At 45.6% G+C, this 461373-nt stretch carries 438 protein-coding genes, 6 tRNA genes, 2 pseudogenes, 2 riboswitches and 1 other annotated feature (1 of these 449 only partly in view); of the genes and pseudogenes, 105 read left to right on the top strand and 341 right to left on the bottom strand.

Going from position 1 to position 461373, the window contains the following annotated elements; all coding sequences use genetic code 11:
* The 12 genes from MHI38_RS24565 to MHI38_RS24510 all read right to left on the bottom strand — a co-directional run.
* Window positions 1–448: the 5' end (the start) of a DUF4272 domain-containing protein gene (locus MHI38_RS24565; RefSeq protein ID WP_154958303.1), read on the bottom strand. It extends 731 nt beyond the left edge of the window; only the first 448 of its 1179 coding nucleotides appear in the window; the start codon lies at window positions 446–448; its stop codon lies off the left edge, out of view.
* A 120-nt stretch (window positions 449–568) separates the two neighbouring features.
* The gene (locus MHI38_RS24560) at window positions 569–1789 is read right to left on the bottom strand and encodes an RtcB family protein (RefSeq protein WP_341181812.1); all 1221 of its coding nucleotides are present in this window, start codon (window positions 1787–1789) and stop codon (window positions 569–571) included.
* 199 nt (window positions 1790–1988) lie between these two features.
* Window positions 1989–2438: a GNAT family N-acetyltransferase gene (locus MHI38_RS24555; protein WP_251502545.1), complete on the bottom strand. Its 450-nt coding sequence runs from the start codon at window positions 2436–2438 to the stop codon at window positions 1989–1991.
* Window positions 2435–2887: a GNAT family N-acetyltransferase gene (locus tag MHI38_RS24550; protein WP_341181811.1), complete on the bottom strand. Its 453-nt coding sequence runs from the start codon at window positions 2885–2887 to the stop codon at window positions 2435–2437. Before MHI38_RS24550 ends, MHI38_RS24555 begins: the two co-directional genes overlap by 4 nt.
* 191 nt (window positions 2888–3078) lie before the next feature.
* A complete protein-coding gene (locus tag MHI38_RS24545) occupies window positions 3079–5178 on the bottom strand; it encodes an S-layer homology domain-containing protein (RefSeq protein ID WP_341181810.1) in 2100 nt (699 codons plus the stop codon).
* Between the two features lie 133 nt (window positions 5179–5311).
* A complete protein-coding gene (locus MHI38_RS24540; protein ID WP_341181809.1) occupies window positions 5312–7981 on the bottom strand; it encodes a LuxR C-terminal-related transcriptional regulator in 2670 nt (889 codons plus the stop codon).
* 176 nt (window positions 7982–8157) lie between these two features.
* Complete coding sequence (locus MHI38_RS24535) at window positions 8158–8853, bottom strand: SDR family NAD(P)-dependent oxidoreductase (protein ID WP_154887005.1); 696 nt, start codon at window positions 8851–8853, stop codon at window positions 8158–8160.
* Between the two features lie 65 nt (window positions 8854–8918).
* On the bottom strand, window positions 8919–9653 hold the full coding sequence (locus tag MHI38_RS24530; protein ID WP_154887007.1) for a class I SAM-dependent methyltransferase: 735 nt from the start codon (window positions 9651–9653) through the stop codon (window positions 8919–8921).
* Window positions 9654–9921: 268 nt separating this feature from the next.
* On the bottom strand, window positions 9922–10305 hold the full coding sequence (locus MHI38_RS24525; RefSeq protein WP_154887009.1) for a VOC family protein: 384 nt from the start codon (window positions 10303–10305) through the stop codon (window positions 9922–9924).
* A gap of 172 nt (window positions 10306–10477) precedes the next feature.
* Window positions 10478–11002: a YfiT family bacillithiol transferase gene (locus MHI38_RS24520; protein ID WP_090922087.1), complete on the bottom strand. Its 525-nt coding sequence runs from the start codon at window positions 11000–11002 to the stop codon at window positions 10478–10480.
* Between the two features lie 69 nt (window positions 11003–11071).
* A complete protein-coding gene (locus tag MHI38_RS24515) occupies window positions 11072–11614 on the bottom strand; it encodes a GNAT family N-acetyltransferase (RefSeq protein ID WP_154887012.1) in 543 nt (180 codons plus the stop codon).
* 20 nt (window positions 11615–11634) lie between these two features.
* On the bottom strand, window positions 11635–12312 hold the full coding sequence (locus MHI38_RS24510; protein ID WP_154887013.1) for a class I SAM-dependent methyltransferase: 678 nt from the start codon (window positions 12310–12312) through the stop codon (window positions 11635–11637).
* A 163-nt stretch (window positions 12313–12475) separates the two neighbouring features.
* Between MHI38_RS24510 and MHI38_RS24505 the strand changes: the two genes are divergently transcribed.
* The gene (locus MHI38_RS24505; protein ID WP_090922083.1) at window positions 12476–13249 is read left to right on the top strand and encodes a sporulation protein; all 774 of its coding nucleotides are present in this window, start codon (window positions 12476–12478) and stop codon (window positions 13247–13249) included.
* Between the two features lie 72 nt (window positions 13250–13321).
* On the opposite strand, the gene MHI38_RS24500 is transcribed toward MHI38_RS24505, so the two are convergent.
* Both MHI38_RS24500 and MHI38_RS24495 read right to left on the bottom strand, forming a co-directional pair.
* Complete coding sequence (locus MHI38_RS24500) at window positions 13322–13603, bottom strand: hypothetical protein (protein WP_154887015.1); 282 nt, start codon at window positions 13601–13603, stop codon at window positions 13322–13324.
* 19 nt (window positions 13604–13622) lie between these two features.
* Window positions 13623–14192: a DMP19 family protein gene (locus MHI38_RS24495; protein WP_154887017.1), complete on the bottom strand. Its 570-nt coding sequence runs from the start codon at window positions 14190–14192 to the stop codon at window positions 13623–13625.
* 179 nt (window positions 14193–14371) lie between these two features.
* On the opposite strand from MHI38_RS24495, the gene MHI38_RS24490 reads away from it, so the two are divergent.
* Complete coding sequence (locus MHI38_RS24490) at window positions 14372–15529, top strand: glycosyltransferase family 4 protein (RefSeq protein ID WP_154887019.1); 1158 nt, start codon at window positions 14372–14374, stop codon at window positions 15527–15529.
* Between the two features lie 6 nt (window positions 15530–15535).
* Here the strand turns inward: MHI38_RS24490 and MHI38_RS24485 are convergent, their stop codons facing one another.
* From MHI38_RS24485 to MHI38_RS24290, 40 genes are all read right to left on the bottom strand, one after another.
* Window positions 15536–16198 (bottom strand): HAD family hydrolase, encoded by a 663-nt coding sequence (locus tag MHI38_RS24485; RefSeq protein WP_253495968.1) that lies wholly within the window; start codon window positions 16196–16198, stop codon window positions 15536–15538.
* Window positions 16199–16243: 45 nt separating this feature from the next.
* Window positions 16244–16414, bottom strand: a complete 171-nt coding sequence (locus MHI38_RS24480) for a YHYH domain-containing protein (RefSeq protein ID WP_154887023.1) — start codon at window positions 16412–16414, stop codon at window positions 16244–16246.
* A 115-nt stretch (window positions 16415–16529) separates the two neighbouring features.
* On the bottom strand, window positions 16530–17315 hold the full coding sequence (locus tag MHI38_RS24475) for a Cof-type HAD-IIB family hydrolase (RefSeq protein WP_308722151.1): 786 nt from the start codon (window positions 17313–17315) through the stop codon (window positions 16530–16532).
* Window positions 17316–17336: 21 nt separating this feature from the next.
* Window positions 17337–17699, bottom strand: coding sequence for a DUF3139 domain-containing protein (locus MHI38_RS24470; RefSeq protein ID WP_154887027.1), 363 nt, complete (start codon window positions 17697–17699; stop codon window positions 17337–17339).
* A gap of 25 nt (window positions 17700–17724) precedes the next feature.
* The gene (locus MHI38_RS24465; RefSeq protein ID WP_308722152.1) at window positions 17725–19311 is read right to left on the bottom strand and encodes a PH domain-containing protein; all 1587 of its coding nucleotides are present in this window, start codon (window positions 19309–19311) and stop codon (window positions 17725–17727) included.
* The gene (locus tag MHI38_RS24460) at window positions 19308–19838 is read right to left on the bottom strand and encodes a PH domain-containing protein (RefSeq protein ID WP_253495975.1); all 531 of its coding nucleotides are present in this window, start codon (window positions 19836–19838) and stop codon (window positions 19308–19310) included. Before MHI38_RS24460 ends, MHI38_RS24465 begins: the two co-directional genes overlap by 4 nt.
* A gap of 139 nt (window positions 19839–19977) precedes the next feature.
* Window positions 19978–20559, bottom strand: coding sequence for a GNAT family N-acetyltransferase (locus MHI38_RS24455; RefSeq protein ID WP_154887032.1), 582 nt, complete (start codon window positions 20557–20559; stop codon window positions 19978–19980).
* 40 nt (window positions 20560–20599) lie between these two features.
* A complete protein-coding gene (locus MHI38_RS24450; RefSeq protein ID WP_154887034.1) occupies window positions 20600–21049 on the bottom strand; it encodes a hypothetical protein in 450 nt (149 codons plus the stop codon).
* On the bottom strand, window positions 21046–21714 hold the full coding sequence (locus tag MHI38_RS24445) for a zinc dependent phospholipase C family protein (RefSeq protein ID WP_308722154.1): 669 nt from the start codon (window positions 21712–21714) through the stop codon (window positions 21046–21048). The genes MHI38_RS24450 and MHI38_RS24445 overlap by 4 nt, the downstream gene beginning before the upstream one ends.
* Window positions 21715–21763: 49 nt before the next feature.
* A complete protein-coding gene (locus MHI38_RS24440; RefSeq protein ID WP_221786909.1) occupies window positions 21764–22552 on the bottom strand; it encodes a hypothetical protein in 789 nt (262 codons plus the stop codon).
* Between the two features lie 98 nt (window positions 22553–22650).
* Complete coding sequence (locus tag MHI38_RS24435) at window positions 22651–23103, bottom strand: NUDIX hydrolase (protein WP_154982947.1); 453 nt, start codon at window positions 23101–23103, stop codon at window positions 22651–22653.
* Between the two features lie 45 nt (window positions 23104–23148).
* Window positions 23149–23745, bottom strand: coding sequence for an HD domain-containing protein (locus tag MHI38_RS24430; RefSeq protein WP_221786911.1), 597 nt, complete (start codon window positions 23743–23745; stop codon window positions 23149–23151).
* A 20-nt stretch (window positions 23746–23765) separates the two neighbouring features.
* A complete protein-coding gene (locus tag MHI38_RS24425) occupies window positions 23766–24647 on the bottom strand; it encodes a GNAT family N-acetyltransferase (RefSeq protein ID WP_154982946.1) in 882 nt (293 codons plus the stop codon).
* 29 nt (window positions 24648–24676) lie between these two features.
* Complete coding sequence (locus MHI38_RS24420; RefSeq protein WP_145328782.1) at window positions 24677–24949, bottom strand: hypothetical protein; 273 nt, start codon at window positions 24947–24949, stop codon at window positions 24677–24679.
* Between the two features lie 15 nt (window positions 24950–24964).
* On the bottom strand, window positions 24965–25729 hold the full coding sequence (locus MHI38_RS24415) for an aminoglycoside adenylyltransferase domain-containing protein (RefSeq protein WP_154887045.1): 765 nt from the start codon (window positions 25727–25729) through the stop codon (window positions 24965–24967).
* A 26-nt stretch (window positions 25730–25755) separates the two neighbouring features.
* Window positions 25756–26649 (bottom strand): PhzF family phenazine biosynthesis isomerase, encoded by an 894-nt coding sequence (locus MHI38_RS24410; RefSeq protein ID WP_154887047.1) that lies wholly within the window; start codon window positions 26647–26649, stop codon window positions 25756–25758.
* A gap of 18 nt (window positions 26650–26667) precedes the next feature.
* Window positions 26668–27312, bottom strand: coding sequence for a Type 1 glutamine amidotransferase-like domain-containing protein (locus MHI38_RS24405; protein WP_154887049.1), 645 nt, complete (start codon window positions 27310–27312; stop codon window positions 26668–26670).
* A gap of 50 nt (window positions 27313–27362) precedes the next feature.
* The gene (locus tag MHI38_RS24400; protein WP_154887051.1) at window positions 27363–27914 is read right to left on the bottom strand and encodes a GNAT family N-acetyltransferase; all 552 of its coding nucleotides are present in this window, start codon (window positions 27912–27914) and stop codon (window positions 27363–27365) included.
* 134 nt (window positions 27915–28048) lie between these two features.
* Window positions 28049–28237 carry a hypothetical protein gene (locus MHI38_RS24395; protein WP_341181808.1) on the bottom strand — a complete coding sequence of 63 codons (189 nt, stop codon included), beginning with the start codon at window positions 28235–28237 and terminating at the stop codon, window positions 28049–28051.
* Window positions 28238–28286: 49 nt separating this feature from the next.
* The gene (locus tag MHI38_RS24390; protein WP_341181807.1) at window positions 28287–28586 is read right to left on the bottom strand and encodes a histidine phosphatase family protein; all 300 of its coding nucleotides are present in this window, start codon (window positions 28584–28586) and stop codon (window positions 28287–28289) included.
* Window positions 28587–28597: 11 nt separating this feature from the next.
* Entirely contained in the window at window positions 28598–29089 is a 492-nt protein-coding gene (locus tag MHI38_RS24385; protein WP_341181806.1) for an NUDIX hydrolase, read from the bottom strand.
* On the bottom strand, window positions 29086–29274 hold the full coding sequence (locus tag MHI38_RS24380; protein ID WP_341181805.1) for a hypothetical protein: 189 nt from the start codon (window positions 29272–29274) through the stop codon (window positions 29086–29088). Before MHI38_RS24380 ends, MHI38_RS24385 begins: the two co-directional genes overlap by 4 nt.
* Window positions 29275–29325: 51 nt before the next feature.
* A complete protein-coding gene (locus MHI38_RS24375; RefSeq protein ID WP_341181804.1) occupies window positions 29326–29580 on the bottom strand; it encodes a DUF7660 family protein in 255 nt (84 codons plus the stop codon).
* A gap of 621 nt (window positions 29581–30201) precedes the next feature.
* The gene (locus MHI38_RS24370) at window positions 30202–30555 is read right to left on the bottom strand and encodes an immunity protein Imm33 domain-containing protein (RefSeq protein WP_261769181.1); all 354 of its coding nucleotides are present in this window, start codon (window positions 30553–30555) and stop codon (window positions 30202–30204) included.
* Between the two features lie 18 nt (window positions 30556–30573).
* Complete coding sequence (locus MHI38_RS24365; RefSeq protein WP_341181803.1) at window positions 30574–30972, bottom strand: hypothetical protein; 399 nt, start codon at window positions 30970–30972, stop codon at window positions 30574–30576.
* A 15-nt stretch (window positions 30973–30987) separates the two neighbouring features.
* Complete coding sequence (locus MHI38_RS24360; RefSeq protein WP_154982934.1) at window positions 30988–31398, bottom strand: hypothetical protein; 411 nt, start codon at window positions 31396–31398, stop codon at window positions 30988–30990.
* Window positions 31395–31832, bottom strand: a complete 438-nt coding sequence (locus MHI38_RS24355; protein ID WP_341181955.1) for a LytTR family DNA-binding domain-containing protein — start codon at window positions 31830–31832, stop codon at window positions 31395–31397. The genes MHI38_RS24360 and MHI38_RS24355 overlap by 4 nt, the downstream gene beginning before the upstream one ends.
* A gap of 157 nt (window positions 31833–31989) precedes the next feature.
* On the bottom strand, window positions 31990–32499 hold the full coding sequence (locus tag MHI38_RS24350) for a hypothetical protein (RefSeq protein WP_341181802.1): 510 nt from the start codon (window positions 32497–32499) through the stop codon (window positions 31990–31992).
* On the bottom strand, window positions 32499–32996 hold the full coding sequence (locus MHI38_RS24345; protein WP_341181801.1) for a GNAT family N-acetyltransferase: 498 nt from the start codon (window positions 32994–32996) through the stop codon (window positions 32499–32501). Before MHI38_RS24345 ends, MHI38_RS24350 begins: the two co-directional genes overlap by 1 nt.
* 149 nt (window positions 32997–33145) lie before the next feature.
* A complete protein-coding gene (locus MHI38_RS24340) occupies window positions 33146–33766 on the bottom strand; it encodes a hypothetical protein (protein ID WP_341181800.1) in 621 nt (206 codons plus the stop codon).
* 35 nt (window positions 33767–33801) lie between these two features.
* Window positions 33802–34266 (bottom strand): NUDIX domain-containing protein, encoded by a 465-nt coding sequence (locus tag MHI38_RS24335; RefSeq protein ID WP_154887074.1) that lies wholly within the window; start codon window positions 34264–34266, stop codon window positions 33802–33804.
* A gap of 23 nt (window positions 34267–34289) precedes the next feature.
* Window positions 34290–34772 (bottom strand): hypothetical protein, encoded by a 483-nt coding sequence (locus MHI38_RS24330; RefSeq protein ID WP_154887076.1) that lies wholly within the window; start codon window positions 34770–34772, stop codon window positions 34290–34292.
* Window positions 34773–34796: 24 nt separating this feature from the next.
* A complete protein-coding gene (locus MHI38_RS24325) occupies window positions 34797–35027 on the bottom strand; it encodes a hypothetical protein (protein ID WP_154887078.1) in 231 nt (76 codons plus the stop codon).
* A gap of 56 nt (window positions 35028–35083) precedes the next feature.
* A complete protein-coding gene (locus tag MHI38_RS24320) occupies window positions 35084–35584 on the bottom strand; it encodes a cysteine hydrolase family protein (RefSeq protein WP_308722163.1) in 501 nt (166 codons plus the stop codon).
* 59 nt (window positions 35585–35643) lie between these two features.
* Window positions 35644–36357 carry an AAA family ATPase gene (locus tag MHI38_RS24315; RefSeq protein WP_154887082.1) on the bottom strand — a complete coding sequence of 238 codons (714 nt, stop codon included), beginning with the start codon at window positions 36355–36357 and terminating at the stop codon, window positions 35644–35646.
* Between the two features lie 207 nt (window positions 36358–36564).
* Window positions 36565–37578 (bottom strand): bifunctional glycosyltransferase family 2/GtrA family protein, encoded by a 1014-nt coding sequence (locus MHI38_RS24310; protein ID WP_154887085.1) that lies wholly within the window; start codon window positions 37576–37578, stop codon window positions 36565–36567.
* Window position 37579: 1 nt separating this feature from the next.
* Window positions 37580–38605, bottom strand: coding sequence for a phosphodiester glycosidase family protein (locus MHI38_RS24305; RefSeq protein WP_154887087.1), 1026 nt, complete (start codon window positions 38603–38605; stop codon window positions 37580–37582).
* A gap of 170 nt (window positions 38606–38775) precedes the next feature.
* Window positions 38776–39726, bottom strand: a complete 951-nt coding sequence (locus MHI38_RS24300; RefSeq protein WP_341181799.1) for a radical SAM protein — start codon at window positions 39724–39726, stop codon at window positions 38776–38778.
* A 214-nt stretch (window positions 39727–39940) separates the two neighbouring features.
* Entirely contained in the window at window positions 39941–40558 is a 618-nt protein-coding gene (locus MHI38_RS24295; protein ID WP_341181798.1) for a histidine phosphatase family protein, read from the bottom strand.
* A gap of 32 nt (window positions 40559–40590) precedes the next feature.
* Window positions 40591–41073, bottom strand: coding sequence for a DUF2569 domain-containing protein (locus MHI38_RS24290; protein ID WP_341181797.1), 483 nt, complete (start codon window positions 41071–41073; stop codon window positions 40591–40593).
* 342 nt (window positions 41074–41415) lie between these two features.
* Between MHI38_RS24290 and MHI38_RS24285 the strand changes: the two genes are divergently transcribed.
* On the top strand, window positions 41416–42360 hold the full coding sequence (locus tag MHI38_RS24285; RefSeq protein WP_154887095.1) for a hypothetical protein: 945 nt from the start codon (window positions 41416–41418) through the stop codon (window positions 42358–42360).
* A 60-nt stretch (window positions 42361–42420) separates the two neighbouring features.
* Here the strand turns inward: MHI38_RS24285 and MHI38_RS24280 are convergent, their stop codons facing one another.
* Complete coding sequence (locus MHI38_RS24280; protein ID WP_154887097.1) at window positions 42421–42714, bottom strand: RNA polymerase alpha subunit C-terminal domain-containing protein; 294 nt, start codon at window positions 42712–42714, stop codon at window positions 42421–42423.
* Between the two features lie 84 nt (window positions 42715–42798).
* Between MHI38_RS24280 and MHI38_RS24275 the strand changes: the two genes are divergently transcribed.
* Window positions 42799–43626 carry a DUF2785 domain-containing protein gene (locus MHI38_RS24275; RefSeq protein WP_154887099.1) on the top strand — a complete coding sequence of 276 codons (828 nt, stop codon included), beginning with the start codon at window positions 42799–42801 and terminating at the stop codon, window positions 43624–43626.
* Window positions 43627–43634: 8 nt separating this feature from the next.
* Here the strand turns inward: MHI38_RS24275 and MHI38_RS24270 are convergent, their stop codons facing one another.
* The 7 genes from MHI38_RS24270 to MHI38_RS24240 all read right to left on the bottom strand — a co-directional run bounded on the left by MHI38_RS24270 (window position 43635) and on the right by MHI38_RS24240 (window position 49714).
* Window positions 43635–44228 (bottom strand): DUF4304 domain-containing protein, encoded by a 594-nt coding sequence (locus MHI38_RS24270; RefSeq protein WP_341181796.1) that lies wholly within the window; start codon window positions 44226–44228, stop codon window positions 43635–43637.
* Between the two features lie 15 nt (window positions 44229–44243).
* Entirely contained in the window at window positions 44244–44750 is a 507-nt protein-coding gene (locus MHI38_RS24265; RefSeq protein ID WP_341181795.1) for a DUF4275 family protein, read from the bottom strand.
* A gap of 156 nt (window positions 44751–44906) precedes the next feature.
* Window positions 44907–45440, bottom strand: a complete 534-nt coding sequence (locus MHI38_RS24260; RefSeq protein ID WP_341181794.1) for an NUDIX hydrolase — start codon at window positions 45438–45440, stop codon at window positions 44907–44909.
* Window positions 45441–45662: 222 nt separating this feature from the next.
* Entirely contained in the window at window positions 45663–46340 is a 678-nt protein-coding gene (locus MHI38_RS24255) for an ABC transporter ATP-binding protein (RefSeq protein ID WP_154887109.1), read from the bottom strand.
* Window positions 46337–47563, bottom strand: coding sequence for an ABC transporter permease (locus MHI38_RS24250; protein WP_341181793.1), 1227 nt, complete (start codon window positions 47561–47563; stop codon window positions 46337–46339). Before MHI38_RS24250 ends, MHI38_RS24255 begins: the two co-directional genes overlap by 4 nt.
* An 88-nt stretch (window positions 47564–47651) precedes the next feature.
* Window positions 47652–49040 carry a sensor histidine kinase gene (locus MHI38_RS24245; RefSeq protein ID WP_308722168.1) on the bottom strand — a complete coding sequence of 463 codons (1389 nt, stop codon included), beginning with the start codon at window positions 49038–49040 and terminating at the stop codon, window positions 47652–47654.
* Complete coding sequence (locus MHI38_RS24240; protein WP_154887115.1) at window positions 49037–49714, bottom strand: response regulator transcription factor; 678 nt, start codon at window positions 49712–49714, stop codon at window positions 49037–49039. The genes MHI38_RS24245 and MHI38_RS24240 overlap by 4 nt, the downstream gene beginning before the upstream one ends.
* A 320-nt stretch (window positions 49715–50034) precedes the next feature.
* Between MHI38_RS24240 and MHI38_RS24235 the strand changes: the two genes are divergently transcribed.
* Entirely contained in the window at window positions 50035–51018 is a 984-nt protein-coding gene (locus MHI38_RS24235) for a cation diffusion facilitator family transporter (protein ID WP_308722169.1), read from the top strand.
* A gap of 88 nt (window positions 51019–51106) precedes the next feature.
* Here the strand turns inward: MHI38_RS24235 and MHI38_RS24230 are convergent, their stop codons facing one another.
* The 3 genes from MHI38_RS24230 to MHI38_RS24220 all read right to left on the bottom strand — a co-directional run bounded on the left by MHI38_RS24230 (window position 51107) and on the right by MHI38_RS24220 (window position 54664).
* Entirely contained in the window at window positions 51107–51487 is a 381-nt protein-coding gene (locus MHI38_RS24230; RefSeq protein WP_154887119.1) for a VOC family protein, read from the bottom strand.
* 721 nt (window positions 51488–52208) lie between these two features.
* A complete protein-coding gene (locus MHI38_RS24225) occupies window positions 52209–53987 on the bottom strand; it encodes a sensor histidine kinase (protein WP_341181792.1) in 1779 nt (592 codons plus the stop codon).
* Complete coding sequence (locus MHI38_RS24220) at window positions 53984–54664, bottom strand: response regulator transcription factor (protein WP_154887123.1); 681 nt, start codon at window positions 54662–54664, stop codon at window positions 53984–53986. Before MHI38_RS24220 ends, MHI38_RS24225 begins: the two co-directional genes overlap by 4 nt.
* A 103-nt stretch (window positions 54665–54767) precedes the next feature.
* Here MHI38_RS24220 and MHI38_RS24215 point away from each other — a divergent pair, with 103 nt between their 5' ends.
* From MHI38_RS24215 to MHI38_RS24205, 3 genes are read left to right on the top strand one after another with little or no spacing between them, the layout of a single operon-like run.
* A complete protein-coding gene (locus MHI38_RS24215) occupies window positions 54768–55817 on the top strand; it encodes an iron chelate uptake ABC transporter family permease subunit (RefSeq protein WP_154887125.1) in 1050 nt (349 codons plus the stop codon).
* Complete coding sequence (locus MHI38_RS24210) at window positions 55814–56818, top strand: FecCD family ABC transporter permease (protein ID WP_308722172.1); 1005 nt, start codon at window positions 55814–55816, stop codon at window positions 56816–56818. Before MHI38_RS24215 ends, MHI38_RS24210 begins: the two co-directional genes overlap by 4 nt.
* A 26-nt stretch (window positions 56819–56844) precedes the next feature.
* Complete coding sequence (locus MHI38_RS24205; protein ID WP_186809573.1) at window positions 56845–57930, top strand: ABC transporter substrate-binding protein; 1086 nt, start codon at window positions 56845–56847, stop codon at window positions 57928–57930.
* A 53-nt stretch (window positions 57931–57983) separates the two neighbouring features.
* Here the strand turns inward: MHI38_RS24205 and MHI38_RS24200 are convergent, their stop codons facing one another.
* From MHI38_RS24200 to MHI38_RS24180, 5 genes are all read right to left on the bottom strand, one after another.
* Window positions 57984–58847, bottom strand: a complete 864-nt coding sequence (locus tag MHI38_RS24200; RefSeq protein ID WP_186809574.1) for a phosphotransferase — start codon at window positions 58845–58847, stop codon at window positions 57984–57986.
* A gap of 42 nt (window positions 58848–58889) precedes the next feature.
* A complete protein-coding gene (locus tag MHI38_RS24195; protein ID WP_186809575.1) occupies window positions 58890–59177 on the bottom strand; it encodes an SHOCT domain-containing protein in 288 nt (95 codons plus the stop codon).
* Window positions 59178–59189: 12 nt separating this feature from the next.
* A complete protein-coding gene (locus MHI38_RS24190) occupies window positions 59190–59531 on the bottom strand; it encodes a hypothetical protein (protein WP_090921967.1) in 342 nt (113 codons plus the stop codon).
* A 28-nt stretch (window positions 59532–59559) separates the two neighbouring features.
* Complete coding sequence (locus tag MHI38_RS24185; RefSeq protein ID WP_154887133.1) at window positions 59560–60099, bottom strand: HAD-IIIA family hydrolase; 540 nt, start codon at window positions 60097–60099, stop codon at window positions 59560–59562.
* A gap of 80 nt (window positions 60100–60179) precedes the next feature.
* Window positions 60180–60395: a hypothetical protein gene (locus MHI38_RS24180; protein ID WP_154887135.1), complete on the bottom strand. Its 216-nt coding sequence runs from the start codon at window positions 60393–60395 to the stop codon at window positions 60180–60182.
* Window positions 60396–60539: 144 nt separating this feature from the next.
* Here MHI38_RS24180 and MHI38_RS24175 point away from each other — a divergent pair, with 144 nt between their 5' ends.
* The gene (locus MHI38_RS24175) at window positions 60540–61052 is read left to right on the top strand and encodes an RNA polymerase sigma factor (RefSeq protein WP_186375385.1); all 513 of its coding nucleotides are present in this window, start codon (window positions 60540–60542) and stop codon (window positions 61050–61052) included.
* Window positions 61052–62128, top strand: coding sequence for an anti sigma factor C-terminal domain-containing protein (locus MHI38_RS24170; RefSeq protein WP_341181791.1), 1077 nt, complete (start codon window positions 61052–61054; stop codon window positions 62126–62128). Before MHI38_RS24175 ends, MHI38_RS24170 begins: the two co-directional genes overlap by 1 nt.
* Window positions 62129–62239: 111 nt before the next feature.
* Here the strand turns inward: MHI38_RS24170 and MHI38_RS24165 are convergent, their stop codons facing one another.
* From MHI38_RS24165 to MHI38_RS24150, 4 genes are all read right to left on the bottom strand, one after another.
* The gene (locus MHI38_RS24165) at window positions 62240–63103 is read right to left on the bottom strand and encodes a DUF4085 family protein (RefSeq protein WP_341181790.1); all 864 of its coding nucleotides are present in this window, start codon (window positions 63101–63103) and stop codon (window positions 62240–62242) included.
* Window positions 63104–63161: 58 nt separating this feature from the next.
* On the bottom strand, window positions 63162–63494 hold the full coding sequence (locus tag MHI38_RS24160; RefSeq protein ID WP_154887139.1) for a hypothetical protein: 333 nt from the start codon (window positions 63492–63494) through the stop codon (window positions 63162–63164).
* A 151-nt stretch (window positions 63495–63645) separates the two neighbouring features.
* The gene (locus MHI38_RS24155) at window positions 63646–64770 is read right to left on the bottom strand and encodes a hypothetical protein (RefSeq protein ID WP_154887141.1); all 1125 of its coding nucleotides are present in this window, start codon (window positions 64768–64770) and stop codon (window positions 63646–63648) included.
* Between the two features lie 117 nt (window positions 64771–64887).
* Complete coding sequence (locus tag MHI38_RS24150; protein ID WP_154887143.1) at window positions 64888–65262, bottom strand: winged helix-turn-helix transcriptional regulator; 375 nt, start codon at window positions 65260–65262, stop codon at window positions 64888–64890.
* Window positions 65263–65464: 202 nt separating this feature from the next.
* Between MHI38_RS24150 and MHI38_RS24145 the strand changes: the two genes are divergently transcribed.
* Window positions 65465–66061, top strand: a complete 597-nt coding sequence (locus tag MHI38_RS24145; protein ID WP_154887145.1) for an NAD(P)H oxidoreductase — start codon at window positions 65465–65467, stop codon at window positions 66059–66061.
* Window positions 66062–66313: 252 nt separating this feature from the next.
* Here the strand turns inward: MHI38_RS24145 and MHI38_RS24140 are convergent, their stop codons facing one another.
* From MHI38_RS24140 to MHI38_RS24125, 4 genes are all read right to left on the bottom strand, one after another.
* Window positions 66314–66955 (bottom strand): FBP domain-containing protein, encoded by a 642-nt coding sequence (locus tag MHI38_RS24140; protein ID WP_154887147.1) that lies wholly within the window; start codon window positions 66953–66955, stop codon window positions 66314–66316.
* A 252-nt stretch (window positions 66956–67207) separates the two neighbouring features.
* Window positions 67208–67675: a GNAT family N-acetyltransferase gene (locus tag MHI38_RS24135; RefSeq protein ID WP_154887149.1), complete on the bottom strand. Its 468-nt coding sequence runs from the start codon at window positions 67673–67675 to the stop codon at window positions 67208–67210.
* Window positions 67676–68495: 820 nt separating this feature from the next.
* A complete protein-coding gene (locus MHI38_RS24130) occupies window positions 68496–69368 on the bottom strand; it encodes a carbohydrate ABC transporter permease (RefSeq protein ID WP_090921935.1) in 873 nt (290 codons plus the stop codon).
* Window positions 69369–69387: 19 nt separating this feature from the next.
* A complete protein-coding gene (locus tag MHI38_RS24125; protein ID WP_186809594.1) occupies window positions 69388–70245 on the bottom strand; it encodes an ABC transporter permease in 858 nt (285 codons plus the stop codon).
* 458 nt (window positions 70246–70703) lie between these two features.
* Here MHI38_RS24125 and MHI38_RS24120 point away from each other — a divergent pair, with 458 nt between their 5' ends.
* A complete protein-coding gene (locus MHI38_RS24120; protein WP_154887154.1) occupies window positions 70704–72515 on the top strand; it encodes a histidine kinase in 1812 nt (603 codons plus the stop codon).
* Between the two features lie 202 nt (window positions 72516–72717).
* On the opposite strand, the gene MHI38_RS24115 is transcribed toward MHI38_RS24120, so the two are convergent.
* Window positions 72718–73662 carry an alpha/beta fold hydrolase gene (locus MHI38_RS24115; RefSeq protein WP_154887156.1) on the bottom strand — a complete coding sequence of 315 codons (945 nt, stop codon included), beginning with the start codon at window positions 73660–73662 and terminating at the stop codon, window positions 72718–72720.
* A gap of 381 nt (window positions 73663–74043) precedes the next feature.
* Here MHI38_RS24115 and MHI38_RS24110 point away from each other — a divergent pair, with 381 nt between their 5' ends.
* The gene (locus MHI38_RS24110) at window positions 74044–75651 is read left to right on the top strand and encodes a response regulator (RefSeq protein WP_154887158.1); all 1608 of its coding nucleotides are present in this window, start codon (window positions 74044–74046) and stop codon (window positions 75649–75651) included.
* Between the two features lie 123 nt (window positions 75652–75774).
* Window positions 75775–77454 (top strand): ABC transporter substrate-binding protein, encoded by a 1680-nt coding sequence (locus tag MHI38_RS24105; RefSeq protein ID WP_154887160.1) that lies wholly within the window; start codon window positions 75775–75777, stop codon window positions 77452–77454.
* Window positions 77455–77589: 135 nt separating this feature from the next.
* Here the strand turns inward: MHI38_RS24105 and MHI38_RS24100 are convergent, their stop codons facing one another.
* The gene (locus tag MHI38_RS24100) at window positions 77590–77892 is read right to left on the bottom strand and encodes a hypothetical protein (RefSeq protein ID WP_154887162.1); all 303 of its coding nucleotides are present in this window, start codon (window positions 77890–77892) and stop codon (window positions 77590–77592) included.
* 33 nt (window positions 77893–77925) lie between these two features.
* Window positions 77926–78114, bottom strand: a complete 189-nt coding sequence (locus MHI38_RS24095; protein WP_154887164.1) for an aspartyl-phosphate phosphatase Spo0E family protein — start codon at window positions 78112–78114, stop codon at window positions 77926–77928.
* A gap of 163 nt (window positions 78115–78277) precedes the next feature.
* On the opposite strand from MHI38_RS24095, the gene MHI38_RS24090 reads away from it, so the two are divergent.
* Both MHI38_RS24090 and MHI38_RS24085 read left to right on the top strand, forming a co-directional pair.
* A complete protein-coding gene (locus MHI38_RS24090) occupies window positions 78278–78526 on the top strand; it encodes a helix-turn-helix transcriptional regulator (RefSeq protein ID WP_154887166.1) in 249 nt (82 codons plus the stop codon).
* A gap of 352 nt (window positions 78527–78878) precedes the next feature.
* Window positions 78879–79916 (top strand): hypothetical protein, encoded by a 1038-nt coding sequence (locus tag MHI38_RS24085; protein WP_154887168.1) that lies wholly within the window; start codon window positions 78879–78881, stop codon window positions 79914–79916.
* A gap of 143 nt (window positions 79917–80059) precedes the next feature.
* On the opposite strand, the gene MHI38_RS24080 is transcribed toward MHI38_RS24085, so the two are convergent.
* The 19 genes and pseudogenes from MHI38_RS24080 to MHI38_RS23990 all read right to left on the bottom strand — a co-directional run bounded on the left by MHI38_RS24080 (window position 80060) and on the right by MHI38_RS23990 (window position 102247).
* Complete coding sequence (locus MHI38_RS24080; RefSeq protein ID WP_154887170.1) at window positions 80060–81841, bottom strand: AAA family ATPase; 1782 nt, start codon at window positions 81839–81841, stop codon at window positions 80060–80062.
* Between the two features lie 184 nt (window positions 81842–82025).
* Window positions 82026–82601 carry a hypothetical protein gene (locus tag MHI38_RS24075; RefSeq protein ID WP_341181789.1) on the bottom strand — a complete coding sequence of 192 codons (576 nt, stop codon included), beginning with the start codon at window positions 82599–82601 and terminating at the stop codon, window positions 82026–82028.
* 147 nt (window positions 82602–82748) lie between these two features.
* Window positions 82749–83390, bottom strand: coding sequence for a hypothetical protein (locus tag MHI38_RS24070; RefSeq protein ID WP_154887172.1), 642 nt, complete (start codon window positions 83388–83390; stop codon window positions 82749–82751).
* A 323-nt stretch (window positions 83391–83713) separates the two neighbouring features.
* Complete coding sequence (locus MHI38_RS24065) at window positions 83714–84019, bottom strand: hypothetical protein (protein WP_154887174.1); 306 nt, start codon at window positions 84017–84019, stop codon at window positions 83714–83716.
* Window positions 84020–84925: 906 nt separating this feature from the next.
* Window positions 84926–85348: a hypothetical protein gene (locus MHI38_RS24060; RefSeq protein WP_186809576.1), complete on the bottom strand. Its 423-nt coding sequence runs from the start codon at window positions 85346–85348 to the stop codon at window positions 84926–84928.
* Between the two features lie 104 nt (window positions 85349–85452).
* Window positions 85453–86553, bottom strand: coding sequence for a C39 family peptidase (locus tag MHI38_RS24055; protein ID WP_154887180.1), 1101 nt, complete (start codon window positions 86551–86553; stop codon window positions 85453–85455).
* 403 nt (window positions 86554–86956) lie between these two features.
* A complete protein-coding gene (locus MHI38_RS24050) occupies window positions 86957–87139 on the bottom strand; it encodes a hypothetical protein (protein ID WP_261769186.1) in 183 nt (60 codons plus the stop codon).
* Between the two features lie 125 nt (window positions 87140–87264).
* On the bottom strand, window positions 87265–87678 hold the full coding sequence (locus MHI38_RS24045) for a hypothetical protein (RefSeq protein WP_154887182.1): 414 nt from the start codon (window positions 87676–87678) through the stop codon (window positions 87265–87267).
* A 35-nt stretch (window positions 87679–87713) separates the two neighbouring features.
* Window positions 87714–87956 (bottom strand): annotated as a pseudogene (locus MHI38_RS24040) (hypothetical protein).
* A 293-nt stretch (window positions 87957–88249) separates the two neighbouring features.
* A complete protein-coding gene (locus tag MHI38_RS24035; protein WP_154887184.1) occupies window positions 88250–89086 on the bottom strand; it encodes an ABC transporter permease subunit in 837 nt (278 codons plus the stop codon).
* 15 nt (window positions 89087–89101) lie between these two features.
* Window positions 89102–90037 carry an ABC transporter permease subunit gene (locus MHI38_RS24030; RefSeq protein ID WP_154887186.1) on the bottom strand — a complete coding sequence of 312 codons (936 nt, stop codon included), beginning with the start codon at window positions 90035–90037 and terminating at the stop codon, window positions 89102–89104.
* Window positions 90038–90107: 70 nt separating this feature from the next.
* A complete protein-coding gene (locus MHI38_RS24025) occupies window positions 90108–91406 on the bottom strand; it encodes an extracellular solute-binding protein (protein ID WP_154887188.1) in 1299 nt (432 codons plus the stop codon).
* A 546-nt stretch (window positions 91407–91952) separates the two neighbouring features.
* Window positions 91953–93077, bottom strand: a complete 1125-nt coding sequence (locus tag MHI38_RS24020; protein WP_154887190.1) for a GntR family transcriptional regulator — start codon at window positions 93075–93077, stop codon at window positions 91953–91955.
* 646 nt (window positions 93078–93723) lie between these two features.
* The gene (locus MHI38_RS24015; protein ID WP_154887192.1) at window positions 93724–97332 is read right to left on the bottom strand and encodes an S-layer homology domain-containing protein; all 3609 of its coding nucleotides are present in this window, start codon (window positions 97330–97332) and stop codon (window positions 93724–93726) included.
* Window positions 97333–97632: 300 nt separating this feature from the next.
* Window positions 97633–99360, bottom strand: a complete 1728-nt coding sequence (locus tag MHI38_RS24010; RefSeq protein ID WP_341181788.1) for a helix-turn-helix domain-containing protein — start codon at window positions 99358–99360, stop codon at window positions 97633–97635.
* A gap of 45 nt (window positions 99361–99405) precedes the next feature.
* Window positions 99406–100182 (bottom strand): (2Fe-2S)-binding protein, encoded by a 777-nt coding sequence (locus MHI38_RS24005; RefSeq protein ID WP_154887196.1) that lies wholly within the window; start codon window positions 100180–100182, stop codon window positions 99406–99408.
* A gap of 1 nt (window position 100183) precedes the next feature.
* Complete coding sequence (locus tag MHI38_RS24000) at window positions 100184–101224, bottom strand: ABC transporter substrate-binding protein (protein WP_154887198.1); 1041 nt, start codon at window positions 101222–101224, stop codon at window positions 100184–100186.
* 157 nt (window positions 101225–101381) lie between these two features.
* A complete protein-coding gene (locus MHI38_RS23995; protein ID WP_154887200.1) occupies window positions 101382–101660 on the bottom strand; it encodes a hypothetical protein in 279 nt (92 codons plus the stop codon).
* Between the two features lie 26 nt (window positions 101661–101686).
* Window positions 101687–102247, bottom strand: coding sequence for a TetR/AcrR family transcriptional regulator (locus MHI38_RS23990; RefSeq protein ID WP_318294930.1), 561 nt, complete (start codon window positions 102245–102247; stop codon window positions 101687–101689).
* Between the two features lie 186 nt (window positions 102248–102433).
* Between MHI38_RS23990 and MHI38_RS23985 the strand changes: the two genes are divergently transcribed.
* Both MHI38_RS23985 and MHI38_RS23980 read left to right on the top strand, forming a co-directional pair.
* Window positions 102434–103135: an NAD(P)H-binding protein gene (locus MHI38_RS23985; protein WP_154887204.1), complete on the top strand. Its 702-nt coding sequence runs from the start codon at window positions 102434–102436 to the stop codon at window positions 103133–103135.
* 127 nt (window positions 103136–103262) lie between these two features.
* On the top strand, window positions 103263–103634 hold the full coding sequence (locus MHI38_RS23980) for a hypothetical protein (RefSeq protein WP_154887206.1): 372 nt from the start codon (window positions 103263–103265) through the stop codon (window positions 103632–103634).
* A 42-nt stretch (window positions 103635–103676) separates the two neighbouring features.
* On the opposite strand, the gene MHI38_RS23975 is transcribed toward MHI38_RS23980, so the two are convergent.
* From MHI38_RS23975 to MHI38_RS23930, 10 genes are all read right to left on the bottom strand, one after another.
* Complete coding sequence (locus MHI38_RS23975) at window positions 103677–104171, bottom strand: DinB family protein (RefSeq protein WP_154887208.1); 495 nt, start codon at window positions 104169–104171, stop codon at window positions 103677–103679.
* 61 nt (window positions 104172–104232) lie between these two features.
* Window positions 104233–105243 (bottom strand): MsnO8 family LLM class oxidoreductase, encoded by a 1011-nt coding sequence (locus MHI38_RS23970; RefSeq protein WP_154887210.1) that lies wholly within the window; start codon window positions 105241–105243, stop codon window positions 104233–104235.
* A 49-nt stretch (window positions 105244–105292) separates the two neighbouring features.
* Complete coding sequence (locus MHI38_RS23965; protein ID WP_154887212.1) at window positions 105293–106045, bottom strand: ATP-binding cassette domain-containing protein; 753 nt, start codon at window positions 106043–106045, stop codon at window positions 105293–105295.
* Window positions 106042–106752: an ABC transporter permease subunit gene (locus MHI38_RS23960; protein WP_154887214.1), complete on the bottom strand. Its 711-nt coding sequence runs from the start codon at window positions 106750–106752 to the stop codon at window positions 106042–106044. Before MHI38_RS23960 ends, MHI38_RS23965 begins: the two co-directional genes overlap by 4 nt.
* The gene (locus MHI38_RS23955) at window positions 106749–107444 is read right to left on the bottom strand and encodes an ABC transporter permease subunit (RefSeq protein WP_154887216.1); all 696 of its coding nucleotides are present in this window, start codon (window positions 107442–107444) and stop codon (window positions 106749–106751) included. Before MHI38_RS23955 ends, MHI38_RS23960 begins: the two co-directional genes overlap by 4 nt.
* A gap of 27 nt (window positions 107445–107471) precedes the next feature.
* Window positions 107472–108299 (bottom strand): transporter substrate-binding domain-containing protein, encoded by an 828-nt coding sequence (locus tag MHI38_RS23950; RefSeq protein ID WP_154887219.1) that lies wholly within the window; start codon window positions 108297–108299, stop codon window positions 107472–107474.
* A gap of 603 nt (window positions 108300–108902) precedes the next feature.
* A complete protein-coding gene (locus MHI38_RS23945) occupies window positions 108903–109589 on the bottom strand; it encodes a hypothetical protein (RefSeq protein ID WP_308722212.1) in 687 nt (228 codons plus the stop codon).
* Window positions 109586–110119, bottom strand: a complete 534-nt coding sequence (locus tag MHI38_RS23940; protein WP_154958406.1) for a hypothetical protein — start codon at window positions 110117–110119, stop codon at window positions 109586–109588. Before MHI38_RS23940 ends, MHI38_RS23945 begins: the two co-directional genes overlap by 4 nt.
* 33 nt (window positions 110120–110152) lie before the next feature.
* Window positions 110153–110878 carry a hypothetical protein gene (locus MHI38_RS23935; RefSeq protein ID WP_253496128.1) on the bottom strand — a complete coding sequence of 242 codons (726 nt, stop codon included), beginning with the start codon at window positions 110876–110878 and terminating at the stop codon, window positions 110153–110155.
* 119 nt (window positions 110879–110997) lie between these two features.
* Window positions 110998–111564: a histidine phosphatase family protein gene (locus tag MHI38_RS23930; protein ID WP_154887227.1), complete on the bottom strand. Its 567-nt coding sequence runs from the start codon at window positions 111562–111564 to the stop codon at window positions 110998–111000.
* A 132-nt stretch (window positions 111565–111696) separates the two neighbouring features.
* Here MHI38_RS23930 and MHI38_RS23925 point away from each other — a divergent pair, with 132 nt between their 5' ends.
* Window positions 111697–112302: a hypothetical protein gene (locus MHI38_RS23925; protein ID WP_154887229.1), complete on the top strand. Its 606-nt coding sequence runs from the start codon at window positions 111697–111699 to the stop codon at window positions 112300–112302.
* A 65-nt stretch (window positions 112303–112367) separates the two neighbouring features.
* Here the strand turns inward: MHI38_RS23925 and MHI38_RS23920 are convergent, their stop codons facing one another.
* From MHI38_RS23920 to MHI38_RS23785, 28 genes are all read right to left on the bottom strand, one after another.
* Window positions 112368–112859, bottom strand: coding sequence for a hypothetical protein (locus MHI38_RS23920; protein ID WP_341181787.1), 492 nt, complete (start codon window positions 112857–112859; stop codon window positions 112368–112370).
* A 74-nt stretch (window positions 112860–112933) separates the two neighbouring features.
* A complete protein-coding gene (locus MHI38_RS23915) occupies window positions 112934–113497 on the bottom strand; it encodes a hypothetical protein (protein ID WP_341181786.1) in 564 nt (187 codons plus the stop codon).
* A 34-nt stretch (window positions 113498–113531) separates the two neighbouring features.
* Window positions 113532–114188, bottom strand: a complete 657-nt coding sequence (locus MHI38_RS23910) for a hypothetical protein (protein WP_308722215.1) — start codon at window positions 114186–114188, stop codon at window positions 113532–113534.
* Between the two features lie 336 nt (window positions 114189–114524).
* On the bottom strand, window positions 114525–114899 hold the full coding sequence (locus MHI38_RS23905) for a pentapeptide repeat-containing protein (RefSeq protein WP_154887238.1): 375 nt from the start codon (window positions 114897–114899) through the stop codon (window positions 114525–114527).
* Between the two features lie 16 nt (window positions 114900–114915).
* Entirely contained in the window at window positions 114916–115224 is a 309-nt protein-coding gene (locus tag MHI38_RS23900; RefSeq protein ID WP_154887241.1) for a hypothetical protein, read from the bottom strand.
* 180 nt (window positions 115225–115404) lie between these two features.
* Entirely contained in the window at window positions 115405–115914 is a 510-nt protein-coding gene (locus MHI38_RS23895) for a hypothetical protein (RefSeq protein ID WP_341181785.1), read from the bottom strand.
* Between the two features lie 88 nt (window positions 115915–116002).
* Window positions 116003–116260, bottom strand: a complete 258-nt coding sequence (locus MHI38_RS23890; protein ID WP_341181784.1) for a CDI toxin immunity protein — start codon at window positions 116258–116260, stop codon at window positions 116003–116005.
* A gap of 25 nt (window positions 116261–116285) precedes the next feature.
* The gene (locus MHI38_RS23885) at window positions 116286–116873 is read right to left on the bottom strand and encodes a GNAT family N-acetyltransferase (protein ID WP_341181783.1); all 588 of its coding nucleotides are present in this window, start codon (window positions 116871–116873) and stop codon (window positions 116286–116288) included.
* A gap of 35 nt (window positions 116874–116908) precedes the next feature.
* Window positions 116909–117664: a hypothetical protein gene (locus tag MHI38_RS23880; RefSeq protein WP_341181782.1), complete on the bottom strand. Its 756-nt coding sequence runs from the start codon at window positions 117662–117664 to the stop codon at window positions 116909–116911.
* 146 nt (window positions 117665–117810) lie between these two features.
* Window positions 117811–118386: a dihydrofolate reductase family protein gene (locus MHI38_RS23875; protein ID WP_308722220.1), complete on the bottom strand. Its 576-nt coding sequence runs from the start codon at window positions 118384–118386 to the stop codon at window positions 117811–117813.
* 140 nt (window positions 118387–118526) lie between these two features.
* Window positions 118527–118988, bottom strand: a complete 462-nt coding sequence (locus MHI38_RS23870) for an SRPBCC family protein (RefSeq protein ID WP_308722221.1) — start codon at window positions 118986–118988, stop codon at window positions 118527–118529.
* Window positions 118989–119072: 84 nt separating this feature from the next.
* Window positions 119073–119378 carry a DUF2834 domain-containing protein gene (locus MHI38_RS23865; RefSeq protein ID WP_341181781.1) on the bottom strand — a complete coding sequence of 102 codons (306 nt, stop codon included), beginning with the start codon at window positions 119376–119378 and terminating at the stop codon, window positions 119073–119075.
* Between the two features lie 94 nt (window positions 119379–119472).
* Entirely contained in the window at window positions 119473–119796 is a 324-nt protein-coding gene (locus tag MHI38_RS23860) for a hypothetical protein (protein ID WP_341181780.1), read from the bottom strand.
* A gap of 35 nt (window positions 119797–119831) precedes the next feature.
* Window positions 119832–120413, bottom strand: coding sequence for a DJ-1/PfpI family protein (locus MHI38_RS23855; RefSeq protein WP_341181779.1), 582 nt, complete (start codon window positions 120411–120413; stop codon window positions 119832–119834).
* 115 nt (window positions 120414–120528) lie between these two features.
* Window positions 120529–121023, bottom strand: a complete 495-nt coding sequence (locus MHI38_RS23850) for a GNAT family N-acetyltransferase (RefSeq protein WP_341181778.1) — start codon at window positions 121021–121023, stop codon at window positions 120529–120531.
* 69 nt (window positions 121024–121092) lie between these two features.
* Window positions 121093–121512 carry a DUF7674 family protein gene (locus tag MHI38_RS23845; RefSeq protein WP_341181777.1) on the bottom strand — a complete coding sequence of 140 codons (420 nt, stop codon included), beginning with the start codon at window positions 121510–121512 and terminating at the stop codon, window positions 121093–121095.
* Window positions 121505–121924 carry a hypothetical protein gene (locus MHI38_RS23840; protein ID WP_341181776.1) on the bottom strand — a complete coding sequence of 140 codons (420 nt, stop codon included), beginning with the start codon at window positions 121922–121924 and terminating at the stop codon, window positions 121505–121507. Before MHI38_RS23840 ends, MHI38_RS23845 begins: the two co-directional genes overlap by 8 nt.
* 16 nt (window positions 121925–121940) lie before the next feature.
* Window positions 121941–122708 carry a nucleotidyltransferase domain-containing protein gene (locus tag MHI38_RS23835; RefSeq protein ID WP_341181775.1) on the bottom strand — a complete coding sequence of 256 codons (768 nt, stop codon included), beginning with the start codon at window positions 122706–122708 and terminating at the stop codon, window positions 121941–121943.
* 237 nt (window positions 122709–122945) lie between these two features.
* On the bottom strand, window positions 122946–123203 hold the full coding sequence (locus tag MHI38_RS23830) for a GNAT family N-acetyltransferase (RefSeq protein WP_341181774.1): 258 nt from the start codon (window positions 123201–123203) through the stop codon (window positions 122946–122948).
* Between the two features lie 45 nt (window positions 123204–123248).
* Window positions 123249–123737 (bottom strand): hypothetical protein, encoded by a 489-nt coding sequence (locus MHI38_RS23825; RefSeq protein WP_341181773.1) that lies wholly within the window; start codon window positions 123735–123737, stop codon window positions 123249–123251.
* A gap of 54 nt (window positions 123738–123791) precedes the next feature.
* Complete coding sequence (locus MHI38_RS23820) at window positions 123792–124283, bottom strand: NUDIX hydrolase (protein ID WP_154887270.1); 492 nt, start codon at window positions 124281–124283, stop codon at window positions 123792–123794.
* A gap of 273 nt (window positions 124284–124556) precedes the next feature.
* On the bottom strand, window positions 124557–125426 hold the full coding sequence (locus tag MHI38_RS23815; protein WP_154887272.1) for a GNAT family N-acetyltransferase: 870 nt from the start codon (window positions 125424–125426) through the stop codon (window positions 124557–124559).
* A 508-nt stretch (window positions 125427–125934) separates the two neighbouring features.
* Entirely contained in the window at window positions 125935–126702 is a 768-nt protein-coding gene (locus tag MHI38_RS23810; RefSeq protein ID WP_186809582.1) for a GNAT family N-acetyltransferase, read from the bottom strand.
* A gap of 172 nt (window positions 126703–126874) precedes the next feature.
* Window positions 126875–127486, bottom strand: a complete 612-nt coding sequence (locus MHI38_RS23805) for an alpha/beta hydrolase (protein ID WP_154887276.1) — start codon at window positions 127484–127486, stop codon at window positions 126875–126877.
* Between the two features lie 216 nt (window positions 127487–127702).
* Window positions 127703–128245 (bottom strand): M23 family metallopeptidase, encoded by a 543-nt coding sequence (locus MHI38_RS23800; protein ID WP_341181772.1) that lies wholly within the window; start codon window positions 128243–128245, stop codon window positions 127703–127705.
* A 594-nt stretch (window positions 128246–128839) separates the two neighbouring features.
* On the bottom strand, window positions 128840–129202 hold the full coding sequence (locus MHI38_RS23795; protein ID WP_123065224.1) for a hypothetical protein: 363 nt from the start codon (window positions 129200–129202) through the stop codon (window positions 128840–128842).
* Window positions 129203–129372: 170 nt separating this feature from the next.
* Window positions 129373–130482, bottom strand: a complete 1110-nt coding sequence (locus tag MHI38_RS23790; RefSeq protein ID WP_341181771.1) for a tyrosine-type recombinase/integrase — start codon at window positions 130480–130482, stop codon at window positions 129373–129375.
* Window positions 130483–130616: 134 nt separating this feature from the next.
* Complete coding sequence (locus tag MHI38_RS23785) at window positions 130617–132659, bottom strand: B12-binding domain-containing radical SAM protein (protein ID WP_341181770.1); 2043 nt, start codon at window positions 132657–132659, stop codon at window positions 130617–130619.
* A gap of 821 nt (window positions 132660–133480) precedes the next feature.
* Here MHI38_RS23785 and MHI38_RS23780 point away from each other — a divergent pair.
* Both MHI38_RS23780 and MHI38_RS23775 read left to right on the top strand, forming a co-directional pair.
* Window positions 133481–133810 carry a transposase gene (locus MHI38_RS23780; RefSeq protein WP_308723560.1) on the top strand — a complete coding sequence of 110 codons (330 nt, stop codon included), beginning with the start codon at window positions 133481–133483 and terminating at the stop codon, window positions 133808–133810.
* Window positions 133807–134721, top strand: a complete 915-nt coding sequence (locus MHI38_RS23775) for an IS3 family transposase (RefSeq protein WP_341181917.1) — start codon at window positions 133807–133809, stop codon at window positions 134719–134721. Before MHI38_RS23780 ends, MHI38_RS23775 begins: the two co-directional genes overlap by 4 nt.
* A gap of 366 nt (window positions 134722–135087) precedes the next feature.
* On the opposite strand, the gene recQ is transcribed toward MHI38_RS23775, so the two are convergent.
* The gene (gene recQ, locus MHI38_RS23770) at window positions 135088–136968 is read right to left on the bottom strand and encodes a DNA helicase RecQ (RefSeq protein ID WP_253496187.1); all 1881 of its coding nucleotides are present in this window, start codon (window positions 136966–136968) and stop codon (window positions 135088–135090) included.
* Between the two features lie 353 nt (window positions 136969–137321).
* Between recQ and MHI38_RS23765 the strand changes: the two genes are divergently transcribed.
* Window positions 137322–137861: a DUF5412 family protein gene (locus MHI38_RS23765; RefSeq protein ID WP_341181769.1), complete on the top strand. Its 540-nt coding sequence runs from the start codon at window positions 137322–137324 to the stop codon at window positions 137859–137861.
* 325 nt (window positions 137862–138186) lie between these two features.
* Here MHI38_RS23765 and MHI38_RS23760 read toward each other — a convergent pair whose 3' ends face one another.
* The 5 genes from MHI38_RS23760 to MHI38_RS23740 all read right to left on the bottom strand — a co-directional run bounded on the left by MHI38_RS23760 (window position 138187) and on the right by MHI38_RS23740 (window position 144317).
* Window positions 138187–139293: a glycosyltransferase family 2 protein gene (locus tag MHI38_RS23760; RefSeq protein WP_341181768.1), complete on the bottom strand. Its 1107-nt coding sequence runs from the start codon at window positions 139291–139293 to the stop codon at window positions 138187–138189.
* A gap of 664 nt (window positions 139294–139957) precedes the next feature.
* On the bottom strand, window positions 139958–140710 hold the full coding sequence (locus MHI38_RS23755; RefSeq protein ID WP_341181767.1) for a class I SAM-dependent methyltransferase: 753 nt from the start codon (window positions 140708–140710) through the stop codon (window positions 139958–139960).
* The gene (locus MHI38_RS23750) at window positions 140691–142586 is read right to left on the bottom strand and encodes a nucleotide sugar dehydrogenase (RefSeq protein WP_341181766.1); all 1896 of its coding nucleotides are present in this window, start codon (window positions 142584–142586) and stop codon (window positions 140691–140693) included. The genes MHI38_RS23755 and MHI38_RS23750 overlap by 20 nt, the downstream gene beginning before the upstream one ends.
* A 34-nt stretch (window positions 142587–142620) precedes the next feature.
* A complete protein-coding gene (locus MHI38_RS23745; RefSeq protein ID WP_090917931.1) occupies window positions 142621–143610 on the bottom strand; it encodes a polysaccharide biosynthesis protein in 990 nt (329 codons plus the stop codon).
* Window positions 143611–143627: 17 nt separating this feature from the next.
* Complete coding sequence (locus tag MHI38_RS23740) at window positions 143628–144317, bottom strand: glycosyltransferase (RefSeq protein ID WP_154887292.1); 690 nt, start codon at window positions 144315–144317, stop codon at window positions 143628–143630.
* Between the two features lie 312 nt (window positions 144318–144629).
* On the opposite strand from MHI38_RS23740, the gene MHI38_RS23735 reads away from it, so the two are divergent.
* Window positions 144630–145340, top strand: a complete 711-nt coding sequence (locus MHI38_RS23735) for a GT-D fold domain-containing glycosyltransferase (RefSeq protein ID WP_154887294.1) — start codon at window positions 144630–144632, stop codon at window positions 145338–145340.
* Window positions 145341–145617: 277 nt separating this feature from the next.
* Here MHI38_RS23735 and MHI38_RS23730 read toward each other — a convergent pair whose 3' ends face one another.
* On the bottom strand, window positions 145618–146025 hold the full coding sequence (locus tag MHI38_RS23730) for a hypothetical protein (RefSeq protein WP_090917938.1): 408 nt from the start codon (window positions 146023–146025) through the stop codon (window positions 145618–145620).
* 190 nt (window positions 146026–146215) lie between these two features.
* Between MHI38_RS23730 and MHI38_RS23725 the strand changes: the two genes are divergently transcribed.
* The 14 genes and pseudogenes from MHI38_RS23725 to MHI38_RS23660 all read left to right on the top strand — a co-directional run bounded on the left by MHI38_RS23725 (window position 146216) and on the right by MHI38_RS23660 (window position 158127).
* Window positions 146216–147358, top strand: a complete 1143-nt coding sequence (locus MHI38_RS23725) for an RluA family pseudouridine synthase (protein WP_341181765.1) — start codon at window positions 146216–146218, stop codon at window positions 147356–147358.
* 81 nt (window positions 147359–147439) lie between these two features.
* Window positions 147440–148018 carry a DUF1273 domain-containing protein gene (locus MHI38_RS23720; protein WP_154887296.1) on the top strand — a complete coding sequence of 193 codons (579 nt, stop codon included), beginning with the start codon at window positions 147440–147442 and terminating at the stop codon, window positions 148016–148018.
* A gap of 288 nt (window positions 148019–148306) precedes the next feature.
* Window positions 148307–149122 (top strand): adenosylmethionine decarboxylase, encoded by an 816-nt coding sequence (gene speD / locus MHI38_RS23715; RefSeq protein ID WP_090917942.1) that lies wholly within the window; start codon window positions 148307–148309, stop codon window positions 149120–149122.
* Window positions 149123–149358: 236 nt separating this feature from the next.
* Window positions 149359–149769, top strand: coding sequence for a flagellar basal body rod protein FlgB (gene flgB, locus MHI38_RS23710; RefSeq protein ID WP_090917944.1), 411 nt, complete (start codon window positions 149359–149361; stop codon window positions 149767–149769).
* A gap of 640 nt (window positions 149770–150409) precedes the next feature.
* Window positions 150410–150895: pseudogene (locus MHI38_RS23705) on the top strand (GNAT family N-acetyltransferase); the annotation flags it as partial.
* A gap of 141 nt (window positions 150896–151036) precedes the next feature.
* The gene (locus MHI38_RS23700) at window positions 151037–151483 is read left to right on the top strand and encodes an NUDIX domain-containing protein (protein ID WP_341181954.1); all 447 of its coding nucleotides are present in this window, start codon (window positions 151037–151039) and stop codon (window positions 151481–151483) included.
* Window positions 151480–152355, top strand: a complete 876-nt coding sequence (locus tag MHI38_RS23695) for a helix-turn-helix transcriptional regulator (protein ID WP_341181764.1) — start codon at window positions 151480–151482, stop codon at window positions 152353–152355. The genes MHI38_RS23700 and MHI38_RS23695 overlap by 4 nt, the downstream gene beginning before the upstream one ends.
* Window positions 152356–152462: 107 nt before the next feature.
* Entirely contained in the window at window positions 152463–153008 is a 546-nt protein-coding gene (locus MHI38_RS23690) for an ankyrin repeat domain-containing protein (protein ID WP_341181763.1), read from the top strand.
* Window positions 153009–153296: 288 nt separating this feature from the next.
* Window positions 153297–153812, top strand: a complete 516-nt coding sequence (locus MHI38_RS23685) for a sigma-70 family RNA polymerase sigma factor (protein ID WP_154887302.1) — start codon at window positions 153297–153299, stop codon at window positions 153810–153812.
* Window positions 153809–155146, top strand: coding sequence for a DUF5643 domain-containing protein (locus MHI38_RS23680; RefSeq protein ID WP_154887304.1), 1338 nt, complete (start codon window positions 153809–153811; stop codon window positions 155144–155146). The genes MHI38_RS23685 and MHI38_RS23680 overlap by 4 nt, the downstream gene beginning before the upstream one ends.
* Window positions 155147–155218: 72 nt before the next feature.
* Window positions 155219–156301: a S66 family peptidase gene (locus MHI38_RS23675; protein WP_261769198.1), complete on the top strand. Its 1083-nt coding sequence runs from the start codon at window positions 155219–155221 to the stop codon at window positions 156299–156301.
* Window positions 156302–156369: 68 nt separating this feature from the next.
* Window positions 156370–156675, top strand: a complete 306-nt coding sequence (locus tag MHI38_RS23670; RefSeq protein ID WP_145328501.1) for a hypothetical protein — start codon at window positions 156370–156372, stop codon at window positions 156673–156675.
* Between the two features lie 195 nt (window positions 156676–156870).
* Window positions 156871–157650 (top strand): threonine/serine exporter family protein, encoded by a 780-nt coding sequence (locus MHI38_RS23665; protein ID WP_341181953.1) that lies wholly within the window; start codon window positions 156871–156873, stop codon window positions 157648–157650.
* Between the two features lie 18 nt (window positions 157651–157668).
* Entirely contained in the window at window positions 157669–158127 is a 459-nt protein-coding gene (locus MHI38_RS23660) for a threonine/serine exporter family protein (RefSeq protein WP_253496209.1), read from the top strand.
* Window positions 158128–158226: 99 nt separating this feature from the next.
* Here the strand turns inward: MHI38_RS23660 and MHI38_RS23655 are convergent, their stop codons facing one another.
* The 9 genes from MHI38_RS23655 to MHI38_RS23615 form a co-directional block, all read right to left on the bottom strand.
* Window positions 158227–158778 carry a DUF2569 family protein gene (locus MHI38_RS23655; protein WP_253496211.1) on the bottom strand — a complete coding sequence of 184 codons (552 nt, stop codon included), beginning with the start codon at window positions 158776–158778 and terminating at the stop codon, window positions 158227–158229.
* A gap of 136 nt (window positions 158779–158914) precedes the next feature.
* Window positions 158915–160777, bottom strand: coding sequence for a transglycosylase domain-containing protein (locus MHI38_RS23650; RefSeq protein ID WP_341181952.1), 1863 nt, complete (start codon window positions 160775–160777; stop codon window positions 158915–158917).
* An 8-nt stretch (window positions 160778–160785) separates the two neighbouring features.
* Window positions 160786–161226, bottom strand: a complete 441-nt coding sequence (locus MHI38_RS23645; protein WP_154887312.1) for a hypothetical protein — start codon at window positions 161224–161226, stop codon at window positions 160786–160788.
* Between the two features lie 148 nt (window positions 161227–161374).
* Window positions 161375–162508 carry an ATP-binding protein gene (locus MHI38_RS23640; protein WP_154887314.1) on the bottom strand — a complete coding sequence of 378 codons (1134 nt, stop codon included), beginning with the start codon at window positions 162506–162508 and terminating at the stop codon, window positions 161375–161377.
* 30 nt (window positions 162509–162538) lie between these two features.
* Window positions 162539–163243 (bottom strand): response regulator transcription factor, encoded by a 705-nt coding sequence (locus tag MHI38_RS23635; protein WP_090917965.1) that lies wholly within the window; start codon window positions 163241–163243, stop codon window positions 162539–162541.
* A 122-nt stretch (window positions 163244–163365) separates the two neighbouring features.
* Complete coding sequence (locus tag MHI38_RS23630) at window positions 163366–163827, bottom strand: DinB family protein (RefSeq protein WP_341181951.1); 462 nt, start codon at window positions 163825–163827, stop codon at window positions 163366–163368.
* Between the two features lie 229 nt (window positions 163828–164056).
* Complete coding sequence (locus MHI38_RS23625; RefSeq protein WP_308722257.1) at window positions 164057–165007, bottom strand: YwqG family protein; 951 nt, start codon at window positions 165005–165007, stop codon at window positions 164057–164059.
* A gap of 146 nt (window positions 165008–165153) precedes the next feature.
* Window positions 165154–166443, bottom strand: a complete 1290-nt coding sequence (locus MHI38_RS23620; RefSeq protein ID WP_090917973.1) for an ammonium transporter — start codon at window positions 166441–166443, stop codon at window positions 165154–165156.
* The gene (locus MHI38_RS23615) at window positions 166440–166859 is read right to left on the bottom strand and encodes a hypothetical protein (protein ID WP_090917976.1); all 420 of its coding nucleotides are present in this window, start codon (window positions 166857–166859) and stop codon (window positions 166440–166442) included. The genes MHI38_RS23620 and MHI38_RS23615 overlap by 4 nt, the downstream gene beginning before the upstream one ends.
* A 294-nt stretch (window positions 166860–167153) precedes the next feature.
* Between MHI38_RS23615 and MHI38_RS23610 the strand changes: the two genes are divergently transcribed.
* Window positions 167154–167645, top strand: coding sequence for a DinB family protein (locus tag MHI38_RS23610; RefSeq protein ID WP_341181762.1), 492 nt, complete (start codon window positions 167154–167156; stop codon window positions 167643–167645).
* A gap of 75 nt (window positions 167646–167720) precedes the next feature.
* On the opposite strand, the gene MHI38_RS23605 is transcribed toward MHI38_RS23610, so the two are convergent.
* Together MHI38_RS23605 and MHI38_RS23600 are read right to left on the bottom strand one after the other, a co-directional pair.
* Entirely contained in the window at window positions 167721–168257 is a 537-nt protein-coding gene (locus tag MHI38_RS23605) for a GNAT family N-acetyltransferase (RefSeq protein WP_090917980.1), read from the bottom strand.
* A 168-nt stretch (window positions 168258–168425) separates the two neighbouring features.
* Window positions 168426–169478, bottom strand: a complete 1053-nt coding sequence (locus MHI38_RS23600; protein WP_186809584.1) for a M23 family metallopeptidase — start codon at window positions 169476–169478, stop codon at window positions 168426–168428.
* Between the two features lie 223 nt (window positions 169479–169701).
* Here MHI38_RS23600 and MHI38_RS23595 point away from each other — a divergent pair, with 223 nt between their 5' ends.
* From MHI38_RS23595 to thrS, 3 genes are all read left to right on the top strand, one after another.
* Window positions 169702–170469, top strand: coding sequence for a response regulator transcription factor (locus MHI38_RS23595; protein WP_308722258.1), 768 nt, complete (start codon window positions 169702–169704; stop codon window positions 170467–170469).
* Window positions 170466–172217 carry a sensor histidine kinase gene (locus MHI38_RS23590; RefSeq protein WP_341181761.1) on the top strand — a complete coding sequence of 584 codons (1752 nt, stop codon included), beginning with the start codon at window positions 170466–170468 and terminating at the stop codon, window positions 172215–172217. Before MHI38_RS23595 ends, MHI38_RS23590 begins: the two co-directional genes overlap by 4 nt.
* 563 nt (window positions 172218–172780) lie before the next feature.
* On the top strand, window positions 172781–174805 hold the full coding sequence (thrS, locus tag MHI38_RS23585; protein WP_308722260.1) for a threonine--tRNA ligase: 2025 nt from the start codon (window positions 172781–172783) through the stop codon (window positions 174803–174805).
* Window positions 174806–174809: 4 nt separating this feature from the next.
* On the opposite strand, the gene MHI38_RS23580 is transcribed toward thrS, so the two are convergent.
* Window positions 174810–175673 (bottom strand): SDR family oxidoreductase, encoded by an 864-nt coding sequence (locus MHI38_RS23580; RefSeq protein WP_308722261.1) that lies wholly within the window; start codon window positions 175671–175673, stop codon window positions 174810–174812.
* Between the two features lie 168 nt (window positions 175674–175841).
* Here MHI38_RS23580 and MHI38_RS23575 point away from each other — a divergent pair, with 168 nt between their 5' ends.
* Window positions 175842–176396, top strand: a complete 555-nt coding sequence (locus MHI38_RS23575) for a hypothetical protein (RefSeq protein WP_253496233.1) — start codon at window positions 175842–175844, stop codon at window positions 176394–176396.
* Between the two features lie 140 nt (window positions 176397–176536).
* Window positions 176537–177271, top strand: a complete 735-nt coding sequence (locus MHI38_RS23570; RefSeq protein WP_341181760.1) for an MBL fold metallo-hydrolase — start codon at window positions 176537–176539, stop codon at window positions 177269–177271.
* A gap of 786 nt (window positions 177272–178057) precedes the next feature.
* On the opposite strand, the gene MHI38_RS23565 is transcribed toward MHI38_RS23570, so the two are convergent.
* A complete protein-coding gene (locus tag MHI38_RS23565) occupies window positions 178058–179266 on the bottom strand; it encodes a PQQ-dependent sugar dehydrogenase (protein WP_154890922.1) in 1209 nt (402 codons plus the stop codon).
* Window positions 179267–179676: 410 nt separating this feature from the next.
* Between MHI38_RS23565 and MHI38_RS23560 the strand changes: the two genes are divergently transcribed.
* On the top strand, window positions 179677–180765 hold the full coding sequence (locus MHI38_RS23560; protein WP_154890921.1) for a M24 family metallopeptidase: 1089 nt from the start codon (window positions 179677–179679) through the stop codon (window positions 180763–180765).
* Window positions 180766–180987: 222 nt separating this feature from the next.
* Here MHI38_RS23560 and MHI38_RS23555 read toward each other — a convergent pair whose 3' ends face one another.
* From MHI38_RS23555 to MHI38_RS23545, 3 genes are all read right to left on the bottom strand, one after another.
* Window positions 180988–181341 (bottom strand): hypothetical protein, encoded by a 354-nt coding sequence (locus MHI38_RS23555; RefSeq protein ID WP_154890920.1) that lies wholly within the window; start codon window positions 181339–181341, stop codon window positions 180988–180990.
* A 134-nt stretch (window positions 181342–181475) separates the two neighbouring features.
* Complete coding sequence (locus MHI38_RS23550) at window positions 181476–182159, bottom strand: queuosine precursor transporter (RefSeq protein WP_154890919.1); 684 nt, start codon at window positions 182157–182159, stop codon at window positions 181476–181478.
* 383 nt (window positions 182160–182542) lie between these two features.
* Window positions 182543–183940 (bottom strand): L-cystine transporter, encoded by a 1398-nt coding sequence (locus MHI38_RS23545; RefSeq protein WP_090918005.1) that lies wholly within the window; start codon window positions 183938–183940, stop codon window positions 182543–182545.
* Window positions 183941–184289: 349 nt separating this feature from the next.
* Here MHI38_RS23545 and MHI38_RS23540 point away from each other — a divergent pair, with 349 nt between their 5' ends.
* The gene (locus MHI38_RS23540; RefSeq protein WP_154890917.1) at window positions 184290–185990 is read left to right on the top strand and encodes a methyl-accepting chemotaxis protein; all 1701 of its coding nucleotides are present in this window, start codon (window positions 184290–184292) and stop codon (window positions 185988–185990) included.
* A gap of 238 nt (window positions 185991–186228) precedes the next feature.
* Here the strand turns inward: MHI38_RS23540 and MHI38_RS23535 are convergent, their stop codons facing one another.
* The 11 genes from MHI38_RS23535 to cobD form a co-directional block, all read right to left on the bottom strand.
* Complete coding sequence (locus MHI38_RS23535; RefSeq protein ID WP_336122726.1) at window positions 186229–187773, bottom strand: cobyric acid synthase; 1545 nt, start codon at window positions 187771–187773, stop codon at window positions 186229–186231.
* A 149-nt stretch (window positions 187774–187922) separates the two neighbouring features.
* The gene (gene cobS, locus MHI38_RS23530; RefSeq protein ID WP_341181759.1) at window positions 187923–188822 is read right to left on the bottom strand and encodes an adenosylcobinamide-GDP ribazoletransferase; all 900 of its coding nucleotides are present in this window, start codon (window positions 188820–188822) and stop codon (window positions 187923–187925) included.
* Window positions 188819–189379 (bottom strand): bifunctional adenosylcobinamide kinase/adenosylcobinamide-phosphate guanylyltransferase, encoded by a 561-nt coding sequence (gene cobU, locus MHI38_RS23525; protein ID WP_090918011.1) that lies wholly within the window; start codon window positions 189377–189379, stop codon window positions 188819–188821. Before cobU ends, cobS begins: the two co-directional genes overlap by 4 nt.
* On the bottom strand, window positions 189376–190533 hold the full coding sequence (gene cobT / locus MHI38_RS23520; protein WP_253496251.1) for a nicotinate-nucleotide--dimethylbenzimidazole phosphoribosyltransferase: 1158 nt from the start codon (window positions 190531–190533) through the stop codon (window positions 189376–189378). The genes cobU and cobT overlap by 4 nt, the downstream gene beginning before the upstream one ends.
* Before the next feature lie 45 nt (window positions 190534–190578).
* Entirely contained in the window at window positions 190579–191391 is an 813-nt protein-coding gene (locus tag MHI38_RS23515; RefSeq protein WP_154890914.1) for an ATP-binding cassette domain-containing protein, read from the bottom strand.
* Complete coding sequence (locus MHI38_RS23510; RefSeq protein ID WP_253496257.1) at window positions 191388–192434, bottom strand: FecCD family ABC transporter permease; 1047 nt, start codon at window positions 192432–192434, stop codon at window positions 191388–191390. Before MHI38_RS23510 ends, MHI38_RS23515 begins: the two co-directional genes overlap by 4 nt.
* Window positions 192431–193423, bottom strand: a complete 993-nt coding sequence (locus MHI38_RS23505; RefSeq protein ID WP_154890912.1) for an ABC transporter substrate-binding protein — start codon at window positions 193421–193423, stop codon at window positions 192431–192433. The genes MHI38_RS23510 and MHI38_RS23505 overlap by 4 nt, the downstream gene beginning before the upstream one ends.
* A 454-nt stretch (window positions 193424–193877) precedes the next feature.
* A riboswitch (cobalamin riboswitch) is annotated at window positions 193878–193994 on the bottom strand.
* Between the two features lie 190 nt (window positions 193995–194184).
* Window positions 194185–194844 (bottom strand): histidine phosphatase family protein, encoded by a 660-nt coding sequence (locus MHI38_RS23500; RefSeq protein WP_341181758.1) that lies wholly within the window; start codon window positions 194842–194844, stop codon window positions 194185–194187.
* Window positions 194838–195815 (bottom strand): adenosylcobinamide-phosphate synthase CbiB, encoded by a 978-nt coding sequence (gene cbiB, locus MHI38_RS23495; protein ID WP_341181950.1) that lies wholly within the window; start codon window positions 195813–195815, stop codon window positions 194838–194840. The genes MHI38_RS23500 and cbiB overlap by 7 nt, the downstream gene beginning before the upstream one ends.
* 37 nt (window positions 195816–195852) lie before the next feature.
* The gene (locus MHI38_RS23490; RefSeq protein ID WP_154982777.1) at window positions 195853–196650 is read right to left on the bottom strand and encodes an adenosylcobinamide amidohydrolase; all 798 of its coding nucleotides are present in this window, start codon (window positions 196648–196650) and stop codon (window positions 195853–195855) included.
* Entirely contained in the window at window positions 196647–197837 is a 1191-nt protein-coding gene (gene cobD, locus MHI38_RS23485; RefSeq protein WP_154982776.1) for a threonine-phosphate decarboxylase CobD, read from the bottom strand. Before cobD ends, MHI38_RS23490 begins: the two co-directional genes overlap by 4 nt.
* A 263-nt stretch (window positions 197838–198100) precedes the next feature.
* On the opposite strand from cobD, the gene MHI38_RS23480 reads away from it, so the two are divergent.
* A complete protein-coding gene (locus MHI38_RS23480; RefSeq protein WP_090918025.1) occupies window positions 198101–199105 on the top strand; it encodes a lipoate--protein ligase in 1005 nt (334 codons plus the stop codon).
* A 368-nt stretch (window positions 199106–199473) separates the two neighbouring features.
* On the top strand, window positions 199474–200277 hold the full coding sequence (locus tag MHI38_RS23475) for a Cof-type HAD-IIB family hydrolase (protein WP_154890909.1): 804 nt from the start codon (window positions 199474–199476) through the stop codon (window positions 200275–200277).
* Window positions 200278–200595: 318 nt separating this feature from the next.
* On the opposite strand, the gene MHI38_RS23470 is transcribed toward MHI38_RS23475, so the two are convergent.
* On the bottom strand, window positions 200596–201519 hold the full coding sequence (locus tag MHI38_RS23470; protein ID WP_154890908.1) for a DMT family transporter: 924 nt from the start codon (window positions 201517–201519) through the stop codon (window positions 200596–200598).
* 120 nt (window positions 201520–201639) lie between these two features.
* Here MHI38_RS23470 and MHI38_RS23465 point away from each other — a divergent pair, with 120 nt between their 5' ends.
* Window positions 201640–203061 carry an aminotransferase-like domain-containing protein gene (locus tag MHI38_RS23465; protein ID WP_373323228.1) on the top strand — a complete coding sequence of 474 codons (1422 nt, stop codon included), beginning with the start codon at window positions 201640–201642 and terminating at the stop codon, window positions 203059–203061.
* 527 nt (window positions 203062–203588) lie between these two features.
* Here the strand turns inward: MHI38_RS23465 and MHI38_RS23460 are convergent.
* The 11 genes from MHI38_RS23460 to cysT all read right to left on the bottom strand — a co-directional run bounded on the left by MHI38_RS23460 (window position 203589) and on the right by cysT (window position 213045).
* Window positions 203589–204215, bottom strand: a complete 627-nt coding sequence (locus tag MHI38_RS23460) for an ABC-2 transporter permease (RefSeq protein ID WP_341181757.1) — start codon at window positions 204213–204215, stop codon at window positions 203589–203591.
* Window positions 204208–205074 (bottom strand): ABC transporter ATP-binding protein, encoded by an 867-nt coding sequence (locus tag MHI38_RS23455; protein WP_253496278.1) that lies wholly within the window; start codon window positions 205072–205074, stop codon window positions 204208–204210. Before MHI38_RS23455 ends, MHI38_RS23460 begins: the two co-directional genes overlap by 8 nt.
* A gap of 5 nt (window positions 205075–205079) precedes the next feature.
* Window positions 205080–205454 (bottom strand): GntR family transcriptional regulator, encoded by a 375-nt coding sequence (locus tag MHI38_RS23450; protein ID WP_090918040.1) that lies wholly within the window; start codon window positions 205452–205454, stop codon window positions 205080–205082.
* A 237-nt stretch (window positions 205455–205691) separates the two neighbouring features.
* Window positions 205692–206273, bottom strand: a complete 582-nt coding sequence (gene clpP / locus MHI38_RS23445) for an ATP-dependent Clp endopeptidase proteolytic subunit ClpP (protein ID WP_090918042.1) — start codon at window positions 206271–206273, stop codon at window positions 205692–205694.
* Between the two features lie 18 nt (window positions 206274–206291).
* Window positions 206292–207275 (bottom strand): RNA polymerase sigma factor, encoded by a 984-nt coding sequence (locus tag MHI38_RS23440; protein ID WP_261764417.1) that lies wholly within the window; start codon window positions 207273–207275, stop codon window positions 206292–206294.
* Between the two features lie 170 nt (window positions 207276–207445).
* Entirely contained in the window at window positions 207446–208240 is a 795-nt protein-coding gene (locus MHI38_RS23435) for an MBL fold metallo-hydrolase (protein ID WP_154890904.1), read from the bottom strand.
* 234 nt (window positions 208241–208474) lie between these two features.
* The gene (locus MHI38_RS23430; RefSeq protein ID WP_341181756.1) at window positions 208475–208921 is read right to left on the bottom strand and encodes a hypothetical protein; all 447 of its coding nucleotides are present in this window, start codon (window positions 208919–208921) and stop codon (window positions 208475–208477) included.
* Window positions 208922–209255: 334 nt separating this feature from the next.
* Window positions 209256–210323, bottom strand: coding sequence for a sulfate ABC transporter substrate-binding protein (locus MHI38_RS23425; RefSeq protein ID WP_186809753.1), 1068 nt, complete (start codon window positions 210321–210323; stop codon window positions 209256–209258).
* A gap of 46 nt (window positions 210324–210369) precedes the next feature.
* Window positions 210370–211434, bottom strand: coding sequence for a sulfate/molybdate ABC transporter ATP-binding protein (locus MHI38_RS23420; RefSeq protein WP_154890902.1), 1065 nt, complete (start codon window positions 211432–211434; stop codon window positions 210370–210372).
* 1 nt (window position 211435) lies between these two features.
* A complete protein-coding gene (locus MHI38_RS23415) occupies window positions 211436–212233 on the bottom strand; it encodes a sulfate ABC transporter permease subunit (protein WP_154890901.1) in 798 nt (265 codons plus the stop codon).
* The gene (cysT, locus tag MHI38_RS23410; protein WP_341181755.1) at window positions 212230–213045 is read right to left on the bottom strand and encodes a sulfate ABC transporter permease subunit CysT; all 816 of its coding nucleotides are present in this window, start codon (window positions 213043–213045) and stop codon (window positions 212230–212232) included. The genes MHI38_RS23415 and cysT overlap by 4 nt, the downstream gene beginning before the upstream one ends.
* 422 nt (window positions 213046–213467) lie before the next feature.
* On the opposite strand from cysT, the gene MHI38_RS23405 reads away from it, so the two are divergent.
* Entirely contained in the window at window positions 213468–213869 is a 402-nt protein-coding gene (locus MHI38_RS23405; RefSeq protein ID WP_154890900.1) for a secondary thiamine-phosphate synthase enzyme YjbQ, read from the top strand.
* Between the two features lie 176 nt (window positions 213870–214045).
* On the opposite strand, the gene MHI38_RS23400 is transcribed toward MHI38_RS23405, so the two are convergent.
* The 5 genes from MHI38_RS23400 to tkt form a co-directional block, all read right to left on the bottom strand.
* The gene (locus tag MHI38_RS23400) at window positions 214046–214648 is read right to left on the bottom strand and encodes a TetR/AcrR family transcriptional regulator (RefSeq protein ID WP_090918057.1); all 603 of its coding nucleotides are present in this window, start codon (window positions 214646–214648) and stop codon (window positions 214046–214048) included.
* Between the two features lie 5 nt (window positions 214649–214653).
* Complete coding sequence (locus MHI38_RS23395; protein WP_090918449.1) at window positions 214654–215286, bottom strand: YigZ family protein; 633 nt, start codon at window positions 215284–215286, stop codon at window positions 214654–214656.
* A gap of 168 nt (window positions 215287–215454) precedes the next feature.
* On the bottom strand, window positions 215455–216810 hold the full coding sequence (locus MHI38_RS23390; protein ID WP_090918059.1) for a glucose-6-phosphate isomerase: 1356 nt from the start codon (window positions 216808–216810) through the stop codon (window positions 215455–215457).
* A gap of 182 nt (window positions 216811–216992) precedes the next feature.
* Window positions 216993–217310, bottom strand: coding sequence for a pyrimidine/purine nucleoside phosphorylase (ppnP, locus tag MHI38_RS23385; protein ID WP_154890899.1), 318 nt, complete (start codon window positions 217308–217310; stop codon window positions 216993–216995).
* Window positions 217311–217464: 154 nt separating this feature from the next.
* Window positions 217465–219507 (bottom strand): transketolase, encoded by a 2043-nt coding sequence (tkt, locus tag MHI38_RS23380; RefSeq protein ID WP_154890898.1) that lies wholly within the window; start codon window positions 219505–219507, stop codon window positions 217465–217467.
* A 372-nt stretch (window positions 219508–219879) separates the two neighbouring features.
* On the opposite strand from tkt, the gene MHI38_RS23375 reads away from it, so the two are divergent.
* On the top strand, window positions 219880–220359 hold the full coding sequence (locus MHI38_RS23375) for a hypothetical protein (protein ID WP_154890897.1): 480 nt from the start codon (window positions 219880–219882) through the stop codon (window positions 220357–220359).
* A gap of 106 nt (window positions 220360–220465) precedes the next feature.
* Here the strand turns inward: MHI38_RS23375 and purU are convergent, their stop codons facing one another.
* Complete coding sequence (gene purU / locus MHI38_RS23370) at window positions 220466–221359, bottom strand: formyltetrahydrofolate deformylase (RefSeq protein ID WP_090918068.1); 894 nt, start codon at window positions 221357–221359, stop codon at window positions 220466–220468.
* 67 nt (window positions 221360–221426) lie between these two features.
* Window positions 221427–222533 carry a deoxyribonuclease IV gene (locus MHI38_RS23365; protein WP_308722543.1) on the bottom strand — a complete coding sequence of 369 codons (1107 nt, stop codon included), beginning with the start codon at window positions 222531–222533 and terminating at the stop codon, window positions 221427–221429.
* Between the two features lie 167 nt (window positions 222534–222700).
* On the opposite strand from MHI38_RS23365, the gene MHI38_RS23360 reads away from it, so the two are divergent.
* Window positions 222701–223168, top strand: coding sequence for a DUF2621 domain-containing protein (locus tag MHI38_RS23360; RefSeq protein WP_154890895.1), 468 nt, complete (start codon window positions 222701–222703; stop codon window positions 223166–223168).
* A 173-nt stretch (window positions 223169–223341) separates the two neighbouring features.
* Window positions 223342–224253 (top strand): TIGR01777 family oxidoreductase, encoded by a 912-nt coding sequence (locus MHI38_RS23355; protein WP_154958492.1) that lies wholly within the window; start codon window positions 223342–223344, stop codon window positions 224251–224253.
* A gap of 26 nt (window positions 224254–224279) precedes the next feature.
* Here the strand turns inward: MHI38_RS23355 and MHI38_RS23350 are convergent, their stop codons facing one another.
* The 16 genes from MHI38_RS23350 to MHI38_RS23275 form a co-directional block, all read right to left on the bottom strand.
* Window positions 224280–226103, bottom strand: a complete 1824-nt coding sequence (locus MHI38_RS23350; protein WP_341181754.1) for a DUF6382 domain-containing protein — start codon at window positions 226101–226103, stop codon at window positions 224280–224282.
* 60 nt (window positions 226104–226163) lie between these two features.
* Window positions 226164–226670 (bottom strand): A24 family peptidase, encoded by a 507-nt coding sequence (locus tag MHI38_RS23345; RefSeq protein WP_341181753.1) that lies wholly within the window; start codon window positions 226668–226670, stop codon window positions 226164–226166.
* A gap of 15 nt (window positions 226671–226685) precedes the next feature.
* Window positions 226686–227723, bottom strand: coding sequence for a pilus assembly protein (locus MHI38_RS23340; RefSeq protein WP_336122728.1), 1038 nt, complete (start codon window positions 227721–227723; stop codon window positions 226686–226688).
* Window positions 227724–227752: 29 nt separating this feature from the next.
* On the bottom strand, window positions 227753–229981 hold the full coding sequence (locus MHI38_RS23335) for a hypothetical protein (RefSeq protein ID WP_341181752.1): 2229 nt from the start codon (window positions 229979–229981) through the stop codon (window positions 227753–227755).
* Window positions 229962–230636 carry a TadE/TadG family type IV pilus assembly protein gene (locus tag MHI38_RS23330; RefSeq protein WP_341181751.1) on the bottom strand — a complete coding sequence of 225 codons (675 nt, stop codon included), beginning with the start codon at window positions 230634–230636 and terminating at the stop codon, window positions 229962–229964. Before MHI38_RS23330 ends, MHI38_RS23335 begins: the two co-directional genes overlap by 20 nt.
* On the bottom strand, window positions 230620–230796 hold the full coding sequence (locus tag MHI38_RS23325; protein WP_154890890.1) for a Flp1 family type IVb pilin: 177 nt from the start codon (window positions 230794–230796) through the stop codon (window positions 230620–230622). Before MHI38_RS23325 ends, MHI38_RS23330 begins: the two co-directional genes overlap by 17 nt.
* A 13-nt stretch (window positions 230797–230809) precedes the next feature.
* The gene (locus tag MHI38_RS23320) at window positions 230810–231679 is read right to left on the bottom strand and encodes a type II secretion system F family protein (protein WP_341181750.1); all 870 of its coding nucleotides are present in this window, start codon (window positions 231677–231679) and stop codon (window positions 230810–230812) included.
* A gap of 12 nt (window positions 231680–231691) precedes the next feature.
* Window positions 231692–232450: a type II secretion system F family protein gene (locus MHI38_RS23315; protein ID WP_341181749.1), complete on the bottom strand. Its 759-nt coding sequence runs from the start codon at window positions 232448–232450 to the stop codon at window positions 231692–231694.
* A gap of 166 nt (window positions 232451–232616) precedes the next feature.
* The gene (locus MHI38_RS23310) at window positions 232617–233912 is read right to left on the bottom strand and encodes a CpaF family protein (RefSeq protein ID WP_341181748.1); all 1296 of its coding nucleotides are present in this window, start codon (window positions 233910–233912) and stop codon (window positions 232617–232619) included.
* A 45-nt stretch (window positions 233913–233957) separates the two neighbouring features.
* Entirely contained in the window at window positions 233958–235232 is a 1275-nt protein-coding gene (locus MHI38_RS23305; RefSeq protein WP_341181747.1) for a hypothetical protein, read from the bottom strand.
* Window positions 235233–235409: 177 nt separating this feature from the next.
* Complete coding sequence (locus MHI38_RS23300) at window positions 235410–235793, bottom strand: VOC family protein (RefSeq protein WP_154958501.1); 384 nt, start codon at window positions 235791–235793, stop codon at window positions 235410–235412.
* Window positions 235794–236019: 226 nt separating this feature from the next.
* Window positions 236020–236877, bottom strand: coding sequence for a DUF6612 family protein (locus MHI38_RS23295; RefSeq protein WP_154890885.1), 858 nt, complete (start codon window positions 236875–236877; stop codon window positions 236020–236022).
* A 131-nt stretch (window positions 236878–237008) separates the two neighbouring features.
* Window positions 237009–237431, bottom strand: a complete 423-nt coding sequence (locus MHI38_RS23290) for a thiol-disulfide oxidoreductase DCC family protein (RefSeq protein WP_308722539.1) — start codon at window positions 237429–237431, stop codon at window positions 237009–237011.
* 148 nt (window positions 237432–237579) lie between these two features.
* Complete coding sequence (locus tag MHI38_RS23285; RefSeq protein WP_090918103.1) at window positions 237580–237858, bottom strand: hypothetical protein; 279 nt, start codon at window positions 237856–237858, stop codon at window positions 237580–237582.
* A 104-nt stretch (window positions 237859–237962) separates the two neighbouring features.
* The gene (locus MHI38_RS23280) at window positions 237963–238208 is read right to left on the bottom strand and encodes a zinc ribbon domain-containing protein (protein ID WP_090918105.1); all 246 of its coding nucleotides are present in this window, start codon (window positions 238206–238208) and stop codon (window positions 237963–237965) included.
* A gap of 251 nt (window positions 238209–238459) precedes the next feature.
* Window positions 238460–238879, bottom strand: a complete 420-nt coding sequence (locus MHI38_RS23275; RefSeq protein ID WP_090918107.1) for an organic hydroperoxide resistance protein — start codon at window positions 238877–238879, stop codon at window positions 238460–238462.
* Between the two features lie 397 nt (window positions 238880–239276).
* Here MHI38_RS23275 and MHI38_RS23270 point away from each other — a divergent pair, with 397 nt between their 5' ends.
* Window positions 239277–240635: an Nramp family divalent metal transporter gene (locus MHI38_RS23270; protein ID WP_341181746.1), complete on the top strand. Its 1359-nt coding sequence runs from the start codon at window positions 239277–239279 to the stop codon at window positions 240633–240635.
* A gap of 130 nt (window positions 240636–240765) precedes the next feature.
* On the opposite strand, the gene MHI38_RS23265 is transcribed toward MHI38_RS23270, so the two are convergent.
* Both MHI38_RS23265 and MHI38_RS23260 read right to left on the bottom strand, forming a co-directional pair.
* The gene (locus MHI38_RS23265; protein ID WP_186809752.1) at window positions 240766–241464 is read right to left on the bottom strand and encodes an HAD-IA family hydrolase; all 699 of its coding nucleotides are present in this window, start codon (window positions 241462–241464) and stop codon (window positions 240766–240768) included.
* A gap of 157 nt (window positions 241465–241621) precedes the next feature.
* Window positions 241622–242050 (bottom strand): hypothetical protein, encoded by a 429-nt coding sequence (locus tag MHI38_RS23260; RefSeq protein WP_090918114.1) that lies wholly within the window; start codon window positions 242048–242050, stop codon window positions 241622–241624.
* 117 nt (window positions 242051–242167) lie between these two features.
* A riboswitch (cyclic di-AMP (ydaO/yuaA leader) is annotated at window positions 242168–242343 on the bottom strand.
* A 378-nt stretch (window positions 242344–242721) separates the two neighbouring features.
* Between MHI38_RS23260 and MHI38_RS23255 the strand changes: the two genes are divergently transcribed.
* On the top strand, window positions 242722–243201 hold the full coding sequence (locus MHI38_RS23255) for a glutathione peroxidase (protein ID WP_123063300.1): 480 nt from the start codon (window positions 242722–242724) through the stop codon (window positions 243199–243201).
* A gap of 204 nt (window positions 243202–243405) precedes the next feature.
* Here MHI38_RS23255 and MHI38_RS23250 read toward each other — a convergent pair.
* Window positions 243406–243488: transfer RNA gene (locus MHI38_RS23250), tRNA-Leu, on the bottom strand.
* Window positions 243489–243949: 461 nt separating this feature from the next.
* Here MHI38_RS23250 and MHI38_RS23245 point away from each other — a divergent pair.
* The 3 genes from MHI38_RS23245 to MHI38_RS23235 all read left to right on the top strand — a co-directional run bounded on the left by MHI38_RS23245 (window position 243950) and on the right by MHI38_RS23235 (window position 245782).
* Window positions 243950–244651 carry an urease accessory protein UreF gene (locus MHI38_RS23245; RefSeq protein WP_167375681.1) on the top strand — a complete coding sequence of 234 codons (702 nt, stop codon included), beginning with the start codon at window positions 243950–243952 and terminating at the stop codon, window positions 244649–244651.
* Between the two features lie 266 nt (window positions 244652–244917).
* Window positions 244918–245121, top strand: a complete 204-nt coding sequence (locus MHI38_RS23240) for a Rha family transcriptional regulator (protein ID WP_090918120.1) — start codon at window positions 244918–244920, stop codon at window positions 245119–245121.
* Window positions 245122–245155: 34 nt separating this feature from the next.
* Window positions 245156–245782, top strand: coding sequence for a hypothetical protein (locus tag MHI38_RS23235; RefSeq protein WP_341181745.1), 627 nt, complete (start codon window positions 245156–245158; stop codon window positions 245780–245782).
* A gap of 89 nt (window positions 245783–245871) precedes the next feature.
* Here MHI38_RS23235 and MHI38_RS23230 read toward each other — a convergent pair whose 3' ends face one another.
* The 4 genes from MHI38_RS23230 to MHI38_RS23215 all read right to left on the bottom strand — a co-directional run bounded on the left by MHI38_RS23230 (window position 245872) and on the right by MHI38_RS23215 (window position 246922).
* Window positions 245872–246297 (bottom strand): helix-turn-helix domain-containing protein, encoded by a 426-nt coding sequence (locus tag MHI38_RS23230; protein WP_090918123.1) that lies wholly within the window; start codon window positions 246295–246297, stop codon window positions 245872–245874.
* 259 nt (window positions 246298–246556) lie between these two features.
* Window positions 246557–246639 (bottom strand) — tRNA-Leu (locus MHI38_RS23225).
* A gap of 15 nt (window positions 246640–246654) precedes the next feature.
* Window positions 246655–246730, bottom strand: a tRNA-Lys gene (locus MHI38_RS23220).
* A 120-nt stretch (window positions 246731–246850) separates the two neighbouring features.
* Window positions 246851–246922: transfer RNA gene (locus MHI38_RS23215), tRNA-Glu, on the bottom strand.
* Between the two features lie 351 nt (window positions 246923–247273).
* On the opposite strand from MHI38_RS23215, the gene MHI38_RS23210 reads away from it, so the two are divergent.
* Window positions 247274–248050, top strand: a complete 777-nt coding sequence (locus MHI38_RS23210) for a DeoR/GlpR family DNA-binding transcription regulator (protein WP_090918125.1) — start codon at window positions 247274–247276, stop codon at window positions 248048–248050.
* Window positions 248051–248054: 4 nt separating this feature from the next.
* A complete protein-coding gene (locus MHI38_RS23205) occupies window positions 248055–248948 on the top strand; it encodes a Cof-type HAD-IIB family hydrolase (RefSeq protein ID WP_341181744.1) in 894 nt (297 codons plus the stop codon).
* Window positions 248949–249131: 183 nt separating this feature from the next.
* Here the strand turns inward: MHI38_RS23205 and MHI38_RS23200 are convergent, their stop codons facing one another.
* Window positions 249132–249728, bottom strand: a complete 597-nt coding sequence (locus MHI38_RS23200; RefSeq protein ID WP_221787936.1) for a flavin reductase family protein — start codon at window positions 249726–249728, stop codon at window positions 249132–249134.
* A 127-nt stretch (window positions 249729–249855) separates the two neighbouring features.
* Here MHI38_RS23200 and MHI38_RS23195 point away from each other — a divergent pair, with 127 nt between their 5' ends.
* On the top strand, window positions 249856–250554 hold the full coding sequence (locus MHI38_RS23195) for an ArsR/SmtB family transcription factor (protein WP_341181743.1): 699 nt from the start codon (window positions 249856–249858) through the stop codon (window positions 250552–250554).
* A 201-nt stretch (window positions 250555–250755) separates the two neighbouring features.
* On the opposite strand, the gene MHI38_RS23190 is transcribed toward MHI38_RS23195, so the two are convergent.
* The 3 genes from MHI38_RS23190 to MHI38_RS23180 form a co-directional block, all read right to left on the bottom strand.
* Window positions 250756–250844 (bottom strand) — tRNA-Ser (locus tag MHI38_RS23190).
* A gap of 6 nt (window positions 250845–250850) precedes the next feature.
* Window positions 250851–250926, bottom strand: a tRNA-Asn gene (locus MHI38_RS23185).
* Window positions 250927–251021: 95 nt separating this feature from the next.
* Window positions 251022–251483 (bottom strand): SprT family protein, encoded by a 462-nt coding sequence (locus tag MHI38_RS23180; RefSeq protein WP_154958617.1) that lies wholly within the window; start codon window positions 251481–251483, stop codon window positions 251022–251024.
* A 119-nt stretch (window positions 251484–251602) separates the two neighbouring features.
* On the opposite strand from MHI38_RS23180, the gene MHI38_RS23175 reads away from it, so the two are divergent.
* Both MHI38_RS23175 and cmpA read left to right on the top strand, forming a co-directional pair.
* Window positions 251603–251959 (top strand): hydrolase/acyltransferase, encoded by a 357-nt coding sequence (locus MHI38_RS23175; protein WP_090918133.1) that lies wholly within the window; start codon window positions 251603–251605, stop codon window positions 251957–251959.
* Window positions 251960–252233: 274 nt separating this feature from the next.
* Complete coding sequence (gene cmpA / locus MHI38_RS23170; protein ID WP_221787894.1) at window positions 252234–252377, top strand: cortex morphogenetic protein CmpA; 144 nt, start codon at window positions 252234–252236, stop codon at window positions 252375–252377.
* A 172-nt stretch (window positions 252378–252549) separates the two neighbouring features.
* Here the strand turns inward: cmpA and MHI38_RS23165 are convergent, their stop codons facing one another.
* The 7 genes from MHI38_RS23165 to MHI38_RS23135 all read right to left on the bottom strand — a co-directional run bounded on the left by MHI38_RS23165 (window position 252550) and on the right by MHI38_RS23135 (window position 263389).
* Window positions 252550–254766, bottom strand: coding sequence for a Tex family protein (locus MHI38_RS23165; protein WP_336120873.1), 2217 nt, complete (start codon window positions 254764–254766; stop codon window positions 252550–252552).
* A 515-nt stretch (window positions 254767–255281) separates the two neighbouring features.
* Window positions 255282–257471, bottom strand: coding sequence for an alpha-galactosidase (locus MHI38_RS23160; protein ID WP_336120874.1), 2190 nt, complete (start codon window positions 257469–257471; stop codon window positions 255282–255284).
* Window positions 257472–257706: 235 nt separating this feature from the next.
* On the bottom strand, window positions 257707–258057 hold the full coding sequence (locus MHI38_RS23155) for a type II toxin-antitoxin system PemK/MazF family toxin (RefSeq protein ID WP_024630714.1): 351 nt from the start codon (window positions 258055–258057) through the stop codon (window positions 257707–257709).
* A gap of 3 nt (window positions 258058–258060) precedes the next feature.
* The gene (locus tag MHI38_RS23150; protein WP_024630715.1) at window positions 258061–258342 is read right to left on the bottom strand and encodes a CopG family ribbon-helix-helix protein; all 282 of its coding nucleotides are present in this window, start codon (window positions 258340–258342) and stop codon (window positions 258061–258063) included.
* Window positions 258343–258601: 259 nt separating this feature from the next.
* Window positions 258602–259789 (bottom strand): alanine racemase, encoded by a 1188-nt coding sequence (gene alr, locus MHI38_RS23145; protein WP_341181742.1) that lies wholly within the window; start codon window positions 259787–259789, stop codon window positions 258602–258604.
* A gap of 379 nt (window positions 259790–260168) precedes the next feature.
* Entirely contained in the window at window positions 260169–261392 is a 1224-nt protein-coding gene (locus tag MHI38_RS23140) for a DUF4367 domain-containing protein (protein ID WP_090918143.1), read from the bottom strand.
* A gap of 152 nt (window positions 261393–261544) precedes the next feature.
* The gene (locus tag MHI38_RS23135; RefSeq protein WP_341181741.1) at window positions 261545–263389 is read right to left on the bottom strand and encodes an ABC transporter substrate-binding protein; all 1845 of its coding nucleotides are present in this window, start codon (window positions 263387–263389) and stop codon (window positions 261545–261547) included.
* A gap of 145 nt (window positions 263390–263534) precedes the next feature.
* Between MHI38_RS23135 and MHI38_RS23130 the strand changes: the two genes are divergently transcribed.
* The 4 genes from MHI38_RS23130 (at window position 263535) to MHI38_RS23115 (ending at window position 268276) form a co-directional block, all read left to right on the top strand.
* A complete protein-coding gene (locus MHI38_RS23130) occupies window positions 263535–264839 on the top strand; it encodes an MFS transporter (protein ID WP_154890871.1) in 1305 nt (434 codons plus the stop codon).
* Between the two features lie 171 nt (window positions 264840–265010).
* Entirely contained in the window at window positions 265011–265238 is a 228-nt protein-coding gene (locus tag MHI38_RS23125; RefSeq protein WP_090918145.1) for a helix-turn-helix transcriptional regulator, read from the top strand.
* Complete coding sequence (locus MHI38_RS23120) at window positions 265222–266001, top strand: DUF3169 family protein (RefSeq protein ID WP_154958511.1); 780 nt, start codon at window positions 265222–265224, stop codon at window positions 265999–266001. Before MHI38_RS23125 ends, MHI38_RS23120 begins: the two co-directional genes overlap by 17 nt.
* Window positions 266002–266050: 49 nt before the next feature.
* A complete protein-coding gene (locus tag MHI38_RS23115; protein WP_154958512.1) occupies window positions 266051–268276 on the top strand; it encodes a serine hydrolase in 2226 nt (741 codons plus the stop codon).
* A 71-nt stretch (window positions 268277–268347) separates the two neighbouring features.
* On the opposite strand, the gene MHI38_RS23110 is transcribed toward MHI38_RS23115, so the two are convergent.
* Window positions 268348–269403 carry a hypothetical protein gene (locus tag MHI38_RS23110; RefSeq protein ID WP_341181740.1) on the bottom strand — a complete coding sequence of 352 codons (1056 nt, stop codon included), beginning with the start codon at window positions 269401–269403 and terminating at the stop codon, window positions 268348–268350.
* The gene (locus tag MHI38_RS23105; protein WP_341181739.1) at window positions 269403–271238 is read right to left on the bottom strand and encodes an HSP90 family protein; all 1836 of its coding nucleotides are present in this window, start codon (window positions 271236–271238) and stop codon (window positions 269403–269405) included. Before MHI38_RS23105 ends, MHI38_RS23110 begins: the two co-directional genes overlap by 1 nt.
* Before the next feature lie 361 nt (window positions 271239–271599).
* On the opposite strand from MHI38_RS23105, the gene MHI38_RS23100 reads away from it, so the two are divergent.
* From MHI38_RS23100 to MHI38_RS23090, 3 genes are all read left to right on the top strand, one after another.
* Window positions 271600–272502 carry an ABC transporter ATP-binding protein gene (locus tag MHI38_RS23100; RefSeq protein WP_341181738.1) on the top strand — a complete coding sequence of 301 codons (903 nt, stop codon included), beginning with the start codon at window positions 271600–271602 and terminating at the stop codon, window positions 272500–272502.
* Entirely contained in the window at window positions 272495–273328 is an 834-nt protein-coding gene (locus MHI38_RS23095; RefSeq protein ID WP_167375682.1) for an ABC transporter permease subunit, read from the top strand. The genes MHI38_RS23100 and MHI38_RS23095 overlap by 8 nt, the downstream gene beginning before the upstream one ends.
* A gap of 77 nt (window positions 273329–273405) precedes the next feature.
* Window positions 273406–274203, top strand: coding sequence for a MurR/RpiR family transcriptional regulator (locus tag MHI38_RS23090; RefSeq protein WP_154890865.1), 798 nt, complete (start codon window positions 273406–273408; stop codon window positions 274201–274203).
* 13 nt (window positions 274204–274216) lie between these two features.
* Here the strand turns inward: MHI38_RS23090 and MHI38_RS23085 are convergent, their stop codons facing one another.
* A complete protein-coding gene (locus MHI38_RS23085) occupies window positions 274217–275206 on the bottom strand; it encodes a Gfo/Idh/MocA family oxidoreductase (RefSeq protein ID WP_154890947.1) in 990 nt (329 codons plus the stop codon).
* A gap of 264 nt (window positions 275207–275470) precedes the next feature.
* On the opposite strand from MHI38_RS23085, the gene MHI38_RS23080 reads away from it, so the two are divergent.
* Both MHI38_RS23080 and MHI38_RS23075 read left to right on the top strand, forming a co-directional pair.
* Window positions 275471–276757 carry a DUF5050 domain-containing protein gene (locus MHI38_RS23080; protein WP_154890864.1) on the top strand — a complete coding sequence of 429 codons (1287 nt, stop codon included), beginning with the start codon at window positions 275471–275473 and terminating at the stop codon, window positions 276755–276757.
* Window positions 276758–277008: 251 nt separating this feature from the next.
* On the top strand, window positions 277009–278406 hold the full coding sequence (locus MHI38_RS23075; RefSeq protein ID WP_186809749.1) for a helix-turn-helix domain-containing protein: 1398 nt from the start codon (window positions 277009–277011) through the stop codon (window positions 278404–278406).
* A gap of 46 nt (window positions 278407–278452) precedes the next feature.
* On the opposite strand, the gene MHI38_RS23070 is transcribed toward MHI38_RS23075, so the two are convergent.
* Window positions 278453–279040 carry a GbsR/MarR family transcriptional regulator gene (locus MHI38_RS23070; RefSeq protein WP_090918165.1) on the bottom strand — a complete coding sequence of 196 codons (588 nt, stop codon included), beginning with the start codon at window positions 279038–279040 and terminating at the stop codon, window positions 278453–278455.
* 493 nt (window positions 279041–279533) lie between these two features.
* On the opposite strand from MHI38_RS23070, the gene MHI38_RS23065 reads away from it, so the two are divergent.
* Window positions 279534–280763, top strand: a complete 1230-nt coding sequence (locus MHI38_RS23065) for a quaternary amine ABC transporter ATP-binding protein (protein WP_154890862.1) — start codon at window positions 279534–279536, stop codon at window positions 280761–280763.
* Window positions 280729–283329, top strand: a complete 2601-nt coding sequence (locus tag MHI38_RS23060; protein WP_341181737.1) for a glycine betaine ABC transporter substrate-binding protein — start codon at window positions 280729–280731, stop codon at window positions 283327–283329. Before MHI38_RS23065 ends, MHI38_RS23060 begins: the two co-directional genes overlap by 35 nt.
* A gap of 218 nt (window positions 283330–283547) precedes the next feature.
* On the opposite strand, the gene MHI38_RS23055 is transcribed toward MHI38_RS23060, so the two are convergent.
* From MHI38_RS23055 to MHI38_RS22995, 13 genes are all read right to left on the bottom strand, one after another.
* The gene (locus MHI38_RS23055) at window positions 283548–284519 is read right to left on the bottom strand and encodes an ABC transporter substrate-binding protein (protein ID WP_090918171.1); all 972 of its coding nucleotides are present in this window, start codon (window positions 284517–284519) and stop codon (window positions 283548–283550) included.
* 263 nt (window positions 284520–284782) lie between these two features.
* Entirely contained in the window at window positions 284783–290344 is a 5562-nt protein-coding gene (locus MHI38_RS23050; RefSeq protein WP_341181736.1) for a 5'-nucleotidase C-terminal domain-containing protein, read from the bottom strand.
* Window positions 290345–290747: 403 nt separating this feature from the next.
* Window positions 290748–292106 carry an ABC transporter substrate-binding protein gene (locus MHI38_RS23045; protein ID WP_341181735.1) on the bottom strand — a complete coding sequence of 453 codons (1359 nt, stop codon included), beginning with the start codon at window positions 292104–292106 and terminating at the stop codon, window positions 290748–290750.
* Between the two features lie 289 nt (window positions 292107–292395).
* On the bottom strand, window positions 292396–293217 hold the full coding sequence (locus MHI38_RS23040) for a carbohydrate ABC transporter permease (RefSeq protein WP_341181734.1): 822 nt from the start codon (window positions 293215–293217) through the stop codon (window positions 292396–292398).
* Window positions 293214–294080 carry a carbohydrate ABC transporter permease gene (locus tag MHI38_RS23035; RefSeq protein WP_090918458.1) on the bottom strand — a complete coding sequence of 289 codons (867 nt, stop codon included), beginning with the start codon at window positions 294078–294080 and terminating at the stop codon, window positions 293214–293216. Before MHI38_RS23035 ends, MHI38_RS23040 begins: the two co-directional genes overlap by 4 nt.
* A gap of 443 nt (window positions 294081–294523) precedes the next feature.
* A complete protein-coding gene (locus MHI38_RS23030) occupies window positions 294524–296341 on the bottom strand; it encodes an APC family permease (RefSeq protein ID WP_341181733.1) in 1818 nt (605 codons plus the stop codon).
* Window positions 296342–296697: 356 nt separating this feature from the next.
* Window positions 296698–297699 carry a hypothetical protein gene (locus tag MHI38_RS23025; protein WP_341181732.1) on the bottom strand — a complete coding sequence of 334 codons (1002 nt, stop codon included), beginning with the start codon at window positions 297697–297699 and terminating at the stop codon, window positions 296698–296700.
* Between the two features lie 238 nt (window positions 297700–297937).
* Window positions 297938–298807, bottom strand: a complete 870-nt coding sequence (gene rhaD, locus MHI38_RS23020) for a rhamnulose-1-phosphate aldolase (protein WP_154958524.1) — start codon at window positions 298805–298807, stop codon at window positions 297938–297940.
* A 333-nt stretch (window positions 298808–299140) separates the two neighbouring features.
* A complete protein-coding gene (locus tag MHI38_RS23015; protein ID WP_154890857.1) occupies window positions 299141–299680 on the bottom strand; it encodes a GNAT family N-acetyltransferase in 540 nt (179 codons plus the stop codon).
* Between the two features lie 211 nt (window positions 299681–299891).
* Entirely contained in the window at window positions 299892–300173 is a 282-nt protein-coding gene (locus tag MHI38_RS23010; RefSeq protein WP_090918184.1) for a hypothetical protein, read from the bottom strand.
* A gap of 197 nt (window positions 300174–300370) precedes the next feature.
* Window positions 300371–300859 carry a DinB family protein gene (locus MHI38_RS23005; RefSeq protein WP_154890856.1) on the bottom strand — a complete coding sequence of 163 codons (489 nt, stop codon included), beginning with the start codon at window positions 300857–300859 and terminating at the stop codon, window positions 300371–300373.
* Window positions 300860–300891: 32 nt separating this feature from the next.
* The gene (locus MHI38_RS23000) at window positions 300892–301854 is read right to left on the bottom strand and encodes a helix-turn-helix domain-containing protein (RefSeq protein ID WP_154890855.1); all 963 of its coding nucleotides are present in this window, start codon (window positions 301852–301854) and stop codon (window positions 300892–300894) included.
* 348 nt (window positions 301855–302202) lie between these two features.
* Window positions 302203–303072 carry an AraC family transcriptional regulator gene (locus tag MHI38_RS22995; RefSeq protein ID WP_253496378.1) on the bottom strand — a complete coding sequence of 290 codons (870 nt, stop codon included), beginning with the start codon at window positions 303070–303072 and terminating at the stop codon, window positions 302203–302205.
* Between the two features lie 95 nt (window positions 303073–303167).
* Here MHI38_RS22995 and MHI38_RS22990 point away from each other — a divergent pair, with 95 nt between their 5' ends.
* Window positions 303168–306308 carry a glycoside hydrolase family 2 TIM barrel-domain containing protein gene (locus tag MHI38_RS22990; RefSeq protein WP_341181731.1) on the top strand — a complete coding sequence of 1047 codons (3141 nt, stop codon included), beginning with the start codon at window positions 303168–303170 and terminating at the stop codon, window positions 306306–306308.
* Window positions 306309–306541: 233 nt separating this feature from the next.
* Here the strand turns inward: MHI38_RS22990 and MHI38_RS22985 are convergent, their stop codons facing one another.
* From MHI38_RS22985 to MHI38_RS22930, 12 genes are all read right to left on the bottom strand, one after another.
* Window positions 306542–306778, bottom strand: coding sequence for a hypothetical protein (locus MHI38_RS22985; RefSeq protein WP_090918193.1), 237 nt, complete (start codon window positions 306776–306778; stop codon window positions 306542–306544).
* A gap of 360 nt (window positions 306779–307138) precedes the next feature.
* Complete coding sequence (locus MHI38_RS22980; RefSeq protein ID WP_154890853.1) at window positions 307139–308785, bottom strand: S-layer homology domain-containing protein; 1647 nt, start codon at window positions 308783–308785, stop codon at window positions 307139–307141.
* Entirely contained in the window at window positions 308782–314472 is a 5691-nt protein-coding gene (locus MHI38_RS22975; RefSeq protein WP_154890852.1) for a dockerin type I repeat-containing protein, read from the bottom strand. The genes MHI38_RS22980 and MHI38_RS22975 overlap by 4 nt, the downstream gene beginning before the upstream one ends.
* Window positions 314473–314475: 3 nt before the next feature.
* Entirely contained in the window at window positions 314476–321294 is a 6819-nt protein-coding gene (locus MHI38_RS22970) for a hypothetical protein (protein WP_154890851.1), read from the bottom strand.
* Window positions 321295–321634: 340 nt separating this feature from the next.
* A complete protein-coding gene (locus MHI38_RS22965) occupies window positions 321635–323380 on the bottom strand; it encodes a clostripain-related cysteine peptidase (protein WP_154890850.1) in 1746 nt (581 codons plus the stop codon).
* A 386-nt stretch (window positions 323381–323766) separates the two neighbouring features.
* A complete protein-coding gene (gene groL, locus MHI38_RS22960) occupies window positions 323767–325398 on the bottom strand; it encodes a chaperonin GroEL (RefSeq protein WP_154890849.1) in 1632 nt (543 codons plus the stop codon).
* Window positions 325399–325472: 74 nt separating this feature from the next.
* Complete coding sequence (groES, locus tag MHI38_RS22955) at window positions 325473–325754, bottom strand: co-chaperone GroES (protein ID WP_090918205.1); 282 nt, start codon at window positions 325752–325754, stop codon at window positions 325473–325475.
* Window positions 325755–326249: 495 nt separating this feature from the next.
* Window positions 326250–327032, bottom strand: coding sequence for a twin-arginine translocase subunit TatC (gene tatC, locus MHI38_RS22950; RefSeq protein ID WP_154890848.1), 783 nt, complete (start codon window positions 327030–327032; stop codon window positions 326250–326252).
* Window positions 327033–327110: 78 nt separating this feature from the next.
* On the bottom strand, window positions 327111–327359 hold the full coding sequence (gene tatA / locus MHI38_RS22945) for a twin-arginine translocase TatA/TatE family subunit (RefSeq protein ID WP_154890847.1): 249 nt from the start codon (window positions 327357–327359) through the stop codon (window positions 327111–327113).
* Window positions 327360–327510: 151 nt separating this feature from the next.
* The gene (locus MHI38_RS22940) at window positions 327511–327996 is read right to left on the bottom strand and encodes a MogA/MoaB family molybdenum cofactor biosynthesis protein (protein ID WP_017690080.1); all 486 of its coding nucleotides are present in this window, start codon (window positions 327994–327996) and stop codon (window positions 327511–327513) included.
* Window positions 327997–328033: 37 nt separating this feature from the next.
* Window positions 328034–328537, bottom strand: a complete 504-nt coding sequence (gene moaC / locus MHI38_RS22935) for a cyclic pyranopterin monophosphate synthase MoaC (RefSeq protein WP_276326730.1) — start codon at window positions 328535–328537, stop codon at window positions 328034–328036.
* 15 nt (window positions 328538–328552) lie between these two features.
* Window positions 328553–329191 carry a 5-formyltetrahydrofolate cyclo-ligase gene (locus MHI38_RS22930; RefSeq protein WP_154890846.1) on the bottom strand — a complete coding sequence of 213 codons (639 nt, stop codon included), beginning with the start codon at window positions 329189–329191 and terminating at the stop codon, window positions 328553–328555.
* 279 nt (window positions 329192–329470) lie between these two features.
* On the opposite strand from MHI38_RS22930, the gene MHI38_RS22925 reads away from it, so the two are divergent.
* Entirely contained in the window at window positions 329471–331432 is a 1962-nt protein-coding gene (locus tag MHI38_RS22925) for an ABC-F family ATP-binding cassette domain-containing protein (RefSeq protein ID WP_341181949.1), read from the top strand.
* Between the two features lie 666 nt (window positions 331433–332098).
* Here MHI38_RS22925 and MHI38_RS22920 read toward each other — a convergent pair.
* The 7 genes from MHI38_RS22920 to MHI38_RS22890 all read right to left on the bottom strand — a co-directional run bounded on the left by MHI38_RS22920 (window position 332099) and on the right by MHI38_RS22890 (window position 338472).
* Window positions 332099–333658: a 2-isopropylmalate synthase gene (locus MHI38_RS22920; protein ID WP_341181730.1), complete on the bottom strand. Its 1560-nt coding sequence runs from the start codon at window positions 333656–333658 to the stop codon at window positions 332099–332101.
* A 215-nt stretch (window positions 333659–333873) separates the two neighbouring features.
* Window positions 333874–334220: a binding site (T-box leader), on the bottom strand.
* Window positions 334221–334741: 521 nt separating this feature from the next.
* Window positions 334742–335800: a tRNA (adenosine(37)-N6)-threonylcarbamoyltransferase complex transferase subunit TsaD gene (gene tsaD / locus MHI38_RS22915; protein WP_154890843.1), complete on the bottom strand. Its 1059-nt coding sequence runs from the start codon at window positions 335798–335800 to the stop codon at window positions 334742–334744.
* The gene (gene rimI / locus MHI38_RS22910; protein WP_090918224.1) at window positions 335797–336318 is read right to left on the bottom strand and encodes a ribosomal protein S18-alanine N-acetyltransferase; all 522 of its coding nucleotides are present in this window, start codon (window positions 336316–336318) and stop codon (window positions 335797–335799) included. Before rimI ends, tsaD begins: the two co-directional genes overlap by 4 nt.
* Window positions 336319–336335: 17 nt before the next feature.
* Window positions 336336–337265 carry a tRNA (adenosine(37)-N6)-threonylcarbamoyltransferase complex dimerization subunit type 1 TsaB gene (gene tsaB / locus MHI38_RS22905; RefSeq protein WP_260510768.1) on the bottom strand — a complete coding sequence of 310 codons (930 nt, stop codon included), beginning with the start codon at window positions 337263–337265 and terminating at the stop codon, window positions 336336–336338.
* On the bottom strand, window positions 337262–337747 hold the full coding sequence (tsaE, locus tag MHI38_RS22900) for a tRNA (adenosine(37)-N6)-threonylcarbamoyltransferase complex ATPase subunit type 1 TsaE (protein WP_154890842.1): 486 nt from the start codon (window positions 337745–337747) through the stop codon (window positions 337262–337264). Before tsaE ends, tsaB begins: the two co-directional genes overlap by 4 nt.
* 244 nt (window positions 337748–337991) lie before the next feature.
* Complete coding sequence (locus tag MHI38_RS22895) at window positions 337992–338168, bottom strand: H-type small acid-soluble spore protein (protein WP_090918464.1); 177 nt, start codon at window positions 338166–338168, stop codon at window positions 337992–337994.
* 4 nt (window positions 338169–338172) lie between these two features.
* The gene (locus MHI38_RS22890; RefSeq protein WP_154890841.1) at window positions 338173–338472 is read right to left on the bottom strand and encodes a hypothetical protein; all 300 of its coding nucleotides are present in this window, start codon (window positions 338470–338472) and stop codon (window positions 338173–338175) included.
* A gap of 176 nt (window positions 338473–338648) precedes the next feature.
* Here MHI38_RS22890 and ku point away from each other — a divergent pair, with 176 nt between their 5' ends.
* The 5 genes from ku to ligD all read left to right on the top strand — a co-directional run bounded on the left by ku (window position 338649) and on the right by ligD (window position 344109).
* Window positions 338649–339563, top strand: a complete 915-nt coding sequence (gene ku / locus MHI38_RS22885; protein ID WP_154890840.1) for a non-homologous end joining protein Ku — start codon at window positions 338649–338651, stop codon at window positions 339561–339563.
* 414 nt (window positions 339564–339977) lie between these two features.
* The gene (locus MHI38_RS22880) at window positions 339978–340847 is read left to right on the top strand and encodes a VOC family protein (RefSeq protein ID WP_154890839.1); all 870 of its coding nucleotides are present in this window, start codon (window positions 339978–339980) and stop codon (window positions 340845–340847) included.
* Between the two features lie 235 nt (window positions 340848–341082).
* Window positions 341083–342180, top strand: a complete 1098-nt coding sequence (locus MHI38_RS22875) for a GerAB/ArcD/ProY family transporter (RefSeq protein ID WP_341181729.1) — start codon at window positions 341083–341085, stop codon at window positions 342178–342180.
* A 64-nt stretch (window positions 342181–342244) separates the two neighbouring features.
* On the top strand, window positions 342245–343204 hold the full coding sequence (locus tag MHI38_RS22870; protein WP_341181728.1) for an ATP-dependent DNA ligase: 960 nt from the start codon (window positions 342245–342247) through the stop codon (window positions 343202–343204).
* A 14-nt stretch (window positions 343205–343218) separates the two neighbouring features.
* Window positions 343219–344109 (top strand): non-homologous end-joining DNA ligase, encoded by an 891-nt coding sequence (ligD, locus tag MHI38_RS22865; protein ID WP_341181727.1) that lies wholly within the window; start codon window positions 343219–343221, stop codon window positions 344107–344109.
* 66 nt (window positions 344110–344175) lie between these two features.
* On the opposite strand, the gene MHI38_RS22860 is transcribed toward ligD, so the two are convergent.
* Both MHI38_RS22860 and cls read right to left on the bottom strand, forming a co-directional pair.
* Complete coding sequence (locus MHI38_RS22860; RefSeq protein WP_154890835.1) at window positions 344176–345087, bottom strand: YitT family protein; 912 nt, start codon at window positions 345085–345087, stop codon at window positions 344176–344178.
* A 353-nt stretch (window positions 345088–345440) separates the two neighbouring features.
* A complete protein-coding gene (gene cls, locus MHI38_RS22855) occupies window positions 345441–346880 on the bottom strand; it encodes a cardiolipin synthase (RefSeq protein ID WP_221787839.1) in 1440 nt (479 codons plus the stop codon).
* 321 nt (window positions 346881–347201) lie between these two features.
* Here cls and MHI38_RS22850 point away from each other — a divergent pair, with 321 nt between their 5' ends.
* Entirely contained in the window at window positions 347202–348554 is a 1353-nt protein-coding gene (locus tag MHI38_RS22850) for a hemolysin family protein (RefSeq protein WP_221787838.1), read from the top strand.
* 80 nt (window positions 348555–348634) lie between these two features.
* On the opposite strand, the gene MHI38_RS22845 is transcribed toward MHI38_RS22850, so the two are convergent.
* The 24 genes from MHI38_RS22845 to MHI38_RS22730 all read right to left on the bottom strand — a co-directional run bounded on the left by MHI38_RS22845 (window position 348635) and on the right by MHI38_RS22730 (window position 373149).
* Window positions 348635–349711, bottom strand: a complete 1077-nt coding sequence (locus MHI38_RS22845; protein WP_341181726.1) for an AI-2E family transporter — start codon at window positions 349709–349711, stop codon at window positions 348635–348637.
* Between the two features lie 128 nt (window positions 349712–349839).
* Window positions 349840–350631, bottom strand: coding sequence for an ABC transporter permease (locus MHI38_RS22840; RefSeq protein WP_341181948.1), 792 nt, complete (start codon window positions 350629–350631; stop codon window positions 349840–349842).
* Complete coding sequence (locus tag MHI38_RS22835) at window positions 350624–351535, bottom strand: ABC transporter ATP-binding protein (RefSeq protein ID WP_341181725.1); 912 nt, start codon at window positions 351533–351535, stop codon at window positions 350624–350626. Before MHI38_RS22835 ends, MHI38_RS22840 begins: the two co-directional genes overlap by 8 nt.
* A gap of 574 nt (window positions 351536–352109) precedes the next feature.
* Complete coding sequence (locus MHI38_RS22830; RefSeq protein ID WP_341181724.1) at window positions 352110–352622, bottom strand: hypothetical protein; 513 nt, start codon at window positions 352620–352622, stop codon at window positions 352110–352112.
* A 94-nt stretch (window positions 352623–352716) separates the two neighbouring features.
* Window positions 352717–353271, bottom strand: a complete 555-nt coding sequence (locus tag MHI38_RS22825) for a VanZ family protein (protein WP_341181723.1) — start codon at window positions 353269–353271, stop codon at window positions 352717–352719.
* A 31-nt stretch (window positions 353272–353302) separates the two neighbouring features.
* Entirely contained in the window at window positions 353303–354220 is a 918-nt protein-coding gene (locus MHI38_RS22820; protein WP_154982728.1) for an LCP family glycopolymer transferase, read from the bottom strand.
* Between the two features lie 41 nt (window positions 354221–354261).
* Window positions 354262–355593: a UDP-glucose dehydrogenase family protein gene (locus tag MHI38_RS22815; protein ID WP_341181722.1), complete on the bottom strand. Its 1332-nt coding sequence runs from the start codon at window positions 355591–355593 to the stop codon at window positions 354262–354264.
* Window positions 355590–356978, bottom strand: a complete 1389-nt coding sequence (locus tag MHI38_RS22810) for a sugar phosphate nucleotidyltransferase (RefSeq protein ID WP_090918260.1) — start codon at window positions 356976–356978, stop codon at window positions 355590–355592. Before MHI38_RS22810 ends, MHI38_RS22815 begins: the two co-directional genes overlap by 4 nt.
* 54 nt (window positions 356979–357032) lie before the next feature.
* Window positions 357033–358034 carry a polysaccharide pyruvyl transferase family protein gene (locus MHI38_RS22805; RefSeq protein ID WP_341181721.1) on the bottom strand — a complete coding sequence of 334 codons (1002 nt, stop codon included), beginning with the start codon at window positions 358032–358034 and terminating at the stop codon, window positions 357033–357035.
* The gene (locus tag MHI38_RS22800) at window positions 358000–359379 is read right to left on the bottom strand and encodes a lipopolysaccharide biosynthesis protein (RefSeq protein WP_341181720.1); all 1380 of its coding nucleotides are present in this window, start codon (window positions 359377–359379) and stop codon (window positions 358000–358002) included. The genes MHI38_RS22805 and MHI38_RS22800 overlap by 35 nt, the downstream gene beginning before the upstream one ends.
* A gap of 5 nt (window positions 359380–359384) precedes the next feature.
* Window positions 359385–360281, bottom strand: a complete 897-nt coding sequence (locus tag MHI38_RS22795) for a glycosyltransferase (RefSeq protein WP_253496429.1) — start codon at window positions 360279–360281, stop codon at window positions 359385–359387.
* Window positions 360278–361480 (bottom strand): glycosyltransferase family 4 protein, encoded by a 1203-nt coding sequence (locus MHI38_RS22790; protein WP_341181719.1) that lies wholly within the window; start codon window positions 361478–361480, stop codon window positions 360278–360280. The genes MHI38_RS22795 and MHI38_RS22790 overlap by 4 nt, the downstream gene beginning before the upstream one ends.
* Before the next feature lie 45 nt (window positions 361481–361525).
* Window positions 361526–362671, bottom strand: coding sequence for a glycosyltransferase family 4 protein (locus MHI38_RS22785; protein WP_339836388.1), 1146 nt, complete (start codon window positions 362669–362671; stop codon window positions 361526–361528).
* Between the two features lie 36 nt (window positions 362672–362707).
* Window positions 362708–363790, bottom strand: coding sequence for a glycosyltransferase family 4 protein (locus MHI38_RS22780; protein ID WP_167375686.1), 1083 nt, complete (start codon window positions 363788–363790; stop codon window positions 362708–362710).
* A 1-nt stretch (window position 363791) separates the two neighbouring features.
* Window positions 363792–364970, bottom strand: coding sequence for a glycosyltransferase (locus tag MHI38_RS22775; RefSeq protein WP_339836385.1), 1179 nt, complete (start codon window positions 364968–364970; stop codon window positions 363792–363794).
* The gene (locus tag MHI38_RS22770; protein WP_341181718.1) at window positions 364967–366280 is read right to left on the bottom strand and encodes an O-antigen ligase family protein; all 1314 of its coding nucleotides are present in this window, start codon (window positions 366278–366280) and stop codon (window positions 364967–364969) included. The genes MHI38_RS22775 and MHI38_RS22770 overlap by 4 nt, the downstream gene beginning before the upstream one ends.
* Before the next feature lies 1 nt (window position 366281).
* On the bottom strand, window positions 366282–367475 hold the full coding sequence (locus MHI38_RS22765; RefSeq protein ID WP_341181717.1) for a glycosyltransferase family 4 protein: 1194 nt from the start codon (window positions 367473–367475) through the stop codon (window positions 366282–366284).
* Window positions 367476–367524: 49 nt separating this feature from the next.
* The gene (locus tag MHI38_RS22760; RefSeq protein ID WP_221787823.1) at window positions 367525–368490 is read right to left on the bottom strand and encodes a UDP-glucuronic acid decarboxylase family protein; all 966 of its coding nucleotides are present in this window, start codon (window positions 368488–368490) and stop codon (window positions 367525–367527) included.
* Window positions 368491–368522: 32 nt separating this feature from the next.
* Entirely contained in the window at window positions 368523–369191 is a 669-nt protein-coding gene (locus MHI38_RS22755) for a sugar transferase (protein WP_208606761.1), read from the bottom strand.
* A complete protein-coding gene (galU, locus tag MHI38_RS22750) occupies window positions 369188–370096 on the bottom strand; it encodes a UTP--glucose-1-phosphate uridylyltransferase GalU (protein ID WP_090918282.1) in 909 nt (302 codons plus the stop codon). The genes MHI38_RS22755 and galU overlap by 4 nt, the downstream gene beginning before the upstream one ends.
* Before the next feature lie 223 nt (window positions 370097–370319).
* The gene (locus MHI38_RS22745) at window positions 370320–371000 is read right to left on the bottom strand and encodes a CpsD/CapB family tyrosine-protein kinase (RefSeq protein WP_090918284.1); all 681 of its coding nucleotides are present in this window, start codon (window positions 370998–371000) and stop codon (window positions 370320–370322) included.
* The gene (locus MHI38_RS22740) at window positions 370981–371733 is read right to left on the bottom strand and encodes a YveK family protein (RefSeq protein WP_090918286.1); all 753 of its coding nucleotides are present in this window, start codon (window positions 371731–371733) and stop codon (window positions 370981–370983) included. The genes MHI38_RS22745 and MHI38_RS22740 overlap by 20 nt, the downstream gene beginning before the upstream one ends.
* Window positions 371734–371798: 65 nt before the next feature.
* Complete coding sequence (locus MHI38_RS22735; RefSeq protein WP_260510778.1) at window positions 371799–372557, bottom strand: tyrosine-protein phosphatase; 759 nt, start codon at window positions 372555–372557, stop codon at window positions 371799–371801.
* Window positions 372558–372711: 154 nt separating this feature from the next.
* Window positions 372712–373149 carry a hypothetical protein gene (locus tag MHI38_RS22730; RefSeq protein WP_090918290.1) on the bottom strand — a complete coding sequence of 146 codons (438 nt, stop codon included), beginning with the start codon at window positions 373147–373149 and terminating at the stop codon, window positions 372712–372714.
* Window positions 373150–373487: 338 nt separating this feature from the next.
* On the opposite strand from MHI38_RS22730, the gene MHI38_RS22725 reads away from it, so the two are divergent.
* On the top strand, window positions 373488–373856 hold the full coding sequence (locus tag MHI38_RS22725; RefSeq protein WP_090918292.1) for a helix-turn-helix domain-containing protein: 369 nt from the start codon (window positions 373488–373490) through the stop codon (window positions 373854–373856).
* A 106-nt stretch (window positions 373857–373962) separates the two neighbouring features.
* On the opposite strand, the gene MHI38_RS22720 is transcribed toward MHI38_RS22725, so the two are convergent.
* From MHI38_RS22720 to MHI38_RS22705, 4 genes are all read right to left on the bottom strand, one after another.
* Window positions 373963–374094: a hypothetical protein gene (locus MHI38_RS22720; protein ID WP_276539743.1), complete on the bottom strand. Its 132-nt coding sequence runs from the start codon at window positions 374092–374094 to the stop codon at window positions 373963–373965.
* A gap of 242 nt (window positions 374095–374336) precedes the next feature.
* A complete protein-coding gene (gltB, locus tag MHI38_RS22715; protein WP_154890815.1) occupies window positions 374337–378935 on the bottom strand; it encodes a glutamate synthase large subunit in 4599 nt (1532 codons plus the stop codon).
* Window positions 378936–379614: 679 nt separating this feature from the next.
* Window positions 379615–381897: a YhgE/Pip domain-containing protein gene (locus MHI38_RS22710; RefSeq protein ID WP_341181716.1), complete on the bottom strand. Its 2283-nt coding sequence runs from the start codon at window positions 381895–381897 to the stop codon at window positions 379615–379617.
* 158 nt (window positions 381898–382055) lie between these two features.
* Complete coding sequence (locus MHI38_RS22705; RefSeq protein WP_090918298.1) at window positions 382056–382646, bottom strand: TetR/AcrR family transcriptional regulator; 591 nt, start codon at window positions 382644–382646, stop codon at window positions 382056–382058.
* A gap of 409 nt (window positions 382647–383055) precedes the next feature.
* On the opposite strand from MHI38_RS22705, the gene MHI38_RS22700 reads away from it, so the two are divergent.
* On the top strand, window positions 383056–384273 hold the full coding sequence (locus MHI38_RS22700; RefSeq protein WP_154890813.1) for an MGDG synthase family glycosyltransferase: 1218 nt from the start codon (window positions 383056–383058) through the stop codon (window positions 384271–384273).
* 289 nt (window positions 384274–384562) lie between these two features.
* On the opposite strand, the gene MHI38_RS22695 is transcribed toward MHI38_RS22700, so the two are convergent.
* Window positions 384563–385420 (bottom strand): cell wall hydrolase, encoded by an 858-nt coding sequence (locus tag MHI38_RS22695; protein WP_090918302.1) that lies wholly within the window; start codon window positions 385418–385420, stop codon window positions 384563–384565.
* Window positions 385421–385550: 130 nt separating this feature from the next.
* Window positions 385551–386153 carry an RNA 2',3'-cyclic phosphodiesterase gene (gene thpR / locus MHI38_RS22690; protein ID WP_154890812.1) on the bottom strand — a complete coding sequence of 201 codons (603 nt, stop codon included), beginning with the start codon at window positions 386151–386153 and terminating at the stop codon, window positions 385551–385553.
* Window positions 386154–386352: 199 nt separating this feature from the next.
* On the opposite strand from thpR, the gene MHI38_RS22685 reads away from it, so the two are divergent.
* Window positions 386353–387309, top strand: coding sequence for a D-2-hydroxyacid dehydrogenase (locus tag MHI38_RS22685; RefSeq protein WP_154890811.1), 957 nt, complete (start codon window positions 386353–386355; stop codon window positions 387307–387309).
* Between the two features lie 150 nt (window positions 387310–387459).
* Here the strand turns inward: MHI38_RS22685 and MHI38_RS22680 are convergent, their stop codons facing one another.
* The 26 genes from MHI38_RS22680 to MHI38_RS22555 all read right to left on the bottom strand — a co-directional run bounded on the left by MHI38_RS22680 (window position 387460) and on the right by MHI38_RS22555 (window position 415900).
* Window positions 387460–388407, bottom strand: coding sequence for a TRM11 family SAM-dependent methyltransferase (locus MHI38_RS22680; protein ID WP_261769368.1), 948 nt, complete (start codon window positions 388405–388407; stop codon window positions 387460–387462).
* A gap of 181 nt (window positions 388408–388588) precedes the next feature.
* Window positions 388589–390301 (bottom strand): HAMP domain-containing methyl-accepting chemotaxis protein, encoded by a 1713-nt coding sequence (locus MHI38_RS22675; protein ID WP_154982716.1) that lies wholly within the window; start codon window positions 390299–390301, stop codon window positions 388589–388591.
* A gap of 290 nt (window positions 390302–390591) precedes the next feature.
* Window positions 390592–391650 carry an MsnO8 family LLM class oxidoreductase gene (locus MHI38_RS22670; RefSeq protein WP_154982715.1) on the bottom strand — a complete coding sequence of 353 codons (1059 nt, stop codon included), beginning with the start codon at window positions 391648–391650 and terminating at the stop codon, window positions 390592–390594.
* 44 nt (window positions 391651–391694) lie between these two features.
* A complete protein-coding gene (locus MHI38_RS22665) occupies window positions 391695–393110 on the bottom strand; it encodes a deoxyguanosinetriphosphate triphosphohydrolase family protein (RefSeq protein WP_341181715.1) in 1416 nt (471 codons plus the stop codon).
* A 286-nt stretch (window positions 393111–393396) separates the two neighbouring features.
* Window positions 393397–395280 carry a molecular chaperone HtpG gene (gene htpG / locus MHI38_RS22660; RefSeq protein WP_154890806.1) on the bottom strand — a complete coding sequence of 628 codons (1884 nt, stop codon included), beginning with the start codon at window positions 395278–395280 and terminating at the stop codon, window positions 393397–393399.
* 339 nt (window positions 395281–395619) lie between these two features.
* Window positions 395620–396519 carry a nickel transporter permease gene (nikC, locus tag MHI38_RS22655; protein WP_154982713.1) on the bottom strand — a complete coding sequence of 300 codons (900 nt, stop codon included), beginning with the start codon at window positions 396517–396519 and terminating at the stop codon, window positions 395620–395622.
* 127 nt (window positions 396520–396646) lie between these two features.
* A complete protein-coding gene (locus MHI38_RS22650) occupies window positions 396647–397651 on the bottom strand; it encodes an ABC transporter permease (protein WP_341181714.1) in 1005 nt (334 codons plus the stop codon).
* A complete protein-coding gene (locus MHI38_RS22645; RefSeq protein WP_261769367.1) occupies window positions 397648–397776 on the bottom strand; it encodes a hypothetical protein in 129 nt (42 codons plus the stop codon). Before MHI38_RS22645 ends, MHI38_RS22650 begins: the two co-directional genes overlap by 4 nt.
* A gap of 64 nt (window positions 397777–397840) precedes the next feature.
* A complete protein-coding gene (locus MHI38_RS22640; protein WP_308722554.1) occupies window positions 397841–399490 on the bottom strand; it encodes an ABC transporter substrate-binding protein in 1650 nt (549 codons plus the stop codon).
* Between the two features lie 984 nt (window positions 399491–400474).
* Window positions 400475–401464, bottom strand: coding sequence for a GH25 family lysozyme (locus MHI38_RS22635; RefSeq protein WP_154890803.1), 990 nt, complete (start codon window positions 401462–401464; stop codon window positions 400475–400477).
* A gap of 272 nt (window positions 401465–401736) precedes the next feature.
* Window positions 401737–402267, bottom strand: coding sequence for a phage holin family protein (locus tag MHI38_RS22630; protein WP_261769366.1), 531 nt, complete (start codon window positions 402265–402267; stop codon window positions 401737–401739).
* Window positions 402268–402487: 220 nt separating this feature from the next.
* Window positions 402488–402997, bottom strand: a complete 510-nt coding sequence (locus tag MHI38_RS22625; RefSeq protein WP_186809744.1) for a hypothetical protein — start codon at window positions 402995–402997, stop codon at window positions 402488–402490.
* 12 nt (window positions 402998–403009) lie between these two features.
* Window positions 403010–405661, bottom strand: coding sequence for a hypothetical protein (locus MHI38_RS22620; RefSeq protein WP_154890802.1), 2652 nt, complete (start codon window positions 405659–405661; stop codon window positions 403010–403012).
* Entirely contained in the window at window positions 405661–406242 is a 582-nt protein-coding gene (locus MHI38_RS22615) for a putative phage tail protein (RefSeq protein ID WP_154890801.1), read from the bottom strand. The genes MHI38_RS22620 and MHI38_RS22615 overlap by 1 nt, the downstream gene beginning before the upstream one ends.
* Before the next feature lie 101 nt (window positions 406243–406343).
* Window positions 406344–407483 (bottom strand): baseplate J/gp47 family protein, encoded by a 1140-nt coding sequence (locus MHI38_RS22610; protein WP_154890800.1) that lies wholly within the window; start codon window positions 407481–407483, stop codon window positions 406344–406346.
* 4 nt (window positions 407484–407487) lie between these two features.
* Window positions 407488–407943, bottom strand: coding sequence for a contractile injection system sheath initiator (locus tag MHI38_RS22605; RefSeq protein ID WP_154890799.1), 456 nt, complete (start codon window positions 407941–407943; stop codon window positions 407488–407490).
* The gene (locus MHI38_RS22600; RefSeq protein WP_154890798.1) at window positions 407936–408346 is read right to left on the bottom strand and encodes a hypothetical protein; all 411 of its coding nucleotides are present in this window, start codon (window positions 408344–408346) and stop codon (window positions 407936–407938) included. Before MHI38_RS22600 ends, MHI38_RS22605 begins: the two co-directional genes overlap by 8 nt.
* The gene (locus MHI38_RS22595) at window positions 408339–409328 is read right to left on the bottom strand and encodes an XkdQ/YqbQ family protein (RefSeq protein WP_154890797.1); all 990 of its coding nucleotides are present in this window, start codon (window positions 409326–409328) and stop codon (window positions 408339–408341) included. Before MHI38_RS22595 ends, MHI38_RS22600 begins: the two co-directional genes overlap by 8 nt.
* Complete coding sequence (locus tag MHI38_RS22590; protein WP_154890943.1) at window positions 409325–409954, bottom strand: LysM peptidoglycan-binding domain-containing protein; 630 nt, start codon at window positions 409952–409954, stop codon at window positions 409325–409327. Before MHI38_RS22590 ends, MHI38_RS22595 begins: the two co-directional genes overlap by 4 nt.
* 56 nt (window positions 409955–410010) lie before the next feature.
* On the bottom strand, window positions 410011–411771 hold the full coding sequence (locus MHI38_RS22585; RefSeq protein ID WP_154890796.1) for a hypothetical protein: 1761 nt from the start codon (window positions 411769–411771) through the stop codon (window positions 410011–410013).
* Between the two features lie 25 nt (window positions 411772–411796).
* Window positions 411797–411940, bottom strand: coding sequence for a hypothetical protein (locus MHI38_RS22580; protein ID WP_186811683.1), 144 nt, complete (start codon window positions 411938–411940; stop codon window positions 411797–411799).
* Window positions 411941–411954: 14 nt separating this feature from the next.
* Entirely contained in the window at window positions 411955–412389 is a 435-nt protein-coding gene (locus MHI38_RS22575; protein WP_090918338.1) for a phage tail assembly chaperone, read from the bottom strand.
* A 148-nt stretch (window positions 412390–412537) separates the two neighbouring features.
* Window positions 412538–412945, bottom strand: coding sequence for a phage tail tube protein (locus tag MHI38_RS22570; RefSeq protein ID WP_154890795.1), 408 nt, complete (start codon window positions 412943–412945; stop codon window positions 412538–412540).
* Window positions 412946–413144: 199 nt separating this feature from the next.
* A complete protein-coding gene (locus MHI38_RS22565; RefSeq protein ID WP_341181713.1) occupies window positions 413145–414608 on the bottom strand; it encodes a phage tail sheath subtilisin-like domain-containing protein in 1464 nt (487 codons plus the stop codon).
* Window positions 414608–414808, bottom strand: coding sequence for a hypothetical protein (locus MHI38_RS22560; protein WP_090918345.1), 201 nt, complete (start codon window positions 414806–414808; stop codon window positions 414608–414610). The genes MHI38_RS22565 and MHI38_RS22560 overlap by 1 nt, the downstream gene beginning before the upstream one ends.
* Before the next feature lie 183 nt (window positions 414809–414991).
* Window positions 414992–415900 (bottom strand): hypothetical protein, encoded by a 909-nt coding sequence (locus MHI38_RS22555; RefSeq protein ID WP_154890793.1) that lies wholly within the window; start codon window positions 415898–415900, stop codon window positions 414992–414994.
* Window positions 415901–416306: 406 nt separating this feature from the next.
* On the opposite strand from MHI38_RS22555, the gene MHI38_RS22550 reads away from it, so the two are divergent.
* Complete coding sequence (locus MHI38_RS22550) at window positions 416307–416783, top strand: hypothetical protein (protein ID WP_090918349.1); 477 nt, start codon at window positions 416307–416309, stop codon at window positions 416781–416783.
* Between the two features lie 95 nt (window positions 416784–416878).
* Here MHI38_RS22550 and MHI38_RS22545 read toward each other — a convergent pair whose 3' ends face one another.
* The 8 genes from MHI38_RS22545 to MHI38_RS22510 all read right to left on the bottom strand — a co-directional run bounded on the left by MHI38_RS22545 (window position 416879) and on the right by MHI38_RS22510 (window position 425176).
* Complete coding sequence (locus MHI38_RS22545; RefSeq protein ID WP_154890792.1) at window positions 416879–418582, bottom strand: DUF4127 family protein; 1704 nt, start codon at window positions 418580–418582, stop codon at window positions 416879–416881.
* 409 nt (window positions 418583–418991) lie between these two features.
* Complete coding sequence (locus MHI38_RS22540) at window positions 418992–419942, bottom strand: hypothetical protein (RefSeq protein WP_253496509.1); 951 nt, start codon at window positions 419940–419942, stop codon at window positions 418992–418994.
* 144 nt (window positions 419943–420086) lie between these two features.
* Window positions 420087–420797 carry a VOC family protein gene (locus MHI38_RS22535; RefSeq protein ID WP_154890790.1) on the bottom strand — a complete coding sequence of 237 codons (711 nt, stop codon included), beginning with the start codon at window positions 420795–420797 and terminating at the stop codon, window positions 420087–420089.
* Window positions 420794–421252, bottom strand: a complete 459-nt coding sequence (locus MHI38_RS22530) for a VOC family protein (RefSeq protein WP_154890789.1) — start codon at window positions 421250–421252, stop codon at window positions 420794–420796. The genes MHI38_RS22535 and MHI38_RS22530 overlap by 4 nt, the downstream gene beginning before the upstream one ends.
* Before the next feature lie 38 nt (window positions 421253–421290).
* The gene (locus tag MHI38_RS22525; RefSeq protein ID WP_154958579.1) at window positions 421291–421857 is read right to left on the bottom strand and encodes an NAD(P)H-dependent oxidoreductase; all 567 of its coding nucleotides are present in this window, start codon (window positions 421855–421857) and stop codon (window positions 421291–421293) included.
* A gap of 211 nt (window positions 421858–422068) precedes the next feature.
* On the bottom strand, window positions 422069–422905 hold the full coding sequence (locus MHI38_RS22520) for a response regulator (RefSeq protein ID WP_154890787.1): 837 nt from the start codon (window positions 422903–422905) through the stop codon (window positions 422069–422071).
* Window positions 422906–422924: 19 nt separating this feature from the next.
* Window positions 422925–424598, bottom strand: a complete 1674-nt coding sequence (locus MHI38_RS22515) for a GAF domain-containing protein (RefSeq protein WP_154890786.1) — start codon at window positions 424596–424598, stop codon at window positions 422925–422927.
* A 95-nt stretch (window positions 424599–424693) separates the two neighbouring features.
* On the bottom strand, window positions 424694–425176 hold the full coding sequence (locus tag MHI38_RS22510) for an ArpU family phage packaging/lysis transcriptional regulator (RefSeq protein ID WP_090918475.1): 483 nt from the start codon (window positions 425174–425176) through the stop codon (window positions 424694–424696).
* A 651-nt stretch (window positions 425177–425827) separates the two neighbouring features.
* Here MHI38_RS22510 and MHI38_RS22505 point away from each other — a divergent pair.
* The 3 genes from MHI38_RS22505 to MHI38_RS22495 all read left to right on the top strand — a co-directional run bounded on the left by MHI38_RS22505 (window position 425828) and on the right by MHI38_RS22495 (window position 428731).
* Window positions 425828–426268 (top strand): helix-turn-helix domain-containing protein, encoded by a 441-nt coding sequence (locus MHI38_RS22505; protein ID WP_261764412.1) that lies wholly within the window; start codon window positions 425828–425830, stop codon window positions 426266–426268.
* A 46-nt stretch (window positions 426269–426314) separates the two neighbouring features.
* Window positions 426315–426731, top strand: a complete 417-nt coding sequence (locus MHI38_RS22500) for an ImmA/IrrE family metallo-endopeptidase (RefSeq protein ID WP_090918365.1) — start codon at window positions 426315–426317, stop codon at window positions 426729–426731.
* Window positions 426732–426907: 176 nt separating this feature from the next.
* A complete protein-coding gene (locus MHI38_RS22495; protein ID WP_154890785.1) occupies window positions 426908–428731 on the top strand; it encodes a 5'-nucleotidase C-terminal domain-containing protein in 1824 nt (607 codons plus the stop codon).
* Between the two features lie 501 nt (window positions 428732–429232).
* Here MHI38_RS22495 and MHI38_RS22490 read toward each other — a convergent pair.
* The gene (locus MHI38_RS22490) at window positions 429233–430969 is read right to left on the bottom strand and encodes a proline--tRNA ligase (protein ID WP_154890784.1); all 1737 of its coding nucleotides are present in this window, start codon (window positions 430967–430969) and stop codon (window positions 429233–429235) included.
* 551 nt (window positions 430970–431520) lie between these two features.
* On the opposite strand from MHI38_RS22490, the gene MHI38_RS22485 reads away from it, so the two are divergent.
* Entirely contained in the window at window positions 431521–432195 is a 675-nt protein-coding gene (locus MHI38_RS22485) for a 3'-5' exonuclease (protein ID WP_154890783.1), read from the top strand.
* A 35-nt stretch (window positions 432196–432230) separates the two neighbouring features.
* Here the strand turns inward: MHI38_RS22485 and MHI38_RS22480 are convergent, their stop codons facing one another.
* From MHI38_RS22480 to MHI38_RS22470, 3 genes are all read right to left on the bottom strand, one after another.
* Window positions 432231–433202, bottom strand: coding sequence for a helix-turn-helix transcriptional regulator (locus tag MHI38_RS22480; protein WP_154890782.1), 972 nt, complete (start codon window positions 433200–433202; stop codon window positions 432231–432233).
* A 165-nt stretch (window positions 433203–433367) separates the two neighbouring features.
* Window positions 433368–434063, bottom strand: a complete 696-nt coding sequence (locus tag MHI38_RS22475) for a hypothetical protein (protein WP_154890781.1) — start codon at window positions 434061–434063, stop codon at window positions 433368–433370.
* Window positions 434064–434270: 207 nt separating this feature from the next.
* Window positions 434271–434438 carry a hypothetical protein gene (locus MHI38_RS22470; RefSeq protein WP_167375691.1) on the bottom strand — a complete coding sequence of 56 codons (168 nt, stop codon included), beginning with the start codon at window positions 434436–434438 and terminating at the stop codon, window positions 434271–434273.
* Between the two features lie 322 nt (window positions 434439–434760).
* Here MHI38_RS22470 and MHI38_RS22465 point away from each other — a divergent pair, with 322 nt between their 5' ends.
* The 8 genes from MHI38_RS22465 (at window position 434761) to MHI38_RS22430 (ending at window position 440637) form a co-directional block, all read left to right on the top strand.
* Window positions 434761–435216: a hypothetical protein gene (locus MHI38_RS22465; RefSeq protein ID WP_090918378.1), complete on the top strand. Its 456-nt coding sequence runs from the start codon at window positions 434761–434763 to the stop codon at window positions 435214–435216.
* An 18-nt stretch (window positions 435217–435234) separates the two neighbouring features.
* The gene (locus MHI38_RS22460; protein WP_154890780.1) at window positions 435235–435939 is read left to right on the top strand and encodes an AIM24 family protein; all 705 of its coding nucleotides are present in this window, start codon (window positions 435235–435237) and stop codon (window positions 435937–435939) included.
* Window positions 435940–436349: 410 nt separating this feature from the next.
* On the top strand, window positions 436350–437042 hold the full coding sequence (gene queC / locus MHI38_RS22455; RefSeq protein ID WP_154890941.1) for a 7-cyano-7-deazaguanine synthase QueC: 693 nt from the start codon (window positions 436350–436352) through the stop codon (window positions 437040–437042).
* Entirely contained in the window at window positions 437039–437530 is a 492-nt protein-coding gene (gene queD / locus MHI38_RS22450; RefSeq protein WP_090918382.1) for a 6-carboxytetrahydropterin synthase QueD, read from the top strand. The genes queC and queD overlap by 4 nt, the downstream gene beginning before the upstream one ends.
* A complete protein-coding gene (gene queE, locus MHI38_RS22445; RefSeq protein WP_154890778.1) occupies window positions 437523–438260 on the top strand; it encodes a 7-carboxy-7-deazaguanine synthase QueE in 738 nt (245 codons plus the stop codon). The genes queD and queE overlap by 8 nt, the downstream gene beginning before the upstream one ends.
* A gap of 61 nt (window positions 438261–438321) precedes the next feature.
* Entirely contained in the window at window positions 438322–438813 is a 492-nt protein-coding gene (gene queF, locus MHI38_RS22440; protein ID WP_110897191.1) for a preQ(1) synthase, read from the top strand.
* A 129-nt stretch (window positions 438814–438942) separates the two neighbouring features.
* Complete coding sequence (locus MHI38_RS22435; RefSeq protein WP_221787759.1) at window positions 438943–439059, top strand: putative holin-like toxin; 117 nt, start codon at window positions 438943–438945, stop codon at window positions 439057–439059.
* Between the two features lie 303 nt (window positions 439060–439362).
* Window positions 439363–440637, top strand: coding sequence for an MFS transporter (locus MHI38_RS22430; RefSeq protein ID WP_154890777.1), 1275 nt, complete (start codon window positions 439363–439365; stop codon window positions 440635–440637).
* Window positions 440638–440854: 217 nt separating this feature from the next.
* Here MHI38_RS22430 and MHI38_RS22425 read toward each other — a convergent pair whose 3' ends face one another.
* From MHI38_RS22425 to MHI38_RS22395, 7 genes are all read right to left on the bottom strand, one after another.
* Window positions 440855–441703, bottom strand: a complete 849-nt coding sequence (locus tag MHI38_RS22425) for an EcsC family protein (protein ID WP_154890776.1) — start codon at window positions 441701–441703, stop codon at window positions 440855–440857.
* 638 nt (window positions 441704–442341) lie between these two features.
* A complete protein-coding gene (locus MHI38_RS22420) occupies window positions 442342–443322 on the bottom strand; it encodes a family 43 glycosylhydrolase (protein ID WP_154890775.1) in 981 nt (326 codons plus the stop codon).
* A gap of 716 nt (window positions 443323–444038) precedes the next feature.
* Window positions 444039–445454, bottom strand: coding sequence for an arabinan endo-1,5-alpha-L-arabinosidase (locus tag MHI38_RS22415; RefSeq protein ID WP_341181947.1), 1416 nt, complete (start codon window positions 445452–445454; stop codon window positions 444039–444041).
* Window positions 445455–445615: 161 nt separating this feature from the next.
* Window positions 445616–446458 carry a carbohydrate ABC transporter permease gene (locus MHI38_RS22410; RefSeq protein ID WP_090918394.1) on the bottom strand — a complete coding sequence of 281 codons (843 nt, stop codon included), beginning with the start codon at window positions 446456–446458 and terminating at the stop codon, window positions 445616–445618.
* Between the two features lie 27 nt (window positions 446459–446485).
* Window positions 446486–447376 (bottom strand): carbohydrate ABC transporter permease, encoded by an 891-nt coding sequence (locus MHI38_RS22405; protein ID WP_090918396.1) that lies wholly within the window; start codon window positions 447374–447376, stop codon window positions 446486–446488.
* Between the two features lie 243 nt (window positions 447377–447619).
* Entirely contained in the window at window positions 447620–448966 is a 1347-nt protein-coding gene (locus MHI38_RS22400; RefSeq protein ID WP_090918398.1) for an ABC transporter substrate-binding protein, read from the bottom strand.
* Window positions 448967–449105: 139 nt separating this feature from the next.
* On the bottom strand, window positions 449106–450017 hold the full coding sequence (locus tag MHI38_RS22395; protein WP_253500298.1) for a glycoside hydrolase family 43 protein: 912 nt from the start codon (window positions 450015–450017) through the stop codon (window positions 449106–449108).
* 468 nt (window positions 450018–450485) lie between these two features.
* Here MHI38_RS22395 and MHI38_RS22390 point away from each other — a divergent pair, with 468 nt between their 5' ends.
* From MHI38_RS22390 to MHI38_RS22375, 4 genes are all read left to right on the top strand, one after another.
* Window positions 450486–451403: an ArsR/SmtB family transcription factor gene (locus MHI38_RS22390; protein WP_090918400.1), complete on the top strand. Its 918-nt coding sequence runs from the start codon at window positions 450486–450488 to the stop codon at window positions 451401–451403.
* Window positions 451404–451530: 127 nt separating this feature from the next.
* Complete coding sequence (locus tag MHI38_RS22385; RefSeq protein WP_341181946.1) at window positions 451531–452454, top strand: helix-turn-helix transcriptional regulator; 924 nt, start codon at window positions 451531–451533, stop codon at window positions 452452–452454.
* Between the two features lie 141 nt (window positions 452455–452595).
* The gene (locus MHI38_RS22380) at window positions 452596–453108 is read left to right on the top strand and encodes a DinB family protein (protein ID WP_154890774.1); all 513 of its coding nucleotides are present in this window, start codon (window positions 452596–452598) and stop codon (window positions 453106–453108) included.
* 52 nt (window positions 453109–453160) lie between these two features.
* Complete coding sequence (locus MHI38_RS22375; RefSeq protein ID WP_154890937.1) at window positions 453161–453739, top strand: YdeI/OmpD-associated family protein; 579 nt, start codon at window positions 453161–453163, stop codon at window positions 453737–453739.
* Here the strand turns inward: MHI38_RS22375 and MHI38_RS22370 are convergent.
* Both MHI38_RS22370 and MHI38_RS22365 read right to left on the bottom strand, forming a co-directional pair.
* Complete coding sequence (locus tag MHI38_RS22370; RefSeq protein WP_186809743.1) at window positions 453736–453906, bottom strand: hypothetical protein; 171 nt, start codon at window positions 453904–453906, stop codon at window positions 453736–453738. The two genes, MHI38_RS22375 and MHI38_RS22370, sit on opposite strands and share 4 nt — an antisense overlap.
* Window positions 453907–454356: 450 nt before the next feature.
* The gene (locus MHI38_RS22365) at window positions 454357–455280 is read right to left on the bottom strand and encodes an S-layer homology domain-containing protein (RefSeq protein WP_154890773.1); all 924 of its coding nucleotides are present in this window, start codon (window positions 455278–455280) and stop codon (window positions 454357–454359) included.
* A gap of 329 nt (window positions 455281–455609) precedes the next feature.
* Here MHI38_RS22365 and MHI38_RS22360 point away from each other — a divergent pair, with 329 nt between their 5' ends.
* From MHI38_RS22360 to MHI38_RS22350, 3 genes are all read left to right on the top strand, one after another.
* Complete coding sequence (locus MHI38_RS22360; protein ID WP_154890772.1) at window positions 455610–457352, top strand: ABC transporter ATP-binding protein; 1743 nt, start codon at window positions 455610–455612, stop codon at window positions 457350–457352.
* Window positions 457345–459201, top strand: a complete 1857-nt coding sequence (locus tag MHI38_RS22355) for an ABC transporter ATP-binding protein (protein ID WP_445667219.1) — start codon at window positions 457345–457347, stop codon at window positions 459199–459201. The genes MHI38_RS22360 and MHI38_RS22355 overlap by 8 nt, the downstream gene beginning before the upstream one ends.
* Window positions 459202–459417: 216 nt before the next feature.
* Window positions 459418–459924, top strand: a complete 507-nt coding sequence (locus MHI38_RS22350) for a hypothetical protein (protein ID WP_186809742.1) — start codon at window positions 459418–459420, stop codon at window positions 459922–459924.
* A 20-nt stretch (window positions 459925–459944) separates the two neighbouring features.
* On the opposite strand, the gene MHI38_RS22345 is transcribed toward MHI38_RS22350, so the two are convergent.
* Complete coding sequence (locus MHI38_RS22345; protein ID WP_154890770.1) at window positions 459945–460379, bottom strand: Lrp/AsnC family transcriptional regulator; 435 nt, start codon at window positions 460377–460379, stop codon at window positions 459945–459947.
* A 131-nt stretch (window positions 460380–460510) separates the two neighbouring features.
* Between MHI38_RS22345 and MHI38_RS22340 the strand changes: the two genes are divergently transcribed.
* Window positions 460511–461263, top strand: coding sequence for an MBL fold metallo-hydrolase (locus tag MHI38_RS22340; RefSeq protein ID WP_341181712.1), 753 nt, complete (start codon window positions 460511–460513; stop codon window positions 461261–461263).
* Window positions 461264–461373: the final 110 nt, after the last annotated feature.

Raw genomic sequence — 461373 nt, 5'->3', positions numbered from 1 at the left:
ATTCTCCGTTTACATCCAGAAGCACCTGACCCTGAGCATTCAGTAGGGAGCCACCTCCCCAGAAAATGACGGCATCCAGCGCTTCAGCCAGTTGTAATAACTCGTTAAAGAACTCTTCCGAGATATCTTCCTCTGTCTCGATGCCGATCACCATGTTCAGGGTGGAGCATTTAATCAGTACCTTTTCCTGAAGCGCAGCATTGCGCCCTTCGATCTGACTCATAAACCCAAGCATACCTTGAATCATCGTGCCGAACTCCTCGGGATGCGTCTGGCTGGTCATGATGTTGAAACCCTTTGTTTTTTTGCTAAACCATTTCTTCTGAATCACCTGTATGTGCGTATGGTCTTCTCTTCGCTGGATGGCGGCATCAGGATAGATGGATTGGATCATTTCATACAACTGATCCAGGTCAAACTGGGAGCTGTATATCGCACAGTTTCTCATGGGGTGTTCGCCCTCCTTCTTGTGTCTGAATTCTTGTTAAGTTAGACTAAAGATTTTACACAGGCCACTCCAAAGACAGAACAACCTTCCAATCGCTGTTATCCGCAGGTTGATCTTCGATTAATCCTTGTAGGGGTCGAACTCATTGCCACCCGCCATCGCTACGCCTACCGGGCGCAGTACATGATTGATTTTGAGCGTATTGACATGTGCATACAACACGTCTTGCAATTTTTTGTAGACAAACGGGCTCTCATCTGTACCTGCTCCACGGAGCTCCACACCATACGCTCGAATGGCTGCTTGCATCTGTTCTTCACTAATTTCGCCGCCCATACGCGTGCGAAGTTTGTAATTCATTTTGCCTGCCGCCTGCGTACGACTCATGATTCGTCCTGCCCCGTGAACCGTACTGCGGAAAGACTCCGTATTCTCCTCACTATGAATGCCTTCTACAATGACCGAAATATCCCCCATACTCCCGCCGACAAAGCCAAGCTGGCCCGGTGCAAGCGGTGTCGCTCCTTTACGAACAACGACGACTTCCTCGCCCATATGCTGCTCTTTCCACGCAAAGTTATGATGATTATGTACGGCATATTCAGCACTCGCTCCAAGGATATCCAGCACCTGTTCAATCACGTAATCCCTTCCGGCATAGGCATAACGACCCGCCAGCGTCATACCCGCCCAATACATATCACCCATTTCACTGTTCAGGTCAAACAGGGTCGGGGGCTGATCCATCGATTCACCCGGTGCTTTGCCACTGAACTCTCGTCCAGCCGCCAGATTAAGGAATCCACTCGCTACCTTATGTCCGAAGCCACGGCTGCCAAAATGATTGGCAATCCATACCTTGCCCGTTTTCTCTTCCACAAAAATATCGACAAAATGATTGCCGCTTCCCACGGTTCCGAGTTGATTGCGCGCCAGTGTCTTCAGCTTCTGTTGCAATCCGCTCTCGATGGTATCAAAAAGCTTCCAGTTCGGATCGTCGAACAACTCATGTTCCACCGGGGTTGGATTGTTCCGCCCTACGCCGAATGAGATCGTTGTATTAATATCATCCATAATGACCGCAATCCGGTCACGAATATCATCCCACATCAGGTTCGTGCGCACTGCTTTGTTGCCACAGGCAATATCGTACCCCACTCCTGACGGACTGATCATGTTGCGATAAGCAACCACTCCGCCAATCGGCTGTGAATATCCCTTGTGATGATCGGCCATTAAGGCCACGCCCAGCACGTCTCCATATTTTGAACAAGTCACCGCCTGACTGACGGCATTCTCCAGCGGTTCTCCCCAGACTTTGATGTTATCCACGATACGCATATTCGGTAACCTCCTATGTATTCTTTTTCCTAAAGTTTAACAAAAATCTATCCTTCTCGATATGCTACTAAAGTATAGGTGTAGGATACGCTATACTGCTGTAAAAAAGGCTCCCCTTTTCCGTTCGCTCACTAAAAAAGAGAGCGTCCGCTAGGGGCTCACTCCCTTTTTTTACAGTGTATAGAAAGAATACTGCCGTTTATAAATGTTTTCGGTATCCCTGAACCTTCTCGTCTCTAAAGCCCAGTTTCTCGTAAAATCGATGGGCTTCCTTGCGCTGATCTCCAGACACCAGAATGATGTACGCACACCCCAAATCTTTGGCAATATGTTCGATCTTAAGCATGAGCTTCTGTCCAACACCCTGCCTGCGAACCCGTTCGGAGACAATGACATTTTCGACGACCATAAACGGCTCGCAAGTACCCATCAGATCCATGCATTCAACCCCCATAACCGATCCCACAAGTTTATCCTGATCGTAGGCTCCAAGCACATAGTAATGACTCTGTTTCTTCATTTGTTGAAACGTCTTTTGCATTTGCTGTGCATTCATCTGCTGTTCATTGGGAGGTGTACCCATCAATTCATGGTACAGCTGGTTTAACGCAGGCAAATCCTGCGGTTCAATCTGTTTAATTGTAATCATCGTGATGCCTCTGCTCCTTCTGATCTGATGAGATCCTTCTTGAAATAGTATTGTTGGTGTCCCGTAGGTGCATTCTCGATCATCGTCATCAGCTCATACCCATGTTCTAGGTAAAATTCAGGAGCCTGATATGAGAAGGTGTTCAGCATAATGAAATCACACCCCTTCTCCCGGGCCAAACGCTCTACCTCCTGTAGCAGTTTCGTTCCATACCCTTTGTGCCTCTCTTTGGCATCAACCCACAAGATATCTAGCTCGACCCAGTTCCAGCATAAGGTGCTCAGTACCCCTGCTACAATCTGCCCTGCCTCGTTTCGAATATGAAAATGAAGTTCCTCGTATCTGTTCCTTAAAGCCTCACTCACATGTGCCGCATTGTAGGCCACCAATTGCTGGCGGACATAGGCTGAATCTTCTTCGGTACTTGGTGTAATGTTGGTAAGTGGCATACCTGCACTCCCTTCTCCGTTCTACATCAATCAAAATTAGCAATCTACTCACTATGTATCGCATATTATCGCTTAACGTTATCTCACTCATCTTATACTAAATTACACAAAATGGAAACAACGCACCTCCCTCATAGGAAAGTGCGTTTGTTATCGTTGTATCTGTAACTGAATCTGACTCCAATATGTCCCTACTGGGCTTCTCTCAGATATACCTCTACGTAACCCCAGCCCATCTTGCCCAACGGATCTTTAGCCAAGACCATAATTCGAATGGGTATATTACTCGTCCCCAGTGCAGTAACGTATAATTTTTGCCCCACCATTCGAATGGCTGCGACTTGTTCATCAGGAGACTCCGCTTGTAACACAAGTGTCGATCTGTCATCATCCTCATCTCTAAACATGTATGACAAGTCAATCTCGATTTCATCTCCACCTACATAAGCCGTATTTCCCGCCGGTGCCTCGATTAGTTCAGGTGGAGCATCATCAAAAGTATATCCGATTTGTTTTTCTATTAGTGCCTTGTGCACTGTGAAATCAGGTTCTTCTCTGAGGTGTATCTGATTGTCACTTACACTTATAGATTGCAGATTAGGTAAATTAACCAGACCCACTGGGAGATGAACAAGCTGATTACTTCCCATGTACAACTCTTGCAGGGAATCCAGCCCTGTTACGTCTAAAGCGGTAAGCTGGTTATTTTCCACATCCAGATACTGTAAATACTCAAGTCCTGTGACATTGATTTCACTCAGACGGTTCCCCGACAGATCAAGCCACTCTAATTGTTCAAATTCAGAGGCATCCGCTTTGCTTATGTTATTTCCAGATAAATCAATTTCTACGACATTTAATCCATTAAATATATCGACACCGGTAAGATCGGAAATGCCAGCATCTCTTGCATACAATCCTCCTTGAGTCTGGACAAGTGCCGTAGCTAATTCTGCTTTGGTCAGCGGATCATCTAGCCCCTTCTGTAGCCAAAATGCCATAACTCCAGCCAATTGCTCGTCAGGGAATTGGCGGCTAATCGTATTCACTTGCACGGTAACCTGGAGTTGTGCCGTTACACTGGCACCTTGTTCATCAGTAGCTTGAATGGTCAGCATCGTCTGACCGGCAGCCCGTGGTGCAAGGCGAATTACCGAGTCCGTCACAGTAAAAGATACCATGTTCTCATCTCCCGACAAGACAGCGAACTTCAATGGTCCACCCTCTGGATCGCTGAAATAAGAAGAGGCCTGCAAGTCCTTAGAAGCGTGATCCAACGTCAATTCCTGAGCAGGCAAACCTCCAGGGGCAACGATTGGAGCATGATTGCTGGTTCCTGGATTAGATGGATTTGTTGGATTAGATGGATTGGAAGGGGTTGAAGGTACAGACGGATTAACCGATCCTCCGCTTCCTCCACCTGTTGTTCCGCCGGACGTTGTTCCAGTATTATTGTTGTTGTTGTTCCCTGTACCTGTACCATTCGCAGTGCCTACTGTTCCTGTAATTGTACCTTGTGTCTCCGTTACCTTGCCTGGATTATCTTTTGGAGCCTGCGAATTAGAACCATCTTTCTCTGAACCTCCTGCCCTCAATACTCGAATCGTGTCTGTTGTTCGCACTGCAATGACAGCAATCTCTTGTCTGGACGTGGAACGTTTGGGTGCAAAATATCCATTTTCCCCCTTGAGAAGACCTAATCCAACGGCCTGTTGCACACCGGGCAAAGCCCAGGCGCTAATATCCTTGCTATCCTTAAATGATAACGATTGTTGACCATCTGATAGCCCATCATACCCTTTCACCTTCAGTGCCCGAATCATCGTAACAGCGAGCTGTTCTCTCGTCACTACACCATTCGGCCGGAATGTACCATCGGGATATCCATTCATAATGCCAGTTAAGTTAAGAGCATAGATATAAGATTCGCCTGAACTTGTACGCTCTAAGTCTTTAAATAACTGTTTCGGTCGTTGGTCTGAAGACGAGACCTTGATCTCCAGAAGCTGAGCCAACATATGTGCAAGTTCCCCTCTTGTCATAGGTGCATCTGGGTTGAAACGACCTGTACCGTCTGGAATAATCCATTGTTGCTGGGTAGCTTTTTCAATGGCTTGCTGGGCCCACGGGGCAGCAAGCTGCAGGTCCTGAATACTTGTTCCACCCTCCGCGGCACCTACTGTTCCCGGAGCACCAAAGAGAGTGAGCGACAACACAGCGGCTATATATGGCACAACTTTATTCCGACGCTGTTCAGAGTAACCTTTGTAATTGGAACGATGATTAGACATTTCTTAACACAACCTCCTACGGAATCTTATCGCTAATGACACCGGAAATTCACAGCGTTATTTCGTTAGATTTATTGTAGGAGAGACGACATCATCCAAACAGTCTACAAAAAAGTAGACATTGTTTCATAACTTATAATAAGCCCCGCTGTTCAGCAATTTGTACCGCATGCGTACGACTGCTTGCTCCAAGCTTGGCGAACACACGGCGAATGTGAGTATTTACGGTTCCAGGTGATATCCCAAATTCGGCAGCAATCTGCTTGCTGGTTAACCCTTCTGCAATATGACCAAATATCTTCTGCTCCATGGGACTCAGTCCCACTTCCTTCTGTTCATGCTTTGCTTCATCTAGTACTGAACGGCCCCGTACCTTTTGGTTTTGGACAAAAGCAGAGAGTAATTGCTTCACATAAGCTAATTTCACTCCATCATCCGAGATAGCCTTCTTACGGCGAAGCACCAGATACTGTTGAAGTAGCCATTTTACCGGCTCGCCTTCGGAAACAAATGAACGGATATATCCTTCAGGTTCTCCCAAAACAAGAGCACGCGATAAGGCTACAACACCAGCACCTGAGTTCCCCTGCTTCTGTAGTATCACGGACTCTAACAGGGCACATTCAATCTGTTCCGTCAACAGATCGCGTTTTTCAGCATGTTCTCGAACTCGTTGCAGTTCCTCTTGTGCGTAATCATAATGTTCAAGAGCCACGGCAGCACGTAATCGAACCATCCATTGAAATAGTTGGTCACAGCTCATTTCAACGAGCATTTGTTGTTCGTCTACCGGATTAGCGAGAATGTGGGTAGCCGTGTCCACAGGGCTCTGCTCAAGCCCTATTCGATTGCGATGTGCTTCCAATACAGATTTCCAGTACTCTCTATCCTTCTCAGACAGCAGACTCTCAGCCTGCTGCAACAGCTTTATACCTTCCTCAGCTCTACCTGAATGTAATTCAAGCCTAGCTTTCAGTACATATGCAGGAACAAGTATCGCCGCCACTTTGATCTGCAAGGCCACTTCAAGAGCTCGTTCCGCATACTTCACGGCTTCGGATAACTGGTCCTGTTCCATCAAAACCTCACCATATCCTGCTCCGTAGTAGGACGTTACATAGGCAGGTTCATCATACCAACGCTTTGTAATGGCTCCAAAACAAGCTTCAGCTCTCCTCAAGTAACCATGAACGCCGTGAAAACTTCGCATACGCATGCTCTCTCTTCGATCGTAGTCCATATACTGAAACGCGATATCATCAAGGTAACCCTGATCAATATAAGACACCAGATAAGAAGAAAGTCCTTCTAAATCACGGTTAAGATACGCCATATAGGCTCTCATGACACAGATCACTTGCAACAAATATTCAATAATTTCTGGCGCAACCTGCCCTTGGAGATGCACGCGGATGACATGCTCGAGCTCATCCAGTTGCTTCACCATCTCCCCATAAGGCATTTCACGTGCAACAAGAAACAAATAAGACATATATAACTTAGGACGAGCTTTCACTATTTCTAGCGGCAAAACATCAAAATATTTACGAAGTGTCCACCACTCTCCCATGATAAAATGGGCGAACAATTCTTCTAGCAATCTTGCGGCATCTTCCAGATGTAGCCCAAGAATATAATGATCCAGCGCTTCAGATGGATATCCGTTCTGTTCATACCAAAGTGCGGCAAAACCATGTAATTCGTTGGCCAACTCGGCGTGATTCCGTCTCAACTCACGCCTCAGGAATGCCGAGAATAAATGATGATAACGGTACCATTCTCCTTCCCGATCCAGAGGGATAAGAAAAAGATGTTCTTTCTCCAGCTGCCTTAACAACTGTGGAGCTTCATGCAAACCACTTAACACCTGACCTAAACGGCTGTTCATCCTTCTTGTTATTGCAGTTCGAAGCAAAAAGAGCTGCATCTCTGGTGACTGACGATGGAATACCTCTTCTAACAAATAATCCGAGATGTTTCTGTTGCCTGTCTCAGCATCACTTGCGCGATGGGGGAATGAAGAGATGATGGGCAATGAACTTTTCACCGTGCCTGCACCTAATGTGTGAGATAAAGCAAGTAGCTTCAGCCCAGCCGCCCACCCCTCCGTCTGATGAACCCACCCAAGTATATCCTTGTTGGCATGCTCCATACGCATAACGTTCTGACAAAAATCAATGCCTTCCTCCGGTGTAAACGCAAGATCCTGAAGTGTAAGCTGCTTCAACTCGCCCCTTAGGCGCAGCTTCTCCAGCTTAAACGGAGGATACGTCCGGCTCGATATGACCAGATGAATAGACGAAGGAAGGTTTTCAATAAAGTCCTGCATCTGTGAATGAACTTCCGGCCGCGTTATCGCATGGTAATCATCCAAAATAAGCATGGTGTGCTGACCACTCTGGGCAACACGATTCAGCAACAAAATTAATGCCGCTCTCGGCTCGACTGGATAGCGCTGCAAAAACTGAGGCAGAATTTCTGCGCACAACCCCTGTCTCACGCGGTCCAACGCATGAATAATGTAAAGCCAAAACTGAAATGGATCTTGATCCTTTTCATCCAGACAGACACAAGCCGCTTGCCCTGCGGCACTTCTCAGCCAACTCCCCAATAGTGTTGATTTTCCCGAACCGGCCGGAGCAGTCAACAACGTCATCTTGGATTGCATAACTTCATCGTATTGCGAACTGAGCCTTGGACGATCCATGGTATCCGCTGGTAAAGGGGGCAATTCCAGTTTGTTCGTCAAAATCATAAATTGAAGCCAGTCGCCATGGAAACCAGCTGTTTGTTCTTGCTGCATGTAATCCTCCTGAACCCGCACTGAGGTGCACATTATAGAAATCGTTGTATGTACATTTAGATATTCTAAGTATACAGGGAACAATGTCGATGCCGCACACCATTTTATACAAAAACCAAAGGCAAATAACCCTGCACAGACAGTACAGGGCAAAAGAGACGTTTATTTATCTTGGATCACAACAACTCTAATAGCGCGAGTGCTACATCACGTGGGGTTTTCAATTGCCCTGTCTCATAAGCATCTCGAAATGCGCCAGACAGTGCAAATTCCTCTGTACTTTTTCCTCTCGCCACAGCCTGCAATTCCGTATCCACCATGCCTGGATCAAAGGCGACGATCTCCACCGGATTAGACTGTGAGGCTTGCTCCATCGCAACACACTGTGTAAACATGTTGATTCCTGCCTTTGATGTACAATAGGTAGCCATCGAAGGAGCGGGATAACTGCCCGATGCGGAACTCACATTAATAATTTTTCGGCGTGCCGTTATATGGTTGGTGTGGTGAATAAAAGATGACGTAAGAATCATCGGTGCGGCTAGGCTAATATTCAGATGGACGCTAATCTCGTCCGCAAGACACTGATCTATGGGTTTCAACGGTTCAAGCATGGCCGCATTATTGATAAGTCCGATATATTCCACAGAAAGAAGCGGAATCTGCTCCAATATGCCCGAGATTACATCGTCGATGCCCTGAATGTCTGTAAGGTCGAACTGGACATGAGTGTACCTTTCGTAGATATTGCCCAAGTCGGATGCTCCGCGTGCTATGCCGTAGACGGAGTCTCCTTTTTCCAAACAAAGTTCTGCAAGCTGTCTACCAATGCCTTTGGATGTACCTGTAATAATAAAGGTTCTGTTACCCAATATGCTCCTCACCTTTCAATTCTCATATCTGCTCTAATGCCGCAGGATTGATATGTATTTCATCTCTAAACTTGTTCATCCTGTACTTCTGGTTTTCTCCACATGGTCACCCACAAAATAGGCAAACCAAAATACGGATCTTCCTGCCCCATCGCTTTCATTGGACGCAGTTCCACACACTCAAACGGGTCCTCCAGTAAATACCGAAGCTTCTCCTCCGTAAAAGCAAGTCCGCCCCGCATTGACTTCTCGCGGTAAACTTCCCAATCGTCCATCACATGCTCCGGGCCGCCTTGATCGCCGAATCCTGGTGCAAAACAGGTCATGCCGAACAACCCTCCAGGCTTCAATGCACGATGAATCATCTCAATGTAAGGAATACGCTGATGCGGTAACAAATGGTGTAGACAGCCCGAATCGTAGACTAGATCATATTGCTGTTCTGGCGCCAGTTCGAACACCGAACGACATTCAAAATGAACATCCAGCTGTTCTTCCGCTGCCCGTTCCTTGGCCCAAGCAATCGCAGTCTCTGACAGATCATAGGCATCAACCTGATAACCGTGTCCCGCTAAATACAATGCATTCCGGCCGGGGCCACATCCCAGCTCCAGTGCTCTGCCACCTCTTAACCGTCCAGCTTCTACATCAGCAACCAGATTCTCGTCTGGCTTGTTTGGAAAAAACGGAATGGGTCTGTCCCGATTCTCATAGAACGGCTCCCAAAATTGCTTGGCCGATCTGAAATCCGCATCGAGCATATCATAGAGATCCTGCACACGTTTTATCGTTTTCTCCAAGGTCCAAATCCCTCCTGTTTTAACGCTTAAAATGGGTACTTCTCCACTATTGTTACCCTGCTGTTCCACTAGCATTTTTGCATGAAATCCTACTCCATTCACTACACTTTATTATAACATTTTTAACCATTCATTCTCTATTTTCCATGTAAAAATTCAGTAGAATATACGTTGTTTTTCCCATACAAAAAGCGAACAACATCGCATGTTGTCCGCTTGAAATTACAGTTATAAGATTACCGGTTTAAAACTATAAATACGTTTCGTTTTAGACCTTGCGCTCCATCACGGCAAAGTAATTTTTCTCATTATCTGCAAAATTAAAGACACGCCCTGTCGGCATCTCTACAATCTCTCCAACCGTTACATGTTTAGCAGACAAATCCGCATATAACCGATCAAGGTCATCGGTGAAAAACATCAACGAAGGTGTGCCCAGATTTACCCCGGCTGACATACGTGCCACGACCTCTTTATCATGCAAAATGATGCTGGTCTGTGAATCTTTCGCAGGAGCGATCTCAATCCACCGCATACCTTCATCAAGAATAACCTCATCCACGATATGGAACCCGGCTACTTCCGTCCAAAAAGCCAGAGATTCATCCTGGTTATTGACGTACAGCATAACTTGGCCTAATTTGCTAAACATGTGCCAACCACTCCTCTAATCAAGTTATCTCGGTATTCCTTCAATCTTAGATTGCCTCAGATTCCAATTGAGTATAACATGCATGTCCTATTTTAAGATAAACATTTTAGAGCAGCTGAATTGACGTTTCATGCCACCTATACGGCGAGGAAAGTTTGCTGTAATTTCTTTTCTATATTCCCAGTCGATCTCGAAGTGAAGTGATCTGGGCAACATGATGTTTGCCATGCCATGCATACAATCCTAGACAATGATCCAGTCTCATCGTTTCTTTGGATGCAGGATGATAGAACTTTTTAGCATAGTCTTCGTCCGTTAGCGCGTATAGCAATGCCGACCAGCGGCGATGTAGTGCATCCAGAAGATGCAGTGAAACCTCCACACCCAGATCCTTGGAATCGCTCAGTTCGGCCCAGCGTTCCTCAAAATACGGGCGAATCGTAGGCGTATCTTCTGTCAAAGCGAGCTTGAAGCGAATCACACTGTTCATATGACTATCTGCCATGTGGTGAATAACCTGTTTCAGCATCCAGCCTCCGTCCCGGTATGGCAGACTTAGCTGCTCTTCATTCAATCCTTCTACCGCTTCTCTCGCACGCTTAGGCAGGTCTGCAATATCTTGAATCCATTGTTGCCTATGAGCCAGCGTTATCTCACCTTCATGTGTGAACTGACCAATTGGATATCTATAGTCCATCTTATTTCCCCCATGATCCCTGTGGATTTGTTTACTGCATATGAACACGACACCACTTACCGGGCTATTTTATAGAGTGTACTCCATCAGCCAGCAATCTCTCATCTGTCCTTCATGCAGTTCATGCTGTGGCAATTGTTTAACCCTTTTAAAACCACATTTCTCGTAACAAGATAACGCACGTTCGTTCCACGCTTGCGGGTCCATAACCACTCTCCGGGCATGTTTCTCCTGAATCAAATACGCTGTCATAGACTTCACCAGTTGTGAGCCGATACCCTTGTTCCAGCAATCCGTTTCCCCGATAAACTGATCGGTCCCATAGATGATCTCACCATTGTCAGCATAACCATATTCCACACGTTCCTCTGTCTCCAGCTCATAGAACTGAATGTATCCGATTGGCCTCCCGTCATACTCTACAATACAACGGGCAGCCTCATCATCCTGATTGTAAAAATGTGCTCTCACAAGCTCCAGATCATGCGGCTGATCCCGGCCTTCGTAATACTGTAGAACCTCCGGGTCAGACAGCCATTGGACTAGCAACTGCTCATCCTCCGTCTGTAGCAGGCGAACTTTCAATTTCCCCACTTGATATACGATATTCATTTCATCCCCTCCCCGAATCCTTACGCTTTTACAGCCTTCCATATATATTTATGCTCTCGAACGGCTATTTTCCCATCAATCGTATGTTCCTTTAATTTGGTTTGCAATTGTTCACGAAACTCAGAGCTTGTGTAATCCGGGTTACCCGGAACGTCTGCAAGGAAGAGAGCAAACTCATTTTCGTCAGGAAAAACCATAAGTGCCTCATGATATTCTTCGATCTCAATCTGCTCGTAAAGGTTACGTTCCAACCGTTCACGAACCTTGGTAACATCCGTATGTATTCCAAACAGCAGGCCTCCCTGAGGGAGAAGTCTTCCGTATTCAATAATGGATGTGGGGCCTCTACGATTATAGATCAAGCCGAATTGTTCATCCTGAAAAGGCAAATCTTCTTTTGTTGTAGCACAGATAAAATCCACATTCTGAATGACACTGGACTCCAAACTCTCCTGCGCTATTTTAATCATCTCTTCCGAGTTATCGAACCCTGTTATATGAGTAGCATGTGCCGCCATTTTAAGAGTAAAGTCACCGTGTCCACAGCCTGCATCAAGGACCGATGTATACGCAGGCAGTAACTGGATCAGCCGCTCTTCGAACATTTCTTCTGTGGACTTCCCCTCCCATATGTACTGTGCCCGAGCTCTGTATCCACCATTACGTCGTGCAATCATATCGTACCACTCCATACTCATAGACATCCTCCTATCTGGAATTTTGATCCTAAAGTAACATTCGGGCGAGACCATACAGATTCCCCTGTTCTTATAAAAATTGAAACGCATCTATTTCATCGTCCGTATTATGCTCGAAATCATAATTCCCCCATAATAATCCATGAATCTGGAGGTTGCTCACATGTCATTTTTCAAAAAAATGCTGGCCAGTGTTGGTGTAGGTGCAGCAAAAGTAAATACGGAGTTACATACAACAGAAGTTATGCCCGGAGGAACTCTTTCGGGAATAGTGTACATTGAGGGCGGAGGTGTGGAGCAGCAGGTTGATCGGATTTATCTATTAATCAAAACGCACTACATTCGGGAAAGTAATGATCGCAAAGTGAAGGAAACGGCTGTTGTAGCCAAATATCTGCTCACCGAGGGGTTCACCCTGCAGCCTGGTACAAAACTGGAAAAGAGCTTTCAATTCGATCTACCGGAAAATTTACCGATTACACTACACCGTGCGGAAGTATGGGTGGAAACGGGACTGGACATCTCTAGCGCAGTAGACCCATCAGATCGAGACCTTATTCATGTTGTGCCTTCCAGGGAGATGGAGATCGTTCTGGATGCCATGGATATGCTGGGATTCAAACTTCGTGAAGTAACTAATGATTATGCCCCAAGGCTCGGTGGCAATCTGCCGTTTGTACAGGAGTTTGAGTTTGTGCCGACCACCAAGTTTCGCGGATATTTGGATGAACTTGAAGTTCTCTTCTATCCAATGGGGAATTCCTTGGAACTGTTGATCCAGATCGACCGTCGTGCACGTGGACTTAGCGGAATGCTCTCCGAAGCCATGGGCACGGATGAGACCTATGTGCGCCTGCAACTGCACGAGAGACATCTGGAGCGTGGTGCACGTTCCGTCGCACAAGGCTTGGAAGAGATTATTTCAGAGCACCTATAGACTACGAACATGCAAAACATCAAGAGAGCAGCCCCCGGCTATGTATCCATCTGATGCCAAGGGCTACTCTCTTTATCTCTTGTTTTTTCCCACAACATAAGAACGAACAACATAGTACGCTATAGCCAAAAGGAATATACCACCAACACTTAGGGTTATCATCAAACCGCTTCCACTTGCCGCATGTCCAAAATCAACTTGCGATGCCGCACCAGACGTTTGTAATGGTGTACCTTGCGGGACATGCTGTAATGTTAAAAACATACCTTGGGCTATTTTCCAAACCACTAACAAAAGTATGAAAATAAAGCTAACGATAATGGTTTCAATCCCCACACGTTTGTTCAGACGCATTCATTTCTCCCCCTTATTCTTATAGAACGAGAAACTGCTCCAGTTGCTGCTTTAATTCATCTTTATGCTCGTCTACATACTGGTACAGCAAATCGAAAACTTCTTCATTATCCGCTTGAAAGCTTAAATGTTGACCTTCCTGCTCTACCTGCTGTAATAACTCATGGATCTGTGTCCCATGTGTCTGCAAACTTGTTGATATGTCGTGTTCGGACAGACGTTCCACGTTCTCTCTGAGTTGTTCTGGCGTGATTCCTTGTTCCTTCAAGAGTTGTTCCACCTTATGCAAAATCATCGCATCTGTCTCATTGCCACTTCGGTTTAACGCTTCGATGACCTCTCTCAGATGCAGGCCGCTGGCATTCTCCAAATAACCGGTCAATCCATTCATGGATAGTTCCGTATCCAGATCAATAATCAGCATAATATCTCGTATTACTACAGGCAGTTCTGAAACTTGTTCCCGAATCGTGGCAAATTCAGCCCGGTACATATCCATCGCAATGCTGCCCACGATTTCTTCACCTGACATCTCTTCGATGCCTGCAGGCGGCATCAACTCCGCCAGTTCTTCCTGTAACTTGTTCATCTCACTTGTCCTCCTGTATCTCTCTATATAGCGTAGTCATGATCTGCGCCGCCACGTCTCTCCATCATACCAGAATATGCTGTATAGAAAAGAAATCGCGCCAAGTTAACATGCATTTGACTCATGGAAAATAATTCGCTGTTATGATCTTGGCATCACAAGTTTAGGGAGGGGTAAGGATGCGTCTAGCCTTGTTCACAGATACTTATCTTCCAGAAACCAATGGTGTCGCAGGAACACTCCATCGTCTAAGCAACCATCTGAATCGCAGAAATATAGAACATCTGCTGTTTACATCCCAATCCATCATGGAAGGAAACGTTGAAGCTCCCGTAAGCTCCGTAATCAATATCCCCTTTTTTCTGTATCCCGAATGCAGAATCGCTTTTCCCAGCAGAGTAACCGCCTATAAACAGCTACAGGAATTTCAGCCTGATCTGCTTCATGTCGCTACACCGTTTAACATGGGGCTACTTGGCCTGAGATATGCACTCAAGTTCCAGCTTCCACACGTCCTCTCTTACCACACCCACTTTGATCGTTATCTCAATTATTACAAGCTTGGAAGTGTCATTCCACTCTACTGGAAGTACATCAAGTGGTTTCATCGCACCTGTGATACTACATTCGTTCCGTCCCAAGACACGATGTACACCTTACAGGCTCAGGGGATTCAGCGGCTCAAGCTCTGGTCTCGCGGTATTGATTGTAACCTCTATTCTCCATGCAAACGAAGCCCCAACATTCGCGAACGGTATCAGATCACCGCACCTCTCATCCTGCTCTACGTTGGACGCATCTCTCCGGAAAAAGATATAGCCACCCTGACAGCCACGATGCAGCAATTGCCCGCAGAACTACAAGCCCATGTTCACTGGATCATTGTCGGTGATGGGCCTGCCCTTCCCAAGATGCAGCAGCAAGCGCCTGCCAATGTTACGTTCACCGGATATTTGCATGGTGATGAGCTTGCATCGATGTATGCATCAGCAGATCTGTTTGTCTTTCCTTCTTGTACAGAGACCTTCGGCAATGTGGTGCTGGAAGCCATGGCCTCGGGTCTTCCCGTACTGGCTGCTAACGCCGGCGGAGTCAAAGACCTCGTCGTACATCAACACAGCGGCATACTTGTTGAGCCGGGTAACGTAGACGCATTTATAAGAGAGATTGGCTTACGAGTCGACTCTTCGGAATTGCTGAAAAAGATGGGACTTGAAGGCCGGAAACTTGCAGAACAGCGTTCCTGGGAGCAGATTTTTGACACCCTGATTGAAGATTACGAAGAGGCCACCCAGCAACGTCATAGACGGAAGATAGGTCAAATCTATACGGCATAAATTTTGCTAGAGCAGGGTTTTCAATTCTCGAAGTTGCTGGATTGTATGTAGCGGTGTTGTCTCAACTATCTCAGGCCAAGGCTGGTTTACCTTCATCCAGATCGTATTCATGCCTGCTTTGGCCGCCCCTTGTATATCATTCAGCGGATGATCCCCGATGTAGAGGCATTGCTCAGGTTCTATACCAAAATGATCAAGGGCTAATTGAAATATACGCGGATCAGGCTTTTTCACACCTGCTTCTTCCGATACAATGATGTGATCATAATCCTCACGAATGCCAAGTTGATCAATCTTTCCATATTGAATATGTGTTTGACCATTGGTGATTAAACCGATTAAATAACGGCCTTTCAAATGCTGTACCACTTCTCTTGCCTCATCCATGAGCACCGAATTTCGCACATACTCCCGGCCGTAGAATGCCATTAGTTCTTCGTGCGGAGGATGTTCTGCCCAAGGTAATTCTTCTAATAATTCGTCGAACAGCCGGGGTTTCTCCTTATAACCATCTTCGTCGAGCTCGATGATCCGCTGCTTTATATGTTCGGTCGATTCCATGTGTCCAAAATACGTGTTGATCAAACTTTGTGTGAAACCCTCAAACGTTCTTGTCCGGTTTAGAATCGTGTTGTCCAAGTCAAAAATGACAGCTTTAATGCGATCCATGAAGTTTGTTCCTCCGTTCTCCTTCAGTTAATTGAGAAGTAGAGACTACTTTTTCTTTTTATGATAATGATAGCCTGTGCACAGACCTTTTTTAATCGATTTTGCGGAGCACTTGTGTCCACCGTTTTTGTCCAATCGACCAGGATGTGCATACGCCGAAGAGGATACACCGATAAGTATAACCAGCGATAAAATGAGTATAAAACCTTTTTTCATATTAAAATTCACCTTTCTTTTGACACCCTATGCTTTAGGGCTTTCTCACTTCACTTCATTTCATTTTACATAAAAATCCACAATATGGATATCCCTTATTCCAACTAAAGTCCCTTTATATAAGCTTATAGTGCCTCAACGCATGAGTTATTCCATCCTCACTCGCTTTCAGCGTGACGCAGTCCGCACTTTGCTTAACACGCTCTCCACCGTTTCCCATAGCGACACCTACGCCCGCATAAGTTAGTAGATCTATATCGTTCTCTCCATCCCCAAAAGCCATCGTATCCTCTCTGCGTATATTTAGGTGAGTTAGAACTTTCTGAGCCGCTACAGATTTACTGACTTCACCCGCTTCTAGCACATTGCAAACGTACGGATGGAATCGTACAAATCGTAAATAAGGAAACTGTTCTTTATATCGGTTTGTCTCCTCCTCATTTGCGTATAAACACATACAGTATATTTCCTTATCGAGCGTCATGATCTGTTCCGCATATTCCATCATTCCAAGTGTCTCTCGAAGAGCAACTATCACATGATGATCCGTCCGACCAGTTCCGTTCATGCCAAAAGACTCCGTAAAGTAGGAAAGTGCATGTCCCTGAGAATCAGCAAAATGACTGAATTCCCTAACCATGGTTGAAGAAAGAATGGATTTATGAATGATTTCACCACGGCAAGTAGCCAAAGCTCCATTAGCTGAAATAACCGTATCTATGCCAAGATGCTTAAACTCTTCACATAGATGATGTGGTCTGCCTGTCACAAGGATGATATGAATTCCTTTTTGGATTAACCTGCAAATGGACTCTTCGGTACACTTGGAGAGACTGCGATCTTGTTCACTAAGCAACGTACCGTCCACATCCAAAAATACAGCTTTTATTACTTTTTTCATTAACCCTCATCCTCTTCTCCTCTACTGCTGGTCGACTGTCGGCGCAAAATGCTTCAGGTCTGATTTCGTTTTACCGCTCTTCTGCGCCTCTTCCGAAATGCGATGGCTAAACTGAATCACATCATTATGTGCAAAATATATATACTCCACATCCGGTTCATCCTTAAACTTCACTACAGCAAGGAAGGGTGGCAGTTTTACGCTCCAGACGCCTTCTACGGATTCAATCTCATCAGGAGAATAATGTTTCTGCTCCGTTAAATATGTTGTGACACGATGTGCATAGATCATTTTGTTGACTTTTACATAGATAAACGGCGTGAGAATCAATACAATGAGCGTAATGCCAATCGTCCATGATACAATCTTTTTAGTTTTACTCATTTTACTTAACGTCCCCTTGTCGTTTCTACCGGATCTGTACCTCGTTGGAACGCCTCATGTACCACATCTGGAATGTGCCAGCCACATCATCCGGTATATCGTGAACATATTGATGCATGACAGGTTTGGCGCGATTTACGGTATGGATGGAAGCCAGCCCTAACTTGCGCTGCAAGGGATGACGAGTAATCTTGATTTCAATGACCTTTTCCCGTTTGGACAGAAACAGCGTCGAAGTCAGCGCACCTGAGCGAAACTGAATGAACTGATCGTTCAGTGCATACCGCGTATGATAAAAATTGATCACCCTACACGTTGTAATCCACACGAACAACAGTAGCGAAATCATCCACCATGTCTGTTCCATGCCGAACAAAACCGGTTTGAAGTATGCTAGCACACCCGTGACGATGATCCATAACCAGTTTGGTTTAAGTAACCGTAACCATAACGCTTTCCGAGGCAGCTTCTGCATTTCCTCCGTCACATGGTAGGAAGGCAGCATTTCTTCAATGATGCGATAGGCCTCCCTCACAGGTAAAAAGGGATATAATGTGTTAACCTCCTGGCTAGCTTCACCCAAACTGCCTGCGGTTGTAAGTTCTACCTCGGCAAGACCTAGCAATCTTTTCATCAGGGACTGTGTAATCTTGACGGCCTGTACACGATCTTTCTGGATCGAGAACGACGTCTTCTCCAGCATGCCCTTTGTAATATAAATTCGCTTGTCATCGGACGTGATCTGAAAATCTCCATATTTCACAAAGGTACGCACAATTCCAAGCCCGACAGATACAAGGATCAAAAGCAGAATGACCAGGCTCGTCACCCACCATGATTCAAGCCAGGTTAACACAAGGCTTTCGGTTACGGTTTCGTCTGGGAAGAAATCCTTCACGGTTGAGTACAAGGAACCCAAGATCGGGATCAACACCAGAAAACTAAGTGAAGTAAACGAAGCTTTGAACACATCTTTGCGCGTAGAACGGTAGTGAACGACGTGTTCGAATGTGCCTTTAATTCCTGTGTCATTGTTATTGGCATTGGCGCTTGAGTCACTGCCTGCTTGTTCTTCAGTTTCGGTATACTGCTCTGCAAGTAGACTTTTCTCATCCTTTGCATCCTGCTCATCATCCATAATTCCTTCAACTGTAGCTTGGTCCTCGGATAAATGACGGGCTACCCGCTTTTCTAACTGTTCTGCTTCAGAAACCGAAACGACCTGTAGCTGAAACGTCGCATCATCACCCTTGATCCCCGTTTCGAAGCGTATAGAGGTTACTCCGAATAAACGATGAACAAAGCTCGTATGTCGGCTCACATTTTGTACTTTCGTATACGGGATCGTTCTGCGGGTTCGACTGAATGCTCCCGTGTAGATATGGAAAGCTTTTTCATCGGCTGAATAACGTGTTGTGAACCATTTCCAGACGATAGAGAACAGTGCGATTGAAATACCAATATAAAAAATCATCCGTGCATAGAAGACCCATGCCTGATCTGATCCTGCACGAAATACGAATAAAAACAGAATAAAGGCAAATGTACTTTTAAGCAGATTACCCAAACTCCACAACAAGCTGAGTGCATGATGCCGTTTCATCTCCGTCATTCATCCACCTCGTTAATCCGGGCATAATCCGCAATCTGGTTACGCAGCGCATATGCCACATCTTCTGGCAAGGCCGGTATATGATGAGATGAACCCATCGTTCCGATGGACACCGAGTATAGTCCGTATTTTCTCATCAATGGCCCCTGATTCGTTGATACGGATTGCACCTTGGCCATCGGAATGACTTGGTGCACCTTGTTCAATGCCCCATGCTTCAATTGCACAAACTCTGCGTTAACGCCATAAAACCAATATCGATACAACAACACGGGCTGCAAAAATATATCCCACACAGCATAACCTGCGGATATAACCGTGACTCCCCATAAAATCCAGCCGATCCACGGCCTCCAATCATAGACGGAGTCCAGTATAAGCAACGCTGCCAACACCACAAAGCCAATGACGTTGTAGAGGATCGCGCTAACTCTCCACAACCTTATGGCATGAGGGGAAAGCTTCTGTTGCGGCGTGCTCCATTCCTCTGTTCCAGTTGTTACTGCCATATCTGTTGTTTCTGACATGTTGTTGTTCTCTCCTCTCTCATGTCTTTTTTGGTCAATATACTTTACGATGATGCGTATGTATCGATGCAGTAAGATAAAAGAAATAAAAAAAGATGACTCCTGTTCACGTGCAGGGGGGGTCATCTTTTGTTTTCGTTTATTTTCCAGCAAAATCCTGCACTTCACACAACCATACCATATTTTCGCTTCCTTCACCCCAGTAGTCCTTCGTCACAACATACGGCTCTCCAAACTTCCGCCGCCACTTCTGCTGTGCAATTCGATAACCACTGTCCAGACAAAATTGGGTAATCCCCCGCTTCTGTAGTTCGGTGACCAATGCCGCGATAAGCGCAGAAGCAATCCCCTGGCCCTGCAGTTCAGGTAAAACATACAGTGAGCCCAGCGTTCCAACGTGATCCAGACGATGGTTGGTGCATTCCTGAACGACTTTCCCGCAAGGCCCATATGAGATCGTACCTACGACCTTATCTTCTTTTCGGGCAACAAAGAAAAAGGGACTTGTTATCGTTGGTTCAAGATCAGATTCATGTTGCAAAACAGATTGTACTATAGTCTTTTTATGTTCGATCTCTTCCAGAATTTCATCCAGAAGTGATCCGATCCCTTCCTGACGGTATGCCTCTGGAATCGTTGTCTCAAAAATATGATATGCTCCATCCACATCTGCTGCCGTCAGTGTTCCGATTGTTATCAACTTGCCTGCATCTCCATTCATCTATAAGCCTGTATTCATGTTGTTGATCTCTTCGCTCCATTTAGTCAGTACGGCGCTGAATGATTTGTCTCAGTTGATTCGCGTTCTCTAGAGGGATCGTATATCCAGTCGTCGTATCCTTTTGGTTTACAAGCAAACCTTGCGATTTAGGATCTGTACCCAGTGACAGATCATACCGAGTGACGGAACCGTCTGTGTATGTGATGTTCATCGTGTATTCAGCAGAATAATCAAGCATCCCCTGCATACGCTCGGCACTGAATATGGCTTCGGTCACGATTTGAATCTCGTCAGCGCGGTCAAATTCTACATCGCGGCACGTTTTAGAGAAGTGAGCCTGATTACAAGATAACGTGATTAACGTAGGAATCCCTTCGCTCTGTTCTAGTTCCTCAGCCTCTTTGGAGCCCACATCACTCGAATTGTTGCCACCGCACGCTGCAATGAATATGACGCTGAAGAATAGAAGCAACATTCCGATATGTCTCACCTAGCGGCCTCCCATTCAGCTAATAAGTCGTTTAAACGTGGGACTGTTTTTTGGACAAAAGCTCGTACAACCTCTTCGGTAATGTAACACGGAATAATGCCCGGCGCTTCCCCATGTAAAAAAGAAAACGTGCGATCACGCCAGCGTATGATCTCATCTGCTGTTAAACGATCTGCCATCTCGTACCCTGACGAGTTATTTAAGGCCGACCATACTTCTTCGCTCCAATTCATGGTGCGATACAGATTAAAATCAATCTGATCCGTCTCCTTGTAATATAAACGGGCCAGGTCTTCCTTGGTTCGCACGGCTCCCTCACACTGGTCTTGCTCACGAACCTGTTCCTCGAATGCGGGATACACACTTCGAAACCAGTAATAATCCGTCATCACATGCATGAAGTAACCAGTGACAAAGGAAGTCCAGCCTTCACTCTTGCGCTCGCTGATGTAATCACCATAAAACTTCTGGAGACGTCCGGTATAATTGTCTTCTTGCTCAGGATAAAAATGAGTATACTGCTTGTCGTCCCTTGTTGTGCCTTCACGCATATGAATGGCATCTGGCGCAATATTTCCGAGATAAAATGCTCCCAGGTCCAGTGGTTCAGGCAACGTATCAGCCAATCGATGGGCTACACTTAAATGCACCATAGGCAGAGGCATAGACCGATCTCCTTTTTCCATTGAAGGAATGGTTATATATAATCTCTCGTTAGCTCACCAAACCTGCCAGTCTCTCGTCCTGCATCCGGTCAAACAACTTTTCCAGATCCGTATGATACGCAGGCTGATCCTTCACCAGCAAACGGATATATTCCGATCCACACTCGTAAAATACGAGGCGGTTAAAAGGTGCTGTATCGCCATAATGATTAGGCTGCAATTCATACTTGGCTCGAATCAAATTCTCGATATACCTTGCTGCTCCTTCATTCCATTCCAGCCAGCTCCAATATTCCGCTTGCTCTTCTGTAAGAGATTGGAACAATGCCGTTCGCGCCACCTGAATTTGCTGTAAATTCTCACTTTTCAACGCAGATAGAAGAGATTCAATTCGCCCAGCAACAATCTCATCTTCGTACGGGAATTCGTAATCGATCTCCCAGGTTACACGCCTCAACTGGGTCATTTTATGTTTAATCTGCATCCGGTCAACGATTCGTTCCTCGTATTTTCCATAGACAGAACAATGCACGTATTCATGGAACAGAAAAACCTTCTGCTCTAAATCTTTGAAAACAGAAGCGGTCACAATCGCGCACATCCGATCGTTCATATGATGTACAGGCATTGCGCCGAGGCAGTCATCAGGAATATATAGGTCGTCCGGTACGGTTTTGACCCATTCGTATTGCCCGGATACAGATGAATAATCATAGATATATAACAATGATTCGTGTGCTACAACAACCGGATGGTGTTCTGCAAAAAAAGGATGCAGGCTGACCAGCTCGATCTGAAGCTCATTTAACTCGTTAATTTGCTGCAAAAATGTATCCATGTCTAACCCTCTCTCTTTGCAAAATGATACTATTATCATACTAAATCAGTATCCGTAAATCACTGAGAGAAAAATGATAATGTTGTGCGAAACTCCTCCTAGCTTTTGATATATCCCGCTTTGGACAGCACATATTTGGTGAATGGATTGATATCCGGAATCGGCTGAGTCAAGTCGAAGTACCTGAGCTCTAACCCTTCATCATCCATCACCGTTGGACTGCCCGTAATGCCGCCTGCTTCATAGATTGCCATGACATTGTATACCTCATCTCCATGTGGATAACGGTAATACATATCCTGACCCGAAAATATGGTAATCAGCTTATATGCCTCTGCTCGCAGACCAGCTTCTTCATATAGTTCACGCGCAGCAGTCTCTTCCAATGATTCACCCGGTTCAAGCGAACCGCCAATGGTACCCCAATCCAAGCTATCTGTTCGTTTCTGGAGTAGCAGGTGACCCTGCTCGTTAAACACCAGTACACATGAACCTGCCATGATCAAGGGACGTGTGCCTACCAATTTTCGTAAATCCATGATGTACCCCATGTTAGCCTCCTGAGTCCAAATGTAGTTAAAACAGCCCCCGTTTACTTAGGAACCGGATTGTTTCAATATCCCCTGATCTACCGAATCTTGTACGATTTGTTGTGTATACTTCCACAGCGTTGCTGACCCATTTGCAATTTCGGCATTACGATTTAATACCTGATCACTCGTAATGTTATATTTCTGCCATGTATCACCTTCATTCTGATGATTATGAATGATCGGCTGCAACCGATCCATGGAAGAAGCAAACCTGGCCTCCGGTGTCTCTTTGGTCTCGAACTCCATCCACAGACTTAACAGTTCTTCGGCTTGGTCTTCTGGCAACATACCAAATAATCGGTTTGCGGCTTTAAGCTCTCGTTCATGTTTATCTGTGTTTCCTTGGGTGTCATACGCAAAGGTATCACCGGCATCAATTTCAACAAGGTCATGAACAAGTAACATCTTGATTACTTTAAGCATGTCGATTTCCTTGTTAGCATGACCATGCAATATGAATGCCATCATGGCTAGATGCCAAGAATGTTCTGCATCATTCTCGAGCCGTTCGCCATGGATAATTCGTGTTCTTCGTTCAATCGTTTTCAGCTTGTCTATTTCAATCAGAAACTGGACCTGTGACTCTAGTGTCTCATCCACGCTCTTACCCCCTTCAATTACTAACGCATACACTCTGAAATGCTGTACCAATAGACCTGATAGTTAAAATCCAGAGATAAACCTGCACCTTGTGCTAAACGGATCGAACCTATGTTATCCGGAGAGCAATCCCAATAGGGACGGATGCCTCTATCGTTACATTCGTTCATATACGCTTGAGCAGCCAAGGCAGCATAATTTCGCTTACGATGACCTTCCAATGTTTCAATATCAATGGCATGTGTGTTTCCATCGACAAAAGCAGAAATACATATGCACACAATCTCTTCCTCGCGAGTAACAACATAGCCAACACCATGTTTCAAAAAAGCATCTACGTTTGTCCAGAAATGCTTGATCTTATATGTGACAAAAGAAAGATTATTCAACCTATCGTCTTTCAAAAGTACTTCGTCTATTATAATAACCTGTGTTCCCTCGACTGGTTGTATAAGCATTCTAGAGGAAGATGAGCGCTTGGCACTCTTTATTTTCTCTGTTCGCTCTATTCTTTCATCCGTTGGGTTTAGCAGATACACATGCTGTGTATCATCGTTCAGTTCACTCGGGCCAGCCATATGCTCAAGTACCGCTTCCCACCGACTATCTTCTACGCCAATCTCTACGTCAGAAATTTGTAATGATGCTAATGTGGGATAAATCTGTGTCTCCATGTACTCTCGGAGTTCACTTCGGAACACTTCATTCTGAAAATCACCAATTAGCTGATAACCGGATTGCCCCTGAACCCATACAAGCGCCGCTTGAGGATTGAGGGTATCGTCGACATAGACCCGTCCCGGGTTCATGCCTGATGCCACTGCTTTGACCTCCATATTGCGACAGGCATTGGTTAGATGTTTTATTTTGTGAAATTCAGAAGCCTCCAGCTCAGTAATCATGTACTCAATCCTTTCTTCACCTCACCGCTCTACCTTCTGCCTTGCTCGACTTTCATTTTCAGGATTTTCCACGTCCAGGCACCATACCAGATGCCAGCAGCTGGAAACAACACAAGTGCCGTCAGTAAGTTTACATAAAACTCACCATTCAGGGTTAAACTTTGCCCGCTCCATGACGTCATCACCAACGTATATAGAAAAGCCAAAGGTAGGCCCCAGCCCAAAACGCCGCGCACCAGGATATGATGCCTTTTTCCTTGCTGTAATTGTTTCTCCCATTTGATCCGTTGTGACTCTTTCATATGTCATGTTCTCCTTTAAGCCTGCATAGCTTCTTGAATTTGTTTGAGCATATATTCGGCATAATCTCTTAAACGTGTATGTTCCACATTGACCGATTCACGTTCCCCGTTGTACTTAGCCAAACATTGCGAGATAAGTTCCTGATGTTCAGGCATTGCTTCTGCCACCGCACGCTCGCCAGCCTCTCGCTTGGAGTAAATCACTGATTCCTGAATATACAACAGCACGCGCGACAAAGTTAAAACATAATAGACCGAATTGTCTACGATTTCTTCCAAGGCTGAACTTGCATCAGATGCAATGGATTGGATGACATGCTCGCGGTTCGCCGGCTGGAACAGTTCCTTAATCGGCTTGCCATACAGCACAATACCTCGATCATAGATCACCGCCATATGTGCAACCACATCCGGGTCTTCATGACCACCGCAGAGATAATCAGGATCATTTCTGTACTTCTCCCGGTGATATGCAGAATAATGAAACTCAAAAGGTGTAGGGTATTGACCACGTGTTACAGCTGACTCTAGTACAATACTAATCTCAAACCCTTTCGGAATATGCATCTCATCTTCTATACGTATCAGTTGGTCGGCGATTCTGCGGTAACTCTCAGAGGACCTTTTCTCTCTACATACAACTAAAATGTCGATATCACTCTGCAGCGGATGGAAACATCCCATCGCCATGGAGCCATGCAAGTACACGCCTGTTAACCCGTCGGTTAACTCTTCCTTTAATACTTCGATGAGCCTGCTCAATATGGCCTTTTCATTCACCTTGACTCTCTCCTTCTGTCAGAACCTCAAATGTCTATTTCCACCTTCATCTCCCGAACATAAACAGCCGTGCCCTTGATTCGGACATCCATCCCCTCTTGCTCCCGGCGTACGTTCACCTGGACCTTGCCATCTCTACTAATCTCATGGCCCTGCTCTACTGTAAAATCAACCTCATGAATCTCTGGATTCACATATGTCAAAACATAGGCCCCCATCACCCCTGATGCGGTGCCTGTGACAGGGTCTTCTGTTGTACCTGAGTATGGCGAAGAAAAATGCCTTGCATGCATGAGAGCATCATCATCGCGTGTTTCGAAGCAGAAGGGATGTAAGGATGACTTGGGATTTTCAGATAAAATGTCCGGGAACTGAGAAGAATCCGGTTTCATTTTAACAAATGCCTCTAAACGACGAATCGGAATTAATAATGTCCATGTACCTGTACTCCCGTAAACGATGGGCATGGTCATGTCCAGATCATCCGTTGTCAGATGAATTGCTTTAGCCAGTTTCTCAACATCGCCTTGAAAGGGTACAAAACGTGGCTGATCCTGCTTCATCTCCATCAACCAGGTGTCACCTTGTTGTTCAAACTGAATTGGTAATATACCTACGTTAGTTTCAATTGTAATGGCGTCTTTACCCTCTAATAAACGACGTGTCTTAAGTCCATACATCGCCACCATCGTCGCATGACCACACAGATTAATCTCGTGACCCGGAGTGAAATAACGCAACCGGACATCGGCTTTTTCAGACTTCAATACAAATACCGTCTCATTAAAACCGACAGCATGAGCAATCTGTTGCATTGTAACTTCACTCAGATGATCTGCATCAAAAACAACGCCCGCCGGGTTGCCCTTGCCTGGAATGCTTGAAAAAGCTTCATAGTGGTACACTTGGATAGCACGCATCTACTCTTCATCCTCTCTTTACAAAGCAGGAGTTGTCCCGCCGTATAATTCAAGTGATTCATTTTCAACAACAACAGCCCCACCATCCGGGCACGCATATACTTTGCTTTGATGATTTTGAGCGTATTCTCTGAATGATTGCATCATTTCTTCCGAACGATCCCAATGAGGTGCAAACTCGAAATCTACAAGAGCAAGCGCCTGTAAATCGGTCAAACCGATATGATTCTCGTCTGCATCCTCACCGTATCCAGCTATTTGAATCGTAGGTGTCATCAGGATACTGCCCGCGCTAACCCCAATCAAAATACCACCGTCACTAACATAGGAACGCAGCTGTTCAATCCTATTTCGTTGCTGTAACAAACTTAGAAAATAAAACGTATTTCCGCCAGATAAATGAATTGCGTCACATTGGAAAAGAGAGTCCAGCATGCTTTCCTCATACTCGGTATCCAGATCATAATACTGCACATCTTCCATCCCAAACTGGCGATAGAAACGCCGAGTGTGCTCGACATAAATCCGCTGTGGGTCGGAACAGGAAGGGATGTAACCGATTGAGGGCTTTTTGTGCTGAAACAAGCTTCGAATTCTCTCATTCAGTTCATCATTGCGTTCAAAATACAGATCGCTAAGCAAAATCAGTTTACGCTGTGCCATTAGATTAACCCCTCATCTTGTATTAGGACGTGTCTTAGATTACTGCTGTCTTAGTCCATTCCATGCTTCTTAAACTCGCTGTCCAAAATGGAGAAAAAACACTGGTCCGTCCACTTATTCCGCCACCATAACTCTTCCTTGAAAATGGCTTCTCTTGTCATGCCTACATGCTGCATTAAAGCCGCTGATTTTACATTCTCGGCATTACACATGCCTACGACTTTGTGTGCTTGTAACTCGTTAAATGCAAATTGCAGTAATAACCGGGTCGCCTCGCTTCCGTACCCCTGTCCTGCATATTCAGGCAGCACTGCGAAACCAAGTTCCCAGCTTTTGCGAAAATCAACGTAACTCCACATCTGAACGATGCCCACTGGTGTATCACTGGCATCATTCAAGCGACGGATAACAAAATCATACGCATACGGTGTCTCGCCCTCAACGTGGAAGTGACTGCGATACTTCTCCTTCACATCCTCTTCCTTCGTTTCCAGACTCTCCTCATAATTCCACAAGCTTGTATCACATTCCAGTTTGCATATAAAGTCCATATCCTGCTCGTTTAAGCTAGTGATCCGAATCTGTTGTCCGACGATTTCCATACTAGTATTTATATCCCCTCTCTAAAAATCACGATATATACGTACATGATCAGAAGATATGAATAACATTACAGCTTAGGCGTTTGTGTCTTCATCGGTTGAAACAGCATCATCAACCATTTCTCCTTCTCAAGCTAAACATCACGAACAGTGTAGTACCCTGCCTCTCCAAGAAAATCATCTCTGGTTAGATCATGCTCACCTAACATCATTCTGTAATTCGTGATCGTACCGTCGTGTGACACGATGAACGTATGCCCCGTCTGTTTTCTGCACCAAGCCAAGAGTTGCTCTGCTAGTCGTGTGAACTGTTGTGTATTCATCTGATTTATACTTTCTTCCCAGGCTTCTAATCCAACATCTATGTATTGCTTATCTGGGTATAGCAAGCTGAGTTCTGCCATTCGGATCTTGAGGATACATTCTAGGGCCGACTAGAGGACTAATTACAGCCCCATTATGCTCATTCGTCATTAATAGTTCTACCGTTTCAAGAGTACGTTTAGTAGGACTTACCACAATAGTATCGTGAGGCATTATGTTGATGTTTTTACGTAAGGAAACGATTTGTTTTTTTCCCTGTTCAGTCAACCCCGGGTGTAATCGGTTAAGCTCCTTCGGATAATTCAACAAATGCTCCGCGTGACCATGACGAATAAATGTAATATCCACTCGGTACCCCTCTATTTCTGAATGAAGTGTCTTATGCTACTTGAATCACGAAGATTAACAAATTCTTTTCGCAAAAAAACAGGATAAATCTCCATCTGCTCTGTCTCTTGGATGGGAAACCAGCGAAACGTTAATTTGCCATCTTGCTCCACACCCTTGAATTCGCGTTCATTATAGAAGGAATGCCCTCCGGGCAAAGAGATCACATAATAGAATCCCATTTCATGCATCTCCTTACCATCGTATTCATAAAAATCTTCGCAAACAAATGCCAACCTCTCTACCCGGATAGGTACACCCAGCTCCTCCATCATCTCTCGCCGAATCGCATCCCCTGTTGATTCATTCATCTCCACTTGCCCGCCAGGCAAGTTCCAGAAATCATCCTGCTTCGCCTGGTGTAAAAGAACTCTGTCCGCATCCATCACAATACCGGCAACACGAAAGTTAAATCGGCTGTTGTCTTGCAAATACGATATATTTCTGTTCACCGAATCAGTCATCGAGCCGTCCATCCTTCAACAAATCCATTCTGAAATCCGTTCACAAACGACGGAATAAACAACACGACTAGTAGAAGGAGGCTTGCGCCCCCCCAACTGATGAATGATTTACGTTTACTAATCGCACCTAGGACGAATAACATTACCGTTACAACAATCAAACCTATCTCTACAAATTCCATCATCTTATATAACCTCCGTTATGTATCATTCTTAGTTGCCCTATAGTTCACCAATTACTCATAAATTTTTCCCATGTACATCATCTGAGCACATCGCTTCCAAGGGTTATCAGGCTTCTCATAATGCGTTAATCCCTTAATGGATTCCTGCCCCCAATCTGCTGCAGCTTCCAAAAATGATTCGATCGAATCATGTTGCCATTCATCGGCACAGGTGTGTCGATCCTTACTTAAAGCACTTAGGAAAGCAATAAAAGTGGCTTCATCCTGCACCTCATTCACAAGTTCAAATAATGTCTTCTGCACCACGTTCTGTCCCTTCTTTCAATTCCGTAATGATCACAACACCTTGATAGAGCTTTTTTGTTCTGTAATCATAATGTCACCCATGGAAGTGATTTTACAGAATGTATAATTCGGCATGCCGGAGATTGGGGCTTCCGGCGCAAAGAGGCTCTTATTCCCTTTTCATCCTGTTCATATAAGTAACGTGTACGCGCATTCATTAGTTTGACCATTTCCAACTCATCACCAGGAACACAGCTAACTTACGGATCATTCCACTTCACTCCCAGTTCGTTTTCAACCCATGACTTCCTGTCGCTGTAAATTTTCTCCCAGATACATCATAACCCATAATGTGGGATTTGCGAATGCTGTGGAAACACATCCACTTTCATACTACATTCCCTCCTGACATAAAAAAACACGCTGCCTGCATGGATATCCATGCTATATGCAAGCGCGCTAGCTCAATTATTTATTTACAAACCTATTTAATATTCCTGTACCCTTAACTTGGAGCTCCTTCCCATCCTCATCTTTCAAAAGATATCGGTGTTCCTATGCTGCATTACCATCTTTGCTGGCCTCATTTCATAAATCTTCATATCATGTTAAACGCAAATCAAATACATCTTTACCTCTTTCTTATCTATTAAGCAAACCTTCATCAAACCATACATCCTCATAATCCTCGGCAATCAGGAACCTCCATCCCGGAGCAAGTCCGAGATATCGACTAATCTTCGCATCCCATTCATCGATATGAGCAACATGTAGCGGTACAAAGAAATCATCAGCTGCCGAATATTCCTCGGCCCATATGTACCAGCCCGTCGTATCGCCTTCTGGCTGAATTCGCATCCCATGGATAGGCTCGCGTTTCTCCTTTACGTTCCAGGCAATCCCTACCTTCAGGTGGGGTTCACTCGGAACATAGTCTGCATGGTATTTCTCACACAGTTGCTTCTGTACGTGTATAGCACTCTCCTGCTTCACCATATCCCTCCATCCTTGGCATCAGATGCCGTAATAGCCTCTGTATCCTGATAACCATTCGTCTTTGCAAAAATCCACAAAGTCGTACGGCTCGCACTTCTTGAGATAAAGCACCTGATCATGCGCTTGTTCGCCGCCCTTTTTTTCCAGATACACGATTGTTTCTTCAAAGCCTGCACCGCAAAGCAGCTGCACATCAATGTAACTGCCTGCGTCCTGATTTTTTCGTTTGGCTTGCCAGATCAGCTCTGTGTCCTCTACGCTACCGATAGCAAACAACATGATGCACAGCAGTTTCAATACCTCATGATCCTCTATTTTCTGATTCTCCATCTCTTGTTGCAGCAGCCTACGAATGGACTCCCGCTGTTCCTTGTCAGGCTCTATTCCGTATACTTGCAAAAGCTCATCTTCATTCATAGCTGTTCACCTGACTTACTTCAGAATGTCGTTTAATTCTTCCGCTTTTTTCCTGCTATCCATTCTAGCATAAAAATAAAACGCAATAACATGCAACACGATTGATAGAAGCCACATTCCCGGGAACCAAGGCGCAATTAGCTCAAACATCTCTCTGGAAAACAACCAAATGATGCCCATGCCTCCGGCAATGTTACATGTAGAAGAAATAACGATGTTCCATATCGGCTTCAACGTAAGATGATTCCACAGTGCGCTGTACATCACTCCAAACAATAGAGCCGCAATAAGGGAGATGCCTGCAATGTTCCACAAATACACCATTTGAATGGGCTGATCGCGGTAGAACAGCGTCAGCAGTAGGATGACCCAAAGTGTCGTGACCGTAAATACCTGAAAAAATGATTGTTTAAGCTGATTGATCATGATAGTTTCCTCCTAAAGTTTTGAATATAAAACCGACTGACGGAGTAGCTGGAGCCATCGGTCAGATTAACCTGAATTCTGGCATGTTCGGCAGCTGAAAAGTTGCTGATATGTGTGGTGTTAATCATCGTCTGATTGTTGATTCGTACGAATGAAGTATCTTGAAAATCTTTTTCCACATATTTCAGACGTTGGTTAAGCAAATATCTCTCTCCTGTGACGACACGCACCCCGCACATGCGATTTTCCGATTCAATGGCAATGACGCTGCTAAGTTTAATCCTCACCTGACGATTGTTTTTCGCCTGGATCACGATCAGTTCCGTCTCGGATTGACCAATCGCTTCCCGAATACGATCCCACTTTGACTTCTCTGCAGGATGAGTTACTATTTTGGCCTCGTTAGGCTGCATCTCCTGATTTTCCTCAAACATAACTTTCACACGTTGCCCTCCTCTCACCACTCATATTACATATCTGAAAAGACACTTCCCACTACTTTGCGTTTTGTTGCATGAACCCGTAGTTGTGTTGCATTAAAAACAAAAAAACTACTCTTCAGAGTAGTTTTACGATCTTTTGCTCGTTTTTCTATGCCTCTGCCTTAACCTCTAAAACCAAATCCTGATGCTGCCGTACCCACTCATTCATCGTTATGATCGCTTGCTGTGAAGCCTGCCGATATGCTGCGTATAAACGCTCCGTCTGCTGAAGCAACTGAGGGTCATGTTCCAAATCGGTTGGCGATACTTCGTGCCATGTTTCTCCGGATTTTTTTACATCCGTTATAAGAGCTTCTATCTCGTCCAGTACATCAATCATCTCATTCAAATCAAAAAATTGCATGCCTTTCCTGATCCCGCTCCAGCTACGCAGATCAATAATATTATACGCTGAGAACCAATAAAACTCTGACAGACTTATGGTGTGATTGTGATAGGAATAAAACAGGTATAATGCTTGTTGCCCTTCGTTTAGCCGCATGTATACCTCTTTTTTGGCTTCCACACTCTGTCCGCGGACGGAGAGCAGCATCGGTTCAATACACAGCCAGCTTAGTTTTTGGGATTTTAAATCTTCTTTTCTGATCTCAGCCTTCATTACATGCTCCTCTCTTTTATCATGCTGTAGCATAAAATATGCTGAATACCGCGGCTACCCATTCGGGTCAATCCAAGGTCAAGAAAACCAGATTTTACATACAACTGATATGCAGCCTTATTTGCCTCATTCACAGCGAGAATGATTTCGTCAATCTCAGGGTGAAACTCACGTACCCAATCAGGCAGTTGCTTCATGGCATCCAGTGCATAACCTTTCCCTTGATATTGCTCCGAGATCGACAGCGCACGAATGAGTATTTTGTGATCCGATTCCGCAGGCTCCACGTATTCTGACCCTTTATGTAAAACAAAGAACCCTACAGGCACAACCTGATGTAAAATAACGATCGGATCTTTGTCCGGATTGATCATAGCCTCTTCAATCACCTGGGCAGGCAATGCCGTAAAGTGAATTTGTTCATTTTTCAGCGTAAACCGGGTTAAATCTTGATGATATTGTTCTTCATATGGTACCAAACAAATACCTTGTCCCATCCTGTTTCCCACTCCCAGTCTCGCTAAAAATCTATATAGATTCTCTGAATTCCCTTTTTCATAGGGGAAAATCCGGTGATAAAGGCGACCGCTTCGCTTTTTCAGTTTTTTTCTGTGCTCTCCGTTAAAGTATAAATGAATAGTTCAACTTATAGATGTTCGTAGACATGCCATTCTTTGAATCTTGTTTTCAAATTCAAGGCGGTCTTCTGGATAAAAGTTGATATACTGTCCATCGTCAACACATGGAAATCATCCGCAGGCTCGTTCTGGTTCATGAGGAAATCCAACTTTTCTCCCCTGTACTCGTACACCTCATGTACTGACAGACCGCCAAACTCATATGCTTTTGCTGTCATCAACTGATCTAACCATCCGTAAGCACCGACGTATTCACGCAGGATTCTAAACTCCAGCTTTTTCACATCATGGGTGTACACACTTCGTCCATTCGGGTCAGCTTCGTAAGGTGGATAAATCTGATATGTCCACTCTCGATCAGTGTATATATGGGCGATGTAACCGCATAGGTATTGCGCAAATTGGTGGTCTTGCTGCATCCGTTGTCTGTTTGATTCAATACCATGCTGAAAATCAGTATCTGTAGGAAATTCATGCTCTACAGCCATGAGGTGCGTTTTTGCCTTTTCACTGCGTATGTTCGTTCTCACATGAATGGAATCCGGTGCTAGGCTTCCCAGTAAGAATGATGGAGATGAATGCAGTACGATTTCAGATGCAACTGCAAAATGAACCATTGGCCAAGGCAAGCAAAGCCCTCCTTTTATCCAGAGATGTTATGATTTCAATGACGAAGCAGCGTAGCTTCACCTTTCATCAGGTCGATAAATACAGGCTGCTGAACCTTGTTGATGACTGACAAATCGATCTCATCCAGCTGATGAAACACAAGCTGCAGCGATTCTCTTTGTTCATCTTCAAACAAAAGCGTTCTATGATCCGCGGCCATGCGTCCAGCCAACTCTGCAGTAACATTAAACAAAAACATGACAAAAACGACTTCATTCCCGTCAGGATATGTATAGTTCATTCTTTCACCCGTGTATATCGCGGCCAATTCGTAAGAAATCACCTCCAAGCCCGTTTCCTCTTTCACTTCCCTGATCATCGTCTCTTCGATCTGTTCACCCGCTTCCATACCGCCCCCAGGTAATCCCCAATCTCCGTAATCCGATCTTCGTTGAAGCAAAATTTTCCCTGCATGGTCTCGAATAATAGCGCCGCCTGTTACGATAATACGTCTAGTCATTGTTCCCCTCTTTCAACAGATCGTTATACGCCAAAATGTATAATACAACGTCCGGTCTCTGCAGCATACTTTGTCATGACAGCAAGCTTGCTCAATTGATCTATTAAATCGGTTTTGTCATACACAAGCTTCTCATCGCATCTCTTCCCCGTCGTTACATCGATGCAATAATTCCCTGTAAGAACAATCGGGTCAGGAGCAAGGCTAAGTAACTCATTCCATGATCGTATAATTTGCTCAAGCTTCAACAGGATATCCTGCCCAACAATAACGGTTATCCCATGTACATTCAGTCCTGTATGTCTTGTATCAGTACTCGGATTCCATGTGTCTAACCAACGAAGAGTATCATGGATGTAAGATATAAATTCATCCTCAAACACAGCCTGCTCTACTACCCCAAGTCCACGTTTATATACCTTTCCATCAGAGTCCCAAGAGTAAGCATCCATCAAGTTTTCTTTGAGAACGGTTTGATCTTCAACAACAAATTGATGATTTGGCATTATGACTTCCTCCCAGTAACAGGGTCACTCATGCTGTCTCCTTGCCTCTTTCCGCACAAACAAAGAAGCAACAAGAGCAACGGAGCTTACAAGCGGTAACCATGTCATCCAGCCCATAATGATTAGTATAGGTGCCAGCATCAGAATGACACCGAAAAACACCATCAGACGCAGCTTTTTCTTAATGCCTTTGACCGTCCAGATCAGCCCCGTGCAAGAAAGTACGATTAATAAAGCAATGTAGTATCCATCCATCCTGCTTTTCCCCCTTCGAGAATAAAATCAGCATTTTGATGAACAGTAACCTCCGTTTATGACATCCGCGATCCAATCAAGTAATCAACCACCGGGTACGAGATTACGTTGCGATCCCTGTAGGCTGAAGCTACGGCATCTGAATATGTGCTAAGAACACCGTTCTGGAGCATCACGGGTCTGAATCCGCGCTCCATGGCACCATTGTATGTGAACAGGACACACTCTTCTGCGGCAAAACCGGATACGATGAGCAGTTCAACGCCTAAATCTTTGAGCGTCTGCTCCAGATTGGTTTGCCAGAATGCATTGGAACTCTCTTTGGTGATCGTAATATCTTCCCCATCCACATCAATCTCTGAAATGACCTGATATTGCTCGGGTTCTGCTCCCTCCATGCCTTCCACATCTTGAATATGCACGACCACATGGTCATTGGAGCGAAGTACGTTCGCGACATGATTGATATATTCGCAGGCATGGTCTATGGCCTTCTGATCCATCTTTTGACGCACAATGCTCTCTTGCATATCCACAATTAACAATCCTGTTTTCATCCGATCTCTCCTTCTAATATCCAATGGTTTAATTCGTATTTCTGCTTGTCGTTATCCAGTTAATCATCCCTAAACAATTCATGCAGCATTCGATCCTGATTCTCCAGAAAGCTGCGAGTAATCTGATAATGATCTGTATCCTCATACCTAATTTCGTGAATATGTCCGTCGTCAAAACTTAGAATATCGGCCCCCGGATACCCGAGCAGAATGGGCGAATGTGTCGCAATGATAAATTGCGAAGTACTCGACAAGTCATGAATAATTCGCAGCAACGAGAGCTGCCGGGCTGGAGACAAAGCGGCCTCTGGCTCGTCAAGCAGATAAATCCCCTTGGAACTGAAACGGTTGATGAACAAGTTAAGAAAAGACTCTCCATGGGATTGCTTATGCAATGAACGTCCGCCATAATATCGAAGCGATTCCGGCATCTCATCGACATGGGATGCAAATTGATAGAACGATTCGGATCGCAAGAAGAAACCGTTTGCCATTTTAGGCAACCAGGCCAGTCTTAGATAGTCTCCTAGTGAGGACTCAGATGCATGTGTTTCAAACACATTATTCCGCCCGCCTCCGGCGGTATTAAATTCACATTGATGAGCGATGCCTTCCAGCAATGTTGATTTTCCAGATCCATTTTCACCAACAAAAAACGTAACGTTATTGCTAAACTCCAGTCGCCCCATGGAATGAATCGACGGGATACTGAAGGGATATTCCCCAGGTTGCTCAATCTTATCTGACATTAATTCAACGCTTCGAAGATACATGATCTACCTCCTGCCATAGGTTCATTCACGTAAAGCCCTATGTCCATCGTACCCTATAATCCAATATTTTGGAAACCGCTTCAATTGAAAAAGAGCGAGCCCGTTGGCTCACTCTTTATATTACTTTTCCATGTTGCTGAACACGCTTGTCATTGAGCAAGCTGCCACAATCGAGAACTAAAACGGATACGCGCGTCCTTAGGCTAATTAAAATACAAATCTTCGCTGTGCCCAGTAGCTGAACGCAAAGATTGAAATTTCCGTCAGAATTTTAGCTGCCAATAGCGGAATGATCAGTTGTTCATTATACAAATATAACAATCCGTAGTTTAGTAACAGCACCAACAACACAAGCGAGAAGTATTTCGGTAACGACTGCTGAATCTTGGAACTCCGACCTGCGGAGAAAACATATTTGCGGTTCACAGTGTAATTGAACATGGAACTGCAAAGCCTTGCGGCAACCACCGACAGAAACAGATTATGTGTGAAATACTGTATGATGAATAATAATCCAAAATCAATCAGAGCAGATAAGACAGAAGATGTACTGAACATCAGAATGGGCATGTAGATACGAAACGAGTCTGCCAAAGGACGGAAATGGGAGGATTCATTGTGGTCCAGATAGACCGTATCAATGAATTCTTCTGTAATCTCATATCCTTCCTTATGTGCGTTTAGCAGCATGTTCATCTCATACTCAAACCGTTCTCCGGGAATTTGGCACAGCCAGTCCAGCATCGCATATGGAAAACCACGAAGTCCCGTCTGTGTATCATACACCTTACTGCCTGTTGTCAGCGCAAACACAGTACGGGTAACACGGTTACCGAAACGGCTACGGACAGGCACCTTACCTGTAAAGCGACGACTTCCTAATACAATGCCAGGGCTTGTCTGCGCAAGCAGTGTCTCAAAGATACTCCGAATATCATGCGGCAGATGCTGCCCGTCACTATCTGCACATACAACTCCGCCTTTGGGGCCATGCTCTCTAATATATTGGAAACCAGTCTTCAGCGCCCGGCCTTTGCCCCGATTGACCTCATGTGTCAGCACTGTACAACCGTACGCCTCAGCTGTCTCGAAAATTCCACGGTATTCAGCCCCGCTGCCATCATCTACGATCACAATAGGCCCAAGCTTAAATGTCTGTAACTGCATAACCAGATTCAATAAACGAACGTCAGGTTCATAGGATGGAATAAGGATTGTCATATTATTGTGCCTCCGTTAGATACAGAATGTCACTTACGCCACGTTCCTGGTTACGTCCCAGAGGATTGTTGACTACCCTGCCCATAAAATACATGGTGGAAGAACCTCCGCCGTCAAGGTTGTAAGCCTCGGTTGCGCCCAGGTCTTTCATCGTCTGGGCAAGTTCAGCCAGCGTCATGCCCCGGCTGTCATCCTGTCTTCCATCGACTACAACAAACACATAGTGGTTTGGAGCTATCATACCGATAGCTGTTCGTGGATTCGCATCCTGAATGGAGCGATTGCCAAAGTTATTGTCAATTTTCACACGACTGAAATCACTTGTAATTTCACCGTTCTGCACCAGAATCGGCCCAAAGGATAATGTATTCGTTACTCCTTCTGCCAGGAGTTCAGTAGAAGAAATATCATTTTCATTGTACGTTCGGATTGTCCCGTCATTAAACAGAGCTAACGCGTCCCTTGTCGGGCTGTCCCGATATAACACGCCATTACGGATAATGACACCATCATCACGGAATCCGTAGTAGTCACCGTTTATCGCAAAAATCGCGTTGTTTGCTTCGGCAATCTCCGATGTGTCCTCCGTGATATTGGTGCCAAAGCTATTGTCCGCCAGCGCACTTCGCAAACTGCTCGCGTCCTTCGCCTGTACATCAGCTACATAATAGGTAATCTGATCCGAGCCGGAGCCTGTCTGCACCTTCTGAATCTGTATCTTTAGATCATCACTGCTGTAACTCCAGTCATCTGACGTTGCATGTGCACCCGTTGCACTCGTTGTAGTAGAGGTTGTACTCGCTGTTCCCTCAGATCCAGCATTCGCCGTTGCAGGAGTAGCTACCGTGTTATCATCAGCCACAACCACCTGTACATGCCGAATCAAATATCGGTCAGCCAGGCTGTACAGAATGCTACCTATAACAATGACAGCCACAAGGGTAAAGGTAAGCCACCTGCGTTTTTTTCGGGAAACAGGAATGCTATGTTGGTCTTTCCGATTGTTTTTTTCAAAGAGTTTGATCATGTATCATTCACCTCTCCAGATTCATTTACGTTCTAATGCCATATTAGGACCGGTAACTTAAATGAATCTGAAATGAAAGAGGTAAGATGGCTATGAGTTTATCTTTAAAATACAAAAAAGATCCTCCGTTTCCGTTAAAGGAAATCAGAAGACCTCAAAGTAGAATGGATTTATGTGAATAAAGCATCATAAGCCGGGCAAGGGCGCTTTTCCAGAAAGTCCGTTAGTGCAACAGGTGGCTGCGTATAGATATCCTTCAGTGACGTACCACTATAAATATTACCAATGACCACCGGATGGCACAGCTCACAGATCAGAATGTCTCCGTTACCATGCAAGTGTAATTGTTTCGTACCATCCACACAGTTCGAGAAATATACCCCTGGCTGTTCACGCAGATTCAATTGTTCGGCAAACCGATCCATACATGTAAAATAGAGCGTTGTATCCGGCTTTTTATGTTCGATTAACGCCGTTACCGATTGAACCAGTGACTCTTTGGAGACAATCTGACTCCAGTCGGTGTGTGGCATCTTGATGCTGTTCTGAATCTCATGAATACGCACACCCAAGTCATATACTTTATCGCTAATCGCCAGCATATGATCCTGATTGCCTTTGAACAACAACGTTTCCAGTACGGTTTCCAAACCCAGCTCCGTACAAAGACGGATATTACGTTCTAATCTCTCATACATGCTTGGATGCACACGGTAGTAGGCAGCATACGATTCCGCATCGGTGTAGTTGAAAGAAATATGGATGTTGGACAAGCCGGCATCCCGTAATGCTATGATTCTTTTCTCTGTCAACAGACTGGCATTGGTGTTCAGCTGTGTATCTATGCCATGTGCTGCACAGTACGTTACAATCTCCAGACAATCCTGATATTTCAGCGTCACCTCGCCGCCTGACAGGCGTACCCGCTTGAGATGTGGAAGCTCACGAATAATTCGGATAACCTCTGCACCGCTGATACACTCCCCATCATCTCGATTGTAGGCACAGCAGTAGTCGCATTTATAATTGCAATTCGAAGTCACTCCAACCTCTAGCCCTTCCAGCTCATAGACGCCCGGGGTCTCCAGTTCAAGTGCTTTATATTTGTTTCTGATCGTCATACGCCTCCCCTGATTATCTTTCAGCCAGTTACCTCCACGTCCTGATAACCTGAAGATTATAGCGAAAGACATTCCAAGGGCGCTATGACATTATGTACGTTCCATATAAAAATAATTAACTCCTGCACCTCTATAATTTCAAACGAATAAAACCGGCGACACCAATAACGATTACCGTATACGCTGATACATGGTGCCTTGGAGTTCTGTTACTTTACGATCTTAAATGAGGAATCCTGTTCGTGTCCAATATGCTCCAGCCATTTTTCATGTTCTGAACCGTGTGAATACTCGTGTTGTCGATGGGATAAAAACTGGACGTATTGCTCCACTCCCTGTTAGCGAGCACATAATAAAGGACATTAATCACCCCACCGTGGGTCACCAGTAAAACATTTGATTGGATTCGCTTCTCTTCGAGTTGAACACAAAGATTCTCGAATGCATTTTGTATTCTTGTATAAAAATGGGTCGGACTTTCTCCGCCCGGAAAAGCAGTGTCCATCTTGAGCGTATTAAAATAAACTCCAGGGTACTTTTCCTCCGCTTCCGCATGGAGCATACCCGCCATGTCACCATTGTTCATCTCACGCCAATCAGGTGTGTGTATACCTCGAATGCCCAATGACTCTTCAATGGCTTGGCTTGTTTGCACCGCACGGGGTAGATCGCTGCTTATCACCGTATGAATATCATATTGCTCTTTATGTTCATACAGATACGATCCTAAAGCTCTGGACTGAATAACACCCGCTTCCATGAGTCCCCTTTGGCTCCAGCCGCCGCGATAGCCTTCTTCATCTGCACCATGTCGAACCAGGAAAATCTTCATAGCGTTCTTGTCACCTCTCACTGTCTCATCATTTAACGAACAAATGTGTTCTTTACACGTTCAGACTTGATAAAATACGGAATCCAGATCGCACAAGCAATGGCTGATCTTGCAATGTCCCGTACTGAACTTCCGTCTTCTAACTCCCTTGCTATCGGAATCTGATAAAGTAGCAGATAATCCACCATACCAACTACTAGGCTAAGACTATAAAAAATAATCATCAGGCGTGGAAGCATCGCTTTTTTACGATAAAAAGCAACGATGACATACACCGTGAATAATAGAAACAATATGTTGTAAATCGCCTCAAAAATAATCATTGGACCCCAAAGTGGGTGATAATAACCTGAATCTTTCGAAGTTAGAATCTCCCATGTCTCTGTGTTTAAAATGGGTAAAACAGACTGGCTAATCTGTGCAAGGAGCATCACTAATGTGAACCACAAACCAATCTGGATTAGGATCAGCCAGCCTCCGAGTCCAGACACACCCAATGGACGGTATTCTATCATTGATTCTTGAAATGGTTCTTGTCGAGGTTCTTGTTGCACTTCTAACACGTCCTTCTCTTATGCTGTTTTAACTGCCGCTATTCAATTCCATATGTATAAATACTCTATACGTTTCTTTCCTATTCTTACTTGAAAGCTATTTAGTCCCTCCCATAAAAATTTACACAGCTTCCTTATTGTACCACAGTGAAGAAATGAGGCATACTCATTTTTTCTACCTCCTATTATCAGGTTCGTTATACTTACACCATGTTCCGTCCCGTCCGCTCATGTCATAATTCAACGTAACAACAGCAGCCTACGATGCTGCTTACGATTACTTATAATAAGGAGGATTTAGCCATGCCTGATCCAAAATTAACGTTACTGCCTTTTGCAGATATCTCCGTTTATACCGAAGGTTTCGATATCGTCTCCGTACAGTGGGGACACGATGGGCTTGCATATATACTACTTATTAATCAAGTCCCTGAACGAAGAAAAGGTATGTTCGTGCAAACCAAACTAAAGGAGCCATACACGTACAAAGTGCTGATTGTATCGGATCAATATGTCCAGGAAGTTGTCATCGGGGGACAACAATTTCACTATCATTATGTACAGCCTTTACAAGAACATCTTCTGCTCGTTGGTGCGCGCTGCACCTATTATGGAAACGATCAATTTGATCTGAACGCCAAAGTATGTGATATGGAAGGCACGACGATTCGAGAATTTTTGCTCGGGGATGGGATTCAGAGTGTACAGGTGACGAAGCATGGAACGATCTGGACGAGTTACTTCGATGAAGGTATCTTTGGTAACTATGGCTGGGATCAGCCCGTTGGGGCGAGTGGATTGCTCGCTTGGGATGCATACGGGAATGTGCTCTATAAAAATAACAGTGCAGACATTGCTGACTGTTACGCACTCAATGTGGTGAACGAGGAAGAAGTCTGGTTCTACTATTATAGTGACTTTTCACTTGGTTGTATTTCGGGAGGATTCAAACCGGAGTCTGCTCGAATGAACTTCCTGAATCCAAATATATCAGGTTCCTCCGGTTTCTGTACGGATGGATATCACTTCCTGTTTGATGCCGGGTACGGGAAGCATGGAACATTTATTTTCAAGAAAATGCAGAAGTCTGGCAGCCTCACCAAAGGAACGAAGTTCCAATTGCTGAACGAGAAAAAACGCCCCTTCCAACAGGCGCGACAGGATTTTCGTCAGGATCGCCTGCTACTGAGTGAGGGGAACTTGCTGTATCAGGTCACGATGGAAGAACTGTTATCTGTTATAGAGTAGCTTCACATGAGCTGAGGAATGAGGAAAACGATCAAAAAAGCTTGAAATCAAAGATTAAAGTCATACCTTAAAGGACAATCCCTCTTCCTCCAGCGATTTACGCAGTATAGGCATGGACGATGGCCCTATACCGTGCAGTTTCAGAATTTCTTTTTCCGTATATTCAGCAAGTCTTGGTAATGTCGTAATATCTTCTGCTTCCAGTGCACGTCTTACCGGAGCAGATAGCAGGCTCATAAATCCCTCTTTCGGTTTCCGCTCCGCCTCACACTTGGGACAAGTCGAACAATCACTCTTTTTAAAAAATGTATGTCCCTTCTCGCATGTTCGCCGTGTTCCTTTATTGGTTGTCATTTGGGCTTTCCTCCTTAGAGATTGTATAATACGTTTGATAATAAGTTTACTAGAATGAAATTTAAATTGCAGGAGTGTGTTTAAATGAATTTAAAAGAAAAACTGATGTACATACGAGAAAATCAATATCAAGCACAGTCAGACGCCTTCGTCCTGATCCAAGAAATGTTACATAACATCGGTACGGTGGACGCACAATTGCGTGATGAGTTGATCTATACCACCCTATCTCACTGGATTCCTAGCCTTTCTCTGACTACATCCGAATTAGAACACATTTTAACCACCGTTTTAGATCGTGACCATCTGCTTTATGGACTGGGGGAAACCCATTCCGACTCCGTATTCACACGTTCCTTTTCCATGCTGGTTATCCCTCTTCTTTTCATGAGACACGCAGCATCGCCCTTCCTGTCAAGTGAGCGCATTCATCAGATTAAGGATGTAGTCTTTCACAATGTACGAGAAGAAAAGGATTACCGTGGATATGATGAAACTAAGGGTTGGGCTCACGCTGTAGCTCATGCTGCTGATGTGTTGGAAGATTTGGCTCAATATAATGAATTAGATGAGGCTGATTTATCAACGATGCTGGATCTGGTGTACGAGAAAATGACGATCAGTGACCGGGTCTACTCCGATGGCGAAGACGAACGAATGATAACACCAGTCATGTGTATTCTGGATAGAAACATCCTTAGTCAGGCGTCCGTTCAACAATGGATTCAACGTTTTGGCACGGTGGAGAATGAATCCGAATTTTTGCCTGCCTTCAGGCAAAAAAACAACATTAAAAACTTTCTCAAAAGTCTTTATTTTAGAATCAAATTTCATGGAGTGTATGATGCTGCCTTATGTCCAACGATTGAGCAAACGTTATATAAAGTAGAACCGGTCTACTACACATCCTGAAGAATGTGTTAGAGTCCATACGATGCAAAAATAGCGGCATACTTCTTCTCAAAAATCGTCCATCGCTTTTGGGCTCCATATTTAGCATGTAGCTGTTGTAGATATTTCTGAACAGTCGTAGTATCGCCATTTTGCAGTAGATAATGAAAGGTTTCTTCGCTTAAATGTAGTGCGGTTATATTCATATAATACTCCACAATATCCCTGGCGCTGGTTATGTTCTCCATGTATTCAACGGCCTTTTCCAGATGGGAGAGCAGTTCTTTAGAAAAGGTGACCAGGTCGGTGTCAGGTGTCAAAGAGTAGCGGTCTGGAGCAGCAGGAACTATTTTGTCAATTCTGCAGATAAAATGAGCCTGCTCCTCCAGTACTGCACCACTTGGTGTAACGATCTGTAGCTCCGCAAGCTCGGAGGAATGAATCATACCATTGATATAAAACCGAACCAGGTTTACGGTATTATATTTTGCTTTTTGAAAGTTGAATGTGTATACAAGATTTCCATCTACTTTACGAAAGTTAAGACCCTTCTTAGTATAACCGTGACGGACTAATAAAGGTTTCACTTCATTTTTGATCATCTCTTTAAAAAGTTCCTGCAAAAGAACTTCCTCCCTCTATGCCTCGATTTTATAAAAATACGGCCCGCACATCGATTCATGTGTATGTACATATGTCCATGTGAACGCATTGTCGAAGATATAGATATCCTGTTGTTCATCAAAATCAGCTGCGACGACAGCACTTGCGCTCTCATAGATCTGGACAAACGGCGTATGTTGATACATCACATATAAGTCGGTCTTCTCTTCGGCATCGAAGGCTACTCGTGCTGCTTCCCCTTCCAAACACTCCTGCTGTTTGTAACTGAACATATGCCATTTGTACTGGCTGTAATAGATCGTTTCTTTCGAAACATCATCCAAGTTATGGGCAAACACCTCATCCCAGCGCTGAACAATCTCCTCCGATTCCTCGCACAACTCGGTCACTTGTACTCCCTTGTCCGCGATCATTTTCTCATACATATATTTGCGGTACACCATTTCAACTCGTGAGTATGCCACGTTAAGTTCACTTTCCGGCAACACATCCAGCATCCGATTAATCTCTTCTCGAATCATGGGTGAACCTCCTTTATGTAGATACTTTCAAAAAACATTTATCGATCATGAGATACGTACATACCTATCACACAGCAACTCCAATGGAAGCGTATAGATTCTCTCACTAAATTTCAAAACTCCAACAATGCCCTTCGTCTTCGGTTATATCAGCCCTTATCTGTTTTTTCGCAGCACATAGGCCAGTTCGTACATCTCGGCAATATCATGTCTGTTCTGTTCCCGAAAACGCCGTACCGCTTCATCAATCTCTACGGCCTCAACCGCCACCACCTGCTCCCCATCTTCGGGATTGAGCGGTTCACATACCAATTCCACATCACCGTAACCAATGACTCTAATGAAATGCGGATGCGGAATGTGAGGTCTATACGGCTCAAGAGCACTGGAAGTGCAATGAAACTGTCCAAAAACTTGGTAGCTACGTAGCTCCGCGCCTAATTCTTCCATCAGTTCACGTTTCAATCCGTCCATATAGTGCTCGCCTGCTTCCAACGTTCCTCCGGGCAGTTCCCACAGTCCGTTATCCAGTTGAAACACAACACACTCTTCTCCAACAAACGGAATAATGCTCACATTACTCACCAGTGTCTCGTCTATTTGCTCGCCCAGCCTAAACTCCGCCTCAATGATTCCCCAGTGGATCGACGTACTCAGTGCCGGAAATTGTTGTGCATCTATGCTGTTCATTCGCATCCAATCCTCTCCCAATGAAATTCATGATGTACTGTCATCCATTCGTAGCCTGAATCTTTACCTCAACGTACACGCCATTCCCTTCCAATTATAGTCGAAAACACAAAAAGAAGGCCACCTCTCCCACAGGAGCTGTGACCCTCTCATCGCACGGGAACTAACCGTTAAGCGTATTTCTCATCAACTTATTTCTTCGAAAAGCAAATTCACAATCCTCTAACGTGCTACCAGCTTTCCCTTTTCCAAAAAAAGAACCCGGCTACAGAGCGGCAAAATCCGCTCATCATGCGTAACCATCACCGCACTCTTGCCCTGCTCCTTCACGAGCCGCGCAATCGTGCCTACAATATCCAGCCCGCGCTCCGCATCGAGGCTAGCCGTCGGTTCATCCGCCAGTAGCACAGCCGGATCATTCATTAGCGCCCGCGCAATGGCAACGCGCTGGCGTTCTCCGCCGGACAGCTTGTCAGTATATGCTTTGCGCCGGTGAGACAGGCCCACCGTCTCCAGCAGTTCACCTGCACGGCGCTCGGCTTTACTTTTGTCCATACCCGCAAGCTTCGCTACTACTAATAACTGCTCCTCCACCTTCAGGTAAGGAATCAGATTCGCACTTTGAAATATAAATCCGAGCTGGCGCAGCCGCACATCCGAGATGTCCGTTTTACTCTTGCCCATGATCGAAGAGCCATCCAGTAGTACCTCCCCATCCGTGGGTTCGAGCAGTGCACCTGCAATGGACAGAAATGTACTTTTTCCTGAACCCGAAGGGCCCATCACGGCGACAAGTTCTCCTTCTGCCACCTGAAGATCAAGGCGATCCAATATTGTACGCTGGCTGCCACCGTCATCAAATGTCTGTGTAATCCCTTGTAATTCCAGTCGTTTTCTCATGCTGCCGTCCTCCCAATCGCATCGAGTGCATCAATTTTGGTAACCTTCCACACCGAGAACAACGAACCCGCCATCGACATCAGAATGAATAACACACAGGTCAATGCAAGGGTGGATATTCCTAATTGAAAAGGCATAGATGCTGGAAGAACAGATTCGAACAGCCGCACAAGCAATACGCTAATCACCAGACTACCGACGGACAACAGCAACACCTGTAGCGACACACTGCCTGCCAGATAACCGTTTCGTGTTCCAATCGCTTTTAAAATGCCAAATTGACTGGTCTTCTGAATTGTAATGACGTAGAAAAATACCGCCAGTACAAATGCCGAGATGACGTACAGGAAAGCAATCATCATCAATAATGAGCCCTGCTCCTCCTTGTAACCTGGAATAGCGGATACCGCATCCGATTTGGTGATGATCTCTGTCTTTGGTAAGGCGGCACTCAACTTGCTCACTTGATCATCCGCACCTTTGACCGCGATTGCATTGTAAACTGGCGCATTCAGTGAACCAGATGGAGTCGATGTACCCATTACAGCTTCAGCGCTCTTTTCAGTGCCAATAGCGTCAGTATTCGCTTTAGCAATCGCGCTTGTTCCAGTGCCAGTGCCGGTGTCTACTCGACCTATTGCAGATGTTGCCTGCACAGTACGTGATCCAGCTTGCAATGTAAGCCATTCCTGCTCATTCATAAACACCACCGGTGCGTGACTGAACGATTCATTTTGCACAAAACCACTCACTGTCCACTCCGTCCCCGAGGCTTGATCCACCAGAACCGTGCCAATCGTGACGCCGGATTTCGCCAGCTTCCGATCGACCACCACCTGCCCTGCGGACTGATCGTTGATCGCATTGCCTTCGGTAACCGTTGGCGCCAGCCAGCTTCCCGAGTTCACCATGAATAGGGTGACATCGATCTTCTTGGTATCGTCCGCCGGGCTGACGGTCGTCATTCGAACCCCAAGCGGCTCGGCATTATCCTGTCCAACGACAGCACGGGCCTCATCCAGCTCCTGCTGGCCCACCTGTGAACGAGTAAATCGATGATTCGAATCCTGTTCGAGTATAAAATGGGTTGCTGCCATATTTTTAATCGAAGCTGCGTTATCATACGACAGCCCCTGCGCAAGTCCGGTTACAAACAACACCAGAAACGAAACCAGCACCATGATGGTGGCAATCAATGCGTATCGTCCTTTTGCAAACCTCATTTCCCGTATAGCCAAGTACATTTGCTCTGACCTCCCTCTTGATAATCCAAGTATAGGAGGTGAAAATGAACGGAAAATGAATAACACATTACATCTGTGGAAGCGTTACGGTAAAGAGCGTGCCTTCAGCTGAACTGGACACCTCAATGGTGCCGTGATGGAGACGAATAATTTTCTGCACAATCGCAAGGCCCAGGCCGGTCCCGCCAGATGAACGTTCACGTGCATGATCCGCCCGGTAGAAACGGTCAAACAAAAAAGGCAGATGCTCGGCTGCAATTCCGTCTCCAGTATCCTGAATATACACGACACACGCTTTATCCAACTGCTCTGCCCGAACCTCAATGCTACGGCCCTTCGGCAGATGCTGCACCGCATTACCAAGCAAGTTCATCCAAACCTGCATCAGTAACACTTCATTGCCTGTAATCTTTATGGATTCCGGTACAGACATGCGCAGGGATAACTCTTTCTCCTCCAATTGCCATTGCAACACTTGAACCGCCTGACGGAATTGGCTTCTCAGCGCGAAGGTAGCTTGGGTTTGCGTCATATCTTCATGACCCTGTTCCAAGGAAGACAGGAGTAACAATTGTTTACTGAGCAACGAGAGATGCCGGCTCTCTTTTTCAATAATGGATGCATAGTGCGCACGTTCTTGCTCCGGTAGTTCCGGATCCGCTACCAATTGCGCAAATCCCTGAATGGAGGTTAACGGTGACTGGATCTCATGGGATACGTTGGACACAAACTGTTGCCGCGCCTGATCCACCCGTTCCAATTCTCGGCTCATCGTCATAAAATGCTGGGCGAGTTGCCCGATCTCGTCACGCCTTGCTGTATTTAATTTCAGATTATAATTGCCCTGCGCAATACGTTTCGTCGCTTCAGACAGCCGTTCAATCGGATTGACCAGATAACGCGTACTGAACAGAAAGATCAGGACACTGATACCCACCGTCAATGCCCCAATGAGCGCAAAGAAAATCCGCAGTTCTCCAAATTGCAAAATAACATCGGGACGCATGAACATGGCGTAACGAACCTCGCCCACCTGAAGTGGAACCCCCACCGTATTGCTTAATTGGTTGTCAAAAAATCCGGTAATAAACGGTTGGCTCGGAAACTCGGCCACGCCATGATACACATCGCCGCCTAGAACCAGACGAACAGCCTGCTTGTCCAACTCCTTTTCGCGGAATTCACGGCCGTAAAACTGATCATCGCCTTGACCATCGGTGACATAGATTTCGTATCCTAATGCCGCTGCATTGTGAAGATATCGCTGAACCGTACTCGGCTCAGGCTGCTCTTCGGCAAACTTTTTCATGTCCATGGCGATACCAACCAACTTCTCATCATTAAAGTCTTTGAGTTTAGCGTGATAGTAGATGTTGGAGAAAAAGAATCCGAGCAAACTACTGACGATAATCACCGCCACCGTAATGAGAAATATGCGAACGTATAACGATCTCAATGCGATTTCACCTCGATTTTGTATCCAATGCCCCGCACCGTCTGAATCACAAAATCATCTGTATAGTCCGCAAAGCGGTCACGCAACCGCTTGATATGTACGTCGACCGTTCGGTCGTCCCCTTCATAATCCGCCCCCCAGACAAGACGAATCAATTCATCACGCGAGAACAGGCGCCCCGGAAACTGCGCAAGCTGAGACAGTAGTTCAAACTCTTTCATCGGTAAAAAAAGAATCGACTGTCCATCGCTTACTTCCACATTGTTGCGGTCAATCACAATCCGGTTCATGCGAATGATATCGCTGGAAGTTCGATGATATCGGCGAAACAACGCTTTGACCCGGTACACCAGTTCCTCAGGTTCAAACGGCTTGGTCACATACTCATCCGTGCCCCGCAAATATCCTTCTTTCTTGTCTGCCAGCTGATCCCTTGCGGTCAGCAATATAATAGGAATGTCGTAATGCTGACGTATGTAATCACACAGTTCAAGTCCGTCCATGCCTGGCATCATCACATCCAAGATCGCAAGATCGATGGGGGTCTGCTGTATCATTTGGACCGCCTCCACACCATCCTGTGCTTCATGTACCCGGTATCCCTCCTTCGTCATGACATGGCGCAACAGTGCGCGAATATTCGCATCATCGTCTGCTAGTAGCAGATGTTTCATCTCGTAGTCCGCCCTTCTATAGTGATCCTGCCCCGATGGTAGCACAAAAACGAAGCCATTAGCCAGTGCAGTTAAGTGGTGCAGTTGACATTACAGCTGTCTGTGTGGATGCATGTTTATATTTTCGCAAATCTGGTTGACACTACTATGAGGCCGAATTATAATAAGTTTACGACATATGAGTGATTGCTCATATGTTCATATAAATAGGAGTGAACCGTATTACAAAAATGATCAGCAACACATCCACAAGTAACACGTAACGCTATATGATCACGCAACATACATAACAGAGGATCGTTCCAAAGGAGAGGATTACAATGTCAGGACAACAACATGGGCACAATCATACCCACGATCATGGACACAATCACGCGCACGGCACGAATAACAAAAAGGTACTGCTCTTTTCCTTCATTATCATTACCTTCTACATGATCGTAGAAACCTTCGGGGGATTCATTACGAACAGTCTTGCACTCATCTCCGATGCAGGTCATATGCTCTCGGACTCTATCGCGCTCGGTATTGCTTTGCTCGCGTTCACATATGGAGCCAAAGCCGTCAATACGGGGAAAACCTACGGTTACAGACGCTTTGAAATTCTGGCAGCCACGTTAAACGGCGTGACGTTAATTGCCATTGCACTTTATATTTTCTACGAGGCTATTGGCCGCTTCATCCACCCGCCCGAAGTGGCAACGATGGGCATGCTGATCATCAGTACAATCGGATTGCTCGTGAACATTCTGGTCGCCTGGATTATGATGCGTGGCAGCGATACCGAGAGCAACCTGAACATGCGCGGTGCTTATCTTCACGTGATCAGCGACATGCTCGGCTCGATTGGTGCGATTGCTGCTGCCCTGCTCATGATGTTCTTCGGCTGGGGCTGGGCTGATCCGCTGGCAAGTGTCATCGTGGCGGTGCTGGTATTACGCAGTGGATTTTATGTCACCAAATCTTCTTTGCACATTCTCATGGAAGGCACACCCGTAAACGTCGATGTGAACGATCTGGTGCAGACGATTCAGCAGGTGGATGGCGTCAAAGGTGTTCACGATGTTCACGTCTGGTCGATCACCAGTAACCTGAACGCACTGACTGCCCATATCGTGGTAGATGGAACGATGGATGTATATGCGTCCGAGGTGCTTGTACAGAAAATTGAGCATCTGCTGGAGCACAAAGAGATCAAACATGTCACCTTGCAGGTTGAGTCTGAAAAGCATCTTCACGATACCTCCGTCCTCTGCACCGTCAAAGGTGACGCACCCGATGCACATGCGCATCACCATCATTGATGTATTGCAGGTTAGCGGATACTCCCTTTTATTGGGATAAGGCAAAACAGGACGGTTCCCGTTAAGGGATCGCCCTGTTTTTTGCTGTTTATACTGCAATGAATTCCAGAAACTCCAGTCGATTCCCGAAGGGATCATTCAGATAAAAACGCCGTACTCCCTCGTCTGCTCTTGCTTCATCATCTAATACTTGGATACTGTGCTTGTGCAGGTGTTCGCGTAACTCCTCCAGGTTCTGGACATGAAAGGCCGGATGGGCTTTGGAAGCGGGTACAAAATCATGTTGAACACCGATATGAACCTGATGGACGCCGCATTGAAACCACACACCGCCGCGTTTTTGCAACAGTGCAGGCTTTGGAATTTCTGTCCATCCAAGAATTTGATTAAAAAAATCTCTAGCTTCCTTCTCGCAACCTTCAGGAGCAGCCAACTGCACATGATCAATGCCATTGAAATGATAGGCCATTTGATTCATCCTCCTATTAAGTTTCACTCAACGAAACTATGTTTCGTTTTATAATAACATTTTATAGATATAATTACAGTACGTCTAGCGTGTTTTTCGGCGACACACATCCGTTATGTATGCAATCCAATTGTAATTGTCTAAATATCAATCTCATCCCAATTTAGAATTACATATCCTCCCCATGTTCTATTCCCCATATGAAAAATTAAATCCACCATACCTGACCCCTCCTAAACGTCAATGAAAAAAGGCTATTGAATGGTACGATATCATTATATCCTTACTCAACTAAAACGCTAACGATCACCAGAAGCCTTATTTGGCCTGTTTCGCTGCTTTTTATTTTCTAACGATCACCAGAGACGCTATTTAGCTGATTTTGCGCCAATACAGTATATTTTTTATGTTTCTGGATGAAATAAGCTTCCTGGAGATCGTTAGAGTTTGGACACCCTCATATCAGAGTAAATAAGCTTCGTGGGGATCGTTAGAATTCTGACACTCTCATTTCAGAGCTGGAGTACTACTTAAGTCGTAGCGACACCCGGTAAACGTGCCTATAGATTCTTTTCATGAAGTATTAATTAAAATGACAAGAGCCCTGACTTTAAGCCAAGGCCCTCTTCTTATAAGCTGATAAACATTTCCACGATCCCTTTTATTTCAACAGTACTCCAGCCACAGAAATCCGATCATCGACCAGTACGTTCAGGAACAATCACTCATCTTCCGACGAGCTTTGCAACGTAAAATAAAATTTTACGCCATTCGGCGTATTTGCTACACCATAGGACTGCTGATGCAGTTGTACAATCTCCTTCACGATAGATAACCCCAGCCCGGTTCCACCGGCTTGACGACTGCGCGCATCCTCTTCGCGGTAGAACCGATCCCATATCCGTGTCAGCTCATGCTCTGCAATGGAAGGCCCTTCATTTTCTACAATTATACACACTTGTTCATGCTCACGATTATGTCTAATCTCCATCCGAATCGTACTTCCTTCATTCCCGTTGCGAATCGCATTACTCACATAATTCAGCAAGACCTGCTGCATCTTCTCGGCATCTGCCCAGACATGTACATCGCGGTCACCCTGCACCTCGAACTTCATCTGCTTAGCCTTGGCGAGTTGTCTCATCTTCTCCACACATTCAGCTACAAGTTGATCCGCCGTAAAAGATTCCATACGTAGCTTCACCGCGCCAGCCTCTAGCCGGGTCAATTCCAGCATATCGAGCACCAGCTTTTCCATCCGATCGGCTTCTCGCAAAATGGTACGAATATAACGCTCACGTTTATTTTCCGCGATCTGATCCAGAAGTCCTTCCGCATATCCCTTCACCACACTGATGGGTGTTTTTAATTCATGCGAAGCATCCGACACAAAACGTTTCTGCAACTGCTCCATCCGGCTTTTATATTCCATCTCCAGCACCAGTTTCTCGTTCGTGAGTTGAAGCTCCTTTAGCGTACGATCCAGATTGGAAGAAAGACTGACGAGACTTTCGGACAGACTACCCAGCTCATCCTTACTCTGAATCGGGGCCATGGCCGTGAAATCCAGCTTTGCCATGCGAGCCGCATCACGATTCAATTGTAATAACGGACGTGAAACGATTTTGGAGAAGAAAAAGGACAGAACCACCATCAGCAGTAGCCCTCCGGCAATACTGAAAAAGGCATAATACACCTCCAGCGCGCCAAATGCCTCCCCAAGCTGCGTCAAGGGCGTTAGAGCAAACAGATACTCCACGACCTTACCATCACGAACAATCGGTTGCACAAACACCAGATTATGTACACCGCTCACAGGTTCCTTCCATTCGGTATGAAATGCTTCTCCCCGATCCAACTGCTCCCGCTCTGCTTCCGGCAAAGGAAACCACACGCGCAGCGCGGCCGCCATAATACCTTCCCGGTTATTCCACTGACCCGGCGCAGGCAACAATACCGAGTTTACGGTGCCACTAATCTCAATGACGCCTTCCCGATCGGCGTTGTGAGGAAGCACCCCAACCGCGGGTGACCCCTCTTTACGAATGACATAAGGCGAGAACAGCGCGTTTCCCTGCTCCATGTAATAAGCACCTTGCACCGTCACGCGATCACCAGGCTGCAAGCCATACGAAGTCAGAGCCGAGATGTCTGGAAAAAAGGAAACGGCCACAGGTAGCGATTGTCCCTTATCCGTGTTCAGTTGAATTCGAAACGGGTTATCGTAGCGAACCTCACCCTCTTTACTTAGAACCGCCATTTGCACATGATTTTGTGTAATGAAACTGCCCATCACCATAGGTGTTTTCTCCTCAGGCCATTTCTGCCGGGCATAATCCATAGCGAAGGATGTTAGCTTTTTCCCCAAATCACTGGCTCGTTCATGCTGGTAGAAACGTTCAAAGAACCAGAAATGTCCTGCCACAACCGTTGCAAAGAAGACGATATAAAATACAAGATTGGCAGCAAAAAGCTTAAATACGATCCCTCTCGTTTTCACGATTCAACCTCAAACTTGTACCCGATGCGAAACACCGTACGAATATATCCGGCATCTTCACCTAATTTTTTACGCAGATTTTTGATATGAGTATCTACCACGCGAGGGTCGCCAAAATAGTCCACACCCCACACCTGGTTTAACAAATGTTCACGCGTCAAAGGGAAGTTTCGATGCCTGAGCAGGTGTAGCAACACATCATATTCCTTATAGGACAGCTCGACAGGCTGACCATCTGACTCCACTACGCGTTTTCTCTCATATACTTTTATATTGCCAAAAGAAATGATCGGATCTTCCTGTCCTACTGTATTGTCCACACGTTTCATTAATGTCTCCGCGCGGGCAACCAGCACTCGCGGGCTGAACGGTTTCGTCACATAATCGTCGGCACCTAGCTCAAAGCCCAGCAGCTTATTCTCTTCTTCCGATTTTGCAGTAAGGATAATGATGGGCACGGTAGACTGAGATCGAATCTGCCGGCACACATTCCAGCCACTCACTTTGGGAATCATCAGATCTACAATCACCAAGTCTGGAGGACAGGCATTGAACAGTTCAAGTGCTTCTTCCCCGTTAGCTGCTTCAATAACTTGCCAAGCGGATTGCTTGAAGTAATCCGTGACCAGCTCACGAATGGATTCTTCATCTTCTATTAATAAAACGGAACGTCTCACAATTTTCCTCCTAAACACACATGAATCACACAACTGTTATGTATTATATCAACAATGATAATCATTTTCATTAAAAACGAAAAGGGGATGAACGTAATCCGGCATGTTTCTTTCATTTCATAATTCATCTCGTGCTTCTGCCGTACGAAAACATCTAGGCCTGTCGAAGCCCATCTGGATCGGCCTGACATTACTTATCCTGCTTGTTGCGGGCGCATATCTGGCCGTGATCTTTCATCTGCAACCCAGTCGCAAGGAACCGATCCTGTTCAACTGGTTCGCCTGGACGGACAACGAATCCCTGATTCGCTCGGTAACCACGATTAGACTGCCCCGAATTCTCGCTGCGGTACTTGTTGGTGCCGGACTCGGTATTGCGGGATGTCTGCTTCAGTCTTTAACATCGAATGATCTGGCAGACCCGGAGGTTATGGGCATTAATCAGGGGGCCAACATGGCGATTGCTGCACTGATGGTGCTGATGCAGTTCCAAACATTCCGTTTTTTCACCGTAACGGCTTCCATGTTGGGAACTGCGCTCAGCGGCATTCTCATTTATGTGCTCAGTGTGCGAAGTCGCTTCAGTTCTAGCAGTGTGGTGCTCACCGGGCTCGTGAACAGTCTGTTCTTTAGTTCAATGACCACCACGCTGATCATATTCCATGATACCGATCTGTATCAACTGCTGCGCTGGATGGCCGGCGATCTGTCGGGCATGTCCTGGGAAGATGTCATGTTCTCGCTAGTCACTCTCGTTCCCGTCAGTATCCTTTGTTGCTTGTTTGCGTCCCAGTTAAATGTATTGTCTATGGGTGAGGATACAGCGATATCTGTCGGACAACGGTTAACCATGGTACGGAGCGGAATCATGGTAGCCATTATTGTGCTCGTTGGTGCAGCAACGGCGGTATGCGGCCCCATCGGGTTCATTGGCTTAATGGCAGTACATATTATTCGTACGTTAACAGGTATCGATTATCGGGTGATTGTACCACTCGCTGCGCTGACAGGCAGTGTGCTTCTCGTGTATGCTGATCTGATCGGACGCCTGCTTTTCTATCCGTTGGAAGCACCGGTTGGACTTATTACTGCGTTTATTGGAGCACCGTTCTTCATCGTGCTCATGCGCATGCGCGGGAGGAAACGTTCATGACATGTTTAAAAAATCCGTCCTCCCGATCCAACTGGAGCTTTGCTGCACTGATGACCGCAGTCTTATTCTCGTTAGCGCTGGTATTCATCCTGTCGCTTCGTTTCGGGGCAACCCCCGTTACGTTCCATGAAATCATCGCCCAGTTTCAAGCGCAATCGGGCACGATCTATGAGCTTCGGTTGCCTCGTGTTCTCTGCGCCATGCTAGTAGGCATTGCTGCATCTGTCGCAGGTGCCATCCTGCAAACTGTCCTGCGTAATCCTCTGGCTTCACCTGATGTCATCGGGGCAACAGCAGGTGGCGGGCTGGTGACCGTAGTCATTATTTTACTTGCGCCGTTAACACCCGCAATCTGGTTGCCTTTCTATTCGATGGCAGGTTCGGCAGCGGCAAGTCTAATCATTTTCCTGCTCGCTTATCGCCGCCAGGGCACATCCATGATCCGTCTCGCTCTTGTGGGTATAGCCGTTAGTTCTGCATTACAGGCCATCATCAAAATGCTTATCGTTAAATATGCCATGAGTTCCAGTCAGGCACTGGTCTGGCTTAAAGGCAGCTTATATGCGCGCAACTTGCAACATGTGGAGATGTTGTGGCCGTGGACGCTAGCAGGATTGTTAGCCGCCATGTTGCTCGTAAGGTACTTAAATGTTTTGAAGCTGGATGAATCCGTGCTGGTGTCCTTAGGCACCCGGGTTCGCATGGTGCGAACGGTACTACTCATTGTGGCTCTCGCTTTATCCGCAAGCTCAGCCAGTATATCGGGGAATCTCAGCTTTGTTGGACTTATTATTCCACATCTGTCCCATAAGCTGGTTGGAGAGAACTTCATCCGTTCCCTCCCATTTACCGCGGCGCTCGGCGCACTACTTGTCATGCTTGGCGATATGATTGGCCGCATTCTGATCCCTCCAATGGAGATTCCCGTTGGCATCATTACATCGTTAATCGGCGCGCCCTATTTTGTATACCTGATCATCAAGCAAGGACAGAAAAAATAATTTTCAATATGGAGGGTTCATTCCCAATGAAACGAACATCACTATTTATGGTAATTATATTAACTCTTGTGCTGGTTCTCACCGCTTGTGGCGGAGGAACGGCTGGCAACACCGCTGGTGTTACATCGGACAAGGAGTCAGCGGCTTCTGCTAATGGCACGAGTAAAACGGATAGTGGTAATGCGTCCACTTCCTCCACTGCAACATCATCTTCAGACCAAGGTTCAAATGAAGCCAATACAACAACGGCTCCTTCAATTACCTCTAATTCAGACGGTTCATTTGTTGTAAAGAACGCCTGGGGAGAAACCAAACTCCCTGCCTCGCCCCAAAAAATCGTTACCCTGCATTTCTCCTTCACGGATGAGCTCGTCTCCCTTGGTGTAATGCCAGCAGGGATTGCAGGCTCTTATAAAGCGGAAGTGCTTGGTTACCTGAAAGATCAGGTGAAGGACTATACTTTTGTTGGAAATCACCAGCAGCCTAATCTGGAAGTCATCTCTTCCCTCAAGCCCGATCTGATTATCGCCAATGCCGATGTGCACGGAGCCATACGTGAGGATCTGGAGAAAATTGCACCGACCATCGCGCTCTATACCAATGGTTACGGAGACATGGAGCAAAACTTCGCTATGCTGGGAACCTTGCTTGGCAAAGAAAAAGAACATGATCAGGTTATGAATGAACTGAACCAGAACATTGAACAGACCCACGCTCAAATCCAGGGCACACCTAAAGTTATCGTCGTGAAAGCACTGGAGAAAAACTTTTACATCTGGATGAAAACCTCATATATCGCAACTCTGCTGGAGAAAATCGGCGCGGAATACAGCTTCGATGAGAACAAGTCCAGTCAGCAACAGACGCCAGGCAAGATTGACGTAGCCGATGTAGATCTGGAAACCCTTGTACAGGAAAACCCGGACTATCTGGTCATCTATGGGGCGAAGGCTGACCTGGATAAATGGATGAATAACAGCACCTTCCAATCGATTAAAGCGGTGAAAGATAAACATGTGCTCGTTGTTAATGATGAAATATGGGCACTGGGTAAGGGGCCTCTGTCGGGTGAAGAAATTCTAAAAGAGGCTATTCCATTCTTCACAAAATAATATGGTTTTCCTTAATGCAAAAGTAAAGCCAACCTTCCAAGCGAAGGTTGGCTTTATGTTATATACCGTTTCCACAAATCCCACGCTTCGAGATACTCAGGCAAGTCCTGCGGATGATGTTTGTTGCTTAGCCCGATCCGGCAGTATAGATGAACCACTGCTTCTTCCATCAATCTGAACTTATCCATAGTCACCTGCTCAAGATGACCGAATACATCCCATAACAATATCGGGTCGAGGTCATCGGGGGAGGAACAAAAAGCATAGAGAAAATCATAGAGAACCGGGCCGACCATCGGAGATGGGTCAATGACCCCAATCAGTTCCTTTTGCTCAAACACAATATTATGAACACCCGCATCCCCGTGCAAAAGAAATCTCTCCGACTCATCCTCATGAAACAGACGATTCACTGTAGATTGAACCAGATTGTAGTCTTCCGCTGTAAGCACATCACCAAGATTCTCTCTCGCCTCATCAATACTAATCTGATTGAATCCCCTCCATGTCTCGCGTGGATAGCCCATTCTTCCCCATAGCCTTGTATCCGGCAAACGTACATATGTATTCAACAGCTCTTTCACCAGCCGGGTTAACCATGCTTTCTTCGCTCCCCGATGGTTATGAGTCACACCTTCCATAAAGCTGTATGAAAAATAAGTGTTGTCCGAACTCATAAAAAGAACCTTTGGCAACAGCATCACTTCACTGTATGTATTCATAAACTGACATGTAACACGAATGTCCTCAGGATCATCCCATTTCAAAATGTACCGTTCGCCCGAGCTCGCAAGTAGCCTGAACACCCGCCCCGCCGTCGTTCCCGACAGCTGCTTTACTTCCACGATGTGTTCGTGAATGCTATGCTTTTGCAAGAGCTCGTTGATCTCCTTGGTGCTTGGGTTGATGTTTATCATATGTTTCTCCCTTTCCTTTTTCCCCTTCTCCTTTCTCCTGTTTTATCTAATCTTTGCAAGCAACTTCTCTTTCTTCTGGTCGAATTCATACTCCGAGATGATATTTTTGTCCTTTAAATCCCCCAATTGTAACAGCTGTTCATGGACATTAACTACGGGTTTCTTTAATTTATTGACCTTTACAAGCACAAAAATCGAATAAGGTATGGCAAAAAACATAGATAAAAATGCCCATCCTACTGCAGCCGCCTCGTCTACGGGTCCCAAAACAAAAATGAAAAATAACGTCAATGTAAATACTACAACTGCAATGATGGATAATGCCTTCAACTTCATTCCCCCCTAAATGTTATGTACTTTTTTATCATCCTCAAATGGACTATCTGCACTGGTTACTTCCTGTATAATGACAATCGGATCAGAGATCAAACCAAGCTCCTCATCCTTTGGATAAGTTACCGCAATGGTAGGCTCCGGCCCTGCAAATGCCATCATGGACTCCATATCCTCCCACATGGTGCACAGGAAAAAGTGTGCGTAGTCTCCTTGCTCCACAACTTTCAGATACGCTCCGCGATTTCCCTTAACAGCGAGTGTATCTTTCACACCTGTTTCAACCTCATATTCCAGAAAAGCTTCCTTGTTCTCCAGCGGTACCGCTCCATGCCATGTTCTTGCGATCATCCCATCACTCCCCTTATACACTGAACATTTACTCTTTCAAATTGCCAATAATCCAATGCACTGCCTCCAAAATATCTGCTGCAATATAATCCGGCTCCGTCTGAGCCCACTTATCTCTGAACTTCGTTAATGAGGATTCCCCCCAGCCTGTTCTCACCATAATCTTAGTCGCGCCTACAGCATGCGCAGCAAGCATGTCTGTCTCGCCTACGTCTCCGATAACGATGCACTTGGTCAAATCCAAATTGTACTGCTCCGCGGCCTGAAGTAACATGCCGGGTTTAGGCTTTCGGCAGCCGCATTCTTCTTCATGTGAGCAAATGTAGGCCTGATCGAATCCGTATTTCTGAAACTGCTGTTCAAACTCCTGAACCGTTGCCTGTCCGCGTGAAATTCGGTGTTGATTGGTGAGTGCAAAAACCTTCATTCCGTTTTGCTTTAAGAGCGTAATCGCTTCCTGTGCATTCGGATATAACTCAAAGTCTCTCGGATGAATAAAATGTCCTGTACCTCCGATCGTGCCATCTCTGTCGATAAAAACAGCCTGAACGTTTGGATTTGCAGTCATAAGGTTTGTTCACTCCCGATTTAAGTTATTGTATTAATCACTATTCACTAACTTAAAGATCTCACCGCTTCACACAGCTATTACACTTTTTCATCGATAATATGTTTATTATCCTCCTGCTCTTTTGCATGTTGAAGCCGTCTGACTTCTACGCGCAGATCACGTACTTCCTTCATCAGTAGATCAAGTTTCCTTGATGTTTTGGACGAATCCACGGCATAACGCACAACCGCTGCAACAATAAGCACAACAATAATGCATACAAAAACGGAAATTAACGCTGTAAATAACTCCATAGTCGTGTACATCTCCTTGGTGTCTATGAACTTATGTGCCTGACAAAAGCATAATCGAATTCATATTATTAATAAATATTCAATTTAATTGTAACATTTTTCAACTCCACCCGTTGTCTTAAATGAAGGAGGATGAAATCTGGAATGAGGAGTGATTTATATGCCGAACTATTCAAACAGTACCAATCCTCCCTGCATCTCTATCTCTACCGAATGTGTGGATCACAAGAAACGGCTGAGGAGTTAGTTCAAGAAACATTTTACAGAGCTATGGTATCCATGAAAACCGAACATGCCGACTATGCCAGAGCATGGCTGTACAAAGTAGCCCGACATTTATTTATCGATTGGTACCGAAAGAACCGCGGGGAAATGGAAATGAGCCGGGAACTGGAGAAACAAAGTGTAGAGAATACATATCGTACTCCTGAGGAAGTACTCGCCGCTCGTGAACGGGTAAAGCTCATTCAACAGGTCATGAAGAAACTGCCCGAACAATATCGGACTGTACTGCTACTTCGCGAGATGAATGAGCTGTCTTACAAGGAACTTTGCAAGGTTCTGGATATGAATATGAGTCAGGTCAAAGTTACCCTGTTTCGCGCCAGAGCACGATTCAAAGAAGAGATGTTACAGATGAAAGGAGAGAATGAATGATGTCCAAGCCAACGGAACCAGATGATCTGTATGTGCTCCATGCAGATGATTTCGAACCTCAACGCCCGGAATGGGGTCATAAGCAATTTAGACGAATGGTATGGAAAACACGCTGGAAATTTTTCTTGAACGCAGGGGGAATTCTATTTTTAATATTTGTGCTCTATCATGTCTATATCACGGCTCTGCATATGTATTTCGATCAATCCAAGGTGCGGAACGAGTTCATGCGTTCCATTATTTCGGTGGTGGAGATGCATGGTGACGGACTGCGCGTCGAAAAAAGCCCCCATCAGACGTTTGAAGTCACTCCCTTTTTAACACAAAAGGCCAATCTGAAGGTATATCGCCTCGTCGGTTCATCGGAAGTGATCACTGGTGAGGTTCAGGCCGAACGGAGTATTACCGGTAAATTCAGTTACAAGATGAATAGCACAGGAGCTTATTTAAACGGTAACGAACGCGGTCCATTTTACCTTCCGTATGACTTGGTTGACGGCAAACCTTCCAATGAGAACACGGAGGAAAACAGCAGTTCTAAGCGACTTCGTAAAATAGATGACGGGCATGTTGCCGAGATGTCGATCTCATTGAAAAATTTAAAATCGCCGAAGCAATTGATGCAGTTGCTCTCTAAGTATGATGTCCGAGTAACAGCGATGCCGATCTATTCAGGAGAAATGCAAGAAAAAAATCTTTCCTATTCGAGAGCAGGAATGTTTGACTATAATGTTCCTCATCTGACGCTTAAACCGCTCTATGAAATGGAAGACGGCGGAGGTCGATGGTTTAATTATTTTCCTAGAGAAGTTGAAGATCAGAACCAGGCACAGTCAGAAGGAACGATGCAGGAACAAATCCAAGCCATGATGTCTGATCTGGAATGGATGACCAGCAACCTGAGTTATAACGGTGTTGATTGGGATCAGCGACGACTTGCCTATCTGAAAAAGAATGGCGTACAAGTATATGGAGCTGTTGTAACAGGTCCCGTACGTGAATTGCAGAAGATTACCGAGAATCCGGAATTCCGGCATGTGCATCTGAACCGGGTAGAAATATGGAATTGGGATTAAGCATACATGACCCATTGAAATAGAGATCATGCCTTGGTGTGAACAGGCATGATCTCTATTTTTACATACAAGAGTTACTGATAATGCAAACGAATCTAGAAAGGTACCCCCTCACTCGGTCTCGGCAACAATATCTGTACAACGTACAATCAATTCAGGCATAGGTTCTCCATCCAAAAGAACATGCAGTTCGTACCCGTTATCGATCCGGTACAGCTCCTGGTACAGCCAGTGACTGCCCACAACCTCACCTTCTTGCTTAAGAATTTCAGGTGCAATCAACGTGAGTTTGTTCATTTCAGTGAAGCCTCCCCGGTTGTCAAAACGAATAACCAGATCGACTACGTGCAATAGTTCGGTCACCTCGCAATCGTGAAATTGTACCTGGTTGCGAACATCATCCGCAATAATCTGGTTCAACATCGCTTCCCTGTATTCTTGTCCGATACGTTCCATCTCTTGGGTATTCTCTGCACTCTTTTTCTTAAGCTGCTGCATAACTTCGCTCGTGCAATATCCCAGTGCAAACACACGGATGTCAGCAATCTGGTTCAAGATGTCCGCGGGTAATTTCTCCGCATGGTATTGGTAGTTCCACTCCATCGCTTCTTTATACTTGTCTTTACATTGCTTCACATCAAAAGCAGGACGGACATCATACTCCGCAATCAGCTTCTCGATATGCGCTCGCTCTTCCGGCGGCATGTGATACACCATCTGATCTTCCGCCGTGATCTCTTCCCCGCTAAAAGCTTTGTCTGCACGGGTCATCACTTGACCATCACTCTCCAGCATGAAACGTGGATCGGTATCGTATATCTCACGCTCTTGCTTTACATGTTCTTTTTCCTTCCGTTTGTACAGTCTCTGGAAAAGAGCCTCATCCAGCGACCCCGCGCCTTTATGTACTCTCAACCCAAAATGAAGCCCTGTTTGCTGGCACGTATCGTACCACTCTTTTGTTAAGTATTTCATAGCTACTCCTCCAGATTCTCCAGCCTCAACGTTCCCTTACTCTCACAGACATGCCGGTCTACACCCAGGATTGAAAAAATGTATGTTTGATTTCTTTGTCGTTCCGCGCGGCCCACTCACGGACTGCTTCTACACCTGCGGTTTCTTGGTCTCCCTTAAAATAAAAGCATAAATCCATTGGCACAATCCGTTTGCCATAGCGTTTAAACCCGATTCGTCTGTAGTTCATATAAATACACTCAATCTGAGATGCATCATATTTCTGTAATTTGGTAGAGATGATATGATCACTTTCCAGCGTAATGCTAGGTCTGGTGAAGAATATACGCCAGATTAGAAAGATGATATAACCTAGAATAAAGACGAAAAAAACTAAAGCGATGTATTTCATAACACCATTTTCACCGTAAAAAACATTTCTAGAAAATAAAACTCCAATCATGAACATACAAATTAATTGCAGTACAGCTCTTGGATAAATCGTCTTGAATGTAATGAGTTATCCCCCCTTTTTTGGTTAGGTTATATTTAGTTGCACTTTATTAAATTTTGGGTGCCAAGTCTTCTAACTGTAACAACTCAAGCTTGCTCGCAGGTATGCTTGCATGTAAATCTCCATTCATGATATCCATCGCTTCCCATTCAACAAACACAACAAAGTTGTCTGTGAGTTTAGAGTATTCAGGCCAGTTGGTCGTTACATTTAGCTCGTAAGCAACCTCCTGCCACAAGCGCTTGCCTTCTTCAAACCAATCTCCTCTGCTACGCCAATATATAATCAAAGTTCGAAGCCTCTGGATCAGATCATGATCCTCAAGCTCTTGTTGATCATTCAGTGGATGGTCGCCTGAACTCCAGAGTCCGTAATAATAATACTCATCATGCTCATCTTTTTCTTCTATCTGTTCCTCTCTTACCTCATCCCAACCTGGGTTGAACATCGGCGAGTACACTGCATGAACTTCATCATGCAAGTAGATGGATAAGAAACAATAGGAACTTTCCGATGGAGAGTCACGGAGCGTAACTATGGTTTGCTTCACCGCCAACATGAGTTCCTTTTTCACCGTTTCCCGCAATGTCTGAACTTCTGCGTCTGCCATTCTGACATAGATCACACCTTGCTTTCCATCTAACACTCGTAGCAGTACACCGTGGTCATCATATTCGAAATACGTTCGAACAAGATGATCGTAATATTCATTATTTTCATATTGCGGCTGGTAGACTTGCACAAGCAGGTCGCCCTCGTAAATATATTCTTCAACGTTAATTTTATTAAACCGAGAAAGATATTCTACGGATCGATAGATATGCCCGCCCTGCAACCAATATTCCTTAACTCCATCCAATGTGCCCTCAACATATGTTCTTGTCGTTATCAGATCATCTTTATATGTAACATACGTATAGCCGTCAATGAGATCGTCACAAGCCAATATCAGCAATCTGCCTTGATCATCAAACTCATAATAGGTCTCTGTCTCTTCGTTCGAAAGTTCTCCAAGGATTTGTCCCTCACGTTCAGACCAAAAGGGCATAATGTCATACCTCTTACTTGTTGTATACTCTCTTCTATGTACCTTTGCCTCAGCTTCTTGTTTGTAAAATAGATAATTGTCTATTGCGTCCTGATTAAGCTTCTCATAATATTGTTCATTAATCATATTTTTCACACCTCTCTATTGATGCCTATTAATCTGCAACCCATTTCCTAATGGATCTCTCGAAGCGCGCCTTCCGATACCTTTTCTTCACCTCCTGTCCTTCACGTTTCCCTGGAACTAAAAATCCTCCAACACCTTCGACTTATCCCCGTAAACCTTATCCAGATGCTCTTCCCCCCAGTAACACAGAAGATCCAGCGCAGGTTTAAGTCCCAATCCATACGTTGTCAGTTCATACTCCACCCGGGGAGGAACCTCGGAGTATACCTTACGCTGCACAATCTCATCCTTTTCCAGCGCTCTCAGCTGTGTGGTCAGCATTTTCTGCGTAATCTCGGGGATTAACCGCTTCAGCTCCGACGTTCTTTTGCACCCTGTAAACAAATGATAAATAATGAGCGGCTTCCACTTGCCACCCATCACTTCCAGCGCTGCTTCAACGCCAACTCTATATTTCTTGGAAGCCCCGTTATTTGTCTTGCCTTGTTCCATCTTGATCTTCCCTCCAATATCTTTCTGAGCCTCATGTCGGTACATTTAAGTTTCACGTTCAAATTTCATGCTCCTAGGGTACTTTCATCTCCCTATAGAACAATAAAGTGCGTACTTCCAGATGTTTTCAACTCTGTTTATAATAGCATCAGCAGAGGAGCTATGGCTACCGAACCAAGCTCCAGAAAGGTTGTGATTGATAATGAACGTCTTAGTAGTGGTATCTCATTCGCGCAAAGATTCCCTGACCTTTCAGGTCACCGATCGTTTCGTTCAAGGTCTAGCAGAAGCAGGTCATCAAGCAGAAATCGTGGATTTACATGAGATTGGTTTTGATCCGGTCCTGCGAGCAGAAGATGAACCTGACTATACGCAAGATAACCAGCGATTCTCCCCTCAGATTGAAACGGAGATTGCAAGGCTCAAGAAACACGACGCGATTGCTTTTGTCTTCCCTCTATGGTGGTGGCATCTGCCAGCGATGCTGAAAGGGTACATTGACCGCGTCATGAACAACAGTTTTGCCTATGGTTCGAACAAGTTGCATCATGAGCAAATGTTGTGGATCGCTCTTTCCGGTGTGACGGAAGAACAGATGAATAAACGCAACTACGGTGAATCCATTCAAAACCTGCTCAATGTCGGTATCGCCGATTACTGTGGTGTCTCTAATTCAAAGGTTGAATTCCTGTACGAAACGGTCGATGCCCCACCGGAACACTATGAGGAACTGCTGAATCAGGCTCACGAGTTGGGCGTTAACTATGCCAGCGCATTTGCTGAACAGTCAACAAAATAAATGGTTTAATGGTTAGGGTACATCTGTGGCTTTCACGATATAAAATAAACATCTCACATTCCGCTCCGCCTTTGGTAAAATAAATCCCCCGTTTCCGCTTTTCAAGAGCGGTTATGGTAAGTAAAACACCCCGGCATTACACATCAAAAAGGGCCGCTCAACTGAGCGACCCTTCCTGTGTTTTGTGCTATTTTACGATACTAACGTTGTTTGACCAGTTTGGGTATATTCGTTACACACGAATCTCCAGCTCTATTTCATCGTTGCCAGCAAGAATCTCTCCAGCATGCTAATATCCGTAATGCTCCCGTTGCACGCCTTATCATCCATACACACATACTGACCAACGGACGCAAAGTTGTCCGCCGACTGTGCCTTGGTCTTCACGTTGTAGAATCCAAGCTCCTGATGGCGATGACAGAACATGCAGTATCCCTTCTTGTTCGTAGGCGTAATTCGTCCCTCGATCCCGAGGAATTTGCCTTCGTGCGGGTACACAATGAACAAACGGCTTGTCGCAATATCGATCCATCTCAGGTACGTGGTGTGTGCATAATCGATAGATTCCAGATCAGGCAGTTTGAGCTTCTTCGCCTTTGGAAACAACTTCTGAATCTGCTTGGCTGTAACCTGTGGGTATGGAATCAGATAGTCTTCAAGCTGATTCAGATAGAGTTGCACGTCATGCGGCGTCGCATACGTGGATAACTGCTCCAGCAGCTGCTTCTGTTCCAGCGTCAGATCCTCGAAGATGCCTACGGCATTCGTACTGACGGTGTAGCGGACCGTATCCAATACTTTGGGGTCCACGACAGAGCGCAGCGTTTTTAATAGAAATTCGGCTTGTTTATAAATGGTGTTATATTGATGATTATGAATAAATGGTGTGTTCATGGCCTTCAGCCCCTTATTTATAGTGGTCAAGCAAATAAGGTGCAAAGCCTGCGGGTTGAACCATGATATTGGTGTTGATTTCAGGGCACACGATCTCATGTTGTCGCGCCCTACACAAAGTCCGCCCCTATTCAGGCTTTGCGTAAGGCTTTCTAGCGAACGAGCAATCCGGCATCATCCCTATTGCCACGTCATAACCCCCAATGCAGTCGATATACGGGAATTATAGCAGGAATGGTGGGAGATGGGCAATTACAGTGTTAACACTGCCTGCACCTCACCACAAGCCAATACATCACCAGTAAGTTGAAAACCAAGCGAGTCATAGATTTTCTTAGCAGCCACATTCTCTGGTTTATATGTTAGCTCTACCACTTTAGCTTCCCCACGCGGGGCTGACCGTGCATACGCAATCGCTTTCTCTACCATCTCTCTGCCGTATCCCTGGCCTTGGTACCGATGGTCAATCATCATTTTGAAAATGCCATAGCTGCTGTATTCGAAATTTCCATCCCCATCGTCATAATACATCGAAATAAATCCGACCATTCGTTCTTCCTTGTATACTGCAAATGTGATAATGATCTGCCCCTCATCCGAGGCTATGTACGCTTCTGCAAGTGCATGCTGATTCGAAGAGATGAATTGCTGCTGATCCGGAGAAACCTTGAGTTCAATACATTCAATAAAATTATCCCAAGAGATTTTTCTGAATTCCATTTCTTTTCCCCCTGCTCGTAGAGTGAATTGTAGATGCTACCCCATACATGCGCTTATATATGTTCATCTCGTATTCCTTTTTTTTATTTTTCCTATCGTACCATTTTATTCAAATAAAGGTAACCGGAGAGATTTAGTTGAACATGAAGGAATATACTTACAGAGAACTGATAGTGTTGATAAAATAAAAACGGTAAAGCCCTATTAGCACCAAATGGGTCTTCCCAATCGGTTGAACTAGATATAGTTCGCGCCAAAAAGGATGTGATCATTTGAAAAATAAAAAGATATTCATTAGCATTTTTACACTGTGTATTCTACTGCTATTCGGTTTTATGAGATGGGACCATCTTGAATCTGAGTCCAGCGCGGACTTCAAGTATAAGTTTGATCGATGGACAGGTCAGAAATGGGTCGAATTCTATCCACCACTAGCCTTCTCCCCCAATAGCATGGAGTTCCCACTCATTTACATCAATGAGATTCTTCCGAATGATATTAATAACTACTTAGCAAAACAAGCTCTTTCTGGAGAACTGGTGAACAAGTGGATTGAGCGAACTCAATATACGGACGGATACTTAGGTGTATTATTGTTGAACATCATCGTAACTGTGTATAGTTGCTTAAAGATATGGATGAAGAAACGTAATACAAGGTGATCTGTTAAAGACTACAAAAAAGAAGCTATCTCCCTGGCCTTCCCCAGTTTGACAGCTTCTTTTTCACGTTACATTCACATAACTTGAAAACAAAAATTTACACATGCATTTCACTTCTCAATCGTTATTAACGCCATTCCAATTACAGCCTTAAGTCCCTACTCCTTCACGGCCCCGACCACAATCCCACTTACAAAGTAACGTTGCAGGAACGGATACACCAGCAGGATCGGCAGTGCGCTGATGAAAATTTGTGATGCCCTGATGGTCCGCTGGGACAGGTTCGCAATCGCTTGCGGGTCCATCTTGGTCATATCGCCCTGCACGATGATCGTCTGCATAAATGTCGCCAGAGGCAACTTCTCCGAATCACGGATGTAGATGATCCCGTCAAAATATGCATTCCAGTGCCCCACCATCATGAACAGAGACACGGTAGCAATAACCGGCACGGACACGGGCAGATAGATTTTGATAAATGACTGGAAATGACCTGCGCCATCGATAAATGCGGCCTCTTCCAAATCTTTCGGCACCGTACGGAAGAAATTCAGCAACAGAATGATGTTGAACACCGCCACCAGCCCCGGCAGAATCAGCGCCCACAGCGTGTTCATCAGACCCAGCTTCAGAATGAGGATATATCCCGGAATAAGCCCCCCACTGAACAGCATCGTGATCACAAAATACCACAAGTAGACATTACGAGCGCGGAACACACGTGTCTCCTTCGACAGAGCATACGCCGCAAGCGTATTGACGATGAGTGCAAGCCCGGTGCCCAGCACCGTCCGCTCCACCGATACCCAGAGCGAGGACAAGAAGTTGGAGTTATCAAACGTCTTGGCGTACGCCTCGAACGTAAATCCAATTGGCCAGAATGTCACGAGCCCTGCATTCGCAGGGGCGGACGAACTGAGTGAAACCATCAGCAAGTGATACAGCGGCAGCAAGCAGAGCACCGAAAGGATGGTCAGAAACACATTGTTGAAGATGCTGAAAATGCGATAAGGTAACGTTTTATGATACATGGTTCATCATCATCCTTTCTTAGAAAATTCGGTATCCGGCAAAACGATACGCCAGTCGGTACGAGATCACGATGAGGATCAGACTGATGACCGATTTGAACAGATTGACCGCCGTTGCAAAGCTGAACTGTCCGCTCAGCAGCCCTTCGCGATACACAAACGTATCGATGATATCCGCTTGCTGATAGATTAATGGGCTGTACAGATTGAAGATTTGGTCAAAGTTGGCGTTCAACACGTTGCCCAGCGCCAGCGTGGCAATAACGATCCCGATGGGGATAAGTGCCGGAATGGTAATATACATCGTCTGTTTCCAGCGCCCCGCCCCATCCACTTCAGCTGCTTCATACAGAGACGGGTTGATGCCCGCCAGTGCAGCAAGGAAGATGATCGTGTTAAAACCGAACTCTTTCCACACATCACTGATAATGACGGTGAACCGGAACCAGTTCCCATCCCCGAGGAAGAAAATCGGTTTGATGCCAAACACCGACACCAGAAACTGATTCAATATGCCCGTCTGTGCCAGAATATCGATCAGAATACCGGACAGCGTTACCCAGGACAAGAAGTGTGGCAGATACACTAATGTCTGGATCGTACGTTTCAACGCCATCTTCCGTACCTCATTAAGCAATAGCGCAAAGATAAACGGAATAATCAAGTTCATGATGATCTTTGAGCAGGCAAAGAATAGTGTGTTCCACGTAATTTGCAGGAAATAATCATTGGTCCACATATACTCGAAATGCTTCAGCCCCACCCACTCCGAACCACTGAAGCCCAGCGCGGGCTTGTAATCCTGAAAGGCCATTAGAATACCTGACATCGGAATATATGAAAAAATAAAGACCATAATGGCCGCTGGCAGCACCATGAAGTGCAATATCCACGGCTGTTTGTAACGTTTTTTCTTCTTTTTTTCCAGCTTGTTGCCCGCATTCGCCTGCGGGAGCCGTTGACCCTCTATTTTAGCCTCCATATGATCCTTCTCCTGTTCCCAAAAAAAGTTTTTGTGTGTCTTGGGCTTCTCTGATATAAATAGTATCAAGCCATTCCGAAGTCTGACTATATAACATTGTTAGGGTGGATAGGGTTTTGTTAGTTTGATCTATATTGGTGAACTAATCGTGTTATATACACGAGCCACTCCGATGACAGAATAACCTTTCAATCGCTGTTATCCCCAGATTTTTTTGATTCCCTTCTTAAAGGGAAAATCCGGTGATAAAGGCGAGCGCTTCGCTTTTCCAGGTTTTTTCTGTCCTCTCCGTTACATGTGTAAATAAAAACGTTCATCAATATAGTTAGATGTGAATATAGAGGAGACTTTTTATGTATACATGGGAGCGCTTTAACGTTTTTCAAAAAGGAATCCGATCCCGCTTCAGCCTTTTTGCCAAAATCAATCTGTTAATCATCATTTTGTTCATCCCGATTCTGATCATGTACACCTATTCGAACAACGTTACGTACGATGTCGTCAGCAAAGAACTGCAGGTCTCGAACACCAAGCAGCTCACGTTTCTGTCTAGCCAGATCGATTCGCGCATCAATCAGATGATGGATTTCAGCCTGATTCTTTCGCGTGATCCGAATGTGCGTGCCTTCAACGGTCTGAACCTGTGGCAGGATAAGTATGACCAGATGCAGACGCGGTACATCATTCAGGAGAAAATGACGCTGCAGACAGGCGTAACCGATCTCTGGCCTACCCGCTACGCGGTGTACTCCCAGCAGAACAAAGAGGTGATTGCGAACTATACACGCGATACGGGTTATGATGAGGCGTATCTGAAAAAAAACATGAGCGGACAATGGACCTACGGGGATCATTCCACCGATTCGAAAGACGCCATGCAATCCTTTTACTGGTTCTATACGGATTCATTAGCACAACCAGGTATGCTCACAGGCAGCAATCTGGTCATTGAAGCCAGCTTTAGCCATGAGAACATTCAGAATATGCTCGACACGTACAAAGCAGGTGGACAGGGTGACCCATTCTTTTATCACAAAGGCAACACTCCTATTCTAAACCGCACCGCGGACAAGCAGTTATCCGGTGACCTGATCCGTTATCTGGATACTCACTCGCTTGAAGATACAACGCAAGATGTCGTGGAACTGGGCGGCAAAAACTATCTTGTCAGTACCGTCAAATCCACGTATCTGGACTGGCATCTGGTGGATGTCGTGCCGCTGTATCAGATATTGGAGCCGATCTCGCTGAGTCAGAATCTGTTTTATGCCTGCATGATTTTGCTGCTTGTTGTGGGCATATCGGCATCCATCCTTCTGTATCGCAATGTGCAGTACCCCATCCAGAAACTGATCAAGGGTCTGCGCCGCGTGCAACAAGGTGATTACTCCGTGCGTTTGCACAGCAACAACCAGAATGAGTTTTCATTCTTGTTCCACCGTTTCAACGACATGTCCCACCAGATTCAGGATCTGATCGAAAATGTGTTTCAGGAAAAAATCCGGGCCAGAGAAGCGACGCTCAAGCAGCTCCAGGCGCAGATTAACCCGCATTTTCTATATAACTGTCTCGGTTATATCATCAACATGGCGCAGATGAAGGACGAGCAAGCCGTGGTATCTATGGCGCATAATCTGAGTGCATACTATCGCTACACCACCCGGATGGAACGCGAAACCTCTTCATTGCAGGAAGAAATCAAGCTACTCATTAACTATCTGGATATTCAAAAGCTTCGCAACGGCCGAATCGAATATCACATCGATATTCCGGAGCATATGCTTGCCCAGTCGGTTCCACGTTTAATGCTTCAGCCAATGGTTGAGAACTCGGTGATTCATGGGATTGGGAAATCTTATACCTCCGGGGAGATTCGTATTACCGGGGAGAGTGTGAATGGCTTTGGCAAAATCTATATCGATGACGACGGCCCCGGTCTCACGCCGGAGCAGTACGAAGCGTTGAACCAAGAAATGCTGGAGCCGTTACAAGAGGAAGTCGGATGCGGTCTCTGGAATACGTATCAGCGTATGATTCACACCTTTGGTAACCATTCCTACCTGTTGTTCGGCCCATCCCCACTCGGCGGTTTCCGCACCGAAATCGTCTGGGAAATTCCGAGCGAAGAAGCTGACAAGGAACCTGGGAACGACTCAGGCGGATGATTAAAGACAGATTGACCTGATCATCCCTTAAGGGCCTCGCATAACGATTGTATGTACTTAAAAACGCCTTCCAACCGCTCATTGTAGCGGCGGTAAAGGCGTTTTTTCTTTCTTCTTGGTATCTTCTTCGTATCCTTTTCTCTATCCTCTTTGCTACACTTTTTGCTATCTTCTTGCTTTCTTTTTTCCATTTGCACTATGTCTATATTTTCTTGCTCATCCGCTCATCCAACCAACTCACTATATCCGCAGTAACTTCGTCACGGTTCGTTTCGTTCAGCATCTCATGCCGCCCGCCCGGATACAGCTTGTAGGTCACATTGTCGATGCCCTGCTGTTTATAGGCGTTGTACAGCCGGATAATGCCTTTGCCAAAGCTGCCTACCGGGTCCTTGTCTCCAGCGAAGATATGAATTGGCAGGTCTTTGCGCACCAGATTCAGATTGTTTTTGATCCCAAGCTTTTTGAGTCCAGTGAAAAAGTCTGCGAAAAATCCTGTTGTAAATACCGTTCCACAGAACGGATCACGGATATATTTATCCACCTCTTCCGCATCCCGGCTGAGCCAATCAAACTCGGTGCGGACAGGCTTAAACGCATCGTTGTAGCTGCCAAAGGACAGCTTGTTCATCCGGTGGCTTGGTACACGTCTGCCGCGGCGCCGAATCTCTTCTTCGGTTAACAACGAAGCCACATGAAGGATGAAACGCACATGCAAGGTTGAACCCGACAGGATCACGCCGTCTAATTCTTCGCCATAGAGCATCAGATACCGTTGCGTTACGAAAGAACCCATGCTATGCCCCATCAAAAATAGAGGGAGTTCAGGATACTTCTTCTTAATGATGCCAGTCAGTTTATACAGATCATGCACCATCCACTCGAATCCGTCGCTATCTGCCAGATGACCCAAGTTCTCTAAAACCTCTGCCGTCTTGCCATGCCCTCGCTGATCATGGATGTACACGATGTATCCATTCCGATTCAGTTCCAGTGCAAAACGCTCATACCGGGCCGCCGTCTCCGCCATGCCGTGACAGATTTGCACCACTCCTTTGACCTGAGTGTCACTCGCAGGTAGCCAGTTATACACATGGATTCGAGTTCCTTCATCCGAATTAAAATAAAAATGATTTGCCGTACTCACAAAATCCCCCCGTAATGATACGTTTTCTCTTCATTCTCTTCTTCTTTTTCTTCTTCTTTTTCTTAGTCTTCTTTCTCTTCTTCTTCGTCGTCATCTTTGTCTTTATGTATTTCTGAATTTCCTCATCGGCTTCAAGGTTGCCACATGCTGAGTGAACGTTCCTACATATTCATCCTACTTCTCTAAGGAGGAATTTAGCAATTGTAATTTCACCCTATATATCGGATTACTATACGTAAATATTGATTATTCAATCTTTTTTTCAAGCGCATATGCGCCCGGAACTGTTTCCATAGAGAAGCGGATGGTGGTGTGATATACTGCTTGCAACACATGTCAGCTTAGAAGCGTGTAAACCCTCAAGCAAGGAGACAAAGCAACATGCAAATGATCATCGTAGACGACGAAGCACACTGGGTGGATAACCTGTCCATGACCAAACCTTGGCATACGCTCGGGATCGAACAGGTTCACCGGGCATACTCCGCTCGTGAAGCACTGCAACTCATTGAAACTCAACCGATTGATATCGTGATCTCGGACATTCAGATGCCGGAAATGACAGGCATAGAACTGATCGAACGCATCCGCATCCGGGACAAAAAAATAAAATGCATCCTCTTATCCGGCTACTCCGAATTCGACTATGCCAAGAAAGCCATCCAGTACGAAGCCGTGGACTACCTGCTCAAACCGCCAACAGATGACGAACTGATCGGCGCTGTACAGAAAGCCATCGATCAGCTTAACAATGAATGGGCGCTTGTCAGCTCCCTATCGCGAACGCAGTTTACCCTGCGCGAGAATTTACCGCATTTGCGTGGACGCCTACTTTTGGAAGCCTTACAGGGACATCGGTTCTCCGCCAGCGAATGGGAGCGCAAGCTCGATAACTATGACCTGCCCTTCCGCACCGGAGATGCGGCGCTGATGCTGGTCCGTATGGATAATGAGTTCAGCCAGTACGACAGCCATGATCAGACCCTGATCGAATATGCCATCATCAACATGGCGGAGGAGATTATGGGTGAGTTTATGCAAGTGTGGGGTGTGAAGGAAGAGCACGGGTATGTCGTATTTTTACTGCAATTGAAGGAACGAAGCGGCGATATTGGAAAAGAAACCATTCTGGAGAAGCTGTCCATTCAGCTTCAATCCAAAGTAAAACAGTTTCTGAAAGGCTCCCTCTCCATTGTTATGACCGAGTGGTTCACCTTCCCGGAACAGATCTACGATCGCTTCCGTCAGGCTTCCGCCTATTTCCGCCAGATCGTCGGGGACGAGCGTGAATTCGTCATGCGGGTGACCGATGTCGAAGCACCTGCGGCACAAGGTCCGTTGGACGTGCTGTACACTCCGCCTACCTTCATTCAGCTACTGGAAAGCGGCCAATGGGATGCCGCCGAAGAAAAAATACGTGCCGTCTGCGCCGAACTGGACGAAAAATGGTCGGAATCGTGGGAACACTGTATGGAGGCCGGATTTCTCATCACCGCAGCTTTCACGAACCTGGCTCATCGGAACAAGCTCACCCTGGCAGGTCTCATGGGCAGTGAGATCGAGCAGCTACAGAGCGGCGAAGTCTTCTCCACCATAGGCAAACTGCGCAAATGGTCGCTCTGCGTACTCGCCAAGCTAAAGGAAGGCACATCCAACGAGGTCAAAGACACACGTTCAGAGTATGTGAAGAAGATACAGGAGTTTACCGATAAAAACCTGCATCTGGATGTATCTTTACGTGTGCTTGCAGATCATGTGAATCTGCATCCAACGCATCTGTCCAAAATTTACAAGATCGAAACTGGCGAGGGCATCAGTGAATATATCGCGCGTTTGCGCATGGATCGGGCCTGCCATAAGCTGGTCACAACCACCAAGAAAGTATATGAGATCAGCTTGGAGATCGGCTATATGGACCCGGCGTATTTTATCAAAGTGTTCAAACGTCAATTTGGCGTGACACCTCAAGAGTACCGAGACCAGCATTAAACCAAAGTTTTTACACTTTCACTAAGAGAGTCCTATCGAAACTAACAAACTCATATAGATGCCCTCCTGCTCCTCTTGGTACAGTTACAGTGTAAAGATCATACATCGTAGGGGGATTGAACAATGATCAAATTCAAAGCATGGTGGTCCTTGCTCATGGTTATCGCACTCATCACCATCACTGCATGCGGCAGTGGCGAGTCAGCCAGTGAGAAAGGCACGAATGATACACAAGAGGCTGTCGGTTCTGCGGAAGCGGAAGCAGCGTTTGCCAAAGGAAAATATGACCCGCCCATCGAATTCAGTTCCGTGCTGATGCCGAAAAAATACGCTCATGGCGATACCAAAGAGAACAACGTACATGACCGTTGGATGCTCGAAACGCTGGGCATGAAACACAAAGATACGTGGTATCCGGCCACTGACGATCAATACAGACAGAAGCTGCAACTGGCGATTGCGTCCGGCGAGAAGCTGCCTGATTTCGTAACCGTGCCAACGAACGCGGTACTGACGAATCAGCTGATCGACTCCGGTCAATTCATCGCCATTGATGAGCTGTTCGAGAAGTATGCAAGCCCGATTCTGAAAGAGCACGCGGCAGCACATCCTGAGCTGTGGTACCCGTTCACCAAAGACGGCAAAAAGTACAACATGCCCATCATGGAGTACACGGATAACGACGATACCCTGCTCTGGCTCCGTGAAGACTGGATGGAGAAGCTGAACCTGCAAGCGCCAAAAACCATCGCAGACCTTGAGAACATCATGGACAAATTCAAAAACGAGAACCCGGACGGTCTGTCTCCAGACAAAGTATTCCCGCTGGCAATCTCGCTCAAAAACAACACCAACACCTGGATGGGTGGACTCGACTGGTTGTTCGGTGCATACGGCACAATTGAAGAGCAATGGAACAAAGACGCTAACGGCAATCTGGAGTACGGCTCCGTTAATCCGGGTGCGAAACAAGCCCTTGCCAAGCTGGCTGAATGGATGGAAAAAGGATATATCCACGCCGACTCCGCGCTTTGGGACGAAGGTAAATCCGCTGAGAGCTGGACAGCTGGCAAAGCCGGCATCCTGCCTGGCGCAAACTGGGTACCGGACTGGCCTGCTCCAGACCTGCTGAAGAACGTACCTGGCGCGAAATACAAAGCCTACCCTGTTCCGGCTGGCCCAGACGGCAAGATCGGTACGAAATGGCAGAACTCTGGCGTCAATGCAAGTATCATGATCAACAAAGATGCGAAGCACCCGGAAGCGATTTTCCTGTACTACAACTATCTGCTGGAAAACCTCGCGAATCCTAAAGCAGGCAGTCCGTATGAGTACGGCTTTGCGAAAGGGTACGACTGGGATGTCGTAGACGGTCAACCGACCAGTGACAAAGAGAAGATCAAAGACTTCTCCAACGAATTCCCGTTCCTGACCGGCCCGGCGCGTATTCCGGATCTGTACATGAAAACACTCGTGAAACTCGCCAACGGCGAGAAGCCTGAAACACCTTACGAGAAACAAATGGCTGAATTCCGCAAACCGGAAAACTGGTATGCTGGTAAAGTCGTGATGTCCCAGATCGACATCCGCAAACAAAACTATTTCACAGGCGCAGCCACACCAACCATGGTATCCAAGTGGAACCTGCTCCGTCAGTCCGAGCTCGAAACCTTCAACAAAATCATCTACGGCAAACTGCCAATCGATGCATTTGATCAATTCGTTGCTAACTGGAAATCCAACGGCGGCGACCAAATCACCCAAGAGGTGAATGATTGGTTCAAGTCTGTGAGTGGTAAGTAAGGATTTGTTTTTTGGAAAAGTAAAGCATTAAAACCCGAGCCGAAGCGTTTATTCACGCTTCGGCTCGGGTTTTTAAGTGTAGATCGGGGTAGATCGGGGTCGCTCTCCCATGACTTATGGGTTCGCTTTAGTGGATCAAGCCTTCGTATCATTCTCCTCCGGCATCGACTGACTCAGCAACGATACAGTGAGTCGAATGCCATCTCGTAGCCCCTGCTTGTACAACCGTTCATTCTCTATACCTTTGCATACAATGTATCGATTCTCCCATTCAGCATACTCAGGTGTACGTTCGACATCTTTGCCAGCAAACAAAGCTTCGAACGCTTCGTCTGTTTCCCCGCGTACCCGATTAAGTTCAGGATCATGCTCGATTCGGGCAGATACCTCGTTCAGCCTTGCTTGAATCGCTTGCTGCATCCACGGTGGAAAATCCATAGCTTCTCCTCCCTTACACATTATGTATTTCACTCATTGCCGTACCACTCGACTATGTTTCGCCTTCGTTTCACTAACTCGTGCCACCAGTTCATCCACCCTCCGGCTCTGTTCCTGAACCGCAGGATTGTCCCACAACGGAATCGCTTGCTTCAAGGATGCCTCACCAAGCTGATTAAGCTTGCGCCGTTCCTCTTCCAATAAGTCAAGCAACCGGCTCATATATGCACCTCTCTGATGGGTCTGAATTGCATAATGTCTTGTTAAGACTAGACATTAACAATCTTTTTAATGCGATTATCGGTTTATTTTATTTTAATTCGATATCCGCATTAAAACAACCATTATTTCTCATACAATTTGGTTGAAATGAGGGGTGTACATAATGAAGCATAGACAAGAACCACCTGGCGATAAAAATATTATCGGCTCCAAAGTCGTAGCCATCCGTAAAAGCAAAGGAATAAAACAACGTGAGTTCCTTGCAAGATTGCAAACCTTTGGTTTGGATATCAGTCAGACAAGTCTTTCCCGTCTGGAGGGTCAATATCGTCTTGTTCAGGATTATGAAGTGGTGATGATTGCGAAAGCCTTGGAGGTTTCAGTGGGGCATTTGCTTGGGGAAGAACAATGAATCTCAAAAGATTTGTTGATAAATCTTAGTAATCCTTGACGAATGTAATTATTATAAACAGGATTACATCGATTCTCTTACCAGCTTTCCGATCCGATTTCTATATACAATAAGAACAGACTTTTTAACACTAGACAGGCTATCTTAATACTTATTGCCTCAGTCCCAGACCATTCTTTTTAAAGACTCATCACACAGAGTCACTTACTACTTAACCTGATAACTAAAGAGCATTCCAACTTGTTCTAACTCGTATTTATTAAACATCGAATACTAGTGCTGTATGATAAAATATAGTCCTATAAATGAACTTTTTCTGCTAAGCCCACCTGCTAAAATTTGGAGGTAAAGAATGTTACATAATATATTAAGTAACGAAATTTGGGGAACAATTACAACTTTAATAACTGGAGCCATTGGAGGACAACTACTTAATCACTTAATTATTTCAAGAAAGGAGAAAAGAAAATCAGAAAAGGAATTTAAAAGCAGATTCTATATTCCACTATATGGTGCTATAAAAACCTATTTTGAAAGCCATACTGCATTTCGTAGAGGTGATTTAACTCATGTAGGAAAAACACCAAATATACAAAGGGAGAAAATTGTTGAATTTATTGAGAATAATCTCCAATATACTAATACAGAAGTAGCTGAAGCGTTTTACAAAAGAAAATATAGTAATATTTATGATGATAATTGGGGGTTTAGAGAAATAACACTTGACAATGATTTGTTTTGCAACATATTAAAGTCATATTATTTAATATCAAGTAAAAAAAGAAAATACGAACTTAAGAAAGATATATTACTCTTTCAAATATGGCAATTATGTTTTAAGTTAGACCTCCCTAGTCCTGATGACGCGTTATCTGTTAAGTATTATTTTAATTTAGACAAATTAGCCCACATGTATGAAATTGATGAATTAGATGAGATTATTAATCTAAATGGGGATCAAGAACGTCAGAAGTTTTTCTTAAAAACCCTTTTAGTTAAAATAACAGATGAGGATCCAGAGGGTCAAAATTACGTTATTTCCAAGTTCTTCGAAGAAGTAGAAATATGGGAAGACAGTCAGTCTATTTCGGAACAAAATCTTGTTCACGAAATAATGAACGGAAACGATGTTGGATATCTTACAATTGCAAACAGAACTGTTTTGCGAGATTTAATTTTAGAAGAAATGACACATTCTTACTTTTACGAACAAGTATACAAATACTCATTTAGAAAAAACGACTTCCACAAACTTCCTAGAGAAAAGAAACTAGTACTTGAGTATTTAGTTGAGCAAGGATTGGCGATAAAAGAAAACAATTTAAATAATAAGGTGACATTCAGACCATCCACTAAAGGGATTGAAAATTACGAATCAAAATTTATATAACATTAAATTCGCGATTAACTTAATTTTAAAGATTTAAGTTTTAAAGATGCTCTTCAATTACATAATGAATTAAATATAACTTCTAATTGAGAGCCAAACGGCTCTCTTTTCATTAAGGTTTTACTACAAAATATCTAAATGATCTAACTCTTACTTGCATGTACTCGTTCCAATGCTTCGATCCCAATAAATTTTTTCAGAGATCTTGGAAATATCTCTTCTCCGAAATTCGATTTTTCTTGAAGTTTAGTCCATATACCTAAACTGCTTTTATCATTAGATTCATAACCAATAACAGATTCTAATTTAGGAATATTAAAATGTATCTTTTCGAGAGAAGCTTCTTTGATTAATCCCCAATTCGTAGTGATCATTCCTCGCTTTGTTGCTTCACTTAAAGGATCTCCTTTAGAATTAAACGCTTTGAGTTCTGCTATTTTTGTGGTATATAATTCGCTTTTATACAAATCTTCAAGGGAATCAAATGAAAGCTCCGAAGTGAAATTTTCCCTAAAGTCAAAATCATTGATACAAAAGAAGTCTACTCCAAGATGTTTGCATAACTTAATTAAAAATCTAGCCGTAATTTTTCCGTGATGAGGAATTATAGAGATATTTTTAAAGTTCAGGTATGTTTCTGAATACATAGCATCATTGGTTAGTGAAAAAACTAATTTCTTTATAATCTCTTTATAAGTCAACAAGTCATTTGGACCTTCTACTAGGATCACTTTTTGACTAAACACTATTTTATTCAGATTTGGTTCAATCATTTTAATATAATTATTAAAGTCAGCTATTTTGTGCAATGAGAAGCCTTCTAGGCCATCATCTGCGATACTTTCATTTGGATTGTTGTATTTCAAAATTGTTTCGCTGTCTTCTTCGTTATATTCAAAGCGAATAAGCCCTCTTGTGTCAAAAGCATCTATCATTTTATCAGAATGAGTGCTATATATAACTTGATGTCCTTTTTCCGCCAAGTTACAGAGAACAGTTTTATAAAAGTACTCTTGATGATTTTCATGCAAAAAGCTTTCAGGTTCTTCAAATAAAAAGAGGCATTGATCGCTCTTGTTACTTTCAGCAATTGCTTGAATGATAGCCATAACAAACATAGAAATATATCCATCACCGAAATGATCTATTGGGATAAGATTTTCAGTATCTCCATTCAAACCAATTTTGAATATCATATCTAAGAAAATATCCTCGTAATCAGGCAACCCAAAGTTTATGAAAAAGTTGCTGTCTCTCAAATTTTTCGAATAATTAGACCTTATATCCTCAAGAAAACTATGTAACTTTGAATCTGCAAGCACCTTATTGGTTGAGTCCTTAACTTCTCCTTCGAAAACTTTTCTTTTCCCTTCCATATTTTTATCTTTTTCAACTATTTTCTTAATATGTTTCGCTAAAAATGAAGTAAGGTTACCCCAGTTCGTCTTTTTTGTTGACAATTCTTTTTTTACTTCATGAAAATTCACATAAAAAATTTTAAAATACTTTGCTGCACCTGAAGCGTATGAATTTTTTGATTGTTGCTCCTTATCACGAAAGGAACGGATACTGACATCTTCAATTTCATTGTCAACTACGCTTATATGTAATGAATGAAATCCTTTAAGCTCTGCTTCGTGCCCGTCTCCTTTAACTTCTATGCTACTTGAAATTTCAGTTTCAATAGAAGGCTTATTATTGTAATCACGATTATGAAAATCATTAATGTTAAATGTATCTTTGTTAACACTCTTCTCTCTAATTCCATATAAAATCGCATTGAGAAAGTTTGTTTTCCCCGAATTGTTGTATCCTACGATAGCCACAGGTTTTTTATGAGTTTGATCAGGGAAAATGATTGTCTGTCTTTTTCCGAATGATCTATAGTTCTCGACGCCAATACTTTTGATTCTAATATAGCTCATAATCAAACCTCTCCTTTTAATTCGTTCAGTCGTATAACGTTCCCGTATTCATGAACCCCGAAGGGGTTGTCTGCTGAAATACCTCACCGGAATCCTTCGCGCAGACCCAGGCTCAGGAAGGAGCCGCAGCTTGAATATTATGTTAGTATGATGTCAACCCTTCTTTGAATATTCCAACCTGTTCTTAAATTTCTTTAGAATTACGTTCTTTGAACCAAGATGGAGTTTCGATCTTGCTCCCCAAAATATCATACTCATTAAAGAGGTCTTCAATAATCTGTGCTGCTTGATCTAGCAATTCTGAAAATTCATTACTTCTTATTACACTGCCGTTTCTTGTAGCATAGTGAACTATATTATTTCGCATGTTACTTAGATCTATATATCTTTCAAAAATCTCATTAGAGTTATTATTCCAATTTATTGTGGAACCAGTTATTGCTGCTGGGATAAAATTATAAAGTTTTTTTCTTACATTGCTATACCCAGTAGGCATATTTGCATTATGATCATTAATAAAGTCTAATACTTCTTGCTCTCTTGGACTTATAGTTTTATCTTTTAAATTACATTTAATTAAAGAACTCATCCAAGCTTCTGCTGAGGCGCAAAAACTTATAATAGCTGATCTCTTATATCTCCATTGAATAAAGAAATCAGTGAAACTTTCGGATTGTTCTTTATAATATAAAGCATCATTGAATAATTCATGAGACATATTACTTATTGTTAAACCACATTCCAAGCTGTTATCTTCCATTTCCTAATCTCCTTAATATTTGTAGTTGGTTGATTTCAGCTAACGTTCCTGTATTCACGACTCAGCGTATGCTGAGTGTCCGGCGCATGCCGGACCAAGGACGAATGTCCGCTGCGTGAATATTATGTTAGGCGATGCCTCATTGAATTACTTACAAAATGCTTTTAAATAGTGTTTACTTACTTCGCTAGAAAAATCAATAAGTACTTCAATCGATTCTCTAATACTCATTATCAGCTCTTCAATGGGTAGCTCTTTTTCTACCTTAAGTTCGTTGGGTGAAAACAAGGATCTTAATAAAATCGTATTCTTTATGTGCTCTGCAAAGAAAAACTTTTGATTATTCTCTTCATAAGCTAAAACTTCATTACTTGATGCTTCTAAGGCTTCTGACAACTCTTTTCTTTGAGGTTTAGTGTAATGATAGGTTATGTTTCTTGTATTAGATAATTTCTGCAATAACTCTGCTTTCTCACCACTTCTAAATAGCTGTTTGAGAATTTCATATTTCTGAATCATATACTGAGGTAGGGAATTGATATAAATTCTTACCTCCTCTAATTTTTCAGACTCTTCTAAGTAGAAGATAGCTTCTCTTAGAGAGGCAGTAAGAATTTTAAGAACAGATGTTGTTTCAAAAATCCAGTCCGAAATGTCATCTGAAGTTTTAAGTAATTTTCTCTTGAGAAATACAAAGTCGTTATGTATAATTGCTAGTCCAACTATCCACTTAGCAACATCGCTGTCATGTGGAAAAACTTCATTCATACGAATAAGAGCATAATCCATTATTATATTCTCCTCTATTTACTATCTACTACGAGGTTTCGCCTAACATCTAATCTATGTACTTCGTAAATACCACAGATTCTACCTGATATCTGAATTACGTATATGATAACCTATGCAGTGATTTTTGCGAAGAAAAATTTGGTGAAAAAGGGAGGTATATTCGGTAAGCATTCCTTCATCTCCCTACGATCCAATGGACTTTGAATATGTCGAGTATTTTCAATGTAAAATGTCAAAACAAAAAGGAAGGCTCTTCTTCATCCCGCAGGGAGTCAAGCGACCTTCCGATACCTTCTTAATTCTTTATCTATGCTGCACTATTAATCACTTAGATCTGATAAATAATAGTAAACCATTGAACCAGCCACTATTTTAGGCGACACCCCTTTCCCCAAACATATCCCCACATTCTTTTTACCCGCAATTGAATGATTGATCTGACAAGAAACAACGTTATATACCCGCTCTTCCCCATCCAGTGTTTTAATCATGATCTGTTCACCGATCATCTCTTGAATGGTTGAAGGAAGAAGATCGTCCAACTCTCCGTTCGCCCCCATCACGATGGTTCCGTATTCAGGTGTATCGAAGACCAAACCTACGCCATACAGCATTTTTGTTTCCATTCTCTGACCTCCTTATCTCTGATTTATGAATAGCTCTCCTTTGACATCTCGTACTCGAAGATCGGCGTTATGAAGTCTCACTATGGCATCTCTCAATAAAGCATAACGTCCAGTAGAATGGAGTTCAGACATAACTCTAGCTACTCGAATGTTTATTCGAGCTTCATCAAGGGCTTAGTTTCTTTTAACAGCCCCAGGCTTCAGGAGCATGTACTTTCGTTAATTACTACCGTCAACGATTTATAAAAAAGACTACAACTCTTTAATCACTCGATCAAAGTTGTAGCTCTTGGTCCTGATATACTTTTTTCGTTATCATCTTAGTATATTTCAATCTTGTGATTTCAATCCGTTCATTTGGCTGCATCATATTCAGGATATGACTATCTTTTATTAATATTTTACGATGCCCTCGTCCCAGCCATTTGACTATAATGATATTTGTATCCTTCTTCACATCTACGATTTGTCCAATGGTTACGAATTGCTCTTGGTTCTTGAGATCAAGGTAGGTTAGCAGCCCAAGTATACAAAATATAATAAAACCAGAAATGGATAATCCAGTTGCCCATGCAGGGGGATGATTCACGAAGTAGTTTTTGACAATCAATTGCACGCCAATGATAAAAATAAATATTATGATGAACACAAATTGCATTTTCAATTTCTTTTTAGCTCTACAACGTTACCAGGCTCTACTTGAAAAAACTCTTTATTTGCATCTTGTTCCGATACAATAAAAATTGGTCAGGGAAGCTTTCTCTCGTACTGCTTAGGCCACAGAAGTCTTCAAAAGTGTTTAAAAGTGAAAATCGTCAACCTTAGAAGAGTGAAGAAAGCAACGCCCCATCTTTTTAAACGAGCGTTGCTTTACATTGTGCTCAGAAGTTAGCCAGCGATTATCAATTATTTTATAGCATTGTAAAGCTCAGTCATTTGGTCTGCTAATTCCAATTGCGGCTCCATCCGCTGATTATTTATAGTGGTAGGCGTCATAATTAACATTTTTTCCCCCTGCTCAAACATAGTGACATAGAACAAAACCCCCGTTGTATCTTCTTGGTCAGGATCAAGTACGATTTTTAAGTGGCGAACCTTTTCAATCCATTCCTTAATTAGTGCTTGATCTGTAGTTGTTTTTTTAGTGCCATCACTGCTCATCATTCTAATAGAATCAACCTTTGTAATATCCCCGGGATAGAAGGTTTCTAATTCTTTTGGTTCTTTGCTTATTTCCACCTGATCGGACTGATTAGAAATTTGGCAACTGCTAAGAATCAAGATCAACAATGAAGCACAAATTAAGGTGTAAAGTGAATATTTTTTCATCATATTCCTCCTCAATCTTTAACGAAATTTACATTTGAATTGTTCGATATTGTTTAATAAAAAAACGCTGGGTATGACCAGCGTTTTTACTTAACACAACTTTTTTATTCTTTGATTTTCCACATATCAGTAACCGAACCATACTGCCCTAATAAAAGGTAAACATTAACTCCTGTGCTTTCCCAATTGTCATGTACAATTGCATATTGAGGGTTCGACCAGTCACTGGTATCTGTGTATGTCTCATAACCAACCAAATTCACTAAATGACCTCCCTCTGAACCGTCAGAGTATCCATAGTTCACTAGACGTAAAAATGGAGGAGTTTTAGCATTAACTTCGGATTTCATTTTATTAAAAGTTGGTGATGAATCCCATGTTGTAGTGAAGTTCGAGTAGCCTTTCTCGGAGGTATATGAGTTCATCCCTGGAGCAATTTTATTAGAATATACTCCGTATCTATCATTGTGGCTCATTAGTACACCTAGACGATCAGCAACATTTTTCCATAAACCACTAGATGATAAGTTAGTATAACCTTGATTCCGCCAGTACATAATTACATTTGCGCCAGCCGTTGGAACACAGTCGTTACCCATACTGGTATTATCATTTTGTTGATAATCAGGCACTCCATTAATAAAACCGTATTCATAATTTATAATTGTATTAATACTAACATCATTATTTAATGATTGGCTTTCAACTGAAGGAGCTGCATCCAATATATCTGCTGCTTTCAACCTGTTAACTTGTATCTCTTGTAAGGAAGCTGCTTCAAAGGTTTGATCTGTACTTAATTCTTCGAATGTATTGCTATCAATTTTGTTTGCGTAAAAAAGGGGCCCGAAGTAATAAAGATTGTTTTCATCCTCGCCTTGACCTGGATAGACATCTCCCGTAGCAAATTCAATAAGGAGTCCAGAGTTATTATCAATGATAAAATATCCAGCTATGTCGTTTTCCCTTTGTAGAACTACAAGAGATTTCGTAATTTGTTCATTTTCATCTTTCATTCCGATAATTTTCCCAGCAGTTACTCCTTCAAATTCAGTATGCCCTAGTTGGATACGCTGTTCAATCTTTTGGTTTGCAATATTTAAAATATCTTTACTCGCCGATGTAGTATCAGCTCCGAATGCACTAGGTACAAGAAGGGTAAATGCTAGAACTGTAGAGAGTGTTAGTTTCATGATTTTTTTCAATGGACTTCCTCCGCATCTTATTATAATTGGCGTGTAACTGGATAATCATAGAGTATTTATTGCAAACCTCCCCCCCACTCATAGAATTTTACAAGCAATCAGTGAAAAGAACTTATTTTTCCAATCTTGGTGTATATCTATAAAAACGCAGCAAAACAATTAAAGTTACATAAAAAATCTGAAATTAAAAAACATTGAAACAAAATTTCATCCTAGGTTAAGTCTAATTGATGCTTCTCCGTAAGATATATCTTTACTCTCCCAAAAAAAGCGCGAAGGACTGCTCGTCACACATTAGATGACTTTATTTTAATCCGCTATAAATCTTTGTTATAAGAAGTTATCTGCTTTCTGAATTAAAATTGGATATCCTTAACAGGGGGATTCACAGTTCAACTCCCCCTCACCCCAACAACGCTTGCTCAACCTGATCCACAATCCCATTGATCCCCATCGGTCCATAGCACCCAATCCACGTCGCCGCATCCACTGAATGCACCTGCTGTCCTTCAATCCCACCAAGCATTCCCAAAACCTGCCGTTCTGTCGCCGATATTCCATCCTGCATGAACTCATTACTCAACAAAAAGTAGTAACTTGCCTGTACTGCTGGTAATCTTTCTACCGAGATATGATAGGCCGTGTCGGAGGTGTCTGCAAAAAATAACTGTCAACCATATATAAAAAAACTACAACTCTTTCATCACTTGATCAAAGTTGTAGCTCTTGGTCCCGATACACTTTCCTCGTTATCATGTTTGTATATTTTAATCTTGTGATTTCGATCAGTTCATCTGGCTGCATCATATTCAGGATATGACTATCTTTTATTAAAATTTTACGATGACCTCGCCCCAGCCCTTTAACGATAATGATATTTGTATCCTTCTTAACACCTACGATATGTCCAATGGTTACGAATTGTTCTTGGTTCTTGAGATCAAGGTAGGTTAGTAGCCCAAGTATACAAAATATAATAAAACCAGAAATGGATAATCCAGTTGCCCATGCAGGGGGATGATTCACGAAGTAGTTTTTGACAATTAATTGCACACCAATGATAAAAATAAATATTATGATGAAGCCAAATTGCATTTTCAATTTCTTTTCAGCTCTTTCGCTCATAGGCTCTCCTTCTAAATCTTTGGCTCCATATCCGTTCAATGTCTCACTCTCATTAATGGATCTTTGCGGAGATGAATCACAAAGTCTGGATTTGAAGTATGATATACAAAATTACCAGGCTTTACTCAAAAAAACTCTTTATTCGCATCTTGTTCGGATACGGTACGAATTGGTGCAACTTCATCTACGATTTTTTTGTTATCTTCCTCATGATATTGAATAATGGAAACCAGGACAAATTGGTCAGGGAACAGTTCTCTCACTTCCTGCCATTTCATGTGTTATACCTCCTATTTTTCTTAATGGATCAACTTTCTATCATTTTAACAGATACCCTTACTTCATATATCATTCCTGTATTTATAACACCCGACCTAGTCCAATGTATCCTCACTCGAGTATGTAAAATGTACAAAGAAACCGTCTCCACGGGTATATGGTCGCTCTCGCTTCCATTTACTACGAAACGGTTTCTTTTGTTGTCCCCTCATGAAAAACTGCCTCTCAAGTCAGGTCTGTCCTAACACGCCTTGGTTCCGCATCGCTGGAGCTTTATTCATACCCATGATGTTCAACCTTTTATACCGCTAAATGTAATGCCGCTAATAAACGTCTTTTGAAGGAAAAAGAACAAAACAATTATAGGTAATGTCATCAAGGTGGATACGGCCATTAATAGACCCCATTCGGATCCCTTTTGACTCTGGAATTGCTGCAATCCGAGCGAAACCGTGTAGGATGGTTCATTGGTTAAATAGAGCAAGGGGCCCATGAAATCAGTCCAGCTCCCCATAAATTGAAACAATGCCACGGCTAATACGGCGGATTTGGCTAGTGGAAACATGATCTGTAAATATATGCGGAACTCACTAGCACCGTCTAAGCGGGCCGCTTCGCGCAGGGCATCAGGCAGTCCCATGAAGAACTGCCGCAATAGAAAAATGTAAATGGGCACTCCAAAAAATTGGGGTACAATTAGTGGAAGAGCTGTTCCTACCCAACCTAATTTAGTAAACAACAAGAATAGCGGAATCATCGTCACCTGTCCGGGAATCATCATAACAGCGAGGGTTACAAAGAAAAGTAAACCTCTCCCACGGTACTCTAACTTGGCAAAACTATATGCAACCAAGGGACAGGATATGATCACACCAAGCGTACTCGCGATGGTTATAATCGCCGTGTTTTTCAGATACGTCCAAAAAGGGATATACTCCACGGCACGGGAATAATTACTCCACAGAATGGGTTGCGGAATCCACTCGGGCGGGAATGTAAAGATTTGTGTGAGTGGTTTAAGAGAAGTCGAAAGCAGCCAAATGAACGGAGTAATGAAGAATGCAGAAGCAACAATTAGACATACATAGGCTAACGCACGATTGATTCTTTTGATCGCGATAGGATTCATCCCTTACTTCCCCCCTTATTTCCCTTGATAATGAACCCAGCGTTTAGACGTAATAAAAATAATTCCGGTTAATGCCATAACGATAATAAATAAGATCCAGGCCATGGCGGAGGCATAGCCCATTTTGAAATACCTGAATCCGTTCTCATATAAATACATGACGTAAAAAGTCATGGAATTCGCAGGAGTTCCTTGCCCTTTGGTCAACGTATAGGGAAGAGTAAACTGTTGGAATGCGCCGATCATCCCCATGACAAGGTTGTAGAAAATAACGGGAGTGAGCAAAGGCAGGGTTACCTTTCTCGTCTTCTGAAACCAGTTAGCTCCATCGATTTGTGCCGCTTCATAGTACTCATCAGGGATGTCCCCTAGTCCAGCAAGGTAGATCACGACCGCTTGTCCAATACCCCAGAGCGACATCAAGATGAGCGAAGGCTTGGACCACGACTCACCACCAAGCCAAGAAGGCCCATCGATACCGATATGCGCCAGCATCCCGTTAACTAATCCGAAGTTTGGATGTAGCAGCCACATCCATAGAACAGCCAGAGCCACTTGCGGCACGAGCGTAGGTAAGAAAAAAATCGTTCTGAATACAGCCATACCCTTGACTTTCATATTCAACATCATAGCGAGTGCCACACCGAAGAATATACTTAACGGAACAAAAAATACGGTAAAATAAATCGTGTTATATATGGATTTCCAAAACAGAGGATCCTGGAAAAGATCTCGATAATTATTCATTCCGACAAATTCACCAGGCTGCAGAATGCTGTAAGTCGTGAAGCTGAAGTAGATGGACATGAGCATCGGAATTGCATAAAAGCACAGCAGCCCTATAGCCCAAGGTGAAGCAAACAGCCACCCAATCACGTTAGTTCTGTGAATTGCCCGTTTCCTTGCCGATGGAATTGCGCTTACTTGAACTGAATCGGCTGGTTTCGCCATGTGCATTCTCCTTCCAATTGTCATTCATGAATAGGCAAGGAGAAAGTTCGCTCCCTGCCTACCAAGCATCCTATTTGTCGTATTTTTCTAAAGCCTTATTAACCGTCTCCGTTACTCGATCCAGGTTCTCTTTCGGAGTACCGTTGCCGCGGGTTGCCTTTTCCGTAGCGGAAGCTAACTCATTCCACAGCAGTTGTCCTTCAGGAATAACCGGGCGGTTGTGTGAATTAGGCAAAATAGTAATAAATTCCTTCATAATCGGATCGTCCTTGTAACCGTATTTGTCGTTAACCGCATCGATAACGGAAATTTGAGAGTCGGCGTTTAATAACGTTTGCCCCTCTTCTTTCCCTAAAAATTCGAGGAATTTCCAAGCAGCATCGACGTTCTTGGCACCTTTAGGAATAATAGCAGAGCCGCCTCCTGACCATGTCGTAAAATCTGTTCCCGTTGGAGTCGGTATCGGTGCAACGCCGTAATTTAGATCCGGCTTAAATTTTTCGATCCCCTTCACCGTAAAGTTTCCACTGATCTTCATGCTGACTTGACCGGAAATGAACGGATCCATTTCCTCCGTGCCTGCTGCGCTTGTGAATCCGGCAATATCCTCGACATTGTATTTTTTGCCGAAGTCGGTCATCCATTGTAGCGCTTCAACGACTTTAGGATCATTTGCGGTAATTTTGCCGGTGGCAGCGTCCTGGAATTCTCCTCCAAATGCCCATCCCCACGTATAAAGCCAGCCTTGCGAATACCATGGGATGAACCCGATCCGTTTGAAACGTTTACCTTCCTTGATGGTTAACTTATCGGCGGCCGCTTCAAGCTCGGCGATCGTTTGTGGTGGTTTGTCGGGGTCCAGCCCTACTTCTTTGAAATGGTCCTTATTGTAAAATAGCAGGCGAGAATCCGTATCCATCGGTATGGCATAAAGCTTTCCTTGATAACTGGACTCCTCCCAAGCAAATGGATAATACATTTCCTTACGAATTCCCGATTCCGCTGCCATCGAGGACAAGTCAGTCAGCGAACCTTGCGCAGCCCAAGTACCGACCTTAAATCGGTCGAAAAGTGCAACGTCAGGAGGATTGCCGCCTGCGACTGCAGTCAGCAGCTTCTGATCGGATCCCTCGCTGGATTCCGTATAAACCAAATTCATTTTGATCGTAGGGTTTTTCTCCTCAAATGCCTTCACGACTTTATTCATATTATCTAAATCGATGGAGGTAAGACCATGCCACATCGTAACCGTTGTCTTACCCTCTCCGGCCGGATCGCTGGAGCCTTCCGTTGAGCAAGCGGTTAGAAGTAGTAACATAACCAGAAAGTAAACAAGAATTGGAAATGCGATTTTTTTGGATTTCCTCATTCAAAGTCCCCCTTAAGTTAAATGAATTTGTTTAACTTGAATTCCCATAGCATCCACTTCCTTTTCTGATCAATCCACAAGTTATATGTAAGCGCTAACAAGATTGGTGATATGAACGATAAAATCAGAAAATGATGAACGAAGTGGATTTGTTATAAGAATCCTACTAGTTACACTAGATATACTAAGTATATTAATATGACATCATAAAGTAAGTCAATTGCAATATTACGACATGAATATGTATGACGTATGGCTAAAATTAGATATGTGAATCGATGTTTCGAGGTTTGTTAATCTCCGGTCTCCCAGCCCATTCCCTGATGTGAAACAAGCTTTACCATAAGAAAAACGGCTATCGACATACTTCACAGAAGACAGACGACATTTAACAGACGTTTTTCCTGCGATATCAGGTCCGGAAGGTCCAAGCTTCGAAGTTCATATTTCTGATATCAAAAAAAGTGCCGATAAGCCCCTGGGGACTTCTCGACACATTGAAAAATATCCTTGATTTTGTTGAGCTGCACTGAGCTTGTTGTAACCCTATGTGTTATTTTTCACGACCATACGATGTTCAATAATGTTCAGCTCGGGAACGGCTGCTCCATGCAGCTGAGAGATTAGCATATCCACTGCCAATTCACCCATCTGCTTCTCATCTTGCTTAATATGAGTGAAGATCGGTTGACCCAAGTAATCATTCAGGGAGTCGAAACAAACAATCTCGAATTCCTCCAGAGATTTCCCCATCGAGTGGATGACTTGAGCCAGCATGGTAGCTATTAGAAATTCCGACGCGACAAACGCCTTTACATCAGGGTGTTGTTTCAAAAAATGCTTTATTGTTTCTTTATCATTTTCAATCACTGTTCCATTTATGTTCATAGGAAGGGTTCCCTTCAAGTTCGTCAATACATAATCTTTGTTCAAATTCATTCCTTCCTGGGTGAAGGCAAACGTATATCCGAGCAGTCTTTCCTCCAATGTTGAAGTGTTCTCTTCCGGCGGAGATAAAAAGGCAATTTTTTTATGACCTTTACTAATCAGATGACGCGTAAGATCCATGGCTGCTTTCTTATTGTCTGTGTATACCGAACAAACCGGAATTCCTTTTAGATATCTATCGGCCAAAACAATCGGAAACCGATCTAATACAAGCCGAAGCAGTTCCGAATTATAGTGTTGACCATGAATGGGGGTCACGATTAATCCCTTGATGCCTAAACCGATAAATAAGTCGATCGCACGTTTTTCCTCATCCCGATCCCCGCAAGTTCGCTTGATAATGAGTTGATAATCGTGCTCAGCGCTCCGCTTTTCCATCGATCTAAGAAGCTCCAGGCCAAACTCGTCAGAAAAATTCGGTATAATAAAACCGATCAACCGCTTATCATCCTCAGGAACCAAGGTCGTTTTCACCTCTGAATAGTGCTTCGGTTCTTGTCCTTCAATTATACTATCGGCCACAAATGAACCTTTTCCTTGTATTCGTTTGATAACCCCGGAATCGGCCAATTTCTCCAGAGCCTTTTTAGATGTAATACGACTGACGCCAAATTGTTCAGCCAACTCTTTTTCGGAAGAGACCCGGTCTCCTTCTTTTAATCGACCTTCTTTGATCTCTTGTACAATATAGACATATATCTGCTCGTATAAATGCAATTCCACAAGACCACCCTGACATCATAATATTAATATACTAAGTATATTACACAAGAAGTCATTCGCAAAGTTAATCAGTTTACCTCCGAACTTTCGTGTATTATTTTATGAATTATCAGTTAAACGTAATTTAATTGTTATTTTTTCTCAATTTTACTTATATGTATTTTGTTATATATGTATGTAATTTATATACATCAAACAATCTCGATTTTAAATAATCTTTAGCATTACATATCGTGAATAAGGCCTACTCCGCCTTATTCATGTTTTAGTTATTTGAGGCGACTATGCGACAAAAGATATAGCACTGCTTTTCTTTTTATGGATTGGAACGTAAAGCTACTTCTCAAACTAACCATGCCTGCGCGATCTTAATCATCTCATCCCTCTTGCTTGGAGCATGTGCCTCCGAAGAGGAAAAGATGATTGTATCCTCTGCAGAGAAGTTCACTGCAAATTATGTTCTCGAAAAATACGATCCATTAAGTGTCTAGACACTATCGCTTCCTGAAGGTTTATCCAAGAAACCAAATTTTAAATAGGTATCCCCCTTCACCGTAGCAGGTTTTATCCATACACTGCTTACCGAAAAGGGGGACTTTTCTTTGTTTATATCTACTTAGTTTAAAAGCTATGAGCTATTTCATGGTTAACCCAGCAATTGATCTATCGTTGGATTCTCTCTCAGCATGCGTATAATCACCGTTAAGGCTTCCGCCCTCGTGAGATTGGCGTCCGGTTCAAACTGATTCTGGCTCTTGCCCTCCAGTATACCCGCTTTTGCAGCCGTTTCAATGATCTCCTTCGCCCAATGCTTGGGTGCTACATCAACGAATCTTGCTGCATCGCCAGATGCACTATTCTGAACAATCAGGATTTTCGAGATCATAGCAACCATCTCGGCTCGTGTAATCCTGTAATCAGCGTGGAACGTTCCGTCAGAGTACCCGTTGATAACTCCATTGGAAGCAAGAATTTCTATAGAGTCTCGCGCCCAAGAGTTTTGAATATCCCGTAACTCAAACGTTCCGCTTCCTGAACGCAGGGCAAATGCTTTAACCAGAAGTGTGCTGAACTCTGCCCTCGTAATAGAATTATCCGGTTTGAATCTACCGTCAGGATACCCATTGATTATACCTATCTTGGCAGCGGACAAAATATCTTTGGAAGCCCAGTGAGACCCTACATCCTGAAACGTTACAGAATTACCGGCCAATGACTTTTGTATAAAAGTTACGAGCCGATCAGTTTCAACAAGAGCGTGAAAATGCTTGGTCTCCTTAGCAGGAGGTATTGAAGGTTCCGTTTTAGCCGGAGTACTATTATCGATTGAAGTGCTTGTATTGGTTGAACTGCTTGGAGAGGATCCTGACCCCGAAGCTGGTATACCGCTTACTGTTACGTTTATATCTACCGATTGAGTTCCATAGACAGCGCTGACAACCGTACTGCCCGCTGTCTTACCTGTAACCCTCCCACTGCTAACATTAGCAATTGACGGATTACGAACAATCCAGGTTACCCATGAGGTCACATCTCTTTGCGACTGATCTGAGAAAACAGCAGTAATCGCTACAGAAACCGTTTGTCCGGTCGATACGCTCATCGTATTCGTATCCGTCTTTAAACTGTTTAATCCCTGCAAGGTAATGCTCTTTGTTGCGATGCCGCTCATTTTGTTGCCGTCGCTTACGGTAAAGCTGATCGTGCGCGTCGTCATATTCGTAGAGACTTGTGTGTTACTGTAAGTAACTACTTGTAATGCGTTCTGCCACTGCGTCAACGTTGCAGTTCCACCTGCAGACGTCAGCGTCAACACGCCCATGAGTGCATCGTAAGTTGCCGTTATATTGCCCATGCTCGCTCCATCATTGGTGTAAGCCAATACGTCTTTTCCCGCGTCGAAGTGGCTCGTGATGCTAACCGTTGCACTGGCCAAGGTTGCATTATCCAAATCGGATACCGCCAGACCGCCGTCAATAGCAACCGGAGTCGAAGTTCCAGAGATGTAATTGGTCGAACCATCACTCGTGGTCACAATAGGTGTCTGGTTGGTATCCATCACCATCACAGTTCGTGTCGCTGGATTGCTCACATTGTCGTCATCCGTCACCATGAAGCTTACTACACGTGTCGCCGCATTTGGCTTGATCGCCGTATTGGTATAAGTAATCGATCTCAAAGCGGCTTGCCACTGGGCCAACGTTGCGGTCCCGCCCGATGATGTCAGCGTCAGCACACCCGTAGATGCATTATATCTGGCTGTAATATTCCCCATGCTCAGTCCGTCATTGATGAAATCAAGCACATCTTCTCCAACATGAAGATTACCTGTAATGGTCACTGTTGCGCTTGAAAGCGTAGTGTTGCTATCTGCGGTTACCGTTATGCCAGAGTCGATAACGACCGGAGTTGAAGGTATATTATCCCCAGCCACAAATGAAGCCGAACCGCTGCTTGTAGTCAGCATCGGAGGCGCGATCACCGCCACTTCCACAGGATGTGTAGCAGCAACGCTTGCTTTTGTTCCGTCGCTTACGATATAGCTAATATTGCGTTGCCCTGGCGTGGCGCTCGTGCTTGAGAACGAAATTCCCCTCAACGCTCTCTGCCACTGCGCCAACGTTGCGGTCCCGCCTGATGATATCAGCGTCAGTACGCCAGTAGATGCATTATAACTCGCCGTAATATTTCCCATGCTAGCCCCATCATTGGTGTATGCCAATACGTCTTTTCCCGCGTCGAAATTGCTCATAATACTAACCGTTGCGCTCGCCAAGGTTGCATTATCTAGGTCGGATACCGTTAGACCGCTGTCAATATCCGCCGGAGTCGAAGCTCCAGAGATGTAATTCGTCGAACCACCACTTGTGGTCACGATTGGTGACTGGTCCGTAGCTGCAACCGTTATATTTCGTGTCGCCGTATTACTTGCATCCACACCGTCCGTCACCGTGAAGCTAACTGTACGTGTCGCTGTATTTGGCGTAATCGCTGTATTCGTATAATTTATTGACCTCAAAGCGGCTTGCCACTGCACCAACGTTGCCGTTCTGCCCGATGATGTCAGCGTCAGCACGCCCGTAGCTGCATTATAAATGGCTGTAATATTTCCCTTGTTCAACCCGTCATTAATGAACATCAGCACATCTTCTCCAACTTGAAGATTGCCTGTAATCGCCACTGTTGCGCTTGAAAGAGCAGTGTTGCTATCTGCTGTTACCGTTATGCCAGAGTCAATAACGACCGGAGTTGAGGGTGTATTATCCCCAGCCACAAATGAAGCCGAACCGCTACTTGTAGTCAGACTAAGAAGTATATTCACCGTTACTTCCACTGAACGTGTAACTGCAACGCTGGTCTTCATTCCATCATTTACGGAATAACTAACGATACGCTGCCCTGACGTAGCACTTGTACTTGAGAATGAAATGCTTCTCAACGCACTCTGCCACTGGGCCAACGTTGCGGTTGCGCCTGATGATGTCAGCGTCATCACGCCAGTAGATGAATTATAACTCGCCACGATATTTCCCATGCTCGCCCCATCATTAGTGTATGCCAATACGTCTTTTCCCGCGTCGAAGTTGCTCGTGATGCTAACCGTTGCGCTGGCCAAGGTTGCATTGTCTAGGTCTGATACCATTAGACCGCTGTCGATCGCCAACGGAGTCGAAGCTCCGGAGATGTAATTCGTCGAACCACCACTTGTGGTCACGATTGGTGTCTGGTCGGTAGCTGTCACCGTTATAATTCGTGTTGCCGTGTTACTTGTATCCACACCGTCCGTCACCGTAAAGCTAACCGTACGTGTCGCCGTATTTGGCGTAATCGCTGCATTGCTATAAGTAATTGATCTCAGAGCGTTCTGCCACTGCGCCAACGTTGCGGTTGCGCCTGATGATGTCAGCGTCAGCACGCCAGTACCTGCATTATAACTGGCTGTAATATTCCCCATATTCTGTCCGTAATTTATGAACATCAGCATATCTTCTCCAGCATGAAAATTACCTGTAATCGCTACTGTTGCGCTTGCAAGGGTATTGGTGCTATCCGCGGTTACCGTTATGCCAGAGTCGATCGCAACCGGAGTTGAGGACGCATTATCTCCAGCCACGAATGAAGCAGTACCTCCAGTTAGAGTTAACACAGGACCCGTTGCTGCAAAGGTTGTCGGCGTAATATAATTACCGAATCCCGCCTGAAAGGTTAACGCAATGGTGACCAGGACTAACATTTTTCGTAATAAGCTCTTCATCGACTACTCTCCCTATCGTTTAGATTTAATCCTGAATCTCACTATTGCTGAAACATAAACATTAATTAACACCAGAATTAGTTAAACCCCTTATAAAAAACCTTTACTACATAGACAAATCCATTTTGCGGCATTATCGAAAAGAATTCCTGTGCTTTAAGAACTATCTTTAGAACTTTCGCCCTATTCCGACTCATTAAAACCAAAAAAAACAGGTCACTTATCCTCTTTACGGAGAGAAAAGATGACCTGTCTATAGTCTTAAGAATAGCTATTTGAACCTTGATTAGGGTAAATGCTTTATGTAAACCCCAACAACGCTTTTACCACCTGATCCACAATTCCATTGATCCCCATCGGTCCATAACAACCAATCCATGTCGCTGCATCCACCGAATGTACTCGCTGCTCCTCTCCCCCACCAAGCATCTCCAAAACCCGCTGCTCTGTCGCCGATATCCCATCCTGCATAAGTTCATTACTCAGCAGAAAGTAGTGACTTGCCTGCACTGCGGGTAATCTCTCAACCGAAATATGATAGGCCGTATCGGAGGTGTCAGCCACAAACAATGGTGCAGGCAGACCTAGATCACGGTACAGCACAGCACCTGTACGATGAGCGGCGGAATGGACACGAACGAGCGAGTCCAACGGACGGATCAGGGCCACACTTTTGCCTGCCAATACTGTAGCTAGTTCCTCAGCCAGCAAAGCCGTTCTGCGAAGATAGTCGGCATTAATCTGCTTGGCCTCTGCTCGCTTGCCTGTCAGTTCACCGAACAGACTAAGGATCGTCTGCCAGTTTTCGTTACGTTTGAACATGAGCACTGGAGCGATCCCACTTAATCGTTCAAGATACTGCTCATGTACCTCGGTGCAGATGATTAGATCCGGTGCAAGTCGTTCCACAGCAGGCAGATCGGGATATTCATATGTCCCCAGTAATTCGGTGTGCTTGAGTCCTGCCTGAAGGGGTTGGGGAAAAGATAACACGCTGCTTCCAAGTCCGACACTCCCTACCGGAGACAAACCCAGCGCAAGCAAATGATCCGCATACTGCACATCGAGGGCAACGATACGCTGCGGTGTTTCAGTGACGATGTATTCCCCTTGCATATGACAGATGACCAGGCCTTGGGCTGATTCATAGGATGAAGCTGTGCGGTTTTGCAGTAGAGCATTCTCATAATCTGCATCGGTTCTAGAAGCGGCGGCATGCCGGTAATGTAACGGTGGGACGCCAACATACTTTTTAAAAGCCCTGCTGAAATAATACATATCTCGATAGCCCAGCTTGTCGGCAATTTCTCCTATTGAAGCATCCGTATGACGCAGCATGCGCGAAGCACTTTCCATGCGTAGCTGGATGACGTACTCCATCGGGCCGAGCTGCTTTTCTTGTTTGAAACGGCGCTGTAGTTGTCTTACGCTACAGCCCGCAAGGGCTGCCAGCTCTTTCAGCTCCAGGTTCTGACGATAGTGCGACGCAATATAGGAAGCAACCACATCCACCATATCGGACTCCGCTCCCCCTTGACCACGTTCATAGGCCATGATCAGCTCATAGATCATGCCTTGTAGCAACGCGTTGGCATAGAATCGTTCCAGTCCTTCGTCCCGGCGCCATTTCGCAACGATTTTTTCTGCATTCTCGATCCATTCCGCGTGGGCTGCCGAGTTTTGCACAAAGGACCTGCGCAGCGGATGTTTGCGATACGAAGGCATAACAATAGAGGCACCCTCCATGGAAGAAGCCTTGTATTTGATCACAATATAATGAATGTCCTCTGATCTGGCCGTCAGCGTGTAGGATGATCCCTTCACCGCATGACAGGCAAAAGAAGCTCCAATGTGGCATCCCTCGCCATCCATTGAAAGCTCCCCTTCCCCTCCGTATGCCAGTAGCAGCACATTAGAAGTTACGATAGTTTCGTGTAAAACGCTGCCTGTCTGCAAAGTACCGCTATATCCGTCCAGCATCTTGATTGCTGTATCACTCCAACCACTTGTCTGTTCCTGCAGCGGCATTTCTCTCATCTCCTGACAATCGCATAGGTATAATTATCGCTGTTGTCATTGTAGTTGAGATTCTTTCTCATTGTCAATTTTCGGACATTTGAGGCAATATTCTCCTGACATCTGGTACCAGAAACAGCAGGTGAGCCGCTCACTTTTGGCAACATGTACATTGTCCTTACAATCGGTAAAGCGGGTCAACGGATTCTTTCTCTCACCAAACACTTGCCCGGACGCCACCTGCGTCAGATAGGCAAAATCCGCCTGAATTTGCTCTCTTTCCTGCTCCGTCTCACCTTCATCAGGAGCGAATAGTCGCCCGATCCGTACCATGATATTCTCCCAGAGAATACTCATCGAAAGGGGTGCAATCGCAGCAAGTGTCTTTAACAGAGGTGTAAGCTGTACTGCAAATATCTCCTGGACCGCCTTTTCCCGCCAAACGTGTCTATCTCCCGTCAGCTCTTCAGCCCGAAGCTCGTTCACCGCTAGAAAAGGAAATCGTGTGCCCTTCTCATGTTCTTCGAGCTTCGGATGATAGAGAAAGCTGTTCTCCAGCTGAAAGGTTACATGCTGATGATGAAATGTCATCGCAGTCACGAGCGGAGTCGTCCATAGATAGCCAAGTCGCTTGGCTAACATGGAAGCGGCAACCTTCATGTCTGGTGCATCGATATAATGTTGAAACCAGCTGATATACTCTCGGCACGCCTCTTCGTCATGCAGCTCACTCAGCGCAATGCTACGGACACTATGTTCAGGCGGCTCGCCAAGCAAAATCGAATGATCCTCCACCGTCTCTTTCCATGCGTCTGTTGAGAGATATCGGCTCATATTAGTTCGATCCGAGCAGGGCTTCCGAAGCCTGATCTACAATCAGATTAATCGCAAGCGGTCCGTAGTATGCGATCCATAGTGTGGAGTTTACATCATACGTACGGTTATTTTTCACAGCATCCAGAGACTTCCATACCGGATTGTTCACCATCGCCTCTGCTTCTGCGGCAAACAGCTCATCCGACAATACAAAATAACGATCTGCCCCAATCTCAGGCACTTTCTCCATCGAGATCTCTACGGAAGTATCATCCTTGATGCCTTCAACAAGTGCAGGCATTTTCAAGCCCAGGTCATTATACAGAATGCCGCCTGTGCGGTGCTCGATGCCATGAACGCGAATACCTTCTTTACGCGGACGAATCAATGCTACCGTTTCATCACCCAGCTTCTCAGCCAGTTTTGTTTTCATTCCTGCCACTTTCTCTTCATACGCTGTGCGCACTTTCTCTGCCTCGTCTTGCTTGTCTGTAATTTTAGCTACTGTAGCTAACGTATCACGCCAGTCTTCGTAGAAATCGAGTACCAAGGTAGGTGCAATTTTGCTTACACTCTCGTACTGCTTTTCTTGGAAATCGGTCATGATGATCAGATCCGGGTCGAGTGCAACAATAGCTTCCAGGTTAGGCTCATCCCGTGTACCGAGAACTTCAACGCCACTTGCCTGATCACCTAAGTATTCTGGGAAATCAGTGTTTCCTCCAGCGATAACACTACCTGCTGGCTTTTCGCCAACCGCTAACATTTGATCCAAAAACTTAACATCGAGCACGGCAACTTTCTTCGGTTTTTCGTTTAGAGTGATGTCACCCTTCATACCCTTGATCGTTACTGGAAAAGCACCGTCGGTCTTCGTCTCCGTACTCGCAGGTGTATCCGAAGGCGTTGCCGCAGATTGTTTACCACTATCTGTACCTGTTCCGGCACCGCACGCCGTCAGGACTAGAATCAGGGCCAACATCAAGCCCATCAGTAATCGTGATTTGTGAGCAAGATAGCCTTTGCTTCCGGCTGCTTGCCCGTTTGTTCCTTGTTTCATTTGTAAATCCCCCTTATGTATACTAGTGATAATGATTTTCATTATCGAAACATAAAGAGAGTATAAACGATCTGTGTATCGTGTTACCATGTACTTTTGCGACATTTCAGTCGGACTAATGCGACATCGTGATTGATATTTTGCCTACACCTATACACTATGCACCTTTTAATTTCTCAGCAATATAAGCCTGTAGACGGTAAATATCTGCAAGAAGCTCTTCTTCCTCCGCCGTATTGCCATACTCCCCCAGCCAGCGCGGTGTGCGGAACTGCCAATCCTCTGTCAGGAATCGCTTTTCATCCCGATACTCTAAAATATGTCCCAGGAAATATTCCAGAGAGCCGAAGGATTGCTTCCCTTGATCGTTAATGATGGATTGTGTGTTCTCAATGATGGTATGTAACATTTGCTCAATATGCTCTTCTGGATTCATATTGGATCTCCTCCAAAGGAATATTTTTAAGGATTCATATCCAGATTTCGTTCAAGCATTGCTCCTATACGTTCAGCCATTACGGAAGGTGGGAGAGGTCTTTCATGCGTAAACCACCATTCCACGACCCCAATGATCGCTCCCCCCACATACTGAACCTCCACAATCTGGTCTTTCATTAATTCGGTGTTCATAACAGCTGGTTCGCTCTCGTTCCCGTTCTGTAATTCATGAATAAAAAAGTCCAGAAACTGCTTTCGAAAAAAAGAACTGCCTTTACTCGCCAGCAATGCGTAGAAAAATAAAAAATGCTTCTCAAAATACTCAAACCACACGAATACCATGTTGTTATAACCCGTGTCCATCTCCGTAGATTCACAGATTTCACGCAAATTCTCAATATGCTCTGTGATGAGTTTATTCAGAAGATCGAATTTATCTGTGTAATGAAGATAGATCGTTCTGCGGCTGATATCCGCTTTGTCTGCAATGTCCTGGATCGTAATATGATCAAAATCTTTGTTCATCATCAGTTCAATAACCGCCGTTTTGATCGCTTCTTGCGATTTGCGTATCCTTCGATCCACCTTGACCACTTCACATCACCCTTTTTCTTCATGGTTAATACGCACTTTCAAACCATCTGTGCACAATTGCACGCAATCCAGCTTTTTAGCCATTGTAAGATTTTTATTTACGTATACCATTATACATAGTTGATAAATAATACACTACTGTGCATTAATTCACAGTGAGAAATGGAGTTTAACCATATGAAAATCGCAGTCATTGGGGCTACCGGAGGAACAGGAAAAAAAGTGATTGAACGCGCCCTTGCATTAGGGCATGAAGTTATTGCCGTTGCTCGTCGTCCCGAAGCCATTGCTCCAACAGAAGGACTTACCGTTAGAAAAGGGGATGTGTTCGATTTACCTGTTATGATTCAGGCCATTTCAGGGGCAGAAGCTGTCATCAGTTGTATAGGCCCTCCCCTCAATGTATCATCCACCTCCGCCAAGAAGGGCTTGGGTAATCTCAGTACCGGTTTAAGTACAATGAAGGCTAATTTCTCACCTGGTACGGTCATGTCTGTGGGAATTCCAAATATTATTTCGGCCTGTCAGCATACAGGGGTTAAACGTATGGTGATGCAGAGCGGCATTAATTTGAGCGATGGTAGAGAACTTTCTTATGTCAGCCGTCTCGCCGTGCATCTGATGCGCCGTATTTTTTGGAAGGCCATTCAGGATAAACATATTGCGGAACAAGCGCTCATTCACAGTGATCTCGAATGGGTCATCATGCGTGCATCCGTGCTCCAGTATGCGGAAGGAAACTTAGAGTATACGGCTGGACCACTCGCTCGCATCAATCCAGTTGCTGCACTTCCTTTTGCAGATTGTGCGGATGGGCTAGTACGTGCGGCAGTAAGCCAGCCCGATTGGACCGAGAAAATTGTGAATATAGGAAGATAGGTCGTTCGAATTGGAGGTTCGTTCAACTTCTTATATACTCTATGTAGGCCTTTGTACAAAACCAAAGAATCGATGCCCCAATAATGATGGAGACATCGATTCATAGCATCTAACTAGGAGGTGAATCATGAGTATGCAACTAAATAGAAAGTATATTACTATAGTTTTCAGCGTTGCCATTATTGCTTTTCCTATTATCATTGGATTTTATATGTTGAACAAGGTTGTTGATCCGGAAGAGATAATGATCACGAAAACTACAGTTTCTCCTGAGCTTATTACGATACAAGGTGGATTCGGAGACAGTATCAGCAAATATCACGGCTACAACATCTCACATCATGATCATTCACTATTCATCCAGATCAAAGGCAGCCAACTTCCGATTGGAGGTCATAACGACTTCAACATTTCATTAACTAATACTTATGGGAATATTGCTGAAATCTACTTAGTAGGGCACGACGACGCTAAAAGAAAGATTTGGCCTCAGACATAACGGATGCCTGCCTTCCCGTTGCTCTGACCACCGCATTTCCTATTACTGCACCTGCTTTTCGACCCACTCTTGCTTGATTCTGCGAATCTGGTTGAGATGGTTCTGCACATGAGCGACAAAACCCGGAATGATCGCAGCTAGAGATACTGTCTCGCCTTTGAAGTTAATGCCGGTTTTCTCCCATTCTTCATCGCTTAGCCGTTCCAGTAGTCCTGAATTGTACTGCACCAGACCATTAGCAATCGTAATCAGCTGAGAGATCTGCTCCTCATTTGCTTTTTGTCCAGCAACCCATGCATCCTGGTTAAAACCAGGCAGCGTCGCCGGTGATCCCGCTAATATTTCCCGGATACGAAAGGATACGACGATACTGTGATCCACCAGATGTGCCAGCACTTCCGTAACACTCCAGGAGGATGGAGAAGACTTCCATCTCAACTGCTGCTCGGTCAGACCCGTAATCTCCTGTTCAATCTCTTCATAAGCGTGTACATATGCCGATATGATTGATTCTGTCTTCACTGCTGTGTTTCCCATGGTTACCGCTCTCCGATCTATATAAGTTTAACTACAATGCGGATGATAGGAATTGCTGTGCTTACACCAGTTCTCCTGTAAATGCTTCTTTCAGCAATTGGAATGAACGTGCCCGTTGTTCAAAATTAGGAATAATCGTTGTAAACACAAAGCTGTTCACGCCGTATTCCTCAGACAGCTCGAGCAACCGCTTCCGCACCGTTTCCTTGGTCCCGCGTGTAATGTCCGCTTCGCGCTCCACCACCGTATACGTTTCTCCTGCCTGTCTTGCGAATTCTGCTGCCTGCTCCAACGTCTGCACATTCACGGTTTTACCGCTCGCCAGCGTGGCACGCACCGTTTTGTGCTGTCCCGCCAGCGCATTCGCCTCTTCTTCCGTATCTGCAGCAATGACCGACAAAGCTAGAATGGCTTCGGGCTCTCTGCCATGTTCCGTGTTAAACTGCGTGCGATACGTATCCAGTGCGGTCCGTGCCGTTTCGGGATCACTGTTGATAAACAGCGCAAACGCATACGGTAGTCCCTGCTTGGCTGCCAGTTCCGCACTGGAAACACTCGTGCCCAGCATATAAATACGTGCCGGCTGCCCTGGTAACGGATGAGCTGTCAGTCCTGGCTGTGCATGGGTTTCACCTGCCGGAGCATTCAGGAAGTTTCTCAGTTCTACCAGTTTGTCATCCAGTGTTTCCGGCTCGGCGATTCCCTTTTGTAGCGCCTTTGTGGAACGCGGCAAGCCGCCCGGGGCACGCCCGATCCCAAGTTCAACCCGTCCCGAAGCCAGTGTGGCAAGCACATTGAAACTTTCGGCCACCTTATATGGGCTATAATGCTGGAGCATCACACCACCGGAGCCAATCCGGATTTTTTGAGTCTGAGCAAGCAAATACGACACGAGCACTTCTGGCGATGATCCGGCAACACCTTCCGAGTCATGATGCTCTGCTACCCAAAATCGGTCATATCCAAGTGATTCTGCAAGCTTCGCCAGTTCTACGGTATTTTTCAACGCCTCCTCAGCCGACTGGCCCGGGAATATAATGCTTTGATCCAAAATCCCTAATGTAAATGACATATCTCTTCCCCCTTGGATATTCCTTAATCATGGTTCTAATCCCGTGTTCTTATATGGAGTACGCACTATCCGGCGTAATGCGTTTGAGAAACTGCTTCGTCCGTTCTTCCTTCGGATAGCGGAACAGCTGCTTCGGCTCTCCTTCTTCCACAATGACCCCGCCATCCATAAAGACAACATGGTTCGCCACTTCCTGGGCAAAACCCATCTCGTGAGTCACGATGATCATTGTGATGCCTTCCTCTGCAATCTGGCGAATAACCGCCAGCACTTCGCCTACAAGTTCCGGGTCCAGCGCGGAGGTCGGTTCGTCAAACAGAATCACCTCAGGGTTCATCGCCAGCGCCCGGGCGATCCCGACACGTTGTTGTTGTCCACCTGAAAGCTGGCTGGGGTATGAATCGAGCTTGTTCCCGAGACCAACCTTTTCAAGCAAAGCGACACTCCGTGTCCGCGCTTCCTCTTTAGCCACTTTGCGAACAGCGACAAGTCCTTCCATTACATTTTGCAGAGCAGTTTTGTGGCGGAACAGATTATATTGCTGGAATACCATCGCTGATTTTTGGCGTAAGGCATGGATGTCTTTTTTTGCGTGCTTGCCGTAATCCAAGGTAAAGTCCCCGAGTGTGATATGTCCGGAATCCGGTTTTTCCAAATAGTTCATACAGCGCAGAAGCGTTGTTTTGCCTGACCCACTAGGTCCCAAAATCGCAACAACCTCTCCGCGCGCCACATTCAGATTAATTCCTGACAGCACCTTATTGTCTCCGAAGCTTTTGTATATTTGCTTTAGTTCAATCATGACACGCCTCCCCGGTTGTACGACCTGAACCGCTTCTCTGCCACTGCGGTCAGTCTTTCAATTATGATGGTCAGACCCCAGAAAATGAGGGCTGCCGCCACATATGCCTCAAAAAATTTCCAGTTGGTCGATGCGACAATCTGCGCCTTGGCATTAATTTCGACCACCGATACCGCAAATGCCAGTGTAGATCCATGTAACATGCCAATCAGCATGTTAGAAATGTTGGGTAGACTGGCTGCAAAAGCCTGCGGCAAAACAATTCTGCGCAGCGCCTTCGTCGCTGTCATGCCCAGAGAATAAGCGGCTTCAATCTGCCCGCGATCCACCGCGAGTAAGCCCGATCTGACAATCTCTGACGCATAAGCACCCGCGGTAATCGAGAAGGACAGGTAAGCAAAGCCGATCAATGGAATGGACGATGAGTTGAACCCAAGTCCGAGTGATGAAGACACGCTGTCAATGATCATCGGCAGACCGAAATAGATCAGAAGCAGATGTGTGATCATGGGTGTACCGCGAATAAACGTAACATAGGCAGTCGCCAGCTGGCTTAGTAAAGGAACCCGAAACTGGCGGAGAAGCGCCACCACTGTGCCAATGATAAACCCGAGGACTACCGAGACCACCGTGATGGCCAGTGTAATCGGGATGACACCGAGAAGCTGCACGAAAGCGGTCCCTACAAAGGAAAGATCAAAGCTCATATCGGAGCAACCCCCCTCTTCTGCACTCTCCGCTCAAGCACACCGAACACCCTCTCCAGCACAAAACTCAAAACAAAATAAATGAGCGCCAGCGAGATATACGCTTCAATAAAATGACGAGAGATCGTTGCCAGTGTAGACGATTTGCCCGTCATCTCCATGACACCCACACTGAAAGCAAGGGATGTATCCTTCAGGCTGCCAATCACCATATTGGCGAATATAGGCAATGCCGTCACATAGGCCTGCGGCAATACAATCCGGAAGAAAGCTTGCGGGCCAGACATGCCCATGGCATAAGCAGCTTCGACCTGTCCCCGATCCACGGAAGCGACGGAAGCCCGAATCATCTCCACCATAAACGCTCCGCTATGGAGCGAGTAAGTCATAATGACAAAGTAGATGGCAGGTGCGCGGTTCGCATTAATCCCGAACAGACCCAAAATTTCCGGCACACCGTAATAGAACAAAAACAGTTGAATCAAAATTGGTGTTCCGCGAAAAAAGGACACATACAGCTTAGACAGCTGTTTCAGCACCGGAATATTGTACATCTGCGGCAGTGCTGCGATGGAACTGATGATTAGACCGAGCACCATTGCACTAACTACGATGAGAAGCGTAGTACTGATGGTGGGTAAGAGCTTTACAAAGTAGTCGATGACATAACTGAATTCAAATGGTGCACCCATCGTTGCGACCTGCCTTTCTTGTACGTGTTATTTCGTTTCCGATTGCGTAGCATCAAAGCCAAGCCACTGCTCACTCAGTTTCTTCAATGTACCGTCTGCCTTGATTTCCTTGAGTGCTTCATCGATACGATCCGCAAGTTTCTGTTCTTCAGAATCATCCTTACGGAACATAAACAGGGTATCCGATTCACTGAGTGGTGGACCCACCAGTTTCAGCTCGCCGCTCGGATCAATAAGTGGAAGCGTAAAGTCCGCTGCTACAAATGCCGCAACCCGTCCAGCCTTGAGCTGTGCGATGGAATCGTTGGCCACACCGCTTGAATACACAATATCTAGTGCATTGTTATTCTGCTTGTTGTAATTTTCCAGCAAGATGGCCTGGGCACTGGTTGCTGTCGTTAACACTTTTTTGCCTTTCAGATCATCAATGGAATGAATGGTATTGTCATCTTTGAGAACCGCGATTTTGTTCTTCCAGTGGGAATATGCTTCTTTATTGAATAGATATTTCTGTTCGCGCTCCGGGTTTTTCTCCATCTGATGCGCGACCATGTCAATTTTGTTCGTTTCGAGGCTGAGCAACAAGTTCGTGAACTCCATCGTCTGCAGGTCGAACTCGTAATCATCAAGCCGTTTATCAATTTCTCTGACGAGTTCTACATCGTATCCCGTCAGCTTGTTATTTTCGTCAATAAAAGCGACATTCGGAAATTGCGTGCCTGTTCCCACAATAATCTTGGTTGGTTCTTTCGCTCCGTCAGCTCCAGATGTTGTCTTCGTATCTCCCCCGGTACTGCATCCTGTGAGCGCCAATACGATTGCAGTTGTAAGTGTTAGAACAGACCATTTTTTCATGTTTTTCTCCCCCGTTATGTGTGCGATTATTTTAAACCACTAATTCTTACATGTTAACTAGGAATTAATTGATCTAAAAATAGCATTCCAACAGGAACACCGTCAACGGGTTTACTTATAGAACAATTCTATATATAAATAAAATATTCAATGGGTGCGATTACACCATACCTTAGCAGGACCGCAAGTGCCCACTTGCGATAATATAGACGACTTCTACATTAAACCTGATTCATTATCGTTATCTAACGTGATCTCGGAGAAACAAGCAAAAAACCTAACGAAGAATCGTTAGGTTCAAGATGTCCAACACCCTTATGAAAGTATAACTAGCCGCCCTTCTCCTTCACTTATCTTCTATATAAGTTGGACTAAAGATGTTTACACGGAGCACTCCGACGACAGAATAACCTTCCCATCGCTGTTATCCCCGGATTTTTTTGATTCCCTTTTCTTCAACTTATATAGTTATCTTCGACTTAACTTCTTAAATGCCGAGTACTCTTGCCCGGAGTTCATATAACTTAGTATTTTTTCCGCATTTAAAAAGATAATGAGTCCTCGTTCCATATGGTTCACCCTTATCTATTAGATTGGTGTTGCCTAGCTGAGCCCTTCTCCCTTTAAGATATCCTTTGAAAATTGATCCACAGCGAGCCAGGTAGACACATCTTCTTCTACATACTTCTTCCAAGCGATTACAACATGAATTTCACATATTTCATCGGATTCCATCTGTGACATGGGCACACTAATCCCTTTTCCAGAACTCAGGATGTACCCCTGTGCTTCAACATCAATACCTTCACCATAGGATTTCGGAATCCGATCCCCTTGGTTTCTCCTCATCATTAATAGCGTTCCGTCTTGTGTACCGATATGTAACTGATACGTTTGATTTTTATATTCAATCGCTTCGAGTCCTTCTCCAGTATCCGATCCACAGCTTGTCCAGTTATATCCCTCTTTCCACGAGGCTGTGAAGCTACACTCATCAATCCGTTGCCCACTCTTCGGTTGGATTCGAAATACAGCTCCCCAGCATTCATCTACTGCCTGATCGCAAGCAAGTTCTACATCCACTCTACAAATTGCGAGTTCGCAGTCCCATGAATCGTAGTCATACTTATACAACCACCCACCACTGTTGAGCTTGGCGCAATCTGTTGCAAGATAGGATTGGTTGGAGACCGAAAGTAAGAATTCCACGGTGCCCAGAGGTGTACATATAGATGGCATCGCAGGCATCGCCTGTTGAACGATGGTTTCTTTTCCATGAAAAAGCTTCATGATTCTCTTTCCTTCCTAATATATTGTTGAAAATACACCCTGAACACATCATAGATCTCCTGCATTTCCATGATCTCGTTCCGAAACGTATACCGAATCTCTTCACTTTGTTTGTGCTCAAGCTCCACATCGAACTCTTCAGCCTCGTATTTATTTAATAATTCATAGAAATATTCGCACTCCACTTTCACTGCCTGGTAAAGATCAGCATACTGTCCGGAAGCGAGCAGAAAGCTGGCCCAGGATATTTCTCTTCGATCGTACTTCATATACAAACAAGCGATGTAATGATCGTATAATGAGTTAAGATATTCATCGACGAAAGGTTCGGAGTGAATATATCTGTTAACGATTCCAATCGCGTCACCTTGATATTTCACTGTTGCTAATTCAATGATCCAGTATGGTGGCTTCTCATATTCCAGAATAATGTCATCACAAAAGAGTTGAAAGTGTTTGTACCAGATTAATTTACTCTCAAGCATGATCCCCAGCTTACAAGCAAACTCTTTGGTAGGTTCAATCTTCATAAATATATACTCCTTCTATACGCTCTAGTAGGATCAACGCTTGCCAATGAATAATGTCGTCTTAGTCCAATGAAGATTATACCCATAACGGTACAGCTCAAAGTATGGATACAGGCAGTTTTCTACTTCCTGCAAACCTTCATAACGGGGCCATTGCAAGTAATACGCTACCCAATAATCACAAGCAATAGAATAATAGGCTTCGCTTAGGATTTCAATCGCTTCATCGTAGTCACTGCGTGAGCTAAGGAGGTCTCCGAGAGCTTCGTAAACTGCCTCGCTATCTTCTTCGTCCGTGCCTTGGATGGCTCTTTGCTCTAACTTGCCAAGTTCACCCTGCGGTAACACAACCACTTCCTTCACACTGGCCAGATCTTGTAATGCTTCCTGAGCGATATCCGCTGATTCGTCATCTTCTGGCACAATGGAGAACAGAGTTTTCAAGCCTGCAATTAGCTCCTGACCCAGTTTTCGCAACGTTTCTTCGGGAGCAACCTCATGTCCACCATTGAAATACCCTGGCACATATTCACCGGTGAAGTCGCCAGGATTCAACATCTCATAGATTGGACGTATTCGGTCCAGAAAACGCTCACCGCCTGGAATCGGCTCAAACACTCGGTCAATACCCTCTCCCGATGGCATAAACCATTGAAAGAAGCCGTAAAGATGGTCTGCGTCAACCTGCTCATCCACTGCTGGTTCAAACTCTTCCCCGCCCATTGCTAATAAATAACGACCATAATCCTGCTGATCCATCCATATTCTCTCCCCTCATTTTTAAGCAGCCCTACCACTCTCTTCATTCTTCCGTAATATCTTCATCCTCCTTAATGTGCGAACCAGTCAATCTAGCCGCCTGCCATCGGAATCATCTCCTATTCTTCCCACAGTCTAGTGACTTTCTCTAATCTCATCCCGTCAAATTGCAATTGATAGATATCCGGTTTCTTCATCTGATTGATAAAGTCCACTCCGTACGTTGGATCAAAGGCATTTATCATTAACGTCATGACATGTCCGTGTGTGCCGATCGCTACTTTTTTCCCAGAATACTCTTTTAAAATCTGTTTCAAACCGCTCACAGCTCTATGCTGGCACACCTTGTTAGACTCGCCTCCGGGCAATGCATACTCAGGGTCAGCAAACATTCTTTCCGTAATCGCGCTAAAATCCTCATCCTCAACAGCCTCATCTGAAAAATGCCTTTCTCGCAGATCCTCCATGAGCTGAATATCTAGCCCCAAAGCCGTTGCCAGCCCTTCCAAAGTTAGAACAGCTCTCGCATACGGACTTGAAATGATGGTATGTATCCCTTCTTCCTTTAATATCTCTGTTACTTTAGCTGCATTCTCCCTGCCCTTCAAGGTAAGTCCTCTTGTTCTTTCCGTTCCTTCATTGTATGGCGACTCGGCATGCCTAACCATATAAATGATCGTTTTCATAAAAAAACTCCTTTGGTTTCATCTCCAAAATCCATTCATCTATCGGTTCTTACTCCTATAAATAATTTGCAATAATTCTCATTTATGTAATAGTAGAAGTGGAGAAAAGAATATCTAAGAGAGGATAAGCTAATGTTTTCATTCCAAAAGAGATCTGTTCTAATATTCGTTGTATGTATAGTCGTCGTCACTGTATCGATTATCACATATATAAATGTTCAATCCAAACCGGATCAAACCGTCTATACCGTAGTCAATCTCCCGACCAACTCCATCACCTTCAGTGAAGTGGAAAAGCTCGATGCTTTTGCTGAATTAATCGTGATTGGATATGCAACAGACGGGTTTGCGGATCGTGAGCATGTCATAACTGCATTTGATGATGGAACCATGCAATCCTTCCACACTAATACCAACATCAAGATTGAGCAAATAGTAAAGAAACCTGAGGATTTCCCTTCAGATCTGACCGAATTGACAGTTATCGAACCTGTTAGCCTGGATGGGAATGTCAAGTACACGGCAAATGATTATGTAGAACTGCAGAAGGATGAACCAAGTGTGCTAATTTTGCTGAGAAACTCCTATGGTGACTTCGGTTTGATTAATGATAACTCGGGAAAATTCAGCTTGGAAGGCGTAAGTCCATATCGCTTACCCGAATCCTCCACATCACAACAATTATCCGATTACCAAATCTTTTGGGATGCAGTTATGAAAAAATACCACCTGGAATAGGATTCAGCCCCAACATTGGGGCTTTTTCGTTTGAATTTATACTTAAAAGGATGTCACGGCAAATTTTACAATCGTTTATCTCGATCATATTCCGTCAATTTCTTTTCAATGAACGCCCATGCGCTGTTCAGATCACGGTGTACCCAATCAATGTCGTCAATAGGCTCGTCACTATATTCTCCCAAAATCAAAGTTCGTATTGCCTCTTCCGATTGCTTGCCTACAACAAGTGCTTCTGGGAAAGGAATTCTCCCAGACTTGGCTTTACCGATATCAAAAACACGCTCGATCAGATCGCCCCATTCGTAGACCAGCTCACTAAAGTCCAAAATCAAACCGTCTGGTTCCCAGGCTTCCACTGCTGCTTCTCCGATGGCACACATATAAATAGCATCTGAATTCCCAGATGAACCAAAACCATACTCACCCATGAATTTCAAGATCATGATGCTACAGTAATTAACGGCTTGGGAATCTCCCATATGCACTTCATATTTCAAATCACTAAGCTCTTCCAGCTTTAATTGCTTGGTTACAATGTCCATAATACCCTCCATATATAGCTACTTACATCCTCCATCCACCTCATGACAAGGCACATCTGATCGCTGAACTCAGTCATGATGAGTTGCTATTTTTCCATATAATTGTAAACATTGAAATCATTATACTTCACATAGAACCCTTCCTTGATAAGCTTCTGTTGTTCCTCCTCAATTCCAAAGGAAAATGCTGCACCTGGACCAAGTCCTGTTTGACTTACTGCAATTTCTTTCCCATTTGTCTCGTACAATTTCACATTTGTATCCGTATAAGTTTGAATTCCCTCTTCAGTAAAGTATCCATTATATATAAATACTCCCGAAGGATTGTGCATATTAAAGATCGTTCTAAACGAAAAATAAATATCGTTACCTCTGTTTACCACATCCAGTAGCAGAGTCGAGTTGTGAATCTCGGCTGCTCGGATATCTTTTTTCATGGGTTTATCGACATTAAAATTAATCCATTCGGGTTTCACAAAAATTTCAAGAGGAATATGTTCTGATCTCAGCGTGACGGTATACCCATCTTGGTTCAAAACCTTCTCTGTTATTGCCTCGCTTGTGGAGTCCGACTTGTAATACTGATAAATAAATATTGCGGCTACAATCAGGATAACCGTTGAAAGTACTGCCCATCTTCTGTTATTCATATCTGTTCTTTTCCTTTTCGATGCTTAACTAAGACTATATGCTCATCCCTTCAGCCATTTGAATTAAAGTTGCTGCGGACTGCTGCTGCCCGATCAGTTCATACTGTAGCGCTTTTCCGCTGCTTCCAACCTCAATCCAGATCAACCGGTCCATTCCGTGATTCGAAAAATAAAATGCTTCTGCGCCCCGAACGCGTAGCGGTTTCACCTGAGACAATTCATCCTCGGACAGGTAAACTCGGCTTTTCGTTGTCCCAAAAATGTGAAGGGTCAGTGCCCCTTCTCCTTGATACTGGATTCGGATACCTACAAGTTTGTTGTTTGGATGCAAATCGCGGATCACGACCTGCTGTCCTGTGATTCTGCTCTCTTCAGCCATAGCTTCAATCTCATCCGGTGTCAGATTATCGAATCCATAATAGACCTGAATGCTCTCAACCCCCGCATGGGCCGGAAACTGCGGTTGCCACTCCGTCAGCGTTTCATTCAACTGCTCCAGTCCGTGCTCCCATTCAACGGCAGCATAATTCGTCTGCTGGGTGAATTGGTGCTCTCCAGCATTTGCAATGTAGATGGCCTTTCCATCACCGGGTTTCAGAGTACGTATAATTTGATCTACGACGTAATCACTTTCCTGTGCTTCCATCTGAATTCTACCAAGAAAATCACCATTTTGATTATTAATATCCAACCATGATCACCCCTCAGATTTGATATGTATCAATCATCCAGGTCAGTGTACCTGCCACCTATTGAATTACATACGAGTCTCAGTCACACTATCCCGACTTCTTTTACACCCAATTATCTAATATTTATTCAAACATCTCTTCATGACGTTGCCCCGGTTCACTCATCATGTAATCATCGTTCACAATAAAAATATGACATTTCTTCTCTATCTTACCTTATGAAGAAACCCCGCGACAATGAATCGCGGGGCTCATGTTTGACATCACAGTTGTATGGCTGAGATGTCAGCATAGATGTGACTGTTTTAAAAGATGACATACATGGTTCAGTTTTTTTATTCCCCCACCATTTCTTTTAAATCCTCAATTGTATTTTCACTTGAGTATTGAGTATTCTTAAGAAAAACAATTCCATCAATTTGGGCATTCTTAAACAAGCAACTATCAATACTATTATCAATAAACTCCGAATGAGATAAATCAGTTTCACTAAATATCGAAGCTTTAATGTTCGAATTCATAAATTTCGCATGTCTAAAAGATGAGCCCGTAAAGTCCAATGACAGTATACATTCTTCAAAAATCACTTCATCAAAATTAAAAAAATGAATATCTCCATATTCCGTTACTTCGACTTTTTTAAAATGCTTTGTTCCTGAACGTACGAGATCTTTTAATGTTTTGATTGTCATTTCAGTTTCTATGATCATCCTGGATGACTCCTCTTTATTTCATTTCACTTATCGTTCCTTTGGCAATAGTCTTATTCGTTTTTAGTGAGAAACTGTTGCCGGGTTCCAACAGATGATTCGGCACTTCTTCTGAATTGTGGAATAGATAATACAGATCAGCCCTAGCTTCCCTATGTTCATCCGGTTGACTATGTAACTTCACGACAGCACTCCAGAGCCCGAATTGCAAATCTGGATCAACATCAAAAACGATAGGTGCCGAAAAGTCCTCCGTAATTGCTGCCTTCTGTCCGCCTTCTGCCTCGCTCAAAAAATACAAGCTAACAACCGCTACTTTCTTCATTGAAGACCACTTCCAATGTATTAGATTAATTAAAGCTCGATATATACCTCTTGTTTTTCCTCTTCGTTGTGAATCCGCCGAAATTCATACTGCTCTATTCCACCTATATTAATGCCAGAGAGAAAAGTTGGATCGAAAAACAGCACTTGTTCATTCTTCAACAATAACTTTTCTTTATACTCAGTAAGAAATCGACCTATAATATAATTCGTCGTTGATCATGAAACGCTTAAATCTTATGTTCTCAAGATCTATAACATTCGTAGCTTCCCTTGAATGAAAAACAATCACATTGAAATATTCCAGCAAGAAGTTAAACATAAATTGATACAAAGCTTGGATCATGACTTTCGTACAATCTGAATTACAACTCATATCCAAATCATATAACTCTACAACACCAAAAGGAGGCAATACATCCTCATAATCAAATTCATCATTCGATGTATCTGTAATGTAACTATTTGTGATCCACGCAATCTTTGGTGAATGCTCCTGATATAAATCAATCACTTTACATTGAAAGGACAAACTTTCATTATATTGGACATGTATATGTGCAATATTTTCACGTTCTCCTTGTGTGACCTTAATATGATGATTGACCACTAGTGCTTTGATTGCTGGAGACAAGTATTCCACATCTTTAAAGCTAAAATCTTTTTCTTCAAGAAATGTACTTACTCGCAATATTTCCCCTCCCAACATCCTTGATCCTCATTTTTACCACCCTCATTCTTTCTTTTGCATCACTCTTACGATTCCATCATGGAAGATTTCAATAACCTGCCTCTCTTCTCGATAGATCCATATATCGATTTCCAAATGTATTCTCATCCATTTCCTCATACGCTTTGTATGAATCCCATTCTATTCGACCATATAAATTGATTTTAAATTCCGCTTCAAATAACTTATATATTTCTTTTGACTGTTCATCGGTCATAACAATCACATCACTACCTAATGCTGCCAAACATTCTTCAAACAACACACTTGTTAATCTTTCCTCATTTTTTAGTTTGTTTCTTTTCAACAATGTCTGAAGCCTTCTTTTTCTGTCAGATGGCAAAGTTATCTTCCACTCTTTTCGCTGAATTCTCGTTTATGATCGAATACATTTTGAGGTCTTCGAATTTCCCTTTAATGAATATATGCTTTCTATATATCCCTTCAAACTCCATGCCTGCTTTCTCCATGACTCTTGAAGAACCCGTATTCGCTGATATACATCTAGCTTCAATTCGAACCAAGTCCATATGTTCAAAACCAAATTGGATTATTTTCTCCACACACTCCGTCATATAACCCTGTCCCCAATAATCTCTTGACAATGCGTATCCAATCTCAGCTTTGTGGTGATTGATTTCCCAGCCTACATAGTCGCAAGTTCCGATGATCTTGCCCGTTGTTTTATCTTGTATCCCCCATGGGCTAATCTGGCTTTTATTATATTTATCTATGATGAAATCAACAAAATTCTCGGTATCCTCTATTTTCATATGTGGATGCCATGTTGTATATTTGGATACTTCCGGGTCACTACAGTAAGAATAAATATCCTGCACATCATTCTTTTCAATTTTTCTAAGTATGGTTCTGGAAGTCTCAAGCACAGGTAAATCGTTGTAAACATCTTCAATCTTCATTTTCCACACCTCCGGTTTGTTGTTTGACTTTAATGCTAATCAACCATTTCGCTTTCGATTAATTTATATTGGTCATCAAATTCTTTACCCTTATTCAATCCATCAATTAACTTGAGAAGCCCATCCTTTCCTACCACTTTGAACCAACGGGTAACTTCGTAACATGCCAAGTTATAGTTAATCCAAGCCTCTTTGGTTCCATAATTATTAAATGCATCATGTGATCCCAGTGTTTGATAATCAATAGGCTTCTCGCCATTATTCGTATGTTCTTTCCATACGTCTTCGTTGTTGGCATATCGACCGTCTATCATGGTTGCCAGACCTTCATCAAACCAAGCAGGAACTTTGTCTTTATTATCTAATCTTTCTCTCAACTCTGCATGCGTGAACTCATGTGATATTACATTTTCATTTAATCCCTTCGGTCCTATAACTATATAATTCTTCCATGGATAATAGTACGTTTGACCCGTTATATTTTCCGCATATTTATTTAATGCACTCTGACTTAATGCAACTATTACATAGGGAGAAGCAACTCTACTGCCGAATATATTAATCACTTTATCTTCTGATGATCTGACAAACTCAAGCAGTTGAGTTTTCACGTCGCTCCCGGCGTCAGCTTCTATGAATACATTTTTTTCGATTTGTTCCATGGCTGAATAATCCACTAACACAGCATTCACAGGTTTTGCGTAGACTTTTAGAGAAACCGCTATAGTTGAAAATAGGAACAATACCATGATCAATCCAGCAATCTTGAATTTGCTTTTAAATAGCTTCATATGATCTCCATCCTCTTCGTGATTCTATGTAATTACGTTCTTGTGAATAATTCTAATACGAAATGACCCAGCTTTAGATCATTTTATCTTAGACTGGGTGTGTGTGATGGGATTCTCTCCCTTTATTCTACTTTAAGATGATCCCTTCATTTTATCGCCCGATAAAAGAGACCTAGAGCACCGGAATCAAAGGTTTTATTTTCAATAAGTTGAAGATTGATCTTCTGGTTGAGACCTTGGAATAACGGTAATCCACTTCCGATTAAAACGGGAGACACCGTAATTTTATATTCATCTATTAAATCAAGCTGCATAAGGTAGTGTGCGAACCTTGGACTACCGAGTATGACCATATCCTCACCTGGTTGTTGTTTGAGATTTTTGATCTCTTCTTCAATATTTTCTTTTACCAATCTGGAATTGTTCCACTCGACGTCGTTCAGCGTTGTTGAAAAAACAATTTTGGCGGTCTTCTCAATCCACTCGGCATGCTCCCGTTCATGCTGAGAAGCTGATGCGTCCGAACGTACAGACGGCCAGTAACCGTGCATCATCTGATACGTCCCACGTCCCCAAATGACCGTGTCAACAGTGCTCAGAACCTCTTTTGCGTGTTTCTCCAAATCGGCATCATAAGAAACCCAGCCAATATCCATCTCACCATTTGGTCCTTCTACATAACCGTCAAGCGACGAATGCAGAAATAAAACGAGTTTTCTCATCTTCACTTCTCCTTGTTTATGAGGGATATCTCCGCTAAATCTGAACTGAACTTGGGCATGATTCATCTTGTTTTCTCATATGGTTTGCTAACCACAAATGAAATATACGACGATTCCATAACGATGTATATCACGTTCTTCTATTTAATCTTCATCTCTATTAATAATTTCAACTGTTGATTTCGATGCATGAGGAAACGCTTCATATAAGACTTTAATATAAGTCTTTCGGTAACCCAGCCTATAATTCCAAACGGAGCAACCATAGTAAGCCGATCTTTCATGAGTGTCTTGCCGTTTTGTCCTTCAAAAATATGCTCATGTCGCAAGCTTTTAAACGCACCTTTCAGCATTTCATCTACAAAATAATAAGGGGCTTGGTATGCTGAGATTCTTGACGTTAACTTTTGCCTAATCCAAAAATGTCTAGCCTCGAAGGTTACCGTATCTTCATGATTTATTTTTCCCGAAGTAATTCCTGCGACAGCTTTCTCTTTCGTATGTTTCCACACCGTTTGTGTATGAACATCAATATCTCTAGCCATATCAAAACATAACTCTATTGGAGCATCGATTAGAATCTCTGTCTCAACTATAACCACTCCACAATCACCTCAACAAATACTCAAATCACCAATTCAATTAAGTTGCGGGACTCCTTCACTTACCTAAAGATCAATTCTAGTTTATCTATTCTTCATTTTTTCCATATGAATTTCACGCAATAATAAAAATAATGGTAGTCCGAATGAAACCCCAACGGTTAATGTTCCAATGATCGGTAACCACATATGCTTTACTCCAATTCGCTTTCCTTCATATATGATAAATCCAATCAAAACAACTGCTGATACTAACACATCCACCCAAGCAAACTCGCTAATTCGATTCTGTCTTGCTTCACTCAATAGCATTGTTAGATTGAATCCGTTTTCACCAATCCAAGGAATAAACGACATGTAAGGTAATATTATTCCTAAGATGGTTAACACCCCGAAGAAATACTTCAACCTCTCACCTCATTAATATATTATGTCCACCTAAATTCACATACTGGAAATGACTATCGTGCACCTTGGGAGCGTTCTAGAATGCCCACCTATGATCCTCTGGCAAACACTCATCACAGAGTAATCGATCATCGACAACCGCTCCGTTGTTTAGTTCATCTATATGATCCGGTTTTTCTCTGTCGGTTACCCACGAATTACATTTCGAACACCTTCCACAGTTCATACCCTCTGAATCAAGTAATATAGTAGAACTACTCTCCCATTTTAATTTTAGATTTTGCCTGACTGTAATTTCATTTTCAAGTTCTGGAATCAAATTGTCGCCAATTTCTTTGTATTCTTCATCACTCAGATCAATTAAATAAGCAACCTTAACAAGATACGTTTTCTTATTCATTTCCTTCCCCCATTGATTTGCCCTCTTCGAAAAAACTAAACCTCAATGATTCCTACTGCAGTGTAGGGATAATCAATTTGCTTCTTTACTACATCTGCCTCTTCTTGGCCTATAAACAATTCAATTAAATATAGTCCCAAATCAATCGATGTTGCTACGCCTCCAGCAGTGATCACGTTTCCATCTTTAACGATTCTCGTTTTAACTACTTCTTTACAGTAAGGCTGAAGTAATTCATATACATTCGGATGGGTTGTGGCTATCTTGTCCTTTAAGAAACCGGCAGCCCCTAACAAAAGTGAACCCGTACAAACCGAGATTTTGTAACTTACAGATTCGGCAGTTCGAATCCAATCTACAAATTCATTATCTTCTTTTAGTTTTCTAGTCCCCATGCCTCCTGGAACAAAAACAAGGTCATATTGAGATAAATCAGGTTTTATGACATTCACCTTTACGCTCATCCCAAGTTCATCCGTCACTTCCTCAGTCAATCCACAGATGTCCCATGTCGTTCCTTTGGTTTGGTCAAATAAGTTCAATCGATAGATAACGTCATAGAAACCAACAAAATCAAGAAATGTTACTCCATTGAATAAAATAAAGGCCATCTTCATAGAATCATTCCTCTCCAATCGCCTGCAGTAGAGGATGGAGATCTCTCCCTCTCACTCGATTTAATCAATCACAGGCTCCATAAAGTTTTCATCAGGATTTGCAACCTAAAGGTCTTCACCTATGTAATTCAAGTCTACATCCTGTTTTATCTTCAAACTTGCCAGCTTCAAAAATAAAGTCATTCACTTTTTTAAATCCGTTCTTCTCAAGGACCTTTAACGAGCCTTTATTGCTCGCCAAACAAGCACTTCTAAGAATTTGAAGATCCAATTCATGAAATGCAAAGGCAATAGCCTTTTGGGCTGAGATTGTACCTATGCCTCGGTTCCAGAAAGGAACTGCAATCCAGTAATCCAACTCTGCTGTTTTCTCAGTTAGGTCCACAGCATTTATAGACATGACACCCGCAAATTGATCATCCGATAAAATAGTAAATACATAAGATATCCCTTGTTCACGTCTAGCCATCACCATGTTCACCCATGATTCTCCTGCTCCGTCTGGATAAGGATAGGGAACATTGCTTGTCTCTGAAATTTCAGGGTAACTTGCGTATTGCTGTACATATTCAGCATCACAAGGTAAGACAAAGCGAAGCGTGACTTTCATAAGAATCATCTCCTTTTCGGGCTTTTGAATGATTCTAGGGTTGCTTCAAAATCACCAACATCCAGAAAATTATGATTGTTCCTTAATCGGTCCTCCTATGTATGGAGTCTTCCCATTCCAATAATCAATTACATGATTCCACCATCGTTTTGATTCTGGTTTTAAACATTTTTCAATTTCACTATACTCAATTTTCTTATCCGATAATTGGTTCTGTAATGATTCCAGAATACCGACTGTAGCAAATTCTTTAACAAATGAATCTCCATTCGTATGAAGCTCTTCAATGACTTCGAATAGTGCATCGAATTCATCCGTGTTTTTACGTTGATAACACTCAATAACATGTTTGACGAAGTCACTTATATCGACATAGATCAATTTCGCTTCCCCAAGTTCATAGTTCTCTTGGATGTACCGTTCATATCTATCCTTATAGGAGGGCACGGCTATTAATAACCTGTCCATGATTTCTTCTTTTTCAATCATTGTCGTATTCACCTTCGTTCCAGGTTCGCATCTCTCTAACATAGGGTGTGACTGCAAAACAATCTTCCAGATCGCTCTCATCTTGAGACCAGTAATTAATGGTATGGATATGTAACTCATAATCTTTACGTAGATTTTGTTTTATTCTATTCCATAGTTTGTGACCATCCATTCCTTTTCCTTCGGAAAGGTAGTCATCCAATGAAGAGATCATAATGATCATCAGTGTAAATTTCTCATTGTCGTTTAATTGATGATTCTCGTAATACGTAATAAATTCATCTAATCTAGATGCATCAGCCGACGTATACTCCCAGTCCTGTGAAAATGGAGTGAGTGGCGGCAGATTCAACTTTTGTATGAGACTTTCCATGGATGCTTGTTCAACATATTTAGGAGTAGCCTCCTTCATCTGTCCCACCTCACATTCATTTTGAATTTCTGAAAGCAGCCATTGTATGTAAGGCATTCTCGAAATAGCGATATACTTCCTCTGCATTTCTTAGAAACTCTTCAACAGGTACATGACAACTATCCAAGTAACAAGCATACAGATATTCAACTAAAGCGGGGTCAATCTCGCAATAGTCTAATATAGCATTTTTCATCCTAGTTATGTCGTCTTCCCATATCCCTGTATCTTCGATAATCAATGAGTATAATGCACGAAGTAATCGCTTCGAGTAACCTTTAGTATATCTAGTTTTCAGCGCGTCATCACTAGCATTAGCAAGTGAACGATGTATACGATCCACTTCCTCCTTGGTATCTGTATTTAAGTCTAAGATGAATTCCGGAGAAATGATGATCGGGGGTACTTTTTCACCAATGTCCTCCCCATGTATGCAAACACAAATGATTTTAACCCAAAAACCCCAATCATTCGGCCTACTTAATACATCATCCATCGAGCAAATGATTGTATCCATCTTAGTGACAAACGGGTATTCTTCCAAAAGCTTATCCTTGATATTCGACAATCTTTCGTAATCAATATCTTCGGGTTTTGCACATACAATCGTAAAGTCTGCATCTGACTTATAAGGTTGAGCCGTTCCTTTGGGAATCGAGCCACACATATAAATGCTATGAATCTTATCTTTGAATTCGTTCAGGATATGCTCTACATACGTATCAACCAAATCCTTATATTCACTTTGTATGGTGATTTGATTTATAACTTTTTCTAATATCATATGAATTCCTCCTAAACTAAGAACTTCTTTCAGCTATGTGTCCGGTGAATTTCTCTTGCTTGACATGCCTCTACTATGGTTTCTTTAAGTATTGGATCATTCCTGCACCATAACTTTCATTGGGTCTCTCCATGAATCCAAATTTCTTATAAAAATCCTCTTTACCTTTTGCCGACATGAGTCCGACTGAACTTCCTGGCGGATACGTACTTGTAATATACTCCATCAGTTCCGCCATTATTTATTGCCTAAACCTAGCCTTTGATAGGAAGGTAACACGATAATATCTTGTATGTAAAAAGTAAACCCACCGTCGCCCACGATTCTTCCATATCCTATCGTCTGCTCCTCAACCTCTATACAGATGGAATATAAAGTGTTCTTTAATCCACGTTCGATGGCCTCTATATTATCAGGATTACCCCAACCCACGATCTCCCTCAGATTCATATAATCTTCTACACTAATTTGTTTTTTGAGTATTTGTACTTCCATTGAAATCACCTCCGCTAAATTTATGTTGAGATTCCCTGCAATCCTCTACTGCACTTTGAATTCTTTGGATTCACTCGATAAGCTCATTTTCTTTTGTTTGCCATCATTATTCATCATAAATTCGACATTCGTTTTAACTTTGTAATTGCCTGGCTGGTGGATAACGAATTCATAATATTCCTTACTTCTTTGTTTTTGTCCATTATTTCTATATTCTTCACCAGAACGAATCTCCACCTGATAGCCAATAGCGTGTTCTAATAACACATTTCCGTTTGGAAGGATTCTTTCGCCAGCTTCATTATAAATCTCATAACTAAACATACCTGAGCCATGAGATATCTCCACTTTCTTTTTCGATGAATTTTTCAAATACCCTACGATTTGAAAGGGTTTGTTGACCTTAACATTTTCAATTTCATCTATTCCAACCTGAAAGATTGAGTTAGAAGGATCTTTTTCATTATTGGGCGAACAGGCAGGCAAAATTAAAAATAAGATCAAGATCATTATTTTTACATTTAATTTTATCATTAGATACATTCACCTCAGTAGCCAAGCGTGACATTTTTATGCGATGTTGCCTGTTTAGATTTGCTTTCCAAATCTGTGTTTTAAATAGTACTTCAACCCAGCACGATCTACATCTGAAAACTGTTTTTGATCTTCTATCATCATGTTATAGACTTCTTCAACATTTTCCCATCTGATATTTGTAGTTTCATCTCCTACTTCTAAGAGATTGCCATCAACCTTACATATAAAATACATCCCCATAGAATCAACTGGACCTTTTATTGTTTGATATACACAATAAGGTTCTAGACACTCAACTTCAAAATCGGGATTAATCCCACGTGTATCTATACGCTTTTGACTACCTTCCACTTCAATAACAGTCAAACCTGTTTCTTCGAAAACTTCTCGCCTCAGACCATCTAATATGGATTCGAATAATTCTAATCTTCCACCTGGCAATTCTAATGATTCCTCATTCTTTTTATTTCGGGTCTGTATGATTATTTCCGTATTATCGTCTCCTTTACGTTCGACAATTGCTCTTGCATTAACATAGAACATCAAGCATTCTCCTTTTTTATGTCGATCTCTAGTGATACTACAGTAGCTTCGCATAACATTCCTGTATTAAAAAATGACCCAACCATAGATAGCTCTTATCTTAGGCTGGATCGTTTGTTGTCTGAGCTTCCTTCCATGATTAGCATCTGACAATCAAGGGTGATAAACCTGCATCGTGAACACTAGTTTATAGGATTTTAGCGTTTTCTTTGATACTTTGATGTACCATAAAAATTTTAAATTTGTATCCCGTTCTTTTCCTATCGTAATCAACTAAAGGTTATCCATAGGAATCACATAATAAAGAGATTCGGCAGACACATCGAATCCTATGGACTGATACAGACTTAATGCACGTCTATTTTGAGTAACTACACTCAAGCGGATTGGAGAGTACTCTTGATTTTGCAAGAACTTAACTACCTTCGAAAGAATGTCACGGCCATACCCTCTCCCCTGAAATGCAGGAAGCACACAAAAATCATGGATAATGGCAGTATTCGTATGAAGACAATTCACTCTAATCATGCCTAAGGGTGTCAGACGGTCCATAGCAATATACGTAATACGTGATGACTCTTTAGTATGGCTCAGATATTCCCTAGTCCAAGACTCGGAATCTCCAAAAGCCTCAGACAAACACGTAATCATAAACTCTAAGTCCTGTTCTTCAGCCAATCGCAGATTAACGTCCCCAACACATAATTCTCTATCTTCTATGCCCTTGAAGGTCATAGAGAATTCGGATGAACTAAAGCTAGCCCCTAAATGTGTTATACAATTAATACCTGACTCAGAGTTTGATGGAATTCTGAAACGGCAAGTACGAATACCCTGCATTTGCATCTCCGCCGTTGCCCTTTGAAGTAATTCCCGAAAAACACCAGAACGGCGGGATTGCGGATGAACCATACTATTAATATTGGCTTCCATCCCATCTGATGAATACCAACTCAGAAAACCGACTAACTGATCTTCGTGGTGGCAAAGAAAAGCATGATCTCCATCAATCTCTTTAAGGCTTTCGATCCCCACCCTCAAACTTGAGTTATCGTATATCTTGCACAACTGTTCTAGCATCTTAATTTGATTGATCTTTTCATTTGAAAAGTCATTCATTTTTATAATTTGATATTCTTTCACTGGTTGCCCTCATTAAGAAATAAACACGCAGTTTATGGACGAGTAGGCGCTATCCCTCTAATTTCTGTCCGACTATTCATGATTACCATTTGAACGCCTCCTTGATAAGCTATGTATACATTATTAATTTTATCAAGAGAATAATCAATGTTTTCAGGATAATTAAGTGCTTTGCGATTTTGCTACTCATTTGAGAATTTTAATATCAATAGGTGTTTAATTGATGTTAATATTTACGATGATTTCCTATAACGTTGTTGTATTCATGAACCCGAAAGGTTTAAAGGAGCAAAGCGAATGGGCGCTCCGCCACTTAGCCTTGCAGGAGTGCCTGCCGGAATCGACTTCTTCGAAAATCCTCGCGCAAACCAAGGAGCAATAGCGACGCGGCGTAGATATATTGTTACACGATGTATCCGCCTTCTTTGAAGTACCTACAATTATTTTCTTTGCAACACTCAACTACCGCCGTCCTGTTATCTTAACGCAGTCCCCGTAGTGTGACTGTTTATATGGAATACACTTCGTATTCTTTTTCCAATTTGTAACCTAATTTTTCTGCAAGAGCAACTGACTCTAAATTGGCTGCCTCCCAGTTTGGGTGAATATTTCGACTTAGGCACTCAAGAATCAATCTTGATGCGCAAGCTAGTGCCAAACCTTGGCGTCTGTACAAGGGATGTGTCCCAATTGTAACTTCAATACACCCTTCATGATAAGTATAAGAAGAAGCACCGGTAATAATCTGATTATCCTTGAGGATAACAAATCCAATTCCATGCTGCACAAATTCTTCTATGGAAGAGAAGAAACAACAACAATCTGCCATAAAGGGATCTTGCAGTACCATTGGGTAAATATGTTCATCTATGGGTACGATTTTGAATGCAGTATCTATCATTTTTATGTTCTCTTCTAATTGTTCTACTTGGAAATTCGATTCTTTCTTAAAGGAATACCGGTTAAACTTTTGGAATGAATCCGAGTAATGTTGAGATAAAAGGGATATCCAAGAAAACTCATTCGTAATTATGATTTTCCCCCTGCATTCTTCAAGAACAAACCGCAATGGAACATCTACTTCTTTCAAAGCTTCGACACTTCCAAGTAAAAATGCGAAATCTCCTGCAACAATTACGGAGTACGTGGGCTCCTTCTTGCTGTCAATCCATGCCCTTCCTATATTTCCTTCTATACTCGCAAAAAGAACTGTATTACTTATACCGCTGCATAAAAAGCGAACAGTCTCGAGCTCATTTTTCTCTAATTCTAACACCAATTATTCCTCCCTTTGCGGCTATTTCTTATAACGTTCCTGTATTCATGAACCCCGAAGGGGTTATCTGCTGAAATCCCTCTTCGAAATGCTTCTCGCAAACCAAGACTCCGAAGGAGACGCAACTAGAATTATTATGTTATACGAAGTTACTCTTTAATTTATTGAATAATTATTGTCCCAAAAAATCTTTATAGATTTTTACAAGCTTTTTCAAAATTTCAATACTTTCTTCGACTTCGTTTGTTTCTAAAGAATGATTAGCATTAGCGATTTTAACAATTTCATTTTCTTCGTTGATTTTGCTTGCCAACTCTTCACTAAATGCTTGATCTTTTGTTCCGTATATGACTGCTCCATTGAACTTATTGACGTAGCGAATAGTATCTTTAATAGGTGTTAAAAATAGGTGTTTAATTGGCATATCAAGTTTCTCATGAACTTCCCCAGCTATTATTGTTCCTAGACTCTTACTAATAAAAACAATTTGATTATATTTATTTACTACTTGCTTAATCGACTCATGAATTTCTTCTACCACTCTTTGTACATCATCATGATCCAGTTCGGCTCGCGCAGCTTGATAACCATACTCTAATATCAGAAGGTCAAAACCACTTTGAATAGCGGAAGTTCCTGCGAAATGCAAGGTAGGCTTGTGACATGGATAATTTTGTCCAGGAAATAGAACAACTAATTTTTTATTTCCCTCATGAACTTGATAGTGTTTTTGTTTCATTTCGGTTCCCCAAAATGAAGGTACATTTAAAATCTCTAATTTCATTTTTCACTATCCTTTCTGGTTTTGGGTTATTTCGTATAACGTTCCGCATTCACGACGTCTCACCACCTTAAAGGCCGTAGGCCTGGCCGCGACGCGGTTAGGTGGTGCAGATGTGTCCCGGCAATCGCTTCTTGCTCTCTGCTTCCGGGACCAAGGGACAGCAAAGCTGGCCCGAAGCGTGAATGTTTTGTTATATGCTGTTGGGGCTTCTTTGAATTACATACTATACTTCTCTACTCCTAATTCTCTGTATTGTATTCCCATTGCTCGAAGATCAAATCGAATCTGTTTCGGCTCATCACCTTTCCAAGCTCCAATATGAATATGTGGGTGACGTGAATATCCATTATTCCCCACTTTAGCCACTACTTGTCCCGATCTAACTTGCTCACCTACTTGTACACATACATCCATTACATGAGCGTAACATAATTTCACTCCATCAGATCTTGAAAAACGTATCATTCCTGCCCTACTAGAATTCATGTGACCTGGCTTATTCGTAATTTCATTTATATATACATCTTCTACTATCCCATCAAATGGTGCTAAAACATCCGCTCCCCATCCGTACCAATCTTCGTTATTCAAACCTGCACCTTTATAAGTTCTCATCCATCCATCTATAAACTTATGTATTACACAATCTACTCCTAAAGCATCGCCTAAAGCAGTTAATTGTCCTTCCGGATGTTCCGCACAAAAATAAGCATGTTTATAAACGGGGTGTATAATTACATCATTAATCAAGGTGTTCATCCTCTCTGATTTCTTTCTCCTATTTCCCCAATTGCATCTAACGTTGTTGTATTCACGACTCAGCGTATGCTGAGTGTCCGACGGATGTCGGACCAAGGGCGGATGCCCACAGCGTGAATATTATGTTATATGATGCCTGCACCCTTCCAAATTCTCTTAATCTTATTTGTTTTTTCCTTCTTTAATTCTATGCTTTCTTTCTCTCTTTCTCCAATGATTTTTTAGCTCTTCCTCAATCTTATTCAAATTTCCTTCGGTTTAAAATTCTTTCCGACCTTTTTTCGCTTTGTTTGACTAGAAGCAACTTCGTGATTCCTTTTTCAAGCATAGATTTTATTTTTTAATCGTTCTCATCTCTGTAGATCGCATTAATTTTTTAATATTCTTACCTAAGCAAAAAAACGCCGATAAGTAACTCGGCGCTTCTTCATCTTATTCTTTCTCCAGGCGTTCCCATTCTTTCAGATTGCATATAACGTTCCTTTATTCACGACTCGATGCATATCGAATGTCCGGCATATGCCGGAATAAAGACTTATGCCTACAGTGTAAATATATTGTTGTATGATGCCATCAACATTAACGAATAGCCTACTAAATACTGTAATTATAATAGCTAGAAGTTCCATAATCGTATACCGAAATTGATTTATTCTTTACTTCACCACTAAAATGACAAGACTGTCCATAATCATAACCTTCGAATTGAATACCTTTAATTTTTAATTCTATATGATGACTGTCACCATAATGATACAAATCGTATTTTGAACTTCTATTATTTCCTGAAATGTGACAACTGTTATCGTAATCGTATACGTCAACCTTGCTCTCATCAATCTTTCCGTCAATATTTATATATCTCGATTGTGAGTAATCATATACAGAACCTGCTTTAACATTTGAAATAATCCTACCCGCAATATAAGCTACTGCTACCCGTGTGTGATTCTTCATTAAAGTTGCCCCTTTTCTATTTTAGTATTTAGCTGGTTTCATATAACATCTAATTTATGTACTTCGTAAATACCACACATTCAACGTAATATATGAACTACGTATATGATAACCTACGGGGCGATATATGCGAAGAAAAATTTGGTGAAAAAGGGAGAAGTTTGAGATAATCAATCTCCCATGTCCATCCGATCCAGTGGGCTCTGAATACGCTGAATATTTTTCGTGCTAACATGCGTATATCTTTGCGTTGTTTGTGCACTCGTATGACCAAGAAGCTCCTGAATATAGCGCAGGTCTGTTCCGTTTTCCAACAGATGTGTAGCGAAAGAGTGCCGCAAAGCATGGATGCTACACTTTTTTACAATATCCGCTCGTTGTCTAGCTTCTTCAAAAACCTTTTGTACACTGCGCTCCGTAAGATGTCGATCTGATGATTGTCCCGGAAACAACCAACGCTCGGGTTTATATTCGGCGATGTACTTCTGTACAATCTCCCAAGCAAGATGAGAGAGAAGAGTTCTCCGATCCTTTTGACCCTTTCCCTGCCTTACGATAATCGTCTGACGATCAATATCCAGATCACTATAGCGTAGACGAACGACTTCGCCGACACGAAGCCCTGCCGAATAAGTGAGATACAGGATTGTCTTATGCTTGAGATTAGTCACAGCTTTCAGCAATAGGGTAACTTCTTTTTCGGACATAACATTGGGCAGCTTCACCTGCTTTTTGGGACGTATATATTGAAACTCAGCAGGATGAAGTAACACATGTTTACAATAAAATCGGATCGCACTAATCGTCTGATTCACACTGGAATGGGAGACTCCTCGCTCAAGTAAATCCAAACAATATGCCTGAACATGAGATGTATGGATTTCTGTATCCATCTGAGGAAGACTGGCCACAAATCGTTCTATCTGATTGCAGTATGCTTTAATCGTTTTGCGACTGTATCCTCTTAACTTCAAAGCTTGCTGCAATTCCTCCCTCTTCCATTGTGTTTGCTCTCCACTTAACTTCCAGTTCCTTAAAAGCTCACTCTCTACCCACAACTCCGGGGAAATCTCTACATCTAGCGCATCAAAGTGCTTTGTAAACTCCTGAAGAGATGCGTCTGAGTAGGGAATGATCCAGCGTTTTGCATCAGTCTCCCACCTTCTCCCTGTTACCTGACGAATGCGCTGAATGTGCACCGTATTATATGGAATTTGCACATATAATGTATCAGCATAACCTTTGGTTAGTATGATGGAGGCTTCTGTTCGGTTGTTCATACGACATTCTCCTTCAGCTTAATTGGATATATGAGTTCTATTGAATTTGGAAAATAAAAAAAAAGGAAGATCATCTTCATCCCGTAAGGAAATCCAATGATCTTCCAATGCTTTTGGAAATATGGTCGCTGCACCTACATCGCAGCGGCTTCTTCTCCCAGCGGCAGCGTGTAATACTGCGCCTGCTGGTCTTCGTGCTGCTGGTATACGACAACCAGCAGCGTCTGGCCTTTCGCGGCAAGCGGGCTGGCGCCAGCTAGCACACGCTCAAGCCGGAACGGAAGCACGTCCAATACGGCGTGCTTCTGCAGTTCCTTTTCGCCGAGTCGCAGATCGGCGAAAGCACGGGCACCCATGACCGTCTGTGCGGTCATGGCCGAGGTCATCGGCAACGCACGCGAAGCGTTGCCGTCCCCCATGTCCGCCGCTCCATCCGCGGCGGACTCCACCGCGTCCCGCGCTGCAAGCGACGCAACATCCCCGGCATGGCTGCCGATCACACCCGCCGCATCCGCGGCAGTGTCCTCTCCGGCAGCCGCCGAAGTTCCCGCAGCGGCCGTTCCACTCGCGCCGCTGCTTTCCAGCCATGCCGAGCCAGAGGCACCGGCAACACGTGGCAATCGAACGTCTTCTGGACGTTCAGCCAACGTTTTCATATAGCCCGCCCATTGATCTTTCTGGAGAACATCGTCCCACCAGATTTTACGCGGCTTGTACTTATGTCCCAGGAAATAATCCAGCTTCATCAGACCAAGCACGATATCCATATGCGGCGTGTTCCGTGACTCCAGGAAGCTGTGAAGACGAGTGAACAAATCCTCTAACTGATGCCCGATCTTCTGCCAGCCCTGACCCTCCCAGTAATCGCCAAAGGCCTGGAAGAAATCAAACGGTGAATCAAACTCCTGCTCCATCAGATACTTCAGCGTATGATCCATCCGGTGTGCGTTCCAGTATTTCTCCAACACATCCTCCAGGCGTTTCAGACGTACGATGTCGCTGAACGGCAACACGTCACTGCCCAAAATCTCATACGGCGCGTGATCCATATACGTATAATTGTACTTCTCTGCATCCAGACGAAGTCCCGTACCACGAAGCATTTTGAGGAATCCGAGCTGCAGCTCTTCCGGCCCCAAAGCAAATACATCGTTAAACGTCTTGCGGAACGTATTGTAATCTTCCTCCGGTAGTCCTGCGATCAGATCCAAATGCTGGTCAATCTTGCCGCTGGCTTTGACTTTATTAACGGTACGGCTGAGCTTGGCAAAGTTCTGACGGCGTTTCACCAGTTCATTCGTTGGATCATTCGTGGACTGCACCCCGATTTCGAAGCGGAACGTACCCGGCGGCGCATTTTCTGCCAAATAGTCGAGCACCTCAGGACGCATAATATCAGCCGTGATTTCAAACTGAAACACCGTTCCCTGATGATTCTCGATCAGAAACTTAAACATCTCCATCGCATAATCCCGTTTAATGTTAAACGTACGATCCACAAACTTGATCAGCTTCGCACCCTTCTCGATCAGGTACAGAATATCCGACTTCGTCCGCTCGATATCGTAATAACGCACGCCGACTTCAATACTGGAAAGACAGAACTGACAACTAAACGGACAGCCACGGCTAGTCTCAAAATAAACAACCCGCTTCCCGAGTTCCGGGATATCCTCTTCAAATCGATGCGGCGAGGGCAGGTCATTCAAGTCCGCTTTCGGACGCCCTGGCATGAGAATAACCTCTTCTCCTTTGCGATACGCCAGTCCATACACAAAATGGAACTTTTTGCCACCTTCAAGCTCCGTCAAAAGCTGATGTAACGTTTCTTCCCCTTCACCCATGACGATAAAATCGACATTAGGAATCCGGTTCATCCAATATTCGGTGTCGTAGGACACCTCCGGCCCGCCGAGCAAAATTTTCACGTCAGGCATAACCTTTTTCAGATTATCAATCACCTTAATCGTCTCTTCAATGTTCCAGATGTAACACGAAAACCCAATCACATCCGCCCCGCGCTGGTACAGATCCGACACAATATTCATGACTGGGTCTTTGATCGTATACTCCGCGAGCTCAATATCAAAATCCTTCTCACTGTACGCCTTCAAACACCGCAGCGCCAGCGAGGTATGGATGTACTTTGCATTCAAAGTCGATAAAATTACCTTCATGGTTCACAACCTTTGCCTGGACACCCAGACCACATATTTTTTGAGGAAAAGTAAAGCTTCACAGCCATCCTTCCCCGGATGCTGCTCAGACAAACCTCTAATGCAAGTCCGAGCCTTATCTCTCGCCACACTTGCACAAAAACACACCGGAAACCGCGCAAGTACATGCGCATCACGTAATAGTACCAACACACGCTCAGGAGCTATTAACAAGATCTAATAACTAGTTATGTTATAATCGTCCACACCTCATAAACAAATTCCTATTTTGTCTTTCAAAGAGTGGACACCTCTTTTAAAAACACATACACTCCCCGGCCGACAAAAACTACAATATATAGACTTAATTCCATCAGAATCACTATATACTGTATCCACACTCGTTAGCCACCTTTTGCGTCCATGTCCACCCTTTGAAAGACAATCTCTCTCGTTTTGTCTACTCAGCAGGGACACACTTTATGAGATACTTATCCTGATTTTTGAATCCGTTTCTATCCCGATCTTGGCTCTGGTCCTGGTTCTTATTGTGCTCCTTGTGTTGCTTCTTATCTTGTTCGTTATCTTCTTGTTCTACTTCTTTATCTGCATATGATCTAGTTCTATTCTGTTTCTGTTCACGTTTCAGCGCACAATCCACTCCGATATGCTCATCCATCCAGGCACATTAGTCAAATATCGCCCAGCCCCATCGCCTATGGCTAGTGCAAGTCCGCTGCCCTCTACTACGAGCGCTAACGATCAGGAGCTTTAAAGCCCCCTAATCCAATTGGACACTCAAAGCTACCTCAGATACACTAAATGAAATGAGGAGAGTGTTCATGAAAAGACGATTTAGATGCCCAGTTGAGGCGAAAAAGGAGTATGTCGTAGAGGTGCTTTCTGGCCTCCGGACAGAGGTCGTGGCACGAAAGTACGGCATGTCTCCTAAAACGCTGACGACTTGGGTTCGTCAATACGAAGATGAGGTGGGGGAACTGGTGGCTAAAAAACAAAAAGAAACACAACAAATACAGCAAGATGTAGCCAACTATCAAGAATTACAGGAGAAATACAATGAAGCTTTGAAACTTCTTGGCGCAAAAGAATTAGAAAACCAGATTCTTAAGGATCTCGTTAAAAAAAAGTATCCCGACTACAAACCGCGATAGGTTGGATTGAGCGAGGATATCCTGTCCGTACGGTGCTCCGGATCTGCGATGTTCCTCGCTCAACATATTATTATCACTTGAAACACCCTGAACGCCAGCAACCCATAAGTAGCGGACGAAAAATCCCTGGATACTCTTACAACCAGCAAGGGAATCGTATTTCGGACACTCGGATTGTCGGGTTTCTTCGTCGTTTGATTCAAGGGCCAAATGCAGCGTTTGGCTACCGAAAACTAACCGTGTTGTTACGCCGAAAGTACAATCTGGTAATTAACAAAAAGAAAGTATATCGGCTCTGTAAGTCTCTCAGTATCCTTCTCCCTCAGCGCGAACAAATCCATACCGTACCGAGAAAAGTAGCTAATAACCGAACGGTAGATGGGCCTAACCAATTGTGGCAGATGGATATCAAGTACGGTTATGTTGCGGGGAAACGCCGGCACTTTTTCCTCGCAAGTATTATTGATGTTTTTGATCGTCGAATCGTCGCTCACCATCGCGGTAAAGCCTGCGACACGCAGAGCATCCTGCATACGCTCCGGCAGGCTATGGTAACGCGACGTATCCCTAAGACCGAGCCAAAGCTCGTGATTCGTACCGATAACGGCCCTCAGTTTATAAGCAAAGCGTTTTATAACTTCTGTGAAGAAGCAGGTTTAGAGCATGAGCGGACACCCGTTCGAACACCGAATAAAAATGCTTTTATTGAATCGTTTCATAGTGTTCTGGAACGTGAGTGTTACCAGCGACATTGTTTCGAAAGCTACGAAGAAGCCTTTTCCGAGGTAGACCGTTATATCCGTTATTACAACAAAGACCGTATTCACGGCAGTCTACACGACTGGTCGCCGACAGATTACCTGCGCCTGGTCAACGAAGGAACCATAGAGCCCAAATCCATTGCATTATGATGCGTCAATCTGAGAAAAAGCTAGCTAGTGTCCAATATTAAGGGGTTGAACCGGGAGAAGCCTTATTTCGGCATATTCGGGCTTTTGAAAATTCTAACGATCCCCGGAGACGCTATTCTGCTAAAATCAGCTTAATCAGACTCATTTTTCAGAATTTTGAATGAAATAAGCTTCCTGGAGATCGTTAGATTTCAAATGTCCCCGATTCAGGGCAAATAAGCTCCATGAGGATCGTTAGCTTTCCATCCTCTACTTGAGCAGCCTGTCAAATCTGTAGGCCTCGGTCACAGATCAGATATCACTTATCTCTTGTCATTTATCCTCATCACTCACGACATATTCACTATCACATATCGCTAACATATATCACTCATATCCATAAAAGGCATCATCGTCCGTATCCACTTCTTCACCCGATTGTTTCTGAAAGAATTCCAGGAACGGCAGTCCATACTTGCGGTACTTGACCTCACCGACCCCTTTAATGGTCAGCATGTCACGTTCTGTCTTCGGACATACCACACTCATCTCGCGCAAGGTGGCATCGTTAAAGATAATATAGGATGGCACATGTTCTTTGGCAGCCAGATCACGGCGGATCAGACGTAGCTGTTCAAACACGGTTTCGTTCACAGCCGAAGGCATTGCATCACGTCCGCGGCGTCCGCCGTAGTTTGTACCGGAAGCTGTAGCCGCTGTTTTCCGTACGACACGCTGCATGACTTCGCGTTGACCTTTCAGCACTTCCACCGCCAGCGGCTGTAATCGAACCACTGGATATTGGCCCTCAGACAACATCAGGTAACCTTCGGATACCATCACGTTGATGATCTCTGCAATTTCGCGCTCTGTGCGATTGCCCATAACCCCGTATGTTGGCAAGGAATCGAAGCCGTAGTCCAGCACTTTCTTGGCACGGGAACCCTTAAGTACCGAAGCGACCAGCGATACCCCGTAGCGTTCACGCATGCGGTGAATGCAACTGAATATTTTTTGCGCATCAATGGTCATATCCACCAGCTCACGGTCGTCTGTACACGAACTGCAAATGCCGCAAGGCTTGTCCTCGTGCACCTCACCGAAGTAATCCAGCTGTGCACTGCGCAAACAGCGTGTGGTATAACAGTAATCCACCATCTGTTGCAGCTTGCGGTAATCGTTCGCTTTGCGGTCACCCTCCATCGGGTTCTGCTCGATCAGAAACTTTTGGGTGATGATATCCTGTGCTCCGAAAAGTAAAATACACTGACTTGGCTCACCGTCCCGACCCGCACGTCCGGCTTCCTGAACGTATGCCTCCATGTTTTTCGGCATGCTGTAGTGAAGCACATAACGCACGTTGGACTTGTCGATCCCCATTCCGAAGGCATTGGTCGCAACCATCACGCGAATATCATCGTACAAAAACTGCTCCTGGCTCTGCGCCCGTTCATCGTCCGTCATGCCTGCATGGTAACGTCCTGCCGGCAAACCAGCCTGCAACAAACGCTGATGCAGATCGTCCACGTCCTTACGGGTCGCGGCGTATACAATACCTGGCTCGCTGGCATGTTCGCGCGCGTAGTTCAAGACAAAATCTTTTTTGCTCTCGCCGCGTAGCACGCTAAACGCGAGATTATCTCGCCCAAGTCCGGTCACATACGTCTGCGGGTCCTGCAAACGCAGCAGCCGCAGAATATCGCCCATGACCTCGGGCGTCGCCGTCGCCGTAAAGGCCGCAACCACCGGCCGCTCCGGCAAACTGTCCACAAACGGCGCTACCGCCAGGTAGCTTGTCCGAAAATCATGGCCCCACTGTGACACGCAGTGGGCCTCATCCACTGCCACGCACGAGATGGGCAACTGCCCCATCTCATCGCGGAACCAGTCCAGCTCCAGTCGCTCCGGCGCGACGTAGAGCAACTTCAACTCACCGCGCTGCGCCGCACGGATGCGCTCATTCACTTCTCTGCCGCTTAACGTACTATTAATATAAGCGGCGGCAATGCCCGCGGTCGTCAGCGCATCGACCTGGTCTTTCATCAACGAGATTAACGGGGAAACGACCAGCGTCAGCCCCGGATATAACAAAGCGGGAATCTGGTAACAAATTGACTTCCCGCCTCCGGTTGGCATAATCCCCAGCGTGTCCTCATATTCGAGCAGGCTGGAAACGATCTTTTTTTGGCCCTCACGAAAATCGGGGTAACCATAATATTTTTGCAGGAGACCCTGCGCTTCTTCTAAAGTAGGTGCTTGCACACTCATGTAAAGACTCCTTACTTGTCACCGGTGTTCCTGCACCGGCTTGGTTCTATCCGATTCTGACATCTAGACGCGGCACCAGCGCCGCATCCCTGACAACAAAATGGCGTTCTCATGACTTGTCCGTCAAGCAAAACGCCGCTACCTTTAGTTTAACGGGCACGGCGCGAATGAGCAACCGCGTTTTAATGTAAAAATGGTTAACCCTTTTTAGACACAAGTCAAATAACCACTCTTTATAACAATTGTTTTGGATTAATTTAACTTATTTGTAATCTAGAAAACACTCACTATGATATGATCAGGAATGAAAATGTCAATGAACTTCTAGACCGCAAGGGAGGACTACGGTATCCATGGAACATTCTGAACATTCCGATCAATCCAAAATCAAATCAACATTGTCTAATAACTCTTCACGCAAATCTTGGGTTCGCAGGCATCCAAAAGCTTCGATATTTATCTCCTTGTTTATGTTGCCCATCGTGGCTTTGACGCTTTTCTTCACGCTTCGTCCCTACCTCTCCACATTCGATCGTTCGGGTGAGGGCGATCTGAGCTCGTACATGTCATCTCCCAATGGAGAATACACGGCCGAACTATACGGTGTTCCTTACGGCGGCGCAGCAGGCGGGGTGACGATCTGGGTAGACGTACGGAAAACAGCGGATACAAGCGCTTCGAATGCCAAAAGCATCTATCGCGCAGAGTTTCATGGCGGAAATCACCTCGAATGGGAGAGTGACAATACCCTTCGCATTGAAAACTGGAGCGAGTATAGTAACGAGACGGTTACCTTGAATATAGATGAAGAAATTTATGATGGATGGGGCTGGGCTTGCAGCAGCTTGCGTACAAAGGACCAGTATGTAAGATGTTTGGAACCTGAATCGTGAATAACATATGCTGATGAAATATCATGTCATGACAACTTTGCTTCGGAACATGGATACGGACGATAAGTTCAGTTGTTCTAAACGCGGTTTACACTGTTCATACTAAAACAGAGCAACAGCAAACCCCGTTTACCGACTTTCTCGGCTAAACGGGGTTTATTTTTATTAGGCCTCTGTAAAAGACCCTTATTGGATTGCTAATTTGATTGCTAATTTGATTGCTATATTTGAGAACTGTTATGATTCCCTTTCACCAATGGATTGCTAGCTTCATACTATTGGATGCCCCATCTTCACTTTCCGTTTTTGTTCCTTCTTACATGTGCTATCCTTCTCTCTCTTTTCTCTGTTTGCGAATCACGGCTTCGAGCTTCTCCCGGTTACCGACCAAACCTGGATCATCCGGCAGATACTTCCGAGCTTTCGTGTTATGCAACAACGCCTGCTCCCAGTTGCCCAGATGAGCATAACAGAGTGAGAGCCTGGCATGCGGCAGCCACGTTCGGCAAGCAGCCGGTACAGGGCGCAGACCCGGATCACGGCTGCTTACATCCACCGCCTGCATATACCAATAGATGGCGGTGACGATCTCTTGCCGCTCATGGAAGCAGGCGGCAATGGCGCAGCAGAAATCGGCATGCGGCAAGTCGTACTGGAACGACTGCAGCAATGCGCCCAGCTTACGGCCCGGCTCGCCAAGCCGCTCATAACATTCCGCCAGCCTTGCGCAGGCAATGAGCCGATCTTCGCGGTAACCGCTTGGCTGCTCCAGCAGCTTCGCGTAACCGCGTGCCGCCGCTGCGTAGCGCTGGCGGTCATAACATTCGCCTGCATAGTAGAACAGCAGGCGTCCCTGGGCTATGCCCTCTTCGGCGATCCATTTGCGCAGAATGCGCACGTTTCGCGCCGAATGATTGCTCGCCTCGCGGCGATGGGTGACGGCAATATCTGTCGTAATGACCTCGCCTTGCGGGAAGCGCAGCTGCTCGTGCAGCCGGCCATGCCAGCGGCAACCGGCATCCCGCTTGACCAGGCGAAGCCTTCGGTCCGCCACCAGCGGACTTCCCTCCGGCCCCTCGGCCAGCGTATAGCCCATAATCACACCCGCCGTCTTCCCTCCGGACGGCAGCTGCTCCTTCAACATCGCAAGCTTCGCCCGTTCCCCGGGCAACAGCACATCATCCGCATCGAGCCACAGGATATACTCCTTCGTAGCCTGGGCGAATGACTCATTCCGTGCTGCGGCAAAGTCCTCATTCCATGTATACGTATAGACCCGGTCGGTATACTTTGCAGCGATGTCCATCGTTCGATCCGACGACCCTGTATCCAGAATGATAATCTCATCCATAAGGTCAGCCACCGATTCAAGACACCTTGCCAGTGTGCGTTCTTCGTTCTTCACGATCATACACAAACTGATGGTGATCACGTTTAAAGCCCCTTCCTGTCGTACGCGTACTGATTCACACAAAAGAGATTAAGCAACTTGTAAAAATCTAAAATTTCTACTGATCACAGATGACGCTATTTAGCACATTTCAGCGCTTTTGAAAATCTAACGATCACAGATGAGCCTATTTTCGTATTTCAGACCTAAATTTGAGGGAAATCACTGAATTTAAGGCAAATAACGTCGCTGGTGATCGTTAGAATCCTGTGAGCTTTGAAATGACCTAAATTAAGGCTTCTGGTGATCGTTAGAAAAACTTACCTCATTTATACTCTGTAATTTCTATAGTCATTGCAATGGTACTGGTACTGATAGTGTAGGTACCGCTGTGGTACGGTGGTACCCATGCTAATGGTGCAGTCGCTGATAGAGATACTTGAGTTAGAGCAACTACTTTTGTGTAAAATGTGTGGTGTTAAACTTAGTGGTTTGTGTGGTTTGTGTAGCTAGCGTTGTTCGTATGCCAGTTCCATAGTGTTGTGTGATTGCGATATTGCTCCTGGTGTCGATGGTCTACATGCTGGTGATACAGTTGCTGATGTTAGGCTTGGTTTCGCGGTTAATGTTGGTGTTAACGATTAGTGGTGGTGTACTGTCACCGTCCTGCCTGTGTAGTGTTGGTGTTACGACAATGCTTCTCCGATTACCCTTCCTCATTCTCCTGACGACGCAGCCGTTTCAGCTGATCCACGGCACTGTCCAGCGCTTTTTTACGCTGTTTCATGGAGCGTAGATGTTGCTGCTCCACCTCTTCAAAATGGGTATGGTCCAGCTTCATCCAGTCCAGCACCTGGTTCAGAGGCGGTTTTACGTCGAGCTGTATTTTCTGGCGTTTGCGCGCCACACAACATAGATATTTATGATGAATTTCCAGTTTCATTACTTCAAAATACGGTAATAAGCACATCGCCAGATTGCTCGCATAGAACGTCTGTTTATGATCATAGAATGGATGATAGCCATAAGGGACAGTAACGATGAGTGTGCCTTCCTCTGTGAGCAGACGATGAACCTGCGATAGCAATGTCTCGGGATGCGCAAAATGCTCCAGCACTTCCCCAAGTAGTACAGTGTCAAACGTGGTTCTCGCCTTCCATTGCGTGATGTCCAGCATGCGGAAATCGACATGGTTGCGGACGGGCTTGGATTCTTTAGCTAGCTCCTCTTGCGCATAGCGGATACTTTCTTCCTCCAAATCCACGCCTGTCACCCGAAAACCTTCACGCCCCAGCAAAATAGACGTAATTCCCTGGCTGCATCCCACATCCAAAATACGTTTGCCTGTGGTCTCCCTGCACATCCAGTGCACACGGGTCCTCGTCGCTTCATGAGAATCTTCGGAATTAATCTCTCCGTAATAACGTTCGTTCACCCGATCATGATTCGCCATAGCCATCTCCCGTTTTCCCGTGCACATTTTTCACATCTTGATCCGCCCATGTATCGTCTTGGCTTCCATCCGATTCACCGTTCTCGTTTTCTGCATCTTCACCTGAGGGAACGTTCTCGCGTTTCGTACTCGGATATCTTCCATTTTGTCCTTTTACGTCTTCCCCTGCTGAATTTCCCTCTCTCGTGACCTGACCGCTGTTACTATGACCTTCCAATCCTGACGCTTCATGCTCTGTATCTTGAAAATCCTCTTTCTCCATCCCTTGTTCCTCATGCGCCACATGTTCTGTTTCCCCATGTTCAGCATCTTCCACAACTTCTTCATATTCCACATGTTTCTCATGGCCTGCATGCTTTAGATATTCTGATTGGACACCCTTTTCCCTTTCAGCACCCTGACCCTTCTCCTGCTCCAAGCTGTGTACTCTCCCATGGTCATGTCGCTCAGGTTGACCCAGTACAACGATATTGTTTCCACGGCATCCGGCTGTGGCGTTACGTGTATCAAAAATCAGCGGTGCATGATCCGCCATCTCCTGGTAATCAAACGCAGAGTGGTCTGTCGTGATAATAACCAGATCGGCCCATGTCCACAATTCGGGCGAAGCAGGCCGGGACTGGAGCATGGAACCATCATCTTGACGGAATACGGGCACCATCGGATCGGTGAAAACAACGTCGGCACCCGCTGCGCTCAGTAGCCGAAAGACGTCGAGCGCAGGGGATTCGCGCAGGTCGTCAATGTCTTTTTTGTACGCCATACCCGCCAGTACAACGCGGGCGCCGCGAATAGAATGACCACGTTGTTCCAGCAAGGCTGCTGCACGCTGAACGACATGCTCTGGCATTTGCCGGTTCGTCGCATCTGCGAGCTCAATGAACCGCAGCTCCGATCCCTGGCGATTGGCTGCCCAGGATAGATAGATCGGATCAATCGGAATACAGTGCCCGCCAATGCCCGGTCCAGGATAAAACGGCATATATCCAAACGGCTTCGTTGCCGCTGCCTGTAACACTTCCCAGATATCCACGCCCATCTGCTCACAGGCCGGGGTTAACTCATTAACCAGCGCAATATTTACGCTGCGGAACGTATTCTCGAACAGTTTCGCTGTCTCGGCGACGGTTGTCGAGCTAACAGGCACGACTTCGTTCAGAAACGAACCATAGAATTGTGTTCCATAACTCAGACAGGCGGGAGTCGATCCACCGATGATTTTCGGTGTATTTTTCACCCCGTAATGCACACTACCCGGATCCACTCGCTCCGGAGAATAACAGACATAGAAATGCTCACCTGCAGTCCAGCCGCGCGCTGCTTCTACGGGCTGTTTCACATGCTCTTCCGTCGTGCCTGGATACGTGGTGCTCTCCAGAATGACAAGGCTGCCCTGCTGGAGATAGGGGGTCATGCCCCCCACAGCTGATGAAATATAAGATATATCCGGCTGATGTTTATCCGTTAACGGAGTCGGTACACAGATGACGATGACATCCGCACCTGCAACTGCTGCATAATCGGTGCCTGCCGTTAATCGATTCGCCTCCAGCAGCGTTTGAAGCATCTCATCTTCAATGCCAATAATATACGAATGGCCAGCGCGGAGCTTAGCTACTTTGCCTGCATCGATATCAATGCCGTGCACCTGGTAACCGGACTGTGCCATCTCAACAGCCATCGGCAGTCCCACGTAACCAAGGCCGATGACAACAGCCTTCAGGGAGCGGTTATGAATGCATTGAAGCGTGGTCTGCTGTGACTTCGGGTAGAGTTGCTTCAATCGTTGCTGTTTCCGGCCACGGTGCTCTCCTGGAGTCTGTGCCTGCTTCTCCTTTTCATCTTGACGTTTCTCTTCGGGATTCAGGCTGTTCTCACTCATCTCTTCCACCTCCAAACGTTCCGCCTCCCTTCCGTTAGTCGATATATCCCCCTGCACGCAAAAACGTAGCTATCGCCGGTTTGTTCATCATTTCACTGTCAGAGCGATACTGATCAAACTTCACACGTGGCAGATGATCATAATGTTTCGTAAGACCTTGATCGGCATGCTCCGGCAAAATGACATAATACTGCGCATCGTACTGGCGAGTACGCGGTGCTTCAAATGGCGAGATCAGCACTTCGTGCAGCTTCTCCCCCGGACGGATGCCCGTCACTTTGTAATCGCCTGACGGGCGACCTGCCTGTTCGAGCATGACAGATGCCAGTTCCGTCATGTTGCAAGCTTTCATTTTCATGACGAATGTTTCTCCACCTACCGCCGCTTCCGCTGCTTTGAGTAATAAATGAATAGCTTCGGTACGGGTCAGGAAAAAGCGAGTCATGCCTTCGTCTGTAATGGTCAGGCTTTTGCCTTCGTCAATCTGTCTGCGGAACAAAGGTACAACACTGCCGCTTGTGCCCAGAACATTGCCGCCGCGGATACATACAAACCGGGTCTTCTCGCTCAGCCAGTTGGCACGAATCATCATTTTTTCGCCCAGTGCTTTGGTCATGCCATATACGTTAATCGGATCGACTGCCTTGTCGGTGGATACGTCAATGACTTTTGGAATCCCCATACGGATGGCCGCCCGAATAATATTCTGAGTTCCAATCACATTTGTTTTAAATGCTTCATCCGGCTGATCCTCACAGACCGGAACATGCTTGAGCGCGGCCAGATGGAAGAGCACATCTACGCCTTGGCACGCTTCCTCCACTGCCCGGTAATCTCGAATATCTCCAATGATAAAACGCAGACGCGGATCATGATTGAACTCCCGCTGCATCGCGATCTGGGCATACTCGTTCCGAGATAGCAGTCGAATCTCCGCCGGGTTCTGCGCAAGCAGTACCTCCGTTAGCTTCTGACCCCAGGAGCCAGTTCCTCCGGTGACCAGAATCGTTTGTCCTTGAATCATGGATGAATCCCTCCTGTTCAGATCATGAATTCACGTAAAACCTGCGCCATCTCCTCGCGGCTTAAGCGGTCTTTAGGCGGTACTTTTTTGACGGACGTATTGCTGGAATGAACGATATTGACGTAGTTCCGCGGTGCAAGCAGTTCATGTGGCAAGTCGATCACATTCCCATGCGTGCCTCGGCCCGGAAGCTTCACGCGATATCCGGCGGCATATTCTGCTGTCTTGTACAGATAGACATAAAATTGCGGGGAGCGGTGGAATGCCGGAGCCATCTCGTTGTTCACACTGTCCCACAGATAACCATTCTGATTAATCAACGCCATCGTTTCTGGCTGAGGCTTTACATCATAGAGCTGCTGCACAAATGTTTTGTGATACAGATCGTCCGAATCCAGACGGGCAATATAGATGTTTTCTACGTCTTTGGCAAACTCCAGAATCGCACGTACACTCTCGATGTGGGTTCCAAAACGAATATTCGAAGGCAGGGGCTCCTGGCTCGCCAAAATCTCCTGCATCAGCTCCCCGGATTCTTTGGAAAGCTTCACCACTGTCAAGAAATCTTGATTCGTCTGAGCCTTGAGACAATGCAATGTAAATGTGCGAAAAATGGTCATACGGCGCTCCAGCCATTCGCGGGTCAGCCGCTGCGGATCTAACCCGTAGTTATTGAAGTTAATCTCAATCACAACTTTCCTGGACATACCCTTCCTCCTCATGAACGCTGTAAGCCTATATGGCGAGTACAGACGTTTTCATAGTTTTTTTAGAATGAAATCTCGCATCTACGAAACTCGTTCCTCGCGCTGATCGCTTACACTTCAATTCTCTTAAATGCCAGCACTGTATAACGTATGAACTTCTGAACATTCCGGCACCGACATATGTACTGATTTTCTTATAAATAGATTGATATACACCCCAAGTTATCTCTTGGAGGTCGAACGCACAGATCACGGTTTCTCTCGCAACATAGAATAGAGGAGCTTGATTTTCAAAGGGGGCAGGCATTCGGAATGAATTCTACTTATCTAGAAATGCAAGACGTGCTGGATCAGCTTGAAGCTGCTTTGCAAGAGAAGCGTCCATTCTCACTGGTGCGTGTGGGGGATGGTGAAAATATCGTGATGTCGCAAGAATCCGTATGGCCTATGGAGCAGGTGCTACAAGAGCGCTGGGCAATCAAAGCTAATCTCGGACAAAAGGGGCTGCGGCTTCCCAACCTGAAAATGCGGGACGAAGTCGCTGCTTCGTTGAAAAGAGCCACTATTGTGGGTGTCCTTCCACGTGGAGACAGCACCATCAAGGCTCCGGATTACCTTAAGCGGCCGCTGACCGATATGATCTTTGCTCACTACGGCATCGTGCCTGCGTTGACCTGTCATGCTTGTGTGAATCGTGAACTTGTGCAAGTACCTCGGTTTTGGCAGATGCTTGCCGGCAAACGTGTGTTGCTTGTAACGCGTGAACTGGATGAGTTACAGGCCGCACTCGTTAAGGAGCCTTATCATCTCGACATCGTAAGTACACTGGCTTTTGACAACTATGATCAGATGGATGAGACCTTGCAATGGATTCAAACGCATCAGGATGACTTTGATGTTGCTCTGTTCTCTTGCGGGGTTAACGCCGTCATTCTTGCAGAACGAACCGCAGCGCTGGCAGGTAAAGTCGCTATCGATTTCGGCAAAGCCAATAACATGATTTTGAAAGGACGCGCCAACTAAGTTGCATCTACAGTATTCAGTTTTTCTCTATGCCCATGATCGATAGCGCTGCTTGTATCTCTACTTCTCCCTTTCCTTCTATATCAAAATCTTTCTACTCTCTCTTATAAATCAATGCTCTTACAATCCTGCTTCATCTCAAACTCAAAATCCCCGCCTCGGTAGGCGGGGATTTTGAGTTATATCTTGATTGGAATGATCTTGATTGCCATGTAACTGAAACGGGTACAACAAACGTTACTATAAGATGGTCTCTCTAAAGTCTTTCAAAGCTCCTTTAGTTGGTCGCGGCAATACCGTAAAACATCTCCGGCCCGGTTCGCACAGCTGTGGATACACCGGAGATGAATGACGTATATACATTTTCCAGCGCTGGTGGTGCAGCCAGATCCTGAGCTGTGAACGAATGGAACTCGGCACCGCCATTTTGCCCGACCGTTCCTTCTGCTCGATAGATGATGAAGAACGGATCGTACACAAAACCACGCACTATCTCTACAACAAACGTGTCGCCCAGTTCTCCTGTAACACCCACTGTACCATTCAAGGTAATGATAGGATTAATGACCCCCTGGGTTTGAAGACCGATAGCGCCGAAAGGTTCAGGGGATTCGGACAAAGGTAATCCCGGTGCCCCTACGTATCCCGAGTTCTCCGAGGTTCTCATATCGAGAAACACGCCCATGAAGTAACACCTCCAATGCTATGGGATAACATATTCTATGAAACTGATAACTCTTCGGATTGGATGGTTAGCAGATTTGATGAACCTATTTTTAATTCCGCGCGGTTAATGGTATATTGAACAGCATAACGAAATGAACGGATCGTATGCACACAAAGGGTACAAGCTGTTCAGAAGGAGATTGTCATTCATGAATAAACGCAAACGTTCAACCGGCGGTACATCTGCCAAAGGAAAATCATACGGAGGCTCTTCCAAGCCGCGTTCCGGCCGTCCTGGCACTTCATCATCCAAACCGAATCCCCCTCGTTCGGGAGAGGATACGAGTAAGGTTTCAGCTTCTCATTCGTCCGTGGCGCCTGCAAAAAACGGTGGCAAAGGAAACAAACCGGCCAAACCGGCTACCGCATCCAAGCGTCCAGGCAATGCATATTATCGCAAGTCCGAACCGCCACGTCAGTACAAGGTAACCGAACCGGATGAACTGCTGAATTTCCTGCTGAAGCATATAAAGTCAGGACGTAATGCGGTGAAGTCCATTTTGGGACGTGGACAAGTATCGATAGATGAGAAAGTTGTAACGAAGTTTAACGAACCTCTGCTACCCGGACAGATCGTATCCATCAGCAAAGAAGGGGCTGTAGCCGCTCCTTCTCTGACAGGTATTAACATTTTGCATGAAGACGACGACATCATTGTGATTAGGAAGGAAGCCGGACTCCTATCGATCGCGGCTGACAAAAGTGACGATCTGACCGCTTATCGCCAGCTGATGTCACATGTGCGTCGTACCAACGAACTGAACCGGATTTTCATCGTACATCGTCTGGATCGGGACACCTCGGGTGTGATGATGTTTGCCAAAAGTGAAGAGGTTCAGCAGCAGTTGCAAAACAACTGGAAAGAAAACGTACAAGACCGTGTTTATGTCGCACTGGTTGAAGGCGCGGTAGCTCAAGAAGAAGGCACCATCTCCTCTTGGCTCAAGGAAACTAAAACACTCAAGATGTACTCCAGTTCCCGTCCAAACGACGGGCAACATGCGGTTACGCATTATAAACGGCTGAAGTCGAACCGTGAGTTCTCCCTGCTGGAGGTTCGTCTGGAAACGGGTCGTAAAAATCAGATTCGTGTGCATATGGAAGACCTGGGACATCCGATTGCCGGGGATCGTAAATACGGCGCACGTACAAGAGATCTCGGACGTCTGGGACTCCATGCACGAGTGTTGTCGTTTATTCATCCAACGACAGGCAAACTGATGACATTCGAAACGGATATTCCGAAGCCATTCCTGTATCCGTTCCGCGGAGAAGCTACACCTGCACAATAACGTGCTCATACGAAGACGGACAACCGACTAAGATGCCGTTCCTCACCGACTCATTGTCCGTCTGAAAGGAGGTTAACACGTTTGCAAAACCTGTTCATCACCGGTTACCGTGCACATGAACTGCAAATTTTTGGTCAGAAGCATGAGGGTATCCCTTACATTAAAAAAGCCATCGCCTCCCGCCTTACACCTCTTGTGGAAGATGGCTTGGAATGGGTGCTTACTCCAGGTCAATACGGTGTCGACCTTTGGGCCTGCGAGGTTGTGTTGGAGCTGAAACAGAGCTATCCACATCTGAAGCTGTCGATTATCACTGCTTTTCAGAACCCGGAGGAACAATGGAAAGAAGACAAGCAGGAGTACTACCGTTCCATTCTGTCTGGAGTGGACTATTATGGTGCAATTAGCAAACAGCCATACATCGGGCCGTGGCAGTTCACCGCACGGGACGATCTGCTGCTGCGTAAAAGCGATGGCTTGCTGCTTGTCTATGACGAAGATGCCGGCGAAGGCAGCCCGCGTTTTGTAAAGGAAAAGGCATTGAAGAAACAACAAAATGAGCATTATCCCATCATTACGGTCACTTCCGAGGATATCCAATCGGTCGCGGAGGAAGAACGCATGAATGATTTTGCTTATGATGGGGACATCCCCTTCTAACTTTGGATGCTGTACGGCAAATTGCTGTGCAGTATTTTTTTGCTATCTTACTGGACTCCGTTTTATTGGACTAGGCCCGGACTGACTCTGTTATCGGACTGCATTTCGGGATCGGTGAGATGTTATACATCAATCTAAGACGATGTTCATCAGTGTTTACGGTGTTTTATAGGAAATTGCCTGCTCGCCCCAAATGGGAAACTCATGTTTTTTTTCGGGCAAGGTTGGGTATAAGTAGTATTAAAACTGCGATTTTTATGTCGTATGGGACAAAGGGGAACTGCAACCATGACTTTAACGCCAGAGCAGCGCATCCAGCTGCACGGGTTCAATAACCTGACCAAGTCACTCAGTTTCAATATGTACGATATTTGTTACACCAAGACCAAAGAAGAACGTGAAGCTTACATTGAATATATCGATGAACAATATAACGCAGACCGACTGACTCATATTTTGAAAAATGTATCGGACATCATCGGCGCACACGTCCTGAATGTCGCACAGCAGGATTATGTGCCGCAGGGCGCAAGTGTAACCATGCTGGTATCGGAAGGCCCGATCGTTGAGATTCCCGAAGAATCCTTCGATGAATCTCCTGGTCCCCTGCCCGATAATGTGGTCATGCAACTGGACAAAAGCCACATTACCGTGCATACCTATCCCGAATTCCACCCCAGCGAAGGCATCAGCACCTTCCGTGCGGATATCGATGTGTCGACCTGTGGTGAGATTTCACCGCTGAAAGCGTTGAATTACCTGATTCATTCGTTTGATACGGATATTATGATTATGGATTATCGCGTGCGTGGTTTTACAAGGGATACAAGCGGGCGCAAGCTGTTTATTGACCATGAGATCAGTTCGATCCAGAACTATATCCCGGACGAGATCAAAAGCGGGTTCGATATGATTGACGTGAACGTCTATCAGGAGAACATTTTCCACACCAAATGTAAGCTGAAAGAATTCGATCTGGATAATTATCTGTTCGGGTACACCAAGGACAAGCTCAGCAAAGCGGAACAACAGGAGATTACCGAGTGGCTGAAGCTGGAGATGGATGAGATTTATTACGGCAAAAATATAGACCGTTCTTCCTGATTGGACAGACCAGTCAGGAGTGATGTCATCATGAATAAAGACAAGTGATTCTGATCCTGCTGACTTCCTTCACAGAAGCACATATTTGGGTCATATACTTGTCTTTATTGTTGTTTATTTCGGCTGTGACGGTGAGCCCACCCGCCATATGTTACTTTGGACAGATTGACAGTGTGCGCGCGAATTTCTTAAAATAGAGAGAACTGCACTCGGATGCGGTAAAGGAGGAACAGGGTATGATTGAAACCAATACGACCAAGCGTAATGAATCCCTTTTGCAAGCCTTAAACGCCCGACATGCAGCCATCACGAACAACATTGCTAATGCCGATACGCCCAATTACAAAAAGACCACCGTTGAGTTTCAAGATGAGCTTAGACGTATCATCGAGAACGGTAAAACCGGACAACTCCGGATGCAACGCACACATGAGAAGCATTTTCCCGTCAGCAATCCCAATGCCTCCATCGTGCAGTACCGAGTGATGCAGAACAACGAAACAGCCATGAATAATAACAACAACAATGTAGATATTGACCGGGAGATGGCTATGCTTTCCGAGAACCAACTCATGTATAACTACATGGCTGATCGAGTCAGCGGACATTACAAAAAAATGAAAAATTTATTGAATGATTTAAAATAAAAGCTTACACCAGCAGCCCTCGTGGCTGTTTTTTTGTGTATGAGGTAGAAATGCCGATGATGAAAGCTAGAATGACAGGTAATAAAACATAAGAGAATATAAGTAATATGCCTGTTCCTGGCGAAGGTTTGTCCCCCGATTCTGTAATAGGAATTGTATAATTATTAATGAGAATAAGAACAATATAGAACGGAATCCATGAGACCGTTGGAATATATTTAAACTTTTCATTATATAACATTCTCTTCGTTATAAAATAGAACAACACCACAAATGAAACCAACAGCAAAATACTAATAATACTTATTAAAAGTGACATTGTGTTGTTTGACCAACCCGTTAATCTTGTGATCCGGTAATAGTTTAGTTGTGGTAGATAGAATACATATAGAAAAATAGCACTTGGAATACTACATAATATTATTTTATTGAACCGATTCATAGTTTCACTCCCACATTATCCCTTTGTATATAATATAAAACAATTTCTCGATCAGCTCTAGTACTTTCAAGTGTAGCGTCTGCAAGCGTTGATCCAAGTTCTCCGCCGACCAATCCACACTGGAAGTTCGGTATTTATTAGGGCTGTAGTATAATGGGATAAGCGAAGAACGTTAGATTATATAAAAAGAGGTGCAACATGAATCGTCAATACAATGCGTTTCAAGGCTCCAAAGTCAGACTCACGGCACCCTGTCCCGAAGACAGCGTGCAAATCGCACATTTTACACAAAACTACGAATATATGCGTAACTTGGATACGGATATTGTGACGCCACAAACATCCGATGAGACCGGATCTTCTTCCGTTCGGAACGGTCAAGATTTCGAATTTGCCCTGCGCACGTTGGAAGACAATCGCTTTCTCGGATTTGTTGCCATCTATCGATTGGAATGGAATAACCGCTCTGCACAACTGGCTATCGGCATTGGTGAAGAACGAGATCGTGGCAAAGGTTATGGCAGTGACGCTCTTGCGTTGATTTTGCGATATGCATTCCATGAGTTAAACCTGAATCGAATTGCTCTTGACGTGATCGAATACAACGAAGCCGCAAGACGGGCATATCTCAAGGCCGGATTCCGCGAGGAAGGCAGGCATCGTGCTGCCGTTCTTCGAGACGGTACACAGTACGATCTGATCTCGATGAGCATTCTCGCAGCAGACTGGTCCGCCCAAACGGGATATCCCGTTTCGTTTCAGCCAGGGTCTAGTTCGGGTAGTGCAAGTGCTTTCCCTTCGGCAGGCTCTACTACGGTTGGTAGCATGGCAGTCCAGGCCACTCCCCGGATCGGCGTAGGTGCAGTGATCCTTAATGAACGAAATGAAGTGCTCCTCGTTTGGCGTAATCGTGCACCCGAACAGCACACTTGGAGTATTCCCGGCGGGAAAGTCGATGTGTACGAAACACTGGAGACGGCTGTTATCCGGGAGGTTAAAGAAGAAGTCAATCTGGATATTGTGATCAACGGTCTTCTCTGTACCGCAGAAACGATTCGCCCTGAGCGACAGGAGCATTGGATTTCCGTGCTCTACTCCACCAAGGTCGTTAGCGGAGAAGCACGCAATCTGGAAGAAGGCGGAGCTATTGGGGAGATTGGCTGGTTCCCGCTCCATGAGCTACCTTCTCCACTCGCCAGCTTTGCCGTCCCGGCATTGGAAGCAGCGAAGCAACAATATGCAGAGAAGCATCGGGACAGCGGCACCCAATGAAGGGCTCTTCCAAAAATACATTAACGCAACGTACCGTCCCTTTCATACTGCATGAGTCCAGACACCAGTTCGACTGGAAAGGTCAAGGTGCCCTTTCCCTGAAAACGTTCCGTTACGGAACATCATTATACGAAGCGGGTCATGGACATTTTGCAGTCGATCAGGACAGATATTTGCTTTTGAACGAAGGACAGGAATATCAGCTACATATTGATTCACCTGTTCCCGTCGAATCGTTTTGCATCTTCTTCCCTTCGGGGCTAGTGGAAGAAATCGGTCGGAATATCTCAGGAAGTAACCGGTATCTCTTGGATGAGCCTTATGCCACATCTTCCCTTGGTACACTGGACTGGATGGAACGAACATATCCTATGACCGATCAACTAGGAGCTGCTCTTGAGCGATTGCGCTCCTCCTATGCCTCTCAGGCCGTAGATGTATGGGGACTAGAGGAACAACTCTATCATCTGGGCGTGCACATGCTTGTTTTGCACCGTGAGATTCGGTTGGAAATCGACAGCCTGGATATGGTGAAATCTTCAACCCGAAACGAGATATATCGAAGAATCTATATCGCACACGAGTACATGACAGCCTACTATAATAAACCTATCACGCTTGCAGAGACTGCCTCAGCCGCGCATCTGTCCGTGAATCATTTTCTCCGCAGTTATAAAAAGGTATTCGGCATATCGCCACATCAATTTTTGACGGAACGCAGGCTTCAGGCTGCTTGTCAGCTGTTATCCAATACGGATCTCCCTGTTACAGAAATCTGTTACAACGTCGGTTTTGAGAGCCTTGGCTCGTTCAGCTCCCTTTTCTTCAGACGATTTAAATACTCCCCTGCACAGTATCGGATAAAAAGGTGATTTTCGAGAAGCACTGTCCGTGTGAACGATCTATCATGAAGTTAGCTCCGAACGAGCTTACGCTACATTCCCTGTGTGTATAGATACGAAAGAGGAGGTTTTCACAAATGAAAGAAACCGATCAGAGTCCAAAGCAGCTAGAACCATTGGAACAGCTATTTGAAGCTGCACAGCAGAATGATGTTGAAAAAGTAAAGTCCCTTCTTGCCGTACAACCAGAACTGGCCAACACGGAAAACAAGGATGGATTGACACCGCTGGGATATGCCGCACATTTTGGACACTCCGAGAGCGTACATGCCCTTATTGAACACGGTGCGGAAGTGAATGCGATCTCTCATTCCCTTATCTCCTTCATTCCCTGCAACACAGCCCTACACGCCGCACTGGCTGGAGAACGTTCAGTGGAAGTGATCAAGCTATTGCTGGAACATGGCGCATCCACAAGCATCCTTGACAGTGATGGACAGCAAGCACTTCATACGGCTGCCTTTCATACCGATCAGACAGCCATTATAGACTTGTTGCTTGAATATGGAGCCGATGTCAAAGCACCTAACACATCCGGCGAAATCGCACTAGATATTGCGAAGCAACGTGGTCATACCTCTGTCGCTGCTCGTCTGGAGCAAGCGATGGCAAAGCTATCCTAAGCGGGCTAGATATAAGCTGCGATAACGATGTGAATCCGTATTATACTTGGGACTCATGCTACACTTGAGACTCGGTATCTTACCTAGAAGGCTATTCGAGATCATACTTGTAACCGTCAGAATCTTCCTGGAGCCGTAATGCTCATGAGAGAGCTGACGGTTTTTGCTGTATAATGCAATGAAACTTTCTGATGAGCAACATGCACAACATTTTTTTTTCAAAAAACAAGAACCGTTTGGCAACGATCTCTGTCTAATACGAAACAACATCAGCAAAGGAGGAGCCTTGTGACCCCTACCGAACTTACGCGAGCTGCACAAAAAGGGGATGCTGCAGCGTTTGCAGCCTTAATGGAGATGCATCAGAGCCGCCTGTACCGGATCGCCTATGCGTATCTGCATAATGAGGGCGATGCACTGGAAGCGATACAGGAAGCAACCTACCGCGCATACCGCAAACTCAAAAAACTGAAAGAACCTACCTATTTCAGTACATGGCTAATCCGCATCCTTCTAAACTACTGTGCAGATGAACGCAAACGCAAAATCCGGTTCAGTTCCGTAACCGAGATTCGTGAATCAGGCCGCTGGGATCGTCCCGAAGATCCGGACCTTGCCGCTGCGGTAGCTGCACTTGAACCGGAATACAAACAAATTATTATTCTGAGTTATTTCGAAGGTTTCTCGTTAACTGAAGTCGCTGACATTCTCGAAATTCCGGCAGGCACGGTCAAATCACGACTGCACCGCGCGCTTGGCAAGCTCCGGGATCAACTTGAACCGAAAGGAGAGCTCTTATCATGACCGACGAACAAAATCCGTTCGAAGCTTTGGAGACACGTCTTCAAGCACGCAAAGCCGAATACGATACGATGCCCGTACCGGATACAGCAACTTCCCGAGCTGTACAGGCCGGGATTCAACAAGCTTCCCGTAAACGAAAAACCAGATTACGCTGGCTGACCAGCTCCATCTCCGCAGCAGCCCTGATTTTATTGTTCACTGGCTGTATTCGGGTATCCCCTGCCTTTGCGTCCTTTGTCGAGCAACTGCCTGGAATGGAAGGCGTCGTCAATCTGATCCGGCAAGACAAAGGATTGATGATGGCGATTGATCAGTCCCTGTTGCAGAAAGTCGGGATCACCGACGAGCATAATGGGGGTTCCGTAACCGTGGAAGGCATTATTACAGACGACTCACGCATGGTTATTTTTTATAAGATGAAAGGCATGAAAAATACAGAAAAATTCGACTATGACATCGATTTACTGGATGGAAACGGTAAAGATCTTCCTGTTGGTTTTGGCTATTCTACAATCCACTTTGACTCAGATGATCCAGTGTATGAAAACTATATTGATGTTATTTTTACCGACCAATCCCCCCCTCCGGATGTGTTAACGGTGGTATTCAAATCGAGAGACAAAGCCAGTCCAGGGGTGTGGAAGGTAACGATGCCAGTCGATAAAAATTTAACCAAGGGCATGAAAAAGGTCATCCCTGTAAACGAAACCTTAGTCGTCGATGGACAGCGTATCCAGGTAAAACAGGCCACCATGTATCCAACCCGGTTGGTACTTGACGTACAGATCGACCCAAACAACAGCAAAAAAATCTTTGGTCTCAGCGATTTGCAACTCGTGGATGAACAAGGACGTGCCTGGAGAACCGACACCGCCATTGGGGAGGATACACGTTCCATTTATTTTGAGAGCATGTATTTCTCCAAACCCAAAAAGCTGACCTTACAAGGCTCCGGATTCTCAGGTCTGGATAAAAAAGAGCTTGATTTCAGCCTCGACCTGAAAACACGTGAGATTACGGGAGGCCCTTCCGGTCTTCAGATGCTGGGCAGCAAAGTAGAGGGCAAAAATCTTATTGTTGATTTCTCTGTTCCTGACAGCATGGAAGATAGTTTCGTACTCGGTTTCAGCGAAGTAAAAGACAGTACGGGTAAAACTTATCAAACCCCTGGTGCAAGCTGGAGTCCGGGACATGGTAAAGATCTGGATCACACCACCGTTTCAATCACCATCGAACATGGTGCAAAATTACAGGGTAAGCTTCAGATGAAAATTGCTACCTATCCGTCAAAAATAAACTCACCCTTTTCACTCGAAATCCCTGTAAATCCTTGATAGATTGCCTCCAATGAGCTGTCTTTGGCAAAACTTTGCTGTATAATGATGGAAATATTATGAAGTCATATCATGAGCAACTTCAGCTCAAGTGGGAAAGGTGTGTTATATATGAATCCGCGTTCCATCCGTTATCCGCAGCCACTCGTGAAGGGCGATACGATTGGTGTAGCCGCACCGTCCAGTGGTGTAGGCGAGTCTATGCATCGTCATTTGGAAGACAGCAAACATCATATGGAGCGTCTCGGCTTCAACATTAAGGAAAGTCCTTCCCTGCGTAACAATTCCAAATGTGTGAGTGCTCCCAAAGAATCTCGCGCGGCCGAACTGAACGCATATATGCTTGATCCCGGGATACAGGCCGTCATTCCTCCATGGGGCGGAGAGTTTCTGATGGATACTCTGCCGCTGCTGGACTGGGAAGCAATGAAGAAGTCACCACCCAAATGGGTGCTCGGCTACTCCGATATCAGCACTTTCTTGTTTGCTTATACGTTGTTGACCGGCTCTGCCTCAGCTCATGGTACGAATTATGTTGATCTTCGGACAAATGAATTAGATCCGGTTACGGCTCGCTGGCTTGATGTGCTGCAGACGAAAGCTGACGAAGAGATCACACAAGTATCTTCTACCCATTATCAATCCGAATGGAATATGGAACTGCCCGGCTTTAATCTAGATACGCCATCTTGCTGGAAGCAGCTTGGAGCATCTGAAACACTAAGTGACTCTGTTCGCTTCTCAGGTAGGTTAATTGGAGGCTGCATGGACACGATAACGTGCCTGATCGGCACTCCTTTTGCACCGGTAGAAGACTATTTGCATCAATACTGCGCTGACGAAGGAACGATCTGGTATCTGGAAAGCTGTGAGATGGATGCAAGTGATATCTATCGCCGCCTGTGGCAGATGAGACAAGCAGGCTGGTTTGCCGGGGCGAACGGTTTTCTGTTTGGACGACCTGCCGGTTATTCGGACACAGATGATTTTACGTTTACCGATGCCCTCTCCTCTGCGCTTGGCGATCTGAACGTGCCTGTGATGTATGATGTGGATCTTGGTCACATTCCACCTCAGATGACTTTTGTGAATGGCGCAGTGGGTCAGGTCAGTTACGAAAGCGGCCGTGGAGCTCTGCACATGTCATATGTGTAATCACCTTTTGTAGGCAGATGCATACCTTGAAGTAAGAAAGATTTTATTTCGAGGAAGGGTTGTGCATCATGTCTGAATCGCCATCCACACCAACCACACGTGTTGTATATCAGGCCAATCAACCGATGCTGCAATCCGTGCAAAATGTGCGGAACATGCTGCATCATACGGCTCGTCAGCATATCGGCAAGAAAGTGCAGGTTCAGAACATCGATGGTCAGGTTTGGGAAGGAGTCATTATTAGTGCAGACCGCGGAATACTGTACCTTCAAGTGACACCAATGCATGGTTACCCTGAACCGCGTGCTTTGTTTGGCCCAACGATTCTACCGCTGGTGCTGTATGAATTGCTCGTCATCACCTTGTTAATGTAAGCCAAAAGGGCTTCGTCTCTTTCCTTTCGAGGATTGGACGAAGCTTTTTTATTCCATGTGCCGGGATTGCTTGTGAGCGTGTGAAATATGATACAATGGTGTCGGTACCTTGCCTTATTTCATATGAAACGGAGTTTGATCCGGTTGGAATACATACGTCATGACCCCTCTTCTCCTGTTGAATCCGAATCGGAGATGCGTAACAAAAGTCAACACCCTGTGACTGAACCGTCTGAGCAATCCCAAGTCATCGCCATCTGTCTGCTTGCTGGGAAAATCATGCTGCAAAGCGGCGGCGAAACGTACCGCGTTGAAGATACGATGAAGCGGATGGCCGCTGCATTGGGGCTGCCACATTCACATAGTTATGTGGTGCCCACGGGCATCTTTTTCTCGGTGGATGCCACGGAACCCGCGAAGCTGATTCGCATCTCGGAGCGCACCACGGACCTCGATAAAGTGTCTGAAGTGAATGCCGTCTCACGTCGCATCGGACAAGGGCAACTAACCGTTCAGGAAGCCCATGAGCTGCTGCTGGAGATCGAACGCAAGCCTTCCGGTTATTCGTATGCTGTCCAGCTAGGGGCCGCTGCCTTATCCAGTGCTTGCTTCACAATCATGTTCGGCGGAGGCTGGGGAAATTTTCTTCCGGCACTACTCTGCGGCGGAATCGGTTACGCCGCGGTCATTCTTTTTCACCGCTGGGTGCGCGTCAAATTTTTTGCCGAGCTTACAGCCTCCTTTGTCATCGGCATGCTCGCCTTTTTCCTCGTGTATGTCGGTGCAGGCTTTGAGCGGGACAAAATCATAATCGGTTCTGTCATGCCGCTCGTGCCGGGATTACTCATTACCAATGCCGTGCGCGACCTGATGGCTGGGCATCTCGTATCCGGCTTATCTAAGGGCGCCGAGGCTTTTCTGACTGCTTTTGCCATCGGCACAGGCATTGCTGTTGTATTTTCACTTTTGATGTAAGACGGAGGGTTGCAGGAAATGCTCCATTTTATAGGACAAGCTTTAACCAGCTTCATTGCTTCGGCTGCGTTTGGCATTATTTTTAATGCGCCAAGACGGATGCTGCTTCACGGCGGATTTGTCGGTATGATTGGCTGGATTATCTATATTGTGCTGGAGTATGCCGCAGATGCTGTTCCGGCCACACTGGCTGCAACGATTGCTGTCGGTGTCATCAGTCAGCTATTTTCTCGTATGTTCCGGGCACCTGTCATTATTTTTAGCGTGGCGGGTATCATTCCTCTCGTGCCGGGTGGGCTGGCGTATAATGCGATGCGTAGTTTTGTACAAAATAACTACAGTGCTGCCATGGAGATGGCCGCCAAAGCTCTTATGTTGTCGGGTGCTATCGCTGTAGGACTTGTCCTATCCGAGGTATTAAACCAGATGATTCAGAGCCTTTCCCGTTCAAACCGCATCAAGTCCACCTCCAAATGAACCTCCCAATGGCAGGTTGCCACCAAGCAAAAAAAGCCCATGGTCTGCAAGCTGGAGTTTTGACTTAGCTCCGTTCTTGTAGGCTATGGGCCTTTTCGTTTACTTGATAAACGTATTTTTCACACGTACCGACTTTAGAAAATAGGGAATAAAAATACAGCACGTCAGCAACGAACGAATAATCAGGTTAAAAGCAGGGGTCGCATCCAGTATATGCTCTTCTCTTCCCACTTCGTTCTGAGCGATAAGAATCCAGGTAGCGATACCGATTATCAGATTGACAATGTACTGTACAATCATCAAACGTGGGAAAAGCCGCTTTCTACTATATAAAAGAACAAGATTCACAACAACGATGACAGACAAAATAACGCTACTAATGAATCCAAACCACAGCAACGGCCTTACGACTTCCGTATACAGCTGCGGGTCGATGCCCCGACTTCCTTCCCATCGTGCCGGATCCATGATCACCGCAACCTGTGAGATATCCGAAAGTAAAAATACCAGTGAAGCCCAAAGACTAATCTGAATTAAAATCAACCAGCCGCCCAAACCCGAAATACCTGGAAGTTCAGGCCTGGTGCCACTTTTGGACGAAACCATATCTACATCCTCATCTTGCTTACCGTATGCCCGATTCATATTCATGATACCCTCCTTAGAAAAATAGAAGAGCATCTATTATAACTTAATATCTGTATGTTGTGTTATAAAAAGGAGAAAATTCTCTGCTAAATCAAGCACGAATATCCATTGAGCGTTCCGCTCTCTTATTCCCTTTCCTTTATTCCTCGCTACGTTTCATCACCGTTCCGAACAACTCCGCTGCAGTTCCGCTTCCGGACTTTAAGTAATGTTTCGCATCCGTATAATCGAATCCCATCCACACGACCCCCGTCCATTTCCTTGTATATCCGGCAAACCAGATATCCCGATTTGCTTGCTTGGGCACATTCGGCAATGCGGCTTGTGTCGTACCCGTTTTGCCAGCCACATGATCATCAGGCAACTGGGCACGCTTTCCTGTTCCTTGGCTCACGACAAGCTGCAGCATGTTCGTTATTTCTTGAGCCGTTCGCCTCGTGATAACTTGTTTGTTCTCTGAGCGATGGCTATAGATAACTCGCCCTCGGGCATCCGTTATTTCGCGTATAAGGTGTGCACGATTGAATCTCCCCTCATTGGCAAAAACAGCATATCCTTGCGCAAGCTTGAGCGGCGAGACACCTTGATGCATCCCCCCAAGGGCAACGGACAGATTCATATCTTCATCCTGTAATTGAATTCCTAGTCGCTCAGCGAACCCTTTGGCTTGGTTCAACCCGATCTCGTGTAACAACCAAACCGCAGGCGCATTGATTGATTTTTGCAGCGCCTCCGACAAAGATACCGTACCTCTGTACCTTCCTCCCACATTGCCCGGCTGGTAATTCCCGTAACGTGTAGGTCGGTCAGGAAGCATACTTGATGGCCCGAATTGTCCAGACTCCAATGCAGGGCCATAGACGATGACGGGTTTAAATACGGATCCTGGTTGCCTTGCATCCTTCATAGCACGATTCATATCTCCCTTCACAGGATTTCGTCCGCCCATTATGCCTTTCACTTCACCGTTATGTTGATCAAGTATTACCATACTGGCCTGTACCTGTTGAGTTTCTCGGTCATCCGGAAACCAGACATGCTCCGCGAATGTTTCCTCCATTGCCCGCTGCACACTTGCATTCAAGCCCGTTCGAATGCTCCATCCTGCGGAACGAATCTCGGCTTCACCCTTGCCGGTGAGAAGTGAAGCCTCCTGCATGACTGCATCCAATGCAGATGTATAGGAAGGCTGCTCCATTGCCGATGTACGTGCCGTTGACAGGCTCGCCATATTGGGAGGAGGCGGTTGATATTCAACAGCTATAGCCTCTTGCATCTGTTTGCTCGTAATGATTCCCTGTTCGTGCATCATGGAGAGAACGACATTACGTCGCTCTTGGGAAAGAATCTCGTTATCCACCGGATTGTATATAGAAGGCCCCTTGGGAATACCCGCGAGCGTGGCGATCTGCCAGAGTTTTAACCGTTTCAAATCTTTCACACCGAAATAACGCCATGCTGCTGCCTTGACTCCATACTGCTGCCGTCCCATGTAAATCCGGTTCAGATACATTTCCAGGATTTCGTCCTTCGAATACTTCGTTTCCATCTCGATCGCAATGGATAACTCGTTTATTTTACGGATGAAGTTCTTGTTGGCGTTCAGATACAGATTTCTAGCCAGTTGCTGTGTGATCGAACTCCCGCCCTGGCTCCAATTCATATGTAGTATATTTTCTACCATTGCCCTGCCAACACCCATGACGTCTAGACCCGCATGTTGGTAGAAACGCCGATCCTCGGTCACTAAAAAGGCCTGTTTTAGCATATCCGGCATTTCTTGCAGATCGGCATACGCCATATATCCTCCGTTTGGTGTCGTCAACCTGATGATCTCTTGTCCAGCCTCATCCAGAATGACGGTTGATGACACTTGCTGCATAACTTCCGGTTGATGGCGAGTCACCATTTTTCCATACGAAAACAAATAGATGTACAGTAGCACCAGTAGAACCGCTACAATAACAGCAACATCGTACAATCGATATATGGAACGTTTCATCTTCACATTTAACATGATGGTTCCTCTGATTTAACCTTCATTTCAGAGCAATCTTTATTCGCTGTAAGCGCCGCAATCGCATTGATCTGATCACTCAATTGCCGCAGCTCACCACCACTTAAGACTTGAATGGGTGCAGGATTCCGGCCATTAGCAAGTTCATTAGTTCCCCGCACAAGGGCTTGCATGTCTTCGCTTATTTTCTGAGAACGAACCCAGAAAAATAAGAGAAACAAACCTCCGCCCATAAGCAACCCGATCGGTTTCTTTCCTATATGATTGATACTCCAATGTACGAGGTTGGTAAACCAGACAACTTCATGGAACATCAAACGATAAGCTAATCTCATGATCTGGTACATAACAAAAAGAAGCACGATGCTGAGAACCGCGCTTGCTCCGCAAATATAGATGTATTTCATTCGAACGGTGTTAAATCTTGAACTCATCTTCGGTACCCTCCTCATACTTCGAACAGATTGATAGAGGTAGCATACCGAATAGTTCTTAAAGAAGCGTTGTTAACTTCTTATCAAATTCTTAATTTACATATCCAAAGCTTAATATGAGAGGTATGATATGAACATTCTACTCTTCCTACTCTTCCAATGGCGTATGGACGGGTGGTTTTATGGCTGGAAAACGGGTAACAAAATCCGTCCGGCCCTGATCGCTATAAGCGGCAATCTGCCCCTGATGCAGTTCTATCATAGATTTGGCAATGGCAAGTCCCAGTCCTGTGCCTCCTGTATCACGAGAACGTGATTTATCTACCCGATAGAAACGTTCAAACAAATGTGGTAAGTCCTGAGCCGGGATCGATTCTCCGTAATTGCTGATACGTACCACAGCTTCTCCTTCTTCAAGAGCAAGGCCAATTTCCATTACTTTGCCCGTTGCACCATATCGAATCGCATTGCTGAACAAGTTTTCATAGGCTCTAACGAGTTCTCCCGGAGCAGCCTGAATCCATAATGGATCTTGTCCTCCAACGATCGTATAGGTCATGCCTGCTTCTTCAAGCATTGGAGCAAATTCTTCGGCGAGTTGCATGAGGAATGGAGTCAGATTCAGTGGTCTCAAAGACAACGGCAGGCTTCCGCCGCTGACCCGAGTATATTCAAACAAATCATCAATGAGTTTACGCAACGTCAGGGATTTCTCGTAAGCGATACTGACGTAATAACGCATTTCTAATTCATCCTGATACCGATCCTTCTCGATATACTCCAGAAATCCAAGAATCGAGGTTAAGGGTGTCCTCAAATCATGCGAGATGCCTGTAATCAGATCATTTTTGGCTGCAACGGCACTCCGTTCTTCCTGAAGAGATCGCTGGAGTTGTTCCGCCATCTGATTGATGCTCGCCGCAACCACACCAAACTCATCCGAAGTCTTCACCGCAATCCGATGTGACAGTTCTCCTTTGGCTACTTCCTGAATACCCGCCGTGATCTCATCCAGCACAACCATCACTTTGCGGGTGAACAGAAAGAAAAACAGCACAAAACTGATGATTCCTACAGCAATCATCAGCGGAACAGAGCCAATATGATTTACTAGCCAGCGAACCACTTGCCCCGGAATCGTATAATTCGGATATTGCTGATTTTTCAGAATTGTCTCGCCCACTTTACCTGCTCCATACAATATCACCGCAGTCAAAATGCCACTTAACAGAAATGCGTAAATAAACTTCCAGCGTACCGTATTAATCCATTTCGAATTCATGGTAGAAACTCCCTGCTTGTGACGTACAACCTAAATTGGTTTAATCATCTTATATCCGACACCCCATACCGTCTGTATGAACTTCGGATGTTTACTATCGTGCTCAATCTTCTCACGAAGTTTACGAATATGCACCATAACCGTGTTGTTAGACTCCATGAATTCTTCTTTCCAGACTTGGCGGTAAATCTGTTCCATACTAAGTACCGATCCTTGATGCCTTGCGAGCAGTTCAAGCACTGCAAATTCCCGGGGTGTAAGATGCACAGGTTTGTCATCCAGCCACACTTCATGTGTGTCTGTATTAATAATCAGATCATCAATGATCCATTCATGCTCCTTGCTCTCCCTGCCCTCATTAAACGTATGGTACCTGCGAAGCTGGGATTTCGCTCTCGCCACAAGCTCAAGCGGATTGAACGGCTTGGTTAAATAATCATCAGCGCCGATGCTTAAACCCGTTATTTTATCGATATCCGTACTTTTTGCAGACAGCATTATAATTGGCATTTTCTGCTCTTCGCGAATTTTCATGCAGGCTTCGATTCCGTCCATATTGGGCATCATGACGTCCAGAATAATGAGATCAATGTCTTCCGTCTTAAGCACCTCTAGAGCCTGTATTCCGTCATTCGCAGTAAAAATCCGGTACCCTTCATTGCCAAAATAAATTTCCATCAGTTTAATAATATCCTGCTCATCATCGACAAGCAGTATAGATGCTGGTTGTGCCACGGCATTTTTCCTTTCTGCTTCACAAGTGCTGCATCGGTTTAAACCGAATATGTAAGCAATCTATCTGTACACAGTATACCACTTTGGAATTAACCTGATATGTATTGATGATATGTATTCGTTTAGGCAAACATCGCCGTCTTGGGTTCTCTTCCCGTCAAGGTTAACATCGTATAGAGTTGTCCCCTGTGATGGTACATATGCCCCATCATTTCAAGTAACCATTCCAGACGGCTATAGGAAGCACCCCAATAGGATGTTGTTACATGAAGCAATTCTTCCGTCGTAAACTGCATGTAACGCTGGTAGAGGAAGTTCCGGTTCTCTATGAGAGAATCCTTGATCTGGTTCACAGAACACACGCGGTTCTCTTGATAAAATTGAGTCATTTCCTCTTCTGATGCACCTTCGGATATGTACAGATCTGCGCGACAGACTAACGCTAGATGCGAAAGTAACTCCCTTATAGAACGCTTGCCCTCAATCGGAGTCAGGTCCAAATCTTCTTCACTTAACTGATCGCAAATATCAACTAATGATGCAACCGCCGTATCAATATGTTTGAATGCAGACTGAATCAACATTATCACTTCCTTTTCATCCCATTATATAGAACATATGATCTCATTTCAACCTATGTACTTCCTTTAACTATTTAAACACGCTGGCGCCTCTGATTAACATATGCGCACAAAAAAAAGTCCCTCCTCCTCTTATTAACGGGGATTCAGGACATTTTGTTACAGCTATTGAATAAATATTCACCTAATTTATGGAATGGCAGTAGGCCTGGGTAAAAAAATGAACTAAAACTTAACTGGAATAAATCGAACAACATGTATGATCAAATTGCTCAGCCTCCAGGTCAGTACCTCGAATGAAGAACTGTAATTCACCGCAATCCAACCACTGAAAACCGATAGCATCATTCGTATCTATTTTTAACAGCAGCAGTGTGTCGGATAATTCCTCCCACGTGCGCTCCTCATCCCCATCGTAATGCGCGGTCAGCTTCTTCACACATTCCTGCTCACTGCCGGTGTGTGCCTCACCCAGCTCAATATAACTCAACGCCCGGTGTTCTGCATCGGGATGCTGCCCATCGGGGTAACCGAACATGCCGCCCCAATTCAGCGGGCTTGGGTGATTCCAGTCTGATTCGAATTCCAGATAACGGTCTAGCCAACGGCCTTCGAGAGCTCCCTCTGGATTGGAAACTGCCTCTGAAGCTTTCCCCTGCTCATCCAACGCCGCAGCATCTATGTACGCATATGTAGGAAGCTCAAGGTTAGGCAAGACGGTAACCGAATGCGCTATCGTAGGTTCTCCCCCCAGAGCAGTAGCCCCGTCCGGTTCTCGTTTCACAAGATTATATGTAGATGGTTCATAGATCACTCGATGTTCAATCGGATAAGCTGCATCCACACTGCCAATAAAAAAGTACAACATACCCCGCTCCGGCAACGTTCCGCGCCCGTCATTCGGTGTATACGGAGACAAATCCACCATATTCAGCTGGGCCAGAAAAGTCATTGGCACCCCGTCCTCCGTAAGCGGCCAGTCCAGATCATCCGGCAGATCAGGATGTCCGCCAACACGCGAATTTCCTGTTCTGCGATATTCATCCGTTGTGGACACATCCAGGCGAATACCCCAGCGCCCAGCATCCAGCACCAGATCGGCAACAGCACCGAGACCGTATTCTTCTTCGAGGGTTTTACGTGCTTTTCTAGTCAGACGTTCACATTGTTCCGGCTTAATCATATAGATCCTCCCTTTTTGACGTTACACCTATGCTGAGACTTATTCACGTTCACACCTGTATATTCTTCCGCCTTGTCTTTTTTCCCTGCTTTCTGTGTAAAAAAGAGGCTGACCTTCGTCAGCCCCTATCTTTTCATATACTTTTGTTATCGATTTGAATCAGAGGACTTCTGCTGATAAGCAATCATATGCTCCTCGCCATCCAGAAATTCATGCGACTGGTGCGCAGCCATCACCCCATGGTAACTGATGTCCAGACCAAGGTCTTCCTCTTCCTCGGTCGAACGGACAGGAACCACTTTGCCAATGAGCTTCAGTCCGAACCAGGTCATTGCGAATCCCCAGACGACCAGTGCAGTCAGACCAAGCACCTGAACACCAAGCAACTTCCAGCCGCCGCCCATGAACAAACCTCCGTCCGTGGCAAACAGACCTACAGCAACCGTCCCCCACATTCCCGAAACGGCATGAACCGGGAAAGCCCCTACCGGATCATCAATTCGCATGCGATCCAGCCAGTTCGTAGCAGCCATCATCAACAGACCGGAGACTGCGCCGATGAATATTGCTGCCAGATCACCTACAAATGCACAGCCTGCTGTGATGCCTACCAGTCCAGCAAGTGAACCGTTAATCACGGACGGTGCATCGGAACGATTAAAGCGGAACAAGGTATAGAGCAACGTAGCCGCACCACCCGCAGCTGCGGATAGCATGGTAACGATGGCGATGTGACCGATTCTGACATCTGTCGCACTCAATGTACTTCCCGCATTAAACCCAAACCAGCCAAACCATAACAGGAAAGCACCTACCGATGCCAGCGGCAGATTGCTTGGCAGTGCAATTGCACTTACACCAAGTGGTGTGTATTTCCCTTTACGTGGCCCGATAATAATAGCTGCCGCCAGTGCAGAGAAACCGCCCAGTGCGTGAATCACAGCTGAACCGGCAAAATCCTGCATGCCGAGCTGACTGAGCCAGCCGCCACCCCAAGCCCAGTGTCCGCCAATCGGATAAATAATCGCCGTCATCAGGATGATATATAGTAGGTATGCACGGAAATTGATCCGTTCAGCTACGGCACCGGATACGATTGAAATGACCGCAATCGTGAACGCGGCTTGGAATAGCCAAAACGTCTCCAGGGATACCGGGACGTTCAGATGAGAGAGATCACCATTCAGGAAAAAACCTGTCACTCCTATAAACCCTCCAGCATCTGAACCATACATCAAGCCAAAACCAATCGCGTAAAACAATAATGTGCCAATCGTAATATCAGCAAATACTTTCATGATAATATTCACACTATTTTTATAACGTACAAACCCAGCCTCCAGCAGGGCAAATCCGCCCTCCATCAACAAAATCATCGCTGCGCTGAGAACAACCCAGACCGTGTCGATCCCGGAGCTTAACGTTTCCAAAGTCATGCCTGCACATCCTCCGTTTCACTAAGCTGTCTGATCTCGCGGATAATTTCAGGCGAAAGCTCAATCTCTTCCTGCCGATTATGATTAGCGCTCTGAATACGTTCCATAATCTGATCAAGATCACGGATGCGCCTGCGAATCTGCTCCATCTTGCGGAATCGTTCCTTCACCTGCACCATGTATTCCACCGCTTGGTGATGAGAAGCCGGACGTCCCGCAAACCATTTGCGAACAGGAGACAGCGACTGATAAGCCACTTCCTCGGCTCGTCGTTTTTGTTCAAATTGTTCAATCTTCTGCTTGAGCGTTTCGATCTCATTTTCTTTTTTGACCTTCAACCGTTCGATAAGGTACAATAGATCGGACGATGATATTTGCAATGCTGTATGGTGATACACCTCGTCGATTACTAACATATCATGTCAGGACTCCTTACATATCAAGTTACTTGTTACCGATTATAGTTTGCCGGGGCATACCCGTCAATCTTTTTTTCGTTTTATGGAAGCCGTTGTATACAATTCAGCATACCCAATTTAAGGGTATGTTTTTTATTTTTTCCTCAAGTTCACCTAACAAGGGGTAATATAGGTAAAGTTCGCATTTGCTCATTTTGTGTTTTATGCTGGTTAAACAGGGTCTTATATGTTCGGTCGGACATATAGAAACAGTAATGTTATTGTAATAAACCTAAAGAGAGGATGTTTATGATGTTTGAACGTAATGACGAAATACGTAACCAAATCTGGGAGGCTATCTCCGGGTTAGATGAAGATCAATTGAACCGGAAACCTTCCCCGGAACAGTGGAGTATTATGCAAGTGTTACGGCACTTGAATCTGATGGAAAATGTCATCACCAAGCAAGCTCGTCTTGCAGTGGAAAAAGAACAGAATGTGTCCATTGAGAAAAAGCCTTATGAAATGTCTCTGGACCGCAGCAGATCTGTCGAAGCCCCTCCTCATGTGCAACCACCAACTGAGCCTGAGAGACTTGCGGATATTCGTAGGGATCTGGCTGAGTCCCATCAAGCACTGGAACAGTTTGCACGCGAGCATGATGTTGCCCTGTTACGTAGTAAGTCGTTCCCTCACCCGGCGTTCGGTGAATTGGATCTGGCACAATGGATCGATTTTACAAGCTACCACGAGGAACGTCATCTGGGACAGATTCGAGAGATCAAGCAGCAACTGGGACTGTAAATGGGTTCGTGGTTTGTAAAATAAGCAAAAAAACCTCCGCACTCCACTTATAGTGGGTACGGAGGTTTTCTTTAATTAAATCTGCGCCTCTTTCAGGCGGTGATCTGCTCCAACTTTTTTGCCCAGAATCACAAGGTCTCGATCCACGCCATCCAGCACCGCCACTTCCGGATAAAATCCCCACTGTTCGAAGCCATGCTTGCGCAATAACCCCAGGCTCGGCTCATTATGCCCGAATACAAATCCTAGAATCGTCGTTACTCCCAGTTCAGGACAAGCCTCGAATACTGTATTCAGCAGCATTCCACCGGCCCCAATCCCACGGCACTGCTGATCGACGTATACGCTGACTTCCACCGTCCCATTGTATGCTGGTCGCCCATAAAACGAACTCAAACTGGCCCATGCGACAACCTGCCCATCCCGTTTCATGACCCATAGAGGACGACGATCCGGTGTATGCTCATTAAACCATGGCAATCGTTGCTCTACCGTCACCGGCTCCAAATCCGCCGTTACCATGCGGCTCTCGATAGTTGAATTATAAATCTCTACAATTCTCGGCAAGTCTTCGAGACATGCATATTCGATCTGTACCTTTTCCAGTGCCATTCCCTATTCCTCCATTAACTTATATAGCTCTTATATCATTTCGAAGCCAAGTTCATTGCTCTAATTTATAGAGGTTATTATAATGGAAAAAGGAAGCTGGCGTACAGCATGTAGAATATCCATACCTACACAACAAGCGTTATCCAACAATAGTGCCGACTTACCCGCTTACTCCGGCAGTCCCTGAACCGTATTCCCCCGTGTCAACTCCTGGCTCTGATCGGCCCAGCGAATATTGAGGGAACGTGACGTGAACAGGTCTGGACCATCGGATACCTGGAAGTGCAAGTGAGCTTCACTGGAGTTGCCCGAATTACCTAAATCCCCGATGTGATCCCCCTGCTTGACTTTATCTCCTTTTTTCACCGCTACACTGCCTTTTTTGATATGGCCCGTGATACTGTATTCTTTATTGCCATGATCGATAACCACATAATTACCCGCAGGCTCTTTCGGATTCATCACGCCAGGCACGTTATCCGCAATATCGTTCTTGATCTCAACTACCGTACCATCCGCAGCAGCATAGAGCGGCTGACCAAACGCATAATAGTTGGCATTATCCTTGGCATCGCCCTGATAACTCGCCCCGTCTTTCGTCTGAACAATATCGAGTGCATAGCGCTGTGTTTCATGCTCGTAATGATAATTTTCCATAACACTATGACCTCCCCAGAAGACATACATCTCTCCTTTCATCGGGAACTGAAACTCAGTCTTGGTCAGCTTGTTATCTGTATCGGGATGTGGTTCCAGTGGAGTAATGCTTAATCCGGCAATCTGATGATCTTCTGTAAAATAGGCGAGGATCCCCTTGGTCCCTGAATCGTCTGTCCACGCATGTTCCGTCAAACCATTCATCTCAGAATCTACCACCTGCTTCCACGACTTCACTCCTTTCAAAAAGCTGTCAGCAGACGCCTTGAAATCTTCCAAGGAAACAGCTTGCTTCATGTCAGGAGTAAACTGATTATAAATGGCATCTTTGGAGCCCTTCGTCAATGTATCCATGAGATTATCTGGTGTTACCTGTTGAGCTGTCGAACCATCATTTTGTTCTTTGCTTGAAGTGTCACCGTTATCCTTTTGATCCTTCACCTGCTCTGTAGCTTGCTTCTCAGCCTGCTCAGCTTCATCGGAGGTAACTTTGTTACTTGTACAAGCAGAGAGTACAGCACATGCTGTCACGGTTAGAAGGAGTAGTTTCCATTTCCTATTCATCATTCAACACCCTTTCTGATTATCTTTTCTTACTTACCTCAAATCTACATCATGAGTCTTATGGTTTGTCTAACCTTCACTTACATCTAGTTAAATTTACCGCCCTACCTAAGCTTTATAATTAAGCTTCTGTTAAGGCAACCTATCTTCCAATTGGTCTCAAGAATGTTATGATGGGCAATATACCAAGAAAGAGAGTTAAGAAGGAGGTTAGCATTACATCATGGATCATGTCTCACTACTGCTTGTTGATGATGAACAAGCGATTTTACATATGCTCAAAACCGTACTGCTCAAAGAAAAGTTTCTCGATATTGATACGGTCACGACAGGTGAAGCAGCGCTCGAAGCATGCAACAACAAAACGTATCATTGTATCGTGCTTGATATTATGCTTCCAGGGAAAAGCGGCTTGGAAATCTGCCCTTTCCTAAGGCAGGTCACAGATGCCCCTATCCTGTTTCTAACCGCCAAAACAACGGACTATGACAAACTGACCGGATTTGCCGTTGGCGGTGATGATTATGTCGTCAAACCGTTTAACCCGCTGGAAGTTGTTGCAAGAATTAAATCGTTGCTTAATCGCTATTTGCCTTCCAAGACAGTCGTTTTGCAGCAACAACAAAACATTTTATCACACGTAAATACGTCATCTTCTGACCTATCACAAGGCATTTATGATTTTGGACGATTCCAAGTATTCGAATTGGCTGGGGAGCTTCGCGTTGAAGGACAGGCAGTGACCTGCCCGGCACTGGTGTTCCAGTTGCTTCTCTTCTTCTGCAAACATCCGAACCGAATCTTCACCAAGTCTGAACTGTATGAACGGGTGTGGGGTTCAGAAGCCATTAGCGACGATAACACCGTTATGGTGCATATCCACCGCATTCGGGAACGCATTGAAAAAGATCCTTCCAATCCGGCTTTTCTTGTTAATGTGCGCGGTTTGGGGTACAAGCTGATCCAGCCTAGCAACCTGTCACAGACATGAGTATTCGCCGTAAGTTATTAACTCGCTTCATTGGTATGCTCACTGGCACGGTCATTCTGATTATTTTGCTAGGATCAATCGCTACCATCTGGGTTTTGCAGAAAGTGAATGAAGTGGATCTGGTTGATGACTTTGCAAACAACGGATTGGATCAACTTATTAATACCGCCGAGATCCTGCCGGATAACACGATACGATACGATCCCGATCTGCTCAAGCAGGTGGATAAAAATCATGGCTGGCTTCAGGTTCTGGATGAAAAGGGCTATGTCATCGACGATTATCATGTCCCGTCCGATGTACCAGACCACTACAAACCAGGAGAATTAATCGCCTACTGGGAAGCTAATAAACCATTCCCCTATCAGCTATCCATGCTGATCCGGGAGAAGGACGGGAAATATTTTACGTTGTTATACGGAGAGCGAAATGCGGCCAAATCCTTACTTGATGAGATCCGTCCAAAGCTGTCGTATGAGGGCGGCAAACTGACTGTGAAACCTGCGGAGCAAGAAACGATTCGCAAAGCAGATGCCTACATCCAAATATTGGACCCTTATGGAAAAGAAATCGACTCTTATAACAAACCGGCCGTAGGCGTGCCGAACCAGTACAGTATTCAGGATCTCGTTCTCCAAGTTCGTTACCCGAATCGTTCAGGCATATCGGTCGCCACATGGTACGATAACCAAAACGAAACGACCTGGATGGTAAGTGTACGGATTGATTCAACTGTCGTTGAGAAACAGAATCCATACGCTTTTATTCTTGAACCGGCGCTAATCGTCCTGATCTTGTCCATCGTTGCGCTGCTGATTTTACTCGCTTTATGGTACGCTAATCGATTCGGTGCTCCGATGCTGCACATGCTTCAGTGGTTGCAACGTCTGGAGAAAGGACAGTATGAGGAACCAACCGGGGCAGCAGGTATTCCGCGGAGCCAACGCCGCAATGGAAAATGGAAACGTAAATACCAAGTGTATGGCGACGTACTCCACTCCATGCAAGCTTTGTCCCATACACTCAAGCAGGATGAGGAACTACGGAAACAAACGGATTCCCTTCGAGAGGAATGGATCGCTGGCATCACGCATGATCTCAAGACACCTCTTTCCTCCATTCAGGGATACGCGCATATGCTGGAAACGGACAAATACACCTGGACGGCTGAAGAAGTTCGAGAATTCGCAGGCATCATGATCGACAAATCCATGTATATGGACAGACTTGTGAACGATCTTGCGATGACCTATCGGTTGCGGAGTGGAGGATATCAACCTGAGGTTGAACGAAATGACGTAAATACGCTACTTCGTAATCTCGTGCAGCGAGCCGAGCGCAACCCTGCGTACGGTGAAGGACGTATTGTCTTTCAATCTGCAGACGCGCCTGTCTATGGGCTAGTACACGTTCCTTCTTTTGAACGGATTGTAGATAATCTCACCGCTAATGCTCTGCTGCACAACCCATCCGAGTCTGTCCTCGTTGTTCGTGTCGAGGCCGGTGAACGTGACGGTGAATTTACAATCGAGTTTGCCGATAATGGACGAGGCATGAGCCCCGAAACCGTGTGGAAGCTATTTGAACGGTATTACCGTGGTACAGATACGGGAACAAGTGATGTTGGATCAGGACTCGGCATGGCTGTCACCAGAGGTTTAATCGAGGCAATGAAAGGTCGAATTGAAGTGTCTTCCACACCTGGAGAAGGAACAACGATTCGATTAATCTGGATGCAAAATGCATAAGAAATGGGCTAGCCTGCATTTGAACATTCCACTTGACCTTTCCATTTTCAGTCTATATAATCGGTTCTCAAGTAACACCTGTTCCAATGATTACATTAAATTCTACACACTACAGGATCAACGGATCTGAAATATCCCTGTGTTATTCAGCTCGTTGCATCCTTCATATTTAGCGATGACCAGAGACATGATTTGCATTGCGTGCTGCCCAGAGAGAGAAGGGATTGGTGAAACCTTCTTCAGCGAACGAATTCAAGTTACCCCTCTGTAGCCGTGGTCTCGAACCTCCGACGATGTACAGAACTTGCGCAGATCATCTCAATAGATTACTCCAATCGATGATTTCGTAAGATAGTTACTCGTACGGTCAGTAGAGTTCACCGCCTGATCCCCGTTAACGGATTCCAATGAGGGTTATGATGGTTCTGTTTGCGGCGGCTGGCCGAGAGCAGAATGCAGCATAACCAAATTAGGGTGGAACCACGAGCCAAGCGCACTCGTCCCTTCTCCGGGACGGGTGTTTTTTGCGCTTCCAACACAAAAAATATGGGAGAGTGGTTCACATGAGTCAAGAAAAACATGAGTATGCAAGCGAGCATTTATCCTTGGGTGATCAGCACGCAGAAGTGTCTGAGTCGTTGGCAGCCAAATCGTCGATTGAAAAGATTGAAGTCCAGTTGCAAGGCGGTGCTGTACGTAGTTACAAAGCAGGCATCACTGTAGGCGAAGTTGCCTCTTCGATTAGCACAAGTCTTGGTAAACAGGCGATCGGTGGGATCGTGAATGGCCAGAATGTCGATCTGAGCGAAAAACTGGAGCAGGACTGCGAACTCATCATTGTTACACTCGATAGCGAGGAAGGTCTGCACCGATATCGTCACAGCACAGCACATGTGCTGGCACAGGCATTGAAACGATTATATGGCGCAGATCACGTGAAGCTGGGTATCGGTCCGGTCATTGAAGATGGATTTTACTATGATGTCGATCTGGAGCAGTCCCTCTCCATCAGTGACCTAGATGCCATCGAGCGGGAAATGAACAAGATTATTCAGGAAAATTGGCCCATCCGCCGCAAAGTGGTTAGTCGGGTGCAAGCCTTGGAGCGATTCGAAGCCATCCATGACCCTTACAAGCTGGAACTTATTCGTGATCTGCCAGAAGACGCTGAACTTTCGATTTATGAGCAGGGTGAGTTTTTCGACTTGTGCCGCGGGCCACATCTCACATCCACTGGCCGAATCAAAGCGTTTAAACTGCTGAATGTCGCTGGTGCCTACTGGCGCGGAAATTCCGACAACAAAATGATGCAGCGTATCTATGGCACTGCTTTTCCGAACAAGGCCCAGTTGCAGGAACATCTTCACATGCTGGAAGAGGCGAAAAAGAGGGATCACCGCAAGCTTGGCAAAGAGCTGGAGCTATTTATGTTCTCTGAGGAAGCGCCTGGCATGCCCTTCTATCTACCCAAAGGCATGACAGTTCGTACAGAGCTGGAGCAATTTTCACGGGAACTGCAATTGCAGGAAGGGTACCAGGAGGTTCGTACTCCGCTCATGATGAACAACCGCCTGTGGGAACAGTCAGGTCACTGGGAGCATTACAAGGATAACATGTACTTTGCGGACGTGGATGACGCTACATTTGCCTTAAAACCAATGAATTGCCCAGGACATATGCTGATTTTCAAAAACACACTGCATTCCTATCGCGAATTGCCGATTCGCATGATGGAATTCGGTCAGGTTCACCGTCATGAATTCTCAGGAGCCCTGAATGGTATGATGCGGGTGCGGACGTTCTGTCAGGACGATGCCCATCTCTATGTGATGCCTGAACAGATTGAAGACGAGATTAATCGGGCCATCTCCCTGATTGGACGGATGTACGATATTTTTGGCTTCGATTATAAAATCGAGCTCTCCACACGCCCCGAAGATTCCATGGGCTCGGAAGAATTGTGGGATCAGGCGGAACAGGCGTTACGCAATGTGTTAGACGCCCGCGGTGTGGAATATCGCATTAACGAAGGCGACGGCGCCTTTTACGGGCCGAAGATCGACTTTCATATTCTTGATGCGCTGAAGCGAAGCTGGCAGTGCGGAACGATACAGCTTGATTTTCAGATGCCGGAGAAATTCGATCTTACTTATATCGGTGAAGGCGGTCTGAGACACCGCCCAGTCGTGATTCATAGAGCAATCTATGGCTCGATTGACCGTTTTATCGGCATTTTGACTGAGCACTATGCAGGTGCGTTTCCACTCTGGCTGGCTCCTATGCAGGTTAAGCTGATTCCCGTATCGGATCATTATGCCGACTATGCACTTGAGGTGCAAAGTAAGCTACGGGCAGCGGGTATCCGTGTGGAAACTGATCTACGCAGCGAGAAGCTAGGCTATAAGATTCGGGAAGCCCAAATGGAAAAAGTCCCTTATTCGCTCGTACTTGGTGAACAAGAGAAAAATGCCTCATCCGCCTCTGTCCGGGCATACGGTCAGGGAGATCAAGGCATGCAACACATCGATGCTTTTGTCCAGATGATTCAACACGCGGTGATGAATAAAATTGTGCTCGGACAGGTATAAGAGGTTATAACCTCTCGTCAGGTTGCAAACCAACCTGTTCTTCGCTCCACGTCCATAACTGCTCGGCAGCCGCCTCATCCAAAGCATGCTCTTTCAAGCGCTGCTCCTTCTGCTGATAAAAGTATCGCCCAGTCACCCCGGTGACATCTGGACTTGTTGCCAAGTAGATTGCAGTCCGGGCCCCTTCCTCTGGTGTCAAGAAAAACGGCAACTTGGCTGCAAGTGCCATGATGCGGGTGCCAAATCCGGTGTTGCGATCCACTCCGATGCTGGTTCCTACCGCACCTGGATGTAAACAGTTCGTCGTAACGGAAGTTCCCGCGAGCTTACGAGCAAGCGCCCGGGTGAAAAATACGTTAGCCAGCTTGGATTGGGCGTAACTTTTGATCGGATTATAGCCTTTTCGCAAATGTGGATCATCAAAATGAATTTTACCGGCTTTGTACGCCCCAGAAGACACATTTACGATTCGACCCTGTTTAGCCGCTTTCAGTGGTTCAATGAGAAGCAACGTGAGCAGGAAGTGACCCAGGTGATTAATGCCAATGCTCTGCTCGAAGCCATCTGACGTTTCTTTGCGCTTCACCATCACCACGCCCGCATTATTCACCAGTACGTCCAGGTGATTATAGCGCTCGCGGTACTGGCGTGCAAACTGACGGATGCTGTCCAGCGAACCGAGATCACACAGCATCAGCTCGATACTGGTCGATCCGGACTGACGCAAGGCTTGTTCAAGCGCCTCTTGTCCTCTCTTTTCGCTGCGGCAGGCCATAATGACGTGATACCCCTGCTTGGCAAGTTCAATAGTGGTGGCCAGTCCCATCCCTGAGTTGGCTCCTGTAACGATGGCTGTCTGAATGGACATGAGGTGTCCTTCCCTTCTGAACCGGAGGTTCCGTGAATTATTTTATAATGAAAGCGCTAAGGCATTATGTTCCAGAATATGAGATAATGAAACGATCACCTGATCAGCAACATTCATGAATAGATCGTGCTCCATTTACATCTCGGTACCCATGGGAGGACAAGTCGTATGCTAACCCAAGAGGATTTCAAACACGTCAAGAAACTCGCCAAGCTTGAGATTAAACTGCTGGAACAGGAATATCGCGATATTCTGAACCATGACGATTCCTCAATATATGAAGAATACGAATGGCTGAACGAAGAACAGTCAAGCGAGCTTACCCGCAAACGCAAAAACCGGAGATACGCTTCGCTAACGATGGAGTTATGCTCTATTATGGAACAGATGTTATTACAGCTTTACAAACGGACGTATCAGAAAAAGTTTAATTCGACCCAGCTCATGAAAACTCCTGCTTACCGGGCACGCTCCAACATGGAGATGCTGGAGTCCGAACTGGGTAAGCAACATATTGCTTTGAAGGCTGGCAAAGAGCCATGCAGCATAGCGCTCCATCAGGCGTTCCAGACAAGGAACAGATTAATTCACGAGAACTTCTCGTTCGTAACAATCGTGAAGGACGGCAGCAATGAAGAGGACACCTTTGAAACCATTTTACATGCAGTAAAAAAATATAGGAAACATCTGAGCTATGAACCGAACGTTCAGAATAAGGAGTAAGTAAGTGATTAAGTGATTAATTACTTACTCGTTGCTTGATGCATCATGGGAAAATGAACGAGGTACAAGCTGCGTTTACTGTCCCTTATTAAAAACACAATCATATAAGGAGGTGCTCCGGACACATATCCGGATATTTTATGAGCCAACCTATACCATCCATCACAGTGCTAACACTCAACATTCCAACACCTTCGGGCAACAGCCCTATTCATCCTGTGCTTCTTCAAGACGAAGACGGGTACACTCTGGTTGACACGGGCATGATTGGCCAATTTGCCGAACTTCAATCCGCACTGGAAGAGTTGAACGTCCCTCTCTCCGACATTAAACGTGTGATTGTAACACATCAGGATATCGATCATATTGGTAATCTGGGTGCTCTGCTGGATGCTATTCCAGGACTTGAAGTTTGGGCTCATGCGGATGAAATTCCTTATTTGACAGGTGCAAAACCTTTGATCAAATTCACGCCGGAACGCCGTGCCATGCTACCTGCCCCTGTGCTGGCTTTGGCCGATCAATTGCTGATGCAACTGCCTGAGATCAACATCAGCAGAGCACTTGCGGACGGGGACATCCTTCCGCTCCAAGGCGGAACACAGGTCATTCATACACCGGGACATACGCCAGGCCACCTGTGTTTTTATTTTAGGGAGCAACAGTTCCTGCTTGCTGCCGATGAACTGCGAGTCGTCGACGATGAACTGGTCGGCCCAGCGCCGCCAGCAACGCCGGACATGCCTGAAGCACTGCGCAGTCTGAAGAAGCTGACCGGCCTAACGGTAGATCAAGTTCTCTGCTACCATGGCGGAAAATATACAAAAGAGCCTGCAAAGCACATCGCCGAACTGGCTGAGAATTCGGAAGCTTAGGTGTCATGCTACATTTCGTCACCGCCGTACAGTGTTAACGTTTAAGCATTATAATTTGTGGGTACGGCACACTGTGTAGCATTTGAGTAACGTAAAACCTTCTCACAGTGTACATTGGTACACTGACTTTTTAAGTTGGTTTGTGCGTTCTCTCATATCTAAATGCCATAACTAGATTCCCTGTAATTCAAAAGCTGTCCTTCGTCTGTATACTGGCGGGGACAGCTTTTTTGAATTTTATCGCGATGGATGCGTTTGTAAACTAACACAGCAGAGCTATATCGAGTGTTCGAAACCCTCTATCTACCTTTAGATGAGTATTTACCTTCTGCCTATTCAATGCCCCGCAGTCGGCCAAAATTCTAAATTCTAACGATCATCAGAAGCCTTATTTGGCCTGATTCGCCACGTTTTATTTTCTAACGATCACCAGAGAGCTTATTTACTCCAATTCGTGACGATTTCGCCCCATTATGCGCATTTTCAGCAAAATAACGTCTGTGGTGATCGTTAAAATTCTCAAACCCTCAAAAACCAGCAAATAAGCTCGCCTGTGATCGTTAGAAATAAAAGTCGGAGTCAGTACCCATACACCCGGCGTGTAGCAGTCTGTAAAACCCTACCCTTTCCTGTCCCCCTGTGACACCCAACTCCTTCCCCTTTACTTCCTTACTCCTAACTCCCAATTTGGCACGTTCCCTCATTTACTCTGTAATCCACTTTAACTGCACTCTCATTTCCCGATCTACAGATCACCGAATTCCAACCAATCCAGCTAAATAAACGCTACCCTTCGGGCGTAAGCACGATCAACTTATCATCCCCGTCACGCGGTGTGCCTCGGCCATCGCGATTGTTCGTTAGCACATACAGTTTACCGTCTTCACCGGCGGTGACATTACGTATACGGCCCCATTCATCTTCGAAAAAAGGGACCACCTGCTCGACCTTCGTACCGTCTTCGGACAATACAACCCGCAGTAGCTGCTCCCCTCTCAGATTCGCAGCCACTAATGAACCCGCCCACGGGCCTTCCGCAATGAAGGCTACACCCGAAGGCGCCCAGGTATCATTCCCGCTATGCGCCAGCGGAGCCTGATAAGTTCCGTTATCATCGTCGTCGCCCTCTACTTCGGGCCAGCCATAGTTCTCCCCGGCAACAATCCGGTTAATCTCGTCATGATTGCGCTGACCGTGTTCGGTCGCATAGAGATACCCGTTATCCGGATTCCATGCCAGCCCTTGAGCGTTACGATGTCCCATACTGTATACAGGGGAATTCGGCCAAGGGTTATCTGACGGGATCGACCCATCGAGACCGATGCGCAGTATTTTTCCACCAAGGCTATCCCGGTTCTGTGCCAGTTCCGGTTCATAACGCTCGCCTGTGGTGATATACAGCAGCTGATCCGGTCCGATTTTGATTCGTCCGCCGTTGTGATTCACGCCGCCTGGAATGCCCGTCAATAGCTCTTTGTCGATTACCGCTTTTCCATCCGTCACCTTCAGGCGCTGCAAGCGATTGGCAATATCCTGTCCCTCCAAGTACGAGTGATACACATACAGATAACCGTTACTCTCAAAGTCCGGATCTGCCTCCAGCCCGAGCAATCCACCTTCGCCTTCTTCGTTAAAGGGTGCCTCGAATTCAATCAGCGGCTCAGACTCCAGTTTTCCATTCGTAATAACTCGGATCACGCCCGGGCGCTCGGTCACAAACATTCGTCCATCTGCAACCGTCACCATCTCCCAAGGTGCGTTCAATCCCTCGACCAGAACGGAAGCCTGATAGGGAACGACTGTATTCCCTTGCTCATCCCGCTCTTCAGTACCTGTTTCAGCGTTGCCTCCGGTTGCCGTCTGTCCTTGACCCGTTCCTTCTCCTTGAGATAGCCGTTGCGAATCTGACGTCGGGGTGCCCGGAGCACAGGATGCGGTTAACAGAGCCATGCTAAGCAATGAGGCATAGAGCGGCACAGTTAATCGATTGTTCATAACGGATTAAACTCCCCTTTCAGCTTCTTTGAATATGTGCGAGTCTTTATTTCATGTGACTGTTCTATATGCCGACTCGTCTGTGTCTCTGTGTCATGTGACTGTATAGCAAGTCTGTATTGTGTCTCGTTGTGTGCCTGTTTCGTGTATGTGTGTTACAAGTCTCTATATGTCTAGTATATATGCGTCTTTTCCTTCAGCCAACGTCCCACCGATAAAGCGGTTTCGCCCTGTATTACCCTTGCCACTCTTTCCCTAAACGGTAAAAACAGGCATTCCTTGGCTCAAAAGTCGCCGCCAGTTTAGAATTTATTCAACATCTTCTATAATAGAAGGAGTAGACGCTATAATGCTAAGAAAACACGTTGGTTATTTAAAAGAACGTACATATGAAAGGTGGATATACTAATATGAAACAAACTCCTTTATCCAGACTGGAATCCGATCTGTCCAAGCAAGGACTCGATGCCATGCTCATCACAGATCCAAAACATATTTATTATCTGACGGGATATGCGAGCAATCCGCATGAACGTTTTATGGGCCTGATGCTGGCACGCGGTGAAGACCCGTTACTGATTGTGCCCGCACTGGACGCGGATGCCGCTGCGGCAGCTTCTACTGTATCCAACATTGCTACACATTCGGACACAGATAATCCCTACTCGCTGTTTGACCGATATCAAGGACGGCTGGGCCGGGTAGGTTTGGAAAAAGAATACGTTACCGTCTCTCGTTATGAGCAACTAAACTCCGCTCTCGGCGGTGCAAGTTTTGAAGATGTTGGTTCGTTGCTACGCGCACTGCGTGTGAACAAAACAAAGGAAGAAGTCACTCGTATTCGCCATGCCATCTACATAATTGAAGAAACGCTACGACAAGGTCTTACCCATGTACGTGCAGGTGTAACGGAGATCGAGCTGGTTGCTGAGATGGAATACCAGATGAAAAAACTCGGTGCCGACGGTCCCTCCTTCGATACAATGGTGCTGACTGGACCAAAAACTGGCCTGCCGCATGGTACGCCTGGGGATCGCAAACTGCAGCACGGGGATTTGCTTATGTTTGATATGGGTGTGTACGCTGGAGGATATGCGTCGGACATTACGCGTACTTTTGCCTACGGAGACATCTCGCCTGAACTTCGCACCATCTATAATACCGTACTTGCCGCCAACGAAGCCGCGATACAGGTTGTTAAACCAGGTATTACCTGCGCATCCGTTGACCGCGCTGCTCGTCAGGTGACGATTGATGCAGGATACGGCGAGCGTTTTATGCACCGTGTCGGACATGGACTCGGCATTGATGTGCATGAATATCCATCCCTGCATGGAGAGAACATGGATCTGCTTCAGGCTGGAACCGTGTTTACCATTGAACCGGGTATTTACACCGCAGCTGGCGGTGTGCGTATTGAGGACGATGTACTTGTAACCGAGACAGGCATAGAGGTGCTTACTACGTATCCCAAAGAACTGCAAATCCTGACAAACTAAGCTGCAAGTAGCAAGTATGCAGTCGCAAAACATGAGACAACTGCAACTTCAATTAGCACAAAAAATCCCGCAACCCATGACAACTTGGCTTGCGGGATTTTGATTCTTGCGATGGGGATCAGCGTCTATTAGAGTTCACATCCATCGCGATCTGAATCGATCAGAGGGTTGCTATGTCAGGCGTACATTTTGTATTCCATGCTCAATCAGCTTCCATCTTCGTTAGTCCATTTCATGGGTTATATCCTGCCAATCCTCCAGTTCAGGCAGCTCCTGTTTGCCCCAGTAATCCAAAAACCACTGAATCACCTTGGTTGTATCTGCCGTGGTGTAACTGTAATGCCGAAATCCGCTCTCACCTTCCTGCAAACGGGTCTCTACCACCATTTGCCCCGGTTCCTCAAGCGAAGCAGCCTGCAAATATATACTTCCCTCTACCCGTTCTGACGGTTGCAGAACGACAAAATCATGCAATTCCAGATCCGTAATCAAGTCCACAAATACCGAGGCATTAAGGCTATCATTCTCATAGGTTGTGCCATTGCTCTCCAGTTTGTAGCGCAGTGTGGAATACATGCTCAATCCCCCTTGTCTTATGTAATCGTAGACGTATATTATCAGGAAACAAATTCTGTTGTATAAATTATCCCCCTGCAGAGTCCATATTGCAACTGTGGCTCCGCAGAGGGATTTGAAGTGGCGATCCTATTTTAAGCTTCATCTTCCAATTTAAAGTTACGTGCGGCATACAGAAACGGCGTTCCAACCGCAGTCAGCACAAACTTGATCAGGTAGGTCGTCAGGAAAATTTCCAGCCACACATCCCATGGATAGATAAACACAAAGGCAACCGTGCAGAATACAAGCGTATCTACAAAGGAACTGATAATCGAGCTACCGTTCGTTCGAATCCAGAGCTGATTACGTCCTGGTGCAATTTTACGTAGCCAACTGAACAAACGCACATCCAGAAACTGACTGATGAAATACGCAGACAGACTGCCGAGTGCCAGGCGTGGCAACAGTCCAAATAATTTTTCCATGGATTCCTGTGCAAAGTCCGTCGGTGCCGCATTAAAGAATAACACCATCTGCATCAGAACGGTTGTCATGATCAATGTGAAAAATCCAAACCATACCGCCTTCCGTGCCTCATCCGCCCCGTACTTTTCATTGAGAAGATCACTGGTCAGATACATGCTCACATACATCGTGTTACCTAGCGTTAAGACGATTCCCATAATGTCTATCGTTTTAGTCACCTGAATGTTGGCAATGACCGTTGCTACACCGATCCAGGCATACAGACCTTTTTTGCCAAACAGACGATAACATAGAAGAAAAAATCCATACGTCACGAGAACGAATACCGCTCCCCACACCAAATTAAACATGAATACATACACTGCCTTCCTAGTTTTGATTACGCGGGATGGTTACGAACCGCGGTTTGGCGCAGCGCCAAAACATGAATAACTCTATCACATTTCTGCAACATTGAACAGCACTAAATCCCTCCAGCGTTGCATAACACCGTTAACCCAACACATATATCCTCACACGCTCTATACCCGCTATCACCCCGATCCCCCTTCTCTATTGAAAAAAAGACTCCCACCACTCGTGCCCCATCTGCACGTTCTGGTGCAATCCCACACGCAAAAGCCGCCCTCCGGAATGTCTCCGAAGGACGGCCTTGCATCCACTCTATTGCAGCTCGCTCTGCGCACGCTGCCTCACCAAGTGCACAAGCCGTGCGCGGCAAGCTTCGCGCAGCTTACGCGTGAGCAGCAGAATCCAGCTCACGGCTTTGATCGTTGAATGTGTCCCGATCGTTTTCTTTCAAAATTTTACTTGTCAACAATCCGGATGTCATGGACCCGTTCACGTTGAGCGCTGTACGACCCATGTCGATCAACGGCTCAACGGAAATCAGCAGTCCAACCAGAGCCACAGGCAGATTCAATGTGGACAAGACGATCAGGGAAGCGAAGGTCGCCCCGCCGCCGACGCCTGCCACACCAAACGAACTGATCATAACTACGAGGATCAACGTCACGATGAAGTCCCAACTCAGCGGGTCGATTCCGACCGTCGGAGCAATCATAACCGCCAGCATGGCCGGATATACACCGGCGCAGCCGTTTTGCCCAATCGTAGCACCAAAGCTTGCGGACAAGTTGGCAATCCCGTCGGATACGCCGAGTTTCTTCGTCTGTGTCTCCACGTTCAGCGGAATCGCTGCCGCACTTGAACGAGAAGTAAAAGCAAATACCAGCGTTGGCAGTACTTTTTTCACATACGTAACCGGGTTAAATCCGGACAGGGAGATGATGATCAGATGGATGACAAACATAATCGCCAGCGCCACGTAAGACGCAATGACAAATTTGATCAGCTTCAAAATTTCCTCTGCATTGGTGGTCGCCGTTACTTTCGTAATGAGCGCCAAAATGCCGTAAGGCGTAAGCCTCAGTACCAGCGTGACAATCCGCATTACAACGGCGTAGACGGCATTCACCATGCCACGGAACGTTTCCGCCTGTTGCGGTTTTTTGCGATCCAGTCCCAATACAGCTACACCGATAAAGGCTGAGAAAATAACGACAGCCAGTGTAGACGTACGGCGTTCACCCGTCATATCCGCAAATGGATTGGAAGGAATGAACTCCAGCACCTGCTGTGGAATCGTCTGATCCTTCACATCAGCCAAACGTTCCTCCACCTTCTGGATTTGAGCCGTTTCCCGGTCTCCGCCTTGAATCTCAATGGAAGTCAGGTTGAATCCCAGACTTGTTGCAATGCTGACTCCAGCAGCAATCGCTGTCGTAATTAGCAAAATAGCGATGATGGAGAAACTCATCTTGCCGAGGTTTTGCTTGCCCTTCAGATTCATGATCGCCGAGATAATCGACACCATGATGAGTGGAATAACTACCATTTGTAGCAGACGGACATATCCTGAACCGACCAGATTAAACCAATCGACTGACTTCGTAATCACATCCGAACCTGATGTGTAGATCAATTGCAGAATAACACCATACACAACACCCATACCTAGACCCGCAAATACACGTTTCGTAAACGAGATGTGTTTCTTTTGCATCCAGTAGAGAACACCCAGCAGCGCCAGCATGACCACTACATTCACAATTAATAGAAATGTATTCATTACCTTTGTTCCTCCTCAGACATGTATCATCGGTGTTGAACCGATTTTCTAATTTATATTTGGCCTCCAAATGTGACAATGAACAATATAACACATATCAAACTATTCTGGTAGGTATTAATTGATATTATGTAATATTCATGTTATTCATTCTGGATCGATGAAAATAATTATGCAGTTTTATGAAAATTCTGCTATTCAACCCGCGGTTAATTTTGTAAAATGGGTATATCCGCTTATTCGATAGCTTCGCAAAACTAAAAAATAGGTCTTTCTTCGTTAGTAAAAAAGGCCATAGAGAACGGAATAAGGGACAATGTTATTGAAGATGACGTGAAAGGGTGATTCTATGTTTCGCAAACGCACCGTTGCTGGCAAGATCAGGGGCACGTTATTCCTAGTGTTACTCGTTGCCTCCCTGTTGTTTAGTATCAGTTTTTATGCCGTATCCATGAATATTATTCAAAGTTACGTGCTACCTCAGTTCGACAAAGTTCTGAATACGTCCATTCAGGATATTTACAAAAATACATCTTCATCCAAACTTCTGCAGATCCAAAGTGGCGGTGCAGGCGCTGAAGGAGCGGCCATGACGGTCGGATCCTACCTGGCTGATCAATCCAAAGAACATAGCCTAGATGCGGCTTATGTCATTGCCGTGCAGGATGGCAAAGCCACCGTTGTTGTCGCTAGCATCAACTCCAAGTTCAAGACCGGAGATGCTATTGATGTAGAACCTTCCATGGCACAAGCAAGCGAGAAGAAACAAGTGGTCATCAGCCCGGTCTTCTCTGATTCTTATGGTGTACATAAAGCAGCATTTATGCCGATTGCGGGAAGCAATATGCTCATGGCCGTCAGCATGGATGCCAAGTTTGTTCAGGATAAAATTGCTCAAATTTTCTGGCTATGCCTTGGTATTACCGCGTTGGTATTTGTCCTTGGCTGGCTCATCTCTACTAGTATGATCAAAAGAGTCACCAAACCCATCATTAAACTTGTAGAACATAGTAAACGAATCTCTCAAGGTGATCTTACCGCTGAGCTGCAGATTAAAGGCAAAGACGAGATCGCCCAACTGGCCTTCAGCTTCCAGACGATGACACATAATCTCAAAGAAATGATTAGCCGTGCCCTCACTACCTCCAATGAGGTCGTTGTCGGTTCCAATGACTTGCTTGAGCGTGTAGAGTCCATGTCCGGTATGGTACAGAACTCCAGCCATGCTGCCGAAGAAGCTGGAAAAGGTAGTGTCAGTATCGCTTCCAGTGCATCCGAGAACGCAAGAGCGATGGAAGAGATTACCCAAGGAATTATGCATATCGCATCTTCTGCCGCCGAAGTATCCGAACAAATTAATGAAGCTGCAACAGAGGCGCTTAACGGCAATCAACTGGCACAAAATGCAGTGAATCAGATGGAGCTTGTCGGACAGACCGCTAGCGAATCGCTGCGTTATATCGAAACGATGAACGAACGTTCCGTTGCCATCGGAACCATTGTCAATTCTATTTTTGAAATTACGAAACAGATTAACATGCTGTCCCTTAACGCATCCATTGAAGCGGCCCGTGCGGGTGAACACGGACGAGGATTCGCCGTCGTTGCTGGAGAAGTCCGCAAGCTGGCGGAACAATCCAAGACAGCGACCGAAGAAATCGCCGATTATCTCGGTACGATTCGTGAAGATGCCGAACGATCCGTAAGTGCGATGAACCGGGTAACGCAAGAGATTGGTTCTGGAACTGCTGTTGTACAGCAAGCAGGTTCAGCCTTCCAGCAACTCAATGAACTGATCCAGAACGTCAATCTCACCATTCAAACCGTCTCCTCCTCCACACAGCAAGTTTCTGCAGGTGCAGAAGAAGTTAGCGCTTCGGTGGAAGAAACAGCACAGATTACATCCAAGTCTCGTGAGAGCATGGAACAGATTGCAACTACCGCAGAAATGCAACTCAGCGAGATGGACTCTCATTCGAGCACGGTGCGCCATCTGCATGAACAAGCTGTCGAGCTGCAAACAGCGATGAAGAAGTTTAAAATCGACTAATGATTGATTAAGCTTCAATCGAATCATCCGTCAACAATCATCAATAATGATCACATATCTATAACCCTGCATTTGCTATACTAAACATTGTAAATAATCTAATAAAAAACACCCCCATACCAGATGCAACCGTTCAATGACTGAACAGGTCGCGGGTCATGGGGGTGTTTTTTGCTATTCATCCATATTTCTCACTCGGATCATTACAGATAAGTCCTGAACAAAGTGCACATGTTAATTATTCAGGCTGTGTCAGGCCCATAATCTCATACACTCGTTGCATATCCAGTGATGAGCGCAAAGAGGTGGCTACTCGATCAAACTCCATTTCTTTGCGCTCCTGAGCACTATATGTTTCCTCCAGCGGTGCAAGTCCCTTTGCTGTACGCAGTCCGTTCAACCAGGAACGCCGGAATTGGTCGCTTTCAAACAGTCCGTGCAGGTACGTTCCCCACACTTTCCCATCTGATGTGCCCCATCCTTCCAAGAATGCTTGTCCGCCAGCATGAGCGATCTCAAACAAAGCGGTTACCTGTTCAGGTTCGTGGCATTCCGTTACACCCATATGGATTTCGTATCCCTTAACAGGTATGGCCGAAGACTCAACTTGTTTTCCTCCATGTAGCCGAATGGGATGTTCAGGCTGTACGTTCCCCATAGCTCTGACCGTCTGTTTGTGCTGAAGAAATGTTGTTGATAAAGGCAGTTTGCCAAGTCCCACCGCTTCCTGAGCTTGGTTTGCCTCGACAGCATACGGATCAACCAAGTGTTGTCCCAGCATTTGATATCCACCGCATATCCCCACAAGTTGAACATGTTCAAGCTCTGAATGAGCTTGGATCGCCTGTTCCAATCCCGATTCCCGTACATAAATCAGGTCTCCGATCGTATCTTTAGTGCCTGGCAAAATAATGACGTCGGGGCTACCCAATTCCTCTGGTGAAGTCACATAACGTACATTCACGTCCGGTTCACGGGATAGTGCATCGAAGTCCGTGAAGTTGGAGATGCGCGGATAACGAATTACGGCGATATCCAGTTCAGTCTGTTCTTTTTTGCCATGTCGAAGAGAGTCCAGCACCACCGAATCTTCTGCCTCGATCTGAATATCTCTTATATAGGGCAGCACACCCAGCACAGGTATTCCAGTCCGTTCTTCAAGCCAGTCTAACCCTGGTTGCAACAGAGAGAGATCCCCCCTGAACTTATTGATGATAAATCCTTTTACACGGGCTTTCTCATGTGGCTCCAGCAGTTCGAGCGTACCCACGATCGAAGCAAACACGCCGCCGCGATCAATGTCAGAGATCAGAATAACCGGCGCATCGGCCCATCCCGCCAGATTCATATTCACAATATCCCGATCTTTCAGGTTAATCTCTGCCGGACTGCCTGCTCCCTCCATTAAAACGATGTCATATGTATCGCGCAACCGATTTAATGCATCCATTACGGTCTGCTTCGCTTCAGGTAAGAAATGCTGACGATAATCCGATGCGCTCATCTGGGCAAAAGGAACACCATGCACCACGATCTGTGAATGCATATCCCGCACAGGTTTGATTAGAATCGGATTCATATCGGTCGTAGCTTCAATACCACAGGCTTCAGCCTGTGCCCCCTGCGCCCGACCAATCTCCTTGCCGTCTTCTGTAACATAAGAGTTCAGCGCCATATTCTGTGATTTGAACGGAGCAGGGCTGAAGCCATCTTGCTTGAAAATCCGGCACAGTGCCGTTGTAATGACACTCTTACCTACATCAGAAGCCGTGCCTTGCAGCATGAGTACAGCCGCTGGTTGTTTTACCTGATCTTCCACGGTCCCTCACCCCTGTCTTTCGCGCGATTAACTTGCTACACAACGATAATGCTCAAACCAAACGAAAACTCTCCAATGAAATTCTGGGTAGCTTAACCTCTACAACTCAATCTCTACAGCCAAAATAGTCCTTGAAGCACGCTTAATACCATCAATAAAGCTGCTTCCAACAGTTCGTTCATGGCACCATATGTATCTCCAGTAAGCCCTCCGAGTCGGGCACTGATCCGTGTGGCTATGAAACGTCCGATAAAATAACAAGCCAAAGGCAGGACGATAACTGATGTTACAGGATACAGCCACCAAGGGAGTGATCCAAACCCGCTGACCATCGCATCGGCAATAGCAATATCCGGTTTAAACAGCCATACGACAGCAATTGTAATGACGCCTGAGACCAGCGTAAGTCCAATGGCAGCGCTACGTGCTCGCTGGACTTCATTCCGCTCCCCGAGCCCTTTGAATAGAACGGCAAGCCCATCATCCCCACGAGCATTAGGCCAGGCTGACATGGCATAGACCATAAACCATCGGCTCCAGATCATAGGCAAAATCAGCAACGCACCGTACAACCAGTTCCCACGGGCAATCATATCGGCAATCAGTGCCGCCTTCATCATAAGGAGCAGCACACAGGCAATAACCCCCATCGCGCCCACTCGGCTGTCTTTCATAATCTCCAGCATTCGCTCACGGCTGCGGTAACTGAGCAGGCCATCTGCTGTATCCATCCATCCGTCGAGATGCAATCCTCCGGTAAGCCAGACCCATACGGTCAAGGTCAGAACCGCTGCCGGAAAAGCCGGAAGCAGGGCACCGCTCAGTGCGGCGACCAGCCACACGCAGAGACCGATTGCAGCACCGACCAGTGGATAATACACCACACTTTCGCGTAGCAATGGCGAAACAAAATCGAGCTGCATTTTCACAGGAAAACGAGACAGAAATTGAAAGGCCGCGGCTGCCGCATGTTTCCGCTGCGGAACGGCTGAACCCGCTGAGCCATGCTTCATAAGCGATACTCCTTACTTTTCAATTCGATTGGAATGCCTACCGTCACGAGAAACACCTCACGACAGATTGCTGCAATGCGCTGATTAAGAACACCTGCCAGATCACGATACACACGACCAAGCTTGTATTCGGGTACAATTCCATCCCCTACTTCATTGGTAACCAGCACAAGTAATCCGGGATAGGTTTGAACCGCTTCTACCAGTGCATCCAGATGACCTTGCAACACGTGACCTTCGTCATGTTCATGGGCCAGTAACACATTCGTCAGCCAGAGAGTCAAGCAATCCACCAGAATCGTTGGTGCGGACGTTCCCGTATGCCCTTCGCCCATCTGCTGAATTAGAGCAGGCAAAGCCAAGGGTTCCTCCATCGTACGCCAGAGGTAACCGGAACTTTCACGCTGCTTCTGGTGCATTGCTATGCGTTCACGCATCTCGTCATCATACGCCTGAGCAGTTGCTACATACCAAGCTTCTGAGGAACGCTGCATGCACAGACGTTCGGCAAACGAACTCTTACCACTGCGTGCACCGCCAGTAACCAATACACTCATCGGGAGCCATCTCCCTGAACAGGTGAGACCGTTAAAATGGAGGAACCAGTCGAATGCTCTTTCTCACTGGAATCAGAGTCCGAAGCCTGATTCGTTCCGTCTGACACACCCGCACTTGCAAAGGTCGCCATTTCATTCAAAATCAGACATGCTGCATCAATGAGATGCAGACTGAGTACTCCACCTGTGCCTTCTCCAAGGCGCATATCCAGATCTAGCATCGGCTTCAAATCAAGTTCACGTAGCAGAGCCGCATGTCCATTCTCATGGGAGGTATGGGAAGCGACCATATAAGCCGTACTCAGGGGAGCCAGCTTTCTTGCGATTAGTGCCGCCGCAGTCGAGATGAAACCATCTACGACAACTGGACAGCGATGAGCCGCGGCAGCGAGAATAACGCCGGTGAGTCCGGCAATCTCCAATCCACCCACCTTGCATAGCACATCCAGCGCATCCTCAGGGTCAGGTGTATTAACACTCAAAGCCTGACTTATAACAGCAGCCTTGCGTAGCACACCTGCATCATCCAAGCCAGTCCCTCTCCCAACAGCTGATGCTGGTGCAATACCGGTGAGCGCACTCATCACTGCGGCGCTTGCCGTTGTGTTGCCAATCCCCATTTCTCCGGTGACAAACAACCCTGTCCCTTTTGCTACTTCCGCGGTAACGACATCCACACCTACTAAAATAGCCTGAATCGCCTCATCCCGAGTCATCGCGGCTCCTTGAGCCATGTTGGCCGTGCCTTTACGAATGTTACGGGAGAGCAGGTTAGCATGATCAAGGTCAGCATTTACACCGATATCGACACAGATCACTTCCGCTCTGGCATGACGAGCAAGGACATTGACTGCAGCGCCTCCAGCCAGAAAATTCATGACCATCTGCGGTGTAACCTCGGCTGGAAAAGCACTGATCCCTTCAGCTACGACCCCGTGATCCGCAGCCATAACGATCACAGCCCTGCGATCAAAACGCGGACGTGCCTGCCCTGTCATCCCTGCCAATCGAATCACAAGGTCTTCCAATTTGCCGAGACTACCAGGTGGCTTTGTGAGTATATCCACATGAGCAGACGTTTCGGCAGCAATGGTTGGGTCAGGAGCAACAATCTTATTTAATACTTGCTCCAACTTCTGTTCTTCTGTCTTCATTCAACCAGCACTTCCTTCATCAAAATAGAGGCTCTCCCGCCTCGTTTAATCCAAGTCCCTCCGCAGCAGCAGTTGAGGAACCGCATGATCCGGATGGGACACCATCGCAGGTTTAACGCGAAAAATCTCTTGAATCTGCTCTCCCGTCATTAAACTGTGAGGTGTTCCCTCTCCCACTACCTTCCCCTCACGCAAAGCCAAAATACGATCGCAGAACAACGCAGCCAGATTGAGATCATGCAACACCGCTACAATCGTGATGCTGCTCTTCTTCTGCCATGCCGCTAACAACTCCATAAACTGCAATTGATATTTGATATCGAGAAACGTCGTTGGTTCGTCCAGCAATAATAATCGCGGCTCCTGTGCCATGACCTTGGCTAGGGCCACACGCTGCCGTTGTCCGCCGCTTAGGGAATCCAGAGGTCGATCTGCCAGTTCCGTGAGTCCCAGCTCTTCAAGCACTCTGTCCACCACATGGGCTCCCTCTCCCGATTCACGGCCTAGCCAGTTCTGGTAAGGATAACGCCCCATTTCGACAACATCTCGAACCGGATAGGAGATTGCGGGTAAGCCATCCTGCTGCAAAACGGCAATCATCCGTGACAATTGCTTGCGACTATATGATCGGATATCACGACCAGCAATGCTGATCTGGCCTTCACTTAACGATTCCGTTCCTGCAATAAGCTGGAGTAGTGTTGATTTCCCGCTTCCATTTGGGCCAACGACACCCCACCAATCTCCTTCTGTGATCTGCCAATCGGTAGGATGCAGGGCATGATGATCACCGTATGTTTTGCCCGCCCGGACAACAGTTACTAGAGAAGCGGCAGCATAATTTTTGTCGGTCGTCACGGCATCATCCCCTTCTGCAGCTTTTTGTTCCGATGCAGCAAATAGGCGAAAAACGGAGCGCCGACAAAAGCAGTCACGACGCCTAGCGGTATTTCAGTCGGTGCCAGCAAGGAGCGAGCTATGGTGTCTGCCCATACCATAAAAATCGCACCGCCAATCGCAGACAAAGGTACCAGCAAGCGATAGTCCGGCCCCACCAGCAATCGCAAAATATGCGGAATTACCAAGCCAACAAATCCGATGACTCCCGAAACCGAAACAGCTCCTGCCGTTAGCAATGTGCCTACAGCCAGCACAGATAACTTGAGCCTGTCCACACCAACACCAATATGCGCTGCCTGACGTTCACCCAGTGCCAAGACGTTCAGCGAACGTGCCCGACTCCATAGAAAAATCAGTCCAAGCAGAAAATACGGGAAAAGGATGGTCGTATACGACCACCCGCGCAGTGCCAGACTTCCCATCGTCCAGTATATAATTTCATTGATTGTCTGCTTCGACATGGTCGATAGGAAGGAAACGACTGCCCCCAAGAAACTTTGCATGACCACACCTGCCAGAATGAGGCTATGCGTTGGTATTTTACGTCCTTCACGAGCCAGCGACAGCACGAACCATAACGTGACTACCCCGGTCAAAAAAGCAACCAGCGGCAGTGTCCAAATACCAATGATAGCGTACTGCAAACCAAAGAATATCAGGAACGCCGCCCCCATCGAAGCACCAGAGGAAACCCCCAGTGTGAATGGATCAGCCAGAGGATTGCGTAATACACCTTGAAACCCCGCCCCTGCAATTGCTAGTGAAGCACCTACGAGCATCGCAAGCAAGACACGCGGGAAACGCACCTTCCATATGATTTGTTCGGCGGCCTTGTTCCAATCAGATGTAATCCAGTCGCCCACCCATGGCAATTTGTGAACGAGAATACCAGCGATGTCCCGGATGGGCAACGCCACTGAACCGATGCCCGTGCAGACGAGCACGGTAAGCACCAGCAGCGCCATGCCCATCGTTCCGAACAGGATCAGCTTTCTGCTCATTTGAACAGGTCAGGATAGATCGCTTTGGCAACATCTTTCAACCCTTGAGTTACGCGCGGTCCTGGACGGCTCAGCAAGTTGGCATCCAGCCCAATCACGGCATTGTTTTTCACCGCCCTAATTTGATCCCAGCCGCTACGTGCCTTGATGATCTGATCCAGCGTCTTGTTGTCCTCAACTACGTCATTGGCGTACAAGATAACATCCGGGTTAGAGGCAATGACATTTTCCTCGTTAATTTGGTACCAACTCTCTTTGTCGGCAGCAATATTGGTAGCCCCGGCTACGTTGATCAGTTCGTCCATGAACTCACCTTTACCAACCGTCCAGCCTGGGGAGAACTCGATGTATACTTTTTTCTTCTCTTCCGGTTTTACGGCTTTTACCGCTTCTGTTACATCTGTTACATCTTTCTTCATCTGCGTGACAAGCTTCTGAGCTTGCTCTTGATGATCGGTGATTTTACCGAAGGTTTCGATATTGTTTATTACATCGTCGATGGATTTAGGATCCGTTTTGAAAATGGTAATGCCCAGTTCACGCAGCTTCTTCACCGCATCCTCACTCATAGAAATGCCAGTGAACACGATGTCCGCATCTGCTGCAATAATGGACTCCTCGTTTGGCTTGGTGACACCGCCCATTTTCGTTTTGGTTTTTGCCGCTTCCGGGTAATCGTCATAGTCGGATACGCCAATAATCTCATTATCCAGTCCGAGGGCAAACAGCGACTCCGTTTCAGCTGGAGATACCGAGACGATTTTGGTGGGTGCTTTTTCAAAAGTGAAAGACTCACCCGTTGCATCTGTAACGGTCAGTGGGTATTGAGTTTTCAGATCCGTTTGCGTTTGTTCCTGCGACTGTTCCTGTGCAGGTTGCTGTGAGCTGCCCGCACCTTCTTTTGTTGCGGTATTACCGCATCCAGCCAGCGCCAGTGCCAGCATTGCTGCACTCAACAGTGATGTGAGTGCTTTCCAGTTCTTAATCATTGATTTAAACTCCCCTTCTCTATCTGTACTATTGTTGTTGCTTATTACCTCACTCTTATTGCTCTACCCCATCTTGGTGTTCAGATGAAAGGAAATGCAGACGTGTACACGTTTAACGGAGAGTGCAGAACCAATTTGGAGAAACGAAGTGTTCGCTTGAAAGCTTTCTGAAAGAAAGCTACATCGAAAGCATACGCTTATCACCGGATTTTTCCCTTTGAAAAGGAATCAAAAAATCTGGGGATAACAGCGATCGGAAAATGGTACTGCAATCGGAGTGGCCTCGTGTAACATAGTACTTTTCAACACATCGTGTACAACAAGAAAAATCCCTTATCCTTAAAACAAGGATCAGGGATGACGTCTCGCATACGGCAATCTGTACATGTAACAGCGGCTAGCTGTCCATGCGCACAGAATGGCCCGAAACGTTGTCCTTTCCTCGAAGGAACACCGGCTTGTACGTCCAGGGCTGGTAATCTGACTTACAGGATGGCTCCTGTTTCACAGTGGCGGGACCGTGCCGGATTTGCACCAGCTTCCCCATTTTACCCTTGTGCGCATGATAACTTGTCCTTGTTCTTCATGAACAACGGATTGGCACGCGGGACCCTTGGTCGCTAAAGATGGTTAATTCAGATCAAACATTGTCGCAGTGCTCTTCGCACGAATCACGTCAGTTCAGGCGTCTCAGCCCATCATACCCAATATGTCCGTCCGAGTCACACTTCTGTTGTGATTATAGGGTATATTGCAGCACCTTACAACCCGATGTACGGAAAATCCACTCGTCTGCCAAGCCAGTGATCCCCCTGCTTTTCAAGATCAACCTGAATAGCCTGTCCAGGGATGACATGTGTATCCCAAAACCCGACGCCATGGATGAGCCGAGACATCATATAACGGATGACACCGCCATGCGTCACAATAAGTGTCTTGTGTGAATTTTCGTGTGAATGCTCCGACCAGATCTGTTCGTACAGAAAAGAATCCACTCGTTCCGCAAAAGTCTTCCACGCTTCTCCTTCAGGCGGAGTTACCTTATGTGGATCATCAATCCAGTCCCGGTACAAGAGATTATCCTTCAATTGCTCATAATTCAGGCCTTCCCATTGTCCGAAATCATTCTCGCGCAGGCGCGAATCAAACTTCGCCTGTTCAATCATCTGCGGTGCAATGTGTGCCAGCGTCTGGCGACAACGAAGCAGGTCACTGCAATACACCGCATCCCATGTAAGCTCGCGACACTGCTCGCGTAGCTGAGCCAGCTCTTCTTGTGCATCAGGCAACAGCCCCATGTCGGTATGCCCCAGATACTTTTTTTCCACATTCCACTGGGTTGTTCCATGACGGATCAATACGATGCTACGCTTGTACGGAGACTGTTTTGATCCAAGCTGTTCTAATTCTTTAATTACCACAATAGCGCACCTCCTGCTAACCACACACCCAAGGTTGCCAAGAAACAAAGGCCCACAAAAGCTCCCGCCGACCAAAACATTAGCCGCGTCGTTCGCACGATATCTTCCGACTCCATCGGCCGCGTAGCCTCGCCCATATAAGCTCGAAATGAAGCAACGCCGTGATACACGTTATGCCCACCCAGCCGAATGCCTAGCGCTCCAGCGACTGCCGACTCGGGAAAACCGCTATTCGGGCTGGGATGTAACCTCGCATCCCGGGCAACCATACGCGCTGCGCCTTTGGCATCCAGTTTTAGCACCCATGCACCTACAATTAACAGCAGAGCGGTCACGCGAGCGGGAATCCAGTTAGCCCAGTCATCAAGCCGTGCGGAGGCCCACCCGAGATGCAGATATTTATCATTTTTATATCCAACCATGGAATCCAGCGTATTGACGGCACGGTAGGCCATAGCCAGCGGAGCACCACCAATAAGTGCATAGAATAGCGGCGACACAATGGCATCCACAATGTTTTCCGCAACGGTCTCCACCGTTCCCCGAACCACTTCCGGCTCATCCAGATGTGCCGTATCACGTCCCACAATCATACCGAGTGAACGCCTGGCTCCAGGCCAATCCTGCTCTTTCAGATGGCGGTACACTTCCATGCCTGCATCACGCAACCCTTTGGAAGCAATCGTTGTTGCAATCAGAATAATTTCGGCTGCAGCCGCAAAGATCGGATGAATCAGACCCAGCAGAAGGAGCAGACCCCATGTGACAGCAAAAGAACCTCCTGCAATCAAGATCGGGAACCAGATCCCCGCTTTTTTCAGCCCGTTATCTGTATGTACACGTGCCCGAATAACACGCTCCAGTGCCGAGATGCCTTTCCCCATGCCGATAACGGGATGCGGAATCCAGCGCGGATCTCCGATGCACCGGTCTAATATGTATGCAAGAATGATGATCCAAGCTCCAGACATGCCAATCCAGAACGTTGATGTCCATAGATGCTCCAATTCAAATGTCATTACTGTGTCCGTTCCTTTCTTTCCATTGCAATCCGGCCTGAAGGCTTTCTGTCACCGTGTCATATACCAGTCTGCCGATAACCGCTCCCAATGCAGTAGCCGTGCCCGCATATGAGTGAAGCGGCTGGCTATCATCTGCAGAAATCTGACGTACAGCAAATACAATGGCATCAGTTGTTGTACCTGTGGCAGGAAGTCCGTTCTCCGAATCGGCAATACCTGCATCGGCAAGGGCAGCGGCCTTGGCCTCCACGGCCGTCTGAACCGCATTAACCATCGCTCCAGGGGTCATCTGTCCGTTGAACCACAGCATGATATTAATCGTACCAGGGATATATGGAATTCTGTTTTGTTTTTTCCCACGGACATCAAACACGGTTCTATCGGAACCTGCTCGTGCTGCATTGGATACGCCTGCAGTCGTACAGCACAACAGTCCAAAATCCGAACTCGTATACTCCTGAATAGAGGTATGCTCCAATCTGACCGCAGTTAACAATCCGGCACACTGATCGGCTTGCTCTTGCCATTCATACAGCGCCTCTGCGATATCACGGGGTGGATCATCACATCGGTAGTGTTTGTCCACATAGATGTTAAAGACGCGGTTTAATTCAAGCATCCCGCCGCCATATACAGCGCTGGAAAGTGCGAGAGCAGGTTGTGGGCTCTGAGCTTTAACATGCCGTTCATGGGCAGCGATGTACAGACCCGGCCAGGAAGAGGACACGTAGATATTCTCGTCTCTATTTCCATCTGTAAAATAGTTATAAAACGGGAGTGTCACAACCGCTTCCCTCCCTTTATTTTTTCAAAATGTTGCGTATGCCCCTGCTGAATCCCCTGATCGACAGATGCCATATCCACGTCCTGATCCCCGCTTTGTTCAAGCACACTTCCGAGCACGTCAAGCAACCTGTCGTTGGCTTCAGCACCTTTGACCGCAAAACGTACATGTCCTGCCTCAAGCCCCGGATACATGGCACAGCTACGAATCAGAATACCCCGCCGCCCCAAAGCTTCCTGCATAGAAGCTGCCGTCCAAGGCTCTGGCACACGCACCAAAATGAAATTGGCTTCACCAGACGTTACGCTACACCCATACGACTCCAGTGCCTGGATTAAACGTGTCCGTTCAATCGTAATCTGCGATATCGTGTCCAGCTCGAACCGTTCCCCGCTACGCAGACAGGCTTCTCCTGCAATAAGAGCCAGTCCGTTGACACTCCAGGTGACTTGTTTCTCCGTCATCGCCTGTATGTACTTCGAATGACCTATAGCATATCCGAGACGCAAGCCCGGAATCGCATAAAACTTCGTCATCGAACGGATGATGATCACATGCGGATATTGATTCAGATCAGGAGCAAGTGACTGTCGCAGAGCCGGTGGAATAAAATCGATAAACGCTTCATCAATAACGAGCACGGTACCCGTCTTTTCGGCTTTCCGTGCTAACCTATGCAGTGTCTCCACCGGATATTGTACACCGTTTGGGTTGTTTGGCTGTCCAAGAAAGAGCAGGTCTACCTTTTCCATCAACTGTTCGATATGTTCAGCTGGCGCTTTCCAATTCAGCTCTTCAAGGCCTTCTGTATGCAAAGAATCCGCACCGAATTGCCGTGCCAAAGCGCGATATTCCGAGAAACCCGGTTCCACTGTTCCAACCTTGCGCGGAGCAAGTGCCAGCAGGATCAATGCCATACTTTCAGCCGCACCATTCCCTACGGAAATTTGCTCTTGTGTTACTCCCAAACGTTCACCCAGAAGCGCTTTGAATCCCCGATGGCCCGGGTCAGGGTAACGAAGCACCGAATGCAGACCTTGCTGTAATGCTTCCAAAACCTCTTTGGGAGGGCCTAAAGGGTTGATATTAGCGCTATAATCCAGAAAATCCGCTGCATTGCCTCCAAACCTCGAAGCTGCGGTCTCCACATCTCCACCATGTCCGAACACTTCGATATAACTGGTCATTCTTCCGTCATCCTCTCTGTATCTTCTTTTTATTATGAATGGCGTACGTGGGATGGGTCAATCCTGTATTCCTTCTCCATTCATCTGGTTGTCATGAGTCGGGCCCAAATCCGCCTTTATCTACTTGTTTTCTTTGTGTCCCAACGACAATTCGTTTACAATAGAAGAGGAATTTCAGAAACTTCAGTTTTCTGATTCTTTTGTACGAGTATCACTACATAAGGGGCTACGCGCCTCTCACATACATTAATGGAGGAATGACCATGCTGTTTGTAGATAACCAGGGCATTACAGATCCTTCTGTAAACCTCGCGATTGAGGAGTACATTTTGAAACATCTGCCGATGGAGGATGACAGCTACCTGTTGTTTTACATCAACCGTCCGTCAATCATCATTGGCAAACACCAAAATACGATTGAAGAGATTAATATCGAATACGTTCAGGATAACGGTGTGCAGGTGGTACGTCGTCTTTCCGGGGGCGGGGCGGTGTATCACGATCTGGGCAACCTGAACTTCAGTTTTATTACCGCGGATGACGGTCAGTCCTTCCATAACTTCCGCAAATTCACCCAGCCTGTAGTTGAAGCGCTGCACGAACTTGGCGTCAATGCCGAGTTGACTGGGCGCAATGATCTGCAAGTCGGCGAAAAGAAAATTTCGGGCAACGCCCAATTCGCTACCCGCGGACGCATGTTCAGTCACGGCACGCTGATGTTTGATCTGAATCTGGAGCACGTTCAGGCATCTCTGAACGTCAATCCCGAGAAATTCAAATCCAAGAGCACCAAGTCGGTACGCAGCCGCGTTGCCAACATTCGTGATCTGATTGACACCAATCTGACGATTGAAGAGTTCCGTGATGAGTTGCTTCGTCACATTTTCCGCATGGAGCCGCAGGACGTTCCTCAGTACAAGCTGACCGAGAAGGACTGGGATAAGATTAAAGAAATCTCGGCGGAGCGTTATAACAATTGGGACTGGAACTATGGTCTGTCACCGGAAAGCAATGTGAAGCATACCCGCAAATTCCCGGTGGGCATCATCGATCTGCGCATGAACATCAAGGATGGGCGTATCGAAGATATTAAAATCTTCGGCGATTTCTTCGGTGTTGGCGATGTAGCGGATATCGAGGACATGTTACGCGGCAAGCGTTATGACGAGACTGAAGTGCGTTCAGCCCTGGAAGGTCTGGATGTGAAGCATTACTTCGGCAACCTGGAGCTGGAAGACTTTATCGGTCTTGTTTTCCTGGAAGAGTAAATAAAGAAGGAAATACGACATTTAGATGGGTACAGGTTGTTTGAACGAATTTTCGATGACACATCTAACGGAAAAGGCAGAACTATTCGTTTACAAAATAACGGAGAAGACAGAAAAAACCTGGAGAAGTGAAGCGTTCACCTAAAAGCTTTCTGCAAGAAAGCTACATCGGAAGCATATGCTTATCACCGGATTTTCTCCCTTCTAAAAGGGATTCAAAAAATCTGGGGATAACAGCGATCGGAAGGTTATTCTGTCTTCGGAGTGTTCGTGTAAATCATCGGTGGTTCTGCGTTTGGAGTGACTCGTGTAATCTATTTATTTCGTTCAATGAAATAGACACAGATAAAAAAGGAGAGAAACATCATATGACTTACAAACTCATTGCCATCGACATCGATGACACCCTGATTAACGACAACAAGGAAGTTACGCCCGCTACGCAAACGGCTTTGGAGCAAGCGGTAACACACGGAGTAGTAGTAACCCTCGCAACAGGACGCGCTTACGCTTCCGCACAGGCACTTGCACGCCAAACCAAGCTGAACGTCCCGATCATTACGTATCAGGGGGCTTTGGTGAAAAACCTGCTGGATGAAAAAGTGCTCTACGAGCGCTATGTACCGCAAGAAGCTTCCCGCAAACTGTTTGATTATTGCCTCGAGAAAAATCTGCACCTGCAAACGTATATTGATGACAAACTCTATGCTCGTGAGGAAAATCAGAAACTGCTCGATTATGCCAAACTAAACGGCACGCAATATTACATCGAGTCTGACTTCATCAAAGTCATTGAACAACCAACACCAAAACTGCTCATTATTGATGAGCCGGATTATTTGGACCAAGTCGCTGTAGAGCTTCGTGAACTGCTGGGATCTGAAGTGCACATCACCAAATCCAAGCCGTATTTCCTGGAAATTATGCATAAAGAAGGTACTAAAGGCCACGCACTGACGTTCCTGGCTGACCATTTCGGTCACGAGCTTAGTGAGTGCATCGCCATCGGTGACTCCTGGAACGATCACGAGATGTTGGAAGTCGCCGGTCTTGGTGTAGCGATGGGCAATGCCATCCCTGCGTTGAAAGAATTAGCAGACTACATTACGGCGAGCAACAACGAAGACGGTGTTAAAGAGGTTATCGAGAAGTTTGTACTGAACGCGGAATAAACCAAAGTTCTTATAAAAAACAGCCCGGATACCACAATAATTTGTGGTTCCGGGCTTTCTTGTTTCTAGTTTTATTTTTTATTTTTGGCCAGCAATACTGCAGTTAAAAAAGAAATCTGTAACGACACAGTAATCCCAACCGAGACCATGATATTCGTTGAATCGGATATATGAACGAAAAATAAAACAAGAATAAATACCAGGATAGAAAGAACCACACTGGTTACGAAATTCAGGAAGACTTTTCTCATCATTTCACACGACTCCTCAAAGTAAGAACTCTTACTATCATACTATAGAAGAGATTCATCCGGTATTCTAGGAGCCTTGCACAATCACCTTCGTACGTCTCCCTTTCTTCAACCAGCTACTCACCTTCTCATTCATGGTTAACAGCCCCGAGATAACCAAAACGACACCGACCCATGTCACCCAGCTGACATGCTCTCCGTACACGATCGCACCGAGCCCAACGGCAATTGGTGGCGATATGTATAACCAGGTTGCCGGGAACAACGGATTAGTGCGTGACATAATCCAATAGAACAGACTGTGCCCGACCATTGAACCGATGACCGTCAGATAGATCACAGACGACACGGCCGGTAGCACATCCAGTGCCGACATATTCCAGGATTCCGTCAGTGCAGAGAGGATAAATAACAGCACACCGCCATACATCATCTGCACCGCATTAATGGCAACAGGATTCATCTCACTGAATTGATGAATGACTTTTTTGGAATATAACGTACCTGCGGAATAACAGACTTCCCCCACCAGTACCGCGATGCATCCCCACAAAAATAAAGAACCTGCACCAAGCGATACGCCTGGCAAAACGACTAGTACAACGCCTGTAAATCCGATCAGGCAGCCAACCACCATGCGGGCAGAGGTTTTCTGCCGCAATAATGCCGTTTGCATGAGCATAATCATCAGCGGTCCTGTTGCCGATAGAATAGCTCCTACACCGGAACTGACATGTTGCTCCGCCCAATATAACGTAGCAAAGGTCGCAAATGTTAGACCTGCACCTGTAATCAGCATTTCTTTGCGGAATAACAGGGACAAGTTCACTTTCCCCTTCATCCACATCCATGTAAACATTAAAGCTCCCGCAATCACAAACCGCAGTCCAGCAGATAGAAAAGGCGGCATGCCTGCCTCCACTCCAATTTTAATCGCCAGAAACGTTGTTCCAAAAACGAGACACATTACGGTAAATGCAATCCCTACCATGTTAACCACTCCTTTATCTGTTCTCCATCATAGCTCATAGTCTATAGAACAGAATGAACAAAATAGAACAGTTATCTCTCATTAACTGTTACAATGGAGATCAAAAGGAGCGTGGGTCGGGTGAGCAGAACGGTAATGATGGCAGACAACAGCATGAAACGGTACGAGCAAGTTATCCACTATCTCATGGTACGGATTGAGGCTGGGGAGTGGGTTGAACAGGAAAAACTGCCTTCGGTACGAAGCTTGTCCGAACTGCTCGGCGTGCACCGGCTAACGGTTTTCAAAGCGTATCAGGAGTTAAAACAACGTGGGATCGTCTATGTTAGAGACAAATCTGGTTATTACGTCAGTCCAGCCAAACCACTATCCGATACAGATCAGGGAGATGATCCCTCCGTGTCGGCCTGGCTCTATTGGGACACACTTGATCGGGTCCAATCACTGGAAGCGGAATATCAGTTTTCCAAATCATTAATCGATCCTGCACTACTACCCAACCGATATTGGGGCGAATTGATGCGTGATCTGTTAGATCAATATCCTCGTCTACTCGGTACGTACTCAACGATCCAAGGCGATCTAGAGCTTCGTACCAGTCTGGCCAGCCATTTGACGGCAAAAGAACGCTTCTACCTGTCCTCTGACGAAGTACTGATTACATCCGGTGCTCAACAGGCGATTGATGTCATCTCCCGTGCACTGGTCAAGCCCGGAGATCGGGTACTGATTGAGCGACCAACTTACGGCCCTGCCATGGAAATTTTCCGCAAACAGGGTGCACGGCTTGTTTTTACCGATATCCATCCCGAAGGGTATGATCTGGAGCAGATTGAGCATCTGATGAAAACAGAGAAGCCACGCCTCTTTTATATGACACCGACGTTCCAAAACCCAACAGGCATCAGCATATCTGTAGAGCAACGCAAACAGTTACCTGAACTGGCTGAACAATATGGCTGTTTCCTGGTGGAGGATGACAGCACATACGATATCTATTTTAAAGAAAAACCGCCTGCGCCAATCTTCACTTATGATACTTCTGGACATACACTGTACATCCGCAGCTACAGCAAATATGTTGTTCCGGGTCTGCGAATCGCAGCCATTATGTGCCGTTCACATCTCATGGCAGGACTCCAGGCGATTAAAGCCCTGACAGATAACGGATCACCACTACTGAATCAGAAGCTGTTTCTTCGTTATTTCCAGTCGGATCGTATGCACCAGCATCTGTCCAAACTTCGAACTGCGCTTCAACTTCGAATGGAAGTGATGGAGCAGTGTCTGCTGGAGACAGACTGGACATGGACACGCCCCGAGGGCGGTCTGAACATCTGGGCCGAGCTTCCCGAGGGGATCGACACAGGCAGGTTGTTACACCAAAGCATGGAGCACTCCATTGCTTTTGTGCCTGGCACCGTGTTTGATCCCTCACACGCATCAGGTAGCCGCAAACTCCGTCTCTCCTTCTCCTACGCCCGTGAACAGCAGATTCGGGAAGGCATGGACAGACTGATCACTTTAGCGGCGAGAAGTTAAAACGAAACTTCGTTTGGGATCGATGAAGAGAACTAATAAGAGCAACAAAGACTCGAAGGAGTACCAGAATTCAGGCTGGATAAGAAAGTTTGAAGAATGGATTGAGCGTGGATTGAACCTCAGCAGCAAGTCTTAGAAGTGTGCAGAATTCTGATGTACCCACTGACATTGGGTCAACGAAAGCTCAGAGAGTCAACGAAAATGGGGAAAGTTGTCTAAGGCTTAGGTCAGACAACTTTTTGTCTATCATCAAAATGGCTGTTTCCTCTGTGGGCACATCGATGTCCACTTCATGCCAACGCTAACGATCACCAGAAACCTTATTTAGGCGTTTTTCACAACCTAAAAAATGTAACGATCACCAGTGACCTTATTTCAATGGAAACATGTGATTTTCACCCATTTTCCATCGAAATAACTAACATAGCACCTCCTGAGATCGTTACATTCTTAAATCACCTGAAATGGAGCAAATAGGCTCATCTGTGATCGTTAGCGCCCGCTTCGAGTCCCTAAAGCCAATCCGCTCACAGATCTTTTCTCTCAAATAACCGGATCGTGACGACATACGAAACAAAAAACAAGGTCACTATGGCTATGGCAATCCCCACGATAATGGGTGTTGTGATCAGCCCATCTTTACCCGCAACATCAAGAATAAACGCAGTCGGTTGAGCAAGAACAATTAAACAAACGAAGAAAACCGTATTAATAATGCCTGCTCCCTTTTTACTAAGTGCATAGAAAAGTGGCATATAAATTGATACCAGTATTAATACCAACCCCATAGAAATAAGGATATCCAACAGGGAATATTGTGGTTTGTTGAGTTCAGGATAGTTCAGGTTAACAATTTTGTGAATGCCGTAGGACACAAGCACTCCAAACAGGGAATAGAGAATGGAAGACAGGTACTTCGCTTGCACGATCTGTTTGCGACTGACCGGAAGCGTAACTAAAAAGTTATGATTATGATTTTTGATGTCCACCATCGTTGCTAGCATAATCGAGCCAAAAGCCGTATAAATCCCTACGAGATACATGGACATTTCCATCTTCGGGATAAACGCCCAGCTGAAAATCACCACATACAGAGCAATAATCCACAACGAACTTCTCAGTGCAATAAAGTCTTTGCGAAGCAGATTAAGCATGTTGACGTCCCCCTTTTGCCGTGAAATAAATCAAGTCTTCCAGCGCGGGCCTATGCAAAAGAGCCTCACTGCCGAACATACGCTGTGCCTCCGCTTTGTTGTCCGATAACGCTTCAAAACCAATCGATGTTTCACGTATGCCCACGAATTGACGCCGGGTATCGGCATCCAGCAGATCCAAATCCCCTTTCACTATAGTGTAGCGCTCAAGCACATCGTCCTTGGCCTCATTAAAAATCAGCTTGCCTTGATTAACAAAAGCGATATAGTCCGCGATCCGCTCCAGATCCGTCGTAATATGTGTCGAGAAAATGATGGATTTGGCCTCGTCCTGTATCATGCCGGCCAGTAGATCAAGCAGCTCTCTCCGAAAAACCGGGTCAAGACCGGATGTTGGTTCATCCATGACAAGCAGATCGGCATCATGAGACAAGGCAACCGCAAGCGAGAATTTGATCTTCATGCCTTTGGATAAATCCTGGATTTTCTTTTTTGGAGACAATTCGAATTGTTCCAAATAACTCTTGAATACGGCATGGTCCCAGCGACTGTAAAAAGGAGCGATTAACCTTGACATCTCCCTGATGGTCAAATGTTCATAATAAAAGCATTCATCGGACACAATACCGAGCCGCTGCTTGACAGCCACATCACCGCTCGGATTCTCACTGCCCAGCGTTCGCAATGTCCCCTGATCTGGATGGATGAGTCCGGTAATCATTCGGATTAATGTACTTTTTCCGGCTCCGTTTGGGCCAATGAGCCCTGTGATAAATCCCTGTTTCACATCCGTGGATATGTTATCCACCTTAAATAACGGATACTCTTTCGTAACATTCCGCAATTCTATCGCATTCATCTTGCCTATTCCTCCTCTAACAGCAAAGTAAGATGATGAATCAAATCCTGTGCGCTCATGCCCAGTTCCTTGCTCTCCTGAATAACCTCAAGCATCTTCGCTTCTAACTGTTTCATACGTCTCTCCCGGATAAAATCCTGATTTGCGCCGGATACAAAACTTCCCTTGCCAACCACGGAATCAATCAGTTGCTCTTTTTCCAGTTCTTCATATACACGTTTCGTCGTAATGACGCTGACTTGCAAATCCTTCGCAAGTTGACGGATGGAAGGCAGGTGATCTCCTGCTGCCAGTTCCCCGTTCAGAATGCTCTGCCGAATCTGGGATAAAATCTGGATATAGATGGGATCGCTTGATGCATTGGATATCCGTATATTCATGTTCGTTCCTTCACCTCATTGCCATTGTTTCATATAAATAACCAGGCATAGTGTATATATATAATATACACACTATACCTGGTTAAGGTCAACCTATTTTTATCCATTTTTCTTCTCTCCATCAGAAAATACAAAAAAAGAACGACAGTCCGCTGTCGTCCAAATCTTTACATTCGTTGTTTCGATTATATTTGTTTTCTGTTCCACTCGCTTCTTCAGTTTCATTTACGGTGACACTTACGCACCTGTAACAACCTTATCTACCAATCCATATTCCACGGCTTCAGTTGCCGTCAGGAAATAATCTCGGTCCGAGTCTTTTTCAATGCGTTCCAGCGGCTGGCCTGTATGGTCTGCAAGTAACTGATTCAGACGCTGGCGGTGCTGGATAATCCGGTTTGCATGTATCAGCATATCGGATGCCTGCCCGCGTGTACCTCCATGCGGCTGATGAATCATAATCTCGCTGTTCGGTAACGCCATTCGTTTCCCCTTGGTGCCGCCCACCAGCAAAATCGTACCAAAACTCGCCGCCATACCGGTACAGATCGTCGAAATATCCGGCTTCACAAACTGCATCGTATCATAAATCGAGAAACCCGCTGTCACAGATCCCCCCGGACTATTGATATACATTTGAATATCCTTATCCGGGTCTTCTGCACTCAAAAACAACAATTGAGCCACGATAGCATTGGCCATCTGATCCTCAATCTCTCCCGACACCATAATGATGCGGTCTTTCAACAAGCGTGAATAAATATCATAACTCCGCTCGCCGCGAGCGGTCTGTTCTACTACGTAAGGTACAACGTTCATATATGTCGCCTCCTTATATTAGGCAGCCATGATGACCGTATATCCACCTCCATAAGGCATCGAAATCGTGCTCGAAGTGGCATAACCGTACATCAATGGCTGCATCGCTTGAGACGGCAGAGTCTGCTGCAAAATCGTACCCGCTACAGCCATCGGATCGTCCGTGCGATTCAGGCACAGATCAATTAGACGTGCGGTATCCCCTTGGCGGAAAGCCATCAGATAACTGCGGAGCTGCTCTTGCTCCAGATCAGCGGGCTCTTCCATCGTCGCCTGTTCCAATGCAGCATCCATCCCTGCTTCCTCGAATTTATGCCTGATCTTACTTAAAGCTGTGCGGGCACGGTTTAATGCTGCTTTTACGGCACCTTCGGTTGTACGCAGCATCTCGGCAGTCTCTGCCGCCTTATATCCCATGATTTCACGTAAAATATAGATTGCTCGTTGCCATGGTGGCAAGGTGTGAACTAACAGCTGCACCGCAGTCTCCAGCTCTTCAAATGATTCTTCTTCCGTACATTCGGACATCACAGGTTTCATCTCCGCGAGAATAGATCGAAGCTTCTCCTGCTTACGAATTCCATCAATCCATGTATTGCGTGCAATCCGAATCAGATAAGCTTCCCAATTAAAAGACGCGTCTGATCTTTCGGAAGCTTGCACCACCTCTGACGATAATCCCTTGAGACAGGTTTCCTGTACGAGATCCTCTGTCTCTGTCACTGATTTGGTCAATGACAAGCAATATGCATAGAGTGAAGCCATTAGGTCAGGCAATATATCGTGCAACATGGGATGCGAAATACGTTTCCCATCAGCATCCTTTGTACAATCCATATCATATCTCTGATTCGTTGTAGTAATCTGATTTATTGGACTAGCTTGATTCATTTGATTGGTAATTCCGCCATCTCCAACATGATCCGTCTTGTAATTACGCGTGTTGCTCCATTCATGCTCAAGTCTGTTGACTTCGCAATCTGCGGACTTCACAAAGGCCATCTCGGGGGCCCCCCTTTGTTTGTTCCTGATTAAGTGTTTCATTATGTAAACGAAGAACCTCCTGAAAAGGATACGCTCTTCTGAATTTATTTTTTACAACAAAATCTATTCCTCAATCTCAAATTCTCCAATTTCAATGCCGAATCCTGATTTCACATCGACATCGAATCTTAGCCCAGCGTCACCGTCATGCCTGTTCGTGCTATGGTAATGCCCTGATCCAGTTTATAGTCCTGCCTTACATCTACATCATGGGACATATGTGTAAAATAAGTGTATCCCGGCTTCAGCTCTCGCAAAAGCTCCTGCGCCTCCTGCATATCGTACACCGAACGCGTTGAAAACTCCGCCAGCTCATGCACAAAACTTGTGCCCAATACCAGTAGATCCAGTCCATACAACAGTTCCTTCTCGTCTTCCTTCAAATCTATAGCATCCGAACAGTAAGCCCAAGCATACCCCCTACGTTCCAATCGATAAGCGTACGAAAATCCATTGTGTCCGTGACACACTTTCCAGGAGCGAATCGTCCATCCACCGAGTTCAATCCCGTTATCCGTTTCCATAAAATCCATGTGACGAGCGAGCCACGGAAATTGTCCCTGTATCGTAACGATTACCTCACGCGGGGCATACAGCTTACCCTTCACGCCTAGCCAGCGGCACGCATCCGCCCATTCCGGCAGGCCGCCAATATGATCAAAATGCGCATGTGTAATCAGCAACGTATGCACCATACGCATTCCCTGATCTTCCATCTGAGAACGCCAGTCCGGCCCGCAGTCGATCATAAACATCCCGTCTTCAGGCTGATCTTCCACGTGACTACCATCATGAATCATGATCGATGAACGTTTTCGTCGATTTTCTCCTGTCTGCCTCGCCTCTGCACATACCTCACAACTACAATACACCCTTGGGACACCCATGGCGTCGCCTGTGCCCAGAAATGTGAGCTGATTCATTCCGCATTCCCCTCTCGCTCCCTGAAGCCGATTCAGCTCAGATGTGATGTCTCTTCCTTCGTAATCAACAAAGTTGTGCCACAAATATTTTATGTAAATTGTAATCCCCTACCTCCGCTTTTGCAAAAAAAAGACTCCCCCACTCACAGCTCATCACAGCTGGCCGGGAAAGTCTGTCGTCTGACCGGGCTGGAGAAACCCAGCCTCAGACATGATGATTCCATATGCGTCCGCTCACACCAGCGCACGCAGTTTCAACGTCAGTTCACGGCCAGCAGGAACCTCTAAGGCATCCGTGATGACCCAGTTCCATGCCAGACGTTGCTCTAGCACCTCAGCCTGTTCTGCAGTCAACTGCAAACCGTTGATGATGCCCTCACCCACCGTGAAATCCTTCTCTGCTTGCAGATTAAATGCTTTTTCCAGCCAGATGCCCAGGCCGCCACGTGTATTAAACGTAATTCGATACCCGTTCCGTACAGCCCCTTCCAAGTTCTCACCATGCTCGTCCGCATAGGAGAAAAACGTATCGTACCGATAATGCTCTTCGGATACGCTATCAAATGCCGGTACATCCTTGGCTTGAATCGCTTTTAATATATCCGCTTCTGGCATGCCCTTGCCGCGGGCCTGCTCCAGCCGAATCGCTGTGCTTTGGGACAATTTGATCTCTGTACTCATTACGGTCACACCTCTCTGCAATTACGATTATGCCAACATGTGTATTAGTATACTTCCTATTATAACCTTTTCGTAGTAAAAAACCTCCATCTCGGCATGCCGTAAAATGAAGGTTCACATTCCTGTATAAGTTGAATTAATCTCTCTTACACGGAACACTCCGATGACAGAATAACCTTCCAATCGCTGTTATCCCCAGATTTTTTTAGATTCCCTTTTCCAAAGGGGAAAATCCGGTGATAAAGGCGAGCGCTACGCTTTTCCAGGTTTTTTCTGTCCTCTCCGTTATTGTGTAAATAAATAGTTCAACTTATATAGTTCATTGTTCAATGGGCTACAGTCCTGCCAGCACCTGATACCATACGCCGCGTTTGGAATACAGTGTCTTCCGCACCTCATCCCATCCACCCAGATAGTTGATATCAAACAGTCCCGCTGGTGTCGGGAACGATTCTTTCGTCTCGGCAAATACGTCCGGGTCTACCGAGCGGAAGCCGTGTTTCGCAAAAATACGCTGCGCTTCAGGTGTCCGCAAGTATGCGATAAAGGCTTCCGCCAGCTCCCGATTGCCATGTTTGTCAGCGTATTTATCCACCACCACTGCAGGATTTTCAATGAGTATCGTATTTTTCGGCACCACGATATCATAGTCTACACCCTTTGCGATTCGAGCGAGCAATTCATTCTCGTATGTTACGATGACGTCCCCTACACCGTATTCAAATGCCGCCATCGAGGAACGGCCACTCTTGTCAAGGGATTCAACGTTCTGGTGCACCTCTTCCAGAAATGCTTTGGCTGCGGCAGGGTCTTTCTTGCCCTCTTTCTCCTCCGACAGCTTCAATCCTGCACCGTAAATAGCATTAATATCCCACTGTGCACCGCCGGATGTTTTCGGGTTAGGATACAACACCTTCACGCCAGGCTTGGTTAAATCCTGAAAATCTTTAATCCCCAGTGGATTGCCTGCTCGTGTACCTAAAACAACAATCGAACGGGTAATCATGCCCTCATTCGGAGTTTGTTTCCAATCCGTAGTGACCAGCTTGGCCTTCACCAGTTTATCGATGTCACTTTCCATCGCCAGCAAGGCTACATCCGCTTCGAACCCGCCGACGATCGCTCTAGCTTGAGTTCCTGAGGCTTCATAAGACTCTTGAAAATTAATACTCTGTCCCGTTTTGGCTTTCCATTCTGCCTGGAACTTGGGCAACAGTTCACCTACCGCATCCTTCGCTACGCTATATGCACCAATAACCAGTGTGTTCGAAGAATCCCCACTCGAAACCCCGGCTGGCTGCCCTGGCTCCTGCTTGCTACATCCGGCAGTCACACAGACGAGCACAAGCATCAGGATCACGTATAAAGGTATAAATTTCTTATTGTTTTGGCTCGTCTGCATGGCCGCTCCTTCTTTCATTTCTGCTTTATTCTTAACATAACAGGCTCTAGATCATGACAGGCATCGGATCTTCTTTCAGTCGGTTCTCAACAACCCAGCTCTCCGAGTCGTTGAACAAATAGGCGCGGTGCACAAGCACACGAATCGTTTGCCCGATCTCCAGTGTCGTTTTCTCCAATGAGCGATAGGTGATGAGCTTATGTCCCTCCACCTCAACTTCAACCATCCATTCACTACCGCGGAAGTGAAGATGTTTCACAATCCCTTTTTCCGTTGCAGACAACATCGTGAACTCGTTTTTGAGTCCAATCTCGATATACTCCGGTCTGATCAGTGCGCGCGTATTGCCACCATGCACAGCATGTTCGAAACCTTTCAGCTGAGAGGCATCCTCCACCACCGTAGACTCCCCAATAAAAGTCGCCACGAATGGGGTCTGCGGATTTTTATAAATATCCCAAGGGGTACCCTTTTGCTCCAAACGACCTTGGCTGATAATCATAATCTCATCTGCTACTTCAATGGCTTCATCCTGATCGTGAGTAACAAAGATGGACGTGATGCCTACCCGCTCGATCAACTCACGCAGCCATGAACGAAGCTCTTGACGGATCTTTGCATCAATGGCTGCAAACGGTTCGTCCAGAAGCAGTAACTGTGGCTCAGGCGCAAGCGCTCTGGCAAAGGCCACACGTTGACGCTGTCCACCTGACAACTGGTGCGGATAACGCTGTTCGAAACCTTTCAGCCCAGTCAGCTCAACGAGTTCCATCACGCGATCACGAATCTGGGCTTTGGGTGTCTTTTTCACCTTGAGACCAAACGCAATATTATCAAAAACACTCATATGTTTGAACAACGCATAGTTCTGAAATACAAATCCAATGCCTCGCTCTTGAGGCGGCAGATGATTCACGACTTTTCCGTGGAAGCGGATCTCGCCCGACCCTGGGCTTTCAAGCCCTGCGAGCATACGCAGAATCGACGTTTTCCCGCCTCCGCTGGGGCCGAGCAAACCGATCAGATGTCCTTTGGCAATATCGAACGAGACATCTTTTACCGCATGAAAATCACCAAAGTGTTTGTTCAGATCACGAACTTCTACATGCATCTTAATGCACTTCCTTTCGCTTCTTGGCCCATTCCATCAGGAGCAGCAGTCCTACGGAGAAGGTTACCAGCACCAATGCCACACCGTTTGCGGCTGACACGTTGAAATTCTCTACATCCTGATACACCAGTGTTGTTGCTGTCTGCGTTTTATTCATAATGTTACCGGATACGACCAATACCGCCCCGAATTCTCCCAGTGAACGCGCTACCGTCAGAACTAGACCATAGACCACTGCCCAGCGGATGGAAGGCCAGGTAACACTCCAAAACGTTCTCCAGCCATAGGCTCCAAGTGTGGAAGCCGCCTCTTCCTGCTGCGAACCTAGCTCTTGCAGGACGGGCATAACTTCCCTTACCATCAACGGGAACGTAACGAACAACGTGGCAATAACCATCCCTGGAAAAGCGTACACCACATTAAATCCGATGCCCTCAAAAAATCCTCCCATGATGCTGTTTGGTCCAAGCAACAAAACAATCATCAAACCGCCAATAACCGGCGATACCGCATAAGGTAAATCGACAATGCTGTTAAGCAGTCCTTTCACCCGTTCACTCAGCCATCCTGCGCGGACCAGATAAATCGCCATCATGATGCCAAACAGTGTATTTAACAGGGTAACCACCAGAACGACCAACCCTGTCATCATCAGTGCGTGAAGCGCCTCAGGACGCATAATACCTTTAACAAAGCCGCCTGCACCATCCTCAAACGCGCCAATCAGAATCCGTCCGAGAGGAATGATCAACAGCAATGTGAACACTACAAACGTAAGTCCGATTAAGAGTCTTCTCATCTTCTTCTCCCCCGCATCTGTACGAGATTGATCAGCCAGAGGATCAGGAAGGAGAGTGTTAGAAGCAATACGGATACTGCGGCCGCTCCTGTCGGGTTATCACTTTCAATCTCACCATAGATAAAAACAGAAGCGGTTAGTGTTCTGCCCGGAATATTACCGGCAACCAGTACAACTGCGCCAAATTCAGCAAGCGCCCTGGAAAAAGCCAACATTCCGCCGCTAATCATGCCAGGAGCAATAGATGGAAGAATGACCTGCATGAATGTACGTGCCTTGGAAGCACCCATCGTGTACGAAGCCTCTTCCTCGGAAGGATCGATCTCTTCCAGCAAAGGCTGCACTGCCCGGATGACAAAAGGAAAGGTAACAAAGGTCATCGCAATTACAATTGCAGGCTGATGAAATACAATTTCAAACCCCATGGATTCAGCCAGTTTCCCGACAGCACTGATCGGGCCGAGCAACAGCATAATCATCAGACCGCCTACAGCTGTCGGCAACGCAAAAGGCAAATCGACGAGACTGTTAAGAAAGGATCTGCCAACGAATCGATATCTGGTTAACACCCAGGCAATCATGGTTCCTAAGACCACATTAATTATAGCGGCGACCACGGCCAGACGTACCGTTAATAGCACCGCCTTCCATGCGATCGGGTCCATGATGCTCTCAGCAAAATTGCTCCATCCTTCAGAAAAGGAATTGGCGTACACACCGATGATTGGAAGTACAATGAGCACGATGAAATATAACAATACGGTACTGCGAAAACCCCAAGTCCATCCCTTGTGACGAAGAACGGTGTTCATTACTGTGTTCCCTCCCAGCCTCCGGCTTTAACTCCGGTCGGCAGTCTACCTGACTTCATACGACATTTTCCTGAGTTGGATAAGTTTACTTTATTATTATTCCCATTAGTCTACTTGGTTTTTGCTTATCTGATACTTTACCAGTTTGCAGTGCTGATCGTCAATGCTTTTATTCGAACTATTTGATGCCTCGAATACACAAATTTCCCCATTTTTAATAAACGATTTCAGTACATTACATTGGCGAAATTCCGTTCAATGTAATCAAACATTTGTGTAGCCTTCATCCTTGTATACATCCTTTTATAAATCGTTTATTTCTACCTGTAGAATCAATGAGTTTTGTTGATCTTCAGGTGGTTAAGTTACTATCTGAGGAGTTAAAATTGAGGAGAGCCATTACAACGACAAGGAGGAAAGACATGTTATACACACAAAATATATCAACATTTGCAAGAGATGAAATGAAGGATATCACACGGGAAGTCAAACAAGTTGTGCAAAGCAGCGGCGTGCAGAATGGCACCGTACTCATTTATTGTCCACATACAACAGCTGGCATTGCTATTAATGAAAATGCCGACCCTGATGTTAAACATGATGTCTTGTTACGTCTCGATGAGGTGTACCCATGGGAGCACCCTCAGTATCGTCATGCCGAGGGCAATACGGCCTCTCACCTCAAATCAATAACTACCGGTCCATCACAGACTGTCATCCTTCATGAAGGCAGACTACTTCTCGGACGCTGGCAAGGAGTCTATTTTTGCGAATTTGATGGACCGCGTAACCGGGAGTATTTTATTAAAATTATGGAAGGTTAAGTTCCATCTCCAAAAAAGACAAACACAAACAGGCGCTCCACCCTGTACCGGGGTTAGGAACGCCTGTCTTCATCTTCAGCGTATGAAAATAATATCTTTCGCATGATAACGTAATAAAGAGTTAATGTTATGATCAATCACCGCCTTGAAGTGTAGGGGCAGGCATAAGCGGCAAATTATTGCACGCCAGGCTGCTGACCCAAGTTACGGCACAATACTTTCACATGAGACAACGCAGAGGATTCGATCTCCGCAAACGTTAAACGATCTTGAATATGATACGATATGAATCCGTGCATAGCCAGAAACAAAGTACGCGGCACATGCTGAATATCTTCTTCGGCACAGCCCTCTTCCTTCATATACTGCCTGATAATCGACGCAAACAGTTCGAAACAACGTCCCTGCTCCGTACGACAATAGGACAACAACTCCTCGTCCCGAATCATAAACATAATCTCGTATTGATATGGATTTTCCAGACCAAATCGAATAAACTCCATCAAAATATGCTCCACTTTGTTCACGCCGCCTGCAACCGGCCTGACCATGGCTTGCAACAGTAGATGTCCCAGATGGTTGAAATCCTCCACCACGATCGCATAGAACAATTCTGCTTTTTCCTTAAAATGATAATACAGCGACCCATGACTATAGCCAAGATGCTGGCCGATGCTTCGCATCGAAATGGCGCGGTATCCTTTGGTAATAAAAAGATGCCTCGCCGCCTCCAGTATCCGCTCCCTCGACAACTCCTGTTCGACTGCTCTTCTAGCCATATATTTTATTCCCCTTCAATAAAATAAAGCCGCTGTCCCTCCGTGATCCGGGATTGCCCTTGCGTCAAATCCGTGATCCAGGCGATAAATGCCTCGGTTTCACTATCCGGCGGAAGACACGTTAACGTAACTTTATCGGTGAAAGCCGTTTCACCTGTACGCACTTCCCGGCCCCTTAACTCATTTTCCACTTTCCCAAGCCACGTATAATCCAGTTCGACAAATACTTCTCGATGCAACACTTTGGTAATGGCTTCACCTGCTTCAATCGCTGCCACAGCACCATCTGTATACGCACGAATAAGTCCACCAGCGCCAAGCATGATTCCCCCGAAGTATCTTGTAACAACAATCGCTACATTCTTTAATTGCTGATTCTTGATCACCTCAAGAATAGGTTTACCCGCTGTACCACTCGGCTCCCCGTCATCGGACTGCTTCTGAATCTCATCCCGCTCGCCAATCATGTACGCCGAGCAGTTATGTGTCGCATTCCAATGCTTTTTCTTGATATCATCAATAAAAGCAATAGCTTCTTCCTCAGTTGAGACCGGCATAATATGACCGATAAACCGTGATTTCTTGATCACAATTTCCAGTTGTCCCGATCCTCGAACCGTTCGATAACGTTCAATCATTTCCAATCCAACTTTCCTTAAATCATCCATTTTACAAGAAAGCAGTTCCCCGCATATTGCGGATGAACTGCCTTGGTTAATGACACCCGGGAAACGATACCCTGCAAAAGCTCGCATTCCCGGATGGACTTAACAATCTTTATTTAACTATATGAGCGAAGCCATGAATTATTCAGAAAGTCTCGCTTCGAGCGCTGCTTTCTCTTCTTCAAAGCCTGGTTTGCCCAGCAATGCGAACATATTTTTCTTGTATGCTTCCACGCCCGGTTGGTCAAATGGATTCACACCCAGCAAATATCCGCTGATGCCACATGCTTTTTCAAAGAAGTATACCAGATATCCGAAGGAATATGGAGTCATATCTGGAATGTTCACAATCAGATTTGGAACTTGGCCATCTGTATGTGCGAGCAACGTTCCTTGGAATGCTTTTTTGTTGACGAAATCCATCGTTTTTCCTTCCAGGAAGTTCAAACCGTCCAGATCGTCCGCATCAGCTTCAATGGAAATGTGTTCGGATACTTCTGCGACTTGAATAACGGTTTCGAAGATGTTCCGGCTACCTTCCTGAATGAATTGACCCATAGAGTGCAAGTCTGTGGAGAAATCTACGGATGCAGGATAGATCCCCTTGTAGTCTTTACCTTCGCTTTCACCAAAGAGCTGTTTCCACCACTCGGATACGAAGTGCAAGGAAGGCTCGTAGTTCACCAGAATCTCTGTTCCTTTGCCTTTACGATACAATGCGTTACGAACAGCAGCATATTGATAGGCTTCGTTCTCCGCTACATTCGGATTGCTGTACTCTTTGGAAGCATCAGCTGCACCTTGCATCATTTCTTCGATGTTGATCCCTGCTGTTGCGATTGGCAACAAACCTACTGCTGTGAGTACGGAATAACGTCCACCTACATCATCCGGGATGATGAAAGATTCATAACCTTCTTCATTCGCCAGCTTTTTGAGTGCTCCGCGCTCTTTATCTGTTGTTGCGTAGATACGTTTGCGAGCTTCCTCTTTCCCGTATTTTTTCTCCAGAGCTGCACGGAAGATACGGAATGCAATCGCTGGTTCAGTTGTTGTACCCGATTTAGAGATAACGTTCACGGAGAAGTCTTTACCTTCTACCAGATCCAGCAAGTGTGTCACATACGTAGAGCTGATGTTGTTACCTGCAAAATAAATCTCAGGAGTTTTGCGTTTGTCTTTCGGCAAGTTGTTGTAGAAGGAATGTGTCAGCATTTCGATCGCTGCGCGTGCTCCCAGGTATGATCCACCGATACCGATCACGATCAGCACTTCGGAATCGCTTTGGATTTTAGCAGCCGCTTTTTGGATGCGGGCAAATTCTTCTTTGTCATATGCTGTCGGAAGGTCGATCCAACCGAGATAGTCGGAACCTGTTCCTGTACCATTATGAAGTTGCTCGTGAGCCAAGCGGATCGGTTCAGCGAAATAGTCTACTTCGTGCTGGTTTACAAATTGCAAAGCTGTACTATAGTCAAATGTCACTTTTTTTGCCATGATCTCAAAAACCTCCTGATATCGGTATATTATTTCCGTTTTCCATGTTAAACAACTTGTCCTAAGGATACTTCAAATCCAACTTGCTGACAAGCTTATGCACGAACTTGGCTGTTAACATTCAAGAAGCAAAAAGGGCAAATCGAATCCGCAACAATGCGGTTCGAGTTCCCCTTCTTGTGTTATTCCGCCGGGTACGAGCAGACGTAGTCGGTAACGCTGCGTATCTCCAGTTTGAATTTGGATTCAGCAGGCACGTGGAATGTAGCTTGGCCTTGAATCTCTTGCCACTCTTCTTCACCAGGAAGCAATACTCTCAGATCGCCGGACAGAATCTCCATAATTTCGCGGGAATCTGTGCCGAACTCATAGTTACCTGGAAGCATGATACCTAGCGTCACTTTGCTGCCATCCCCCAAAATAACCGTTCTACTGGTTACCTGGCCATCATAATATATGTTGGCCTTTTTCACTACACTGACTTGATCCAATTGTGACATGCGTACCCGCTCCCCTGAAGTTAATGAAAACAAAAGGCAACACAGATCAGGGCAGCCATGCCGCCCTTGACTCTGCGGAAATAACAACTGTCATGAGCCAGAAGCGCCGGAAGACGTTCGGCCCATGACAGACTGTTGAAGTATAAAGTTTTAATTACAGCAATGCTTTTACGCGGCTAACTACGTTATCCACAGTAAAACCATACTCCTGGATTACACGGTCGCCAGGCGCGGAAGCACCGAACGTGCTGATTCCGAGAATGTCACCTTGATCTCCAACATATTTTTCCCAGCCCATTGGATAAGCCATTTCGATCGCCAGACGAGCCTTAACATCCGGAAGAAGAACGGACTCTTTGTAAGCTTTGTCTTGTTTCTCGAACAGATCCCAGCTAGGCATGCTGATTACGCGAACTTGAATCCCTTGCTCAGCAAGTGCAGCTTGAGCTTTAACAGCGAGCTGTACTTCAGAACCTGTCGCGATGATTTGTGCTACCGCTTTACCGTCTTTAGCATCGGACACCACATAAGCACCACGTTTAACGTTCTCACGTGCACCTTCTACAGTACCTTCGAGGATCGGCAAGTTTTGACGAGTCAGTACCAAGGCAACCGGGTTGCTCTTGTTCTCCAGCGCGTAAGCCCAAGCTGCAGAAGTTTCGTTACCGTCAGCTGGACGAATTACCGTCAGGTTCGGGATGATACGCAGGGAAGCCAATTGCTCGATCGGCTCGTGCGTAGGACCATCTTCACCAACAGCGATACTGTCGTGAGTCAGAACATACGTTACTGGCAGGCTCATCAGTGCAGCCAGACGAACAGCCGGACGCAGGTAGTCGGTAAATACGAAGAACGTACCGCCGAATACTTTCACGCCGCTGTGCAGTGCCATACCGTTCATCGCACCAGCCATACCGAATTCACGGATACCGAAGTAGATGTTACGGCCTGAATAGTCTTCCGGAGTGAAGTTTGCCAGGTTGTTCAAGTGCGTCATTGTGGAGCTTTCCAAGTCAGCAGAACCACCTGTCAGATGAGGCACATTGTGTGCCAGACCGTTCAGAGCGTTACCGGAAGCTACACGCGTAGACAATGCTTTGTCTGTTGCCGCATATTTCGGCAGATCACGATCCCAGCCTTCTGGAAGATCACCGTTAATTGCTGTTTCGAACTGAGCAGCCAGTTCAGGGTATGCTTTTTTGTACTCAGCAAATTGTGCGTCCCATGCTTTGTTTGCAGCAATACCTTTTTCTTTTACTTGAGCAAAGTGATCGCGAACTTCAGCTGGTACGTGGAAGTTTTCTTCATATACCCATTTATAATATTCTTTAGTCAGTTTAGCTTCTTCTGCACCCAGTGGAGATCCGTGAGTACCGCCGTGGCCGCCTTTACCTTGCTTGTTCGGGCTACCGTAACCGATAACGGTTTTCACTTCGATCAATGTAGGACGTGCTGTGTCTGCTTGACCTTCTTTGATTGCTTTTTCAATTGCGGGCAGATCGTTACCGTCTTCAACACGCAGCACTTGCCAGCCATACGCATCAAAACGTTTAGCGATGCTTTCGGAAGAAGACAGATCAAGTTTACCATCCAGCGTAATGTCGTTGGAATCGAACAACATGATCAGTTTACCAAGGCCCAGACGTCCAGCCAGGGAAGCAGATTCATGAGATACGCCTTCCATCAGGTCGCCATCACCGCAGATTGCATATGTGTAGTGATCAACAACGTTAAATTGATCTTTGTTATAAGTTGCGCCCAGTTGAGCTTCAGCCATAGCCATACCAACTGCCATTGCAATACCTTGACCCAGTGGTCCGGTAGTTGCATCAACACCAGCTGTATGTCCAAATTCCGGGTGACCCGGAGTTTTGCTTCCCCATTGACGGAATTGTTTCAATTCTTCCATAGGAAGATCGTAGCCGCTCAGGTGCAGCAAGCTGTACAGCAACATGGAGCCATGTCCTGCGGACAGCACAAAGCGGTCCCGGTTAATCCAAGTCGGGTGGTCCGGGTTATGAGTCATCGTTTTTGCAAAAAGCTGGTACCCCATCGGAGCGGAGCCCATCGGCATACCCGGGTGTCCGGAATTTGCCTTCTCAATTGCATCAATCGCCAAAGTACGTACGGTTGTAATCGACAGATTGTCGATTGTGGTGTTCTCGTCCTTTTGAATCGCTTCGTTCTTGTCAGTCATGGTTTGTCCTCCTCATGTCTTTAGATAAGTCGGGTGCGCAAGCGAGTCCCTCTCATCATACAAGCAAACCGCATAAACAATAAGTGAATCCGCTTGAATGTTTCATTTTGACTTATTCACTTTTGTATTGTATCACTTGCCGTGAAGCTTTTCCATAACCTTCTTTTAGAAAGTTACGGAAAAATTCGGCTGATTCTCGCTAAACCTTGTTAATCCATCGGATGAAGTATAACCTTTAAGCTGAAAACCATACACTTTTTAGAGATTAACGTGAAATTTGCATCTTCTAGTCTGTATCTCTCGATTCGAGAGCAAGGTGAACGGTTTATTTTTCAGATAGCTAGGTATGCTTCATTCCAAGGAGGGCTTGTAATGTCAGATGCAGTGCGACACCCGTCTCGTTCGTTAAAATCATCATTACCCTTGTTTTCCGGGATCATAACCGGAATCGTCAGCGGCGTTTTTCTGGGACTGTTTCTCAAAGTGGTCCAAACATTAACTGACGAAAAGGTATACACCTTGCTACTTAACATTGATTTTGTACCAGGGCTTCCTCCGCGCCTGCCGGAATGGATCGAATTTTTCCTGCACCTTGCTGTATCTGTTATCATCGGGATTTTCTATATCTGGTGGATCAGACGTTCAGGCCGTCCAGTCAGTAGAGGAATACTTATTGGAGCCGTCTCTTCCCTGCTCTATCTCCCTTTGTCTCCGTTATCCCCACGTGTACCCGATCTGAATGACGCTGGTGCCATTTTCTATTGGGTCGTTGGCCATCTTCTCTTTGGTACTTTGTTAGGTCTATGCGGAAAATACATACACGCCAAAAAGCGGCACCCGGTTCATCATTGAACTGGGGCCGCTCGGATTATAGTGCAGCACTCTCTGAGTGACTGAGTCTACTTCTCTTGTAAGGTTACGGATCAACCTTGCACAGTATTAAAGCGTAAACTTAGACTTAAAATACGACTGTTTTATTTTCGTGTACAAGAACACGGTCCTCCACATGCCATTTCACAGCCCGCGCAAGCACAACACGCTCAATAGTACGTCCAATGCGTTTCAATTCGGTCACATTATCCCCATGGCTTACACGCTGAACGTCCTGTTCAATAATTGGGCCGCCATCCAGCTCCTCCGTTACATAATGCGCCGTTGCGCCAATGATTTTAACACCACGGTTATAGGCTTGAGCGTATGGCTTACCTCCAACAAAGGCTGGCAAGAACGAATGATGAATGTTGATAATACGGTTACGGTAATGTTCAATAAACGTTGGAGAGATAATCTGCATATAACGGGCGAGAATAATCACATCCACATCGTTGCCGATCACTTCCAGTTGACGTTGCTCCGCTTCTTTTTTCGTATCGGCTGTAACCGGAATATGGTGATACGGAATGCCGAAAGACTCTACATAGTTTTTCATATCCAAATGGTTGCTGACCACAAGCGCAATATCCGCATCAAGATCGCCAGCCTGCCATTGCCAGAGCAGCTCTACCAAACAGTGATCCTCTTTGGATACAAAAATAGCCAACCTTTTTTTGCGGCTAACCGCTGAAAGAGACCATTCCATCTCGAAACGTGTTGCTACATCGGCAAAATCCGCTTCCAGCTTCGCCAAGTTGCTCTCCAGTTGCGGTAGATCGAACTCGATCCGCATAAAAAACATACCGCCTGACGGGTCCATCGTATACTGGTCAGACTGTACAATGTTGGCACCATGTTGATGCAAAAAGTGTGATACCGCTGCTACAATTCCCGGACCATCCGGACAGGAAATAAGCATACGCGCTCGATTGGCGCGGTTTTGATCATCAGGTCGTATTTGTTTTGCGTGAATCTCCATCGGGTTAATCTTCCTCCTTCAATTAGACAAGACATACATGAACTATATCAGGCAAGACTTGCAGGGATTACCCTGCAAGCCAAGCAATCAAGCGGTGATTGATTTGTTCTTCATTCAAATGCGGGAACAATGCCGCCTCTGTCACCATGTCATACAAGCGTTCCAGCGGTTCACGCGGATCAGCTTTTTTGGCTTTGGCATCATTTTTGAGCAGTGTCCACACATCAAGTACATACGCACGGGAATCCAGTTCCTTACTTTTGAAGAAGTGCTGCATTTGCTCGACTTCACTCAGGAACTCCTGACCGAAACGGCCTTCCACGTCTCCGCGCAGCAATGCAATTTCAATTTCATACATCGGTCGCTGGGTTTTGGCATCTTTACCAATCCACGGCGTTTCCAGAATGAATGGACGATTATTCAGCTTCTCATGGTTTACAATACGGTTGATTGCTTCAAAACCAATCCAGCCCGATCCAATCGGTGTATGACGGTCTTTGCGTGCACCGGCAGCATTTTTACTATCGTTAATGTGCATTACAGCAATTCGGTCAAGTCCAACCGTTCGATCAAATTGATCCAGTACACCATCCAGATCGTTGACAATGTCATAACCCGCATCATGAATGTGGCACGTATCCATGCACACCGTCAGACGTTCGTTATGTTTCACTTTCTCAATAATCTGTGCAAGTTCCTCGAAGCTACGGCCCATTTCGGTTCCTTTACCAGCCATCGTCTCCAGTGCAATATTCACATCGGTTTCCTGAATACCATCGAGCACTTCATTTAATCCTTGTGCAATACGTTCGATACCGTAATGAGCATCCTTATCCGTAAATGCACCAGGGTGCAATACGATGTTTTTCACGCCAATGGCGTGAGTACGGCGAATTTCCTCCTGAAGGAAGTCCACAGCCAGTCCATATGTGCTGTCCTTGTAAGAGCCCAGGTTAATGATATAAGGAGCATGCACAACAATGTCCTCAAATCCGCCTGCCTGCATGGCAAGTTTGCCTTCCTCAATAAACATCGATTCAATAGGCTTACGGCGTGTGTTCTGCGGTGCACCCGTATATATCATAAACGAACTGGAACCGTACGAGGACGCTTCCTTCGTTGCACTCAATAATCCCTTGTCCGAAAAGGACACGTGGGAGCCGATTTTCAGCATCAATAGATCCCCCTTTTTCTGAATTATCCACTATCATAACGCGATTATCGAAATAAATCTAGAAATGCGATATAATTCGAATGAGAGGCTATTTTTGACAGCAAATTACGGAACATGGACGCCTTTTCATCAGGGCGTGAAAATCAATAAACCGAGGTGATTTGGCAATGATTTTTAATACCTACACCCAGCTTTTAACGAGTAGTTCGCCCAGCAACTGGTTTATGAATACGATTGCGTTCTGGACGCTTTTGCTGCTTGGAAGCATGTGCATCGGTGGATTTTTCATGATGCGGAAGTTCCTTAAGGTGCTGCCGAAAGCTGACGGAAAGTCCAAGCTGGATTGGCAGAATCACTGGGTGGAGACAAGCCGCCACCTATGGACAGATGAAGCCAAAGCTTTTCTGGATCAGCTTGTTGAACCTGTACCTGGCCCTTTTCGTGACATTGCCAAACATTCCATTGCTGCCGAGATTGGTAAAATTGCCGTGGAAGATCATGCAACCGAAGTGTCCAGAGACCATTGCATTAAAGGTTATATCATTGCGACACCAAAACGGGACAATAAATTTCTGGTTAAATTTCTGGAGAAAAATAAAATCGACTATACTCCCTATCGCCATTTGATGAAATAATCATTTGATGAATTATAGCGTATGAACCGATTGGAAAATAAAGCAGGTCAGCATCGTTAGATGTGGTACCAATTTGGTTAAATTAAACACATGTTAGCTCCGCTCGGTAAGCCCTTTTCACTCATTTAACTTACCATGCGGGGCTTTTTGACCCATAAGAGAGGATGTTCAATATGAAAATTGCCATTTGTGGAGGTACCGGATTTGTCGGAGGCGCACTTGTAGATTACTGGTTACAGGCCGGACATCATGTGAAAGTAATCACTCGCAAGCTTCCTGACATGCATAATCCGAGTAAAAACCTTACATATATATCCTGGGATCAGCTCGAAGAAACGCCGCAGGAACTGGAAGGTATTGATGCTCTGGTGAATCTAGCGGGCGAGACATTGAACCAGCGTTGGACAACGAAGGCCAAGCTGGAAATTGTGGAATCCAGAGTTAGAACGGTTGCCCGGGTTGCCAAACTAGTGGAATCGCTACGACAAAAGCCGGAAGTTGTCGTCCAGGCTTCAGCCATGGCAATCTACGGCACCTCTCCCGATGAAACCTTTGATGAGAGCAGCCCGCAAAGGTCGATGAATTTTCCTTCCCGCGTCTCGGAACAATGGGAAGTTGCCGCCGATGCCATCCGGGATGTAAGACTGGTCAAAATCCGGGTCAGTCTCGTTTTGGGTCATAAAAAAGGGGCATTCCCATTGATGAAACTGCCCTATATGCTCGGATTTGGCGGCAAGATCGGCAGCGGCAAACAGTGGACCAGTTGGATTCACATTATGGATATCGTTCGACTGATTGACTTCACTATTCATAACAAAGAGATTTCGGGTCCAGTTAATGCTTCTTCGCCCAACCCGGTAACCAATGATGAATTCGGCCGTACGGTAGGCAAAGTTTATCATCGTCCTCACTGGTTCCCTGTCCCTGGCTTCCTGATCAAAACACTGGTTGGTGAACTATCCGTCGTCCTGCTTCAAGGACAACGGGTCATTCCACAAAAATCCTTGGATCACGGTTTTAAGTTTACCTTCCCCACATTGACTCAGGCTCTTGAGGACCTGAAGCATCGCGGGTTATCCGATTAAAACAAATTACATTTGGATCGTACAGTTCATCCTGACACTCGATAAACGTAGACCGATTCGGCCAGGATGAACGTATCCCCATCCGTCAGTGGATATTCTTTGTAAGGAGCCAGCAGATTTCCTTGAAGGATCGTTCCATTGACGGAACCTAGATCCTTGAGAGCATAACCAGATTTGCTCCGACTCAATTCCACATGTGCACGGGATACACCTGTCGAGTTATCTACATATTGAACCATATCCGCTGCTCTTCCAATGACAAACGATGCCCCCTTCACATCAACACGTTTGCTCCCTCCACCTTTATTTAGAGTTAATTCAAGGTAATATGATGGTAGACTAGGGCTTCTGTCTTCATTGGATAATCCGTCCAGTGGCTGCAGATTAACTGTTGCCTCAGCGGCTGAGCCCGTGAGATGGGGTTCAGAAGTACTCCTCCATTCCCTATCCCTTTTCTCAGTATATGGTGGATTAAGCATATCTCCAGACGTTAGGTTCATAGGGGATATGCTCATGCTGCGAAGGCGGGAAGAGGTATGATCTTCAGCAACCTCAGGCAAAGATTCAATGGATTTCCCCTTATCTTCTTCGGGCTTATCCATGGCATTCCAGCGCCAGCTCTCCTGAAACATCTCCTCTTCTACTTTAGCCCCCTTATCCTTTGTCCTGCCTATCACTGATAAAGAGAAAGGGATACGAACGCCGGATACACCAGCGGAATCACCCGTTGATACACCAGCGGAATCACCCGTTCTCTTCCACATCCAACTCGCCACTGCAATGAGGCCGACACTTAGCGCTGTAGACAAAATCATTGCATTCTGACTTGGCTGTTGCATGTAGATAAATCTCCATACTAATGCCATGGAAACTATACAACCTAGCCAGATATATGTCGTACGCGAAGATCTAGTGACCGAATTTTGCTCTTCCATCTCCACATTTTTCTGATCTACGGAAACAAATGATGAAGAGGACTCAAGTTGAGTTGAGGTCTGATTCTGATGAAAGTAGTTTGTATTTCTCGACGAAGGTTGGCCAGCTGTTGGCCTGTGTAACAAAGATTTCGAATAGGGGTCTACTTTTTTAATGTCTACATCCGGTTTGATGATTTGCTGGCGCTCACGTTGATGACGATCTGATTGTTCTGTATCAGGTGTATTGTAATTAAGTCTGGCGACGCTTTTCTTTTCAGGCAGCTGACTGGATATCAGTCGTGCTGGTTTACCAGTACACAATTCTAATAAAAGTTCACGTAATTGCCGAATGTCCCACCGCTCATCATCACATAACTGTAATACTCGTTGTATGCCCTCTCCTTCTAATTCCTGAACATGAGCCATAAGCTTGATTACCAAGTCACGGAATATCTGCGGGGGTTGCTTCTCCTGCCGGGCATGGGCATTCATCATGGGTACGTAAACTAAACCAAGCTCCCCTTGCTCCATTGCCCCCTGAATAAATATATAGTCTTCGTGAATACACAAATTTTGTGGTTCCAACATGTAGTGCCTGCACTCCACAAGAGCTTCTGCCAACTGAAATAAAAGATTATACAATACTGGCAAGCTGATTTGACTCGATTTTAACATCTGGGACAACATCTTATATCCGGAGATGTCATACTGTAACGTTACATTCTGATCAATCTCCCGAGTGAATAAAGGTAGCATACGAGGAATTCGATTCGAGGTTAACATACCGATCTGTACCCTGCTGAGTTCCTCCATTCGTAGCCCGTCCGCTTTTTCCAAAACCATAAATGTCCCGCCGTTACGTACGAAATCCCTCGTTAAGCCATACATACCGCTCCTCACTTTCCATTGTTTTAATATGTTAACAAAAGTCATTACACGGATGCTCCAATAACAGAGGAGCCTTTCAATCGCTGTTATTCCAGAGCAGAGCAACTACCCAAACATATAAATCCATGAGCTGACGAAACCGGGAAGTACAGCGAGCATAAACGGGAACTTCAGCGTTTTTTCGTGACTTACGAGTTTAAGAGAGCCTAGTTTAAAGAAACTGAATATATTAAACATCATTGTACGTATTCTCTGCGACGCATCTTTGCGAAATAAAAGGATAACTAAGCCGATTAATCCAGCGTACAGAATGGAATATATGATCACGTGTATGCCAAATGTAAACCCCGTCCAGGCTCCTATGCCCCCAAATAACTTCACATCTCCTGCACCGACTGCACCGATGACGTACATTAAAAACAACATACCGAAACCAACAGCAAATCCAGCTAAAGAGAACCACATACCTCCCCAGCCTCCCCAGGCAAGATGAGCAAGCACTCCCATTGCCGTTACTGGTAGAGTCAACCGATTCGGAATTTTCATAGACCGTATATCGGTTACAAACGCCACCAGAAGATATATACCACAGATCACATAAAACCATCCCACCTATATCATCGCTCCTTACTTTCTGGATGCTACCGTAAATGAAGTTTCCGTCTGCATGCCCTCCGCAGTCTCTACAACAAAACTCCAAGTCCCTTCCGTTGTTCGAGTGCCCACAAACCATGTCCATTCTATGATTCCGTTCTCGTCAGCCGTAGCCCAGCCAATATGCTTCGCAGAACTCTCACCAGACTTGTAAAAAATCGTGAGATTAGCCGTTGCGCCTGGCTTGACCTGAACCTTTATCGTTGCATGGTTCCCTATGAATGCTGGATCTGGCTTTGATAAAACAGTTGCTGACCCCGTGCTATTTTCTCCCCCGCTTCCGTTACCACTTCCTTCTCCTGTGTCACCAATCCATATCCGCTCTGATGCAGCAACCTGAATTCGTAAAGGCTTGCCGAGAAAAGGAACCTTCACAGGCAACTCATAACTCAGCTCTATTCTGAAATACGGATTCGTCTTATTCTTCAAGTTAGGAACGGATACTCCGTTAACATGAATACGTTCCATATCCAGCAGTGTAGTTTCAACAAATGGTTGCAACAACGGCTTCACAACCGGATCAAGTATGGCTTCCATTACCGACGTTTTGATTCTTTGCAGCGGCTCTTCACCACGTTTCGCTGCATCTCGCACCCAGTCACTTAAGGGTGAAGGCAAGGAAGAAGCGTAACCGTCTGCCCATTCCGTCAGGGACAGCTGTGGCCATTTCCAGCCCTCCTCCAGGCTCTCACCTCCAGCAGAATCTGAAGGCGCGAAGGCAAGCGATACTGGATAAACCTTAGTTGATAACTGTTTTACCGTTTCCCCCGCTGTACTCTGCAATGCGGTGGAGATCAGTGTCATCTGAACAATGAAGATAAGAAATAGGATAAAGAATAGAAAAATGGGTAGAACCAGCGAAGCCTCCAGCACCATAGTGCCCTGTTCTTTCTTCGCTTCAAGCACCTGTTTTCTCAGTGACTTCAAGCGTTCCAATCTGCTTATCCGCGTGATCCGATGTTGCATCTGCACACATTTCCTTTCATCCTGAACCTGAACCCTTTTTTCCATTATGCCTCCATCAACATGTTTTCACGTGTTCAATAGGAATAATCCGCCTTCCGTTCAATGAAAAAGCGTCCATCTTGTACTTGATCCTCACTGCCCATAACAGCGCCTATACTTCGCATAATTCCAGGCAAAAACCATAGCTTGATGCTGCTGCGCATCTGACCGGAAGCATAAGTTTGTTTCTCATCCGGGTTAGCTCCCGTATTCAATCGGATCAAGGCTAACATTCGGGACATTTTGCGATCATTATTGCTATGCATAAGCAGAAACAATCTAAGGTGATCCCTGTATGTCAGCTTCACCTTGATATATTTGGATAATTCAACATTGCCGTCCTTCGCCAGCTTCACCATATCTTCTATTGCATGCGTGATTCCATACAGGATCGCGGCAGACAGCACAAGAAGCGGATTCCCAAGCTTACTATTCTCACTTAGTCCTTCAGCTGTACGAATCGCCAGACGCATTCCGAAGACCTCCGCATATGCAGATGCGATGTTACCTGAAGGGTTATGAAAACCGTATAGGATATACTCCAGCTCCTGATTCTCCAGTTTGAACACGTCATTAACATCTCCACTACCTTCCGTCCAGGAGAACAATTGACCAAAATCCATGGAATTAAAGTAAGCAAGCGCATATTCATTCTGAAACAACTCATCGCCAAGTTGTCCGAGTAGTCCTGACATCCCTCCAAACAGGTGATCCATTCCCTTCATGGCATTTCCACCGGAATCATACGGATCACTCGCAATCTCTGTCTTTTCCGCTCGCTCAGAGTTTTTTTGATTGAACGCTATGTTGGCCTCATAAAATTGTTCCAACTGTTTGAATGTCTGCACGGAACCGGAACTTCCGTTTTCTATCCGGCTGAATATCCGTTTGATTTCCTTCAACTTCCCTTTGGACTGCTTGTCATTCTCTTTACGCTGGGCATCCGATCCACGGCCGTTTTCAAGTTCCTGTTGGCTCTGTGTGATAAGATTGGAAGGGCCTGTTCTCCCAAAAGAATTCATATAACGTTCCGTAGTCTGACTTGCCTGCCTGACCGCAGGTTTAATTGGAACACTACTCATACCCGTCACACTCCGAAGCTGGGTATTGAGTTCCATGCTATCTTTTCGCACGCCAGAGAAGTCTTCATTTTGAGAAATCACACGAGATTTTATCCGATCAAATAGAGCATCTTCCCTGACAAGCTCGGAAGCGAGCGAACGAGTACTTTTGGCTTCATTGCCGGAACCCGCAGATGTCGGACTCGTTCCAGGAAGGGTAGAGCTACCCACGTTGTCATAACCGGCATTCTCGGAACGATTTTCTCCTTCCGCAATCACTCGTTTCATTTCTTCATTAATTTCACGTGCCTCTTCGATCTTGTCCTGTGCTTCCAATAGTTTGGTCTTATGCGCCTCTAGCGCTGGTTGCATCAACATGCTGATTCCTGTAACAATCTGATTTACACCTGTCCGGTAACGCCCCAATTCCAATATGTACAGCTGTTCATTGAAAGGCAGTCCCTCGTCTGCTTGTTTCTTGCTTAAGTAATCGGCATAACGTGCAGCCGCTTCTGCCGCTGTCTCTGGCGCTGTCTCAAGCATTTCTTCATAGATGGCCTGGGCTGGCGGTTTCATGATCAAGTCTGGAAGTTTCATTACCTTATCGGCAGATTCAATCTGATTCCCGACCGCTTCATCCAGCAATTTCTCACGTTTGTCATAGAGCTTTTGTAATTTCTTCAACAGATCTACGGTATGTGCTGCTTCCTTCATCTCCTCTGACATCGGTTTGAATCGATTAATCACTTCAATAGCAAAATCAACCGGCGCTCTATACTTCATGTCTTCCTGGATTTGACGATTAAAAATATCATACCTGCCCAGTTCACGTTCCATACCGAGTGAAGTGGTGTCCCATTGAATATCCAGAATCGGGAAACCATCCTTTACGGAAGAAGGTTTCACACTATCATTCAACACTTTGGCCATAATGGCATCTCCGCTACTGTCGCCATATGCAAACAAACCATACTCCCGAAGCGATGTATCATAAGCTGACATAACGGATCTCATTGCGGCATGTGCCATCCGCTCCGTCTGTACTTTGAAGGCAGCAATTCTCGCATAATCAATAAAAATTGCCACAAACATATACACTCCAGCCAGAATCAAAATCAGAAATAACGTTACAGCTCCAGCTTCACCATCTTTTTTTCTAAACAGTGCCTCCCTCCCCCTTTGCTCATTTTTCGTTTTTACCAAAATGCTGTATAACTTGCCCTGCCTCCACAGCTGAAGTCGCTTCCTTTCCACCTTTTCCTTTAAACTTGGCACCGTAATAACGGATCAAATCCACCGTTCGGATGAATTCAACCGGTTCTACAACAGCAGAGGAGCCCTTCGTGAGTACAAGATTGCCGGAATCAAACAAAAATGAGGGCAGAGGCAACGATATAACCTGCTCTAGCTCAGTTGTTACCTTCCGCTGGATCAATGCATTTTGATATGTCATTGTGCCCTTCATGGCTGAAGGCATATGGCTAGATGCTTGTGCTAGTTTTTTTTCCGAAAGATTGCCACCTTCTGATTCAGGTATAGAAACGCTAACCTCATTACCCGCTCCCGCCCAACCAAACAATACTCCTAACAGCCGATCATCGCTTAACCGCCAGTACAAGTGATCATATTCCCCGGAAGCATATTCGCCTGTCAGCGCCTGTTTGTGACTATTATCCCAACTGTAGGCAGCTCGTTCAGAAGCCGCATAAGCATGCTGGTTTAAAAACGTTTTTTGGTACATGTACATCGTGAAGAACAGCAGCAACACCAGGATAAATAATATGATCGGGAAGACCAGGGAAGCTTCGACAGTGAAGCTCCCTTCTTCCTTTCTAAAACGTCTACTCAAAAAACTCATTACTTTTGTTGCTGACATTTTTCAGCAGTCTTGTTACCAACAATTTAATCTGATCTTTAAAAATCAGCGCAATAATGATAATTACACCAATAATCAGAATCAGTTCCAGCGTACCCAGACCCTCTTCTTCTTTCCAAAATGCCGCTACCTTGTTCTTCATCCCAATTTCCCTCCTACATGTTCATCATCATAAAAGCTGGCGCACCGATCATGATCACGATTGTAAAAAAGATCAGCACCATCGGAAACACTAATTTCGAAGAGGCCTGCTCTCCCTTGGCCCGGCTAACCGCCTTGCGTTTCTCCCACAATACATGTGACAGATCCCGCAGTGCCAATACAAAGTCACCTCCTCCACGCCTGAAATTCAGTAAAACTGTCGTTGTAAAAATCGTCACTTCCTGCACACCACATCGGCGGCTGAACTGCTCTAAAGATTGCTGAAACGAGTACCCGTTATTCCAGTCTCCTGTTGCTCTCCGCAATTCGTTGTACAAGGGATGATTCCGTTCGCCCTGGCTATTCACACTATGGTTGATTGCACGTTGCACTGTTTCCCCTGCCCCAACCAAGAGCACAATTCGATTAAGCAGTTCAGGTAGCTCTATAAGGATATCTTGGTCTCTTCGCTTCACCTTGGTGTAAAGATCCTTATACATCGCAAATGGTAAAGCAATTGCAAGAACGACTCCACCAGCTAATGCTCCCGTGCCTACCTCCCTCACGAGGGATAGTAAACATCCTGACAGCAACACTAGCCATGAGTACGTCAACATTTCAGCACAATAGAGTAGCGTTTTCTCACCGCTATGTTGTATGCCATGCATCTTCTGGATCGCGTGCTGCATCCGAAACATAAGTACAGGTAATCTGCGGCCGATCTCGAACTTGTCGAGCATAAACAGAAACGGAGCATGCATTTTTTTCAAACGTAATCCTTCCATATGCAGCTTTCGTAAATGCTTGTAAGTTTTCCCCCGGGTTCGATCAAGCACAATCCAGCCCGCACTAAGTACTCCTCCAATCATGAGGGGAAACAGCATCTTTTCATCTCCTCACACTTTGATATCCATAATGCGATGAATCCATAGATAACAGCAGACCAGCACAGCAAGCGCACCTGTAGAAATGAGATATCCGAGCCCGCTGTATAGTGGTTCCATAAAATCTTTGGCGGTCAGGTTGAGAAATAACAAAAAAATGAAGGGTGCCGCAAACATCACTTTGGATTCAAATCTTTTCTGTGCCACAGCAACCATGATGTCCTGTTGAATATCCAGCTTTTCTCCAATCACTGCGGAGGTACGACGAACCACTTCCACCAGATCACCTCCCGTTCGTTTACAAGTAATAAACACGTCTGCGAAATTCGTAATATCTTCAATCTGTGCCCTTTCCGAAAAATCCTGCAACGCCTCTTCAATCGGCTGACCGTATTCCATGCGTGTCCGCAATATAGTGAACTCTCGAATCAAATCGGTATCAGCTTCAGGGTTCAACATCCGCAGGTCTTCAACGGATTCCTTAAAACCGTTTTCCACTGACTTCCCGGCCGCCAGGGCCGAGGATAGTGTATACAGAGCTTGCTTGAAATGCAGACTAAGTGTCATCCTTCTGCGTTCCAGTAGCACCTTTGTCCAAAACCTGGGCACCCATATACAACCAGCAGCCAGTATCGTGCCTGCCAACCAGTGATGATAAAACAACAAGCCAACACCGAAAAATAAACATCCGCTGACCAGCATACAGACCAAGCGTTGTCTTGAGCTAAGTGTATATACGGTATAATTCGTTAATGCTTGCTTGCCCTGCACCGCCCTCTGCACCCTCTTTCTCTCACAACATGGTTTGGAACTTCCCAAAATCGTTAACAACAAGATAGGTCACATCAAAAACATTAAACCATAGTTGTTATAAGACGTTTTTCTTTTCCACTCACCTTGTATCCCATCCTATAGCTCGCTTTATTTTCATAGCTTACTACTTGTTTTCTGGTCCGGCCTGCTCAGCTAATTGTTCTATGTATCCTTCAAGCCACTCTCCAAGTCCGGCCATATGAATCTTATCCACCTTGGTCAGGTTGCCCACCCGGATGAGTCCACCAATGATACGCCCTTCCCGTTCCTCCTGCTCCTGAAATCGAAACAACGGGTTCAGAAGCACTTCACCATGACGTAAACCTATCACTTCACTGATTTCCGTCACACGACGTGAACGGTCTCGAAGCCGGGAAAGATGTACAAAAATATCGATGGCCGAGCTAATCTGCTGTCTTACAACAGTAATGGGAAGTTCCGCTCCACTAAGGACCATCGTTTCAAGTCTACTGATCATGTCCGAGATCGTATTTGCGTGACCAGTAGACAAGCTCCCATCGTGGCCCGTGTTCATCGCCTGTAGCATATCCAGCGCTTCCGCTCCCCGTACTTCCCCAATGACAATCCGGTTTGGACGCATCCGTAGGGAGGACTTGATCAAATCCCTGATGGATATCAGACCTTTTCCTTCTGTATTGGCATTTCTGGTCTCCAGAGAGACGAGATTGGGCACAGTCACGATCTGTAACTCCGCTGAATCCTCAATCGTAATAACCCGCTCATCAGCAGGGATGAACTGGGATAACGCGTTCAGAAAAGTCGTTTTCCCCGAACCTGTACCTCCCCCGATAAAAATGTTGTATTTGCTCCGCACTAACTGCTGTAATAACTCGGCTGCTTCCTCATGCAAGGCCCCCTTCTCAATCAGATCAGACATCTTCATCGGCTCACTGGGAAACTTCCGGATCGTCATCGTTGGCCCCTTTAGCGCAATAGGCGGAAGCACAATGTTGACCCGTGAACCGTCCTTCAGGCGGGCATCCACAATGGGGGAAGATTCATTGACGATGCGGTTCACACCAGACACGATTATTTGAATAATATCCTCCAACCGCTCTCTGGACTCGAATTGCAGTGGAATCTGTCTGACCTCCCCTTCTTGTTCCACAAATATCTCCCGATGACTGTTGATCATAATCTCCGTAATGTCCGGGTGATCCACCAGAGGTTGTAGAATATCCAATCCGCGAAAAGAATCGTACAATCGTTGCACCAACTCATGGCGCTCACCTGAAGTCAAATCTTCCAGGCCCGAATCACCGAGAACTTTTCTCTCAATCCCATGCCACAACTCCTCATCCCCGGCAGAAGAAGTCATATCGAGCGAAGCTCGGACCTCTCTGCGAAGCATTTGAAATTGTTCTTCACGGTCTGTGATGTTCCATAAATGATCTGTCATAACTCCCCAGGCTCCTCCTGTATAAAAATGCATCTTGTCTTGCGGCTAGCCACCTCCTTCAGCCTGAATCAGCAATTCACACAATCTCTTTACTTCACGCTGGAAGATCGGTGAACTCAGCATGACCTCTTCCTGATTCATCTGTTTCCAAGAAGGAATATAAGGCAACACTGCATCCACATACAGATCAGGTCTTGGCAATGGATTGATCACTTGCTCCCGATATTTGTTGATGACAAAATACGTACGCTCCAGCATACTTCCTAACAGTTCTGTTCGGTTACGCTCGTTATGCTGAAGCCATTGTCCCCATCGATGCATCGCGGCGATATCATCTTCTACTAACCAGACGAAGGTATCTGCCGTTTTCAGGATGCCATCACTACGTTCATCCCAGCCTGAGTCTCCGTCCAGAATCAACACTTCATATTGCCCGGAATCGGTCAGATACCGGATGAGATCCACTGTATCCGCTTTAGACATCTGTAACATTTCCTTACGGTTGGCTAACGGCCAGAACACATCCGCCTTTAATGCCTCATGCCCAACAACATACTCAACTATTGTTTTCATTTGTCCTGTTACCGAGATATCCGAATAAGTAGCAGACGCTATATCTGTATGTGCATCCGTACTTTTCCTTCCCCCCGCACTTCTATCTTGTGTAGGACCTTGATTCAGGCTACGCCGCTGCGTCTGTAACTGACCACCCGCTACCTCCCTTTTACAGGCTTTCAGATCATATAGTAGTCGTGATAAACCTGTCTCTGCTTCCACATGATGCTGACTGCCCTGCCGTAACCCTCTCTCCAGGAAAGGAAATGAGCTGTCCAGAGTCTCCAGATTGAGATACAACACAGAATACCCAGCGAGTCCAAGTTGCTTCGCCATATGCAGAGCTACGGCTGTTTTACCACTCCCACCCGATGCCGATAATACACCGATGGTTAATGTTTCTTGACCCGAATGTCGACTCCGCTTACTACGTGGTTGCCTGCAAGCCCTCCTGACGGCTTCAAGCAACGCAGGCAACGGCTGATACTTCATGAGTCGCTTCGCCTCGTGCCCTTCGTCAGCTCCTTCGCTAAGCATAAGCCATGGGATACCTGAGACATCCCCACCATTCATCAACCAAGGGTTTAAAAACTCAGGTTCAGCGATGATCAGATCAGGTAGCTCTTGTTCATCCAGTTCATCCATATGATTCCTGAATGCTTCCCACTGTGAAAAAGCGATGAATCGCATCGTGGAGCTTGACGAACTACGCTGTACATAGTCAAGCCAAGCTTGGATATAATCTTTATCCCTCGATACCAGCATTGCCTTAAGGACAATCAATTACGTTTCCCTCCCATCAAAAAAAAGCACAAAAAACACCGCCCATTTCCCGCATGAAATTGCAGGATATGGACGGTGCTTCCGTCACGTGCTATGAATGTATGCACACTATAACATACAATTTCTGGACGAGCAAGGGATTTATTCTAACCATCTCACTTAAGAACCATAAGGCGCTCCAAATTCAATGATATTTCGATCCGGATCAAGGATAAAAATCTGAGCGAATCCAGCCACACTATCTGGTCTAGCTTCATATTCAATACCTTGCTCTTCCAGCCAAGCTAGCGTCTCCGAATAACTGACCACCCAAAGTGCAAAATGTCCGTCGGTTGTATCAATCCCCGCTTCCCGCAGCGTATGACCTTCCGGATGTTGCAACAGATGAAGTTGCTGACTGCCGATCGCATACCACGCACCCGTGGAACGAAACGGAGGACGCTCAATCTCCTGCATTCCGAGCAAACCCGAATAGAATTTTTTTGCGGTTTCCAAATTACGAACAGCCAGACTTACGTGATGAATATGTGCATATTTGATCATCTCGGTATCCCCTTCCCATTAAAACAATGATGAATTAACCTTACGCAACCACATGTTTACAATCACGGCTGATCCTTTTACAAATGACCAAATTTAAAAAATAAATCATACAAGTCCATATTATAACACTCTAAAGAACTTCCAAAATCAAAAAAACACCCCTGATCCTTATCCGGTCTACCCACAGGTATTCCGAAGTAAGAATCAAAGGTGTTTCAGGCTTTACTTATTTTGCGCTGTCCAAAGCCTCTTGCGGGATTTTGATTTCTGCAACTTTGTCATGGTTGGAGAACGAAGTGTCCATTTTCATGTCCATCGTCATTTTCTGATTGTTTTGCTCCATCTCCATCACCATCTCTACATCGATCTTCTCCATAAGAGACGTCTCTTTGTTAATCAAATATTTCATCTTCATGCTCTTAATGTTCATTTGATCAAGCATAGCCTGCATTTGAGCATCTGAACCGTTTTGTTCCATAACGGATTTAGCCAATTCCTTGACATTGTCACCCGATACATCTGCGTTCAGGACATAGTTGTCGCCCTCTTCAGTGATCTTAACGTCTTCTTTTACTTTTTTGAATTGGTCCAGCTCTTTTTCCGGGTTCATGCTAGCTTTCAATTGTTCGATGAGCGCCTTCGTTTGCTCTTCTGGGATCGCTACCCACTGGTCCCCCACTTGGGAGTAAATTTTGTCTGAAGTAATATACTGTTTTACGTTTTGCTTTTGTCCAGACATATCCAGTTCCATCTCTTGATAGATCATCATTGGATCTTTAATGATATCCATTTTCAAAGACGTTTTTACTTGCTGATCTTGAGATTGCTCACCAGCATCCACTTTAATTTTTTGATCAATGTTAGCTTCTGTAGTGAAGCTTTTCAGCGCTTTCGTTGCTTCACCTGTTTTGGCAAGCAATTCATCCAGTGTTGGAACAGCCGCATTCTGCTCCGCTGTATTGTTGCTTTCAGTCGTTGTTTCATTACCTGCTGGCGGCGTTGCAGATTTATCTGTGTCGTTTCCGCATGCTGCCAAGCTTACTGCCAATAATGCCCCAATAATCATTGTCGTCCACTTCTTCAAGTTGTTATCCTCCCAATAATGTAAAAAATAATGTAACCCACAGTAATTACCCAGTAATTGCCGATATTAATCACCTTACATGAAACTTCTTTCTTATGGAAGCTTATCCTTGAAAACTGATACTTTTATACTTATAAAAATCGATCTTTAGTCTCGGGTGTAGGCAACATACATGCATCGTCCTTCCCAAACCAGCGGTACCGATTGCGCGCAACCCAGTTGTATACTGCATTACGAATGAATTTGGGCACAATAACAAACACATAGAGTAGCGGATAAGGAAACTTGAGACCTTTGGCCAACCTTAACGCTGCTGTGGAGCGTGTATAGTATTTTCCATTTTCAATCAATACAAACGTATCCATGCTGTCAGTTCTCAGACCACCCTTCTCCAGCAATCCTTTCGCCACATCCGACTGAAGTGAAGCAAAATGATATTTCGCCTTCGGATCACGCTTGATAATCCATTTGGTTAACCCCTGGCAGAAGTGACAAACGCCGTCTACAAGAACAATCGGGTGTCCCTGATGCTTATCCTCTTGGTCTACTGTCATATGATCGTGGCCTCCTATATGGTGCTGTTAGATTACTTACCCATTTTGAGCAACTTTCCTCGCCTAACCTAAATTTGATCCACCAATCTCTCTGGCAAAATAGAAAAAAAGCGCAGGCTCAGTGCCTACGCTCATAACTGTCCGACAATTACTCAGCCAGTGCTTTTTCCATCCACTCGTCGTTAATCATTTGTTGATGCAGGTCACCTGACCATTGATCCATACATTTGCAGATGAAGTCTTTACGACATACAGGACAAGGTGTTTTCTGCAGACGGCTGATCGCAGTCATTTTCCAATCCGGAGATTTGGAGTAGAATACACGGCACTGTGTACCATCCACCAGTTTCATCGTAAATTCGTACAATCCGTCTTTTTCGTTTTTGCTGGCTACTTGCAGTTGTGCAATGCTTGGTCTATAAGACATGGATATCACCCGTGAATTCAAATTTGGTTCATGCTAATGACACTGACACTTTCAGTACTAAATCATATTAAAGAAATTTCAGGTCGATGTCAACTCACGCATGTCTATCCGCCGAACAGAATATCCAGAATCGTGCCAACTTGTCCCTGTTTCTTGCCTTTCAACACGTCCGGGTTAAACACTTCCACATATCCACAGGCCGTACAGCCTACAAACAAATAATGGTTATGCTGAATATCAAACACCTTACTGAGCCCCGCTCCTGACATAGAGACTTCTTTAATGTTGCATTCCGTACCCCGGCATTTGGTGCATACAAATTTCCTCTCAATCATCTCTTCAATACTCATCGCCGTTCCCCCTTAATGGAATATGTGGCATGAAGTGACTGTACGTTTATGTAAAAGAGTACGACTTAATACGGAGAAATCCTCCTCCGCTTTCAGATTAGGTGAATTCTCAGGTGATATATGTTGGAAAACAAAACCCTGCTGAGCTACCAGCAGGGCTTGTGTGCTTGAAGATCAGATATCACTGGATACCTTGCTCTTTGTTTTACCTGTGCCTTTCAAAGAGAAAAAGCCAGGGATTCTCCTATCTATTAGACAACGTTGAGTACAACGTCGATGTTGCCGCGGGTTGCTTTTGAATACGGACAGAAGTCATGCGCCTTGCGGGCAAGATCCTCAGCCTGACTGTGATCCACTCCCGGCATACTCACATCCAGACGAACCGCTAGCTTGAATCCGTCATCTGTTGGATCTTTGCCGATCGATACGTTGCTGGTTACAACGACATTCTCCAATTTCACACCTGCTTTGCGTGCCACGTTAGCCAGAGCGCTCTCGTAACATGCACCGTATCCAGCTGCAAAAAGTTGCTCGGGATTTGTACCTTCTCCACCAGCACCGCCAAGTTCTTTCGGCATTTTCAGATCATGTTGCAGTACACCGTCCGAAGAAGCCACCGAACCTGTTCGTCCACCTTTTACTGTCGCTGTTGCTGTATATAAAGCTTCCATCAGAATCTCTCCTTCGTTAATAAAGTTTTGACTGCCTACAATTCATTTTAAACTTCTGGCTCGATTTGAAACGTCTGATTGTGTACTTTATCAGCTTTTACATTTGGCTAAATTTCATGCGTACGTGATAAAAGTCGTATCTTTTTACGAAATGGGTACGATATAAAGAGGCTCTTCGAAAAATTCTCCTTTTTTTTGTCCGACTACACAAAAGTTGCACTAGACAAAAATTATTGAGGGTGTACAATGTAAACATGAACATAAAATTTTAGATATATGAGCACTCGTATTTATCCCGTTTATTTGCCACAGCATTTGTGCTAGAGCACATCCTAAAAATGAATTTATTCCGGCTACAGGCCGGCCACATCTTATTGTAAAGTCAGGTGATCCATGTATGAGTCAAAAAAATCCGTTCAATTCTCCATCCAGCGAATATGCGTCTGCTTCCGCAGCTACGATGGCCCCCTCGCTAGGTAAGGCACACAGTTCCATGAAAGTACCCAAAAATGCGGCATGGTGGAAAAAGTTCCTCGCCTTTGTCGGCCCAGGGTATCTTGTCGCTGTTGGTTATATGGACCCCGGCAACTGGGCTACGGATATCGCAGGCGGCTCGCAATTCGGTTATACGTTATTGTCCGTCATCCTTTTTTCCAACATGATGGCCGTGGTGCTTCAATCCCTCGCAGGCAAGCTAGGTATTGTCACTGGGCGTGATCTCGCCCAAGCCTGTCGTGAACGCTTCAGCGCTCCCGTTGTCATGATGTTATGGATTCTATGTGAACTGGCTATCGCGGCTACGGATCTCGCCGAAGTCATCGGCTCAGCAATCGCTCTTAAACTTTTGTTTAACATTCCCATGTTGTACGGTGTGATTATTACCGCAGTGGATGTATTACTCATTCTCGTACTACAAAACAAAGGATTCCGTGCACTGGAAACACTCGTCATCGTGCTGATGGCAACCATTGCTCTTTGTTTCGGCATCGACCTATTTTTGGCGAAACCGGATATGGGCGGTGTTCTTCACGGATTCGTTCCTAGCACCGAAATTTTGCAAAACCCGGCCATGCTCTACATCGCCATTGGCATCATCGGAGCTACCGTTATGCCGCACAATCTGTATCTGCATTCATCCATTGTGCAGACCCGTCAGATTGAGCAGACGACTCAGGGCAAAAGAGAAGCTATCCGCTACACCACACTGGATTCAACCATTGCTTTGACGTTAGCTCTGTTCATTAACGCAGCCATCCTGATCGTATCTGCAGCTGTATTCCACAGCGCTGGCATGACACAGGTAGCAGAGATATCCGATGCATATCATCTGCTAACCCCACTGCTTGGTACAACGATCGCCAGTGTCTTGTTCGGCGTAGCTTTGCTCGCATCCGGTCAGAACTCAACCCTTACAGGCACGCTTGCAGGACAGATCGTCATGGAAGGCTTCCTGAATATCCGTATCCCGGCGTGGTTGCGTAGACTGGTTACCCGACTGATTGCGATCATTCCTGCTGTTATCGTCACTGCTATTGCCGGTGAGCGCGGCACTGAAGAGTTGCTGATCTTGAGTCAGGTCATCCTGTCCCTGCAGCTGCCATTCGCCGTCATCCCGCTTGTGATGTTCACAAGTGACAAAAAAAGCATGGGGCCTTTTGCAAACAAACTGTGGCTCAAAATCGTCTCTTGGGCTATTGCCGCTATCATCGTTGTGCTGAATGTGTATTTAATCATCCAGACCATCATGCTGTTCTAGTTTATATATGAAAAGGCCGATTCGCTGTTGGTATTGATCCCAACGCAAATCGGCCTTCTTTGTATCATTATTGTGATACGCTCTAATACCCTCATACCTTTAATCTACCCCACACGATCTAACCTGAGACTCATATAGATTTACCTGCATTCTCATCGGGTATGAGTAGCGGCAGCAGTTCATCTAGGGACTCCACCGTCCAGTCTGCACGCTCGCCATCCGAGAGCTCTGGCTGAAACCTTCCGTATCCTTGCAAAATACGAATGGTGCGTAAGCCTAAACTACGTGCTGGCATAATATCATTATCAATTCGATCTCCAATCATAACCGCTTCTTCCGGCTCGCATCCAGCTTGCTTCAGAGCAACCGCATACAACTCCGGATCAGGCTTGGACACCCCTTCTTCTGCCGAACAGGCCAGGACATGGACATATTTACGAAGTCCGTAACTCTCCAGCCTTGCTTCAGTCCCAGGGCTCTGATTCGCAATGATGCCAATGCGATAGTGATGCGAAAGCTGTTCAAGCACCTTGGTTGCAGAAGGAAACGGTTGCTCCAATTCTTTATGGAATTTTAGCTTGTCCTGAATCTGAATGCGGTGATCTTCATCATCAATATATGTACGTATGGCCACTTTCATGGGCCACTGTTCATAATTACGGTAACAGGTAGCAAACAGTTCTCTTACCGCCTCAATCTTTACTGGATAGCCATAATCATTCGCTTCCCGAACGAACTGCCCAATAATATCATCTACAGGCTCCCATTCGTCCACCAGCGTATCCCCCACATCAAAAAACAACCACTTCAATCCGGCAATATCCGGCACGCTGATTCCTCCTCGTAAGCTGCAGGTTATCCCTCGCTTCTATACTACCGTACTGTTTCCATAAAAAAAGAAGACCCACGACAAGCATGAGTCTCCTCAAATTCCGTTAGTCTATACCTGCAATTATAACAGGCGTCTTACCTTGGATCAATGTCAATCACAAGCTGCTCACTTCAGCCTCCGGTTTATTGCAGCTATTAAGAAGGAACCCGACTTCTCCATTCAGTGAATACACAATTTTATCGGCGCCCATTCCACGATAAATCCCTTTAGGATGGCTCTGCTCCGTGATCACACACAAGGACTTCGATGTCCAAGAGCGACAAATTTGGAGATAGCGGCATGTCAAGTTCAGACTGTTCTCAAAAATAAATACATTGCCTACACTGCCTTGCGGCAAAAACCATTTCTCAGCAGCTGCTGTATTCATACGGATGACGTGTTCTACGCCAAGACGGCGAAGTTTGCGCTCCTCATCAGCACTGTTCGTCAGAACGGCAAATGGCATTTTTTTATACATCAGCAATTTCACAAATTTACGTCCTGCTTCATTCGGAGCGGTTACCAAAATCATCTCTTTATCCATTCTTCGTTCCTCCCTTGGCGTGAAAAGACAACAAAAAAGAAGCGTGGGGACCAAGGCCTCCGAAACGCTTCTTAAATAATCCATGACGAAATCGCCATGAACCAGCGTGCGGTTTGTTGCCTCTCCCTTTAACGCTTACGAGGTTAGCTGACGGATTCGGGCGCGAGAGTCGCCCTATTTCCGGCTTTCACCGAAAAATTCACCCCATGAATGTCCGCTGCTGTCATACAGCCCATTCTGTTGGTTCCCCCGTTTTCCATCCACAATGAATGGAAACTCAGCGATTAAAACATCGTTCGTAAATCTTGAGTATAAGACCGATCGATATTATCGTTTGTTTCGTTTTTCAGGTACAATTTAATTAAAATTCAAATTACGCTATGAATCATACACCCGTACCATCATCATGTAAAGTGCATACAGATCACCGAATCGCCAGATTTCCGGCAATAACCTTTGATAATAACGCTTACAATGAGGTCATACGCTATCCTTCTCTTCCAAGCTACCTAATTCTCAACCGCACAAAAATTGATTCATGTATTTCTCATCCATTTCGGAGTCCAGCAAGCGAATGGTTATAACAACGCTAAATCCAAATAAGTTTTGCATTATTTAATTGTTTAAAATATAATAAGTTTATTAAGAATAACAGGATGGAGGCGTTCCCCATGTCAGTCTATGATTACAAAGTAAACACCCTTCGCGGACAAGAGATTGAGATGTCCCAATATCGCGGCAAAGTGTTGTTAATTGTGAATACCGCAAGCCAGTGCGGTCTCACCCCTCAATTCAAGGGCTTGCAAGAGCTTCAGGATAAATTCCAGGATGCTCCGTTTGAAGTGCTTGGATTCCCAAGCAACCAATTCGCGCAGGAAAAAGGATCTTCCGACGATATTGCTGAATTCTGTCAGATGAATTATGGCGTAAGCTTCCCGATGTTTGAAAAAATTGACGTCAATGGTTCAAGCGCTCATCCGCTCTTCCAACACATTACGAAAGAAGCACCAGGCTTGCTCGGTTCCAAAGCCATCAAATGGAACTTCACCAAATTCCTTGTCGATCAGGACGGTAAAGTTGTGAAACGATATGCTCCGCAGACTACACCGGACAAAATCGAAGAGGATATTCAGAAGCTGATTAACAAATAAATATAGACTTTTGAACAAACATATAAACGAAAAAAGCCACCTATAAAGCAAAGAGCCAGAAACTGCTCAAGCTTTTGGGCGGCTTTTTTGCGTCCTCTCTTTTAACACATGTCCTCATCCTGAATAATTCGTCCTTGTTGCTATATGAAAACAAAAAAAGAAGCTCTCCATCACGGAAAGCTTCTCTCGTAAATCTTCATATGATGCGGTCGAGAGGACTCGAACCTCCACGGGCATACGCCCACTACCCCCTCAAGATAGCGTGTCTGCCATTCCACCACGACCGCATGTCGTAAATTATCGGCAACAGAATTGATTATACCGGATTCTTAAACAAAAGTAAAGTCTTTATTAATCACTTTATGAATGACTTTATGAATGACATTTTACTACAACCGGCTTTACTCTAAATTGATAACAGTTCTTCACCCCTTCCTATTCCACACCTCTTGCAAAATTCAGTCATATTTCCTCGAAAATTACATATCATTAATCTGATTCGGCAAAATGGCCAAAGTGATTTTAGACATGGATATATGACACAGATAGAATTTTTAATGTTATATTATATAACACTAATTATGAATTGTATTTAATTAAGTTTTTTATTTTCTCATAAATCATTGACAAAACACGGATATTTATGTGAATATATATATCATATAATTCGGATTTACACATTAAACTTAAGAAAAGATCATCATATGTAATTAAACATAACACAATAAAGCGCAGGAGGCGAATGATCGTGAACCGTGGGAATAAGCTACTCGATTATGCGAAACTGCTTGATCCCTCTGTCCAGGTGGGAGGATTCACCCATTTCTTCGGCATGGACACCCACATCAAGGAAGGCACTATTCGGACAGCTGAGGAACTTGAATCATTTATGCGTTGCCAGTTACACCCCAGTCTCGTTCGTCTAGAAGGTATGGCTATCAAGGGGATTTACACCGCAACAGATCATAAGGATACTTGGCGAATTGCCCTGATCGACAAACTTGTGCATGTACAGCGAACCCCTCCTGAACTTAGAGAGCAAGCAACAATCATAGGCAAACGTTTAATCAAACTGTCTCGCGCCTTGCATCCTTGGATCGACCTTAGCCCGCTTGAACAAATCTTCGTAAAATACAATTCAGTTGGTTGCCTCCCCACCGTTCACGCCTGGATCAACCACCACCTCGATATCCCCGTCGAAGAGGCGGTTCTCGGCTACTTACATTCAGCCATGAATGCATGCGTATCCGAAGCTTGCAAAGTTATCCCCCTAAATGAAAATGCCACTCGGGAACTGCTGGCTCGCCTGACCGCAGACCTTGAGAATGAATGGACTACCGTGAGCGCCTCCTCACCGGATGCACCCATGCATCCTACGTCCATGTCTATGAAGTCGTTATTCCCCAGCTTCCACATGCTTGGAGCAGGCCTGCACGCTTACAGAGCATAATTCCGCACTCCTCCTCGAAACCTCTTTTTCAGAGCACACCAAAAACACGCCGCAACTCCCCTTGCTGGCGTGTTTTTTTATTTTGTTCAATCAACAAAATGCGAACTTACGTCATTTTAATTCAAAAAATACACTTATTTCCGTATTTTTTAATTGTTAGATGACGAATTTACGTATATAATGTAACTAACAGCACGTATTCCTATCTATTTTACACGAAGAATGACCTGCTGAATACTATAAAATCCACTCAGGGGTGAACCCTATTGAACAAGAAGAAACCAGTCACTCCGTTCGGATGGGCTATCAAACGACGGCTAACCGAACTTCAGGTCGATCAAAAAACCTTTTGCGAACAACATGATATTCCGCCCTACCGTCTATCCAACCTTATTCATGGCACACGCAAAGCAACCCGATTCAGACATCAGGTCGCTGACATTTTGAACATACCAGAGGAACTGAGATAAGAACACTTTCATCATCATAAGGAGGACTTCTCTCATGGGAACCATTACATCCGACCTGGAAAGCCTATCGTTCCAGGCGACCAATCATCAGTTGATCATTATTGATCATCAATGGATGATACGAAGCTGTAACCGGGCCTGGCAGCACGGACTTCATAAACTTTTCATACGTGCAGCCAGCCGCCACAATCATTACCTTCACCTGATGGAAGCATGGGCAGCACAACAGAAAAACCACTATCCAACCAAGTTCGCGAGGTACCTGAGGCATAACGTTGTTCCTTTTAACCAAACTCATACATACGATATCTCTGTTATTACACCACACAACGAAGAGAAATGGTTTCGCGTAGAACTTACTCCCTTACAGAACGGACCTACGACGGATACCAACCTCGCTTTGGTGGCTCACACAGATATTACAGAACAGAAGAAGACAGAACTTCAGCTGCGACAAGCCTTGACTGAAGCTCGCACCCTCCATGGACTACTGCCTATTTGTGCCGTTTGCAAACATATCAAGGATGAATCAGACGAATGGAACAGCGTCGAGCGCTATCTGGAAAAACATACTTCCGCCGAGTTTACACACGACATCTGCCCAGATTGTATCCGCCAGTTGTACCCCAAATACTCCAGTATTCTTGACCAGCATCACTAAACCGATATTTCTACAGAAAAAAACCTCCCTACTGTCCCGGAAATCATTCCCATGGGCACAGATGGAGGTTTTTTATCAATCAGAGACACTTACGTCCCTTCCTGCTCTGACTTATTTTCGTCTTCCGCTTCAGGTTGGTAGCTATAGTTTCCGGAATCTTTACTCTCTTTGAATTTGCGATAACGAGTGAACTCGATATATTCACTAATAAAAGACTGTTCCACAGTCGATAATTCACTCTCTTGGCAATTCAATTGCCGCAAAACGTTAAAAAAATAATCTTCCCGCTTTTCCCGCACAATGGCTTCCTTCGATAAACGCCCAATCATTAACCAGTCCAGACTCACATCAAAAAATGAAGCAATTTCAATGAGTTTATTTGTACTCGGGATTGATTTACCACGTTTCCAGTCACCCAGATTGCCTGTGCTTATCTTCAGCTGTTCACAGAAGGCCTTCTTTGTCATCCCTCTTTCGGCAATCAGGTGCTCAATTCGCTCATAGATTGACTTCATGCAAGAACCGCCTTCCAACCGTAATATCAACTTAAATGCCATATGATTGAATTATAGCACAATATTTCTGAATCCTCAGCCCTTTTATATCCAGGAAAGGCACTGTTCCAGTCGTCTGGAGTATCGTCCGATAAATACTTCAATCTGATTGGCCCGGTTCGCTGATTAAAGGTTCGTTTTAAACAATAACTTAGCATTCGCGAAAAAAATAGAAAAAGACACCCTTAATTCCTTAAGGATGTCTCACTCTAAAATCTGATGCGGTCGAGAGGACTCGAACCTCCACGGGTATACACCCACTACCCCCTCAAGATAGCGTGTCTGCCATTCCACCACGACCGCATATAAAATTGTAAATGGTGAGCCATGAAGGGCTCGAACCTTCGACACCCTGATTAAAAGTCAGGTGCTCTACCAACTGAGCTAATGGCTCTCAATGTACCTTCACCTGATGTTATGCCATGCTTCATATCGGATGTTACAGAGCAGTGACTTTCAAAGAAACCCCTTATTACAGACGAATCTTTTAACGGTGAAGAATGAGGTAATACTATGACCCGTAGGGGATTCGAACCCCTGTTACCTCCGTGAAAGGGAGGTGTCTTAACCCCTTGACCAACGGGCCTTATGAACAATTTGTCTTCTTGGCGACAAGAATGAGTATATCACAGAGAAACAGAACAGTGCAATACTTTTTTTATATTCTTTTAAAACCCAAATTTTTGCTCGCATCCAAAGGTCATTTTCTCAACCCATCGGCCGACTTCTTATCTCCTAATCTCGCTTCTTATTTACCTTATCTCGTTATATCTAAAAGCATATTCTTGTCATGACCGTACTTTAATTATGTAAATTAATGATTAAAAACTTATGAAAACTTATTTTCGCTTACAATATTGCAGATCACATTATAATTACTTATAATTAAACTATAGTATAACGCACGGTCATCCATGAATATAAGGAGGCTTTACGTTTGTTTCAAGAAGAACGCATGCAACTCATTATTGAGCACCTGCGCAAGCATCATCGTATCTCGGCTGAAGAGATTGTATCTTTATTCGATGTCTCACGAGATACGGCACGCCGGGATCTGATTAAACTCGAAGAGCAGGAAGCCATTATTCGCACACGCGGTGGTGCAATCCTCCCTTCTCCCCCACAAGAATTCAAGTCGTATCAAGACCGGCTGAAGTATGTATCTGAGGAAAAAAGAGCCATTGGCAAACTGGCCGCTGCTCTCGTTCGTTCAGGAGAAACCATTATCCTGGATTCCTCCACAACGGTGCAGTCCTGCGCGGAGAATCTGAACGGGAAATCCTGCACTGTAATTACAAATTCCATTCACTCTGCTGATTCGTTATCCAAGCACACAGCAGTCCAGATTCGACTGTTAGGAGGCCGATTGGATAAGGAACAGCGTTATGTCTACGGTACACCGGTTATTGAGACACTCTCCCACTACTATGTGGATAAAGCCTTTATAGGCATTGGCGGTCTCACTATGGATGGATTCAGTGCTTCTGAAGAGGAAGGCAAGATCAAACATCAGATGATGAAATCGGCCAAAAAAGTAATTATCCTCGCCGACCACTCCAAAATGGGCAAACGTTATGGTTATCGTTTTGCAGACTGGTCGCTGGTAGACGTATTAATTACAGATCAATGGCCGGATCAGGAATGGCTGGATTTTTTAAACGAACAAAAGGTTGAGATTCTAATCCCTGAACCCACACAAGATAAGGAGTTGTAAAGATATGAAGTTATTTGCTACCGATTTAGATGGAACTTTGTTGAATAGAGACAGCCAGATTAGCCGCGAGAATGCCGATGCCATCCAGAAAGCGCAACAGTCTGGCATGAAAGTAACCATTGCGACCGGACGCGTATATTCAGATGTTGTGGCGATTAGCCGCCAAGGCGGAATCAAAACACCGATTATCGGTTCCAACGGCGCTACCATTCATGATGAGAATGGAGAACGCTTATTCCACCTCCCTCTGGAACGTGAAACGGCCGCTTCTGTCATGCAATGGCTGGAAGATGAGCACATTTATTATGAAGCTTCAACTCAGATGGGCATATACGCTGCAATCAGTACTCATGAGACGATGCTCGCCGAATTGGAACGTGTCCTGGGATCAAAACCCGGTGAAGATATCGAGCGCATGATCCGTTCGATCAAAAAACACTACGACAAAAAAGACTATCACCGCGTGAACAACCATCTCGAAATTCCGGCAGAAGCTTGCATCTATAACATCATGGCCTTCTCGATGAATCCAGAAAAGGTGCAACGCGGACGTGAATATTTCTCCTCCAGAACCGATGTGGCAATGGTAGTCTCCTTTGAGCATAACTTTGAAATGCAGCACCCGGATGTATCCAAAGGTAATGCCCTCTCCAAACTGGCGGAGCACTTGAACATTTCGATGGAAGACACAGCCGCGATCGGGGATAACTTTAATGATGTTTCCATGTTACAAATGGCTGGGCTAGGTATCGCAATGGGCAATGCCGAACCCGAAATTCGCGCCATGGCTAAAACAATCACACTAACCAATGTGGAGCATGGCGTCGCTCATGCGATTCATAGCCTGTTAGAAGGCAAACCGATTGCGCCTGAGGAAACCATTGTCTCGGAAGGCTGATAAAGTACCATTCAAAGGTTAGTAACATTAGTGAAGTGAAAACAAGCACAGCAGTCTCCTTAACCGAGCCAGCCTGTGCTTGTTTTTTTGGGTTCCGTAACATGCCAAGGAGCGCAACTCTCACTTAACCTCTCCCTCGACCTCTTATTTGCCCTCTTACTCAATCTCATCAGCCATTTATTTCTATGCCCGAAAATTCTCCCCTTGTCTCTCCCCAAGTCCGTAATAATGCCTGAAATTATAAATCAACGGATGCCATTGCTTTGGATCAATCTTATTGAAATCTGAAATCAAATGAGAATGTGCATGCACCTTCACCGCTTTCACTTCTACAACCGCCATATTCGGCGTATGCTCCGGGATACGTATATGTTGTACAGCCGCTTCAATCTGAAGCGGACATTCAGCTATTTTATCTGGCGCTACTTGAACTGAGCTTTGAGACGTCAGACCTACTGCCCTAAATTTATCTTGGCAAAACGTATATCCCATTTGTTTTTTAACTTCTGGCACGGGAGAGCTTCCCGTCAACCGCCCCAGCGCTTCAACTTTTCCCCACATTGAGTCATCCGGCAGATTAATAACACATTCAGGATAATGACAGAGATTCTCATAAGCCTTGCCCTGTGTACCTATCCCCAGCACCAGACAATCCCCCAGCGCCCAAGAAGACGATAATGGGGAAAGATTCGTAGACCCATCTTCGTTTAAAGTACTAAGGATGATCACAGGGGTGCCATAGTATAGAATACTGGGATTAATAGTCTCGTGCTGATTCATCCGAGCCGACTGGGTAGTTTGTTTTGTGCTATACTGCTGCATATCGTTGCTCACCTTATACCTCTCCTGTTCAATTCATGAATTGAAACCAATTGTAATACAGCATTATTTCAACTATCATCGAAGTATGAATGCATATCCGAATATCACTGTTATTGCCTCACTTATTGCTGATACAAGCCGTTCTATATTCCTCTCCGCTCTGCTGGATGGAAGGGCGTTACCTGCCGGCGAGCTGGCCTATATGGCCGCAGTCAGTCCACAGACCGCAAGTAATCACCTTGCTAAACTTGTAACGGGAGGACTATTGGAAGTAGAACAGCAAGGTCGTCATCGGTATTATCGTCTTGCGAACGAGGAAATTGCGGATCTGATTGAGAAAATGGCCAGCATTGCCCCAGCGGTACAGGTTCGCTCATTGAAGCAATCCAATCAATTGCAACAATTAAGTTATGCTCGCACCTGCTACAGTCATCTGGCTGGAAAACTCGGGGTTTTACTCTGCGAAGCATTGCTCAAGAGAGGTTATCTGGTTGAACCTAAAGAAACGCAAGGTAAGGATTATCTAATTACGGAGGAAGGATCACAGTGGTTTAGCTCATTTGGAATTAAGCTGCAATTGAAGCCAGGATCACGCCGGGCCATCGCTCGTAAATGCCTGGACTGGAGCGAACGCCGTCATCACCTGTCCGGCTTGCTTGGTGAACAGCTCGTTCAGCGATTACTTGAACTGAATTGGATTCGTCAAAAAACAGGAAGTCGCTCTGTAGAAGTAACCGAGGCTGGAAAATCAGGTTTGTACGAGCTTTTGGATATTTCTCTGTAAACGGCTCAGATGCTAAAAACCAAAAAATCCTCTTTACATGAAGAATTTACTCATTCATGTAAAGAGGATTAAAAGTGTATATTCAGAACGGAGAGAGAGGGATACTCTCACTTCGCTCGAGACTGCGATGTATCGCTACCGAAGCTTATGCTCCGACGAACCTTTAGGGTTCTCATCCCTGGCATAGAAGTATAATCAGAACGGAGAGAGAGGGATTCGAACCCTCGCACCGCTTACGCAGTCTAACCCCTTAGCAGAGGGTCCCCTTATAGCCACTTGGGTATCTCTCCAAGAAATGGCTCCCCGAACAGGACTCGAACCTGTGACAACTCGATTAACAGTCGAGTGCTCTACCAACTGAGCTATCAGGGAAAATTAACTTGAATAACATTAATTTATCATGATTAATAATTCAAGTCAACCTGCCTTTTGACTCCCTTTTTACAACAAATTATTCCTAGTGTTCGTCAGATGGTTTGAAGTGTCAGTTTACCTGAACATCGACCGCAGCGATAACGCTTTGGATCTATTTTCCGTTTACGCAAATATTCCATCCCGCAGCTCTTGCATACCAGCTTGTACCGATACGGCAGCGGTTTTCTACCCTTATCCCCCGGAAGAGACTGACAGAACCGTGAACCCCCCACTTTCTGCAAAAGTGCCTTGAATTCCGGGTCTCTATGCTGGTATCCCCGCCCTCGAATATGCAGATGATAGTGGCACAGTTCGTGCTTGATAATTTTCTCAACCTCGTCTTTTCCATAAACTTCAAGCTGATGTGGATTTATCTCGATCCGATGACTTTTGAGCATATAGCGCCCACCTGTTGTCGTCAGACGACGGTTAAATATCGCTTCATGAGTAAACGGAACTCCGAAATGTTCCAGAGAAATCTGTTCAATCCATTGTTGTAATTCCTTATTTTCCATCATTCTCCTCTCTCTCCACCCGCCCGAGCACACTGTTTTTCCCGTACAATACTTGAATTTTAACCGTTTCGTAGGCTACACTGTCAAGTAGAATGTATGAGGGGAGATTAATACTCGTTATGCCTACAATGCGCTATGTCATCCTGCAGCAGGAGCAACAATTACAGTTTGTTGAAATGCCCGCGGATTATGCTTATCAACTCAGTGCACTTAATCTGCGTCTGCACAAGGAAATCGACAAACTCACGGCAACAGATGTACCCGTTCTACCCTGGGCTATTGCCGAATGTGATCATCTCGATCTGTTAAACGAAAACTTGTCCATCATCGGCGGGCTTGATTATATCAATGCCCTTGAAGAGCGTTTTGCTGCCCTGCGTGAAAGCAATTATCCTTTGATTTCCCTGCTTACCGAGATCCGGGCACTACAAGCCCAATTGGAACAATGGTATGAAGAAGAGATGGAATCGTTCTGATTCATTTCATAGGGAAATTATTTCTGTTTAAAACCAGATGTATGAGCATTCCTCAACCTATTAACTTACCGCAATATTGTAATCCTTCTCTTTTGATTCGCAAAACTCAATACAATGCAAAAGGCGCACTTCCCGCACAGGGGAATGTGCTTTTTTTCGTTCTGGTTCAACAGATTATGATCATTTTGAATTGACATGGAGTTATCCCGCACAGTCCAGGCTATTGCCACATATGCTAACGTACAGATGAATTATGCAAAAGGAGGAGATTCCTTTGCCTCAATGGCTCTGCAACCAACTCATGCGGGCGTTCCACAAAAAGGACAGTCGTCAAATCAAGTTACTGAACGAATGCTGGTATTTCTATCGCAACAAACCTGCCAGCAGTTCACAGCGCAACATCGAGAACGAAATCTAAGCCTTGTACACCAAACACCATACCTATCCATACCATTGCACCAAAAAGGATAATACTTAACAGCAAACAGCCTTCCCAATGCGGAAGGCTGTCCCATTATACGTTTACACGTATATACGTCTACAGACGTTTAATTTGACATCACATCATGATGCCAAAACGCGATAATTAATCACGAATTTGCAGATGCAGGTTTTTTCATCGTCAGGCCAACACGACCTTTTTTCGTATCCACATTCATCACCCAGACGGTCACATTATCACCAACGGAAACAACATCCATCGGATGTTTAACGTACCCGTTACTCAATTGAGAGATATGGACAAGCCCATCACTTTTGATGCCGATGTCAACGAAGGCACCAAAGTCAATGACATTTCGAACGGTACCTTGCAGTTCCATACCTTCCACCAGATCTTCAATCTTGAGTACATCGGTGCGAAAAATCGGCAGCGGCATCTCTTCACGAGGGTCACGACCCGGACGCTGTAAACTGTCCAGAATGTCGCGTAGTGTAGGCACACCGACATTCAGTTTAACAGCCAACTGTTCTGTCTGTTGTTCGGACAGAAGTACAGACAGTTCTTTGCTTCCGAGTTTGTCCAGCTCGACCTGAAGCTCTTTGAAGAGCTGATCAACCACCTTATACGATTCAGGGTGAATTGGCGTACGATCCAGTGGATTCTCCCCTTCAGTGATACGCATGAAGCCTACGCATTGTTCATATGTTTTTGCACCCAAACGGGGCACTTTCTGCAACTGGCGACGACTTGTGAAACGGCCGTTCTCTTCACGATATTTGACAATGTTTTTGGCAATAGTTGCATTAACACCAGCAACATAAGACAACAAGGAAGGTGAAGCCGTATTAACATCCACGCCAACATGGTTAACTGCGGATTCTACAACAGCCTTCAAGCTCTCTTCCAGAACCTTCTGGGATACATCATGCTGGTATTGGCCGACGCCAATCGCTTTTGGATCAATTTTAACGAGTTCAGCCAGCGGGTCTTGTACCCGGCGAGCAATAGAAGCCGCGCTACGCTCGGCAACATCCAGATCCGGGAATTCCTCTTGGGCAAGCTTGGATGCAGAGTACACACTTGCACCAGCCTCGTTCACAATCAGGTAAACCAGACTGTCATCGCCATTCTCCTGAATGATCTCGGCTACAAACTGCTCTGTCTCACGCGACCCTGTCCCGTTACCAATAACGATCAATCCAATATCGTACTGTTTAATCATCCGATGGAACACTTCAGCCGCTTCACGCTTCTTGTTATGCGGAGGTGTCGGGTAAGTTACAGCTACTTCGAGCAATTTCCCTGTATCATCGACAACTGCCAATTTACAGCCTGTCCGGTATGCCGGATCGACACCCAGTACACGTTTGCCATGAATTGGTGGCTGTAACAGCAGGTTACGAAGATTCGCGGAGAACACCGAAATCGCCTGATTTTCCCCTTTTTCCGTCAACTCGGCACGCACTTCACGTTCAATGGACGGTGCAATCAGACGTTTGTACGCGTCTTCAACGACGGCACGCAAAATATCTTGCACCGCAGAAGCACCACGAATAATCTGGCTTTCCATATGGCGATGAGCTGGTTCGGCTTGCACGTCTAGTCCAACCTTGAGAATACCCTCCCGTTCCCCGCGGTTAATCGCAAGAATGCGGTGCGGCGGCATCTTTTTGGCTAATTCGCGGTAACTATAATAGTTCTCGTATACTGACTCTTGCTCCGTATCCTTGGCTTCTGAAGTCAGCATGCCGTGATCCAGTGTATATCTGCGAATCCAGGCACGAATAGCCGCATCATCGGCAATATTTTCAGCGAGAATATCCTTAGCCCCTTGAAGGGCCGACTCTGCATCCTCCACCCCGAGTTCTGCATTAATATAACGCGCAGCCTCCTGAAGTGCATCTCCTTGTTTCGGCTGTTCCCAGATCCATACGGCGAGCGGCTCCAGACCTTTTTCCTTGGCTACACTGGCACGCGTTTTACGTTTCTGACGGTAAGGACGGTACAGATCCTCTACTTCCTGCAACTTGACAGCTTGCTTAATGGATTTCTCCAGCTCTTTGGTCAGCTTGCCCTGTTCCTCTATAATACGGATAACTTCCAGTTTACGGTCTTCCAGATTGCGCAAATACACCAAGCGTTCTTCAATCTGCCGCAGCTGGTTCTCATCCAGTTCTCCAGTCATTTCTTTACGGTAGCGGGCGATAAATGGAATCGTATTGCCTTCGTCCAGAAGCTCCGATGTGGTGCGAATCTGCTTCAAGGACAGTGACAGTTCCTTGGCTACCTGTTTGATGATTCGTTCTTGGCGTTCCGCCTTTAATGTTTCTTCATTGGGTTCCAGAACCGTTTCCTGTTCAGACAAATAAATCCCTCTTTCCTTCCTGAATCGTTCATAATACTCATTTCAGGGCAGCTGTGCTGCATAATAACAGTATGGTCGATCATCCGAAGTTGATCTCAAGCTTTTCAAGCTCTAAATAACACTCTTCTCTATATTATCACAAAATCACGTTGAAATTTCTATCATTCCTATGACACGTCTGTCATTTGCGTTATTGCACTCCTAACATCCTTCCCCGTTGAACGAAAAAAAAGACCGAGAACGTCATCATGACATCCCCTGGTCTTCTTAAAAAATATCTAATTCATCTAAATAAGTTGAGAGTTTCTTTTACACGTTAACGGAGGGGACAGAAAAAACCTGGAAAAGCGAAGCGTTCGCCTAAAAGCTTTCTGCAGGAAAGCTGCATCGGAAGCATACGCTTATCCCCGGATTTTCCCCTTTGGAAAAGGGAATCAAAAAATCTGGGGATAACAGCGAATGGAAGGTTATTCTGTCATCGGAGTGGACTGTGTAAAATCTCTAGTTCAACTTATTTACACCCGCTCAAACCGGAACATTTCGCTCAGGTAGTCTCCAGACTCACTACCTACAGCAATACCGCCATACATCAAGGCATCGCCTGTAAACGTCTCTGAGCCGCCTTTCAGGCGGTAATCCGCATTTGGATCAAGCCCTTTCAGCTTCAGACGTTGAAGCGGTGCATTCGGTTCAGAGAGTACACGGAAGTAGAATACAATCACTTCACCGCCATCTGGTGCAATGAACATCCATGCCGTTTCATTGCCTTCAAACGGACTGAGTAGACGACGGAAGGTTCCGTATTGTACCGTACTGCGAATTTCCTTGTATAGTTCGACCTGTGCTTTTACAATCGCATTCTCTTCGTCTGTAAACTTCGTCAGATCCAGCTCATATCCAAAGTTGCCCGACATCGCAACATGACCGCGAATCTCCAGAGAAGTGATCCGGTTCACCTGATGGTTTGGCACAGCCGAAATATGTGAACCCATGGAACTTACAGGATATACAAGGCTTGTACCATATTGAATCCGCAAACGGGAGATCGCATCGGTGTTATCACTGGTCCATGCTTGAGGCATGTAATACAGCATGCCCGGGTCAAAACGTCCGCCTCCGCCAGAGCAGCTTTCGAACAAAATATGCGGGAAGGAAGTAACGATACGCTCCATTACTTCGTACAGTCCGAGCATATAACGGTGCGCCGTTTCGCGCTGTCTGTCCGCCGGGAGTAATGCAGAGCCAACCTCTGTCATGTTACGGTTCATGTCCCACTTCACATAAGTGATCGGTGCAGAGCCCAGAACATCGGACAACATCCGAACGATCTCGTCACGCACATCCTGACGGGAGAAGTCGAGCACAAGCTGTTGTCTTCCTTCGGTACGGCGGCGATCAGGCACATGCAGACACCAGTCCGGATGCTTACGATACAGCTCACTATCCGGGGAGATCATCTCTGGCTCGAACCACAGCCCGAACTGCATATCGAGACCTGTGACACGGTTAGCCAAGTCATCCAGTCCTTGAGGCAACTTGTTTTTGTCCACAATCCAGTCGCCCAAGGATGAATTATCGCTGTCCCGGTGACCGAACCAACCGTCATCCAGCACGAACAACTCAATGCCGAGCTTCTGCCCTGCACGTGCGATCTGCTCAATCTTATCGGCATTAAATCCGAAATACGTTGCCTCCCAGTTGTTAACCAGCACAGGACGCTCAGCATTGCGGAATTGTCCACGCGCCAGACGTTCGCGGTACAACTCGTGGTAGGATTGAGACATGCCATCCAGACCCGTAGCCGAGTAGACCATAACAGTCTCAGGTGTCTGGAACGACTCCTGCGGTTCAAGCTTCCAGCTGAACTCAAACGGATTAATACCAACAGATACACGAGTGGTATAGAACTGATCCACTTCTGCCTGTGCAGTAAAGCTACCGCTATATACTAAACTGAATCCATACACTTCACCTTGATCTTCATCCGTTCCCGGTGTCATCAGGGCAATGAACGGGTTTTGCTGGTGACTGCTGGAGCCACGGCGGCTCTCGATTCCTTGCAATCCTGAAGCGAGTGGACGACGAACGATGTCACGTTCACGAGTCCAAGCACCCGAGAGTTGCAGCAATTCATAATCTGCATGTGGCAGGTCTACAGAAGAGCTGAGTGCTCGCAGTACATTTACCACGTTAGCGCTCTCATTCACGATACGCATCGATCGTGTAATGGCATTAAAGGCAGTAAACGCGGTATACGTTAACTCAATTTTCACACCCGACACCTGATCTTGCATTTCAATAATAAGCGTATCCGCTTCATCTTCGGATTCTACATACGTTGCCGGAAGTCCCGTTAACGCCTCTTTTCCCTTGACCAAACGATGGCCTGTATACGTAAACTCGGATACCGTTGAACCATTCTCCAGTTCCAGCTGGATGGCCGGGTTGCGGAAATCGCTCGTTCCATAGACCGGAAGTTCCACTGGCAGGGTGTCAAACGAAATCGTACGATCCTCCGGCACCGGATTTGGACTAAAGGATGCTCTTTCCGTCCGAACATGAAGCCAGCTCAGGTCGGTATCACGCAGTTTTTTACCATAATACAAATGCACCAAATACCCCGAAGGCAATACCTGAAATACGTAGCTCGCCTCGCGGGTCTGTAAATGAAACTGAAGTTTCTCCTGATTGATGTAAATGCTCATATGTCTCCTCCATCTATCTATATAGGTCTTTCGGGTAAACGGTTTCTCAGGTTCCATTATAACGAAAAGATCATCAATGTTCTACGCTTTCACCAAGTCTTAATCAAAAGAGCGCACAACACCCATAAAGGTATCGTACGCTCTTAAGATTACAATCTGAAATTGTGTGTTCCCTCACAGGAACATCCGTTGTCAACAGACAGGCGAGCAAGCACATCAAGTGCTACGCTTCACCCTAAAAATCGATTAAACCCAAGCTGATCTGCAAGGCTTCGTTGACCAATTTCATGGTCTCCTCGTCCAAATGCGTAATCTTGTCGGTCAGCCTCTGCTTATCGATCGTCCGAATCTGTTCGAGCAAAATCACCGAGTCCCGGTCAAAGCCATGCGCCGCTGCATCAATCTCGACATGTGTTGGCAGCTTTGCCTTCTGAATCTGGGCGGTAATCGCCGCCACGATACAGGTTGGACTGAACCGGTTGCCGATATCGTTCTGGATGACCAGAACCGGCCTGACGCCACCTTGCTCAGAACCGACAACGGGAGAAAGATCCGCAAAAAAAACGTCACCACGTTTTACGATCACTGTCTACACCCCGCTAACTAAGCGGTCCAGAGTGCTGTCCGCATCTTCCTCCGCGTGAAAGGCTTCGGATGCCATGGTCAGGTTAATTTTCGCCATCTCCATGTACCCTCGCTGCATTGATTCACGGATGTAACGTTTCTTCCGTTCAGTCAAGTACAGCTTCATTGCTTGCCTAATCAATTCGCTGCGGTTGGAATTCTCCAGCGCTACGATGCCATCCACTTCCTGCAAAAGATAATCAGGCAAACTGATCATAATCCGCTTGGTGTTCTGCAAGTTGGCCACCTTTCTTCCACCCCCACAAACCTTTCGCCATTGTGAACCAGTATTACGCTTTTCCAGAACTTTTATACAAAGGAATATATATGCCCCGCGTATATCAAGTATGCTGTACTCCATTATAAACACGGGAATCATTATTCGTACAGACTAAACATCGCATTTCAGGATTTAATTCCTGACAACGTACATATTTCGAGATACTGCGACAGTATTCCTTCTGTTCTGAAAAAAACTTTGCTGGTAATCGTGTCCAATTTGCGAATTACGTTGTCAAAAGGGGATTGATTCTGGCGACTACCTCTCCTCCCCGGGTATAGACCCGAGGAATACGATGTGCCATCATGCAGATCACTTCATAGTGAATCGTACCAAGCTGGTCTGCCACTTCACTAGCGGTAATTACACCACCAGACTGGTGACCGATGAGAACAACCTCTTCGCCGGCTTGAATTGCTTCCGCTTCTTCTGCGAAAGATTGTAGCGACACCATACACTGATCCATGCAGATCGTACCAACGACAGGAACGCGGCGGCCACGTACAAGCACTTGTGCTTTGCCTGTCAGCATTCTTGAGAATCCGTCTGCATAGCCGATAGGCAAGGTCGCTATTCGTTCATTTTCATGTGTAAAATAACGGGTTCCATAACTGACTCCCCAATGGGACGGCAGTGTTTTGACCAGAACCGCTTTTGTCTTCAGTGTCATTACCGGGAGCAGTTTCACTACCTGGTGATTCACCTCTACCGAAGGATACAGTCCATACAGACTTATGCCCACACGTACCATATCATAGGATAATTCAGGTGTATCAATAGTAGCGGCACTGTTCGCCGTATGTATAATCGGGATGACACATCCCTGATTCCGAAGCGTCTCTGTAACGCTCTGAAACCGTCGATACTGTTCCAGTGTATAGGTCTTGTCTTCTTCATCTGCTTTGGCATAGTGAGTAAACATACCTTCCAGCATTACCTGATCAAGTGAGGAAACCTCTTGTATAAAGTCAATGGCCTCATTGCCAGGTAGCAGACCCAATCTGCCCATGCCACTGTCGATCTTGATGTGAACTTTCAGCTGATTTGCGAATGTGCCTGGATTCACCTGTTTGATAGCCTCAAGCACTTCTCTGCTAAACAATGTAATCGTCACATCATGTTGCCACGCTACAGCGACTCCTTCAGGCGGCGTATACCCCAATACCAGAATCGGGCTTGTGATGCCGTGCAGACGCAGTTCAAGAGCTTCGTCCAGGAACGCTACACTTAAATAATCCACGCCTACTCGTTCCAATTCTCTGGCTGTCTCTACTGCACCATGCCCGTAAGCGTTGGCCTTTACACAAGCGAGAAATCTCGTACCCTGAGGTAACGCCTTACGAAAGGCGGTTACGTTGCCTCGCAAATGATCCAGATTGATCTCTGCCTGAGTCGGCCGATATTGTCCTTGCACGTTAAGTCACCTTCTCTAATCTTCTTAATCCGGCTCACGTCAGACTCCATCGTAATGCCCCAGCATGTCACTGTCAAATAAGCAGAAATTTCGCTTCTCAGATCATATGCTGTAATAGCCTGCAGAGAACCATAATCAAGTGCAGAAGACGGCCGATAAGCACAGTTATTACAGTCCGCTTGGGTCTCAATATACAGCTGTATATAACTTGCTTACATCAGCTTATTACCCGGTTCACTGCGCGTAGAAGCGTATTTTGTATTTTTAGACTGAACTAGGCATGTTCTTGGGTACTGTAAAAATAGATAAAGCACCGGAGAATTGAATTCTCCGATGCTCTATAGCATTCCTTGGGATAGCACGGCTATGCGTTCTCGTTTTATTTACCTGACTCTTCCTGCATGGAGGTCGCTATACGTACCATCTCATTCTCAGGCAGATCCGCGCTTGTAATTCGGTATTCCACGCCATCGGAAGTCCAGGTCAGCGTCTGCAAAGCATCTCCGCTAATCATACCCGCTGTAAATCCAAGATCAACCAGACGGGAAGGGGCAAGGGATACAGCACGATCCTGAGGTCTTGCTTCAAATATGGTGTAATTATAGGTTCCCTCATACCGAAGCAGAACGGAATAATCCCCGGCTTCTTCCAGAATCTGATCATCCTTCAGCTTGACACCTTCCGGCGCATATGTCGGTTGAATAACACCAAAGCTCTCTGCTTCTTGCGGTTCAGCCACAGTAGGTTCTTCGGTACCCTGCCCACTTGCTGCCCCTTCTGAACCTTCTGCTCCTTGTGTTCCTTGTTGATCCGTCCCCTCACTTACGCCTGTCTGCCCATCAACAGCTCCCCCGGTTCCCTCGGAGCCTGGCGTAGCCTGAGGATTAGCAGGCTGTTGTCCGGCGGTGTCATCGGTTTTCTCGGCTGGAGCAGCACCTGCATCTGTTCCTGCCTTATTCCCTTCTTCTGTTGCAGCCGTCATGTTGCGTTGCATATCAAAGGCATCTTTTCCAAATTCCGCTCCGAATTTGAAGCTGTCAAACTTCACGTCCACCACCACATTGGCGTTGGAGTCCGATACTTCTACTTGTTTTGGTGCGTAATCACTCTTATTCAGCCAGATTTTTTGTCTTACGAGAGCATGTGTATTGTAGTTGGCAGCAACATCGAATACATAGCTTTCCTTTTCGTCTGCAAACTGACGGGTCGTATCCCCTGTAATGCTTCGAATTAACGTCTCATACAAGTAAACCTGACCCTGGTTATCCGGCCAATCACTTTGGAAACGGAAGCTTTTATTCTGGCTCGGTGTCAGTACAAACACACCTTCATCGTTACGAAGTACAATTTGCGTAACATCCTTCTTGGCATTGGTTAATGCAATACGGTAATACGAAGGCTTCTGATGCCATACCTCGACCTTGTACTGCTGCGGTGTTTCTCCGGTATGCAGCGTCATAACGCCTGCTCCCTGGTAACTTTCCATCTCTCCAACGACTTCGTTCAGATCTTTGACCACAGCTGCCGCATCCTTCTTCCCGCAGGCGGCAAGTAAGGCCGATAAGACCAATACCATGGCAAGCATCCATGATATTCGGCGCATGACATCATCCCCTTTAGCACATGTTTTCACTTCAGGATTGTGCGTACAGCAGAACCCCTACTTGATTAGTACATGTTATGAGGGACTTGTTCGATATATGCGGACTAGTTTGACAAGCATGGCATGAAACGTTGTTGAAACGGATTTCTTGTCTACCATAGCGGGATATACACCGGATAACTTGTCTCCGTATTCGGCGCATCTGTTTTTCTTTTAATCCAAAGTTGCCGCAAATCCGGCAAACCATAGCCTGAAATTTTGTAATTCCGTAGCGAGACATCATGGGCGTGCACTTCTTTGAAAGCATATACCGGCAGTATAAGCGCCTCTTCAATCAGCCGCCCCTCCAGTTGAATTAATCTTTCCATACGTAGCACAGGTTCCTGAAACATAACGATATTTTCACATGCTTGGGCAAGCTCGCCTCTCCAATAATCATTCATTGCAAGCAGAAATAACGTATTTCCGAATGTATACATCGTTATCAGACTCCGCATCACATGCTCATCAAATACTTCCCCCGTATAGATCATCTCATAAGGCTGAAGTTCGTCATGATAGACCATATGAACAGGATCGCCAGTCACAACAGTTATGTTTAAACCCACTGATTCACAACGCTTGGCAAACCAAGCCATATCTGCCTCCATCTGCTTCCCTTCTTCAACCCAGACTCGCAACGGTTGTCCCTGGTATGCACTGCGCTCAAGCAACGTTGCTGCCTGTACAAGTCCCGACTTGTCCGATCCCGTCTGACCTGTCACAGCCTCTTCAGAAGGAATTACATTTTGTTGCTCCCGTGCTCGAATACGAATCAAACGATCGGCCTTCTCCATGTAAGGATTGTCCATTGATTCAACCAACTGATCCGAATCGAGTAACAATCGGACAGCTTGACGGAAATAAAGATCATGATGAGGGCCTTCCTTTTGCATATTAAACGTCATAAATACACCGCCCTGAATCTCATGCTCCACAGAACGAAGTTCACCGTCTGAGAATAGACGCTTCTTAACTAAAGATTCAGTCAAGTCTGCTTGAGGAAGCTGCAAGAATTCAACCCGATCAATATATGCTCGGCCTCGGAAATAAGTCGGGAATACCTCCATTACCAACAAGGTCGCGTCATGATGCGTAATTCGATAAGGTCCTGTTCCAATCGGACGAAGGGGTTCCATCTGTACATCCCTAGGTACAATCGAAGCACACAAACTGCTCAGCAGATCAGGCAACATGAAGTTAGGCTTATGTAGCACAAAGCGTACGGTCAGGTTGTCTATCAATTCAACATGTTGAATTGAACCAAACATGGTTTTGCAAGGATTATCCGGATCAGTAACGATACGATCAAACGTAAATTTAACATCTGCTGCTTCCATCACACGACCATGATGAAACTGAACGCCTTTGTTCAGATAAAACGTCCACTCTCTACCCTCCTGATCACTCTCCCACGCTATAGCCAGACTTGGCTCACATTGCTGCCGCTCTGCATTGTAACGAACCAGACGGTCAAAAACCTCAGTGATAATAAAACCTTCCCCCCACATCGCCGTCTGCGTTGGGTCAAAGGTCTGGAAATGAGTATTCTGCGGAATTCGTAATGTATCCGTTCTACCTGCAACCCCTTCAATGGAACGTAGTCCAAATTGAAGTTGCAGACTATGCAACAGCCTCTCTCTTAACTGAGGTGGCAGGGATGAGGACATTTCATAGGCTTCTTCCATCCTGTTTGCATGCAGAAGCTGATCAAAACGTTCTGCAGCAACTTCTGCCACTGGCTTGCAAAAGACCAGAATGGACTTTTTTCCTCTTCCGCGCTGCGGGCTCCATCTTGCCCAACCATGCTCCTGAAACTTGTTCATAATCAGATTCATGTTACGCATCGTACAGCACAGATAATCCGCAAGTTCACCTATAGTGATGTAAAGCTCTTGATCATCACGTACATGCTTAAGCTTCAAGCGCAATTGTATATAATGCTCCGATATATCCATGCGATGTATGTCCCTCCGAATGGTCCATTTTCTTTGTTCCCTAAAATACGAAACATGAACGACCATGTATACAGTTTTTCTTCAGGTTTTATTTTATTATACTCGATAATATCAACATGACCACAGGAAGGAAGACATACTTGCTATGAAATTTGCTGATTTGCACTCGAATATTAAAATTCGAATTGTTACTGATTTTTTTACTGATCTGACACAAAAGACTGTTCTTCCGTTTATGGGGATTTATCTGAGTATACAGATTGGCGTTGGATGGGCAGGGCTCCTACTGACCGTTAATATTGCTGCTTCCATGCTGGCGGGACTTGCCGCTGGATACTTGTCTGATCGAATGGGACGTAAAAAACTGATGGTCATCGCCCAAAGTCTGCAGGTATTTTCTCTATTCTGGCTCGCAGCTGCCAATTCACCCTGGATGAATTCTGTCACACTTACATGTCTTATGTTTCTACTTAGCAGTATCAGTTCAGGGATAACCGCTCCGATTGCAAGTGCCATGATTGTTGATGTAAGCAGTGAGCAGGAACGTCATTACATCTATGGTTTGCAGTACTGGACAACCAATGTAGCCATAACTTTCGGTGCATTGCTGGGAGGCCTTTTATTTGAATCATTTCGTTTTCTACTGTTTAGTCTGGTATGTGCGGAAAGTATCGTAACCTTGCTAATTCTACTATTTCTAATTCATGAAACAATGGTAAATAAACATTACGTTTCAATTAATTCAGCAAATGACCCATCTGTATCTCCACCATCTGAACCCTCTGGACAATTGAAGTCAGCTTTACAAAACAACATGTTAAACACGTACAAAAAAATACTTCGCGATAAACGTTTTATGGGCTTTTTTACAGCAACCGTTCTTGCAGTTGCCCTTGAATTTCAGTTGGATAAATATATTGCCGTAAGGTTAAAAAATGAATTTGCTTCAGAATTTCTCGGCTTTCATATATCGGGCCTTCACATGTTCAGCATAGTCATAATCATCAACACAGTAATGGTTGCCTTAATTGCCATTCCATTCGGCAAGTACATCAGACGCATCAGTTCCAAAACGATCATAACAGCCGGAATGCTCCTCTATACCTCTGGTTTTGTCGTTCTGGCTTTCAGTAACTGGGCATGGTTGCTTATAACTTCTGCTGTACTGTTCACCATTGGGGAGCTTATGTATTCACCTGTGCGTCAGGTTCTTCTAGCCGGCATCATTCCCGATTCAAACCGCGCGGCATACCTGGCAGCTGATGGACTCAGCTATAATGTTGCCGCTCTGCTGGGAAGTCTTGGCCTGGCAATAGGAGCTCTCTTCCCTTCATATGTGATGGCCGGTTTATACCTGACAGCAGGTTTGGGAGCCCTTTTCTTTTTTCGAATGTCACTTCGAGCAGAGGCCAAACGCAATCCAAACACTTCCTTTGCAGATGCCTCTTAAGCAATATCTATCCATAGACGCAAATAAACATTTGAGAGCCTTTCGAGGCTCTTTTTTACGTTTATTCGAATTCATTCATCATCATAAAAAGTAAATAATCATGTTCATTTTGTATATTATACTTTACATTTAGTCGATTATCATATACATTGTATTCATGGAGGTGAGTACATGGAAGAATTACACAATCACGTTCGGGAGTTACGAGCCAGAGACCGATTGTCTCAGGCAGAACTGGCGAAGCTCATCGGAGCATCAAGGCAAACTATTGCTCTGATTGAACGCGGAGATTATTCTCCCTCGGTCGTTCTGGCATTAAAAATAGCTCATGTGTTCGGCGAATCTGTTGAAAAAATATTTGAATTGAAAGGTGGAAATATAGATGAATCCAACCGCTAATACCTCATCCAAAAAAAGAAGAATGCGTCTTCCGCTCTATGCCGCTGGCGGTGCTGTTGTCGGATTTATTTCCTCAGCCGCGTTCACCAAGCTTCCTTCTGATCTGAACTGGACCCTATCCGTTTATTACGATTACGACCTGCTATTTGCCCTGATCGCTCTGGTGGTGCTTGTTATGACCATTTGGAACAGCATTAGTCTGGCTCGTACCCCCTCTGCCCGTCCTGAAGAAGAAGAAGCGGATGATATAAGTGACCATCCCTCCTTGATGTCTCCGGCTGAACGTTCGCTTGGAAGCGCCATGATGCTTAGCACGTTCAGTGTGATTACTTCATTTGCATGGGTCGCCCTTGCCTTGTCGTTATACGCATCGAGTAGAGACTTGCCCAAGTCTAGCAATCTGTTTACGCTTGGAAATTTGGTCGCCGCCTGCATCGCTGTAATCATCGTCGTTGTCCTGCAGAGCGTGACGATCAAACGTTACAATCGCTACTTCCCTGATCGCGCACTGGACTTGAACTCCCGCAACATGCAGAAAAATCACTTCGAAAAGCTGGATGAAGGCGAAAAATGGATCGTGTATCGTGCAGCCTATCGCTCGTTTCAGATGATGAATCTCCTGCTTGGCGTCGGCATGGCCGCTTTAGTCGTATATTCGATCTTATATTCCTTTGCCGCTTTCCCGATCATACTGCTGTCAGTCATCTGGATCATCAACATCGGCGTTTATTTTCGTGAAACTTATCGTGCTCAGAAGCAGTAATACACAGTGAACTACCTACTTTGGTAAAAATGACTAAAGGAGTGATGATGTGTATTTATTCAACCGAAATACCCGGTCCAAATGGAGCGCCCTGACCAGCGCATGTATGGCACTTGTTCTTTCTTTAAGCCTCTGGGCTCCCCAGGTTCAGGCTCAGACCGGGGCAACAGCCCCTGACTCTGACGGCTCGAAACAGCCTGTAACACTGAATACCGAATCGGCTAATGCTTTTCTGGATAAGTTCTTCGCCTCATCTGAAACCAAACCACATTACGTTGGTGCGTCTGTCGTCGTTGTAAAGGATGGTCAAGTTATTGCTGAAAAAGGATACGGTCATGCCGATCTAGACAAAAAAACACCTGTCGATCCGAAAAACACCGCTTTTCGTGTCGCTTCAGTCTCCAAAACCTTCACAGCTGCTGCGGTCATGCAGCTTGTTGAACAAGGCAAGGTCGACCTGAAGGCTGATTTTCAGACCTATGTGAAGGGGTTGCACTTCGAGAATCCATTCGATGCGGAAGTAACCGTAGAACATCTGTTGACACACACCACAGGGTTTGAAATCCGTGATCCACAGCCGGAAGACATCCACACAGACCAAGGCAAGTACATAACGATGGAGGAATACGCCGAGCAGCACATGCCTCCTGTTGTGCGAAAGCCTGGTAGCGCCTACATGTACGATAACTTCTCGTTTTTGCTACTCGGGTTGATCGTCGAAAATGTCAGCGGCGAGCCGTTTGAAACGTACATGCAAGAGCACATCTTTAAGCCTTTAGGCATGAACAACAGCAGTTTTATGCTAGATGAAAAATTCCAGAAACAGCTTGCCACTGGTTATGATGCAGCTCACAATCCGGTTGACATGTACTTCATTGATCCCAATCCATTGCCACAAGGCGGCATGCTGTCTACCGCGGATGACATCGGCAAGTTTATGATTGCCTTTCTGAATGACGGCAAGAAAGATAACCAGCAGATTTTGAAACCAGCAACCGTGAAAAGTATGGAGCAGTATCGCTCTTCCATTCACCCGTTGCTGCCGGATAGCACGTACGGATTCGAAGCACCATTTCAGCTCCCTGGGGCGGGAAGCAGTTCCAAAGTAATCACCAAAGCAGGCGACCTGTCAGGTTACAGCTCTTATCTATTTTTTATTCCTGAGCAGAACACAGGCGTCTTCCTTACCTATAATCAGAATGGAGCTCTGCGTAACCTGCTCTACTCGGCCTTTATTCAAAACTTCTTTCCTCAGTACGCTAAACCCGTACAATTCAAGGATTACACACCGCAACCTGCGGAAGAGTTGCAACGTTTCAACGGTTTTTATGCCGACCTTCGGATCAGTGCACTCATCAGCAAATTGCAAACTGGCGGTGAAACGTCCAGTCAATTAAGCATTAGTGATCCGTATCTGGGTGAACGTAAGCTGATTCAAGTGGAGGACAATCTGTTCACGGATGAATTAACAGGACAGTTCACAGCCTTCAAAACCTATGAAGATGGAACAACCTACATGAGAGAGCCGTATCTCAACCCATTCGGATATGCCAAAAAAGGGCAAAAAGCGGCGGGCTTCCTGGATGTTAAGAAGAACAATCCTTATGCTCAAGCGATCCATAGCTTGCAATCGCTTGGATATTTCGAAAATGAAGCTAACCAGTCTTTCATGCCCAAAACGACTGTAACTCGTGCGGAATTTATCGAGGATATACTTAAATTAAGTGGACTCAAGCCTAGCAAAACATCACCGCCTGCTGACACCGACTGGGCTGGCCATGCCGCTGCTGGCTATATCCAGCTTGCTTATGAAATGGGTATGATTACAGGTGCAGACGAGAAACAGTTTAAACCCGATCAAGCCATTGTTCGGCAAGAAGCAGCAGTTATGATATGGAGAGTATTTCAGCTGCAGTATCCAAGCGAACTGTTTAAGGACGTTAAACTTGCAGGCCACACAGATGCTTGGGCTGTGCCTGCAGTGCAAATGATGGTGAAGCTGGGTATCTACGGCCCTGAGGTCAAAATGCTGGAGGACAATGCTGCAGATTACCTCTCACGCAAACCTCTCATTCGTCAGGAACACGCTGCGATCATGTATGCGTTAATCACACAGCCGACCGATCGTATTGTCGCTGAATTGATGGCTGCACAGCAACCAGAGCAGGCAGGATCTGAGAAGATTACTAAAGAAGCCGCGACGCCAGAGAGCAAAGCTGAGAATGCGCCTAATCAAGCGACAGAAAGCGCTCCTCCAGCAACATCCGTTCAATAATTATGCTATACAAGTAAATGACAAAAAGGCTTGTTCGAAAGGATTTCTCCTTTACGAACAAGCCTTTTGAATTATGCAATTAATGAGGATACATGTGTGTTTCCGTTGCGCTGATCAAACTTGGCTGCGGTAGCCTGGGCATACTCTTCAAAATAATCTGCAAGTTTGAGTAGGTTTCCCGGATCTCCCTCATACGGGAATGAAGCCGGCAGACGCAGGCGATACCCTTCTGAGTCCTTTTCTTCAGCCCAGCGCCGCAATAACGAAGCTGCCTTCGCATAATACATCATTTTGGCATACGCATCCTCATGATCGGCTGCGAGCACCAGTGTTTCTTCAAGGATATCAATCCCTTTGGCAGGATTCGTAAGTGCGAGATACTCCATCTGCTCGGAAAAACTCTGCACGAAATCATTTTCACCTTTGATCAAACGATATCCTTTAACCTGATGTTTATCTGCCTCATCCTTCCGTCCCAAACGATACAGTGGCATCAGAACTTCGGACAAGGTCAGATGTGGGATCTCCGCACAGCTCATGCGTCCTTTGAGAATCGGCTTGGCGACTTCCAACACCTTCTCGTCGTCTCCCTTTAACATAAAATAACGCAAAATCTCGTCCTGCTCACACGCCTCGCAGTCACTCATGAAGTCGCGGTCTAACGCTCTAAACTTGTCATAACTGCGCCCCGCTTCTTCCAGCTCTCCGAAATCCATAAAAATGCGGAAACGGTAGTACCAGTAAGAACGCTCGCTGTACCCATAGGACTTAAACCTTGCTCCGAAATCCTCGAACAGCTCCATGATCTTTTCACGTGAGATTTCCGGGAAATCGGGCATTTTGCCAAGAATCCATTTATAAGACCACAATAACGTTTCTTCATCATACAGCTCTGGTTGCTGATCAAACTTGCCTAGTTGCCAGGAGAAAGCGATCAAAGCTTTCATCGGATATCCACAGAAGGTGGCGACATCCACAATCTCTGAACGTGCTTCGTATGCCTCCTCAACCATACCATTGAGATCAGCCACCCGCGCTGCTTCCTCCAAAAAACCAAGCTTTGCGGAACCATTCGGCAGCTGATAGGCCTCTTCCATCAAATCTTCGAATTCCATCTCTGTCTTCATCAGACATCTCCCTCATGATTCGTATTTGCGCGTAAACCCCAATCAATAAACCGTACAATTCCCTGGTTCAATACTTCAAGCTCCTGCTTGTTCATGGCATAATGTCCCATCATCAGTGCGTTGACATACAACATTTCAATAGCAATCGGTGTCATCTGATTATCTGGTGACGTCAACACCCGTTTAATGATCGGATTGTTCACATTCAGATACAACGTCGAGTACCCTGCCGAATTAATACCTGATGACAACGAACCGAGAACAGAGGAAAATAAGTCTGTGCTCTCTTCGCTCGCTTTTTCCAGCGCACGCAGCGTGGATGATTCCTGCGAAAGGGTGAACAACACCGGCAAGTCAGCGGGCTTGAATCCTTTCACTTCTGCGCGGCAGCGGAAACGTTGTAATGCCGAATCTGCCAGGCGTAGCGCATCATAATACTGGTTACGTTCAGCCGGTGCAACATCCGTGAATGTCATCGATACTTCATCTGGTTCAATACGCTCGGTCTCTACGTTATTCAGTATGACAGGCAGCATCCCCATCAGTTCTTTATCGTAGATGTAACCTGCGTTAACGACCAGCATGGACTGTGCAGAAGCCACATGGTGGATCTGGCGGTATTCATCAATGGTACTGGTATAGTACAGTGTCTCTCCTTCATCAATCAGTTCACCCAGTTCCCGGTGTCCTCGCGTTGTATCGAAAGGCAACCAGCGGTGAATCATCGCGTAAAATTCCTGATCCTGAACAGCCAGCGCCTTCATCGAAAGGGCGTGCAGACGAATCAACTTCTGTAGACGTTCAGTCTGCTGTTCAGCCATTTCGGTTAGTCCCATCCGCAAGGCGTCTCCGAGCTCGGAGCGCACTTCTTCCAGCTTTTCATTTTCATAAAAATGCTCTCTTGAAGCTGTCGGCTGCAGCTCGTCGGTCCAGATCAGACATTTTACAAAGAACGCCCATTCCGGCAAAATATTCTCGGCCTTCTCCGAAATAAGCATTCGCTTCAGATAGACCCGGTGAGAACGCTTGGCATTCAAATTCACGGCGTGCGGCAACACATAGGCAATGCCTCCCGTGCGCCCCGAAGCCGTTGTCAGCGGGATGAAATCCTGGAATTTCTCCCCAAGCAGACGTTCACCAAAGGCAAGCACTTCCGCACGGCAGGAACGAGCAAGCTCTGGACGTGTTAACCAGATCGGAGAATCCTGATTAACTACAGATTGCCCCCCGTCATGAATCAACGTGACCGGATAAGGCAGTAATGCACCATAATAAAATAAGGCTTCTTTCACATACTCCGCTTCAAAGTAGTGTGCCGCTTCCGGCGTGCAACGCAGATATACTTTCGTTCCGGGAGACAATTGCGTGTCCAGCTGCCTAATCGTATACGTACCATCCGGCTTGCCGCGCCACTCCATGGAAGGGCCGCCCTTCACTGATTGAGTCAGCATGACAATCTCATGACTGACCATGAAACAACTCAGAAGACCAATACCAAAACGCCCAATAAACGATGTCTCGCCATCCAGCAATGCCTGTTGTCCCCGCTTCGAGGATTGTCCAATCATCGCTAGAAACTCATGGATGTCCGCTTCGGTCAGACCAACTCCGTTGTCCTCCACCATCATCGTCAATTGATCTCCGGTTCCTGTTAGCTCAATACGAGCTTCTCCCTGATATCCCGGTTCCACTTCCTTGCGTGCCGTAATCGCATCTGTTGCATTCTGCATAAGCTCACGCAGAAAAACTTTTGGACTGCTGTATAAATGATTCGATAAAATTTGGATCATTCCGCTCAGGTTCACCTGAAAGCGATATTCATTGGGTGTACTCATAAACCACTTCACCTTTCCTTTGGATCTAACACAACACTTAGCCGGCTTTAACATCTTCACACTGAATAAATGGATGTGTTAGACGAACTCATTATGTATATATCGGCCTATACTCTATTACTCCATTATCTATAGCAATGAAACAGCACTCAAACGGCCTTCATACCTTCTTTTCAAGGATACATTGTACAGCCTGTCAAAAAAACAAACCTTAGACCCGATTTGGTGGAATTTCCCGGGGAATTATGCACTAGGATTTCAGGACTATTGAAGCAATAATATATTTCTTTAGTCTTAGTTGAACGATCTGACACCGCTGGACGTATAATCATCAAATTTAGAAAACGGACGGTGACTATACATGATTGAGGTTCTCAATATAAACAAATATTTCGGGGAGCATCAAGCGCTACAAGATGTCAGCTTCACGATTCAACAGGGCAGTATAACCGGGCTTATTGGCCCAAACGGCTCGGGTAAAACAACCCTCATTCGGATCATGAACGGAGTTCTGGGCGCAAACAGCGGGCTGGTTACCATCCAAGGCATGGATACATCAATAAAAACAGAAAAGGTGCTGGGAATCTGCGGAACACTGACCGAGCAAAGTGGCTTGTACGAAAATATGAGTGGGCGGGATAATCTTCTGTTTTTTGCGGATGCCTTTGGGCTAAAACGTGCAACTGAACGCTTTGACGAGTTGGTGCATCTCCTTGAGATTCAGGATTACCAGCATCGTAAGGTCGGTACCTATAGCACAGGGATGAAGAAACGTTTAGGTCTGGCACGGGTGCTGTTGCACCGCCCTTCGATTTTGTTTCTCGATGAGCCGACCAACGGTCTCGATCCTGACGGAATCCAGACTGTGCTTCGTATCATTCGTCAGTTAAATACGGAGCTGAACCTGACGATTCTCATCTCCTCACACGTGCTTACTCAGCTTTCCGCCGTGTGTGATCATTATATTTTTATGGAAAAGGGTCGTGTTGTTGAGAAAGGGACTGAACAGGAGATCATTCAGCGTTATCAATCCGCACCGCGGCTAGAGGTCGAAGCAGATATGCCACACGGTTGGAAGACGGGGATTTATTCGCCTGAGACGGTTACAGCGCATACAGCAACATACCAACTCTCGTCTCGAGAGCATATTCCGTTGTTGCTTCGGCAGCTGACCGAGCATGGTCAGGTCTATCAGGCACGTATGGAAGGTAATGATCTGGAAAGCATCTATTTTGCGATAAGGGAGGCGAATGCACATGAATAATCGTCAGGCGATACGTGCACTCATTCGTAAAGATATTCGTTCTGTCACATCCAGTGTGCAACTATGGCTGCCTATGCTGATTGTACCGCTAATTATCGGAATCATTGTTCCCTCTGCTATGTTGTGGGTTGCATCCCGCGTGGATCTACACTCGATTAGTAACTTAAATGTTGTATTGGACACATTAGACAAGCTCATTCAGAGTGGACAGATGCCCTCCCTTGCTACCATGAGCACAGACAATCAACGCATTGTTTATTTTCTTGGCTTGTATATGTTCGCCCCCTTGTTTCTCATCATTCCAGTGATGGCTTCCAGCATCCTGACTGCCAACAGTTTCGCTGGCGAGAAGGAACGCAAGACACTGGAAGGTTTGCTATTTACACCAATGAGCATGAGTACACTGTTTAGAGGTAAAGTTCTGGCTGCTTTCATTCCGTCAGTATTGTTGTCCTGGGTGACCTTCATCATCTATGGGGTCATTGCCAACATCCTGATGTACCCGATCTTCGGCACACTGATGTTTCCGAACTGGAACTGGATCATTCTGATCCTTTGGGTGGTCCCTACATGCAGTTTAGCCGTTATTCTCCTCAATGTGCTGATCTCGGCTAAAGTACGGGGATTTCAGGAAGCTTACCAGCTTGGCGGACTTGTTGTCTTGCCCCTGATTGCCCTGATTGCTGGTCAGGCTACCGGCATGTTAATGATTGGGCCATGGATGTTGCTGGGCACCGGTGCAGTGATGCTGCTCACGAGCTTTATTTTACTCCGTCTCGTAACCATGTGGAACCGCCGTCAGCAACTTGCGGAGAGTCAGATCTGATTGAGAAATAAACAGACGCGAGTTATGATGTGGAGACATGTACTTGGGATGATTATAGAGAGGAATGGAACAACAGCATGGAATACAACCTACTCCAGAAATTAAAATATGCTTCATCATTAACGGCACAGGAGAAGCATATTGTGGACTTTATCCTGAACGACCCCGAAGTTGTATTCCACTCTACAGCCCATGAACTGGCTCAGCAGACTTATACAAGTGCGTCCACTATTGTTCGTCTATGCAAAAAGCTGGGTACCAAAGGGTACCCAGACTTTCAGTTAAAGCTTGCGCTAGAATATCAACAACATCCCTCTTCCCCCTTACGGACGCCGGATCATACAATCACAGAACAAGGCAATGTACTGGCTGCGATTGACTCTGTTCCCTACCTATATCACCAGGCGCTGGATGAGACACACCGTATGTTAAGCGCTCCTGTTCTAGTAAGAATCGCGAATTGGGTCAAAGAATCCGCACGTATCGATATCTACGGTAGCGATATGAATTATTATTTGGCACAGCAAGCTTGTGCCAAATGGAACGAGCTTGGCATTGCGGCGGTGGCACACAATGGTCCCAACATGCATTATTTAAATACAATGAATACCAGTCAGTTCATCCTGTCTTTTGTCATATCTCATACGGGAGAGAACTCATCCATGATTGAAGCTGCCAGAGTACTGAAGAATATGCAACGTAAAGTCATCGCCGTGACCGAAAACAATCTTTCAACACTGTCCAGACATTGTGATGAAACACTGCTAAGCTATGGTTATAACGAACAATTGAGGTTATCCAAAATGTCTTCCATGATCTCGGTACTCTATCTGTTTGATATGCTGTATATGGCGAGCATTAGCGACAACTACTGAGATTTATCATTAATCATTTATCCGCGTCCGCGGCAAAAACAATTCCCGCATTTTTGCGAGCTTCCGCCAGTACGTTCATTACAGAACGGCTGTGTTGAAGCAGTTCATAACACCGCTTATAGTTTTTAGCCAAATAAATATCTCTGAACACTTCCCACTCATAGTACAGCCAATTGGCTTTGTTCTGCGCACTATACTCCTCAGATGGCTCTTTCCCGATCTGAAGCTTGATTTCCCGGCAACCGTTCGCTCCTCCTACAACCTGTAGGTACCCTTTTTCTCCCTGGATGAGCACAAAGTTCATGCCATTCGTATCTTTAGCACCTACACATTCTGCAATGAACTCGGGATACTTGAGGACCACAACTCCTGATGTATCAATGCCGTTCGCATGCTGATTCGCTGTATACGAAACGGTATTCGGACTGCCAAACAAACTCATAACCAGATGCAGATTGTAAATGTTGATATCCATCAGCGCTCCACCAGAGAACTCGGGATTAAATACGTTCGGTGTCTGCCCCGCTAGAAGATCATTGTATTTACGGGAGTATTGACTGTAGTTACACTGAATCAGTTTGATCGCACCAAGCTTTGGTAGTTGCTCCTCGATGATTTTGATATTGGGCAAATGAATGTTGGAGATGGCCTCAAACAGCAGCAGGTTCTTTTCTTTTGCAAGTGCAATCAGCGTTTCTGCTTCCTGAAGCGTGGACGTGAACGGTTTTTCACATACAACATGTTTACCATGTTGAAGTGTCTGATAGGCCTGTTCATAATGCATACTATTGGGCGAAGCAATATAAACGAGATCTACATTTTGATCCGAAAGTAAGGACTCCAGGTCTGTATAGATTGTACTTACCCCATATTTACCTGCAAGCTCTTGCGCAGTCTCTCTCTTACGGGAGTACATCGCTGTGACCTTGACATCCTCCAGTTCATTGATCGCGGATAAAATGGCATCTACAATGGAACCTGTACCTATGGTTGCTATCTTCATCATATCGTTTCTCTCCTGTCGTTGTGGTTCAGTCACAACCATGTTACCACGTCCAAATTAGGTGGAGAATATTTCAGGACGAGAATGGTAGCATCATGCGCAAATGGATTTCAAGTTGAACCGAGTATGAAATTCAATTTCATTCTCTTGCTTTTTCTCCTTCTATCCCTGCTCTCATCCCCATTCTAGATCTAACATAAATTCCATAGTTTACCGATATAACATAAGAAATTGACGACATATATCTAAGGGGAGGAAGCAAGAATGAAAACAGGGTATACATATGTACAACGCACCCTCTGTGCATTGCTGTTATTTACACTCATTACAGCAGTTACATTAGCAGGCGGAACCGCTGCCCAAGCAGCTTCGCTAAGCCAGTCAACCGTCTATTATGAATCTGATGGCGTACTTTACAAAGTATCCGGAGATGGTAGCAATCCAGCAGAAGTATTAATTGATTTTGAAGGCGTAGATTTGACTGCAGCGGGATCATATCTCTACTACACTCAGTCCTCTACTTCCACAACATTACTTCGCGTTCCAAATGACGGTTCCAGTGATGAACCAGAGACATTCGCTTCCGATGTCATCAATTATTATGCGGATAACGGATTTATCTACTACATAGACTCCAAGGGAAGCATATATCGTGCCAATGGCGACCAAGGTATATCATCTGCAACCAAAATTGCGGACAAAGTTAATACGGACTATCCACTTCTAATCGTGACCAAAGGACGTGTGTACTATAATGCCTTGGTTGGCGGGAATACGTGGGTGGCTTCCAAAGCATCAAACGGTACTGGAAACGTACAGAATCTGGCCCAAGGTGCTGTAGAGAGTCGTTATTTTGTGAACTTTGCCAAAAATGAATTACAACTCATGGTCAACACCAATCCTGACGAGCAATATTACTCTACAAAAGCTATTGTGATGTACAAGGCCAACTACAACACAGGTAAAGGCACGGCCGTGAATGCAAAAGCCAAGCTTGATGTAAACGCCGTTTATTCCGGTGGCTGGAGCAACAATCTATATGTGTACAATAGCGGTATTAAGCTGGACAGCAACAAGGAATATAACTATACCCTGGGCAAAGCTTATGCATTGACAACATCCGGTAAAACATTTCAGCTTCACTCCAAAAGCGTGCGAGAAGTCAGTGCAGTTGGAACAGACAAGGTGGTAATCATTGATGCGGATCAAAAAGCGTACGCCAAAACGGTTACTGCGAGCAAGGTGAGTAAAACGTCTAATCTCAACTTGAGCAACGTAACCTACGTTACGAATCAATGGATGAATGATAAACCGGATGTTGCCTACATTTCTGGAAAAAACGGCCTTTATGCAGTCAATCCATCTCTAAAAGTAAGCAAAATAGCTGCTGACGAATGGGAAACGTTCCACTTGCGAGATGATGTTCCAGGAATCTTCTACATCCATGCGAAAGATGAATTCCGTTTATATCATTCAGAGTCCAATGGAACAGGGCAACAAGCATTAAGTGATATATTCCTGGACAACATTCTTTTGATTACACTGAATTAAGTCCTTTCCAGATTCGTTAGATTTTCAGGTTTGATTAATAATGTAAGAATAAGATGGCTCTACAGCTTTGGTGCTGGGTGTCATCTTTTTTTGTGATGCTCACATTTTGACGTATATGTTACATTCGACGTATAAAATTTTCATTTTTCTTTTCACGTTTTCTGTTTTGTCGAAATTATTTTTCAAAAACGCCTTCCATTTGAGAATGATAATTGTTATCATTAAGAAAATAAGACAAAAGGATGGTCCGTATGAATGAATCGTTTCCCGTATTAACCGAAACCTCTTCTTTACCGCTACTCTCTTCCATGTGCCGAGTACGTCGCGGAAAAAATTTCCGTATACAAGGCATCACGGTAAGCCGGCCCATACTTTGTCTTATTTTAAAAGGCAACGGCCTTCTGGTTCTGGACGACATCGTTTACGAAGCACAGGCTGGTGAACTGTTTCTGATCAAACCCGGCTTGACTATCGATGCAGTGGCTCATTCAGGAATCACTGAATTCCTTATGTTAAGTATGGAACAAGTCAATATGAAGCGAGTACGAGGCAAATGGAACATGACCGCTTCTTCCTATCTTCCATTTGAATGGCAGGCTGGCAAAATGCGCATCCGGCATGAACAGCAGGCAGCAGAACGAATGGCCAAGTTGTATGATTCCTATCGAGGGGAACTTGCAGATCATTTTGTCAGCATACATAGTCAGTTACATGAACTTCTACAATTCCTGTCAGAGCATCGATTGGAAGAAAACCTTGAAAAGGTAGATCCCGCACTGGAGCGTAGCATTTCATATATGCGTCGTTTCATGAGTGAAGGTATTAGCATGGATCATCTGGCCAAAATCGCCGGACTGACCCCAAGCTCATATTCCCGCAGCTTCAAAAAAGCAAAAGGCATGTCACCTACCGATTATCTCAATCGGCTACGGATTGAAGAAGCCAAAAAGCAACTGATAGAGGAAAACTGTGTTCTCAAAGAGGTTGCAGAATCCGTTGGATATGGCAATGAATATTATTTTAGTCGTAAATTCAAGCAGATGACTGGCATTGCGCCAAGTATATATATGAAGAAACATCGGTTACGTGTAGCCACAATATCTAGCGCTGGCTTTGATGAGCACCTACACTTCTTGGGATTGAAGCCAGTTGAATCACTGAATTTGGGCCATAGTCAGAATAAGAAGACAGCGGAGCAAGAACGTAATCTAACGAACCAACTGGAACAACTTCGCAAAGCTAAACCTGATCTGATTATTGGTGACGTGTCCTGTCAACCTTATACTGATCAACTGAAAGGTATTGCCCCTGTCGTCATTGTCGAAGTGACCGATGATTGGAAAGAGACTCATATTCGGTTGGCAGAGCTTACCGGGCGTGAGAAGCAAGCAAAGCACAATTTCAAGGAACTTGCACTTCATCGGTTGGAAGTCGCTCCATCCTCTACATTTACATCGAGTCGCGACCGGAAGCATGTCGTTTGGACAGACCGAATGAATTCTCCGCTTATTCATTCACAAGCCAAAGGCTCCACATTGCAGATTCCCTCACAACATATACAGCGGAAAAAGAAAAACCTATTGAAGCCCGTTGTCATGCATCCTTCTACGGCATTGGTACACGAAAACTTGAGTGTCATCGGGCGTTAAAAAGCAAAGGGACCCTTCCTGACGGAATGGGTCCTTTGTTTCGAGCTTATAACTGTTCTTTCATTTCTTCTTTAATCTCTTCTTTTGGAACAAGCTTATAGATTTCTTCATCTTCCATCGTATCAATAAGCCTGTCGAGCCATCGGTAGTATGCTTCCGCTTGCAATACTTTACGCTTGTCCTCATGCAGTACTTGCAGAAGCTCAGCGTCAGTCTGCTCATCAAGCTGATCCATCAACCGGTTCATCTCATCTACGGATTTACGAAGAATCTGAAGGTTGCTCTCCACCGCTTTTCTCCATTTAATGGCGAAATAATCCGTAAACGTCTGATGCCAGTCATACTCCACTTCATATAGATCTTTTCTGGAGCCTTTGCTCCACACCTTATTTACCATTTTTAGATCCAGCAGAGTTCTTACTCCGGTGCTCATGCTTGTTTTGCTCATTTCCATTTCCCGGCCCATATCATCAAGGGTCATCGGTTTTTCTGCGAAAAATAGCAATCCATATAAATGTCCCGTGGACAACGTTACGCCGTATAGATCCATATTTCGTCCAATGGCTTCGATAACGCGTTTACGGATCTTCAGCACCGCTGTCTGCTGATCCTCTTGCAAATGGTCCAAGCTCATGCTTGCAACCTCCATTCTGACATTCCAGTCTTGGCAAAAAATCAGCATGTTCAAGCTCTGCTTACATGGGAAAGCATGTAACTGGATATTCTATAAGCTAGAAAACACCTCACACCCAATGGATTATCTTGGGAACTTTACCATGCTTCAATTTGCCTACGATGATCATTTAACCAAAAAAATAAGCTTTAATTCAGCTCATTTTCTATTGTAGGAAAAGCAATAATAAATGTAAAGATGTCTGATTAGCCATAATAAGGAGATAAACAGAGCATTTCGAAGGAAAACTTTGTACAGTTTTTACTGTATAAACATTATGTACTGTTTATTCGGTTGCTATACTGGTTAACTATTGTTAGAATACAAACCGTTACCCAGAAAGACGGGAAGCGAAGCAAAAATTACCGGATTTCGTGGCTGGGCGCACAAGTGTATGGGCTTGTGGTTGCTGAAGGCCGTTCGAAGTGCACAACACATCAGAAGGGGTGAAAACATGACCATACTTGAAGTAAAAAACGTAAGTAAACTGTTTGGCCCCCAAACCGAGCAAGGTCTTGAATTACTGGAGCAAGGTTGGGGCAAAGAAAAGTTGGCCAAAGAAAAACAAATAACGGTTGGTGTCAATCGGGTCAACATGGAAATTAAAGAAGGCGAAATCTTCGTTATTATGGGCCTGTCCGGTAGTGGTAAGTCCACACTGGTTCGGATGTTCAATCGCCTGATTGAACCAACATCCGGAGAAATACTGGTTCATGGCAAAGATTTGCGAAAAATGAACAAAGAACAATTGCGAGAAGTACGCCGGAAAACGATCAGTATGGTGTTCCAGAAGTTTGCGTTGTTTCCGCACCGCACTGTTCTTGATAATGTGGAATATGGTTTAGAAATTCAAAAGGTAGATAAGGAAGTTCGCCGTGAGAAAGCCAAGACCTCACTCGAACTGGTTGGCCTTAAAGGCTGGGAAGACAAAATGCCGGATGAACTGAGCGGCGGGATGCAGCAACGTGTCGGCCTCGCTCGGGCACTTGCGAATGACCCGGAAGTACTGCTGATGGACGAAGCCTTCAGTGCGCTTGATCCATTGATTCGTCGTGATATGCAAGATGAGTTGATTGAGCTTCAGGATAAGATGAAAAAGACAATTATTTTCATTACCCATGACTTGGACGAAGCGCTGCGCATCGGCGATCGGATTGCTCTTATGAAAGACGGCGCCGTTGTGCAGATCGGTACACCGGAGGAAATTATGATTCAACCGGCCAACTCATACGTGGCCCGCTTCGTCGAAGACGTGGACTTGTCCAAGGTCCTCACAGCATCACACGTTATGCGTCGTCCTGAAACAATTACAACCGATCGTGGTCCCCGTGTTGCTCTCGAGTTAATGCGTGAGCGTGGGATATCGAACCTGTTTGTCATTGACCGCTCCAAAAAATTGCTGGGCGTCATTACAGCAGAAGACGCAACCCGTGCAATGCGCGAAAATAAAGTATTAAACGATATTCTGATTACAGATGGTCCGACAGTGTCGCCTGAAACTCTCATTCATGAATTGTTTGAGATTGTAAGTTCAGCCCATGTGCCACTCGCTGTTGTAAGCGAAACTGGCCGTCTGCAAGGCGTTATCGTTCGCGGAGCCCTGCTCGGTGCACTAAGCGGTGAAGTCGCAACAAAGGAGGAACCTGTGAATGATTCCCAAAATACCACTAGCATCGTGGATTGAATCCATCGTTGACTGGATGAGCTCCTCGCTCTCCGGATTGTTTAAAGTGATCTCTGTCGTTATTCAGGAAGTCGTCGGATTTTTCTCGGGGCTGTTTATGTTGCCTCATCCGCTCCTGTTTATTGCTATACTAGGTGTACTGGCGTTTTTGGTAGGCAGATTGCCTCTTACCCTGTTTACTGTTATCGGATTCCTGCTTGTCGATAACCTGGGCTACTGGTCTCAATCCATGGACACGCTCGGTCTTGTTATCACGTCAGGATTGATCTCAATTCTGGTCGGTGTACCTGTTGGTATCTGGCTGGCATACAGCAAAACGGCTGCACGGATTATCACACCGCTGCTTGACTTCATGCAGACGATGCCAGCATTCGTTTATCTGTTGCCAGCCGTTACGTTCTTCAGTCTCGGCGTTGTTCCCGGCGTTATAGCATCGGTGATCTTCGCTATTCCGCCAACCATTCGTCTGACTCACCTGGGGATTAAGCAAGTTTCCAGTGAACTGGTTGAAGCAGCGGATGCTTTTGGATCAACTTCGGCTCAGAAATTGTTCAAGGTACAGCTTCCACTCGCCTTGCCTACGGTGATGTCCGGTATTAACCAGACCATCATGTTGTCCCTGTCCATGGTTGTTATTGCATCCATGATCGGTGCACAGGGTATCGGTGCAGAAGTGTACCGTGCTGTAACGCAGCTTCAGATTGGTAAAGGTTTTGAAGCCGGTCTTGCTGTCGTGGTACTTGCCATCGTGCTTGACCGCTTTACGCAAAATCTGTTTATGCCTGGCCGTAAAAAAACTTCCCGTGTCTCTACGAAACAAAAGGCATGGATTACTGCAGCGGCAACACTACTTGTACTTGTTGCTGGCTTCTCTCAATACTTCACGGGCAGCACAACATCTGCTGGTGGCAACAACGGAGCAGCCAATGCTGTAGGTAAGGAAGTGAACTATCAGATTATTGGTATCGATCCAGGTGCAGGCATTATGAAATCAACCGCGAAAGCCATCAAGGATTATAACTTGTCAGACTGGAACCTGATTGAAGGTTCGGGTGCCGCGATGACCGCTACACTGGACAAAGCCATCAAAAACGAACAACCAATCATCATTACTGGCTGGACTCCTCACTGGATGTTCAACAAGTATGATCTGAAATATTTGGAAGACCCCAAAAAATCGTTTGGTGATGCCGAAGAAATTCATACCATCGCTCGTAAAGGCCTGAAAGAAGATCACCCGGTTGCTTATGAGTTCCTGAAGCGCTTTAAATGGACTTCGGATGAGATGGGTGAGATGATGATTGCCATTCAGGATGGTACATCCCCTGAACAGGCTGCCAAAGATTATGCAGAGAAACATGCGGATCAGATTGACGAATGGACAAAAGGTCTGACACCCGTGAACGGTGATGCGTTCAAACTGAGTTATGTTGCATGGGATTCCGAGATTGCAAGTACCAACTTGCTGAAATATGTCATGGAGAACAAACTCGGATACAAAGTCAACGCACTTCAAGTTGAGGCTGGACCTATGTGGACGGGTGTGGCCTCAGGTGACGTAGATGCATCTCCTGCGGCCTGGTTACCACTGACACATGCTGACTACTGGGAACGTTACAAAGATCAAGTTGAGGACCTTGGAGCCAATATGACAGGTGTACGCACAGGTCTGGTTGTTCCTAAATATATGACGGACGTTAACTCGATTGAAGATTTGGAAACGGGGGCTTCAACTTCTGGTTCATCCTCTGAACCTGCGGCAAATGCCAACGTTGGAGATGAAGTCAACCACCGGATTATCGGTATTGACCCAGGTGCCGGTATTATGAAATCCACCGCCAGTGCCATTGAAAAATATGGCCTGACCAACTGGAACCTGGTAGAAGGGTCCGGCGCAGCCATGACGGCTACGCTGGACAAAGCTTACAAGAATAAAGAACCAATTATTATTACAGGTTGGACTCCGCATTGGATGTTCAACCAATATGACCTGAAATATTTGGAAGATCCCGATAAAGTCTATGGAGATGCCGAAGAAATTCATACCATCGCTCGTAAAGGTCTGAAAGAAGATCATCCGGTAGCTTATGAATTCCTGTCCCGCTTCAAATGGACTTCGGATGAGATGGGCGAGATGATGATTGCCATTCAGGATGGTACCTCACCGGAACAAGCTGCCAAAGACTATGCGGGGAAACACAAAGATCAGATTGATGAATGGACGAAAGGTCTGACACCCGTGAACGGTGATACGTTCCGTCTCGGTTATGTTGCCTGGGACTCCGAGATTGCAAGTACGAACCTACTGAAATATGTAATGGAAAACAATCTCGGTTATAAAGTCAATGCACTGCAAGTTGAAGCCGGACCAATGTGGACGGGTGTTGCATCAGGCGACGTGGATGCTTCTCCGGCTGCATGGCTTCCTCTGACACATGCTGATTATTGGGCTAAATACAAGGATCAATTGGATGACCTTGGTGCCAATATGACAGGTGTAAAAACGGGGCTTGTTGTACCAGCATACATGGATATCAAATCTATCGCAGACTTAAAGGATAAATAAATCTTTTCTCTTGTTCAAACATTCTTTGCAGTAAGTTGATTTTGTTCTTATAGCATTGTTTCTTTTAATGGAAACGGCCTATCTCGAATGTACGAGATAGGCCGTTTTCGTTTAACTAACAAAGGACGAAAAGGGCCTTTGTGCCTCTTCGTCTCTTCTCTTATAGCATTTTTATTATGAAAGGTTTACGCGTAATCCCTTAGGTGTTAATTGCTTGATTATTTCCCTGTGCCAAGAAATCCTTCTTTGAAAATATTCAATACATAGTCGAGTGTAATCGGGTCACTGTACGTCACCGCTTTGGTATCGAGCTCGATAACCTGTTTGTTCTGAACGGCCGGAATTTTACTCCAGATTCCCGACTTCATAATCTCGTTATCCCGAGTCATGTCTCTACTGAGCACGATGAAGTCACCCATGTACTCCGGAAGAACTTCAAGTGACAAGGAGTGATAACCATCTTTTAACGTATCATTCTTTACTTTTTCAGGCATATTCAACTTCATCGCTTGGTACAGCGCTTCCGTTCCACGTGCCCAGTGATCCCCCATGGCAAAAACTTCTTTATCAGCGATTTCGATGGTGGACACCGTTACTTTATCTCCATACTTCGCTTTAATCTCATTGCCGATCTCCCCGGCTCTTTTGGTGAAATCATCAATCCATGCTTGTGCTTCAGACTCTTTGTTCAGCACTTTACCAATCTCCAGTTGCTGTTGCAAATAATCGAGTTTACCCCATGTGTATACAATCGTTGGGGCAATTTTGGAAAGTTGTTCAAGATTTTTCATATGTGAACCTGCAATGATCAAGTCAGGATTCAAAGCGGAGACACTCTCCGGATCTTCATCACTTACGATAGCAACGTCTTTTAATTTATCCTTGAACAGCGGATTTTCTGCTGTCCATTTATCTACGCCCACTGGCGTTACATCCATAGAAAGGATATTGGGACCGTTCGTCAAAGCAACGATTCGTTGAGGTTTAGCCGGAATTTCCACGGGCCCTGTTTCGGATTGATACGTTATCGTATCCGAAGTATTCGCTGCTTCACTGCTTGTCCCTTCCGTTGCAGTTGCCTCTTGTTTTCCATTGTCTGATGCACCGCTTGAAGCCCCGTTACCACATGCGCTGGCAATCATCGTAAATAACATCAGCACGATGAACGGTAGAATCCATTGCTTTTTCATCTGTATAGCCTCCCCTAATCGTTAATGATAATCATTATCAATTTAATGAACGTGTTGATTATATGATATGAGTCAATAGCATGTCAATCATTTATCAAAATCCCTTGTCCCAAAGTAGACTCTTGGAGAAATGTGCCTGCTTGGATACAACATATTTATCGCAAAGAAAATACAGCTAGCAGAATCAATCCTGCTAGCCGTATCCCATCATTTCAACTTCATTTGAAACACTCTAATTATGCTTCCAATCTGGTACGAAATCCTTATGGCTGCGATTTAAACTCCATGGCGGAGAGGATCAGAGTCACGACTTCAGCCCTCGTCGCTTCTGCCTTTGGATTAAACCTGTTACCTCCCGTCCCCTTCACTAATCCTGCTTCCTGTGCAGCAGCAATGTATGGAACAGCCCATGCAGGTACTTGTGTTGCATCTGCAAACGTCAGTGATGACTTGGAATCCAGCGGCAAGCCAAGGGCTCTCACCAGCATAACGGTCATCTCTACCCGTGATATTTTGCCTGTTGAACGGAATGTATCATCCGTATATCCACTAATAATGCCTTGGTCCACTGCCTGAGCAATGAAGCTTTGAGCCCAGTCAGGAATGGATGCTGCATCTTTGAAGGCTAGCGCTTTATTGCTTGCAGGCAATTCAAATGCTCGTGCCAGCATCACAATGAATTCAGCACGTGTCGCCGGCATATTCGGACGGAAGTTACTATCCTGATACCCATTGACAATGCCTCGGATAATGGCAGCTTTGATCGCTTCTCCTGCCCAGTGACTGCCGATATCCTTCAATTCCACCAGTGGGTTGGCTGGAGCCGTGCTACTGCCATTCCCGGAATTGCCCGGTATTCCCGGTGTAGCTGGATTTGTTGTTCCTCCATTACCCGGATTGCTCGGAGTTGTTGGTGTTACAGGTGTCGTTGGAGTTGGATTGCTTGTACCGCCGCCGTTACCAGGATTGTTACCATTTCCATCTCCTGGAAGAGGGGCGCCTTTAAGATCGGTGCTACGACCTTCCACAGCTTGATTTACGGTGCCGGTCCGATCCAGATGCTCAAGGAAAATCTCATAATCAACCAGATTTAATTCATAGTATCGGCCATCGTTTTTCGCGGCTCTCATGCTACGGTAGAAGTCTCCTCCGTTAGCCATAAACGAGTTTGTGGCCACAATGTAATATCCGTTTGGATCAATATCGGTAAATCTTCCATTACCATTTTTAATCTGAACTTTTATCACACGCTTGCCTTCTTGAGTTACGGTATTTGTAGTGGAATCCATTTTTTCTCCAGGCTTTATGGAATCATAATAAAAACGCATACCTGATACCTGCGGGAACCGCCCTTCTCCCGTTTCCACACCGCTTACCCCGTTTTCGAGCGCGGCTGTAATTTCCTTGCCTGTCATTTTAAGTGCCGTGAGATTATTCCCGAACGGCATTACGGTCAGCAAATTCCCGAGCGTAATATTTCCTTCCTTGAACGAAGCACGTATACCTCCACTGTTCTGGATCGCGACGTACCCTTTGACGTCATTCTCTTTTACGATCGATTTTACTTTTTCCAGCATGCCATCGGTCATAAAATTCCCCAGATTCGTTTCCTGCTTCCTTACACTTCCGCGCTCTCCATCCAGGAATACGTTTGTTTTACCGATGACTTTTTTCTTATATTCGGCCAAAGGTGATGCATATTCTTGCAACTTCGCCAGTGCCTGTGCATCATCTTTATACACGAAAGCATCGTCGGCTCCCTTGGCATCGAGGTTCAGCAATCTTCCATTCCACTTCTTCAAGAGGCCTGCTTCATCAAATGTCACATCAAGTTTACCAAGCGATACATCATATTCTCCCGTCTGCACCACCAAGGTTGGTTCCTCTGCATCCCCAACCACGATCGGTTTGTTCAAAATGGTATGGGAATGTCCGCCGACAATGATGTCGATACCTTTTACGGCTTCAGCCAGCTTCAAATCCTCGGAGTAACCGAGGTGTGTCAGGGCAATAATTTTGTTAATGCCCTCTTCTTGCAACATATTTACCGTTGCTTGTGCACTAGCCTGAACATCCTGGAATTTCAGATCATCTCCTGGTGAAGACAGGGACACTGTGTCCGAAGTGGTTAAACCAAATATCCCCACTTTCTCCCCGTTCACCTCGGTTATAATCGCCGGATAAATTTTGCCATCTTCCCCTGGTTGCCCGATGCTGGCTTGATACAAACTGCCCAGATCGGTATCCTTCGTGTAGTCAATATTGGCACTTACAAAGGGAAATTCCGCTTTATTAATGAATTCTTTCAGCACGGCCGGCCCTTTATCAAATTCATGATTCCCGAAGGTCATCGCATCATATCCGATCATATTCATAAACTCCAGATCAGCGAGACCATTGAAAAGGTTGAAATATAATGTCCCTGAAAATACATCCCCTGCATCCAGCACAAGTGTATGATCGTTGCGAGCTTCTTTTATCGCTGTCACACGGCGAGGAATGTTGTCCAGATGCGCATGTGTGTCATTCGTGTGTAGCACGCGTAGCTTAAAGTCACCTGCTTCTGCCGGTTCTCCGATACTCAGCTGTGCCAGCAGCGGATCATGATCACTAACTCGTCCGTGTGAGGTTTCAAAGTCAGCGTTGACATGTACTACCTCAATTGCCGCCGTGTCTGACAGATTTTTACTCACCAGAATGTGATCCAGAGTCTGGGAATTGCCATCGTAGATGTAGGAATAACGCTGATTCTCAGGTAGCTTGTCGACCAGATTATCAAGTTCATTGCCTGCAACGATGTTTAACGTCTTGGAAAACTGGAAATCGTTAAAATCACCAAGTACAGCTACATTGACTTCAGGGTCTTTGGCAGTCAATTCTTTTACAAAACCGTTCACAAGCTCAGCTTGCTTGGCCCGCTGCACTTCACTGTTCCGCGTTGCAGGCTGGATACTGCCAAACGGTTTCAGATCACCGCCTTTGGAATTAAAATGATTCGCTATCACAACGACTCGCTCACCGTTGAATTCGAATTCCGCAGCCAGCGGTTTACGTGAACTAGCAAATGCTTCATCCGTCGGAGCAATACGGCCAGGATTAAAAGACAAGCTTCCGTCAGCGGAAACAGCGACTGCTTTGGACGCATTCCCTTTACCTATCCCCGCCGCCAAGGAAACTCGTTCTGGTTGGTATAGGAAACCTACACGAATGTTGGCCCCTGGTGCACCGCCATCCTTATTATTTTCCGGAGCAATTTCACTGAATTGATAAGTGGGGCCATGATTGGTCTTGATCGCATCGATCAGCGTCTGAAAGCTCTCATTCGCTTCCGTTGTCCCCGTATCCGCATCACCGTCATTATCCTGTACTTCCATAATGCCGATAATATCTGGTGCTTTCAGATTGTCTACAATGATTCTTCCAATTTTCACAGCTCGTGCAGCATCCTTTTTGCTGAAATTCTCCACATTAAATGTGGCGATGGTCAGCTTGTCCTCCGCCTTCTCAATAGTCGTCACCGCTTGCTCGGTTGGACCCGGGATGACGGGTGGCAATGCCCCATCGGGATTAATTCTGAAATTGCCGTTCGTATAGGTCATCACCCCAACGACGTTACCGTTCAGTTTATCTCCGGTCTTGACGGCACCAGATGGTTTTTTACCAATAAATAACCGTTGCGGATTAAGATCACTTTCGAAGGTTTCTTTTCCGTTATCCGTCAAAATAACACCGCCCGCAGGAGTACGAAGCGGATTATTAACACCATTGTCCACGACAACGGCAAGACCCGGTTGGCTAGAATATGGCCCTATAATCTCAGGATTTTCAAGCTCTACTCTCATGCCCTCCAAACTTTCATAGAAATCTATGGCATCCGTCTCGGGGTTAAATACCGACAGCGAATCGCTGTCAATAACCGTTGGAATGATACGTCCATTTTTCCCCAGCAAAGCAGGGGCTGGCAACGGTTGATCCTGACCTTCTACCGTAATGGAAGAAGCTACAATTTCTGTTGTTGCCAATTCGGATTCTGATACAGCGTACTCCTTCACTTGACCCGATACTTTGACTCTATTTCCTGTAATCATGCCATGAGATGATTTGTATACAAGGATAGCCTCCGATGTGTTGTCATCATTGTCTTCCATCCCGGGAATCTCTTGCATGTAAAACGAATTTGAATTCACCACATACGTTACAATTCCTTCAACATTTTGCACGGCTAGTCCATCATATAACGAGGAATGTGACGCCCCTTGAATATCATGAATTCTAAGATTGTCCAGTTCCTGAATAACCCTGTAACTAAAACTGTATACTTGGCTAATTTTACCGTCTAATACAGCCACTGCTTTAACTAAAGTATCCTCATGGATTGTGATTGGCTGGTTATATAAGGTGGATGCTGTCGTCGGATCAGCCCCATCGACTGTAAAATAAATGCTCGCACCCGCCATAGGCGAGGACAATGAGACGTTTGAGCCTGTTACGATTCCACCCGAAGGTACACTAGCTGTTACAGAAAGTAGATTTTCGACAACATCTGCTGACGTACGAGGAATCAGCTCAAGTCCATAACTGGTGTGATAGGTCATGACACCTGTTACTTTTTCGTATGTCTTGTCTGTTTGGAGTGCAGAAGGACTATTTTTGGCATAAATGATGATCTCGCCGCCTTGTGCATCTGTCGCATAAAAAGTAGAACTGCTGTTTTTTGTCACCGTAACTTCATTTACTTCGACAAGCATTCCTTCATATTTTCCTCCTGATCCTTTTCCCCCACCTGGCGCTGGGACAAAGTCACGGGATGTAAGCTTGAGAGGCTCGGGTAAGCTTTGATGTTTGTTCAAAATTTTAATATACCCGCCTGGAAATCCAGCTTTATCTTTCTCCACTTGAAGCAGACCATTGTATAGGCTAAGCGGGCCATAGGCTTCAATCTGATCACCTGGTTCCACACTTGCATCAGTTCCACGTATAACAATTCCTGCATTTTCATCTTGAATATACAGGTTTGCCATACCTCCGGATTCTTCTCGATAGGTAACCAACCCTTGGACAGTTACGGGTTCATTTTCTGACTTGGTTCGTGCTTCCGAGATAGAAACAGGGGTATTGTTAACCACGGTGTAATCCCAAATTGTGAAGTCGCTATCTTCCAATCCTGTTTTATGTGCGTAAGCTTCAATGTGAGTAGCATCCGTTATCGTAATCGGGGATGTGTAGGGGATAAATTCAGTCTCATCATTTAATCTGTAAGAAATGGAACCTCCAACCGTAGTTGTCTCCAAAGTAATCAAGGTTCCAGAGGGAACAGCGCCTGATGAAGGGTTCGCACTAACACTTGCTGCCTTCGTTTCAGGTTTTTCATCCACCTGTTGAAATTTGGTTGAAGAAATACTTCTAATGCCATTGACAGTGAAATAGGTTTCTAATGATCCATTCGTAATCCTGACTTTGGAATGATACAGGGAGGTATTGCTTTGTAATCCGAAAGTGCTACGAGGTGCATTCATAGGTACTTGTACCGGCATCATTTTACTGATATCCGTTTCTTCAGGACGATCTGCCAGAGCAAAATTAGTATCCGATGTAAAGGGTGGATTCAACTGAACGGACGATCCACCGTTGTAGTAGCCAACAACATATCCTTCAATCGTCGCCGTTGATTTATCGGAATTCTTCGCTTGTGCCTGGGCTACAGTTAATACTTCATCTGCTGCTGATGCTTTGCTGTCTAACAGCCCTGCTGGTATAGCTCCTGTCAGTAGCAACATTGTCGCCAGAAATATTCTGAACCACCTAATCATCTGCATACGATACATGTTTAACCTACCCCCATGTTTTTTAAATTAGCAATCATTTGTTCACATAGCTTGTACATTAGTTCAAATATAAGATAACTGAACGATAGAGACATGTAAATCACATTTCTTCAAAATGATAGAAAATAGAACATAAACATTACGAATGAATTAGTTTTTATTAACTTCGGGATCCATTCGTTCGCTTTTCAGGACTTAAAGAGGACATTTTGTAGGTAAAACTATAACAACTTAAGTATACAGACCTATATCGCGTTAACTTTTGTAACATGTGCATTGATTATTACTCATGGATTCGACAGTGAATGATGTAAAATATAACTAAATACACACACCATAATACGGCGATCGATAGGACCGCCGCATCTGGTTACGTTCTAATTCATTTCTGCTTCACGGATTGTTATTTCTTCACTGTGCTATTGTACTGCTTGATTTTTTCCGTAATCTGCTGTGCCGCCGCATCCAGTGCTTCTTGTGGCGCTCCTTGCCCATTCAGCACCGTTTCAATCGCTCCTTCGACAATTTGTCTCGCTTCTGGAAAAACACCCATAACTGCGCCGGATGTTGCTGTCGAATCGGCTGAAGCATGCAATTGGTCGACTGCTGTCTGGAACTGCGGATATTTCGTCATATTATCCTTTAATACTTGCTGATCGTAGGCTGCTGTCGTAATTGGGAAGTATCCTGTCGCCACACTCCAGTTCGCTTGTACCTCAGGTGTAGCCAGATACTTGATAAACTCCCAAGCGGCCTGCTGCTGCTCTTCCGATTTGTTATTCATAATGTACAAGCTTGCCCCACCAACAACCACGCCGCCTTCTTTAGCATCCGCTGGACGAGGCAGGAAACCTGTTCCCAGTTCAAACTTGCCGCCTGATCCTTCAACGATTTTGCGCAGCCCTGCTGTGGAATCCAGCGTCATACCAATCTGCTGTGCCGTAAATGCTGCCGTGGTGTCGTCTGTATTACGTCCCAGATTCGAGAGGGTTTTCTCGTCAATCATCTTTTTCCACCACGTTAACGTCTTCACACCCGCTTCGGAGTTCAGCATAGATTCGGTTGCCGCCGCGCTTCTCCCGTTTCCATTGTTTACATAATCTGCATTCTGGTTTGCGAAAAATTGTTCCATAAACCAGCCATAAATCGCCATCGACGCTCCTGGTTTACCGTCTTTGGACAAAGCATTAGCTGCTTGCTCGAACTCTTCATACGTCTTTGGTGGATTCTCCGGGTCCAATCCGGCAACCTTGAACATATCCTTGTTGTAATACAAAATTGGATTCGATGTATTAAACGGCATCGCATTCAGTTTGCCATCAATTGTATAATAACGAATAATGTTCGGCTCCAGTTGGGACAGATCAAACTTGTCCTTGTCGATGAACTGTTGCACCGGTGTAATCATGCCCGAGTCAATCATAAACTTACTGCCAATCTCATAGACCTGGATCAGATCCGGCCCACTGTCGGAACCCATTGATGCTTTAAGCTTATTCAAGCTCTCATCATATTTCCCTTGGTAGATCGCTTTAACCTGAATCTCTGGATGGCTTGCATTGAAATCGGAAGCAAGTTGGTTAATGGCTTTCTCGCCTGCACCGGACATGGAATGCCACCATGTCAATTGAGTTGTTTTAGCTGCTGCCGCATCAGCTTGTGTCCCACTTGCCGGGCTACTTGTTTCTGTTTTCGTACCACAAGCCGAAATAACCAACATCAGCGCTGCTAGCATTAGTGCAAAGGTTCCTCTTCTTTTCATGTCGCTCTCCTTTAGATGGCTCGCGTTATAAAAAAACATTTGTTGAGACTGCACGTTGTAGCCGTTACGGATACGAATCATTCTTACGATCGCTGTTGTCTCCAGATTTACCTGAACTATTTTTTAGTCGTTAAAATCCCAGAGACAAAGGCGAACGCTTCGCTTCTTCAGAATTGATTCTTCTCCTCCACTACTCTTGCAGCTCATCAAAACCTTTTATACAAGGCGAGCCTCATTTTATTCGCTCATGGCATTTCATGCGTAACCTGAACGGTGATGCAGGTTTCCTTTATCCCTTAAGTGCTCCGGCTGCCATGCCTCGCACTAGTTGCTTTAGTCCAAAGATCAGTAGTAGCAGAGATGGCAGGATCACCATCGCAGTTCCGGCAAACACCAGATTCCACGCCGTGGATTCCTGGAACTCCAGCATAGAAATTCCGATTTGAGCCGTTCTCATCTCGGGTGTGTTGGTTACAAGCAACGGCCAGAGATACGCGTTGTACATACTGAGGAACGAGTAGATCGCCAGTGTGCCAAGTGCCGGACGAGACAACGGCAAGACATGTGAGATGAAGTAACGAATGTGTCCGCATCCATCTATCTTTGCTGCTTCGAACAGCTCTTTGGGCAACTGCATAAAGAACTGCCTGAGTAGAAAGGTGCCAAATGCGGTTGCGAGAAACGGCACCGTCATTCCCTGATAACTATCCAGCCAGCCCCAGCTGCGAATGGTCAGATAGTTCGGAATCATCGTCACTTCCCACGGAATCATCATGGTGGCCACAAACATGCTGAAGATAACGTTTTTACCTTTAAATTGCATTTTGGCAAAAGCATAAGCAGCCATACTGGCTGTAATTAATTGCCCGATCGTAGTCAACCCCGCCACCAGAAAGGTATTCCCGATGAATCGTCCAATCGGCACAATATCGAACACTTCTGCGAAGTTGGATAAATCAATGGATGTCGGGATGATATGCGGTGGATACGCACTCGCATCCTCAGGCATCATCACCGCCATGAAGAAGGTGTACATCACCGGATACAATACCAGTGCAGCGCTGATCGTCAGCAACATATAGAGCAACATCTGATTCCATTTTGCATTCATTGGTAATGCACTTTCCTCTCTACCCATTTGAATTGAAGCAGGGTCAGTAGCATAATGACCGCGAACAGAATTAAAGCCTGTGCACTTCCTGTCCCGAAGCGGAAGTTCACAAATGCTTCCTGATAGATGGAATACACAAACACATTTGTACTGTCCATCGGGCCGCCCCGCGTGAGAATGTTGATCTGACCGAACGATTGAAACGCACCAATGATGGATACCACCGTCACAAAGAACAACGTTGGCGACAACAGCGGCATGGAAATTTTGCGAAACGTGAGCAAAGCGCTCGCCCCATCCATCTTGGCACTTTCGTAGATCTCATCCGGAATTCCCTGTAATCCGCTGGATAGAATGATGTAGTTGAAACCAAGGTTCATCCAGATCGTCATGATGGAGATTGAAACCAATGCCCAATCGGGACTCGTTAACCAAGGAATTGGATCAATGCCTGCTTTGCCAAGCAGATAATTAAGCATCCCCAGCGTCGGATGGAAAAGAAACTTCCAGATGACGGCCGACGAGCCTACCGATAACACAACAGGCAGCGAGAAGACAAATTGGAACACACGCATTCCCTTAAAGCGGTTATGAGTCAAAGCCGCCAGTATAAGGGCTACGAATATGCCTGTCGGTACGGTGAACAGAACAAACAGTAATGTCACTTTCATGCCTTGCATAAACAGACCTGACTGGAATACCGCTTTGAAGTTATCCAGCCCTACATAAGCCGCAATCTGTCCCGTCGGGTCGGTAGAATGCAGACTCAAGTACACTGACTTGAACATGGGATAAAACAGAAACACAGCGAACAAAAGCAGCGATGGTGCTAGAAAACCGTAAGCCAGCACGTTCTCCCTCATCCGCTGCAACCGCAGCGAAGTTGTCCGACGATTGTAGGAATTCGAGGTTATACGCCGTTTTATGGCAGGCAGGCTGAACTGGTTGTCAAGATCACTCATCTGAAGTTTTTCCTCCTTGAACACCCTTCTTGGATTACACCTCTTGGGTTATGCTCTCGGTGTACAAGCTCTGAGATGAATAACTCATCTGAACTCAGCACCACGAACTCTAGTTTAATTTTCCAATGTCACAGCAATATGGAACTTGCATCAAATTCAAGTTAATCCTTGCCCAACCGTTTTACATAACGCAACATAGAACAGGATGAATTTACCAAACTGCACAAATGCGCAAAAAACCGCAAGGAACCTCCAATCTGGAGATTTCCCTGCGGTAATATGTGTAAATACTATATTAAACATTAACGTTATATTGATAAAACCTGCTTTACATTCATTTTCCATTACCGATTCAGATGATACGGCACCGTCGTCACAATCACATCTTTATAATTAATTAGATAAGCCCGAATCATGAAGCTGGTCTGGTTATGCAGTACATTTTGCCACCAGTGCTTCGTAATAAATTGCGGTATCAGGATGGTGATATGATCGGTTTCGGCTGTTTTCCATTCCACCGTATCAATGAATTTCTTCAGCGGGCCCATAATGCTGCGGTACCTCGATTTGATTACGACCAGACGGACGCCCGGATTCCATTCTTCCCACTTCTGCTCCATCTTCCGTATAGCCTCATCATCAAAGCCGATGTACAGTGCCACCACATGATTCGACATCGTCTGGGCGTAACTGATGGTATTCATCACCACCCGAGTAATGCCCGCCACCGGAATAACAATCGTATTGCCTTTCTTGGCCGGTTTATCCACCTGAATATCGATACGTAGTTCGTCTGCGATGTTGCAGTAATGGCTGCGAATGCGCATGAACACATAAACGACCAGTGGCAAGAAGATAAAGATAACCCATGTCTGCGTGAACTTGGTGAAAATAAAAATCAGCGTAATGGACAACGTAGTCAGCATACCGATTGTATTCACGAGCAGCTTTGTTTTCCAGCCAGACGGCTTGATTTTGATCCAGCGTATCATCATGCCGAGTTGGGACAATGTAAACGGAATGAACACCCCGACCGCATAGAGCGGGATCAGGTTTCCGGTATCCCCTTTAAATCCAACGACAAGAAGTGCCGACATGACGCTGAGAAAAATAATCCCGTTGGAGAAGCCCAGACGGTCTCCTCGCACCATGAACATATGCGGCATATATTTATCCTTCGCCATCATGAAGGACAACAGCGGGAAAGCGGAGTATGCCGTATTCGCCGCGAGGAACAAGATCAGAGCCGTAACACCCTGGATAATAAAATACATCCACCCCCTGCCAAACGTAGCTTCGGCAATCTGGGAAATGACCGTTGCTTTGGGATCAGGTTTGATCCCATACCCAAAGGCTAACAGCGTAATACCGATAAACATGGCACCAAGGATGCATCCCATCAGCAGCAAGGTTCCGGCCGCATTTTTCTCCGCAGGTTGCTTGAAGTTCGGAATGGCGTTACTAACCGCCTCAACCCCGGTCAAAGCCGAGCATCCAGAGCTGAACGCTTTAAGCAGCAGAAAGATGCTGACATGCGACAGACTTGTTCCGAATTCCGGAGCCGCAGCATGCATACCACCAGTCAGAAATTTGAATCCACCCGAAATAATGAGAATCGCAATCGAAAAGATAAACAGGTAAATAGGGATCGCCAGCACCGAAGCTGACTCCGTAACCCCTCGCAGATTCATAACGGTCAGAAACACAATCATAATAAGCGCAATAATGACACTATAGTCATGCAATACAGGAAAAGCGGATGTGATCGCATCGGTACCTGCGGAAGAACTTACAGCCACAGTCAGGATATAATCGACTAGCAATGAACCCCCGGCAATCAAGCTCGGTGTGGTGCCCAGGTTATCCTTGGCTACGATATACGCGCCGCCCCCTGTAGGATAAGCAAATATGGTCTGGCGATACGAAAAAATTAAAATGACGAGCAATCCCAGCACGGCGATGGAAATCGGAACCGAGTACCACAAGGCGGCGAATCCCGCCGCAACCAGCACCAGCAAAATCTGTTCCGTACCGTAGGCCACGGATGATAAAGCATCGGAAGACAGGATGGCGAGCGCCTTCCATTTCCCCAATTTTTCTGCATCCAATTCAGCCGACTTCATTGGCTTGCCGATTAAGATTCTCTTCATTTTGCCAAGCATGATCATAACTTCCTTCCATCTCTTGTCTATAAGCTTCTTTGCTTCTCATCTGGTTAACAATGTCTGTTCTTATCTATGAAGCATAGTTATTATGCAAAATCGCAGAGCCATTGACAATACGTCATTTCACCCGAAAATCGCCAGCGCGTGATAATGCATTCTACGATTCAATATTCGATAACAAAGCCTTTCTTGCTAAGCAAAATGAACGTTTTTGACCCAAAACGACGATTGTTTGCCTGAAAAAAGAAAAAGACCTTCGGTTCAAAGAACCAAAGGCCAAGATAACTACATCAGAGGAACTTCATATTTTAAAATTTCTATACCAAAGAAATACAGTATCTGTTTAGATTCCACTAAATTACCAAGTTGTTAAGCAACTTATCACTAATGTCCATGTCTATCTCTTTTAATTTTACAACGGCTGAATTTAAACTTTCAACCAAACCAATATTGTTAGTTATTATCATTTTTAAATATAAATTCCTCAAAATCAGAGAATGGTCACGCACCATCTTGTACTTTGAAATAATTTCATTCGGTTCTTTTAATCTATTTAGGTCTGTTAAGTATTTAATCCTAAGCATCATACATTCCTTGTGCTCGTATAATAAATGGGGTATTCGTATATCTTTGTTTGAAGTGTTATGTTGTATTCCTTTCAAATGTTCCAAAAATCCATCATAAGTGCTTATTCCATAGTAATGACTATCCGGTAGAGGATTAGAATTCATCATATTACGTTTAGAAGAGTTATTGGAGTACATATAGTCCTCCAATAACTCTTTGATAAGATTCATATTCAACTCATATTTAATATTTTTTTTGTAAATTTGAGTAATTGGCGCCCCTGCACTGTGAATAGCTTTCTCCATTAATTCAAAGGGAACACTTGTTTTTTCATATTGCATATTCTGATCAAATCCACTAACCAAATATAGCTTGTTAGCTAAATCATAACCATAAATTAATATGTCATGATAATATTTTTGTTCAATTTGATAGGCTTTACGTGATGGAATATAATATTCGTCTACAATTGTATACAAATAATGTCCTTCATCAATTGAATACCGTAGAACATCATGAACATCACAAGATAATTTTTCAAAAAAAATGTTGGGCGACATTGGACAAAAATCCAGCCAAGGAACTGCTGTGTGAAATTCTTCTGTTGCTAAATGAAAATCAATAGAGTAATTAAACAAGTCTTCTTGATGAGAGGTTTTACCAACAACCTGAATATAATTTGAGTAAAACCAGGGAAGACATTCAGGATAGTTTAAAATAATAGATAAGCGGTATGCATGGATTTGATAGCAACGAATGGGAGAATCTGCTAAAGGAAGAACAATCACTAGTGCCTTTTACCCCCTTGAAATTATTAATTAAGTTACCCACATTAAACTTAAATATAATTGCCACTTTGATTATTAATCAGTTAAACAAATTCTAATCAAACCTAGTTCATATAACAACCTGACAATTTATAGATGTTTCATCGAATAATTAATAAATAATATTGTCTTAGACTCTACCGCTTTTCAATCATTGGGAAATTAGACATGAATGAATGTGTTCTTTTTGCCCATGCTCCTACTTCGATCTAAAAGAGCCCAAATAACTTTGAATGATTCCGGGACGAGGGGTTACGCCAAATTGTTCTGTAAGAGCAAGTAGTTGCTCATCCGTAATCCGCTGCCTGATATCGTGACCTGCAACAAGCATGTACACTTGTGCTGCTTTCTCGATGGTCTCAATCAGACCAAACGCTTCGTCAATCGTTGTACCTGTTCCAAAAATGCCGTGCTGCGGCCAGATGACCGCATGATACTCCTGCATTTTCTCCGCAGTTGCGCGGCCGATTTCATTCGAACCGGGCATCATCCAAGGGATGATCCCAACGCCATCTGGAAATACCACCACACATTCGGTACACATCTGCCAGAGTGTCTTGGTAAACTTGGCCTCATCCAGCTCATGGATAAAGGTCATCGCAAGTACATGTGTCGCGTGGTTGTGCATGACAACCCGGTGGTTCGGGTCTCTTTTCAAACGTTCAATATGGCTCATAAAATGGGTCGGCAGTTCACTTGTCGGGTTCGCGCCACCGTTCAGCCCCCACAATACCTCCAGCTCCTGTCCATCCGCAGATACACGCAATACACCCAGATTGCCTTCCGGGTCTGCCAGCACGTTTTTGAAATATTTGCCCGATGCCGTAACGATAAAATACTGTCCCGCCAGTTCTTGCACGGAAAAGGCAGGTGTAATGGTGCGGATCACATGATGAATGTCAATGTAAGGTGCAACCTCTTCCTCTTTCAGTAGATAGCTGACATTACCGCCATTACGCTCATCCCATCCATTTTTCCACATATGCTGCGTAATCTCTGCCATCTCGCGTACAAATGGAATATTGAATCCGGCAGGTTGCTGTCTTTCGGTCTGAAGGGTCACGTTCATGTCTATCCTCTCCTATGTTCAAGTATAAAATGGGGCTGTCACGATCAAATTAAGTTCCTTTTTTCACATTCATTATACCTTTGTTTCTGTTTGTTAGTCAATAATAAACACAGATTATTATTTTATTTATTTTTGTTTATCTTTATTTTATTGTAAAACGTCGAAAACAAGCAAAAAAATACCCCGCCGTCGTCCGGCAGGGTCAGTCACACATCTATTTAACACGAGAAGGGGTTTACAAGAGTTATCATATCTTTCCCACCTTAATAGAAGCTGAACGCGAAATAAAAAATGCATGAAAACGACTCAAGATAAGATACCCTAGAACGTTAATCAGCGGGCAGTATTATTTTTCCGTAATCTATAGAAAGGCTTCATCACACCTGTTGCTTCATCCCGTCGCTCGTGCATTTGCTCAAATCCCAGTTGGCTCAAAATGTGACATGCCGCTTCATTATCCGGATGATGACTTGCCACCAGCGTCGCTACCTCTAATTTGTCAAAAGCATAACGAACAACAGCCTGCGCCGCTTCTTGCGCATAGCCTTGTCCCCAGTGATCCCGAGTCAGCAGGAAACCAAGCTCATAGATGTTCTCCTCCGGATCATAAGTGCAGAGGCCACAGCAGCCGATAAACACGTCTGAATCTTTCTGAAAAAGGGGCCAGTACTGCACCCCCTCCTGCTTCTCACGCTCGATCTCCTGAGTTAGCCTCGCCTCTACTTCGTCTTCGCTCAGAACCTCGTTGCCACGAACCCACCGGGTCACCTCATGATCACCCCAGAGCGCAAACGCGAGGGCACGATCACCTTCGTCCCATGTCGTAAATACAAGTCGCTGCGTTTCCAATATTTTGGTTTGCTTACGGTTCATATTCTATCAACCTCCCGAATCCCAGGCACAGTCTCAACGTGCGGTCTATACTATTCCATTAATCGTGTACGGTTCAGAGTAAACTCTCGGGCCCCAACATTTTATGTAGTTTGATACGCCTTCCCCTGTTTACGACAAGGCTTCAATATAAAAAAAGACCCCTGCCGACCCTGTCGGCAGAGGTTCATACGTTCTACTAACATCCGATAGATTACGCCAAAGCAACTTCAATCGTACCGGAAGCAGCACCTCCCTGGTTCGCCAGCAAAGCGAAGACCAGCACCTGACTTGCGGTAATGCTCAAACTGCTGTTCACCGGAACAATATAAGTGACAACTGGAGCATTTACACGAGTGATGACGAGAGATACCGGAAACGGTCCATTGTTGTTCACCGTAACACTTGCATTGGTGCCGCCAGACAGGTTTTCATAGTAGGATTTACCCACACCCGCTGGCAGATTGTAGAACTGTAATGGTAAAAGGATGGCCATCAAAATCACCTCCTTTTTGCTTTGATACGGTATTCTATGTTTCAAATCTAGTAAAGCCACGGTGAATTAACCCTGGTAGAACGTACATTTATAGCTGACATATAAGTTTAATAGATAACGTATCCCGCGAAAAACAAAAAAAGCCCCACCGGATGATCCGGCAGAGCTGCTTGTCCAAGAACATACCCAGGAACAAACTAGGCATACAGCATAAAAAAGTTCAATTCATGGCCTTGTTGTTTGAGGTAATTATAGAGCTGTGAGCGATGGTGGAACACATGTGTGAGCGTTTCGATCTGCCACTGCACCTGCAGGTGTCCATGCTCTGCATAGAAAGCTTTGGTAGAGCGGTTCAGAAAGTCCTCTTCGCTGAGACTTGTAATATATGCTTTGTACGCCTCGAAATTGCTCCATAATGTCTTTTCCAGTTGCTCAATATCCTGGTTTCCAGATAAACGGTTCTCCACTTGACCTACTTCAGCCTCACCTTTCTCTTGCATGATGACAAGATCCGAAGCCGTAATCTGAATAAAATGATGCACCAGCTCCACAAGGGAACGCATATTGTCCTGCGGACGATACGCCCAGTCCTCCGGACGAATTAGACGAATTAACGAAGCGCCTGTGCGTACGCCTGTTTCCAGTTCCGTTAACAGATGCTCTCGAATTTGCAATGTTCCATTCATGATTCATTACTCCTTTGTGATAAGTCTATGATTCATAGTATAACGGAAGATACGGCCGCATCATTGTACTTTTCGGACAACATCTGTTGATGCTCCTGAACAGCAACTAGCGGTGTATCACCGTAAAACTTGCGGAATTGCCTGATCAGATGCGCCTGATCGTAAAATCCATACGTCTGTGCCAGTTCAGCTCCGTCCGTAGCCAAGCCTTTGCGAATGCCATGCAGCACCTGATGGAAACGAACAATTTCACTAAAACGCTTGGGACTGATGCCCACTTGTTCGGTCATTTTGCGATGCAACTGACGTTCACTGACAGCTTCTCCCTGGGCAAGGTCTTGTATACTCAAGCGGCCATTATCCTTGAAGATCCGATAGAGCACATTACGAAGCAAATCCTGATCAGCATGATGATGAATCGGGCTACTGTGCAGGGTCACTCGGCGGAGGTAGGACTCCATCACCTGTACACGCTGGGCAAAATCCCTCGTTTCCTCCATCTTCAACTGCAGCTCGTCCCATCGGTCTGGCCAGCATTCTTCCAGGGGTATACGTCGGTCTGTAAACAAATTCAGTGACTGACCGTGTAAAAAAGGAGCTCCCCCGGGAAAAAAGCGAACCCCAAACGTATATGCTCCCGTAGTAGGCGCTGTCAACGATAACGGAAAAGCAAAAGGCTGCATGTAATTGCCGCAATAGCTATACGTATACCTTTCTTGCTCTGGATTATAATCGATCAGGATGTCAGTGCAACCATCTGGTAATACCCGGGCAGAGGCCGGAAATTTCAACCTTAAGTCATTGACCTTGATGTCCATGTCCATTCCATCTATGCCATACTTGCCATCTTCCATATGTTCCCGAGTTCCTGACTCCCAATAACAGGCTATATAAGGTGTAAGCACAGGGGAAGGACTATTCTCTATGTAGTATGTACGGGGGTCCATCCCATTCATCTGTACCGGACGATACAATGCGTGCAGACGAGCGTCCATGCATTTCCCTGCCTTTCCCTTTTATGCGAAAAAGAGCCTCATCTAATCGGTATCTCCCGGTATCTCTCAATATCTCTTGGTTCACATTATATAATTATGCTCATTCTTCTCTCTCATCATATCATGAGTATGATCGCTCAGCTAAACATAAAAAAAGTGCCCTGCTCGGAGGACAATCCGAACAGGGCCAGTCACACATCTATTTAACACGAGAAGGGGTTTACAAGATTTATATTAATCCCTCAACCTTAAGAGAAACTGAAATCCAGATGAAGAACAGATCAAAAAATGAACGAAGGACAGATGAAGAACAGAAGAAAAATAAGTTAGGCACTATTACTCGTCTTATCAGCCTAAACCATGCAGTTTGCGAAATTTCTCGGGACTCATGCCCGTATGTCGTTTAAATATCGTACAGAAGTAACTCGCATTTTCATACCCTACCCGGTCAGCCACTTCATAAATTCGGAGCTCCCGCTCACTGAACATCAGCTGTTTGCTACGATTGATTCGTTCCTGGTTGACATAAAACACAGGTCTCACATGTAAAGCTTTCTGAAACAACCGACATAGATATTGAGGAGATACAACAGCCACATCCGCCAGTTCCTTCAGCGACAAAGGCTGATCCAGGTGCTCTGTAATGTAACGTAGCACGGGTTTCAACCGTTCCATCTCGTCGTTATCGTTGTCCGACACAATGAGCAAAGGCTTCAGATCCAGTAGCAAGGCATACAGGTGTTTGGAACTGTCCCGATCATCGGCAGCATTCATCGCATCCCCCGTGCCTTCCTCCCTTACAAGCAACAATTCCAAAGCGTTCAGCAGTTCGGGTTTTCTAAGCTTATATACTCCTGAACTGGTGATTCCCGCATAGGCCAGTAGCTGACTTGCCTCCCGCCCCTGAAAGGATACCCATGCCAGTTCCCAGTGATCCGTAATAGGCCTATACTCATGCGGAATATCGGGGTAGGTGATAAACACCTCCCCTGGGCCAACGATATATTCTCCTTCATCCTCTATAATCAGCCTGCCTTGTCCCTGAATGACCTGATGAATCTGGTAATCGGGAAAGCCTTCCGGGCGCTCCGTTTCAAATTGATGTTCCCAATACCCAACGGTCGTCATATAGACTGGCAGACGTGCGGCTTCGTCTGTTTTACCAAAAAAGATTCGTGTATTCATGCGGTACACCACGCTCTCCAGCTTTAGTTTCATATTGTGATATATATGGGCAATATTCTTTATTTTCTAAGTACCTGATCAATTCTATACTGTGAATATATTATAACATGATCAAAGGAGCTGCTGATATGCGAAAGAAACTTGTGCACACCCCTCCGGCTAACGGATATCCGGAATGGAACAACAATCCCGAGACGTTTCAGGTGAATCGTCTGCCAGCCCATGCCAATATGGTAGCGTTTCCAACGATAGAAGAAGCCTTGTCCAATGAATTCACTTCGTCCCCTTGGTACCAGACGCTAAATGGTTCATGGAAGTTTAGTTTTGCTGAAACGCCAGAACAGCGCATTACTTCTTTTTACGAAACCAGCTATGATGCCAGCAACTGGGATAACATCGCTGTCCCATCCAACTGGCAGCTTCAAGGCTATGATTATCCCCACTATACGAACATGACTTATCCTTGGGTGGAGCGCGAGCCTGAGTTAAAACCACCCTTTGCACCAGCAACCTATAACCCTGTCGGTTCCTATATTCACACTTTTACAGTTCCTGCGGACTGGAAAGATCGTCCGGTCCTGTTGCACTTTGAAGGCGTTGAATCTGCCTTTTATGTATGGGTGAATGGAGAACTTGTTGGGTACAGTGAGGATACCTTCACACCTGCGGAGTTTGATATCACGGCATATTTAACAGAAGGTGAGAACAAGCTGGCAGTTGAGGTTTATCGCTGGTGTGATGCAAGCTGGCTGGAGAATCAAGATTTCTGGCGTCTTAGCGGTATTTTCCGCGGCGTATATCTGCACTCGCCTTCGCCGGTTCAGATCGCTGATTTCTTCGTTCGGACGGAACTTGATGATGCTTTGCAGAATGCAGAACTGCAGTTGGATGTGAAACTGTACAATCATAATGCTGGACAGCAAGTGGAAGGCTTGACGGTTCAAGCACAGCTCTATGATGCGGAGCAGAAGCTTGTTTTGGATCAGCCGCTCGCGGCAGAGGTTTCTTTTGCCAATGAAGAAGAAATAACGTTACACCTCTCTACTCCAGTTGCGAACCCGCTCTTGTGGAGTGCCGAAACGCCTAACCTGTACACATTGGTACTTTCCATCCAGAATACTTCGGGCGAAACGGTCGAGGCTGTTCGTACCCGTGTCGGATTCCGCAGATTTGAGATCAAGGACGGCTTGATGAAAATTAACGGCAAACGCATCGTGTTCAAGGGTGTCAATCGCCACGAATTTTCGCCAGATTCAGGACGGGCCATCGGCCGTGAGGATATGATTCGTGATATCGAGCTGATGAAAGCCTATAACGTTAATGCCGTGCGCACATCGCACTATCCAAACCAGACGCTCTGGTATGAGCTGTGTGACGAATACGGACTGTATGTGATTGACGAGACGAATCTGGAGACACACGGTACTTGGTACTATGGGCAAAAAGAAATGAACGACGACAACATCCCGGCAAGCAAGCCGGAATGGCGCGACAACGTCATCGATCGCTGTAACTCCATGTTCCAGCGGGACAAAAACCATGCGTCCATCATCATCTGGTCGCTTGGTAATGAATCGTTTGGCGGCGATAACTTTATCGCCATGTACGACTATCTGAAACAAGCCGACCCAACAAGACTCGTTCATTATGAAGGAACTTATCACTACCGCCCTACCGATTCGGCAAGTGATATTGAATCCACGATGTATATCAGCCCGAACGATATCGAACAGTATGCACGGATGAAAGGGAACAAAAAACCTTATATCATTTGTGAATACAGCCATGCGATGGGCAACTCCTGTGGCGGTCTGCACCTGTACTGGGAAATGTTTGATAAATATGAGATTTTACAAGGGGCATTTATCTGGGATTGGGTGGATCAATCCATTCGTACCAAGACAGCAGACGGTATAGAATATCTCGCTTACGGTGGAGATTTTGGCGAGTCTCCGCATGACGGCAACTTCTGCGGTAATGGACTGATTTTGGCAGATAAAACGGTTACGCCGAAGCTGGAAGAAGTGAAAAAATGTTATCAGAACGTTCGCATGCAGGCGCTCAATCTGCAAACCGGACTGGTTCGCATCACGAATCATTTCCTGTTCACAGACCTGAACGAATATGCACTCGCCTGGACGTTGTCCCATAACGGAGTATCTGTGGAAAAAGGGCATCTGGACATTGCTGCACAGCCTGGCGAATCCGCTGAAGTCCATATCCCTTACACACCATCTTCCGACCTGTACACAGAAGCTGTTCTTACTGTCTCTCTGGAAACCAAGAAAGCTACGAAGTGGGCAGAAGCAGGACATGAGATTGGTTGGGAGCAATTCGTCGTATCTCCTCGTCTGCGTACAATTCAGCAACCTGTTGCGGGAGCAAGTGACGCGCTTCAAGTGGAGGAACTGCAAGATGGCGGATTGAAAGTGAATGCGGGTGAAGTCTCCATAAGCTTCAGTTCGGTTACTGGCGCACTTACTTCCTATCAGATTAACTCTCAGGAGCAATTACTGGCACCTGCTCGTGCGAACTTCTGGCGTGCGATGACCGATAACGATCTGGGTAACAAACTGAATGAACGTGCCGCTTTTTGGCGTGACGCTCATGCGACCAACAAGCTGATTCGTTTTGAACATCATACGGATGCGCAGGGCTGTCATGTGACAACAGATTATACGTGGGATACCAGCCCGGGAAGTACGCTGTCCATCACCTATCACATCAAACCGAATAGCGAGCTTGAAATCAGTCAAACCCTCGTCTCCGGTGCAGGTCTGCCTGAACTTCCTGAGTTCGGTATGCTGTTTGAATTAAAAGACAGTCTGGATACGATCTCATGGTATGGTAGAGGGCCGCATGACAACTATATCGACCGTCAGACCAGTGCACGCCTTGGCTATTACACCGGAGCCGTTCGTGATCAGTTTGTTCCTTACCTGAAACCACAGGAATGTGGTAACAAAACGGATGTCCGTTTTGCTGAGATTACATCGGCTGTAGGCGAAGATGCTGCAAAGGGCAGCATCGGGTTGCATTTTGAAGCCAATTCGCCGTTTGAAATCAATGCACTGCCATGGTCGCCTGAAGAACTGGAAGCAAACGACCACGTCTACAAATTGCCGGCAAGCTCACATACCATCGCTCGCATCAACTACATGCAGATGGGTGTTGGCGGTGACGACAGCTGGAGTGCACGTACGCATCCAGAGTATACGCTGCAAGCCAATCGTCCATATCATTTTACGTTCACGGTAAGACCCGTATAACATCAAGCAAGCACTGCTGGCGATCTGCCGGCAGTGCTTTTTTGGTTGCATGGTTAGAGTCTTACAGTCTACGTTGGAAGTTTGTCGCAGGAACATTATAATGATTGGAATATAAGGGGAATCAGATGCTATGAGTGAATTGCACTCACTTGGGATTGCTTTTCACGTGTTTGATATCATCTGCACCACATGCTGTCACCGTTAATAGAAGTAATACAAGACAAAGATTCAGCCTACCTAGTGTACCGATCCATATCATCCATCGCAGAATCATGCATTCGTTTATGATGATCTTCATGCTGGCGAACGTCATTCTTTAACTTGGCCAGAAACCCCCATCCCGTAAAGGCAAGCAACAGTACAGTAATTAATGCATACGCAAAGCTATATAAATTCATATAGAAGTTAATGAAAATAGCAGCCAGCATCAAGCCGAGAATCCATAATGTGAACTTTGTACCCTTTCTCAATTCATTCCCTCCTCCAAAATCCATATTAACAGAAGAAACCAAACCGACAAAGAAAAACTCCATGTCAGTTTGGTTTATAGGCACTTAAAATTCTTCTATATAAATTGAACTAATCATTGGCACGATCCCGGAGAGGACAGAAAGAACCTGAAAATGCGAAGCTACAAGTTTTCTGCAAGAAAACTACTTCGGAAGCCTATACGTCGCCTGACAGCTTTTCTGAAAGAAAGCTGTATCAGAAGCATACACTTATCACCCGATTTTCCCTTTATACAAAGGAATCAAAAAAATCTGGGAATAACAGCGATTGGAAGGTTATTCTGTGATCGGAGTGTCTGTGTAAATAATCTTTAGTTCAATTTATTCTAATTCTTTGAACCTTTGAATCATCGTAGCAACTTCTGCTCTGGTTGCAAGACCAGAAGGATTTAGAGTCAGATCAGAATTACCATTCATAATGCCCTTTGACACAGCCCAATGAATTGACTCTTTGGCAAAGGCCGAAATTTTATCTGCATCTTTGAAACTAAGGGTTGAAATTTTGCTCTGCAGGCTCAATCCTCTACTCTCTGCGTATCGATAGAGCATCACCGCAATTTGCTCACGAGTGATTGAAACATTAGGAGCGAATATCCCCTTACCATATCCGTTAACGATCTTGCTTTCGTTTGCCCAAATAATAGGATCTGAATACCAACGACCACTTTGAACGTCTGAGAACACATCTGCAAATTTAACATTAGGTTGATTTTCCATACGATATAGTGCAGTAGCAAGCATTGCACGACTCATGTTCTTTGAGGGTGAAAATTCTGTTTCAGAAGTTCCAGTGAATAGCCCCGCATTATAAACATATCTTGCAGAAAAATAGAACCAATCGTCATGTGCTATATCTGTAAAAGGAGTCTTTCTTACAAATGTAACAACGACAGTTGTGTCACGACTAATCTCTGGAATGGTATAAATGTCACGACCTATGAATTTTTCGCCGTTGACAATGATATATTCTGTTTCAAACCCTTCATCAGGAATCACTCTGATCGTGGCAGAGGTTGTTGCACGAATCGTTTGATTTTCGAAGCCATCAGCAATTTTACCATTCCCACCTTTTACAGAAGCGTTAACCGTATAGTTAAGCTGATGTTTAGGGCCCCCAGAACCACTAGAACCATTAGAACCACCGTTAGAAGCATTAGAATCCTCGTCCGTGATAACCCAACGTTTCGGGCCTACAATTTTCGAATTTTCAAAATTAGAAAATGCAATCTCAAGCAACTCTATAGCTTTTGAAATTTCCGTATCCAACGCGTTTTCATTCTCAAAAACAGCCTCAGCCTTAGAGATCGCACTTCTTAGATTTTGAGCGGATTTTGTTGTATACCAAAAGTCTGGATAATATATGACTTTGGGATTATCCGCAATCGTAACTGAAGCAAGATAAGCTTTTGCAGCCTCAATGTCTTCATATAGTGCAGACTTAGAGATTTCCTTTACACCAGAACCGACCACAATTTGTACATCTTCAAACGGTTCAATTCCCCTCAGACTTGCATCTTTATTCGTGATGAGAAAGTTACTTAAAGAAAAATCGAACGTTCCGTTATTTCTAGCTTGGAAGACGGCAGTTCCAATATTTTTCATGATTTCATCATCTTTACCGTTGGCAGTCATATCGAGATATACATAATTGATGTCACCATCGGAATAATTCATTGAAATGTCTTTTTGCATATTGACACTCGTGTTTTTTACAACATAAGAATCAAAGTGTAGCTTTCCTTGAAAACCATATACCGGCGCTTTACCCGCACCAGTATATGCAAGACTTAGTTTCACAAATATGTTCTCTCCAACATCAAATGAAGATTTTGGAGAACCAGAGCTGTCAGTTACTGTGATGTCCACACGATAACTAAGGTCAGCAGCATCGTCTGCCCCGTAGACGTATGATGGTAGAGTAGCTACCAGAAGTAGCATGCACAATATCACTTTCAATTGCTTCATCATCGTCTCAGTGCCTCCATTAGTATGAGTTGTGCATCTACAATATCAACAACACCATCACCGTTTATATCAGATCTCATCCAGTCTTCAGAAGAATTAAAGCCATTGTAGACATTATTTAATATCCCTTTTATCGTCGCCAGAACGTCTGCTCGATCTACAGCCCCACTACCATTCGTATCTCCACGAAGAAGATTAGGAGATTTCAATGTTGGTTCAAAAACAAGATTGGCTGTTAATTGTTCACCCGTGACAAGTTCTCTTGAAGAACCAATATATGCTTTTTTAAGATTGTCATACAAGAGCGTTTGTTTCTTGCCGTCAATCACAACTGTTGCTTTACCCATATTGATCTCCGTATATAGGGTGAACAACGAGAATCCTTGTGATTGCCGAACTTCATAACGATATCCAAGATCTTTCACACGAATGTTGATTACATCTGACAGTTCTTTATAGACTATTTTTCCATTCTTATCTTCAAAAGCAGAAAGTCTATAACCAACTTTGATTGCCGTTTCGCCTGGAGCCAAAGCTTCAATGGTACCATCCTGTGAAATCTTGATAATGTTCTGATTATATAGAACATCCCATACAATATCTTCTTCTTTTAAATCCAATTCGCCACCCTGACGAAGACCTTTAACAGAAAGCACTGTTTTTCCGCCAATCCCAAGTTCGATCACATCAGGTTGATTCTGCGAGTTCTCAAGGTCAGATATAAGTTTAATACTCTCAAACTCTGACAATTCACGATTCACAAGATAAACGGGAACAACCGTTTCGTTTCCAGCCTTGTCAACTGCTTTAAGCTGTAAAGTTTCGTTTGGTTCTTGACTTGAACTCTTACGATTAACGACAAATGTCCCGTCTGGATGGATCACAATACCTTCTGAACTACCATCTAAAGTTAATGATGCAGATACCTCTGTTAGCCCATGGAAGCTATATCTTGAGTCCGCACTAACAAAAACAACTTGATTGCTGACTGTATTATCAACCGGCTCCTTATCAAGGCTTGGCTCTACTTCTTCACCTAAAAGTAATATCGGTGCACTTGTATCAACAGTAACACCTATTGCCCCTGATGATCTGCTACCTTGAATGGTGTCTCGATTTTCACTAACTGCAGTAAAGTCAATCAAATTCTCACCGTCTTCAAGGTTTTCTTCAAATGACCAAACCGTCTTAAATTCTTCAGGCGTGTTCTTGTTTTCCTTGTTCAGGGTCAATGTCATTTTGACCGGTCGATCAAACGTGTACGTTGCCTCTAATTGTCCAGTCCTTAAATAATAATTTTCTTTTGATTTGTCGATATTGGTTTCAACACTGACAAGCTTAGGTTTACCCATGGCAGGCATAACAAAGCTTTGCGATGATGCAACCTTGGTAGAGCTATAATATTCCGTAGCATTAAGTGCTGACTCAACAATTTTAACGGATTTTACTTTGATAAAATACTTCTTGCCTTCCTTTAATAGAGGGAGGTTGGTTTGGTCTTCTAATGGTTTCAACCTAATTTCACTGCCTACAGGGAACTGACCAAAGGAATTCTCAATCTCAACCCCGTTCTCATCTTCAATCGCCACAAAATAATGGGTTGCAGTTTGGTCACTTCCATTGATGTTAACTTTCACGTATCCATCTCCACTGTATTCCGCTGATACTGATTTAGGTTCTTGTGGAAGTAATGGATTGGTAAAAGTGATTGGAGATGCAGTGATCTGCTTACTCATTCCACCCAGATGGTTAACAAGCATTGCAACCACATAATACTTCCCTTCAGGGAAAGACTCCGGAAGTGTAAAGACATGAGAACCTGATTTAATTTCATCCAGCTCAAGATTACCAATACTAATTAATGATGATGTGTCTTGCATGTTATCTGATTCAATGGTTTGCATAATGGATGGATCTTTGGTGACATAGACATTAACTGCTCCTGAATATGCACTTTGCCCGTCCGTTGTCCAAGACACATCAAGCTCACGGCTCGTATTATTACTATGCGTAGTTTTAATGCCTGTAAGCTCCGGGATATTTTCAACACTGTTTACTTCAAAATTGTCAATATACACATTTGGTGTTGTCACTGAAATGGACCAGTTACCACCAACAATAAGTGCTGGATCAATCACTGAAATATACAACGTATTTTTACCATTCATCGATTGAACAAGATAGTTTCCATTTCCCTTATTATCGTCTTCAACCATTGTCAATTTATTACCCGCTGGATTAGTGACTATGATTTCAGATGCAGAAGGTTTGACATGGCCACGAAGTGGGATTTCAAAGAGTAGTGAATCTTTTGATGCCGGGATCACTTCTTTTGTAATGCCATCTCCGGCTCTAGTTTTAGCTATTTCCTTTGTCGTGAGCCTTCTCATATTCGTTCCATATAATGCAGTGGTAGGCACAAGATTTCCGCTCGCATCCAGTTCTTCCGAGTGAACATAGTGTACAGCTTTTCCTCTAGAAGCGAGATTGATGGAACTACCAAAGTTAAAATCGCCATCCCAATAATAGATAAAGCCAAATTTTACGCCGATAACTTTCATGTTTGCACCCACAAAGTCAGATGAAACAGCTGCCTCAACGCCTCCAATTTCCTTTCCTCCTATGATGGGGACTGAAGTTGGAATATAGAATCCTGCGTATACATAACCATAGAAATAATCTTCAGTAATTTTAATCGTTATACCACCACGAACCGCCCCGGCATGAATACTAATATTACCAAAGGCATTTAGCTGAAATGGTGATATCCACTGAACATTCATTCCCGCTTCAAGATTAAGTAATCTTCCTTCATCGTCTTTTGCCAACCGACCCGTACCTTCAAGACTAAGACCGGATAGTTTTGCCTCCAGCTTGAAGTCACCTACAATAACCAGATTTATTAATAACCTTGTTCGAAGATGAAGTGTGATGGGTGGAAGTTTACCGTCTGATGTTCCGGAAATAGTCTCTGCAAGATTTCCGAAACCTCCACCAAGCCCTGTCATAAATACATATGGCGTAACGATCGGAACTTTCGTCGTATTACTTGCTAAGAAGAATGTAAGTTCATCAAGCATGATGCTTGGAACATTATTTATAGGAACCTCTTTAAATGCCAGCGAACCTTCTACTTCTAGCATGGTAAGAGCAACTCCGTAATCTAGTTTATAGATTCCATCAATCGTATCTATTGTTACTTCTGCCATAGCACCCACTTTATTTCCTACTAATGGACCTAGTAAATCTTCTGGCAGAGCTACAGCTAGTGTCGTATTGACACCAATAAAACCGATTTTCTTATCTTTACTACCATAGCGGATATCACTAATCTCGGCAGTAAGGGAGCCCTTGTAGTCATAATGCTCTTCACCTTTATTTTTATCTGCTGCTTTTAAAGGCATTGAAATCTTTCCGCCGAAGCTAATTCCGAAGTCTTCCTTATCCTGAGTCATGACACCGTACTTGATATTGATTAAAAATCCTGCAATATTTTGTAGCATAGAACCTGCATCTCCAAATTTCAGTTCTAATGCTTTAGCCTCATCCTCGGAAACAGCTTCACCATCCAAGCTGTATTTCACTCCATTTTTAACTTCATAAAACCATTTATTATGCCATACATTAACAGAGTTTATGACTTTTATGGTGCCATCGCCTTCTAATTTTGCGCCAGCGTCCGTAACTGTCATCTTAAGTGGCGTGTTGCTATCATACGTCAAGATGTTGTTAATCGTAATGTCGCCATCGGCTTTACTGGCAGAGTAATATCGATCTTTACCCGTACCCATTAACCTGACTTTCCCACGAACGGTCAATAGAATTTCGGTTTCATCTTCTACATATTTTATATTGTTATGAACAATACCATTTCTAGTGACGCTACCCTCGATAAATTTTTTCATTACATCTTCGTTTTCAAAATTAACATAATCATATAACTGTCTATTATTAGAAGAGTTTGTTATTCGAACTAGTGAAACAATTCCGTAGCTTGCACTTTTATCCGCCAGATTATTTGTTACATCTAACCCAGTTGTAGAAATAATCTTTTCTTTAAACGCACTAATTAACTGTTGATTTGTAAATCTGAATTCAATGTTATATTTTCCAACAGGCAAATTTTCATTGGTAGAGAACGAAAGAGCTTGACCATCTTCAACAAAACTTATTTTTCTTTTGTCGATTAACGTAGTTGCGCCGCTTGATGCAGAGACAAGATAAAGATCCCATCCATCAATTCCTGTAATCGCTTGTTTCAATTCGTTCATATCTCCAGAAACGGTTATATTTTTGTCTCCTTCATGAAAAACTGCAGAAGGGAAAATATGTTTCATGGAGACATCAGGAAGTTCCCCTTTAATCGCGGGAATTAAAATGTTTGAATTCGCACTATACTCAACCAGTTTATGTGTGCTTGAATCCATAATTGCCGTTGCGTTTAACGAAACTATTAATCGCTTTGCTGTAATCATGGATTGTTTCTCTGCGATGATTTCTAGATCGGGAATGTCAAATACAGTACCAATGTTTAATCCACCAGAAATTCTCACCGTATATTCTCTTGTATTCGTCGCTGCAAAAGTAAGTCCCTCATCGAGAGTAAGGGTAACCACCGGTTCGATTAGTTCTTTAGCTCCTGTAACACTATTATCAATGGTTACTGTTGCTTTAAACTTACCATCGTTTAGATATCCATCTTTGCCTTCATTCACTTGAACTTTATCTGTCTGGATCCCGATTGCTACCTCTTTCTTTTGTGTTTGATCAGAAAAGTTACCAACACCATATAACAATTCTGAAATTCTCACTTCCCCTGCCTCAATGGGTTTTTCATTCCAATAATATGCTGTTGCCGTATCAGGTACTAAATATTTGTTTGAATAGTTCGTAAAGTCAACGTTAGGATTCGGTGTATAATCGTATCTTGTATTTGCAAGATTAACCCAATGTCCAACAATAACTTTATCCACATTTACATCTTTGTTCCCACTCCAACCAGACAAAAGGGCGTAGGCCATTTTGTCTGAAGCTGAAAGAGAATCCACATATCTGATTTGTTGTGGCAGGTTTTCACCACTGTATTCTGTTTCCACGATGGTCGGTTGTTTTGGGTTCACAAGGACATGGGGTGCATCGATATTTGAACCAAGCGCATTATCTAGAAGGAGACGAATACCTACCGTTCCCGCTTGGCTATTATTATTGACCACATCATATGAAATACCAACGTTCCCAACCCGCGAGTTATTAGGGTCAGTAGAAATGGAAACCTTTTGTGTGATTGTGTAACCCTTGATATCCCATGCAATCGTCAAAAGTCTATTTTGCTCAGAGACAACAGGTTCATGAAGCTTGGTATCTATTCCGAACCATCCATATTCCTGACCGAAAATATAATCTTTTCCATCGATCCGAACGGTAGTAAATGATGTTCCATTGCTTCTTGCCGTATCTTCCTTATAGAGAAGCGGAATATTGTTGTCAAAAGCTTTTTGTGGATGACCATCCACGGTTTCAATCGAAAATCCACCCGTTTTTGAATTGATTGAATATTTCATAAAGTCGTTTGCAATTGAATAATTCGCACTGCTTGCATCTGCACTCAATGGGAAACTTACAAGAGTGAATAGCATCGCTAGAATAAGGGATACAGCTATGCCGCGTTTTAATCGACGATCAACCATCATTGCCTATTTCCCTCCTTTGTTTGAAACATATACAGAAATATTGAAATAATCACGCTTGTCCGTTTGAATATAGATGGTATACCAACCATTTGAGACATTATCAATGGTATACACTCCGTTTTTCTCCCGCAGGACCGTTCCTTTTGTTTTCATTTGGCCTTGTGTTAAACTGCCTTTTTCATAACGTGCATACGATACTCCAGCAAAGTTTTTCAGTGAAATCTCAACTTTGTTTCCAATCACCGTTGCAACATTTGAACTGTCAGGCATGACTCCGTTCACAAGTGCTATGGTGTCATAAAGACCTACAAGACGAACTGTACGACGAATAGTCGTTTGATTTCCTGCGTCATCTCTTACTGTATAGTCTATATAGTAAGGATTAGAGCGATTAAATTCATTCGCCGAGATGTTGTCTGGGTTAAATACTCGCCCGCCAACATCATAGTTGATGGTAACCTTGTCAGTTAAATCAACCTTTTTATTGGCAACCATATCCCATGCTTTAAAGTCAAGAAGCTTCGATTTATTATAGGCAATGGAAGCATCTTTTTGAGGAGTCATTCCCTCAATGAAGATGAGCTCTTCGCCATTTTCAAGTGTTAACTCCGGAGCTGTTTTGTCGATGAGACCTACGTCAACACCATACGAAGCCTGCTCTCCCGTTCTTCCTTGAAGATTGAATACATATAGTCCATTGTTGCTATAGTTCATGGACTTATCTAGTTCCCAAACGTCTTTTCCTCCAACGGATTTCGTATCTTTATCCGTGGTTACAGTGACCGTGACATCCTGGTTTGTTATTGGATTTTTATCCGTTCCGACAACATATCCTTCTTCTTTTCCAGATGTATCAACGCCAACCGTAATCTTATTTTGATAATCCTGTTCTACCCACTTACCAGCTTCGTTTTTCACAAGATATTTATAAGACCAATGAATTTCTTTAATCTTTGGTGCTCCTACTTCAATTCCTTCAATCGTTAGCAGTATTTTTTGCGTTAATCCTGTTTTGTCTCTAACTTGGAAGACATGCTCCCCATTCGTTTTAACATTGATGACCGTATCTTTATAAGACACCTCATCCCCATCTTCATTTTCAACCGCTGTTGAAAGTGCATATTCATATCCTTTATAAGAAACGGTAAGGTCTTTCATATTTCTAAAGATGTCGAGCGGAACGCCATCACTGTCCCGAATTTGGTCAAATGACACATCAACGCTTAACTTATCTTTGGCTAATGTTGCGGTTGCGGTAACTTGTGGTGGTGAAGATACAATATTGGAAACGGTAATAATATCATGACCTTCGTTACCATAGTCATCGACAAAGGACATCGTAACTGTACCATTTTTTCTAAGGCGAACTGCTTTGGTACCAGGGATATGAACGATGTCCCTATAGGTCAAGCTGCCAACTGGCTCAACACCTGTGACCCGAATTGTTTTGATATCTTTGCTAAACTGTGTTAACTCCACATTGACACTTTGTGTAGTAATTTCAGTTGGTAGCGTGCTGTACGCTCTCGCAGTTGCAACTGGCGCTACTTTGTTAATATTTGAGACAGTTATTGGAGTAACCCACTTGTTTCCTGCGTAGTCATACGCTGTCACATAATAGATACCTGAGCTATCCAGTTCAACGACATATTCATTCTCAAGCGGCTCACCCTTGAATGGGTACACGACATCGTCCTTCTTAACCTCTGCAAATGATATTTCACCTGAATCGTCTGTTAATGTGATCGTTGCATGTATATTTTGATTCGTCTTTGCTGTGTTGGATAACACATAAGAGGTTTGACCAATCGTGTTGTCAAAAAGCTTATAGCTAACCGTACGAGAATTTGTGTTTCCTGCCTGATCTCTAAACTCAAAGGTGAATGAATTAACATCTTCAGTTAGAATTCTTGAGAATGAAGCATTGTTATTAGTCATAGATAGAGTTTTCTGACCACTGATCGGCTTAACGGTTGCCATTACTCTTCTATAGGCCTTCCCTTCTTGAATTGGAACCCAATTCCCTAGATAGTTTTCGTAGGTGTATTCCACCCTGTAGTGTACGTCTTCTGCAATTGGCGTTGTATCAATATTTGAAATGGTAACGGGTACGGTTGTTTCTATTCCCGCTTTGTTTGTTACTTTGAAATATACCGTTGCATTCTGTTCAAATCTTTCGGTATGAGATGCAATGGAATCAATTTGCTCAAAGTTTATCCCATCATATGAACGTTCCAGTTTCATAATCCCGCTTTCCGGGTCAGATATTGAAAGCACTGCATTTACAATTTGGTTTGTTGGCTCAGTCGTTGAATACACCACATCAGTAACAGCTGCAGTTTCATCAACAACTGAGATAGCAACATACTCATCTTCCATCCGATCAGCTTCAACTCCTTCAGTTGTATAGACCTCGAAGTAAGCTGACTTGGTTGTCTTCCCATCTCTTAGCGCTTCAAATACAAGCTTGGAATAAGCCGTTCTTCCTTCTACCTCTGTAAATGAAGGATCAACTACACTTAGCTCCGTATTTAGTTCTAAGCCTGACAATACGGCATTTTCAACAAAGAAAAATTGTCCGGAATACTTAGGATTAGGATCAATCACATAGGTGAGCTTATCGCTCTCCTTATAGGATATAAATCCTCCATTTTGAATAGGAACTCCATTCTTCTCTACATTTCCTGTAATCTCGAATCCTTGAATGAATTCAACAGTAGGTGTGAACTTTAGAACACGATCCCTTCCAGCCTCATCCTGAACATATAGACTAATTTCGTTATTGTTCTGAATAACCAGATCATGGTCTATCGCATACTCAACAGATGTTGTTAATAGCCCTGTATACAGTTGGTTCGACCTTGCCATTTCATTCACCTTATCACCCTCATTTGGTGCATTAGGCATGATTGTTACTGGAACATTGAATGTAACCTTAACCGTTGAAGTCGTTTTTGTGATTTGAGGGTTTGCGTTAACACTTACAATGGATGCCTCCGCGTCCACCAAATTCACACTGGAGTCAACGAATACTTTTTCAGTAATATTGCCTGAGTTATCCGCTGCTTTAATCCCAATTGCATAGTTGCCACTTAACCCTTTCAAATCAATCGTATATGTTGTCTGTTTGTTTCCTTCGCCATTAACGACGGGCTGACTACTTTGCATTTTTACTGATTTACTCGAATTAAACAGTTCATAATCTTCTTCAGTAAGAATATGACTGGCTGATGGATCTTTAATAAGTGCGAATGAAACAGTTGTGTCACTCTTGTCTGAAACATCGACCGTGATCCGGCCATCTTGTCTTGCTCCATTGGTTACCATTTCGCTGGATGCTATTGCATTCGGAGCTGCCTTGTCAATATTCGAAACTGAAATCGGTACTAAAACCTGATTGCCAAGCTCGTCAGACAGTACCAGGTTTGTTGTAACGTTCTCGCTCACAGTTACTGTGAATGCACCGTTTGTATATGGAGAAACGGTGATTTTGTCCTGATCTTTTGGCTCAACCGTCAGTTTTGAAATGCCTGTCCCAACATCATTAGCTACTATTCTTGCCGTTACTGATGCGTTGGTTGGCTGAATGGTGCTGTAGTCCGGTAATTCAAAAGTTGGTGCCTGGCTATCATATAAGATTTTGACAGGTCTTGTTTCTGTTAAAAACTCTGGCCTTTCGTCAGCAGGGTGATTTAAAAGTCCAAATTGAAGATATATTGTATTGATCCCTTCTTTGAGTGCCACCGGTGTATCTAGTGTAAATGCAAACTTACCACCTGAGTTATTGCTCTCTGTAAAAGTTGGAACTAACACACCCTGATCTGTCGGCATCCCGTCAATTGTTGCATAATAGACTGGATTTTGATATTTCGTTGCACTTTCAGAAGTCCAAGCTGCATGGGGTTCATTTAATACAACATCGACCTTATATGTTCCGTCATTGGTTGCACCCATTCCGTTTAGCGTCTTGGCTTGAGCATGTGCTAACGACTCAATTGTCGCAGGTCCCGACCTCATCCCAAAGTACGGGGAAATCTTTTTACTTTCCTTACCAAGAACATCCGTCGCAACAACAACAATGCTATAAGCACCCGAAGGAAGTCCTGTCATTGTTAATGTTTGATCAACTTCGAATACACCTTCACTATTTGCTGTCAGTGTTAGCGGATGATTTTGCGTATTCTCAATCTTCGTTTCTGTTTCTGGTTTAGCTAAATAATAACTTGCACTTGCAATACCACTTGCATCTGTCACTTTAACTCTAAATTGATGTGTTGACTTGAAATGATCATGCTGATTGCCAACGATATAACTAATTTCCGGTGCTTTATTGTCGTACGTGAACTCTCGAGTAAATTCTAATGAATTGCCAGAGCGTTTATCTTTAACTCGATATTCAAGTATATATTTACCGTCCATCAAAACTTCAGTTCCGCTGCTACTACGTTTCTCAGCTGCACCAACATCATCGCTTGCATCATAGACAGTAAAGTTTTGTGTGAAGCTTGTTCCATTACGAGGATGAGAGACCCATCTATAGCTCGTTTCAATATTGGAATTACTTACATCGAATTTGATATCAAAATGTGTATTTGGTGAACCTGTATCCTTTGTAATGAGGGTGTCAGCAACAGAACCATTAAAGATCTGGACTGTTTTTGTATAATACTTTGACGCTTTCTCATTTCTTGAATCGTTACCTAATGAATCCACTGTGAAATAATATAGAGTCCCGTCAAAGCTATCACCTTTGGGAACAGATAATACAGCCGTTGAACTTTCACCTTTTGAATCTACAAATGCCCACTTGCCTTGAACTGAAGAAATTTCTTCTGATCCAAGTTTGATGTCATCTACAGGCGTATTTGGTGGTGAATCCGTACCGTTCATAAACGTATAATACGTTCTAGACCAACCACCATTACTTTGTTGATAATCTTCCATTTCAAATCTATAGTCATTTCTTTTACGAGACTGTGCATCTTGCGGCTTTACACTTTCGTGAACCGTTACACGCGGAGCCTGGTTATCTAATTTAATATGTTCAATCTCTGTGTATCCAGCATCTCCACCAAGTGAATTGTCAGCTTTATCCCATCCATACAAACGAAGCTTGAATTCGCCCTCTGTAGGATCAATTGGACTTAAGTTTGTACTAACGCCTTTTAATACCTCCGTACTAATAGGTGCTGTAACTTTCGTTGCGCTACCTAAACCGTCAAAGTTGGTTATTCTTGTCGTTGTCGGTTCATAGACATCCCCATTTTTCTTGTATAGCTCGTATGCCAAATAGTTTTGATTATCAATGGTGTGAGCGACATTCCCCTCAGGGTAGAGTGTTTCGCTAGCCACCATATAAAATTGATGCACTTTTTTCACATTATTTTGAATGGAATTTTGACCTGTTAGATCCTGTCCATTTGCATCGGTAATTCTGATCGTTGGTGTTTTTGTGTCCACTTTATGAGTAGAAAAATAAAAACTTTGTGCTGAATTCGATTCTGGTGTGGGTCTCTCCAAATAATATGGCTGTTTTACACCATTTTTCGTTAAAAAGGTAGATACATCATTAAGCTGTAGCCTTATGCCCTCACTCTCCACTTCGCTAACATCCATGGGTACTTTCCCCGTAAACTGAAGTGTACCATTAGGTTTACCATCCTCTCCCAATAATTTGGTCATGGTCAGAGTAGTAAGTGGTGTTGCAGTACTATTCCCAAGATATAACACTGGTGTTGCTTGAAAATTAGTAATCAATTCTTCTTTCATTTCTTTTATCATCGTTTTTCTATGAATTGAAAGTGCATCAACAGTAATATTCACATCTGTTAATTTTCGATTTAGATAGCGATTGTCAGTTGCATGGGAGAACGTAGCTGTTTCCGAAATATTTTCATTGCCTAAGTCATAGATGCTGCGATAGAACGTATATGTAACATCTTTATAATAGTAATCCGCTTGCCCGATTTTTGTTGTTAAATAGGTTTTAACTTCGGGATTTCCTGAAGTTGTATGGGCAAAAGTCCCTCCAAGGCTTTCAGCGTTGGTAGACTGGGCAAGGAGACCCACCCTATAGGTTAGTGATATCTCCGCTTTATTCTGCGCAACCATTGCATCGTGAAGCTTTTTGCGGTCAATATCTAACTTGAAATTATTCGTTTTGGTTGGCTCTTCAAATGTTAACCAATCTCTACCTACAGCATCGTCCGAAACGGTATAGTTGATCACTGGAGTATCTTCATATTGCATAATGTCGTATTCACCATATTGATCTCTAACCTTTTTGTCCCACTCTACACGTTCAGAGCCTGATGAATTAGTATCAAGGTAGAACTCTCCTCCACCAACATCAACATTACCCATAGCTGTGAATTTCCGTTTTGTTACATCTGAAATATCACGATAAAGTCTGCCCTGATCTTTTGTCCATGTGTTTAATTTAATGGTCTTCGCCTGTGTTGGATTTATGCCCCCATTAATAGTAGGAAGCCATAGAACCACAGAATCCCCGTACCAGTCATCACTGCCAACCAGCCAAAAGACCAATTCATTCATTCTCCATGGTGGAATATTCTGCAATTTGAATGTATGTTGCACATCAGACCAAGCCGCAGCGGCGCCAAGTGCTCTGTAATGATCAGAGGCTATCCCAGCATCATAGGTACTGACACCCATATGAACATCATCATCTGTTCCTCCATTGTCGTTTCCTCCTGTTTTCACACCGAACACATAGGTGTACTCTGTTGGCACATTCGCATAAACAGGTGCTACTGATGCCAGAAGTGAAATAACTAGCATCAAACTTAAAATCTTCTTCATGTAATGCCTCCTCGTTTTATCGTGCTTGCCATTTTGACCTAACATCTTACACTCCATTTGTTACATTTTCATTTTCAAATCTGCTATTTTGGCGGCTATCGCCTGCTGCATCGGCAGTGTACGCATTAGCAGTTATACATCATGTTCGACAAATTGTGACAGTTCTTTTCGTATCATATCATCATTGATTACAGGAACGGTGTTATATAAAGAAAACTTTAAGTTTCATAGATGAACATAATTGCAAAAAAAGAGACCGCAAAAATTTGGTTAACCTATGCGAACCTCTTAATGAAGAATCTAGGAACCGTTTTGATTCATTTGAGCTTTAAGGCTCATTTTAGTTAAAAATAGATTCTAGATACTTTGAACTAAGACCGATGGCTTTTAGTTCTTCTTTCATTTCATTTGCATGTTCCATTTTTTTGTTAGGAACGTACATACCCACACCATTACGATTTTTAAAACCTGCTGAATTTTTCACTTCAAAGGCAAGTGCTTGAGCAGCAGCAGTAACTTCTGATGATTTACCCATTAGATCTATAAGATCATATTGATCAAATACCCCGTCGTTTTTGCCTAATAGATCAGAGTTTTTTGCAAGGTCTGTAAGCGAGAAATCAAATGCTGCATTTTCTATTGCATGAACCAATGATTCAGCCTGAGAAAGCTTCATCATTGACATTGTTGTCTGCATGCTAGATTCAATCCCGGAATGAAGGGTAAAGGAATCTAAAATTAAACGTCCTAATCTTTCCGAGCTAATTTGTGGGTTTCGCTCCATCGCACCGATCCATGTGGTATAGTACAATCCTGCAGCGGGGATTGAATCTTCAGAAGCGATGAGATACTTGCCATAGTTTCTAAGCGAATAGGCCGTTTCAACTGTGCCCATAAGACATGCATCAAAGACGATTAAGTCGAAATACATATCTGATGCATCAATCGCCTTCGAAAGCTCCGAAACCTTCATCGTTTTTCGTCCGTTTAGCTCGTCTGCACCAAAGCCACCCATTGTACCGTACCCGTGATCCCATAAAACAAGTATATAACGATCACTTGGTGCCACGGCTTTGCCCCAAACAAGAAAATCCCTTAGTGTTTTAGGGTCTGATGCGGCGGTTTGGATGCGGCTTGGATGCTTTTTAAGTCGTCCATCGCTAACTTCAAAGCGTTCGGATGCTCCATCCGTCATATATTTGTTGTGATATTTGAGCGTTCCACCTGTTTGAATCAGGATGTTCGTATTTTGGTTTGGCTGACCACGATATATTTCTTCCAAGTCATTGGTTAGTTGGCCTTGTTGTGATTCAAGATCAGAACCAATTGCATATATTAGAACCGTCGTTGAATTCAGTTTTTTATCCTTCTCCAAGATCAATCTTGCCTCGTTTAAACTTTGCGTTGTAAACACATTTTTCTCTCGAAGGATCTGACCATGTGTTGCAATTTGGTTTTTGGGTCTGGTGTTTAACACATAGCTACTTATTTTGGCAAGAGTTCCCCGATTGAATTCGACTTCTTTTGTAAGGTCTATTCCTAAAACGATTGAAGCGAAAGAAACCGCAGTTTCATATGTAAAGTCACCCTTTGTTTCTGAATATCCCAAAACTCTTAAAACCATTGCACTGTATTGCTTTAGAGAACTTGGTTGGTTACCTCCGAAATGATGCTCACTGATTCCATTAACAATGCCATTGGCATAGGCAAACGATACATAGGAACTTTCCCAACCCGTATCCTTAAATGGATTTTTGTTGGTGTTTTTCTGAACGTCTTCTTCCTTCCCCCACAGACGAAGCATCATCACCAGCGCTTCTGCTCTGGTAGGCACCCTCGAGAGTTCATAGCCATTCTCCGTTCCATTGAATAATCCCAAGTGGTTAAGCGCATCTGCATGGCTTGTATCATGTGCCGATGCTGATGAAGTTGTTGCAAGAAATAAAAATAATAAAATGATTAAACTTCGGATATTTCTCATCACATTTCGACCTTTCAATCTGAAAATTTCCTTCTTAATATATGAAAGATAAATACGCGGCTTGATAAAACCTAGAAAACATTGTTCTGTTCGTTGCTTTTGCATAGCTACTTTAGCCTATCATAGAGGATTAGCCCCGTGTGAAAGTTAAAGAAATCTTTAAGTTCGTACTTGCAACTCACTTCTGCAATCAGCGAAAGAGCCTGATCTCCAGAAGAACAGACTCTTACCCATATCAGAAATCCTATTCAATTAAGTGGAATCACAGAAGCTTAACCAGACGCCTGATGAACTACACATCACTTAATATTCTTAAGTTTATTCGTATCAGCACCCAACTGCACATTCATTATTCCAGTCATCCCTTGCGAGCATAACCAGTAGTATCGCTTGTCATCATACAAAACAAAGGACCACTCTTAATAGATATTAAGAAGTGGTCCTTGTATTATTATAATTTGTTTAATGCTTTAAAGGTTTTTACACCTTTATTACATCATGCCGCCCATTCCACCCATGCCGCCCATGTCAGGAGCGCCAGCAGCGCCTGCAGGTTCTGGCTTGTCAGCGATAACCGCTTCAGTTGTCAGGAACATTGCTGCTACGGAAGCCGCGTTTTGCAGTGCATAACGTGTTACTTTCGCAGGGTCAACGATACCCGCTTCGATCATGTTAACCCACTCGCCAGTTGCGGCGTTGAAACCTACGCCAACTTGCTCTTTTTTCAGACGTTCCACGATAACGGAACCTTCTTCACCAGCGTTAGCCGCGATTGTGCGGATTGGCGCTTCCAGAGCTTTCAGTACGATGTTCACACCTGTTTGCTCGTCGCCGGACAATGCTACACCAGCAACAGCATGATATACGTTCAGAAGCGCAGTACCACCACCGGATACGATACCTTCTTCAACCGCAGCGCGAGTTGCGTTCAGGGCATCTTCAATACGCAGTTTGCGTTCTTTCAATTCAGTTTCAGTAGCCGCACCGACTTTGATTACTGCTACGCCGCCGGACAATTTAGCCAGACGCTCTTGCAGTTTCTCTTTGTCGAACTCGGAAGTGGTTTCTTCCAATTGTGTACGGATTTGGCTAACACGTGCATCGATATCGGATTTGTTACCAGCACCGTCAACGATGATTGTGTTTTCTTTAGTTACGCGGATTTGACGAGCTGTACCCAATTGTTCCACAACTGCGGATTTCAGGTCCAGACCCAGTTCTTCCGTAATTACTTGGCCACCAGTCAGGGCAGCGATATCTTGCAGCATCGCTTTACGACGGTCACCGAATCCTGGAGCTTTAACCGCTACAGCATTGAATGTACCACGCAGTTTGTTCACAACCAGCATCGCCAGTGCTTCGCCTTCGATATCTTCAGCGATCAATACGAGCGGTTTGCCTTGTTGAACGATTTTCTCAAGCAATGGCAGGATGTCTTGCGTGCTGGAGATTTTTTTGTCTGTGATCAAGATGTACGGGTTGTCGAGAACTGCTTCCATTTTGTCCGTATCTGTGATCATGTATGGAGAGATGTATCCGCGGTCGAATTGCATACCTTCAACCACTTCCAGCTCAGTAGCGAATCCACGGGATTCTTCTACAGTGATAACGCCGTCTTTACCCACTTTTTCCATAGCTTCAGCAATCAGCTCGCCTACTTCTTCGTCAGCTGCAGAGATTGCCGCTACTTGTGCGATGGATTGTTTGCCTTCTACCGGTTTGGAGATGGATTGCAATTCTGCAACCGCAGCTTTAACCGCTTTGTCGATCCCTTTACGGATACCGATTGGGCTAGCGCCTGCAGTTACGTTTTTCAAACCTTCTGTGATCAGGGCTTGAGCAAGTACTGTCGCAGTTGTTGTACCGTCACCGGCAACATCGTTTGTTTTCGTTGCAACTTCTTTAACCAGTTGAGCACCCATGTTCTCGAATGCATCTTCCAGTTCGATCTCTTTTGCAATCGTCACACCGTCATTTGTGATGAGCGGGCTTCCGAATTTTTTCTCCAGAACCACGTTACGGCCTTTTGGTCCGAGCGTTACTTTCACTGCGTTAGCCAATGCATCCACACCACGAAGCATGGAGCGACGAGCGTCTTCACTGAATTTAATGTCTTTAGCCATTTAAGAAAACCTCCCTAGTATATTGTGTAAAATGGTACTGCTATATGGTTCGGTTAACCGATTAAAATTTGAAATTAGTCGAGAATCGCGTGAATGTCGCTCTCTTTCATAATCAAATATTCTTTACCTTCGAATTTGATTTCTGTACCGGCATATTTGGAGAAAATAACGCGGTCTCCTTCTTTCACTTCCAGAGCTACACGTACGCCGTCTTTCAATGCACCCGCACCAACTGCAATGATTTTACCCTCTTGCGGTTTTTCTTTGGCGGAGTCCGGAAGTACGATCCCGAAAGAAGTCGTTTGTTCTTGCTCCAGTGGTTCTACCAATACGCGTTCACCTAAAGGTCTGATCATGAAAAATAGCCTCCTTTTAAAATTATATAGCCTTGCATTTGTAGGTTGCAGCCATATGTATTAGCACTCGACAGTGTTCAGTGCTAACAACCAACTTTATGATACTCAACTTGAAGCATGATTTCAAGTCTTTTTGATGAATTCTTGCGAGAATTTACGTTGAATTTACATCCATACAGCTTGACCACTTATATCCAATAAGCCAAATCACGCCTGGTACAGCTGGATGAATGTTACATTCATGCCTTCTATTTTACGAGATTCGTTGCCTTAGATGCAAACTTCACCCCGTATCCCCTTTTCCATTGTATCCATCGTCCCGTATAATATGCCTGCATGTCCAGATCTCTTCTCATCTTCCAATAGAACCAGAAGACCCGGATCAGAACAAATCGTCTTCTCCGGGTCTTCAGGCGAGTAGATTTGTCCTCCACCCGCACCTCATTTTTGATGCAGGCAGCATTCTCACTCTAAATACATAAACTATAGAATTCTCTACCCTATATGCTGGTTGTCCTCGGACCGCACATAACGAGCTTCAATCTCCTGATCGGCTGCAAGTTGCTTGCGATACACAATGGCGGATAGAAACACACTGATCTCATACAAGAGCAACAACGGAATCATGACAAGCAGATCAGATATTAAGTCTGGAGGTGTAATGACCACTGCAATAAAAATCAGCACGAAATAAGAAATCTTGCGCATTTTACGCAGACGAATCGGATTCAGAATGCGTAGCCCTGTCAGGAACATAATCAGCAGTGGCAACTCAAACAGCAGTGACACTGGCAATACAATGCCAAACAGGAAACTGAAGTACTGCTTCATACCATATGTCTCGACAAGTCCCATTTTCTCCGTAATCGTTGTTGTGAACGCAAGCGCCATTGGAAAAACAACATAATACGAAAAGGCGACACCCACCAGAAACAGTAGAAATACATAAGGCACATACTTCAGAGATGCCTTACGTTCTTGTGGCCGCAGACCAGGACTCACAAACTTCCAGAGCTGGTACACCGTAAAAGGCAACGTGATAATAATGGAAAAGAGCCCGGCAATCTTCATATATATCCCGATACCGTCCCAGAACGAAAACGCATGCAGTACGAAGCCCTTGGCCGTCTCTGCCTTCGTCAAATACTGATAAACCGGGTCTGCCACGAAAAAACCTGCAATTAGTCCCAGAATAAAAATGCTCAATACATAGATCAGCCGCTTGCGCAGCTCACTCAGATGTTCGGTAAGCGTCATTTCTTCATTTTGCCGCGTCATGCCTGCCTCCCCTGGAATTTCAGCTTTAAAATACAAAACCCTTCCGGCAGGAAGGGGTCTCTCTCTTAGCCATGAAACTTATTCCGGCAGGCGTTTATCCACAGGTTTCTCAGCGGCCGTTGTATCAGCTGCTACCGGTTTCGCTTTTTCTTGCTCTTTCCGGCTGGAAGCATCATCGTCCGAAATAATATCACGTGCGCCTTCCTTGAACTCGCGGAACGTACGCCCGACAGCCCGTCCCAATTCCGGCAACTTGTTAGGCCCAAACAACAGCAATGCAATCACGGCCAGCAAAATAAATCCTGTTGGTCCAATCGAACTTAACATAGATCTTCCTCCTTGTTTCAAGCGTTCAACATGCGCATATCCGAAGCCCAATTCATCAATTGTCTGAACTGCATTTGGATTTATGCCCATCATACCACAGATGTAACCACTTACATAACCCGCAAAATGTTATAACTGTGCTTTATTTTCCTTATTGCTTGAATTGGCCTGTTACCATCAGGAGCGCTTCCGGAAGCTGGTCCATAATGGCTGCCAGATGTTCGTGCACACCCTTCGGCGTACCCGGCAGATTCACAATCAATGTGCGTCCGCGAATCCCGCATACCCCGCGGAACAACATCGCAGAGCGATTTTTGCTCATCACACTATATCTCATCGCTTCCGCCATGCCGGGAACTTCACGTTCAATCACTCGTCTGGTCGCTTCAGGCGTAATATCCCGAATGGCCAGCTCCGTTCCACCCGTTGTTAGTACGAGATCGGCGTGAAAATAATCGGTCATCTCGATTAATGCCGCGATAATCTCATCAGGCTCATCCGGAACGATCCGATACTCCACGATCTGTCCACCCAGTTCTTCCTCTACAAGTTCCCGTATCACCTGCGCACTTGTATCCTCACGTTCTCCACGGGCCCCTTTGTCACTGGCTGTCAGGATTGCTGTTCTCCACACCATAAAGATCACCCTTCTCCTCTATGAAAATAATTATCCGTTATCGGTTGAAATCACCGTTTTTACCGCCGCTCTTGGACTGCAACATTGTCGGGCCGATGATCATATCTTTTTGCATCGCCTTGCACATGTCATAGACCGTAAGTGCCGCAGCCGAGGCAGCCGTGAGTGCCTCCATCTCGACACCTGTTTTGCCTTCTGTCTTGACGGTTGCTTCGATATGGAGTTCGTCCACGCCGTTGTCATGAAAACGAATATCCACACCATTCAGTGCAAGCGGATGACACATCGGAATCCAATCAGACGTTTTTTTCGCCCCTTGGATACCAGCAATCTGAGCAACCGCGAGCACATCACCTTTTCCAATACGGCCTTGGCGAATGGCTTCCAGTGTCTCCGGGTTCATCGTGACTTTCGTTACAGCAACAGCGGTACGTACCGTTACATCCTTACCCGAAATATCCACCATCCGGGCTCGTCCCTGTTCATTAAAATGAGTCAGCTTCCCACTGGAAGATTGACCTTGGTTTACTTCTGAGTTCAATCACATCACAACCCTTTATTCGATATGTAATATACCTTCGGGTGTTATCAACAGATCCAGCCGCAGATCTAGCGGGTCCATGGGAATGTCGGGCTCCAACTGGCCAGGTAATACCAAAGCAGCCATGAGAGGTCTTTTACCTTGCTTAGCACAATGGTTCTCAAGACTCGCTGCAAACCGGTCGTAATACCCACCACCGTATCCGATACGTCCTCCTTGAAGGTCGTAACCCAGTCCGGGTACCAGCACCAGATCCAAAGCCGGCCAATCTTCGGGTTGCAACACTTCACAAGACGCCTTAGGTTCAGGTATGCCCCAAACGCCTGGTTCGATATCCTCCCGGCTCGTCACTCGCCGCAGTTCCATTCGTGGCGAATCAGCGAGCACTTTGGGCGCTAGCAACACATCCCCTTGTTTCCACCCCTCTTCAAAAAGAAAATCGGTGGAAGCCTCACTGCCATAAGACAGGTAGCTGAAAATAACCAGAGCCTCACGCTTTTGCCTGTTCTTGCTTAGCCGCAGACGATCCAGTTCACGCTTCAGTCCGTCATTCATTCGCATGCTGGCTTGCTGACGCATCTGCTCGTCCAAACGATCGCGTAGCTGTCTAAGCCGGGAGCGAAGTTGCTTCTTCTGTTCCGCATGATCCTGCATAATGCTGACGAACCTCCTGTTGATGTGGAAGGTAAAAAAATAAATTCAAGCCATTGCACTTATATGTTAAGACAAGATGTCATCTAGATGATCAGGTTCAAATGATTCATTTTCTGCAAAATCGTCATGGTATAACATGCCTTCTTTCAGTTTATCACTGATTGACCAAAAAGACTACAAGCCGGAGCCGTTCCCAACCGGTGCATTTGCTCTGTATTTCATGTAAACTGAGAAGTAAGTGTCTATTTCAGAACTCGACCTATGGAGGAACTTAATTCTATGTTGCTGCAAGTATCCGGAATTATTAAACGTTTTGGTGTCGATCCAATCCTGGACGGCGTGAACTTACAAATATTAGAACGTGAGCGCATCGGACTGGTTGGCGTTAACGGTGCAGGAAAATCCACTTTACTCAAAATCATCGCTGGAGAAATGTCCCATGACGGCGGACAAATCTTCAAATCCAAAGAAACAACGCTTGGTTACCTCGCGCAGAATAGCGGCCTGCAGTCTAACCGCAGTATCTGGGAAGAAATGATGCATGTCTTCGCTCATCTGACCCAGACCGAAGCTGAACTGAGACAGATGGAGCATGATATTGCCGATCCCGCACGAATGGGAGATGAAAAGCAATACGCTGATCTGCTGGAACGCTATGCAAGACGCTCGGACTGGTTCAAGGATCATGGCGGTTACGAGATGGAAACGCGCATTCGCAGCGTACTGCATGGTATGGGTTTTGGTGAATTCTCCCCAGACACCCCCATCAGCACACTCAGCGGCGGTCAGAAGACCAGACTCGCATTAGCCCGCATTCTGTTGCAAGCTCCCGATCTGCTTATGCTGGACGAGCCTACCAACTATCTGGACATCGCAACCTTGACATGGCTGGAAGATTATTTGAGAGGATACTCTGGCGCACTGTTAGTTGTATCCCATGACCGGTACTTCCTCGACAGACTTGTAACGACAATCGTTGAAATCGAACGTCATCGCTCCAAAAAATATACGGGTAATTACAGTCGCTATATGGAGCTGAAGGCAGCAGAGTATGAGATTCAGATGAAACAATACGAGAAACAACAGGATGAAATCTCCAAGATGGAGGACTTTGTGCAAAAGAACATCGTACGCGCTTCAACGACGAAGCGTGCCCAAAGTCGTCGCAAAGCACTGGAGAAAATGGATCGTCTGGATAAACCACTTGGCGATCTCAAAAAAGCCCATTTTTCATTTGAGACCGCTGTTATGTCTGGCAAGGAAGTCCTGCGTGTCGATCAGTTATCCGTTGCATACGATGAGGGGTCACCTCTGTTCCGCAATGTGTCCTTCGAGTTACGACGTGGTGAAACCGTGGCCCTGATTGGGCCTAACGGGATCGGAAAATCAACGATGCTGAAATGTCTTACCGGCAGTCTTCGTCCTGTGCAGGGTGATATTCAGTGGGGCACCAAAGTACAGATCGGTTATTATGACCAGGAGCAGACTGGACTGAATCCGTCCAACACGGTGCTCGAAGAACTGTGGAGTGCTTATCCAGGCATGGAAGAAGCGCGCATTCGGACCGTACTGGGTAACTTTTTGTTCAGCGGTGACGATGTGCTCAAAAAAATATCCTCGCTCAGCGGTGGAGAGAAGGCTCGTGTGTCTCTGTCCAAGCTCATGCTGAAGGAAGCCAATGTGCTTATTCTCGATGAGCCGACGAACCATCTCGACCTCTTCGCCAAAGAAGTGCTGGAAGCCGCCTTAATGGATTACGAAGGAACGCTGCTCTTTATTTCACATGACCGGTACTTCCTGAACAAAATGGCGGAACGGATCGTTGAGCTTCATCCGGGCGGCACTGAGCAATACCTCGGTAACTATGACGATTACGTGGAGAAAAAGCAGGAATTGGAGGACATTGCACGTGAGGCCGCCGAGGCTCGCCAGGCCGCTTCCAAATCCGCTTCTTCAACAGCAAGTGCCGGTTCAGCAACAACTGAAAAATCCGGTGCCGCTTCCTTCGAGGCAGATAAACAAGCCAAACGCGAAGAACGAAACAGACAGCGCAGACAGGAAGCTCTGGAGCAACAGATTGCCGAATTGGAGTCCGAAATCACTTCGCTCGAAGAACAGATGACTTTGCCAGAAGTGTATCAGGATTATATGAAACTGCAGGAGTTGCAGCAGTCATCGGAGGAGCACAAAAGTCAGCTTGCAAAAGCTTATGAAGAGTGGGAAAACCTAGCGATGGGCTAAGCTGTGATTCCGCGTGATGATTCTGTCTATGATTCCGGTAAGGCTCCGTGTTACGAAGGTAACGTGGAGCCTCTTGTATTGTGTAGGAAACCAGCGATTTAGAAGACGCGGGACTCGCTGATAAAATAACTTCAACACTCTCAGCTTGGTAGAGATCGAAAATCATATTTTCACATTTGTCAAATACCCATGGATTACGTAAAATAAATTTTGGAAGGCATCCCCTTTTATTATCCACAACAATGAGTAACATTCCACAACCCTTTTCATGTAATCAAACGTTGGTAGAATAAGCTTTTGATGCAAAAACCATATTTATCCACCGTTTTGTCCACATTATCCACAGCATTGTTGGTAACTCAGATGCATTCTATCCCCTGAGAACCTCATGTTTCGAAAACACATATTGCAGTACTTCACCTTAGTTACCCACAAATTATACTGGATATGTGGATAACTATAGTCACACCTTGACAGATTTGATTATTGCTATATGGTTTTTCGTTTATTCCATTCTTTCATATTTTAAATGGGCAAGCGAGCGTGTTCCTACTCTGCTCCTATCATTAAAAACAGAAAAAGGGTTCCATTCCGCCCAAATCATGGCGGGAAGGAACCCTTTTTAGCTTTTTTTTTGCTATATCATAATCACATATCTAAGGCACCTTAATGTACAGACACCTCTTCACTATCCGCAACAGATTCCGCTTTCAGTCCAGCTGCATTACATGCCGCAACGTAAGCCAAACCTGCAACCATGACAATATCATGATGTGTTGCTGTACCCCTGAACTCTCGTCCGGCACGTTCTACGGTGATCACGGCTTCCGCGCTGGCTCCTTCTCCCCCACTCAAGGCATGCATCTCCATATCAACAAACGTAATGTCATCTGAGATACACTGCCCGATAGCCTGGATCGTCGCATCTACAGGACCTTTGCCTACGGCAGAGTAGGACTGTTCCCCTGCACTCGTACGAATACGGACCGCAGCCATGCGGTCTGTCATGCTACCTGCCGTCACTTGCAGCTCAACCAATTCATAGTCCTGTGCCGGAATATTCATCGTTTGGCTTACCATTTGCAACAACTGGTCATCACTTACCACTTTTTGCTGATCTGCGGTAACTTTGAACACTTCGTACAGCTGTTCCATTTGTTGCTCATCCGGTTCAAATCCGTATTTGCGCACCCGATCCTTCAGAGCATGACGACCCGAGTGTTTCCCCAAAATAATCATACTGCGCGGAATGCCCAGTGCTTCCGGGTCCATAATCTCATACGTATTGCGGTTTTTCAGCAAACCGTCCTGATGGATGCCCGACTCATGCTGGAATGCGTTACGTCCAACAACCGGTTTGTTGTAAGCAATCGGGAAATGCATGGCTCTGCTAATCTGGCGAGATGTCTCATATAGCTGATTCAGCTTGATGTTGGTCGTGGCTCCGATCACGTCTCCGCGTGTTTCCAGCGCCATAATCAGTTCCTCTAACGCGCAATTTCCTGTCCGTTCCCCAATCCCGTTAATCGTCACTTCAATCTGGGAAGCACCATTCGCAATGGCAGCCAGACTGTTTGCCACGGCAAGCCCCAGATCGTTATGGCAGTGGGCACTATAGCGAACTTTATCGCCGCCCCGCGCCCCTTCGCGTACGCGTCGGAACATCTCTCCATACTCATGCGGCAGCGCATAACCAACGGTATCCGGCAGATTAATAATACTCGCCCCTGCCTCAATGGCCACTTCAATCATTTCAATCAGATCATCCATCTTGGTACGCGCAGCGTCCATCGCTGTGAACTCCACGGTATCCGTAAACTGGCGTGCATAGGAGACCATCTCCCGAGCCGTTGCCACCACTTCACTGCGTGGACGGCGTAGCTGATGCTCAATATGAATATCAGACGAGGATATAAACAGGTGGATTCGTCGCCGGGCCGCATCTGCTGTAGCCTTCACTGCAGCATCGATATCGCCTTTGACTGCACGTGCAAATCCGCAGATTTCCACCTGTTGCAATTGTCTTGAGATCGCCTGAACCGCCTCAAACTCCCCTGGACTGGAGATGGGGAATCCAGGCTCAATGACGTCAATGCCAAGCGCTGCCAGCTGTTGAGCCAGCTCTATTTTTTGCTCAGGATGCAGGCTAGCTCCGGGTGCTTGCTCTCCATCTCGCAGCGTTGTATCAAAAATGTCAATCATGCGTTTGTTCGGATTGGTTGTCATATTCATTAACCTCCATTAATTTTGGGATATCGGTTCATATATGTTTGGTTTGTGAAAAGTTATGTTCAATGTGATGTGTGATGGTTCAAAGTGTACGTCGACTTACACCCTGAACAACTGTTGTTCCAGATTTCCTGATCAGACTTGCATCCATATGGCTGTTCCCTTTCGCCCACCCTGCTGCCGGCAGCAAAACAAATAACCCGCCATCTCATCAAAGAGACGGCGGGTTATTCTCCCCTCCGCGGTACCACTCTCGCTTGATGGCTCAGCCTGCACTGACACCATCCACCTCGTGTTCTCCAAAAAGTTCATTAGACTTCATCCTAACTACGGCGAAACCGTAACATTTCAGAGAAACACCCTGTAACGGGGGTCAACCGTTGCTAAGTACACATGAGTTGACACCGTCTCGTTTAGTGACGAGCACACTCAACCTCTTCTCATGTTTCCAAAGCTCTGTTCCCGGGCGAGATTCAAACGATTCCAGCCACTGCGTCGCACCACCCCGCAGCTCTCTGAGCGCTTTTGCCGTTCTACTGCTCCCGTTCATTACGTTTGTTGATATGATATTTATTGTTAATATTGATCAAAAAATAAAATCAAAAAAGCCTGCCTTCTCCTGCATAATGCAAGAGACGACAGGCTGTTCACCTTCGCGGTACCACTCTTGTTGACCTCAAGCCTGTTCGAATAACAGCTTGAAAGTCCCCTTAGTATTGTGCATCGATCTCTACACTTCGTAATTAGCGTAACGGAAGTTGTCTCCGTTTCGTTCTAATATGCTTCGACCCGAGCACAATGGCCCATTCACGGAGGCAACCCGTAACGATATACTGTCGGCTGGCTTCAGCCTTCGGCCCGTTTCTTGCTAGCCGTGTTCCATCGTTCCGCTTCCAGGTGAGTTTCAGGTTTCCTTCGGCTACGTTGCACCATCCCGCAGCTCTCTAATGACCCGGAGTGACCTTACTGTTCCTGTTCATCGCGTTTTTCAGTTCAGGAGATTATTCCTGTTTAAATTTGTAACTAATATACATTCTTCACAAACCGCTGTCAACCATTCATTTCAAAAAAGAGAGAACTTTACGCCTCGGTCTGAACCGACCAAGCTTCCAGAGAAAGTCCCGGGTCCGCCTTCGCGTCAAAATTAGTCCCCTCGCCGCGAATCCATTTCAGATGTGCTGCCGCGCCGATCATGGCTGCATTATCCGTACAATATTCCATTGGCGGGATGACGAGTTCAAGTCCTTCCTTCGCACAGCGTTCCTGCAGAGCAGTCCGCAAACCGCGATTGGCAGCAACCCCACCGCACAGAAGTAACTGACGTGAGTCATATTCACGAACAGCACGTACCGCTTTTTCCACGAGCACTTCAACGACTGCTTCTTGAAAACCACGTGCCACCGCAGACGGTTCCAGTGTTTCACCACGCATCTTGGCCTGATTCAGTGCGTTGAGTACAGCCGATTTCAACCCACTTAGACTGAAATCATAGGACCCTGCTTCAAGCCACACTCGTGGCAAAGGAACAACATCTTCAGCTTCAGATGCCATGCGGTCTACATGCGGCCCTCCCGGATATGGACAGCCGAGCGCACGAGCGACTTTGTCATATGCTTCACCGACAGCATCGTCCCGAGTGCGTCCAATCAGCTTGAACTTGCCCTCGGACTCCAGATGTACAAGCTCTGTATGTCCCCCGGATACGACTAGTGCCATCGCTGGATATTGCAACTCACGCACAAGACGATTCGCATAAATATGACCCGCAATATGATGGGTGCCGATCAGCGGTTTGCCCAGAGCCATCGCGAGTGTCTTCGCTGCTACGATACCCACCAGCAATGCGCCGACCAATCCTGGTCCCTGCGTAACCGCAATCGCGCTCAGATCACGCGGACGAATGCCAGACTGCTCAATCGCTTGCTCCAGCATTAGCGTAATCACCTCAACGTGTTTGCGTGAAGCCACCTCGGGTACAACTCCGCCAAACGCTTTATGTGTCTCGATCTGACTAGAGATGAGATTGGACAATACTTCACGTCCATCTTTGACCACGGCTACCGATGTTTCGTCACAGCTTGTCTCTACCGCCAGAATATAGGATGGAGTTCCGCCTTGATTATCTATAAGATCATTCATGAATCCATTACGCTTCCTTCCTCTTCGCCGCTCCGGCCCGCAGGCGGAAGTACCGCCCACATGATCATTGCATCCTCTCCGTTATCGGAGTAATACCCTTTGCGCAGACCTGCCGATTCAAACCCTTTTTTCTGATACAAATTCTGAGCCACGACATTCGACACCCGAACTTCCAGTGTCATTCGCTCCATACCGAGGTAGGCTGCCGTCTTCATTAACTCGTCCAGCAATTTCTCGCCCAGTTTGCGGCCCTGGTAGGCTTTTCTCACCGCTATATTGGTAATATGCGCTTCGTCCATAATCGTCCACATTCCCGCATATCCAATAGCAGTCCCGTCCAGCTCCATGACCATATATTTAGCAAAATGATTATGCTTCAATTCATTGTGAAATGCCTCTTCCGTCCAAGGGAGGGTAAATGCTTCATGCTCAATCTCCATCACGTCAGGAATATCTGCCACGGTCATGAGTCTGAACTGAAACATGGTCTCCTGTCCTTCATTCGCTACGTTGTCCATCCGCTCTCCCTCTCCCTTCAGCCTTTGCGCAGCAGGTTGGCTTCGGCTTCGGACAGCTGGGTGTAGTTCGGCACCAGGGCATGTACGTCATCGCGCTGACCTGCAAGCAGCGCTTCGGCGCCGAGGCGCCCAATCCAGCGGCCTTCCAGCTCATACGGTACGAGCTGGAGCGCCGTTCCTGCGGGGCAGCGAAGCTCTGCCGCTGCCGCCGCATGTTGGCCCGTCTCGCCGACGATCCAGACGGCAGCGGGCCGCTCTTCCGGCGCCGCCTCCGCCAAGCGGGCGGCGAGCTCTTCCAGCCATCCGTTCACTTGACGGATGGCATCCGGCGCCAGCCGGCGGGGTGTATCGCCGCCGGCTGAGGCGAACAGCGCGGTATAGGCTTGACCGCGCCGCGCATCCACGAGCGGAACGATCCAGTGGACAGGGGCGGCACTCGTGCCACCCTGGTCCGCGGATGGCGTTCCGCCAGCCCCGGCTGCGGCATCATCTGCCGCAGCTTGCGCCTTGGCGGCGAGGCCGCTGTGCCAGCCGCCCCAGGCGAGGGCCTGCAGGCTGGACACCCCGGCAACGGGGATGTCCCACGCCCAGGCCAGCGTCTTTGCCGCGGTCACCGCAATGCGGATGCCCGTGTACGAGCCCGGTCCAATGCCAACGGCAATCCCGTCCAGTTGGCCTGGCTTCGTACCGCTGGCAGCGAGCAACTGCTCCATCACAGGCACGACGTGCACCGAGTGATTACGCTCTGCTCGCTCATTGCGCTCTTCCAGTAGCGACCGCTCCTCCATCACCGCTGCAGCCATCACCGCGGTAGATGTATCCAACACCAAAAACCGCTGACGCGGCTTTTTTTGCTCCTCGATCGTCCCATCATTCCTTAATGCTTCTAACGTTTCTTCTTTCCCTAAACCTTCGTTCGTCCCTTCATTTCCAAAACCTTGTATCATCCTATAACTCCATTCTGTCTGAACTGTCGACATAGCGCGGCATATCCCTCACCATACCCATCCAGCGTTATCGTTCGATCTTCCAGACCTGTCGTCTCAATCTGCACATGAAGATGCTCTTCGGGTAACAACTCAGGAATGATGCTGGACCATTCCACCAGACTGACTCCCGTACCATAAAAATATTCTTCAAGACCCAGCTCATCCGCTTCTTCCAACGATATGCGATACACATCCATGTGATATAGCGGCAATCGACCCTCGTATTCCTTGATCAGCGTGAAAGTTGGACTGCTTACAACATCTCTCACGCCCAAATGCCAGGCAAACTTCTGAGAAAAAGCGGTTTTACCCGCACCCAAATCGCCGTCCAGTGCAATAACCATGCCAGCCTGTGCCTGCGCTGCAAGTGCAGCCGCAAGCGTTTCTGTATCTACAATGCTGTGGGAGTGATACACCCACTGCTCGTGCGTCTGATTCAATATACGCCCCACCTTTGACGGTCTTCCGTCTGAGTTCACTTTGAACCTTATTATATCGGTCCCTTTCCTTGCCCGCAACATCGAAGGAACATGCTGGAAAGGTTAGACTTTATAACCATCTCTTTGCGTAATCACAGAAAGGATCTGAACCTAAAAAACCGATACCTCCCGGTATCGGCCGCACTTTCATTGAATTCCAGAATGACAATAACCTCTAGTTTCCGCTGTACTTGTCACATGACTGCTACTCTTCCAGACGATCCACTCGCACCGTTTGGGTGTTCCCTGGTCTGCTGCCCACCTGTACCGTTGCCATGCCGTTTGCCTCATCCACATTTTCAATCCAGACAGGCTCACCTTCAAGCGTCACCGCGATTGTATCTTTGGAATTATAAATAGCTTTTGCCCGTTTTGCATCCATCATACTATTCGTAATCTCCTTCCGGGTCATCATTGTGATCCTCTTGCACAATCGTATCTGTCGTACTATCCCCAATATAACCATTATCCTCTGTAACCTGACCGCCGCCCAAACCCTCATTCACCATACGATCGATATCCAGCATAAAGGATTCCCGATCGAGCGGCAGTTTCTCTGAAGTTACCGCTTCCCAATTGACATCTGCTGCCGGCGTATAAAACTCTTCTGCACTCTCGGCATCCTCCAGAGGGTAGGGCGTAAACGCGTGCTTGTGCGCCTCTTCCTCATCTCGCCTGTTCTTCATCTGGCACCTCCCCATCATGTTTCTGTTATCATCCCCGACTCTTGCTGAACCATACAAAATGCTGAAGACCCCCATCTAGATATCCCTAACCACCATACAATCAAGGGTTTACGACTATCCCTTACAACAGCTGCCCATACTATTAACAAATAAGAAATTTGAAAGGAGTCGCCTTTATGCATACGGTCTGGAAAGGTGCAATCAGTTTTGGTCTCGTGCATGTCCCTGTCAAAATGTTCTCGGCTACGGAGGACAAAGATATCTCCATGCGTTACATTCATAACGTTTGCGGAAGTCCGCTCGCTTATGTACGCCAGTGCCCCTCCTGTGAGGTCGAAGTCAAATGGGAAGAGATCACCAAAGGCTATGAATATGAAAAGGGCAAATTTGTTCTTTTCGAAAAAGAAGAACTTGAGGCCTTAAACGAGTCCAGTAGCAAAACCATTACCATTCTGGATTTTGTGGATTTGACTGAAATTGACCCGATCTATTTTCAAAAAACCTATTATCTCTCTCCTGATCAGGCTGGTGGTAATGCCTATCAGCTTCTCATGAACGCCATGCGGGATACGGGAAAAATAGGCATTGCTAAAATCTCCATCCGCTCCAAAAGTAGTCTCGCCGCCATCCGCGTTCTGGAAGACTGCTTGTCGATGGAAACTATTTTTTACCCGGATGAGATCCGTCCCGTGTCTCAGGTTCCTAACCTTCCTGAAGTTCAAAATGTAAACGAAAAAGAACTCTCGATGGCCAAACTGCTAATCGACCAACTTTCAACTCCGTTTGAACCTGGTAAATATACAGATGATTATCGGGCAAAGTTGCTTGACCTCATTCAACACAAGGTTGCTGGGGAGGAGATCAAGATCGCTCCAGCCAAACCGGAAGCTAATGTGATGGATCTTATGGCTGCACTTCAAGCAAGTATTGAAGCAGTAAAGCCCATTCCTTCAGACCCTGGAACAACCACGGCTAAACCTAAAAAACGCGCTCCGCGCAAAACAACCGCCCAGGCTGTTGCTGGAGGAGAAACCGATGCTACACCTGCAACTCCGAAACGCAAAAAAGCCCCTGCTAAACCCAAAGCTTAAGCGTGCTGTTGGAGTAGGAGGGTTGGGGGCCCCGCTTGTATCTAACGGACCGGACGTAATTGGGTCACCATGATCCCAAAACTGCCCTATCGGTTCGTTAGCAAGTGGTGGTTCATTTATCTGTCACCACCCTCGACTCGCCACTATGACCATCCCCAATTAAACAAACATCTCAGAAACTTTTGATGAAACAATATCGACTAAGTTATTGACTAAACAAAGTAAATATTTTATATTAACTTATGAAAAGTAACTTATTTATATTTATAAAGTGATGATCTTCATTTTCAAAAAATAACATGTTTCAAGGCTCACTTTTACATCGATATGCACTTCGTTCCAATATTTTAATATTCACACATTCTAATTTGTGATTTGTTCACGATGAGAAGTCATTATAAGGAGGAAATAACCATGAGTACGACTTATCAAATCCCAGCCACAACCCATCTAGGTGAAGTCAGTCTCAAAATTAACAATCTGGATCGGTCCATCCAGTTTTATACGGACGTTGTTGGCCTTAAACTACTGACACGCCAAGATCATATTGCCACAATGACAGCGGACGGAAAGAACGTCCTTCTTCGCCTTGAAGAAGTGAGCAACAGCATCACTTTGCCCGAGCGCTCCCATGCCGGACTGTACCACTTTGCCATTCTGCTACCTGACCGCAAGTCGCTTGGACTTGCCGTTCGTAATCTTGTCGCATCCGGGATCGATATTGGTCAGGGAGATCACCTGGTGAGTGAAGCCTTTTATATCTCTGATCCCGATTTGAACGGGATTGAAATCTATGCCGATCGCCCTCGTGATACTTGGAAACGGGATGCTGACAATAATTACGTCATGGCAAGCGATCCAGTGGATGTGCAAAGCTTGTTTGATCTGTCGGCAAGTGAAACTTGGGATGGTTTGCCAGCTGGCACCGTTATCGGTCATGTTCACTTTCACGTTCGCAGTCTGGAGGAAGCCCGCAGCTTCTACTCCGGTATTCTCGGATTTGATGTTGTAGGCAACTTCGCGAATATGTCAGCACTGTTTGTGTCTGCCGGAGGCTACCATCACCATCTGGGACTTAATATTTGGGCCGGAGTTAACGCTCCAATCAATCCTGCCAATGCTACGGGAATCAACTATTTCACCATTGTGTATGCCCATAACCATGAAGTTGAGCAGGCCGTTGAACGTCTGCGCGAGTCTGGCGTTGAAGTACGTCCCGATGGTGTTGCATGGTATGCAGCAGACCCGCAAAACATCGGAATCCGCCTGATTGCAGAGGCCTAAAGCTCAATTCGTGTTACTTTGAACACAAACTGTTACCATCCATTCACTCTGCCGATTTCATTCTGCATTCCTTCTCTTGATCAAATTTGTTACTGCAAAAAAAGCCTGACCTCGTTCCTCCAAAGCTTCCTTAGGAGGTAAAGGGTCGGGCTTTTTTTATACTTCTGATAAAACCGTAAATATTGGTACATCCTAACTCAGACTTAAACATTGTCAGACGAAGGAGATTTATTGAATGATTGAAAAGGGACGTTTGACCGTCAGGCAACTTGCTTCGCTGATGTTCCTTTGCACAATCGGTGAGCAGATCCTCTTTTTCCCCTCGATGATCACATCTTATGCCCAGCAGGATGCCTGGATCTCTTCATTGCTTGGCGTAGGAGGCGGAATAGGTGTGCTTCTGATCATGCTCGCTGTATATCGCTTGGATCCGCGTCTGAATTTAATTGAACATGTACTCCGGGTGCTGGGGCCTTGGGTCGGTGCTGTGATCAGCGCATTCTATATTTTTTATTTTCTGATTGGTGCATCGACGTTTATCCGTGAAATGGGAGACTTTATGACGACGAACATTCTGAGAAATTCGCCATTATGGGTGTTGCACCTGACATTCATCTGCGCCCTGACTTGGGGATTGCGATCGGGACTCCCTAACATGGGAAGGACTGCCGAAATCCTGTTGCCTATCGTTGTCCTGTTCTTGATTATTCTCACCCTATGCCTACTCCCCAAGGCAGAGCTCGACAATATAAAACCCATTCTTGGTCGGGGATTCCTTGATCCGTTCAAAGGCTTTATCGCTGTACTTACATATCCGTACTGTGAATTATGTATTTTCATGATGTTATTGCCTTACACAGAGCAACGCCCTCATCTGAAAAGAGATTTTTTGCTCATGGGTATGATCGGCGGATTAATGTTAACGCTAACCATAAGTATGTGTCTGCTTATTATGGGACCATTCATGACACAGCATTACTGGTTTACTTCATTTAATCTGTCCCGTCTGATTAACATCGGTAACTTTTTAGAACGCATTGAGGCTATTATGGCTTCCGTCTGGGTTATCGCTGTATTTTTCAAAAGTGTGCTCTTCTTCTACGGCTTTGTGCTTGGGCTCGCTCATCTGTTTCGCTTGTCCAGCTATCGGAATCTCATCTTCCCAGCGGCATTTCTTATTTTAACATGTTCCATCCTGATCGCTCCGAATGAAACCTTCTATCTGAAAGTGATCATTCCCTACTGGATTGACTGGGATTTAACCTGTGGCATTTTTCTGCCGCTGCTGTTGATCCTGATTCATCATTTGAAACATAAGTTGCAAAAACATTAATGCCCTCCACGCATTTGATTTAACCCTCATACGTGGCTGGCTTAAGGAAGGAAAGGAGTAACACATGATCAAACCTGTTAGTCCGTTTGAGCCTGTATCCCGAGACACTTTACCCACAGGCTCCCAGTGGATTGCCCAGATCAAGTGGGATGGTGTACGCATGCTCGCATACGAAAACGGGCAAGAGTTACGGCTGGTCAATCGCAGGTTACACGACCGGACGACCCAGTATCCAGAACTAGTGGGACCGCGCAATCTATGCGAGGGCAACTCTTACATTTTGGACGGTGAGATCATCGCTCTCGATCCGGATACGGGACGTCCTTCCTTTTATCACGTACTTCGCCGGGATCGCATGAGCAAGCCGGATAACATTGCTCAAGCCAAACAGCAGATACCGATTACTTATATGGTTTTTGACATTCTATATTACGATGGAAATTGGGTCACAGATCTGACGCTATCTGCCCGTCAGCAGCTGCTTCACCAAGTGCTACATACCAGCACTCATGTTCAGGAAGTAACCAACTCTACGGATGCATCTACTTTGCTAAGCGTTATGAGGCAACATCAGATGGAAGGCATCGTCTGCAAGGATCTCACCAGCACCTACGGGATCGGTAGCAAGGACTCACGCTGGCAGAAGGTGAAGATCATTCATGATCTGTACGCCATGATCGGGGGCGTTACATATCGTGATGGAATCGTCAACGCCGTTGCGATTGGCGTATATGACGGACCTCATTTTATCTATATTGGTCATGTAGGAACAGGGAAGTTAAACATTAATCGCTGGCGGGAACTCACTTCACAGGTGCAACCACTTATCATAAAGGATAGGCCGTTCCTTAACATTCCTGAGCGTAGCGCAGAGACAACTTGGGTACAACCCGAGATTGGACTTAAGGTGCAGTATATGGAACTGACGCATCATCGCACACTGAGACATCCTAGCATCCAAACCTTTGCAGAAGTAACACGGGAGGACTGCCTGGCGAGCCAGTTACAACATGAATTCCAGTAAAAGGAGGTGCAATGGTGCCACACAAAGTCAAAGGCTCCATCAAGATTGAGGGTGTAGAACTCACGGTTACGAATCCAGACAAGCTGTTATGGCCAGAAGCAGGGATTACCAAAGCCATCTATTTGCAAAAGTTGGCCGCACTGGCTCCTTATCTGCTAACCTACACTCACAACCGTTTACTGACAACCATTCGCTACCCTCATGGTGCTGGTGACACGTTCTTTTATCAGAAAAATGCACCGGAGCCTGTGCCTGATTTCGTTCAAACACAGGATCATGAAGGTATACGGTATATTGTCATGAACGGGCTACCTGAACTTCTCTGGTTAGGAAATCTGGCCGCACTTGAATTCCATCCTTCGCTTCATGCGATTAACAGTACGCTACCCTGTGAATGGATGATTGATCTCGACCCTTCGATGGAGCACGAGCCGCGGATCATGCAGGCCGCCTTGATTGTAGGTGAAACATTGTCCTCCCTCGGGTTGCAATCGGTTCCCAAAACCTCTGGCAACACAGGTGTTCAAATTATTGTGCCAATTACTCCGGGTGTAACATTTGATGAGTTACGGGATATCGGTCATTTTGTAGGTAAATATGTCACGCAAAAACATCCTGATTTGTTTACGCTGGAACGGCTCAAAAAAGATCGGGGTGATCGAATTTACTTTGATTATCTCCAGCATTATGGCGGCAAAACATTAGCTGCTCCCTATACCCCTCGCGCAAAGCCACGGGGAACCGTCTCCACTCCCCTGACTTGGGATGAAGTGCGCCGTGATGTCTCTATTCAGGATTATCACCTTATGAATATTATTGAACGCCTGACAACCGTTGGCGACCTGATTGCAGCAGTGCCACCGCAACCTATCGAACTGATTCTGAAACATCTCAAGAAAAAATAGCCGATATCCTGTGATTCAGGATATCGGCTATTGGTATAGTAGAGTCATATCGAGCAGAAAGCTTCGCTAATGGATGCCTTTTTTCTTGAAGCGTCCGCCCTTCACATCGTGAATGTTACCGATAGCTACAAAGGCCTGCGGGTCCCAGTCCTCAACAATGGACTTCAGCTTGGCTTCTTCCAGACGAGTGATGACAACAAAAATGATCTTTTTCTCATCCCCGCTGAATCCGCCTTCTCCGTCCAAATACGTTACACCACGTCCGAGACGATCTGTCAACGCGGAACCGATATCACGATACTTCTCACTGATGATCCAGACCGACTTGGACTGATCCAGCCCTTCATTCACGATATCAATCATCTTCATGGCAATGTAATAGGCAATCATCGAGTACAGAGCGTTCGGCCAGCCGAATACAAATCCAGCACCCGCGAAAATAAATACGTTAATAATCAATACGATCTGTCCTACAGACAGCGGTGATTTCTCACTAAACAAAATAGCAACGATCTCTGTACCGTCCAGTGAACCACCTGAACGAATGACGAGACCTACTCCCACACCCAGGATCAATCCGCCGAATACAGCACCCAGAAGTGGTTCACCGGGTGTCAGTGCCGGAACTTCATGCAATAGAGACGTGCCGATAGACATCACGACGATCCCCAGCAAAGTAGATAACGCAAAGGTCTTACCAATCTGCTTGTAACCAAGGATTAGAAAAGGCATATTGAGCAAAGTCAGAAATATCCCCAGCGGCAGATGTGTAAGCTCTGAAACCATAATCGAGATCCCCGTGATACCGCCGTCGATGACGCCGTTTGGCACGAGGAATACTTCAAGCGATACAGCCATGAGCACAGCACCGATCAGGATCATTACAATACGTTGCAGAAATTTCAGCGTAAACACCGAGCTTTTGACGCCGCGGTCGGCTTGCTTGGCCGTTAATTCTTTCACCGTTACATTGGACATGGTATCCCCCCCGTAAAATCAGAATGTGAATCCATTTTATATATCCATTAAATCACTCCACGGGGAAGCTGCATGTAGAAAACGAGCCAAACTGTATTCTTCATGTACTTTAACCCACCATCAAAACGGGCATCTAAAGGCGATATAAAATAGATTCAAGATGTACTGCTTGCCGGATCACACTTCCAAAAGAGAGCAAAAGGGAGCCTGTTTCCCCAGACTCCCCTCCTTCATCACGACATGATTTATGTAACTATTATATCATAAAAGATCAAATTGGAGCAAAATACTTAGCAATAAGAAGATAAATTCAAAAAAAGTGAATTTATCTTCAGAAATCTGCCCTAAATCGGCTAAAGAAGCGGAGAAAGCATGCGAGAAAGCATTTCAGCCCCTTTTTGCAGACGTGAGCGATGTTGGAAAGCGAAAGTATCTATTTGGCTACACTCCTCTAGGTCACGTTCAAAATCATGCATCAGACGATGAATCGCAGAGCTTTCAAACAATACAGCCGTCAATTCAAAATTATAAAAGAAACTGCGCATATCCATGTTGGCCGTCCCTACTGTCGCCAGTAATTCATCGACAATCATCACTTTGGCATGTACAAAACCTTTGCGGTATTGATAAAATTTCACCCCGGCACGTAGCAACTCTTCAACATAAGAAAGAGATGCCAGATGCACTAACCGTGAATCGGACTGATACGGAATAATAATTCGCACATCCACTCCACTGACCGCAGCGGTCTTGAGAGCCTCGTAAAGAGCAGGATCAGGAATGAAATACGGTGTTGTAATATATATCCGTTCACAGGCTACTGAAATCGCGCCAAAACACATCTCCTGAATGGCGTCCCAATCTTGATCAGGTCCACTACCTAAAATCTGAATTCGTTCTCCGCCGCTGCAAATATGAGGTGGAAACAACTCTCCGAGCTGCGGCTCCATAATCCGTTTTCCCGAGGCCAGCTTCCAGTCGTTAAGAAACGTGCTTTGCAGGAAATAGACAGCATCTCCTTCAATCTGCACATGGGTATCTCTCCAAAATCCAACCTCCGGGTATTGACCCAGATAGTCATCTCCGACGTTAATACCGCCAACAAAACCAACCTTGCCGTCCACAACTACAATTTTACGGTGGTTTCGGTAATTAACTCTGCGATCAATCGTCGCAATGAGCGGTGGCAGGAAAAAATGAAACTCAACACCTGCATCCTGAAGCTTGCGGATAAAACTCCAGCTCAGTTTATGACTGCCAAGCCCGTCACAGATGAACCTGACTTTCACTCCCTCCTGCGCTTTACGGATCATGACCTGTTGAAAGCGAGTACCGATCACATCATCTCTGAAAATATAGAACTCGACATGTAGATGATGCTTCGCCTTCTCCATCTCTCTAAGCATAGCGGCAAATGCCTCTTCCCCATTGGTAAGCACTTTACTCCGGTTACATCCCGTAATCGGGCTTTCGGACAAGTGGGATAACAGGTTGAATAAACGTTGCTGGTGGTTATACCTATCCCCTGGCATTTGGGCAATCTCTTCTATAATGTGCGCCTGTTTCCAGATCGTTTCCCGCATTTCTCTGAAGATGCGGGACCCGCCCTTTCGCAGCTTTTTGCGTTTACTGTAGTCCTGAGCCACGAAATAATACACAACAAATCCGATTAAGGGCACACAAAATAAGATGAACAGCCAAGCCACTGCTTTGGCTGGATTGCGGAACTCCAGCACAAGAATCGTAGCCGCTTGAAAAATAAAAACAAGTAAAATAATGACCAGCCAGAACATGTGGCCTCCCCCTTAGTACATACGCTATAATATTTCAATTATCTGTTTTGTAATATTCCGTTATCTCGCTCTCCAACCTTTTCTTCGCTTTCATTCTAAACAGCTTTGACGATATTGTTCCCAGCTAATCATAGATACCCAATGTAGACCTCATTCGTAACGAATACTTAGATAAAACTTTACATAACCTAACTTCAACACTGTTTTGCACAACTCCCTTTCCAGACTCTTCCTCTTTTCTTCCGGTAAAGGTGGTCTTCTTACGTAAAATTAGATATAATACTCGTTAAAACTTATTACATAAAAGGAGAAGAGTAGTGAATGGACAGTGAGAGGTATGCGTTAAATTTGGTTTTGGTTGCACTTTTGATAGGGTTATCGGCATTTTTTGTGGCAGTGGAGTTCGCTCTGGTACGGGTTCGTCCGAGTCGGATCGACCAAATGATTGCAGAAGGGAACAAACGGGCGCTCGCTGTGAAGCAGGCCGTCGCTAACCTAGACGGATATCTGTCTGCTTGTCAGCTTGGGATTACGATTACGTCTCTCGGACTGGGCTGGCTCGGTGAACCCACGGTAGAGAAAATCCTCCACCCGGTGTTCGAAAGCATGAGCATCCCGGATGCACTCGCTTCATTTTTGTCCTTTGTCATTGCCTTTGTAGCGATCACGTATTTACACGTTGTTGTGGGTGAGCTTGCACCCAAAACGATAGCGATCCGCAAAGCCGAGACTGTCGCACTGTTGACATCCGGTCCTATCATCTTGTTTAACCGAGTGATGTATCCTTTTATCTGGCTGTTAAACGGCTCTGCGAACCAACTGGTCAAATTGTTTGGCATCAAGCCTGCTTCGGAACATGAAGACGCACACTCTGAAGAAGAGCTCCAGATCATTATTAACGAGAGCTTTGAGAGTGGTAAAATCAATCAGGCGGAATTTGGGTATGTTAGCCGAATTTTTGCATTTGATGAGATGCTGGCCAAAGAGATCATGGTTCCCCGGACCGACATGGTCTGCCTTTATCTAAATAAAACGAACGAGGAAAATCTAGAGATCATTCGCGAAGAGCAATACACTCGCTTTCCAGTCGTTAATGAGAGCAAAGACGATATTATCGGTATCATAAATACGAAACAATTTTTCTTAGAACTGTATGGTAATGATGAACCCGTCGACCTGTCTTCCCTCATTCAGCCCGTTTCGGCTGTTCATGAGACAACTCCAGTCAAGGATCTGCTTAAAAAAATGCAGAAGGATGGCGTGCATATTGCTGTTCTCGTCGACGAGTATGGAGGCACGTCGGGGATTGTAACGATTGAAGACGTATTGGAGCAGATTGTTGGTGAGATTCGCGATGAGTTCGACGCAGACGAAGAAGAAGAAATTCAGATTGTGAATGAGCATTATATCATCATGGATGGTAAGGTTTCGCTGTCCAAGGTCAACGATATGTTCATGTCTTCGCTTGATGCGGACGAGTGGGATACGATTGGTGGATGGCTATACAGCCACCGTCCGGAGATGAACGAACAGGAAGAATATGAATACGAAAACCTAACCTTTGTCCTGCTGGAAAAAGATAAAAATCGCTTTTACAAGGTGGCTATCGTCCCGAAAGAACCACTGAACATGTCAGACTACACCGATGAAGACGAGAAAGAAACAAACGTTTGATTTAAAAGGTCTGTCCATGTCATTTCCGACGTGGACAGACCTTTTCTTTATGCTGAGGGATGAAATATCTTACCTACATCTTATTTGGCATCTGCTCGATCTTCAACAATCCGGTTCTGGATTTTCTTAAATATAATCTTAAGGATCATGTAAAGCGGAATAATAATAATCATACCTAGAATGTTGCCCAGGTCGGCTCCAACGAGCAGCAGGATCACCGTAGTCAACGGATGAATATCAAGCTGTTTGCCATACACATAAGGAGAGATGAGATTATCCTGTATTTGCTGTGCAATGACGATAATGATCAGAGACCAGAGAGCCATGGAAGGCGAGTCGATAAAAGCAACAATCACAACAGGAATCGCCGCCAGTAGCGCTCCTACATAAGGGATAAAGTTCAGAATAATGGACACAACCGTTAACAATAGCGCATAAGGCAACCCGATAAGAAGAAAACCGATAAACATGAGAATGCCCAGCGCCACATTAACGATAACCCGGCCTACAATATAATTGCTCAGAGCCTCATCAATTTCATGCACCGTCTCTTCTCCGTCTTTTCGGTAATGTCTCGGCAATAACAGCGTCAAGTTGGTTCCAAATTTGTTGCCTTCCTTGAGCATGTAATAGAGCATAATCGGAAATGTTGCCAAAATAATGACCAAGTTGGACACGACGGAAAACAGACCAGAGACATAATCCGTAACCTGCGTAATCCCCTGACTTAAATAATCGGACAATCTGGTAAACAAGTCCGAATTCTCAGGCAGGTAACGGGCAAGAAAACGATTGTTTTCCAGTGCTTTAATCTGCTCTACAAGAGATGACACAAGCTTAGGTGTATTTTCGATAAAATTCCATAACTGCTCCCGCAGGGAAGGCCACACGAGAACGCTGAATCCTGCGATGAGGAGTCCAACAGCCACATAAATAATCAGGACAGACAGTGCCCTTTTGATTTTGTGCCGCTCCATGAAGTCCACGAGCGGACGCAACAGATAGTAGAAAAATCCTGCGATCAAGAGCGGGATAATAATGATATGAATCAGCGAAGTGAGAGGGCGGAAAATAAAGTTGACCTTATCCCCCAAATACACGATCAGCAACAGTAAAATAATTGCTGTGCATATGCGGTAAAATTTGTTGTTAATCAAGAAAAATGATCCCTCCATGCGCTGCCATGCCAAAGTGACTGCGACGATAATATGATTCTAACATTACAATACCAGTATGTACCCTGAATAGACAGCTATGCCACATGAAAACAAAAAAGAGGCAGGAGTTAACCTGCCACATCTCTTTTGTTGAACACAACCCAGGAAATCACCATAAAGATGACATAATATGCAGCGAGAACCGCCAGGGAGAACCCGAGAGTCATGCCCTCACTTGGTCCATTCATCAAGCCCATATCCGATGAAGAGTTCATATATTTGCTCAAGTTCATATTATTGAACAGAACATATTTAGCCCATTCATAACGATCCGGATTAAAGATCAGTGAGAATATATTTTGTGTAAACATAATAAACAAGGACAAACCAATCGCAAGTGCACCTGAACGAAATACCGAGGAGACCATAAAGGCAATCGCAAGTGTAATAAACAGATCGATATACAGATATCCCCATCTCGTAAACGCATCAGCTGCGATTATACTGCTGTCTACCGAAACTTCATGAGAGAAGAGAATATACGAGCTAAGCATGGCCATACCAATCACCAGTAGTGTGCTTAATATACTAAAGCCTACTACAGTGAGATATTTGGAAGCCAAAATTTTACTGCGTGACCATGGTCGGATAAGTAACAGTTTAATGGTTCCCCATGTAAATTCACCCGCCACTGTTTCTGCTGCAATGACTACACAGAAGATGGTGTTCAGAAAAAATGCAATCTGAACTGTTGTAGCCGCAGGCTGCCAAAACAAGGTGTCACTTGACCCCATGCCTTCTCTCATTAAGACAGGCATGAGTAACGAGATCAGAACAAGAATAGCTAACATAATCCAGGTACGTACACGACGGAACACCTTCATATTTTCATTCAGTAGCAGATTGCCGAAACTACCCAATGCCGCCACCTCCAGTCACTTGCAAAAATTGATCTTCCAGCGTACGAGTCACACTACGAATGGCATAAACCTGCACGCCTTCACGTACCAGTTTGGCATTGACCGCTGGAATCTGTTCTCGAGAGAGAGACAACACGATAACCTTACCCTGAATAACTGCCTCACCCTCCATGAGTTCAACAGCACGTTCAGCGTCATCGACTTCAAACGCAACTTCAATTAAAGCATCTGAACCTTGCTCATCCCGCAGATTTCGAACATCAATCAGTTTACCGTTCTGAATAATAGCTACGGTGTCACACATCAATTCCATCTCGGACAACAGATGGCTTGATACAAACACGGTTATCCCCTCTTCGTGGGTGAGGAGCCGCAGATAATCTCTCAACTCCCTTATGCCCTGTGGATCGAGACCGTTCGTTGGCTCATCCAGAACTAACAGCTTAGGTCTATGTAATATAGCCTGTGCGACACCAAGGCGCTGACGCATACCCAAAGAATAGGTTTTTACCTTGTCATGAATCCGCGCTGTTAGGCCCACACGCTCAATGGTCTCTGCAATACGTTCCTTGGTAACGCCAGGTGACATACGGGCAAAATGCACCAGATTCTGATATCCGGTCAGAAACTTGTACATCTCCGGATTTTCCACAATCGCCCCCACCTGGGCTATCGCCTCTTCAAACTCATTCTTCACACTGTGTCCGGAGATGAAAATATCTCCTTTACTAATGGACATCAGACCTACCATCATTCGAATCGTTGTTGTTTTCCCCGCGCCATTTGGTCCTAAAAAACCAAAAACCTGCCCCGGAGAAATATTCAGGGTCAGGTCACTGACCAATGATCGGGAGGAAATGATTTTACTGACGCCTTGAAGTCGGACGACCGGCTCCTGCTGCATTCAATCCTCTCCTTCATGGACGGGCTTATTTCATGCCCGTTTCTCATATGAGCATAGTGTATCATAATCTTTAGTATATTGTCCTGCAAACTGGGACTTACCTTCTCGTTTTGACTCAACTACACACGCCTCACAGCATCCAAGTGGCATTTCACTCCGGTAAAATCCAGTACGAAACACGTGATTGCCTCCATTGCCCTCTGGCTTCTGGGCGGCGTCTCTAGCGACCGACACAATCATCCCACAACTGACACAGTAAAAGCGGCCCGTTTCATTCAATGGAATACCTTCCCCTCACAGGGAGTCTCTAGTCCCTGTTATTTGTCGTTAGACGCTGAAAATTGATACATTTTGTATCCTAATTCGTAATTTACTTGACACCGGGACTATTGTCAAGCTTTTTAAGCATGGATTTAGGTTAAAAATTCAAAAAAACGCTATAAATGCGACAAAAGTCTCGCATTTATAGCGCTTGATCAAGGACTAATGATACAAAACGGTATATTCAACCTCCATTTACATTACATCATATGTAATATTTTCTCTTCATCCTGATATTGCACCCTATCATGCATCACGATGAAGTTTCAGTGTTGTGTTTCCTATCATCTGGATAATACCATAACAGCGTCCACTGCTTACCATCCTGCACAAGGTAACAGATCTGCACAAGATCAAACTTCCCAAAGGTTCCGGAATACGTTTGTGTAACTTTGATTTTGTATGCTTCGGGAAAGGGCTTCACGCCTTGAATGATCTCCACATCAAATTCCCGCTTTGGCGGTTCCATCTCCAGTTCAAACGTCTGCACACCAAAATGCTGCATAAAAATGTGAGCTCTATTCTGCACATAGGCACTCTTCGGAAATCGCTCTTTCATTAAAGGATGAAAAAGCTCCCAGGAGCTTCCGAAGTCACCCGTTTGCTCGTATTTGTAAAACTCTTCCGCCACAGCAGCAGCCTCTGTAGCCGCATCTGCACGAAACAGCGCAGGTACACTCCTAATAATCAGCCACAGCAAAAGCACTACAAATAAAATAAGTCCACTTTTTTTGAACAGTGCATTGCGGTTTCTTCTTCTTATCATCATTCAGCCCCCTTGTCCTGCCTACCCCATATGTATGATGGTTTGCAAACAAGTAGAAGCTATGCTTGGACTACACACTGCATTTCCTGGGAAATCAATGATGTCTCCTACCCAGCAAAGCTCGAATTCCTGTATAAACCGCGATGCCACAACTTCCGCCAATCAAGTCTACACCGACATCCCAGATTGAACTCGTACGATTGGGGCTGAACTGTTGGATATACTCGTCAATGGAGGCAATCACTGCAACGAACATCAGCGCCACCGTAATACAAGTTATGACTCTCACCCGTTTGTAACGCAGACTGCCATAGATTAATACTGCGAGTACAGCGTAGATTAGTAAATGTGCAGTCTTGCGAAAGAGGAATTCTACAAAAGCATAAGGCCTTTCTCTTAGTGAATACTCGTGCCCATTATAAAACAGGTGCACATCGGGCAATGTAATCCCGATGTGCACCTGTTTGGTCAAACGTTGAAGCCATGGCTGAATATTTTGCTGTTGATAGGATTGGGAAGACATCAGCCAGATTATCGCAATCCAGACCCCTGCCAGCATTAGCCAAAACAACATTTTATACGAACGATTCTTCCGTTGATATTTCTGTTTTCTTGTTTCTCTTCCCTCCGCATTCAGCAATGTTTTCACCACTTTCCTTGCTGTTTCACGAACGTTGCCCTTACTGTTCTAGGTGCTGCGTCAGTAATCCGTGAATGCGCTCCTTTTCCTCTTGACCTACAATAAAATAATAAATACCGTTGATCTTCTCGCCTTTTCCCTTGATCTCAACTGTATCGATTTCTTCCAGGTCGCTACGATAATCCAGAAGCAGTTCTTTCATCTCATCAAATGTCAGATCTGTTCTGACATGTGTACCCAGCTCATCTAACATATTCTGAAGGTGTAGCACACTGGAGAATTGCATCGTATTTTTGAGCATCTGCTTCAGGACCTCTCGCTGACGATCATTCCTTCCCAAGTCGCCCTTCGGATCATCATAACGCATTCTGGAGAACCCGAGAGCAGCGACACCATCCAGATGAATATTGCCCTGCTCATAACGTTTACCCTCATAGTCAAAGGCAAACGGGTTGTTAACATCCACACCACCAACAAGATCAATGATTTTGGAGAACCCCTCCATATCTACTTTCATATAATAGTGAATGGGAATTCCCAAAAATTGTTCAACTGTTGCAAGAGACATATCCACGCCCCCAAAAGCATAAGCGTGATTGATTTTGTCTTCGGTGTTGCGTCCTACAATTTCTGTTCGTGTATCTCGCGGAATATTAAACATCAGCACTTTCTTTTTCCCCGGATTCACACTTAGAACAATCATCGTATCTGAACGTCCTCGATCATTCTGGCGTTCATCCACCCCCAGGATCAAGGCATTAAAGGGCTCTTTGCGATTGAGTTCAACCTGGAGTCCGCCCTTCGCATCGGTTACCGAAACAGGCTTTACGGGATTACGAGGCTCATAAATCTGATCAGCGGTGGATTTAACCGATTGATAGAGATAGATCGCATAACCAAATACAACGATGATTAAAAGGGAAGCAATCCAAGCCGTCCATTTCATCCATTTTTTCATGGGGATCTTCCTCACTCATATTGTTAATATTCACTGGCAGATTAGATAATTGCTGGTGCTTTCCCTTCCACCTTCACGAGACCTGGACGTCCGACAGAATAATAGTGGAAGGCAGATGCTTGAATCTGCTCCGCACTATACACATTACGACCATCAATCATCACAGGCTCCTTCATCGTTTGGGCTAAGGTTGTCAGATCAACCTGGGCAAATTCCTTCCATTCTGTCAGCACACATAGCGCATCCGCGTCTTGAGCAGCATGAAGCGGGCTATCCTCCCACGAAATCGAGGCAATGTCGATCTCTTTACGGAAGTTAGCCGTTGCAATCGGATCGTAGGCTCTGACCGATGCTCCAGCATCAATAAGATGTTGAACAATATCAATGGCTGGTGCGTCTCGCACATCATCGGTATCCGGTTTAAATGCCAGTCCCCAGATAGCAATTGTTTTGCCTGCGAGTGACCCCAGCGCTTCCTCCAGTTTGTAGATCACTTGCATACGTTGGTCCTGATTGACTTGCACTACAGATTTCAACAGCCTGAAATCATAATCCACCATACCTGCAATCTGGATCAGCGCCTGTGTATCTTTAGGAAAACAAGAGCCGCCATAACCGATCCCTGCCTTCAAAAAAGCAGACCCGATGCGTTTATCGTACCCCATGCCTTCTGCAACACGTGTAACATCCGCCCCAACTTTCTCACAAATATTCGAAATTTCATTAATAAATGATATTTTGGTTGCCAGAAATGCATTGGATGCGTATTTAATCATCTCCGCTGAGCGGATATCTGTAATAATCAGATTACTTGTTAAGGGCCGATGAAGTTTCTTTAACGTCTGGATGGCCCGGTCACTGCTCGTGCCGATGACAATCCGGTCAGGGTTAAGCGTATCCTTGATTGCGGAGCCTTCTCGCAAAAACTCGGGAACAGAGGCCACGTCAAATGGCTGGGAGGATATACTGCGAATCAGATCGCGGATACGGTCATTGGTACCTACAGGAACCGTGCTTTTAGTCACGATGATTTTGTAGCTTTCGAGATGGGTGCCGATCTCCATAGCCACTTGCTCTACATAACTCAGATTCGCCTCACCGTTTGGTAGAGAAGGTGTACCTACGGCTATAAAGACAATATCTGACTGGTGTATCGCCTCACCAATGTTTGAGGTAAACGACAGTTTACCTGCTTGCATATTGGAAATCATCAACTCTTTAAGACCAGGTTCGTAGATTGGAACGATGCCCTCATTCAGCATTTGTACTTTTTCCTCATTGTTGTCTACACAGATCACCTGGTTGCCAATCTCCGAAAAACAAACCCCTGATACCAGACCTACGTAGCCTGTTCCAATCACCGCAATATTCATCTTGTTTTCCCCCAATTCACGCAATTTTGGATAATATCTTCCCATTCCATCTCAACGCGAACGATGTCCTCTTCCACCAGTTCACTGCCCATCTGCACCTCAATAATTTCGAGTTCGGTCAACGCTTTGACACTGTGCTTCCCTCCTGCCGGAATCACAATGACATCTCCTTGATGAAGCGGTCTGAGCTCGCCGTCCATAATGAATTCACCTTGTCCCGAGACAACGGTCCATACTTCATTTCGTTTGAGATGGTACTGGTACGAAAAGTTTTTATGGGGCTCGATGATGATGCGTTTGGTTAATACTTCTTCGCCTTTTTTATTGCGTGTGTAATCAAGCACTCTGTAACAGCCCCAACGACGTTCTTCATACATGGGGCGCTCAGCGCTATCTTTTAACACTTCCTTGATCTGAGGACTCGCCTCTTTTTCACTGACCAGAATGCCATCAGGACTTGTTGCCACGATCAAGTTGGATACTCCCAGTACGCAGACCGGAATGTTTAATTCATTAATCAGATGTGTGTTCACCGTACTGTTCGTCATGACACCTTTGCCCACAATATTGGTACTCATCTCATCTGTCAGCGTGTTCCATGTGCCAAGGTCTTTCCAGTACCCCTCGTAAGGTGTAACCACAATATGCTGAGCCTTCTCCACCACTTGATAATCAAAGCTGATTTTCTGCAGTCTCCCGTACTGTTTCAACATTTCTTCATACTGGATAGGCAGTTCAAGCGAGATGAGCAGATTAATCAAATAATTGAGTTTGAATGCAAAAACCCCGCAATTCCAAAGGGCAGATTGTTCGATCATCTCTGCCGCTTCAGCTTCACGGGGTTTCTCTTGAAAACGGGATACTTTGGCGTAACGTTGTTCTTCTTTAGTTTCAGACCGTTCTGGAATGATGTAACCATACTTTTCCGAAGGATACGTGGGTTTCACGCCAATTAACGCAAGCTCTGCACCGGAGTCATCCAGCACGTCCCCCAGCTCTGTTACTTTATAAAAGAAGGACTCCTCCACATAGGGATCAACCGGAAGCATGGCTACCGTTTCATTTAAGCTGGCTCCCTGCACGGAGTACAAATATACGGCCGCCAAGGCGATTGCGGGGAAGGTATCTCTTCGTTCAGGCTCAACGACTAGATCCACTTCATAACCCAACTGACTTCGCAAAATCTCCACCTGCGGTTTGCTCGTTGCAATCGTTGCTTGGCCACTTAACCCCGTGTGCTGCAATTGCCTCCATACGCGCTGTACCATCGATTCCGTCTGTCCGTCCTCGCCTTCAAGCACCTTCAGGAATTGCTTGGATCTCGTGTCGTTGGACAAAGGCCATAACCGTTTACCTGATCCACCGGAGAGAAGTACGATTCTCAATGCAACCACTCCACTCTATATATTTTAAGATGATACGGGACAGCTTCTCGTTCGTTATACGGTTGCCGTTGATTCCATATACTTGGTCACGGGTGGAGCACTCGCCTTGGAAGAGGAGTCCATATTGGCTGTGTTCACTTCATGTGTCCATATCCGGTAATATCCCGAATTCTTCCCATAAGAGTTATCAATCAATAGGTTAGGCTTCGCCATCAGACAAGACAGGATGTGACCATGTAATCTGGATGTGTGAATCATGCGATAATCCGAGAAGCAGCGTACCGCCTTATTCACAAGGTAGTCACTATATTTCATCCATATGAATTGGGAGAGGGCTCGCGAAGCAGGTTTCTTCAACCCTTTACTGATATAGTAGATTAGCTTTCGCTCATATTTGTTATACAAGGTGGGCCAATCCAGGCAATCTCCTTGCTGCTCTGCGGAATTCAGAGATTGTTGAGCTGCTGTCTGTTCGATATCTGTTCTAAAGAAATTCAATCTCTCTTTACGAGAGTTACGCTGGATCTCCATCGGCCATAATTGGTGCGCCATATCGGGAACTAAGTTCACCTTAGAGTTGGAGAAATGATCCGAGGCAATTTGAAACGATATCTCATCGCGAACATAGATATGCAGATCTGTATGCTGAGCAAAAACAGATGCAGTTCTTTGAAGAATAGCTTGATCCTTATAAAATATCGTCTGAGGAAGAATCACGATTCGATGATGCGGGTAATGCTGAACGATACGTTCTCTTAATGATTGATGAGCTTCGTATAAATCACCGAAATTCCCACCACCATGAAGAACAATAATATGATCCTGGGGAATTTCAACTTGGTCATGAAAGTCATGGACGCTGTATCGTTGAGACACATGAATATGATGGTCTTTGAAAAAAGCCTCTGTTCCTTTCATAATAAGCAGATCACCACAATTGCTGTGAACGGGATAATCAATGTAATAGATCTTGGAATGAGGGGGCACAACTTCAAGGATCGATTCAAGTCGTTTTTTCAACTCATCCATGGGATGAATCTTTTGCACGTTTGACATCTCTTCTGGCTCCTTTAAATAGATTTTTTTCTCTCCATTTTTGCTTGAGGAAGGCCATATCTTCCTTGTTATATAACATCTTGTGCATCGGCATTTTGAAAATAATCGAAACGGATATTAATGACATCAGCATACGGACGAAGGAACCAAGTAACAACGCCAGCCCTAAACCGTATAACCCGAACATGGGCGTAAGCACAAAGAACAACGTAATCGTCACAGCAAGTGCGATGACCTGCCGAAGCACGATAACGCCTGGTCTACCGAGCGCATTAAAAGCCGAAGCCAGAATCCAAGATCCTCCGCCAACGATACACTCCAGAGACAACAGATAAAACACGCCGCTGGCCTCCAGAAATTCCGGGCCAAACAACAAGCCAATAAAAAAACGACCAATCAGCATACTCGGTATGATGATGATCGTCATAAGTACCATACTAATGCGGAAAGCTCTGCCAACAAGAGACAACACCTGTTGCTGCTCCATGCCGGCTACCTTTGGAAATATGACATTGGTGATGGCCGTCTGCACAACATTAAACATACGCGATAGGGCAAACACAACCGAATATAACCCGAAATCTTTGGGTGTAAGTAGAGCCAAAATAATAATTTTGTCAAACTGGCTATACAACGTGCCTAGCAACTCTACCCCATATACACGAAGGCCATAGCTGAATAAATGAATCCCCGTTCGAATCTGAGCCACCAGCTTGCTGACGGAACTGAATATTTGCTGACGCATGGCAATCATATAACAGGTCAACACCAGTATAGTGCTGGCAAAACTGATAATAATGGCTCGTTCCACGGTTAATACCTGCGCTACCCACAGTAGTACCAACCCTGCAAGATTCAATAAGGGAGCCAGCAAACGCGACAGATTATAAATATGGAACTTGTCGGTACCTTGTGCGGCTGCCGCAAGCACACCCATGAACAGCATCACTGGAACCATGGATACGGTATACCACCTTGCAATGGTAATGACAGATTCTGAATATCCTGATAGCCAGATAGGGATACCAAACCAACTGATCACCCCAGCGATGATACTGATCGGAATCTGAACGGCAAAGCTCATGCTGATATAGACAGGGAGTTGCTGGCTGTTTTTTTTGACATTGTAAATTAACGAGGTGGGCAGACCAAATGCGGCCAGACCCGAAATGAATGCAGGCCAGAATAAAACAGCCGCAAGCTCTCCCTTCCCCGTCGCTCCGAACATGCGAGCTGTAATAACGGAAGTTAGCGTAGTCACAGCCATAATGAGAATATTAGCCATGCTTGTCATGACAATGGTCTGAATAATGCTTCGCTGCCTTGGTTTTCGGGCAATCGCCATGTTCATCAGGTGTTCAGCCCTCTGCCATTTCGGAAAGATCCCACAATCGTGCCGTTCCGATAAGATATTTTGACTAATTGGCTCATGACCTTCTGCACATTATTCATACATAACAACATAATCAGACCTGCCTGTGCAATTCGAACAATATGTTTGAACACACCCCAGCCGCTCTTGTTGTAACGTGTTGCATCACTGATTCCCTGCCAGTACATTCGCCGCAAGAGCCAGCGTTTATTTAATCTGCTTTTGGATATTTTATGTTGCACTGACCCATATGGCGTATAAAATATGTCGTATTTCTCTCGAATTCTGCTAATGAGTTCACTCTCTTCGCTTGAAAGCAAATTATTTCCTACGCGCCCCAAGTCTTCGCGAAACGGCTCAATGGAATCAAACACACTTTTTCGAAAAGACACATTTGCCCCAAAGGGAAAATACGGCGGTTTCATCTCGGTAACCTGATCTGAAAAGTCCATCAACGTATACAAGCCAATAATCTCATCCGGAATCCAATCCGGCTTTCCACCTTCCCAGATCGGATCAATTTTCCCGCCTACACAGCCAATCTTCTCATCCCGTTCGAACACATGAATGACTTCACGAATCCAGGAAGAAGAGGCCAGCGCATCATCATCCAGAAACATGATAAATTCTCCCTGTGCTTCTCGTATGCCACGGTTCCTGGCATAAGATAGACCAAGCTTACTCTCAAAGATGTAGCGAACGTGATTAGGCCAATCGGTACTCTGAAATAATTCCCTGGTGTTATCTTTGGAGTTATTATCGATAACCAGTACTTCAAATTCAATATCTTGATCTTCTTGAGCCAGCACACTTTGGACAGCTTCAACGGTATCCTTCGCTCTATTATGTGTACAAATGACTACCGATGCTCTCATAATTCCACCTCAATGCTTTGTTTTCGTTTCATTCTTCCAGCATGGATTCCACTGTGTTTCAAGTAGTCTTCGTAGCTCTCCAAATAGGTGAGAGACATCTTCTTCCAATCATTTCGAAGAGCTACCTCTCTGGATGCCTTGCCCATCTCGTTCAGATAGGATTTATCCTGCATTAACGTGTTAAGAATGACTGCCAGCCCATCTACATCATTGGCATCTTGCAAAATAACACCGGGAGGGATACTTTCATGATCGTTCTTGATCATTTCAGTTACCCCCGACTCCTCCGTGATAACAACAGGAATTCCTGAGGCGAGGGCCTCCAACACGACCAAACTGCAAGCTTCATAACGCGAGGGGAAAATAAACAGATCCACATTGCGCATGAGATACCCCATATCTTTCCGATAGCCTAGAAAATGGACCCGATCTTCTATGTTTAAGTCTTTAGCCATTTGAGGATAAATACTTCGATCTGTAGATCCTGCTACAACGAGTTCTAACTCAGGCACAGACACCATCGACTTCAATACCGTATCCAGATTTTTTCTAGGGCTGCTAATATCACCTGCAAATAAACCTACGACTCGGCCGGAGTTAATATCCATTCTGCTCTTCTCTCCAGCATCACTGGGGTAAAACTCATGCACATCCACTCCATTATGAATGACCTGCACTTTGTCGGGATGCGTGCCTAATTGAATCAATTCATGCTTTACTTTCTCGGAAACCGCAATGATTCTACCACTTTTGCGAAAGGCGAATCGTTCCAGATACGCATTCACCAGCGTGTACAGACCGAAATACCATCGTTTCCAGGAGCCGTGTACACGGAAGCTATGTACGGGGGATTTTATCCATGTACTGTGCACAAAGTGAACCGCATTGATGTCCCCTCTAGCCCAGGTGATAAAACCATTGACCATCACAAGATCAACTTGCTTTGTTTTTCTTAATTTGCGAATATGGGTAGCACTGCTCCATGCAAACAACTGGTATCGTAATAGCTGTGGTAACCCCAGCGAAGGAAAAACTTTAATCCATGTAGCTCCCTCATATTCAAGAAGTTCCGGCTCCACCTCATTGGAAATCATAACAACTTCATGACCTTGTCTTAGGGTTTCAATTGCAATCTCATAATTAACTCTGCCCTGCCCCTCTCCTTTGACAACCCTGTGAGTAACGATACATATTTTCATCCTTAATCCTCCCCATTAGGACATGAAGATTGTGGAACCCGTCCATTAGGCCAATTGCTTCAATAACTTTCCGCGATGCGACCACAAACAATAGTTGACCACCCAGTCGTATCCGTTATCCCCCATCGCTCTGGCTAACCCATCGTCGGTCATTAATTGTTCGATGCGTGCAGCAATCTCCTGATCATTAACCGGGTCTACGAGATAACCGGTGATATTGTCCTTCACGGCGTCGGGAATACCGCCACTGTTGCCTGCAATGACAGGTAATCGATAATAGTTGGCTTCCAGGAATACAATTCCGAACCCTTCCACGTCACCCTTCTCCTTGATATCCCGGCTTGGCATAATGAAGAGATCCGCACATTCATATAATTGCTGAAGCTCATCGTCTGTAGTACGTCCTGTAAATACAACAACAGATTCGAGTCCGTACTGAGTTACCAGTCGTTCGAGTTCTCCCTTATACGGCCCATCTCCGCAGATAACATACTTCAGATCAGGAATATGCGTAATAACCTGACTCACGGCTTTCAGTGTGACATCATGACCTTTGCGTTCTACAAGTCGCGAGACGGTGATCATCACTTTTTTGCCATGCAGACCATACTTATCCCGTAAATCCCCCTGACTCCCTGTATCCGCGTTAAGCTTGTTCACGTTAAGTCCCGGTGGAATAATGACAATCTGAGACTCCGAAATCCCCAGTTCAACCAGCTTCGACTTCGTATATTGGCTATTGGCAATCACTTTGTCCGCACGCTTCAGGATGAACAACAGCAGTGGGAATAATCGGCTATTAACCATCCCCATCACATCCAGGCCGTGAACATAAGGAAAGTATTTTACTCGAAAAAGGAATTTCATGAATGGACCGGCTAAGCCAACCGGGAATATATTCACAAAATGAATCTCATCTGTTTTTTTGCGCCATTTCAACAGAATCAGTTGCGCCACCAGAACAAGCTGTGAGAGAATCAACAGCCATTTATTCGAATCTGAAAAAATACGTTTCCGAATAATTTCAAAATCATGCTTCTGGTCGAATTGCTCAGACTCTGCGGTATCATTTATTTTATTGGTCAGCACCGTTGTCTCTTCTGCTGGAATCTGTGATATCAGCCCGTAGGCATAATCATGAATCCCTCCCTTTTCAGGCGGGAAATCAATCGCAACAAACACTTTGTTCATAGCTTTATCTCCCTCACAAGAATACATTTCGCATGCTTACACCGTGCTCATAATAATGTTTACTGTATCCTTGGCACATTTGTTCCAAGAGAAGAAGGCTGAGTGCTCTTTGCCCTGAATGGACATTCGCTGCCCAAGCTCCGGATCAGACATCATCTCTACCAGACGTGAAGCTGCTTCCTGCGGGTGATGGGGGTCAAAGTATAGCCCTGCTTCTCCGCATACTTCCGGGATCGAACCACGGGAAGACACGATAACCGGACAACCAAGCGCCATCGCCTCCAGTGGCGGTAAGCCAAACCCTTCGTACAAGGATGGGAAAATAAAACCGGTGGCATGTTCGTAGAGCGCTTTTAACTCCTCATCCGTCACATACCCTACCCAATTCACACCTTCCGAATCATTCACAGCATGATTACTGAACACCTTACTGTTCTTGGAGCCCACGATGACAACACTCAAATTCTGTGCTTTCACCTGAGGTAAAATCTCCAAGATCAGCTTAAAGTTTTTGTAAGGGTTCATCGTGCTGACAGCCAGTACATACGGGGAGTTAATCCCATATTTCTCAAGTGTACCTTGAGCCGCCTGCCTGTGATGAATATGATCGATGCCCAGGTGTGTAACGGATACCTTCTGGGCGGCAATTTTGCAGTGTTGAATAAGTTCACCTTTGGAAAAGTTAGACACGGTAATGACCTTTTTCGAAATCTTGCCTAAGCGAACCGTTAAAAACTGATACCATGACCGAAACGCGAAGGAAAATGCCTTCGGATAACTGAATACAGAAGCGTCATGGATCGTCACGACCTGATTGCGTTTGAATGCCGGGCCTGTGTTACACAGGTTAATTAGCAATCCTTTTTTCGCGTAAAATGGCAACTCCAGCTGTTCCCATACATGTCCCTTCAGTCTGCCAACAATTCGGTGGCGAATATGTTTCAGTTCAAGATGAGTAACCACATTCGCGGGTGAGAGCAGGCAAAATTCTACTTTCGTACCGTCTACTTCTCCAGCGTCAATCAAATTATCGATTTCCTTCACGAGTTCAATGGCATATCGCTGAACCCCGGTAACGGTCTGTGTCAGGAAACGGGCATTGATATAGATTGTATTCATGTTAATCTCCATTTCTCTTTGAAATTTCCAAACGGGAGGCCGGCCCGGCGGTTTGGAAGCTAACTTCTACATTTCTCGCTTCATAATAGAGACTCACGAACTCCTCATTCATTCGATCCGAGCTGAACTTCTCTTTATACACCTGATGTCCCGCTTCACCCATAGTTGCCAACGTTTCTTTATCAAGTTGCATTAGAATCTCTCTCAACCCTTCGAGTCGTTCAAGTTCAAAGATGTAGCCATTCTCCCCATGCGTCACCAGTTCTGGCAACGAGGCCCGATTGCTAGCGATGACGGGTTTGTGATTTTTCATTGCTTCCAGCGCGACCAAGGGTAACCCTTCCCACCTGGAAGGCATAATGATCGCATCACACTGCTCGTAATAGTGATCAATCTCTGCATTATTGACCCACCCTAACCGGACCATATTGTCGGTAAAGGTCCATTCATTTTTTTCCAATACGCTGTCTCCAATGATGTATAACTGAATACGCTGCTGCAGCTCGGGATACTGCCTGAATGCATCCAGCAGCAGATCCAGTCCTTTCTGCCGATCGTATCTGCCCACAAACAAGAGCCGAATCATGCTGTCATCCTCTTGCTCCTGATCTTTTTGCACAATTACTTGCGGCTGCTCTTCGTGATTGTGAGGCTTGTGAGACTTGCGGTCACGCAGGCCACTATAAACGAATCGGGATTTGGCTGGAGACATGCCCATGCGAATCGATTGCTGCATCTCATATTTTGAAATGTTCACGATATAGTCTGTTTTGAATTCCAGTATTTTCTCGATCATGAAATAAGCCTTTTTATGCAGGGGTTTGGTATCCATCAAAAAAGACCAGCCATGTGAGCAGTAAAAGATACTCGCTTTGCGCGGTGTGAAAAAAAATAAGCCCCTTGCGAGCATACCCGCAAATGAGCTGTGTACATGAATAATATCCGGCTCGATCCGCCGAATAGCTTGGTGAATCTGTCTCATCGCTGAGAAAAAGTGTTTCGGGTGGCGTTTGTAACTGTAACGAAAGATATGCTCTGGCTCCAGATCAAAATCCTTTGCCGAGTTATAATCACTCATCAATACATAAACCTCAAACCGGTTACGCTGGTAGGACACCAGCTCGTTTAAATACGTGGCAACACCGCCCACCACATATTCTCCGATGTGCAAAACCTTCATTTTCGCTCACCCGCTTTATATGGTATATCACCTGCATTACGATGCTGATACAGAGCTATGCCTATGAACATCCAGAAAAAAACGTTCGCAGGAAACAACTCAAGAACGTTGGTCGTCATACTTGCCGCAGCCACTCCTGCGCCGAGGGCTATAGCCACCTGAGGAAGTCTGGAACCTGCCGAGTAAGGTGAGGCATTCATTCGTCTAACCAGTGTGACCAACAACCACATGAATAACATCAAAAAATAGGCAAGACCGATCCAACCTGTCTGTTCGTACAAGGAAAAGTACTGGTTATCCACTGCAAAATTACTGGAGTTCAGACCCATCATATGTGTGCGCCGACTGGCAGCACCAACCGAACCAATTCCGTTGCCGATCATGCCATTCATGGTGAATGGCGAGGTAAGGGTGCTTCCCCATATCTGTAATCGATCAAGCAAGGATGAACTGGAGAGCAGATTTTTGGACTGTAGGAACCTGCCTCCAAAAAACACAACTGCAGGCAGTGTCAGAAAAACAACCGCCAGAACTAACATATTTTTTTTGCTGTACTTGCGAATCTGAATTAAAAAAAGAACCACCTGATATACAAACCAGAGCAACAAAGCCGATCGAATCGTAGATAAAAGCAAAAAGCCGATCGTCAGCAACTGGATCATCAGGCGAAAGCTACGGTGCTTCACTGCCAGCTTGGTTTGTTCTGCAATGATGCCTGTCATTAACAGTGCATACGCATAACCATCCGGCGAGTACGTAATGGAGGATAAACGCGGCACACCCTCAAGATAGTTTTTGATGTTTACGCCGTATACGAATCCCATAGTGATTAACTTTTCTATACCCAGCGCATATTGGGCGCACCATCCTGCAATGAGCATAATAAAAATAACCAGATTGGTTCTGGCAAATGCGTACATTCCACCCTGCTCGGCCATAAACATGCCTGCAAACAGCATCACCAGCGGTAAAAGCGTAATTTTGATTCCATAGACTAACGTGACCACGCTGGAACCGACAAGTACATTTAACGATCCGAGCACGATAAGGGAGGCCAGTATAAACAGGAATAGATTCAGAAAATGAATCTGCTGGCGATATACCCGGGCAAGTGTGTATACCGCAAGTAGCAACATGCCTGCATCCTTTAACGAACGAATCACAATATTATCGACATAGATCGAAATCAGACCATAAATGGACAGATAGAGCAGTAAGAAATGAATCAACATCATGATGACAGAGGAAGGCGCATCAGACCTCGCTTGAACTAATGATGGCGATTTGACGTTCAGAGAAGTCATGTACATCTTAGCCTTCACCTCCAATTAACTTCTCGTAGATGATCGCATGTCTGGTGAGAAGATAATCTTCATTAAAGGATAAGCTGTGTTCGCAGCATTGTAGCATTAATTCATTTTTCTCCGCTTCAGATAAGGCATAATAATGGAGGATTGCGTCACGGATCGAATCCGCACGATGGGCGGTGAAAGAGAAGGTATCCGCATCCAGCAAAATCTCGGGCATGCCCCCAACCTTGGAAGCGTAAACTGGCGTACCTGCTTGATACGATTCGATGACCACTCTGCCAAAAGGTTCATCCCAGGTGGACGGTACAATTGTGAGATCCATCTTTTTCATCTGGGAAGTGATCTCCTTTTTATCGATTTTGCCCACGAACACGATCCGGGGATCAGCCCCTGCAAGTTCTTGTAATGTCTGAAGCAGAGGGCCATCCCCATGGATGAACAGCTTCCCCACAATCTGCTGATCGAGCTTTTGCACTGCTTCAATTAGATACTGAACTCCTTTGACCTCGGTTAGTTGTCCAAAATATCCAACGTGCAGGGGTTGCTCATGATTAACCGTTTTCCCTACATTAACATGCTGAACCTGATTATCACGCTCAACAATGTTATGAATGACATGTTTGGACGCGTGCGCGAAAAATCCCAGTTCGATATGCTTGTTAAGCACATGCTCGGATATGCCAATAACGGAAGAAACTCTGCGGCTGTAGTGTTTGGAAATCTGTCTGTAGAACCTGGAATATGCCGAGATCGCGATGGGTTCAATTAACGAAAAATCGCGCAGGGTATGCACAACCGGGATGTTCAGTTCAAACGCCGCTTTCCAGATCGCAAGGCTTAGTCCCGGTATATTCTGAGTGTGGATCAGAGCAGGACGTTTCATCATCAGATATTGTTTAATATGCTGGTACTGCTTCACATTAAAAATATCCTGGATACGCCATAACACTTTGTCAGAAGTGCTGGCCTGCCTTGCTGTATCACCGATCCAGTACCGATTATTAAATGGTAGCCGCGAGATTTCAATCCCGTTCACTGTATCCGTCTGCACCCCGCCCTCTTTGTGTCCACCAACTGTAATGACTTTAACGTCATAACTGGACTCCAGCGTCTGGGCCAAAATCTGTGTCGATATCTCGGCTCCTCCAATAATATGGGGTGGATATAAACTGTGAGCAATCAATATAGTTTGCATGGTTCTCAACTCGCTTTTATTCAGCTTCATTGTTATCAGTTCAGTGTTATCAAGTTTCCTGTACCTGCAGCATCGATCGATAGTGCTCTATCGTGCGTTTCAATCCCTCTTCCAGACCAATCTCCGGCTCCCAGTTTAATATTTCACGAGCTTTATCAATCACTGGACGTCTAACCTTCGGATCATCTTCAGGTAAAGGCAAGAATACAACCTTACTGTCCGATTGTGTGAGCTGTTTCACCAAATGAGCGACCTCAAGAATCGTGTATTCCGTAGGGTTTCCGATATTGATAATCTCTCCATCAGCCCGATCTTCCGCCATGAAAGCTTGTAATCCCCGAATGTTATCATCCACATAACAGAAGGATCGGGTCTGTGAACCATCTCCATACACTGTAATATCTTGACCCGTCAGCGCCTGCGTTACAAAATTAGATATCACCCTGCCGTCATCATTGCGAAGCCCGGAAGAATACGTGTTGAAAATACGCGCAACTTTCACGGAAACTCGTTGTTTTGTGTAGTATTCATAACAAAAAACTTCGCCTAACCGTTTGGCTTCATCATAGCAAGCTCGTGGCCCCCACGTATTTACATTGCCTCTATAACTCTCCGGCTGCGGATGAATCTCGGGATCGCCATAGGCTTCACTTGTACTGGAATACAGAAACTTGGCTCCTTTGACCCGAGCCAGTTCCAGCATATGATATGTTCCTCGCGTGTTCACCCAGATCGTGCCAATCGCATCTGCTTGATAGAATTTAGGTGAAGCAGGCGAAGCCAGATGATAGACTTCGTGCACCTGCTGATCAACGAAAATATCCATTGTATCGGGACGTGTAACATCTGCTTCATGGAATACAAAGTTAGGGTTCTCCATAACCCCTGCCAGATTGCGAATCACACCTGTTGAAAGATTATCGATCCCTGTAACCCGATGGCCCTGGCCGATCAAAGATTGCACGAGATGAGAGCCCAGAAATCCGGCAGCACCTGTCACTACAATATGTTTCATTACATCACACTCCAAATTATGATCCAAAATGGTCAAAAGGTGTTGCTTTTAATCATTACACCGATAGTTTTAAAAATGATCGTAATGTCCATTTTCATGGATACATTCGAGATATAGTGGAAGTCATACTGGAGATTATGGTGAATAGGCTCCTTCCGAGCCTCGCTCACCTGCCACAATCCCGTAATTCCCGGTTTCACCAGAAAACGCCTGCGTTCCAGATCGGTATAACATTCCTCCACAATACGTTTCATCTCAGGTCTTGGGCCGATAAAACTCATATCGCCTTTGATAATATTGAGCAGCTGCGGCAGTTCATCGAGACTCGTCTTGCGCAGAATTCTGCCTAGTCGTGTAATCCTCGGATCATGGCTGGTCGTTGGCGAAAGGCCATATTTCGGTGCGTCTGTACGCATCGTTCTGAATTTATAAATGTTAAATTTGACTCCATTCTTCCCGTACCGCTCCTGCTTGAAGATCACGGGCCCTTTGGAATCCAGTTTAATCAAAATAGCCGAAAGCAGCATGACCGGTAATGTGATGAGCAGTAACAAAATAGCGATAACAAAATCGGCCAATGGCTTCATCACATCCGTATACCCGCCAACACGTTGTGAGTATGGCTGCTCAAGTACAGCGGCATTCCCCTCTTTAACCAAGGTTTCCCCACTCCCAAAGTATTCCGGTCCTGATAGCTTCACAGACTATCCCCTCCAGCTACAAGGATTTGATTCATCTGTTCCTTCATTAGAATCTCTTCAATCGCCATCAGCACCGGTGCACGCAACTCTTTATTTTTGAGTGCAAAATCGAGTGTCGTGAGAATATAGCCCAGCTTCTCCCCTACATCAAACCGGGAGCCTTCAAAGTCATAGGCGCTAATTCCTTCATCATCATTCAACTTTTGCAACGCATCTGTAAGCTGAATTTCCCCTCCTGCACCGACATTTTGCTCTTCCAGATACTCAAAAATTTTCGGAGTCAAAATGTATCGTCCCATGATGGCCAGGTTAGACGGAGCCGAACCTAGTGGAGGCTTTTCAACCATACTCTTAACAGAAGATAAACGTCCTTCTGTGTGCAACGGATCAATAATCCCATAGCGGGATGTTTCACTCGGACTTACCGTTTTCACGCCAAGCACCGACTGCTCTACCTTTTCATACTGCTGGATGAGCTGTTTCAGGCACGGCACTTCCGACACGACGATATCATCGCCAAGCAACACGGCAAAGGGTTCATTGCCTATGAAATTCCGGGCGCACCAGACCGCATGCCCAAGTCCAAGGGCTTCCTTCTGTCTTATGTAATGGATATCCACGTTGGAGGACTTCCGGACTTCTTCCAGTAAACTGAGTTTCCCTTTCTCAAGGAGGTTATGCTCCAGTTCAAACGCACTGTCAAAATGATCTTCAATCGCACGTTTTCCTTTTCCCGTCACGATGATAATATCTTCGATCCCGGAAGCAACCGCCTCTTCAACGATGTACTGGATAGTCGGTTTATCCACAATAGGGAGCATTTCTTTAGGCATTGCCTTTGTAGCAGGTAAAAAACGGGTTCCCAATCCAGCAGCAGGGATAATTGCTTTTCTCACCTTTGTCATAGATATCACCCTATCCATTAGTTTTTTTATTTAACTCAAAACCATGAAAACATGAAACATATCATTCATAAATAGGGCATTGAACCCCTCCTCACATCACACCCCTGACGATACACGTCTAAGGTACACTACCCACAGTGTGACCGAGTGCCTACCTTGATAGAGGTATAGTAGACATGACCTTTGAAAATGATTTGAAAATGAAACTCCATTGTCTTGCCTGTTATTTTTCCCCGTAACTGTTATTGCGGCTTTTCGGAACCTGCACATTGTTCAGCACAGCGCCCAGAATACGTGCATTCACATGTTCAAGATGAGCCTTCGCCTTTTTGACCAGATCCTTTTTCACCTTGCCTGCATTCACCACAAGAATGACACCATCACACAATGAACTGATAATCAATGCATCTGTCACGGTTAGAACCGGCGGTGTATCGAAGAGAATAACGTCATACTCTTCCTTCAAGCCCTCAAGGAGTGCTGTCATCTTACGTGATCCGATCATCTCCGAAGGATTAGGGGGAATCGGCCCGGAAGATAAGACATGAAGACCCTCCACCCCCGTTTCCCGAAGCACTTCCGTCACTTTGTATTGACTCGATAACACACTGGTTAGGCCTACATGGTTGGGCACATTAAACATCAGATGTACTGCCGGTTTACGGAGATCCGTATCCATTACCAGAACCTTTTTCCCTTCCTGCGCATAGGTGACTGCCAGATTGCCAATCGTCGTTGTTTTCCCTTCCCCTGAGGATGCCGAGGCAATCATGATCGTTTGAATCTGACTGTCTATGGATGAAAACTGAATATTGGTTCGTAGCTTTCGATAGGCTTCTGATGAAGTGGATCTGGGATTAGCCATCGTTACCAGGCCTACTCGTTCATTGGTTAATCGTGACATACTGTCCATCACCTACCTGTTTTTGAGATATGGATGACTGTTTTGACATACGGCTCTCTTCTTTTCTTATCTTGGAGATGACAGCAAGTGCAGGGAGATTTAATTCTTTCTCCAATTCATCTTCCGTTTTCAAGGTGTCATCCAAATATTCCAGCAGGAATATAAAGCCTACTGCCAGCAATAGTCCAACAATAAAGCTGATCAAAATATTGATGATGGGGTTGACGTTAATAGGATTGGAGGAATCCGTAGGTTTCGCTTCACTTAGGATCGTGACATTGTCTACTTTCATAATTACGGGGATTTGAGATTTAAACACTTTCGCAACTGCGTTTACGGTTTTTGCGGCTTTTTCGGATGATAGTCCCGTAGCCGTTAGACTCATAACCTGGGACTCATTGGCGGTGGAAACTCGGATGTTCTGCCCTATTTGATTACCAGTCATACCAAGATCGGGGTATGTAGATGCCACTTTATCGAGGATTGCAGAAGATTTAATAATCTCCATATAAGAGTTGATCACTTTGATGTTTGTCTGAATAGTTCCAATATCCAAACTTGGAACACCTTGGGCATTATATGCCTGGTTGACGATTAATTTGGCGCCTGCTTCATAGATCGGTACAGTAAAAAAGTAGTTTTTGACACCTGCACCAATACAAGCCACAGCTACGAAGGCAACAATAATCCAGATGCGTTTACGTAAAATGTGTAAATACTCTTTGAGTTCCATTCGATTTTCCTCCCATTTAAGTCAGCCATATTAAGTGACTATGTATTTGGTACATCAGTAGCTGCTCACCAGAATAAAAAGCTGCGCTTTTTCTTGGCTGGTAATACAGCTGAAATACGTTGATTATTCCATATGGATTGTGCATTATCTTGAAAATGTTGAATGCAGCAACGTCCCAAACGTCTTTCGAGCAACGGATATACGACATCCAGTTTGAACGTTCGATGTTTCGTATCGTGTGCATCTGATGAAATGAAATGAAACCCGTTTTCTTTGCAAAAATGAAAACACCACTTCTGAACTTTTCGCCCGAAAAGCCCAGTGAATGATTCCGCCGTAAGCTGGCATAGTCCACCTTGAAACAAATATTCGGACAACAGCAATGGCTTTTTCAAAATGACAAGGTTGCGTTCCGGATGAGCGATAATAGGGGTAATTCCCGCGATTCGCAGTTCGTGCAGTATTCCGGGGAACTGTGAGGGAATATGACCAAAGGGCAACTCCAGCAACATATAACGACTACCGGCAAGTGTGCAGCACTTTCCTGCATACAAGTCTTCAATCAGCCTATCATGCACTCTGATCTCCTGACCGGGATCAATCTGCAAACGGATATTTCGTTTGGCAAGCTCGGCACGAAACATATAAACAGCCTGATTGACTACCTTTGGTTCATTGTTGTAATGTCCGTTCAGGTGATGCGGAGTTGCAATAATGGAGGTAATTCCTGAAGCTACTGCCTTCTCAGCCATCGCAACGGACTGCTCCATTTGAACAGGACCATCATCCAAACCGAATAGAATGTGGCAGTGCATTTCAACCATATCCAAACTTCCTGAAATAGTATGCTCCCCCTTGCCCCTTTATTCATTGCGCAAATGCTTTTGGTGTTAAAGAACTAATGCATAACGCTACGAAATATAGTAAAATGGCGTTAAGTACATGCTTGTTCAGAAATTGTTCAGAGTCTACCTCATCCTATATAATAAAATCAATGTAACGATAAGGCTTCAGCTGAGGAGATGGATCTGTTGCATTCCCATATGTAGAACGGGAAACTGCCTCAAATTCAACTTCAGTAAGCATTCTGTTTAACTGTCCAGTTATATATAGTGTTTGGTCTTTCTGAATATGCAAGTTTGAATGATACAATATCAGTTCTCCAAAAGGTTGTTTCCATTGCAGCTTGGCATGAAGCCTGACGCATATACGGCTGTCTTCTACATCTAAACCTAGTACCATTTCTGATATTACGGGTAAGTTCAGGTCGCTCAGGAAAGTGATCGCTTGTGTATCCATACCAAGTAACAGGACGGGTCGTCTTTTGCGGTCTACCATTTTCCCATGAAATTCCTGAATGTACATATGGACATTTGGTTTCAGATCGGCCCATTCCTGAAGAATTTTTGAATTCATGATTTCATTCCTTTAGAATGGATTGGCCAGCATGGACGAGAACGTTATTTTTGACAGGTATAACGCTCAAACCATGAGGAAATACTTAAACTACTAACTATGATACATTTTGTAACTCCATACGTTCAATTTACGATACAATACGTATCATGTCAAGCGGTATTTGGACATGGTTCTTTTGATTTACGACAATATGAGCTGTCCTTAGACAGACCTATTTAATAAGTGGTATATGAGACGAATGAGGCGTAGTACATTTGCAGGAAAGTTTACCCTGATCAAAAACTTGGCTCAGGATTGTTTCAATATATATGATGGTGTTCAGGGGGAAATAGCTTATGAGCTACGGAAATCGCATTGCTGAATTACGAGAACAGCGGGGACTTACTCAAGAAGAACTTGCGAACTCCATTCATATTACGAGAGCAGCTCTTTCCCACTACGAGAAAAACCGGCGCAAACCGGATTTCGAGGTGTTAACGCGGCTTGCTGACATTTTCGATGTGTCCATTGATTATTTGATTGGACGTACGAAGCAAAGTGATGTGGTTATGGATGAAGACGTGCGTGAATTCGTGGATGCGCTTGAATTGTCAGATAAGGAAGTGTTAGAGCGCTTTGATCTGATGATTGATGGTAAACCTTTAACAGAGGAAGAAGCTCGTCGTTTTATCGCTTTTGTACGAATGGAACGCAGTATGGATTAATCATGCTACACCCGAAAAGAAAACCCAGTTTCCGAGTACTTCCTGCTCCGGTTTCTGGGCCTTTTTGTGTATCATGATTTCCCTCCATTCCTTGGTGTGCAACGGCTCATGTACGCTTGCTGTCGGAGGATACGAAATGTTTCAAACGCTCCGGGTCGATTCCACATTGCAGTAAAACTTTCATGATGTCCACTCGGGTTGCTTCGACTTTGTTACTTGTCGGCTTAGAATCGCCCATGTTTGGATGCTTCATCTTCATTCCGCTAACCTCTCTTATCTTTATACTTTCTCTGCACGCCAAAAACTAAACCTAATTATACTTTAGAACGTTCCTTGATGTTGTCGTCTCATGGCGATAACGTTTTTTGAGCGGGTTCTAATTTTGTCGAAAGCAAAAAGGAGCCTTATAACGCCGTTCTGGCGGCTATAAGACTCCTTTTGTTTTAAATCTTTTCTTTTATTAGGAAAATAAACGAAACATTACCCTCCGGTGCGCGCAAGCTCACGCATATTTGCTTCAAATGCGGCCAGCAAAGCGGCTTCACCTGTCAGACCTGTTGCCTGTACACGCTCGATCTGTTCCGTCATACGTTTGAAGTCCTTCGGAATGACACGAACAAATTGATTCAGGGAATCCTGCCATGTATCCAGGATACGCTGACCTGCATCACTTCCAGTGAGTGCTACGTGCCGTTGAATCATGCCACGTAGATCTGCACTTTCGGCAGTATCTTCTACACGCTCCAAAAGAACCATTTCCAGATTGCAGCGTTGCAGGAATGTGCCTTTTGGATCATACACGTAAGCAATACCTCCAGACATCCCTGCTGCAAAGTTACGACCTGTATCGCCGAGTACTACGACACGCCCGCCTGTCATGTATTCACAGCCATGATCGCCTACACCTTCAACAACGACTTTAGCTCCGGAGTTACGTACAGCGAAACGTTCACCAGCAATACCGCGGATATACGCTTCCCCACTAGTCGCCCCATATAAAGCAGTGTTTCCGATAATGATGTTATTCTCCGCTTCAAATGTCGCTTTTGGTGAAGGCATAACGATCAGCTTGCCTCCCGACAGTCCTTTACCCACGTAGTCGTTAGAGTCTCCTTCAACCGTGAGCGTCATACCTTTTGGTACAAAAGCACCAAAGCTTTGTCCAGCGGAGCCGACAAATTTAAATTTAACCGTATCCTCAGGCAAACCAGCAAGACCATACTTACGTGTAATCTCACTACCCAGGATGGTACCCACTGCACGGTTCACGTTGGTGATTGGCAGAACCGCTTCTACAGGTTGACCAGATTCAATAGCTGGCTGTGCGAGTGGCACGAGTTGTTGCATATCCAGCGTTTCTTCCAGTTGGTGATTCTGATGCTGTGTACGGTAACGTGCAGCGCCTTCTGGCAGTTCAGGCACATGTAGCAATACCGACAGATCCACACCTTTTTTCTTCCAGTGATCCACAGCTTCTACCGTTTCGAGGCAATCTGTACGTCCAACCATTTCCTGAATGGTACGGAATCCAAGATCAGCCATAATCTCACGCATGTCTTCAGCAACGAAACGCATAAAGTTTACGACATGTTCAGGGTCTCCCATGTAGTTTTTACGCAGTTCCGGATTTTGTGTTGCCACACCAACTGGACAAGTATCCATTTGGCAGACACGCATCATGATACAGCCCAGTGCAACGAGTGGTGCAGTAGAGAAACCATATTCTTCGGCTCCAAGCAACGCTGCAATCGCCAGGTCACGCCCGTTCAACATTTTACCATCTGTTTCAAGAACAACACGATCACGCAGATTGTTCAGCATCAACGTTTGATGTGTCTCTGCAAGTCCAAGCTCCCACGGCATACCGGCATGACGGATGGAACCTTGAGGAGATGCCCCTGTACCGCCGTCGTAACCGCTGACCAGGATAATATCCGCACGACCTTTAGCTACACCTGCAGCAATCGTTCCGACACCCACTTCAGATACCAGCTTCACGTTAATTTCGGCACGCGGATTAGCATTTTTCAAGTCATAGATCAACTCAGCCAAGTCCTCAATCGAATAGATATCGTGATGCGGCGGCGGTGAGATCAGACCTACACCTGGTGTAGAACCACGAACTTCTGCTACCCAAGGATATACCTTACGACCTGGCAACTGTCCGCCTTCACCTGGTTTAGCCCCTTGTGCCATTTTGATCTGAATCTCGTCAGCGTTGACCAGATAGTTGGAAGTTACACCAAAACGTCCGGATGCAACTTGTTTGATCGCACTGCGACGGGAATCCCCATTGCTGTCTTTCACGAAACGAGCTGGATCTTCTCCGCCTTCACCTGTGTTGGATTTACCGCCTACACGGTTCATGGCAATTGCCAAATCTTCGTGAGCTTCTTTACTGATCGAACCGAAGGACATTGCACCCGTTTTGAAACGACGCATGATGTTTTCCACCGATTCCACTTCTTCGAGCGGAATGGATGCTCCGACCGGTTTCAGCTTCAGCATAGAGCGAATCGTAAGCAATTGATCATTCTCACCCTGTACGAGTTTGGAATACTTTTTGTAGAGCTTGTAGTCGCCCGTACGTACAGCGTGTTGCAACGTGTGGATCGTTTGCGGGTTGAACAAATGCTCTTCCCCGTCATTACGCCATTGGTATTCACCGCCGGAATCCAGCACTTTATCATTGCCGTCTTTATCCGTGAAGGCACGGTTGTGATGTGTCAGCGCCTCTGCTGCTACTTCCTCCAGACCGATACCACCGATTCGTGAAGGTGTCCAAGTGAAGTAACGGTCAACGAAATCTGATTTCAGACCAACGGCTTCAAAAATTTGAGCACCGCGATACGATTGGATCGTGGAGATTCCCATTTTGGACAATATTTTAATAACGCCTTTTGTTGCGGCTTTAATGTAGTTTTTAACGGCTTTCTCATGGGAAATACCGCGCAGCAAACCTTGCTGAATCATATCATCCAGTGTTTCAAATGCCAGATAAGGGTTAACCGCACTTACGCCATAACCCAGAAGCAATGCGTAGTGGTGAATATCACGTGGTTCTCCCGATTCGAGCAAAATGCTGACTTTCGTTCTTGTACCCTGACGAATCAGATGGTGATGCAGACCTGCTACAGCCAGCAATGCCGGGATTGCTGCATTCTCGGCATCCACACCGCGGTCAGACAAGATCAGAATATTATGTCCTTTGTCGATGACACGGTCTGCCGCTTCAAAGAGCAAGTCCATTGCTTTACGCAACCCTTCCGCTCCCTCTGCAGCGGTGAAGAAGATCGGGATTGTCATGGAACGGAAGCCCGGACGACGAACATGGCGGATCTTCGCAAAGTCTTCATTAGACAATACCGGTGTATCCAGACGAATCTGGCGACAGCTCTCCGGTTCAGGGTTAAGCAGGTTACGCTCCGGACCAATCGTTGTCGCTGTAGAGGTAACGATCTCTTCACGAATCGCGTCAATCGGCGGATTGGTTACCTGTGCAAACATCTGTTTAAAGTAGTTATACAGGCGTTGCGGACGATCTGACAGAACAGCCAGAGGTGCATCATAACCCATGGAACCTGTAGCTTCCATCCCTGTAGATGCCATTGGCTCCAACACTTTGCGCAGTTCTTCAAATGTATATCCGTAAGCCAGTTGAAGTTGCGTAACATTGTCATGTTTAGGGTCTGGAAGCTCCGGTGCTTCCGGCAATTCGTTCAGATCCATCAAGTGCTCTTCAAGCCAATCCTCATAAGGATTCTCTGCAGCAATGAGTGCTTTGACTTCTTCATCAGAGATAATACGGCCCTCTTGAGTATCTACGAGCAACATCCGTCCTGGGCGCAGACGATCTTTGTACAGAATGTCTTCCGGTGCGATATCCAGAACACCGACTTCGGAAGAAAGAATGATTCGGTCATCCTTCGTTACATAATAACGGGCAGGTCGCAAACCGTTACGGTCAAGCGTAGCACCGATCTGTAAACCATCTGTAAATGCCATAGCCGCAGGGCCATCCCATGGCTCCATCATCGTGCTGTGGTATTCATAGAATGCCTTTTTCGCAGGGTCCATCCCTTCATCAGTGCTCCATGGCTCAGGAACCATCATCATCGCCACGTGTGGCAGGGAGCGTCCGCTTAGGTACAGGAATTCCAGCGTGTTGTCAAACATCGCTGTATCTGAACCGTCCGGATTAATAACCGGTTTTACTTTCGCAATATCATCGCCGAACAGTTCGCTTTCGAACAAGGACTGACGTGCATGCATCCAGTTCACGTTACCACGCATCGTGTTGATCTCACCGTTGTGGATCATGAAACGATACGGGTGAGCACGCTCCCAGCTCGGGAAGGTGTTTGTACTGAAACGGGAGTGTACGAGTGCAATCGCTGACTCAACCAGCTCTTCCTGCAAATCCAGATAGAACTTGCCGACCTGCTCGGTTGTCAACATGCCTTTGTAGACCACTTTACGGCATGACAAACTTGGCAAGTAGAATGACTCTCCTTCCGCCTCGTCTGCGGAATAACGAATGGCCAGTTCAGCACGTCTGCGGATGACATACAATTTGCGTTCAAATGCAAGTTCATCTTTCACTTCATCCGATCTTCCGATAAACACCTGACGTACATAAGGCTTCGCTGCCAATGCAGAACGGCCCAGCATCTCATCATACGTAGGTACATCCCGGAAGCCCAGGAAGGTCTGTCCTTCTTCTTCAATAATCTTCTTCAGGCTCTCTTCATGTGCAGTACGGACTGCCGGATCATGAGACAGGAACAACATGCCCACGCCATAGAATCCCTGTTCAGGCAATGCAAAACCGAGTCGATCTGCTTCCTTTGCAAAATAACGATGTGGAATCTGAATCAGGATGCCTGCTCCGTCACCGGAATTCGGTTCACTTCCCTGACCCCCACGGTGCTCCATATTACTGAGCATGGTCAGTGCTTGACTAACGATATCGTGTGAAGGTACTCCTTTGATGTTGGCAACAAAACCCATACCACATGCATCTTTTTCGAATTGTGGGTCATACAGACCTTGTTTTGGAGGTAATCCGATGTGTCTCATGGAACGCAACCTTTCTATAATGAAGTATTTCGGAAAGATCAAGAACATAACAACAGGCAACATTGAAACGGGAGGAGCTGGCATTTCGCTTGCGATAAGCCTGCCTGCTGAGATGGAGAGGTGATAGCTTGAGCCATCTGTTGTAAGCCTGGTATTGCGGTAAAGACCGCGATTATTGCGAAGGACTGAATCCGGTGATCCGGTAACAGCATATATACAACAATATGTAGCCGCTGGCACGACTACTCAAGATGGAGCGACGTTTTTTGATATAGTTCTATTATTTTAACACCGACCTAACATCAGCGCAATTTAAACTTTTTAATACCTCTGATAAGAATTGCTTTGCAGTACAGCTTTAGTGTATTGACGTTTAAAAACATCTCTTTTTCGAATAATTATACACATTTTATAGCAGAGCACAACTGATTTTAATTGCTGATAAAAGAAAATCGTTCCATATCCAGCCTACGTTTGACCATATTTTCGCAATTTTCATGCTTCAACTTCCAATATAACTTTCTATTTTCATACTATTGAATACAAAATGGCCTGCAGCTTAATTTCGCGCCGCAGGCCATTTGTACTATTTGACTACTATATTGCATAATTTCGATACATATGCTTTAACTTTTTTTTGCAGAAAGTTGTGCGAATTGTCGTCTTGCTTCATTAAATATTATACGGTCAAAGGCTGACCGCTTTCGGCAACTTCAGCTTCTCTCTTAGTACGTCGGCCGTTCAGGAGGAAGTACGTTAGCGTAAGCAACACAGATATAGCTGCATAGACGCTCAATATTTCAGCCTGATGCCACATCACATTGAAGTTACCGCTGGAGACAACGGCTCTGAGACCCATAATGCTGTGTGTCATTGGTAGCCACTGACTAATGGATTGCAGCCATGAAGGAATCAGTTCTACTGGGAATGTACCCGCACTTCCTGCAAGCTGGAAGACCAATAACAAGATGATTACATAACGTCCAGGCAGATCTAGCCAAGTAACCAGCGCCTGAACGATCAGCATGAAGGTTAGACCCGTTATAATCGTAAACAGATAAAACAGTCCTGTACTATGTGTCTCTAGTCCGAGACCGTATAGCATAAAGCTTGCTACAATAACCGACTGGAAGATGCTCACCGAACCAAATATCAGTGTGCGGCTTACGAAACGGTTCCAGCCTGTTGCTCCAGGTACAGACGTTTCACGCATTTTCAGAACGATGGTAGAGATCAGTGATCCTACAAACAGACCGATGGACAGGAAAAATGGTGTCATGCCTGTTCCGTAATTACTTACGTTCTCTGCCTTGTTCTCGGAAGAGCTAACCGGTTCTGCAAACATATTGACAACTTCATCTGTTTTCTTCACTTTGGATGTTTTCTGAGCAGCATCCTTAAGCTTCGTTGCCAGTTCACCAGAACCGTCTTTCAGTTCTGTAAGACCATTAGCCAGTTTACCGGCTCCGTCACCCAGTTGCTTGGAACCATCAGCCAGAGATGAAACACCGCCGCTAAGTTTACCAACACCTGTCTGCAATGCTGCTGTACCTGTACCTAGCTGTTTCGCACCAGTTGCCAGTTGTGTACCGCCTGTAGCTGCTTCACCTAATTTGCTACTGAATTGTTGCAAGCCGCCTGAGAGTTTGGCTCCGCCCTGACTAAGCTGTCCAGCACCTGCAAGCAGTTGCTTCTGTCCATCAACCAGTTGACTTGCACCTGCAAGCAGTTGTTGTTGGCCTCCATGCAGTTCAGTTGCGCCAGCAGCCAGCTGCTGATTACCTTGGTGGAGTTGATCCGCGCCTTGTGCCAGCTTCTGCTCGCTCTCATGTAGCTGTTTACTGCCGTCAGCAACAGCCTGACTCGCTGCTATCAGCTTTTGAACATCGGCGCTTGCTGCCAGTTCCGGGTTGCTTGCGGCCAATTGTTTCAATCCGGCTGCTACTCCCTGTGCGCCATCGGCAACTTTACTGCTACCATCCACAGCGGATTGCAGGCCGGTTGCCAATGTTCCACTGCCCTGAACTGCCGATTGCAGACCGTCAGACAGCTTCGCACTGCCTTGTTCGGATGATTGCAGACCTGCTTGTAGCTTGTTTGTGCCATCCAATGAAGATTGCAGGCCGGAGGCCAGCTTGTCGCTTCCTTCTTTCAACTGGTCAGCACCACTTTGAAGCTCCCCAGTAGCTGCTTCATGAAGTTGCTGTAAACCTGAAACTAGACTTGTCGTTCCATTTTCAAGTTTGGAAGCTCCATTATGCAGCGCAGTAACTCCGTCACTTAACGGAGCTAGTCCATCCTGAAGTTTCAACGTGCCGGATGCAAGTTTAGCCAGATTATCTTTAAGTTTCACAGCACCGTCGTCGAGTTTTCCAGCACCGGTCTTCAAATCTCCGGCACCGTCGCCTGCTTCAGCCAAGCCATCCGACACTTCGGAGAACTTATCTAACAGCGTCTCTGCATAAGACTCTGTAACTTTGGCCGAAACTTTAGCCTTCAGATCTTTAATTGCCGTTTTACCGATTTGCGCACCTACAAAGTTGTAATTACCGTTCGGCTCATAGATCAAGTCCGCTGGTGCAGGCTTATCATCCAGCAATGTTGTGGCTTGGGACGAGAAGTTCTCTGGAATCGTAATCTGCATGTAATACTTGTCGTTTTGCATGCCGTCCTTTGCCTGAGCAGCACCCACAAAGTCCCATTGAAAATCTTTATTTTTCTTCAGTTCGTCAATAAGGTCTTTACCTACATGAAGTGACTTCCCTTCCAGTTCGGCTCCTTTATCAAGGTTAACTACGGCTACCGGGAGTTTATCAACACGACCGTATGGGTCCCAGTAAGCCGCCAAATAAATGCCGCTGTACAGGATCGGTATAAATAATATCGCAATTACAGGGATCAACACCTTCGGGTTTCTCACGGCTGATCCCAAATCCTTGAAAAACACGTTTAATGATTTCATGTCATTTTCTCCCCTTAATCTCTCTGCTAGACAGCAGGAATAACCAATATGAAAACAGAATGAAAAACTCTGGTATTTTTACCGAAATACGTGATGACCAAATCCCTCAAACGGTCAGTTGAGAGCAAAAAACAAACTTGTCTTTCGACAAGCAAGTTTCAATCAACAGAACTGATCGCAGCTATGCCTTCCATTAAGAAAAGACGAAAGTAGTTCTTGATTTCCTCTTTGCTAAGCGGATCATGATGTTTACTCCAGTCCGAAGTTAATGCAATATACAATCGAATCATCATAAAAGCAACAACTTGCGGATCGCAATCGCGTATTTCTCCCCCAGCTCTGGCTTTCTCCAGTTCACGGGACAGAAAATCGGAAATGACCTTCTCGACTTTTTCCAGACCTTCTTTGGCCTGTAACGTTCCAAAATCCTTCAACTCCTGTGACAACTTCACGAGCAACTCGTGATCACGGCGGAATTCCAACAGCGCATCGAGCACACGAAACAGATTATCAAAAAAAGCACTTTCCTGATGCACTTCACGTTGCGCAATGTTTTTCATCTCCTGAATGACTTCCACCAGGATTTGATCAAACAGCTGTTCTTTATTGGTGAAAAAGGTGTAGATCGTGCCTTTGCCTACATTGGCGATCTTGGCTACTTGATCCATCGTAGTCGCTTTGTATCCAAACATGGCAAACGACTGGGCGGCTGCATGAATCACCTGCTGTCTCCTGTCGATCGGAGCCATTTTATCCCCTCCTTGCTTCATCTAATGTGACGGTTAATTCCATCGCTCTCTATAAAATGACCAAAAATACAAATTGGTCATTTGGTCAAAAACTACAATATCACCTTGAAAATAAGAATGCAAGCCTAACAATAAAAAAATGTATTAATATTTTTTAACCGAAATGCAGTGGAAACTGTCAGCGTCGTCGTCTATAGTGTAAGATGACTCAAACAATCCGCATATAACTGAAGTTTGCTGTCTCAAATCAGGTTATACGGTGTAAATATTTTTGGATGAAACATGATTCCGTGTTTTGCTGTATATTCATTAGTAACAAACCTAGCATAACTGTCCCTACTTAAAACGTACGAAACTGTTCTCATTCAAATTTTAATTTTAACTCAAACTTATGAATAAAGGTGAACTCATGCGAAAACCAAGAGTGCTCTTATTATCAGAAGGATTCGGTACTGGTCATACACAGGCGGCTCATGCTCTGGCACATGGCATCAAAAAAGTAAGTCCTCATGTTCACAGTCGTGTTATTGAACTTGGGAAATTTTTGAATCCTACCGTCGCTCCACTGATCTTTTCTGCATATCGAAAGACACTATCGGTTCAACCCAAACTTGTCAGCCTGTTGTACCGCACACAGTACAACAAATCTTTAAACGGCTTAACCAAACTGGCGTTGCACCGTATCTTCTATACCCAGACGGCGCAGGTCGTATCCCAGTTGAAGCCGGATATTGTAATCTGTACCCATCCGTTTCCTAATGCGGTTATTTCCAGACTTAAACGTCAAGGACTGAATATTCCGCTTTACACGTTGATCACTGATTATGACGTACATGGAACGTGGATTAACCCTGAGGTAAACAAATATCTCGTATCCACTCCGCAAGTTAAAGCCCTGTTAGAGATTCGGGGGGTTCCTTCCTCACAGATCCAGATTACAGGCATTCCTGTACATCCTGATTTTTGGGAGTCCGGGGATAAGGTCAAGCTCAGAGAAGAGATGGGACTGCAGAATATGCCAACAGCTCTGCTTATGGGGGGCGGTTGGGGGCTTTCTTTTGACGAGGAACATATGAAAACTCTCGCATCCTGGGCAGACCGGGTCCAATTAATCTTCTGCCTCGGAAGCAACCAAAAGATGATCGACAAAATGAAAGAAATCCCTTGCTTCCAGCATCCCAACATCCGTATTCTGGGATACACGAAGGAAGTCAGCAGACTCATGGATGTTTCAGACGTCCTGATCACCAAGCCAGGAGGCATGACATGTACGGAAGCGATGGCTAAAGGCCTTCCGATGCTGTTTATCCCTCCACTGCCAGGACAGGAAGAGGAGAACTGCGAATATTTTGTACAAGCCGGATATGGAGAGATCATTCACTCTAAGGATGTCATAACGAATCGATTCCGGGAGTTGTCTGAAAATCAGCACAAGCAAGGCAGTCTACCTAAGAAGAACAAAAGGTATATAACAGGACATTCACCAGCTTATGATCCAACCTGTTGTGCTCAAGCTGTTCACGACTTACTCTTCCCTGCAACAACAGAAGTTACAACTACGTCTCTAGAGCGTTTCTCAGCGGGCATTACAACCAGACCTTTGTCTGGTACCAGACTTCCTTTATAATCCCTCTAAGGGGCCTTAGGATCGGTCTGAGGACGCAATATTCAATACACGATCAATCAAGTGCTTAAACGAATACGAAAAAGCAAAAAAGGTTCCCCTTCAGAAAATGAAAGGGAACCTTTTTTATTTCTATTGCATTTCATCGTATGATCTACCAAAAAAATGGGTAAATTACAATCAAAGATACTAAAAAAAACGACGAAATAAAACTGCATTTTTACAAGATTCAGGGCTTATGTGACACTCACATTGTTAACTACCCTGCCTGTTTGCAGAATTTTAAGGTGCTTTACTTGTAAAAAGTATGATGCCCAATCGTTTTTACTTCCTTCTTCGTACGAGCCACTGTCAGATCATCAGCAAGCGTCAAAGATAAAAAATAATACGTATCATCAGACACTTCCTTCTGGCCGTTCAGCGCAGCATTCACAGCTTTGATGCTATCTTCATTCGGGGTTACCCGTTTTAGTCGTCCATTCGCCACAGGGCTGAACTGTGATTTTTGATGGATGACCTTGTAAATGGTATCGGGAAAATTGGCTGACCGCAGCCGGTTTAAGACAACGTTGGCAACTGCCACTTTGCCTTTGTACGGTTCGCCTTCCGCTTCTGCCATGACAATTTTTTGTAGCAGATGCAGCTCTTTATCGGACACACTGTAAGACCAGGTTGCTTGTTTCGCATCTTCCTGATTCAAAAGTTTGGTCCGCGTAAAGTAAAGTTGTTGGGGGGGAGTTGACATCGCAGCCGCCGCTTTGGCATGTTCCATTTTAGCCAATTTCAGAGCAGCTTCTTTTTTGGCTTTGGCTGTAGCGATAGCTTGGGCTTTTTGTTTAGCCGCAGCTTCCTGTTGCTCGCGCTCTTCCTGAGCAGTCAAAAGCCAGTTTTTTGCTGGCAAAGCATTAGTCCATGTTACGGATTGTCCAGACGTGTCAGAAGATAGACTTGTCCCATCTTCCATCATTCGCCTCTGGTCTTGCGGCAATGATGGGCTGTTATGCGCCGAAGACGCAAGCTCCGTCATCTGTTTACTATCACTCGCTTCATTCCATTTCCCCGTCGCCTGAACGACATTTACCCCCACTATACATACAAGCAGCACTGATAACATCGGTGCTACCCAACGATTCTTGCTTATAATTTCCATTCGAAGATTCCTCCTATCGAAACAATTCCCTAATCTTAGTAACCAAAAAAAAAGAATTTGAATAACGATGGCTAATATTACATAGGGATAAACACAATGTCAATGTGAGTTTATGGTATTAAAAAGTTTTTCAGGAAAATGAAAACGTATCCACTGTCTCATACATTGGCGTTTGTCCAAGCCTTGTCACATAAAGTACAAAACCGTCTACTGACCATGAATTTCCATGAGAAGCATGTTCTGTAACGATTTCGGAAACTCCAGAATGATCCATACCAGGAAGCGATCCAAGATATTTTCTGGCTACAGTAACATGTGGACGGTAAGGTCTTAACTCGGCTTCAAAACCCAGACCTTTTGTAGCCTCTACAATTTTTTGCTGTAAGTGATGTAATCGCTCTACATCTCCGTTAACACCTCTCCAGAGAACTTTCGGTGTTTTCTCCAGACCAAACGTTCCCCATTCCGATAGCTGCAGGTCAAACGTATGAAAATCAGCGGCTACGTTGTGCAAAGCTACTCTAAGATGACCGACATCACTCATCAACGTATCCCCCAGGAATTGCAAGGTAATATGATAGTCTCTTTGGTCAGTCCACTTACGAAAATCAAGCTTGTTCCGTATTAACTTGGCCTGCATATGAAGAAACTGCTGAACAGATTCAGGCAGACGCACAGCAATAAACAGACGTTCCCGTCTGGATGCATGTTCTTGAAGTTTTGGGGCATTCATTGCATACACCTCTCTAAAGTTCGCTCTATTATTCCATAACTATGCATATCATTTCAAGCTGGGTAAACATAGAGTGACACACAATATAGATTTTGCATATCAGACTCCGTTCCTGAATTTTCCATTTACATGCACAGGATACACTGAATCTGATACACTTGACAAGACTAATTCATCGATCTCAGGAGGCACACACATTATGAGTAAAATCGTATGTTTTCCATCTCTATCCGAAGAACAACAGCAACAGATCCAGCAGGCTGCGCCAGGATACACGATCAAAGTGGGTAAAGCCAAGGATCTGGATCCGAGCGAATTAAAAGAAGCCGAAATTATACTGGGCTGGTCTCCTCTTGTAACTGAACATGCTCTGCATCAGGACAGCCCTTTGAAATGGATTCAGGTCTGGTCAGCCGGTGTAGATAATCTCCCATTCGCGGAGCTACAACAAAAAAATATTCAGGTGACCAGTGCCAACGGCGTTCATGCCATTCCCATTACAGAAATCATTCTGGGCATGATGTTATCCCACAGTCGCTGGCTAAGACAAGCTATGCTGTATCAGCAGCAGGCTGAATGGAAGAATCCCGGCAAAGCACTGCCGGAGTTACATGGTAAGACAGCTGTTATCGTCGGAGTCGGCGAGATCGGGACCGAAACAGCCCGTGTATTAAAAGCACTAGGCATGCGTACAATTGGAGTACGACGCTCAGGAAAAGACGTGCCCCATGTTGACCGTATGTATGATATGTCTGGACTGCATGAAGCTCTAAGCCAAGGTGACTATGTGATTAACATTCTGCCATTGACTGATGAAACCCGGCATATTTACGATCAGAATACCTTTAACCATTTCAAGACTGATGCGTGTTTTGTCAATGTAGGTCGTGGCCCTAGCGTAAACACGGAGGCATTGCTGGCCGCCTTGCAAAGCGACAAAATTGCCTTCGCTGCTCTGGATGTATTCGAAGAGGAACCCCTTCCAGCAAACCACCCGCTATGGGGCATGGATAATGTGTTAATTACACCTCACATTGCAGGAAGCACAGAACAATATACGCAGCGCGCTCTCGATATTTTCATCAAAAATCTGGAAGCCTACGTTGCAGGTAAAACTCTTCCGCTCAATCTTGTCGATTATAGTCATAAATATTAACACAAACACCCGTTCCCATGCAACTTGTCAAAATGATGTTTGATCATTCTGGATGAATTCAGAACAAAAACACTCCACGAAGGATTCTTTCTTCCTTCGTGGAGTGTTTATTATGCACTCAAACGTATAATTACATGCACATCCAGATCATCACATACACACCCAGACATGACGTACAAATGTGCCTTTACGCACCGTTATGTACTTTTCTATCGTCCATCCGGATTCCAGCAAGTGAGCCTGTACCCACTCTGTGGAAACGACGATAGCTCGTTTGCATAACTTGCGTAATTTCTGGAGCATCTCTCGCTGTTCTTGATCGGGAAGAACCGAACAAAGATTATAGGGCATGTCGAAAATTGCCGAATCATACTCACCTTCCAGATCCCTCATGTCTCCCAAAGTAATTCGATTGGCGTCATACCCGAAATGAGGTAGATTAACTTTTGCTCCGCGCACAGCAAGTGCATTAAGATCATTGCCTACTGCATCAATTCCCATGGATAAAGCTTCAATGACCACCGTTCCCATTCCGCAACACGGATCCAGCAAACGATGATTTTCCGCCTCTGGAACAGCAACGTTTACGAGCGCCCTTGCTAAGGTTACACCGAAGCCTGTGGAGTAGTTTTGCGGCTTCTGCTGATGGTTTTGCCACGATTTTTCCGCTTCTGTCCACTGACCCAAGATCCATTTTAGACCTATTTTAATTAGTCCGAAAGTCACTTTAGGTTGTTTCATCTGCGCTTTTCCATGGATGCACATCCCGACTTCTTTTTCAAACTTCCGTGCCTGAGCATAGTCAGGTGGCGTATCTCCTGCTTTTAGACAAACTACCTTAAATGTCTCATCCTGCTGCAAACGAATGTTTCGAGCTATAGGGAGCAGCTCCGTAATCGAGTCTCCTTCACCCAATACATTCAGCCGTCCATGCATAAATGGACTTCTTCCCGGCGGGATACACCGCTCAGACCTAATATAAGAACCACTGGTAATGCGTATTTCTGAATCCAACTTAAGCAATGTACTCAATTCAAGATGGCATAACTCACGTTCATTTTCATGACAGGCAAAGATGTATATATATGTAGCTGCCATCATAATCATCCTCATTTCTTGGTTCTACTTTTCAAGTTTAAATCAAAAAAATAAGGGATTCCATTGCTGGATATCCCTTTCAACTTTAATTTTAGGACCTGGTCTTAAACTCGAAATCCGACCACACATCCACCTTTTCAAACAATCGTTTTACCCTGTTTCTTCTATTATAAAGAACGGCTTATACTTTTAATTTTTCAATGGATGTGAGCAGATCGTCAGACAGTTCCTTCAACGTTTGAATATTACTGCTGATGGTCTCCATAGAACCGACTTGTTCCTCAGCCGAAGCAGAGACTTCCTCCACACTGGCCGCCGATTGTTGAGACACTGCAGAAATCTGCTGACTGAAGTCATTCATCAGGCCACTGCTCTGTTCCATACCTGAAAGCCCTTCCGACATCGTGCCAATTACCTCTACCATGCCTTCTACGGATGTGTTGATGGTTCTGAACAACTTACCTGACGTAAGCATACGCTCCTGCCCTAATTCCGTTTCTTGAACGCCAACACGTAGCTCATTTACTACACCCTGTGAATCTTGCTGGATATCCTGAGTGATGGTCGTAATTTCTTCAACGGAAGCTTGGACAGCTTCTGACAATTTCCGGACCTCCGATGCTACAACAGCAAAACCGCGTCCACTCTCTCCAGCCCGTGCAGCTTCAATCGATGCATTCAACGCGAGTAAGTTGGTTTGGCGAGCAATGTCGTGAATCACCAAAACCAGCTTGGAAATGTCTTCATTTTTACGGTTTAGCTCCTCCATCTTGCTCATTGAGGACGATACCGAGCTGGCAATCTGTTGCATCTGTTGCACGGATTCTTCCATGGATTTGCGGCCGCTCTGTCCCTGCTCCAACACTTGATTGGACATCATACGAAGCTGATTTCCCTGTTCCGCATGCTGCTGAATATGATTATTCAAATCTTCCACTGTGCGAGCCGACTCCACAGCGGTCTGAGCCTGACTCTCAGCCGCCTTAGCCGATTCCTCCATTGTGATCGCAATTTGCTGACTGCCGATCTTCACTTCTTCCGAAGCAATGGCCAGTTCGCTACTCTGACGATTCACCGATTCAGCTACACGCCTTACATTGATCACCATCGAGGTCAGGTTACCTTTCATCTCATTGACTGCTTTCGCCAGGGCGCCCACTTCATCTTCATGTTTGGTATGTACATCCTGCACGTTTAATTGACCTTCCGCGATCAATTTAACAGCACTGATGACACGAAGCAACGGTTTAACCACCTGTGTGCGGATGATTGGAACAAATATGGCGGTAATGATAATCATCGCAAGCACACCTATGAGCACAGACAACCTGCCATCTTGAACAGAACGAATGGTTTGAGCTGCCGAAATATCGGATTGCTGCTGGTTGTAATTGACGAGATAATCCAGATCAACCTGCATCAAATCAAACGAAGCAGATCCTTTGTCAGCTACTTCTTTGGCAAGCTGAGTCTGTCCTTCGTCACTAACCCGAATGGCTTGTGCATTCATTTTAAGATAGTCTTCCCATTTACTCTTAAACGCTGTCCAGTGCTCATTCTCTTCCTCAGACTTTGCCTGTTTATCATAAATTGCAATCGTCTGAGCCGTTTCACGAATATACTTGGTGCGCTCTTCGTTAAGTTTGGACTTGTCCGCTTCCTCAGCGTCAAAGTAACGATAACTCAGTGATAAAACATGTTCGGTTGAATAATTTAATTGGTTGATCTTCTGGATCGAAGGCATCCAATTACCTGTAATGTCATTTGTGTTAGTCTCAATTGAATTCATCCGGCCAATGATGGTAACACTCAGAATAATTAAACAGAGGATTAACAGATAAAATGCGATGCTGATACGCAGACCGATGCTCTTGATTTTAAATCGGCTAAACATATGATTTCCCCCTCATGACAACTTTCGCCACATTTACAATTTAGTGCTTTTCTCGCAAATAAACCCATCTATTGGCCCCTTGCAAATTACACTCTTCTATATTTATCTGCATTATAGCGATAAAGTATTATAGCATTCTTTTGTCGGTAAACGCTGTAATCTATGAAATTTTGTTGAACTTTATCGAATTAAAAATGAGCTGCAACATCTGTATGATTCAGATCTGCAGCTCATCACCATCTTAACATCACCTAACACTTGATTAGGCAATTTTAGATTCACTTTGTCCCTTAACTCATTCTAGATTTTAACAAGCGGTAGGACTCCAGCCTGCATTCATAATCAGGACCACCCGTTACCACGAGGATCCGGTTGGTATCCAGCCTCTGCCCTACTTGCCGAATGTACTGCCATACTTGTTCGGGTGTGCCAGCAACATGCCGCTTCACCTCGTTGTCCTCTTTATGGACAGAAATACTCTGAGGGTTATCCTTGACGCTACCCACGTTGGTATCTCGCTCATTTGTGTGCTCTTCACGACTTTCCTGGCGCTGGTTCTCAATCTCACGACTCCACCTTAAAGCATCGTTCTCCGTTGCCGCACACATTGCACTGAGCGCCACCATCACTTCTGGTTCCTTCAGCCCAGCACTAGGCACGAATTCCTCACGATAGCGGCGTACAGCCTGAGTTCCATCCGAATCACTCATGAACTGTCCAAAAACATAACCCATACCAAATTTCGCAGCATATACTGCGCTTTTGACATTGGTCCCTAGCATCCATAAGGATAATGGAATTTCTGGAACTGGACGCGCTGTAACCGGAACATCCTCATACGTAAAACGGTCTTCCAGCAATTCGGTAAGCGAAGCCAGTTTGGCGGGAAGGTTCGAGACATGTTGCAAATAATTGCCACTGAGGGCCATCGTTGCATGAGGTCCTCCGCCAGGAGCCCGTCCTAACCCGAGCTCGATCCGTCCCGGATAGAGTGAAGCCAGCAGACGGAACGACTCTGCAACCTTGAGTGGACTATAATGCGGAAGCAGAACAGCTCCCGACCCAAGCAGAATGGTATCTGTCTTTGCACCAATATGAGATAGCAACACCTCAGGAGAAGCCGAAGCAAGTTCAGGCATATCATGATGCTCAGACGTCCAATATCGTGTGTAACCCCATGCTTCAGCTTGTTGAGCCAAAAGCACTGCTTGCTGAAGAGCATGCTCAGCGGATGCACCATTCAGTCTAGGAACGAGATCCAGCACGCCGAGACTGAATTTTTCTCCAGAGCAATCTTGTGTGCTGGCACCTAAGCTCTCAGTAAAGGTTTCACTTAAATTTGCAACCACACTGTACAACTCCTTTGATCTCTTGCCTCTCTTTGATTTTGCACCTAGTCCAGATCGTAGATCGAACCGACCTTCAGGCCGTAAAGTTCATTATAAATTTTCTCGGCGAATGCATCGGTCATGCCTGCAATATAATCAATCACCATATGCTCCCAAGTCCAGATCGGCTGCGCTTTAGCTTGATCCTTCTCATATCGTTGCAACCAATCGGAAGGAATGATGGATTTTGACGTTTCCGGATCGAGAAAGGCATCCCAGAGCCGTTTAATCATCCACTCACTGCGCTTCTGCAGGCGTTGCACGCGCAGATCCCGAATCATCGTCACCCAGGCGAAGCTCTTGAGTACACTCACGGTGCGTAACATGTCGAGGTTTTCTACGCCTTCGCGGACAAAGGTTACCTTTTTCCAATCCCCGTCATCAATGACTCCTAGACTGCCGACAAAAAGACTGACCCAATAGGCCTTTACCTCACGACGAGTACGCGAGTAATCATGCTCGCAGAAAGGCATTTTCTCATTCCAGATGCGCAGGAACGATGCAAGAACTTCTTCCACTTTTTCCGCGATCGCCTCTCTTGTCCAGCCCTTCCAGAACAGATCCTCCAATGTTGTAACTTTGTCTACGATGAGCCGGTTGATATGCTGGTCTTGCAGGAAATGCTCGTGTACTTCAATTTTTCCTGCCTTGATGCCATCCTCCAGATCATGTGCAGAATAGGCAATATCATCGCATAGATCCATCAGTTGTGCTTCGAGCGTTTTCTTGCCCGCCGGGATGTTCCAGCGCTCCCGAATCTCACGAATGTACTGCCACTCGTGGTGATACATGCCTTTCTTGCTCTCTGTTCCAGGGTACGGATACTTGTTAATCCCTAGCAGCACAGCATCAGACAAGTTCAGTCCGTCGATATCTTCACGTTTCTCCAAATACATGATCAGGCGGAAGTTATGTGCGTTGCCTTCAAAATGCTCATATTTCCGTTTGAGCTCCGCTCGTACGTCAGACTCAGCCTTAGGGGCTTTCGCGGCACGACTTTTTTTCATAATCTTCTTCGTCTCACTGTTGATCAGATCATCCAAAATGCCATCGAGCACTTCTTCCCCTTTATGTCCAAAAGGTGGATGACCAAAGTCATGTGCGATCGCCGCACATTCTACAACTTCCGAATCGATAATCAGACCGGGGTTCTCTGCCCGGCCCCAATCTACCTCCGGGTAATGACGCAACAGGCTTCTCGCCGCTTCTCGCGCAATCTGTGCCACCTCAAGGGAATGGGTCAGACGTGTCCGGTAATAATCACCCGTACCTGCGCCAAACACTTGCGATTTGCCCTGCAGTCTCCGGAACGTTGGGGAATGAATCAATCGGGAATAGTCTCGCTCATACGCTGCACGAGAGCCCTCCAGCTTGGTAAGTTCAGGGTATTGTCTATGTTCTCTCAGATCATGCCATTGCATGTAGATCACTCCTAGCCGACTGTCTCTATTTTGAGTGATTATACACAACATCTGCGGTTTCGAAAAGCAAAATCCGTCTGTCATGTCATCTCTTCTTACATCAACATATGATGCACAGTCCTCTCTATGTATATTATACCCTGCAAGACTACTGTCTGTGCATAGAATGAAGAACTGTACGTCGATAGTTGAGCCGGTGAGTGTTACCTCGATATAAAAGAAAACCCGACAGACGAATGACGTCTTGTCGGGTTAAACTTTAAATGAAGTTTTAAATCTAGCAGATCTATACCATCACTTTGCAGATATCATTCGTAAACTCTACCGGGTCTTGAATCGGCAATCCTTCAATCAGTAATGCTTGGTGATACAAGAGGCTGGTATACAGGCTGAGCTTCTCTTTATCCTGTGCAAAAGCATCTTTCAACGATTTGAACACATCATGGTTCACGTTGATCTCCAGCACTTTATCCGCTTGAACATCTCCGCTGTTTGGCATAGCTTTCAGCACTTTCTCCATCTCAATCGTCAAATCACCCTCGGTGGACAAACATACCGGGTGGCTGCGAAGACGTTTGGACGCTTTCACCGCTTTAACTTTGCCCTCCAGCTGTGCCTGCATCGCTTCGAACAATTCTTTGTTGTCATTGTCCTGCGCTTCAGTCTCTTCTTTTTCCGCACTGTCTTCAATACCAAGATCACCACTGGAGATGGATTTGAACTCTTTCTCCTTGTAATTCGTGATCATCTTGATCGCGAATTCATCGATATCGTCGGTGAAGTAGAGCACTTCGTACCCTTTTTCCAATACGCCCTCGATCTGTGGCAGTTTCTCGATTCGGCTGATGGACTCACCCGCAGCATAATAGATATACTTCTGATCTTCCGGCATTCTGGAGACGTATTCGTCCAGGCTCACCAGCTTGCTCTCTTTCGAAGACGTGAACAGCAACAGATCCTGCAAGGTGTCTTTGTTTGCGCCATAATCGCTGTATACGCCGTACTTCAGCTGACGACCGAACGCTTGATAGAACTTCTCGTAGTTCTCGCGCTCGTCTTTGAGCAGGCTTTGCAGTTGGCCTTTGATTTTGTTTTTGATATTCTTCGCAATCAGGCTAAGCTGGCGGTCGTGTTGAAGCATCTCACGTGAGATGTTCAGAGATAGATCCTCGGAATCCACCATCCCTTTGACAAAACCAAAGTAATCTGGCAACAGGTCGCCGCACTTATCCATGATCAATACGCCGTTGGAGTATAACTCCAGACCTTTTTCATACTCTTTGGTGTAGTAGTCAAACGGTGTATTCTCCGGAATAAACAGGATCGCATTATACACCACCGCGCCGTCCGCGCTAATGTGCAGATGTTTCAGCGGTTTGTCAAAACCGTACCGTTTCTCCATATAGAAGTTGGTATAGTCTTCTTCGGTCAGTTCGCTTTTATTTTTACGCCAGATCGGCACCATGCTGTTGACCGTTTGTTCTTCCTTGTAATCCTCGAACTCGTTCTCCGTACCTTCCTTCGGACGGTGATTGGTTACATCCATTTTGATTGGATAACGAATGAAGTCAGAGTATTTCTTGATGATGGATCTCAGGCGGTACTCTTCCAAAAACTCGTCATACGAGTCTTCTTCGGTATTTTGTTTAATCGTTAGAACGATTTCTGTACCCACGGTATCTTTTTCCGCAGGTGTAATCGTGTACCCGTCAGCACCTTCGGATTCCCATTTCCAAGCTTCGTTGCTGCCCAGCGTTTTACTCGTTACCGTCAGCTTGTCCGCCACCATGAACGCCGAGTAGAAACCTACCCCGAATTGACCGATAATGTTATGGCCGTCTTTGGCTTCGTTTTCTTTTTTGAATGCCAGGGAACCACTCTTCGCAATGACTCCGAGGTTGTTCTCCAGCTCTTCCTGTGTCATACCAATCCCTGTATCGGTAAGGGTAAGTGTGCGATTTTCCTTGTCAATGGTAAGCTTGATATAATAGTCCTCTTTGTTGAAAACGAGCGTGTCGTCCGTCAATGCTCTGTAATATATTTTGTCGATGGCATCACTGGAGTTGGAGATCAGTTCTCTGAGGAAAATTTCTTTCTGTGTGTAAATGGAGTTGATCATCATATCCAGCAAACGTTTGGATTCTGCCTGAAATTCTTTTTTAACCGCCATGAATGAAGTGCTCCTTTCGAATTTAGGTATCAAATGATTCAGTTGAGTACAGAGGCAAGCTGAGCCATATACGACTGAACCATTCCATATGTAGTGGTGTGATTAGCTTCATTTGTTAGCACTCAAAGACTCAGAGTGCTAAACCCTTCTTTTTATATAACATATGGGAAAATTGGGTGTCAATACGAAAACGGTTATTTTAACAAAATCATGGATTTCATTCTGTAAAAAACCGATTAAACTTCTATACGGACAACCACTCTTCCCAGTGTAACGCACTTGCTCCAGCAATACAAAAACCGCCACGAATTGAAATTCGGGACGGTTGGGTGATATCGGTTATTTCTTCGCCATCTTTGGGTCAAGAGTGTCACGCAGGCCATCGCCCATCAGATTGAAACCAAGTACCGTCAGCATAATGGAAAGACCGGGAAAGATGAGCGTCCACGGAGCCTTTTGGATGTACTGACGTGAATCCGAAAGCATCTTGCCCCACTCCGGGTCCGGTGGTTGCGCACCCATACCTAGAAATCCGAGCGCCGCTGCCTCGATAATCGCTGTACCGATTCCGAGGGTACCTTGCACAATAAGGGGCGTAAGACTGTTTGGTAAAATGTGTCGAAACAAGATTCGGCCGTTCCCCGCTCCCAATGTCCGTGCCGATGTAATAAACTCTTCCTGCCGCAAGCTAAGTACACGCGATCTCACCAACCGTCCATACGTTGGAATATTCACGATCGCAATGGCGAGCAACGCATTCTGCAAAGAAGGGCCCAGAATCGCGACAATCGCGATCGCCAGCAAGATGCCCGGAAATGCCAGCAAAATATCAAACAGACGCGAGATCAGCATGTCCGCCCATTTTCCATAGAACCCCGCAACCAGTCCAAGAAGTGCTCCAGCAACAATAGACCCAATGACGGAGAAAAATCCAACCCACAGCGATATTCTTGCACCATGAATTACACGGGAAAACACATCCCGTCCCAGGTCATCCGTCCCGAACCAGTGCTCAGCCGACGGAGCTTGAAGCCTGTCCTGTAGCACCTGCTCTTTGTAATCATAGGGCGCAATATAGGGGGCAAGGAAGGCTAATACGATGAAAAAAAGAATAATGATCACCCCTGCCAACGCAAGCCGATTCCGCCGAAACGTCCTCCACGCCTCACGCCAGGGACCCGATCTACTCGCGCTGACTGCGTCAACGGTTTGTCCGGTATTGGTCGACAATTTGGCCATACAGGTTCTCCTTTGCTGAACTTAGATAATGGAAGAGATAAACGGTTTGTTTACACAGAAGAATAAACCAGCCATCGGGACTTTATCGTTGTATCGTAGGATGCTTTGCTCTGCTATCCTGTCCCTCCTACTTGTAACTGATTCTTGGGTCAAACACCGCATAGAGCAAATCTACGATCAGATTAATCAATACAAAAAAGAAAGCTACGATCAGGATTCCGCTCTGAATCACAGGATAGTCCCGTGAACTAATCGCTTCATATATGTAACGCCCTACACCCGGCCAGGCAAAAATCGTTTCCGTCAGCACAGCGCCACCCAGCAGAGACCCCGTTTGAATGCCGATAACAGTCAGCACGGGGATAAATGCATTCTTCAGCGCGTGCCCGTATACGACAAAAAACGGCCCCAATCCTTTCGCCTTGGCGGTACGAATATAATCGGAACTCATCACTTCCAGCATGCTGGAACGTGTCATGCGCGCAATCACAGCCATCGGAATGGTCCCCAGTGCTACACTTGGCAGAATCAGATGTTTGGTCACCGTCCACAGCTGGTCCCAGCGTCCTGCAAGCATCGTGTCCAGCACATACAAACCTGTAATCGCATCCACCGGATCACGTGCATTCATTCGTCCAATGGACGGTAGCCATTGCAGTTTGTTAGCAAACAGCCATTGCTCCATCAACCCTAGCCAAAAAATCGGAATGGATACCCCTACAAGCGCAATCACCATGCAACAGTAATCAAACCAGGAGTTGTGCTTCCAAGCACTGACAATCCCTGCATTCACACCAATAATGACAGCAAACAACATACTTGCCATCGTAAGTTCGAGTGTCGCTGTCAGATAAGGCACGATTTCCTGGGCAATAGGCACCTTGGTGCGAATAGATGTGCCCAGATCCCCTTTCAGCAAGTCGCCTAGATAGGCGAAATATTGCTGGAACCAGGGTTTGTCCAGTCCGAGCTGATCCCGGAGAGCCTGCTTGGATTGTTCCGTTGCTTTTTGCCCCAGAATCGTCTCGGCCGGATCACCGGGTATTGCATGGATGATGGAAAAAACGATCAACGTCATGCCCAGCAAAACGGGCAGCAGTACCAGCACACGTTTGACAATATAGCTGTTCACTTCCAGATCACCTGCCCTAAAGGGTTCATCTGCATGATTTCAACTTTGGCAAAATCAAAGAAATAGCGCTGGCGAACACGTATGCTTTGGCTCGTCACGACCCGGATGTAGAATCTAATAAGCATTGCATGTCCGCCAGCGCATAACTTGGTTTAACACTTGCGTTTCATTTATTTTCACTCGAAAGTTTTATTCAAAATAAGCCCCCACATACGATTCCGTTCCCAGCGGAGAGGTTACAAAACCCTTCAGGCTGGCTTTCCCGGCAAGAATCGGTGTGGTATGCACAAGTGGAATCCAAGGAGCGTCTTCCTTGATGATGACCTGAGCCTGTTTGTAAAGCTCGGCACGTTTATCCTGATCCGTCTCCGTTTGTGCTTTGGTGAGTAAGGAATGCAACTCTTCATTTACATAGTAGCTACGGTTGTTGCCTGGAATGGCGTCTTTGTCCAAAAGTGTATACAGGAAGTTATCTGGGTCACCGTTATCCCCTGTCCAGCCGAGCATATAGAGATCATCCTTCTCCCCGGCTTTGGAATCTTCCAGATAGGTTGCCCACTCCGGAGATTCGATGGTTGTTTTGACACCAATTTTCTCAAAATCCGCCTGAATTGCTTCAGCTACCTTCTTGCCATCTGGCATGTACGGACGGGATACAGGCATGGCATAAAATGTTACCGGATCTGGCAATCCGTCAGGGAAGCCGGCTTCGGCCAGCAACGCTTTTGCTTTTTCCAGATCATACGCGTAATCTTCGATCTCATCATTGTAACCCCATAGAGTAGGTGGCATCGGGTTAACCGCAGGCTCTGCCTGTCCAGCAAAGAACGCGTCAATAATGGCCTGTTTGTTCACGGCATGGTTCAGGGCTTGTCTGACTTTCACGTTATCAAACGGTTTTTTCTTAAAATTAAACCCGATATATGCCACGTTGAACGGCGGACGTTCAATCTTCTGTAGCTCGCTATTGCCTTCCAGAATGCTCAGATCATCCGGATTCAGGTCTTCCATAATATCGATCTCGCCATTTTGCAATGCATTGAAACGAGCCGTGTTATCCGGAATGGAGCGCACAATTACCTTGTTCAGCTTCGGAAATCCTTCCCTCCAGTAGTCTGCATTTTTCTCCAGCGTGATGGAGTCGTTCCGTTTCCACTCTTTGAATACAAATGGGCCGGTGCCGACAGGCTCACTCTTGAAGTTTTCTTTCTTCTCCTGAATGGCAGCCGGACTGCCAATGCCAAACGGAGTCATCGCAATATTTTGCAGGAAAGGAGCTTGTGGCTGGTTCAGGGTAAACTCCACTGTCGATTCATCGAGTGCCTTCACTTCTTTGATCACACGCGCGCCATCTGGCCCAAACATGGAATCATAATAGTCGAAGGAATCACCTTCGAATTTATATTCACTTGCCGGATCGCTCCAGCGATTAAAATTAAACACTACGGCATCCGCGTTAAAGTCAGTTCCATCATGGAACTTCACCCCGGATTTCAGCTTAAATACATACTTTAGCCCGTCCGCGGAAATTTCCCAGCTCTCAGCCAGCGCCGGAACCACTTCGGTTCCGCCCTCTTTGTAATCGAGGAGCGAATCAAACACCTGATGCCCGATCTTGAGGGATTCCCCATCCGTTACGATCGAAGGGTCAAGCGCAACCGAATCTCCGCCGCGTCCCATAATCATCGTATCCTGGGCGGCTGCTTCTGTTGGAGGTTCATTACCTTCAGCAGGTGCCGGCGTTCCTTCCCCGCCATCTTTGCTGCTGGAGCAACCAGATAACACAAGTACGGTACTCAGTGCCAAAGTCAGTAAACCGGACATCCATTTTTTTCTCATTCGCATACGTACAACACCCTTCCCTGTCTCATAATGTGTGTGATGATTGCGACCGAAAAACGGTACCTCTGGCCGTGCGTGCGATGATGTGGTGGCGATGCGATGCTATTTAATTTGAACTAAAATTGATTTACACAGGCACTCCGATGACAGAACAACTTTCAATCGCTGTTATCCCCAGATTTTTTTGATCCTCTTTGTCCTCAGATAAAATCCGGTGATAAAGGCGAGCGCTTCACTTTTCCAGTTTTTTCTGTCCTCTCCGTTTTTGTGTAAATGAATCGTTCAACAAATAGCTAGTCATCAGATAATCCCTAGTTGTAATTTTTGTATCATCAATTAAAGGCTTTATATGCCTGCGATACCTGTGTTGAAGTGTTGAGAATTTGGAAACGAGTTAAATTAACAGAGCGAGAGGATACCATAGATGTAGAAGCATTGAAAAGCCTGGATCAACGGATCACCAGCGTGCAATTCATGTATTTGAACCAAGGTCAATTCGGATCAACAAACTTACCCTAGAATAGGGAAAAGAATAGATCACAGCATTAGCTTTGGGACGTTCGTTCCGTGAGTTTGTCTTCATGAGGTGTAAGATCAATTTGATCCATTTACGGGTAGAAAAAAGGATAGAACAGATCGACACTACAATAACTTTTCATGTTATGGTTTTGTCATGATGAGGAGGTTTGTGTATTAAATCGTGGTGAAAAACATTTTCGTGTAACTTACTTTACATCACATTTACCAATTAGACAAGAACTTTACAGACATACGTTTTTAAGTTTATTACACTCGTCAGAATTAGTGACATTATGTACAAAAAAGGAACATAGCTCGACAAAATAGCTCATGTTCCCTGCTTTTCCTCCACAGTCTAATCTGTTCTATTGAAGTAAAACTATAGAAGCTTACACTAAGCACCTGATAACGGAATAACCATTGTTGTGTAAATATTCAGTCTTGCTTATAACCTGATTTGATTCACTTTTTAAACAAACCCCTGCGGTGCATCACGGTAATAAAACGATAGAAGTCGTAGCTTGCACCGTTATCGATGCTAAACAACGGATTTTTGGTATCATAGGCCAGAGCGGCATCTACAGCAGCTTTCGCCCAGACAGGGACTTCCATCTGCTGACGTGCTTGCAAACGGTCAACCTGCGCTTTCAGTGCATCTAACGCAGCTTTCTCTTCGGCTGTCATCGGTTCGCCCCCTTTCGGTGGTACAGTTGGCGGATTCGGATTCGATGGTGTAGTCGGGTTCGACGGGTTACCAGGATTAGTCGGATTGGTTGGCTCCGTTGGATTCGTAGGATTTGGGTTTGGCGTAGCCGCCGCATATCTCGCTCTAAGTTGCGCCGCTGTTCCCTCGAATTCATTCATATCCACATTGCCGCTAATGCCATTTACCTTACCTGAATCCGTATACTGCCAGAACGTCCAGCGCTTCCATGCCGGCTGAGCATCCGGTACACGTGTCGTGCTGTAACGCGCAACCCACAGATCGTAGGAGCCCAAAGAAGCATCGAAATTGCTAGCAAATGAATTGCCTGTATATATGATCGGTTTTACACCTGTGAGACGTTGCAATTCTGTTAAAAAGGCTTTGGCTACCGTATTCATCTGGGCTTTGCTCAAATTGCCGGGGTTATTCTCGTAATCCATAACCGGTGGCAACTGTAGCGCCTTGGCTCCTCCGATCTGGTTCAGCGTATTGGCATAATGTGCCGCTTCTGCCTTCGCAATCTCCACAGTCGTTCCGCGGAAGAAATGATAGGTTCCCACTATCATGCCCGCCGTAAGCGCACCGTTTACATTTTGCTGAAAATTCGGATCGATATATGTTCGCCCTTCGGTTGCTTTGATAAACACAAACGTCATGCCGCTTGTCTTCACCTTGGCCCAGTCGATATTACCCTGATACCTGGATACATCAATGCCCTGCGTGTTGCCCGGGGTTCTATTTTGCAAATTTCTCACACCCTTTATTCGGCTAGTTGCCGTTTGTATATAGTTAATGCGGACGGGTTAAGGATTGCTTGTGTGCGTGTCCCTTGTTGTACGATGTATGACCCAGAATACCGAGCTAGCCTTATGAAAGAAAATTCCTATTTGGGACAGCTCAAATACTACTACGATCTTAATTATTAAGTTGAACCAATAATCTGTAGGCAAAACAAATACAGAGTGACGACTGAAAGCAAAGAAAGCGAAAGCACCCGTAATAGGTGCTTTTCTTATTGTTACGCTGTGCTTTTATTCTCTTGATCCGCGGCTTTTACTTTGGATTGTTCATTTTCTGGAGGATGATCATTTTCGCCTTCGGAATGGTCCGACGACGGAGGGGGATGTGGCAATGGAGAAGATAACACCTCTTCCCCTGCCTTTCCTTTGAGCACTTGAATCGCCTGTCGAATGACAGGCGGGATCGGAGCGCCCAGTTTGCCCCCGTTTTCAATAATGGACAACAACTCATTTGCGATATAAAAAAAGGCAACCGCATCCCTGAACAAATGTCCGTCTCCCAGAACACCGTCCACCAGATGAGCCACCGATACCATTGCAAATATAAATACCTTTCGTGCGATGCCAAACAGTCCAATATTACTCTCAAGCTTGCCTGTCATTCCCGCCGCCGCGATACCTGTCAGGTAGTCGAAGATGACAAAGACAAGCAATACGCCGAGCACTCCTGACCAGCCTCCAAAGAAATAGGATGCCGAGCTGCTCATCAGCGCAATCCCCCATTTCCATAGGGTGTCCCATCGTTCCATGGCTTCACCTCCTTTTGTTTTGTATTCATTAAAACGACTTATCTTATCCTTAATCGTCTGTATTGGCTGATTCCAGTAGTACAGCCACCTGACTTCGACTACTCTCTGGAACTTGGTGTAGCTCAATCAATTTTTTATTAATCATCATTACGTATACAGCTAACATAGTCTCACCTCTCCTTATAAACATCACAGGCTAGTGGATCGAAAACCTTCAAACTTATCCCTCATTTGGCGGCACCACACTAAGTACAAGCATGTGTAATTCCATTAAGGCCAGTTGATTGGCGTTACTTTCCTCAGCTAAACGCTTGTTCTCCGCTTCTGATTCTGCAAGACGCTGTTTTAGAATGTCCAGTTCGGACGCTTCTTCTGGCTGCGGCTTAGTCAATTCTTCAATTACTTCCTTGCTCAGCCCTTCCACCCACAGCTCAGGCAAACTTTCCTGTGGTACTTCTTGCACATTGTCCTGGTATGCTTCCCATGCTACCAAGTCAAAACGCGGGTGAAATAGGCCAGCAGGAACAGGCACGCCGACCAGATACCCGGCAATTTTCTGTTCCGCTTCTTCCTCATCCTTGTCTGGCGTTGATACCTGTTCGGCCTGATCGGGATCAAACATCACAGGCTCAGGCTCGGCATAAAAAGGGACGACACCACTAAAGGCATCGTCCACTAATTCGTCCTCGATATAAAGGCCTTCTGTATTTACTTTAGGTACGGCTTTCATGGTAAACCTCCTTTATTGTTCGGCTGGGAATCTTGGTAGAAACAAATTCACAAAATTATTTTTGCTTACTCTATTTAGAGATACTATACCATTTGGAGCAATAGCTAATAGAGCGACACTTGGCGTATTACCATCAGAGCATGCCACCGTGTACATAATATTCTTTGTTGGTCTGTATCCAACAGGTAGGGTAAACAAAGACACACCCGCTGAAATTGAACCCCCATTAATCATTCCACGTATTAACACATTTCCTGACGAATCTTTTACATATCCGACAACAGGATAATCATTTGTTGAATAGTTTGCCCACCCGTTAAGCAATGTCGGCGATATCCATGCAGGAGAATCCTTTTCGGCCTTTTTCGACTCCAAAACGGCTATGCGTGTAGTGTTTTCTTGCAACGTTTTGACGGTATCCAGTAGCAGAGCCTTTTCATTCTTTGCGTACGTACCAGTAATATCCACACTCGGATACTTGTCTAACATCAGGTATGTGACGCTGTAGGCTGCTGACGGATCAAAGTTGGGCCAGTCAAGACGCGCTTTCTCCAAACCATAAGGGCCGAGGTTACTCGCGTACCACATAGGATCATATAGTCCATTTTTGTATGCTCTAATAAACTTTTTAACCTTGAATTTTGATGGCAGTGCTGCATCAGCCATTGCCACGGCTACTGGCGGATTTTTGATTACGGGCGCATTCTCACGCAGTACAATCCCAGTACCTACCTCAACCTGATTATCTCCGTCAATAAACATCAATTGCCCCTCAGACGTGATCGGCTCAACGAATGGTTTAGCTAGTTGGTATAGAAGTTGATATGAGGTCCAGTTTGGCGCTGGAACTGTTGGCACTGTCGTAAAAAAATTTTGTGAATTCTTGGATAGTAATGGTGTCCATACCTTAGTTCCAGACCCATTATACCCGGCTCCATTGTTATTCGGGTCTTGTCCAGCTGTATACATAAAATATCCCATGAAATAAGCCTTAATTTCATCAGAGGTCAGGTTAGTATAGCTGTCTCCCCACCCACTATCCGCGCTTGAAATAGAAATCTGAAAATTATCGAATACCCCGTTAGCTCCAGATGAACCGATATTTAGATTATCCGATGCGCTGTTTACAGTAACGTAATCTGTCTCTTTGATCACTTTACCTTGATACTTCGTCAGCATACCTGATCCGTCAACGGCTGGTGGTCCCGGAAGCATTGCATTAACAACCTTAAAACCATTCTGTCCCCCCCACAAAGAAAAATTGATGTCAGTACCCAACGTAACCTTACGCCACTTCGCCAATTTATAATACTGACCATCACGCTCAAAAACGCTATCAGGTTTTTCTCCCGTATCTGGATTGGCGTGTAGTTCAGTTTGCAGTGCGAGAAAAGAGTCTTCACGTGGTTTAAAGGTCATTGCTGACGTACCTAAGTTTAAACACGGATTCTTAAAAATTGCAGTTCCTGTCGTCTCGCTATCAAAACCGATAACAATACGTACACTCTTCGCGTTATCAGGGGTTTTAAAGCTATTCCCTAATGTGAACTTCCCGTTTGCCTTTGCATAGGGAGGCTTATTAAATGACGTTATGGCATTATTATCATCATCGTAGTACCATCCATTCCAATAAACTCCAGCTACTCCATTGCCACCAAAGTTAGTCACGTCTACAGTAGTTGAAAACGTATATTCCGTAGAGGGAGCCACGTTTACAGTACAAATGAAATTACTAAAACCTACCGTACCGCTTGCCTTTGTCATTTTCAGTTGGTAGGGTGCCTCGATCTCACTTGGGCCTGCTATTGCTGTTTCACTCCACTCATAAAATGGCGGTAATAGGTTTTGTCCATAGCGAATGGCATACGGATTCAAAACTGGTTGAACACTATCAACGTAAGGGTATTTACGTTCAATCTGCTCCTCCGTCATATTTTCGAGTGCAACATACTCCGAGGCACTAATCTCATAAAGTCGAATCGCATCAATGTACCCGGAACTTCCAGAAGCTCCAACAACTTGACTAACAAAAAAAGTGCTAATATCGGTAGAAATGCTATATGCTCCCCATAAAGTGCTGAATCTTTTACTATTACTTGAAGTAACCATCCCTTTGTTCGGGTTAAGCTCGTTTAAGTACATACCTATCAATTCTCCAGATATCAGCTTTGCCGAGAGGATAACAATATAGTACTTACCTGATTTTAAATTAATAGGGGATATCGATAATGCTCCTGCTGGCATTGCCGTTGTCGTAATTTTCAAAGATTGATTTCCTTGTACTTTGTTAGATGTATCAGCCGTTATTGTAGATTGATAGGAGTTTACTAAGCTTGCTTGTTCACAACCTCCAGCACGCCCCAGCAAATTAACCAATGTTCTCCCCTTAATGCTCGAAAGATTAAACGTCGCCTCCTGATTAGCATTGACTACATTTACGCCAGGCAGTAGCGTGATAGATGCACGTTCCTCTGTATCCAACCGCTCCCGTACACCACTCACTTGTACAGCTTGTTCTTCTAAATTCCCCTCTATCTGCTCTGCAAACTCATCAATCTTCTCCCAGTTCTGATCCAGATATTTGTCCAGATCAAAGTAGGTTGTTGATGGCGAGGAACGATCGATTTTATTCAACCCTAAATTAGGTGTCTTTGGTTCACTCATTACGCTCCACCTCCTGCTAATTTATCCTGCCGTATCTGCTCTATCTCACTCAGGGTCATGCTTTCAACCTCGGCAATGGTCAGATACCGCAAACGGTACTCGACGGTCATATGAGCCGGTTTGATATCTTCAATTACTGCCTTCAGATCATCCAAATTAGGGGGTAATCCATATTTATCCACAAAACTCACCGTAAAACTCCATGCTTCCGGCTGGAATGTAACGTCCACCTTGCCACCAGCATAGGCTTCGGCCACATTGCTAACCTGCCTGCCCGAAAACTTACCTGCTCCGCGCAGTTTCGACTCCACCACAGCACGCCGCTGCTCCACAGGTTTGAGACGATCCGTCTCAATGCCAAGCTCCTGCTCCCAGAAGTCCAGACCCCATGTTGCCGTACGGACAAAAAACTGCTCCAGCGTCTCGTTCAGCGCCTGATACAGCAGATCGATTTCGGTGCCTTTGGCCTGCATATCGGCCTGCATCACACGCGAAGTTTCATAATACTGAGGCAAATACGAGAAGAGCTCCTGCCCTTTCTCACTCGTAAGTCCAGCATGTACAACAGAAGGAGCACTCATGTCCTGTGTCCTCCTTTCTTTTCACATCTGTGGGGAGCCACTCACTCGGCTGTTCTTCCCCATTCACTTTCTGAATCGCATCCTTTACCTCAATCCCCAGACTACTCATATACATCCACCGTCCCCAGCACAGCCACTTGGCTGGTGGTCATCTCGATATTCTGGTCGCTTACACCGTTCACGGTAAGCTCCGAATAGTCGATAATCGGCGGGATGTCCAGCAGAATTGCGGCAATGCGAGTGTAGCGTACGAGGGGATCGGCAAAAGCAAGCTGTTTCAAATACGCGGTCACCCCGCGTTCGATTAATGCACGGACATCCGCCAGCGTGGCATCACTTGCCAAAGTCAGCTTCACCTGAATGTTCATCGGCACTTCCTCTGCCGGCATCACCGTCACCACAGGTCCAGCCGGAGCAACGCCCTCACCTTGTCCATCTTGCGTGGGGTCAACGTACTTTTGCACTGATGCCACCAGATCGGTGCCCGCAGCACGCTTGTCCGTATCGAGCAGATACAGCCCAACGGTGCCCGGCCCCTGCCATAGCGGGATCACCCGCGTCGCTCCGACGCCCGGCACTTCACTGGCCCATTGCACGTACTGTGCCTTGTTGCCGCTTGTACCCTGGTTGCGGACTTTGGCATAAAAGCGCTCCAGCAGCGCGGTATCCGCTTCGATGTCCGCACCGCCCTTGATGACGTCCGTGTTCACCACAGACGTCACGCCGCTTACCGGTGTAGACAGCACGGTTAACGTGCCTGCGGGTACATTGCTCTCTTTTCCAGCAACAAGCGCACGTACCCCTACACTCCCAACACCATCTTCATCCAGTTCCACACGGCCCACCGTTTCATATTCCAGCGACGCTTCACCGGACACCTCATCTGCGAGCGTAGCTACAACCGTACCTGCTGGCACGACTTTCCCCGGCTCACCCGTAAATTTCACGGTGCCCTGTGCCGCCACCGCCGCCCGGCGCGTAATGCCATGTTCCCCCGCCCGCAAATCCAGCTCCTCCGAACGAAAATTCGGATCACGGCTCGCCGCCGTACTGGCAAATCCGCGCCGCAGTAACTCCTGCGCCCAAAGTGCCGCCTCTGACAGCATAAAAGCTACCGGAGCCTCCGCATCCCACAAAAACGAACCTTCCGACTTGTCCAGATCCGCGGGCAGACGATCCAGCATACGCTGCATAATCTGTTCCTCCGTCTGGCCCTCCAAATAACGAGGAATCTCAGCCATCCCGTCAGATCACCTCACTTTCCAGAATAAACATCTCATCCTGCACACTCATCACCCGGCACGTAAACCCGCACTGCTCCCGGTCCCAATCAAATGTAAACTGGCCCACCGCATCCGTACGCGGATCAGCGAGCAACGTTTCTGTCACCATCCGGGCAATCTCACTTTCCATCACACCGCGGCTATCCCCCTGACCGATCAGATCCTCCAGCTCCGAACCGTAGTCCCGAGAGTAGATCACATGTCTGTACCGCGGAGTTTTCACCGCTTTGATACACCACTGCACCCACGCTTCATGCGCGTCTGCTGTAGCCACCTTGCCACTGGGAGTCAGCACAAAATCACCAGCATCATAATCATAGCGCCAGCTTCGCCCAAAACGTACTTCTTCTGAAGCCGCACCCGACAGGTCCTCTTCATCTCCCCAGACCATACCCGTTTCTGGAAACAAACTAGGCATTCGCACTCACCACCTTACACAGCACCACAATATCGTTCCCGCTATTCACCCGCATCGCCAGCACGCGATCCCCGGCTTTCAACCCTTTGCCCAAAGACCAGACCGCTTCTTCCACTTCCTCTTTTTGCAAAAGAAACCGTCCCGTGCCCGTCGTGCCGCCGCCCGCCACGTCAGATATCCCGGAAATCGCTCCAGTTATTTCGCGCTCCGGCAACTTCAGCGTGCCCGGCAGCTCGGCCACGAGATAGTCCTGCACTTCGTGCTTGAAGTCGTCCAGCTTCACACCGGACGCCGTGATCGTACCAAGCACTGCGCCCAGACCGCTCACCGCCTGACGGGAATGTGTGCTCATCGCTCCCCGCATTACATCGGCAAACTGCCCGTACGGATCTTCTTTATTCAAGGTAAAACCTCCTTTTCACCAGCTCCGCCGTGCCCAGCTCCAGCGTCATCGTGCCCGGCCCGGCTGACAGATCCCGGCTGACCGACATGACGATCAGCTTTAGACCTTTCAACGTAACCGCATCTCCTGCGCGAATCGTGTTGATATCCGGGGCCGAGATCGTAAACGTCTCCTGTATGCCTGTCAGCTTGCTTTTCGCCAGTTTTTTTGCGGCGGCGGCTGTTTTTACCTGATCGTCCTCGACCAGTTTTTGCAATGTACCCAGCTGCTCTGTATCACTCTGCTCAATCGCTAACACTTTGGAAGGCACCTCTTTACCGCTACCGCCGGACTCAGACGCTGCCATCACCTTTACTTTCGTGACTGCGCCTTCGAGTGTCCGCATCTGCGTCAGATCGATTAGCCGATCCAGCGCGTGCACCTTCGTGTTGCTACCTACCTTGAACAACTGCAACCCGCCAGGCATCATCCGTGGGTGGTACATGTCTCCCCCGGATTTGGCTGTTTCTTTCAGATCAGCAAATATCATCGAAAAAATCGTCTGTGACCTATACACCGCCTTACCCAGCTTGGTCTTGATCTCTGGCAACGTAGCCAGAGGAATTTTCCATTCCTTAGCGTAAGCTTTGAGCCGTTGTACTGCCGTCTGATCCTTGGGAAACAGGAATTCGTCCTCCGATTTTTCGAGATAAATCATTCGGTCGTAGACCGTGAGGGACAAACGCTTGGTACCGCTATTGGAGCTTTCCGCTTCCCAAATGACCGCTGGATGGAGAAGATAGACCATTGATTTTTCGCCAAAAGGAACCCCGCTGATCCGTACCGCCATGCCCGGTGAAATCGCAGGTAGACCTGAAGAAGCAGACACCGCCAGCCGGATGTTCGCCTGATAGGCAATCTGATCAAGCGAGTCCTTCAGCGTAATCGTTTCGACAAGCTTGGTGATATCGTACTTGTCATCGACAATGACCTTGTAGGTCATGGCATCACCAGCTTTTGCCCCGGCTTGATCCGGTTCGGATCACTGCCGATAATCTTGGTGTTGAGCTTGTAAATCTCGTTCCATTTGGAACTATTTCCGAGCTCAAGCTTGGCTATTTTAGACAGGGAATCCCCGGCTTTGACGGTATACGTCTTGCTATTTTTTTTCAGATCGGTACGTGAACCAGACTTGCTACCAGCAGCACCCGAACCCACCTTCTCCACTTTCGAATCCCGCCACGTTCGCAGCGTCAAATCGAAATATATATCTCCAGGCTCCCCGCCGCGAAAACTCGAGTTGAGTGAAATCAGAAACACGGGTACATTCACTCCGGTTCCGGAGATGATGAAACGCAGTGGTTTCTTGGAGATGAGGAAAGTGTTCAACACATTCATCGCCACGCGTGGATCAGGAATGTCCGTCACCGTACAATAGGATTTATCATACTCTTTTGGAAAAAAAGAAGAGAAGGTGATCTCCTTCACCTTCTCCCCTTGTGCAAAGTCAAACTCGCCATGCTCCAGCATATTAATCGTCTCGTATCCTTTTGATCTGGAAATGTTGACTTCTTCCGGATTCACCGGGAATACAAACGAAGTACTGCCATCCTTCAACGTGAACGACATTTCGTTAGTACCAACTTCATCTTTAAGTGTAGACATATCTGCGGCCTCCTTTCTGCTTAGGCCATAATCGTTTTGCGATTTTGCATCGCCCGGCGGAGCTCGTTCGAGATCCGTTGCCCTACCTGTTGAGTCACAGCATCGTAATCAATTGCGTTCTCGCGGACCGTCACCTGTACCGTTCCCGGCGCTACATTCACCGAGATCTGGTTGGTCGTTTCCGTTTTGAAATCCTTAAGGTAACTTGCCAGACTGCTCATCTGTTCTTCGGAGATACTTACTGTGAGTGGCGATGCTTTACCGCTCTGCTGTCCCGTTTGATTTAACGCCATCGCTTGAGATTGCATCATACTTGTTCCAATCAAACCCGTAGCTGTCGGTGAGCCCAATCGATTGTTCATATAGGCTTCGGGTCCGGTGATCGATAAAAATTCTGGCCTGTACGCTGGCGGCATTTGCGGTGCTGCAGGTACAGAAGGGGTTGAAGCAACGGTTGCAGGCGGAGTAGTCTGTTCTTCTTTTTTCGATCCAAAACCGAAGAAATTAGAAAATCCCTCAGTGAGACTCTTTGCTTTCTCAGAGACGAAGTCAGCAGCACCAGATAACGCGTTGCCTAAACCTTCTGATGCATTGGATACAAAGCTACCGATATCCTTCGCCTTATCTCCAATCCAGCCTCCCACTTCACCACCAGCCCAACCACCAACAGCACCACCAACCCAGGTCCCGATGCCAGGCAAAAGAACGCTACCGATGGCGCTGCCAATCGCAGTACCTGCTGTGCCGCCAATCATGGAACCTACTGCTCGACCACGTTCTTCTGGGGGTGCTGTCGCTACATTCGCCACATCTGCAAGCATGCTGATGGGTCCTAGCAACCTTTTGGCTCCTTTGGCGAATCCTCCACTCAAGCTGTCCATCAACCCACTACCTGCCAGCATATCGGTTAATGATCCGAGTGAACCAGAGTCGACAAAACCTAAGCCACCCATACCTCTAACTCTTCGTCCTCTTCTTCCATTTCTATTTCGATCAGGTGGAGGATTAGGCGGATCAGGTACAGGTGGCCTCGGTACCGGATTTGGTCTTGGGCCTGGATTTGGTCCATTTCCTGATCTTCTACCACTTCGGTAGCCTCGTCTGCCCCGATCAGGGCCTCCGCTTCCATCCGTATTCGGTGTACGAACTCTGCGGTTCTTGCCAATCTTTCCACCTGTGCAACAGCAGCATTTAGAAGCAGGGCTTCTGGTCGGGTCTGGTGCAGGATTTTCTTCTTTTTTCTTTTTAAATAAACCAATAATATCCCCTACATTAAACGCTGCATCTTTCACATCATTGAATGCTTGAATTCCTTCAAGCCACTTTTCCCACCACTTTTTAGGTTCTTCTTCCTTGGCAGGATTATTGACCGTATTATTATTGCTCCCAATGTTCAGTGCCAACGAAGGCCCACCCGCCGGGTTCGTCTTCCCCATCGCCACTTCAATCTTCTGTCGAACCTCCACTGACACAGTCCCCGAAGCCATAACCATCTGGTCCCTGAAACTGTTCAGTTTCGCCAATGCGCGATCCAGTGCTGGACTCAGCTTATCAATCAACCCAATCGTCGGTGTAATACGCAACCTGCTGATTCGCACAGCCATACTATAAATATGCTCCAACCTTCGCCCAGTCGTTCTCAGCTCATTGTTCACCTTAATCAGACTCTGATAGCGTACTCTGCCCAGACGTTCCGTTGAGCGCTGAATCTGATCCAGGTAACGAAGGGTTGTCCGCATTTCCGCATTGGACTTGGATAGACCTACAATCATTTCTGCCATTTGTTTCACCTCCTGACCTTTTCAATTAACGATTCATTTGAGCGGATATGGCCGCCATCTCTTCTTCCGAGAACGCAAGCAAAAGCGAGCGCTCCCCGCGCGGCAAAGACCAGAACTCTCCGGGACGGAGATGATGGCGCACCCACATGTGATACAGGAACGTGGTCATCCCGCCGGAGTGAATCAGTTTTTTAGGTCTTCAATCTCCACGCCGAAGCCGGATAGTTCGAGCACTTTGTCACCAACCGCATCCAGTTCACCAGCCAGCAACATACGGCGCACCGCCTGCTCTCCACCTGACAACTTCATACGTCCTGTGATGCGGTTATCTCCCCAGCCGGACAGTTCCAGTCCGCGTACACTCATTTTCACCGTAGCCTCGGAGATCAGCAGGGCATTAAACGTCTCGGTATCCACCTTTTCCTCGGTGCGACCTTTTGTCGTTTTGCGAATCGTACAGCGTTCGCGAATCTGATCCACTTTGGAAGAAGTCAATCCACGCAAGGTGAGTAGCAGATCCAGACGTTGGATACGCACATTTTCTTCTGGCAGACGTTCTGCCGCCTCAAACAACTGATCCAAAATCTGCTCTTCGGACAAATTTTCATTCATACTCATCGGTTAAAATCTCCTTTTTCTCATGTATTCTCTGAATTCGATGTGCTTCCGTGTGTATTTCATAATCATCTCAATACACCAAAAAGACCGAGAGGTTCCCGGTCTGCTTCAGTGCCCTTGCCTATTGTGAAGTAACGTTACATAAAAATCAGTTCGCTACAATCGGATTCAGCATTTCGAATCCCTCAAAGGTAAAGCCCGTTTCTTCCGGCACTTCCTCACCTGCCGTCCAGTTCGCCAGCTGAATTTTATCTACCATGCATCCTTTCAGCAGTACACTTTCATGTCCATACGACTCGGGATCATCCAGCTTGGAGATAATCTGAAATTTGGTGAAGCCGCGCTTGATCATATCGGACGTAACCTTGTAACCTGTCATCGTACCTGTACCTTTTTTAGCACCGTTTTTGTGAACCTTCCACTCGTTGCCGACCAGATTCAGCTCTCGTTTCTCAATCTCTACGCTGGCCTCCAGCTTGTTAATATTGGTCTGCCACACACCATCCATATGCAATTGACCGTGGGTACCGAGAATTACTCTTGACGCATCCAACATGTATATTTCCTCCTTATTATGGTTGAGTGGTTATTGTTCACACATCATAACGATACCGTCAGAAATCCTCCGAATCACTGTATCCCTAGAATTTCGCTGGCCTCTCCGTTATTTGTATAAACCAACCACTCAACATGTCCTTCTACTTTTTTCACAAAATGACCTACTAGCCTGTTAGCCTGCTTTCAAGCCTTTTACCTTATTGCACGTAAAACGTACCAAACAACTGCTCCATCACGTCCGTCAGCTTCACATTCCATTGCAGGAATACCTGATCTGCCTCCGGTTTCAGCACGGGTGCATCACCGTAATATGCCGGGTCGAGAACAACATCATACCCTTCGGCCTCGATAACATTGCTCTGTGCGAGCAACGCCAAATAAGCCTTCATCGCACCAATCAGTGCCTGACGACCTTCTTCGGTATTGTTCACTTTACCGATATACGTATCTTCTGCGGAACGCTGCAAATCTGTATTAATCGCATCCATGACCCGGATCGACCGGATTTTTTTCCACGCATTATTTTGTCCGGCAGCAGGGGTAACCAGAGTATTCACGCCACGGAGAGCTTTAACCCGGCGTCCATCGTGGAAGAAAATAAATACGCCATTCTGTACAGCCTGCTCCTGTTCGGCGCGTGTCCAGCGGCGTGTAACATCATCGAACGGTGTTGCCGCATATGTCGTGGATTCGTTCAGACGTTGTCCGGCGATAAGACCTGCAACATAAGCCGAGGTCTGTGCGGAGCTATAGAAAGCATCGCCCAAACGCACGCCCGTGCCCACATTAATCACACCTTCATGGTTCAGCGTAAGGGAGCGCGTTGCAGCCTTCTGAGCTGCCGAAGCGGACGTATCGTCTGCTGTGGAGCCACCGAATACAGCCATGACCGGCTTGCCTTCACTGCGAACCCGTTTGACCCACGCCGCAAAGCTCGCAAGCAACGCTGCATCCGCCGCATGATCCAAGGCAAGCACATCAAACTGCTCGCCTTCCAGCGCGCCCTGCAAAGTAATGTACTCTGCATTCGTCAGTGCATCATTGCCGCTTACGCCGCCTTTGAAAGCCGCTCCCGATACGTTCGCAACCTCCCCAGTCCCTTCTCCAATCGCCTGAGCCGTGATCCACAGGTTTTGCTCATCGGCATTGATCTCTTTGGCAAGAGTTACAGCAGTAACATCTGCAGTCAAGAGCGCATACAACATGCGGTTGCCTTCAAACAAACGCACTTCAAACTTCGTATTGTCGATCACACCTGGCTGAATCGTTACATAGAAGCCATTCGCACGGTCGCCTGGATACTTTGCATCGAGTTGGAGCACATCCGCACCACCACCGTCTTTCAACGTCAGCGTAGCTGCTTTCGCTACCGAACTTGCCACCCGATAAGCGAGCAGTTTCTTCGGTCCGCCAAGTAAAGCCAGCTTCAAAGACGCATAGGCCGTGCCGTTATCCAGTGCATTTGCCGCAAATGTACGTTCAATTGCCGTTTCACTGCTTACTTCCACAAACGTGTCCACCGGACCCCAGTTAGCCTTGACCGGCACAACGACCGTTCCACGACTGCCCGCCTGAATAGCCGAAGACGCCGCCGCCTGAAAATTCATATACAATCCCGGAAGGACCGGACGATTTGTTTGTTCCCAAGTTCCACCTGCCATTATTCATTCACCTTCGCTTTCAAAAATTGGTTGATTCTTGCCTGTGCTTCTTCAATGGAAAACGTCTGGTGCGCCGCTTCGTGCAGCGCACCAGCCAGCACCTCTGCCTTCACGGCAAAGAGGGCTTCCGAATGATTCATCAGTTCAGCCCGCGTATACTGCGGGAGAACCGGTAACTTTTTTTTCAAAAAGCTTGCCATGTATCTCTCACCTCGTTGATCTAACAAAGTTCAAATGATCTCGTCTCACCTATGAATTTTTGATCCTGTAATCTATAAAATTTCTACGAAGAAGCAGTCTTACTAAAGCTATGAGTCTACATAAGCTAAGGTATAAAACGATCTGAAACTATCCCTTAGTGATAACTTCTCTGGGGCTTACTTTTACTCGATTCCTTTGTTATGGTGGATCTCACGCATAAGAGGTGCACTTGTAACCGGACGACGGATTCGCTGTGTTAACGTTAGACGAATCTGTCCATTCAGATACGCATCGGCTTGCAAATCCGCTGTTACCTCATCTACTGTCACATAACGTGTGTGACTCTCGCCCATCGTGTTAGCTCCAGCTTCCTCACTATCCGATGGAGTCATTGGAATCCGCGATTGAAGTGCCAATTGCTTGACCAGATAACTTGCCGCCTGATCCGTCAGAATTGTATCATCGGTAAGAACATGCCCGATCCACTGTTTGCGTACTTCAAGCGCCGAGGTTCCCGCCACCGCGGTACTGTTCCCGTTTAATCGCCACAGTACAGACGGCATCCTATACCCACCTGGCCAACTATTGGCATACACAGACCAGTTCGATCCTAGCATGTTCGCTGTCCAAAGCTGCAGTGCAACAAGCCAAGGGTCATCCATCACAGGGCTATTCCCGGCGGCACCTTGCGGTTCAGGAACGTACACACCAAAGCGCAAACTACGTGTGATCAAACCTGAGGCAACATCTGCACGGTCGCTGTCCGTAGAACCCAGATAGAGGCAAGTAAAAGCTCCACCTTCCTCATCCTCCAGCCGCACCTGATGCAAGCCCGCGATTAACGATGCTGACCAGACCTCCACCAGCTCTGCACCCCCGTCTTCCGATCGGGCATACGGTGAAATCTTGATGATTCGCCTGTATCCTGCCCAAGCTGACTTCGGTACTTCTTCGGCAAAAGCAACAACTGCGCATGGACCTGACAATACTTCACCCGAAGCGGGAATATCCTGCACGCGGCCTTCCCAAGCAGGTATAAGAGCCGCAAGCTTCTGCTTTAACGTCTTTTTAATACGTGTGCTAATAGACACATTCATTTCGCCCCCTTCCGCCGTAAAAATGAATACTGCCCGCATGTTACAGCAACCATGTGGCAGTTCGGGACTCCCCCTTTTTCCACACTCCAAGTAGAAACCGGATCAAAATGCAGGGACAATCTCACCGCATCAAAAAGACCAGCCGTATTGGCTGGTCTGTACATTAGCGTATGTGCTTTCGGTGTGTCCCTCGGCAATTGATCCGATAATACTATCTTACAGCCTTTTTCCCCTACCGCGGATGGTGATTGGGTTGACTTGTGCGCGAATAAGGGCGGAGCTTGGGAGGTAAAAAGACGACACTTCTTATGTGATTTTTTTCTCATAAAGATAGACATTTACATGATAAAAACATACCCTTAATAAAGTGATCGTGTTCTATTAGAATGGAGGCGATTAAATGAAGAAATCTGATCTATTTTACATCTGGGTGTTCATCTCAAGTTATTTGGCAGGTGTAGTTGCTTATACTTTGAGTTTATTTCTACTTTATGATGAAAAAATGAGTGGTTGGGGACAACTTCTCATGTGGACAGCCCCCTCTTTTTTCACAGTAACCTTGCTATTATTTCTCTTATCCATTCTTCTATTGAAATTGATGAATAAGTACTTTCTTTGGACACAAACGCTGTTATTCACACTTGCAGCCATTGTCCCCGTATATTCTATCCCTATTCTTCCTGGATTTTGGAACTTTACAAGCAGTGCTTTTCTATTTTCTCCAGAAGGAATGTTGTTCTACCTATTTTTCTTTATCTCATCTCTCATGTCTTCTTATGGGTTATGGATCGCACATAAGCGTCACAATAATAAATCATTTCTCATACTTTCTTTTGTCGTAGCTATGATGTTCGTCATCATAGTTGCTTGGAATTGAGAATAGGAAAGCGAGCTACCGTTCATGAGTAGCTCGCTTTATTCGTTCTCAACTTAAACTACAGCCCATTTCTCCTGTCATTCTAAAACATGATTTTAATTCATCCTCACCTGCGGGCTCAGCGTAATTTCGAACGCGCGTCCCCAGATGAAATCAGGGTTATTGTATTCCAGAAGTGCACCGTTATACGTGGCGTACGTCAGTTGCCCGTCACAGATTTGGCGGATGGCCGGATTACCTTGCCCGAAAGCCGGTTTGCTCGCCAGTTCAGCGGTGTGTGTCTGCATGAGATCGCGTAACAAGCTTTGCAGATGAGCGTAGTCCTCTTCCGAGTTAAACAGCACCATATTCTGATCCGCCAGTGTTGCCACATTGGTATACAGGGCATGCGCACGCGAATAGGTGCGAACATCGGCAATGGCTACCGCTTTGTAGCTGTAGTCCTTCAGGAAACGTTTGAACAATAGTGAGCCGTGTGCATTCATGGCATCCCGCAACTTATGTTTATGCTTTTCCGTAGTGATTAGCGCAAATCTGGATTGTGCCATGCCAACCGCAAGACCAATTTTGTTTCCCGGTGTATTCCAGGCACTGTATCCAAGTACACGTCCGGTATATGGACTATTGAGCAATACTTCAGCCACATCGACGTTCGCAGGCCCTTTGCCCACAAAATCAATCAGGATCGAAGGCAACCCCTGCTCCCCATTCGTTGCCAAACGCTCCACCGCCTCCTGCACCTGATCAAGTGCTGTAATGGCGATGATCTCCATATCCACTGCGGAATCTGCCCCATCCTCAATCATAACACCGCCGACGATATCGACGTGGTGGACCACGTTTTGGTGTACATCCATATATTCATAGGTATTGATGATCGTCGAACCGTGTGGCCCGTAATACTTCACACCATATTTTGTTTTAGCCCCACCTCTGAACAGCTGATTCGCCATCCGTGCGACCAAAGCATGTCCCAATCCATCGGCATCCGGCAAAATAATCGCACGATCCGGGTTCTGTCCATCCGTACCGCCAAGCCATTCGTTAATCCGCGCTTCGACATACTTGATCTCGTTGATCTGAACCCCTTGTGTATTCGCATCATCCACACCAACGGCAAGGAAATCAATGTATCCTGTACGAGCCAGTTGATCCAGAATGTAACGGTTCGTTTTAAACTTGTGCTGTCTTGTATTGTAGTATTTCTGTTTATCGAAATATGTGGTTCCCCCGTACTCTACTCCATCTGTAGAAACGTTATATCCTTGAATAATATCTTCAAATTCCGTATAAGTCTGGCGTGGTTGTTGCATCAGAGAGCGAGATTCATTATACGCATCCAGTGCCAATCCATCTGCAAACGAAGTCGTTGCCAGTCGCATAATCGTATCCATCACAAACAGCGGTTTGCGCGGATACTTCGTTTTAATGATTCGAATGACATCCAGCAAATGAGTCGTATGCTCGTCATATGACGGATACGTTCCGCCGCCGTTTTCGCGAAGCTGACGGCTGCCGATCAATCCACCGTAAGCGAGCATATCCGTTGAAATAATGAAACCGTCTGCCTTCGCTGCATGTTTGACAATGAAATCATAGATGTTGGACGGATTCCCGTAAATGGGCGTCGAAGTGCCCAGCAGCGTTGTGCCGTCGGTCGTCTTCTTCGTATCCAAACGGTTCTTGATATCCTTCAGGTTGGGTGTAACGATGTGAAGACCGGCTGCTTTCCCTTGTACAATTACGTCATCCAGATTCGCCGGACGATCATCGAGTGGTACATACAATACTGTTTTCATATCATGTAGCCTCCTGTTTTTTGATATTCTTCAATACCCGATCAGGGCAAGGGCGCAATCACCGAAATGAAAAAAAACCAGCATTTGCTGGCCTGACTTTTGTGCGGGATCTACTTTTCTGTCTCTTGCACATCGTTTAGACTTTGTACACTGTACGCTACACGTTGCTCCCCTTGCTTCTGATCCGATAATATCATCTTACCTTCTTTTCTCCCTCATGCAGACGGTATTGCGGATGAATTACGCCGATTTCTCGTTGGTTTTCTGCGAGAAAATGGAAATGACGAAAAAGCACCTGCCGCTTAGACAAGTGCTTGATTTAATGAACGTTAATTTTGAGTAATGGATCTTTCTAAGGTTTACTCGATACATATAGATTGTATAGAATGTGATTTGTTCGTTATACTTCCTACGCAATAATATAACGGAAGTTCTCCCAAATTTCAGGCATAGGTTCCTCATGTTTGGCATGGTGATAGAAGCTGAACGGAAATTTGAAAATATGCCCGCCATACCAGTCACGGCAGCGCCGATCCTTCAACCAGTATTCCAATTCATGTGGCAGAGCGCGTGAACGCTCAGCTTGTGCTAGTGGTAACATGTCCACAGGGGATTGCAGCGTGGCTGCCTCCGGCGTCAGATCGATATCACGGCTCAGGCGCAAGGCCTTGACCATTTTGAGAAAAGGCGGAATGCCTTTATAAAACAGGGCCTGATATCCCAGCTCATAAAGCATGTTCAGCGCATGACCGTAGGTAAGCATATGTCCAATCAGATCATGATGGGCTTCCGCTTGATAAATCGTACGAAACGCACCAAGTTCCTCCAGAATAAACTGAGACAACTGAATCGGATGCAGTATCTCAGGAAAATTGTCATTCTCGTCCAGCTGCATATGGCGAATCTCTTTTACCGTTGTATTCACCCAGGATCTGCCTGGAATCGTACGTTCAAACGACTCAATTAATTGAGCAATCTGCTCAATCTCTTCTACGGTGCCCCATCCATCAAGTTCACGAATGGCTTTGAGACTAATCGCTCCATAGATCACTTGGTGTCCTACCCAGTGCAACTCGCCAATCGTGTGCTCCAGCGCGTCTGCAATACGCGCTTCGGCTTCTTCTAACGGCATGCGTTCACTTGGTGAAGCCGTATGACTGATATGTGTCCCATGCTGGCGAAGCATCGCTTTCGCTTCCGCGGTAACACTGCCAGCGGCAAGGGCCGTGAGACGATTTTCCCTCACCCAAAAGTAAGCCGCAATTGCCCCTGCCCCATAATGGGCATGCCATAGATCACCGGTGCGTTCCCGACTGGAGGCAATTGTCGCTAGTCCCTCTTCCAACAAACGTCGATCCAAGTGTGCCATCCCCCTTCAAGTTATGGAAGCCTCGCTACAAGCCGGACTACTCCTGATCTCAATAAAATAAAGCGTTTACTTCTATAACATGATGGAGTTCAGATACTTATTCCCCTTTTGCGCTGTATCTGATCTAAAGATATTTTATACGGACACTCCAGTGGCGGAATATCCTGAAGAGTCGCTGCCATCTCCATTGAATTGAAGCTTGCCCACTTGATGGATCGTAGCTTCTAACGGGAAAATCTGTGCCTTTTGATTAGAGAAAAACCATACTCGTTCCTTCCTCACCACAATAAACAAACCGTTTCGATCACCTACAGGAGAAAACGTATCACTTCCTTCGCCCCAGCGGGATAATCCTGCTTTCTCCAATTCGTGCACTGTGGCTGGCACATCCTCCGAAACCAGCCCGATCTCACACACCTTCAAAATATCTTCCACCGAAAATGCGCGCTCTTGCTCGTTGTTTTTCCTGTGATGAGCAATCAGCTCCACAATGTTCCCAGCCGGATCTTCAAAATATAGTGAGTGGGAGTCCCAGTTGTTAGAGTAAGTTTCATCCCGCTCTCCATCTGTGCTTAGCCTCACTCGTGACGCCGCCCACTGCTTGGCTTCCTGAAACTGATTCGTCGGGATCATCCAGGCAAAATGATAGAACGGCGCTCGGCCCTTTCCCTCTACTTGGGATGCAGTGTTCCAATGTTTGAATATCATTTTGGTGTATCCGGCCTGCAAAGTGAAGGCTTCCTCCACAGGATTAATCTCGGATACCCTCATGCCCAGCGTAACTCCATAGAAATGATGCAGTTCCTCCAGCTTTACGCTATAAAACAGTACTTCCTCTATGATCATATGCTTCTCCCATGCATTTTCTCCCATTCACTCCACGGCACCAAACCAAGCTCTGGCTTCGCTTCGTCCGGCAGCACGGCAATGAATTCTAACGAGTGACCATCCGGATCGGCAAAGTAAACAGAAACCGCTGGCATCCAGCCAAATACATATAGCTCTCCAATGTCATCATCCAGAAAATTACGAGTGGCGATGCCCTTGTTTTCAAGGTATTCAACGGCATGTTTCATATCTTCCAGGGATACTTGAAAAGCAAAGTGCTGACGTTGCACCTGCGCGGGGTCTTTCTCCCACAGCCCTAGCATGGCATGGCGTTCGCCGCCAATCCAGTAAAATAAGTATCCGCGTTCCGGGTTTTCACTAGCAAGAGGTAATCCAAGTACCTTCTCGTAAAAATGATGTGATCTTTGAAGATCTGTCACATTCAGATGGGTTTCATATAAACCTTTAATCATGCTGTATTCCCTCCTTCTATTTCATTACGATGATGAATTTATGCTTTCCTTGCCGCCGTTAACGTCTGAGCCAGATTCAGAAAAGATCCGAGTACGCGCTGCACCCGTTCCTCAATATCCTGACTACCTTCGTATTCCTCATATCCGTCAAATGTCGCTTCAAATCGTCTGCGCTGTGCACCACCAATGGAGATCCATTCTGGAGCATTAATCCCGTGCAGATTACGTACCATGGTTTGCATTTGGGTAAGCGAGCTTACACCAACAGCTCCTCCCGCGGAGCTGATCGATAAAACCGGTTTACCACTGAAATGGGCCTGACTTAGATGATCCAGCGCATTTTTAAGCACACCGCTTATGCTGCCGTGGTACTCTGGGGTAGACAGGATAATGGCATCCGCCGCAAGCATTACGGTGTTCAATGCCGCCAGGTTCTCATCGGTCTCTTGCTTTTCATCCGGAGCATAGAATGGCAGTGGTTTTTCATACAGATTAAACAAGCTCGCCTCGTGTCCTTGTCCTTGAATGATCTCTACGGCATATTCACCCAGGCGTGTGCTTGTTGCATTTCTTCGGTTGCTGCCTGCCAATATCACAATATTCATTACATTCACTCTCCTGATCGCTGTTATTATCGTCATCCATGCTCTTGCTTCTCGACTTTGGTTATCCTTATTTTACCTTGATGCAGGGCAGCATTCGTCAGCTAATGGACTTAACTTCAGCACAAAAAAACTCAACCTTTCGGTTGAGTTCATACGACTTTAGTCTGAATTTTGTCTGAATTTGGCGACTACAATGATAGCCTGCAACTCATTACAGTTCCCAGCCATTCCGAACAGCATGAAGCGCTGCCTGAGTTCGGTCTGCAAGCCCTAGTTTATCGAGCAGATGACTGACATGTGTTTTAACTGTTTTCTCCGTAATCACAAGCCGAACCGCAATCTCTTTGTTGCTTAACCCTTGAGCGATCAGCCCCAGCACTTCCCGTTCACGGCGAGTGAGTGCATTTAGACCTTCATCGGACACAGGACTCGATGGATTAGAGTTCCATGAATGACTTGAATGACTTGAATGATTTGAACGACTTGAATAACCTGGTTCATCTAACTTACTCGGATTACTCCATTCACCTGGTCCACTCGTTTGGTGTACAGTCTGGTTCGAACCTTGGAAAAGCGTTTCCTCTTGAGAGTTGCCTTCCACTCGACTTGCTTCTGACAGCATATCCATCGATGCCATGACGTGCATCAATTGACTTGCAGCCGCCGGATGTAATTCGACCTGACCGGAATGCACATTACGGATCGCAACGGCTAAATCCTCAGGCTCGATATCTTTGAGCAGATATCCCTTTACGCCTGCACGAACGGCAGGAACGACATGATCCTGATCCGAGAACGAAGTTAGCACGATGATCCGTGTATGTGGCAGCAGATTACGCAAACGTCTGGCTGTTTCAATACCGTCCATGACAGGCATATGAAGATCCATCAGAATAACATCCGGCTCCAGGTCCTGCGCTTGCTCCAAGGCTTCTTGCCCGTTCGATGCTTCACCGATAACCTTCATATCCTCCTGCGTTTTCAGAAAAACATGTAGTCCCCGTCTGACCATGACATGATCGTCGGCAAGTAATATTGTAATCGGCATCTTTGCCTGCCTCCTGACTCTATTCCGTTTCATGCGGAAGTGGTATAACTGCCGTCACGGTTGTTCCTTTACGCGAAGAACTCCATATATTGAGCTTGCCTCCGAGTGATTGCGCACGCTCCCTCATAATCGACAATCCGAGTGAACTTTCCGATGATGGCTTCCGTCGCTTGGCACCGCCCTTCCCCCGATCGGAGATCGTGAGCTTCGCTTCACGTTCACTGAATTCAAGCTGTATGCATGCCGAGGATACCCCTGCGTGCTTCCGAATATTGTTCAGCGCCTCCTGACCAATACGCCACAAACCTTCTTCAATGAAACGTGGTATGGAGCGCATCCCCTTACGATCAGCGATAACTTGAAGCCCCTGTTTTGCACCGTACTCCTGTAGCGCGCTTACCAATCCGGCCTCCAAACCTGATGGACGAAGCTGCATAATCAACGCTCGCATCTCCTTGAGCGCTTCCTGGGACAAAGCTCGTATATCTCTCATCACTTCTGCTGCCGGATGCACCGGTTCCGAACCGGAGAGCATACTCTCTGCACCTTTTGCCGTCAGCGATAGGGAGAATAAAATCTGATTCACCGAATCATGCAAATCCCGAGCAAGTCGATTCCGCTCTTCAAGCCTCGCCAGTTCGCGCCGATGATCTGCCAGCTTCAAGCTCTCACGTGAAGCAATGATATGTTCTGCCAGAGCCTCAAGGACTTCCTTGTCTGCCCGGATCAGATCAAGGGATCGTGACTCAGTACCAACGATCAGCACTCCTGGTTCCTCTGGTGCATGATATGGAAGAGGTACACCAACCCCTGAAGCAAATTCACCCCATTGAAATTCAAGCCTGAATTGGCCGAATATTTCAGCAAGTTCATCTGCGGATAGGATGGCTGCACGATAGTGATCCACGATCCGATCCATAAGGCGTGTCCCTTCCAAGGAAAGGGGATCTGGCGTGTCCGTCCATACCTCACCATGAGCATACATTGCATGTATATGAAATGTGCTATTCGTTTGTTGTACAAGCGCGGCGAACGGCCAATCAAAATGCTTGCCAAGTAACCTTACCACGGTGTCAGGCAATGCATTCGACTCGGTACACTCATTGATCGCAAGACTTAATGCTGTACCGAAATCACCGAGCCGGGCATAAAGTTCTGCCCGTCGTTGCTCCGCACGGTACAATCGCATTCGCTCCATTGCACTGCCAATCTGATAGGCTACCGCCTGCAAAAGTGCGAGTTCGCTATCGCTGAAAACCTCTTTACCTGGCGCTGCCACATTGAGCAGTCCCAACATTCGTTCACCCGAGCGCAGTGGGACTGTAGCGTGGTGTGTAATATCCTGTGTGTCTCCCCACTTAAACTCCACAGCATCTTCAAGACGTTTGCAGTTAATGATATTAACCGCATGCTGCAGCCTTCCATCCCTGAAACGATTGATACACCAGCACGTTCCCGTTCTCATGGGCTCTTTATCGTTTCGAATTAAAGCTGGCGGCAGGTTATAGTCTGATACACAGGCATACTCTCCGCGTTCATCGATGAGAAAAAGCCATCCCGCCGTGAGTCCGGTTAGCTCAAGTAATTTGCCAACCACCGTATCCAGCATCAGACTAAGGTCATTGGAGGTGTTTAACGTTTCCGCAATGGTTTTCAGTGTCACCATTTCCTGCATTCCAGCCTCTTCCGGCATTGGCACTCCCCCTCAGATGCTCCGTCTGTGATTTTGTCCAAACCATTGTAACCAATCCTTCGGGGATATGAAAGCTTCAACTTTTTGCCTAATGCTCAGCCAAGCTTCTTCCGTTCTTTTCTTGTGCATGACAGAGGTTCCATATTCATCAGCCCACGGTCAGACAAAGCCAGCGCCAATTTGTAAAAAGCACGGGTACGAATCTTGGTATAGGTATCCTTGCTCACAGGCGGATCAAAAACATGGTTGTATATTTTATAGTCAAAGACATCATCGTCCTTCATATAGCGCTCGTTTACTAATACCCGTTCTTTCTCACTGAGCCGAGATACGATATGATCAATGGTATCGCAGTAAGCCTGACGCGCACGCTGGACATCCACATTAAAGATTGCTGTTTTCGCGGTAGAATCTCCTGTGACATTGGTAGCCCCATGAAAACGTTCCGTATAACTTGCAGTCACCTGCACCTCACGTTCTTCAAAAGCAATCGTTTTATAAATCCGATACTTCTCCAATACAGCCTCGACAGCTGCCTGCGTTTTCCGACGATCCAATTCCGGTAATATCAATTCCATATTTGTCATCGTTGCCATAGTCATTCTCCTCCTAATGTTAATTCACTCTATATTTCATTCCATTTTGACGACTCATACTGATATTTCTGCTCATCCCCATCTTCTAGCGAAGACTGTCTCCCACATAGAATTGTTCCGATTTTTCAAAACATAACGTTTTTTATTTTTTTCTTCCGTTGCCTTTTGGAAATGGCTCCCTGTTTACATTATGTTCGTGCTTTGTTCGCATTTCTATTAGAGGATACCACTTTCTGGAGAAAAGAGTAAACCTTCATTTTGGGTCATTTAGACGATAAAATAAAACCTTCGCTCTCATTTCCTATACCTTTTGGCATAATTGTTTCATATCTCTTTACCTAATGGTATATATACGATATAGTACAGATAATTACTGAACTCGTATAAGTCATTTGTTTTTTATTATTTAAGAAGAGCGATCATTTGCACGATAACGGAGAGGACAGAACGGACCGGAAGAAGCGGAGCGTTCGCCTTTATCACCGGATTTCTCCCCTTGAAGAGAAGAATATTGGAAATCCGGGGATAACAGCGATCGGTAGGTTGTTCTGTTATCGGAGTGTCCTGTGCAACAGCGTTGTCTTAACTTATAATCACAAGCACTTATGACGAGTCGAAGGAGATGCATGAGTTGTGGAGCACGCTTTTGGTCCTTATATGAAACAACTGCGAGAGCAGCAGGGATTCAGCATCAACCAGCTCGCCGAGGCGGCTGGAATAAGCAATTCACAGATTTCACGGATTGAAAATGGTGTCCGTGGGGTGCCTAAACCAGCAACGATCCGAAAAATTGCCGACGCACTCGCCGTACCTTACTCTGATATGATGAAACATGCAGGTTATATGGAGACAGGCCTTGAGGCGAACCCTCAGGAAGTACCGGAATGGGCGACGTACAAGGATCGCCGGGATTTTAAAAAAATGCTGGAGGATGACGACGATCTGATGTTCGACGGAATTCCATTGGATGAAGAGGACAAGAAACGGATCAAAGACGTGCTGACTGGTTTGTTCTGGGAAGCCAAACAGATGAATAAACGGAAAAAGCCAGGCGAATCGGATCAACGCCCATGAGACCAGGACGCGAGTTCAAACTTATTGAAACTGCAGGTGAGATCATATGGATGACATCGTAACCAAGCTGATTCGCAAACACCGAACCAACTGTCCGTTCAGCATTGCCCGTGCTGTAGGAATACAGATTCGTTTTACGAATCTGGGCAAATCGACGAAAGGGCTGTATTTCCGTAAACTTCGTCGCAGATTTATTGTGATTCACAATGACTTGCCCCCTGAATGGCAGCGATTTGTATGTGCACATGAACTGGGGCATGACAGACTGCACAAAGGAATTAACCGTTTCTTCCTTGAGGAGCATTCCTACTTCGCTCCAGGCAAATTGGAGAGACAAGCCAATCTTTTTGCCATTCAACTATTGACGGCCGGAGTCACACCGGAACCGGAAGAATCTCTTGAGAAATTTTGCTTACGTACCGGACTGCCGCGTGATGCGCAGCATTTTTTTTACAGTAATTAAGAACGTACGTTCTTTATCATGTAGTGTTGAACCCGTTTTCCAGGCAGAATCAGATGTCACTTTCAGGTTACTTATTTTTACGCAAATCACGAGATTTCCTCAACATAGTCTGTTAAAATACTACATGAGCTGTATAAACGCTCTAATAGATTACTATTTTGGGAGGTTTCGGATTCATGAAAAACTGGAAAAACGTTGTTTCACTTCTGCTAACGGTTTGTTTACTGTTCGGCAGTGTAGGCATTGCGGCAGCAGCAACGGAATCTGCTCCAGGAACAGGTAAACACATCACTATCCTACATACCAATGACATGCATGCTCGAGCAGTGGAACAATCACCTGCTATGGGTTTTGCCAAAGTCGCAGGCATCGTTGATAAATATCGCAGCGAAAATCCAAACACCCTCTTGCTGGATGCAGGCGATGCGGTACACGGTACCACATTTGCAACTCTTGTTAGAGGCGAGAGCATTGTGCAGGTCATGAACGAAATAGGCTATCAGGCGATGGTACCTGGTAACCATGAATTCAACTATGGCTCGGAACGTCTCATAGAGCTGGCGAAGATGATGAAATTCCCTATGCTCAGTGCAAACGTGAAGAAAAAAGATGGAACTCGTATCTTCGAACCCTACCTTATTAAAGAAGTGGATGGTGTGAAGATCGGGATTATTGCCTTGACTACACCAGAAACCATGTACAAAACGAACCCGAAAAACGTAGAAGGTCTGCAAATTACAGATCCTTCTGCAGAAGCTAAAGTTCTTGTGAATGAAATTCGTAGCAAAGTCGATGTTGTCGTTGTTCTCGGACACCTTGGACAAGATGTTTCCAGTACGGATACAAGCTTCAAAGTCGTTAAAGAGGTGCCGGGCATTGATGTGTTCATCGATGGACATAGCCATACCGTATTGAAAAACGGACTTGTATCTGATCATGGAACTTTGATTGCAAGTGCAGGTGAATATACCAATTATGTAGGTGTCATTGACCTGTGGGTAGACGGCGGCAAAGTTTCGAAGAAAACAGCAACATTAGTGGATGAAACCGGGGCCAAAGACATTAAACCCAATGGGAATGTTGCAGCACTCGTAAGTTCCATTCAGAAAAAACAAGAACCGATCCTGAAAGAAGAAGTAGCAAATACCGCTGTTCTACTCGACGGCAAACGTGAACAAGTACGTGCTGGCGAGACCAATCTAGGAGACTTGCTGGCTGATGCAATCCGTGATGTCAGCAAAGCCGATATCGCTTTGACTAACGGCGGAGGTATTCGTTCTTCTATTGAAAAGGGCATCGTAACTAAAGGTGATGTCATTACCGTTCTTCCCTTTGGCAACCAAGTCGTTACCCTTGATGTAAAAGGCTCTGATGTACTCGCAGCCTTGGAGAACGGTGTAGGTTCCTACCCGGAACCAAGTGGTGGATTCCCGCAAGTATCCGGAATTACATTCAAAATTGACGCCGCTGCTGCAAAAGGTAGCCGTGTTCATACCGTAATGGTTGGTGATAAAGCTCTTGATCCCGCCGCGACCTACACCCTTGCAACCAATGACTTCACAGCTGTCGGCGGTGATGAGTACACGATGTTCGTCAAGTATCCAACAACCGGTATGTACGGTGCACTGGATGAGGCATTGATCAACTACATGCAAAAACTCGGCGCAGTCGATATTAAAACCGACGGCCGCATAAGTGAAGGCAAGAAAGCCGCTGTAGAACCAGAAGCACCGGGTACTGAGGCTCCGGCCCCTGTTCCAGCACCAACACCAACCAAGCCTCAACCAGGAAAACCAAAGCCGGAGAAACCGGTCAAACCAGCACCGGGGAAACCAGCTCCAGCCCCTGCTAAATTGCATATCGTAAAATCAGGCGAGTCTCTGTATTCGATCTCCAAACAATATGGTACAACATGGCAGACACTTCAACAGATCAACAAAATCAAAAACCCACACTGGATTTATCCAGGTCAGACATTGAAGTTGCCTGCTGCTTCTTAATCTGCAACCATTTCGAATAAACGACGAAAGGGAGTCCTTACCCAGATCACTGGCTAAGGACTCCCTTTCGTTTTCTATTTCAAAAATAAATCTCTTGCATGCCGCTTTCGGCTTCAAAGTTGATGTCTACCCCCTGCTGAACTAGAACATATATGCCTGTAATATCCGTATTTATGCGATTTACGGCGTGGATGATGCACAACCACGCTTCCGCTAGTTTTGCATACTTATACCCGTATCACTTTGAATAGCCCAGCCTAACGTATCTTTATAAGCAAAAGCACAATTAATCTGATTTTTATTTTCCAGCTATAGTCACTTGGTACGATTATTTTCTGTGATTAGACATTCTTTCTACTTCTAGAGTCCCGTTTTCCAAGGAACCTCTAGCTTATTCAGCTAAAAATAAAGATCGACACAATATTCAGTCCTATTATATAGGCAAATGTTATCTATCACATATGACATGTATTTTCATCGCTTCATATGCTACATCCATGCTTAATCTCGGCGCATTTGCTCTTTCACGTAATTCACAGCTTCCTGTGCCGTTATACTGATTCGCTTCGTCTCGCCTGAATCAGCAAGCATATGAGAGCCCAGTTCTACCTGTGCTTCGGCCGCTCCTCTGCCTACAACAATGTGTACAGGTAGCCCGATTAACTCGGCATCCTTGAATTTCACACCCGGCCGTTCATCCCGATCATCCACGAGCACACGGAATCCACAATCCATTAGATGTTGCTCCAACTCAAGAGCTAGCTTCTGTTGATGCTCGTCTTTCCAGCTTACCGGGATAAGATGCACATCATAAGGCGCTACAGATACAGGCCACTGAATGCCCTCTTCCGTCGCATACTGTTCAGCAATAGCTGCCATCAAACGAGATACCCCGATACCGTAACATCCCATTACAGGTGCACACTGACGGCCATTGCGATCCAGGAAAGAAGCTCCCATGGCATCGCTGTACTTTGTACCCAGCTTGAATATGTGCCCTACTTCAATACCTTTGGTGAACACAAGTGGTTCACCACATGATACGCAACAATCCCCTGCAGTGGCAAAACGGATACGCTCGACTTGATCCAGCGCAAAATCCATGCCTGGACGAACACCTGATAGATGCATGCCAGCCTCATTCGCTCCGGTCACTGCATGTTTCATGGTGGCCACATCAGCGTCTACCACCATACGTAACCCAAGCCCCACTGGTCCAAGATAACCGACGGTGAGATTGGAATGCGCGGCGATAGTTGCATCGTCAGCCAGCTCCAATTCCTCTGCGCCAAGCACCTGTTTCAAGGCAATATCGTTCAGTTCATGATCCCCACGGACAAGAGCAGCAACAAGCTGACCATCCGCCAGATAAAGCAATGTTTTGATCATATCTTCGGCCTTCTGATCAAGGAAAGAGCATAATTCTGCGATGGTTTGAACACCTGGTGTCTCAATCCGTAACACTTCCGTGTGCTCATTAGCTTTTGGTTCATTCGTAAGGATAGCAGGTTCTACGGATTGAAACGCCGCCTTCTCCAGATTCGCAGCATAACCACATGTTTTACACGTCACAATGGTATCCTCTCCTATATCAGCCAGAGCCATGAACTCATGTGTCTCACCTTGTCCACCAATGGTTCCCGCATCTGCCTCAACTCGAAGAAAGTCCAGGCCACAGCGTTCCAGAATGCGGCAATATGCTGTATTCATTGCCTGATAGGTTCGATCCAGTTCCTCCCAATCCGAAGCAAATGAATAGGCATCCTTCATGATAAATTCTCGGCCACGTAACAAACCAAAACGTGGACGGCGCTCATCCCGGAATTTGGTTCCGATCTGATACAAGGTAAAGGGAAGCTTACGGTAAGAGTTGACCTCGTCACGAGCTAATGCCGTAACGACCTCCTCATGGGTTGGTCCAAGCGCAAACTCTCTCATGTGCCGGTCCTTCAGACGCATCAACTCTGGACCATATTGCGTGTATCTGCCGGAATCCTCCCACAGCTCTGCTGGTTGCATAATGGGTAACAATACTTCCTGGCACCCGGCACGATCCATCTCTTCCCGAACGATTCGCTCGACGTTCAGAAGCACACGTCGCCCGAGTGGTAAATAACAGTATATTCCCGCGGCCACTTGACGAATCATACCCGAGCGCAGTAGCAAGCGGTGTCCCGTTGCATCAGCCTCAGCTGGTGCTTCACGTAACGTTGGAACAAGCATTTCACTTTGACGCATCTTGAATACACTCCTTTTATTGATCAGATAGGTAGGCACTACGCACATGAAATCTTGAACAGCAAAAAGACACATTCGTCAAGGGACGAATGCGTCGTGGTACCACCCTTATTTAACTGCATACAGTCGTTTCATAGCTCGCGCGCTAACATACAGTCCTTTGGGGCATAACGGACCCTTCCGGCGAAGGTTGCAACCTGTTATGAAACAGACATTCCCCTTGGCAGCTAACGAGGTAGGAATTGCGCAGCAGCAACAGGAATGTTACAGCAATCCATTCCCTCTCTGTTGAAGCAAGCTTACGTGATTATGTCCTCGGTAAACGCTATTTTTCATTTTTGATCACATTAGAACATTTAGACGAACTTGTCAATCAATACAATTAAATGAAGGGGTCACTCGAAACCCTTATACCAAGCTAATTCAGGCGAAATCCATAACAATGGCTGACACAGCCCCAGGTTCACTGTAGAATAGAGATTAACATTTTACGGATCTAACGTACGGGTCCCTGAATGGAAATTTGTATCTTTCATAAAGGAGTTTATCTTATGTCCTATATTATATATGATCTTGAATTTACAGTGAGTCGCAATACACGCTACTCCTCTGAAATTATCGATATCGGTGCCGTCAAAGTGAGTGAGAACCCGGATACAGGCCTTACAGTCACGGACACCTTTCATACGTATGTTCGTCCATCTAACAAATCCGTCCTGTCTACCGACACCGTTCAGTTCACAGGAATCACACAGAAAGACATCGATGCAGCCCCTCTTTTCCCGGCAGCACTGCGTCAATTCATCGATTGGATGGGCAATGAGCCTTATTATATGTGCTCCTGGGGACCAGATGACCGCAACAAATTCATCTCCCATTGCAGAACACATCATTTGGATGTGGCCTGGATTACCAATCATAATGATTTACAGCAACAATGGTCGCGGGCCATGCACAAAGAAGGAAAGTTTCGGCAACTCGGACTTGCCCAGGCTCTTGAACTCTGTGGAATTGAATTTGACGGTACACAACACCGCGCTTTGGATGATGCCATTAATACAGCTAAAGTGTTTATGCACCAGTTCGACAAGTTCAAATTAGAAAATAATTGCGCAGCGGATGATGAAGGCATTGCTTCCAAAGTGGTTTACTCCAGTGCTATGGATGATGAGGAAAAGGAATCACCGTTTGGCAATCTTGCCAATCTTTTTAAAGCCAAGGAGTAAGACGGTATCCAGACGTTAAACCTGTAATCTGAAGTTCATTTTGGATTGTACACTTGCCGCCAGCGCTCCAAATGTTCTTGCATCAGGTTACGACAATGTTCCGGTTCCAGGATCTCAGCCTCTGGCCCGTATCTGGATATCCACACGAAAAATCCCTCAGCATCACTCACTACAGTTTCAAACAATAGGGTACCTTCAGGCTCTCTGGTCAGAACGGGGCGCACAAAAAAGCGTTCCTGCATCACGCGGTCCACAACTTGGGAAGAAAATCGAATTTTAACCACGGTCTCTTCTGTACTTCCTCTCGTGATCCAGGCAGTACGGAAATAAGACTGGATTAAATAATCATTTTTGCGGAAGGTACGTGGAATAATTCGTAAATCGTATAGCCGGTTTACCTGAAACGTTCTCATTCTCTCGGAGAGATGGCAATAAGCTAACAGATCAAATTGATATTCCCGAGGAATCAGGCAATATGGATCAAAGCGAATCATCTCCATTTCTCCCTGAGACTGATATTTCCCTTCCATGCTGTTTTGTGAAATTCCTGCTTGAAGCAACAAAAGGAGCGAATCACTCGATTCATCACCGTCCATATTTTGACAGACGATTCCTCCTTCTTTAAACATTCCTCTGACCTGCTCAGCCCATTCCACTCGCTCGGTTCTGTTCTTCTGGCTTGAAGCTACTACTTTCTCGTAGGCACTCTCAAATGCAGGCTTTAATAGCGGACGAATATCTTCCATAACGTCTGCAAGCTGTATGAAAGCTTGGGCTTCCTCGTCAGACCAATTTAGCGGATACATGGCAAAATGGCTGATAAACATGTACCCTCTTCCGTGTCCCATATTGGCGATCGGAATATGCATTGCGCTGAGGGCCTCCATGTCACGGTATATCGTCCTTTCCGTTGTCTCGCACCTCTCCGCAAGCTCCCGAGCCAGAATGCCCGGCTTGGCTTGTACCAGCGTAATAATGCGCATTAATCGGATTAGTCGGTCTGTCATTTGGCCAGGCCCTCCATGATGTTGTTTCAAATAGTATGATACAGCTCCATCCTCGACTGATATAGTATGGATATATACATTCGACTTATTGTTTAACTTCACCTTCAAAACTTATGTAAACTGGTTCTCTCTGTACGGTTATCACTTGACTACGTTTTCATTGATCTAACAATGTTCTTTCACATTTTGGCGATTGGCAGTAAACGTAATACCATAATGATAACGAAGCTTCTCCACAATCTCCGCTTCTGTTAAATAATCCAGATCCTGTTTGCGTGCAGCTTCGATTAACAGTGCATCGGCATGACGGCGCAACATGTCGCTACCTTCCTGGGTACGGCCTCGTTCATAAGCACGTAGAGCCTGTTTAAGCAAGGGTACGGTTTCGTTCAATTTAATCGTTTTCTCTACTTTCGGGTCTTCTGGCTGTCTTAGCATGCCCAGGTGACTTGTATACTGAATATAGAGTTGTTCCCGACGAAGAAGCACACGCTGACTTTGCTTTAACTTGCGGGTACTCCAATAGGCAGAACATATTGCTGCTTTTCCTGATAGATGCGGTCCTACGGCAAATTCCAGCAAAATCTGTTTACTTTCTCCCTTGAGTACATCACCAAGTCGCAGTACCCAACCAATATCTGTTTCTTTAGATCGGCATCCATAAATGCCTTTAAGCTGAACGCCATATTCAGGTTTGAGCAAAAGCTCTAAATCTCTCGACATAATTTTGGGTGCTATTTTCCTAAGTCTTTTGGCAGGGGCTCCGTAACGCCACTCTACCATCATATATACGGGATCGGCTCCCCCTGTCGGTATGGCCTCTTTATTCCACGAATAAGATACTTCAAAGACTGAGTTCACTGGTAGTCTCTCCCCCGATTTATGTGTATTATCTTCTAAGTTAGCAGGGTGAATGGACACTATATTGTCACGGAACATATGTTCTCATTACTTTTTTCCATTATATTAGTTTTATTCCCCTTGATCCGCCTAGAAGCGACAATAAACGACGAAAAAGCTTGGCTATTAGCCAAGCTTTTCACACCCTTCTCTATGACAAGTCCCAACTTAAACAGCTGGATGATTATGCTCCATTTTGTGCATGTACTGTGCACTGTCCGTTTGATTAACCGGTGCATAAGTTACACTGTCAATAATCAGTTTGCGTCCGACTGGCTCGCCATTTAAAGTAATCATGATTGTTTTCGTTGACGCGCTCTGGTTTGATACGTACATATTATTCTACTCCTTCATTATTAACGATCTTATTCAAAATCGAAATATATTAATTTTAAGCATTATATTGCATATTTGTGAACGGGATATACCCGGAGCGGAAGTAAATCTTTGTGTTTGCTCTGTCCGGGGTACTGCTATTCTTGTATTACCCTCTGATTTTTAAAATAAAACATTTGTTTTCACCAAACATTCGGGTAATAAAACGTAATCCTCTTGAACCCAACTCCAGGTTTTTGACGTATAATGAAAGAGCGAGAATTCAACAAATGACGACGAATTCAGCTCTGAATCGATCCTACCGAAGAGAGAGGTGTAAATCATGCCAAAATCCATTCAGGGATATTTCATTCGGGTGTTTATCTCCACATGTATTCTATTTACAGTCATACTCGGTTCTACTGCAAATGCAGCGAGTGCGAATATATTCTCGGATATTTATAATGGTTGGGAGCGTGTGTCGGAACTACCTGGGGAAGTGAACGCATTACAGGAGAGTTACAAGCAAACACTGGAGCAACTAAATCAAACCTCCGCCCAGCTCGGACAAGCCCAGGCGAATGTCGAAGCATTCAAAGCACAAAATGATCAACTCCTGGCTCAGAACCAGAAACTGACCGAAATGGTCAGCAAACTTCAAACTGAACAAGATGCCAGAACAGCCACCGCACAGCGAATTCAAACGATGGTGATCACCATTGTTGCTCTCATACTGGGTTACTTCCTTCTGATTCGCGTGATGCGCTGGGGAATGCGCCGGCGATCTGGCCGACTATAAAAGAACAGGAGTTACTGCATGCATATACATCTGAACCATGCTGAAGCTGGCGGAGTCGGACAAGTGGTTACATTTTCACTGATTCAGGATGACCGTCTTCATATTCTGCATCCGCAGCAAATTGTTGCTTTTCGCGGTGCCAGCAGCAACAGACAAGATAAATTCATGAATATCTCGGGTATGTATCGCAAAAAAAAGCTGATTAAATCAGAAATTACTGGACCATGCCAATTTGTAGCCGCCCTTCCGCCGGGATTCACCATGAAAGAAGTGCAGCTTACGGAGCACAGTGATTTGCTTTATGATTTTCGTCACTTGTTCTTCTATTCCGAAGGTGTCACGATGCAGACCAAAATTCAGAAGATCAAAAACATGCTGATTACCCGGGATGCGGTGAAAATGAAATTCTCGGGCAAAGGAACCATCGGTTTGCTCACACAGGGTCAGGTATGCCAACAAGAACTTCACCCCACCGCCCCACTCTATGTAGATGCCGGAAGCGTCATTGCTTACCCTGAAAATGCCCATCTGGAACTAACTGTATATGGAAACAACCTGGCCAGTCAGCATATGAACTATCATTGGAAAATGACAGGACACGGCCCGGTGCTTTTTCAAGCGGGACGCGAAAACTACAGGCTGCAACAGGACATTAATGATGAAGGTTTATTCAAACGTATATTAAAAGAAGTCATCCCCTTCGGCAACGTCATTATTAAGTAATTTTGGGATTTTAAAAAATGTGCCGATCCGGTAAATGATATGGTATACTGTACCCGGACAATTAAAGAAGAAAATCCATGCCTATGGCATGGGAGAGGTTCGCGAACTCCCTCTACAAGACTTGACCTATGTAAGGTCGCTACAGTCTTGCGTACTGCTTTCCGTGATTACACGTATCTTATATATGCTTAGGCTTAAGGTTTAAGTTGTAAAAGGATATGGGCTGACGTAATAACGTTGTCACGATGTACGTAAAAAACTAAGGACACTTGCTTATAGCAGCTTTTTTGAAGCGGTTATTAAGAAGGTGTGTTTTTTGATGGATGCCAGTTCATGAACTTCTCTGTTCTTCCGACATTCCTTGCTACTATGCTGGGGTGATCTCAAGAAGATGGAGAGGTTTTTTTATGTTGAACAAAGAAAAAGCGGTCGTTGTATTCAGCGGCGGCCAGGATAGCACAACGTGTCTGTTCTGGGCAAAACAACAATTTGCCGAAGTTGAAGTGGTTACGTTTGATTACGGGCAACGTCATAAGCTGGAGATTGAATGTGCGGCAGCGATTGCCAAGGATTTGGGCGTGCAACAAACGGTTCTGGATATGAGCTTGCTGAACCAGCTCGCACCGAATGCGCTCACACGAGATGATGTAGAAATCACCCACGAAGAAGGGGAGCTGCCCAGCACATTTGTGGATGGACGGAACTTGCTCTTCCTCAGCTTCGCGGCCATTATGGCAAAACAAAAAGGCGCTCGCCACTTGGTCACAGGTGTCTGCGAGACTGACTTTAGCGGGTATCCCGATTGCCGGGATTCGTTTGTGAAGTCGATGAATGTAACTCTTAATCTGTCGATGGACTACCCATTTGTCATTCATACGCCGTTGATGTGGCTGGACAAAGCAGCAACGTGGAAAATGGCCGATGAACTGGGCGCTTTCGATTACGTGCGTGAACGTACTCTGACTTGTTATAACGGCATCATCGGTGACGGGTGCGGCGAATGCCCCGCTTGCAAGCTACGCAAAGCGGGACTCGATCGTTATGTAGAGGAACGTGCCGTTGCTCTTACAGCTACTCCTTCCACTGGAGTGGATGCACGATGAGAGAACCCGGAACGTTTCGCATCGTTGAGCGGTTGCAACGGATTGACCAGGATATTTTGCCCACGCAGTTGAGATATCATCGCAAACGTGTGCTAGTCAGCAAAGAATTCACTTTTGATGCGGCACATCATCTGCACTGTTATGAAGGCAAGTGCAAAAATCTGCACGGGCATACGTATAAAGTGGTTTTTGGCATCAGCGGTTATCCGGGTGAAACCGGGCTGACGGTTGATTTTGGACATATTAAGGACATCTGGAAAAGCCGGATTGAAGGTTATCTGGATCATCAATATTTGAATGAAACACTGCCTCTGATGAATACGACGGCTGAAAATATGGTGGTCTGGTTGTTCGAGCAGATGGAACATGCTCTACAAACGGAGCCTTATGCCGGACTTACAGATGGCGCACGCACGGAATTCGTGCGACTCTTCGAGACTCCGACCAGTTATGCTGAAGCAAGACGGGAGTGGATGATCGATGAGTAAGGAAGCACGCATCCCCGTCATGGAGGTTTTTGGTCCGACGGTTCAAGGCGAAGGCATGGTCATCGGGCAAAAAACGATGTTTGTGCGCACCGCGGGCTGCGATTATCGCTGCTCCTGGTGCGACTCGGCCTTTACCTGGGACGGCAGCGGCAAGGACCAGATTCGCATGCTGGCCCCGGAGGCGGTATGGGATGAACTGCGCCGCCTGGGCGGCACGCGTTTCTCCCATGTGACCCTCTCCGGCGGTAACCCCGCCCTGCTGGCTTCGCTGGGCGGGCTGGTTGCCCTGCTGCGGGAGAACGGCGTCCGCACCGCGGTTGAGACGCAGGGCTCGCGCTGGCAGTCATGGCTGGCAGACGTTGACGAAGTCACGGTCTCGCCCAAGCCACCCAGCTCAGGCATGGACACCGACTGGGCTGTGCTGGACGATGTGATCAGCCGTCTGGCTGCTGGCCCGGCGGATCGAAACCATAGTCTGAAGATCGTGATCTTCGATCAGACAGACCTGAACTATGCCCGCAGTGTGCATGCACGGTATCCGGGCACGGCTTTATTTTTACAAACGGGGAACCCGGATGTTTCTTCGGCGGATACGCCGGATCTGGCGGCTTCCCTGCTGGAGCGTTACGAGTGGCTGATTGATCAGGTAAGTGCCTCGGACGATCTGAACAACGTGCGCGTGCTTCCGCAGCTTCATACCCTGGTATGGGGGAATAAACGCGGGGTTTAACTATATACGAGATATAAATACGAGGCCTACGGCTTCAATTGAATACGAGGAGTTTATTTGAATGAGACAACCTGACGAGATGCAAGATGTAACATTGCTGGGCAACCAGAATGTGAAATATACATTTGAGTATGATCCTGGTATTCTGGAGAGCTTTGATAACAAGCATCCGTACCGTGATTATTTTGTAAAATTCAACTGCCCGGAGTTCACTAGTCTGTGCCCGATTACGGGTCAACCTGACTTTGCTACGATCTACATCAGCTATATTCCCGATATCAAAATGGTTGAGAGCAAATCGCTAAAACTATACCTGTTCAGCTTCCGCAACCATGGTGATTTCCACGAGGACTGTGTGAACATCATCATGAACGACCTGATCAAACTGATGGACCCACGCTTCATTGAAGTCTGGGGCAAATTCACCCCGCGCGGCGGCATCTCTATTGATCCGTACACCAACTACGGCAAACCGGGAACCAAATATGAGCAAATGGCCGAGCACCGTATGATGAATCATGACATGAACCCGGAGACGATTGATAATCGTTAATTTGAGTCTGTAGATACTGCTTGCTTTAAGTAGATGTCCGCGATTTGGATTATGTGGTATAATTTGTTACAACAACAGAATGGCTTGAATGGGCGGTTGGCTAGTCTCCTGAGTAAGGAGGTGATGCCTGTGGAGATAAAAGATGTACTGACGTTGATGATCAGTTTTGCGGGGTTTACAGTAACCTTGATCGGACTGATTGTAACCATCGTCATTGCATTGAATAATCAAAACAAAAAGAAATAGGCCGCCCTCGGTAAGGTAGCAGCCTATTTCGATTACCTGTCCACAGCCACCGCCCTTGAAAGCGGCTGTTGTAAAAGAGTGAGGATGTTGACGCATCCTTACTCTTTTTTATTTTATCCTTGTTGCCTACAGTTTATCACAACATTTCCCAAAACTCCACATGTACAAAAGTTGTTTTCATTTCCCCCTCTGTTCCCCTTGTCGGTCGATCCGATCTATCCTATTATGTAACAATATGCTTAATTGCATAGAATCTAACATAGGCGCTGATCCCTCGTGACCGCGACCAAAGGAGAACTGAACATGTCTACACAAACCACATTAGCCAAGGACGCCGCAGCGCGTTCGAAAGCCCCACCCGGATTGGATGCCCAAGGCACCGTATACCGGATACTAATTGCCATCAGTCTGGTGCATCTGTTCAACGATTCCATTCAGTCTGTCATTCCGGCAATATTTCCTATTTTAAAAGACTCCATGCATCTAACGTACACTCAGATCGGCTGGATCGCTTTTGCGATCAACTTTACCGCATCGATTATGCAGCCTGTTGTTGGCTGGTTTGCTGATAAAAAACCTACTCCGTCGATCCTGCCCATAGGCATGGGTTTCACGTTCACGGGCATGTTGTTGCTCGCTTTTGCCGACAGTTATATGATGGTGCTCATCTCTGTCATTTTTGTCGGGCTCGGCTCCGCTGCTTTTCATCCGGAAGGCTCCCGGGTATCCCATATGGCTGCGGGCCAGCGCCGCGGACTGGCACAGTCTATTTTTCAAGTGGGCGGTAATGCTGGACAATCCCTTGCACCGCTCCTGACACGCTGGATTTTCATCCCGTTTGGGTTGTTTGGTGCCATCGGCTTTACGGGCATTGCCGCGATGGGAATTGCTGTACAGCTCTATGTCGCACGTTGGTATGGGCAGATGTTGCAATCCAGCGCATATCTGCGTAAACAAGCGGCGGCTCGTCGCGCTCCCAATCCAGCGTTACGTCAAAAAATTGCTGCCGCAATTACGATTCTGATTCTGCTCGTATTTGTCCGTTCGTGGTACGTGGCTTCAATCGGAAGCTTTTATGCCTTTAATCTGAAGGATACGTTTGGTTTATCCACGGAAGATGCGCAAATTTATATTTTCCTCTTCCTGGCTGCCGGTGCACTAGGCACATTCTTTGGTGGCCCGCTCGCAGACCGATTCGGCAAACGTAACATGATCTTTCTCTCCATGGCCGGGGCCGCACCGCTGGCGTTGCTGTTACCTTATGCCAACTTGTTCTGGACTGGCGTATTGCTGACGATTATTGGCTTTATCATGTTATCCAGCTTCTCCGTTACTGTGGTATACGCTCAAATGCTCATTCCGGGCAAAATCGGAACGGTTTCTGGTCTGATTACTGGTCTTGCCTTTGGTATGGGAGGCCTTGGGGCACTCGTGCTCGGCAACTGGATCGACGCCTTCGGCGTTTCACCCGTCATGCAGATATGCAGCTTCTTGCCACTGATCGGTATCTTTACGTTCCTGCTACCATCTGACAAGTTGCTTCATCGCTGGGCAAAAGAAAACGGGAGCGAGGAGTAAGTTCTTTTGGCTATATCCTGCTCTGGAGATCGTTAGATTTTAAAAAATCTGCTTCCAGTATACTTATAAAACACGTACAAAAAGGCTTTCGCCCGTATCTGAATTCATGCAGATCGGCAGGAGCCTTTTTTTCATCATATAATCCTATCTTAGAACACGCTTCCCTAGTCATCTAGAGTAATATTAACCTATAACCAACTGTCTTAGGCGGATTTATCTATTTCAAACGCTTCATAATCAGCCTTTTTTTGTACAGCATTTTGCCTGCTTCAGCGACGTCCTGAATGGTATTTTTATTGCTGACCGAACCAAAGATCATGCCTGCAATAGGCACCAACTGGAACAGCTTTTTCCAGCCAAAAGACTCACTGTATGAGTTGAACACTTCACGCCATCCCTGCATTTGAGAGATCACTTCAACTTGTTTCTCCGGATTGTCATAGTCGGCGAGCTCTTCAATGATGGCTTTCTTGCCTACAATATCGGCGGAAGAGAATTGCAGACATTTCACGATGAAGACACGCTCCAGTGGATCATCGGGATTATACCCGTAACATAGCGCCATCTCTTGCAATACTTTCAGTGAAAGTCCCATCACGAGCGGAATGTCCGCAGCAATGGTGACGATGCCTCCAAATCCTGTCGCAGCTCCTTGTGCCGCAGCAAATTTGCTTCGACTTTCGGTGATATTATCCGCCACACGGTCCAACACCTCAAGTGGTATTTTTTCCACACTATGAATTTTGGCCGTGTTCTCTGTGTTCGTATCCTGCTCTAATCGGTAGATGTCATCAGATGTCATAGGGTAACCCGAACGCTCGGCTTCTTCTTGCAGAAGCTTGGCCACTTTCTTTTTCTGAACAAGAAACTTACCACCCGTTTGCAAATATTGGCCCACTTCGTTCAGGGAGTCGCCAATCTTCTGTTTGATCGCCTTCGGCATCACTTTATCCAGCATTGCAAATGGCAGCCGCCCAATCTTGTCCCATATGAACAAGTCCTTCTGTTCCTTCTCCCACTTTAAAATCTGCTCAAGCTCCCCGTCTAATATCTCGCGTGATTCCATATGTAATCCTCCTTAGGGTTGTAGTGTACTCCCAAAATTCTGAATATGACACAGCTCATTCTCAGCTTAACACATCATAACAAAACACCGAGAATATGTAGGAAACAGGTTAAACTGAGGGGCTTTGGCTTTGGTCTTGGCTTTGGGTTTTAAGCGTTTCGCACACACTCTATTTAGTCTAACGATCTCAGATGAGCTTATTTGATCAATATCGAGCTTTCTCCAATTCTAACGATCACCACAAACCTTATTTCGCTGAAAACGCAAGGTAAATGCCCTTTTTCACATCAAATCTACCAAATAAGCTCTCCTGAGATCGTTAGAATTTCAATCAGTACAAAAACGGCTAAATAGCGTCTCCTGTGATCGTTAGAAATCTGCACACCACGTCCAAGGCTTTATAACAAAAAGTAATAAGCAATTCCGTTTATATTTTGTTAATTCATTTTTTTCGATGTAATGGTATACGCTTCTGCCTCTCTTCGGTTGCTTTCACGATCTAAACTTTCTTAATCCAGACTTCTAACTCACACTGTTTAGATAACTTTGTCCTAGATCATACATATCAAAAAGAGCCTTTTGTCAGCATGATCTGCTCACCAAAGACTCTTATCTCTTATACTTTATCCAAAAAAATACTACTTCACCTCTGCCACGGACTGGCCATCGGGAACCGGAATACCAAAGTTCGGCGTTCCATCTTCATTCCAATGAATGACCTGAGCGCGGGCGTGACGGTTCGGATCGTACAGCGGATCTCCCTCAATCTCTTTGTAGTTGCGCGCATGATAGATCAGAATATCGGTTTGGCCGTCTGGTGAAACGGTAAAGCTGTTATGTCCCGGTCCATATTGTCCATTCTCTTCACAAGTCTGGAATACCGGTTTCGGTGATTTCACCCAGCTTGCCGGATCAAGCAAATCGGCATCTTCATCGGCTGTAAGTAGCCCCATGCAGTAATGATGATCGGTTGCACTGGCTGAGTAGCTGATAAACAGACGACCATTCCGATGCAGCACGGCTGCACCTTCGTTTACTTTAAAGCCGATAATCTCCCAGTCATATTCAGGTGTCGTGATCATGACCTGTTCTCCGCGCAACGTCCAAGGATTTTCCATTTCACAAATGTAGAGGTTTGAATTGCCGTCAATGCTCGGATCTTTCTGGGCCCAGACCAGATAACGAATGCCTCTGTGTTCAAAGGTCGTGGCATCTAGCGCAAAACTCTCCCATTTGGTTCGAATTTGCCCTTTCTCCTCCCACGTTCCTTCAAGCGGATTAGCGGAATCGTTCTCAAGTACATACATGCGGTGATCAAACAAACCTTCGTTGGTTTCACTTGTATGTGCGGCCGCATAGTATATGTACCATTTGCCATCAATAAAATGAATCTCTGGTGCCCAGATGTTTGCACTCATCGGCCCTGTCTCACGTTTCGTCCAAGCGGTTACGGGTTCGGCATCTCTCAAGCTCTCCAGTGTCGTTGCACGCCGAATTTCAATTCGGTCAAAGGCTGGTACGGAAGCAGAAAAATAATAGTACCCGTCTGTATGACGGTACACCCAAGGGTCAGCGCGCTGCTCCAGCATGGGATTGGTGAATGTAATGGAATTGGTCATGGGAATGAACCCCTTTCATATGTGTGTGTATGGCTTGAATCTATGATGTGCTCAGTGTGCTTGCAAAAATATGGAGAGCAGGGTTTGAGGGCACTGCGGACGTTCGCGGGCGGCAGGGCCTTGGTGCTCTCCTTGACCTCCGATTTCTTTCATTCACCGCTCTCGGCGGTCGAAATCGGATGGCAAACTCGCACGCGCGGCTCCTTCCTCCCTCTCTCTGCTAGTGCCCTCTGTACTGGTTGCTTGCGATATTTTCGCTCGCTAGTACACATCGGGCTTCGAGCCTTTAGTTGGCTCGATAACTTGTGGCGTTGACCGCTTGGCTGGGTCAACTCTCCCCGTGGCCGTGCTCAGGCACAGCGAGCGTTCGCGGGCGGCAGGGCCTTGGTGCTCTCCTTGACCTCCGATTTCTTCCATTCACCGCTCCCGGCGGTGGAAATCGGATGGCAAACTCGCACGCGCGGCTCCTTCCTCCCTCTCTCTGCTGGTGCCCCGATTCCGCTTCAGGCACTGCGGGCGTTCGTGGGCGGCAGGGCCTTGGTGCTCTCCTTGACCTCCGATTTCTTCCATTCACCGCTCCCGGCGGTGGAAATCGGATGGCAAACTCGCACGCGCGGCTCCTTCCTCCCTCTCTCTGCTAGTGCCCACGCGTGGAACGCTCGCGATCCATTCGCTCGCCGGCATACCTCACTGAACCACCCTACGGGGTCAGCGGTCTACTTCTCAGCTGCGCTGATTTGTTTGCCCCAGACCGCGATGCCGCGGTCGTTCAGGCCAGTTACTACCAGCGCAGGCTGGCTTCGCTCCCAATCCCAGGATGGGAGCAGCTTTAGCTCTTCCGTGGAAGCACCGCCCCACGGGCTTTCCTTCCACGTCAGCGTTAACGTTTGTTTGCCATCAAACGTCCAGGTTCCCGAACCGTTCTCGCTTTCAATTTTGCCTTTACTCGTCAGCGTATATGGCACAGCCTGCACCTGTCCATTTACAGACGGATCAAGCGCCATGCCTTCCCACGTTCCGGCAATCATCGGTTTCGGAATATCCTGTGCGGTCTCTCCGGCATAACGTTCAGGCGACACGACAGGCCAGCCATCCTTCGTCCACAGCATTTTACGCACATGCAGATACGGCCAGTTTTTATCCGTCTCGCCCCGCGCATGATGCACGATGTAATAATCGTCGCCTTCCTTCAGCACGGAATTATGCCCAGGAGCAACCCAGCCTTCACCTTCCGTGAAGCGGTATCCGCCCAGAATTTTGGTGCCAATCTCATACTGCGGCAGATGCTCCGTATCCAACATTTTATTGCCGCTCATATCCGTATAAGGCCCTGTGATGGAGTCGGCACGAGCTACCCGCACATTATAGTCTTCGAACAGAGAATCATAAGACACGAACAGGTAATATTTTTGAAACTCTGGATTATACACAATGTATGGCCCCTCGACTGCGCCTTCTTCGGTTGCACGATCTCTTGCTGCGATACGTGTGCCATACCCCTCTTCCTTGAACTTGCCCGTATCCGGATCAAGCGGTGCAATGTAGATCCCGTCGAAAAATGAACCATATACCATCCACGGGTTGCCTAAGGCATCAAGCACCGGATTGGCATCAATGGCATTCAGGCCGTCCTTTTCCTGACCAGCCGTCTTCACAACCAGTCCTTCATCCTTCCACGGTCCCTCGGGAGACTTGGAGGTTTGCAATCCGATCGCTGACTGTGTACTACCAAAGCTCGAAGCCGAATAATACAAGCGGTACGTATCCCCGGCTTTAATAATATCCGGTGCCCACAGGTTCGTCGCTCCTGTCCAATCGAGCGCTTCCTTCGGGATACCCGGCAAAGCCTGCCCCACCCATTTCCAGTTGATTAAATCATCGGATTTTCGCACCATTACGCCTGGTTTCGGTTCCCCTGCTACTCGAACGTCTGTGGAATAGACATAGTAGCCTTGATCCGTTTTGATAATCGCAGGATCATGTGCATTGTTAACCGTCCACTTGGATTCATCATCCAAAATCGAAAGATCATACATTTTTGGTTCCTGCGGAGCTTCCGGAAAAACCGGAGGTTTCGCCGTGTCGCCGCCATCTGCACAGCCTACCGTACCTAGAAGCATCAGTAACATCAACATCGCAACTCCTTTCCTCGCCCTATGCCACTCCTTAAGTCCTGTCCAATATTTATCATCTTTCCGCTTTTTTTGCCCCTTGCATTCTTTTTGTTCTTTCATTTCATTCAACTCTTCTCGTTCTTCCGGTTCTTTCCTTACTCTCCAACTTTTCATTCCCATCACCCTTTGACCCCTGAAATCGCAACCGACTCGATAATCTGCTTCTGGAAGATCAGGAAGATGATCAGAACCGGAAGCAATGCCACAATCGACGCCGCCATAATGAGCGGATAATCCGTTTGAATCGCATAGGTCGCGTTAAAGTTCGCAATGACAAGTTGCAAGGTTTGTTTTTCAGGTGAATTCAGATAAATAATCGGTGCCAGATAATCGTTCCAGATCCCCATAAACCAGAGAATCAGCTGTGCAGCGACCGCAGGTTTGATCAGCGGAAACGTAATACTGGAATACAACCGGAAATAAGAGCTTCCGTCGATCTTCGCCGCTTCAATAATCGCATCTGGCACACTGAGCAGATACTGCCGCAGGAAAAAGATCATAATCACATTTCCGAATAGTCCCGGTACAATCAGCGGCAGCAAGGTGTCCACCCAGCCCAGCTTGGAGAACATGATAAATTGCGGGATCATGACCGTTGGATACGGAATCATCATCGAAGCCAGCAAGGCGAGAAATAGTTTGTTCTTATGTGGAAATCTTAACTTGGCAAAAGCAAATGCCGCAAGACTCGACGTAAATGTCCCAACTACCGTCACACTAAGAGCTACAATGAGACTGTTTTTAATCCCGCTGAGCAGCGGTCCTGCTTCCCAGATCTCTTTATATTTATCAAATCGAAACACTTCCGGAATCCAGACCGGCGGAAGCGCGAATACATCCTGTTTCTCCTTGAGCGAGGTGGACAGCATCCAGAGCAAAGGCGCAATCATCGCAATCGCACCGATGGACAGAACGATAAATATAATGGAATTGGTTACTTTCCTTCTTTGACTATAAGACATCTTCCGTTCCACTCCTTTCCTCGCCCATTAATCCCCGTCGTAGGCTGATCTTTCGTTAAGTTTGAATTGTATAAGCGTAATCACAAAGATGAAGATACCCAGAATCATGGCCATCGCAGAAGCGTAACCCATCTGCAGGTTGCTAAAGGCCTTCTGCCAGATATAAAAGACGATTGAAGCGGATGCATATTCCGGCCCACCTGTCGGTGTCATGATATTCATCTCGGTAAAAATTTGAGAACCACCGATGATATTTGTCACCACGAGGAAAAAAGTTACGGGTTTCACCATCGGCCAGGTGATATTGCGGAAAATCTGAAATCCATTCGCTCCGTCCAGCTCGGCGGCTTCGTAATAGGTACGGGATACACTTTGCAGTGCCGCCAAATATAACAGCATGGTATACCCCAGGCCTTTCCAGACGGTCATGATGATCAGTGCGGGTTTTACCGTATCTTTGTTAGCCAGCCAGTTCGGGCCTTTGATACCAAACAGATCGAGGAACTGGTTCACCAGACCATAGTCTCCGTTGTACGCCCAGTTCCACATGATGGATACCGCCGCCAAGGAAGAAATAACCGGTATGTAATAGATCACACGAAATGTAGTTGTACCTGGAATTTTACGATTCAGCCCCATTGCCAGCAGTAGTGCCAACAACAGACCAATCGGAATACCGAGCATCAGGTAAAACGTATTAAACATGGCCTTGTAAAAAAGATCATCGGTCAACAAATCTTTGAAATTGGCAAGCCCGATAAAATTCATCTGCCCCAGGCCGTCCCAATCGGTAAACGAACCATAGAGGGAATAGAGGAACGGGAACAATACAAAGATCACAAGCCCCAAAACGGGGGGCAAAATAAACAAGTATCCATACATCATCTCTTTGCGATACAAACTCGATTTCGTATTCACGTGTTCACCCCTGTTTCTAAGATCAGCATGTGGCATACATCGATTGGCCTTTTTGAATCATGGCTTCTGCTCTGTTCCGGTCAATACATGCCACATGCTCGTATGGAATCTGGCGATAAAATTAAACTAAACGTTTATATCGTTCACTCCGTTACAACATGTAAAAAATAGTTCAATCTGTATCTTCTAAAGAGCAAATGATGCCAGCAGCATCGGTTCAGGCTGCTGGCATCCCTTGTCTATCTATTTATTCTGTGATTTCTTCTCCTGCTCCACCGCTTTATCCAGCAGTTTCTGCATCTTCGGTTGTTGTTGCTTCACATAGTCAGCGGCGGTCATCTTGCCATCGAGTACCGGCTGAATGTCGGTGAAGAACATGTCGTACCACTCCGCGTTGTACGTGTAATTACCTGGCAACGCTCGTCCGTAGTCTTTTACGATATCGATGAATTCCTGTTTGTTTTCCGGTTTGGTCGAAGTATCCTTCGCCCACTCATCAGCCATATCAAGCAAGTTCGGAATTTGCACCTTCGCGTCTACCAGTTGTTTCATGCCATCTTTCGACGCAGTAAGGTAGTTTACCAGTGCAGCAGCTTCTTCCGGATGTTTGGTTTTGGCAGATACACCGATTCCGAGGGAGCCGATCCATGTCGCTGATTTGCCTGTTGATCCTGCCGGGAAAGGCAACAGATCATAATCGAATGGAAGCTTTTCAAATGTACTCATATCCCACGGACCTACAGGGAAGAACGCCATCTCACCCTTCATCCAGCGTTGATACGTATCAAGCGTTTGTGCTTCCTCAATGGAAGGAGTGATCTTGTACTTGTTCTGCATATCCGCGAAGAATTGTAGCGCTTCGGCAAATTTTGGATCATCAATCGTGACTTTCGTTTTGCTCTCGTCCAGCCAGTCAGCCCCGTTGCTCCATACAAAAGATTGCAGTGCCCATTGTACGTTAAAACCTGTACCAAATACGTCCGGTTTACCGTCTCCATTCGTATCTTTCGTTGCTTGCTGATTTACCTTGATAAACTCTTCCCACGTATAAGGCTTGTCCTTGTCAGGGAGCGGAATGCCTTCTTTTTCAAAAAGGGTCTTGTTATAACCCAGTGCAAATGGCCCGACATCCTTAGGCATACCGTAGAGATCACCTTGCCCTGCCATCTTGCCATCATAACGATACAAGTCCACGCCATACTTCCAGATATTATCCAGATTGATATCTTTGTTTTTCTCGATATACGGTGTCAGATTCATGAGCACATTGCTGTTCACATAGGCCTTCATATCACCCGGTGTGAAATAAAATACGTCTGGCAAGCTATTGCCTGTAATCGCCGCGCGAAGTTTTGTCGCATATTGATCCGCTGCGGTAACGATGATTTTCACTTTGACGCCGGGATGTTCTTCTTCGAACTTTTTCACGACAGCCTGATATGCCTTCTGCTCATCCGTGCCGCCACGGAACATAAACGTCAGTTCTTTATCCCCGCTTGAACTTCCGCTTCCCCCTCCACAACCTGCAAGCACCAGTGCACTGACCAGCATTAGCAACATAAACGTGACCCAACTCTTTCTCTTGACCATATGAACCCCTCCTGATCTGGACTTGTAAACGTATTCAATACCATGAATCAACATTTCTGTTGTTAAATTTATCAAATCCAGATCCTTTTAGTCAATACTTTATTAAAACATTTTATGTTTTTATAAAACAAAAATCATACTAATACGTCGGCCAGCCATTCCCGTCCCATAACAAATCGTTAATCAGCAATTTCGGATTGCCATTATCCGTTGCATCATAAGCATGCCGTACGATTAGATTGCCGTTGACCACGTCCTGCCCACCCGGGCCTTTCCATCTCACATTACCTGAGTCCAAAATCGTGCCGCCACCGTTCATCATACTCACTCCGTTTTTGTCGACGTAAGGACCTGTGATGCTGGTGGATCGACCGTAGACCATTTTGTAAGTACTGTTCACACCTTTACAGCAAGAGTCGATCGAAGCAAACAAATAATAATATCCGTTGCGATACGTGATACTTGGCGCTTCAATTGCGCCCCCGTTATTCGGACGTGCTGCAATCGAGGAGATGTTACCTGTCGGTTTCATCGTGTTTTTGTCCAGTTTTACAATTTTCAGACCGCTCCAGAACGAACCAAAGGCCAGCCATGGATTACCCGAAGCATCAATAACCAGTTCCGGATCAATAGCGTTGTAGTTATTCGATGTATTGGATTGCAGTACAAGCCCTTCATCTTTCCATTGCCCCGCGCCAACGCTGTTTGCGGACGCTAACCCAATCGCAGACCTGTTGGAACCAAAGGTCGAGATGGAATAATAGAGCCAAACCTTGCCGTTATACCGTTGTACGTCCGGTGCCCATACATCCAGGTCTTTCTGTGCAGGGACAGCCGAATTCCACCAGGACGGTTCACTTAGAAAAATCTGCGGCACACGATACCACGACGTTCCGTTATCGGATTTCAGCACCTGAATACCCGGACCCGTGGAAAAGGTGTACCAGGAATTGCCCTCTTTGATGATCGTCGGATCATGAACGGCAATGTCTCCCGATAGATTCCAAAACGCGGCTAAAGCCCGAGACTGTCCTGCAAGCACTAGCACCATCACCAACAATGCAGGTAAAAACCAACGCCTTTTGGATGAAAACTTCGAGCTGTTCAAGCCTGTCTTCCACTCCAGCCTCTTCAACTTCTTCCACTCTAAACTCCTCAACTTCTTCCATGAACTGAACTTTTCCATACCGGAACGCCGCCTCTCCTGATTAAATGGTTGCTTTGGTTCATGAAGTATTAAATCAATTTAAGTATAATAGGATTATAAAAGCGGTTACATTACAATTCAATGGTATATTTCAAATATACATGAATTAATTTAAGTTTTTATTTTAAGTATGTGGGGATAAAATCTCATATGAGCTTTAAAAATTTCATTGTTTATATAGGGTATATCTCACTTTTCTCCGCTCTTTCTTTCGAGCATGTAATGATTTATAATTATCTGAAATAAAACAGTCAAATGTGCAAGAGTCTGTGTAAATAGGCTTTGTTCAGAACGGGGAAAGGACATCCACCTATGATTTATATTAAAGATCTGATGTCAGGTGTGAACATTTTCAAAGCACTCAGCTCCGAAATTCGCATTCAGATTATTGAGTTGCTGGCCAGAAACCAAAGTCTTAATCTCAATGACCTCGCAACCAAGCTTGGACTTAGTAACGGCGCGATCACAATGCATATCAAAAAGCTGGAGGAAAGCGGATTAATTGAGATTAACACAGCGGTCGGCAAACACGGCATTCAGAAGATCTGTTATCTTAACGAGGAAAAGTTGATGGTTGACCTGCGTTCACAGGAGATCCACAACCGGTACGAGGTAGAAATCCAGGTTGGGCATTACAGTGATTATCAGGCAGCACCCACATGCGGCATTGCTACGAAAGACAGCATTATCGGGGAGTTTGATGACCCCCGTTACTTTGCCGACCCGCTTCGGATCGATGCCGAGATGATTTGGCTAGCGGAAGGATATCTGGAATACCGAATTCCCAACTACCTGAAGCCCAACCAGACGTTTAGCGAGATTCAACTCTCCATGGAGCTCGGTTCAGAAGCCCCTGGATTCTGTGACAACTACCCGTCAGATATTTACTTCTACATCAATGGCAAAAAGATCGGACTCTGGACGAGTCCAGGAGATTTCGGCGATACACGCGGTACGTTTAATCCGGACTGGTGGCCTCCTCACCTGAATCAGTACGGTATGCTGAAGCTGATTCGCATTACGAAGGAAGGCAGTTATATCGACGGATGCAAAATCTCGGACGTTACCCTGGATGATATCGGGCTCGATTACAAAAGCGATATTCACTTCCGCATCGCTGTCACAGACGGCCCAGTCAACAAACGCGGCCTGACGATTTTCGGCAAAAACTTCGGTAATTACGGCCAAGGTTTGCTCGCACGGGTGCTTTATAACGTGCAGGAGGACTAGACAGGATCTGGCTGGAAAGTTTGGTTGAAGATGCTCCTAATTTTAGAAGAGTGCGAATCTGCACTCTTTTTTTAGTGATATACTTATGACCTGTATTGAACAAGAAGTGATGACGGGTGGGGTTCTATTGAAACTGGAACGGTTAGTCTCGATCATATACAAGTTACTTAATAACGAGGTGTTGTCTGCCTCTACCCTTGCCGAGGAATATCAAGTATCGCCCAGAACGATCTATCGGGATATTGATGTGATCTGCTCAGCCGGATTTCCGGTTGTTTCGCATCAGGGAATGAATGGCGGGTATGGCATTATGGATGGGTATAAAATGGATAAAAGCCTGCTCGGCTCCTATGATGTGGATGCTTTGATTACAGTGCTCACCAGCCTCTCCACCGTATTTAACGATGTGCGTGCACAGGGTACAATCGAACGTTTGCAGACCATTGGAGAACAACATGAGAGACCAAACTTAACTGTAGACCTGAATACATATCGAACTGAGCCTGACTCGCTTTCGCATCTTCGTGCAGGAATCATGCAACATCATGTCGTTCAGTTTGATTACATTAATTCCAAAAATGAGCGCACAAGCCGAGAAATTGAACCTGTTCGATTGCAGTTTAAATACCGTAGCTGGTATGTGTATGGATATTGCCGAAGCCGGCAGGATTATCGGGAATTCCGGCTGTCACGCATGTTAAACGTACATCTGACCAACCGTCATTTTGAAGCGCATGTTCTCCCCATGGAAGAGCCATCTACCGCTCCCCCTGTCACCCAGGAGATCATGACAGATGTGGTATTTCGCGTATATCCGGATGCACTCGCGGAGGCGCTCGATCATTTTCAGCAGGCAGACAAACAATTTCATGAGGACGGCAGTATGACAATGCGCGTTCAGGTTCACAAACCGCTTCAAGCCCCGTGGTTATGGTCTTTTTTGCTGAGTTTGGGAAGTGGCGCAGAGGTTTTGGAACCTCTAGCTCTGAGGGATGTATTAGAGACGCAACTACGAAATGCACTGAGACGTTACGACAAACACAATCATTGAAGCCCGATAATGGGAGTCTTGTGAAGTGAAAGAAGAAGTATGACACGCTGTTGTCATACTTCTTTTTTTATACTCATTTCAGTAACAAGGGAGGCACTAAGACCATCCTATCATTCGCTAAAATAAAGGAGACGATATTTCATGAATCACCTAGAAGAAATGGTTCATTATCATGTTTGGGCTTCGCAGATCATTATGCAACGCATTCAGGAGTTGCCGGCTTCTGTGCTGCATCAGGAAGTGAACAGTTCCTTTCCCACCCTCGCCCATGCGCTCAGTCATATGAATGCTGTGGATCAGATGTGGTACTTGGTGCTAACCGGAACCAGCATGCCTGAAGCTTTACAAATCTGCATGCCGCGTAACGGGGAAACGTTTGCCACCATAGAAGAATATTTCGAGCGTTATGCCGAACTATCCAATCAATACCTGACTTGGTTCAGTCAGCAGACGGATTTGGAGCAGGTGCTTCTGCTTGACAATCCCTTTGCAGGCGTGCGTCAAACCCGTTTCGCGGAAATCATCTTACATCTGGTGAATCACGGGACCTATCACCGGGGTAATATATCCACCATGTTGCGTCAGCTCGGCCATGCTTCTGTCATGAATGACTATTCCAGATTCTGGTACGAAAACTCCAATACTTCAGAGTAATTCTCTAATGCTAAATCTTAGATACAATGCAACATGAAAGGTCTTGAATATGATGCCGTCTGTTCCACTTGAACGAATACTCACCTTTACCTTCAGGGAAGAGTTAAAAAAATGGTTACAGAAGCACGGAACTACAGAGTCCTGCTGCTGGGTTCCTGTGAGTTTGAAACCACGCCCCGATACCCTTTTATATCTGGATGCTGTTGAAGAAGCATTATGCTTTGGCTGGATTGATGGCTTCAAAAAGAAAACTTCCGATGGCCTGTTATTACAACGCTTATCTCCACGTAGTCGCAAAAGCTCATGGACAGAGCTCAATAAGGAGCGTGTGCGCCGATTAGAAAGGCTAGGTCTAATGCAAGATGCGGGTAGAAAGGTTCTGCCGGACATGAATCCTGAAGCTTTTGTTGTGGATGCCGAGATTGAAGAGAGGTTAACTGCGGACAGACAAGTACATGATCATTTCGTAGCTTTTCCTCTCCTCTATCAACGGGTACGTATCGACACGATCCAGAGCGTTAAACGGCAGCCTGCTCTCTTCCAAAGCCGACTTGATAAGTTCATCCAACATACGAAGGCAAATCAACTGTATGGACAGTGGCATGATAATGGAAGATTGCTGCAGGATTAAAGCATGTGTGTATTGGTTCGCGGATCAGCCGGTTGAATGTCGACCCAGAACCCAACTGGTTGATTTTGGTTCAAAATAGAGCTTGAATCATACCACGCACTCTGCTGCTTGCATAACACCGGGCTAACTGCTGTTTGAATAACTTCCAACGCCTTGCTTTTGTTCATTTATTCACCCTGATGCCGAATTTCTAACGATCACAGGATACGCTATTTAGCCGTTTTTCGCCTGACTGGAATTCTAACGATCACCAGACACCTTATTCTCCAATTGTTAGCTATTTTTCAGGCGAAATCAGCCTAATTGGCTGAAATAGCGTCTCTGAGGATCGTTAGATTTTAAAACACCCTATTTTGACCAAAATAAGCTCTGTGGTGATCGTTAGTGCTTCAAGCTTACTCATCACTCTGGCTCTCCACGCAAAAAAAAGGCCAGCCAGTAATGACTGGCTAACCTGATCACACGAAAACCATCTGACCGAACTTTCCCATAGTTGGATGCTAATCAGATCACTTGACTGGCAACTGGCTGGCACCCTTTCATAGAGCATACGATCAGTTAGACGGTTTTCTAGTTTTCTGGAGGCAACTGGTAATGTGAGCAACCTTACATATGCTTTACTTGCCAGAAGGCTGTGCTTCAGCGGTGTAGCCCGTTGGAATTTCGGCTTCTGCCGTTACTTTGGTAATCACCATTGGATACATCATATCCGGATCAGGTTGCACGATGGAGTATTTGACAATAGCACGTTTATCCTTCTCCAGCTTTACCTCATCAATTTTCAATCCGTAACCCGGGTGCGGCATTTCAGCCGTCAGGGTTACTTTACTTGTTTTGTCATCCACTTTGCTGATCGTTACCGCAGGTACGATGGCTTGCTGACCTTCACCGGGATTCGTTGGAGCCGGTTCAGTTGAACCGTCATCACTATGCTGATCCACAAACTCAAGCGCATTGAAAATCATACTGGCTGCCTCCATACGAGTAAGCGACTGATCCGGGCGGAAGTTTCCGTCCTTGTCCAGTTCAATGATGTTCATGTTCAGCAAGTTCTGGACCGCAGATATGGCGTCCTTACTTAATTTTTTTTCATCCTTCACTTCATTATACTTCATAATTACCGGATAATTACCGGTCGTGTTAATTCCCTCATGCAGCAAAATAACAAATTGTTCACGCGTTATCTTGCCTTGCGGATTCACTTCTACAGGAACGGAAAGGCCATTCTGAGTTGCCGCTTGCACAGCATCTGCATACCAGGTATCCGGACTGATTTTATTCTGAGCGGAAGCTTCCGCATATGCATTTTTCAAACCAAATGCTTTAACAATTAACTGAATTCCCTGCGGTTCGGACAGAGCAACATCCGGCCTGAACAGATCCGCCGTTACTCCATTCACAATTCCCTTCGATTTCAAAGTATCCACAACCGCCTTCTGGCCCTCATCCTTAATGTCGGAAAATGCAAATACAGAAGCACCTCCTGCTGTCAAAGAAACGCATAGCGCAAGTGTTGCAGCCAATCCTTTTTTATGTTTCATTTCCTGGCACCTCCATTATGATTAGTAAAACCTGTTTTTCATCTTTTCATCCCTACAGACGGGACATCTTCGTAAAATGTTTCAGTTCTTTTCGCATTTGGTGAATACAATTTCATAACAAGGCATATGATTTGCGGTGTATCGGTAGTCTATTTCAAGCTGTACTAGTACGTTGACAACGACTTATATTAGCGCGAAAATATAAATAGAAAGATTCATCGGTTGACGGATAAATAACAAACAAGTTCGCATAAAGTAAGAGGGCATGACACGCTACGATAAGGTGTCTGCCCTTTTCTTGACTTCGTAACAAAGGAGAACCCACACCTATGTCCAAAAAAGGTTTGCTGCGCGATTACGTGTTATCCAACTGGTCGATCTATCTCCTGGCTGTCCTTTTGATCATTGCGTCCAATGTCGGTCAGGCCTCCCTGCCCCGTATTCTGGGCAACTTTACGGATCAACTCTTGCAAAACACACTCCAGATGCAGACGGTGATCCGTTATAGCTTATCTCTACTTGCAATTGCAATTGCATACAACCTGCTGTTTGGTACCGGCCAGTTCATGATTATGAAACTGGGTCGGCGATTTGAATTTATAACGCGCGAGCGGATATTCCGCAAGTTTTCCGAGCTTAGCGAGCACTATTTTTCCAAACAGGGCAACGGCAAGCTGCTCAGCTATTTTATGAATGATGTCACCTCCGTCCGGGAAGCCATATCAAACGGGGTTACGATGATGACCAATGCTGCCTTTCTATTATTGTCCTGTGTAGTGATGATGTTGCTTAGCGGCATTCCGCTGACACTGATCCTGATCAGCATTGTACCTCTTCTGGCTATTCCATTCCTGGTTGTGTTCTTCGGCCCACGGATTCGAAAGCGCTCCCGTGATGTGCAAGAGGCGCTCGCCACAATGACGGAATCTGCGGAGGAGCAGCTTGGCGGTATTCGCGTCATCAAAACATTTGCCATCGAGGATAACGCTCGTTCTCGTTTTGGCGCAACCGTGGAGGATATCAAAAATAAACAGCTACGGTTAGTTCGTCTATCTTCCCTTTTTCAGGCTACACTTCCGTTGCTCGGTGCAACGTCTCTCGTAATTTCGCTGCTGGTTGGAGGCATTCTAACGATGCAAAACTCCATTACGCTAGGTAGCTTTGTCGCTCTGACCTTGTATCTGCGAATCATTATGGGTCCACTTCAGCAGATTGGTAACGTGATTAATACGATGCAACGTTCAGGAGCCTCGCTCGAAAGAGTGAATGATCTCCTCAGTGAAGAACCCGATGTACAGGAGATCCCTGAAGCAGAGACACTGCAGAACATGCAGGAAATTAAGATCAACGATTTGACGTTCCATTATCCAGGTAGCTCATCGCCTGCGCTAAAACATATCCAGCTCCAGATTCATGCGGGGCGTACGGTTGGCATTGTCGGTAAAACAGGTTCAGGCAAAAGCACACTGGTCAAGCTGCTGCTCCGTACATACGAACCGCCGGAAGGCAGCATTTTCATCAATGGCACAGACATTCGGGAACTGTCACTGGACAGTCTCAGGTCTCAAATCGCTTATGTGCCTCAGGACGGCTTTTTATTCAGCACCACCATACGGGACAACATTGCATTCAGCGACCGTGAAGCGCCTATGGGTGACGTAGAAGACAGCGCCAAACAAGCGATGATCTATGAAAATATTGTGCGTTTCCCTGATCGTTTCGATACCCTGCTGGGTGAACGTGGACTTACGCTGTCTGGTGGACAGCGGCAACGTACCAGTCTTGCTCGCGGATTGATCAAGCAGGCTCAGATCCTAATTTTGGATGACAGTATGAGTGCCGTAGATGCCGTTACCGAAACAGGCATTCTCCGCAGTCTGCGTAAGATCGGCAAAGGCAAAACCACCTTAATCATCTCTCACCGTATCAGTGCCGTCCGTCATGCGGATGTCATCCTCGTGTTGGATGAAGGACAGATTGTTGAACAAGGGACGCATGCGGAGTTGATGGCTGCCAAAGGGTTATATGCAGCGACCTATCGTTTGCAGGAGGAGGGGTTACATCATGTCTGATGCGGATGCGAATCCTAAACACACCAACCATAATTCTAAACGTACCGATCAATCGGAGGCCTCCACCAACGATCATCACAGTAAACGTGCTTCATTTAAAGAAATGATGGGCTACGCCAAACCACATCGCTGGGCCTTTGCCGGCATATTTTTCTGCTCCCTGCTCGGCATATCCGCCGATTTGTTGCAGCCTTATCTGGTCAAGATCGCTATCGATGACCATCTGGCTGTAGGTCAAACCAGCACCTTGTTTCTCGTTAAACTCGCCGCCGTTTTTCTGGGGCTGGCTGTAATCAGTTTTATTTTTACCTATATTCAAAATAATCTGTTGCAACATGTCGGGCAGAGCATCGTCGCTCGCATTCGCAAGGATTTGTTTAGACATATTTCCAAAATGTCCATGTCCTTCTTCGACCGCTTTCATATCGGCAGTCTGGTGACCAATGTGTCCAGCGATACGGAGACGATCAGCAGTTTCTTCACCCAGGTACTGCTCAGTCTGATTCGGGATGGCATGATGCTGGTGCTCATTATCTTTTTCATGTTTCAGCTCGATCCTATGCTCGCCGGTTATTCACTCATCGTACTTCCGGTCATCGCTGTCGTGGCTGCCCTGTTCCGCCGCAGACTGCGGAGCGCCTATCAGAATGCACGCACACGCCTTTCCCGTCTGATCGCGTTTACGGCGGAAAACCTGTCGGGTATGTTCCTGATTCAGGCGTTCCACCAAGAAGAAGAGCAGAAGAAACGCTTCAAAGAACAGAACGCCCTTCATCTGGAGGCAAACATAACGCAGGCCCGCTCCAATGTTATTTTTAACCGGACGTTTGACATCCTTGGTAACGCGGCGCTGGTAATGATGGTGTGGCTGGGTGGCCGCGCCGTGCTGGGTGAGTCATTGCAAGTCGGGGTGCTGTATGCGTTTATCAGCTACATTCGTCAGTTTTTTCAACCGATCAACCAGATTACGATGCAATGGAATACCTTTCAATCGACCACGGTTTCGATGGATCGGATCTGGAACATTCTGAACACAAGGCCTGAAGTACATGATCCGTCCCCGGATCAGGCTTCGCCGCTGGAACCGCAACATGTGATGGGTCAGATTGATTTTAATGATGTATCCTTCGGTTACAAGGCAGATCGCCCTATTATTCAACATATGAATCTGCACCTGTACCCTGGGGAGATGGTCGGTATTGTGGGTACAACCGGAGCGGGCAAAAGCACACTGATCTCCCTGCTCAATCGTTTCTACGATGTCAATCAAGGCAGCATTCAAATCGATGGCACCGACATTCGCCACATTCCACAAGCAACACTTCACCGGATTGTTGGGCTGATTCAACAGGAGCCTTTCCTGTTCTCAGGCACGATTATTGATAACGTGAGAATGTTCAGGGAGGATATTACACGTGAGCAAGCGATGGAAGCATGCCGATTTGTTGGGGCAGATGCGATGATAAGTCGTTTGCCGCAAGGCTATGACACCCGTCTGTCCGAGCGCGGAAGCGGGTTATCCGCCGGTGAACGACAGCTGATCTCGTTTGCACGAATCGTTGTATTCCAGCCGCGGATTCTTATTCTGGATGAAGCTACGGCTAATCTGGATTCACACACCGAACAACTTGTACAACATGCACTGGAGTCCGTATCCCAAGGCAGAACCACGATTGTGATTGCACATCGCCTGTCTACAGTCATGCATGCTGACCGAATTCTGGTCATGGAACAAGGGTCTATCGTCGAGGAAGGATCACATCAGGAGTTGGTTGCGAGCCAAGGCGTGTATGCGGATTTGTACCAGCACGCACGGGAAGCAGGACAACAACCTAGCAAGTCGGGGTAATATTTTTAGCGTTAGTTTGAATTACAACATTCCTCTCAACAGGACATACGGCCCTAGAACCGCTAAGATTAAATTTAATAATTTTTCAAAACTGCCCTACCTAAATGCCGCAAGAACTCGTAAACTTGATATAGGATGCACAGGTCAAACAGGCCGCTCTGCTCGTGCAGGCGGCATTTTTTACATATGAATCTGCAATGAAAGGAGGTGACGATGATGTTACCTGCAACTTCTGAGGAACACCATCAGGGGGAAATTCGCTATCGTCGCATCACAGCGATCTGGAAAGGGAGCGTTTGTTTCCTGTTTCTCGTCTTATGTGTACTGCTCTTATGGGTCATCGTTGCCGGGCAGACTGAGAGCGTGGAAAACATCTATTACCCTATGGCTGCGATACTCGGCATGTGGATGGTGGGACCGTTTTTCTTTATGTTTTGGACCCGTTCCATTCAGCGCGTGGCGATCCTCGTCTCATGGAATGAACAATCTCTCCATGCGGGTCAGCGCCATATTCCATGGAACCAGATTCGCAAGATCGAGTTTGCTACCCCTGCCCGAAGCAAATGGCAATTATCCGCCTCCCCCATGTACGCCTTGTATCTAAAGGACGGCACTCGAGTTCATATTCATACGGACCATTTGTTTGGAAAAAAAGAGCTACAGTCCTCCTTGTCTACTCTCCAAAAGACGTTAAGGGAACATCAAGGGCCTGACCTGGATTGAACTTGTCCAAGTCAGGACCTTCAGGATGATGATTTCTCCACTCCAATGGATAAACTCACCCTATAATTACCTAGCGGTAGCAGCGCTTCCAGCAGTTCACCGAGCTGCTCTGTTGTTCCGGTCTGCACCTGCATCAGGTAACAACCTTCTCCACTGACACGGTGGACTTCAATAATGTCCTCGCGTCCTGCCACAAACGCACGGAAGGCAGCATGCTTATCGCCAGAGTTCAGAAATACCGTGACAAATGCCTTCAAGCCAAGGCCGAGGCGGTCCGGGTTCCATTTTACCGTATACCCTTCAATAACCCCCAGGTCCTGCAACTTGCGCACTCTCGCCCCAACCGCTTGTCCTGTCAGATGCACTTCCTCTCCGATCTCCTTGTTCGAACGCTTCGCATCCCGGATCAAAATCTGTAAAATGCGTACATCCGTGGCGTCTATCGTTTCGTTCATAGGTATTTAGCATTCCTTTCACCTTGAAAATAGTCGGACCGATATGCATTCAGCAGGTTATGTACGACGTGAATCGGGTTGTATAACATATAGGATAATACTAAGAGAGAACCCGAAGGAGTGCAAATCAAATGAAAATCCAATTAATTCGACATGCCACCCTGTGGCTGGAATACGGCGGTCTGAAAATTCTGGTTGACCCCATGCTAATGGATGCCGAGAGTATGCCCACTTTTCCAAACACGCCGAATGAGCTGCGTAATCCTGGAGTCGATCTCCCCGAAACCGAAACAGATTATCTCAAGCCTGATCTGCTGATTGTAACGCATACCCATGCCGACCATTGGGATGAAGCAGCCGCAAATCAACTGCAGAAAGATATCCCATTGCTGTGTCAGCCGGGGGACGAGCCTACTTTCATAAAAGCAGGATTTACGGATGTAACCCCTGTCGACGTAGAGCATGTGCATCATTCGGTGCGATTCTCGCGCACATCTGGTCAGCATGGTACAGGAGAGATTGGCCAACGTATGGGTAAGGTATCCGGTTTTGTGCTTGAAGCGGATGGAGAACCGGTCACTTACATTGCCGGAGATACGATCTGGTGTGATGAGCCTGCGACAGCAATCAAACAATATAAACCAGACGTCATTGTAGTCAACGCCGGGGGTGCACGCTTCTTACAAGGTGATCCCATCACGATGGACGGACCCGACGTTGCTGCCGTGAAACGCGCCGCACCTTCCGCTCACCTCATCGCCGTTCACATGGATGCGATCAATCACTGCATGACAACACGCGCTGACCTAGCCGCTTACCTGGCAAAAGAGCAGTTGGAAGGCCAAGTGCTCATTCCAATGGACGGGGAAAGTTTCGAGTTTTGAATCACCGGCGTAAGCGAAGGGCTTTGCTTTAAGAGAGTATATTTGAATAAAAGACCGCATCCCCTTTCGTTAGGGTGATGCGGTCTTTTATGGATACTTTAGTTTTAAAT

The organism is Paenibacillus sp. FSL K6-1558, assembly GCF_038002565.1.
In the GTDB taxonomy this organism is placed as follows: Bacteria; Bacillota; Bacilli; order Paenibacillales; family Paenibacillaceae; genus Paenibacillus; species Paenibacillus polysaccharolyticus.
The sequence above is the reverse complement of the archived record's forward strand: the minus strand, read 5'-3'. Positions and strand labels throughout refer to the sequence as shown.

Bases quoted from the DNA above. Each gene is read 5' to 3' on its own strand.
- MHI38_RS24560 (WP_341181812.1), bottom strand. From the start codon at position 1,789: ATGCGTATCGTGGATAACATCAAAGTCTGGGGAGAACCGCTGGAGAAT.
- MHI38_RS24555 (WP_251502545.1), bottom strand. From the start codon at position 2,438: ATGATTACAATTAAACAGATTGAACCGCAGGATTTGCCTGCGTTAAAC.
- MHI38_RS24550 (WP_341181811.1), bottom strand. From the start codon at position 2,887: ATGCCACTTACCAACATTACACCAAGTACCGAAGAAGATTCAGCCTAT.
- MHI38_RS24545 (WP_341181810.1), bottom strand. From the start codon at position 5,178: ATGTCTAATCATCGTTCCAATTACAAAGGTTACTCTGAACAGCGTCGG.
- MHI38_RS24540 (WP_341181809.1), bottom strand. From the start codon at position 7,981: ATGCAGCAAGAACAAACAGCTGGTTTCCATGGCGACTGGCTTCAATTT.
- MHI38_RS24525 (WP_154887009.1), bottom strand. From the start codon at position 10,305: ATGTTTAGCAAATTAGGCCAAGTTATGCTGTACGTCAATAACCAGGAT.
- MHI38_RS24520 (WP_090922087.1), bottom strand. From the start codon at position 11,002: ATGGACTATAGATATCCAATTGGTCAGTTCACACATGAAGGTGAGATA.
- MHI38_RS24515 (WP_154887012.1), bottom strand. From the start codon at position 11,614: ATGAATATCGTATATCAAGTGGGGAAATTGAAAGTTCGCCTGCTACAG.
- MHI38_RS24510 (WP_154887013.1), bottom strand. From the start codon at position 12,312: ATGAGTATGGAGTGGTACGATATGATTGCACGACGTAATGGTGGATAC.
- MHI38_RS24505 (WP_090922083.1), top strand. From the start codon at position 12,476: ATGTCATTTTTCAAAAAAATGCTGGCCAGTGTTGGTGTAGGTGCAGCA.
- MHI38_RS24500 (WP_154887015.1), bottom strand. From the start codon at position 13,603: ATGCGTCTGAACAAACGTGTGGGGATTGAAACCATTATCGTTAGCTTT.
- MHI38_RS24495 (WP_154887017.1), bottom strand. From the start codon at position 14,192: ATGAACAAGTTACAGGAAGAACTGGCGGAGTTGATGCCGCCTGCAGGC.
- MHI38_RS24490 (WP_154887019.1), top strand. From the start codon at position 14,372: ATGCGTCTAGCCTTGTTCACAGATACTTATCTTCCAGAAACCAATGGT.
- MHI38_RS24485 (WP_253495968.1), bottom strand. From the start codon at position 16,198: ATGGATCGCATTAAAGCTGTCATTTTTGACTTGGACAACACGATTCTA.
- MHI38_RS24480 (WP_154887023.1), bottom strand. From the start codon at position 16,414: ATGAAAAAAGGTTTTATACTCATTTTATCGCTGGTTATACTTATCGGT.
- MHI38_RS24475 (WP_308722151.1), bottom strand. From the start codon at position 17,315: ATGAAAAAAGTAATAAAAGCTGTATTTTTGGATGTGGACGGTACGTTG.
- MHI38_RS24470 (WP_154887027.1), bottom strand. From the start codon at position 17,699: ATGAGTAAAACTAAAAAGATTGTATCATGGACGATTGGCATTACGCTC.
- MHI38_RS24465 (WP_308722152.1), bottom strand. From the start codon at position 19,311: ATGACGGAGATGAAACGGCATCATGCACTCAGCTTGTTGTGGAGTTTG.
- MHI38_RS24460 (WP_253495975.1), bottom strand. From the start codon at position 19,838: ATGTCAGAAACAACAGATATGGCAGTAACAACTGGAACAGAGGAATGG.
- MHI38_RS24455 (WP_154887032.1), bottom strand. From the start codon at position 20,559: ATGAATGGAGATGCAGGCAAGTTGATAACAATCGGAACACTGACGGCA.
- MHI38_RS24445 (WP_308722154.1), bottom strand. From the start codon at position 21,714: ATGCCTCTGCCTATGGTGCATTTAAGTGTAGCCCATCGATTGGCTGAT.
- MHI38_RS24440 (WP_221786909.1), bottom strand. From the start codon at position 22,552: ATGGATACATTTTTGCAGCAAATTAACGAGTTAAATGAGCTTCAGATC.
- MHI38_RS24435 (WP_154982947.1), bottom strand. From the start codon at position 23,103: ATGGGGTACATCATGGATTTACGAAAATTGGTAGGCACACGTCCCTTG.
- MHI38_RS24425 (WP_154982946.1), bottom strand. From the start codon at position 24,647: ATGATTACTGAGCTGGAGGCTTCTGAATTTCACAAAATAAAACATCTA.
- MHI38_RS24420 (WP_145328782.1), bottom strand. From the start codon at position 24,949: ATGAAAGAGTCACAACGGATCAAATGGGAGAAACAATTACAGCAAGGA.
- MHI38_RS24410 (WP_154887047.1), bottom strand. From the start codon at position 26,649: ATGCGTGCTATCCAAGTGTACCACTATGAAGCTTTTTCAAGCATTCCA.
- MHI38_RS24405 (WP_154887049.1), bottom strand. From the start codon at position 27,312: ATGGCACAGCGTAAACTGATTTTGCTTAGCGATCTGTATTTTGAACGC.
- MHI38_RS24400 (WP_154887051.1), bottom strand. From the start codon at position 27,914: ATGGAAATCGTCGGACAACAGATTCGGATCACTAGCTTAAACGAGCAG.
- MHI38_RS24395 (WP_341181808.1), bottom strand. From the start codon at position 28,237: ATGAATACACAACAGTTCACACGACTAGCAGAGCAACTCTTGGCTTGG.
- MHI38_RS24385 (WP_341181806.1), bottom strand. From the start codon at position 29,089: ATGACTGATTCGGTGAACAGAAATATATCGTATTTGCAAGACAACAGC.
- MHI38_RS24380 (WP_341181805.1), bottom strand. From the start codon at position 29,274: ATGATGGAATTTGTAGAGATAGGTTTGATTGTTGTAACGGTAATGTTA.
- MHI38_RS24370 (WP_261769181.1), bottom strand. From the start codon at position 30,555: ATGGTGAAGCAGGAGAGTGCTATACACGTACAGAAGCAACTGTGTGAG.
- MHI38_RS24365 (WP_341181803.1), bottom strand. From the start codon at position 30,972: ATGAATGAAGATGAGCTTTTGCAAGTATACGGAATAGAGCCTGACAAG.
- MHI38_RS24360 (WP_154982934.1), bottom strand. From the start codon at position 31,398: ATGATCAATCAGCTTAAACAATCATTTTTTCAGGTATTTACGGTCACG.
- MHI38_RS24355 (WP_341181955.1), bottom strand. From the start codon at position 31,832: ATGTTTGAGGAAAATCAGGAGATGCAGCCTAACGAGGCCAAAATAGTA.
- MHI38_RS24350 (WP_341181802.1), bottom strand. From the start codon at position 32,499: ATGAAGGCTGAGATCAGAAAAGAAGATTTAAAATCCCAAAAACTAAGC.
- MHI38_RS24345 (WP_341181801.1), bottom strand. From the start codon at position 32,996: ATGGGACAAGGTATTTGTTTGGTACCATATGAAGAACAATATCATCAA.
- MHI38_RS24335 (WP_154887074.1), bottom strand. From the start codon at position 34,266: ATGACTAGACGTATTATCGTAACAGGCGGCGCTATTATTCGAGACCAT.
- MHI38_RS24330 (WP_154887076.1), bottom strand. From the start codon at position 34,772: ATGCCAAATCATCAATTTGTTGTTGAAGATCAAACCGTTCTCAAAGAA.
- MHI38_RS24325 (WP_154887078.1), bottom strand. From the start codon at position 35,027: ATGGATGGATACTACATTGCTTTATTAATCGTACTTTCTTGCACGGGG.
- MHI38_RS24320 (WP_308722163.1), bottom strand. From the start codon at position 35,584: ATGAAAACAGGATTGTTAATTGTGGATATGCAAGAGAGCATTGTGCGT.
- MHI38_RS24315 (WP_154887082.1), bottom strand. From the start codon at position 36,357: ATGTATCTTCGAAGCGTTGAATTAATGTCAGATAAGATTGAGCAACCT.
- MHI38_RS24310 (WP_154887085.1), bottom strand. From the start codon at position 37,578: ATGACAATCCTTATTCCATCCTATGAACCTGACGTTCGTTTATTGAAT.
- MHI38_RS24305 (WP_154887087.1), bottom strand. From the start codon at position 38,605: ATGATCAAACTCTTTGAAAAAAACAATCGGAAAGACCAACATAGCATT.
- MHI38_RS24300 (WP_341181799.1), bottom strand. From the start codon at position 39,726: ATGACGATCAGAAACAAATATAAAGCACTTGAACTGGAGACCCCGGGC.
- MHI38_RS24295 (WP_341181798.1), bottom strand. From the start codon at position 40,558: ATGAAGATTTTCCTGGTTCGACATGGTGCAGATGAAGAAGGCTATCGC.
- MHI38_RS24290 (WP_341181797.1), bottom strand. From the start codon at position 41,073: ATGATAGAATACCGTCCATTGGGTGTGTCTGGACTCGGAGGCTGGCTG.
- MHI38_RS24285 (WP_154887095.1), top strand. From the start codon at position 41,416: ATGCCTGATCCAAAATTAACGTTACTGCCTTTTGCAGATATCTCCGTT.
- MHI38_RS24280 (WP_154887097.1), bottom strand. From the start codon at position 42,714: ATGACAACCAATAAAGGAACACGGCGAACATGCGAGAAGGGACATACA.
- MHI38_RS24275 (WP_154887099.1), top strand. From the start codon at position 42,799: ATGAATTTAAAAGAAAAACTGATGTACATACGAGAAAATCAATATCAA.
- MHI38_RS24265 (WP_341181795.1), bottom strand. From the start codon at position 44,750: ATGATTCGAGAAGAGATTAATCGGATGCTGGATGTGTTGCCGGAAAGT.
- MHI38_RS24260 (WP_341181794.1), bottom strand. From the start codon at position 45,440: ATGAACAGCATAGATGCACAACAATTTCCGGCACTGAGTACGTCGATC.
- MHI38_RS24255 (WP_154887109.1), bottom strand. From the start codon at position 46,340: ATGAGAAAACGACTGGAATTACAAGGGATTACACAGACATTTGATGAC.
- MHI38_RS24250 (WP_341181793.1), bottom strand. From the start codon at position 47,563: ATGAGGTTTGCAAAAGGACGATACGCATTGATTGCCACCATCATGGTG.
- MHI38_RS24240 (WP_154887115.1), bottom strand. From the start codon at position 49,714: ATGAAACATCTGCTACTAGCAGACGATGATGCGAATATTCGCGCACTG.
- MHI38_RS24235 (WP_308722169.1), top strand. From the start codon at position 50,035: ATGTCAGGACAACAACATGGGCACAATCATACCCACGATCATGGACAC.
- MHI38_RS24230 (WP_154887119.1), bottom strand. From the start codon at position 51,487: ATGGCCTATCATTTCAATGGCATTGATCATGTGCAGTTGGCTGCTCCT.
- MHI38_RS24215 (WP_154887125.1), top strand. From the start codon at position 54,768: ATGTTTCTTTCATTTCATAATTCATCTCGTGCTTCTGCCGTACGAAAA.
- MHI38_RS24210 (WP_308722172.1), top strand. From the start codon at position 55,814: ATGACATGTTTAAAAAATCCGTCCTCCCGATCCAACTGGAGCTTTGCT.
- MHI38_RS24205 (WP_186809573.1), top strand. From the start codon at position 56,845: ATGAAACGAACATCACTATTTATGGTAATTATATTAACTCTTGTGCTG.
- MHI38_RS24200 (WP_186809574.1), bottom strand. From the start codon at position 58,847: ATGATAAACATCAACCCAAGCACCAAGGAGATCAACGAGCTCTTGCAA.
- MHI38_RS24190 (WP_090921967.1), bottom strand. From the start codon at position 59,531: ATGATCGCAAGAACATGGCATGGAGCGGTACCGCTGGAGAACAAGGAA.
- MHI38_RS24185 (WP_154887133.1), bottom strand. From the start codon at position 60,099: ATGACTGCAAATCCAAACGTTCAGGCTGTTTTTATCGACAGAGATGGC.
- MHI38_RS24180 (WP_154887135.1), bottom strand. From the start codon at position 60,395: ATGGAGTTATTTACAGCGTTAATTTCCGTTTTTGTATGCATTATTGTT.
- MHI38_RS24175 (WP_186375385.1), top strand. From the start codon at position 60,540: ATGAGGAGTGATTTATATGCCGAACTATTCAAACAGTACCAATCCTCC.
- MHI38_RS24170 (WP_341181791.1), top strand. From the start codon at position 61,052: ATGTCCAAGCCAACGGAACCAGATGATCTGTATGTGCTCCATGCAGAT.
- MHI38_RS24165 (WP_341181790.1), bottom strand. From the start codon at position 63,103: ATGAAATACTTAACAAAAGAGTGGTACGATACGTGCCAGCAAACAGGG.
- MHI38_RS24160 (WP_154887139.1), bottom strand. From the start codon at position 63,494: ATGAAATACATCGCTTTAGTTTTTTTCGTCTTTATTCTAGGTTATATC.
- MHI38_RS24155 (WP_154887141.1), bottom strand. From the start codon at position 64,770: ATGATTAATGAACAATATTATGAGAAGCTTAATCAGGACGCAATAGAC.
- MHI38_RS24150 (WP_154887143.1), bottom strand. From the start codon at position 65,262: ATGGAACAAGGCAAGACAAATAACGGGGCTTCCAAGAAATATAGAGTT.
- MHI38_RS24145 (WP_154887145.1), top strand. From the start codon at position 65,465: ATGAACGTCTTAGTAGTGGTATCTCATTCGCGCAAAGATTCCCTGACC.
- MHI38_RS24140 (WP_154887147.1), bottom strand. From the start codon at position 66,955: ATGAACACACCATTTATTCATAATCATCAATATAACACCATTTATAAA.
- MHI38_RS24135 (WP_154887149.1), bottom strand. From the start codon at position 67,675: ATGGAATTCAGAAAAATCTCTTGGGATAATTTTATTGAATGTATTGAA.
- MHI38_RS24130 (WP_090921935.1), bottom strand. From the start codon at position 69,368: ATGTATCATAAAACGTTACCTTATCGCATTTTCAGCATCTTCAACAAT.
- MHI38_RS24125 (WP_186809594.1), bottom strand. From the start codon at position 70,245: ATGGTGCTGCCAGCGGCCATTATGGTCTTTATTTTTTCATATATTCCG.
- MHI38_RS24120 (WP_154887154.1), top strand. From the start codon at position 70,704: ATGTATACATGGGAGCGCTTTAACGTTTTTCAAAAAGGAATCCGATCC.
- MHI38_RS24110 (WP_154887158.1), top strand. From the start codon at position 74,044: ATGCAAATGATCATCGTAGACGACGAAGCACACTGGGTGGATAACCTG.
- MHI38_RS24105 (WP_154887160.1), top strand. From the start codon at position 75,775: ATGATCAAATTCAAAGCATGGTGGTCCTTGCTCATGGTTATCGCACTC.
- MHI38_RS24100 (WP_154887162.1), bottom strand. From the start codon at position 77,892: ATGGATTTTCCACCGTGGATGCAGCAAGCGATTCAAGCAAGGCTGAAC.
- MHI38_RS24095 (WP_154887164.1), bottom strand. From the start codon at position 78,114: ATGAGCCGGTTGCTTGACTTATTGGAAGAGGAACGGCGCAAGCTTAAT.
- MHI38_RS24090 (WP_154887166.1), top strand. From the start codon at position 78,278: ATGAAGCATAGACAAGAACCACCTGGCGATAAAAATATTATCGGCTCC.
- MHI38_RS24085 (WP_154887168.1), top strand. From the start codon at position 78,879: ATGTTACATAATATATTAAGTAACGAAATTTGGGGAACAATTACAACT.
- MHI38_RS24080 (WP_154887170.1), bottom strand. From the start codon at position 81,841: ATGAGCTATATTAGAATCAAAAGTATTGGCGTCGAGAACTATAGATCA.
- MHI38_RS24075 (WP_341181789.1), bottom strand. From the start codon at position 82,601: ATGGAAGATAACAGCTTGGAATGTGGTTTAACAATAAGTAATATGTCT.
- MHI38_RS24070 (WP_154887172.1), bottom strand. From the start codon at position 83,390: ATGGATTATGCTCTTATTCGTATGAATGAAGTTTTTCCACATGACAGC.
- MHI38_RS24065 (WP_154887174.1), bottom strand. From the start codon at position 84,019: ATGGAAACAAAAATGCTGTATGGCGTAGGTTTGGTCTTCGATACACCT.
- MHI38_RS24060 (WP_186809576.1), bottom strand. From the start codon at position 85,348: ATGAAAAAATATTCACTTTACACCTTAATTTGTGCTTCATTGTTGATC.
- MHI38_RS24045 (WP_154887182.1), bottom strand. From the start codon at position 87,678: ATGAGCGAAAGAGCTGAAAAGAAATTGAAAATGCAATTTGGCTTCATC.
- MHI38_RS24035 (WP_154887184.1), bottom strand. From the start codon at position 89,086: ATGAATCCTATCGCGATCAAAAGAATCAATCGTGCGTTAGCCTATGTA.
- MHI38_RS24030 (WP_154887186.1), bottom strand. From the start codon at position 90,037: ATGGCGAAACCAGCCGATTCAGTTCAAGTAAGCGCAATTCCATCGGCA.
- MHI38_RS24025 (WP_154887188.1), bottom strand. From the start codon at position 91,406: ATGAGGAAATCCAAAAAAATCGCATTTCCAATTCTTGTTTACTTTCTG.
- MHI38_RS24015 (WP_154887192.1), bottom strand. From the start codon at position 97,332: ATGAAGAGCTTATTACGAAAAATGTTAGTCCTGGTCACCATTGCGTTA.
- MHI38_RS24010 (WP_341181788.1), bottom strand. From the start codon at position 99,360: ATGCCGCTGCAGGAACAGACAAGTGGTTGGAGTGATACAGCAATCAAG.
- MHI38_RS24005 (WP_154887196.1), bottom strand. From the start codon at position 100,182: ATGAGCCGATATCTCTCAACAGACGCATGGAAAGAGACGGTGGAGGAT.
- MHI38_RS24000 (WP_154887198.1), bottom strand. From the start codon at position 101,224: ATGAAACAAGGAACAAACGGGCAAGCAGCCGGAAGCAAAGGCTATCTT.
- MHI38_RS23995 (WP_154887200.1), bottom strand. From the start codon at position 101,660: ATGAATCCAGAAGAGCATATTGAGCAAATGTTACATACCATCATTGAG.
- MHI38_RS23985 (WP_154887204.1), top strand. From the start codon at position 102,434: ATGAAAATCGCAGTCATTGGGGCTACCGGAGGAACAGGAAAAAAAGTG.
- MHI38_RS23980 (WP_154887206.1), top strand. From the start codon at position 103,263: ATGAGTATGCAACTAAATAGAAAGTATATTACTATAGTTTTCAGCGTT.
- MHI38_RS23975 (WP_154887208.1), bottom strand. From the start codon at position 104,171: ATGGGAAACACAGCAGTGAAGACAGAATCAATCATATCGGCATATGTA.
- MHI38_RS23970 (WP_154887210.1), bottom strand. From the start codon at position 105,243: ATGTCATTTACATTAGGGATTTTGGATCAAAGCATTATATTCCCGGGC.
- MHI38_RS23965 (WP_154887212.1), bottom strand. From the start codon at position 106,045: ATGATTGAACTAAAGCAAATATACAAAAGCTTCGGAGACAATAAGGTG.
- MHI38_RS23960 (WP_154887214.1), bottom strand. From the start codon at position 106,752: ATGAGCTTTGATCTTTCCTTTGTAGGGACCGCTTTCGTGCAGCTTCTC.
- MHI38_RS23955 (WP_154887216.1), bottom strand. From the start codon at position 107,444: ATGGGTGCACCATTTGAATTCAGTTATGTCATCGACTACTTTGTAAAG.
- MHI38_RS23950 (WP_154887219.1), bottom strand. From the start codon at position 108,299: ATGAAAAAATGGTCTGTTCTAACACTTACAACTGCAATCGTATTGGCG.
- MHI38_RS23945 (WP_308722212.1), bottom strand. From the start codon at position 109,589: ATGAAGCTTTTTCATGGAAAAGAAACCATCGTTCAACAGGCGATGCCT.
- MHI38_RS23940 (WP_154958406.1), bottom strand. From the start codon at position 110,119: ATGAAGATTGAACCTACCAAAGAGTTTGCTTGTAAGCTGGGGATCATG.
- MHI38_RS23935 (WP_253496128.1), bottom strand. From the start codon at position 110,878: ATGGATCAGCAGGATTATGGTCGTTATTTATTAGCAATGGGCGGGGAA.
- MHI38_RS23930 (WP_154887227.1), bottom strand. From the start codon at position 111,564: ATGAAAACGATCATTTATATGGTTAGGCATGCCGAGTCGCCATACAAT.
- MHI38_RS23925 (WP_154887229.1), top strand. From the start codon at position 111,697: ATGTTTTCATTCCAAAAGAGATCTGTTCTAATATTCGTTGTATGTATA.
- MHI38_RS23920 (WP_341181787.1), bottom strand. From the start codon at position 112,859: ATGGAGGGTATTATGGACATTGTAACCAAGCAATTAAAGCTGGAAGAG.
- MHI38_RS23915 (WP_341181786.1), bottom strand. From the start codon at position 113,497: ATGAATAACAGAAGATGGGCAGTACTTTCAACGGTTATCCTGATTGTA.
- MHI38_RS23905 (WP_154887238.1), bottom strand. From the start codon at position 114,899: ATGATCATAGAAACTGAAATGACAATCAAAACATTAAAAGATCTCGTA.
- MHI38_RS23900 (WP_154887241.1), bottom strand. From the start codon at position 115,224: ATGAAGAAAGTAGCGGTTGTTAGCTTGTATTTTTTGAGCGAGGCAGAA.
- MHI38_RS23885 (WP_341181783.1), bottom strand. From the start codon at position 116,873: ATGAAGATTGAAGATGTTTACAACGATTTACCTGTGCTTGAGACTTCC.
- MHI38_RS23880 (WP_341181782.1), bottom strand. From the start codon at position 117,664: ATGAAGCTATTTAAAAGCAAATTCAAGATTGCTGGATTGATCATGGTA.
- MHI38_RS23875 (WP_308722220.1), bottom strand. From the start codon at position 118,386: ATGAGAAAACTCGTTTTATTTCTGCATTCGTCGCTTGACGGTTATGTA.
- MHI38_RS23860 (WP_341181780.1), bottom strand. From the start codon at position 119,796: ATGAATAAGAAAACGTATCTTGTTAAGGTTGCTTATTTAATTGATCTG.
- MHI38_RS23855 (WP_341181779.1), bottom strand. From the start codon at position 120,413: ATGAAGATGGCCTTTATTTTATTCAATGGAGTAACATTTCTTGATTTT.
- MHI38_RS23850 (WP_341181778.1), bottom strand. From the start codon at position 121,023: ATGAAAGTCACGCTTCGCTTTGTCTTACCTTGTGATGCTGAATATGTA.
- MHI38_RS23845 (WP_341181777.1), bottom strand. From the start codon at position 121,512: ATGATTGAAAAAGAAGAAATCATGGACAGGTTATTAATAGCCGTGCCC.
- MHI38_RS23840 (WP_341181776.1), bottom strand. From the start codon at position 121,924: ATGAAGGAGGCTACTCCTAAATATGTTGAACAAGCATCCATGGAAAGT.
- MHI38_RS23835 (WP_341181775.1), bottom strand. From the start codon at position 122,708: ATGATATTAGAAAAAGTTATAAATCAAATCACCATACAAAGTGAATAT.
- MHI38_RS23830 (WP_341181774.1), bottom strand. From the start codon at position 123,203: ATGGAAGTACAAATACTCAAAAAACAAATTAGTGTAGAAGATTATATG.
- MHI38_RS23825 (WP_341181773.1), bottom strand. From the start codon at position 123,737: ATGATAAAATTAAATGTAAAAATAATGATCTTGATCTTATTTTTAATT.
- MHI38_RS23820 (WP_154887270.1), bottom strand. From the start codon at position 124,283: ATGTTCTATGTTAATGCAAGAGCAATTGTCGAACGTAAAGGAGACGAT.
- MHI38_RS23805 (WP_154887276.1), bottom strand. From the start codon at position 127,486: ATGAAATTAGAGATTTTAAATGTACCTTCATTTTGGGGAACCGAAATG.
- MHI38_RS23800 (WP_341181772.1), bottom strand. From the start codon at position 128,245: ATGAACACCTTGATTAATGATGTAATTATACACCCCGTTTATAAACAT.
- MHI38_RS23795 (WP_123065224.1), bottom strand. From the start codon at position 129,202: ATGAAGAATCACACACGGGTAGCAGTAGCTTATATTGCGGGTAGGATT.
- MHI38_RS23790 (WP_341181771.1), bottom strand. From the start codon at position 130,482: ATGAACAACCGAACAGAAGCCTCCATCATACTAACCAAAGGTTATGCT.
- MHI38_RS23785 (WP_341181770.1), bottom strand. From the start codon at position 132,659: ATGAAGGTAATTTTATCGACTTTGAATGCAAAGTACATCCATACCTCG.
- MHI38_RS23780 (WP_308723560.1), top strand. From the start codon at position 133,481: ATGAAAAGACGATTTAGATGCCCAGTTGAGGCGAAAAAGGAGTATGTC.
- recQ (WP_253496187.1), bottom strand. From the start codon at position 136,968: ATGAGTGTGCAAGCACCTACTTTAGAAGAAGCGCAGGGTCTCCTGCAA.
- MHI38_RS23765 (WP_341181769.1), top strand. From the start codon at position 137,322: ATGGAACATTCTGAACATTCCGATCAATCCAAAATCAAATCAACATTG.
- MHI38_RS23755 (WP_341181767.1), bottom strand. From the start codon at position 140,710: ATGGCTATGGCGAATCATGATCGGGTGAACGAACGTTATTACGGAGAG.
- MHI38_RS23750 (WP_341181766.1), bottom strand. From the start codon at position 142,586: ATGAGTGAGAACAGCCTGAATCCCGAAGAGAAACGTCAAGATGAAAAG.
- MHI38_RS23745 (WP_090917931.1), bottom strand. From the start codon at position 143,610: ATGATTCAAGGACAAACGATTCTGGTCACCGGAGGAACTGGCTCCTGG.
- MHI38_RS23740 (WP_154887292.1), bottom strand. From the start codon at position 144,317: ATGTCCAGGAAAGTTGTGATTGAGATTAACTTCAATAACTACGGGTTA.
- MHI38_RS23735 (WP_154887294.1), top strand. From the start codon at position 144,630: ATGAATTCTACTTATCTAGAAATGCAAGACGTGCTGGATCAGCTTGAA.
- MHI38_RS23730 (WP_090917938.1), bottom strand. From the start codon at position 146,025: ATGGGCGTGTTTCTCGATATGAGAACCTCGGAGAACTCGGGATACGTA.
- MHI38_RS23725 (WP_341181765.1), top strand. From the start codon at position 146,216: ATGAATAAACGCAAACGTTCAACCGGCGGTACATCTGCCAAAGGAAAA.
- speD (WP_090917942.1), top strand. From the start codon at position 148,307: ATGACTTTAACGCCAGAGCAGCGCATCCAGCTGCACGGGTTCAATAAC.
- flgB (WP_090917944.1), top strand. From the start codon at position 149,359: ATGATTGAAACCAATACGACCAAGCGTAATGAATCCCTTTTGCAAGCC.
- MHI38_RS23700 (WP_341181954.1), top strand. From the start codon at position 151,037: ATGGCAGTCCAGGCCACTCCCCGGATCGGCGTAGGTGCAGTGATCCTT.
- MHI38_RS23695 (WP_341181764.1), top strand. From the start codon at position 151,480: ATGAAGGGCTCTTCCAAAAATACATTAACGCAACGTACCGTCCCTTTC.
- MHI38_RS23690 (WP_341181763.1), top strand. From the start codon at position 152,463: ATGAAAGAAACCGATCAGAGTCCAAAGCAGCTAGAACCATTGGAACAG.
- MHI38_RS23680 (WP_154887304.1), top strand. From the start codon at position 153,809: ATGACCGACGAACAAAATCCGTTCGAAGCTTTGGAGACACGTCTTCAA.
- MHI38_RS23675 (WP_261769198.1), top strand. From the start codon at position 155,219: ATGAGCAACTTCAGCTCAAGTGGGAAAGGTGTGTTATATATGAATCCG.
- MHI38_RS23670 (WP_145328501.1), top strand. From the start codon at position 156,370: ATGTCTGAATCGCCATCCACACCAACCACACGTGTTGTATATCAGGCC.
- MHI38_RS23665 (WP_341181953.1), top strand. From the start codon at position 156,871: ATGCGTAACAAAAGTCAACACCCTGTGACTGAACCGTCTGAGCAATCC.
- MHI38_RS23660 (WP_253496209.1), top strand. From the start codon at position 157,669: ATGCTCCATTTTATAGGACAAGCTTTAACCAGCTTCATTGCTTCGGCT.
- MHI38_RS23655 (WP_253496211.1), bottom strand. From the start codon at position 158,778: ATGAATATGAATCGGGCATACGGTAAGCAAGATGAGGATGTAGATATG.
- MHI38_RS23650 (WP_341181952.1), bottom strand. From the start codon at position 160,777: ATGAAACGTTCCATATATCGATTGTACGATGTTGCTGTTATTGTAGCG.
- MHI38_RS23645 (WP_154887312.1), bottom strand. From the start codon at position 161,226: ATGAGTTCAAGATTTAACACCGTTCGAATGAAATACATCTATATTTGC.
- MHI38_RS23640 (WP_154887314.1), bottom strand. From the start codon at position 162,508: ATGAATTCGAAATGGATTAATACGGTACGCTGGAAGTTTATTTACGCA.
- MHI38_RS23630 (WP_341181951.1), bottom strand. From the start codon at position 163,827: ATGTTGATTCAGTCTGCATTCAAACATATTGATACGGCGGTTGCATCA.
- MHI38_RS23625 (WP_308722257.1), bottom strand. From the start codon at position 165,007: ATGATTAAGCCGGAACAATGTGAACGTCTGACTAGAAAAGCACGTAAA.
- MHI38_RS23620 (WP_090917973.1), bottom strand. From the start codon at position 166,443: ATGACTTTGGAAACGTTAAGCTCCGGGATCGACACGGTCTGGGTTGTT.
- MHI38_RS23615 (WP_090917976.1), bottom strand. From the start codon at position 166,859: ATGTTAGTAATCGACGAGGTGTATCACCATACAGCATTGCAAATATCA.
- MHI38_RS23610 (WP_341181762.1), top strand. From the start codon at position 167,154: ATGTTTGAACGTAATGACGAAATACGTAACCAAATCTGGGAGGCTATC.
- MHI38_RS23605 (WP_090917980.1), bottom strand. From the start codon at position 168,257: ATGGCACTGGAAAAGGTACAGATCGAATATGCATGTCTCGAAGACTTG.
- MHI38_RS23600 (WP_186809584.1), bottom strand. From the start codon at position 169,478: ATGAATAGGAAATGGAAACTACTCCTTCTAACCGTGACAGCATGTGCT.
- MHI38_RS23595 (WP_308722258.1), top strand. From the start codon at position 169,702: ATGGATCATGTCTCACTACTGCTTGTTGATGATGAACAAGCGATTTTA.
- MHI38_RS23590 (WP_341181761.1), top strand. From the start codon at position 170,466: ATGAGTATTCGCCGTAAGTTATTAACTCGCTTCATTGGTATGCTCACT.
- thrS (WP_308722260.1), top strand. From the start codon at position 172,781: ATGAGTCAAGAAAAACATGAGTATGCAAGCGAGCATTTATCCTTGGGT.
- MHI38_RS23580 (WP_308722261.1), bottom strand. From the start codon at position 175,673: ATGTCCATTCAGACAGCCATCGTTACAGGAGCCAACTCAGGGATGGGA.
- MHI38_RS23575 (WP_253496233.1), top strand. From the start codon at position 175,842: ATGCTAACCCAAGAGGATTTCAAACACGTCAAGAAACTCGCCAAGCTT.
- MHI38_RS23570 (WP_341181760.1), top strand. From the start codon at position 176,537: ATGAGCCAACCTATACCATCCATCACAGTGCTAACACTCAACATTCCA.
- MHI38_RS23565 (WP_154890922.1), bottom strand. From the start codon at position 179,266: ATGAACAATCGATTAACTGTGCCGCTCTATGCCTCATTGCTTAGCATG.
- MHI38_RS23560 (WP_154890921.1), top strand. From the start codon at position 179,677: ATGAAACAAACTCCTTTATCCAGACTGGAATCCGATCTGTCCAAGCAA.
- MHI38_RS23555 (WP_154890920.1), bottom strand. From the start codon at position 181,341: ATGTATTCCACACTGCGCTACAAACTGGAGAGCAATGGCACAACCTAT.
- MHI38_RS23550 (WP_154890919.1), bottom strand. From the start codon at position 182,159: ATGTTTAATTTGGTGTGGGGAGCGGTATTCGTTCTCGTGACGTATGGA.
- MHI38_RS23545 (WP_090918005.1), bottom strand. From the start codon at position 183,940: ATGAATACATTTCTATTAATTGTGAATGTAGTGGTCATGCTGGCGCTG.
- MHI38_RS23540 (WP_154890917.1), top strand. From the start codon at position 184,290: ATGTTTCGCAAACGCACCGTTGCTGGCAAGATCAGGGGCACGTTATTC.
- MHI38_RS23535 (WP_336122726.1), bottom strand. From the start codon at position 187,773: ATGCTGCAAGGCACGGCTTCTGATGTAGGTAAGAGTGTCATTACAACG.
- cobS (WP_341181759.1), bottom strand. From the start codon at position 188,822: ATGAAGCATGGCTCAGCGGGTTCAGCCGTTCCGCAGCGGAAACATGCG.
- cobU (WP_090918011.1), bottom strand. From the start codon at position 189,379: ATGAGTGTATTGGTTACTGGCGGTGCACGCAGTGGTAAGAGTTCGTTT.
- cobT (WP_253496251.1), bottom strand. From the start codon at position 190,533: ATGAAGACAGAAGAACAGAAGTTGGAGCAAGTATTAAATAAGATTGTT.
- MHI38_RS23510 (WP_253496257.1), bottom strand. From the start codon at position 192,434: ATGAGCAGAAAGCTGATCCTGTTCGGAACGATGGGCATGGCGCTGCTG.
- MHI38_RS23505 (WP_154890912.1), bottom strand. From the start codon at position 193,423: ATGATTAAGAACTGGAAAGCACTCACATCACTGTTGAGTGCAGCAATG.
- cbiB (WP_341181950.1), bottom strand. From the start codon at position 195,815: ATGTCTGGAGCTTGGATCATCATTCTTGCATACATATTAGACCGGTGC.
- cobD (WP_154982776.1), bottom strand. From the start codon at position 197,837: ATGACCAGTTATATCGAAGTGTTCGGACATGGTGGAGATGTGGAGACC.
- MHI38_RS23480 (WP_090918025.1), top strand. From the start codon at position 198,101: ATGCTGTTTGTAGATAACCAGGGCATTACAGATCCTTCTGTAAACCTC.
- MHI38_RS23475 (WP_154890909.1), top strand. From the start codon at position 199,474: ATGACTTACAAACTCATTGCCATCGACATCGATGACACCCTGATTAAC.
- MHI38_RS23470 (WP_154890908.1), bottom strand. From the start codon at position 201,519: ATGGTAGGGATTGCATTTACCGTAATGTGTCTCGTTTTTGGAACAACG.
- MHI38_RS23460 (WP_341181757.1), bottom strand. From the start codon at position 204,215: ATGCTTAATCTGCTTCGCAAAGACTTTATTGCACTGAGAAGTTCGTTG.
- MHI38_RS23455 (WP_253496278.1), bottom strand. From the start codon at position 205,074: ATGAATGCGATAGAATTGCGGAATGTTACGAAAGAGTATCCGTTATTT.
- MHI38_RS23450 (WP_090918040.1), bottom strand. From the start codon at position 205,454: ATGAATATACGGATATCCAATGCATCAAGCGATCCCATCTATATCCAG.
- clpP (WP_090918042.1), bottom strand. From the start codon at position 206,273: ATGAACGTTGTACCTTACGTAGTAGAACAGACCGCTCGCGGCGAGCGG.
- MHI38_RS23440 (WP_261764417.1), bottom strand. From the start codon at position 207,275: ATGGCCTTTGTGAAGTCCGCAGATTGCGAAGTCAACAGACTTGAGCAT.
- MHI38_RS23435 (WP_154890904.1), bottom strand. From the start codon at position 208,240: ATGAATCAGCTCACATTTCTGGGCACAGGCGACGCCATGGGTGTCCCA.
- MHI38_RS23430 (WP_341181756.1), bottom strand. From the start codon at position 208,921: ATGAGTACAGAGATCAAATTGTCCCAAAGCACAGCGATTCGGCTGGAG.
- MHI38_RS23425 (WP_186809753.1), bottom strand. From the start codon at position 210,323: ATGCAGACGAGCCAAAACAATAAGAAATTTATACCTTTATACGTGATC.
- MHI38_RS23420 (WP_154890902.1), bottom strand. From the start codon at position 211,434: ATGCATGTAGAAGTTCGTGATCTGAACAAACACTTTGGTGATTTTCAT.
- MHI38_RS23415 (WP_154890901.1), bottom strand. From the start codon at position 212,233: ATGAGAAGACTCTTAATCGGACTTACGTTTGTAGTGTTCACATTGCTG.
- cysT (WP_341181755.1), bottom strand. From the start codon at position 213,045: ATGAACACCGTTCTTCGTCACAAGGGATGGACTTGGGGTTTTCGCAGT.
- MHI38_RS23405 (WP_154890900.1), top strand. From the start codon at position 213,468: ATGTTATACACACAAAATATATCAACATTTGCAAGAGATGAAATGAAG.
- MHI38_RS23400 (WP_090918057.1), bottom strand. From the start codon at position 214,648: ATGGCTAGAAGAGCAGTCGAACAGGAGTTGTCGAGGGAGCGGATACTG.
- MHI38_RS23395 (WP_090918449.1), bottom strand. From the start codon at position 215,286: ATGATTGAACGTTATCGAACGGTTCGAGGATCGGGACAACTGGAAATT.
- MHI38_RS23390 (WP_090918059.1), bottom strand. From the start codon at position 216,810: ATGGCAAAAAAAGTGACATTTGACTATAGTACAGCTTTGCAATTTGTA.
- ppnP (WP_154890899.1), bottom strand. From the start codon at position 217,310: ATGTCACAATTGGATCAAGTCAGTGTAGTGAAAAAGGCCAACATATAT.
- tkt (WP_154890898.1), bottom strand. From the start codon at position 219,507: ATGACTGACAAGAACGAAGCGATTCAAAAGGACGAGAACACCACAATC.
- MHI38_RS23375 (WP_154890897.1), top strand. From the start codon at position 219,880: ATGTCAGATGCAGTGCGACACCCGTCTCGTTCGTTAAAATCATCATTA.
- purU (WP_090918068.1), bottom strand. From the start codon at position 221,359: ATGGAGATTCACGCAAAACAAATACGACCTGATGATCAAAACCGCGCC.
- MHI38_RS23365 (WP_308722543.1), bottom strand. From the start codon at position 222,533: ATGCTGAAAATCGGCTCCCACGTGTCCTTTTCGGACAAGGGATTATTG.
- MHI38_RS23360 (WP_154890895.1), top strand. From the start codon at position 222,701: ATGATTTTTAATACCTACACCCAGCTTTTAACGAGTAGTTCGCCCAGC.
- MHI38_RS23355 (WP_154958492.1), top strand. From the start codon at position 223,342: ATGAAAATTGCCATTTGTGGAGGTACCGGATTTGTCGGAGGCGCACTT.
- MHI38_RS23350 (WP_341181754.1), bottom strand. From the start codon at position 226,103: ATGACTTTTGTTAACATATTAAAACAATGGAAAGTGAGGAGCGGTATG.
- MHI38_RS23340 (WP_336122728.1), bottom strand. From the start codon at position 227,723: ATGGAAAAAAGGGTTCAGGTTCAGGATGAAAGGAAATGTGTGCAGATG.
- MHI38_RS23330 (WP_341181751.1), bottom strand. From the start codon at position 230,636: ATGAGTTTTTTGAGTAGACGTTTTAGAAAGGAAGAAGGGAGCTTCACT.
- MHI38_RS23325 (WP_154890890.1), bottom strand. From the start codon at position 230,796: ATGAAGAACAAGGTAGCGGCATTTTGGAAAGAAGAAGAGGGTCTGGGT.
- MHI38_RS23320 (WP_341181750.1), bottom strand. From the start codon at position 231,679: ATGCTGTTTCCCCTCATGATTGGAGGAGTACTTAGTGCGGGCTGGATT.
- MHI38_RS23310 (WP_341181748.1), bottom strand. From the start codon at position 233,912: ATGACAGATCATTTATGGAACATCACAGACCGTGAAGAACAATTTCAA.
- MHI38_RS23305 (WP_341181747.1), bottom strand. From the start codon at position 235,232: ATGCTGGTATCGAGGGATAAAGATTATATCCAAGCTTGGCTTGACTAT.
- MHI38_RS23300 (WP_154958501.1), bottom strand. From the start codon at position 235,793: ATGATCAAATATGCACATATTCATCACGTAAGTCTGGCTGTTCGTAAT.
- MHI38_RS23290 (WP_308722539.1), bottom strand. From the start codon at position 237,431: ATGACAGTAGACCAAGAGGATAAGCATCAGGGACACCCGATTGTTCTT.
- MHI38_RS23285 (WP_090918103.1), bottom strand. From the start codon at position 237,858: ATGTCTTATAGACCAAGCATTGCACAACTGCAAGTAGCCAGCAAAAAC.
- MHI38_RS23280 (WP_090918105.1), bottom strand. From the start codon at position 238,208: ATGAGTATTGAAGAGATGATTGAGAGGAAATTTGTATGCACCAAATGC.
- MHI38_RS23275 (WP_090918107.1), bottom strand. From the start codon at position 238,879: ATGGAAGCTTTATATACAGCAACAGCGACAGTAAAAGGTGGACGAACA.
- MHI38_RS23270 (WP_341181746.1), top strand. From the start codon at position 239,277: ATGAGTCAAAAAAATCCGTTCAATTCTCCATCCAGCGAATATGCGTCT.
- MHI38_RS23260 (WP_090918114.1), bottom strand. From the start codon at position 242,050: ATGGATAAAGAGATGATTTTGGTAACCGCTCCGAATGAAGCAGGACGT.
- MHI38_RS23255 (WP_123063300.1), top strand. From the start codon at position 242,722: ATGTCAGTCTATGATTACAAAGTAAACACCCTTCGCGGACAAGAGATT.
- MHI38_RS23235 (WP_341181745.1), top strand. From the start codon at position 245,156: ATGGGAACCATTACATCCGACCTGGAAAGCCTATCGTTCCAGGCGACC.
- MHI38_RS23230 (WP_090918123.1), bottom strand. From the start codon at position 246,297: ATGAAGTCAATCTATGAGCGAATTGAGCACCTGATTGCCGAAAGAGGG.
- MHI38_RS23205 (WP_341181744.1), top strand. From the start codon at position 248,055: ATGAAGTTATTTGCTACCGATTTAGATGGAACTTTGTTGAATAGAGAC.
- MHI38_RS23200 (WP_221787936.1), bottom strand. From the start codon at position 249,728: ATGAATCAGCACGAGACTATTAATCCCAGTATTCTATACTATGGCACC.
- MHI38_RS23195 (WP_341181743.1), top strand. From the start codon at position 249,856: ATGAATGCATATCCGAATATCACTGTTATTGCCTCACTTATTGCTGAT.
- MHI38_RS23180 (WP_154958617.1), bottom strand. From the start codon at position 251,483: ATGGAAAATAAGGAATTACAACAATGGATTGAACAGATTTCTCTGGAA.
- MHI38_RS23175 (WP_090918133.1), top strand. From the start codon at position 251,603: ATGCCTACAATGCGCTATGTCATCCTGCAGCAGGAGCAACAATTACAG.
- MHI38_RS23160 (WP_336120874.1), bottom strand. From the start codon at position 257,471: ATGAGCATTTACATCAATCAGGAGAAACTTCAGTTTCATTTACAGACC.
- MHI38_RS23140 (WP_090918143.1), bottom strand. From the start codon at position 261,392: ATGCGCCGAATATCATGGATGCTTGCCATGGTATTGGTCTTATCGGCC.
- MHI38_RS23135 (WP_341181741.1), bottom strand. From the start codon at position 263,389: ATGGATATATCGGAGCATTATATACAATTGCGCTTGAAGCTTAAGCAT.
- MHI38_RS23130 (WP_154890871.1), top strand. From the start codon at position 263,535: ATGAAATTTGCTGATTTGCACTCGAATATTAAAATTCGAATTGTTACT.
- MHI38_RS23125 (WP_090918145.1), top strand. From the start codon at position 265,011: ATGGAAGAATTACACAATCACGTTCGGGAGTTACGAGCCAGAGACCGA.
- MHI38_RS23120 (WP_154958511.1), top strand. From the start codon at position 265,222: ATGAATCCAACCGCTAATACCTCATCCAAAAAAAGAAGAATGCGTCTT.
- MHI38_RS23110 (WP_341181740.1), bottom strand. From the start codon at position 269,403: ATGAAGACAGAGATGGAATTCGAAGATTTGATGGAAGAGGCCTATCAG.
- MHI38_RS23105 (WP_341181739.1), bottom strand. From the start codon at position 271,238: ATGAGTACACCCAATGAATATCGCTTTCAGGTGAACCTGAGCGGAATG.
- MHI38_RS23100 (WP_341181738.1), top strand. From the start codon at position 271,600: ATGATTGAGGTTCTCAATATAAACAAATATTTCGGGGAGCATCAAGCG.
- MHI38_RS23095 (WP_167375682.1), top strand. From the start codon at position 272,495: ATGAATAATCGTCAGGCGATACGTGCACTCATTCGTAAAGATATTCGT.
- MHI38_RS23090 (WP_154890865.1), top strand. From the start codon at position 273,406: ATGGAATACAACCTACTCCAGAAATTAAAATATGCTTCATCATTAACG.
- MHI38_RS23085 (WP_154890947.1), bottom strand. From the start codon at position 275,206: ATGAAGATAGCAACCATAGGTACAGGTTCCATTGTAGATGCCATTTTA.
- MHI38_RS23080 (WP_154890864.1), top strand. From the start codon at position 275,471: ATGAAAACAGGGTATACATATGTACAACGCACCCTCTGTGCATTGCTG.
- MHI38_RS23075 (WP_186809749.1), top strand. From the start codon at position 277,009: ATGAATGAATCGTTTCCCGTATTAACCGAAACCTCTTCTTTACCGCTA.
- MHI38_RS23070 (WP_090918165.1), bottom strand. From the start codon at position 279,040: ATGAGCTTGGACCATTTGCAAGAGGATCAGCAGACAGCGGTGCTGAAG.
- MHI38_RS23065 (WP_154890862.1), top strand. From the start codon at position 279,534: ATGACCATACTTGAAGTAAAAAACGTAAGTAAACTGTTTGGCCCCCAA.
- MHI38_RS23060 (WP_341181737.1), top strand. From the start codon at position 280,729: ATGATTCCCAAAATACCACTAGCATCGTGGATTGAATCCATCGTTGAC.
- MHI38_RS23055 (WP_090918171.1), bottom strand. From the start codon at position 284,519: ATGAAAAAGCAATGGATTCTACCGTTCATCGTGCTGATGTTATTTACG.
- MHI38_RS23050 (WP_341181736.1), bottom strand. From the start codon at position 290,344: ATGTATCGTATGCAGATGATTAGGTGGTTCAGAATATTTCTGGCGACA.
- MHI38_RS23045 (WP_341181735.1), bottom strand. From the start codon at position 292,106: ATGAAAAGAAGAGGAACCTTTGCACTAATGCTAGCAGCGCTGATGTTG.
- MHI38_RS23040 (WP_341181734.1), bottom strand. From the start codon at position 293,217: ATGAATGCAAAATGGAATCAGATGTTGCTCTATATGTTGCTGACGATC.
- MHI38_RS23035 (WP_090918458.1), bottom strand. From the start codon at position 294,080: ATGAGGGAGAACGTGCTGGCTTACGGTTTTCTAGCACCATCGCTGCTT.
- MHI38_RS23030 (WP_341181733.1), bottom strand. From the start codon at position 296,341: ATGCTTGGCAAAATGAAGAGAATCTTAATCGGCAAGCCAATGAAGTCG.
- rhaD (WP_154958524.1), bottom strand. From the start codon at position 298,807: ATGAACGTGACCCTTCAGACCGAAAGACAGCAACCTGCCGGATTCAAT.
- MHI38_RS23015 (WP_154890857.1), bottom strand. From the start codon at position 299,680: ATGAACCGTAAGCAAACCAAAATATTGGAAACGCAGCGACTTGTATTT.
- MHI38_RS23010 (WP_090918184.1), bottom strand. From the start codon at position 300,173: ATGGCCATCCTTTTACCATTACAGTTCTACAATCTGCCAGCGGGTGTG.
- MHI38_RS23005 (WP_154890856.1), bottom strand. From the start codon at position 300,859: ATGAATGGAACATTGCAAATTCGAGAGCATCTGTTAACGGAACTGGAA.
- MHI38_RS23000 (WP_154890855.1), bottom strand. From the start codon at position 301,854: ATGGACGCTCGTCTGCACGCATTGTATCGTCCGGTACAGATGAATGGG.
- MHI38_RS22995 (WP_253496378.1), bottom strand. From the start codon at position 303,072: ATGAAACTAAAGCTGGAGAGCGTGGTGTACCGCATGAATACACGAATC.
- MHI38_RS22990 (WP_341181731.1), top strand. From the start codon at position 303,168: ATGCGAAAGAAACTTGTGCACACCCCTCCGGCTAACGGATATCCGGAA.
- MHI38_RS22980 (WP_154890853.1), bottom strand. From the start codon at position 308,785: ATGATGAAGCAATTGAAAGTGATATTGTGCATGCTACTTCTGGTAGCT.
- MHI38_RS22975 (WP_154890852.1), bottom strand. From the start codon at position 314,472: ATGATGGTTGATCGTCGATTAAAACGCGGCATAGCTGTATCCCTTATT.
- MHI38_RS22970 (WP_154890851.1), bottom strand. From the start codon at position 321,294: ATGAAGAAGATTTTAAGTTTGATGCTAGTTATTTCACTTCTGGCATCA.
- MHI38_RS22965 (WP_154890850.1), bottom strand. From the start codon at position 323,380: ATGCAAAAGCAACGAACAGAACAATGTTTTCTAGGTTTTATCAAGCCG.
- groL (WP_154890849.1), bottom strand. From the start codon at position 325,398: ATGGCTAAAGACATTAAATTCAGTGAAGACGCTCGTCGCTCCATGCTT.
- groES (WP_090918205.1), bottom strand. From the start codon at position 325,754: ATGATCAGACCTTTAGGTGAACGCGTATTGGTAGAACCACTGGAGCAA.
- tatC (WP_154890848.1), bottom strand. From the start codon at position 327,032: ATGACGCGGCAAAATGAAGAAATGACGCTTACCGAACATCTGAGTGAG.
- tatA (WP_154890847.1), bottom strand. From the start codon at position 327,359: ATGTTAAGTTCGATTGGACCAACAGGATTTATTTTGCTGGCCGTGATT.
- MHI38_RS22940 (WP_017690080.1), bottom strand. From the start codon at position 327,996: ATGGTGTGGAGAACAGCAATCCTGACAGCCAGTGACAAAGGGGCCCGT.
- MHI38_RS22930 (WP_154890846.1), bottom strand. From the start codon at position 329,191: ATGCAGGATCATGCGGAACAGAAGAAGCAACTTCGCTCCCGGCTTAGA.
- MHI38_RS22925 (WP_341181949.1), top strand. From the start codon at position 329,471: ATGTTGCTGCAAGTATCCGGAATTATTAAACGTTTTGGTGTCGATCCA.
- MHI38_RS22920 (WP_341181730.1), bottom strand. From the start codon at position 333,658: ATGACAACCAATCCGAACAAACGCATGATTGACATTTTTGATACAACG.
- tsaD (WP_154890843.1), bottom strand. From the start codon at position 335,800: ATGAATGATCTTATAGATAATCAAGGCGGAACTCCATCCTATATTCTG.
- rimI (WP_090918224.1), bottom strand. From the start codon at position 336,318: ATGGACAACGTAGCGAATGAAGGACAGGAGACCATGTTTCAGTTCAGA.
- tsaB (WP_260510768.1), bottom strand. From the start codon at position 337,265: ATGATACAAGGTTTTGGAAATGAAGGGACGAACGAAGGTTTAGGGAAA.
- MHI38_RS22895 (WP_090918464.1), bottom strand. From the start codon at position 338,168: ATGGATGCAAAACGGGCAAAAGCTATTTATAATTCCAAAGATACAATC.
- MHI38_RS22890 (WP_154890841.1), bottom strand. From the start codon at position 338,472: ATGAAGAACAGGCGAGATGAGGAAGAGGCGCACAAGCACGCGTTTACG.
- ku (WP_154890840.1), top strand. From the start codon at position 338,649: ATGCATACGGTCTGGAAAGGTGCAATCAGTTTTGGTCTCGTGCATGTC.
- MHI38_RS22880 (WP_154890839.1), top strand. From the start codon at position 339,978: ATGAGTACGACTTATCAAATCCCAGCCACAACCCATCTAGGTGAAGTC.
- MHI38_RS22875 (WP_341181729.1), top strand. From the start codon at position 341,083: ATGATTGAAAAGGGACGTTTGACCGTCAGGCAACTTGCTTCGCTGATG.
- MHI38_RS22870 (WP_341181728.1), top strand. From the start codon at position 342,245: ATGATCAAACCTGTTAGTCCGTTTGAGCCTGTATCCCGAGACACTTTA.
- MHI38_RS22860 (WP_154890835.1), bottom strand. From the start codon at position 345,087: ATGTCCAATGTAACGGTGAAAGAATTAACGGCCAAGCAAGCCGACCGC.
- cls (WP_221787839.1), bottom strand. From the start codon at position 346,880: ATGTTCTGGCTGGTCATTATTTTACTTGTTTTTATTTTTCAAGCGGCT.
- MHI38_RS22850 (WP_221787838.1), top strand. From the start codon at position 347,202: ATGGACAGTGAGAGGTATGCGTTAAATTTGGTTTTGGTTGCACTTTTG.
- MHI38_RS22835 (WP_341181725.1), bottom strand. From the start codon at position 351,535: ATGCAGCAGGAGCCGGTCGTCCGACTTCAAGGCGTCAGTAAAATCATT.
- MHI38_RS22830 (WP_341181724.1), bottom strand. From the start codon at position 352,622: ATGATAAGAAGAAGAAACCGCAATGCACTGTTCAAAAAAAGTGGACTT.
- MHI38_RS22820 (WP_154982728.1), bottom strand. From the start codon at position 354,220: ATGAAAAAATGGATGAAATGGACGGCTTGGATTGCTTCCCTTTTAATC.
- MHI38_RS22815 (WP_341181722.1), bottom strand. From the start codon at position 355,593: ATGAATATTGCGGTGATTGGAACAGGCTACGTAGGTCTGGTATCAGGG.
- MHI38_RS22805 (WP_341181721.1), bottom strand. From the start codon at position 358,034: ATGTCAAACGTGCAAAAGATTCATCCCATGGATGAGTTGAAAAAACGA.
- MHI38_RS22800 (WP_341181720.1), bottom strand. From the start codon at position 359,379: ATGGCGATTGCCCGAAAACCAAGGCAGCGAAGCATTATTCAGACCATT.
- MHI38_RS22795 (WP_253496429.1), bottom strand. From the start codon at position 360,281: ATGAGAGCATCGGTAGTCATTTGTACACATAATAGAGCGAAGGATACC.
- MHI38_RS22790 (WP_341181719.1), bottom strand. From the start codon at position 361,480: ATGAAAATATGTATCGTTACTCACAGGGTTGTCAAAGGAGAGGGGCAG.
- MHI38_RS22785 (WP_339836388.1), bottom strand. From the start codon at position 362,671: ATGAACAAAGTGTTTGTTGCGATTGATTTCCCGCCTGAAAAGGGAGGG.
- MHI38_RS22780 (WP_167375686.1), bottom strand. From the start codon at position 363,790: ATGAATACAATCTATATCAATGCCCGTTTCCTGACACAGACCGTTACC.
- MHI38_RS22775 (WP_339836385.1), bottom strand. From the start codon at position 364,970: ATGAAGGTTTTGCACATCGGAGAATATGTGGTGGGCGGTGTTGCCACG.
- MHI38_RS22770 (WP_341181718.1), bottom strand. From the start codon at position 366,280: ATGTACATGACTTCTCTGAACGTCAAATCGCCATCATTAGTTCAAGCG.
- MHI38_RS22765 (WP_341181717.1), bottom strand. From the start codon at position 367,475: ATGCAAACTATATTGATTGCTCACAGTTTATATCCACCCCATATTATT.
- MHI38_RS22760 (WP_221787823.1), bottom strand. From the start codon at position 368,490: ATGAAACATATTGTAGTGACAGGTGCTGCCGGATTTCTGGGCTCTCAT.
- galU (WP_090918282.1), bottom strand. From the start codon at position 370,096: ATGACAAAGGTGAGAAAAGCAATTATCCCTGCTGCTGGATTGGGAACC.
- MHI38_RS22745 (WP_090918284.1), bottom strand. From the start codon at position 371,000: ATGTCACGATTAACCAATGAACGAGTAGGCCTGGTAACGATGGCTAAT.
- MHI38_RS22740 (WP_090918286.1), bottom strand. From the start codon at position 371,733: ATGGAACTCAAAGAGTATTTACACATTTTACGTAAACGCATCTGGATT.
- MHI38_RS22735 (WP_260510778.1), bottom strand. From the start codon at position 372,557: ATGGTTGAAATGCACTGCCACATTCTATTCGGTTTGGATGATGGTCCT.
- MHI38_RS22730 (WP_090918290.1), bottom strand. From the start codon at position 373,149: ATGAATTCAAAAATTCTTCAGGAATGGGCCGATCTGAAACCAAATGTC.
- MHI38_RS22725 (WP_090918292.1), top strand. From the start codon at position 373,488: ATGAGCTACGGAAATCGCATTGCTGAATTACGAGAACAGCGGGGACTT.
- MHI38_RS22720 (WP_276539743.1), bottom strand. From the start codon at position 374,094: ATGGGCGATTCTAAGCCGACAAGTAACAAAGTCGAAGCAACCCGAGTG.
- gltB (WP_154890815.1), bottom strand. From the start codon at position 378,935: ATGAGACACATCGGATTACCTCCAAAACAAGGTCTGTATGACCCACAA.
- MHI38_RS22710 (WP_341181716.1), bottom strand. From the start codon at position 381,897: ATGAAATCATTAAACGTGTTTTTCAAGGATTTGGGATCAGCCGTGAGA.
- MHI38_RS22705 (WP_090918298.1), bottom strand. From the start codon at position 382,646: ATGGCTCCGATCGACAGGAGACAGCAGGTGATTCATGCAGCCGCCCAG.
- MHI38_RS22700 (WP_154890813.1), top strand. From the start codon at position 383,056: ATGCGAAAACCAAGAGTGCTCTTATTATCAGAAGGATTCGGTACTGGT.
- MHI38_RS22695 (WP_090918302.1), bottom strand. From the start codon at position 385,420: ATGGAAATTATAAGCAAGAATCGTTGGGTAGCACCGATGTTATCAGTG.
- thpR (WP_154890812.1), bottom strand. From the start codon at position 386,153: ATGAATGCCCCAAAACTTCAAGAACATGCATCCAGACGGGAACGTCTG.
- MHI38_RS22685 (WP_154890811.1), top strand. From the start codon at position 386,353: ATGAGTAAAATCGTATGTTTTCCATCTCTATCCGAAGAACAACAGCAA.
- MHI38_RS22680 (WP_261769368.1), bottom strand. From the start codon at position 388,407: ATGGCAGCTACATATATATACATCTTTGCCTGTCATGAAAATGAACGT.
- MHI38_RS22675 (WP_154982716.1), bottom strand. From the start codon at position 390,301: ATGTTTAGCCGATTTAAAATCAAGAGCATCGGTCTGCGTATCAGCATC.
- MHI38_RS22665 (WP_341181715.1), bottom strand. From the start codon at position 393,110: ATGCAATGGCATGATCTGAGAGAACATAGACAATACCCTGAACTTACC.
- htpG (WP_154890806.1), bottom strand. From the start codon at position 395,280: ATGGCGGTTAAAAAAGAATTTCAGGCAGAATCCAAACGTTTGCTGGAT.
- nikC (WP_154982713.1), bottom strand. From the start codon at position 396,519: ATGGCCAAATTGTCGACCAATACCGGACAAACCGTTGACGCAGTCAGC.
- MHI38_RS22645 (WP_261769367.1), bottom strand. From the start codon at position 397,776: ATGCTTATTAGATTCTACATCCGGGTCGTGACGAGCCAAAGCATACGT.
- MHI38_RS22640 (WP_308722554.1), bottom strand. From the start codon at position 399,490: ATGAGAAAAAAATGGATGTCCGGTTTACTGACTTTGGCACTGAGTACC.
- MHI38_RS22630 (WP_261769366.1), bottom strand. From the start codon at position 402,267: ATGGAACGATGGGACACCCTATGGAAATGGGGGATTGCGCTGATGAGC.
- MHI38_RS22625 (WP_186809744.1), bottom strand. From the start codon at position 402,997: ATGAAAGCCGTACCTAAAGTAAATACAGAAGGCCTTTATATCGAGGAC.
- MHI38_RS22620 (WP_154890802.1), bottom strand. From the start codon at position 405,661: ATGAGTGAACCAAAGACACCTAATTTAGGGTTGAATAAAATCGATCGT.
- MHI38_RS22615 (WP_154890801.1), bottom strand. From the start codon at position 406,242: ATGAGTGCTCCTTCTGTTGTACATGCTGGACTTACGAGTGAGAAAGGG.
- MHI38_RS22610 (WP_154890800.1), bottom strand. From the start codon at position 407,483: ATGGCTGAGATTCCTCGTTATTTGGAGGGCCAGACGGAGGAACAGATT.
- MHI38_RS22605 (WP_154890799.1), bottom strand. From the start codon at position 407,943: ATGCCTAGTTTGTTTCCAGAAACGGGTATGGTCTGGGGAGATGAAGAG.
- MHI38_RS22595 (WP_154890797.1), bottom strand. From the start codon at position 409,328: ATGACCTACAAGGTCATTGTCGATGACAAGTACGATATCACCAAGCTT.
- MHI38_RS22590 (WP_154890943.1), bottom strand. From the start codon at position 409,954: ATGTCGTTCACGTTGAAGGATGGCAGTACTTCGTTTGTATTCCCGGTG.
- MHI38_RS22585 (WP_154890796.1), bottom strand. From the start codon at position 411,771: ATGGCAGAAATGATTGTAGGTCTATCCAAGTCCAATGCGGAAATGCGG.
- MHI38_RS22580 (WP_186811683.1), bottom strand. From the start codon at position 411,940: ATGACCACGTTCCTGTATCACATGTGGGTGCGCCATCATCTCCGTCCC.
- MHI38_RS22575 (WP_090918338.1), bottom strand. From the start codon at position 412,389: ATGAGTATGAATGAAAATTTGTCCGAAGAGCAGATTTTGGATCAGTTG.
- MHI38_RS22570 (WP_154890795.1), bottom strand. From the start codon at position 412,945: ATGTTGGATGCGTCAAGAGTAATTCTCGGTACCCACGGTCAATTGCAT.
- MHI38_RS22565 (WP_341181713.1), bottom strand. From the start codon at position 414,608: ATGGCAGGTGGAACTTGGGAACAAACAAATCGTCCGGTCCTTCCGGGA.
- MHI38_RS22560 (WP_090918345.1), bottom strand. From the start codon at position 414,808: ATGGCAAGCTTTTTGAAAAAAAAGTTACCGGTTCTCCCGCAGTATACG.
- MHI38_RS22550 (WP_090918349.1), top strand. From the start codon at position 416,307: ATGAAGAAATCTGATCTATTTTACATCTGGGTGTTCATCTCAAGTTAT.
- MHI38_RS22545 (WP_154890792.1), bottom strand. From the start codon at position 418,582: ATGAAAACAGTATTGTATGTACCACTCGATGATCGTCCGGCGAATCTG.
- MHI38_RS22535 (WP_154890790.1), bottom strand. From the start codon at position 420,797: ATGATCATAGAGGAAGTACTGTTTTATAGCGTAAAGCTGGAGGAACTG.
- MHI38_RS22530 (WP_154890789.1), bottom strand. From the start codon at position 421,252: ATGATTAAAGGTTTATATGAAACCCATCTGAATGTGACAGATCTTCAA.
- MHI38_RS22525 (WP_154958579.1), bottom strand. From the start codon at position 421,857: ATGAATATTGTGATATTGGCAGGCAGCAACCGAAGAAATGCAACAAGC.
- MHI38_RS22520 (WP_154890787.1), bottom strand. From the start codon at position 422,905: ATGCCGATTACAATATTACTTGCCGACGATCATGTCATGGTCAGACGG.
- MHI38_RS22515 (WP_154890786.1), bottom strand. From the start codon at position 424,598: ATGCCGGAAGAGGCTGGAATGCAGGAAATGGTGACACTGAAAACCATT.
- MHI38_RS22510 (WP_090918475.1), bottom strand. From the start codon at position 425,176: ATGGAATTGATATTACCGGAATTGGATCGTCGGAAAACGCAGGCAGCT.
- MHI38_RS22500 (WP_090918365.1), top strand. From the start codon at position 426,315: ATGGATGACATCGTAACCAAGCTGATTCGCAAACACCGAACCAACTGT.
- MHI38_RS22495 (WP_154890785.1), top strand. From the start codon at position 426,908: ATGAAAAACTGGAAAAACGTTGTTTCACTTCTGCTAACGGTTTGTTTA.
- MHI38_RS22490 (WP_154890784.1), bottom strand. From the start codon at position 430,969: ATGCGTCAAAGTGAAATGCTTGTTCCAACGTTACGTGAAGCACCAGCT.
- MHI38_RS22485 (WP_154890783.1), top strand. From the start codon at position 431,521: ATGTCCTATATTATATATGATCTTGAATTTACAGTGAGTCGCAATACA.
- MHI38_RS22480 (WP_154890782.1), bottom strand. From the start codon at position 433,202: ATGACAGACCGACTAATCCGATTAATGCGCATTATTACGCTGGTACAA.
- MHI38_RS22470 (WP_167375691.1), bottom strand. From the start codon at position 434,438: ATGTACGTATCAAACCAGAGCGCGTCAACGAAAACAATCATGATTACT.
- MHI38_RS22465 (WP_090918378.1), top strand. From the start codon at position 434,761: ATGCCAAAATCCATTCAGGGATATTTCATTCGGGTGTTTATCTCCACA.
- MHI38_RS22460 (WP_154890780.1), top strand. From the start codon at position 435,235: ATGCATATACATCTGAACCATGCTGAAGCTGGCGGAGTCGGACAAGTG.
- queD (WP_090918382.1), top strand. From the start codon at position 437,039: ATGAGAGAACCCGGAACGTTTCGCATCGTTGAGCGGTTGCAACGGATT.
- queE (WP_154890778.1), top strand. From the start codon at position 437,523: ATGAGTAAGGAAGCACGCATCCCCGTCATGGAGGTTTTTGGTCCGACG.
- queF (WP_110897191.1), top strand. From the start codon at position 438,322: ATGAGACAACCTGACGAGATGCAAGATGTAACATTGCTGGGCAACCAG.
- MHI38_RS22430 (WP_154890777.1), top strand. From the start codon at position 439,363: ATGTCTACACAAACCACATTAGCCAAGGACGCCGCAGCGCGTTCGAAA.
- MHI38_RS22425 (WP_154890776.1), bottom strand. From the start codon at position 441,703: ATGGAATCACGCGAGATATTAGACGGGGAGCTTGAGCAGATTTTAAAG.
- MHI38_RS22420 (WP_154890775.1), bottom strand. From the start codon at position 443,322: ATGACCAATTCCATTACATTCACCAATCCCATGCTGGAGCAGCGCGCT.
- MHI38_RS22410 (WP_090918394.1), bottom strand. From the start codon at position 446,458: ATGTCTTATAGTCAAAGAAGGAAAGTAACCAATTCCATTATATTTATC.
- MHI38_RS22400 (WP_090918398.1), bottom strand. From the start codon at position 448,966: ATGGTCAAGAGAAAGAGTTGGGTCACGTTTATGTTGCTAATGCTGGTC.
- MHI38_RS22395 (WP_253500298.1), bottom strand. From the start codon at position 450,017: ATGGTGCTAGTGCTTGCAGGACAGTCTCGGGCTTTAGCCGCGTTTTGG.
- MHI38_RS22390 (WP_090918400.1), top strand. From the start codon at position 450,486: ATGATTTATATTAAAGATCTGATGTCAGGTGTGAACATTTTCAAAGCA.
- MHI38_RS22380 (WP_154890774.1), top strand. From the start codon at position 452,596: ATGAATCACCTAGAAGAAATGGTTCATTATCATGTTTGGGCTTCGCAG.
- MHI38_RS22375 (WP_154890937.1), top strand. From the start codon at position 453,161: ATGCCGTCTGTTCCACTTGAACGAATACTCACCTTTACCTTCAGGGAA.
- MHI38_RS22370 (WP_186809743.1), bottom strand. From the start codon at position 453,906: ATGAACAAAAGCAAGGCGTTGGAAGTTATTCAAACAGCAGTTAGCCCG.
- MHI38_RS22365 (WP_154890773.1), bottom strand. From the start codon at position 455,280: ATGAAACATAAAAAAGGATTGGCTGCAACACTTGCGCTATGCGTTTCT.
- MHI38_RS22360 (WP_154890772.1), top strand. From the start codon at position 455,610: ATGTCCAAAAAAGGTTTGCTGCGCGATTACGTGTTATCCAACTGGTCG.
- MHI38_RS22355 (WP_445667219.1), top strand. From the start codon at position 457,345: ATGTCTGATGCGGATGCGAATCCTAAACACACCAACCATAATTCTAAA.
- MHI38_RS22350 (WP_186809742.1), top strand. From the start codon at position 459,418: ATGTTACCTGCAACTTCTGAGGAACACCATCAGGGGGAAATTCGCTAT.
- MHI38_RS22345 (WP_154890770.1), bottom strand. From the start codon at position 460,379: ATGAACGAAACGATAGACGCCACGGATGTACGCATTTTACAGATTTTG.
- MHI38_RS22340 (WP_341181712.1), top strand. From the start codon at position 460,511: ATGAAAATCCAATTAATTCGACATGCCACCCTGTGGCTGGAATACGGC.